Origin of the sequence: Haladaptatus caseinilyticus, assembly GCF_026248685.1 — an archaeon.
Classification (GTDB): domain Archaea; phylum Halobacteriota; class Halobacteria; order Halobacteriales; family Haladaptataceae; genus Haladaptatus; species Haladaptatus caseinilyticus.
Genome location: NZ_CP111042.1, coordinates 1 through 389240, shown reverse-complemented (window position 1 = coordinate 389240; position 389240 = coordinate 1). Strand labels below are relative to the sequence as shown.

Here is a 389240-nt window from a genome sequence, read left to right as displayed (position 1 = left end):
AGAAACAAAGCTGATCAAGCGAACTCTACGGTTCGAACGAATCGCAAACATCCTGAGATTCTTGAAGTTCGCAAACCTCGAAGCTACCGTTACTCGAGTTAACTATCCGAATTCTCTAATTGTCGCGCGCGAACTCTACGAATCGCACGAATCGAACAATTCGTACGAATCGCACACGTCGAACGAGCTTCAATACAACTTCTTCTGGCATTGGGTCAGATGAGGAATACTGCTATTCCACCAAACTCATAGATTTGTACGAATCGTAAACATCGCACGAACTTCAAACATCGCAAACAGCGTCGTATTAAAACTCATCTTGGAAGTATAGTGATAACGCAGAGACTGGACATCCGAAGAGATGCTAGTCCGCGCAAATTCGCGATAGTTGTAACATAACGGAGTCCGTCCATATGTCCAGTTCCTGTTGTAGCCACTCTATGGTTTCTATGAGCGGTTGAGCGACGTGTAAGTATTTGACACCACCATTAGTGACAGTGCGCGGATATCGAGTGGCTAAGTCCTGTTCGTATAGCGGTTGTAGTTGCTTCCCAATCGTACTCTGATCACGGTCGAGAATATCAGCTATTTCAGCAATCGTGCTGTGTAGTTGATCAAGAATGGTGTGATATACACGGGATGATGCTATATGGACCCTACAGACCACGGCTGTCATCTCCGTGAGTGCCAACTCGGAATTTCCATCCAGTAGTTGCTCGAATCTCGCTACGCGTTCATCTAGAAGTACTGTCTCCCTTGTCGACTCATTATCCTTTGGCGCGAGTTCATCGAATCAGCACAGTAGACGAAGGGCGGGAAACTGGAACTCGATTCGTCGACGTGCCGTCGTCGGTTAAAACACCGCGCAAGGATACGCGATCCGAACACAAACACGGTACAGCGGTCGATGAAAATGTTGGCGCGTCACACCCGACGAGACGGCGCCGTTAGCGGGTCAAACGAGTGGGGCACCCAGATAGCCTCGTCTGCTTCAACCCGGCGAATGGGGCGAACAGGCTGCCCGGCTGGTCACTCATGCAGACGAGTTTCGTGAGTTCGCTGCCGAACAATCACGGGCTATGCTCGAACAAAGTGATGACGAAAAGCGATAATTACACTTTCGAAATTATCCCTCGAACGCGGGGCGTAATCTTGCTCCGAAGCGTTTCCAGAGTACTCCTCCACAGATAACAAGGAGGCAGCAAATTGCGTCCTCCTCCGATGCGGAACGAACGGTCGGCTACGGTGGGGTGTAATCACTCCCACTTTTCCCACCGCGATTGAATGGTGGGAAAAAGTGGTAGAACAGCACTGGCGTGATTACGGTTCAGTTTCGGTCGTTAATTACGACAGTGTAATCTTGGTTGGTGGGTGTGCACCGGTGAGAACAACAATTTTGCCTCTGGCGGCTGCGTGGGGCATCGGGTCAGAGTGCTCTAGGTGAGCTGGTGGTCGTTTCAAACGAATGTATAAGGGTAACTCTAGCGAACGAGAATCCATGGCAACCTACATAGCGTTCCTACGTGGAATCAACGTCGGCGCACACAACCGAATGAAGATGAATGACCTGTGGGCGCTCGTCGAATCTTTGGGGTTCGATGACGTCGAGACATACATCCAGAGCGGGAACGTAATATTCGAGTCTGCGGACGGCGAGGAAACTGAGCTCCGCGCGACGATTCACGACGCGATTGAGGACGAATTCGGCTACGACATTACGGTCATGATTAGAACACAGGCCGAGCTTTCGGAGATCGTGGCCGGACAGCCCTTCGACATTTCTGGAACAAAGGGTATCAAACACTACGTGACGTTTCTCGACGAGGAACCGACGAACGAACAACTCGACGCCTTGCTCGCTGCTGAGAGCGATGCCGAGCAATTCGAGATACGGGGACGGGAGGTGTACAGCGAACTCGATAAGGAGGCGTTGGGGAACGGTCGGTTTACCGACGTTGGAAAGACGCTCGGAATGACGGCGACGCGACGGACCTGGGATGTCGTGACCGCGATTGAGGAGCGTGTCTCAGCATGAATGAAGATCCGATCTTCTTTGAGTCACGCGAGGCATTCCGCGATTGGCTGAACGAACATCACGACACGGTCGAGGAACTCTGGATCGGATATTACAAGGCTGACGCAGAGAAAACGGGAATCGGGTACGATGAGTCGGTAGAGGAAGCGCTCTGTTTCGGGTGGATTGACGGTCTCGTCAACGGCATCGACGACAATCGATACAAACGCCGGTTCACGCCTCGAAAGCCCGGAAGTAAGTGGTCAAAGAAAAATACGGAGCGTGCTCGGGCAATGATCGAAGCGGGGAAGATGAGACCGGCTGGGATGGAACTCATCGAGGCAGCGAAGAGGTCGGGTGAGTGGGAGGGGGCCTACCGACTAGCTGACGACCACGAGATACCAGCTGAACTCGAGGCAGCGTTAAAAGAGAACGGGACGGCGTGGCAAAACTTCCAGATCTTCTCAAACACCGACCAGCACGCGTTCATTGTGCTCGTGGAGGAGGCGAAGACCGCCGAAACGAAATCGAAGCGAATCGAGCGTACCGTCGAGCTCGCGGAAGGAAACCTCAGAGCATACGACGAGCAGAATAAACTGCGCTTGTGAACGGCCCGCTGGCTCGTGTTTCTCAAATTCTATCACCGCAACAGTGCTTGACGCAATCAATGCGATCAAATGTATCGTGAGGCAATTGGCCGATTGTTATATCGAATTGCCGAAACAGATGCGTTCAATCGGGCGGGAATAGTCGCGATCGAAACGACTGGAGATGACCCTCCAGGTATCAGCAGAAGTTGAGACCGGTGCGCTCAATGCATAGACTCTCACCCTCCTCATTTTCCGACGAAGCAGCTATCACATCCGTTTCGTGTATTACTCGATTGTTACACGATCAGGAGATGGTAACTCACGAAGCTCTGGATTCAGAATTACATACAACGCCAATGCGATCGCTGCGACCCCGAGTGCGGCCATCGCAGCTCTAGGACTGACCCAGCCAGCGAACACTCCTCCAGCTAATGAACCAATCGGAACCATGGATGCTGATGCCGATCCGTAAATACTACTCACCCGTCCAACCTTCTCTGCTGGCGGTGCGGCTTGAAACACTGTGGCGACATATACAGAAACGATCCCGATCGGAATGTTAGTCAGCGCAAAGAGCAGCCCCGTCAAGGGGAGCCAGTTCACGAGGAGTGCACCACTCCAAAGGAGCCCTGCAATCGTGTATCCGGCGATCATGCTCCATCCCAATGGACGCGTCGCAACGATGTTTGAGGCGAGGGCTCCGATGAAGCCGCCGGCTGCGATTGACCCCATGAGGATCCCATACACACCAGCTGCACCGATTTGGCTCATCACTTCTGGAACGACAAGGGAGTCAGCGTACGCAGGTGTCGCTGCCAGCATCATCCCAACAGAAAAGTTGGCAATTACTGCTCCGGCAAGTAGCGGTACAAGAGGCGTCCCACGAAGAACGCCCACTCCTTCGCGCATACGCGTCAAATAGGAATCGGAGTCTTCCGCTCCCGTGTATGATCCGTCACCGTCTGTGGCTATTGAATTTCCGCTATCCTTAGCTTGCCTCTCGTCGCCTGATAACGTCGAGGGTTCTCCGGACTGGTTGTCATCCGGTACTGTATTTGCAGATGGGATTGAGACAGTTGCAAATACGATCGCAGCAATTCCGAACGTAATGGCGTCAAGGACAAACAATGCAATCACGCTGAAAAAACTAATAAAGACACCACCAACCCCATTCGCTACCATGTCGAACCCTTGGTAGGCGACCGAAAACGCTGAATTGGCCGCGACCAGTTCTTCTCTATCAAGGATTCGTGGGAGTGCGGTACTCTGCGCCGGATACACTAACTGGTTGAGTGCCGAAAGGACAGGCATTACGATGAGCACTATCTCAACGGTAAGGAATCCAAAAACATGGGCTATCGGAATAATCGAGACGACAACCGCCTGAATGAGCTGTGTGCCGACAAGCGTTCGGCGAATTGACCACCGATCAACCAGTGGTCCTGCAAGGAACTGAAATACTTGTGGGATCATTGTCACGAAACCGGCGATTCCTGTGTAGACCGGATCATTCGTCAAACTGTAGACAAGCCACATCGCGGCGACAAGATAGAAGCTATCACCAACATTGGTTATTACACGACCTGTAAACAACCGACGAAACGTCCGATTTCGAAAGGCTTCACGCATATTCTGATCAATCGAACGTTGAGCCTATAAATATAATTAGAATTATATTTCTGTTACGAATTGTACAGAAGTCTTGTTCTATATTTCAATTGGCAATTCAATCAACTTCGGTCCCATGAAGAGAATCAACTCATACCAGTTTCGCGTGTTTTCCATCAAATCACGGAGAGTCCATATGACGACCAACGGAGCCGTTTCTCCAATACGTGCGAAGAGAATCCCAGAGATCAGATTCTGTACTGAGAAAACCTTTTGACCGGTAGATAACGCGAACACCATTAAGTTACGTGTCTATCTCGATGATGTCGAACGCTTCGTCAACGACTACGCTAAGAGTGGAGTCACCAGCTCGGTACGTTACATCCAATTGGATCGGATTTCGGCTTTCGATATCTATCTTAACGGGACTGAGTTCAGATAGCTCCCAGATAAATCGCTCCTGAACGACAATTCCATTCTCGTAGTGAAAACTGGCAACACCAGGCTCAGCGAGTAAGAGTGCATGGTATAATGCAACTTGCGACTCGGTGCTACAATGTTGGCAATCAAACAGAACTACTGGATCGAGAGACTGGTTATTCGAGTTTTCAAACTTAATTTCTGATGATTGATCTCCATCCATCGTATCAACCAGTTCTACGGTCGGCTTCATGTGCCCATTACAGAATGGGCAGAAGCCGTTGGTGACTTGTTGCACTTTTGTCCGGAAATACTGACTCACAGTTTCAGGAATCTCATTCCGGTCATACCCGGCAAACACAGAAGGCGGAATAGGAGCCTCCCAACCGGCTGGACAAGGTGAACAAGAATCACACCCGATGCGGACGGTTTCATTTTCATACCGTAGCATTAGAGGGTCACCACTATTTTGGCACGAGTGATTCAACACGATCGGATCGAGAGTCCCGTCCGCTGTGTACATTCCCGACGCGATCGCCCCGTTCACGTGCTTGCCCGCTTGTGTCAGCCGATATCCTCCATCGGTCTTGATGACGAATTGCCCTATGAGTTTGTCCAGATGGTAGTTGAATTGGCCAGGGTCGCGCATTCCGACGGTCCGCCGCAACTCCGAAAAGGGTATCGTTTGAATATCGGATTTCCAGAGCACCTGTAGGATTTTGAGGCGTGTCTCGTCGGAGAGAGCAGCAAACGCCTCCTCAGGCTCGATATGCTGGACGAACTGGTCACTCATATCTCTCTCTTAGAGACGTTCTCTCATAGGGATACCGGGGAATCACGTGATGCACAGCCTCTGCCCTCGCAGAGATATGGGGTTCCAGCATCTACTAATTAGGGATGTTCTTGAGAACACAGTGTTCACCTCCCTGCAGTGTCATCGACGCAAGCTTCGCGACGCGTTGTCTTTCGAATCATTGTATAGACTTTTACTTTGAATGGACCGCCTATAACTCGACGCCATTATACGACCAGAGTTCACTCGGTGGACTCGAAGAAGACATTCGAACGGTTGCAGCTAGTTGGTTCGGCCACGACGCTCATGACTCTGTTGACGAGTTTGTGTGTCACTACCCGCTCACGTACTTTAATTTCCAACCTCACGATCGTTATACAGAACCGACACTCCAGGTCGAATTGACTGGTGAGTACGACCGCTCGCCGCTAGTGACGGCCGACAACACGCTCACACTGCTGAAAAAGGCGATAGGTATCGGATAACGCCAAGAAACAGGCCGACCGCCTCCCGGTCGAGAGCGGCAGCGCTGGCCAAACCGCGAGTGAATGGCAGAATAGTTAATCTACTGACAACGATCGTCCGTTCTCGATGCTGCGGAGAGCGAATCCGTTCGCCGATTCGACCGAAACCACGCATTCCAGCCCCGCTATACTGGCTGTAGTCTCATCTTTCACAATCTCGGAGTATGGTTTTGATGCGTGTCTTGTTTACGGCGTAGGTGTGTATTAACTAGCCGCTCAGTAGAGCTTGCTTGATGTTGGTCTAAAGTGCTCTGGTCACTCCTGTTTAAACGCACTCGCAACTAGTAATGGAAGCACGAGCGTTGCTTCCGCCTCGATTTGAGTATAATTCGTTTCGTGGTTCTTTATTTTCCCCCACGAAACCGCCTCGTTCGGCGGGGCACCAGAGAGCGACCCGTCGCCCTCGACGCCGGTAGAGATGTAGACGACGTAATCCGCACCGCCCCTGAATAGATTCGTCATGATGGCGTGGTGCTTCGGCACTCCACCACCCACTGCTATCAGCCCCGTCTCGTCGGCAAGCAGACCGTCTTGGATGAGCGAATCGTAGTCGTCAAGGATCTCAATTCCTACCTCTGCATCGTACCCCTGCCGGTAGTAGTATAGGAAGTTCCCCACTTCGGCATCGGTCAATGCCGGACAGTAGACGGGAACGTTGTTGTCTGCGGCTTGCTTTAACACCGAATCTTCGTCGTCGAGCGTCGCCCCTAACTCACGGGCGAAGGCCGTCGGCGTCCGAATCTTTTCTTCCGCGAAGAAGTCATCGAAGAATTCGTAGAGGTACTCTTCTAACCAAACGTAGCGGTCTGACGGAACGAAGATATTTCCGAGACGGTTGATACCTCGCTCTCGAAGGGCTCCCTCGTCCGCATTCCACTTGCCCATCTTGAACGGCTTCGCCGTCTTGATTACGTCTTCGGTCAGCGATCCCGATGTCGTAATGAGTACATCAACGAATCCCTCACGGACGAGGTAGGCGACGACCTCTCTAAGCCCCGAAGAGACGATGTTCGAAGTGAACGTCAGATAGACGGTCGCGTCCGCAGCTTGCATCTGTTCGGCAATGTCAATCGCTTCTGCGAGTTGTGTCGCCTGGAATCCGGTTGTCGCGTACGACTGGAGTAAATCGTCGAAATCGAACGAACCACGGAAATCGTAGCCTCGGACATCTGGGGTACTTAGCTCTTCATCGCTCCCAGGAACTACGTGACTATGAGTGTCCTCGTCGGTCATACGTAGTACTGCCTAAGCAAGCGATTTCAATCAATCGAAGTCAGGTATCGAGCGTATTGTGGCCACTGACTGTTCGACAAAATAGGCGTCAAGCATTGAGAACCGGAAAAGGCACGCCAGTTAGGACTGTGTCGAGTACAAGGTGTGAATCGAAAGCCCGAGATTTTGTACTGTCAATTGTTTTTAAATAAGACGAGCCGATGGAACAACGTGGCCGATGAATAACCGACGCATTTGTCGCAGCATTTGAATTCCGTAAGCACCTCCGTGAGAGAACGGACCTCTGTACTGCACTCATCGATCTTGAGCTTCAAACCGAGACGCTCGTAGACGGCTATCCAGCGTGGCATCCTGCGCCGTACTCGTTTCACGGTATGCTCAAACTCTTCCTCTACCTGGAGGTCACCGGCGACAGTTATCGGGCTCTATCACGTCATCCGGAACTCGCAAATGTGTTCGGTCTCGACCAAACTCCAAACGAGTCTGTTATCTCTCGAGCGTGGTGCAATCGCTTTGACGACGATGTTCGTGGGTATGTCACTTCCAGGGCACACTGTTTAGTCAAGGAAACTCACAACAAGATTCTCAGTCGGTCCAAGGAAGTTGAGACTACTGTTCTCAATGCATGAATTGTCAAATTCCATTTACTTCTCAGCAGTAAGCCTTATTACGAGACTTGTATCATTCTCTTCGGGAGTCCGTACTGGTGACGTAACGGCCCAAACAAGCACCGCGACAGAGACAATAGCGATACTGGCTTGCGACAAGAACGACAGTGGCCCCATCGCCTCAGCTACGGGGCCGAAGACGGCCGCACCGATTCCACTGGTAAGGGTCAATACCATGGATGCGCCTGACAGCACCGTTGCGCGGCCGACCCCGTCCAGCTGATCATTAAGTACTAATTCATGATTGGGCTCATCACCGGTGTTTCCTACATATCTTTTTGTTAGCAGGGGATGACTGAATAGTTAACAAATAGTGAGACCGCTTTCGACAGGAATGAACATCGTCTAGAAACTGCAACGAAGGAGTACTAATTCGGTAAATAAATCTATTATTATGATAAATTCAAAGAATTAAATTATAAACTACTAAAATAAATACTCGCTATAGAAGTTATCACTATGGGCAAAGATTAAAATAGAACAGTGTAGATTTGGATACTAGCTTCACGCCATGCGAAAACAAGACACACACTATGATTTCACGCGTCGAACTGTACTAAAATTAAGTACCACTGCGGGAATGAGTGCCGGTCTAAGTGCTCTCGCAGGTTGTCTCGGTAATAATGGATCTGATGGATCATCAGGAAAGATAGTGGCAAAGGATCAAATTGGAGCAGGTGACGGTAACCCGTCGCTTACCTACTGGATGCTTCCCGATCAATCCCACACTACCACAGAAAATAAAAACGTAGCAAAAACTGTCGAAAAGTTCTTTCAGACATGGGCAAAAAAGCACTCAGATGCAGGCATACAGATAGAGTATCAGACAAATCTTGAACAAATGAAAACTAAGCTACTCCAAGTCGTTGCAAGGGGAAGTGCACCGTCAATGTCGCAAGTAGATTCTTTCTGGGTTCCTAATTTCTATAAAGATTTGCAGCCAGTAAGCGATGTAATTAAAAACCCCGATGACTGGTATCCGTTTATTAAAGACGTAGCGGTTCAGGAAGGAGAGTGGAAAACTGTTTGGAAGAGTACCGATTGCCGAGCATTATACTATCGACAAGATTTGATGGATAAATACAACGACGGAAAGCCACCTAAGACTTGGGATGAGCTTATCCAAGTCGGAGAAACTATCAAAAAACAGGAAAATATGAGCGGATACATGTATAACGGAGGAAAATGGGAGGCTACTACATTCGATAATTTAGCAATGTTTTGGGCACAGGGGGGCGACTTAGTAAATGATAAAGGAAAACCAGTTCTGGACGATGGCAAGAACAAGAAAGCCCTTCTCAATGTTTTCCAGTTTTTCAAGCGCACGATCGACTCAGGAGTGACCCCAAAACGCATTGCTAATATCAATGACTATGCCCTACTTGAACAAGCGGCCCTGAACGGGGAGACCGCAATGTTCCTTGGGGGAAATTGGCAGATATCGACGATGAAACAGAAAGCTGATGAAGAAACATGGAAAAATTGGAAGGTTGCGAAAATCCCTCAGATGAAAGCAGATATAGCTTCTACGGGAACGGGTGGATGGACTGAAGGAGTGTTCACTTCCAATAAACAAAAGCGAAAAGCCGCTACAGATTTTGTCGGTATGTATGCAAAAAGAGAGAATATGGCGTCGTACTGTAAGGCATCGGGCACCTTACCGACTCGAAAATCGGTCTATGAGGGAACGAAATACTTCTCTGAAGATCCGTATATGCAAGTATATAAAAAACTACTCAAAAACGGTCGCGCCCGTCCAGGGTACCCGATCTATCTCACTATTTCTTCGGAATGGCAGACCGCTGCAGGGAAGGTCATAACTGGACAGGCATCTCCCGAAAAGGCAGTGGACACGATGATCAGCAACGTCAACTCACAATATAACAGCTAAATCAAAGCCAAGAACCACAACAATGTCAGTAAAATATTCGCGACTATGGCGATTATCGAACGATAGCTGGCTTACAAACTCTTTTGGAGAATGATCTAATTCATGTCAGTGCGGACAACACCGCTCCCGGAACGAGCTCATAACGTATTAGCAGCGATAACTGGACGCCTGGAGCCCATACAAAATACTCCAATTACTTGGGTTCTCCCGGCAATACTGTTCTTACTAACCTTTCGCCTTTATCCACTTCTCGAGGCGATTCGAATGAGCTTTACAAATATGAGTCTCATCGACCCCGACTACCAATACGTCGGGTTAGAAGCCTTTCAGCGAGTTATTTTGTCACAGTCATTTTGGACGATGGCAAAGGCGACGGTCATTTTTGTTGCTATTAGTGTCGTTCTTCAGATTGTATTGGGAATGATACTTGCTCTCGCGATCGACTATGGTGTCAAAAAACACCTATATGGAAGTGTGTCGACTCGTATTGCGGTGCTATCTGCCTGGGTTATCCCAGGTATTGTAATCGGTATCCTCTGGAAAATCATGCTTATCGAGACGAATTATGGGATAGTGAACTATTTTCTTGTACAATCCGGGTTTTCTGTCGTCTCATTTCTGTCAGACCCACAGATGGCACTTCTCTCAACGATTGCTGCTAATACATGGCGAGGGACCGCATTTTCTATGATCATGCTCTATGCCGGTCTCCAACAGGTCCCTCAACATTTATACGACGCAGCGAGAGTGGACGGAGCAAGAGCGCTACAGCGCTTCCGGTATGTCACCCTACCACAGATAAAGCCGGTCGTGTTCATTAATCTCGTCCTGATCACCATCTATACTCTCAACACTTTCGACATGATTATGAGTCTTACAGGAGGTGGCCCTGGGCATGCAACCGAAGTACTTGCTCTGTTTATGTATTTTGAAGGGTTCAATAGATTCAATTTGGGACAAGCCGCTGCAGTGGCCGTCATGATGCTGTCGGTAAACGTAGTGATGACGGTAATTTATATGCGGTTGTTTATCGACGAGGAGGAGTTCTAAAATGAGTACAGAAACCCAAATACGGTCGATTGCTAACGTACTTTCGACCTATACTATGGCCACCTATCTCGTGTTCGCTGTCGCGATGGTTTTCTTTTTGTTCCCGGTTTTCTGGGTTATGTCGATGAGTATTCGCCTTCCTGGTGAGGTGCTCACCTATCCAGTGCAACTCATTCCCCAGCAAGTCACGTTCGAACCGTATCGGCAAGTGCTTCAAGATTCATCGATGGTGACCTGGATCTTTAACTCATTGAAAATCGCTGTATTAGAGGTAATCGGCATCATTGTCGTTGCAGTTCCTGCAGCATATGCATTTTCTCGATTCGATTTCAGAGGGAAAAAACATACCCTCTTTATCATTCTCTTGTTCCAGATGATTTCACCGGTTGTCATCGTGATTCCGCTCTATAATATGATGGCGGAATTGAACCTTCTCGACACACACATCGGGCTCATCCTGTTGTATATTGGTCTGCAAGTGCCATTCTCAATATGGCTTCTAAAGAGTTACTTTGACACAATTCCATCTGGACTCGATGAAGCAGCTCGTGTCGATGGTTGTAACAGGCTACAAATGCTGATATACATCCTTTTGCCATCGATGGGTCCTGGTATTGCAGTGGTTGCCATCTTCAACTTTGTCTTTTCATGGGCAGAGTTCGTGATGGCATTTACTGTTCTTGGGGAATCCGAACTCTACACAGTCTCTATTGGCTTATTCTCTTTTCAAGGTCAATACTCGACAGACTGGAGAGTTATCGCTGCAGCCAGTGTTATCGCGATGTTACCTCTTCTTATTATGTTCATTGGATTACAGCGTTATTTCGTTAAGGGCTTGGTTGAAGGAGCTGTTAAGGGATGAGCCTCAAAAATATCAATTGCACACGTAGTATCGGCTCGAATAGTAATTACGAAAAACAAACATTTGGACCAAAACAATGTCGACAATAGAAATCGATAACCTGACAAAGAAGTACCAAGATGCAAACAATAATGGGATCACTGCGGTAGACGACCTAAATATCAAACTTGCCGATGGAGAATTCCTCGTCTTAGTTGGCCCTTCAGGGTGTGGAAAATCAACTACCCTTCGTTGTATGGCGGGACTTGAACCCGTGACAGAAGGCCGAATCTACTTTGGGAGTGAAAACGTTACCGATCAAACTCCCGAAGAACGCAACATCGCAATGGTGTTTCAGAACTATGCACTGTATCCAAATATGACTGCAAGGCAGAATATTGGGTTTGGGTTAAAGATGACGACAAATATTTCAGTGGAGGAACGGACTAAGCGAGTCCAAGAAACCGCGGAAATGCTCGACATTGAAAATTTACTAGACGACAAGCCCAAAGAGCTTTCAGGTGGACAACAACAGCGAGTGGCGCTTGGGCGTGCAATCGTCCGGGCGCCAGAAGTGTTTTTGATGGACGAACCACTCTCGAATCTAGATGCCAAACTCCGAACGACGATGCGAACTGAAATTCAGCAGCTGCAATCGGAACTGGAAGTGACAACAGTGTATGTCACCCACGATCAAACGGAAGCGATGACAATGGGTGATCGCATCGCTGTTCTGGATGGTGGTCAGCTACAACAGGTCGGAACGCCACTTGAATGCTACTACGAGCCGAAGAACCTGTTCGTGGCAAACTTCATTGGTGAACCATCAATGAACTTGTTCCCACTTGAGGTTAGCGGGAACGAGTTGATCGGAAATGAGGTCAGTTACGCTCTTTCAGATCGCATTCGAGAAGCGGTTGCAGACCATCGCCATGTCACGCTTGGGATTCGCCCAGAGGATATCGAAATCGTAGAAGATGATGATCTCAATACGTTCGTCGGCACCATCAAAGTGGTTGAACCGATGGGTGATCAAAACTTCCTTCATCTCACTATTGGAGGACAAGATGTGATAGCAGCTGTTCCAGGAGAATATGAGGCCAAAGAAGGTGCGAGAGTATCACTCAGAATCCCAGAAGAAAGCATCCATGTATTTGCTACGGATAGTGGAAAAGCACTTCTCAACTGTGAGCGCCATAGTACACAACTTCCGACAATTACGAACGTAGAGGGTGAAACTGTATGAGCATCAAACTTGCTGCGATAGGGCTTGGGCAGCTCTGTATGTATGAGTTAGATACTTACAATGCGATGAACAATGTTGAAATCATCGCCGGTGCAGATATTTCCACTGAATGTCGTGACCGATTTGAGGAACGATTTGACGCGTCATCGTATGACTGCTACGAGACGATGCTCGAAGAGCATGCCTCGCAACTCGATGCAGTCAATATTGTCACCCCTCACACGCTTCATTACGAACAGGCGATGGCTTGCTTAGAGAACGATCTTCATGTCTTTCTTGAAAAACCTCTAGTGACGGATGTTGAAGACGCACACAATCTCGTCACTTCTGCTCAACGACGAGATAGAGTACTTGTTGTAGGCTATCAGCGCCATTATCATCCTGTCTATTCTAAGATTAAAGAAATAATAGATAACGAGGAACTTGGGAAAATTCATACAGTTTCCTGTTATATGGGACAAAACTGGATTCGAAAATTCCCGAATGCATGGCGAACTGACCCGGACCTTTCGGGAGGTGGCCAGTTATATGATTCCGGTTCCCATCTTCTCGATACTCTCCTTTGGACAACAGGAACCACACCCATTTCTGTGTCCGCGATGATGGACTACGATGATCAAAGCGTTGATGTAAATAGTTCATTATCACTCCAACTCAAACGCAACGGTCGACCAGTGACGGCTAGCGTTACCGTCACTGCGGATGGGGTGGAAGATCCAGATACCTATGAAGGACTCAATATTTGGGGTACGAAGGGGCGTCTGACATATGGACAAGATACTTTGACAATTACTTTACGTGGAAAGTCACCAGAGAAGATAATGGTTGAGGGCAAGACTGACTTCCAGACTCTGCTTACAAATAAATTGAAGGATTTCATCGAAGCAGTTCGTGGTGAGCACCCACCAACGGTGCCAGGATCATTTGGTCAAATCGTTGTAGCGCTGACTGAGGCTGCTTACGAGGCCCACGAGACAAAATCTGTTGTTGATGTACGTCCCTACCTTGATGCGGATCCTACACCTCAATCATAACTATCAGTATTTAAAAATTTTATTTTATCTTCAAAATATTTATTGGATGATGACTACACAGTGATAACTTCTTATCTACAAGTTGACCCCTACAAAAAACTCGTAGAACGTCGGAAGTGAGGGGTGCCGGACGTCCGGCTAACGCACTGTTCACCTGAGGAAGGTATGTTTTGGCGAACATCGCTGTTATGCAGAACTACCTTGAGAGCGCTTCAAAACGTCTCTCGTCGCTAACAGTGGCCAACAACCTAGGTTTAACACCGAATGGGTAGACCTCCTGAATTCATATCGAACGAGGTTCACCCGTAATTACAAAGCTAGCTTTGTAATGGCTTGTTGAAGAATCCAACTGGTTTACCTCACTTGTCCGCTTCTCCAGTTTCACTCGGCTTACAACTCGGTGGTCGATCTTGTTTGCAAGAAACGAACATCCTTGAGGACTCGGAATAGAATTTCTAGAACGAACGGGGTGACGTTCGTAGGAGACGAACGAGTTAGGAGAACTTACTATTGATCTCGATGACGTTGGCGGACCGTTGGACCATTTGGGGAAGTTCTTCTTCAAACCGTTCACCAGTCATCCGACCAGAGGGCGCTGAAATACTAACTGCGCCTAGTACATCATCACTAGATCCCAATACTGGCGCAGAGACACACTTCAATCCCCGAATTTTCTCTTCGTTGTCTATCGCGTATCCACGCTCCCGAATGGCTCCTAACTCTTCAAACAAATTCTCCCGATCTGTTATGGTTTTCTGCGTGTACGCATGCATCCCGTGCATGTCGAGAATTTCGTGAACTTGTTCGTCGGAGAACTGAGAGAGTATCGCTTTGCCGAGTGAGATGCAATGGAGATATTCGCGCCTCCCGACGGTCGATGCTGATTCGACTGCGTTCTCACCGCGAGCTTTGTAGAGGTAGACTGCCTTCCCGTGTTCTTCGGTTGCGAACTGTGCGAGTTCTCCACTCTCGACCGCAAGATCATCAAGTTCGTCCCTGATCACGCTGTAAATCCCGAGCCGGTCTTTGACTGTTTCACCAAGGTCGATATATCGCAGACTTAGACTGTACTCACCGCCTTTAGAGACGAGATACTCGTTCTGTTTGAGTGTCGTGAGATGGCTGTGTATCGTTCCTTTCGAATGACCGAGCTCGTTCGCGATCTCCGTAACTCCTGCCTGGTCCGTTTCCTGGAAATAATCGATGATGTCCAGTGCTGTTTGAACGGCTTGAACGGTTCGTGGCTCGGGTTTCTTTGACATAGCAACCACTTTGTGATAACTGTATAAATTCGTTCGGACATACCGAATCGATTACCATCGAATCATACATGGGTGGATCCTCTATCTAGAATTCTTCGGCATCTAATCAGTAGAGGTAGTAAGCTATAATGCCTGAATTTGGTCGCACTCTACCTTTTATCGTGAGAAAAATCACACCGACAGCCTCGTCTATAGTTCGTGAGATCCGAACGAGTAGAATCCATCGGTTGTTGATTCACAAAACGATATATTACAATACGAATCGTAACCATCCGCTCGTATATCTGGTTAGCAAGAGTGGCCACGGGAGATCTGACACAACCAATTTCGAAAAGACTCGTTCTTTCCCCTTTATACAACGAATTACAGTATGAACCCGTGTGAACTTCAACGGACGAATTAAATTAGCTTTCGAATTTACTCGCTGCTTGCGACTGTGTAGCCCTCTCTGAGAGGACAGAATCGTATTCCGCTCGTGCCGCGGAAATCGCATTCGTGAGTGAGGCGGTATCTTTTCCAACGATCAAAAAATCAAAACCCTGCTGAATTCGAAGGTCCACATGCTCGGCATTCACGGTGAGTGTTCCAATTGGAATGCCAGCCTCGTGAGCGGCGTTGACCACTCGTTCGAGAATTTCGTTGAATTCATCTGAGCCCCACTGACCGAACCGTCCGATCGCAGCGGAAAGGTCGGCAGGTCCGACGAAGAGTGCATCGACACCGTCGACGGTTGCGATCGATGGTGCATTTTCGACGGCCTGTTCGGTTTCTATCTGAACGATAGTGACATGATTGCCATTCGCGTTCTTCACATACTCTTCGAAGGATTCACCCTCGTCAGCGGCACGGCCAGATGCGATGCCGCGGATTCCGTCTGGCGGATACCGCATCGCAGTGACGAAGTCCCTTGCTTCTGCAACCGTATCGATCATCGGGACCATAATCCCATCGACACCGATATCTAGCACACGTTTTATCCGAACAGGGTCGTTCCAGGGGACACGAACGAGTGTATCGGTGGACGAGGAGGCTGACTCAATCGCCCGAGACATGTTTTCTACAGTCTCTAGTCCGATCGTTGTATGTTCGGTATCGATGAGGACGAAGTCTGTTTCGTCCGTCGCGGAAACCTCTGCGACTCGGGGGTGACCGATGGAGAGCCAAGTTCCCATCGGATATGTACGATTTTCGAGTTTAGATTTGAGGGCACTCATTGTGCTGTACGAAAGAGGACCGTACTTGGTGTGCTCGTGTTGATACTCGTGTTCCGCCGGTACCGTGACCTCTGGTTACCTGATTGTCTGCGACAGTGACTCATACGTTGACTCTATCATTCGTTGCTAGTGATAGAATATAAAAATACGGGTAATTAACAGATACATGGGATAAATTGCTGAAGTGAACCATCGAATACCAAGCATTAATAAGGAATGTTAACATCTAACGAAACGATGCAATTTGCAGTTATAGGCTGTGGAACGATCGCCCAGGTAATGCATCTCCCATACCTGGCAGAACTCCCCGAGGCATCGATTCACGCCCTCGTCGATCCCGCCGAAAATCGGGTCGAGGAACTGGGAGAGAGATACAACGTCCCACACCGCTACCAGACAGTCGATGAATTGCTTACGAGCGCCAGTGATCAGATAGACGCAGCTATCGTACTCACGCCGGCACATACGCACGCAGATGTAGTCGTAAAAACACTTAACGCAGACATACACACACTCGTCGAGAAGCCGCTTGCGGTGACTCTCGAGGATGCAAACCGGATGATTGAAACTGCGAATGCATCCGACGCAGTCTCGATGGTCGCATATATGAAACGGTTCGACCCTGCATACGAACAGGCTCACGAACACCTCAAAGCGTTCGATAACGTCGATGTTGTCACGTCGTACGATGTGGATCCAGATCACGGCCGGATTATTCGCGAGGTGTACAATATAGTCGATGCAGATCTCTCCAACGGATTCGTTGAGGAAAGTGCGACTGAGCGTCGAAACCAGATTGCACGGGCTATTGACACTGACGACGACGAGCTCATCAACGCGTATGATTTCCAGCTTGACCATGTCTGTCACGACATCAACGCGCTTCGAGGGCTGTTCGGGAAAGTCACAAATGTTTCACACGTCGATGTCTTCTCCGACGGGCGATACGCAACCGCACACCTCGAATACGAGAACGACGTTCGTTGTGTCCTCGAAACGGGTGATTCGGACCGGAAGTGGTTCGAACAGTTCATCCGCGTCGACGGTCCAGAGGAGATGTTGAAACTTGATTTCTCGAACCCATTCATCCGGAATACGCCCACAGATCTCCGTCTAAAACGTGGTGTGAAGGATCTAGAAGACACGGCGCATACTCCCTCATACGATGAACCATTCAAGCGAGAACTCGAACACTTCCTAGAGTGCGTACGGAGCGATAACTCCGTTCGAACACCCTTCGATGAGGCTCGTGACGACCTTCGAGTCATCATTGACCTCTTCAAAACGTACCAGCAAACCGAACTTGAATCTACACACGCACACTGATCATGTACGAAGACTTCGCCACTGAACTTGCCGTAACGATGTGGGCCGATTTCGACGAGACGCCCACTCGGACGACCGACTTACCAACGATCTCTACCCTCAATACCGTCGTCGTCGACGGGAACTTCCCGTGGACCATCGTGACTATCGAAGCCGAGGACGGGACCACCGGAATCGGTGAGTGCTATCCGTCTCCTGGTGTACACGAGGTGATTACTGACTATCTTATGCCGGTCCTCGAGGGTGAAAATCCGCTCGACGTCGAACGGTTGTACCACCTGATGCGAGAAAGCCTCTCAGGTCGTGGTTCGCAATGGGGAATCGGTACTATCGCCATTAGTGGTGTGGAGATTGCCCTTTGGGATCTTGCAGGCAAGATTCTCGAGCAACCGGTGTACCAACTCCTCGGTGGGAAGATGCGTGAGTCAGTGCAGGTTTACGCTGACTGCCACGCAGGAGAAGCAATGGTCTCCTCTGCACAGGAGGGCCAATCCGCTGAAACGTACGAACCAGCGGCATATGCCCGTGCCGCTCGTGCAACTGTCGACGACGGGTTCGATATCGTCAAATTCGATCTCGACGTTCCGTCAGGCCGCCGTATCAATAGGAAATCCCGACACTTCGACGGTCCAGAAATCGAACACAAACAACAAATCGTGGAAGCGGTAACCGACGAAATCGGCTACGACGCCGAAGTCGCCGTCGACCTGCACTGGAACTTCAGTCCGGAGACAGCAACCCGTCTCTGTCGAGCGATCGAAGGGTACGGTCTTGCCTGGGTCGAAGACCCACTCCCACCCGAAAATGCCGACGCGACGACCGCAGTCGCAGAGCAGGTCGACGTGCCGATATTGACGGGTGAAAACCTGTACGGTCGCCATGGGTTCAGAGAATTGATCTCCCAGCAGGGCGCGAGCTTCCTCGCTCCCGACGTTCCGAAAACTGGAGGTATCGCCGAAACGAAAAAGATCGCAGAGATGGCCGAGGCGTACTATCAGACGCTCGTTCCACACAACATCGGGAGTCCGGTCGCGACGATGGCAACGGTCCACGTCGGCGCGACGGTGCCAAACTTCCACGCTCTTGAGTACCATGCTCGAGAGATCGAATGGTGGGATGACCTCGCGGCTCAGGACGAACCACTCATCAAGGATGGTCACATCGAAGTGCCCGACAGTCCAGGGCTGGGCATCGAACTGGACTGGGACGTCGTCGAACAGTACGAAAAGTGAGTATCTCCCAGGTCAGTCGTTCGTGACGTCCTGCCAGTAATCGAGGTTCTTTTTTGCGTGGATGAGTGGATCAGTCGTCTGATTCTCTATCTCGATGGTGATGTGGCCGTCGAACCCAATATTGTCGAGGGTGTCAGCGACAGCACCGAAGTCCAGTCGGCCCTCACCAAGGTCGGTGAACGCCCTAAAGTAATTTATCACATTATCGAGGTGGAACTCTGCATTGGAGAGTGCCTCGATATGGGAATCAAAATCTGCCGGCGGTGCGACGTCTTTGAGATGTACGTATTCGATGTCGTCTGCAAAGCGTTCGATTCCGTCTGTAACGTCACCGGACGGATAGTGTCTGCCGTACGGGTAGTGGTGTGCGGTGTCCCAGACGAGTTTGAGGTTTGAAGGACTTCGCTTGAGCCACGCTGCAATCTCATCAGGTTGTTCAATGTGTGTCGCGCCGTGGTGATGCAAAAGCGGTGTCACACCTGCATCATAGGCGGCCTCACAGATTTGGGTTATCCATTCGTCAAGTATTTTGTCGTCGACGTGTCCCCGCTGTGGCGGAAGAATACCGATGAACTCTGCATCGAGCCTTGACGCAGTATATGCACCATCGACGACACGGTCACACGCCGCGTCTGATTCGAGCCACTCGCCCATGATAAGGTAGGGGTCGAGTTCATTTTTCCTGAGCACGTCGCGGACTGTTTTGTAGCCGACTGCACGAACTTTCTCGAGTCCAATCTCGATGCCGTCGTACTGACAGGCGCCAATATCCCCGATCCCATGCGACAGTGATTCTTCATCGTATAGGATTGTCGTATAACCAATTCCCATATATTACAGTAACAAATCTGGACAATTTATAGATTTGGGGGGGAGTGATTCGATAGTTTTATCCGATAAATGAAAGACATAAAATTTCGACATTACTGGATTGGTACGTAATGGCTACACAAATTTTATTACTATAGAATATGACAACCATATGCATGACCTCGAAAGACCCCTCTGGTCAGACAGGGGACCAGATAGCATCTTGTATGCAACCCCATACTAATCGTTTTTCTCGACGTACCTTCCTTAGTGCGACAGGAGCGTCTGGTCTCGCTGGACTCGCTGGGTGTACAGGGTTCCTTCCCGGTGGTTCGTCGAACTCGGATAGCAGTCCGAATAAGATATCCGTTGCAGCTGTCGAAGGATCAGGACGTCTCTTCAAACGTCTCGTCGACAAGTACGTCGGAGACGACACGGGCGTCCAAGTTGACGTCTCGTTGTTCCCATACGCGAACCTCTTCGAGAAGACTAGCAGTGTACTTACCACGCAGGGAGACTCATTCGACCTAGTCTTCATGGACGATCCCTGGTTTCCACAGCTGGCACAGCACCTCGAACCCGTACAGCAGTGGCTTCCGGAGGATATCCCGAAAGACAAGTATATCCAAACCACTCTGGACATCGCGACGTGGCCAGCACCAAAGGGCCCAGTCGTTCCGTCTGCGCAGGGCATGGAGCAGAAACTCCGTGGACTCGTGGTTGTAGGCAACACCCAATTATTTGCTTACAACGCGAAGTACTACAAACAGGTTGGAGAGAGTGAACCGAAGACGTGGGATGACGTCTACCGTGCAGGGAAGAAAATCTCCGAGCAAATCGACGGTGTAAATGGGTACACGATCCGTGGGAAGCGCGGAAATCCCATTAATGCGAACTTCTTCGGACTTGGTAACTCACGCGTAGGTGATATGTTTGACAAGAACTGGCGATATCAGTGGGATGGGTCGAAAGGCGTGGACACACTCGACTTCTACGTCAATAACCTAAAGTCCATCAGTCCAGAGGGTGTTTCGTCGTTCGATAGCGACCGAGTCCTTAGTGGTCTCAGCGACGGGAGTGCCGCACAGGCACCGGCTTGGCCTTCAGCGGCGTCCCTCTTACTTGACCCTAAAAAGGCAAAGGAAGCTAAGAACATCAAGTTCACACCGATTCCAAAGGGGATGCGACAGGCACCACAGCAGGGTAACTGGATCGCTGGCATCAATAAATATATTAGCGATGACAAAAAGAAGGCCGTCGGCAAGGTTATACGGTCGGCAGTGTCGAAGGAGGCCCAAGCCAAATACGTCGGCCTCGGCGGTGTCCCTTTCCGACACGATACATTCAAAAACAACATGGACGCTCAACCGTGGTTCGACGCACTATACACAAGCCTGCAGAAGGCTAAGTGGCGGCCTCGGACCCCGCTCTGGAATCGTATCGCCGTTACGCAAGGGAAAAATCTGAATAGTGCTCTGACTGGTGATGTGACCCCGAAAAAGGCGCTCACGAGCATCAATGACGATGTAGAGTCCATTCTCAAAGATGCAGGCTACTACGAATAAAAACAAGGAATACCCACAATGGCAGCCGATACCTCAGACCAATCCAAGATGCAAACCGACATCGAGGGAGTACTGCAGTCGAACGATAGCACTTCCGAGCGCGTGTTCCTCTGGGTCGATGAACAACTCAAGTGGTTGTTGACCCTTCCCGCAGTAGCCATCCTTTTTGCGCTCACGTTTTACCCTCTGCTGCGAGCGTTGCAGATGTCGACACAGCGGTTTCTCCCAACCGGAACGACGTTCGTTGGGGCAGAGAACTTCGTTAAACTGCTCTCCAACGAGACATTCCATACGTCGCTACTCGTGACAGGTAAATTCATCCTGTTGGCAGTCGGAATCGAGTTTCTGCTCGGGTTTGCTATAGCCCTACTTCTGAATAAGAAACTGAAATTCCGTGGACTTTGGCAGACGTTGATCCTCATTCCCATGATCCTCTCTCCGACAGTTATCGGCCTCATCTGGCGGTTACTATACACACCTGACGGGCTGCTCGACTTCGTTGCCGGTGGAAACGTCGGCTGGATCAGTGAACCGTCGGTAGCACTATACTCAGTTATTCTCACTGACATCTGGCAGTGGACACCGCTTGTTGTGCTTGTCCTCTTTGCGGGCCTCCAGTCGATTCCCACACACGTAAAAGAGGCGGCGATCATGGACGGTGCATCCCCTTTCCAACGATTCCGTGACATCACATTACCGTACTTGAGTTCGCTCATCGTCCTCGTACTGATAATCCGTATCGTCGATGCACTCCGCGTCTTTGCGAAGGTATATATTCTGACCCGTGGGGGCCCTGGCGACTCAACGAACGTCATTAGTATGGAGATGTACCGGACTGCATTCCGGTTTAGTAGCTTTGGGGAAGCGTCGGCGATGGCGATATCGCTGCTAGTCATTGTATTGGCCCTCGCGATGACATTCGTGAAGACAGCAAACATTGAGTTCTCATCATGAGCACCGAACGATCCAAACCATACCGAGAGAAGTCGCAGCTTGCACAGTTCAGAGAACAGTTAGTGGAAACAGGATTTGCAACGGTCCTCAAGTACGCTGCACTCGCGGTGTTCCTTGTATGGACGCTCTTCCCGGTGTACTGGCTCGTCACGGCGTCGCTGAAGACGCGCGAGTCACTTCTCGCGTTCCCACCACACTGGATCCCAACCCAGTTGGCTTTCGCCAACTACATTGACTTATTCGTCTCACGCCCAACATTCGTTCAATTTATCTTCAATAGTGTCATCATCACCTTGGTCACGACAGTTATCGCGACGCTAGTCGGTGCGTTCGCCTCTTACGGATTTGTCACTTTTGAATTCCCGTACAATTTGGATTTCCATTTACCGTTTTATATCCTCTCGACACGATTTATGCCACCTATCGTAACGATCATCCCATTGTTCATCATCTACCGGAATCTAGAACTCGTGAATTCGATTCACGCGCTCATCCTCACGTATGTGATGTTCAACATTCCGTTCGCCGTGTGGATGATGAAAGGGTTCTTCGAGGAGATTCCGGACAGTATCGTCGAGTCTGCGATGATCGACGGACACACCCATGCTGGTGCGTTCTTGAAGATCGTTCTCCCACTGGTGAAACCGGGGCTAATCGCCTCCGCAATCTTCACCATGATCATCACGTGGAACGAATTGTTGTTTGCTATTATCCTCACTCATGACGAACGTGCAATGACCATCCCGGTTGGTCTAGCGTCGTTCATCACCAAGTACTCCGTCCAGTGGGTGCACATGAGTGTTGCGGCGACAATCGCACTAGTTCCGGTGCTCGTCTTCTCTTTCGTCGCTCGGGATCAACTCATTCGAGGGTTCAGCATGGGTGCAGTCGAAAAATGAATCGCGCATTCCTTCCAATAGGCGAAACACTGATACCAATTAAACGTAAACATAACAATAGACAATGGTTAGTGTAACATACGAATCCGTCGAAAAGCGGTATGGACAGACTCTCGCTGTCGATAACGTCGATATCGACGTTGCAGATGGTGAGTTCGCAGTATTGCTTGGTCCATCCGGGTGTGGAAAAACAACCACTCTTCGCTGTCTGGCTGGGTTGACGAAACCGACTGCTGGCAGCATCTATCTTGGGGACTACGACGTCACGGACGTCCATCCGAAGAATCGGGACATTGCAATGGTGTTCCAGAACTTCGCGCTTTACCCTCACATGAACGTCCAGGAGAACATTGGATATCCGCTGAAGGTCGCTGGTAAAGACGAGAAAACTCGAAACGAACGCGCCAGAGAAGTCGCCGAGATGGTCGAAATTGAAGAACTTCTTGACCGCGATGTTGGCCAGCTGAGCGGAGGGCAACGACAGCGTGTCGCTCTCGCTCGAGCAATGATTCGACGTCCGTCCGTCTTCTTGATGGATGAACCGTTGGCCAGCCTTGACGCGAAGCTGAAGATCAGCATGCGAAGTCGAATCAAAGTGTTACAGCGTGAATTGGGTATCACAACGTTGTACGTCACGCACGACCAGGAGGAGGCGATGACGCTTGGTGACAAACTCATTATTATGGACGGTGGAGAAATCCAGCAGGTCGGAACCCCCGATGATGTCTACCATGAACCCAACAACCAATTCGTCGCTGGCTTCATCGGCTCGCCTTCGATGAACTTCATCGACGTCGAGTGGAGCGATAATCAGACTATTGTGCACTCCGGGGGAATAAGCGATTTCCAGGCCGAACTGGACCCAACAGTGGCTGCTCGATACAATGAGTATGATTCGTTCAAGTTAGGTATTCGACCACAGTACTTCACTGCCTACACGACGCCGACAGAGAACGCCATTCCCGGTCGCGTCCGAGTTACCGAACCACTCGGTGACGAACAACTCATCGACGTCGTCGTCGGGCCAGCGGACGGTGAGTCACTTGATATTACAGCGAAAATTCCAAACAACGTCACCGTCAGTCGGAACGACGACATCTGGCTGTCGATGCAGGATGCGTTAATTCACGGATTCGAAATCGAATCGGGCGACCGAATCGAAGAGGCCGATGACGCACGGTACAGGGTTGCAAATACCCCCTCCACAGATGGACGGCGTTCAGAGACAGTCCATGACTAGTAGTCCGGTCGGTATAAGGGCACATATCCTTATCTATTAACATAACTAAATCTATAGTAGAATAAGACAATGGTTGAAATTGACTTTATGGCACACCAAGAACAGTATAGCCCAAGACAACTACTGGATTTTGCAGAACTGGCTGCGGACGCTGGATTCAGTATGGTTTGGACGTCAGATCACTTCCACCCGTGGTTCCATACGGGCGCCGAGGCAGGTTTCGCGTGGTCATGGATGGGTGCTGCAGGAGAGCGGATTGACATTCCTATCGGCACATGTGTCACACCTGCAACCGGGCACTATCATCCAGGCGTCATCGCACAAGCGTTCGCAACCCTCCAAGAGATGAACGACAACAAGGTCGTCCTCGGTCTGAGTACGGGTGAAGCAATGAACGAGACTCCGTTGGGCTTTGACTGGCCAAAGTATCCTGAGCGGCGAGACAGACTCGAAGAGTCGCTCGAAATCGTACGCGGTCTCTGGGAGAATGAGAACTTTGTAGATTACGATGGTGATCGTTTTGAACTGGACGATGCGAAACTGTACACGAAACCCGAGACAGATCCCGAGATACATATCGCAGCGAACGGTCCCTCGACAGCGGCGCTGACCGCCGAGTACGGTGATGGTCTCATAACAGTCAAGAAGGGCTCGGAGTTCACTGATCGGATGTACCCTGCTGTGAGACGGTACACCGAGGAGGCTGGACGAGATCCAGACCAAATCGAGACAACCCTACTCGTAATCGCATCGTACGGCGAGACGTACGAGGACGCCGTAGAAAGCACTCGTCCATGGTGGGCAACAACCCAAAACGTCTTCGACCGCGCTCTCGCGAACCCGCTCACTATCGAAAAAGAAGGCAACAAGGCGACTCGAGAACAAATCGAGTCGAAGTTCCTGATCGCCGACAGTGCTGAAGCGATTGCGGAACAACTCGAAGAGTACGCAGAGATGGGATTCGACAGAATCGCGGTTGCAAATACGAGCCCCGACCCGGAAGCATTCTTCCAGGTGATGGGGGATGAAGTCGTGCCGTCTCTCTAAATTACGCATTTTCATTCCATAGTTCACATCGACAGACCGAATGTTTATGTGAACTGCTCACAATCTGCAAGTTAGGTATGCCCAAGCTGAATGGTGGCGAGATTATCGCCAAATATCTCGAGAAAGAAGGCGTAGAGTATCTCGTTGGAATCCCTGGCCATGGCAGTACGAACCTGCTCGATGCGTTCAATGACTCCGATGTAGGGGTAATACAACCACGGCACGAACAGGGGGCGACACACCTTGCAGACGGATATGCGCGAACGAGTGGAAAGCCACTTGCTGTCTTCACCTCGATTGGACCCGGTGCGACGAACACAGTGACGGGTGTGGCAACCGCTTACGTGGACTCTATCCCGATGGTCATCTTTACTGGTGCCCCACAGACACACGAGTACGGTCAGGGCATCCTTCAAGAAATTGACCGACAGAAACCGGGGGATTTCCCGAGTGTGATGGAACCGGTTACGAAGCAGAGTTTTGTCGTCGACAACGTCGAGCAACTCCCACGGGTTCTTAGACGTGCGTTCCAGATCGCCGTCACCGGTCGACCAGGCCCAGTTCACGTCGACGTCCCGATGGACGTTCAAGGAGCGGTCGCAGATGTCGAGATTCCCAACCCCGCGATTAGCCGAACACATAGTCGTCCCGGCGGTGACCCTGAGTCGGTTTCTGAAGCCGCAGAGCTCCTCGCAGAGGCAGACCGTCCAGTAATCGTCCCGGGAGGTGGGACGATGATTTCCGGTGCCTGGGACGAGGTGCAAAAGATCGCAGAGTATCTTCAAGCCCCGATCATTCCTACCTTCCAGGGGAAAGGCATCGTTCCTGAAGACCACGACCTTTTCGTTGGGTATGCGGGATGGATCGGAAGTACAGCTGGTAACGAACTCGCCAGCAATGCCGATGTCGTCCTCGCTATTGGGTGTCGATTCTCTGACCTTCACACCTCTTCGTTCGAATCGGGTGTGAGTTTCGAAATTCCACCGAGCAAACTAATCCACGTCGATATTGATCCAACCGAGATCGGCAAAAACTACCCTGTTGAGGTTGGTATCCAGGGCGATGCGGCGGTCGTTACGAATCAGGTGTGCGATGCTCTCCGTAACCGAATCGACCCTATCGAGAAGGAAGATAACGAATACTACAAAGAGATACAATCTCTGTGGGATGAGTGGCAACAACAGATTGAACAACGCTTGACGGATGACGTTCCGATGAGCATCTCCCGCGTTATTGCGAGTCTCAGGGACATCCTCGACCGAGACGGAATAGTCGTCTCGTCCGCAGGTCAGCCACAGGAGACGACAAACCCTCAGTTCCCGGTATATGAGCCACGGACGAACATCTCGTGTGGTGGCTTCTCGACGATGGGCTTCGGAGTATCAGCTGCGATCGGTGCAAAGCTAGCGGCGCCAGATCGCGACGTTGTCGACATCGAAGGCGATGGCTCGTTCTTGATGTGCAACCAGGAAATCGCTTGTGCGGTCGAACATGATGTCGACGTCACGTATCTCGTCCTTAACAATCATGGTTGGAAATCCATTCGAAATCTCCAAGTCAACAAGTACGGATGGGATCGTGTACTCGACACCGAATTCGATGAGGAGTCGGATGTTGACTATATGAAGTTCGCCGATGCGTTTAACGTCGGATTTGCAGAGCGCGTTATCAAACCAGAGAATTTAGACAGCGCCCTCTCAGATGCGATTGCGTATGATGGTCCTGCACTCGTCGAAGCCATCGTCGAACCAGACAATCCTGACTCGGGAGCGATAGTTACCGGTGAGTGGGATCTCGCCGAGCTCGAATCGGAGGAGTGATTAGGATGACTGTTTCGAGAACTGACCAGCACCTATTCGAGGACACCGTGTTCCAAATCGGATTGGGTACGTATAGTCTGACTGGAGGCAAAGGGACAGAAACTATTCAGTCGGCACTTGAATACGGGTATCGACATGTCGATACGGCACGCCTATACGAGAACGAACGAAATGTGGGTGATGCCCTCACTAGAGCAGATGTCGATCGAGAAGACGTCCTCGTGGCGACGAAGGTCGGTCACTTCGAAGAACCCGAGAAGACACCGACATACATCCAGGAAGCTGTCACAGCGAGTCTCGACCGACTTGGTGTCGATACCATCGACCTCCTGTATCATCACTGGCCACGTGACGAGTCAGAGGTCGAGACAGTGTTACCAGTCTTTGACAAACTCGTTGACGAGGGTCTAGTCGCAAACGTGGGGGTCAGTAACTATCCAATTCGGTACCTCGAGATGGTGTCAACGCTTATCGATGCGCCACTCGTTGCTAACCAGGTCGAGATGCACCCATTGCTCCAGCAGCAGGAACTCTACGCGTATCTTCAGGATCAAGATATGACTCTCGTCGCGTACTCTCCACTTGCACAAGGGGAGGTGTTCGATGTTCCAGACCTCGTGGAGATCGCGGAGAAGCACGAAACCACCGCCGCGGCTGTGAGTCTCGCATGGCTTGCACAGAAGGAGGGAGTTGTCCCAATCCCTCGGTCGAGTAAGGACGCTCACATTCAACAAAACCTCGACACACGCACGCTGTCGCTGGACGCAGAAGACATCGAGACCATCGAATCTCTGAATAAGAAGGAGCGACTCGAAGATCCGCCGTGGATGACCTGGTAATTAGACCGGTTCGTTGACTCCGCACTTTGGCGCTTTCCCTTAAGTACCCGCTTGATATCCCTTGCTCCCCTTCGTCGTTCTTCGTCTGCCTGTTTCGAATACCAGCTACGTGGGGATGAGAATCACGTCATCTATATCTATACCGAAAAGTGGACTTACACTGTTGACAGTGTCGAATCCGATTCCCCAGCGAGTAGTCGCAGTACAGATTTTGAGTCAGTCGATGACGTCGTGCACGTCACCTAGTTGTTCTTCGAACTCGAATTCCCTGTCGATGTCGACGGGGCGTAAGTCCACGTCTGTCCCTTGGAATACCGATTTTCGACAGAGAGGTCGAATGTAGTTCTGGCGGTGTCACCGTCAACAGTAATACGAGTATTACTATCTGACATCATTCATACCTCGATGAGTACTTTCCCGTCCACTCGTTTTGATGCCTGTTCGATAGCGGTGGGTGCTTCTTCGAGGTCGAAGGTCGACGTGACGAGCGGGAGATTGTCAAGCTTTCCCGCAGCCATCAACCGGATTACACCAGTAAAGATCCGGTTCCCAGTGTGACCTTCCGCACCGTAAACCTGGGCCGCATTCGCCTGATATTGTCTAAGGTCGACTGATGCTGGCTCCCCCGCATTGCTGATATGGACGACGTTCGCAGTCTCGGCAAGTGTCTCATTGATTGCGGGGTAAGTCTGGGCGACGGCACCTGCTGTCTCTACGTGTACGTCGACTCCCATCCCGTCTGTCACCTGTGCAACTGCCTGTGTTGGGTCGGTCTCGACTGGGTTGAACACGTATTCGAATCCGAGTTCACGAGCGAGGTTACGCCGTTCATCGGAGGGTTCTAACGCGATGACAGCGCCCGCTCCCGCCGCACGAGCGACATTCATTCCAGTGAGGCCAATCGGTCCGACGCCGTGGAAGGCATAGTAGTCTCCGGGCCGGATTCCTTCAGCACGGCCAAACAGACCGTGATAGGTAATAGTGGTCGGTTCGATGGTTGCAGCGGCCTTCAAGATGTCATCTTTTGATTTGTATGCTTGTTCAAGGGATGATACGTCCCACAACAATATCTCTGGTACCGCGACGTACTCTGCAAACGCACCAGGAATGGTAAATCCAAGTTGCTCGAAGTTCTCACAGTGTCCGTTGAATCCGTTTCGACACATGTGACATCGGCCACAATACGAAGTTACCTCGGACGTGACGAGGTCACCTTTTGAGAAGGACTGCACACCTTCTCCCGTCTCGACGACCTCCCCCGAGAACTCGTGACCGATGACGTTTGGGAGATTTACGTATGCAGAGTACCGCATGTATCCGTCGTCGTCAGTGTGTGTCATCGAGATATCGCTCCCACAGACACCAGTATATCGAACTTTCACAATCACTTCATCTGATTCAGGTGTTGGCTTCTCTTTATTTTCGATGTGAACGGTTGGGTCCTTCCATGTCTGCGATCCGTCGTTTGATTTGTGAGTATCTGCCTCCGTCTCTGAACATTTGTACTCGGGACGTGGGTCCCACTCGCCGTCAAGAATTACAGCCTTCATTGCGATGTATGCAACAGTGCCCCATAGTAGTATAATTGTTACTATCGGTTCAATATACTTGATAAAGAAGTCTTTACTAGATTCGGCGCCCCGATTAGAACAGCAACCATCCGCCAGCGATATAGACAATCTCACCAGTGATGTAATCTCCCCCCGTCAATGGCAAGGAGGGTACCGTTCCCACGATGTCAAGCGGTCGTCCTCCACCACAGAATGAAACATGGATTCATCAATACCTCGTCTTTCATCTTTTGTCGAAACAATTTAATATAGCGGCATGTGATTTATAAATGTCTTAATAGTAGATATCCACCGCTATGAGGTCTGCAACGAGAGATTACACTGGAAGTAGTGGTGTGTTCGGTACTTCTTCTTACAGCTCTAAGCGGAAGTGGATAACCCCCGGGACCCCGAACCAATCTATGCGCAAGTCGTATTGCAGACCGATTTCACACTTCCTCTGCCAACACAGTACTAGCTAGAATTCTGACAACGATAGCTATCTCAGTGTTCATCCCTCAGCATTCGACGTCAACAACTGAGCCTCCCAAATCTAGATAATGACGACTGCACAGACGATGACTATCCTGATACTCTCGTCGAACTGCTCATCACTCACTAGTGCTACAGACAGCAATGACACCCCTAACAGAGTAACATCTATACCAGTACAGCCACTACTCCCATCTATGTCAATCGATATTGAAGACTTCGAAGAAAAGAGCAGCGAGGAACTCGAGAAAATGACCAACGGCGAACGTGCCCTCCGATTTCTGGCCGAGAACGACGACCGAGCGTTCAAGCCTGCTGAAATCGCCGAGCAAACTACCGTGAAGAAAAACACCATTGGCACTGTTCTCAGTCGCCTCAAGGATCGCAACCTCGTCCGACACAAAGGCACGTACTGGGCGATCACCGATGATCAGGAACGCCTCAATACATTCACAACGTTCCGCCAGTCGACCAAGACGCTCAACGACCAACTCGGAGAGGAAGACCCCAAAGAATGGGAAACCCACGCAGCGGACGACTATCCCACTGAGAAACGTGGGGATGACAAATGAAATATGATCCAGGCGACGTCGTCTTCGGTGACGATCCATTCAATGACCGTGAGGCTCCTCGCCCATGGTTGGTTGTCTCCGACGAGACTCATCCGTTCTATGGGGAGCAGTACATCGCGGTGACACTCACAACTAAGTCTTGGCATGACCACACGATCACCCTTACTGACGACAACTGGGAACATGTGGGATGCCTCGAGAGAGTGCGGTCGTTCCCTGGGGCATTGCCTCACCTGATCACGACGATCTCAACCATGATCGGTATCAGGGAACACTCACGTCGACGATGGTTGAACAGATCGCCTCCGAAATAACCGAATATTTGCTCACTCCCTAAATCACCTGAATATGAAAGAGTCGGTCTCTATCCAGCATGAAGCCGAGCTTCTACCGCATGAATCCATAAGCAGAAGTGGATTCACCCGGGACTCCCGAATCAATCTATGCGCAGTTCGTGCTTCTTTCCATTTCAGGTGTACTTCATGACCAAATTAAGGAGTGGACCGCCGAACATGACGCCCTCGTCGCCTGCTCGCGGGGATAACGACGTTTATCAAGCGGGTGCTTGACATTGCTTGGACGGCCAAACAATTCAGCTTCGCACTGCTGACTTCGTCCGAAGGAACAGACGCTCAGCACTAGACAGAGAACGAAATCACATTCTTCATTCCTCCTCGTTCAAATTCTAACGGTCTTCGGTCGCCTGGTCCGGAACCCAGGAGTGCACTTACCCATCGGCGCGTCGAACGAGGTACCTTTTTGCAACCTGTGTGCGGTTCGTAATTCGATTTGGTCACCTTTACACAAATTCGAGTGTCAAATAATCCCCTATGATTAATATTCGGCCCAGAAAACATTAACTATGAGTCCTGACTTCCTCGTACCGGCCCTTTTCTTTCTCTTCGGCTCTGTCTTTCTTTGCTGGGTAGTATTCTCCCTACGATCCGAAAGTTACTTTCGACATTGGTATGGGGTTGATCCGACGGATGAAAGCGCTGTGCGCTCAAATGCTATTGTTGTTGGTGTGTGCGGATTGGGCATGTGTATCCTCGCTGGCGTATTGTATTTTGATGTCCCAGAGCGGCTCATTGGAACTGGTGCCGTCATCGTTAGTTCAGTTCTGTGTATTATCTTGGGCTGGCTCATCCGATACCGAGACCGCCGAGACCTACTTACTACTCCTAACGTTGATCGCCCGACAGCTCACCGGCTCGGCGGTGTGGCAATCCTCTGTGGAATTCTTGTTCTTCCTTTGGCGCCTGCCATCTGGGTGGGAGTCGAACCCGTAGTTCTCCTCGGTGTTACCTTCGGTGCAACGCTCATCAGTCTCACCGCTGTGGTATACGCTTACGGATCAATCGAGAGAAAAGTAGTCTGATATCCAGGATTCGACAGTGGATCGTCTCAGGGATTTTCTCACAGCTTACAATTTACTCAGTTGCTGTCTGTCGTATCTCATGGATCATTGCTCCAAGTGTCAAGACTAACATTATGAGGAGTGCGAGTTCGTCAAGCGTATCGATGACAGACGGCCCTTTGGTGATAATCGAACGAAGAGTATCCCATTGAAGGGAGGCCCAGACGATACAGAGTAAGAACAGAGATATTGCAGCACTCCACCGTTTTAAGCTACCGACAAATTCCATTTGACGAGTTTACTCTCGTATCACCCTTGAAATTTTTTATTTACGAACTCATCTTCCACGCCGGTATGGCATAAATCCGATAAATATAGGATCCTAATAATATATTCGGCTATTTGATGTGTGGCGGATTTACCTATGAAGTCATGGATGTGGCTGCTATCCTCACCGATCATCAAAATTCAATGTTTAAACAGAGAGATTGAATGAGAAATAGATTGTTTTCAGACACTTCGATCTGTTTTAACATGCGTGATTGATTCTATAACCGAAGCAGAACGTACGACGGCAGCGAGGTCGATTTCTTGAATTCGTTCGTTTTTGGGTGGTTTACTTCCTGTGGGCAGTATAAGCGGCAGTGAACTCCCCACGGAATCCTCGTCTCGATCTATGCGCAGTTCGTAGGGTGATCCGATCATCGACTAGATTCTCAACTGAGGATACGGTTCGTCAAGTCCTGCTGCATAGAAGGCGCGAATCTTTCACGTGGGAAAAGTCTATGGTCTCTTACCTGTATCTATTTTTGATGGCTCTCAGTTTCAGCACACTACGGCGATTGTTCGTGGGGAAGGGAGTCGGTTCTATCTTCGCAATTCTCCTTGGAGGGTCGCTACTCCTTTCGGACTTTGTTCCCACAGATTTCGCGCTGTCTCTCGCATCAGCTACTATGACTGTCTATGTCACGTTGTTCGGGAGCAGTTTCCCGTTCCCCCACGATATGGTCGGATTCTTTTTTCTTTACCTCGAAGCCGTCGTAGTAACTGCATTCTACTTCGGTTTCCAAGCGCTCTACAGGAGGCACGGCAACTCCGAAACCAACGAACGGTCGACGTAAAATAGACGCTCTGTAATGAACACAGTATTGAGTTTCTGTTCCATAATCGGCGGAAGTGGAATCTTCCCGGAACTACCGAATCAATCTTTAATACGAAGTCCTCTGCGTGATTCAACGTGAAGTATTTCCGACTCGTAATTCGGTACGCACCGGAGTGCCAGCGTCCGATGCATCGCTTCATGACCGAAAGTGATGCTATCGAGCGCGAATGGCTCGTAACGTGGAACGTTGGCGTTGAGGACGGACTCGCATATACGCTGTTTTATGTGATCGGCGAGCGCGAACCCTACGAAAGAGCGCTTTCTGCGGTCAAAACCGTTGAAGGGTACGACCTTACGCCCGTACGAGACGGGGCATTCTACGCTTTCGTTCGCGGCCGAGAAACCGAGCAATCTCGGAAATTCTACATGGCGTTCCAACAGCCGACGCTAATGATCATTCCACCGCTTGCCTACCGACCACATGGTATCATGGCGTTCGATGTGGTCGGTGAATCCGATGCTCTTGAACGTGTCCTCAATGAGCTTCCTGAGGGAATTACGGCAGAGGTCCGAAAAGTCGGCGAGTACGATGCCCGTCCTGGGACGTTCGACATCGACCTCACCGCACGTCAGCGCGAGGCACTCGCTGTGGCGCGTCAGGTTGGATACTACGAAGTCCCTCGGTCGGGGAGTGTCGCGGACGTGGCTGCGGAACTCGGCTGTGCACCGAGTACTGCCTCCAATCATCTTAGGAAAGCGGAAGCACGGCTCGTTGAAAGAGTATTTGGATGATTCACTTGATCTATTAATAGAATAAAATGAGTTTACCTTCGCTAGTAGTTGCATGCTTAATCGTTGTGAGTTAGTAGCTTACCATCCCTGTTGAGTGAATAAAATATAAGTGAGATGCATTTTCCCCGTGAGCTGTGTTACTGGCGCATATTGGAGCACAAGACAGAACATCTGATGATTGTGAGTGTAGTTATAAAGACACTAGTGGGTGCGACCAAACGAGGAAAGCCCGCTAAACTCGATGTCAACTATGGCGACCGAAAACGACTCGACGACCGACGAGGCAGAGACCAACCTGACGGCTGCATCGGACGTAGCACCCCGTTCCACGAACACCGACTGTGAGCCACCTGGACCAGAGGGGTTTCCCGTAGTTGGAAGTCTGTTCGATCTTATGCGCGATCCATTTGGGTTCTACGAGTATCTGACTACCGAGTACAACGGTGATATCACTCAATTTCGGATCACGAGTAATGAGGCATACTTGCTTACCCATCCCGAATACATCGAACAGGTACTCGTGACCGATGCGCCGCGTTTCGTCAAAGGAGACTTCCAACAGCAGCAAGTTGGATCGGCCTTCGGCAAGGGGATGTTGCTCGCGGAGGGTGATGACTGGCGCGAGCAGCGAACTACCGCACAGCCGACCTTCTACCGCAAGCGTATCGAGAGTTATGCTCCAACCATGGTGTCGCATGCTGTTGCCACGATGGAAGACTGGGACGAGAACGAGCCAATAGAGATTCACGATGCGATGACCAAACTTACCCTCACGATTCTCGCCCGAGCGCTGTTCGGTGTTGACATTCGTGAGCGTGGATCGCCAGTTCAGACAGCGGCTATGATGGTACGGAAGCGCTTCGATACCACCCGGCTCGGTGCCTATCTTCCTGAATGGCTTCCAACGCCAGTGAACCGACGGTATAAACGTTCGCTAGATGATCTCCAGAGATTCATCGAAGAACTCGTCACACAGCGTCGGGCGAGCGATGAGATGGGTGAGGATCTCCTCTCAACCCTCGTCGCCGCTAGCGATGCAGGTGGGATGGACGATACGACCTTGCGGGACAATATGGCGACGTTTTTGTTTGCAGGTCATGAGACGACAGCACTCGCGCTCACCTATACCTGGTTTCTGCTTGGCCACCATCCTACCGTGCAGACACAGCTCCACGACGAACTTGACGACGTACTCGGCAACGATCTACCGACCGCTGCGGATCTCCCGAAACTCGAATATACCAAATGGGTCGTCGAGGAAGCGATGCGTCTTTATCCCCCAGTCTGGACGATATTTCGGGAGCCAATTGAAGATGTTGAGATCGGTGACTACACGATTCCAAAAGGATCAGTTGTTTCGATGCCACAGTGGATTGTCCACCACGACAAGCGATGGTACAACGATCCATTTGAGTTTCGTCCTGAACGCTGGGCGGATGAGAGCGATAGATCGGTAGATCGACCTGAGTATGCTTACTATCCCTTTGGAGGCGGCCGCGTCACTGTATCGGGATGCGATTCGCTCGGATGGAGGCTCAGCTAGTTGTGGCAACACTCGCCCGCAAGTTCGCGGTCAAATCGCTGACCGACAGGCCGCTTGAGCTGACCGCGAGCGCGAATGCTTTGCCATCGGAGTCGGTTGAGGTGCGACTCTCCAGACGATGAATTGCCCAACTATTCCCAGGATTTGATCCGAAACCCAATAGACGGGCTCTCGTTTCTGAAAGTGGCACCGTCTAAGTTATTCTCGGAAGAAAATTCAGGATAATGGATACTCATGGTCTCGCTCGGGCAACGATTTTCTATACAGGTATTGCAGGAGCGCTCACGCTGGCTGTCTCTATCTTATAGCCCATTCTGGCCTCTATATGCTGATTGCTATGGGGGCTGGGATTCTGTTGGTAGTCCCTGGTGGTGCAGCGAGTGGTCCAGTAAGTGCATCTGCGGTTGGGGAAGCAGAAGGAGCGGGGCTCAGTGGGGTGACTGAAGGTATGCAGTTACAGCCGTCGATGGGGGACTTCAACACTCGTGCGGTTCTCATTTTCTATGGGGTCGGGCTCATCCTTTGGTCGATAGTCGTTCTTACGGTCTTTCGGTCAGGACTACAGTAAAACCCGCGTATACTGACTCACCGGCAGATCTAGTCTTATAATATTCGATCCGAGCGATCTACAGGTGGTTCACTGTTAGCAATAGCATTTCTCACCTGTTGCACGACACTCGTGATCAGGTGTGTCCACACCTGCTTAGTGCAACATGGGATAGTGATACGAACGGATCTCAACTAAGTCAGCCTGAGTTCACTGTCGTAAAAATCCGAAATGAGCAGTGGATTCAGTAGTTCTCAACATCGACACCTCGGATGTAGTCAAAATCCGAATCACGGGTGACAACAGTGCCACCGATAGACCGAACAATGGCACCAATCATTACATCGGGTGTACCAACAGGCGTCCCGCTCTCGCGCAACTCTCGCTGAATTTGTGCTGATTCACGGGCCGCAGTTTCATCGAAATCCAACACAGTCGCCCAATCAAACGTGTCGAACACGTCATCCATCGTCATTGAAGAGTGCGACCACAAGACACCCCGATACGTCTCATACAATGCGACTGTTGTGGTTGCCAGCATCGTGTCTTCATGGTCGTCCAACCACGCTTGTGCACCGTCATCTCCCTCAAGATAGTCGATGAGAAAGCTACTGTCCAAACAGTTCATCCTGTCTCTCTTTGAAATCCTTGTCAAATTCTTCGCGCTGTTCTTCGTAGGCTTCTCGGAGTCCCGTCCCTTCGAGCTTGCCAAAGCCTTTCCATACGTCCTTTTCGTTACCGAACTCGCGGAGAATCACGTCAGTGAAGCTTTCTCCCTCCCGTTTTCGAGATTTGAGTTTTTCGTAGGCCTCTTCTGTGAGACTAATGTTCTTTGTACTCATACACATACACATACACAGTACACGGAGATAAGTGTTGTGTCAAATCCTACACGTGCTATTACGATGACAACCGGTAGTGAGACGAACAGACCTCAATTAAGTTATTCCGTGTACACTGTCGTCTAAAATCATGGCTAGCAATGGGATTACCCCCCTACCGAACTCTTGGGAACCGATGGTGTCTTCTGGGCTACCCAATGCCTCTCCTTCCGGATATTCCGCCACTATCTGATGCTCATTGGTTAGTATGATCTACTAACTCTGATTCCTGTGAGGAGCCAATCGGATCTCGTAGAAGACTTCATTTCGTGTTTATCCACAAACGTGCAAACCAAACCACCTCCAACCCGTGAAACGCCCGAAACCACGCGATTTACTATTTCGATAGCGCCGTCCCCAACCTCTATATTGCACGAAACTCATGACTAACACGCAATGAGGACGGAACGGAACAAAGACGGCACCTACAATGTCTGGCTCAGTCGAGAGGAGTACCGCGCAATCCCGCGCGCCGCTGATTCGTTCGAACACGAGATCGCCATTCGTTTGATGGGCGACGGCGGCCTTCGCGTGACCGAAGTTCTCGGCGTTACCCCCTCGGACATTTCGCGGATGGACGATGGACGCCACTACGAACTAGAGGTGACGAACGGCAAGGATACGACCGGGAGCTACGACGGTGGGAAGCAACGTGAGACATGGTTGCCGGTCGAGGTTGAGGCGACGATCAATCGGTACGTTCGGGAGACCGGTCTTCGGGACGGTGACCCCCTGATTGGACGGTCGAAACGTACCGTTCAGTATTGGGTTGAGAATGCTGCCGACCGTGCTGCCGATGAAACGGGCAACGACGATTATCGGCGGGTGTCTACCCACGATTTGCGCCGCTGTTGGGCGAACCACCTACTTGTTGAAGAGAACGTGTCACCGCGGATTGTGATGGCGCTCGGTGGCTGGTCAAGCTATGACGCGATTGAACCGTATCTCGCTGCTCCTACCGAAGCCAATATTATTGCGTCGATGAGCGCCGTTGAGCTGTGAGCAGCTAATTGATCCGAGAATCACTACTCATGAAATCCATAAACAGGAGTAGAATCAGGCGGGTCGCCGCCCACGGGGAAGCACGAAACCCGTATCGCCAGCGTAGTGGCTGTTTCTCCGCTGTAATCCAGGAGGAAACAAATTCGCCGTGGATTTCACTGGCGTGTTATGTCTACGTCAACTACATCCGAATTTTCTGCATTTTTATTCGCTCTTGAGTCTACCAACCTGTCGGGGCTAAACCGCATAAATCGAAAGCGAGCACACGACCGGTAGTACGCAGCCATCGCAGACGGTGAAGAATCTCGCCCAGGCACACAATGATGGGCATCGATGCCTCTTCTTTGCTCGGGAAGATGTGGCTGAACAGGTATACAATACGGTCGCACACGAGCCGTTCTGTTGTCGGAGCAATCACGGCGTCGAGGGCGAACGACGCTTCTACACGGGAACGAATACACTCAGTATCGAGGGCAAGACGATTACCCGGCCTGGAGGCCGTGAGAACGTGTGGATTCACGATGAACAAACAGGGAAGTACGTCCTTCGAGACGGGGATGGGACGGTTCACGCCCGGTTTGATTCCGCGGCGGATATCTTCACCGACGCGAATGACTACCCGACAGGTGGTGATCGAAACGTGAAACCACCGATCATTCCGGAATACGAGATGAATGGTGACTTGTGTGATGTAGAGTGGGACGTGATTGTGGTCCCACTAGAGACAACAACGCCGATGGATCTTCAACTCTACGTGGATGGAAACCAGACACCTCTCACGGATATTCTGCCCAGAGACACGAAAGCAGGCGAAGACGAGACATCGGCCTCAACTCAACCATCTGATTCACAGGGTAGTGATACAGCTAAAGAATCAGCGCTAGATAGGAGTGATGGTTCAGTACTTCCGCGATTCTAATGTTCTCGAGTTAGTTTAGCAAATATACTTATCCCTTGAAGAGAATTATACATCTATGTATCCAATTAGCGCTCGAACGTTATTGAAAGAAAGTCTCGGTATTGGTGTAATTCTGTTTGTCACGTACACCGTTGGCGCGGTGATGAACACAATTAGTGAGGTAGGGATTCTCGAATCGACTGGCGATTTTATTAGAAGTGGATTTGTGCTTGCCGGGACAGCGATCGCGATTCTATACGTTTTGGTCCGAAGCATCTCTCTTGCTCGCACTCTCCCTAACACAGAAACGCAGCTTTCCCCTGGCACTGCCGAATTTGTTCGTGAGGCAGTTACCCTCTCGATCCCGGTGATTCTGTGGTTTACAGTCGCTGGACTTTCGACGATGCTCCAGGCAGACAGCACATTGAATTCAGCTATCGAAACCATCGTTCTCGCTTCAACCCGAGCAGGGATTCTAACTGCGATACTCTACGTACTTGCGCGTGGGATTGCGTTCCTACCACGACCGGATCAGAATACGACTGGGTTTGTCTCCACGGATGACTAACAAAATCCCTGTTGGTTTGATTCCCAAGCGGGCTATCTATTCCTCTCGTTCAGCGGATCTAGCGCGAGTCAAAATTTGGTTCAACTGAGCCGCGACCCTATGCGTTACGAGAGGTATCACGGAGATCTTCAACGAGATCGGCCATCTGATTATAGGCTTCACGCATCCGCCGTTGCTCATCTCGAATCGATTCCAGTTCCGTCTCTAACTCCGCAACGCGCTCCTCAAGATGATGCACGTCTTCGACAGAGAGAAATTGTCTGATAGTGGATTGGTTGAGGAATTTCTCCCCACGTTCAGTCAAGGCAAATACCTTCGATGGCGACCCACCACCCTCTTTCTCATTTCCGACAACTTCGATCAGCTCCCACTCCGTGAGTGCACCCATATGATAGGGCATGCTGCCCGATGGGATGCCGACTGCTTCCCGTAACTGGCCGGTGGGGATGCCGTCACCATCATCTTCTGTGGCCCGTGCCACGGCGGCTAGGAGTGCGGCACGATCCTCACTCATCTGGTCATCAATGGCCTCAAAGGATGCCTGTTCTTGGCTAGAAATATCACTTTCCATACTGTGTTTCTATAGGCTTTATTCACTCCAAGGCCTTAGTTTCTATGCCTGTAATAAGGCCTTTTCAGAACACCCCGACACATATAGCTGAAACACACCCCAAACAACAGCAGACAGAACAACCACCGAGAGAAACAACGTGTAAGAAAAAAGAGAACGAAAACCATGGCAATATCCCTGCAAAAACACACTAGAAAACAAACGAAGAGCGACCAACGAAACCCACAACTGAAGAGAGACTGAGAATGAACTCAGCGACGAGACATGGGCACCCCAGATGAGCATAGCGAGGAGGGCACCCCCACTGCGTGAGACTGATAGAGAGGGCACCCATGACTGTATTAAAGACTGTGACACAATGGGGCGAAGCAACAGGGCCGACAGTCACTAATTCCACGAATATGGCGACAGTCAAATTTCTGAGATATAGATGAAAGTGCCCGCCCGAAATGGAAGCGGAGAACAAATGAAACATGGTGTGGGGGACAGTCCCCCCGAAAGCGAGATTTCTGCACAACTGGTGTGAGGGCTGGAAGACAGTCCACCAAGGCGAGACAACGAGAGAGGCCAGTGCAAGACTAGGGGGACAGTCCCATCATGCAAAAACAGTAGCCACAGAACACAGAATAACGCGAGATGGGACAGTCCGGAAGTGCAAATAGAAGGCCGAAATAGTGACCGATCTAGCGTACCGAAGGTGCAGAGACAGCTACCCAGAGAACAGTGGATAGTCAATGAGAGCGAGACAGCTACAGACAGTGAAGGGGGAGCGAGAAAGGTGGCTGAAAACACGGAATGACCAGGACGACGAGAAGCTAGCCGGCAGTACCGACGGGAAGGACGTGCAGCGTTGCGAGAGGACGACAGCCACCAGAGCGAGAGAACCTCGAGGAGCGATCCACCCTCAACACTGAGTGATGACGTACGAGACACCAAGGCTATGAGACAGCACAGGACAGTCAGTAAGAGCGACGAGGTTTGACAGTCCACCATACCTGGACAGGACGACAAAATCCGATGAGCGACGTTAGAGGGGTGCCAGTGGATACTGATTGGGTGCCCACAGTCTTCACGCAGATCCGGGTGCTAACAAGAGCACGCACCGACTGAGGTGCCGGTGTGCCTGTATCACTTGGGTGCCACCCTAAGCACATCAGTGGGGTGCCGTCTCCTGCGGGACACCGCAGTTTCAATGAAGCGACCCACGCCAACGGGAGAAGATTAGCACAGAGGACTATCCACCAACGACAGATCACCGTGTCCGCCGATCACTTCAGATGGACTGTCAGATTTGGCGACCAGCACAGCCCGGACATCGGCGGTGTCCCGCTGTAGGGACTGTCCAGGATGAACAGCACAGGAGAAATGAGCCGGTTAGAGGCCGGTGGACTGTCCTCTGCGTACCAGCAGGAGAGTGTTAGGTTTAGTGACGGGAGGACTGTCGAGCGGGTGCTGTTTACAGCGGAACTCTGGTGTCTCACTAGCGGGATTGTCAGGAGCAGGGTTGACTGTCTATCCGATTCAAAGCAAAGGAAATCCGGTGTGTTACCAGGAGGACGGTTAGAAGAACACCAACTGACTGTCTAGCCGGTGGAAAAGCAGATGAAAACTGCTGTGTTGCAGCTGGGTGGGCACCCCGTCTGGTTTCTGCCGGCCGGCTGTCCAGTGGTCACGAGGAGCGGTTATTCGCTCGGCAACGAGTATTCGGGCAAGGCAACTTGATCTGTTTCCGTTCGCCGTCGGTCATCATTCGGCACCCCCAATGTTGAACTAAACAGAGCAATCATCTCCAGTATGCAGCGATCTCTCCCTCTTTTCGGACTTGTCCTGATTATCGTTCTCGCAGGCTGTCTCGGTGGGCTTGGATTCGGTGGTAGTAGCGACGCCGCAACAACGACGACGGGAATAGAAACACAGACGACCTCAATCGTTAGCTCGACCACAGCACCAGCTGATCCAACAACAGCGACCACGACAATCACGGAAACCCAGACACAGCCACGAACGCAGACGACGTTTCTACGGCAACCAACGACCGCGAATATTGATACACCAGAGGATAGCGAGCGCTTCCAAGCGCGTGTGACCAAAGTCATCGATCCGACGACGCTCACGATCAAATACGATGGGAAGAATCGGACCATCGATTTGATCGGTGTGAGCGTCCCTGAGAGCAGTCCAATCCACAAGAAGGCAGTCCGCTATACGAAGTCCCAAATGGATCACCAAGTCGTGACAGTTGTCTCTGATCCACAGGTGAATGCAACAGATAACGGTCGCATGCAAGCGTACGTCTACATCGGGAATTTCATGTTCAATACTGATTTGGTCCGTATCGGCTATGCTCGTATTCTAGACGGCCAGTTTAGCAAACGCCAAAAGTTCATGCGCAAACAGCAGCAGGCCAAACAACGCGGCTACGGGCTCTGGAACACCACCTCGACATCAGTCTAACCACCCTCAGTCGACGAACATTCTATATTGAACATTCACTGCTGGTTGGTGCACTAAGCAGACATGGGTACTTCTGCTACCGACAGAAGGACAGCACCGCTGGTCATTACTAGGTGACTCCAAATGGTCGCGTTTGGAACATACCAGTACCCATAGATAGTATGATACGGCGACGAAGTACGTATCTGTCCAATATGGTCGAGAAATACACTCTACACCGAGTTTTTAATAGGTTTCACGCCTCTAGGCCGGCTATGGCGGGAGACGAGTTACCTCCCGACGAATGGGAGAGAGACCCTGGCCGGACCGACGAAGAGAGCGTCGCCGAGCGCGATCTCGACATCGATGTTTCGGAGACCATCCTCGAGTTACAACCCGTCTTCGAGGCGATTGCACATCCACGACGACGCTATCTCGTCTACACTCTCGCCGAAGAGACTGAATGGTCGCTTGATGACCTTGCGACCAAACTTGCAGCATGGGAGACCGACACCGTAGAGGCGAACATCGCGACGCTCACGCGCCACGAGATATATACGTCACTCTATCACTCCCACGTTCCGAAACTCGTCGATCTGGACGTGATCGAGTATGATGACGAGACTGAGACGATTACCCCCGGTCCACATGCGATCCAGGTGTTAACGGCGTTGGAGGGTGCCGGTGGCAGTCTCGACAATCGGCAAGAAACGCATGCTCGCAGCGAGTACGACCACGAGGACTCTCGGTAACCCATGGCTGCCCAAAGAGGTATCACTGCCTCGGGCTCGACAGTACGATAGGACACGTTCACACGGAGGACGACAGGTGACCTCAAGTAATGACCACACTGATGATGGCACCAAACTTGCACAGGACGGAAACGAACCCGATGATCCCGACATGACGTTTGTAACACAGGCTCGCTACGAACGGGAGAGTCACCGCGATCTCACCACCGAAATCATCTTCGCGATTGCGGATGCCGCAGATGTTGCGCCAGTGGATCTCAAGGATCCCCCGTTATACGAGTGCGTGGATATTGCTGCGATCGAAGACGGCTTCTTCGGGCCGAAGGTCGCCGGGCATACTCGTGATAGCGAGGGGAGTGTTTCCTTCCGATATAATCAGTATCACGTTGAGGTGGCCAGTGATGGGTGGATCACGGTGTCTGAACCCGCTGAGTATGGGAATCAGCCAGATTCCGACGGTTTGTGATTTTGGTACATCTGATTCTCCCCTAACAAAATGACCCAGAGCGACAGATAGTGGCTTACCACAGGCATACTGAGATGGCAAATCATCCATGCAGATCATGGTCCACGGTAACACGAGCCACCTAAAAATTATATTCCTGGCATCCACTCACAGAGGATATGCCAAACACGTCACCTTCACACCCAGAGCCATCCCTCCACGCGTCACCAACAGACACCGAGTCGATCACTGCTGCTGTTCTCACGGCTGTGACCGAAGCTAACGGCACGAAACCCTCGACACTGCTCTATGAAGCTATCGACCCTGATGCACTCGAGGATCTGTATCAGCATGGCTCGCCAGAAGTAAGCTTTGAGTACGCAGACAAGTGGGTAACCATCCATCCCGACCGGACGATCACCGTTTCTGAGCGATAGATAACGTCGACGATCGGCAGGCACGACCTGAGCATCGGAGTGAGCATGTAACCTATGTTTCTAGCACGTGAGAGGGCTCTGTGAACTGATGACTGCTTTAAGGCGCTGTCTGTTCACCGCTGTCTCACTTTCTCCCTCCGCCACCGACCCACTCGGCTAGTGCAAACAGCAGTAGAATATTTTCACTCTTCGAGCTCATCGAGCGGTTTGACAGTGACGTTTCGGTCACTGTTGACTGTCACCCAGTAGGAGTCGTATCGAAAGCTCACCGACCCTTGTCGTGGAGTTCCTCTCCATGTGGGAGCGAACAAGGCATCAAGGGCATCAGGATTGATGTATTCGAATAGCGGCTCGCTCTCTTGGATTGCCCGTCCATCGTGTTCGGCAATTGCATTGACGACTACAACGCTGAGTGAGCTTTCTGAGTCGCTGTTTCGTGATCCACCATCAGGAATACGTCGAAACGTCATTATACGAACTTTCTCGTGAATTTCGAACTGCACGCCAACATCCATCTCACTTATCGGTGGTGCTGAACGAGTTTGCTCTCAATTGAGATGAGTGAATGTAAAGTAATTCTGCCTGCATATTCATGCACAACTCTCAATACCAGCATTGATGATTCCAAACGGAGCGACCCACTCGATTGATTGTGACTCTAATCCGGGGCTCTTGAGCAAACAGTACTCGTCTTCGAGTAATTTCAAACGAAGGGCCAGAGGAGTTATACCCATCAACCTCAAGGGAGGTGCGAGGAAGAGACCATGGGAGAAACAGACGAAACAGAGCTGTATTATCCACATGAAGACCGCTCACTGAGTCAGGCTGTTTTGAGTGCGCTGGAAGAAACGCACGAAACACCACTCATTGACGCCGAGTTCACCCTCTATGACCACATTGACCCCGATGCACTCAACTCATTATTTCAAGCAGATGCGAACGCGACGATCACGGTTGCATTTACGGTTGAAGACTATGATGTGACAATTTGGGGCGATGAAGGAATTTATATCCACGTACGAGATGGCGACGAAGGGACTTCCAAGGTGGACGAAACCTAATCTGCTCATTACGTCAGCAACAAGCGATCCATTTTCTCAAACTCATTGCTCCATGATAACATTAGACAATCTTGAAGTGGGTCGCTATTAGAACATCTAGTAGGGAAAACGAGGAGCATTGAAAGACAAAACACTTACCGAAGCGTCAATGAGACGAACAAAAGAATGCCTAACTCCGATAACTATCATGCACCGACCCTTGCACTCGGAACGGCATTTGAACTTCTTGCGAACCCGATGCGACGGCAGGTAATCTATTATTTGCGCGAGTCCGGCCAGGATGTTGCTTCGGTCGACGAGCTAGTGGAATGCGTGCATGCCGAGACCAGTGTCGTGAATGCACCAGAGCGGGCCCGAGTAGGACTCGTCCATCGGCATCTTCCCAAACTCGCTGATCACGGGGTAATTGAATTCGATTCGCGAAGTGAAACCGTTCGCTATCGTGATGGGCATCGTCTTGGGGCAGTTGTGGCATTCGCTGCAGAGCACGAACGATAAAGCTCTCACGAGGTTCTGAGACAGTGAATACTCATATTCAAAAATGTCATGAGTTGGAAAATAGTCGTTGAAATGAATTAAACCAGGGTTTCTCACTACTGGTTCTCAGGATAATGCTCTTTGAGATCAAGATTAGTATATTGGGAGAGTTGAGAGTCGGGATACTCACACTTATTGTAGCAGTGGATCACAGCTTCCTGGGTTGGAAACTGGCAGACAATAACCCATTCAGCAGGGGTGATCCGGCCAAACAGAACGGTGGCTTCGAGGTCACGAAGGAGGGTTCTGAGACATTCAAGATCAACGATTGCCCCTGCACTATTGTTCCACTTCACGTCATAGCGCACGCGATCGGTACACGCGACCTGTTTGGAGATCGATCGGAGTGCTGGAGTCGTGCTGAGCTGCTCGGCAAGTTGGTCGCGATCAGTACCATACGCCCAGAATTGCGGGAGTAAGCCGGTATTGGGAGTCCCAAGGGTGGCAAATTCGAGAAACGCGTCCGACTCTTGGAGCTGAGGGTACACGAGATTGACCTCCTCAGCGGGTAGTATGAGTCGATACACGCGAGACATGTGGTGGCTGGTGACGAGTGCTAATCGGAAATATCGACTGGCCGTATCCTGAAACGAGATGTCTGACTGAGTTAGGCACGACACCGAACGAATGGGACGGTGTCTTAATTGTCGGGTGACGATTCAACCACTACTGTGCGATCCGCACGGACCGTCACAGTGCACCCGGCGTACTGAAACACCACGTTGCCGGTGGTTCGCGATGCTCCATTCATCGTGTTTGCAAACAGGTTTTCGAGGGAATCAGGGTCGATTACAGTATACAGAGGAGGCAATTCCTCGCGTGGTGTATCTGTGTGAGCGATGATTGCCTCTGTGATTGTGAGACTGAGCGGTGGATTCGCAGACGACTGTGAGGGTGGCGTGGAAACGGATGGTGAATCAGGCGCGTGTGACATTAGGTTCTCCAGAGGACAAGAGGTTGAATACCAATACGGGTCGTGTAGTAGTCGAGCATTCACCTCGAGTACTCTATCGCTCTCACTATCCCTCTATACATAGCTCCTTTGGGTACTTTCGTTATCGTATTCCTGTACGGTTCGGGCTAAAACCAACGAAATCAAGCGATTCGGTATCTTTCACGAGCGAGGAATTGCTTGCTAAAACAGCTCTCAAATAGTACCCATAGGTTATATACTGATTCTACACCTCTGTTATGGTACGGGACACACCACTGCGTTCAATTCCTACAGAGGGAACGGACAACATGTGATCCGGTTAAAACGTGACGCATGTCCGCGTGCACAGCTCCACGCGGTTGCACGGCTGTCCTTGTCACACGGAGACTGGAGGAATGCATGTCAGATACCCATCGCCACTCCAACGGCCCAGACGACGGTGCACCACCAACGAAACCACCGACTGGCACTTGTCCAGTAACGTCCTTCCCTGTCGAATCACTATGTACACTCCTTGCAGATCCACGAGTACGAGCTGTCTTGCGAGCATTTGACCGATCAAGTGAATCAACGCTTGAACAGTCGACAGTAGTCGAAGTACTCGTTTCGGAATTGCCGTACAACCGGGAGGATGTGAGCATTCAGTTACGTCATCTGCTCTTGCCAAAGCTCCTTGATGTTGGTGTTCTTGACCACGAAGATGAAACGTCTCAAATACAGTATCGTCCAGACCCACGGCTGACGAATCTGCTTGTGCATGCACGCGAGGATTCGAAGTCAGTCCAAAATCGGCTTTTTGGTGCGCTTGGACATCCGCAGCGGCGGACCATTCTCTCGGGAGTAGTCGATGCTGACGATGCATGTGCACTAACGTCTCTCACACTCGTGGTCATGGGAGACGAAGAGGGTCGAGTCCCTCCCGAAGTGTCCGGTCGGGAATTCCGGCGAGCACAAACCGTCCTCGTTCATAAGCATCTTCCCCGGCTCGACGCAAGCAACCTCATTACCTATCGAAAGGAGTTGGGGATGGTTGCACTGACGACAACGCCAGCTGCACGGCGGCTTCCCGAGTATCTGACTACGCTTGATACCGTGGAAATCGAGTGAAAGACTGTGTTCTAGTCGATGGAAAGGAGTGGTGGCCTCATTGGATTCAGGTCGTTTCGGGCTATGAGTGGCGTTTGAGTGAGGATGAGCTACTCACAGGTACTCTAATTTTGCATCGAATAGACAGACCCAAAAGAGTAGGTGAAGATGGAGTTACTCAGTGTTAGTATAGAATACTAACGTCAGCGCAAGCTCGTCGCAAGAGAGCAGAAATTCTACACTTTCTCGAGGACGATAACCCGCTCAATTCCACTGCCGCTTATACTGCCCACAGGAAGTGAATCCGCTAAATCGGACGAATTCAAGAAATCGACCTCGCTGCCGTCGCACGTTCTACTTCGGTTATAGAACCAATCACGCATCTTAAAACGGGTCGAAATCCCAGAACACAGACTACTTTCCCCAGAATTGTTCGGAGCAGCCGAATTCAATCCTCGAAGTCAACGACAGTTAGCACGCTATACGTGTATCACGAAATTCGCAGTAATTGACACGAGGATATCCGAGGGAAGTCTACTACTGGTTATGATTTTAGGTGGTAGTAGCCAATTTCGAGAGTTCCCGGTGGTGTTCATATTCGCGGAACAATGCAACGAAATAAGGTGAAATATGCTCCGAGTTCCTACTAGGGTTTCACATCGAGAACAACATGTTCTTCTCCAATACAGTGTCTTTCAACACTGTTGTAATGAGTGAGATTCGTGTGAAGATCGAGACTTCGATGGTGCACTATGCTAAGTGTTCCATCTGAAGCAAGCACACTATGTGCACCGCTAAATAGTTCATCGAGTACACCCTCCCCTGCATGGGTTGGTGGATTACAGAGAATCCGGTCGAATGTCCACCCAGCAACCCCATCAACACAGTTCGCAGTAACAACAGTCCCATTGAGACCTGATGCTCGAAGACTATCTTCTGCACAGTTCGTAGCGACTTTATTATCATCGCTCAGCCAAACTTCACAGTCAGCAAACTGAGCAGCGTACACTCCAAGTGCTCCGTAGCCACAACAGAGATCTAAGACACGTTCACCGTCTTTAACCGTGGTTGAGTTCATAAGGAGGCGAGTACCGGTATCTAATCCAGAAGCAGAGAACATCCCGGGAAGTGTGACTAGCGAGAGGTCATACCCGTTGACTGTCGCATGGATTCTGCGCCGAGAGATGTCAGTGGAAGGGTCAACTGTTTGTGGACACTGTGCTTTGAGCAGTCGATACTCATCGACCGTCACTACATGTTCGACATCCGCACTAAGATTTCGAAGGCAGGATTCATATCGCGAGAGGCCAGTGTGCTTTGCTGCAATGAGGTAGAGAGATCCGCCCGGGCGGAGAATCGAAAGCGCATCGGTAATTCGTTGTTGTCCCATTGGTAGTGCGGTATACGGCTTTGGAGCATACGCGACTGTATCGAATCGGCGTTCCAACCTAGTAAGATCCGCAAGAAGTGAGACAGTGGCATCGGCATTGTTTTCCCGAATATTGGCTTCGCAGAGTTGAACAGCACGTGCACTTGCCTCTGTCATGTGAACAGAGTTGGCGATATCAGAGAGGACGGTCCCCACGACACCGTAGTTTGCTTCTGGACAGAGGAGGTCGCCGAGATCGGTGTTCCAGAGCGATTCCAGTAATTGGAGTTCAGCTGTGCGAAACGACTGCTTCGAACAAACCCCGTCTGCTGTCTGGAAATGATAGTTGTCTGCTCCGTTAGAGACCCGCGATTCGAGAGTAAGGTGGTATGGCGTGCGCATTATCAGAAAAGCTCCTTTTGCGCTGTCAAGTGCGGGACGAGAGTTCGAATGGTCGGTATCCTATTCTGTGAGAGCTGCTGCTGGGCAGGCTCTAATCGAATTCGATGTGTTGCTGGCATTTGCGTGGGTTTCGGCGACTGCTGATGGTTTCAAAACGAGACAGCCCACGCGCTGCGCTACTAGTGAGTGAACGCACAAAGTGTGGTTCACGCACAGCTAGACGCAGCGCGCGAACCAAATGCCAGTCAGCACGACGCTCCGACAGAGCCTACAACCAATCGCGAATCCGGTTGCAGTGTCAGACCGACCACTGGTGGCAGGCCGATCGAAGTTCTTCAATCGCGTCCGGTACGCGAAATCAAAAGAACTCGATCTAGGGCCCTAGTTCATTATAAATAGGATATTGTAGATAGCCAATAAAAATCTTTGCCCGAAATCGCGCTAAGTGTCTCAGTTATTAGTCTCCTATCGATTATAGACGTGGTGTGGCAAACAATAGACTAATATTTTCAGAAATTAGGTGGCACACGCTGTTTAGCAACCCAACTCAGGTGGTAAGTCGTGCAGAAAAGAACGTCCATGGAGAGCCGTCGTCTGTTTCGTTTTTTCGATCCGCTTCTAATGACGAGAGAGCCCCCCACTCGTTGTCGATAGTAAAACCAGTGTTCAGCAGTTGCGCTCGTGTAGTCTCTGCTCCAGCGATGTTCCACTCCATCTTGATGCCACTATCGAGCCAATCAGGGTTCTCACCGATCCACTCGTTCGTTCCTTCACACAGTAGTACCCGACCACCAGGCTGCAAGACGCGTGAAAATTCATCGATGACCGTTTGGTGATCATCCATCGGTACGTGAATCAACGACCAGTAGGCGACAATAGCATCGAACGTGGAAGTAGCAAACGGGAGAGTCGTCATATCTCCCTGTGCGAGGAACGCGTCAGGTGCGTTATCCACTGCCAACTTCAATTGTCCACGTGAAAAGTCCACCCCAACTGCGTTTGTAGAGGTGCTTATCTGGGAAAGGACAGGGGTACCTTGACCGCAACCAGCATCGAGGACGGAATCAGACTCCGAGATCGAATCAAGAAATTGTGTAAGAATCTCCATTCCCTGATCGTCATCGGTTCGCTGTGATGCGTGTATGTCTGCTAGTTCATCGTACGACCCACGTACAGCGTTTTTATCCACCATCCCGAAAAATACTGAATTATGGTATTTTAATCTTTGTACTACTATATCTGTGATTTCGTTCTCGTTCGGCCAATTAGGATGTTATATGAGCACCACAAGCCGCACACGGATTGATTCGGGGGTCCCAGGGAGTTGGTTACTTCCGGTTAAGCATTTATGAAGTAGGAAATCAACTTCTTGCTGAATTGAGAGTGTGAATTTCTCGGACCAGACGTGCCACAATGAGAGAGGTCCCAGTTAACGGTTTTTGCCAGTCCACTGTAGAACTGGCAGCTCCCTCACCCGACATCCGGAATATAACGACAGAAGAATAGCTTTTGTGAATAATGATTTAATACAGCAACAACTACCAGTTATCCATGTCTCTTCGAGATCTCACAGCATCAACGGAGCTGGAAATCGGAGCATGTGCATCACTCGAGAATTTGGAGAACGACAGATTTACAGAACTTCTTGGGAACGAATTTAACCGACTCGCATTAGAGAACGACCTGATATGGAAGGTAGTTCACCCGGAACGTGAAACATTTGCGTTCAAACGGGTGGACAAGCTGGTTGACTTTGCTGAACGTCACGAGATGGCAATTACCGGTCACGCACTCGTTTGGCACATCGAAAATCCCAATTGGCTAGTCAAGGAAGACTGGCGTGCAGTAGAACTAGCTGACGTATTGCGCTCACACATTCATACAATAACCGAGCGGTACGCCGATTGCATCGATACTTGGGACGTAGTAAATGAAGCTGTCGACGATACAGGAGAGTTACGGGAGACGTTTTGGCTGGAACATCTAGGTGAAAACTATATCGACGATGCATTCTACTGGGCGTCAGAACACACCGATGCTGACCTCTACTACAATGATTACGGACTGCCCTACAATGAAGCCAAACAAGACAGGGTCTACGACCTCCTTAAGGACCTTCTTGATCACGGAATCCCTGTCGACGGCATTGGGATCCAGATGCATTGTGTTGGCGTCCATCCTACACCGGAACAGATACAGGCGTCGATTCACCGCTTTCAGGAGCTTGGGCTTGATGTTCGGGTTACCGAATTGGATGTGGCTTACCACAACGACAAGCGACCAAACGAGCTGAAAACAGCTCAAGCCGCATACTATCAGCAGACAGTTTCAGCATGTCTCGAGGCAGGTGTAGAAGGTATCACCGTTTGGGGAGTAACTGATGACCAATCGTGGATAACGTCGTGGCGGGAGTATCCTGACACCTATACGCAACAGCCGCTCCTGTTCGACGATGAAGGGAGGAAAAGCAATCGTATGAGGCTATGGCATCAGTACTCCGCAAATACAGAGATGCGTGACCAGCTTCTGTTTCGAATTTATTCCATCAGTTCATCCTGAATCCGGTAGCTTCTCTCTTGATAGTGAAAACAATGTACCAGATGGTCGCTGTATTCGCACCACAAATTGCACACAGATCGATTCGGGGGTCCCGGGGTGGGTCCACTTCCGCTTATGGATTTAGGCTGTAGAAGATCGTCATATAATAAATATATCATATAATATTGATTTGGATTTGTGCTGACCGAACCATTATTCTGCGGTGACAATACGAGAGATTATATATGGATGGATGAGTACTCATGAGCAGGTGTCTCAGTAGTGAGTGCCGGAACAGGGTTACTCCCCCTCGTTGTGACCATCCTCGGATTGGGTGTTGCTTCCCAGGTGTTAGCTGCTCGGCTAGAAATTCCGAGTGTCTTGTTTCTTATCCTTGCAGGGATCGCTGTCGGTCCAGAAGGTCTTGGTCTGATCACGGCTGATGCATTTGGCTCGTCACTCCCAGCGATTGTCGGGCTTAGTGTTGCAATTATCGTCTTCGAAGGTGCATTTCACTTAAAACTCGAAAAGCTTCGACAAGCACCACGAGAAGCGTTCCGACTCGTGACACTGGGAGCAATTATTGGGCTCATCGGAACAGCCGTCATTGTACACTTGGCGTTGGGTGTTTCTTGGGAGCTCGCATTTTTGGTCGGGTCGTTGCTCATCGCAACAGGACCGACGGTCATTACACCAATTTTGAGTATCGTCCCGGTACGTGATCGGGTCGCAGCAGCACTCGAAACTGAGGGTATTGTTAACGACGTGACTGCCGCGATCCTGGCAGTTGCGATGTTTGAATTCATTATCGCGGGCGAAACACAGGTGGTTCATGTCCTGCAGCCGTTTGTATCTCGACTTGGCGTCGGTATCATCGTGGGTGGCGTGGTTGCAGGCATCCTCTGGTATTTGCTCGAACACGTCGATATCTCGGCATCGAATGCTGTCCAAAACGCCCGACTATTAGTTCTCATTGGAGCTATCGGAAGTTATGGGATTGCAGATGCGATTTCTCAAGAAGCCGGCATCGCTGCTGTCGCAACGGCTGGTCTGCTCCTCGGGAATGCGAATCTCCCGTATGAAAGCGAGATTGAAACATTCAAGGGCGATATCACCCTGATCGTCCTCTCATTCGTCTTCATCTCGCTTGCAACCCTCCTCTCGGTCGACGAACTTGTCTCACTTGGTCTCGGTGGAGTGATTGTCGTCGTTGCGGTCGTGGGTCTCATCCGACCGGCGCTCGTATTGCTGTGCACGTATGGGAAGCGATTTACCGTCCAAGAACAGCTCTTCATCAGTTTCGTCGGTCCTCGCGGGATTATTCCAGCAAGTGTCGCCACTCTCTTTGCCTTGGAACTTCGTCCGTCAAATCCGACCGCAGCCACCGTTTTGGTCGGAACGGTGTTTCTTGTTATCCTCGTAACTGTCGTTTTCGAAGCTGGTTTTGCTCGGCACATTGCACAAGCACTCAAGGTGATTCCAATGCGCACTATCATAGTTGGAGCAGGTCGCGTCGGTCGTGGCCTCGCCAAACGATTGGAGGATCGTGGAGAAAACGTTGTTCTCATCGATGAGGATCAAGAGCAGATCGAAAAAGCACGCACTGCTGGATTCACCGCTCATCATGGGAATGGCACAGACACAGATGTCCTGCTGTCAGCAGGTGCCAAGAATACCAATATCATCGCTGCTGCAACCGGGGACGATGATGCAAACTTACTCGTCGCCCAACTCGCAAACTCGAAATTTGACACTGAGACGGTGATTGCTCGCGTGAACACGCCCGGGAATGTCGAAGCATTCGAAGAGCTCGGAGTACGCGCCATCTCGGCGAACGATTCGATTGTGCAAGCGATGGATAATGCAGTCGAGCGACCGGCACTCGCCGATTGGATGTCCGAAATAGAACGAAATGGCGACATACAAGAAATCGAGGTTACGGCCGAGAGTTTCGCTGGGAAAACAATTCGTGATATCGGGCCAAATCTTCCTGACGGCGTCTTAATTGCGCTCGTAAGCCGAAATGGTAAGTCAAAGATCCCAACACCCGATTTTACAGTCCAACTGGGAGACCATCTTACGTTTATTGGGCAGAGACAGGCGGTCGATGACGCCATTGAGCAGTGCCACTCGAAGCTTACCGCCTAATCTCTGAACTCAAAAGTATAGTGCAGCGTAAGGAACTGGCTACGACGACTAGGACAGCACTCTGAATCGACCTCGCCGCCATCGTACGTTCTACTTCGGATATCAAACGATGTCGATCTGTGTGCCGACTCCCACTGCCATCTAATCTATCAACCCGAAGATCACGCCCTCAGCAGATGCAAATCCCACACTTGTAGTTGTTCTGAAATTTGCTACCATGACCACTCCCTGTTTTCGACTAACCGTTCCCATTATATAGGTTGGTGATTATTAGCTGTACATTATAGTGTAGTAGACAATTGAGGTAGATTTTCTCGATCGATAGTCACTGGCCCCATCATTTCCCCTGAAAATGTGATTGAATTGTATTCAAACGATAAAGTTCGGCGTTTTCATAGTGGAATTTTAAATTACTTATATTTATAGATAAGATAGAAACCCATGCAATCTATGCGTAAATATAAATACAATATTATGGTTTTGAGAAAGTATTTAACAAGTGTATACTACTGATTAAGTGTGGACAAAATGAACAATAGCAGACGAAATTTTCTGAAGAAAGCAAGCGCAACAGCACTCGGTACTGCAGCAATTGCTAGCACAGCCGAGGCTAAGAGCTACGATAAAGAAGTTACATTCCAACATGGTGATGGCCATCATGGTATAAAGTATGACTACCGGATGGATGTGATCGCGAGCAGTAAAAGCGATGCCACAAAAGTTGGATCCTATACCGAGGGCGACGACTACATTGGTTATGATCAGGGAATTCCTATTCTTAACCCTGCTCAAGATCGATTGTGGATGGCTGGGTTTATTTCTGGTAACCGTAAGGATCGGTTCAAGTACAACGGTAGTTTCTTGAGATACCACACTTTCCAGGATACCTGGGTCAACATCTGGGATAACGATCCAGACAAACGTCGCCGATGGCAGATGGAAGTCAGGGGAGATGGACGGTACACAATTCTATTCTATGGCGATAGAGAACCATGGGGATTGAACACGACAGAAGGAAATGATGACACAGATGTGGTTGGTGGATACGGATGGATCGATGGAGAGGTATTAGATGGGGGCTCAGACTCATACGAGGTCTATGGTGATATTAAAGAAATTAGACTAAGTGGTGTTTCGAATTACATGGAGATTAGGTTCAAAGGTGGAGATTACAATATGGGATAGGAATCCCATAAAATAATACTCAACTTTCCCCATTTCTGGACGATATTAAGTAAGAGTCAAATTTGAGGCTCTCACTTAACTTCGAAGTAAAGTTCCCCTATGATCTGACGGAGACCTTATTGCCACGTTACTACTAAATAAAAGTTATTGTCTAGTCAGTTGGTGATCAGTCGGCGTAGTCTCACGTCCGCCAGTTCTTTCGAAGCAAGTCATAGCAAAAGTATATCGTAGTACTCACCACATAATTGGCGACGGATCACAAACCTCCATTGTCAACACCGTTTGGCCGCACGTCGGACAGCGTTGTGGACTCATTCGGCGGCCTCCTCAACCCGCAGCGACCCACCGCAATCGCCACAACTGTACTGCTCAGGCTGTTTGGCGACCTTCGAGCGTTGGTAGCGCGGGAGTCGTCCACCACAGTCTTCGCAAATCACCCACTAGTTCGGCGATGTGAACCGCTTACAGTGCTGGGTTGTGTCGAGGGCGTCCGTCCACCGTGCGAACGTTGCTCCATGATCTGCCTCACCGAACTCGTGGTACTGCCACGCGTGAATCAGTTCGTGCCGGACGGTTTCACTGAAGTACTCCTTCCTATGATATTCGTAGATCTTCCGAGCCAGCGCAAACGCGATCTCCGCTGTTGTCGGGTCGTAGAAAGTAGCCACAAACGGTACAAAAACGGGAGTTTCGGGGTTGCTACTGGATAAGCGACGTTCTACTTTTGCTGGAGTTTGATATCGCCGCGCATCGATTGCGGGTGATACTCACAGTAGTATTGGGTCATCTTTTTCGAGGCGGTGAAGGTCGTACTCACGGTCTTGCCTTTCTCCTCGGCATCCTCGCTCTTGACGACTGGTTTGTCCTTCTTGTTGACGATGTAGAGTTCGTGCTCTTTGCCGTCGAGGTTCTCCCACGTGAGGGTGTACTTCTGGCCGGGGTGGAGTGTGAGTGTCGGGTTTTTCTTGCCTTTGATGGATTTGGGCGCACGGCCTTGCCACCCGCTTTGTTTGGCTCCTAAGCGGATTTCTTTGCCTTTCTGCTTGTTTTTGGATCCGCCTTCTTGCTTGCTCTCGCCACTGCCTGGTAAACTGCTAGTACAGCCAGCAAGAGCGGTTGCTGTGAGGGCACTACCAGTCAGTTTGAGGGCGGTGCGTCGGCTGGTGCGGGGTTGGTCAGTCATGGGTGAGGCAGAGGCTACCAGCGGTGGCGGTAGAAAGATTTTAGTCACAATATTGACTTGTGAAATGAAATTCACGAGCTTGCATTATTACAGTATGCATTCGCGCTTGTTCCAGGGGGGTCATCGGTGGCGAGCTATGCAGTGAAATGGATTCGGTGATGATGCCGCAGATAACCTATTTCGAGTGCGAATGATGGATACGAGTTCAGTCGAGCGGTTCTTGATTCAGCAGGTGAACTAACTCCTGCATTCGGTTCTGGTTGAACTGAGTGAGATCATATCGATTGCTCGTATTTCGCTCGCTGTGGGTCACAAGAATCCCGAATTGGTCACAGAGTGAAAGAAGATTTCCAACAACTTGTGGTGGAATAGCTGGCGTGTCAGGTGATGCTAATAATTGTTTGACTGTAGGGTAATTATGCGAACATCCAGTGAGAAGTGCTTCGAGTTCTTCAGAATATGATTGAAGCATTCCATACTGTGCTGGAGAAGTCTCATAGAGACCCCGAATTTGATTGCGAAGCGAATCCGACATCACAGAGTACGCCGTATTGATGAATTACCATTTTTAGTCTTTCGAATTACTTGTATAGGAAAAAAATGGAATATATTCTATAATATTTTGCAACTAATTTTGGATATGGACGGCATTTACTCAGATAGGAAATGTGCAAGCAGAAATTATACCGAGTAATAGACACTCACCGAGACATTAAACTGATTGAAAACAGAACACGTCTTTAAATTCGCTCAGCCCACCAGGATACGCCGTGGTTACAACTCGCGACATGCTGTCGTGCTCGGACAAGTAGGTCTGCTCAGTCGTCGGTGTGTCGTCGCGTTCGGTCGAATCAACCGCACACTCGGTCAGCGTTCGCTGGACACCATCGGACAGCGTTGTTTGGCGTGACATAAATAGAAGAAGTGAGTGGGTTAGCAGCAGTCGGTGAGTGCGCCCTTCCGGGTGGCTTCCGCACCACAGTCCTCACACTGCCAGTAGGTGTGATCGACGTTGCCGTACTTGTCGTAGCCAGTGTACGGGCCACTGATACGCTCGTCCTCCGATGGGAATGTGTCGAGCATCCTGTCATCCGTCGCGTTTTCGACGGCGGCCATATGTTTGCAAAAGGCGTTGCGGTGGACGTGATGCGGGCACGTGCAGGCCATCAGTTCCTCGGTCACGTCGTCGATGGAGAGGGTGTACTGGTGGGCTGCGGGGTTCTCGTGGCTCTCGTTGGTGACTTTACGAATCCGGGAGTATCGACGTCGAAGGCTAGTTATTCGGCCTGTGCGCGTTTCTGTGCCGTCTCGTCAGCTTCAAGGGTGGTGCGTGCTGCGCTCAGTAAACTCCCGGTGATTCTTAGGTTGTCCCGCCTGCCGAACGCGCTGCCTTTCTAACCTCCTTGTCAATGGGTGGCAACTCTAGCAACTGCTTTTCTTGCCAGCCTTCCTACGAAATGACTATGAGGTACATGACGGTCGTAGTTGGATCGAGTGAAAAGGGGTTCGTATCGGTTTTCGATTCGATGAATGACGATACGGTGATTCGAGAATATCTACATCATTTCAACGTTTTAGCTGATGGAACTGTCGTTTTGCTATACCAACTTCGCGGTGACCTCACCCACGCGCGAGCAATATTCGACGGAAATCCAGACGTATTGCAGTGCGATGTTCCGGAACATGGTGATGGGCTTGTGTATATTCACTGTGAGCTAGATGACCCACTTTAATCACTCCTAATAGGGCTCCAGAGTGTCGAAGTAATTCTCGATATGCCGATCGAGTTTCTCCGCAACGGTCATCTCCGAATTACGTTTATCGGAGAAGACGAGCTACTGCGTCAAGTTTTCGATGGAATCGAAGAACTCGCTGACGCTAAACTTGAACGAACAGGTGAATATCACTCGGAAAGTCGTCGCCTCAAATCTTTACTAACTGATCGTCAGCGTGAGATACTGATTGCCGCTACCGCACAAGGGTATTATGACTATCTGAGACAGGCAGGGATCAGGGATATCGCTGATGAAGTTGATCTCAGTGTAGCGACGGTAGGCGAGCACCTCCAGAAAATCGAGGCAAGGATTCTCTCCCAAGCTGCGCTTTGATTCGGTTTATGAAACAGTGATATGCCTTTCTACGTCACTTTCAACGGTTGTTACCAATGTTTTGAGTTAGCTTCCGGAACCAGAACTGTTCGGCACCGCGCTCATTCTCGATCATGATATTGGAGTATTATGGAAGAAACTGCAACCGTGAACGTAGACAATCGACGCGGCAACCCATACTTTGTCGTGCCGTTTCTCCTGCTACTCGCTGTACTGATAGCCCTCCGTGGTCTCGGCTTGCTCGGCGTGACGGTCTTTGACTCGTGGTCGATGGCCACTCGATTCGCACTTGCTGCAATGTTCGTTTTCACGAGCCTCTCTCACTTCGCTGGAACTCGGGGCACCCTCATTCAGATGGTGCCGAACGTATTTCCGGCTCCGGGATTGTTAGTGACGGTCACTGGTCTTGCAGAAATTGCCGGCGCAATTGGGTTACTTCTACCAGGATTCGTCTCATGGGCTGGTCTTGGGCTAACAATTCTTCTTATGATGATGTTCCCAGCGAACGTGATTGCCGTGCGCGAGAAGATTGAAATGAATGGAAAGCCGCCGACCCCGATCTGGTTTCGGTTTGTGATTCAGCTCTTCTTCATTGGTTTACTCCTCTGGGCGACTGGGTGGGTCTAAGAGGACCCGATATTTGTGTTCCTTTCCGACACATGGGGTGACAACAGTGGTTAAAGATGGAATCAGCGAATCTTCCTCGTTGAGGATCATAAGGTATTCATTCCAACTTTATCCGAAATTAGTGAATGTACGTATTTATTATGGTGACTACATAACAGGAGCGGCAAACGGTTCACGGGTTCGTCGAACGAGTCAACGTTTCGATCACTACCAATGCTCACTGGGCGACTTTATCTGTGTAGGTTTCCGTATCCAGCTCTGCTAAGAATCAGATAAGTAGGCGTTGCGGTGGACGTGATTGGGATACGTACAGGCCATCAGGTTATCGATCACGTCATCGATAGAGACTGTGTATTGGTGGTCTGCGGGATTCTCGTGGCTCTCAGAGCTGGAATGAGAGCAGTCGGGATATCGTGACGATGAGTCCGGCTACGAGGAAGACCGCCGCTGGGGTTGATGCCGAGAGCGGATCGTCAACCCGGATGAGGTGTGTCAGAATGGCTCCGATCATCGTTACGGCGATCAGGAAGCCACCAAGTACACCGAGTATGGGTGTGAATACGAGCCCGGCGAGGAGACCGAGACCGCCGAGAACTTCGACACCGCCAGCTACGACCAGGAACCACTGTGGGTACCCGAACTGCTCGAACTGCGTTGTATGGAAGTCAGTGCGAATGAACTTCACCCCACCCGACGCCACCATGATGAGTCCGAGCAGTCCTTGTACGACGAGAATGGCTGTTTCAATAGTGCTCATAGGCATTTGTGACTAAGGCAGCAGTGGGAATCAGGATGCTCCACCATATATGGGGTCGGCTATATACCGAGAAACAACCCACTGCATGGAGTGGAGACTGTATCGTCGACACTTAACCTATGAATGGGGACAACGCTCGTGAGATGGCTCAGGGGACAAGTTCAGCAAATATCGTCGCCTGGGCTTTTCGTAGGTGCTCTCCTACGGTTTCAGGCCCACAGCCGAGTTCTTCGCCGATATCTTTGTATGTGGCCATTCGTGGGTCGCGAAAGTAGCCTAGTTTGAGTGCAACCGTTATCGCCTCCTGTTGGCGTTCGGTCAATTGTTCGAACAGCCGTGTGGTCGATGGTGAATAGTCGCCGATGGTTTCAACAGAACAGTCGAAAGTGTCGGGTATCTCTGCGAGCGCTGTCTGGATCGTCTGTTGCTCTCCAAGCAGTGTTACCTGCAGATCACTGTCTTCGGTAAATGTCATCGGAGTATCGACGACGAGTCCGTGCGTCTGCACGATGGAATGGAACGATGTAGCAGTCTCGCTCCATTTCTGGTGAACGTACGCATAGAGGCTGTTATCCACCTCGGAGATATCGTATGCGAGAACATTAGGGTGGGCGTCCAATAGTGCCTCCGCTCGCTCGCGCTCTCCGTCGAATTGGACGAGAAGCACACCGGTTCCATCATCTAACATCCGTATATGATCTACTGCTTGCCGTCTCACTGCCGAGTCGTCGGCAAACGCCTGCACGATGGGATCAAATGTAGACTCGGTGGGAGTGAGAAGTATTGTTACAAATCTCATGTCTGAGAGGACGATATGAAGCAGCAAATCGTTTTGTTGAGAGCACCGTGACTCGAGTCTATCGCCAGTCTGTGACATTTGAGTACTCGGCAAATCACTCATCGTTGACGTCGGAAATGCGCTGACGGTTATCCATGCTGTAAATCGAGAGACGTTGCGGTGTACTTTCTGTTCGGAGGAATCTTTGGAGGAAGTTTTGGGCTGGTTTAGCAGACAATAATCCTATCCGATACAGTTAATATCAGCAATAGCAATGAAATGCCATCTATGTCCTCGCTCAAACGGACAGCACAATCCGTTCAAGGCATTGCACTTTCCACATTTATTTCCGCTGTGTTTGCACTTGGATGGGGATTGTATGGCAGTGCCGGCTTACCAGTACCATACGAAACCGTGGGGCAATTTGTGGTGATCGGAGTTACGCTTGCTTTGCTTGCGCTTGCGTTATACTTGTATCGGAAAGCACAACGGCTGCCCACAGAAGACAGTGGGAACATGCAAAATCCATTCACTACCCGCGCATACGGGATCTCAGTGGTACTGATGGTGATTGCGTTTCCAATTGCAGGGACGATCCTCACACGCGTTGGGTTTGAGAGTGCCATCACGTCAGTGGTGGCAATCATTGTTGGACTTCACTTCTTTGGACTTGTTCGTGCCTTTGATGCACCGATCTTTGCAGCGATTGGGAGCGCAATGTGTTCCCTTGGCGTCATCTCGTTGATGGTACCGATGCAAGTCGTCGTGGGTGGGGGAAGTACGATTGCACTTCGACAGTCGCTCATTGGGTTTGGGTGTGCACTCATCTTGTTGGCCAGTCAAGCGAGAACGATACGCGAGATACTGCAACAGCGCAAGTCAATGCCGACTGAAAGGAGATCATTATAGCAACCAGTGAGAATACAACTATTTTCAACGTATATCGGTGGTAACACAAATAACTGGTTTACCGCCTCTGTTTAAGGATCGCACTTCGTGACCCCCTGCCTGTCGTTTGGCTCGATGTGAGACTTCCCAGTCAGTCGTTCGACTAGCAGATTAGGAAAGTGACTGGTAGTGACGGAACTCGGTGGCTTTGTGTTCGGCCAACCAGTAAATTCGACTAGGTAGATACTTCGTGCAAAGCTACCTCTAAAAATATAGGAATATGGAGAAGCCCATCGACGACACGTTACCACCCGTATGGGCTGGGTACACGGCCAGCGCATGGATGATTGTGTTTGCCGCAATGAGTTTTTACTGGGCACTCGGTGGAACGGCAGGAATCAACACCGTTTCGCTCGGCCAAGAGCTTGCGGGTGACCCTTGGTTCATCACGCTCCTCTGGCTCACTGGCATTTTGAAAATCGGTGGCGGAATCCTCGCTCTCGCACTTGTTCAGTCATGGGGCCAACAGCTTCCTCGACAGCTGGTACTTATCCTCGCATGGGGAGTGAGCGTACTTCTAGTTCTCCATGGTGGTGATTTTATCATTCAGGGTGCACTCACCGAGAATGGACTCATTGGTTTTCCCGCTTTCGCAGCGTGGACAACGGCCCACTGGCAGACGTTTGTATGGGGACCATGGTGGCTCCTTGGTGGTATTGCGTTCTGTGCGGCGACGTGGAACTACCAGCGACGATCACGTTGACATGAGCTAACGAAAAGGCTGGAGTGTGGGTTAGTTCGGCAGTTCTTTTCGTCCTGTTTTCGCGCACAGCCAGCACGGGAAGTCGCCGAGGCCGTCGCAGTCACAGTCTTCCGGTTCGGTCTCGTTGTCGTCCTTGAAGGAGAACGCCGTGAGCGTCCCGTCGTCGGTTGCGGTTTCGACAGCGGCCATGTGCTTGCAGTAGGCGTTGCGGTGGACGTGATGCGGGCAGGTGCAGGCCATCAGTTCTTTAGTGACGTCGTCGATGGCGACGGTGTACTGGTGGTCTGCGGGGTTCTCGTGGCTCTCATTGGTGATTTCGATGAGTCCGGGGGCACCGTTCTTCCTCCCAATGTCTTTTGTGACCCGTATTCAGTAACCACTCTTGGGTGATTACGTTCCCGACTCTTCTTCAAAGAGACGTTGTGCATAGTGATAGATTGGCGCACCAAGCCAGTCCCGATCACGTGCAATAGTATCGAGTGCAGATCGAGCTTCGGAATCAGTAAGGACACCACGTTTGGTGAGTGCGCGAAGAAGAATTGGTGAAAGAGCGACATCAGCCGAGACAAGAGTAGTGAGTTCGGGAAGTGCTCGAAAATCGTCCGTAATGAGAAATGCTGCATCGATCTCTTCAACAGCCGCGACACAACTCGCCTCACCAGCATCGATTCGACTCGAAGAAAGATCTGGAGCGGGGATATCCAGAATCTTAATGCGATCGGAACGTTCGAGGACGGTTACTGCCCCGTGACCGTGGACATCATCATATTCTGCGGTTGATTCGAGTTCATCGATGACGAGTGTCGTCGTCACGACGTCGTATTCGGTTAGCACGTCATCGAGAACATCACCAATCGCGAGAGAAATGAATGCGCTTGTATCGATAACCAGCATCTACAGATCTGCAAGTTTGTTGGCGAGGTCGTCTCCCTCATCAAGAAGTTGCTTTGAGGTACGGACTGCTTCTGCGTCCTGGCGACCGATTATGTCCTGGAGGATTTCGAAATCAAGTTCGTCTGCGAGATAGAGTTCAACGACTGCTTCTTGAAAGCTCTCTTCTGATTCGATTTCCTTGAGGTACTCTCGAAGCGCTTCGATGAGGAGTTCGGTTCGGTTTTTATGCGTGACTTCAGCAGCGATATCTGCATGAGTCACAAGTTCTTCCGGCAGACGAAAGTTGACTTTCCGAGTACTCATGTTGTGGGTACGTTGTACCTACAGACTCAAAAAGGTTCTCCGGTAGTTAGTGGACTCACCGACCAATTGATAAAAAATAATCAACGTTAGCTTCTATTGTTAGCTCGGTAGTTCCTTCCGTTCCGTTCGCACGCATGGCCAGCATGGGAAGTCACCAAGGCCATCACAGCCGCAGTGGTCTGGTTCGTCTTCGTCTTCTGGTGAGAACGCGTCAATCGTCCCGTCGTCCGTCGCGTTTTCGACGGCGGCCATGTGTTTGCAGAATGCGTTGCGGTGGACGTGGTGCGGACACGTGCAGGCCATCAGTTCTTTAGTGACGTCGTCGATGGAGACAGTGTACTGGTGGTCTTTGGGGTTCTCGTGGCTTTCATTGGTGACTTCGATGGGTCCGGGGGCATCAATGTCGAAGGCAAATTGTTCCCATTGTGCGTGGTCTATGCCGTCTCGTTATGGCATCAAAATCATTCAATTGTGGACAAAATATTCTACTTTAATAAAAAATAGAAAAATATATTTTAAGTATTAGCATGTGGTCTACAAAAGCGCAATCAATGTGCGAGAAATCAGAGACAGACGCTAACCTGAAACGAGCCCGAGAAATAGATGAAAACGAGACCACACGACGGAGATTCGTCCGATCGGGGGCAATGGGTCTCACGATGCTGGGAGGATGGGAAACCTTTGGGGTAGCAGAAGCTAAAACAACACAACGAGCCAGTACGAACACTGCTTCTCACAGTTCTCTAAATAAACGCTCTTTTAGCAACGGTCTTACTGGTCTGCTCCAGCGAAACCAACTGTGGACAGACGCATTACCGGGCGACTATTTCAGCGATGTGCAAAACAATCAAGCGCCCTCTGTAACCTCTGTCTGTTGTTCTGATTCGCGAGTATCCCAAGAGGGTATGTTTCTTGGAGCACTTGAAGCAGGGTTTTTGTTTAAGCCGAGTAATATCGGGAATAAGGTTATCAGTCTAGTAGATGGTGAACGAGTTGTCGACGGTGATTTTCTCTATGGACTCGAAAAAGCGGATTCCGAGAACGGAGTTGTTATCGGACACACTGACTGCGGTGCGATTACTGCGGCCTATGAAATTGCAATTGGAAAACAGCTCGATGAATCACCTGGGATCAGCCAAGAACTGGAAGTACTCGTAGACATCGTCGATGATGGGCTCAAATCCGACCGTGTTGACACCGATACGACGGATCTCGAAGTTATTAATCAACTCGTCGAATACAATGTTCATCGACAGATTCAGTTCCTTGCCGACAGTGATGCTGTGTCCAAGGAACGGAATCTCTATGGATTCGTCTACGACTTCCAAGGAGCGTATGGAGGTACACGAGGACGAACGTATTTGGTCAATATCGATGGTGAAACCGACCAGTGTCAACTCAAGCACCGAGTTCCAAATCAATATGAATCGTTTGTTCGGAGCCTACTTCGCTAAGTACCAACCATAGTCTCTGAATTTTTCAGGCGCAATTAATGCGCTTCCACCGCTCGAAACACAACCGACCCTCCAGGAGTGATCGTACTTCGTGACGCCTGCCTTCCGTTGGACTCGGTGTGAGACTTCCCAGTCGATCGTTTCGATCGGCAGATTCGGGAAGTGCTCGGCGGCGACGTTCATTGCGTGCTGTTGTGCTCGGTCGAGCAAGGCTGTCGGTGTCTCCGGTGTATCGTCGGTCGTTGTGTTCGCACTTTCCGTGAGCGTTCGCTGGTCGGTGATCTCCGAGAACCTCAATTGGTGTGTCATGGATAAAAAGAGCTGAAGCGGCGGTTAGTTTGGCAGTTCTTTGCGACCCGTCCGCACGCATGGCCAGCACGGGAAGTCCCCGAGACCGTCGCAATCGCAGTTGTCTGGTTCGGTCTCGTCTTCGTCCTCGGAGGGGAAGGCCTCGAGTGTTCCGTCGTCCGTCGCGGTTTCGACGGCAGCCATGTGTTTACAGAAGGCGTTGCGGTGGACGTGGTGTGGGCACGTGCAGGCCATCAGTTCGTTGGTCACGTCGTCGATGGCAGCGGTGTACTGGTGGTCAGCGGGCTTGTCGTGGCTCTCATTGGTGACTTCGATGAGTCCAGGGGCATCGACGTCGAAGAAGAATTGAACGAAATCATTTGTATGCAAGAAATAGATTAGAATAGTTCCGAATGCGATTCCTATTTCAATTGAGACGATGACCAGCGTGGATGTGAGCGATCTCGTATAGTGAAATGAGAATAGAAAGGGAGCGGTGCTGAAGACGAAAAGCGCGAGTACAAACCATCCAATCGAGTAAAGCATTTCATTGGATGACTCTGTCAGTCCAGTTGTCGGGGACAACCGGCATTCTTGCTATACCATAACCACAGAAACGGCGAGGGAGGCGCAGATTGCAAACGATAATTAGGTTTGACTACAGATTACTGAACGATGAGTAGGTCCCGTTCTCTTCGCCGGAACCTTCACATGATATTAGTCGAAGAACCGTATCGCATCTCTCAATCCTGCGCATTGATGACCCTCTTTCTCGCTGGACTAATCTTTGCCGTGAGGGCGACCTATATTGGAACTGGCTTTGCCGTTGTAACGGGCTTTCTCTTGTTAGTCAGTTTCGTCCAGTATCGAAAACACGGACAACACAGGACGAATTCCAAGAGAATGGAGCGATTGTAACATTCTTCCCGCTATTTACACATCCAAGAGAAAGAGTGACCCGCCAATCGTAACACCAATCATCTTTGCGGTAGCGAGGAAACCCCGCCGTTTACGGCGGGGAGGAATCGCGTTCGTTTAGTAAGGCAATTCTGAGAATGGCGGCATATGGTTACTGTTTGCCACTCTCCGCAACACGAAATGAACCGAGTAGTTCACATTGGCCAGTCAGGGAGTGATGGTTGGCCATCCTGCCAGTGGATCGATTCTAATGCAGTCGGGAGTTGCTGAAGTCGATTATCAAGGACAGTGAGAGGATGTGCATCAAGAAACGCAGCCTCATATCGATCAACCGCTGTTTCTTCAAAATTGAGTTGAATGTGGCATGGGCCCAAATCAGGGTGATCTGCATCCTGATGAAATCCAACCATGAGGTTGCGTGGTGGTTCTATCCAGTTGATTCGATAATACTCATGGTCGACGCCGACTGGATACCAAAAGCGAAGTTCCAGCCGTGCGTTCTCAACTTCATAGGATTCACCAAGGAACACCGCTGTGTCAATATCTGCGATTACGTACCGAGGACGACGACCAGATGGCTGATATCGGATGGCTTCGCAGCCAGCTTGTTTTGAAAGGCGGTTATGGGTTTCCCTGAGGAGTGTACGTTGGGTATACCGATCACGATTAGCGAGGAAGATCATTGATGATACCGAGAAATAGATTAGCTTGTCGCTCGATCAACTGCGTCCGTCATCTGCTCACGAGCTGTTTCAACATCCGAATAGAGCTCCAGTGCGTGCTTGATAAGCTGTCGGTCTTGCTCGTTTTCATGCCAGAATCCGATCACATCACGCCGTTCGCGGAGTTCGGCACTCGACAGGTCGCTATCCGCGAGTGACTGTTCGAGTTCCTCCCACGTCTCTATAGCATACGCTTCCTGCCACGCCTCAATTTCCTCGGTGATCGCTGTTAGTTCGCTCCGGAGTTCCTCGCGAGCGTTCTCTTCGATGAGGGTGCGGATCTCATCGAAGAGTAATCGAGTATAATCCGGTTGATAAAGTGTGGTGTCACCAACCTCGACGCGCTGCAAGCGATCTTGGTCAACAAGGTCTTGTAGCTCTTGGTTCGTCGTGCTCCAAGCTGCATCGGCTTGCTCGCTTATCCAGTTGGTCGACCGAGGTTCACGAAGCGTTTCAACCACCGAGCGAATGCGTTCGCGTGCACTCATCGTCTCGGTCCATGATGTGACACCGTTTTGTGGTGGGGTAGCCATCCTCTTCACCTCCCTACAGTGTTTGTAGCGCAGTCTCATATATGTTTGTATGCTCTTGAATAATCGAGAATGATGGAATGTCGGTATACAACTAGTAGGAACTAGAGAAGTTATCGGGAAGAAATGCAAGAGAATCAGAAATGAATAATAGTCACTATCCGAGCGGATTATCAGACCTCATCGAGAGTGTCCGCTGGTCGGTAATATCCGAGAACGTCACTTGGCGTGCCATGGATAAAAACGACTGAGGCGATCGTTAGTTCGGTAGTTCCTTCTGTCCCGCCCGTACGCATGGCCAGCACGGGAAGTCGCCGTTGTCCGGTTCGGTCTCGTTGTCGTCCTCCGAGGGGAATGCGTCGAGCGTCTCGTCGTCAATCGCATTCTCAACGGCGGGCATGTGTTTGCAAAAGGCGTTCCGATGGACGTGGTGCGGACACGTACAGGCCATCAGTTCGTTGGTCACGTCGTCGATGGACACGGTGTATTGGTGCTCTTCGGGGTTCTCGTGGCTCTCGTTGGTGACTTCGATGAGTCCAGGCGCATCGACGTCGAAGGAAAATTGTTCGGCCTGTGCGCGTTTCTGTGCCGTCTCGTCAGCTTCAAGTTCACTAGGCGTTTTCGTTGACATGGTCTTCACGGGATACAGAAGACCGGTGCCGGGTGTACTAGCACCCGGCGCGTTTCAAAACGCCCGAGGGCACCGTTCTTCCTTACCAATTGCTACGTACCAAATGGTAATAAAGCTTGTCCTCTTGTTTCGCACCAATAGGCTTACACCGGTCGAAATACTAGAGGTAAGTATGAGCCGAGAACGGAATCGAGATACTGGTCGGTACGTCCAGACACTCACCCTCGACGCCGTCCTACGGGCGATGCGTGAGGCCAGTGACCCGGTCGTCACGGCGAAGGAACTGAGCGAACGATTGGATTGCTCGTCGGAAGCAGCCCGCCAGAAACTCGTTCAACTTCATGAGCAGGGACTGATCGAACGTCGGAAGGTTGGTGCGGGGGCAGTCATTTGGTGGATCGACGAGGATACAGCGGAACCGAGCGGAATCGATGCGGACGATCCATTTTGGTCGCTGAAGCCAACTGCTGGTGAGCCAGTCGAGGAAGACGAGATCGACGATATCCTTTACGGTACTGATGAGTGAACAACCACAGCCGCTGTTCATCGATACAGGGGCGTTCTTTGCGTGGGTTAACACCCGTGCTGGACGGCACGAGATTGCGCAGTCTGTATTTGATGCGCTTCGCCGTGAAGCGATTCCGTACCAGCCGTTGTTCACGAGTCGGTACGTGCTCTCGGAGTTAGCTACCCTCACCACTCGGAAGGTCAACCACAAGACGGCGGTGGATGTGCTTCAGACGATTCGCCGCTCGGAGAGTTTCACTATTCTTCCCGTGGAGGAGGGTGTGTTTGCGGCGGTGTGTGATGAGTTCGAGCGCTATGACGACCAGCAGATTTCGTTTGTTGATCACACGAGTGCGGTACTGGCTCGTGAGTACGATATCGACAATATCTTTGCCTTTGATCGGGATTTCACGACGCTCGGGCTGACTCGTGTGCCTGCTGATATTCACTTCCCGGAGTGAGTTTAGTTAGGAGTGCAAGAAGAGCTCTACCTGGATGAAGTGTAAGTAGGTGCTATGTCCTGCATAGATATTCGAAAGTCAATTTGGTGGGGAAACTAGAGTCTATTTTACAGAAACAATTTTGAATATCCTAAACAGTGGAAGAGTATGTCAACGTCAGATTCCACGTCCGAGGAAACGTCGCTATTCCCGAATCAACGGTGGAACTTGGTGCTTGCGGCCACATTTACTCTTCTGGGCGTCTACTTCATACTCTCTCCACAGATAGGTGCTGGATCATCTACGGCTGGTGTCCCACTTCTGTTACTCGGTGTATTTGGATTCGTCGTCGCGTTGTGAGATACATTCGCCACTAGCTGGTATTGAAACTGAACATGAACAAACGTGTAGGCAAGTACTGCCTGCTGGAAACCTTCATTAGTTCTGGAGTCACCTCTTAATCCATGGGAAAGTTAGTAGCTATAACGACTGATAACAAGGAAATAGAATGTCACGATATAAGAGAAGGAGACAATGGTTTACAACTTCGTAACGAGGAGAAAGATCTTGTTGGATATATTCCGTACGACCGTCTCTGCTACGTAGAAACGACGTAAACGGATCTCTAAGCAATTTCCGAAGGACATTACTGTGCTTGGCGGATTTCTGCTCTACTCTCTATCCATCATCTCAACGTCAGACATGGCGGTTTGTTCGTTGACGATGCTCGAGCGTCGCAGAACATGCCGACCTGACTGGTGTAGTGCGATGCTCGCAGTTTTTCTATTGGGTGTGTTGAGTATTGTCATATGATACTTGCGGTGGAGAAAGGGTTAATTGAACACGGTAGAATACGTAGCTGTGTCACTCACTAAATTATGAGGAAGAATAGCTCAGTATGAGCCTCATTGGGATTCTCTTTATCTTTATTGGCATACTCTTCATCGTCTATCCAGAACGGATTGCTCGCGATCGGCTGAAAGGTGCATCAGATCCGACTCCGACACAAGGAGCGATCAACATGGTTCGCTATGTCGGTGGGCCGCTCTTGATGATCCTCGGGTTTATCATGGCGTTTGTGACCATACAGTGAATAGGTGGGAACCGAGCGACTGAGACAATTGAGACCGAGCTTGGCTTACGTGGGACGTGGGTTCCGACGATACGTGAACCAGTATGCAATTGGCCAACAGACGACAAGGGCAAGGATACTAACAGGAAGCGTCGAGAATGGATCCGGGGGAAGTAGGATCGCACCGACACCGGCAATAATGAAGAAGACAAGGAATGCAACGAGAAGGAATTGGTACAGTTGTTTCATATCCTCTAATGGTCGTCTTAAACTATAGCAGTACTGCTTTTTGAAATCTCTCTCGCTTAGCGTAACGTTGCTAATGATCGTGTTCCGAATGACTATGAGCGGTGCAAGCGTCATGAGTAGGTATGAACTCCGTCGATGACTACACTATCTCTAATTTTACGGTCACCACGACGACTGTGATGCCGACACACTCGTATCATCTCAGACCGTCCGCCTACTATTCTGATGAGGCTGTTTCTGACGAGTTCACGAATCCAACGATCGTCGATATCCCGTCGCTCGAGAATCGAGAGCATCGCGAAACGCTCCAGACGATACTCCAAGAGGGAGAGATCTGGACAAACAACATTCCGACTGGGCTTGCTGAACTCATTGAGGAGACCGACTTCTTCACCTGGGAAGTTGGAACCGATGATGTATGGACGCATATCGGCGTTGTGCTCTACCGACGATCGCCCGACGCGCCGTCAGCTCTTACCATAACTGCCGAACTGAAAAATGAGCAAGTCACACCAGAATCGCCCGGTGCGATTGAATTTTGTGTGACCAATCGAAGTGACGAGGAACGAATCATTGTGAGTGGACCGTCCCCACCACTGAGTGTCTTGTGGGCTGAAGCAGACAGTGGCGATCGGTCATTTTTATTGTGGGGTGAGTATGCGTCGAGTGGCCATATATCGTTCAGAGATGGGGAATTGGAAGTCAATTCAGTTGGGATCGGAACACGGATCGAACCGGGTGAGACGATCACTCGAACGTATGAGATTCGCGCTGGGACAGACGGATTGGCACCTGGAGAGTACGTGATTTCTGAGTCACTCACGTCACGGCTTGCAGAGGAACCACCATCGGAGGCTATTGAGTGGACGGTCGGTTTTACGCTTATCGAGGCGAGTCATGATGAAGCATGAGTAGATCACTTTGAGGGCACGATAGCTCGGTAAACGAAAGGGAGTGATCACAGGAACGATCAAGATCTGGGAACAGCTTGTGTCTGTATTATATACTAACTTCGGGACTACCCAAGTGCAGAAAAAGAGCTAAATGAGAGTGCACGAGAGGAGATGGAGGCGAGTTCGTTCAAGAACGAAACCCAGCGGATGTACTCGAGATCGTGGATGTTCTGAGTCAGCTGGCGGATCCGAGTAGTTACTCATCACTCTAGGAATGGATTTACCTCCGGAGAGCAATATAACATCTATGGTTACTACAGAACTGTTTTCAAGAGCTTTGTTTAGGCGATATCTTCATTCGAGAGGATGGTGGCTGGTGATCCTCGCAATTCCTGTTCTATTCGCTCTCTGGTTCGTTGTGACTGTTTTCACGATGGGTATTGCTAGATTTGTTCCGCTCAATGTTTCAGGGTATTTGACGACGTATCTTGCTGAGGGAATCATCCTCATTAGCTATGCAGCGGCGCTTCTCTCCCTGCCGTGTATTCTGACCGCCAATATGTCCAGAAGCACTCCGAGTGGAAGCCAACTATTCTCTATCATCTCATGGTCATTCCGCTGCTCAATGTCCCAATTGCATGCCTCTATCTGTACTTTCGGCATCGGCATATCGGGATTCCGTGATAGTCTCAGTACGCGCTCTGACCGAGGACAAGAGTGAACGCGATGAGCAGGGACGATTTGCGGAGCAAACGACTGATGGCGATTTTCTTCGCGTGATTCGTGAGTCCGAATTTCCAGCAGTGACTGCTCGGTGGGTTGCAGATACGGTGGAGATGGAACGGCGGCCAGTGCATCAGCGGCTCAAGGAGTTGCATGAACAGGGTGCGTTAGAACGTGGGAAATTGAGTCCACGGGTAGTTATTTGGTGGATTCCCAAAGAATGACCAAGAGGATGGAAAACAGATCTTGATTACTACAGCACCGTCAACGGATCACGCAAAATAACGTTCTCTGTTACCCCGTTCCGAGCAGCAATGTCTTGGACGATAGTACGCAGTTTTGTATCGGCGGTTACCAGGTGGACGGTATTGTCAGTAGCGAGACCACAGACAAGGGCTGGAATGTATTGATCGGCTTTGACGGTATGTTCCGGGAGCGTATCATCTGCAATGCGTCGACGCGCTTCATCAATGATACCGCTGTACGTTTCGAAATCCGGTGTCCGAAGCACGAGGAACCCTTCGTCGACGAGGTCTTGGATTGCCCGTGCTGAGGCACGATGATTGACTGGTGCATCGTCATTCGCAAGGCCATCGTCAACGAGTTCTTGCTTGACCGACCGCGGGAGGATGAGAGTAGACCCTTTTTCAACGGCGGTACGAACGCGATCCGGAAACGCTCGACCATGCATGATAACTGCGTTTGCATCCAGTACAACGACACTCATCGGTTGAACAACTCGAGTTCAGCCGCCAGCCGAAGGAAGTCAGCATGCTGCATGTCAAGCGTACCACTCGCCTCGCGGTACGTGAGTTCACCTGCTTCGACACGCCCCCAGATATCGAGGAGTTCGTCGATGATACCTTCACCATACGTCGCAAGCATGTAGTCGATTGTTTCGGACTCGGTCTCGACAGCTGTCGCAATGGCATCGAGTGACAGTTGAATGTCGAAATCAACTGCGCTGTAGGTTGCAGGCTTCATTTGCTCGCGATGCAGAAGACCTGCTTGGTGCAATTCACGGCAATAGTCGTGTGCTGTCGTATGTGGAATTCCGAGGTCGTCTTTGAGGGCCGTTACGGTGAACTGCTCGTGGTCGGCCGCGTAGCTGAGGATGTCGAGTTTTCGGTCGTTTGCCAGTTGTTCAAACACGGTTTGGAGGCGTTTTCGTGAGATGGGAGTATCGTCTGTGACGCTCATACGGAATTCACGAATATACGAAATATTCGTATATGACTAAGCGTTTCGCATAGCCAACGTTCGGAGAGAAGAGATTGATCATCCGGTCATCAAAAATAGGAGTCGGTGAGCAGCTATAGATCGCGCGCTTGGACGGTTTTGCGGTCGTTTTCTTCGGCTCGTCGGGAAGCGTTGTCGAGGACTGTTGCGACTTCTTCATCAAGTGCATCGTAGAAGTCACTCGCCACATTTTGACCTTCGAGCTGTTCTTTCACTGCGGATTTCACAATCAAATCAGCCATACAAGCCCCAGACGGTATAATACTACAAAAAACAGTGGTAAAATAGTCGGGGACAGACGACTCTGAGCCTGGGAAACACATTTCTCATCATCACCGTACAGTAGTAAGAAATAGCTTGAATGATACACGCATACACGTCGATTCTCTTCGTAATGTGACGAGAGTAATCTTTATCGAGTGTGAAAACAATTAGAATAGGGATGAAAATCGGTCCATTTCGCACCCGTCGTAAGAAATCGAAAGCTGAGAAAATTGTAAGAGCAGCCAAAGACCCGAAAAAATACGCCAAACGAAAGACGACAGGGAAAGTAAAACGGAAGGTTCGAAAGAAAACAGGCGTCTCGAAAGCGTCTGGAACCGCACGGAAGGCCAAGAACCCAAAACAATATGCAAAACGCAAAGCAAAGTCGAAGGTGCGGTCAACGGTGAAGAAGCTCCTCAAGTAGAGTCGTACTGAGTAGTTTATCGACTGGTATTGACTATCTGGATGACTTGGTCGTGTGTGCTTCCCTGGCCGTTGCAGTCGTTGTCGATTTGCTCGTTTCTGTCGTCGTAGTGGTTCTAGATGAGGATGTCTGGCGTGTTGTCGTGTATCGGCTCTCTGTTGTGGTCGTTGGAGGCTCGTAAGTCGTTTGAGACGACGTTGTTGTTGATTCCGGCGGTGTTGTCGCTGTGGTAGTCGTGGTCATAGTGGTCGATGGAGCCCGCGTCGTCATAGTCGTCGGAACACCAGGTGAAAATCGAATTGTCGAGACGATTCGGCGAGAGAACTCATTGGTTGTCATGAATCCGTCCAACACGGCGTCTGCATCCTTGGTCATCACCGAATAGCCTCCGATATCGTCACCATCCTTGTCTTGCAGGGTGACTCGAAGTTCGGATGGTGGGTTCTCGACTTTGGTGGTGAATTGGACCCAATGGCCAGCCACGGTTCCGATTTCTCCAGCCAATCCATCGAGGAGGGTTGTCTCTTTGGTCGTATGGGTGATTTTCGCAATATCACGCCACGTAGTCGGGTTAGAGGCATTGACACCTTCTGATTGGAGGCTGTCAATCAACCACTCTAATGCACTCTCGACGGACATCGTATCTTCCGATGTTGTTGTCGGTTTCTCAACGGGAACATAGGCGGTGATCGTTGACGTTGTCGATTCAGCTGATGTCGTCTGTTCTGTTGCTTGTGAGTTCGACGTCGAAGATGGTTCTGATGTTGTTGTTTCGTCCTGCTGGGTCTTTTTCGAGGATGGTTCTGCCGCGGTATTCTCTGATGACTCACTGGTGGGTGACCGTGTTGTGGCAGTCACCGTTTCAACGGTCGTTGCAATCGTTTCTGTAACTGCTGTCGTCGAGTCTGGCGCTTTCGAGGACGTCTCTGGTGTGTTGGTTTCGATGGACCCGAGGATGTCCGAACACCCAGATAGCATACCGAGACTCGTGGTGGCCAATGCCGATGTGAGAAACCGTCGCCGTGATCTGTTGGTCATGAAAATAGGGTTATCGACTGGCTGTCTCAGCAGTCGTCTTGGGAATCGTCTTCAGTAGACGAGTCCTCCGAATCGGAATTTTCGGAGTCATCGCTTCCTGAGCTTTCGCTCTCATCTGATTCAGTGTCATCATCCGACTGTGTGTCGTTCGAGGAGCTATCGCTCGACTCGCTGTCGTCGGTTGTCTCCTCCGACGTGGACTCGTCCGAGTCGTCTTCGGCAGTCGTCTCTTCCTCGGTCGTGGTTTCGTCAGAGGTGTCGTCGGTGGTATCTTCCTCTTCAGTGGTGGTCTCGTCAGTCGTTGTTTCCTCGTTCGGATCGATCGACGCCCGGTATTTCTCTTGGTCACTACGAGCAACGACGTTTTCGTCAGCATCGAGGATCGCGTACACGTCGGCTTCGGAGTTGTTCATCTCATTACCGGGCTGATCCATATCAATAGCGCCTTCCGGGACCTCCCCCGCACCAGTTGCGATTTTGATTGTGCCACCGGCAGGGATCGTATAGCCGGAGGGAATCGAATACCGTTGATCTTCCCCGTCGTTAACGTACTCAAAGTCGACGTAGTGCCCGTCAAGGCTGAACGGCGAATCGGTCGTGTTTTTGACGAAGAGGTACTCTTCATCGGGATGTGGTTCAAGGAGGAGTGGAACATTAGAGTCTGCACCAAGCACTTGCGTTGCACCGATACCCACTGTTGCTACGGCTCCGATTGCGCCAAGAACGCTTCGTCGTGTCTGCTTCATGCAACCATGGAATTAGTTGATGAGTAGATAAATATATGTCAGACATTCTGGTAATCTCAGAACAGTATTGAATAAATGCAGTTTCGAATACTAGAGTTGCGAATAGACTCAGGCTGGTTGAGGCAAGCAGGGTACCGAAAGTATCCGATCGGTAGGTGGTGAAAATACGCAATACTAAGCGACTTGCTAAATTCGTCACGTCTATACTCTTCAGGATAATTCGGTCGTAACTACGTCACTGACATCGAATTTTGCTATTGACACGGCCAGCTTCAGTATCGTCCGGGTGACGCGAATCTGTGGCCACGCATCTGCGCCGGAGTCGTCTCCTGTCGGCGTAATCTCCGAAGCCTCTCTCTCGGCGTATGCTCGAACGTCGTCTGAGATTGTTACCGAGTTGGTCTGACCGGTAGTGAGAACCATCTCGAGTTCGTCGGGTGCCATCGGGTCTACGTCGCGTTGTTCAGATGTATCGAACATAGGTACGACAACGTCCACGGCATGTTGGAGGTCTATCTTTCCCGGAATTTGCTCTCTGATCGATTCATACTCGCCCCAGGTGCCGTATTTTGGTGGCGCGTAACAGAAGAGTGCGGCGTTGGTTCGAACCGGTTCTGGGGTCGACCCGACGGAGTAGCTACCGACCTGCATCAATTCCGTGAGTGCACGGACGGTTTTTGAGTCGTACTCGTCGATATTCCCGAGATACAGGTGTGTCGTCCTCGTATCTGTTCCCATGTCGTCGCCTGTGTCGAATACAGCGCCGGGTGTGAAGCTCTTACCTGCTGACGACCCGATGAGGGTGCTATAGGTTGCTTTACTGATCGATCGTTCCGATGGACGGTCAGCAAGTGTGTTCACAAAGCGGTGGGGTTGTGCAACAGTCGGGATCGTGGCAAGGACATGAAGTGGCCCTTCGCGGTCGTCTGCACTACTGACGGCGTGGCAGGCTGCAACGACGCCGAGTTGACGACTGACGGCAGTTCCCTCGGTTAGTGTGGTAGCGGTTCGATCGAGGAGGTCAGTGGTGTCGAGACCGAAGTGCGATTGGATCTCGCGGTCTTCTTCGTTGATCGAGTCGGGCATGGTGGGTTTCGTAGCGCAATCTTTCCCGCCATATAATAATAGCACCACCAATAAAGTTACAGCAGTCTATAGGAAGACTGGAAGGAAGTAATTCGCAACGAAAATCGTATACCCACCGTTGTACCGAATGACCGACGAAAGACCATCATCAGCTCTTCAGACACGACAACTCTGCTGTACCAGAGAAACCATTTATATCCTATTATTTACTTCATCCCTGGCGTGAGAATAACTGAGTAACGCTCTCAATAGGATTGGTCTCTGGAAGTACAGACCGAGTATAGTAGTGGCCCGCCGTAAGGATGGAGAAGACAGACAAAACAATTGGGACAATGAGTTGAGACGCCACTTGTGACACAAGTGGAAGCTGAAGCAATTTAGCACCCAACAGACTCGTGCTGAAAAGCGTCCCGCCGAGATAATACCGTCTCCATCGACGATTCAACGCACTGTCCGTGGACGAATCGGATGAGTCCTGTGGAGCGGTATCAAACAAATATGGGTCAAATTGGTCAGCACGGGACGTTCGTCTGATTGTTCCGCGATCTTTGTCGTACTCGATAATACCCTCCGTATCGAGTGTCGGAAGGTGAGTTTGATACAGTGAAATGTAGGCGCGTTGGCGTTCTTTCGAAGTTAGTTCCATGACCGACATCTCGTTCTCCCAGGCTGCTACCTGCTCGGCAAGATTGCGTAACGAAACGGCGTCTGTTCGCCCATGGAGGTACTGCAAGGTTAATCGACGGCGCTGTACCTGCAAGATATGAAAAATCGTATCCTTCGACAGGGGTTGAGACGACGCGGTGTCTTGGGAGGACGAGGTAGCGCCACCAACGGAGTCAGCCGGCTTGGAGGATGCGCTCATGAGTTCGATGAGTTCAAGTACGATGGTAATATGAATGTATTGGCCGTCCACAGTTCTGTGTTGAGCCGCGAATCAGAGCGTGAAATCGCCAATAGCGGCAGGTATCGAGGGATAGTGAACTAAAACAAACTGAGTTCAAATTTATCCCATATAATTAAAACTACTAATTTTGAATATCCTACGATAGTCTAATTACATATATCGAAACTATTATCTTAGTTGAATAGTCGGAGCTGTCTGGCGATTAGTCTCGGACGTTACTAGTTATTTGATCAATAGAATTTCAATTCGGAGGTCATCACAGTCTGCTTCGGATCCAGTGCGCAGACTTGTGATCATTGCTGGCGATTTATGCTGAAACGGTTCTAAGAAAGTAATTCGAGGATCGTTTGCTGAAGATCGTCTGGAGAGTTGGCGACAAAATCAGTGTATCGGTCGCTTGCACAGTCGTCCCCTGACAAAACCGGATCACAGTGCAGCCTGCTCGGGCTGCTGCTCGGACACCGTTGACAGAGTCTTCGATAACGAGGCAGGCAGAAGGTTTCACACCAAGTTCAGCGGCTGCATGTTCATAAATAAAGGGTTCTGGCTTGCCTGGTAGATCGATATGTTCTGCACTCACCATCACGTCGATTGGTGCCAAGTCAAACCGCTTAATGACCCTTTCAATCCAATCCGCTGAGGATACAATTCCAACGTCGATTCCTTGATCACGAAGTCTCTCAAAAAAGTCCGATATTCCAGGTGTAATCGATACTTGCTCGCCATACACCGTCTCTGCAGCCTCTTCGAACTGTCGTGCATACCGCTCGGGTTCACCCGGAAGACCATACGTCGCTGCAAGATCTTCGAGACTCTCACGGAAATTGCGGCCATTCACGTCCTCCAGACCTGGGTCACCAATTTCTGCATGTGCAAAAACCTGGTCACGCCAGAACTGCTGCCAAAACGATTCCGAATCAACGAGGACGCCATCCATATCGAACAGGACGGTCTGAAACCGGGGCATGTTCTAAACCTTCGGGTCGCACAATAAGCCGATTGTGGCTTCATGAGTATAGATCAACACAGACAATAGACGCAATGCATGAACTCTCGAATGGACGGCTCGGGAAGATCAAAGGCCAACGGTCCAAAGACGGACTAAGCTACTAAGAGACGCGTCTTGTCCTGAAAGCTGATGTCGAGCTTCCCGGTGAAGTCTCGAAGGAGAACAAGAACACGGACGCGGACGATAACCCGACCACAGACGGGGGTGCCGGAGAGTAGCGTGGTCGGGACGAAATCACGCCCGAGAGGGACACAAATCTAACACGGAACCCCACACAACCGCGGTCGTGGACGTCTCAAATTGACACAGTTCGGGACTGACGCCGTACGGCTACTTGTGAGTACGGCAGTTGTATCGGCGGCTATCGGCTCAAAGCCAGCGGGAGGGAGAGAGCTGGTACCGGCCACCGCGTCTGTGGTCGGAAAACGTGATCAAATCAACGCATAGTTTGAGCGTCTCGTGCAGCAACGCGTGCTACAGACTGAGTACATCTCGCCCATATGCCTTCGGTAGCTGATCCCGGAAGATGTTTCTGATCGACGACTCCACCAACCCAAACGCTCTTTACCGATTATCTGTAAGCTGTAAACAGTAGCAATACCAATGTCACACACTGCATCCTACGCCAATGGCGATGTCATTCGAGATTTCCTCTCGATCGCAGACCTTCTTGAAGAGCCACGATTAGCCCAACTATACGCATATCTCTCTCGGCAGGGTCCAGCAACCGTCCAAGAACTCATGGACGCACTTGACCTCCCGCAAGGAACCGCCTACACATACGTGAAGCGGCTGGCCGATGCGGGCGTTATCGAAGCAACGGGTGACGAGCAACCTCGAACATACGTTGCTCACCCAATCAACCTCACCGTCTCGACTGGTGACGGAACACGCGAGTATACGATTACTCCGATGCTGGTTGACGCCGTGAGCCGCCAATCGACTAATGACGATATCGAGACATACATCGCTCGCCACGGCATTGACGGTCTCGCAACAGCACTCACATATACAGTGGCACGTGAGCGCGGTGAGGTGACCCATCGACTGATGGCCCGTAACGTGGATATCTCGCCCCTTGCTGCAGAGATTATTCTCCAGGCCCTTCGCCCGGTCGTTCACGATCACATCGACATCGAAGAATCCGGTGCAGTAGGACCTGATCTTTTCCTGCCGTCTGTCAGGTCGAGATATCAAATATAGAGGCGATATGCAGCACGGCAGCTATGATCTAGCCACGCCCGAACGGCTGTATCGAGCGTTAGAATACTCGGCTAAATATGTCACTTCGAGGCTTCGATGTTCACCTTTGTCTCGGATGTAATCCGGATAGGTCCATCACGATCCGTCTTCTCGACGGTGAGAAGCAAAGTCGTTAATCCCATCCTACCCGATTGGACAGGAACGATATCCCCTGGTGCAACTGGCCGACCGATAATTCGTTGGCGAACTACATCCAGAACCTCTGATTTGGACACCAACGACGCCTCTTCTTCGATAGGAGGGGTAAAGTGGTCAGGAATTTCGAAGATGATGGTTCGGTTTGTAGACTCACTCCTGATATCGAGGTCTTGGGCCTATTCTGCCAGTGGGGACAAGACGACGGTTTGGGCAGGAGGAAGGTCGGCTCGTTGTACTGAAACGGACTCTCCCAGCGTGACTGCTGCGTTCTGCCTCGTGAATGCATCCATCTGTGCTGTTCATTCTGGGTCAACAAAGTCAAGGCGTTGAGCATGAACAGGGGTTGGACGCCTGCCGTGAATTAGTACAATATCTTCTGGTTCAATTTCCAACCGATCTAGAGTATTTTGATGAAGCCGAACAACCCCCCGTGCTTCATCTGACGGATATCCTTTCACCACTTCCAACTCTTCATCCATAGTCACCTTTTGCTGAGCATAATCAAAAGAATAGGCGTCGTGATCACGCCATCTTCACCGGAATGACGCCAAACTCGACTCGGTATACTGCCCTAACTTCTGCTCAATATCCGACGTACGCCACCCAAGCGGTGACAACACACTCGCTGCCGCACGAACCAACACCTCCCGATAAAATCTACAACGATTTATCGGAGATAGACCGCCCAGAACTAAGTTTGGAGATATTATTGCAAGTAAATTCATATTATTTTATTAATTTAGATTTGCGTGTTCAAAACCATGAGATAGAATTTCACCGGAATTTTTATTTGCCTATATTCAGCATGGGTAGGTAGACAATGGTAAAAAATAATAATAATATAAATTGTACCAATGAATTGAGCCGTCGTGGACTTGTAAAAATACTTGGAGCAACCGGGATAGCAGGGTCACTGGCAGGCTGTGGTGGACAACGAGCAGCAGAAAAATCCGGAGGAAGCGGTGGGTCCGAGACAACGGCAACGACGATGGCAGACGGGCCAGTAAAGCAAGAAGGCAAGCCTGTGGATGAGGCACTTACTGTCGCTCAATGGGCAGTTCCGAGTGATTCTCAGTACAACCCTTGGAACTCAAAAAACTTTGCCGAGCCACGACGTATGCTCTTTGATCGCTTCATGCGATATAATATCTCGGAACAGAAATTTTATCCATATGCAATTTCGGACTGGTCGTTCGATAACCAATCGGTCACACTAACAATTCGCGATAGTCTCACCTGGCACGATGGGACAAAAGTGACTGCAAAAGATGTGGTGAACCAGCTGAAACTCGATATGTATACTGGCGGGTCGTTAGGGGATTATGTCGATACCATTGCGAATGACGTGAAGAAAAAGGACGACAAATCCGCTACGATTTCGCTGAATCAAAAAGTCAACAAACAGATCGTTCTCTCGTTCTTGCAGCCAAAACGACTTATCGCAAAAGAGAGCGTCTATGGGAAATACGTTAAACGCGCCGATAACGCCGGCAGTGACGACGAACAGAGTAAGGTGATTTCGGAACTCCAAAATAAGTCGATTGCAAAGCCCATCGGCAATGGTCCGTTCAAGTTTGAGAATGCGGATAGCCAACGCACGTTGTTGACGAAATACGAGGATCATCCAGATGCAAAGATGATCAACTTCCCGAAGGCAGAATACCTCTATATGCCGTCGAACGAAAAGCGCTGGAATGCGCTGATCAACGATCGTACGGATGGTTCTGCGACACTATTCATGCCTTCGAACAAACTCAACCAGCTTCCCGAACATACACGGGTTGGTCTCATTCCCCGACACTGGGGAATGGGTCTTGTCTTTAATTTCAACAACAAACATCTACAGAAACAGGAGGTGCGACAGGCGATTGCCCATGTTATCGATCGAGATGCGGTTGCGAAGAACTCCGGCGCTGGAACGGACTCGAAAATCGGCGTCGAATATCCGAGTGGACTAACTGGACAGTTCAGTGGAACAATCAAAAAGAAGTGGCTGAAAGGCATCACTGGTAAATTCAATAAATACGAGACAAGCACGGAGAAGGCCACGAAGTTGCTGAAATCCGCCGGGTATAGCAAACAAGGTGGAAGCTGGCAAGACAGTAGCGGAAACAGACTCCAACTCGATATTTCAGCCCCATCTGGATTCACTGACTGGGTTGCAGGTGCGAAGACGATCACGAGTAACCTTTCCTCATTCGGTATCAAATCAAAATTACAGGCGAAAGACAACTCCACCTACTGGGGGAAAGTCTACACGAACAGTGAATTCACGATCGGTCTACAAGGATGGGCCAATTACGACTACAGTTATCCGTTTTTCCACTATGATTTCCTCTACAGTAGCACTGACGCACAAGACTACTGGAAGGTGCCGAAGACATTCCAGGTACCACCACTCTCGAACCCAAGCGGGAAGCCACAAGAAGTGACGCCCACACAGCTTGTAACAGACCTCTCGAGTAGTAGCAGAGACAAGGCACTGAATCAAATCCAGGAATTGGCATGGATCACCAATCAGACACTCCCCGTCCTCCCGGTCATGGAGAAGTTGACCCAGACGTTCCTTACTGCAGACGAATGGAATGTGCCGCCAAAGAGTAGTCCCAAAATCCAGCAGTATTGGCCAACAGAGTGGCTCCCTCGCATGGGGAACTGGACAGCAAAGCGCAAGAAGTAAGCTACCACCAGATACACATAATGAGTTATTTCGTTCGACGCACTGGACAAGCGATATTCACTGTATTTGCGGTGATTTCGCTCTCGTTTGGGATCGTTCGATTACTGCCGGGAGGGCCGGCTGACTATCTTCGAGCACAGCTGATCCAGCAAGGTGGCACGATTAGTCAAGCCCAACTCAATCAGCGAATCGCTGCACAAACGAACCTTGCACCGGATAAGCCACTACACCTCCAGTATGTAGACTACATCTGGCAGGTACTCCACCTCGATTTCGGCACATCGATTTGGTACAACCAACCGGTAACCGAGATCCTCGGGCCAGCGATCCCATGGACTGTGTTCCTAATGGCAACGGCTCTGTTCATTCAGTTCGTTATCGGTGTCTCGTTAGGTGCCTTCATGGCGTATCGAGAAGGGAGCCGATTCGATGTCGGATCCACTGCAGTGTCACTGATTTCGAATTCAATTCCGTTCTACGTCATTGGCCTCCTTCTGATAACGTTCCTTGGCTACCGGATGGAACTCTTCCCGACAGGTGGTCGATATGCGTCTGGGAACGCCGTTGCACTGACAAATCCCGACTTCCTCCTGAGCGTGCTGTACCATGGGACCTTACCAATCCTCTCGTTAGTCATCGCTAGTTTTGGTGGATGGGCGCTCACGATGCGGGGTAATAGCATTCGTATTCTCGGAGAAGATTATCTTCGGGTAGCACGACTGCGTGGCCTCTCAGAACGTCGGATCGCATTTCGGTACGTCGGGCGGAACGCAATCCTGCCAATGTATACTGGCCTTCTCATTGCGATCGGATTCATGTTTGGCGGCTCAGTTATTCTCGAAAAGATCTTCGCGTATCCAGGTGTGGGCTATTATCTCATTCAGTCGATTGGACAGAGAGACTATCCGGTCATGATGGGCGCATTCATGCTCATTGCCGTTGCTGTGACGGTCGGTGTTTTCATAGCTGATCTAACATACGGATATGTCGACCCACGTGCCAAAGGAGGACAGAACAGTGAGTCCTACTGAAGGCACATCGGCCCAGTCGGATTTCGAAACAGTCGCCGGAGAGCGTCTCTCCCCCGGAGAACGCTATCGAGAGTTGTTCGAAGAAATAGCTATCGCGCCAGCTCGAATCGTCATGGATGACTGGCGGGCACTTCTCTCGGTCTTCATCATCACTGGATATCTGCTTGCGGGTACCGTTGGCGTGATGTTCATCCCGAAACCACGTCCAAATCAGGGACCAGCTCTGCTTGGCGCGTTCTATAATCTTGCTCATCCCCTCGGGACGACCTATTCAGGAGTGGATATTCTATCACAGATCGTACATGCGACGCCTGCAATGCTCATCATGGTCTGCTCGGGTGCCGTGTTCTCGGTAGTGCTCGGGACCGTCTTGGGCACCATTGCTGGCTACAAAGGCGGCACCGTCGATAGCGTCATTATGACGTTTACCGACGTTGCGATGACACTTCCTGGTCTCGTTCTTGTTATTGTCCTTGCTGGCGCACTTCAAGATGTTCTAACAGGCAACCCGGTTGTCATCGGGATTTTGCTAACGATCAACGCGTGGGCAGGGCTTGCACGTTCGATCCGGTCGCAAGTACTCACTCTGCGTGACCAATCCTATGTCGAAGCATCACGAATACTGGGCATCTCGACGTCGAAAATAATCGCGATCGACATCGTTCCGAATATCATGCCTTACGTGACGATGAACTTCGTCCAACAAGCTCGGAATGTCATCTTCGGCTCGGTCGCCTTATACTTCCTTGGCATCCTGCCATACAGCGAGGCAAATTGGGGCGTGATGATGAACAACGCCTATAGCCAGGCCGGTGCCGTCTCCTCGCCAGAAGCGTTCCACTGGATTCTGATGCCGATGATCGCGATCGTCATATTAGCACTCGGACTGACTATGTTTGCACAAGCAGCAGATCGGTTGTTCAATCCACGGGTTCGTGCCCGTCACATCGATCGAGGAGCGGAGAATAGTGCCGAAAGCAAATCCACTGCAGATAAATCGACAGGGGTAGTCCGTTAATGGCCACAACCGACCAACGACACAGAATCGACGAACAAGAAGACACGATCATTGAGATCCGGAATGCCGAAGTGACGTTTGAGATGGATCGTGGGACGTCTCGCGTTCTAAACGGTGTGGACCTCGAAGTGCAGCGCCGTGAAATTCTGGGAGTTATCGGCGAGTCAGGTTCCGGAAAATCGATGTTGGCCTCTGCGATGCTTGATGCAGTCGAAGAACCAGGCCAGTTATCGGGTGAAGTCATCTACCACCCACCAGATGGAGACCCAATCGATGTTCTTGCACTTTCAGATGAGGAGTTGAAACAGTTCCGATGGGAAGAAGTCGCGATGGTGTTTCAGGGAGCACTCTCATCATTCAATCCGACGATGACGATCGGTGGACATTTCGAAGAAACCCTGCGAGCACATAACGCAGATATCGATGAGGGAATGAACCGTGCTCGGCAACTACTTTCTGATCTCTATCTCGATCCCGAACGCGTGCTCAAGTCTTATCCACACGAGCTAAGTGGCGGAATGAGCCAGCGAGCTCTCATCGCACTGTCCCTAATTCTGGAGCCAAACATGTTGGTGATGGACGAGCCGACAGCTGCACTCGATCTGCTTATGCAGCGATCGATTCTTTCGTTACTCTCCGAGCTTCGTGAGAAGTACGACCTAACAGTTGTCTTCATCACACACGACTTGCCACTAGTAGCTGGGCTTGCCGATCGACTCGCAGTATTATATGCATTTGAGCTCGCAGAAGTCGGAACGGCCGACGAGATCGTTCGCGACGCTGCACATCCGTACACACGAGCATTATTGAAGGCAGTTCCAAATCTCGACGCACCACTTGACACGATGCAATCGATTGAGGGGAGCGCACCGGATCCAGTGAATATACCTACTGGGTGTACCTACGCTGACCGGTGTCCCCTTGCAGATGATCAATGTCACTCAACAGATCCACCGATGTATTCCGTAGAGGACAATCACACTGCTGCTTGTCACTATTGGGAAAAAGCCCGAGAGTCAATCGCGTATGATCTCGGGTCACTCGAAAGTGAAATTTTGACTGCTCAAGCAGGCACGTCAGATCTACGACAGACTGAGAAAGACCAAAACAGTGACAGACAGACAAGTGATCCTGTTGTTTCACTCGAAAATGTAGAAGTCCACTTCGAGAAGGAACAAGGGCTCATCAAGGGTCTATTCAAAGATCCGGAGACGGTCAGTGCTGTGGATGGGATTAGCCTGGAAATTTCCGAAAATGACGTTGTCGCGCTCGTCGGCGAATCTGGCTGTGGAAAAACAACGCTTGGAAAGACTGCGATAGGAGCACAACGTCCAACTGGTGGTGCCGTGCGATATCGAGGACAGGATGTGTGGGAAGCAAAAAGTGGCCGGGGAGAGATTTCATTCGAAGAAATCCGAAAATCGCTACAGATCATTCATCAAGACCCAGGAAGCGCGTTGAATCCGAATCGAACAGTGCTCAAAACGCTCGCTTCCCCATTAAAACGGTGGCAACCTGAGATGGGAGCTGAAGACAGGCGTGCTCGTATCCTTCGGATGCTTGAGCGGGTAGGGATGAAGCCACCACGAGACTACGCACACCGCTTCCCGCATCAATTGAGTGGTGGAGAGCAACAACGAGTTGCTCTTATTCGAGCACTGTTGATGAATCCGGATCTCATTCTTGCCGACGAAGCAGTCTCGGCACTCGACGTCTCACTTCGTGTAGAGACGATGAATCTGCTTCTTGAACTACAAGAAGAATTTGGGACCTCTTATCTCTTCATCTCACACAACCTCTCGAACGCACGCTATCTCGCGAAAACTGCTGGTGGACGTGTTGGAATTATGTATCTCGGTGAATTGATCGAGATGGGTCCTGCCGAAGAAGTACTTCAAAACCCAAAACATCCATACACGAAAGTACTGCGGTGGGCAACGGCTGATCTCGATCCTGACGGAGAAATTGAGGAACCACCCGTTCGTGATATCGATATTCCCGATCCAGTTAATCCACCCAGTGGCTGTCGATTCCACACCCGCTGTCCAAGCGTCATTCCGCCTAAAGGGATGGATATCGACCAGTCAGTCTATAACGAGATCATGAGTTTGCGTCATGCTGTAGACGAACACTCAATGGAGTTTTTCGGTGAAGATCCAACCAATTCAACAGTAGATAAACTACGAGAACAAGCATTTGACGAAGTGCTTTGGAACCCTCATCGAGAACGAGTCGACAAAGCTCTCTCTGCAGTTGTGGACGGAGATTGGGATCGTGCTGCGACATCCCTAGAAAAGCACTACGAAAGCGTTTGTGAGCGAAAAAAGCCAGCGGCAACCGAGAGCGGACATCCAGTAGCATGCCATCTGTACGATAATGCAATACAATCTGACGCCTCACTACTCTCTGATTAGACAATGACCAAGCCACATCCAGTCGACGAAAAAACCCTTCGTGAAGAGCTACACACCTTTGGGTTCTCCGAGAAGGAAATAGAGACCTATCTGGTGGTACTGAATCAAGGAGAAGCGACCCCGAGTACGATCGCGACACATGCTGATGTGTCGAAACGGTATGTATACAATATCGCCTCTCAGTTAGCCAAGCGTGGGTTCGTCCAGGTGAACAATCATGCCTCTCCGACAACGGTCCGAGCTCAGCCCCCAACGGAAGCTATTACGGATCTATCCAACCGACTTCAATCTCTGGCACCATCACTTGAGCAAAAATTTCAAAAGACAGAGCCACAGACAGCCCGTTTTCAAACGATTAAATCCCGCCAGACCGCCTTGAAACACCTTCGTGAGCAGATACGCAGTGCACAAAACGAAGTATTCCTTTCACTCCCACTGTCGGAGCAAAACGAGATAGAAGCCGAATTAACGAGCGCTGTCGATCGAAATGTGTTCGTAGCATGTCTGTATACGGATGCAGAACCAGAGTCAATTGCACCCGCTCGATTCAACGGAAATGCAAGCGTAGTCCGTGTATGGGAGGAGAAGGCACCCTTTATCTCGACAGTCGATGACCATACTGCGATTGTCGGTGATGCCGAACTACTTGGAGGGGTCCATGCCGACGAAACTGCTGTTTCGCTTTCAGAAGAGCATCTCGCCGGTTCCGTGCTTGGGTCACTCATCGGGAGCTATTGGCCGATCGCTTCGGAACTCTATGTGATGAAACCTAGTGAGCTTCCGTATCGGTTTGAGTCGGCTCGCAATGCAGTATTGCAGGCGACACTCCATCTACACGAAGGTACCGAACCATTAACTACAATAATGACAGAAAACGGTGAAGAAATCACGGGCCGTATACTAGATTCGAATCAATGCCTTGTCAAACCTGAAACAGGAGACTTCCCCGTCGAGAACGGACTGGTCGTCGAGACGAGTAATGGCGATAAGATTACTGTTGGTGGAACGGGAGCGTTTATCGAAGACTATCGTGCCGAAACCATCAAATTAGATCAACCGTCAGCTTAAAATACATGTCTGCAATGAGTTTCTGGCGCCTTCTGTTCACTTTGAATCTCGTGTTGCTTGTTCTGCTTGGAGTTTCGTTTCCCTTTCAACAGCCTGGGTCGGCGTCGCAGACGATTTCACTCCTCGGATTTCTCGTTATCGGAGCGTCACTTCTTGGTCTAAGTCTCCTGATTCGGATCGATTGGGATCCATTTTAAACCCACTCTATTGTCTCGGGATAAACAATTTGGTGAATCTTGAACAGCAGAGAACCACCTCATCTAATATGATCAGGTGGCCTACGAGAGAAAAGATGGTTCATAGTCATAGATGATAGCAGGGATCAGTAGGTTTTTGCCAGCTGTACAACCACTAGCTAAGGATGGCTGTTAATACAGAATTAGAGGAAGAATTAGATAAATCAAAGCCACTAGTGTCCGTCGGTGTTGTCGGTGGTGGTTTCATTGGACGAACTGTCGGTAGTCAATTCCGAGAACTGGATACAGCTGAGGTCAAGGCCGTTGTGGATATAGACAGCAAAACTCTGCGGACAGCTGGGAAGGAACTCGGAGTTCCAGAGGAAGCCCGCTACGAGGACTACGAAGCGATGTTGAAGTCGGAAGACCTCGATGCAGTGTTACTTGGAACGCCGCACACACTCCACTATGAGCAAGTGCTCACAGCAATGGAGCACGATCTGCATGTTCTCTGTGATAAGCCCCTAACGACAGATCTCGATCATGCTCGCGACCTTGTCGAACGAGATACGGACCGTGACGAAGTGCTGATGGTTGGTTATCAGCGACATCTTTACCAGGCGTTCGTCGAAACACGAGATACCCTGGAAAAAGAAGGCCGTATCCCGCGCTGGATAACCGCAGAGATCAGTCAGGACTGGGTTGACCGCTTCAGCAGTGCGTGGCGAATGAATCCTGATCTCTCCGGTGGAGGTTACCTCTATGACACAGGCAGCCATATTCTCGATTCGATCCTTTGGAGTACGGGTCTTACGCCGACTGCAGTGTCTGCCGAAATGGATTTTGTCGACGACGAGCAGCGCGTTGACGGTCGATCTCACGTCACGATTCGCTTCGAAGAAGGAACAACAGCGACGGTCGTTTGCTCCGGTGAGACACCCTGCATGCGTGAGCATATTCACATGTGGGACGAGGAAGGCGCCATCTATCTCGAGAGTCAGGACTGGGAGCCGAACAAACTTACAGAAATCGATTCCACGAGCGGTGAATACGCACCTCGGCTTGATCGTGGCGACCTTCCGGATAAAGCAAAGGCATTCGTTCAGTCAATTCGTGACCGAGAGAGCCCACCAGCAACAGCTCTTGACGGGCTTCGCGTGACGGCAGTCACAGAAGCAGCATACGAATCTGCACGACAGAATGGCGAATTCATTACTATCGACCCGACTGATGTTGCGTTAGACTGATCTAAATCTCTGTTTCATTACAGGATTTGATTTGCTACTCCGATAGTTTCCGACTTTCGTCGCAGAACGCTCGAATGCAGGCCGTCAGCTCTTCGAGACAGTCCAACGCGCAGAACAGAACACCGAACTCGTGAACTTCCGCGAAAAGCGCGCCGAGAGCCAACAAGTCGAGGATAAGTACCTGAATGTCCTCGAGCACGCGAAGAACGTCGCCAAAACGAATGATGCAATGGTTGCACGATTGGGCTATCAGGAAGTCGCGACCCACTACGGCTGTGCGTACAAGAACGACGGCTATCGCGTCATGGAAGAGATGGCCGAACGAGTGCCTGGTGTGAGCTACAAGAAGTCACGAATGCTGTCGATCGACGACACAATCGGCGTCGGTGGACATCACATCGAGATCACGTTCGCGCATCCCGATCTCGCCGGGTGGATGCGCGCTCATGAAGCGAACACGAGAGGAAACGAAGGGCGCTAATTATAGCGTTGTAATCAGGGGGTTCGCAGAACCCCCGCTCGAACCACACCACCACACGAGATTCACACCGCTTTGCCGGTGACACATGGTGGTACTAATGCATGGGTTACGGTGGAGTACGTCTTTTTTCTGCGAAACGGAGGGGGTCCCGCTCGCGATTCCCCTCTATTACAACGGTACAATCGGCTACTCTCGATCCCAGAACAGTATTACTTTTCAACCGGTTCTGGTGGGTCACCGTCCAGTTCTGTGATGCCTGCATGGTCGAACGTCAATCGAAGCCCAGCATCAGCCGTACGATTATAACGCTTTAACATGGCCGGGGTGAGTTCTTGATCTGGCTGAAGGACATTCGTGTCCGAATAGGGTATCCAGTGGAACAGCGCGACTATACTACGAACGGACAATCCAGTGTTCGGCAATGTCTTTTTGATGAGCTTGCCAAATGATACTGGAGCTTGCTCAGAAGGAACACCTATGATTTCAGCTCCAAGGCTCTGAAGTCGTGCTGCTCCAGCGAACGCCGAACTGAGCGTGCTCGGCGAGATTGCAACGATAATTTGCTCGGGGCTGGTAGCTGATTTCGTGGTTTCCCGCTTCGACGATTGTTGTGAACCTCTCGGAATGCATGAGATGGTGTCGTTTGCGTAATTCCATCGCTCCGTCTTTGCTCTCGAATCTATCTCGAAATTTGATGATAAATAGCTACAGAGTGGCGAAACACGACCATTAGGCTGGTACGCTAACTCCCCAAAATAGTGCAATCCCAAGAACTGTCACGACTGACAGCAGAAGCTGAAGCGGTGCGCCAACTCGTGCGAAATCCGTAAATTTGTACCCACCTGGGCCATACACGAAGAGGTTGGTTTGGTATCCAACAGGCGTGATAAATGCTGTCGAAGCTGCAAAGGTTACGGCGAGGACAAACGCAAACGGATTCCCACCAATATCTCTGGCCGCCTCAATAGCGACCGGAATCATCAAAACCACACTCGCATTGTTGCTGATAATACTCGTAATCAGCCCTGTTGCGATGTAGAATACCCAGAGGACACCGATGAGCGGGAGAAATCCTGCAGTGGCAGCGACAAGCGAGCCAAGAAGATTTGCCGCACCAGTCTGTTCTAAGGCAACCCCTAAGGGGATGACGCCCGCCAGTAGGAAAATAACGCTCCAGTCAACGCCCTCGTAGATTTCACCCGGTTTGATAACATCAGCGATAACCATTAAAACGACACCCGCAAGCGCCGTCTGGACGATATTAAATTCGAGATCTGCAAACATCTCGACACCAGTAACAGCAGCAAGCATTCCCCACGGCATTCCAACGAGCCCAACGACACCGGTAATTATACCGAGTGCCCAGGGAATTTTCTCCGTCCGGTAATCGGGAGATCTAGATTCGTGAGCAACGATGAATTCAGGGTTACGACTAAGTCGGTCAATACTGTCGCTCGGTGCCTGAACGAGAAGCGTGTCGCCGACTTGTAGCTCAACATCATTGAGCCGACTGCGGATTGTCTTCCCACCGGATCGAAACGCAAGCACGCTTGCGTCATACCGTTCACGAAATGACGATGATGAAATTGTTTCTCCCAGTAACGAGGATCCAGATTGAATAACAATCTCAACGAGTGTTTGAGTCGCTCCATCCTCCGGTTCAAGTTCCGAGTCGGACGGGCGTGTTCCAATGAGTTCAAAGCCTTCCTGTTTGCGGAGCTCTTCGAGCGTCGCGCGATCCGTACGAACAGTGAGGATGTCATCGGGACGAATCAATTTGCTCGCGATGCCTTCGAAGTACTGTTCACCATCACGAATCAGTTGGACAATGTCCGCATCGAATTGAGACTCATCGATTGCAGATTCAACCGTTTTCCCAACAATAGCAGACTCCTCGCGGACAACAACTTCAAACACATAGCCTTGCAGATCATACTCTTCGATGTAGTCTTCACGTGCAGGGACACGTGTCGGAATGAGTCTATGACCGACTGTTAGTAGATACAAACCACCGGTAAGAAGCACAATTATGCCGAGACCGGTAAAGGTAAACATTGAGAACGGTTGACCGATCAGTCGGTCAGAAACGCTAGACGCAAGCAAGTTCGTTGAGGTACCAATAAGCGTGAGCATCCCACCAAACATGGAGGCAAACGAGAGTGGGATAAGGAGTTTCGAAGGAGATGTATTCCCTTCATGGGCAAGATCAGAAATGACGGGTACAAGGATAGCAACCACTGGGGTGTTATTGATAAACCCAGAAACGGGCCCAGTGACGCCGATCGTCGCGATAAGCTGCTTCGTCCGATTGTTCCCGGCAAACGCAGCCATCTTTCGTCCAATTATCTGAACAAGTCCTGTTTTGCTGATCCCTGTCGAGAGAATAAGCATCGCAAGGACGGCAACAGTCGCTGTATTTGAAAATCCCGAGAGTCCTTCTGAAATGGAAACATTGGTCCACGGACTCAGAAACATAAGAAGTACCATGATGAGAATTGCTGTGACATCAATTGGTAATAATTCAGTTATAAAAAGAGCCAGCGCAAGAAGAACAATTCCAAATACAACACCCATGCTAGGTGTTATTGGTGGAATCGCCCCCGTTTGCGCTAAAACAATATCAGGTTCCATATTCAAAAGATACGTTCAACCATCTTAATACCAATGTATATCAATTCTATAAGTTATACAATGACCATATAGTTCCGTCTCCGACACAGCAATCTGCATCTGCGAGAGGTCGTGGTTCGGCAGCGGGTCAATCCCCATTTCAAGACAGTAGCGAAACTCCCTGCAAGAAATCGACGTTGTCACACCGATACTCACCGGGCGAACCCCACTTACCCACCATTCGTGCCACTAAATTCACCGCCTTGAGGTCGACCACATCCACCAGAAGTACTTGCTCTGGGTCGTGGCGAAAACTCACGCGTTTATCAACAGTAGCAACCCGAACAACAGCAGGATGATCACGGAGTGCAGCACGTGCCGTCGAAAAAGTCGCCGCCATCATGCACAGACACGTAAATTGTCGGTGTATACGATTCGTCGACCTCGTAGTTCACCCCGGACTCGGTTAGCGACCATTTGAGCACGTCGCCGTCGACGGAGTCGATTTTGTACACCATCACCTCATCCCTGATAGTTCAAATCGTCCTCTAAGTGGTCAAGCCGATCTTCCAGATCCTCAATCTGCTTTTGTTGCTCGATCACCATCGAAACCAGCGCTGGAATCTCGACGAACTGGTGGTTCTGGAGCCCACTCGCGTCCGCATGAGCGCGAGCATATTCAAACAGCCGATCAAAGACAGCTTGGTCAGTGTGTCGGAGCGCCCGCCGATACTCCTGCCACCGCGATTCCATCGCCTGAAGCAAATCGCGATACGTTGCGTCAGTACGCCCCATTGACACTCACCTCCGATGAAACGTCAGCATCAACGACCGCTGGGTGCCGATTGGCGAGAATGCGTTTCCAATACGCGAGCGTCGTTTGCACCAACCCATTCTCGAGTGGATAGACCAATGTCTTGTGCTCATCACCCGCAAACCGTGGCCCAAACTGCGTCTGTTCACACCGAATCATCTGATCGGCGATGTTGTGGATCAGTGCTGTCAGCGTATCGTCTGTCTGCAACGTCAGCAGCACCAGAATCTCAAACCGCTCGGCAAGTGGTTCAATCCGATCGGACGCAGTCGAGAGCATCCGCTCATCGTCGCCCCGCGGAAGATCCTCTGACCGGTAAAACCAGTCAACTGCGGGAAGGACAGCAATCGTCGTCTCGTCTGTAAGTTCATCAGCAAGATCTTCCACAAGACTCTGGTGTTGCCATGGAGTGAATGCACGAGCGATGTGAATCCGATCAAGAACGCGCATTGATGGCGTAATCCGTGTCAGTGGCTGTGTCGTTCCGTGTCCGTGAGCATCGACCCAGATGGCCGACCCCTGATCGAGGAGTAGCTGGTCGAGGACGAGCGACTGAAGTGACCCAGTCATGCGCTCGTCGGTTTCGAGCAATGTAATTCCCGGATCCAGTGACGGGAGTTCTGGTGGTGTTTGGCGCAGCATCACGGCTAACATATTTACCGGGTATCAGATAGGCAAGCCAGGGTCGCTTCCGAATATTCCAATACTGGAAATATCGATAGGAATCGGCGTGAGTGTCGGTCGTGCTGGTCGCCACAGTAGAGAAAGAACACGCTCTATCAGATCACTACGTTCGACCGGTCGACTACTTCAATAGGAGCCCACTAGAAACTCGAGATATCCCTGAAATTTAGTTGGGGTGTATCTCACAATCTGTTTCGCAAAATTTCGATGTAGGCGTGATGGTGTCGAATATATTGGTCGATGAGTTTGGGGAGAATTTCACGCCACTTCGAGGGCCGTTCGAAGGGGAAATATTGATGGTTCGATGCCGCCTCCGTTGACGGCGGTGTGCGCGAATCTGCTATCGTCAGTCACGATCCGAGATTCCAGTCAGTGGTCGCAAGATTCGACCCATTCCATTCGTTTCCGATTTGGATTTCCGAAACCTCGGTTCTCGACACAATGCAGCATATGCTCACCGATCGGAAGGAGGCTAAGGAGGGAAAGTCAGCTCTCACCACCAGGCACGGCAACATGGCCGGGTGATGACGCCAGACAGTGTCGTCGTGCTGGACTCTGATGAGAGCGTATCTCCACCAATGAGACGATCGATCTCGAATCATCGAGTTCGGAACTTGTTACTGGTGTCGTCGACGTTCTCATTGACGTGATCGAGCCGGCAGCTGGCCAGACCACACTCTCGCTGTACGAGTACGTGAACCCAGATGCGCTCGAAGATATCATCGCAGCAAGCGCATCAAAAAAGAGTGACGTTGAGGTGCGATTCACGGTTGAAGACTATCTTGTCACCGTTCGAAGTGACCATACCATCCTCATCTATGAACCGCTCGGGGTCCAACGATAAGGAAAACCTCGATCCGGACCGCTACGACAGGATTTGAGAGTGAAGCACAGACAGGTGGGAAAGATTATCTTGCCGTGTTCCATGCAACCAGATACGATGATCGATGGTGTCGCAGAAGAGGTTGACATGCTTGATCGGCATCTGTACGTTCTTCAGATGGTTGTGAACAACAAACCGATCGGAATAGTGAAGATGGCGAATGAATTGGGCTATGACCATCACGAAATACGCTATTCGCTTCGAATACTCGAAGATGAGAATTTGATCGAGCCCACACAACAGGGCGCAATCACGACTGATGAGACAGAACCATTCGTTGAGAACCTTGATGAGCAGATAGAGGGCGTTAGAACGAGACTCGCCGCGATGAAAATTAGCGGATGAATTATCGTCATTAGGATTGAATATCCGTGAGTCGAATCTTTCCCTCGACTTCGTAAATATGGCCCTTATCGTGCAGCCGTTCGATGATATCTTCGGCAGATGGTCGTCCAAGATCCTCTTCATCGTCCAAAATCGAATAGGCTTGCTCGTAAGTGAGTTCGCGCTCTTCTGGGAGATGTCTCGCGAGCGCATCAAGCGCGTCTTGCGCAAGTGGGGAGAGTGGCGATTTCCCATTGGGACTCATTCGTACTCTCAAATTCACCCACCTAATTGGTAAACCCTTGGTCAGGGTCTGTTCGAGCTATTACTTAGTGTGGTGTAGTAAGGGGAATGAGCAGCCGATGTGGGTGTATGGATTGGAATGAGTACGAGAATCCACATCGTCTGCTGGGTTACGCTAACTGCACTCAACGGTTGGTACCCGACGGATAAAGTCTTCAGCCAACCACGGCGGAAGTGAAACTGAACTCATCCGCTGCAGACTCATTTTTACCGTTTCCCATCATCACTACCACGCCGAGAACAGGACTGACAAGCCAAACACTCTTGGGTTAGCATACAATACTAACGATAATGCCCAACACAATCAAACGGTCCGGCGATGGCCTCGCTCTCCAAGTCACAAAGCCTGCCCGAGCCGCTGGACTCGTTGAAGAGACTGACGACGAGCCAACCCGTCTCGCCAATATCCGGGTGTTTGCATTCGATGGCCTCCTTCTCGTCGTCGACATTGACCGCATCACCGACGAGAATATGGTCGAACTCGCAACGTCAGCCGCGCTCGACACCGTCTCGATCCACCGGGTTACAAACGCTTCACTTCAAATCGCAGGCAATGGTCATCAAGTCCAACTCCCCGGTGCTGCAGATGCTGGATTCCATGTCGGTGATCGAGCGCCCTGTACGCCAGCGCCGAATCTGCTCGTGATTGCAGCAGAAGGATCGGAGCGAGTGGCAGCAGATATCGTGACGATTCGAAAAGAGCAAGTCTGAAAGAGGATGCGTTGTAGGTTAGTAGTACATACTAACCTCACTGCAACCATTTTCCTGTGTCTTCCTGCCCCGCACACCGGTTCTGCACGTATCTACGCCGGTATCAGATAGCTAATAGCTGGAATTACGTATAAAGCTTTTATAGTTGTGGTTACATAGAGTATCTATGGAGAGCGAAAGTAGCCAACAAACGATGTCAACAGGAGGTGAAGAAACATCCGGAGCGACGATACAGGTGCCTGTACCAGCCAACAATTCAAATCTCTATCGGCACAAAGCAACGGATGAATTACTCCAGTTTTTAATTGACCGCCCGTTCGAAGAGTATACGATCCGAACACTTGCGTCCATGGTAGACGTCACACATCGATCCGTCGGAAAAGCAGTCGACGTGCTCGCAGCAAATGATCTCGTCCACATTCGACACGAAGGGAACAAGAAGCTCGTCAGTATCAATCGGGAGCGGGTGACCATTCCAGACAATTCCTTGCTTCGTATCCCACAGGCAGAATTCCACGCACCGGTACGAGCCGTTGTCGAGACACTGAATGGTGAACTCGATGACGTCCTCGGAATTCTCGTCTACGGGAGTGTCGCACGTGGTGAAGCGGATCGACAAAGCGACATTGATCTCTGGGTGCTGGTTCGAGAACACCGAGGACGCAACCAACGACGTGCAGCTCAAATCAGTAAAGAGCTCGCATCAGACCAATTCAACGATGAACGATACGACTATCATATCGTTGTTGAATCTCCTGCGTCTGTGCCCGCACACACAGAAGATATCGCTGAAACCGTCGTCTCTGGGATCACACTTTCCAAGACCGATGAGTTCGAGAAATTCCAATCGATAATGGAGGATCTAGTCGATGAGTGACGATCCGAAGGTGGTCACAGATGTACTCGAACAGGCCCATCGGTCTTTTGAGCGAGGTGGAACGCCGGAAGAAGGACTTGCCGAACTGACCGAAGAGGAAGCACAGCTCAAGAAGGCATGCCGTCTGATTGCTGCTGCACAGACCCTTCAGGATCAAAACGGCTATCATACAGCCGTCGTCGAACTCGCGTTTGGGGCGATTGAACGCTCATTCGAATTCTATGCTATCGCAATGAGCGACGATGCAGTCCATGATTTCATGGATCATGAGTACGCATACCAACGCGCGTTTGCACTGGGAGTGATCAGCGACGATTTGAAAGAAGACTTCCAAGCACTGTACAACGAGAACCGAGCGGCGTCGTACTATTCAGGGCGGGCAGTTACCGCCGAGCAGGCAGATGCGATGCTCGAACTTGCGATAACGATACATACGTTCCTTCGAGATCATCCACGAGATCATTTCAACTGCCTTTGTAGATGAGAATCATCGCTTTGGAATCGTATTCTTATTGAGAGCGGAATTTGAGCAGACTGAATCCAAATCAGAGAGTGCTTTCTCGGTTCGATTCGTGATACTCGAGAAATAGTGATTAGTAGTTGTGGCCACTACACAAAAGTAAGAATATCATCATGTTTGAATCCACACGATCGGATACACCCTCGACACCCGCCTCGGAGCAGTCACGCCATGACCGCCGGAAACAGATGGCACGAGCGCTTGCTCGCGGTGGAATGGACGGCATCCATGTCCTGAGCCACGAAAGCGCGGCTGAAACCCTCACTCCAAAACGACGCGACCTCATTACCTACCTTGCCGAGAATGAGGTTGCGTCAGTTCGTGATCTCGCACGCCAACTTGACCGCGATAAGGGGCAAGTGAGTCGTGACCTTGAAACGCTAGCTCGCCATGGCGTTGTCAGCTTCGAGACGGATGGGCGTGCGAAGAAGCCGTATCTGCAGCACGAACACGTTGTTGTTGAGCCAATCGTTTAGTTACGGTTATTGATTGTCTGTTTTGGAATGAATATTCAAAACCAATGAGCTAGAAATCAGAGATCCCCAGTCGATTCTGGCGAGACAATTCTAACATTCGTTCCAGTGTTTCATAGACTGACGATCACTCCCACCCCACTTTGTCATCAATAAAATCGGGTTTCCGGTTCACACTAGTGGTTGAAGATGGGGACGATTGTGGCAACTCAGTCCTTCTAAAATTCCAATATACCCATATCACATTTCTATATGTGATATCTATACTCTATTCCTATATGTGATATCTATATGCTATAGAAGGTTGTCTGCATTCTCGGTTGCATATCGTTTGATGGCTTCCTTGTTTTTCGCCTCAACATCCACATCCAACTGTTCTAATCCACGCCACAATGCAGTGCGGATGATAGCCGATCGATCCACTTCCTCCATATCCCAGTCGGACAACAGTTCTGGATCCCGTTGAAGAGCGACCATGACTGCTGAAAGTTTTGGATCGTAGAGCGAGAGTGTTTTACTCGCATCGCCGTTTTGAACCTCGTCGATTGCATCCACAAGCTCATCAACGAAGTCACGAGAGTTTCTGCTAGCGCCTTCTTCAACACGACTACCACGCTGAGTACTTTTCTTCAGTTCTTCGAGTTCATCATTGCTCATCTATATCAATCTCCTGTATCCAAATCCCATATCTATTTTCTATAGCCATATTCTATACCTATATGCTATACTCGCTCGACTAAGGCTCGGGCGTTCGACCGATAGGCGTCAATAGCCTCCTTGGCGGTTCCCGACGGCTCTTCGAGTGCAAAAATTGTCTGTCCATTTTCAGTGGCATTTCTGATGTCCTGGGACATGGGCACTGGTTCAGGAGCAAGTGCATCACCGAATTCGTCTTCGTATTGCTCCAGGTAACGACGCGCAAGTTTTGTGCGCATGTCGATCTTGTTCGGAATGATCATCTCCAATGAGACATCACGGTCGTACCCATCCGAGAGCTTTTGCAGGTCGTATTGAAGCGCTCGTGCCTGATCTGCCTCGAAAGAGCCTGCTTCAACTGGGGTGAGCACGTGTTGGGCCGCCCACACGCCATTGTAGGTGATATTGTTCGCCATTCCCGGCAAGTCGATGAGAACGACGTCATATCGCCCACTGATGAACTCTGTAATGAACTCATCCAACCGATTGTACTTGTTCGGACCACTGTATTTGCTTTCGAGTTCGATGTCAAGCGAATCCAGACCTTGATGGGCAGGTATCAAATCGACACCTTCAGCAGTCTCGTGGATGAGCTGGTCGATCGCGTCATCGCCGAGTTGTTCAACAACACGTTCCCATTCCGGTTGAAACACGGTCGAGATGTTGGGCCAATCTTCCGGATCGATCTCATCAACAATACCGAAGAGTTTTGCGAGGTCCCCTTGTTTTCCGGCAAGGTCGATGAGGAGAACGTCATAGCCTTCTTCGGCGAGTGCTACGCCGAAATGCCCAATACTCGTTGTTTTCCCGACACCTCCTTTATCGATATAACCACACGCTGTAATTGGTCTATTTGGCATGCATATAGCTATAGCATATAGATATACAAAAGCCTACGTCAGACATTTGTGCACCAAAAAGAAGATAGACGAATCACCGAGATTCACAGATGCCTATCGTGCACCTTTCGGTGGTGGCCAGTCGCTAGCACGTAGAAAGTACCTTCGAGTTCACGACCTCAGCCACTCTCATTAATACCAATACTTAGTCATAACCGTCAGACACACCAGTATTGCCAATAAAATCACTGGACATAGGTATCCAGTAGAATATTGGCAACGGTGGTTCTGACCCAAACATCTCAAAATGGAAAACAAATACATCTTTACTGGCAAGAATGGAGAGGGTACTGGCAAAACTGGCATCACTGGTCGAGAAATACTGGCAGAAGTGGAGAGGATACTGGCAGTACTGGTTGTACTGGTTCCTCGCTCAATCGAGAATACGATTTCGCTTAGCAGTTTCCCGAATCGAATTTTGTTCTCCTAATTCGTTTTCGAGCGCATCTAATGCAGATGAAAGCGACACATCGAGTTCATACTCGTTGTAGTTCCCACGCCCTCCTGAGGAATCGACAAGTCGGAGGATACCGTGCAAACTCAAATCAGACAAGTGGTCATGCACTCGGCAACGTTTCAGTGGATCACTTCCGTGACTACGAAGGACCTCGCAATAGCGCTCATAGATTATTTTTGTACGCTCTGGTGGCTCACCTTTTGCCGCCAGCTGACACACCGTTAATAACACGTACTGCCCTTGGCGAGTCAATGAATGCATTCCCTCTACAACCTGCTGACGCTGGATTTGATGTTCAGCTTCTCGAACGTGGTCTTCTGAAATCAACGTCTTACCCTCATCTATCGCTTCATTTTCTGCGATATCGGCAGCCTTTCGCAGTAATCGAAGTGCTTGTCGAGCAGAGCCAGAATCCTGTGCCGAAAAGGCTGCACACAGTGGAATTACATCGGATTCAAGCACGTCATCATGAAGCGCAAGCGAAGCACGCTGCCGGAGAATATTCCGAAGCTCAGACGCGTCATATGGTGGGAAGAGGATTTCTTCTTCACAGAGTGTATCCTTGACCTTCGGACTCAGATTGTCTCGGAATTTGAAGTTGTTTGAGATGCCGATAACACCGACTTTCACATCAAGATCAAGTTTGGAGCGGGCCCTCGGGAGTTCGTACAAGATGTCGTCGTCACTGCCAATACTATCGATTTCGTCAAGCACAACAAGAATCGTTCCGCCAATGGATTCGAGGTCGTTGTAGAGTTCGTTGAAAATGCGTTTTTGCTGGTATCCGAAAACCCGAGGAGAATCGAAACAGAGGATGGAGAGGGATACGGCTAATTACGAGATCTTGGTATTGATCTCGATGACGTTGGTCGACTGTGCGAGTGTGTTTGTGAGGTTCTCGGAGATCCCTGTGTCCAACATCCTACCAACCCGTTCGGGATACTCGTGGCACCGAAAACGTGAGATTCTGCGTCAGTAACTACCATCGCGACATAGCCGAGACACTGATGTCCTCTTGAACATCGCGGGCATAGCCACGTTCACGAACGGCATCGATGGCATCGAGAAGTTCCTCAAGGTCAGTAACCGTGGCTGGCGTCTTAGACGGCATCCCGTGGAGATCAAGGATGTCCACCATTTTTTCATCAGTCATTTCAGCCAGAACCGCTTTGTCGACCGCTGTTGAGTGCATTTATTATCGTTTGTCAGCCGATATGGCTATCTGGACCCCGATTCCGTTGTTCGCAGTTGAGATACCGCGATCATCGCTGCGTCTTAGGTCGGATCTTTTTCGAGAAGCGTTTGCGCATAGATTTCGAGGGCACCCCCGCCCCCTCCCACTTCTGCTTATGGATTTAATCCATTGTTGCGAATGTAATTTTTTAGTGAAACACAATTTTGTTTTTGAACTTATAAATAATTATCAGAATTAAAATAATCATATCCCAAATGTCATTATGAGTAATTAACCAACAAAACAATGTCACTGTACAGTCTATTGTAGGTTAACAAGGTACGATACCGATGACGGAACCATCCAAGCCCACACCCTCCGATTTACTGCCGAAATACATCATCGAAGGATTACAAAAACAAGACAGTGAAACGCTGCGAGCGGCCGCTAACTATGCACAAGACCTTCGGGTGTATCGTGCCGCCCGAGCAGAAGACGATCGAACAGGTGCCGTCGACATCCATCAGATTGAACAAACGACGGCCGATGACCTCGCTGCCAAAGCCCATGCAAAAGGAATTCCGGAAGATGTTGCAGATTGGACCACGATTTTGGAAAAAGGAGTTCCGGCGAAAGCATCGATCGTGACGAAGACGATTAATGACTATCAGTATTACTACTTCCAATGGCGGGAGGGTGACACCATCAAATCAGAATATCTCGCCCCGGTGAGTCCTAAGCAGTGATTTTCGACTGTAATGACATCTGACCATTGGAAGGAGAAAGGACCCTGGCTATTAACCAACACATTTGAACCGAGCATCAGTGTCGATTACAGACCGCAGAGAGTGTAGCATCACGGTGGACGTCAAGGGATTTCACGACAGACATGCGAGGGCAAATGATTGTCCGTCGTTGGTCGTCCAATTACCCAAATTCACGCTGCGATGAGTCCAACTCCCAACACGGCGATGACGGCAGCAGCTAGACGGATTCGAAGGTTCTCTTCGTTCAAAACAATCCCACCCAATAAGACTGCGATGATGGCTTGAATACTTAGAATCGGTGAGGCGATGCTCGCGGGAATCTTCGCAAAAGTAAGCGCGATAAAGTGCTCTCCAATTATCAATATAACACCTGCCGAGACGAGTTTCGGTAGGTCCTCGTAAAACTCGGAACGCCAGTCACGAATGGCAAGCGGTGACAATATGATGGCTGTGCCACCCAGTTTGAGAATGACCCACGTTGTCGTCGGGAATGCCAACTCCTGAAGGACAACTCGCTGAGCGACGTTCAAAATCGCCAAGACAAAGGCACTCAGGAGTGCCAACTGTGCAGGTCGATACGTTGTCGCTTTCAAAATCGGTGTACTGGGATTTCCTCCTCGATAATTGGCGATATACACCGCCAAAGTCGCTAATCCCACACCCAGCATTTGAAAGGTCGTCAACTGCTCGTTCAGGAAAAGGACTTCGAAGGGGAGTACAAAAACGGGCGTGATCTTGCTTATCGGTGCAACGTACGACACCTGACCGATCTTGATCGAGTGAAACAGGATGAGGAGGCCCGCAGCTAATGTCGTGACGGTTCCAAAAATAAACAGCCAATGGGGGAGTGAATACTTCGCAGGTACTGTAACCGACATCCCACTCACCAACGATACCAGTACATACCAACTCGCTGCCGACGCGAAGGTGAGCATCATGAAAACGGTCGATGGAACATGACCGAACCGATGCTTGTTAAGGAACAGGAAATATCCCCAGACGATAGCACCGATCACCGCATAGAGCATACCATTATCGAGAACTGGGTCCATGATCGTTGCTATGGTTCCGAGAACGTTTATGTATCGATCCGGTACTGCTCCACAACGGCTTCGTCAACGGAGACTCCCAGTCCGGCCCCCTGAGAAACGTCCAACTCGCCACCTGTCGGGTCGATTGACTCCATCAGCAGCTCATCCCGAAGGGGATTCTCGCTTCGGTCGAACTCGAAGAGAAGAGGCTCCGGAACGTACTCCGAGTGTGGATACTCCGATATGCTTGCGGCAAACTGGATTGCTGCTGCTAATCCAACACTACTGTTCCAGACGTGGGGACGAACCGCTACGTTTTCCGTCGTCGCCATATCGGCGATGCGCCGTGCTTCGGAAAACCCCCCACACCGACCGAGGTTCGGCTGTACGATATCGACAGTTCGGTCGTCGATGAGACGTTTGAACTCGAATCGGTTGTAATGAGCCTCCCCCGCCGCGATAGGAACGTCAACGAGATCCCGAACCTGCCGATATCCAGAATGGTTTTCTGGTGGAACCGGCTCTTCAACCCACGCGATATCGAACTCCGAGAGATTCTCGACGGAGCGAGCGACTTGTTTCGGTCGATAGTTCCCATTAAAATCGACCATCAGGTCGGCGTCATCCCCCAAAATCTCTCGCGCCGTTCGGACACGCTCGATATCGTCTTCGAAACCGCGGCCGATCTTGATTTTCGCCGCGGTAAATCCTTCCTCGACGGCTCGTTCGATCGGTTCTGAAGGGTCTTGCTCCCACTCGGTGACGTACATCGTCGACGCGTACGGAGTGATCGACGTCGTCGTCTTTCCACCCAGAATTTGATGGACGGGTTTGTTTACCTGCTTTCCGATAAGATCCCACATCGCGACGTCGATTCCGCTGAGCGCACATTGAACGATGGCACTCCCGCCGAAGTGATAGCCTTCCATGTAGGATTGTTCCGCGAGCGATTCGACTGCAAAGGGGTCCATTCCAACGATTTTGTCCGCGAACAGTTCCTCTATCACGGTAGCCGTCGTTCGTGCTGGGGCAAACGCTTCGCCCCAGCCAACGGATCCATCCTCCGCCGTCAGTTTGACGAGCGTCGTCGATCGAGTGATGTGGATTCCACGCGAACTTCCGACACCGCGGCCTTCGTCGAGCGAGTGTGAGAGCGGAATCGCTTCTATATCAATGATTTCCATGCTGATTTCCCTTGTTTCGTTTGAGTCGGTGGTCGGTGTGTCAGGCAATACTGATCGTGGATAGATCGTCTACGGTGGTTCCTCACTCACGGTGTGACTCACATCGAGCACACTGATTGCGAATATCGTCGATTTTCTACCACGATAATTCATGTCTCATCCGAGCCTATGATTTGGTTCTCTCCTCGGCGACACATATGTGTTTCGGGCACAGTGATCATTCAACCAGTTAGGGAGGATAAACGAAAGCGACTCGATTAACTGCGAGAACCAAATCATTACCTACATCCATTCGTCCGAAGCACAGATTTATGATATACGGTCTTGTCGTTACAATAGATGAACGTTCTCTTGACGGGTACGTATGGTCGTTGCGGTACAGCCATCATTGACCATCTTCACGACCGACAGAATTATCAGTTCACGTATTTAAACCGATCGGATCGTCCCGACAATCATCCGTATGGAGGGTTCGACACTGTAATCGCAAACGTCTCGGATTACGACACGATGCGATCCGCATTCGACGGACAGGACGCGGTCATTCATCTCGCCGCATATCCGTACGTAGATGGGACTTGGCATGACGTTTTCGAGCCGAATGTCATCGGAATGCTCAACGCATTGGAGGCCGCCCGCGAAGCAGAGGTCGAAACGTTCGTTTTCGGATCGACGAACCATGTGGTTGGGATGTACGAGCGCGAGAATTCGCCCGAAATCTATCACCCCGATACCGACATCGTACTCGATCACACCGTTTCCGTTCGTCCGGATTCCTTCTATGGGACCACCAAGAGTTTCGGTGAAAACCTCGGTCGCTATTATGTCGAGAATTATGAGTACCCGAAACGATTCTATGCCTTGCGGATCTGCAGCGTCCGTGACAAAGCGTACGACCATCCCTACGGCGACGCCGAAAACGGGGTGGAAGAAGGAGAATTCGAACGAGGAAGTTCGGAGTACAACGAACAGGTCGCTCGGATGAAGGCGATGTGGCAGTCCAGACGGGACTTCGCCCACCAAGTCGATTGTTGCCTTCAGGACGAAAACGTCGAATTCGACGTTTTCTATGGCGTCAGCGACAACTATCGACGCTGGTTCGATCTGGAGCATGCGCGGTCAAAAATCGACTACCGACCCCAGGACGACGGGGAGGAATGGAATGCCCCACCGTGAGGGAATTCAACTTCCAGGGAAAGGCCTGTCACTCGATCTCAGAACGGATTATAGCGAGGCAGAGATCGTCCGAGGCCATAGGGAGACGAATGAGTTCCTCTCGAAATGATATACGCGTCAATCCGTATGCGGGTCGGCAGATGAGATCATCCGATTACCTGTTCGATGTCATCGTCGAGTTGTCGATAAAGTTCTTCCGCCCGGCGTTCTTCCTCCGGCGAAAGCGGACAGATCGGCTCACGTACCTGCCCGCCGTGGAGGCCAGCGAGATCGAGTCCCTTCTTCACCGCCGGGACACTGATCGCTCCGGGGATTGTATTGTTCTGGCCGGTTTCCCCACGGAAGTTCTGATAGGGTAGGCAAATGTTCCGGAGCTGCCGAGCATATTCCCAGTCCCCGGACGAGAGCGCGTCAAAGAGTTCAAGGCCGACTTTCGGTCGAAAGTTACTGACGCCGGCGGAGAAGCCCTCGATGCCCTCGTTCCAGAACGAGATCGAAAACGGTTCGGCGAGACCGTCAACCCAAACCAAATCGTCATCCCCGGCGGCGACACTCGCTCCAAGTTTCAACGGATCTTCGAGCGCATACTTGATGCCGACGATGCCTTCCACACTGCTCATATCACGGAGGAATTCGACCGACGGGTTGAATCCTCGAACGTACGGCACCAGTGGTGTCTCCGTGACCGATGTGAGTTTTCGATAATACTGGAGGAGCCCCTGTTCGTGAACGTATGTATGATCCGGAGGCATGATCATCATTGCATCAACACCGACGTCGTCGTACTCTCGAATAAGCTGTTGTGCTTCCACCGTATTGCCACCGACTCCAGCGAGTACACATGCATCCGATGGCACTGCGTCAACGTTCGTTTCGGCCACTTCCACCCTCTCATCATGGGTCAACGAATGATATTCGCTTATATTCGCGGTTGAGAGAAACGTCCGAATTCCTTCGTTGTAGATCGATTTGGCGTTTTCTTCGAGCTTCTCGTATTGGATCTCCGACTCTTCACCGAATGGAGTCAACAAACCAACTGCAACGCCTCGGAGACGCTTCCGTACCTTGTCATCTGACAAAGACATAGTTGAGAATCCATCCCGTAGGATATAAGTCCTGTTATCAACAGAATACTATGAATAATTACCAACAAATACGATATAAGTATATTTATTGGACTATCTCGACATCGCGCTTTTCGTATCGGAAGCACGTTTCAGGTGGGAATTGCAACCGATTTCGACTCGGAGGGACCGACCTGTAGTAAGTGCGTTCGTATCGAGCTAGTAATTTAAGTCCCTGTCATCGATGAAGGGTACATGAACATCGTCGACGTTCATGGATACGCACTGTCCTCGCCGATCGACCCAGTACAGTCCCGTCGTTTTCACGCAGGTACCCGTCGACTCCTGAAACGAGATGTCGTTCTCGTCGTCGTTGAGACTGTGAATGGTGCGCGAGGGTTTGCGCCTGCGGGTGCAAGTAGCTCCGCGATGCGGGAGTACTTCGACGGCGAATCTCAGGGAAACTTTGCCGACGTGATCAACGGGCCGGTCGCAGATGAACTCGAAGGGAAAACGATCGATGATATCGAACGAGTCCATTCCCTGATCAAAACGATGGATTTCCCGGTACGACTCCGTAACCAGATCCGTTCCGTGATCGACGTATCCCTGTACGACCTCCTCGGAAAGCAGGTCGGGGCGCCGATCTACGAATTGCTTTGCGAGCGTCACGACACGGCAGCGACCACAGAACTGCCGCTGTACGCGAGTGCGGGGATGTATATGGATCCGGAAGGATACGTACGGCAGGCCGAAATCCTCGATGATTTGGGATTCTTCGGATACAAGTATCGTCCCGGTATCGGTCCGAAAGGTGACCGTCGAATCGTCGAACGTCTCGTCGAGGCAGTCGAGATGGAGATAATGGTCGACGCGCACACATGGTGGAAGATGGATGGTCAGTCGTACGGAACCGAGACCGTCACATCGCTCGTTGAACATGCCGCGACGCACGACGTGTATTGGGTCGAAGAGCCGGTTGATCCGGACGATTACGACGGTTATCGCGCTCTCTGCGACAACAGAGTCTCGCTCGCTGGTGGAGAGAGCGAGGAGTCCGCCCCGGGGTTACTCGAACTCGGGCGTACGGGTGCTGTGGACTTCCTTCAAGGGGATGTGCGCCATCACGGTGGATTTTCGGGATGTTGGGACGCCGCGGAGTTCTGTATCGACCGAGACGTCACGTTCGTCCCCCACAACTTCGGGACGTGGCTCGGGTTGATTGCGAACGCGCATCTCACTGCGGCCGTTTCCCAAGCGGAGTTACTGGAATACCCCGTTTTCGAAAACGACCCAGCGCTCGAGTCGTCCGCGGATCCAGGAATGTACCCGTTCGATTTGGCATTTGACCTCGTCGATGGAACGCCGAACATCGATTCCGGCGTGTTGACGGTTCCGGACGGACCGGGATTGGGAATCGACGTGGATATGGACGTCATCGAGGACTATCCGTTCGTTGAGGGTGCATGGACCGAGTTTTCCTACGACGAGTGAGCGTGCGAGACATCACATAGAATCTTCCCGCTGGCTGAATATCTGATCGATCGGGTCGATACGTCGTTTTTCACGCCGTTCGTATCTTCGAAGTGTGGGAAATGTACACTTATTTAAATATTTAGCACAACACCTAAGACCCCCCTGAAAGATACTACTGTCCATGGTGAATGATCAGCAGTTGATCGACCAGAGCAGCCGACAGCAATCGCTCCCAGAGCTCCCGGACAATCGCGTCAAAATCACGTACATCGGAGGTGGTAGTCGACAGTGGGCACCGAACTTGTTCCGTGACCTTGCCCTCTGTACAGATGTCAAGGGTGAGGTCGCCCTGTACGATGTCAACCACAAGAGTGCCAAACTCAATGCGAAATTCGGTAACTGGGTACAAAATAAAGAGGACGCCGTCGGTGACTGGGAGTACACCGCGGTCGAAGACCGTGCCACGGCACTTGACGGCGCAGACTTCGTCATTCTCTCGACCCAGTTCAACCCTGCTGAGACCTTCGTCCATGACCTCGATATTCCGGAAAAGTACGGGATATACGGAGCCGTCGCTGCGACTATCGGCCCTGGAGGGATACTGCGTGCGATGCGAACCATCCCGGTGTATCGAGAGTTGGGAACCGCCATCGGTGAACAGTGCCCCGATGCATGGGTATTGAATTACACAAATCCGATGACCTGGGCGACCCGGGCACTGTACGAAGCGTTCCCCGAGATCAATGTGCTTGGATTGTGCCACGAGGTATTCCACGCTCAAGACATGCTAGCCGACCTCGTGGGCGAATACTTCGACGAGGGACGTCCTGATCGCGATGAGATCGACATTAACGTCAAAGGGATCAACCATTTCACGTGGGTTGACGAGGCCTACTGGCGCGGAATCGATCTCTTCGAAGTCATCGACTATCACCTCAAACAGGAAGGAGCGCTGCGGGAGTTCAGTGTGGCGGAGATGGCGGATGAGGATCCGTTTGTCGACAACAATCAGGTAACATTTGAACTCTATCGTCGATTTGGGGTCCTTCCCGCAGCGGGTGACCGACACTTGGTCGAGTATGCACCGTGGTTCATTCAAGGGGCGATGCCCGACGACCTCAATCGGTGGGGAGTCAAACGCACGACGAGCGAATATCGCAGCCAGCACTGGGAAGACAACGCGACAGATCATCAGACGTACGACGTCAAGTCCTGGATGGACGGCACAGAGGAGTTTTCGCTCGCGGAGTCCGGAGAAATCGCCGTCGATCTCATCAAGACGCTTACCAATGGGGGCATGATGAAGACACACGTCAACCTCCCGAATCACGGTCAGGTTTCCGATCTCCCCGACGGGGCAGTCGTCGAGACGAATGCATTGATCACACCGAACAACGTGAAACCGATCACCGCCGGATCGCTTCCGCGACCGGTTCGAACACAGCTTTGCTCCCACGTCGAAACCCATGAGACGCTCATCGAGGCGGCTGTCGATGACGGGAACGTCGATCTCGCGTTCCAGGCGTTCCTCAATGATCCCCAAGTTAGGACGCTCCAGACGGAAACTGCTCGGGAACTGTTCGCTGAACTCATCGCTGCGGAAGAGAGCTATCTCATTGATTGGGATCTCGACGCGTCAGATGTTCTCTCGGAATCGAACGCGTTTCACTCCTAATCCCGGGCGACGTCCGTTCCGAGGCTTTCGACATCCTTTTCGCGTATTTCGGTCCACACCCACACTAATTCGTCAGTGGAACGGCTAAAATCACCGATTCAAGTGTTTCGACCGGTATGTTCGATAATATCGAACGAATCTGAATCCGTACCTCATGAACTATTAGTGTATAAACCCGTTACAGCATTAGTACTGTAAATCTTATTCAGACAAAAAGGAACCCACAGTGATACGTTCGACAATTCCGAACGTAGGTTCGAGAAGTCGGGATATCAGTAGGACGGGTTCTAACGGGGCGACTCGCCATGCGTCGTAAAACCTTGATTTTCGATTGGTAGGTGAATAATCGGTGATGATTCTCGGCTATCCAACGAGAGAGCAATTGTTACAGGAGAATAAGTATATAAACCATCTACGTGTACTGTAATGCAGAGAGATGCAAATTGCTGATATACAGGCATATAACCTGTCGTCCCCACTCGATCCCCCGCGAGAATATCAACTCTACAGTGGTCGAAGACGAATATTCAAACGCGATTTGGTGCTCATAACTGTCGAGACGGTCGATGGGGAGATAGGGTACGCGCCAGTAGACGCCAGTAGCTCCGTGATGAGGGAGTTCTCGAACGATGGAACACTCGATAACTTCGTGAACGTGATCGAACGGGCGATCGCTCCCAGTCTGAAACGAGAAGTGATCACATCGATAGAAACTGTGGGGAAAATCATCCGGCAGACGGCCCTCTCACAGCAGTTCAAGTCTCGATCCACTGCAGCCCTCGACATCGCGCTCCACGATATCAAGGGCAAACAAAACGGCGTCCCAGTGTACGAACTGCTAGGCGAGACAGACGACATTTCACCCGAGATTCAACTCTATGCGTCGGGAGGCATGTACCTCTCTCCGGACAAGGTGGCCACCGAAGCGAAACGCGTCATGGAAGCAGGGTTCAGTGGATACAAATACCATGCTGGCCGAGGGCCGGACGAAGACCGAGAGATGATACGACGGGTTCACGATGCTATCGATGATCGGATAGACATCATGGTCGATGGCCATACCTGGTGGGGGCTCGGACAGGGGTCGTACGATTTGAATACCGTCATCGGCCTTGTGTCAGAGCACAAAAAGTATGGCGTACGGTGGATCGAAGAGCCGCTCGAACCGAGCGACCACGAACAGTATACAGCCCTCACGAAACAATCGGGTGTCCCGTTGGCCGGTGGGGAAAGCAAAGCGATGCCAGAGGATCTGATCGAATTTGCAAAGACCGGTGGTGTCGACTATCTGCAAGGCGATGTGCGACAACATTGCGGGTTTTCCGGCTGTCGAAAAGTCATCGACTATTGTCGAGAGTCGCCGGTTACCTTCGTCCCACACCACTTCGGAACGGAACTCGGACTCATCGCAAACGCCCACTTGGCGGCAGCGACACCCGGAACACCGTTCCTCGAATATCCCATCTATGAGGACGGGAGTGGATCGGGAATGTACCCCAATCCGCTCGCAACCGACATACTATCGAATCCACTCCGAATCACGGATGGAACGCTCACGCTTCCGGACAAACCCGGACTCGGAATTGAGGTGAACCACGACGTTATCGAAAGATATCCGTATATTGAGGGTCCGTGGACGGAATTTATCAGTTGATATCGTACATTTCGTGGATGGGTTGAGGAGTGTATGGAATCAGTCCTCCGCAGTGATGTGAACCGGTGTCAAGTCGACAACCGCTCAATCGAATCGAAACCGACCGAAGTACTCCGGTGAATGGTACGCCGGTTCTTCCGTCGGCATGGGATTCCAAGTTGCTTTCTGTTCATCGGAAGCAACACCACTCCGATACACGTTCCCGCTCCAGACGGTACCAGGATTCGGATCGATGTCGACACCAGTCAATGATCGGAGTACGGAAAAGGGGATAGCGGCGGCCAACCACCACCCAGTATCGTCATCTCGTGGTTCGTGCGTCGATCCTTCGATGGATGTTTCGACGCGAATTCGTTCGGCCGAACTCGCCGAAACGAGGTCGCGACCGATACCGCGTTCTTGCCAACCTTCCTCCTGCCAAGCCAGTTTGAAGTAGCCACAACAGTTCGCCTCGAAATTGAAATAGCGTGAATCCTCGTCTGGATTCGGATCCGCAAACAGTTCGACCGAACTATCCTGAAACGTCGGCCCGTTCAGTGCCGTCACCTGAGACGAGATGTGGTGATCCTCCACCTGGAAGTGTAGATACAGAGCCTCATCATCGTACAGGGTTCGTGCGGTCAGGGACGGCTTTGGTCCGTTCCGATACCAGTTAAACTGGTCGACACCGAGAGGGGTGGCTTGAGCCCAGGGGGTCCCCTCGATGGAGTCATCGAGGGGAACAACACTTTTCGTCGATGTAATAACGGTCTCCCTCATGGCTGCAAACGGTCCTCGACCTTCGATGATTCGGGAGCGTTCTTCGTGACTTCGCTTTTCGATACTACACTCATTTCGTGAGCGTCGGTACGGGTTGGTTCTCGTCGGCAGCCGTTCGCCAGGTGTGATTCGGATTCCAACCGAGGACATGCTTCGCCTTTTCCGAACTCAACGCGGAATCCTCGCCACTTACCGAGACAGCGTCCGGGAGACCACCGAAGAACTCCTCGACCGCTTCCGTCGTCGGTCTCCCTAGATAGTTATCGTCAGCAGCGATCACGAAGGACTCGTGGCCCGACAGGTCCGCTTCGAGTGTTCGAACGACTGCATTCGCTACATCGCGCCCGTCTACGTACGACCAGAAATTACCGACCCCGTTCCGTAGCGAGTCGCGACCATCGAGTACCGTATACTCGCCCGGATATTGCACGTTCGAAATTCTGAGACTGGCGATCGGGATATCATACCGGCGTGTGACGACATCGGCGATGTCCTCACTCACCAGTTTCGACGAACCGTATGGATCCTCCGGCCGCAGGGGATGAGCTTCGTCGATGGGGAGATAATCCGGTAGAACCGGCTCTTCTGCGAACGGAAATCCGTACGCGCTCTCGCTCGATGCCCACGTGACGGGGATGGTTTCCTTCCCTGCAGCGTTGAGGACATTGTACGTACTCATTACGTTGTTTTCGAACACCTGCGTACCCGGATATACTTCCGGGTTCGGGATGGCCGCGAGATGTACGACTGCGTCCGGGTTGACCTCGTGAATCAGTTCATCGATCGCACCTTGTGTCGAGAGATCACAGGACTTGAGCTCCACGTTGTCCCGTGTTCTCGCTCCCGAGCCCGGATGTGTCTTGTCAACGCCAACGACCGTATACCCGTCGTCGGTCAGCATATCGACCGTCCAGCGACCTAACCGGCCGAAACTGCCAGTAACTAATACCTTTTCCATTGATTTTTACCATGTTAGTGTTCGTAGCGGGTATATTTAAAATTTGTTCGAGGTTGTTCACAGGGGAATATTTTTGGGAGAAATCGCTTTGTAGCGTGGAAAGTACGCGAGAAAAGTACGGACGAACCGATTGTAGAGGGTATTCCGGAGAAATTGAGCCACTACGTCCGTCTTACTGACAAACCAAGAACGGTATCGAACGACGAGATGTCTCTCAATTGATCACTGAAGCGCTCTCGAGATTCCAGTGACCCTCTAGATAGGGCCGAACCGCCGTGATCATCTCGTTGAACATCGCCCGTGCATTCGTCATGGAAATAGAAACGAGTGGATCGTTGAGGAATGCTTGGAACGCGAGATCGGCGTCACCCGTAAACCCTGCTTCGATCAGCGTCTCTTGGTTCTCGACGTGCGAACTGACGAGGTTGTGAACCTGTCTGGGAAGCGCTCCAGCAGCGAGCGGTGTGACACAATCTTCGGTAAACAGCGCGTTCGTCTCGACGACAGCATCCTCGGGGAGGTTCGAGACTTGTCCCCGGTTCGGCAGGTTCAGATTCGTCTTCAACTCGTCAAATCCCAATAGGGCGTTGACGATGCCAACGAACTCTTCGCCCGATTCGAAGAATTCGAACTCCTCTTCACCGTTCATCGGGTCGTGAAACTTCGAAAGGGCGTCCTCTTGACGGGTAATCCTGTACTTGCTTGGCGTGAGACGGATTCCCCATTGCTGTACGTCCGTTTTGTCATCGGCTGTAAGAAACCACGGAACGAACTCCGCTAAGTGACGGTCGCCTGCAGCCGGGAAGGTACCGAATCGTTCGTAAAGTTCGTACGTGATGAGTTCGTTGTCGACGAAATAGGACTCGTCGTCCAAGGCACCGGGTTTGAACGACCGGTTCCGGATCTCCTCCTCGAGATGTGTTTCGAGGAGAGGATGGAGATCCTCTCCGTGCCAACTCATCTCGTCGATCCACGTGAAATGATTTATACCTTTCACGTTGACGTCTATCTCCTTTCTTGACGGCTGATCGGTATCACGATACTTCCCGACGAGTTCCGCCAGGTGTTCCTGGGTATGAAATACTTCGTGACAGCAGCCGGCCACATTGATGTCCGGATACTCCTCGTACAACGTTCGAACGCAGATGGTCATCGGATTTGTGTAATTCACCACCCATGCGTTTGGACAGTTCTCTCGAATGGCCGCAGCGATATCCCGATATACCGGAATGGTACGCATCGCTCTCACAGTTCCACCGGGGCCAACCGTGTCGCCAACCGATTGGTAGATACCGTAGTCGGCGGGAATATCTAGCTCGTGAGCCATAGTTTCCGGCGGGGGATCTTGCGTCGAAAGGACGACGAAGTCGGCATTATCCAGCGCTGTCGCACGGTCTTCGACCGCGGTGTACTCCCAATCACCGATTGCGTCTTCTCGATCCTGAACCCAGTTTCCGAACCGCTCGTTTCGCTTGGCGCTCTCGAAAATACGGTCGTACAACACTACTTCGCCCGCGATCGTCGTACATTGTGCGAGGTCGTTGATCAAGGTGTACGCCCATCCACGACTCCCACCGCCGATGTATCCGATCTTTATGTTCTCGACTGGCTCACTCCGATTCGTACCGGTCGCACTACTATCCGTCTTATTACCTATCTCGCTTTCCATGAGTAAATCACATAATCTTTCGAGAGAATTTATATTTTGTGGATGGGGAAGTTTACGATGAATCAGAGTATCGTACAACGATTCTTTTCGTTACTATTCAGCCGCATAACGTATTTATGGATGTCCACGTAAGGGGTTATCATATGGCTCAAGTTACCACACAAGATAAGAAATGGTGGGGTTCCTCCGACGACGGAGAAGGGCGAGCGGTGCAGTTTCACAACGCTAGAGCGGCCCAAGCGGTTGCAAGGGCGCTTCGATCCACACTGGGGCCCGATGGGATGGACAAGATGGTCATCGACGAGAACGGCGACGTGACGATCACCAACGACGGAGCGACCGTCTTGGAAAAGTTGGCAATCGATGACCCTTTCGAGACGATGATCGCCCACGTGGGCTTTGCACAGAAATCAGAGATGGGGGACGGGACGACGACAGCAGTGGTGATCGCGGGGGAATTGATACGAGGTGTGCGGGATCTCCTTTCCAGGGGAATTCACCCGACGACGATCGTCGCCGGATTTCGCAAAGCGAGTTCGCTCACGTGCGACGAGTTGAAAACGTCGTCTACGAGCGTCGAAAGCGAAGACGATCCGTTGTTCGAACAGGCAATAGCCAGTGCTCTCGCCGGAACTGTATCCGACGCAGAGAGGATTGCGCTATCCGAACTACTCGTCGACGTCTTCCGACGAATCGACGGCTCTGAGGAGGGAGATTACGCCGAACGTATCGCAGTCACTAGCCATCCCGGCCAACGAATCGGCGATTCCGAGATACGTTCCGGCGCTGTAATCGAAAAATCCCCCATCGTCGAGGACATGTCCCTGGACTTCGACGATGCCTCCATACTACTGGTCGACGCACCGATTGAACTCGACGACTCGGAGCGTGATCTCGTCATCGATGTTAGCGGTCCGGATCGATATCAACAGTTCGTCGATCGGGATTCGCGTGCGCGTCGTCAGATCGTAGACCGTATCGCCAAGGCCGGGGTCGACGTCGTGTTCTGTCAGAAGGGCGTCGACGACGAAATCGCGCAGCTGTTAGCTAAGCAAGGAATCCCGATATCTCGGTTCACTCCCAAGCCGGATATCGAATTTTTAGCACGTCTGCTGGATAGTCCGATTGTTTCCGACCTCACTACAGAGATACATGATAAAGCGGGAGGAGCGGATATTCGCTATACCGAATCGGAAAACACGTTCTATCTCGAACGAAAAGATGCACCTGCCGTGACGTTCGTTCTCCGAGGGTCGACGAAGATGGTTGCGAAGGAGCTCGAACGTAGTATCACCGATGCGATCGACCTCGGCGCACAATTGCTCTCCGACGGCGGAGTCGTTCCGGGTGCCGGTGCGATCGAGATTGAATTAGCCGGAAGCGTTCGAGAAAGCGCGACGAAGACGAGTGGTCGCGAGCAGTTAGCGATGGAGACCTTCGCGGATGCATTGGAAAAAATCCCGTGTATTCTCGCTAAAAATTCGGGTTTTGATTCGATACAGGCGCTTTCTCACCTGCGAGCCGTTCACGATTCCGGCATGAGAAATGCAGGGATAGATATCCATACGGGAGATTCGATCGACGCATACGCGTCCGAAATCGTCGATGTAGCGGCGGTAAAACGGAACGCAGTAGTCAGTGCGACGGAAGCCGCGAACCTCGTCTTGAAGGTCGATGATGTGATTCCTGCAACGGAACTCTCACAGGATAGCTAAAAATCGTTTTTCGCGCCCGTTTCCGCTTGTAGAAGCGGCACTCATTGCAACACCTGATCAGTTGCTGTCCAGCGTTAGTTGAGCGGGGAACGACTCGTCCGTCGGCAGGCTTCGGTTGCAAAGTGCGTCGCCCGTTTCGCCGCTGAACAGGTGGAGCTTTTCCTCGGGAAACGTTAGAATGACTTCCGTATCCTGCTTTACGTACCGTTCACCGGGTATTTTCACGGTCAACTCAGTGCCACCAATTTCGGCATGCATGTAATTGATATCGCCGAGCGGTTCGATGACGTTGACATTCGCACGAACCGTATTATCATCCGCCTCGTCGGCGAGTTCTATATCTTCCGGGCGAATTCCTAGTATTACACTGGTCTCGTCACGTATCGACTCGAGATGCGATTCGGATAGGGTATAGCTGATTCCGTCGCTCAGGAGATCCCTCTCGTCGACTTCCATCTCGAAAAAGTTCATCGCCGGTTCGCCGATGAACCCCGCGACGAACCGATTCTTTGGAGTATAGTAGCACTCCAATGGCGTGCCAACTTGCTGTAACTTCCCACCATCGAGTATCGCGATCTTATCCCCCATCGTCATCGCCTCCGTTTGGTCGTGGGTGACGTACACAGTGGTGATGTTCAAATCGTTTTGCAACTCTTGGATTTCGGTACGCATGTGTGCTCGAAGTTTGGCGTCGAGATTCGAAAGCGGTTCGTCTAACAGGAACACCTGTGGTTCGCGGACGATTGCACGACCAAGGGCGACGCGTTGCTGTTGCCCACCCGAGAGTTCTTTTGGCTTATCGCCCAATAGATCCGCGATCCCCATCATTTCAGCGACACGTTCGACGCGGTCCGAGACTTCCTCGTCCGACATATTCGTGGTCATCTTGAGCCCGAAGCTCATGTTCTCCCGTGCGGACATATGGGGATAGAGTGCGTAGTTTTGAAATACCATCGCGATATCCCGATTCTTCGGTTTCGAGTCGTTAACGACTTTTCCGTTGATTCGAATTTCACCATCCGATACCGATTCGAGACCAGCGATACTCCGGAGTGTGGTTGATTTCCCGCATCCGGATGGGCCGACCAGGACGAGGAAATTGCCCTCTTCGAGAGAAATGTTCAGGTCATCGACGCCGATGATCGGATCCGTCGAACTCGCTTGGTAAACCTTTGTGAAGTTTCGTAACTCTAGATCCGCCATTGTTGTAGAGTATATTTGTGAATTGTTAATATATGTCTTTTGGAGATCTATTGATAGGAGTTGGGTTGTACAATGTAAGGACCTTTTTGAGGCGTCGGAAGAAGTGAAGATTGGAAAGGAAGCCATCATAGTATATCAGGGACGTATTCCTGCCAATTTGTGGCATAAATTTTTATATGGCCATCGGTAATTGTCACAATCGATGTCCACACCTACGGGAGAAGAGTATAGATTTCATCGCGTACGCCGATTTTTCGGCGAGGCGGAGTGGTTCACACGTGAAACGTGGGTCGGGTACGGCCTCGTGCTACCTGCGACGGTGATGATGTTGGTAATCATCGTGTATCCGACCGTGCAAGCCCTCTGGATTAGTTTCCACTCACGATCGTTCCTGAACCCCAACGACGTCGAGTGGATTGGGTTGGTGAATTACCACGAGCTGTTCGCCGATCCGGTGTTCACGCTCGCACTGAAACACACGATACTCCTGACAGTCGGGGCCGTGGTGTCGATGTACCTTCTCGGCCTGGGGCTCGCGCTCTTGCTCAAAGAGAATCTTCCGGGAATCGGAAAATTGCGTAGTTTATCGATGGTTCCGTGGGTTATCCCGCCTGTGGTAATCGTGATCATTTGGACCTGGACGTTCCAGGTCGATTACGGCCTCGCAAATCTCGTTATGAAGATGTTCGGTGGGCCGAACAAATCATGGTTTGGGGACAAATCGCTCGCACTGCCACTCGTAACGATGTTACGGGTTTGGAAGGATACTCCCTTCGTCGCAATCGCGCTCATGGCCAGTATGCAATCGATACCGGGAGAGTATTACGAAGCTGCAGAAATAGACGGCGCTGGGCGTCTCCAGAAGTTTCGATACATTACCCTACCGAATATTTCCTACATTTCGATGATAATGATCGTCATTGAGACGATCGCAGCGTTCAACTCGTTCCAGATGATTTATATTGCGACCGGCGGCGGTCCTGTGAATGCAACCGAAGTACTCGGGACCTACGTATACCAACAGGCGTTTCGTGAATATGCATTGGGCTATGCATCGGCCGTTGGTGCTGTGATGCTCACCCTATTGGCAATTTTCACGGTCGTCTATATCGTATTGGAGGATACAGAATAATGACATCGAACGAATATCAAACCACAATCCGCGGACAATAGAACAACGATGGCAACTACAAACCAACACACAGCAGACAGAAAAACGGGTATTATCGGCCGTTTGGACGCATGGGTCGGCGATGAACACAGTCTCAAATACGCGGTCGGCGTGTATGCCGCACTGGCCCTGTACTTCATCTGGTTTCTCGTTCCGGTAGCTTGGCTCGCGTTATCGACGATCAAATCAGGTGCAATCATTCAAGCGGACCATCTCATTATCATTCCTTCGGCGAAGAATTTCACGCTGGGCAATTACGAGATGGTGCTCACCGATCCACAATTTCAGTCACTGTTCGTCAACTCCATAATCATCGCGTTCAGTACGACTGCGATAACGCTCGTGTTGGGAATTCTAGGGGCGTATTCACTGAGTCGGTTCACGTATCCGGGTCGAAAAATGCTGCTCGTCGCCTTCATGTCGACGAAGATGTTGCCTCCTGCATTGATCATCATCCCGTTCTTCCTGATGATGTACTCGTTGACCCTTGTCGATACTTATCTTGGAATCATCCTTGCACACTGCGTGCGGGCGCTACCATTGGCCTTGTGGCTACTGAAGGGGTTCTTCGACGAGATTCCGAAAGCGCTTGACGACGCCGCACGGATAGACGGTTGTTCCCATCTTACTGCCCTCTACCACGTGATCATTCCGCTCGCACTGCCTGGTATCGCCGTGGCATCGTTCTACACCTTCGTCACATCGTGGAACGATTTCCTCTTCGTGTCCGTCCTCTCGCAGGGAGGAGGGACGCGCACACTTCCCTTCGGTCTATTCCTGTTCCAGAGCGCGAACACGATCAACTGGGGAGCGACGGTCACCGCAGCAACCGTCACTGCGATACCGTCGATCGTGTTCTTCGCCCTCGTTCAGAGTTACATCGTCGAGGGACTCGCAAGCGGTGGAATGCACGGAAGCTAAACACTGTCCGTCCCAATAGCATCTCGTTTTCGACTTCTTTTGGAGCAAACGTACGAAGGTCAAGCCCGTTATCGAATCAATTACTCGGAGTGCGGGCCCAGTGTGCTGAGAGACGAACGAGAGCGACACACTGCACCGTCCTTGTCTTCCGTTTCGAGTGTAGTGAACTCGATAGCAATCGAACCTGTGGCCCCATCGCATCCTCTCTGACGCGATTTACTTCGAAGTGAACTTGGAAGCGCGATTCGTCTCGTTCAAGAATTAGCTCGGAAAGACGTGAGTTTTCGACGTGATACCAATGAGTCCGAGTCGGCAATGCCAGGAAATTCAGACGTTTTAGATTTCCCCTGCTTTGCTAGACCACTCTTCATGGAGTTGCTTACCCGCCTTCATCGGATCGATGTCGTTGTACATCACCTTTTGTGAGAGGTCGAACCAAGTCGTTGAAACTTTACTGACACTCCAAAATCCGTAGGATTTCCCGGTTTTGAAGACCTCCTTGAACCCCTTCCAATCGGGATTGTTCGTCTGCTCTGGAACCTTCCATTCGACGTCCTCGTGGGCCGGGAGATTACCCGGATCCTCTTCGAGGAACGTTTTGATTCCTTCCGGACTCGTGGCCGCTTTAACCACCTTCCACGCATCACCCTTGCTCTTCGAATTCTTGTTCAAGAATACGGGCTTTACTTCCATGTACGTTCCTTTCTCGCCGCCTTCGACCCGGGGATTGTGTGTCGCGACGCTGTTCCGATAGTTCTTCATCGCTTGTTTGTTGGTATCGTCCGAACCGCTCGCCAGTCCTGGAATCCACGGGCCAGTGGAGATCGCAGCGTAATTTCCGTTCACGTAGGCGATGTCGTGAGCGAGGGAATCGATTCCTCTCGCGTTCGGATCCGTCGCGGGTTTATCCGTTTTGTAGAAGGGGTCCCAAAAGTACTCCTTGAAGACGATGCCGAAGTCCTCGGCAGTTGGCACCAGTTTCCACTCGTCACCATCCGGTTCGAAGATTGTATCGACCCGCTGGAAGAGGAACGACAGGAACTCCTGGAGGCCACGGGTATTCCCTTTCTGACTGGTGAGCGTGAATCCGTGCATTCCGTCCTCCTTCTTGGTGATTTCAGCGCCCATTTCGACGAAATCCGACCACTTATCAGGAACATCAAAGCCATATTTTTTAAGTATATCCTGCCGGTAGACGAAGCCCCGACCGTTTCCGATGTAGGGGAGGGCCCAGATATCCCCGTTGTATTTCATCGTATCTAAACCGGTGTAGCCGTCCTTATAATCCAATTTGTCTACCCGGTCAGTTAGCGGTTCGATTAACTCCGCAGAGACGTAATCACCCCGGTGGTTCGGCGTCGCTTCGACGATATCGGGTGTTCCAGTTTTTGCTCCGGTGAGGTACTTCTTTTTGATACTGTCATAGCGCATGTCCGAAAATCCGACCTTCATGTCCACCGAGTCGCTCATCAATTTCTTGAGTTTCGGCGTTTGGGAGTCGAACGCATCAGACCAGACAGTAATTTTATCCGAACCGCCACCGCTACCACCACCGCTTCCACCAGAGCATCCAGCAAGGCTGCCGGCTCCCATTGCAGCGGCGAGGCTCATATACTTGCGTCTACTACAACCTGTGTTTGACATGGTCTATCATGAGTGGATGTTTCCCCCCTATATATGCATTTTTATTAATATTCTATATTATAATCTGGAAATGAGATCGTGTTCGTGTAATATCGGTAATTGACAGTAAACAACGAACCCATCATCCCGCACTTAGTAACGGGAGTCCGACGTACCGACGACGGTAGTGGAGATAGACTACACATGTTATCATCGTGGAAAAGACCAACGAGTAGACGACGATTAGCGGCGTCGATTTCCCGAGGGAGACGACTCCCCCGAGGAGCAGATAACATGATAGCGGGACGCCGAACCCCAGCAGAAAGTATCGAACCCAACTGGGCTTCCACTGGGAATCAGTGTGTGAGAGATAGATCGTATCCTTAAACAGAGCGAGGTACACGAACAAACTCAACAAGGCGCTCCCAGAAAGTATGAGACCTGTGAGAAAGCTATACGGGCTCGTGCGAACGGTGAGGAGCGTCCAAACCGTGTAGATCGTAGTGACGACGCCAACGACGACGTACAGCACTAACGTGAGCCAATGAGTGTTGTCCGTCCGAGCGCGTGAGGTAACGCTCGGATTCGGTGTTTGTTTCATACGATAGTATCTAAAGAGGAGCATTATAAATTGTCGCTCGTCTCCTCCAACGACCGTAGTACGTACTACTCGTTGATAGCCGAATACCAGACCGAGGATAGACGATACCGATTTAACCGGTATCGATGGTTAGGGGCCGTATTATTGACGCCGGTCGAACATCCGACTATCACAGTTCCTCCGAAGACCACGTCGGGTCGATCAGTGAAGTCACTACGTCCTTGTGCAGCAACCATGCAGGGCGAATCTGTGCCGGAGTTGCATCCCGCTCGTTTGCGAGCGAGTGGACCTCCTCGAGCACCGTCCATGCGGCATCCGAAAAGTGTTTCTTGGGGCGCCTCTCCTCCGTGAACCGCCTCGAATCGGCATCGATGGGGTCGATACGTTCGTACTTACCAGCGAGGAAACCACGGGCGAGCAATGATCACGGAACGACTCCGATGTCCTGATCCGCACAAATCGGGAAAACGTTTTCCACTTCGTGCCTGTTTATCAGACTATACTCCGGTTGCATGGTCACGAAACGCTCGTAATACCACACTATTCAGAACGGCTTTACGGATTGCCTTCCTCGAGACGGCGCAGTACGAGGAGTTTGAATGTATACGGTTCCCTACGCACGAGGGTCAAAGGGAAAAGCGTAGGGCAGCCGATGAGGACGACAACACTAACGAAAGAAGAGAGCGTTCACTTGTAAACCCACAGTCCTAGCATCTCCGACACTTGTTCCTGATTATCGAACACAACCGAGAATACCGTTCGATGGTGAGTCAGTCACCGTCCGCATCAGAATTTATGGAATAGCTGTGTTTAATCAACTCCTGCTTCACAAGCTATCCGTCCTGACTGTTCGATAATAGGGAACGACAAGGGAATTACAACACTATGTATGTAAAGGTTTGATAACTGCTGAACAGCTTCTGATGACCTCATACTTCCATAAGCACAATGTAGTGGTATGATTCTTTATGCTCATATACGTTTATAGTATTGAAATCAAATATTCGCGTAATTGATCTCGATAACGCGCACAGTGTGCTGGATCAACTCGGGGATTTTCTTTCGAAACGTTTCATTATCCATGTGACGAGTCGATCCAGAAACGCTGATCGCTCCGAGAACGTCTTCCGTGTTCGTCAGGATCGGCACCGCAACGCACCGAATCCCTTCAATCTGTTCGTTATCGTCGAACGCCGCGTTGCGTGACCGAATTTCCTCACATTCCTTTAATAATTCTTCCGGAGACGTTGTCGTTTTCGCGGTTTGTTCACTCATTCCGTGTCTATCGAGAATGTCTCTCACTCGTTCAGGCGAATAGTATGCAAGCATCGCCTTTCCAAACGCCGTACAGTGTAGATACCGTTCAGTACCGATACGAGAATCCGTTTGGACTGCTTTGTTGCCTCTCGATTGATGAACGAATATTCCCTTGCCATGCTCTTCGACAACGAGCTGGGCAGCGAGCCCCGTTTCAGCTGCGAGCTCGTCCACTTCGCTTCTCGTAAGTCGATAAATCTCGTTGGATTGTGCCGCGTACCCACCAAGATTTAAAAACCGCAATCCAACTCGGTACACGTCATCGACTTGTGTCACGTACCGACGTTGTTCGAGTGTGTTTAGATGGCAGTGTATCGTACTCTTAGAGCGGCCCAAGTTATCCGCCAGTTCAGTCACTCCAGCACCATCCTCTTCCATGAGGTATTCAATGATATCGAAAGATGTGTCGATTGATTTTATTTTGTTTTTTGCTTTTTTCGTGCTTGGAGTCATACCCAAACTACAGAGTTCCACAGTAAAAAATCCACAGTACCAAATAGGGTGATCGATTACCATTTACGGCAATTACTACCAGGTTCTTGAGACGTTCTCCGATCAGACCGGGACTCGACAAAGGACCCAATTCACAAACCGTCACAATTGCTGTTCGTCGTCAAAACGGAAGTTCGTAACCCAGCAGTATGTTTATCACCGTATCGACTCAATGGGAACGTCTGGATAACCTGTTTTTTTGCTGCCAATCATGTTTATGTGTTTCAGTACGATGTGGGGATATGGAGAACGATCGAATTGATACAGAGTTGAGCCGAGATTCCGATGTCCGGGTCGGTGTCCGGACACGTACCCTCTCGAAGGATCGTCTTCGATACATCCGTCAATTAGGTGTAACAGACATATTCGTCGATCACGCAGATACCGACGAGGAACCCGATGAATTCAACGACCGGGATGGGTCAGATACCGTTTCCGTCGGCCGAGACGCGATTCCCTCGGTCTCGGAGTTAGAAACAGCCCGCGAGCGGGTCGAAGCAGAGGGTCTGAGTCTCACAGGCATCCAATCGCTTCCCTATTCGCTATATGGCGATATCATGTTTGGTCGAGAAGGGAGCGAAGAGTCGCTTGAACAGATTACGACCCTCATTCGGAATCTCGGGGAAGCCGACATCCCTATTTTAGGGTATCAATGGAACCCGCGCGGTGTCGTACCGATGCGGACGGATCCAGTGAAAACGCGTGGTCAAGCGCTCGGAACTGGGTTCAATCTCGCCGAAATCGATGACCCGAATGCTCTCGCCCCCGGACTTGATCGGAAGTATACTGAATCCGAATTTTGGGATAACTACCGTGGGTTTCTCGAGACGATTCTTCCAGTTGCCGAGAAAGCAGGTGTCGACCTCGCACTGCATCCAGTCGACCCACCCATATTAGAGTCGCTCGGCGGTATCCCTCGGTTGTTCCGTAACGTCAGGAACTTCGAGCGTGCGATGAGCCTAGTTCCGAGTGACAATCACGGTTTGAAGCTGTGTTTGGGCTGTTTTTCCCAGATGGGTGAAGACGTCTCCGAGGTCCTCCATCGATTCGGCAAGCGTGATCAAATCGTTTTTATCCATTTTCGAGACGTCGTAGGAACAGTTCCGGAGTTCCACGAAACTTTCGTCGATACGGGGAATTTCGATACTGTCGAGGTAGTTCGAACCCTCCACGACATCGGTTTTGATGGAGTCGTTATTCCGGATCACGTTCCGAAGATGGTTGGGGACGATGATTGGCGTCACCGTGCCCGTGGGTTTACCGTGGGATATCTTCGCGGAGTTATCGATACCGTGCGATCGTAAACATTGTAATTAAATATATTTGACGAAGGCAACTCTCTATTTCTCGACTCGAACACTTAGTATCTCAAATTGTTCGAGCATCTCCTGATCTCTCATAGGAGTTCTCCATCATCATCGAAAAGATGACCAGTTTCGCGTCGGAACCATTCGCAACAGATCCAATTTCGGATAGCAACGCCGCGCCGAATCTATCTTCGTTGTTGGGAATTAACTAACGCGAGTATTAAGAAGTAGAGTCGGTGAATTACATCAACAATCTTAAAGCAAAGATGATTGTCTACGATAGTGGAAGTATGGTTCACACAGCAATCAATGTTTACAGTGTCCGAGAACTCAACGAGTCGGTTCCGGATGTACTCGAACGAGTTGCGGACGCAGGCTATGACGGGATTCAGTTCTCCGGCCAACACACCCCACTCGATGGAAACCCAGAAGAGATCCATGAGACACTCGCGGAAACGGGCCTCGACGTGATCGCAGCGCACGTGGGTACTGACCTCTTCGAGAAAAATCTCGATCGCGTGATCGACACGTACGAGACCGTCAGCGTCTCCGAGGCAGTCGTCCCGTACCTCCCACCCGAAGGCTTCACCTCGATTTCGAACGTCGAGCGGACAGTCGAGCGTCTCGAAAAACTTGCTACCGAACTCGACGCGTACGGTTGGAATCTTCACTACCACAATCACGATCACGAGTTCGTCGATGTCGATGGGGAGAGCGCCTTCAATCACCTCCTTGAAGCAACAGACATCGACATCGAACTCGACGTTGGATGGGCCCTCGCCGGCGGTCATGAACCTGTGGAGTTGCTCGGCCGTCTCGGCAACCGTGCCTCGTTAGTTCATTTCAAAGATGTCAAGCTCGATCGGGAGGCTAGACGCGGCGGCCATCCGGTCGAGATCGGCACCGGAGACGTGGATATGGCGGCATGCGCGGACGCCGCCCGTAATGCCGGGGTCGAGTGGTTCATCTACGAACACGATAATCCTAACGACCCGGAGGCATCGATCGAGCACGGTGCGGAATTCCTCGCCAGCTTGTAGGGTGACTTCCTTTTGGTAAAACAGGTACCATTTACCAATTTACTTTTGTCATCGAGCCCACTTGTAATCTATGGTCACACTCTCTGCGTACCTGAACATGGTGTTCGACGAAGGGACGCTAGCTGAGCGCATCGACCGCGTCGCAAACGTGGGATTTGACGGGTTCGAACTGTACGGGTGGGATGCTGACTTCGAAGCTATCACAGCGCGAGCTGATGTCAACAACCTTGAATTCGTTTACCTCTCCGGCAACCGACCGTCGTTGAACGATCCGACAACGGTGGACGAGGTGGTCGAACAAGTCAAGGAGACCATCGTTCTCGCCGAAGATTTCGATTGTCGAAACTTGAACGTCAAGGCCGGTAACACACTCTCGGACGTTCCAGCGGAATTCAACGCCAAACAGTGGTAGAGGTATTCCGACGAGTAGCACCGGTCGCCGAAAAATCCAACGTGACGTTATTGCTCGAACCGTTGAACACGCGAGTCGATCACCCCGGCCATTTCGTGAGTACCGCTCGAGATGGCGTAGAAATAATCAAGGAAGTAAGTAGCCCTGCCGTGCGAGTCCTCTACGATATCTATCACGAACAGATCATGGCAGGCGATATCATTCACACCTTTCAAAAATACGTGGAATACATTGGGCACGTCCACATCGCTGACAATCCAGGTCGCCACGAACCCGGAATGGGTGAACTGGACTACGAAAACATCCTCGAATCAATCGCGGACAGCGAATATGACGGATACATCGGCTGTGAGTTCACACCAACCGGCGATCCGGAGAAGGCGCTTGAACACGTTCGGTCGCTTCTCTGAGACTCGTCTAAACGTAGTTCACATCAGCGTCGTCCAAGACATCGCGGAACGCATCGACCGCAGTCTTGAAGCCCTCGGAACCGCTCAATCCTGTGCTTCGCCCGGCAAACGCGAGATGTGGTTCGAGGGATGCAAAGCTACTGAAGCCGCGCTCTTCGAGCACGTGCACCAACTCGTTGAAGCCTCCATCACCTTGTCCAGCTGGGCGGATCTCTCCACGTTCCCCCATCTCGGCATCTTTGACGTGGAGATAGTCGATGTACTCGGCGAGAAGTGTGAACGCGTATGGATAGGCCTCGACGCCAATTTCGACGAAGTTTGCCGGATCGAACGCTGCGCGGAGATTTGGAGAGTCAACAGTCGTGAGAACGTCTCGGCATCGCTCAGCCGTATCTCCGTAGATATCCTTCTCGTTCTCGTGGAGGAGAGTCACATCCGATTCTTCGGATCGCTTGGCTTTCCAACGCATACGATCCATTACCGACGTTCGGTGTTCAGCGGGGTCATCACCTTCGGGAATGTAGTACGAAAAGATCCGAATGTACTCAACATCGAAAAATTTCGCGACCTCGATGGCTCTTTCGAAGCGTTCCATGTGAGGCTCAAAATCTTCGGTTATATCGATTTTCCCGATCGGTGACCCGATGCAAGAGACACTGAGTCCGTGCTCCTCGATGGCGTCTCGTATACGTTCGAGGTCGTCGTCATGAAGGTCGAGAACGTTTGTGTCGTCGATGCCTCTGAGATCAAAGTAGTCGATGCCGAGTTCTTCGAGCAGGTCTAACTGTATTTCAAGATCGGGGTCGATTTCGTCGGCGAATCCCGAGAGTGTGAATGTATTTGAGGCACTCGACGTTTCGTTCTGTGTGCTGTCTTCTGACATAGTTATCCCTTGTACGGATGGACGTAGTGGGGTTAATAGTTTCGACGCTGGTGAGATAATCGATATTTTTTTGCAGTGACACCCTAATGTATCCTTGTTCAATGACGGATAACTACTGTATTGCAATTGCAGGCATTGGAGCGGTAGCAAAGATGCATGCGAAGTCGATCGCCGACCTCCCGAATGCCGAACTCGTTGCAGGGTCGTGCCGAACCGAAGACAAAGGACAAGCCTTCGCCGACGACTACGGGTGTACATACCACTCAGACACGGAAGAGATGCTGACCACCACAGAACCGGATGTACTCATCATCTGTACGCCAAGCGGTGCGCATCTTGAACCAACGCTCGCCGCTGCTGAACGTGGTATTCACGTTCTATGCGAAAAACCCCTCGAGATCACGACCGAACGCATAGATGCGATGATCGCGGCTTGTGAGGAAGCGGGCGTTCGACTTGGGGGCGTCTTTCCACAACGATATAACCCCGTGATCGAGACGATGTATACTGCGGCGGCTGGGGAGCGATTCGGGCGACTTGCCGTTACGAACGCGTACGTGCCGTGGTGGCGTGAAGACGCATACTATGAAGATTCATGGCAAGGAACCGAAGCGCTCGACGGAGGCGGTGCCATGATGAATCAGTCGATTCACACCGTTGACGCTGTTCAGTGGCTGGCTGGTGCAGGGATGGACATCCCACCAACCGAAAACCCAGTCGCAGAAGTAACAGCGTATGTGGACACACTTGCGCATGAAGGCGACCTCATCGAGGTGGAGGACACCGCCGTGGCCGTGCTTCGATTCCGCGACGGTACGGTCGGTCAGTTGCTTGGTGCAACGTCGATGTACCCGGGGTCGCTGAAGCGCATTCAACTCGGAGGGCGTAATGGAACCGTAGAGGTCCTCGAAGACGAGCTCTTAACGTGGCAGTTCCGTGAGGAGCATCAAGAAGACGCCGAGATCCGCAAGACCTTCACCGAAACGACGAGTGGAGGCGGCTCCGCTGATCCGATGTCCATCGATTACCACTATCACCGTCGAAATATAGAGGCGTACTTCGACGCCTTAGATTCTAACGAGCCGTTCATGCTCGATGGGCCGGAAGCGCGCAAAGCCGTCGAGATAATCGAGGCTGTCTACGAGTCTGCCGACCGTGGGGAGCCAATCAAGCTCGAGTGACGGTCAGCCATTTCGTGGTATTTTCCAAGATGGTTTTAGCGGTTATGTCAGTCGTCCGGTTCCGACAACTTCGCTGTGGTCGAATCGTCGGTGAACACGGGGGACTCCCGATATGCGTGGTTTTCGATGGCACGGAAACACCCGACGATATGATCATATGGCTAGTTTTTCAAATGTCAAATGAATTTCCGGTAGCAATTATTCCGGCAGCCACAAATTTAAGTAGATAGACGAACGGGACTACAACTGATGGGAGAGTCGCTTAGATACGGAATAATCGGTTGTATAGGAATCGGGCAGACGCATGGTCAAGCAGTGCAGAATGCTGACGGTGTAGAACTCGTTGCGTGCGCAGATGTCGTCCCGGAAAACGGTCAGTCGTTCGCCGAGGAATTCGAGTGTGCCGCCTACACAGATACGACCGAGATGATAGAAGACGCTAACATCGATGCGGTCAGCGTCTGCACACCCAGCGGGACGCATTCGCGGGTCGTTACTGAAGTTGCCGAGGCTGGTGCGGATGTACTCTGTGAGAAACCGCTCGATGTTTTCGCCGACCGAATGGACAGGATGATAACGGCCTGTAACAATGCCGGTGTGACTCTCGCAGGCGTGTTCCAACGACGTTACGATCCAGCTGCTCTGAGGGTAAAGAGTGCGATCGCCGAGGGCGATCTGGGCAAGGTAGTACTCGGTGACACAGCAGTGAAATGGTTTCGTTCACAGGAGTATTATGACTCCGGCGACTGGCGCGGCACCCGCAAGATGGATGGCGGTGTACTCATGAACCAGGCAATCCACATGATCGATCGCCTTTGCTGGCTTGTCGGTGATGTTGAAGAAGTCTGGGCAACCGTTGACAACGTCGACCGGAGACTTGACTGTGAGGATACCGCCGCAATAGCAGTCCGGTTTGCAAACGGCGCTCTCGGTACTATCGAGGGAACTACGGCTGTCAAAGGAGGATTGACTCGAACGGAAGTCAACGGTACAGAGGGTTCGATCACCATTGAGGAAGACGATGTCTCACATTTTGAAGTCGGTACGGGTGAGGAAAGCTTCTACAGCCCGGAGACGGAAATACAAGATGTAGTGGGTAAAGTTTCCCCACTCGGAGAGGGTCACGAGGCCGTCGTGCAGGACTTCGTAAATGCTCTCCACGAGGGCCGCCGTCCTGCAGTCACCGGTCAAGAGGCTCGCAGCCCAGTTGATCTCATCCTTGCTGCGTATGCCGCGGCAGAACGAGGTGAGCCAGTTAGCCCCGCCGACGTTCGTGAAGGTGAAATTGGGGGTTCACAGATCCGTGCGGAGGATCGAGAGTGAAATCTCAAGTATAGCCGAAGAGCTGTTTACCAGACGATATCGCGATGAATCTGTAGTGAAAACCAGAGGAGAATCGAAATAGAAGATGGAAACGGATAAGATTGATTACGAGGATTTGGGAATAATCTCGATGACGTTGGTCGACCGTGCGAGTGTATTTTCGAAATTCTCAGAGATATGTCAATCACATCAACAACCTGTTTAGGAGTACTCGCAGCATAGAAATAGTGAGTTTCTGGTCGGTAACTAACATCGCGACACAACAGAGACCACAGATATTCTCCTAAATATTGAGGACATAACTACGTTCATGAAAAGAATTGATACTATCGAAAAGTTCCTCTTGGTCAGAACGGTGGCTGGCATCTAAGACGGTATCCCGTGGTGATCAAGGATATCCAGCATTTGCCTATCTGTCATCTCAGTCAGAGTCGCTTCTCGAGCGCTGTTGAGTGCATGTTCTCCCGTTTGTCAGCCGATGTGCTCATCTGAACTCCATTCTCATTGTCCGTAGTTCATTTAGAAAGTCTATCGGTTACACTTCAGCCCGTTTAATCGAGATTACTCCACAGTCCAACTCGGAAGTAGAAAGTCCAATACCCGTACTATAGACACGAAACACAGAATCTAAAAAGTCGTATTTTCCATATATATCAGAAATATGTTGATTACTAAATCAGTACTGATTAATAAAATTTATGATGTTAATGTATTTGTATCGATGTTTATTGCATAATATGGTCACAATCAGTTGCCGTTTCTTTACAGCAATCTCATTGGTGGTGGTCCGCTGGCGCCACCAACGGTGGTCCAACACGCTGTTATCCAGGTGATGATTCAACTTAAAATGATTTGATTGTGTTATTTAACGACCTTTCCAATATTTGTTATGTAAAGGCAGTGATAGAATGATGGTTCCACGAAACGAATCTATCATTTGATTTGTTCTACCTGTCCGCTGCGGGCTGCCCGATAGATCGCCTGCAATGTCCGCATATCGACGAGTCCGTGTTGTCCATCGGGAAAGACAGACCCTGAGCAAAGAATTTTATCAGCGAAATAGTCAAATTCTTCTTTCATTTCGTCCACATTTTCGAAACTGATTTGGACAGTGGTATTCGAGCGGGCGAGTTCCAACGTACACTCGCCGTTAAATACCGGACTGAGGTCTATTTGCCCGTCTGTTCCGGTAAGTTTGAGCTGTGAATCACCGTACGCGTTTTGACTAGCGGTACAGACGGCATGCGTACCATTCTCGAACGTCAACGTATAAGCGGACCGCTCATCAGATACGTCGGAAAAATCTTCATGGAAAGACTCGGTTTGTGCAGTCACTGCTGTCGGATCGCTTCGTAACAGGAATCGAAGTGTGTTAATGGGATAAATTCCCAGGTCCATGATCGAAGTACCATATCCAGAAAGATCCGAATCAAGTCTCCACTGATCCGGATTTGAGAACATGCCGAGGAGCGGTTGCGAATAGCTTCCGTACGCTTGGACAGGTTTCCCAATAAAACCGTTATCGATCAATTCACGCGCACGACGGATTGCGGGCTGAGTTTGCACCCGATATGCAATCATAAGTAGAACGTCGTTCGAATCACAAACACTGACGAGGCGTTGAGCGCGTTCAGCGGTCGCTTCCATCGGTTTTTCACAGAGAACGTCCTTCCCTAATTTGGCTGCTGTTTCCGCATACTCCAGATGTCGTGCGTTTGGCGTCGCTATATATACCGCGTCAAAGGCTTCTTTGGCTTCCCCGTCGTGGAACTCTTCGTAAGTAATCGCGTGTTCAATTGTTGCTTCGCTCGACGCGGTTTTTTCGGCTTTGTTTTTCGAGCTACTGACGACGGTAGTCGTACAACAGAGGTCCGAATCCTTCACTGCAGGGAGTACCATATCGACAGTCCACCAACCTAATCCTACTAGTGCAAGCCTGACAGTTCCCTCGCTAGTATATTGCCAGTCTCGCTCGTTAAAATCATCCAGGTACTTAATTAACTCCATGCTCTCTATCGGTTGTCATCCATATTAAATGCATGTGTGGTCAATCTTCAAGAATTAAGTGAGTTCAACTTTGCTTTCCATTAATTAGCTCGTGATAGAGTAGTTGGCGAAGGTCTTGGTGCCATTTATATTATTTATTAGTGGTATAAATAAATGCGCGTGTAAAATCCATTCTCTTAAGTTATGGGAATAAAACTACACAGGTAATAGTAACTCCAGAATGTACAATTTCAGCCAATCGACCACTTTGCAATCGTCTCAAACTGAACCACACAAGTTGCCCACTGTCAATAATAAAACCGACGGCAACAACCTGGGCGAGTGGTAACAGAATATTATTTTGGCAGATATCAATCGGACCATGTTTTCGATATCAACCAGCAGTTATCCTCCGTGTGAATGCCCACCACATTCACAGAGTCATTAATACGGATTGGTAAGGATATCTAAATCAGATGATGCCGGAATGGTTCTTCGATGAGCAGCAGCACGCTGGTGAGGAGCACGTAGATCCCGATCAAGTCGCTCGATACGATGAGAAAATACCATTCAATCCATCCGATGAAATTGAACTCCTCCAAAAGCATGGACTATCGACCGAGGACACAGTTATCGACTTCGCTACCGGAACGGGTGAGTTTCCACTTGCGATCGCTGAATACTGCGATCATGTTGTGGCAGTCGATGTTTCGGAGACGATGTTGGAGAAAGCACGCGGAAAGGTTGAAGCTAGTAATATAGAGAACATTGAGTTGATCCAGAGTGGGATTGTGAGTTATATCCATCAAAGAGAGCCTGCTTCGTTTGTTTTCTCGAAGAACGCGTTTCATCACCTTCCTGATTTCTGGAAGGTCGAGGCACTCAAAACAGTCGGTGAAGCCCTCGAGCCAGGCGGTATCTTCCGGTTTCGGGATCTTGTCTTTTCATTTGAACCCGTAGATAGTCACGAAAATATCGAAGCGTGGCTCGAGGGAATGGAACCAACGCTCTTCACTGATGAAGAGCTCAACAATCATTTCCGCAAGGAGTTCAGCACGTACGACTTCTTGATGGAACCCATGCTGGAACGAACAGGGTTCGAGATTCTTGGTGCGTCGTACCGACAAGGGTTCTACGCATCGTATACCTGCAAATGGCAGGAGGATTCAAAATAGCAATTCCGTAGCAACCGTGTTGCTTGAGTCAGATCTCTATTTTGGGGCTGAGTAATCGAGAGAGATGCTGGTACGAATAGTACACGGACTATGCACTCGGTGGAATTGATGTACGGTACAATCCAGATGAAAACACACATCCAAATCATTTGGTGAGATTATTTTGATATAATGCTATGCATTGAGAGAAACAGTCTCAACTTCTGCCGGCCCTACGGGGTGGTACCAGAGTTTATCACATCTTAGAGTCGAGGACGAGCTATGACTTCGTTTCGTGATCTCGGACTCTCAAGTTATGAAGAAAAAGCATATCGAGGGCTGTTGACGCTCAGATTTGGTACTGCCGAGGAAATTTCTGAAGCGAGTGACGTCCCAATGGGCCGTATCTATGACGTTCTTTCCAGTCTTGAGTCACAGAACGTTATCCGTCGACAACCAGACCGCCACCCGCGAACCTATGTTGCTGTCGAACCTGACCATGCTGTTGATCGCTTGCTTACGGCACGTCGCCGTGATCTTCACCGACAACAAACACAATACGAAACGATCGCAGCAGAAGTTCTCACCGAATTGGAATCCATCGCCCCGGTGGAAGGCCATTTCTGGCCTGCGACCGTCGGTCAGAAAAAGCTATTGGATGATCGATTGGATGCCGCTACCAATACACTCGTAATCACTGCGACCACGACCGCTGGTGGACTCTTCGGCTTTGAAGAAGTATATACACAAACGATTGACCGCCTTACCGATACGCTCGATCGAGGTGTGAGCGTTCGATTCCTATTCACAGACCAGTTTGTTGCGGAAATGCCTGACCCACTCGTTACAGAACTCGACCAGCTTCTTGATGTCTATGAGAACTTTGAGCTTCGAACGACAGCTACGCTCTACACCACCTACGATGTTATTGACGAGAAAAATATCTGTGTATACGTCGCGAATCCATTCGACCAAAATTCGATCCTTGGGACGATCCAAGTGACCAATGAGAACATCGTCCAGTTCGTCCAGAAGTAATGGCAACCCCGATGGGAGGCTGCCTCTAGTACTGAAAGTAGCTGAACTGATCAGTGACTGCCAGTAAGTTTTAAGCCGGCAACACCAGCGATGATGAACCCGATGAACAGAAATCGAGACACATTTCGTGGTTCTCCAAAAAGGAGAATTCCAGCGATAGCAGTCCCAACTGCTCCGATGCCAGTCCAGACAGCATAGGCTGTTCCGATTGGAAGTGTTTTGACCGATTGTGCGAGCAACCCCATACTGATAACCATCGCGATACTAGTCAATACGCTGGGAACGGGGCGAGTGAACCCTTCAGTGTATTCAAGACCGATCGCCCAGCCAACCTCAAAGAGGGCAGCAATGAGGAGATACGTCCATGACATGGCTGAAAATCAGAGAGAAGAAAGAATAACGATTGTCAATTTTATCGCATCTTGTTGTGTATTTATTGAGAGATCTAGAAAAGATCCACCACACCAGTACAGTGACGTGTTGCCATTTATCTGGCCAACAATACCTCCACCCGTATGCTTGTATTCCTATCAAACAGCATAGTACACATGACTGGCAGTGGCACCGTCGAACGGATTTTTACAGCAACAGAGGCCGAAGTTGAGATGGAAGAACTGACCACCGTTGAAGCAATTACCAAGAAAGGGCTCCGCGGTGATTGCTACTGTAGCGAGATTGAAACGGGAACTTTCGTCGACTGGGAGCCAGATGAAGCACGACACGATGGGTACGACCTTACGTTGATCGAGAAGGAGGCTGTTACAGCAATCGAACGTGAAGCGGGAATCGAACTCGCACCGGGGGACACCGACGGAACATCAAGACTCGGGATATCGCACTCAACCATCTCGTTGGACAACGATTCCGTATCGGTGAGGCCATCTGTTGAGGGGATCGGCTGTGTGAACCATGTGATCATCTGCAGCACATCACTCACGATGGCGTATTGCAAGGCACTCACTCATCGCGGAGGGCTCCGAGCGGATATTCTCGAAGATGGGATTATTCGCTCCGGAGACGGAATCGAACCACTCGAATAATCCACACTCCCTCGTCTAGAAACGTGGTTCTGTTGAAATCCTGTTGGATAGGCACCTCCCGCTGAAACAGGTGTTAGATAGGTATGTGAACTTTCGAAGGACATCTATTCGAGTCGCGTCATGCCGTCCCTCCCTAATAAGACCGCCTCCACTTTGTAAAGGTGTTCGTGGAGCGTTGATGTGGTAATCGCTAATTCGTCAGCCAATTCTCCGGCCGTCGTCTCCTTCGGGTACTCGTAGTACCCCTGCTCACGAGCGAGCTGGAATACCTCTAATTGGCGCTTTGTGAACTGATCCGCTGGAAGTGTGGTCGGCGTAGTTCCACGGCTCTGCTGCTTCATACTCCGCAGATTAATCTCCGCGCTCATCTGCGCACAAACTTCATCAAGCTTGACTCGGACTGTTTCCCGGTCATGGTTCGTTACGAGACTCCAATACTCCCGCCCACCTCGAATGTCGATCGGTCCTGTACACACGAATCCACGAGAAGTGAGTGGCTGACTGATCTGCTTTCGTCCATCGTGAACAACAAGGAGCTCTCGCGTCGCATTTCCCGGCTTTGGAACCGAAGTCTGCCGGAAACCAGATGCCATCTGAGAGACAGAATGAACGTGCTCAGACGTACGAATGGCTTCGATACCCTCCGTTACCGATTCCTGATCGTTCGCGTAGATCGTGAAAAGCGTCGCAACTTCGCTGCCAGTCATATAGATCCCATAGCCAAGAATTCCGACATTTAGACGCTCTGTAATCTCGATTTCCCAGCAATCAGGGTACCAGAGGTCAATATATACCTGAAGCGCTTCGTCAGACTGCTTAGGAGACGCCATCGTATCTGAGTGTGGTATCAAATATTCCTCACAGCCAGATAACGGTTCTGTGAACAGAGAGACGGCCGATGCTCGACTGAGTTAGTCGTCGTGCTGCTCGAAGACGGCCTCAGTGAGCGTGTTCTTGTAGCTCTCGTTCGGGCCACCAGCAATCGTGAGTAGTTTCGCGTCACGCAGATACCGCTCGACGTCGTGTTCCGTCGTGTAGCCGATACCGCCGTGGAGTTGCATCGCCTTGTTAGCGTTGTCCACTGCGGCCTGTGTCGCATTGATTTTCGCCATACTAAACTCGCGTGTGGCGTCGTGTCCGCGATCTGCACAGTCGGCTGCGCGGAGGGTGAGTAACCGGGCGGTATCGACTCGTTCAGCCATCTTGCTGACTTCCCAGCTGACTCCTTGGAAATCGCTGATGTGCTGGCCGTACTGCTCACGACTGCTCGTGTAGGCCACCGTGTCTTCGAGGGCAGCGCGAGCAATACCGACGCCCCGAGCGGGAACATTCACACCAGTATGTAGCTCTCCACGCTGGACGTAGCCTTCGTTTTCCTCGCCGATGAGTCGATCATCGAGAACGGGAACGTTCGCAAGGGAGACGCGCGGGGTCTTCACGCTGTTCGCACCCAGCGTTTCCCACACCGTCTCGACTTCGAAGTCGTCGGTCGGGACGAGAAACGCACTGATGTTGTGTGGCGCGTCCTCATCTGGGCCGGTCTTCGCGTACGTGAGGACGTAGTCCGCGTCAAGGAAGTTCGTCACCCACTGCTTGTGGCCGTTAAGAATCCACTCGTCGCCGTCACGTTCGGCGGTGGTCTCCATCTCCAGCTTATTACTCCCTGCGTTCGCCTCACTCAAGCCGAGGGCGCCAACAGCGTCGAACGATGCCATCTCGGGAAGGAATTCCTCGCGCTGAAGTTCGGTTCCGAAGCGCTCGATAACTTCCGCAACTCCCAGATGAAGTCCAATGATGCTCGCCACGGACATGAGGCCAGCCGATAGCTCTTCGATCATCAACGCGAGTTCCACGAGGCCTTCATCTCGGCCCCCGTACTCTTCTGGAAGCGTTACGCCCGTCAAACGACGTTCGCTGAGTTCGTCGAAGATCGCGCTCGGATACTCCTCCTCTCGGTCAAGATCTCTGGCCTCCGGTTTAATCTCCTCTTTTGTGAATTTTCGAACCTCATCTCGCAGCGCCCGTTGGTCCTTGGTCAGGTCGAACCTCATATGTCATAGGGGTGCCCCCCGGCCGAGTAAACTTGGGACCTGCTATAGCAGGAACACCCTCCGAAGTGATTGTGAGTGAGAAAGTCAACGGCGAGCTTTTGGAATTGCTTCCACCAGAGCTGTGAGCGGACGAATACACCGCATTTCCGTTTTCGCTGTCGCATCTGATGAATAATCGACCCACTTGCGGATCGGGACGGTCGGGAGAAAAGGGGACCGTGCGCCTACGGTAGCGCCTTCCGAAGGTCCTCGCAGAGGTCATCAGCGTCTTCGAGGCCAACGGATACCCGGACCAGAGTCTCCGGAATCTCCGCTGAATCCTCACTACGGCTGAACTCGTCGGGAATCATCAACGACGGAACCTCAATCAAACTCTCCGTTCCACCAAGACTCGCCCCCGGTGTAAACACCTCGAGCCCCTCAATGAATGCTTCAAGCTCGACGAGCGTCCCGTCAAACTCGAACGATAACATCCCGCTGTACCCCGACATCTGCTCACTCGCAAGGTCGTGTTGTGGGTGACTCTCAAGTCCCGGATAATAGACATGTGCTACCCGATCGTGGCTTTCGAGGAACCGCGCAACTGCCATTGCGTTGGTTTCGTGGTGGTCCATCCGCGCCGGCAGTGTCTTCACTCCTCGCCCAACCAGATAACAGTCAAACGGCGACAGCATATTCCCAAGTCCGATCCGCTGTGCGAACGCTAACTGCTCAAAAGCTCCGTCGTCGTTGGTGATGATGGCACCACCGATCGAGTCGGAATGCCCGTTGAGGTACTTAGTGGTGCTGTGGACAACAATGTCAGCACCTAACTCGAGCGGTGCTTGGAAGTACGGACTCGCAAAAGTACTATCAACTCCGAACAAGCTGTTGTGATTGTCAGCGATGTCGGCAATCGCCTGAATGTCGCACAGGCGTATCAGCGGGTTGGTCGGCGTCTCTGCCCAAATCAAGTCAGTCTCTGAATCAACTGCTGCCGCAACGTTTTCAGGGTCGCGAGCGTCGACGAAGTCTACATCGACGTTGAGGTGTCCAGCAGCGAGTTCCGTGAGTAGTTTTTCGGTGCCACTATAGATGGAGTCAGAGGAGACGAGGTGGCCACCCGGCGGGACCAGTGACAGTATTGTGGTCGAAGTAGCGGCCATTCCCGAAGCGAACGCCAATGCATACTCGCCGCCTTCGAGTCGAGCTAACTGCTCTTCGAGGGCCGCCCGTGTCGGGTTACTCTCACGTGAGTAGTCGTGTTCGTTTGCACTGTCCCCACTCCCCCACTCGAACGTGGTCGATAGGTGGATTGGCGGGACGACATCGCTTGTGCCACCTCTGTGGGGACGCTTCTCAGTATCAGCGGCGCCAACAGCAATGGTTGCAAATCGGTTCTCGGTTGGCCGGTTGTCATGTTGTGTCATAGGCAGTCACCACAGGATTCACTCGGAAGGTGGTACAGGCCTCCGATATGGTTGGGTTGTCCATACGAGTATTCTCTGAAGCACTGGATAGTTGTGGGGTTCCAGGCGAGACTGGCCAGAGACGAAAACACGAGAAGGACGGTAGGTCAGCGAGTATCCAATAGCGAAAGTGTATGTCCACCGATGGGAATCATCTTATCGGCGTGGGTGAGAATAAGTAGTGATGTATCTTGTCACGTTCCGTCTTGAACCGGGTGAGTACGATGAGGAATTTCACAAGTTGAACGACGCGATACAAGCAGCTGCTAAAGAGACGGATGGGTATCTCGGTAAACGCACGTGGAACGCCTCGGAGAGTGAGGAGATTCTTGTCGTGTACTACTGGAAGTCACTGAACGCGCTTGAGTCATTTGGAGCGGCTTCAGACCACAAACAGGCGAAGCAGCGGTGGACAGAGTGGTACGACGCGTACGAGGTCACCGTTACAGAAGTGCTCGAAACGTACGGGAGTGGCTTCAGTGAGGACGCAGACCCACCCAAATAGTAAACCGAGGCTCTATTAGGAGCCTGAGATTGCTATCGGTATAAATCGGTTGGCTAAACGGAAGCAGCAGTTCTACTGGCCTCTTAGCGGGGATTATCCGTTACCCACTTTAGCACTTCATTCGCATGTTCGTCTGGTGGGAAAATCGGATAGAAGACGTGTTCAATACATCCATCAGAGATCACTAGTGTCAATCGCTTCAAGTACTCATCTCCCTTGATAGTGAACATCGGCAAGTCAAGCTCATGTGTCAACTCCTGCTCGGCATCACTCAGCATCTCAAAGGGGAGGTGCAAACGATCACGGGCTTCGCGTTGGTACTCACTTGACTGCGTAGACAGTCCAAATACCTCCCCAACTCCATTCTCTCGAAGTGCATCGTAATGACTACGAAACCCGCATGACTCAGGAGTACAGCCACGAGCTCCCGGGACGTCTTCCCACCCTTCTGGGATCACGTCCTTGTCTGGCCGCCCAGTCAGTGGATAGACGTAGATAACTGTTCGAGGGGGCAGTTCTTGGAGGTTGATCGTCGTGCTGTCGGTCGCTGAGAGGGAGACGTTGGGCATCTCCATCCCCTGGAGATGGTCGGCCACTCCATCGTCATCCGGTACGGGTAAGTTGTCCGGAAGTGGAAAGTCATCGGACATAGTTCTATACAGAATGTACTACATAGATAAATGTTTATGACTCCGTAGAATTCCGAACATGGTCCAATTTTTCGGTATCTATTTGGATATGAGACAATTACTTACCCAGGATAGACAGGAGACCGGCACTAGTACAAATCATGCGGACAGTGTCAATAATTCTGTATTAATTTAATTCTCCATGCATTGAGAACACCAGTCTCAACTTCTGTAAGCGAGGACAATCGATACGCTGGCCGCGTATGTTAGTATATTATACTAACTACTGGTTCCACTCGAAATACGTCGCACGCACGTCTGACTGAATCCTATATGAATCCGGGCGCATTCACAGACCAACTCAATGAAGAATATGACCGTCCGGCTTGAGAGAGACGAAATAGAGGAGTTGGAGAAAGAAGCGAAGAAACGAGATGAATCCAGAAGTGAATACGTCCGTCAAATCATCCGTAATCGTGATTCAACGCATTCAACACTGGATTCAGATGTTGAATCCTCTTTCCTGAGAGAGGCTCTCTCCCGGCTTGAAGGCGAAATTGAGCGATTGCACGAAGAAAATAACCGGCTGACGCGACAACTCGAAGCCGATCCGGTCCCGGCGGTCGAAGATAGTAAGGAGACGTCACTACTCACACGTGCAAAGTCATGGATGTTCGGTCGATCAGAAATGAATGCAGATTGACCAAACAAGATCAGCAATTGATTTGCTTTCGGACGGCAGCAACGAATGCCTCACCATAGGACTTCTTTGCAGAATATTCGTCGTCTATTCCCGTGCCTTGAAGACGAATCTTGCTTTCTTGAATGCCCTTGCTAAACTGGAGACCCGAAATATCTTTGAGACTGTCGTCTTCTGACGCCCTTCGTATGGCCCTTCTCTCCATTGAAAAGATATGCGCATCAGTTACTACGAGTTTCTTGTTATGTTGATCGGACACATCCCTCTCGGCAGTCAATCGCCATTAACTGTGAAAAGTGTGTTTAGAACGACAATTACGTGGGAGGAGGGTTGTCCTAAGATAATCAGAACTCAATCAGCCGGAGCAATTACTGCTGATTGGCCGGGTTGACGCGCCGCTTCAACTGAATAAACGAGACTCCCTGCGAACAGGATGATGCTCGCAATAATGAATAGCGCGCTTAACGGGGAAGCCGTATCGACGAATACCCAATATAGTGGGGCTGCGATAGAAGGACCAGCTGTCAGCACTGCAACTTTGGCAACAAGTGGCCCACAGCAACCACACGTACATGACCCCACGATTGCCCCCGCTCCGGCGGTGCTCTGTGTCATTCCGGCTCGTTCCTCAACGCGCCAGTGACGGGCGATGAAGGCTGCATTCAACCCAATAAGGGTACTCAACAATCCGACAACAATGACCTGTCCGGGCGACACCGCCACGAAAAGAGGAATATGAGGGAGATAGATTTCGAGTGTGGGCCATGTCACGAGTTGATAGATTGCGGGTAAAACAACAATTGACTGCTCGTGTGGGAGGCCTCCTTCCGGGAAAAACGATAGATAACCGGTCACAGAGATAAAGAACAGAGCGACGATAATTCCGACACCAACACCGAATCGACGAGCAATCGGATCACGAAGAACTGCAGAGAGCACACTTCCTACGTCTTTCCAAATGATATACCCAACGAGGATGGGTGTCCCCAAGACGATTGCGTACCCGAGTGGATGTGAGTCACTAGTGTGACCAGGAAAGAGATACGGATACGCGATCCACAATCCCATTAGAATCCCGAGGAAGGTGTATCGAGGGCGGGTTGGCCATCGAATCCGGCCGACGACGAGACTCGACACCATAATCAGAAAACCGACCGATACGGCCAGTGGGAAGTACCACGACCGTGGGAAGGGCATAGAAGCCGCTGAATAGGTAACTTCCGGCGATAGCGCTTCGAAGAGGATTGCTCCAAGCGCAGTCACAACGAGTCCGACAAACACGCCCGAAAGTGCAACTGTTGGTGAGATGCGATTAATTCGCTTACAGAGAATGGTTCCACCAAGAAGCCCAATCCCGCCGAGAACGAGTAAAACCCCATGTCCCGGGGCTAGTCCTCCGGTTGCAGTTGCTCCATGTGCAGAGACGACAGGGATTTGGGTAAGCACAATTATGTGGAGAATGAATACGGATAGCCGACGGCGTGATCTGAACCAGGAGAAGTCTCTTTGGTTGCCTTCATCCCATGGATGTCGCCGATTCGAAGACATTAGTAATTCTTACTCAGCGAGTCACTTCTACCTGACTGATTGGGTCACGCACGAGCAATTGAGAGAACGGAACAATCGAGAACGAGCCTGATGAAGGGCGTTCATTCCACGCATTATGTCTGGTCTTGAATTCAGTACTGAGACCGAATATCGCGCGGGCGTGAGTTGAGTTCGCCAAAGCGTTAGAACGCACATAGTGGGAAAAGTCCCGTCGCACTTGCTGCAGGAGCAGTGTATGCAGCTGCCGGATTGGCGAACGAATCGATCACATAAGAGGCAGTCGCGGACGTCACGAACGTTTTCCCCAGTGACGATACGGAACCGATATCAAGAACTACTTGAGCTGTACTCGAAGTGAACGAAACTGGCGATATTGATATTTTTCGTATCGAAGACCGAATTGACACGTCGAGTTGTGTTTAAATGCCCAGGATGGTCAGGGAATAATATAGTCTGCAGACCATGCCGAGCAGTTATTTCGTGTCGAACTGTTCATAACCAACGCTTCCGTTGTCGATGATTCGCTGACTTGTCGGTACTTTCCCATCCGGAGGCATACTCCCCTCAGCTGGGCCACCTGGTTCTCCAACGACGATTCGAGCAATCATCCCCATCGTCTTATGTGGAATACAGTAATAATCGTAGGTACCCTTCGTGTCAAACGTGTGCTCAAACGTATCTCCCCGGTCAATGAGAACACCACTGTCAAAGGGTTCAACACCCTTTGGAAGCCGTGTTTCCTTCGCGAGGCTATACTGTTCATGGTACGCTGTCGCAGAGTGATTGCCACTCTCCATCTCGAATGTTACTGTCTCACCAGGGTCAACAAGCAGCCCAACTGGATCAAAAAACGACTGATGCCCTTTTGTACCCATTCGAACTGTCGTTGACGACCCAGATGTGTTCAGACGAGCGCACCCAGAAAGGATCGTACTACCACCGATTGCACTTGAGCCAAGTAGTTTGATGACTGCGCGCCGGTGCATTGCGTCCTCTTTTGACCTGCGAGCTAAAGCATTTCTCGATAGATGTTCAGAAACAAGCGAGGGAAAGTATGCACTGGAAACCGATTTCTATCAGTACAAGCGTTCAAGCCATTATCGTGTTTGTCGCAGGCATTGGGCCTGTTACAACGTCATCACGCTGGGTGAGCGCAATTCTGTTCCTTTGTACTGGGTTTTTGCTGAATTTATAGTTGGAAAGCAACCCGAAGGGACAGGGGAATGCGAGTACGACACGGTGCGATAAGCGGGGCTTTAGGTGGCATCGTATTTGCGATCATGCTTAGAGAGGTTGAACTCGTAATATCGCATTTCATTTAGCTCATAGACGACATAAGCCTCACCAACATACATACTGACCGTAACGCGTTCACAACAATATCCTCTCAGCCAAGATTACACTGTCGTAATTAACGCCCGAACATGAACCGTAATCACGTCATGCCTGTTCTCTCGCTTTCTTCTACCTCGCAATCCCGGTGAGAAAAGCGAGAGTAATTACACCCCACAGTAGCCGACCGTTCGTTCCGCTTCGAAGGGGGACGCAAATTGCGTCCCCCTTGTCATCTGTGGAGGAGTACTCTGGAAACGCTTCGGAGCAAGATTACGCCCCGTGTTCGAGGGATGATTACGACAGTGTAATTATCGCGCTTCCTCACCTCCCTGTTCGAGCGCAGACCGTGATTGTTCGGCAGCGAATTCACGGAACTCGTCTGCATCAGCAACTAACCGGGCAGCCTGTCCGCCCCGCTCGCCGGGGTCGAAGCGAACAAGGTTATCTTGGTCGTCCCACTTGCCCGAGCCATTCACACTACCATCCTGACGCGTGTGACGCGCCAGCATTTTCATCGACCGCTGCACCGTGTTCGTGTTTGGATTGTGGATCCCCGCGCGGTTTTCTAACCGACGACGGCATGCCGCTGAATCGAGTTCCAGTTTCCCGCCTTTCGTCTTCTGCGCTGATTCGATGAACTCGCGCCATAAGAACGTCATCCGATGCTTGTTCCCCGACAGAGGCGAGTCTGTGTCTTCCCGCTCAGCGGCTAGTCGTGCAGCCGTCTTCCGTTGAATTTCGAGGTCGTGGGTTACATCCGAGTTGATGAGGTCGCTTACATCCACGCGGTCGTGTTCGATGTCCTGTAGCCGTTGTTCGTGGTTCTCGAACACGCGCGTTGTCGCGTTGTCGACCCGTGTTTCGAGCGCGTCAGAGAGCATCCATAATTGTCGGGTGTGGACTATTGCGGCGTCGGCCACGGCCTCGGAGCGGTTGGCACGATCCTGTGCATCGGCTAGATCTTTCTCAGTGTTCTCACGTTCTTGTTCCAGCGTCTTGACGCGCTGGTGGAGCGATTCGATTTGCTCGGTCTGTCGCTGGATCTGTGTCCACATCGCTTCCCGACTTGGGGCCTCCTGCTCGGTCGTGGCCGTACTCGACGTGTTTGGCACTGCTACATCCGCTCTAATTGCTGTGGCAGCGTCGTCGTTCGAGACCGTGTTTTCGTCACCATCGTCCGACGAAAGTCCGATCAACATCAGTGTTCACCTCCGAACTCCGTTGTGCTCATTGGCACTCACCCAGTGGTGGGAGTCCCAAATCTTCAGGTGACAGCTCTTCTAGCCGATTCGCAACAGACGACATTCCCTGTTCTTCGGGGTCATAGATTTCGTGGTGAATCAACCATATGCGTGCTGTCGTCTCTGAGACGTCGAAGTGGGCAGCGGTGCCAGCAATTGATCCGACTTGCTCGTAGACGGGCTGTAACTTCTCTGGGTCACGGTACGGATGCCTCTCGAGTTTGTCGGTTGTCGTCAGGGAGGATACCGGTTTTGTCGAGTGGAGTGGGGATTGTATCTCGAACTCCTCGAAGCACCCGAGAAAATGCCATACGCTGACGATACTGACGTGCGACTATATGGTCCCGCGCCCTCGTGGAGCCACAGGCCCGATCACTCAGACTGAGGTGGAGCTCACGGAGACGATAGCTATCGTGTGTGGAGTGCACAAAGCAGCATTCCGTGTATACCTCACCGTTCTCGATCATCCACACTGCTCAATTGCTGAAATTGCGGATGTTCTCGACCGCGATTCCAGTACAATTGGCAAGCAATCGAAATCGCTGCTCGAACAAGAATTTGTGACTCGGTATCCGCGGAATGTCTCCAATGGGGGCGTCAAATATCTTCATGTTGCACAGTCGCTCGATGATACCATCGAGTGGCTCCAAGAGGAGTTGGACATTTGGATGGATGCAGTACTAGCTCAACTTTCGCAGCTCACTGCAGACTGATCCCGATATCTGTAAGTTAGTACAAGCTAATAGATGGTAAGAAGCTACTATTTGCAAAATAGATATTCCTATAGGTTAAGCCATAGAAAATTCTACAGCGATAAAAATAGACAGAGCTATATGATTAGCCATATGTCTGACGTAGTTTTATGCCTATAGGATATGCAATAGGCATATAGTATGCCGAATACAATGCGTATTGCGTCGTTCCTTGACAAAGGTGGAGTCGGAAAGACCACTACTGTCGCTCATTTTGGTGTTGCTCTTGAGGAGGATGGGCTTGACGTCCTCCTTATCGATCTCGCCGGGAAACAGGGCGACCTTGCGAAGCACTTTGGCCTTTGGGAAGAGGTACAAGCGAACGAGGAGAATTGGCCGAACATCACGACCGTGTTCCAAGATGAATGGGATATCATCGCCAAGCAAATCGACGACGCTGTTGATCAGCTCGTCCTCGAAACTGGAGAGGGTCCTGATCTGATTCCAGCGCACGAGGGGCTTGATGGACTCGATAGTATGCTCGGAAACATCGATGACACGCAAGAACGATACTCTCGCCTCAACACGTTCCTTACCGAGTTCATCGACGGCCAGTATGATATCGTGCTTCTCGATTTGCCAGGAAGCACATCCAATATCACCTACAATGGACTGTGGGCCGCAAAGAACGTACTCGCACCTGTGAAAGCAGGGCCGTTCGAAGAAGGCCAAGCAGCACAATTACGCGATGATCTACACGAGATCCGAGAAGAGCAAGATACAGACATCCAGCTGACGATGCTCATCCTCAACGAACTTGATGAACGTACGAATGCTGGTAAGCATTTCAAGCAGACGTTCACCGAGAACTATCCGGATGCGATTGCTCCTCGGCAGGTCAATTATTCGCAGGATATTGTGAATGCGCAAATAAACGGACAAACAGCGTTTGCACTTGAAGAGCCATCGAAGACGGCCACTCGTGCGTTAGAAGCGTATCGGGAAAATGCAGCTGAACTCGTCACCCGACTGGAGGAACAACAATGAGCGAAGACGTCGACCTTGAGGAACTCAAGCAAAAAACGCAGGTCGGGAATCGGAATCAAGAATCAGCGAAACAATCGGAATCTAAATCGTTCCGTGAAGATATTCTCGCGGTACTCTCTGAGATAGAGAATGGAGACCGGCAGAAGACAGTCTCGTTTTGGGATGGCGATACAGCTGCCCTTATTTCTGCACTCGAATCGAATCCCCAGATTCAACAGGACGTCGGGTCACGTTTGCAAGAAGAACTTGGACGGGAGGTTAATGAGGAAGCGGTTGATCGAAGTGAAGTGCTCCGACTGGCGATTCGAGCGGGACTTCAACGAGCGGCACCAGATGTTGTTGAAACGTGGTTAGACGCCAAAGCAAAGTCTGCACGACGCCTATAGGAATCCCCATATAATTTGCTATAACTAACAATATTGGAAGAGGTTTAGAAATCACATTAGACATAGATATAGAGAATGCTGTAGTCGGACGACATTCGGGTGACGAGAAATAGAGGTCGTCGTTTAGAAAAGATAGTAGTCCAATATTGGATATAGGATATCCTATAGCCATCGAGAGAAATATTATCTAAATGTTTCTTTAGGATACCCAATAGAATTAACCGTAGGAACGCATGCTTACTCAGTTATAGAATATACCATAGAAATAGCAATAGAGAGAACTATTGCTGAAACAATAGTATATTTATAGCCAATTGGTGACCGCTCAGCTAGGAAGAAAGCCGATCGAAGGTCAACGAGAGAACCGCTAGTTAGTATATTACACTAACAGTGATCCTGTCTAATCAACACAAACGATTTCGTGATTGTACGGAAAAGACGGATTTTGTTAACTAGATAAGTTTCTTTTCCAGCGAAATGAGCCTCACTTGCCTATGGAAAATCCTATAGTTTTAGCCATAGCCCATCCCATAGTCATTTCTATTGTATATTTCTCGCGGGAATCCCGCTACTGTCGAAACTCCGTGAGGGGTACTACTCCTCGAAACGGATTCGGCGGCTGTACCGACAGCAGACGAAACGCCGTGACCACGCACAGAACGCGCTGGTACGGAACCTCGTTGAGCGGTTGTACGACGAAGGCGTGGGGACTGTGTATGTGGGCGACTTGACCGACGTACTGGAGTCACATTGGTCGGTCAGGATGAACGAGAAGACGCACAACTTCTGGGTGTTCCAATAAGTTCATCCATCGCCTCACGTGTGTCTGTGAGGAGTACCGTATTCGTCTCGTAGCTGAGTAGGAAGCGTGGACGAGTCAGGGTGTCCCGAGTGCGGCGACCACGAGAAGATAGTTCGCCACGAGGATACGCTGACGTGTCCGTGCGGATTCGAGGATCATGCCGATCTCACGGCGTCAGAGACATTCCTTTGAGAAAGCAGCGGTTGCGAACTCAGGCCGATGGCACGGCCCGTGCGATTCGAGTGGGACGCCCACGGCTGATCGGGGAAACCACACACCCTCACGAAAGTCTCAAAGAAGTGCGCACGAACCCGCAAGTTGCCTCCGTGGGTCGGTAGCCGAACCCCAACGGAGGAATCCTCGCGCTGTAGCGCTGGGAGGATGTCAATTTTGACCTCACGTAATCAATTGAACGGTACCAGGAAGCCCTTGATCTCACGCTATCAGATTGATGCTACTGATCTGTCATCATCAGACACCACTGTTACAAGTGAAAATCGGGGCTACAGAACATCATTTTGCTGTGCGAGCGTTTCTAGCTTTGTCAACGTATCCTCTAAAGACAGCACATCAGATAGTGCTGACAGCGCACTAAAGAAGGGAACATCTAGTGCATAGCTGTAGTAATTTCCACGGGAGCCACTCCGATTCTCCTCGGCAGTCAAAATACCAAGCATCCTAAGATCAGATAGGTGATTATGTACGGACCGCTGAGCGAGCGGATCGACACCTGCGAACTGGCAAAGGTCAGTATACTCCTCATAGATACGCCGGGTACGACACGGTGTATCACCTTTTGCAGCCATTGAGACGACTGCTAGAAGGGCGAAATGGCCATTGACGGTTAATTCTCGCATCCCTTCTTCAACACGCTCCTGTTCAAGCATCTCCTTTGCCGCCTCGACATGTGATTCCGTAATGAGGTCATCATCGCTGTTTTCAGCATGCTCTCCCGCAAGTCGAAGCAAGTCGAGTGCTTGACGAGCACTACCACTATCCTTGGCAGCAAGCGCAGCACAGAGGCGTGGGACGCTATCTTCGAGAGATCCTTCTGCAAGTGCAACATCGACGCGAGACTCGAGAATATTCTGGAGTTCAGGCGCGTCATATGGTGGGAAATGAAGTTCCCGTTCACAGAGTGTGTCTTGGACACGAGGATCGAGCCGATCTCGAAACTTGAAATCATTGCTCACACCAATCAAACCGACTTTCGTCTCAGTAAGCTTGTCATTTGATCGCGCACGAGGGAGTTCATAGAGAAGCTCGTCACGAGTGCCGATGGAGTCGATCTCGTCAAGGACGATGAGCACGGTTCCACCAAGCTTGTCGAGTTCAGTGTAGAGTTTTTTAAAGATCGTTTGCTGTGGATATCCTGTCGAACTGATTTCGGCCCCCTCAGGTCGGAGTTCGTTCACCAGTTCGATAGCAACTTGATAGGATGAGTTGAGCGTTTTACAGTTGAGAGAGAGTACATGGAGGTCGATGTCGTCGTATTGTCCGATGTCTTCACAGAGTCTATCAAGGAGGAAATCGGTGACTGCAGTTTTCCCAACTCCTGTATTCCCGTATACGAAAATATTGTTTGGCTCCCATCCGTCGACGACGGGCTGAAGAGCGTTCATGTACGCGTCGATCTCTTCATCACGTTCTTGGATACGCTCGGGTTGATAGGACTCGTTGAGCGCGTCCTTGTTTGTGAAAATATTTTGTTTTCGGGTGAACCGCCGCATTCTGTCTCAATACTTATGTTCCATCCATATAAAACCATGGCTGCAACTGATTCAAGTGAACAGTAACACAGACACACACCACTGTTACAAGTGAAGCTAGAAAGAGAGAGTCTAGTAAGAAAAAACAGTGCACAATTACAACTAAAGCGTTGACATAATGTCTGACACACCACCTATTCAAGTGAAAACAGGCGATATACAGCGTTTATCCGCTGAATATCCGGGAAGTGTTGTAGTCTCCGTGAATTTGTATTCTTCGGTCAGTACCGACAGCCATTCATGAGTTCACTTGCAGCAGTGGTGTGCGACTGCTTCTTTTGTTAGCTATTTGAACGAGTTAGTTCTCTTGTTCAGTTGTATCCGTGGTTTAGATGCATTTCTCATTACCTCCCCCTTTCTGCGACTATCTTCACTTGCAAGAGTGGTGTCTCTCTGGTTTCAGTACTCTATCTGAATTGGTCATGCGGCGATGTTCACTTGCAAGAGTGGTGTGTTCTGCTCATGGAGCTTTGTTTTCGTTCACGTGCAAAGGTGGTGTGGTCTCGCTAGAGAGGAAGCCGCGGTAGTACTCAGTACTGTTGCGTCAAGGAAAAGAGGACGAGAGAACGGCTTGCTCATTCAATAGTGAGGTCGACATCAACTCTAATCCCACTATGGCGGGCCAGCATTTCGAGGCCACAACTAACGCACCCCTTATCACGACTGAGTTGTCGTGCGAGAACACGCACTGACGCAACCTCGTTCTCAGTGGGGGTATGTTCTGAGATCACGGGCTCTTTCTATTCCACTGTATGCATGTGCTCGTACCATCCGTTTTCGACGAAGCACAGAGACGGTTTCGAGTTTCCCAAAGGAAGTGGCGAAGAGTTACGGAGATTCGTATTTCTCACATGCTTCACGCTGAAGCGCGAATGTATCGACGGTCTTGATTTAGTCACCGTATCCATGCTTTGTGAGTGCGACCTCAATTCCACGGCGAGCAGCCTTATCGGCGGTGTAGACCGTTACCGACTTCGCTTTGTTTTGATCGAGGAGTTGTGCTGCGACGCCGCCGATTGCAGAGTCTGCCTTTTCCACCGTATCGGCGTCCTGTTCCGTTGCAGTAGCAATATAGCGCTGCACGATATCCATCGTACTCGAAACGACCGAATTCGAATACGCAATCTCATCCGCGAATGTGGCCCACCCACGATCCAGGGCGAGATCGATCGGCTCATCTGCCGTCGTGTATCCTTCCGGTCCACCACCCAACTCTTCATACACTCGTTGTGGAATTGTGAATACGATATCGTGTTCCTGGGCAATGCGCTCTAGAAGCGCGAATCGGCCGGACTCGGGGCGGCCAAAAGCAATGAAGAGATTTGTATCGGCGATATGAGCCTCTGTGTCCGGAATAACTGAGAGCGGCATTTATTCGGAGTGCTCTGGGAGATCCTCGTTATCAATATCTACCTGTGCGTCGATTGCATCGAGATCCAGATCGTCCTCGGCGTCCGGCTCTACATCGACAATGATCTCGCGGAGTTCTTGGAGGATCGTTTCAGCCTCAAGCACGGAGAGATCCAACTCGCGAGCCATGATTCGCGACGTCATCTTGCCTTTGACATACGCACGTGCATACTCGGTCGCGATTGCGAGTCCTGCAGTGCCATGGCGATCACGGTAGAGTTCGAGATTTTGATTGTCCGTGCTGCGGGCAAGAGCGGCGATCAGTGTTGGTGTGATCTCGTACGAGCCCTCATGAGCCTGTACGGTGATCGAGAGATGCGGCGCCCGATAACGATGGGGCTGTGTCTCAGTCACGCGCTCGAGCAAGCCCATATCGGTGAGCCGATTCACATCTTCGTAGATCGTCGTCGAGGAGCTGTCGAGACCGGCTGCAAGTTCATCGACCGTTGCGGTATCACGTTCCCGAACACGCGTGTAGAGCTGAGCAAGCCGCGGATGGGTGAGCACATCCGAAATCGCGAGCATCGTGTCGATCGGATGGGTATCGCGTTTGGTTGCCGCCATGCTTTCCACTTTCCGCGGAAAACGTATAATTCTGTCGCAGCATCAAACGTGGGTTACCTCACGCTTGTACGCGGGAAGTGAGCTGTTCGGATTTGGACGAACAGCATACCGAGTAATCTTACTGGTTTCAAACTTGCTCTCGTCGGATCGTCACTATATCTGCCGCTACTCGTCCCGATCCTTCTGCTGCAATCACAAGCATATTGCGTGCTGGTGTGCAGGGCGCTGGGTCACCCATAGGAAAGCCAGCATCTGCAGCACTAGGGAGTTGCACTTGATAGCCATTGCCTGCGATTTGGAGTGAAGCGTTTGCAACTCGGTGGATCGAGACGGTGTCGAGCGCGGCTGACGTTGCGAGTTCGACCATATTTTCGTCATTGATGCGGTCGATGTCGACGACAAGAAGGAGGCCGTCAAATGCGAATACGCGAATGTCGGCAAGACGGGTGGGCTCCTCGTCAGTCTCTTCAACGAGTCTGGCGGCTCGTGCAGGCTTTGTGACCTGGAGAGCGAGGCCGTCGCCGGATCGTTTGATTGTGTTGGGCATTATCGTTAGTATTGTATGCTAACCCAAGAGTGTTTGGCTTGTCAGTCCTATTCTCGGCGCAGTAGTGGTGAGAATGGTCGAATCCAGTTTGCAGCGGGTACATTCAGTTTCACTTCCGCTGTGGTTGGCTGAAGACTTTATCCGTCGGGTACCAAGCGCCGAGTGCAGTTGCCGTAACCCAGCAGACGATGTGGATTCTCGTACTCATCCCAACCCATACACCCACATCGGCTGCTTATCCCCTTACTACACCACACCAAGTAGTGGCACGAACAGACTCTGACCGAGGGTTTACCTGTGCGGTAGGTCAATTGGAGCGTACGAATGGTTCCAAATGGGAAATCGCCACTCTCCCCGCTTGCGCAAGACGCGCTTGATGCGCTCGCGAGAAGTCTCCCAGAAGATCGAGAACTCACTTACGAGCAAGCCTATTCGATTTTGGACGATGAAGAGGATCTTGGACGACCATCTGCCGAGGATATCGTCGAACGGCTGCATGATAAGGGCCATATTTACGAAGTCGAAGGGAAGATTCGACTCACGGATTACGGTTCTGAATAGCGAAGTCGGTCTCGAGAGAAGAAGGTGTCTTACTACATCGCTAAGTATGGAACGATTTTCTTGATTAGCTAGCTGGACATGGATTTCCATCCGTATCGCGTTGTGTTCCGATCGGTTCGTAAATGAGGACGGTGTTGTCGCTCCGAACAATGACGAGATAGCCCTCGACTGTGAATCGTACCTCAACGTCACTCTTTTTCGACGCACTTGCTGTAATGATGTCTTCGAGCGCATCTGGGTTGACGTATTCGTATAGTGAGAGTGTGGTCTGGCCACTAATCGGCTCAATCACGTCGATGAGTACATCAACGATACCTGTAACGATCTCAGAACCCGATACTTCGCGGTTAATCGTCTCGGAGGCGACCAATGTGTATTGTAGTGGTGGACTCGGGCCAGAGTGCTCTGTGGTGGAGCCGAACCAACCGGTCGTTTTCGTTCTCATTGTGTCGCTGTTCATACTTTCCATTAGTTCTCTAATTAGTTGAGTAACGGCAGCTTACTGCAGAATTAATTAGATTGAAAGAAACCGGCACTATGAATCGAATGTGATGAACGCGGTCCGGTTAAAGGTTGAACAGGTGCAATACTACGGTCTTTAGGCGCGGGAGGATGTCAATGTTCAGTCAATGATTTCGAATGTGTCTCCCCACCGTGACTGAATATCCGTGATGACCTCTCCAAGTACGTCGAAGAAGTCCTCGGGATACCGTCGATCTTCTGCATCATCAGTAGTCGCTGCTGGAAAGGGATGATAGTGATCGCGAGCGTTATGTGGATTTCCGTGTCGATCCCAGCGACACTCTTCCCGGTCATTTTCCCACTCTTCCACATAATGAATGTAGAAATTGCCATTGAGCTGTAACTCGATATCGACATACACACGCGAGATCTGCTCAGGATACGCAGTCTCATCAAAGACGACCTCGACGGTCGCAGGTTTGTTCGATGGAAACGGGTTGACCTGCGTAATGAGACTTATCTTTCCAAGCTTTCGTGCAACTCTGCGCAGAATCTCCTTGTTCGGCGACGTCCCATCCATTTAATCACGAATGATTTTCTGAGCGTGTGTCTGCAGAAGAATTGGGCTGGCCGGACTGCAGTCGCTGGAAGAACTGAACCATATCTGCAACTTTCACCGTCCCTGAGTGTGCATTTGGTGTACCGTGTCCGAGTGCCTCGACGAGTGTATCGACTTCTTCACACGCTGCGTTCCACTGTCGAAGATCATCCATCGTCTCATCGAGTTCCTCGTAGCCGTGCTCCTGCGGGACAACCTCACCAGGCGTTTCGGCCTCATAGGTCTCCTGGAACGACGAGATAGTGTCACTGAGTTCCGATAGTCGATTGTTTAGCTCCTCGATGGTGTACTCTCGCTGCAGGCGATCGATATTCCGCCATTCGAGGTACGAGTCGTTCCGACCATACGTCACTGGATCGTCGCCGATCTTCTTCGCGACGCCCATCTCTTCGAGGAATTCCAAATATTTCCGTGCGGTATCTGGCGCAACTCCTGCTTGGTCTGCGATCTCGGAGACCCGAAGTGGATCAGTCAACTGGAGGAGCACATCATAGACCTTCTCGACAGTCGTCCGACTCTCGAGTTCGGCTTCCCACTCCGATGCTATGTCTCGTGGAGAGTTGCTCATGATACTCACTACTCTATTAGTCTTCTAGACCAAAAGGATTTGCTAACTCACTACTATAGTCGTCACATTACGAATCAAACTTGACTTCCTTTTAGAGAACCAAGCGATGTGATTGTGATTAGTATAATACACTAACTCATTCTATCCGATGGTTTGTCTCCCATCGAGAAATTCACGATCGTATCGAACAGTGGTCATCTGCCTAGCAGTCGCTTGTCGTGATTCGCGATAGATATTAATTATGCCTGTTAATTATATAAAAGAATAAAAACATGGCAGCTGTCTATATGACGTGGATGCCTGACGGATGCCAGTATATGCCGCCTAGATAGTCCCTCAGATGACGACGGAGCTACTGCCGTCCATTGCTCTTCCACATCGGTGATTTCGATGCCAACTGATGCTACACCCCCAACGTCGGAGCCCTCGTTCGACACACTGTTTACACTCCTTGCCAATCAACAGCGGCGCTCTATCCTCTCCCATCTCACGACAATGCAGGGAATGACGATTTCCCATCAGGCGCTCGTTGACGTCCTTACGCACTCGCTCGCTGTCTCTCGCGAACGTCTTCGGCTGAATTTGCACCACCGCCACCTCCCGAAGTTGGCTGACTGCAATCTGGTCGAATATGATTCGGAGGAGGAAACCATTCGCTATCAGAGTAGCGACCGGCTTGAAGACCTCCTGGAGATTGGCCAACACTCGGCGCTGGAATAATTGCGGGCCGAGGTCCAGCGTTCGGAGCTTCCGATGGGTAGTGATGAGTGCTATTGGACAGAAAAAATCCATTAATTTCTTAATCGTGGCCCCAGTCAACCGACTCGTCAAGGACAGTAGCTACAATAATACCCTGCCATATCAGGGCAGCTGTTCTTGTAGGAGGAGCCAATGCAAATGGACGCAACTGACATCGGAAATAGATCACCACGTGATAGTGCGCCTCGTTCACTAACCGAACAAATTCTCGCTGCAATTACGGAGGTAGATGACCGTTCAGTCTATGACCTCGAACCACTGTACGAAGTCATCGATCCAAACGCCCTTGATGCACTCTTTGCGCCGCAAGTCGATGGGTCATCACGGACAGTCGGTGACGTCTCGTTTCAATATGCAGGCCACTGGGTGACCGTGTCGAGTGACGGTGCTGTTGAGATCGACCCCGAAAAGCGATAGGTGCACGAAGGAGTAAGCGGTGATGCTTCTCATGCTGTGGCTCGTAGCGTTCGCTGGGATCTATCTATCGCTTCGATCATAACGTGTCTCCGCCGAACTCTCAGAGAAAATAAAACTGCTCAAAGCGAACACCAGACAGATCGATGGCTACTATTGTTGAACTCTCACTTCCAGCGACGGAGTTTCCCCTTGGTCGCTTGCTCACTGCAGGGACGGAGACTCAAATCGAATTCGAGCGAATCGTCCCTGTTGGAACGAATACCATTCCCTTGTTCTGGGCCTGGAATACAGATTTAGATGATTTCGAGCAACGTGTCCGCGCCCATGAGCAGGTTCAAAATGGAGGTTGAGGAGGTTGAAGATCGTCGATTATATCTCTTGAACTGGGACGTGCCTGACGGCGGATTTTTTGAGGGATTTACTGCCGCCGAGACGATCATTCGGAGCGCCTATGGCTACGACACTGAAGCGTGGGAGTTCGAGATCCTCTTTCCGAATCAGGAAGAGCTCACCACATTTCACAACCATTGCCGCGAGAACGATATTCAGTACACACTTGGGCAGATGCAGACGCTCACCGAGGCAGGTGATTATCTCCTAGAAGGTGTGCTCACCGAAAAGCAGCGTGATGCACTGTTATTGGCCCTTCAACACGGATACATTCAGACACCTCGGCAAGTCACGCTGTCTGAATTGGCGGAGGAATTCAACATCAGCCAGCAGTCGCTCTCCGATCTAATTCGACGTGGGAATGAAGCACTACTTGAGCATGCGCTTCTGAACGCTTCTGAGACGACACCACCTGAGTAAGGCGTTCTGTCATGGTCACACAAAAATACCCTGTTCGAACAGCCCCAGTAATTGTACATTTTGTCCTGGTACGCCCAACAATATGACCCAGCATGAACGCCCCTCGCTTTCATTGAATCAGGTGTGTCAGATATTATCTAGCTCCTATCGACGTCAGGTTCTCTCCTATCTTCAAACGAAGGATGCTGACGTTGCGAACCTTGATGAGCTTGTTACGCACATCCATACTAAAAATGGGACCCCCACGACAACTGAGCAGGTTCGGATCTCACTTCTTCATACCCACCTTCCGAAGCTCGCTGATTATGGGGTCATCGAATACGATCGACGAAACAAGGATATTCGCTATCGCGATGGCACAAAACTCGAAGATTTTCTGGAAGCTATCCCAACTACTTGATTGAAAATATTAATATGAGTATGGTATCTCCTGAAAATCATGATTCGCTCTTTTGTTCTTTAGTCAGTATGAGTTCAAGAAATGGTTCTATCGATTGTATTGCAGTAGTACAGCTAATAGTGCTCTGATCTCTCCTATAGTACACGAAGTTCAGTTGTTTGAGCTTCGGCAGATGCTTGTGGAGTAATGCGATGTACTCTCGTTCGATTAGGTTTTCTGGGAGTTCACTGCGTGATGTCTGTTGTTTTTGAGCCGCAATTTCGGCGGCTACATCCGCGATCTCGACTGGGTGCGAACATGATCTGAGATACGCGAGGGCGTATTGACGACTTTTACTGGCGAGTACATCGAAAATCAGATCTAAGTATTGTTCCTGGGCGTTTTCATCCGTTTCGGGATTCCCGTACGAATCTGTGACCATACACACGCTAGTTCAATTCAGTAGTTGGAATGTCGCCATGACCAGATCATGGCTTTATAATATCCAAGTGGAATTGCTCCCCCTATTTCTCTGGCTCAACTAGCACTGTTGTAACAAGTTGCTCGATTCCTCGCCGAAGCCGCTCCGAGGCGGCTTGGTTGGAGATTCCGAGGGCGTTGGCTACTTCTTCTACGGTGCTATCACGGGGAATTTGGTAGTATCCCTGCTCGACCGCTGCGACAAGCGCATCGCGTTGGGCTGCTGTGAGTTCACCGCGCTCTTGGCGAGGTGCTTTCGGTTTGAAGAGATTCAGCAATTGGAACGAATGGTTCTGGGACGAGAGGTAATCTTGAAAGACTTCTAGTTGTTCACGGGTTGCAAAACGGATTCGAAGATGCCACGCCTCATTCTGCGTTTCGGCATTGAGGATTGAGCCTTCCGTATCGATAAGGGCATCAACAAACTGATTCACTGAGTCATCCCATTCTAATTGGTAGTAGCGCTCATCCTCGAACGCTTCCACCTCGATAACTGAATCGACTGTCGGATCCGCTTTGAGCGCTGTATCAAACGCATCGAAATCGTCACCGGTTACCCATAAACAGGGCATGACCCACACCGTTCCATGGGCAGCGACGCGTTCAGCTTTCACAGTCATTTCTGGAACGGTTTCGAGTGTGTGACCAAGTGCGAACCCATCCGCCGGAATCGAAAACGATGCGACGAACATACGATGATTACTGAGTGAAGCCAGAAAACCAGAGTGATCCAAAAAAAATGAGTGTTTACTAAGAAGTTGCTCGATGATGGGATTAGAATTCCCATTTTACTCCATGTCTTTCGTTTTACTTCTACGCAGCATTGGACACGAACAGGTTGACCTGCGTTTTGAATCGTGAAATGGTGTGTGGCGGCGTTAGAGCGGGCGGCTGATTTGGGGTTGGTGCGTGCGCCTGGCCAGAGTGTATCGTATGTGGTGGTCGACGATAACAAGCGCTTGCGTGAACGGGTGAGGAGTTGGACGAGTATGATACTGGATTTTATCGGGAGTTGTTGATTCGTACAGCAGCGAGTGTGTTGTCACCGCTGGGGTGGCGTGAATCGGATATCGAGCAAGAGCTAGGGCATAATACTGAATCCAGTTTAGCATCTTTTGGTTGAGGAAAGGCAAATAGATGGCCTTGCTGAAATCATAGAAAGATGATGGGTTTCAGGAGTCGTGCTGAATACAAGCTGAATATTTCTCAATAAAATGACACAGGGAAGCTTTGGTCTAAAACCTCAATCTATACCCTGTTGGTTCCGGAGCCTTAGGCGCCTTTTCTATAAGTGTTCAAATTGAATTTAAAAGACTCCTTTTTGTCCTTACTCCATTTTTCGAGATATGGTGAATACGTATTTATTTCAGCATTGTATGTTTTCGTGTTTATCGTCAAGAGACGGAACCAGCCATCCCCACCGTTGTCAATAGTCTGGTAGTCCATGAACATCTGTGCGGTACGATTGCCCCTTGCATGAGCGGTACGTCGTGCGACGTATGGGCCTGTTATATGGTGCCCAGAATGAACATTCGCTAAGTTCTCGTGGTAACGCAATTCGGATTGCCACATCTGCTCTCCGTTGTTGTAGTTGCTACCTTCAGGGAGGCCCCCACCTTCGTACCCATTTGGAGCGAAGTTGTCGTTCGCATCCGTTCGGGTGCCGTCGTGGTACGTATAGGTATGCGTTACGAGAATCGTGGTCGCTTCAGCATAGGCGTCCATTACCTGCCCGGCCCACTTCAAAGCCGCGTCACGTGGCCCGAACTCCAGCGTGAGGAAGAGAAATTGCTCCCCATGAATCTCTTGGAGGAAATACGCGTTTTCGGCATGTCCTTCGAATGTCCCCCAGTCGAGAATCGTGTCATTGCTCTGCTTGGTTTCCTTGTAGCGGGTCGCCGGGAAACGACTGCGAAACGTTTGCGGATTTCGTATATTGTCCGCATCGTGATTTCCAAGAGACAGTACGGTGGGAACATTCGCATCGTCCATCCTGCCGATCGCATCTTGGGCTACATCCCACTCGGCATCGTTGTCTGACCCGTAACTCTGCACGATGTCTCCTTCGTGAAGGAACATCTGGATATTATACGTCTCCTTATTATCGGCAACCCACTGACCCATCTGCTCGAAGATGCCGTTGTCTTGTTGTGCGTAGTACTGCGTATCCGGGAAAATCGCAATGGTGAACTCGGTGCTAGGGTCGACAGTTGGTTCACCACTCTCACTCGCACGCTGGGCCGCAGTTCGGTGACTTGCCGTGAGGCCCAATCCGCCGAGGCCACCTAAGAATGCCAATGTCTGGCGTCGTGTTGCAGACGGTGCGTTCTGATGATCCAATTCCACGGTGCTCTCTGCGTGCATCTCTGACATCGATTTCGCAGATGAATGCCTTTTAGATAATCCTTGATAATAATACTATATACGACAAATAATACTTTGTAGATCATGAATTGAGGGGGCCAAGATTGCTGAATACATCCTCTATATCTGGCACACCATTTCTAACAGATGACTGGTGGGTGATGTTAAACCGTTGGCTCGTCAGCTCGGAACACTTCGGCACATTCTCAATCAAGCCGTCCTCGGCTGTCGCAAGTAAGAGCAGCCGATTACACCGTTGTAATAGAGGGGGGATCGCGTTCGCGATCCTCTCCGTTTCGCAGAAAATGACGCAGAAAAAGACGCACTCCACTGTAACTAGCGCACTAGTACCACCATGTGTCACCGGCAACGCGGTGTGAACCTCATGTGGTGTGGTTCGAGCGGGGGTTCGTCGAACCCCCGTGATTACAACGCTATAATCCGCGCCCTCCGTTCCCTCCCGCGTTGGCTTCGTGAGCTCGCATCCACCCGGCGAGGTCAGGATGGGCGAACGTGATCTCGATGTGTTGTCCACCGACGCCCATTGCGTCGTCTACACACAGCGTTCGAGATTCCTTGTACGTCACACCGGGCACGCGTTCGGCCATCTCCTCCATGACGCGATAACCATCGTTCTTGTATGCACAGCCGTAGTGCGTCGCCACTTCGCGATAGCCCAAACGTGTAACCATCACGTCGTTCGTCTTGGCAACGTTCTTCGCGTGCTCAAGCACGTCGAGGTACTTGTCTTCGACTTGCTGACTCTCGGCACGCTTTTCACGGAAGTTGACCAGTCCGGTGTTCTGTTCCGAGCGCTGGACTGTCTCGAAGAGCTGGCGACTCGTCGTCTACACTCACTCGGTCTCGTAATTCTATTCGATAAGCAGAGAAGAATTACTTGTTCCACGAACGTCTATTCTCCTATGAGACATGGACGCTCGAAACGGCTTCTTGAATTCCTTATCATCGGAATTCTGTTTGGGGTGACTGAAGACGTACTTTCTGTCGTCATAACGACAGATTCAGATGTCACACGGAAAATGCTCCTGCTAATCGTTCTTATCGCAGTTCCATTTGCGGCGTTTTCTGAACTTGTTGCTGATCATCCCATTTCATTCACTTCGATCGATTAGCAGACTGGCTCAAAACCCGGCATGAGCCGAGTAGGAAGGCTGGCTAATCTCGGAGCCGACGGTGCCTGCTTCGCAATTTCGAATCGTAACAACACGCCACTAATTATTTTCTCCTCTAAATGCTACGTGGCCACTTGGTAGTGTATTTCCCTACTGTTGGATTCATGAAATCAATCCGCACCGACGTGTCTACCTCTGATATCTCACTGATCGGTTATGAACTAAGTTCCACACACTTTTGCACGACCGTGGTGTGTCAACTCTATGGTTGTTCGGATTGGGGGAGTTGGTGTCGGAGGTATTGGCTACTTGGAACTCCACTTATTCGCGAGTATGGACGACGTGGCTATAGTAGCAAGTGCAGATACGTCACCGGGTGCTCGTGCCGTGTTCGAATCCGAATTTAATGTTCCGGCGTATGAGGACTACAAAACACTCCTCTGCGAACATAGCGGGGAGTTAGACGGGATATTGATCGCAACGCCACATGCATATCACTACGATCAAGCAACTGCCTGCTTAGAAGCAGGCATTGACGTCTTGTTGGAAAAACCCATAACAATCGATGTGCGAGATGCTGTCGATCTCGTTGAAACAGCACGACGCCACAACCGTGTTCTCAAAGTCGGGTACCAACGACATTTCCATCCCGTGTTTCAAATGATTCGACATCTCATTGCCAGCAATCGTATCGGCACTATCCACACGATTGCGTGCTATATTGGGCAAGATTGGTTTTCGTCACACCAAGGAACATGGAGGACTGATCCAGAAATTTCGGGTGGTGGGCAGTTGTACGATACAGGGTCGCACCTCATTGATGCACTCTTATGGGTAACGAATGGGATTCCTGAGACGGCAACTGCTTCGATCGAATTTGCAAAGCCGGGAATCGATGTGAGTGCGGCACTCACGACTCGCTTACAAGTGGATGGCGGTACAGCTATTGGGAGTGTCACGGTGACTGGTGATGGTGTCGCAATGGACCCACGTGAGGGGTACGTTATCTGGGGTACACGCGGAGGTATCGTTTATACAGGAGATTATCTGTATCTCGAACACAGGGGTGCAACCAGATACACTGTACCGACGGGAACAGAATCGAACTTCGACATTGCAACGAGACGAAAGGTAGCAGACTTCGTCACCGCCATCAACGACGGCGAACGACCGGTCGTCTCGGACGAAGCAATCCAAGTTACTGCCTTGACTGAAGCCGCGTACATGGCTGCGGCCGAAGAGCGCACGATCGAGGTTCAGGATCTCATTTCCGAGGTGTCGGAAGCGTGAAACCAAACGGTTTGAAGAATGAACATCCTATCTAAATAATCATGAGCTTCAACTAAACACTCTGATCGTTGGATACAGGGCGTGTCTCGGCCACTGGGCTATTGTCAATCTCTATATCTCACGCAGTATTTACCATCCCACCATCCACGATTACCGATTCACCAGTTACGTAACTCGCAAGATCACTCGCCAAGTACAGGGCTGTTTTCGCGATATCGTCCGGTGCTCCGAATCGACCTAAAGGAATCAATTCGCGCATCTGTTCGCCGGACTCGGTGCCAACGATTGGAACATCATCTGTCGTCATTGCTGTCTCGATGACACCCGGATGAATGACGTTCACTCGAATACCATCCGCTCCAAGTTCTGCAGCGAGTGAGTACGTGAGCAGTCTGATTCCACCTTTCGAAGTACAATACGGTGAAAGATTGCTGTAGCCTTGGATTCCTGCGATGCTCGAAATATTCACGATGCTGCCGCCACCGTTCTCGCGCATCTGTCGTGCCGCCGCCTGCGATCCGAAGAACGCACCATTAAGATTGATGTTGAGGAGCCGTTGGTAGGCCTCTGGATCAATGTCTGTCACCGGACCGTTCGGGCCGACAATTCCTGCGTTGTTTACCATCACGTCGAGACTCCCGAATTCGTCAACGGCCATCTCGACAGTTCCCTCTACGTCTGCAGGATCAGAGACGTCACACTGTGCGAACACCGCTTGTGCGTCTGTTTCCTTATTGACGCGTTCGTGCGTCGTCGAACCATTCTCACGCGGGTCTTCGCGAACGTCTGCAACGACGATATTTGCGCCTTCTTCAGCGAACCTGTGTGCTATTGCACGGCCGATTCCGCTCGCTGCACCCGTCACTACCGCTGTTTGTCCCCCAAGTAACCCATCCATACACCGTTGCACAACGTCTGTTGGTGTGAGTGTTACTGCCGTCTGTTGACCGGCATTGATGAAATACTATGATTCACGTTCGGTCTGCTAGAGTTGAATCCGGTATAATGTATTCAAAATAAACCGCGACGGGTACTTTGAAAGCTGATCTAGCGGTACAACACGAAGGTATCTGACGAAATGTCGCTGTCACACTATTCTTCTGGTGATTCCGACTGTTTAGGACTCTCAAATGACTGTCGCGCATCCGGATTCAGTTTAAAGATGAGGTTCATCATGATGTAGGTCTAACTATACTATCATGCTCCGCATGCTCCTCTCGGCAATCGGCATCATCGAACTACTTTCACCAGAGGCACTCATCAACCGTGCCGAACATCTTGCACTCGATAATCCCGGTGACTGTGAATTGCGGTCGTGGGTTGTTCCTGGTGCTCGGATTGAAGGACTCCTTATCTTACTTTCTATGTGGCGAAACGATCGCTCGTATTCTGCATTTAAGCAATTTCTCGGCGTTATTGGACTTCTTGCACTGGCGTTCCCGCGTGCCTATGTCGATTATGGAACCCAGCTTGCATACACCGATGCCAGCAAATGCCGATGGAAACCGTGGGTCTACTTCGGAACCCGGTTGGTCGGACTGTTGTACGTAATCATCGCTCTCGACGAACTACGGAACGACTGATCTAGATGTTGATTATGTGCTGTTCTGTTGCTGGACTCACCGAGCGATTTGTCGACTGAACGTGTCATAAATTTCCAATCCACTCTGGAGAGTCTGGTATACTTCAACGTAGTCAACTTCTGCCTTGTTGAAATCATTTGGATAGTGATATGTATTAGGAGTTGTACTGAATGCACGGCGCGTATCTTACACGAGGCAACCAGATCAATCTGCCTGTCTAGTGAGTCTGTTTGATTGTTCATATCACATTTAAATAGGGGATGAAACATTCGATCTATCTGTCTCTCGCTCAGTGCCCATCTCGCTGCTTCAGTCTCCCGAATCGAGAATTTTGCGCTCCGATGTCGAAATAATTAACTCGATTCCACAGAGAGCGGGGATGAATGACCGTAATACAGCGGGGGTCGTGAGCGGCATGGCAGGGAGGTCATCGAACAGCTTCATTCAAGGGGCACTCATCGGTGGGGGCTTCGTTTTCTTCGTCGCCGGACTGGTTGTCGTCGCAGGACTCTCGGGCGTTCCCTTCGGCCGGTCACCCGCCAGCGGCGGCGCAGCTGGAACCACGCCGGCCACGAACACGACAACGGCAACGACCGCCATAACTCCATCAAAGACTCAGACGAGCGCAGCGACGCCGCCGAGCACGTCGAAAACAACGAGCACGACAACTTCTCAACGGACATTAAGAACGACCACCAGGACGACATCGACCACGACAGTAACTACGACCAGAACACCTACCACGACAACGACTACGTCCCGACCACGCAAGCGAGTGCTCTACCGCGTCAACGTTGGTGGGCCGCAAATCCCTGCGAACGACGGTGGTCCTGCATGGCAGGCTGACACGAAGATAAATCCATCACGGTTCGGCAACGCGCAAACAAGCGGGAGTCGCGTGAGCACTACAACCGACCGCATCTCACTGACGCCGGCGGTTCCGCGGGGCATCCCCCGAAAGATGTTTTACTCGTGGCGGTGGGACGCCGATTACAAGACACCGCGCGACGACCCCGAGATGCGCTGGCAGTTCCCGGTCGAACCCGGAACGTATACAGTTCGGCTCTACTTCGCGGAGACGTACCTCACCGACTCGGGCCCAAACAGCAACCAGAAGAAAGGTCCCCGCGTATTCGACGTTCGCGTCGAAGACAATCAGGTTCTAAACAATTATAACATGTATGCCGAACTCGGCACCGACAGGGGAACAGCGAAATCATACACGGTTCAGGCCCGCGATGGGACGCTCGACGTCACCTTCCTCCACGAGACAGAAGATCCGCAGTTGCAAGGCATCGAAGTTGTTCGCGTGTCCGACAGCGGACAGAACAGTCGTGAGCGTCCGTCGATCCACAACGACAGACGGGGTGGTAGTGAGGGGATGGATACTGAAGCTGTCAACACTCGCGCTTCGGTCGGGCTGCCAGTCCTCCGTCCAGTAGACGACATGCGTGAGCGACGTTTCGCCCGGCGGCTATAGTCGATAGCCGGTCATCTAATTCACCTGTTCGGCTGTATCTAACTGCTGAACTCAAGTTTCTGTCTTCAGCACGCATTTCGTATCATCTGTTAAGGGTTTCAACAGAGCCATGAATTTAACTATGACGGACGCTATCCGGAGACGATCGAGGTCGGTGGCATCACCCGAGAGCTAGATCTCATCATCGGTGGTCCGGAGAGTGATTAGGATCGTGAGATTGAATTGCTCTATGCGAGTCCCAACGACGAATTCGAATAACGTCACTCGACCGAGCGCATACGGAGATCACGTTCTGAATGGCTTCTTTGTTTGAGAGTGGTACCTCGCATCAGATCGTGGCCATCCATACTAACGAACGATTGCTATTTTGTTCGAATCCAGATCACTCGACGCGCTTCGGGCTCCTTCTTTCGAATCTTCCCTTTTCGGCAAGCCTATCCAAAACCTCATACGCCCTCCTCTGTGGCCACCCAAGCTCGTCCGTAACCTCACTTGTCATGGAGAGGGGTCAGGCGGTACGATAACTGCAAGCACATCCGTTGTTTTCCGGTCCTGAATGAACTTGCTTCCCTCTCCTCGTGCTCTCGTATCGATATTAAACATCTGCTTCTCGAGGTAAGACCGCATGTCGAGCGATTTTGCGCCAATCTTATCATATTCGGTAGTAAGTAGCTACTATGCAAGAGATTGTTTCCCTATCATCACCCATTTGATGACCAATTTTCTCTACAATTTGTTAACCCAGATAAAGAAACGGCTCTAGATGAAGCCGATGAATATAGTTCTGAATACGACACTAAAGTTGAGAATGTTATGCTCGAGGACGAAGTCTATCTAGTATATACGAGTTCTGGATCAATCGGTGTAATCGATGAAATGGGTGATGGAGTTTTCAACGCGATTAGTGGGGTAGAGTCTCCCTATGACTTGATTATGACTCGCATCGTGAACGTTTTTGCATCAATACTCAAACAAAATTATGAAGAAGAGGGTAAGCGAATTCGTGCATTCAAGGATTTTGAGATTGACCAGATGCAACGGGCGATTGAACAGACAGAGTGGACTGGAAGCGCAATAGAAGTGGCTGGTCGTTTAGCGTCAAATCTAATACTTCGACATTCACTTCCGAATGCCAATCACCGGACATCGATTGGAATGATTCAGTACTATTTGCACTCGATAGACCCCTCTTTCGAGATGCCAGATACTGCTGTGTCTCTATTTGATGGCGAATTTGATTGGAGAGAGTGGACAAATCAGTATATCATTCGCTCTAAACAGCTCTCTACGGTCCGACGAAAGTTATACATTTTTAAACATTTGTGAAAGCACGGATGTACCGCTGTTAGGCGAAAAGATGGTATTCGGATCTCACTCGCGAACTATGATCTTGATCTCCCATACTCTGATGCTCAAGAAATCTATGCCCGGCGGCACGAACATCTTTGGATCGATTTCGCACAAAATGTGGCGCTTCGCGCTGGGTCGGGTGAATTAATAACCGAGAGCAGTCTCACGATGCATGAGTTTGCTGAAGCAGCGAAAGGTAATTCGTCGAATTAGTCTTGAAGCGTCGCAACAGTGCGCCCAGCTTCTTCCGCTGCTTCACTATGTTCCATCCCAAGGTTCTCTTCGAGTTGAGTGACAGCCTCGCGAATGTTCATACATATAGTGTGCCTACCCTCGAAGATAAATTCACCGACAGTGATGAAGGCTCTCTTTGAGTTCTCACCTTGGTCTGAAGGGTTCTTTGTTGCTCACCGAAAGCCACGGGAGAGCAAGAACTATTCTCCTGTACTCATTCGCTAGTTGTCGCATCTGTTGCCCGCGTAAGCACTCTCTTGCCGATGCATCCGACAGATACCTGACTATCTCCGATATCGAGGGCAATCATTACCAGTGAGTTACTGCCAGACGCTATTCTCAAATAGTGAAAATACAGTTGTTCAAAACTGTCTTGCTCTCATGGTATTCCCATCACTGTCGATCCTCGTCCCATTTGTTCGTACCCCCCTATTACTTTGGAAGAATTTGGAGGTACAGATCGGCATTTGACGGCTTTAAAATTGCATAGAATCGCGTAGGGCTGGTTTCCGGCCATAGAATCCAGCCTTAGGATTCTAAGGCTGGATCGAAATCATAGATGCAGCCTTTCACGGCTTCAAACGGCTGAAAACTGTACCTCACCACTTCGTCCCCATTCTTATTACTCACCCAACCTTAGACGCTCCTATTCTTGTTACTACTCCAACCTTAGGTTTGCGGGTCGATATGGGATTATACCGGTAATATCGCGGAATAGAACGTCTATATCTAGCCTTAGACCCAAGTTATTAAAATCTCATAAATACAACCACATGTACTTGTAACTTTGGAGACATACCCGCCAATCAGGCGTCGATTCAGGACATCGCTTGTGTTCCCAAAGTAGTTGGTACAGGAACCCGTTGAGGAATAAAATGAGTCCTGGCCTTACTCAATGTCCTGACTGTGGATGGACCGGTAATACAAGTGATTGCGTAATCGATGAACTCGAACGAAAGTGTCCTGTCTGCCACCACGTCTTTCGACGTACTTCGTGAATCGGGGATTCAGTTTGTATATCAGTCGGTATCTGTTACTTGTCCTCTCCAATCTCGATAAAGATGTGAGGAAGCGGTAGCTTTTCACTGACAATCGATGGCCACGGGAGACTCTCCTATAAGTTAATGAGCCGATGTGTTTGAGACGACGTTCAACAAGTAAACGCCTGCAATAATAAGTCCAAATCCAAGTACACCAGCAATGTCAATTTGCTCATCAAAGAATACGATTCCAATAACGGCAATCAACACAACACCAACTCCAGACCATGTCGCATAGATCATCCCGACAGGTAAGTCCGTGAGAGCAAGACTCAATAGATAGAACGATCCTCCATACCCGAGAACGACGATAATACTTGGAATAAGCTCAGTGAATCCGTTCGAGAGATTCAAGGCTGTTGTCCCAGTGACTTCGGCGATAATTGCTCCGACGAGGGCGACATATGAGTTCATGATTAGTCTCTCTTCGTGACAGTCCGATAAATCCTCTATCAGCTTGTGCCTTCAGATTCTATTTCTGAATACTCATCTATAGTAACAATTAACCGCATTTGTGAGTAAATTCTCAATATGCCCCTCACGCCCTATCACCTCGGTATTGGTCTATTTCTCGGTTTAGCGCTCTTTCGCTGGCTCGATTTTCCAATGCTCTGCATTGCAACGATGATTGTGGATATCAGGTCAATTGCGATCTATTTTGGCCCGTTCACCGGGAACCTCCATGGACCACTGCACACTGTGTTTGGCGGGACACTCTTAGCTGGTGTCCTTGCAACTGGCATGTACAGGACTAAGCCACTCTGGAATCGATTGGGCGCACCATTTGGCCTCGCCCAGAAGCGCTCACTCTCTCGAATCGTGGCTGCGAGTTTGATTGGTGTCTACAGCCATCTCATACTTGACGCAATTATGCATACAGATATGCAACCTCTGTATCCACTTTCGGGGAATCCCTTGCTTGGTATAATGCATCTCTCTGATGTGTACATTATCTGTGTCGCTGGATTCCTGTTCGGGGGAATATTCTATCTGGTTCATCTCTACCGTTGGCGAAGGGGTAATCTCCAGATGACCTATTAGTCAACAATTCAACAATGTGTTTCAAACGTCTGGCGAAATCACGGTCCGGAAGGTCTACTTCGGGAACATGATAGCGGGATCATGCCCCCGTTTGAGTCGGAATTCGTGATGCTGTGGGATGGATGATAGGCGGGTAGCCGACCTGAATTGCGTTCACAGCTACTCTGGGGAGGTTGTGTCTCTGACGTTACTTCGACAGGGATGGTGGCCGAGTTTCCTTTGGCCACCACAACCAATGGATTTACTGGGAAAAGGCATTCTGACCAGTCTCTCAAAATCTGCTTGGCCAGCTTCTCCTGCTCGTTCTCACCGTCCTCTAACTACTGAGTAGTGGAAACCCACGTCGGATGCAGAACCATCCGACGCTGGTCTCTCGGCTGTCAAAGCTCAAAAATACCAATTGTACGAAGCCAATTGAACGAAACCATCCATAGGAATTGAAGCTGACGAGACGGCACAGCAACGCGCACAGGCCGAACAATTTTCCTTCGACGTGGGAGCCTCCAGACTCGTCGAAGTGATCAACGAGAGCCACGGGAACCCGGAAGAGCACCAATACACCGTGTCCATCGACGACGTGACTGAGGAACTGATGGCCTGCACCTGTCCGCACCACGTCCACCGGAACGCCTACTGCAAACACATGGCCGCCGTCGAAACCTCGACGGACGGCGGAACGCTCGACGCCTTCCCCTCCGAGGACGACAACGAGACCGAACCCGAAGACTGTGACTGTGGCGGCCTTGGTGACTTCCCGTGCTGGCCGTGCGTGCGAACGGGACGAAAAGAACTGCCGAACGAACCACCGCTTCAACTCTCTTTATCCAGGCATGCCAAGTGACGGTCTCGGATATCACCGACCAGCGAATGCTCACAGGAGTCTAAATTAGGAATGAAACTATTAGAGTTTGAGCTATAATAGTCTCACCACTAACTTCGAAGCACATACATACCTCGTATCTCTACCATAAGTATGGAAAAGTTCGTCAATCGCATCAAGGAACTTGACCGACTCAAAGCGTTATACGATAGTGAGCAAGCGGAACTCGCGATCATCTACGGCCGTCGGCAAATCGGAAAGAGCGAACTCGTTCGCCAATCCGTTATTGATCGAAATGACGTCGTCTACTATCAGGCTGTTCAGGGAACTCCAACCACCCAACTTTCCCGCTTCGCTGAAGCAGTTGCCTCAACATTTCCCAGCATTACATCCGTCAAAGAAGAGTGGGAACCGCTTCTCACACACCTCGTTGACCGAGACGCGATCATCATTATCGACGAGTTTCCCTATCTTATCGAATCAGACGAGAGCCTCCCCTCTATCGTGCAACACCTGTGGGATACCGGCGTAGACGACAGTCAAGCAACGCTCGTCCTGACAGGGTCAGCGATCGGTATGATACACACCTATTTGCTTGATGGCGGTGCGCCCCTCTATGGACGAGTCTCCCAGACGCCGAATGGCCGAATGAAACTCACACAGTTACCCTTCCGGTCAGTCAAAGAGTTTGTTCCGGAATACAACCCGGAAGATCGTGTATTCGTGTATGGCGTCTTCGGTGGCACACCACGCTATCTCGATCCGCTTGACGCATCACGATCACTCGGAGAGAATATCACACGATTATTGTGTGACCCAGACGGATCACTCCATAACGAGCCAGAAACGGTGCTCCAAATGGAGCTCAATGAGGTAAACACGTATTTTTCGGTATTAGAATCGATGGCGAACGGAAATCGAAGCCGAAACGAAATCGCACAAGGGGCCGGAATTGAGAGCACCAATACGTCCTATTATTTCGACCGCTTAGAAACGCTACAGATTATCGAAAAACATCATCCAGCACTCGCTGACCCAACGCGAAGTAAACGAACGCGATACAAAATCCGAGATCCCGTCTTTCGTTTTTACTTCCGGTATCTGTACGGCCGTGGTGGTCAATACGAACTTTATGGTGAAAATGCATACGCGGATCTGATCGAACCAGAGTTACCGGACTTCGTGAGTGAAACATTTGAAGAGCTTTGTCACGATGCACTCCCTGCATTATATCCCGACTGTACGTTCACACGGGTGCCGAGTCAGTGGTGGTACAAAGGACGTGAAATCGATGTCGTCGCCCCGACTGACGAGTCAAAACTTCTCGTCGGTGAAGCCAAGTTCACAAATGCTCCGCTCGGGTATAATATTCTCAACAATCTCGAAGAGACGGTGGAATATATCAACTGGACACCGAATACGGGTGGTAACCCATCGTATGAATACGCGTTATTCAGCCGGTCAGGATTCAAATCGTCTGTAGAAGAAGCTGCTGACGATCGTACTGATCTCCGCCTTTTCGACCTGAATGATGTTATCGGTGCACTTGAGGCAGACAAGACACACTGACACCATATCCCATCTCCATCAACAACGTAACCGAGGAATTGATGGCCTGCACGTGCCCGCACCACGTCCACCGTAACGCTGTCTGCAAACACATGGCCGCCGTCGAAAACGCAACCGACGACGGGACACTCGACGCCTTCTCCTCGGAGGACGAGCGCATCAGTGGCCCGCACACTGGCTACGACAAGTACGGACACGTCGATCACAACGATTGGCGGTGTGAGGACTGTGGCGCGGAAGCCATCCGGAAGGGTGCACTCACCGATTGTTGCTAACCCACTCACTTTTTCAGTCATGTTTCGCAAAACAACGCTGGCCGATGGTACCCAGCGAACGCTCACCGAGTGTGCGGCTGGTTCGACCGAACGCGAGAACAAACCGACGACGGAGCGTGCCCAGATCTATTGATTGAAGCAATTGAGTAAAGGTATCCCACCACGACAGCGGTCAGCAGGAACAACGAAATACAATCATCCGAGGGACGAGATTACAATCTCGCTCACATGGGACGCCTACGACTCGCGGGGTCGAGAATAATTCAGTCCGTCATACGAACAGTGTATACAATAATCTTCTATTGTCCGTCATACGAACAGTGTATACAATAATCTTCTATTTTGGTGTTTTATGAGTATATATACTCCGATATCAAACTAATATTGATTGAGAAAAATTCGAAAATTATCTAAACCAAACATCGACAGCTTTGAGTACGCTATTCATGGCTACCGCTAACACAGACGACACACAAGCAAGTGGAGGGGATCGGTTCATTTATCTCACTGCTGGATTGGCAGCCCTCAACGGGCTCTTATTCGGATTCGATACCGGAATTATCTCCGGTGCATTTCTCTATATTAATAACACCTTCACGATGTCACCACTCGTTGAAGGCATCGTAATCAGTGGTGCAATGGCGGGCGCAGCGTTCGGTGCTGCGACTGGCGGCAAACTAGCCGATCAGATCGGTCGGCGCCGACTAATCCTGCTCGGTGCGGTAGTTTTCTTCATCGGATCGCTAACGATGGCTATCGCACCGACGGTTCTGGTATTGGTCGTGGGACGTCTCATCGATGGCGTTGCGATCGGCTTTGCATCAATCGTTGGCCCACTCTACATCTCTGAAATTGCACCACCCAAAATTCGCGGCGCACTTACTTCACTGAATCAACTTATGGTAACACTCGGAATCCTTATTTCCTACTTCGTCAATTACGCTTTTGCAGATACTGGCGATTGGCGATTAATGTTGGGGACGGGGATGATCCCGGCTGTCATCCTCGCACTCGGTATGCTCAAAATGCCCGAAAGCCCGCGCTGGCTCTACGAACACGATCAACCGGACGCTGCTCGAGCAGTTCTCAAGCGTACTCGTGAATCCGACATCGATGCTGAAATGGACGAAATCAAGAAAACAGTCGATAAACAGTCTGGAAACGGCTTATCGGATCTGTTCGAATCATGGTTGCGGCCAGCACTTATCGTCGGGCTCGGACTTGCCGTCTTTCAGCAAATTACCGGCATCAATGCTGTCATCTACTATGCACCCACAATTCTCGAATCAACCGGTTTCGGAAGTTCAACATCGATCTTTGCTACCGTCGGAATCGGTGTTATTAACGTCGTCATGACTATCGTTGCGATCGCACTTATTGACCGCGTTGGCCGCCGCCGTCTCTTGCTCGTTGGGGTCGGAGGAATGGTCGTGACGCCGGGAGTTCTCGGTGCCGTCTTTTACCTTCCCGGATTTGGAGGCATCCTTGGGTGGGTTGCGACGGGAAGCCTGATGCTTTTCGTTGCTTTCTTCGCGATTGGCCTTGGCCCGGTGTTTTGGTTGCTCATCTCCGAGATCTATCCACTCTCGGTTCGCGGCAGTGCCATGGGAACTGTAACTGTCGCCAATTGGGGTGCAAACCTGCTCGTTTCCCTCGCATTCCCGGTACTCACCGCAAATCTGGGTAAACCATCCACTTTCTGGCTGTTCGGGATCTGTAGCTTATTGGCATTCGTCTTCGCCTATCGAATGGTTCCCGAGACAAAGGGACGCTCCCTCGAGGCGATTGAAGCCGATCTTCGGGACAATGTCTCCGATTCTGTCGGGGCAACCGGAACGGAGTCGGTACCCTCTCGCGAGTAACGGTACGACCGATTCACTACTTTCGACTCGATACTGACCTGAATGGATGACACATTACGGCCGGTGCATTTTTCCCTTTTACATTTGGGAGACATATTTGAACAGAAAGGAGATTTAACGAGTATTTCATTGATTATTGTTGTAATTTCTCTATTGGGAAGAAATGATTTTATGAATTCGGTTGCTACTGGTAGTATGGATCAGCTACTTGCAGTAGTTGAGCCGACAGAGTCGGCACGGACCCTAGTGAGACAGGCCGGTGAAGTGGCAAAGGCAACGAACGCAGATCTTTTACTCATTCACGTCACTGACGCATTGAAATATAGCTTACATCGAGAATCCATGGATTCTTCCACCAGTAATTCGACTCATTATACTCGTAACGAGGCAGAGGAAAGGGCTACACAACTCGCCGACGAAATTGGAAGTGAAATTCTTTCTGATATTACCGTTGAATACGATACGGCAGGATATCTTGGTAACAAGGCTGAAAAAGTTCTCGAAATAGCCAATCAGCAAAATTGTGACCGGATCTTTATCACGGGTCACAACCGATCGCCGACTGGAAAGGCTATTTTCGGAGATACGGTACAGAAAATTATTCTTGATTTCGATGGCTCTGTGACTGTCAACACGGCCAAAAATTGAGTCAAACAAGTAGCCGGTGTCTGATTCCCCCTGTTTCAACTCTTCAAACCAACCGCAAAAGGGATTAATCACTGTTAGAAGTAGCTAATCAGCAAGAGCACCTGCATTAGTAGCCACTTCGGTTACAATGCTCAAGACCGACGTCGAATTTGAGGATGACTACCTATGACTCCATCTTCATCGGGCAATAGTATCGTCTCAGATGCACCTCTTGAGTCATAGCCTATCTTCAATCTCGAATATACCGTTGAAGGCACCTCTGACACTGAATACGTCCTTGTTCAACCGGTAACAGGCAACAAAAGCATTTTCTCATCCTGGATTGTTGCCGATGCGGCGACCGCGGTTCCGCTCAAAGAGATTCCATAACAACCTTTCACTGCTGCACCGTTGTAATGCCATCAGGCAGCAAATGATAGTATAGATCATTGGTTTGTTAACTGGGTCAATACCCCGGACTCATCGAACATCCCTAACGAGATCCGCGAGAACCCCACAAACCACCAGTACACCGTCTCCATCGACGACGTGACCGAGGAATTGATGGCCTGCACGTCCCCGCATCACGTCCACCGCAACGCCTTTTGCAAACACATGGCCGCCGTCGAAACCGCAACTCAAGACGGAACGCTCGACTCGTTCCCCTCCGAGGACGACAACGATACCGAACTCGAAGACTGCGACTGCGAGGGCGTCGGTGACTTCCCGTACTGGCCATGCGTTCGTGCGGGACGGAAGGAACTGCCGAACGAACCACCGCTTCAGCTCTTTTTGGCCACGTCACGGCCATTGTCGCTCCGGCTATCACCGACTAGCGAATGATCACAGTGAGTGCGGATACAGTAACCGACGATCTTCGTCTTTCTGTAAGCAGGAAACCCCGCCGTTTACGGCGGGTGAGGATATCACCGGTACTTTTCGACGTCAATCACTTTCTGTGTCGCTTCGTGAGTCAAGTCGCCGTCCCCAGAAACCACTGGTGCATCGAGTTTACGACCAACAGCAGCAATAAGTGCATCAGGCCCGTCGAGATAGGGGCCACCGGGTGCGATCTCGTCTGCAATGTTCCCGGCGGTGATCGCTGTCCGTTCGTCGGTAACATACACTTCTCCCCAGGAGAGATCAGCACGCACACCGTCGATGTCACCATCCGGAAGGTTGCCCGCTCCGACAAGCACCTCAGCATACGCAACGAGAGGGATGATCCACTGCTCCTCGGTACCGCCTGCTTCCTCGTAGAACGTTTTGGTAGACGCAACACCTGCGAGGTAGTCGATAAGAAACGAAGTGTCGAGAACCTTCACGCGTCGCCTCTACCGAGTCGTTGCATCTGTGCCTTTCGCTTCTCTTTGCCCTGTTTGCGACCCTCACGGACGCGTTCAGCCTCTTCGTCCGACCAGCGACCAAATCCATCAGCGAAATCGCCGCTGTTGTCGCCGAGCATACGCTCAAGAACGTCGTTGAAACTCTCACCCTCTCGTTTCCGGCGTTCTAACTCCCGCTTTACTGTATCGCTAACGCGAATCTGATCGTTTGCGATGCCCATCGTACGTTGACATTCGTGTTGACGCTACTTCGTCTTTGTGTTTGTGGGATCCGAACTGGGTACATTTACGACGATACTCCAAAGACATCGACGGCCCTGCTCGACCGAGTACGACAGCACGCGGCGGACGTCGCCGCTGAGCACTTCCCGGACTTACCGGTCGAAACGATTGCGTGGGAAGTGTCTCACCGACGACAGCGGTCGGCAGGAGCGACGAAGTACGACCCTGCGAACGGCGAGATAACGATCTCGCTCGCATGGGCCGCATTCGAGCAGCACGGTTGGGAGCAATTCAGTTCGACGGTGCGCCACGAACTCATCCACGCCTGGCAGTACCACGAATTCGGCGACGCGGATCACGGCTCGACGTTCGCACAGTGGCGGACCGCCTCGACACTTCGCAGCACTGCGAGCGATTCACCACCCCGAAGTGGTGGCTTGTTTGCGAGGACTGCGGCAGGCGGATTGGCCGGTATCGACGCTCAAAGACCGTTCGCAACCCAGAACAGTACCGATGTAGTGAGTGCGGTGGGTCACTCCGTGTCGAGAAGGGGATCAGAAATAACTGAAAGACAAAAATCGCTGGTACCCTGTACCCCCGCGAGATGCACGTCCATACCACCCAAGCGACTAAGCGTCAACAAATAGTGTACGATTGCATGGCGGTCATTATTGAGCTGTCTCTTCCCCCGGAGAACTTCCCGTTAGGAACCATGCTGACCACTGACAGTGACCTCCATATCGAGTTCGAGCGCATCGTCCCTGTGGGTGCCGACGTCGTCCCGATTTTTTGGGCGTGGGATGGCGACTTAGATGCCTTCGAACAGCGTGTTCGAGACGATATCAACGTCCAGCAATTCGTTGCAATCGATGAAGTGGGTGACCGTCGGTTGTATCTCCTCAATTGGGATATCCCAAGTGGAGCATTCTTGGAAGGGCTTACTACCGCAGAGGGGATCATTCGAAACGCTCACGGCTATGGCACTGACAATTGGGAGTTCGAATTGTTGTTCCCATCTCACGACCATCTGACACGCTTCCATAACATCAGTCGAGAGAACGACATTGGGTACACACTCGGCAAAATGCAGTCGTTATCCGAGGCCGGTGCATCCGAACTCGAAAATATCCTCACGGACAAACAGCGGAAAGCACTCGTGCTCGCATTCCAACGTGGGTATTTCGAGACGCCCTGGCAGGTGACGCTCTCGGAGTTGGCGACAGAACTCGATATTACCCAACAATCGTTGTCGGATCGAATCAGACATGGTATCGAGGCTATTGTCAAGCAGACACTATTCGGTGCGTCCGAGCCATGATCATCTGATCTGCTATTATTTCGTGAACCTTTTTAAATGACTCTGTTCGAACAGACCAAGACCTTATAGAACTCCCGGCAGTAGTGTCGATAAAAATGGGCTTTTCACCAGAAGACACAGACGAGCAACGTTCGCTTGACGAGATATTCACACTTTTAGCTAATACCCAAAGACGCCACATTCTCACCCATCTCATCGAGACTGCCGATCAACCTGTGCCGCTCGAAGCACTCGTCGAATATCTCCAGACCCACACTGACACGAATCCTGAAAAGTTGCAAACTCGGCTCCATCATCTCCATCTGCCCAAACTCGCTGATTATGGCGTGATCGAGTACAATTCCTCACTACAGCTCATTTCGTATACGGAACACCCTCGTCTCGAAGCACTGTTGCAGGCGGGACAGAGCCTCGGTGACGGCGGCAATAAATCGGATGTGAGCGAATCCAACTCGTAGCACTCTACGAATCGACGGTAGCAACGGAAACGGTCCGGTCAGAATGCACCGTAACGTGATACCCAATATACTCAAAGTTCACCTCTGGTGAGCCATGCTGATAGAGCGCTTCGAGAGCATCAGGATCGATGGCCTCGTAAAGAGGGGTCGCAGGCTTCGTGCCATTCGCTTCAGTTACTGCTGTCACCACGGCACCAGTGATCGACTCCGTGTCTGAAAGACTCGAGATAAACGATCTCCTGGCCGAGGATTTGTTCGGCAAGTATAGCATAGGCAACGACGTCATCTGCATCAAGGTCACAGTCTGCTTGCGTGTACGTCGCGACTGCCGAATCCGAATTTAACACGATGTACGCTTCGGTATGCGTTCGCTCCCAGTCGATCGCATTTGTCGAGCGAACCCACTCTTGGTGCGCCCCTGTTTCCCACGTTCTGTCACCGGCATTCAGAACAGTTGGGATGAGATACCCGCGAAGAGCACCATGCTGAAACGTGGTCGGGTGGTACGTTGGTTCGACGAAGACGGGTATTTCGACGGAGACGAGTGCATCGAGAATTGACTGAACGCTGGACTCGGTGACGTTCGTGGTGCCACCGAGAATGAGTGCATCTGTGCCTGTGTCGGCAATGTCAGCGTAGGTATCTCCGTCGTGGAGTGCTTTATCAGGGTCGACTTTCGTAACGTGCTCCCACTGTGCCCACGCAGCCGCCATAGATCACCGTAGTGTGGTCTCACGCAAACAACTTTCTCTCTCGGATGGAAAATCGAGGAATCTGTTATCGGTGCTGCTGACTGTGTTCACGATAAAACTATAAAATATAAATTCTTCTAGAGCAAATAATGATTCATGGTACCTGAATCCATTAACGAGGTGCGATAGCAGTTGAGTATGCTTCCTATTGTTTCCCTGGATGGAATTATCTCTCAAATTCCGATTGTCGGAATCATTTGCGCGTTGATTATCGGGACGCTTGCGAGTCAGTTTTCTGAGAGCGTTTCGGCGAAGGACGCGGCTTTTATCGCTGTGTGCGCAACAATCGGACTCGTGGCCGGATCGGCATTCGTCTGATCTCTTCCGACGAAATCCCAGTATTCGAAGACACTACATCCATTGTCGATAGGAGAATTCGATTCTCCCATGTGAGAGGTTCAAACGGACGAAATGTGTTTGCTGAAGAACAGCGATTCAAATGAGTTCACTATCACGTATTGATTCAGTGGATAGGAAACGGGTTCCACCAGATATGAAGGAAGAATTGGTTGGGATCCATTTGTCTCACTGCCTCATGTACTAGACAGTTGTGGGTACATCTGCCACCGACAGAAGGACAGCACCGCTGGTCAGTACTGGGCAGCTCCAAGTGGTCGCACTTGGAACATGAAATTCCAAATGGGTAACAAGAGATGATGACCGAGTGCGCTTTTGCCGAATATGGTCGAGAAACACACTCTACACCGAATTTTTAATAGGTTTCACACCAGTGTATCGGCTATGGCGGGAGACGAGTTACCTCCCGACGAATGGGAGAGAGACCCTGGCCGGACCGACGAAGAGAGCGTCGCCGAGCGCGATCTCGACATCGATGTTTCGGAGACCATCCTCGAGTTACAACCCGTCTTCGAGGCGATTTCCCATCCACGACGACGCTACCTTGTCTACACCCTCGCCGAAGCAACCGAATGGTCACTCGATGAGCTTGCGACCAAATTGGCTGCCTGGGAGACCGACACCGCAAAGGCGAACATTGCGACGCTCACGCGCCAAGAGATGTACACATCGCTTTATCACAGTCACGTACCGAAACTCGTGGATTTGGACGTGATTGAGTTCGATGCCGACACCGAGACGATCACTCCAGGGCCACATGCGGTCCAAGTGTTGGCCGCGTTGGAGGGTGCCGGTGGGAGTCTCGACAATCGGCAAGAAACGCATGCTCGCAGCGAGTTCGACCAGGAGGACACTCGGTAACCCATGGCTGCCCAAAGAGGTATCACTGCCTCGGGCTCGACAGTACGATAGGATAGTTTCACACGGAGGACGACAAATGACCTCAAGTAATGACCACACTGATGATGGTACCAGACTTGCACCGGATGGAAACGAACCCGACGATCCCGACATGACGTTTGTGACCCAGGCTCATTATGAACGCGAGAGCCATCGCGATCTCACCACCGAAGTCATCTTCGCGATCGCGGATGCCGTAGGCGTTGCTCCAGTAGACATCAAAGATCCCCCGTTATACGAGTGTGTAGACATTGCCGCCATCGAAGACGGCTTCTTCGGGCCGAAGGTCGCCGGGCATACCCGCGATAGTGAGGGGAGTGTTTCCTTCCGGTATAATCAGTATCGTGTTGAGGTTGCCAGTGATGGGTGGATTACGGTGTCCGAGCCCGCCGAGTATGAGGAGGTATCAGGCTCGGAGTGACTGTATTCGTTCTCTCCACAGCAGTAGTGTTCGATCCTCAGCCAGACCTTTATGTACGTGGCATGTGGTAGTCTCTGACGAAGAAGCAAGAACATTCTGTGTATCCGTTTCCAGGGCGCGGAAACGAACCTTTCAGAAACAGTCTGTCTGTTTCACATGCCGTGTGTGGGGTGCATTCTATAGTTAGTACTTCTCGCACCCCACCATGACAAATCATACTCCCCCGTCTGATGACGAGGACGAGCACGCAGACGATGCCGCCTACCAGACAGAATTTGATCCAATAAGGGACAGCGTTAGTGAAGAGCTAATCACAGCTATTGCAACACTGAATGATGCTGATCCGACTGAACTCGCACTCCTCTCGGATTTCGTCGACCCCGAGGCACTTGATGCGCTCTTCGGCCCACGAGATGCAGGGAACCCGCGTGAGACGAATGGGCATGTCCTGTTCAATTATGATGCCTACCACGTCAAGGTCGATAGCAGTGGGCAGATTACGGTTCACAACTCCGAATCAAGTTCCGACAGCAAACAGTCGCCAAGTGACGAATAGACGTCGTACTGTACACTACTCGTCTGTTGTGAAATGAATCTCGGTCGGTCGAAGGGTTGTATCAGTTAGTGTATCGAGGAGATCCTTGTCGAGGCCTCGGATCGTCCCTGTTACATCGAAGGCAATGACGTCTTCTTCAACGCCGACGTCAAGGTTGTCAAGCTCGAGTTTCGGATGATCGTCTAAACGAACCACAAACTATGGCATGTGCTAGCAAACATTTTGGGTGTCCATGAGAGTACCGATATTCGATGTCTCGTGACATCCTTGCCCGCCATTTACGACAAGGTTTCCTCGCTACTGCAAAGGTGAAAGCGAATAGAATTGGCACGAAGCAGAACCATGGTATAAGTTATCTCAATACTAATAAAAATATTTAAAAATAATTTTTGTCTATTACAGTGTAGCAATCAGCAGCTTATCGGTAGTATTTCACCACGTAGAACCCAGCGATAGCGCGATTCTGTAGCATGCGGCGACATGGTTCGACACTTCACCACCGAATGATTATCATGCCTAGTGAAAACAATCCATTTGACTCGGACACCAGTGAGTCGACAGACACCCAACTCAATCAGGTATTCACTGCGCTCAAGGATCCGCTTCGACGTGAAATCCTCATGGACATCGCTGAGCGAAATGAGGACACGCTCTCAGTGGATTCACTGTGTCGCACGCTCGACGAGGATCCCCGAGCATTCGAAGGAACAGAATACGAGGGATGGGAAGTCGAGTCACTACGAACGAAGTTGATCCAGACGCATCTGCCGCACCTAGTGGATCGAAAAGTGGTCGAGTACGATGCACGATCAGAGATGATCCGCATGTTTGGTTGACGATTCAAGGGGTGGATCTGGGGTACGAACTCCTCCGACGACGAGCATTTGGTTTGCGAACGTTGCTATGACGACTATCGTGACTTCATCGCCAATCGCCATAGCAAAAAAGTAGTGATCAGATCACTTTCCCCAATCAGAGCACGCCGTCACGGGAGAACATGCCTGGAAGGCGTGGTTCTGCATTTCATCAGTGGCTATCAATCTCTTGGAGACGACACGACCTACTACACCTACGACAGCGATATTGCGCGGGATTGCGGCGGGGATGGTTGGGTAGAGTCGACACAGCAATCTAAGATAGCGGTCAATCACCCTATAGACTACTCTGGCTTCACTTCTTTCAGTCGAGCGAGGAGATCTTCGATTGAGTCCTCACCAGTGTACTCTATGTGACCTTCGAAGTTCGTCCGTCGATCGTCAGACTCGGCGACAACAGAGCTGATTTTCTTCTCACGACGTTCGTACTCCTCTGCATCGAATGTACCCATTGACATAGAATTACCTCCGTGATAATTATAGGTTCTATATGAATAAATGGCTATCGGGAGAAAATCGGCAGCTATCCATTCAATAACGCTAAATTCTGATGGCTCGAGAATCCCTAGTGATTCGCTCGCTAGTCATGTCGTCGGTGGAGACCCGTATTGATGGTCTGCAGGATTCTCGTGGGCATCATTGGTGGTTTCTAGGTGTTTAGGGGGCATTCGAGTGTTAGCAGATGGGTCATTGCTGTTTCTCCTATCAATTACACCATTCGTTGCATTCCCAGTTCATCCTCAACAGCAGTCTTATTACTCTCTATTACATACTGTTACACATGCCTGTTGAGTTCGAAAGCTACCACCCGACGAATTTACCGAATGAGAATACAAACGGCCGGTGTATTCTCGAATTCCTCGCTGAGGAGCCAGATTTAGGATTCCGTGCCGGGGAGATAGCCGAAGAACTCGGAATTCCTCGTGGGAGCGTCGGTACAACGCTTAGTCGACTCGAATCTCGGGGACTCGTTCGGCATAAGGGTGAATACTGGGCAATCAACCCTGAAGCATATGATGCTCACATGGCGAGCCTCATCGGGTTAGAAACAGTGGCAATGCAGTTCGAGGGTGACTACTACGACGAGAATCCGGACTGGGACGATGATCTTCCGGATCTTGACGAGAAGGAACAAGAGAGTAGGTCGACAGAGAACAAGTAATGTATGAACGCGGTGTCGTGGTTGTCGCTTCTGACCCGTTTGGAAATACACCTCGACGGCCGTATTTGATTATCAGCGGTCAGGATCATCCGTTTGCTGGGCAACAGTACATCGCGCTTGGAATCACCACCAAAGAGTATTCCGAAGGACTCTCACTAGCGAACGAATTTGAGGCGGGCACATTGAATCGAGAGTCGTTTATCTCTCCGTGGGCTGTCGTCTCACTCATGGATATTGATATTGATCGTGCAGTTGCCGACTTACGACAGAGTTTGTGGACACCGCGGTCGAAACGATGACGCAGTACGTTTTCGAGTAATATTCACAGCCCTTTGTTGAGTGTCACTCGTCGCCGGAGCGGGCATCGTTTGTTAGTATGGGCTACTAACCAATGATTGCTCTAAAACTCGAAGCAAAAGCGATAGAAATGACTCACGCAGAAAGCAGGAACCGTGAGAATTTTCCTCGTATCCATTTCTTATCGCGAGAACTACTTAAACGAGAATTCGGTCAGTGACCGTCGTCCTGAAGATGTTCGGAAGGGCATTTCACGTACAACACCACTTAGCCGGATCGCCCAACCCGATGATATCGCAAAGACTGTCGCAGCGATCGCTGGTGAAGGCGCACAATTCTTGACTGGTACCTATACACCAGTTAATGGTGGTAACAGTATGGAATGATAACTACCCTCTGGCATCCGTCCCAGAATAGCGACGAGCGGTGAGCCAGGTCGTCACGAGTGAAAACCTATACGCCTATCCCACACAAGGTTTCAAATATGGCGTACTCCAGTCCTTCCACGTTCATGTTAGGCAAAGTCATGGGAATTGTACTCATCGTCTTGGGCGTCAGTGCCTACGTTCTCTCTGACTTCGCAAGCATCACAGCACTCATTCCTGCCATTTTCGGCGTTGTCATCGCCATCTTGGGCGTGGTGGGACAGCAGCAACCGGATCGACAACGGCTTGCTGCCTACGGAATCGGCCTCCTGGCCGTGCTCGGAGTCCTGGGATCGATGCGAGGGGTTCCAGCTATCATCGCGTTGCTCACCGGAGAAGCTGTTGACTCAGTTATCGCGGCCGTTTCACAGGGCGCGATGATCATCATTTGCCTCATCCTCCTCGCCGCCGTGATCCAGTTCGTCCGCGATATGCGTGCTACGACGAATCCATAACAAGCATTCCGGCAGAGTTGTGTTGATGCCTGAGTTAGGCCTGCTATTACCTCGGGTATTTTGTGGGGCTCTATTCGACACGAGAGACGTCGTTATCGATGGCGATGGCAAAAACGAAAGCGAAGCAGTACAGTGAGCGTTACACGACGACGAACCGAACCATGAACCGCTTTACATCGTTGGGAATGACTACATGCGCGAGTTCAATGCGGATCTTTCCTTTGAACAGACGATGGCGAGTGTTGAGGGAGAACCCATTAAAGAGAAAAAACGAACATTCATCGCTCAGCTGCTCCAGCATGGCCACTATTGTTCATTCGAACATCTCTCTATAACGTTCGCAGTCGAGGGAAAACTGCACCTACTATGCGCGTTTCTGACCTGTTTCGAGAAACTTCACGGTGGCGTCCCGGACATCATCAATTTAGGGAAAATATGGGTTCTTGGGAGAATCTATATTTGTCTGTGGCTCTTAGAGGAGTATAATGCCAGATACAGATCCACCATGGGAAGGAAACGTTAACGAAGCAGTCGTTGAGGAATGGAAAGCGGAGACGACACCATTCGAACGCGTCCGTGAGGTACTGCTCTCAACGACAAACCCACAGTACGCCAAAGAACTTGCCGAGCGCGCCCGTGTTAGCGAGCCAACTGCTCGGAAACATCTTCAAATCCTCGTCGAAGCAGGTATCGCTCAGACGGAAAGGACAGGACGCGGAGAACAATACAAACGCTCGCGACAAACAGTCGCGATGCAACGCATTAGCGAGTTACATACCCAGCTCTCACGGGAAGAGCTCGCAAATGGTATTCAAGATCTCCGAGAGCAAGTACAGGCGTATCAAGACGACTTTGACGCGACTACTCCGGATGATCTTGCACTCCAAATAGAGTCCGCAGAGACCGACGAGTGGACAGCCGTTTCGGAGTGGCGAGCACTCGAAAAGAACCTTCATATTGCACAGGCAGCCCTTGCACTCTATGATTTCACTCCTGATAGTGGTGATCGTACCGAGGCATCGGGAGGTAATGGAACTCGGGGGGCATTCGCCCATAGAACCGATTCTGGAACACTTGTCTGAGAGATGGCAGGTGATTCATCTGCGGGAATTTCTTCTGACGAGCTAAGTGGTGCTATCGGACCACCTGATGCTGCTGAAATGCAGACGATACGAGATATTGTTCTCCATGAAGAACCCGTTGTCGAGGACGCGACGTTCGATAATATACTATCACCGAAAGAACTCCATGTCACATTCGCCGATGGAATTGGAGACTCTACGTGGTGTCGGTTCGATATAACGTGGTACGCATCCGGTGCATACCGGTTTCACTACGTGGATGAAGCCGATGTCAACTGGCGATTCGATCGGCATCCGAATACCCACTCTCCTGAAAATCATTTCCACGAACCACCGGCAGCAGACTCGCAAACCGCGATTCAGTCATGCATAGAAGTTGAGGAACCACGGATTGTGACACGAGCCGTGTTGAAACTGTGGCGTCGGGGTTACGAGACTGAGAATTTTGCCGAGCTCAATACCGCTCAAAATCCACCGTAATCGTCTCCATGAGCGTTCGTTGGTCGGTGAGATTCGAAATCAGAAGTTAATGTGATTGAGAAAAAGAGCTGAAGCGGTGGTTAGTTCGGCAGTACTATTCGTCCCGTTCGCACGCACGGCCAACACGGAAAGCCACCGAGACCGTCGCAGTCACAGTCTTCGAGTTCGTTATCGTCTTTGTCCTCCGATGGGAACGCATCGAGTGTTCCGTCGTCGGTTACGTTTTCGACGGCGGGCATGTGTTTACAGACGGCATTGCGGTGGACGTGATGCGGACAGGTGCAGGCCATCAGTTCACCAGTCATGTCGTCGATGGAGATGGTGTACTGGTGGTTTGCGGGGTTCTCGTGGCTCTCGGTGGTGACTTCGACGAGTCCGGGGGCATCGACGTCGAAGGAAAACTGTTCGGCCTATGCGCGTTTCTGTGCCGTCTTGGCAGCTTCAAGGCTGCGGATTGTTTTGTACTCATGGTCTTTCTTGAGATCAATTAGGAAGACCGGTGCCGGGTGTTGGTGCACCCTACGGGTGCATGGATTATCACGCTACATGAGGCGCAACATGTATCAAGCGAGAGCCTGTACTGCCGAGTATGGCAACCGAAGAAACGAAGGTCAGCGACCGGGGAATGGTTACGATTCCGGCGTCGCTCCGCCGACGGCTCGACATCGAACCGGGCGACAAACTCCGCTGGAATGCGGACAATGAGGGAAACCTCTCTGTCGAGGTTGTTAAGCAACGCTACGGGGCATTCGACGACTTTGAGCCGGTACCAATGGGTGGTGGCGGGTCCGAAACGCACGACCTTGCGGGTCACGAAGAAGATCCTGCCTTCTTCGAAAACAACTGATGGTTGTTGCAGTCGTCGATACAGGCGTTCTCATCGGGATGGCGGATACTGATGACCAACACCACGACAGTGCTATGGAGATTGTCCGCGGAATGGATCACGGTGATCTCCCGACAGGGAGAGTGACGAACTACATCGCTCTCGAAACCCTCAATTGGATACACAACCGGAAGCGCCATGAGACGGCAGCAGAGACGTATGAGCGGTTGAATCAGTCTGCTGGGTTCGAAGTCCTCCACGCGGCACAAAAGGACTTCACTAGCGCTGTTACCCTCTTTAAGACCTATGAGGCCCTCTCCTTTGGGGACGCGACGATCGTTGCATACATGCAACGAGAAGGGATCGAGTATCTGTACTCGTTTGATGATGACTTCGACGTATTCGAGGAAATCACTCGTCTGGAGACGCCAGATAATCCGTTCAACTAACTATCCAACAGGAAGAATGACCTTCGTGTTCACCCAGAGTTCGATTCGGGAGACGTGAGAGAACGCGAGGAGAGCAGGGCCGTCGCTGTCTCAGGGATATCGTCGGTCACTGTGTTCGCGCTTTCGGTCAGCGTTCGCTGGGTAGCAACATCGGAGAGCGTCGTTTCTCGTGCCATAAATGAAAAGTGAGACGGGGTTAGCAGCAGTCGGTAAGTGCGCCTTTCCGAGTGGCTTCCGCGCCACAGCCACCACACTGCCAGTAGGTGTGATCGACGGTGCCGTACGTGTCGTAGCTCGTATAGGGACCACTGATACGCTCATCCTCGTCGTCCGATGAGAACGCCGTCAGGGTGCCGTCATCTATCGTGGTTTCGACGGCGGCCATGTGCTTGCAGAACGCAGGTCGGTGAACGTGGTGCGGGCAGATGCAGGCCATCAGTTTGTTGGTCGCATCGTCCACCGTTATGACATATTGATGTTCATCGGGGTTGTCGTGCCTATTCCTGGTGAGTTCGGGTGCAAAATTGAGGAGTGTGTCCCAGTCTGGCAAACGTTGTGCTATGAAATTATAGAGTATAACAACTATCTATAATATTGTCCTTGGACTTCAATCTCATTTTTTGCAGACTCTAAGGATTTCAATAGATCCGAGATATATGAGGTCTGAAACCGAGTCCGAGGGCCGGTGACTCCTATTGAAGCGACAACTTCCTGATCACTATCCAGAATCGGTACAGCAACACCCCTTACACCCTGTAAGAAACCTTTGACTGTCCGTCAACGGGCCAAGAGTGAGAATGTTGAGTACCTTCCTGAAACAGACGAAGTTCGGATTGTGACAGCACGGAATGCTGATGGCCCGGTTGAGTTTGCAACGCGATCATTCGAATGGTGGGCTGAATTTGAAGCTGGGTCGATCGCAACACGGACGGTCCAGTAGAATATTCCAATTCGATTCGGCACGGACGAGGAGATTTCATCTGGACTGTCATCTGAAGATGACCAGCCATACGTGACTGTATCTTCGACTGGTCCGACGATAACACGCAAAGAATTGGTGGTGAAATTACCGAATCATGTGACCGTGACGGTGGTGTTTGCTGGAAAGGAGTACACGACCGATATACCAGTGATGGTTGGAAAGCGCGAAGAAGCCGCCCTACTATAGGTGGACCTCGTGGTAATGGAGAACAGGAGAGCAGTCAGAAATGGCGAGATCCTGAATTAGTATTATATACTAACTTCGTGTTAACTCAGAATCTAGTAGAACGAGTGGGAGTGCAAGAAGCAGAATTAGAAGAACGAGTTGTCCAAATATTTTGCTCACTTTGAGTAGATCGGCTATTGTGAAGTGGCCGCTTCTAATGATGGCAATTCCCATCAATCCAAAACCAATGAAGAGGAGAATGAACCACCACTTCTCATATTGAATTCCTCGAATAATCCACGTTCTCCAGCGCTGTTCAATGAGGTTCGTCCGTGAATCAGTATCAGGACATCGATCAAGTGAACGTCAACCATCAGGCGCACAATTACGGGTTACTCCGACAGAGCGACCTCGAGCTAATGATGTTGATTCCTACTAAACGTTGACAAAGGACTTAACAAACGATACCACTTGGTTCAGCTATGGTAGAGATACTCTTTCTTATTGGACTTACTGTCGCAATTTTTGTGGGCTTCAATGTTGGTGGTTCGAATACGGGGGTTGCTTTCGGTCCTGCAGTTGGTAGCCAAACGATCTCCAAGGTTGGTGCTGCATCTCTCATGAGTATCTGTGCTCTTATTGGCGGATGGACAGTTGGTCGCAATGTCATCAATACAATGGGTGGTGAAATTGTTCCGAGTCGATTTTTCACTCTGGAAGCGAGTATTGCAATTCTCTTTTTTATTGGATTGGCGTTGTTTCTCTCGAATATCGTTGGTGTCCCTGCCTCGACCTCAATGACTGGTGTTGGCACGATTGCTGGACTCGGTCTTGCAACTGATGCACTGAACGTAGGAGTGATGTGGCGTATTGTTTCGTGGTGGCTCGTTTCCCCAGTGGTTGCCTTTTGGGTAAGTGCCATTATTGGTCGATACTGGTACCCTACCCTTCTCGATTGGTTCGCAATTACACAAACCAAAGGTGCACTGCTTCAGATTGATCGCTCGGGATGGATTGTCCGACCAACACTCGGCCAGAATACAACTATGCGAGAGTTCATTGGTACCCTGTTGGTTATCATCGTCGGCTGTTATACCGCATTCTCGGCGGGTGCCTCGAATATGGCGAACGCAATTGCTCCACTCGTCGGCAGCGGTGCTATTGAAATGAACCCTGGTATTTTGATTGCGGGGAGTGCAATTGCAGTCGGGGCGTTTACCATTGCTCGACGAACTCTCGATACGATGGGAAATGAACTCACTGATATGCCTCTGCTTGCAGCATTGATCGTTGCACTCGTGAGTTCTATCCTCATCACTGTCCTTTCAGAACTCGGGATACCTGCTAGCATCGTCATTGTTTCAACAATGAGTATTGTCGGTCTTGGGTGGGGCCGTGCCACACGTGTGAAGGAGTATACTCGTCGCTCTACAATGATCGAGGAAGGTCCACTGGGGATCTCTGGCGGCGCACTTGCTGCAGATGCAACAGACACACCAACAATCGATAAAACCGAACCTAAAAAGATTCACTATACATCGACTAGCGAAGTAGAGAGGAGTCAACACATCGATATGGATTCGCTTTATAAACCGTGGACTACTGCCCGTGTTATTGTCATGCAAAATATCGTTCCCGGGATTTCAACAGTCTCTGCGTATCTGTTGTTCGAATTCGTTCCTCTTTTCAGTTAGTCTGGGTTTCGGATTTGCCAGTCAAAATCCATTTACATTACTTTAATAACCAATCACAGTGATCCGAGGAGTAGAGAGCGTCCGTCCACCGCTCGAACGTTCGCCTGTGATCTGCCTCGTCGAACTCGTAATACGGCCAGGCGTGAATGAGTTCGTGGCGAACGGTCGAACTGAATTGCTTCCACTCGTGTTGTTCGTGGGTTTTCCAGGTCAGCGATTTTCCATCGGCTCAATCAGCACTCCACTCATCGATATATCGGGGACAGTACAGGAGCTGCTGTCAAAACAACATGGTCTGCGCTGACCGTCTTCCAGTTTCGAACAGGTAGTCTCGATCCGTCGCTCGCGTGTCTCGGACTTTTTAGCGGAGCGGATCCAGCGGATATATTCCCAGCGTGCTTTCGTTGTGATATCATTCCAGAGAGTCTGTGCCTCTGGATGGTCTGCAAAAGCATTCTCCAAGTCCGCTGGCACCGTGGGTTCCGGCCAGTCACTTACCGGCTCAATCTCCAATGTTACAGTGTCGCCGACGTCTGCTCCAGCGTTTTCACGCGTGGCTTTGTCGACCTCGAACCAGTGGCTTCCTTCACCGTCCGGTTCAAGCGGGGTCTGAAAATGGAACCCGTTGATGGTTCCGCGGCCCATCACCATGCCGCGAGATGGGAGCTTTTCACTCGCGTGCTCGGGTAGTCTAAGGACGGTTCGCGATCCGATTGTAACCAGTTGAGCGGTAAAGTTGATTTTTGATTTTGACATTGTTCTTTGGTTAACGCAGCTTAGTTTCCATCATATGCTGTTTGCAGTTCTGCAATGTCGAGCTTCTTCATCTCCAGCAGTGCCTTCATCATGCGCGCATTGGCCTCTGGGTCGTCGTCCGGCAACTCGTTCAGCATTGTCGGCGTAATCTGCCACGAGACACCGTATTTGTCCTTTAGCCAGCCACACTGCTCGGCTTTGGGTGCCGCGCTGAGTGCGTCCCAGAGTTCGTCGATTTCGTCCTGGGTTTCACAGTTGACGATGAGGGAGATAGCTTCGTTGAACGCGAAGTCCTGTTCAACGCCGGTATCCATAACAGCCAGCCAGACGTCTTCGACTTTGAAATCTCCGAAGGCAAGTGCCCCTTTTTTGGCTGGGCCGGTGTCTTCCGGATACCGTTCTAGGTGACCCAGCTCGGTGTCAGCAAAGACACCGGTGTAAAAATCGATGGCTTCCTCGGCTTTGTTAGCGTTGTCCTGTGTAAACATGAGGGACGGCACCAGATCCGGCCGCCAGTCGCCTTCGTTGCTGGGGAGGATGAGCTGCCACGTGACACCATATCGATCCTGCACCCAGCCGTAATAGTCGCTGAACGGGTGTTCATCAAGCTGGATGAGTACCTCCCCACCATCGACGAGGCGTGCCCATAACTCATCCATTCCCTCTTTTGTTTCTCGACTCACGAAAAACGATATCGACGGGTTAAAACTGAACTCCGGCCCGCCGTTCAGCGCGACAAACGAGAACCCCTCGACCTCGAAGGAAACCGTCATCACGCTGCCGGCTTCCTTCCCGGTCATTTCCTGCCCGGCATCCGGGTAATGGGTCGTACCCTTGATTTCCGCGTTTTCAAACGCGGAAGTGTAAAACTCCGCGGCTTCCACTGCCTGATCATCGAACCAAAGGTTTGGAGTGATTTTTTGCCTGGGTTCGACCACATTTTCTGTTTCAGTATATGATGTCATGCCCATACCCCTCCAGAAGAGATAGGCTAGCAAGCGTCATATAAACGCGCTAAGTTCAGTGAAAGTGAATCAGTCCTCCCCGTGTCTCCATTTCCCTTAAAACCAGATATATTAATAGAGCTGAAGCGGTGGTTCGTTCGGCAGTTCTTTTCGTCCCATCCTTACGCACGGCCAGCACGGGAAGCCACCGACGCCCTCACAGTCGCAGTTGGCTGGTTCGGCATCGTCGTCGTCCTCCGACGGGAAGGCCTCGAGCGTCCCGTCGTCAGTTGCGGTTTCGTTAACGGCAAACCGCTTGCAAATCTCGAAGTTCGAATAGCAGGTATGCAGTCGATAGGGTTAGGATGCTAGCCGGCGACTCTAGTCCGCCGAAATCGAGGTGATAAAGATGACCGATACTGAGATTTACCCCTTCCGCGTCGACATTCCCGAGAGCGAGCTCAACGACCTACACAACCGTCTGGCGCGCACCCGCTGGCCCGATCAGCTGCCCAGTGACGGGTGGGGCCGTGGCGTGCCAGTGGACTATCTCAAGGACCTTACGGAGTATTGGCAGACTAATTACGACTGGCATGAACACGAGGCGAAACTCAATGAGTTTCCCCAATTCATAACGACCATCGACGGCCAGACTATTCATTTCCTGCACGTTCGCTCTGAGGAATCTGACGCGCTCCCACTGATTCTCACCCATGGTTGGCCCGGATCGGTCGTGGAATTTCTGGAAGTTATCGGTCCACTCACAAACCCGCGCGCACACGGCGGCGATCCTACCGATGCGTTCCACCTAGTGATCCCTTCAATCCCTGGTTTCGGGTTCTCTGGGGTTACCAAGGAAGTTGGGTGGACTAAGCGGCGCATCGCGGCTGCGTTTGCTGAACTGATGAGTCGGCTGGGCTACGACCGGTACGGCGCTCAGGGTGGTGATGTCGGTGCTGAAGTCTCTCCAGACCTGGGGCGGGTCGACTCCGACCACGTTGTCGGCATCCACGTCAATGCTGCCACTGTTGGGTTTATGCCGTTTCCACCGCTTGACGACGAGGAGCTAGCCGAACTCACCGATTCGGAGAAAGCTCGTGTAGTGATGATCGAACACTTTCTGGACGAACAGTCTGGATATTCGCAGATCCAGTCCACCCGGCCGCAGACTCTCGCCTATGGACTCACCGACTCACCGGTCGGTCAACTGGCGTGGATCATGGAAAAATTCAAAGAATGGACCGACGACACGGAGGAGTTACCTGAAGACGTGGTCGATCGCGACCGTCTGCTCACCAACGTGATGCTTTACTGGCTAACCGGTACGGCTAATTCGTCAGCCCGCTTGTACTACGAGAACGCCCATTCCAACCAATGGACGGAGCCATCCGAAGTGCCGACTGGTGTGGCGGTGTTCACTAAGGATCCTTCCATCCGACGATACGCCGAACAGAATCACAATATTACCCATTGGTCAGAATTCGACCGCGGCGGCCACTTCGCTGCGATGGAGGTACCGGATCTCTTGGTCGAAGACATACGGGGTTTCTTCCGCCAATACCGATGACGGCAAGCAATCGAGATCAGACGGCGAACAAGTCGACAGTGGAGGAACGGTACGCGGAGATTGACCGGGTGAAGGCGTTCAGCGACGGCGTTTTCGCGATTATCATCACTCTGTTAGTGCTGGAGTTAGGGGTACCGCACACCGAACCCGGTAGACTGCTTGCGGGATTGCGCGGGGAATGGCCGTCCTATCTAGCGTTCGTGCTGTCATTCGTCTACGTAGGGGTTCTCTGGCTCAATCACCATGGACTCTTTCGCCATATCCGAGAAATGACCCTAAGCCTGAACTGGATCAATCTTGGCATCCTTTTCGGTGTGGTGATCATTCCGTTTCCAACTGCCGTCCTCGCAACCGCGCTAGCCGGGGGTAATTACGACGACCTGCGAACCGCCGTCACCTTCTACGCCCTTATGGCTGCAATCATGTCCGCCCCTTGGCTGGTGGCCTTTTCATACCTGCGCCGGCACCCCACATTAGCTAATCCAGATCTCCCCGCCCACTATTTCCGTACACAAAGCTTGCGACCCCTGACCGGCCTGGTGCTCTACAGCCTAGCCGCGGTGGTTGGTTGGTTTGTCAACCCATTCCTCGGTTTGATCGGAATAGCGATCATGATCACCTACCACGCAGTTACAAGCGAGGGGCTCCGCGAGGGACCACTGGGCCGGCTCATGAACCAGTAATCGGGAGGGAACTCGGTAGCCTCTGGCAGGGTCGTATTTGGTGATGCCCGCCTGCTGTTTCGTACGGTGAGACATCTCCCAATCGATCGTTTCGATCGGCAAATCCGGGAAGTGCTCGGCGGCGACATCGCCACATGCTGTTGGGCACGGTCGAGCAGGCCGCGCTCTGTCGTCGGTGTGTCCGCACATTCGGTCGCATCCGCACACTCGGTCAGCGTCATACTAGGCGACAATTATCAGCTTAATCGGAGTTACCGATTGAGTTGTCCCCTTCGAATATGAGATCCTCTTCGAATTGTGGTGTTTTTACCGTTCTGTTAGTGACTGAACTCTACCGGTTTCGAGTCGTATTTGATAATCGAGAGGGCGGTTCTAGGTATGGTCGAAACTTTGGATTCATCGATTGCACTTGTGACAGGAAGTAGTCGCGGTATTGGTGCTGCTACGGCACGCGAACTCGCTTTGCGCGGTGCGAAAGTTGTCATCAACTACCGAACGAGTGAAGATGAAGCCGCCGAAGTCGTCGCTGATATTGAAGCTACTGGTGGTGATGCAATGACAGTGCAAGCAGATGTGACGGAGACTGATGCTGTCGAAGAGATGGTCGCTGAAATCGAAGGTGAGTGGGACAGCGTGGATCTTCTCATCAGCAATGCCAATATACCGTTTGCGACCAAACCACTGAGGGAGCTCACATGGAACGAGTTTAGCGACAAATTAGATGCGGAACTCAAAGCTGCCTTCACGTGCTCAAAAGCTGTTCTGCCTGAAATGGTTGCATCTGATGGAGGCCAACTCATATATATCTCCTCAGGGCTTTCTCAATCGCCACAAAGAGGTTTTGCCGCATACGGCACCGCAAAGGCTGGATTGAACGCGTTTGCAAAATATGTTGCTGAAGAGTATGGTGAACACGGTGTCCGAGCAAACGTGATCTCGCCTGGTCTTGTTGAAACTGATGCCACTGCTGACCAACTAAATGAAGATGTTCGGAAGGGCATTTCACGTACAACACCACTTAGCCGGGTCGCCCAACCCGATGATATCGCAAAGACTGTCGCAGCGATCGCTGGTGAAGGCGCACAATTCTTGACTGGTACCTATACACCAGTCAATGGTGGTATCAGTATGGAATGATAGATATGTACTGTATAGAATGGTGATATAGGCTATAGAAATCTTCACTAAGTGAGTGTTCAGACACAATTCAGTCAACTCTTTAAATCAACAGACGATCCCCTCGGAATCCCCTGACAGCCTGTCCTGGTTCTGAACGGCGGTGGGCCACTTATTATCCTGGAATTGATTATAATGACTCCCATAGATTGGGTCAAAAATACGTTGATCACTCCGCTCTCACCAGCATCGAAATCGCTCTCAAGATCAGCGATAAGGAGGTTTCGCTCTCGAGTGATGCCATCGACTGCAATCGTCACCGAAAAGTGTTCATTATAGTCGAAGTCATGACACGGTTGGGAAACCCTCATCAGGTAAGGCGAATCGCGTGCCGAATACAGTGAGGGAATTCTGCTCTGTATCTCAAGCGCACCTCGCAATCGAGTGAAGACGGCATTACTCAGGACCCTCAACGTTCACGGCCCAGGGTTCGCCACCGCAGAGCCAGATGATCCCCGTGTGGGCGGTATCAGTCGGATTTGTATCGCGGTGGATTAGCCCCGGCGGGACATGGAAACATTCGCCGATTTCGATCCGTGCACTGTTCTCGCCCGCTGGACCATACTCAGTCTCGCTCGGTCCGTCAACAGCATAGCCAAAATAGACATTCTCTCCATGGTGATGCCAACCAGCGGCGGCCCCTCCAGCTGCTTGGACACGCATCATGAGGACCGCAGCTTCAGGAAACGGTGTCTCTCGAATCAGGTTTGGACTCTCGACCGTGGACACGAGGTCGTCGGGACCGACAATGGCCGGCTCGGAGTCTATATCAGTAGTCAGCGGTGCAGCGGCCTGCACAATGTCAAAATCGCTAGTGACGACTGCCAGAATCTCCAGTTGATCAACCCCACCGATGTACCTGTGAACGGTTGTTGGTGGCACGTGGAGGAAGTCACCTGTCTCAATAATAGTCGATTGACCTTCGCTATGTGCAATCCGTCCTTGGCCAGCGCGAACCCAGCCATAGATGGCTCCTTCCCTGACGTGCCACGGTGTATTCTCGTCGATTCGAAGCAGAACGAACCGATAGTCACCAAAATAAAACAACGACTGCTCGACGAGGCCAGCCACCGGTTCGGTCCGATCTCTATCCATCGGATCGACGACTCGAATGTTACCGCTCATGTCGTATCGGTGGAGTCGTAGCCGGATTACTTCTTTGTTGGGTGGCAAATTTAGAAAGTGCTCGGCGGCGATACTCGTTACGTGTTGCTCGGTCAAGGAGGGCTGTCAGTGTCACGGTCACAGTGTTCGCGCTTTCCGTCAGCGTTCACTGGTCAGTGATCTCCGAAAACGTCAATTGACGTGCCTTGGGTTAAAAGGGCTGAAACGGGGGTTCGTTCGGCAGTTCTTTCCGTCCTGTTCGCACGCATGGCCAGCACGGGAGCTCACCGAGGCCCTCACAGTCGCAGTTGTCTGGTTCGGTATCGTCGTCATCCTTCGATGAGAAGGCGTCGAGCATCCCGTCGTCGGTTGCGTGTTCGACGGCGGCCATGTGTTTGCAGAATGCGTTTCGGTGGGCGTGGTGCGGACACGTGCAGGCCATTAGTTTCTCGGTTACGTCGTCGATAGAGACTGTGTATTGGTTCTCTTCCGGGTTCTCGTGACTCTCGTTGGTGACTTCAACGAGTCCGGGGGCATCAACGTCGAAGGAAAATTGTTCAGCCTGTGCGCGATTCTGTGGCGTTTGATCATTCTGTAAGATCGGTGGATTGCTGCTATTTTCGCTCTTAAATTGCGTCGAATGAAGTGATAACGTCGTTCGTCGAATACATCGGTACCAGATCTTGCTCATCGAAATCAGAGTCATCGCTCCAGACGCCTGCTTCACGAGCGAGCGCACATGCAACATACAGTTCTATGTATACCCCGATTGATTCAGGCGACATTTTGTTCGATGAGTTCGTTGTCGTTTTCGAACCGATGGCTCGACAACGGATCGATGTTGACGAGAGAAGGCTTACCATCAATACAAAGCTCGGCTACCAATTTCCCGGTCGCAGGCGCATGTTGAAAGCCATGACCTGAAAACCCCGCAGCAGTGATAAATCCTGGAATGGTCTCTTCGATGATGGGGTGGTGATCCGGCGTTACAGCGTACAGTCCCGCCCATCCCCGTCTGATACGCGACTCGCCGTCAAAGTACGCTGTATAATTCGCTGCGTGTTCAACAGCTGTGGCTGCCCATTCAAGGGACATCGAATCAGAATATGTACTTGGATCAACATTGTTATCTTCGTCACTGAAATGACCACCGACGATCGCTGCTCCATCTCGTTCCGGGCGAAAGTACGACCCCGTATCGAGATCGATGGTCAAGGGATGATCTTCTGGAAGTGGCTGTGTCGGATCGACAATGGCGATCTGCCTCCGTCGAGGGGATATCGGTAGATCGATTCCTGCCAACGCGGCGAGGTTGGCCGCCCATGCGCCAGCGGTATTAACGACGTAATCCGCTTCAAGTTTTCCAGAATCAGTTTCAACACCAGTAACGCCCGAATCATCGGTAACAATATCGAGAACCCCGGTTTTTGTCCGAATATCGACATCACGTTCTCTCGCCTTTGTCGCATACCCTTGCACAGCAAGGTTTGGATCAGCATATCCATCCGCGGCGTTGTAGGTCGCGGCGAGAAAACGGTTTGACTGGAGTCCAGGACAATAATCAGTTGCCTCCAACGGTGAGAGATACTCGGACTCGACACCAAGGTTGTTCTGCATTGTAACGTTCTCACGGAATTTTTGTGCTGTCTTCTCGTCACGTGCTAGAAAGAGATAGCCAGATTTGCGATGTGCGATATCAACCTCAAACTCTTCGTCGAACGTGTTCCACACCGCTTGACTTGCAAGTGACAGTCGAACGTTGATCTCAGTCGAGAATTGCATTCTGATACCCCCCGCAGAGCGTGCAGTACTTTCCATTCCGAGCGAACCTTTCTCACAAAGAGTGACGTTTGCACCTGCTCGTGCGAGGTAATATGCCGATGATAAACCGATAATTCCGCCACCAACTACGACAACGTCCATATCGGTTCACATTGTATCTCGCAGCGAAATAAGTCTACTGTGAACAACTAGCAGAGAGAATCTTACAAGACGGTCAAAGCATGCACCGTGAAAGATGTATATTTGTTATCTCACGTGACAATAGTTAGCCACCGAGGAACTGCCGGCGAACCTCTTCGTCGCCGAGTAGCTCGTTTCCAGAGCCCTCGTAGCGGTTCTCACCCTGTGCCAGCACGTATCCGCGGTCACAACGCCGAAGAGCTTGCTTTGCGTTTTGTTCGACCATTAGGATAGCTGTTCCAGCTTCATTGACCGCGTCAATGCGGTCGAACATCTCAGTGACAAGATCCGGTGCGAGGCCAGCCGAGGGTTCGTCTAATAACAGGAGGTCTGGATCTAGCATCAGTGCACAGCCCATTGCAAGCATTTGTTGCTGACCACCGGACATGGATCCTGCCTTCTGGTCGAGGCGTTGGGACAGAATCGGAAAGCGATCAAAGATGGCCTGTCGCCGCTCTTCGGGGATATCATCGAGAATGTATGCTCCGAGTCGGAGATTCTCCGTGACAGTCAGTGAGGGAAAGATGTTCTCGTTCTGGGGAACGTAGCTCAGCCCCTCGTGGATAACTGATTCCGGTGGAAGGTTCGTAATGTCAGCACCGTCAAAGGTGATAGATCCCCCTTGACGGTCGGCAAGGCCAAAGATGGCCTTCATTGCGGTAGATTTACCAGCACCGTTCGGACCGACAATAGTAATATATTCTCCTTGTTCGACATGAAGGTCGACGTCGGAGAGTATCTGGAGGTCACCATAGCCAGCATCGAGTTGTGAGACTTCGAGCAGTGTCACACTACAACCTCCGCCTTTGATCTGTGCTCAGTGGATATCCGTGATCGCCAATCGGTGATCTTCGGTTTCAATCGAGTTTCGATGTAATCGTGGGGATGATGTGTATTCATACTTACTCTCCGAGATACGCTTCAATGACGCGCTCGTCCGACAGTACTTCCTTGGGGACGCCCTCAACGAGGAGGCGCCCCTGTTCAAGGACGACCAGATGATCGACCAGTTCGGTTAAGGTCTCGAGTTCGTGTTCAATGAGGATGATAGTCATGCCATCCTCGTTGAGAGCGCGAATATGATCTGCAATTTCACGAGTCAACGTGGGATTGACTCCCGCGAACGGTTCATCCAGCAGGAGAAGATCCGGTTCGAGCATTAATACTCGAGCCAATTCCAGTAATTTCCGTTGACCACCTGAAAGGTTGCTGCTGTACTCGTCGGCGAGGTGTTCAAGTTCGAACGTTTCGATCAGTTCGTCAGCCCGGTTACGAACCGCGTGTTCTTGTTTCTCCATCTCATCCGTGTGCAATAACGCCGGTATCGTATGTTCGCCAGGTTGGTCGGGTGCTGCGAGCCGTACGTTGTCACGAACCGTCATCGTCTCCAGTTCTCGAGTGTGCTGAAAGGTACGAACCATTCCAGTCCGGGCCAGTTTTTCAGGGGAGTCACCAGTGACGTTTTTCCCGTCGAATGTAATCTGACCATCGTCCGGGTGGACGACGCCACTAACACAGTTGAAAAACGTCGACTTTCCCGCACCATTCGGACCCATAACACCGACGAGTTCCTCTCGACCAACTGAAATTGAGAGGTGGTCAAGCGCGCGAAGGCCACCGAATTCCTTGACCAGGTTCTCAACCTCAAGTAAGTTCATGAATCGACCCCCAGCTCTTTCGCATCTCCCCAAATTCCGGCTGGCCGATAGCGAATGACCAGTATCAAGATGACTCCAATGAGGATGAGTCGGATAGATGCAAACGCATCAGCCGATACTGGTGCAACATCAAGTGCAAATCGCGACAACAGCCGAAGACCCATGATAACCGCGAGCCCTCCCAAGACCGCACGGTTGTTGGCAGCGCCTCCAAGTAACATTCCGATCCACACGGTCACAGTGACCTGAATGGTAAAGTAACCTGGAGCAACCGCACCGTTGTAAAGCGCAAACAGGCCGCCAGCAAGGCCAGCAAGTGCGGCACCATAGACAAACGCTTGCATCTTATAGGTGAACGTCGGCTTTCCGACCGACCGTGTAACCAACTCGTCTGCGCGAATAGCTCGCAACACCCGGCCATACGGTGCGTCGGTCAACCGTGTAATGATTGCAAATGTCAATATTGTAATACCACCGGAAAGCAGTATGGTTGCGAGTAATGTGGTATCAGTGCCGCTAGCGATATCTTTCACTGGTTGTGGCACACCCAGAATGCCGACGTTTCCTCCGAATATGTGTCGGAAGTTGACAAACAACGTGTGGAATATCTCGGCAGTGGCAAGGGTAGCGATAGCCAGAAAGTCATCACGCAGACGAAGAGATGTAGCACCAACGATCGTACCGAGCAGTGCCGCGACGACTATCCCAACAATCAGTGCCACGGGCCACGGGTAGCCTAATCCAATCCCAGCGAAGGTATCCTGGGCCGACAGCATCGCTACTGAGTATGCACCGACCGCGAAAAAGACCACGTGACCGAAGTTGACGAGACCGGTGTAGCCGTATTGGAGATTCAGTCCCAGAACCAACATGGCATATATCGTGAACAGAATTCCGACTTCGAAAAAGACATTAAATCCGTCAGGAAGCGTCGTACGTAGCGGTGTGAGCGCGAACAGCAACGCTATAAGAATACAGACACCTCCGATGAAGAATGCCCGACCTGAGTCATCATGTGGGAGCCGATCGACGAGGCTCACGCTTCCCGCACCTCCTGGCCGGCAATACCACTTGGTTTGATGAGCAAGACGATAATGAGGAGCAGGAATGCAACGGCCGACGAGATGCCAGTCATTCCCGAGGGAAGAAACGCGACCGACAGCGCCAACACGATGCCGATGATATACGAGCCTGCAATAGCACCGTATGGGCTTCCGGCACCACCAAGGATAGCAGCAGCCAATATCTGAAGGATATGGTTGAAGCCAGTTCCAGCGCTGACATTCGTTTGGATACCAATAAGCACCCCTGCTAGCCCCGCAAGCACTCCAGCAAGTATCCAGACACTATCGCGGATCATTTGCGTGTCAATACCGCGGATGCGGGCTAAGTTCTCATCATCACTCATTGCACGCATTGCGATTCCGATGTCAGTTCGGGTTAACAGCGTGTGCAGCGTGAGAAAGACGATAACGGCGCTTCCGATAACCACGAGTTGTTGGGATGTAACAAACAGCTCTCCGAGAAGATTCACCGATCCGATCGAGAAATCCGGCAAGTTCTCAAACCGAAATGTCGCTGTCTGGGTGTTGAAATAGCGACTACTCCGACCGGCAGTCAGACGGATGGCGTTTCGCAATACTAGTCCCAAACCAATAGACGTTAGCAACATCGGGACAGGACCAGTGTTGTTAATAGGAGTGAATAATACTCGAGCGAGAATGAGGCTGGCGAGACCGCCAGCAAGCATTGCGATGAGTACTGCGATCGGCAGAGGGAGGGGAAGCATGCCGGCAGTAACGACACCGACGAACGCTCCGATAGTGAGGTATTCGCCGTATGCAAAGTTTATCATATTTACAATGCCGTATATCAGGGTGAATCCGATCGCTGCGATGGCGATATACGAACCGGTTACCAGTCCAAAGACAATATTTTGTGCGAGCCCCATATTCAGTACTCGTCTTCGCTGACGAACTCGCGGAGTTCTTTCGCTGGAATGACTTCTTGTTGGGTGAATTTGCCATTCTTTGCGGCGTTGATAGTCACCGATCCAAATACATTTCCGAAGTCGGTGAAGGTCATAGAAGTTGCAGCACCACGGTAAACAATCTCCTTGTCATTCCCTAACGCTTTCTTCCCTTCAGCAAATGTGCTGACTTCAGTGCCGTTCCCTCGAGTGACCGCTCCAAGATTTTTCTCAATGGCTTCCGCACTCGCTTCACCAGCACGTTCAGTGGCTAGTGCGGTCGCCTGAATTGCGTCCCAAGCCGGAGCTGTCCACGCGTTGATTTCAGCGTCACCGTCGGCTTCTTTGTATGCGTTTTGGAAGGTATCGTAGCTCGGGCCGGACTGGCCTGGGCTAGCTGCCCACGCCCCATTGAGATCGTTTCCAACCTGCTTAGCAAGGTCATTCTGTGAAAGTGGATCTGAAAGGATTGGCTGCTTACCGTAGCCGCCGTCTGCCCAATCAGACAATAGCGTGATAGCATCTTCCAGGGGAATGCTCACTGCGAAGGCACTGAAATCGCTTCCGAATAAGCGGTCGAGTGCGGACTGGTAGCTCGATCCCCCTTGGCTAACTTCGACCTGCTTAGTAACGGTACCGCCACCGTTTTCATATGCGGTCTTAAATCCATCAGCCCAGCTTCGTGCCCCCTCTGAGTTACCGTTTATAATTCCGATTTTGTCGTGGTTTTGCTCAAGGGCACGTTTTGCAGCGCCAGCAGTGTGAACAGTGTCACTTATCACTGTTCGCCAGACCCAACCGTCATCATCGATATTCTCCGGAGTTCCTTTGTCACCGCCGCGAGTATCAAGGAAGTTTGAGCCCGGCCAGGGAGTCACAATCGGCGTTTGTTGTTCTTGCAGAAAGTTGAACAGCGGATTAATTTCACTAGAAAACAGTCCAAGCAGTGCTACTGCGTCGTCGTTTTCAACAAGTTGGGTAACGACTGATCGGGCTTCCTGTGGGTTGACAGCAGTATCACGTCTAACTATCTTCAGTTTTGAATCTAAAGGGCCTCCAGCGTCATTGATGCCTTGAAGTGCTACATCAGTCGCTTGCGAAACACCGGGTTGAAGAAAGTCCCACTGACCAGTCTGTGCTGCAGGTTGGCCGAAGACAATTTCATTTGATCCTCCGCTTCCTCCAAGCCCAATGCAACCTGCTGTAGCAGTAAGGCCACTCGCACCAGCGAGTTTAAGAAACGACCTGCGACCCACCCGTTCCGTGGCATTTGGTATCATCACACCAGGGAGGTCAAACCTGGGACATATAACTTTACCTCTTGCAGTTAGCCAAGTAACCGCTTTTACTAATGATTCCTTTTATAATATTTATGTAGCCAATGCCGGGGGAGGACTTCTCGATCACTCATACAGTCACCCGTCACGTCAGCGCCACGGGCTGCGGATTGTTTTGTATTCATGGTCTTCTGGTGCATCTGGAAGACCAGTGCCGGGTGCTGTAACACCCGGCACGTTTCTACACACGCCCGAGGGCATCATTCTTCCCACCATATTGTATTCACCACATGGTATGCACTAACAGGACTATACTTCGGTAGTGTGTACTGTGGCGTATGTCCAAAGACCACAGCGATTCTGGGCGGTATAAGTTCTCAATCTTGTGCTTCATCGCGCATCCCTCGTGCTCCCCACAACAGGAAGATATTGCTGGCAATTGCAGCAAGGAATGCCACTGGCACTGCCTGAGTAAGGAACGTCGTCTCCCACAGAATGATACCGAGAGCTGTGATGAGTGCCCCCCAAATAATGAGGTTGATTTTCACAACGTCGGGGAGCGTGCTCTTACGCTCAGAGACAGAGGAATTACTGAGTTCCATAGCATATAAAGGAGCGAATAGAGAATAAATATTTCTACATCTGTGAGGGTAGATGATACTTATTTCTGATGTGACATGCTCTGTATCTATTTGTTTGTAGATGATGAGAACTACTATTCATCTTCCATTTTTATTGAGTGACATTATTCGAATTCGTCGTTGGGACGCGCATAGAGCAATTCGCTCTCACCATCATCGTAATCGCTCTCGGGACTGATGTCATCACAGATCTCATCCAGTCTGGCGAAATTACCGTGGACAATATATGCAGATGAGCGAACGCGAGTCAGATCACGGTCCGCAATTGGCTTCGATGGACCATCAGTATGACTGAGTAATTGGTCTATCGTGTTCGTCGAACCAGTACCGGTCATGAAAAGGTGTAGCGCTATTCGTCTGCAGCGTCGCCAGCCATCTTCGCTGCGGCTTCGCGGTCTTTTCGGAGTTGTTCTTCCGATTGGCCCGTTGTCTCGGCCAATTGTTCGACCGTGAGTATCTTTTCCAGCGCCATGTTCGTATGTATCTCTACTTGGTAAAGACGATTATAAGTTTGCACTTGGCAGCTGTGAGCTGCAATCCCCCGGCTGAGAACTGCGAACGGGAGTTCTCAGTCTCAGTTATTGGTGGGTGGTAGAGTAGTGGGACGATTGTCGGTGTGGGTGGTCAGGGAAGCGGTCAGGGTTTGCAAGATTGCCGAAGGTTAGTATAGAATACTAACATCGGCATCACCATCGTGCTAAGAAGAGAGACCGAGCGAAGGCCAGGAAAGTATACCTGATGAAGACGAGAAGAGGAAAACGAGTTCGTACAGGAACGGTCTCCAACGGATGTACTCGAGGTCATGAAACCACTCGACTCCTCCATGGTGAGCGAAATCGCGAACAAATTCGATTGGTCACGGCGGTCGGCCTATAACGATCTCACTCGGCTGCATGAGAACGACGAGATTCGCAAGAAGAAGCCCGAAGTTCATCGGGTGATCTAGATTCGGTTTGAGTAGCGGTTCGTCGTTAGAGAAATGAGTTCTGTGTAGTGACTAGCAAAAACAGGTTGATGTTATCTGAAGCGATGAGCAGCTACAAATCGCGCGCTTGGACGGTTTTGCGATCGTTTTCTTCGGCTCGTTGAGCAGCGTTATCGAGGACTGAAGCGACTTCTTCATCGAGTGCATCGTAGAAGTCACTCGCCACATTTTGTCCTTCAAGCTGTTCTTTCACTGCCGCTTTGACAACCAAATCACCCATATAAGCATTCAGATGGCATAATACTACAAAACAATAGTGGCAAAATAGTTGAGAAAGAACTTGCAATACGGAGCATGAGTCTGAGTTTCGGGCTGTGATCACTTGGTAGGAGGTGGACATTTAGGGTTAACCGGCCATTCGCTGGCTGCAGGACTCAATAAGGGTAGGAGAAGATGTGGAGAGAAGGATCATGATTACCGGGGAGAGTCAAGCCTGTACGCACCAGGATGATCGGGATCTTTCCACCCTTCTTTCCCACTCCATGATTCGACGTCGAGACGGTAGACGGCCGTCCGATCGATTGACTCCTGTGCAATTCGCTCATAGTCCTCGCCTTCAGCCAGCTGGGGTGCAAATTTCTCCATGAATTGCTCAAGAACCGCTCGTTTATTTTCTCTATCAGCGAGCAAATCAATCGTTCCATAAGCGACCACACTTGAGTACTCGACGGTGAAGTTCACCGGTTCGTCAGCCGGGATATACCGCCCTTTTTCACTTGTCGTGAAGGAAGCGCGCGGCTGGTCGCCGCTCTCAACAAGATTGTGAGCACGTCCCGCCTGAGCACCGTGGAGGTAAATCACACCCTCATCTCGATTGTATACGAAGAGTTGTGTCACAAGATGTGGAGTGTTGTCATCGATGAGACCGAGCACGCCCGTTTCTTGGTCAGCGAGAAATTCAGGAATCCATGCTGGATCATCGATAGCCTTTCCTTGATAACGGATAGAATCAGTGACGTTCTTGGGTGGGTTGTCAGTCATCTCTGCTATAACAGATGGCTGCGGTGAAAACGGTTTATAAATTTGTCAGCATGAAATAACCACGTTTTTCGATACCGTGGAAGAGAATCAGTTTATCATCACTCACTCTACTCCGTTCTGGGGTTCAAAGTTGATTCGACGGAGACTGCGGAGAATTGTGCCACTCCCGACAAAATGGAAAGAGTACCAGATGGCCCGGGTACCGATGGGTGTTCGTAAATACCGAACATTAACTATAGAATTTAATTTAATTTCTTAAATTTATTATGGAAAATTGGTTAGATATCCCCTATAGAGGCGATATTCGACATTTTAGATGGATCACACCATTCTGGATCTCATTCACAAATACCGAATTTTATTTTATAAATTATTCTCTCTTAGGTTGTATTTTATCAGAGTATAAGTAGGGAACCGTTCAATTCCTCACCAATGTCAAAGTTTAACACTAGCCGAACGGTAAAAACGGCTGATACGGTCTTTGAAATCGTAACAGCACTCCAAGAACTTGATGGAAGCACGATTACTGAGTTAGCAGACTATCTCGACTTAGCGAAAAGTACGGTCCATACGTATCTTGCCACATTAGAACAGAAAGAATACGTGGTCAAAGACGGGAAAACGTACGACTTGAGTTTGAAATTTCTTGACCACGGGACGTATTCGAAGCAGAAAAATAAGCTAACATCGGTTGCCCATCCGATCCTGAAACGAACAGCAGAAGAGACGGGAGAGGTGGTATGGCTCATCGTCGAGGAACACGGACGAGCAGTATACTTAGATCGTGCAAAAGGTGACCGGGCAGTCCAGACAAATGGCAGACGTGGCCTTCGTACGTCTCTCCACTTTGTTGCAGCAGGAAAGTGTATCTTGGCAAATTTGGACGAGGAAGAAGTACATCAGATACTTGACCGTCACGGACTGCCAGAACAAACAGATAATACGATAACGGAACGGAGAGCTCTCTTAAACGAATTACAAGAGGTGCGTGACCAGGGGTATGCATATAATGCCGGTGAGGAGGTTAAAGGGGTTCACGCCGTTGGAGCGCCAATAAAACAAGACGGGACTGTCTATGGAGGTGTGAGTATCGCCGGGCCATCAGCACGATTTCAAGATGAGGACTACGACCAAAAAATGAGAAAGGCAATTGTGGAAACGGCAAACACAATTGAACTCCACCTCGAGTATTGACGTCAAAATAGCGGACGATGCTTTGAATCTAAGAGCGTACGCTATTGGCGTCTTTTTATACTATCGAACCTCAGAGGACGTGTTCGACCATCCTTGCAGTATATGTAGTAATATCATGAATCATGATGCATGTCCACAATAGCCGTGGATGTCGGTGGCACACATACCGACCTATATGGATGGCTGAGTGATGAACAGAAAGCGGTTCACGGGAAAGTCCCGACAACATCCGATGATCCGACTGTCGGAGTGATGAATGCGCTTGGAAGTGTAGACGTAGACCTATCGAAAGTTGATACGTTCATGCATGGAAGTACAATCGCGACGAACGCCGTAATCGAGGGAGAATACGCAGTAACTCCATTAATTACAACGAAGGGATTCCGAGACCTCATTGAGATTGGGCGTTATCATCGTGAGGAACTGTACAATCCGTATCAATCGAAACCAAATCCCCTCACTGATCGCAGCCATCGATACACAATCACAGAGCGTATTGATGACTCCGGGGAGGTGACGGAACCACTCGATGAGCAGGCTGTACGCGACCTCGCTGATGAACTCCAACGCAATGGTGTAGAAAGTGTTGCTGTTGGTTTTGTTAATTCATACGCGAACCCGGAACACGAACAGCGTGTGAAAGAAATTCTCACGGAAACTGTTGATGATCTCTACGTGGCACTTTCATCAGAGCTGAGTCGAAAACTTGGGTCAATTGCCCGGTTCAACAGCACGATCATGAACGCTGCCCTTGAGCCGATAATGGCAGATTATTTAGATGATCTGAACGGGAAGCTTGTTGATGACGGGTTTAGTGGTTCATTTTACGTTATTCGTTCCGACGGTGGCGTTGCTGGAACAGCACAAACGAAACGAAGGGCTGAATCGACAATTCTCTCTGGACCAGCAGCTGGTGTCAGAGGCAGTCAAGCTATTGGAGAGACGGTTGGCCAATCGGATATCATCGGGATGGATATCGGTGGAACCTCGACAGACGTCTCCCTGGTCGAAGACGGAGAGCCACTAGTCACGACAGAATACGAGGTCAAGTTCGACATTCCCCTGGTAAAGCCGATGCTTGATGTGACCACCATCGGATCTGGTGGGGGCAGCATTGCATGGATCGACGATGGTGGATCGCTCCGTGTCGGTCCACAGAGTGCTGGTGCCGATCCAGGGCCGGTTTGCTATGATATGGGCGGTACCGATCCCACGATTACCGATGCACATCTTATTCTCGGGCGCTTAGACCCCGAAACGTACTTGGGAGGGACACGAACACTCGACGAAGAAGCAGCCCACGACTCGATCGCAGAACTTGCTGAAAAGTTGGATATGGACGTTCTCGAAGCTGCAGAAGGCATCCTCGAAATCGCAAACGAAAACATGGCCGCAGCAGTTCGTGAGACGACAATCGAACGTGGACAAGATCCCCGCGATTACTCGCTCGTTGGATTCGGTGGCTGTGGACCGATGCACGCTGGAGAGGTTGCAAGGAGTCTCGACGTTTCGTCAGTCATTATTCCGAGTGCTTCTGGTGTCCTTTCGGCGGTTGGAGGAACGGTAATGGACATCCGGTACAACGATGATAAGACGTTCTATACGCCAGTAGAGGCAGTTGATCCGTCTGAGTTGGAAGCCGAATTTCAGGATCTTGAACAAGAAATTCTAGCCAGATTCAGCGAAGGAGGGGCCACGCCAGAAGAGATTTCATTCGAACGGACTGCAGAGATGCGGTACGTCGGCCAAACCTACGAAGTCGACGTTCCCGTTACCGACGAATCACTCGATGCCGGAACTATTGAACAACTCATTGAAACTTTCCACGAACAACACGAGCAAGAGTATGGAATCTCTTCTGACCAATTCCCAGTCACATTTGTGAACTTGCGTGTGGCAGGAAGTAGACAGACGGTCGATCATGGATTCCGAAATGCAGAGATGAGTGGAGGCCACGATGATGGTTCCGGAACACGAGATGTATATTTCAATAGCGAGTGGCAAGAGACTTCGATTTATTACCGAGGAGATCTCGAGCCCGGCATGAATCTCGACGGTCCTGCCATCGTCGAGGATGACCATTCAACGATCACTCTAAACCCAGGTATGAACGCATCGGTCGACAAGCACGAGAACATCATCATTAGGTCAAGTAACTAACGGAGTGTCTACAATGTCCCAAAAACCAGATCAGAAAAAGAATATCGATACAGTAACGTTCGAAGTCCTACGAAGTGCGTACGAACATACGGCTGACCGAATGAGTACGGTACTACAACGAACATCGTTCTCACCGATCATCTATGATATGGTGGACTTTTCGAACGCAATCTTCACACCAGATGTGAATCTCGTTGGACAAACAGCGAACTGTCCAGTCCACCTTGCCGCGATGCATTTCAGTGCAGAAGCCTCCCTCGACGAATTCGGCAAAGACGAACTCGGTGCAGATGATATCGTCTTGCTTAACGATCCGTACAATGGAGGGACGCATATCAACGACGTTACTTGGACACAACCCATCTACGATGAGTCAGACGAGCTCTTGGGCTTTGGCGTCAGTCGTGGACACTGGACGGACCTCGGTGGTGGAGGTCCAGGAGGACAGTCGTGGGGGACCCACCTCGCGGAGGAGGGACTTCGAATCCCACCCACGAAGATCGTCGAAGATGGAGAGATAAACGAAGCACTTCTTGGCGTGTTGAAAAGTAATACCCGTGTTCCACAGTACATCGAAGGAGACGTACAAGCCCATCGTGCTGCGCTGACAGCCGCCAAAGATGAACTGCACCGGCTCGAACGGAAGTACGGTGCTGGCACGGTACGACAGGGAATGCATGATGTATTGGATTACACTGAAGAGCGAACACGAGAAGCGATCCGCAAGATTCCAGACGGCGAATACAGCGCCCAGGACTACGGTGACTGTGACGGAATCACGAAGGATTCGATCTATCTCGATGTGACACTCATCGTAGACGATGATGAGATTACGGTGGACTTCGAAGGAACCGACGATGCAGTGCCCGGATCCGTGAATTCACCGAAAGCAAATACATATTCGGCGGTCTACTATGCACTGAAATTTTTCACTGACCCCGAAGCACCAGCCAATGCAGGAATGTATCGACCGATCGATATCGAACTACCCGACGGTTCGTGGGTGAATCCCAATTGGCCACGGCCCGTGATCGGATGTACAACGTTCGCTGCCTCGAAGATCTGTGCCGTAATTTGGCAAGCACTCGCGGATGCCATCCCGGACAAAATCGTTGCCCCGACCTACTCTGAGTGTAACTGGTTTACTGTCCAGCAAGAAGACCCGGAAACCGACGCTGGATACGTATGGTCAGATCTTCCACCCGGAGGATGGGGTGGTACACCCACTGGAGATGGGATGGAGACGACTGCAGACCCACTTGGAAACTGCATGGACTTGCCTGTGGAACGTGCAGAGCTGCTCTTCCCAGTAACTGTGGAGGAACGCGAGTTCATTACTGACTCTGGTGGTGACGGTGAACATCGTGGTGGACTAGGTCTGCGCGAAACGTTCCGCTTCCACGGGTATGCCGAACTGAGTGTGGAAACAAGTCGAACTAAAGAAGGCAGTCCCGGCGTCAACGACGGCCATTCTGGTGGTCTTGGACGGCTCATCAAAAACCATGGTATGGACGACGAAGAGGTGATTGGCGGCTGGAAAAAGGACGGCGACGAATGGGAAATGTGTCTGATCGGGAGCGAACCGTTCCAGCCAGGAGAATCGTTTACCATCGAGACCCAAGGCGGTGGCGGATGGGGCGATCCGACCGACCGAGATCCAGATGCAGTCCGCGAAGACGTGCATAATGGCATGGTTAGCCCAGAGACTGCGGCTGACGTGTACGATGTAAACGTGGAATCGGAGTAGTATTCGAGGGTCCATCTATGAATGATTTTGAAGTCATCATCATCGGTGGTGGAGTGGCCGGCGCCAGCTGTGCCCATCATCTTACTGCTGCGGGGATTGAGGATGTCGCTGTATTCGAAAAAGACCAGCCAGCAAGCAAAGCAAGTGGACGTGCAGCTGGGTTCATCACTCCCGATCAGTTCTTGAGTACGGGAACGCATCCGAATGAGCATCAGTATATCATCCAGTTCTGGGAAGAAATGGCTCAGGATTCAAAAATCGACCTGCACTATGGGGACGCATACACGTTTGCACGAGACCCAGCCTCAGTAGCATATCTCGAACAGTTGCACGAAGAAACCGCGATCGAGTCTCAACTACTGACTGGTGATGAAATCGGCGATCGGGTACCAGCGCTCATCACGGATAATATCGAAGCCGGGTTTATGTTCGAAAATGGGTTCTCACTTGACCCATACACGGCGACAGTCACCGTTCTGGAGGAGGCAATGTGTAGGGGTGCAGATGTGCTAAGTGAGTCAGTCGAATCAATTGACACCCTCACTTCAGGTAGCACTCGTGTGACGACGAACGAGGGAGCATATACTGCTTCGGCGGTAGTCGTTGCAGCAGGAGCATGGAGTAAATCGCTGGCACAAGATATCGATATTGCACTTCCATTGAAGCCCCGGGTCAGTCAGATTGCGATGTTAGACCCCGGACAAACGGTTGAGCTACCGCTTATCAATGATCCCGATCTTGAGCTGTACTACCGATCAGAAGTGAATGGGGAGATACTGATTGGAGGCGGTACTGGGAAAACGGAGCTTGACCCCGAAACGTTCAGCTCGACAGCCCGTGAAGAGTTTATCCAAGAGGTTGCAGAGAAAGCACCACAGATCTCTACCCAACTTCAAGAAAGCCAGATGACTGGGAAGTGGGGTGGACTTTGTTCGGCAACACCTGACCGCCACCCTCTGGTCGGAGAAATTCACCCGAGTGGAGTGTATGTATGCTGTGGGTTCAACGGCGAAGGTATCATGTACAGTGCAGTTGCTGGACACTTGATCGCAGAATTGCTCACAGAGACTACGCCGACGTTTGATGCCGACGTCTTCGCGCCAGATCGGTTTGAGACTCTGGAGGAAGACTTCGAAATCAGAAGTGCGATTGAATGGTGAAACGCTAGCTTCTGGCCCTCGTCTGTTCTCACTCTCTATAGTCAGACAATTGGACTTCGGACTATCGAAGAAGAGAGTGTGGAGTTTCGACAATGCTTGGGATTCCAAGAAAGCTTGAGCGGCCACGTTGGTCGGCCTATGAGATTTTGAACAAGCTTGGCAACGATGGTGAGATTCGTAAGAAGCTACAAAAACACCCCATTATCTGGATACTTCAGTTGTGTATCCTACACTCCCTGTCGTAGTGTGGGTTGTCGATTTACACGTTTCTGTCATCCTAGTAGCTGTAGTGATGGATGTCTCGCGTGTTGTCGTTGTAGGTTGACTTTTCGTCGAAGTCGTTAGAGGAGTGAGCACGACAATCAAGGACGATTTGCGGAGCAAACGAGTAATGACGATATTCTGCACGTAATTCGTGAGTCCGAGTTCCCAGTAGTAACCGCTCGGTGGGTAGCGGATACAGTTGGGATGAAGCGGCGGCCAGTCCATCAGCGACTCGAAGAACTTCATGAACGCGGTGAATTGGAGCGTGGGAAATTGAGTTCACGGGTAGTTATCTGGTGAATTTCAGAAGAATAGAGAAACTAGCGAACCCTTATCGTACGCAGTGTGCTTTGTGAAAGTAGACCAATTAGAGGATAGCAGGACAACCAATGAAACAGCCGCTCAGTACCCACCAAAGAATACCGATGAAAATTGTGACGAGAATTGCGAATAAGACTTTAAAGATCGATAACAGTCGATAGTGTGGCTCTGGGTGCTGATTCTCGCTATTCGTCATTTTGTGATGCTGAAAAACGAGGACTGGAACGGTAAATACTTTCAGTGCGTTTAAACAGCCTCAAATTAATGGAGACGCGGTAGTGAGGAAGAGAGGAAATCTCACAGTAGTCACGGGGTTTTAGGAAGAGCGTCGAAGGATCACCACTAGAAAAGTAAGATAGCCAATTCTCAATTAGCCTATTTTGAGTTAGGCTATTCTGTAGTATTATTCTGGCACGAAATCAAACCAGCCCATGGAGTGCTGTCGGAACTGCGAGAACGTTGAAAAACCGAGTAGCCTACAGTACAGATAGTAAGTCAAGTCTAGGTGCTGAATCGATAGTAGGATCATCTACAAGTTTTACTCACAGAGTTCATTCTCCGAGAGTTGATCAATCTCAACCTGCTATTGGTGATTCGACCAAGGCAAAGAGATCTGCTGCCACCTATTTCTAAATCCCGAGCTCCCAGGAGGGGCACATGCGATGTTGAATACCGTGAGCGAGTGGTATGGAAGAATTCACGCTTGTTGCCGGTCGACAAACTCGACACTGACAGTCACCTGACGGCCAGTTTTCGTCGAAATACGGTTCTTGAGCTGCTCACTTACCCGCGGGTAGTTCTGACCGGGTGGTCGTTTGACAACCACAGTCACTTCCTGTGGATTGTTCGATAATATCCCCTGGTTGAATTCCGCTCGAACCTCCATTAGCGTGAGTTCTTGGTACTGTTGATGACTGAGTGTCTCGCCAACGACTTCATTGACTGACTGTTCAAAGCCAACATGGGTCGAAACAGCGCCCCCTGCAGTGACAAATAGGACAAGGAGTGCAATTGCGACCACGAGTGATGGACCAATCCGACCGAGTTTGAAGTTTGGCCGGATAGCACCTGGTTCCCACCAGTCTGGCCGATACCCGAGATACCAGAACACGGCAACACCAGAGACGTGAATCGATGCCGCGTTCACGACGAGAAGGATGAGTGATCCAAGTGCGATTGCTTGGCTGTTCCATGCGATGCCGATACCAACAGCTGCGGCGGCTGGTATGAGTGCTGCAGCGATCATGACACCGACGAGTGCAGCAGAGATACCGGTTGCAAGACCAGCTGCACCGGCAGCACCGGCACAGACCCCAATGATAAGTGATAGTAACCCAGGTGAGATGCGCTGTGCAATCTGATTGATTGCTCCAGGATGCAGTGATGGAGAAAGAAAATGCCCTGTTTTGAGGACGAGACTGAACATAATTGCTCCGATGATCGCTATTCCCAGTCCATATACTTGTGTCGTGAACCCATCGACGATCATCTTGCGATTACTGAGAACTGTTCCAACACTTGCCGTGAGTGCAGAACCGACGAGTGGTGCGATAACCATCGATCCCACGACGAAGGCCGGCGAATCCAAAAGGAGCCCAGCGGTTGCAACTACCGCACTCAAAAATGTCAATAGAAGAAAGGTGAATGCATTCGGGAGCAGTTCGAGTGCTTGCGACCGGAGTTCTTCGGCAGCAATGCTGTCGTCTGCTTCTTCACCGACGATAAATCGCTCTTCCATCTCACCCATATTAGTTGAGAGAGCGGATTTTGCATCAGCGACGACAGTATAATGATGTTCACCGTGACCGGCCGTTTTGAACTTCTCGAGGACAACTTCGAGAGCCTGTTCGGGAACGGGAAACTCCACGACGACCAATTCTCCACGGTCACTTGCTTCCTTCGAGACAATATAGTCGATGTTTTCGTCATTGAGGACCTGAAGAACAGCCTCCTTGTCCTCGTCCTTAATGAGTGTGCGGACGAGTCGCATGTACTTCCCTCGTTCACAGAACTATGGTTAAAGTGTGGTGGTTATTTTAAAACTATCCTAACCAAATCGGGAAAAATTAATCCTTAGTTGATTTTTCCTTGTTAAAATGCCAAAATCCCGGAGACACCACAACTGCATGATTAGTAGAGATATTCACCGCGATTGATTTTCAACTTCTCACCTACACCCGCTACTCGGTAATCTACTGTGTACCGTTGTAGGACTTCTAGATCCCTCCACATGCAACTTCACGGCACGGGATTTTCGGACAGTAGGCACTCTCGAATAATCGGTCGTTTCTTCACTTGCGTTAAACACTTTCGCAAAGAAGCATCATTTCCTAGAATTTCTCCGACTTTTTCCGTATAATTGATAGACGATAAACTATTTCCTCCTATGATGAATTTTATATTCTTTGGCTGTGATTCACTACCACATGGTTCGAGAAATAATCGTTGGTATTGTTATCGTTTACATCCTCGGAATGCTTGGAATTGGATACTATTTCCATCAAAAAGGGATCGCTGACCTTGAAGACTTTTTCTTGGCTGGTAAGGGGGCTCCGTGGTATCTTATTGCCCTCTCGTTTTTTGCAACAGCAATCGGAGCAGGGGGAACGATTGGGTTATCGGCGTCTACGTTCGAAGCTGAGAGTATCACCGCGTTCTGGAGTTACGGTATCGCGATATTCAGCTTCTTCATCGTAGCTTTCCTGTTGGGCCACAAACTTCCAAAAACTCGGAATATCACACTTCCGTCGATGCTCGAAGATCGGTACGACGAAAAAACCCGAGCAGCAGCAGTTCCGTTCTATTTGCTTCGATTCATCAGCACACTTGGTGCACAGTGGTTGGCTGCTGGGACGATCATTAGTTTTCTATTTGCAGATGCGATAACGGTCACAGAGGCGGCCATCATCGGTGCAATAATCATTACAGCATATACCGTCATGGGTGGGATGTCAGCTGTGATGTGGACGGACTTTATTCAAGGCTGTATCCTGTTCGTCGGACTTTGGTTGCTGGCTATTTTGGGGATGATGAATCTCGGTGGTTTTTCGTCGGCGACATCCCAGGTCACCGACGTAGCACCACAGGCCTTCGATCTGTTTGCGATGAAGTGGACACTCATTGCTGGGTACGTCGTGACGCTCGTTCCTACGATGCTCGTGCGGCAAGGCTATCTACAACGAATAATGTCCGCAAAGAGCCCACGAGACGGATTCGTGGGGACGACACTGAACGGTATTATCGGACTCGCGTTTATCCCTGTTCCGCTAATAATCGGCGCGATTGGCTTGGTGATGTATGCCGATATCCAGAATCCGCAACTCATCATGCCTCAGATGGCCATGGACATCCTACCTGACTGGTTGGCCGGCGTCGTACTGGCAGCACTGGCAGCGGCGATCATGAGTAGTGGTGATAGTTTTCTGCTCTCCGGATCATCAAACGTCGTCGACGACATATACATCCGATATTTAAATCCAGATGCCGGACGTGATGAACAAACCACGGTTTCACAGATCACCGTCGTCGGGTTGATGATTTTTTCACTCGGACTTGCGCTTATCGTTCCGGGAATCATCGATCTGATCGTATTCGGAGCAGTTGCACTGACCGGCGGTGTCCTCGTTCCATGGCTTGCGACATTTTATTGGCCACGAGGGACGTCCGATGCGGCATTCTGGAGCCTTATCGTCGGCGCCGGACTCACAGTCGCGTGGTGGTGGATCGGATACTTCGCGGGAACGTCTGAATACATGGGGCTTCACCCCGTCTTTGTCGGCTTACCGATGTCTATACTGTTGTTCTTCGGCATCTCGTTGATGCAAAAACCGGAATACGAAAAGGCACTTGCAACGGCACGGAAACACAACCTGGAAGACCTCGAACGAAAGACGAAGCACGCCATGGACCAGGGCGAACAACGACAACCACCCACGATAGAAGACACCGATTAGGGGAGACCCAAACGACCACGATTTTGAAAATGATTGAACGCGTGCTTTAGCTCTTGTAGGCGCTAAACCCCCGTCCTCAGACGCGAGCGTAAGCGAGCGTCAGGATGGGGTAGTTTACACGTTTATCCTACCTATTTCGCCATCAATCGCGATTTCGGTACCATACGGTTCCGACAACGACACCACCGTTTCGAGAATCTCGCTCGCTTTGGTTTCGGTTGCAAGCACCGGCCGTCCTCGTCGTGGTCGTGGTTGTTCGTAGCCGAGATCAACTGGATACAAAGTAATATCCTGTAATCGACCTTCCTGAAAGTGACACACTGGCAAGATCGTCTCCCAGAAGGCAGCGTCTGCCAAGAATCCAGTTCGTTGATTCTCCTCGTTACTGACTCGGGCATCGAAGAGATCAGCAGGAAGGGAATCCCACTGGGGCAGATCATATTTGTCGTATATTTCCGCAGGAAGTTTTGTCACGGTCTCGTTCTGCATCATGAAGTTCCCGAGGCTGTAGAAGATTGGTGCATCATCGTAGATTTCGATTCCACGAAGTACGTGTGGTCCATGCCCAAGAAACGCATCAGCACCGGCATCAATACACTCCCGGGCAAACTTTTCGAGAAACTCAGGTACTGTCTTGTCATTGATCACACCACCGACACCCTCATGAACGTGAAGACTAGCGAAAACCCAGTCGGATTGCGATCGTGCCTGCCGAATTTGGTCGAGGATTGCTGTTCGATCAGCGTTATTTGCCCGCTGTGTGATTCCGAATGTGTCGTCTTTCTCGAAGTGTAGATGCTGGTTCCCACCAATATTCAGCAGCGAGAATTCCGAACGGTTCTCTCCCGGGACAGGAAATCCAAGCCGCCTGTGACGGTCTTTGATGTCTTCTAACCCTAAGGACTCACTCATTGATTCAAGTTGATCTTGAACCGTCTCTGGCACCGAATAGTGGGTTTCAAGATGCAACGGTGAAAGACCTGGACGGCCCTGTATATCAGGACGCTGTACTCCAGCTTCGCTCCCCGGTGTGATCGTTGAACAGGCAGCCACCACGCCAACACGTCCACCTGGTGTATCAACATAAGCTGGCCGTCGCGCATCCGCTAAGTTCTTCCCAAGCCCCGCATACGGAATATCTCGTGTATCAAGCGCTCGCATTGTCGCTTCCATACCACCATGTGAAAAATCACCCGTATGATTTGTTGCTGCTGCAAAGATGTCGAAGCCACTCCACCGAAGTTCGTCAGCAATCCACGATGGTGCTCGCATATACGTGCCCCCGCTGTTCGCCGCCGGATATCCGTCATAATCGTGGAGTAAGACTTCCAAATTTACGAATGACGTATCAGCCTCGCGAACCGTGTTCACGAGCTGGATAAACTGATCATCGTCGTAGACAGATTGTTTCCGTGTGAGTATAGCATCACCAGCGGCAGCGAGTGTTAGATCCTTCCCTTCACGTCCATATAGCGAATCAGTCATGGCATGCAATGGGATATCGACATACATAATAATATATTTCAGAAACCGTGTAATTACCTTCTTCAGTAAGAGTGTGTTTCGGTGTGTATCTGCTCCAACAATTTAGCGAGTTCTTTGCCCAGTCCATCATAGAATCGTTGTCCTTTGTCTGCAGTCGCGAGGTGTGGGTCGCCAATCGCTCCAGATTCGCTGTATTCCGTAAATGGACGATAGACAGAAAGCGCTCCGTTGTCAAACAAATCCCGTGCTTCTGTCTCATAAGTCGACTCACGATGTGTCCCCGTGATTGTTTCCTCGCGTACGAGATCCGGACGGAGATACAACATTAAGGAGGTCTCAAGTTCCCCGCCGTGGGATATGCCGCCCACGTCGCTTTCACGGATATCATCAACAAACGAACTAGCCAAGTGAAAGTAGGTGAGACCAAGTATTTCGGCCGTTTGGTTGGATGCACCAACCTCACTGACGGCATCATCAATGAGTGAAATATTACCTCCGTGGCCATTGACAAAGAGCAACGCATCAAATCCGTTTTCAAGTCCTGTTTGTGCCACACTGCAAAGCGTCTTGAGTGCCGTGTCAGTATCGAGTGAAATTGTTCCACCAAAAGGTAGATGATGTGGTGAACGGCCCGCCCAAAGCGTCGGCGTAATCAGGAGCGGAATATCATTTTCAAGTTGCTCGCTACCAGCATGTGCGATGGCATTCACAAGAATCGTGTCCGTGCTAACAGGAAGATGATGGCCGTGTTGTTCTATGCTTCCAAACGGAATAAGCAGTATTGATCCCTCTTGCTCTGCGATGGTTTGAATTTCTTCGTATGTCTTCGCGGCCCACGAATGGGAGCTTTTGCCAATTGACTCGAACAACATACAAGCTACATCGGAAAGTTTCACTATAGTTGTATGGCAAGCGTTGTACAGTCTCTATCGAAAGAGACAAAACCGACGTTTTGGGCGCCAATGACTGCTACTACGAACACTGAGTGAGGCAGACTGCCGGCTACCAATCGTTTTTCTACTTGCTACCGGATGTAATGGTATGGCATACACAAGTGAATTATCGCTCAAAGAAATCCGAAGGGATCTGCATGCGTATCCTGAAGCTGGTTGGAAAGAGTTTCGCACAACTGCGCTTGTCGCAGAAGAACTGGAAGAACGAGAATTCACTTTACACCTTGGAGCAGATGCAGTTGAGACAAGTGAACGGCTTGGGGTACCATCAGCGGATGAGATACAGGAAGCAAAACGGCGTATTCAAGATACAGGATGTTCCGAGAGGTATCTCAACCGGATTGGTAACGTCACTGGAATTGTAGCTGAGAAAACGTACGGAAGTGGTGCAGGACCCACTGTCGGTGTTCGGGTAGATATGGATGCTCTCGAACGAGTCGAAGCAAGCGAGAAGGAGCATCGACCAGCTCGCGAAGGATTCAACAGCCGTCATCCGGGTGTAATGCATGCATGTGGACATGATGGTCATACGACGATTGGAATCGGAATCGCTCGTGAGTTAGATGAGAATGGTGGGTTTGATGGTCATTTGAAGCTGTTTTTCCAGCCAGCTGAGGAAGGCGGGAGAGGTGGATATCCAATGAGTAAAACGGGTCATCTCGAAGACATCGATCATTTTCTTGCGCTTCATCTCGGTCTTGATAATGAAACTGGGAAAGTGATAGCAGCTTACGAACGGCCCCTGTCGAATGCAAAACTCGATGTGACGTTTATTGGAGAAGGTGCTCACGCTGGGAAAGCACCAAATCAAGGACGAAGTGCACTGCAAGCAGCCACGACAGCGATTCAAAACGTGTATGCGATCCCACGACACGAAGATGGAGCGACTCGGATCAATGTTGGAGAAGTCCATTCGCCAAACGCACAGAACGTGATTGCTGAAGAAACTCGAATGCGGGTCGAAGTCCGGGGAGAAACGGCAGATATCAACGACTATATGCTCGCTAAAGTACATCGAATCGTTGACCATGCCGCTGAGATGCATGGTGTCGAGAGTGATACAGCATTATATGGGAAAACGACTACGTTCCAATCTGATTCTAGTCTCGTCGATGCCATTGTGCAGGCTGCAAATTCAGTCGTGGATGTAGAGACAGTCGTCGATCGTACAGATATTGGCGCAAGTGAGGATGCGTCCTACCTCATCAACGAAGTGCAAAAGAACGGTGGCCAAGCAACATACATTGGTATCGGAGCGAGCAATCCATATGGCCATCATACATCGCGATTTGATATCGATGAAGATGCGCTTCCCCTCGGTGTAAATGTCCTCTCTGAGACCATCCGACAGCTATAATCAGAACAATGATAGTGAACCCAGTGGAGATATTTACAACAATCCTGAAAAGATAGAATATGACCACACCAACTACAGACTGGACGACACCATCATTGTTCTCGTCCAAAGACGAACTCGAAACACCAGTACTGACCGTTGACCTCGACACAATGGAAGACAATCTCCGGGAATATGCGAACTTTGCGGAGACACACAACGTCCGGTTACGGTCACACGTTAAAACCCACAAGAACGCTGAAATCGCGCGTCTCCAAAACCAGATCTCGAATGGCGGTGGAATCGTTTGCCAAACGCTCAGTGAAGTCGAAGTGATGGCAAAAAACGGACTCGATGATATCTACCTCTCATATACAGTTGTCAGCGAACGAAAGCTACACCGACTCGTCTGGCTGGCACAGAAGTTGGAGAGGTTTGCCACTACTGTCGATAGTATCGACAACATCGAACCGCTGCAGGCGGTTGCTAGTGAACACAACGTACCTATCGACATCATCCTCGAAATCGACGTCGGGCTAAACCGAACCGGTGTTCCACCCGGAGAGCCAGCTCTCGAAGTCGCACGATTCATCCAAGAACAGTCACACGTGGAATTCCGTGGCATACTCGCGTACGAAGCACACGTGAAGGGGAACGCATCGGCACGAGACGAGTACGAACATGAGTGCATGGCCGCGATGGACGTCGCTGAAGAGACGGTCGATCTTCTCGGAGCCGAAGGTATCCTGGTCGAGGAAGTCAAGGTGGGTGGAACCGCAACGTCCAAATATAGCGGAAAGCATCCAATCGTGACCGAAATCAATCCGGGGATGTATCCGTTCATGGACGTCGGGGAACTCGAACATCGCCCGTTCGATATCAGAAAAGACGACTGTGCAGCCACAGTAGTGAGTACCGTCATCTCGAAACCGACGGAAGACCGTGTCGTGGTCAACGCCGGCAGTAAGACGCTCTCGCTCGACAAGCCTCAGATGCCCGTTCCGAAAAATCGAGACGATATCAACTATGTAAACGCGTCTGAAGAACACGGGTGGATCGATACGAGCGACTGTGAGGAGCCAATCGGAGTCGGCGATCGATTGGAGTTCATCGTTCCGCATGTTTGTACGACGATAAACCTTCACGACACTATCGTCGGCGTGAGGGATGGTGCCGTAGAGGAAGTATGGCCGGTTCAAGCCCGGGGTAAAGTCCGGTAGCCGACCGTATCCTTTCCAACTTTTATTTTCGGATTACTTGTCCAGGACGTGCATCCGTGAACTCGCTATCCCGAACCACGATTTCGCCATTGACGATAACGTGCGGGATACCGGTCGGGAACTGTCCTGGGTGTTCATAGGAAGCGTCTGTGCCGACCGTTCGTGGATCGAAGAGGACAATATCCGCATCGAGCCCGGGTCGAAGTACTCCTTTGCTGTCGAGCCCCATCGCACAGGCTGGGAGTGACGTCATTTTTCGAACCCCCTCCTCGAGCGTCAACAGGTTCTCGTCGCGGATGTACTGACCCAAAATCTTCGGATAGGTTCCATAAACGCGCGGATGCGGACGGCCCCCAAACAGCCCATCGGTGCCAACATTGACGCGTTCGTCGGCGAGTATCTCCTGCACGTCGGTTTCGGTGAGTTGATGAAGCAACATACTCACTTCGAGTTCTTCATCCACGAGAAGATCACAGATGACAGAAACCGGATCGGTGTCTCGTTCGGCAGCGATTGTTGCGATACTCTTTCCCTCGACCGATTTGTTGGCCGACGACTGGACGCTTGTCACCTCGATGTTCTCCCACCCAGTGTAGGCGCCTCTATTTTCCCATCCCTCGATGCGCCACTCCTCTATGTCCCGTCGAATCTGGTCGCGGCTCTCATTGTCACGAAGATACCGAAGCGTTTGCTCGGGGCCGTCAGCCTGTACCCACGGCGGTAAGACGTTCGTGAGAGTCGTACTACCTGCGGTATAGGGATACTGCTCGACGGTAAGATCGACCCCGCGCTCACGAGCCGTCTCGATGATTGCTAATGCCCGGTCAACCTTGCCCTGTTGTGGTGGCCCAGCGAGCTTGAAGTGGGAGAGATGCAATGGAATCCCGACTTCAGCGCCGATGTCGATGAATTCATCGAGTGCACTCCATATCTGTTCACGTTCGTTTCGTATATGCGCGACGAACGGCCGCCCATAGTCGTGAAGGGCCGATGCGAGTCGTTTGACCTCGGCCGTATCAGCATATCTCGCCGGAGGATAAACGAGTCCAGTAGAGAGCCCGATCGCCCCGTCATCTAGTGCCTCCGTAATGTGTTCGACCATCTGCTCAAGATCTCCAGCTGTCGGATCTGTGTCACTGAACCCGAGTATATTGAATCGAACCGTACCATGGCCGACGAGCGTTGCGATGTTCGGAGCGAGATCCTGTTTTGCGACCGCATCGAGATAGCCTGCGAGACTATTCCAGCTCCACTCGCCATCGAGTCGTCCATTGATACCGCTCAAATGCGTTTCCCAGGCGTCGACATCGTCTCGGTACAGAGGTGCCATCGAGAACCCATCCTGGCCGAGGATTTCGGTGGTGATTCCCTGACGGAGTTTTGGAGCAAGTGTGGGATCGGAGAATAGCTCGAGATCAGAGTGAGTGTGTGTATCGACGAATCCAGGGCACGTGACGAGTCCAGATCCATCGAGAGTTGTTTTCGCAGAAGCCCGTGGAGATGGTGTGCGGAAAACTTGGTCGATCGTTCCGTCCGTGACAGCGACTGAGCCACGGAACCACGGTGCACCAGTTCCGTCGATAATTCGTGTGTCTTTGACTAGTAAATCAAAGGTCATGGATAGACATCGGTGATTGGGGTAAAAAGCATTCGTGGGGTAGCAAACAACACATGACAATAAGAGTTTAAGATACTGTTCGTGAGATCGCTGACGATGACATAGTTCTCACTGTGTGATTGATACGAGACAATCGATAACCGGTTCGCGTTGACCGCGCTCGGTGGGTCGAAGTCCCTGTGGGCGCCGGTCACGTTCGAGGAACACCACATGGAGGGACATGTGTCGGGACTTCGGGGCCGAGAAGGTCGTGTTTTACACCTCTTCCGACGATTGGGGGTCTTGGCTGGACTGAGGCAGATCTACGTGAGTTTGTCCATAAGGGTCTCAACAGGTTGGTGCCTTTGGTTCGCGAACGGGAATTTGAATTCTGCTTCAAAAAAGAACTACGTAATGTAGTCAATATCAAGCGGATTCGACATTACGGCCAGTTATTGGCATCCCGCTCCAAAGTTTTGTGTTACGTACAGACGACCATCTGACCCAACCTGAGCACCAATCCCTTCTATGGCCCACATTTCGGAAAGAATGTTGCGTCGATGGCCATCGCTCTCCATCCACTGTTCAACACTCCTTTCTGCAGCATTTGCCGGGGATTTGTTGCTGGCATAATTATATAATATGTTCTCCCCCCACGTTTGACATGAAGTATCGTATCTGTCATAGCGATCGCCCACGGTTTCGCCATCTGGAGCAGTATGTGCGAAATAGTTCTCGTCGATCATATCTTGGCTGTGGTAATCAGCCACTTGTTCGAGGGTTTTGCTATACGCGAGTGTTTGTAGTCCTCGATCGGTTCGGATGGCATTGATCCGATCGTGGATCGCTTGTTCGACGTTCTCTTCGAATTCTTGGGTCGATTGGGCGGTTACTTGGCTCGTCGCAGCTGTGGCCACTACTGTACTCGCGCTGACTGCGGCTGTAGATTTCCGAAGGAACTGTCGTCGGTTTAGTTTCGACATCGCCCTTCCATTTCGAGGATTCCACTATTGCTATTAATCCACTAATGATACTTGCTGCAACTTTGAACAGAATGAATTGACTAAAAATCGTCGTGAACAGTTTAAATTGTTGAAGAAGTTGTGTTTTTGGAGAACGATGAGAAGAAGATGAAGGGCAGGAGAAACCGATTGACACCGTAGACAGTGAATTCACACCAAAAAGATAACTTCGAGAATAGCAAATCAACAAATGGGACAGCAGCTTCTCGTCACACTTTCCGGATCACCAGACTCAGGTACGTCAACACTCTCTGAAATGCTGGCTAATGAGTGTGGTATCTCAATTGTGAATGGTGGTGATATCTTTCGGGAAATGGCCCAAAACCAGGAGATGACAGTCGCTGAATTCGCTACTGGCGCTGAAGACTGCAGATCCGATTAGAATGAAACGGTGGTCGGTGTATCGATTGCTTTTGTCGTTGTTCGCTGTTCGTGATTTATTTTTGGATCACTTCAACTGCTAGTTTGTAATCTTTTATAGCTTTGCCGTTACCATTCAGGTAATCGATTTGGAACCCACCTGTTCGCCTGGGTGCCAAGGGGATGTTTGCGATTCCATCGGATGACAACGCTCGGCCCGCCTTATCGTAAAATGTAGCCGTAATGAATATATCCGCCGAAAATCCTCCCAACCATTGTAGCTCCCCTGTGATTGCCCATTCGGTCATCCCAAATGATCGGCTAATCACACCCCATTGCACCAATTATTTTGGTGTTTGGGGCAGTGTTGTGTTGTTTACGGTATTTCTTCCGATTTCAGTCACCCCTCTAATGAATCAAATATGAAAACCGTGTCTTGTTTACCATTGATATACTACAGTATTCAATCGTCTTCCCCTGTTCCCCAATGGCTTCGATAGTCAAAATTAGTGGATCGATTGTCGAACCGATTGAGTCGAAACTGCGTCATCGGGAAGGGCGGTTCCTCTCCGGTAACCAGCGATCGAACGGCACGCCCAGTTACAGGCGAAAGCATAACGCCTCGGCCGTGAAGACCGGTCACGACCGCGAGCCCATCCGGTACTTCTCGGGGGGTGTCAATGATAGGAAGGCCGTCGGGGGAAGCACAGTCCGCGGTCGGACAGCAATCTTCTCGGCGGATAGTTCCCGCAGCAGCCCCATTGAGTAGCGGTGCGACGTCCTCAACCACGCCTTTGCGGAACGATTCTTGAACGCTCATCGGTGTGCCTTCCGGGTCATCGAGGAGGTGTTCGTTTCCGCCGACGAGCACGTTACCGTGATCGGTCGGCCGCCAGTATATCCGCATCGTCGGTTCAGAACCCATAGGACAATCGTCCGGGAGTGGGTTGTCCGGTTCGATGACGACCGCGTTCCACCGGAGCGGCCTCACTGGGAGTTCGACGTGATCGGCGAGGAGGTCGCGCGTCTTCCATCCAGTCGCGAAGACGACGTGGTCGGCGTCGATAACGCCATACTCCGTCTCAACGCCAGTCACCGTGCCGTCTTTGGATCGGATATCCGTGACTTCGTGGTCGCGGAAGATGCCCGCTCCGTTCCGTTCTGCGGCCCACTTCAACGTCATTGCATAGTCGAGTGCGTCAAGGTAACCGGTCCCATCGTAGAGAAGACCACCTCCGTACGCAGAGAGGTCACCAAACGATTCTGGGAATCTGCGCTTCAGTGCATCTCGAGGTAGAAATTCTCCACCATCAGGTGCTTGATCGGTGTATAGGTCGGCGTTCGCCTCAGGAACGAGACGAACCGTCTCCCGTTCTGTGAACGAGAAGACGCCCTGACCGTCGAGGTCGCGAAATTGTGACAGGGCGAAGGTTGCCCATTCATCGGGAAACGGTTCAAGTGAAAGCGAAATCATTCCGGACGCTCGAGAGGAGGTATCTGCGGCGATACCGCCTTTGTCGAGGACGATAACGTCATGATCGGGTGCGAGTTCGCGGGCAATGGCAAGCCCCGAGACGCCAGCTCCGACCACGACGACGCGGTCGTTAGTAGTTGACATGGGTTCTATTCCGATACTCGAAGAGGTGGCACAAAACGCTACGGGTCACTCAGTGACTTACAATGGTTTGCAAAACAGTAGGGAGCAGGCCATCCAGCTGCTGAATCAGTTAGCTTGCCTATCGTTTATGCTGTTTGCTAGCGTACTGCGCTGAGAAGCTATGGGGCAAAGAGAAACCATACGACCGGAATTGATGGAATTCACGAGTCAAGGAACGAAATGTGTTGCCTCCCTGTATCGCCCTGACAAGGCAGCAACGACCAATAAAGATCCTCCAATAGTGGTGATGGCGAATGGGTTTGGACTACCACGTGGATTTGGGCTTCCAGCATTTGCCGAGCGTTTCGCAGGACGGGGGATCGCTGTATTACTATTCGACTATCGCTCACTCGGCGAGAGTGGTGGTGAGCCCCGAAACGTCGCTCTCCCATTCGGGCAGATCAACGACTGGCAAGCTGCAGTCAGATATGCGCGAACCATTGAGGGTGTTGATGGAGATCGACTCGGCGTCTATGGCTTCTCGTTAGGAGGCGGTGGCGCCTTAATCACTGCTGCCCAGGAGGATGTCGATGCCTATGTTGGGCGGACTCCAATTTTTGATGGAGCCCGGACCATTCTGTATTTTGTCCGCCAGTTGGGGGTCGCCTACGGCCTTCGAACGACGTGGGCAGGACTACGAGATCTTGGCCGGAAGTATACTGGACGAGATCCCTATTACATACCAATCTGGGGGGACTATCCCGACGAACTACCTGCACTCGCTCCGCCCGGTTCCAAGGAGGGTCATAGTGCCGTTGCTGGCGAAGATGCGAATAATCCAGATGTCAATCGATGTGCTGCACGTGCATTCGTTACATTCGGCTTTTACCGACCCATCACGAGCGCACGCCAAGTCGATTGTCCGGCACTTGTCTTGCAGGGGACTGATGACACGATCGCTCCGAAGAGCGCCATTGATGCCACAGTTGCTCGCCTTCGGGATGTGAGGTGTATAACGATCGAAACTGATCACTTTGGAGCATTCGATGAGTTGTTCGAAGAAGTTGTCGAGCAAGAGGGTGATTTTCTCGAACAGCACTTGGTGACATCCTCCGGCGCCTAAAGATGTCCCCAGAATGCGAAGCGTTCTGGTGTAAGAACGAGACGCATTGCGTCTCGTCAACGCAGGAATCCCGATCGCAGGTTGGATATTACGGTTCGCGGTTACCAACCTGTTCTCGTTGGGCGAACCGGCCCTCACGATGGTCAAACAAGTGGACCACTGGCTGTGCCAACCAGTCGGTACTCCTATCTCCCCCATCACGGGCAATACTCCGAGTTACTTTTCGTCTGATGTTCTCCGCACCATTCACGTCCGAGTTCATCGCTATACCACATTCATCGTACAATTCGAGACGAATGCTATTGATTCAGCTATACAGAAAGCACGGGGTCAGTGTATGTATTGGGCAATGAATGAGTACAAGTCACGGCTTCAAGATCAGTACTACGACGAGCGATTCTCACGCTGAATTCCTTCTAATCGCAGTAGTGCTCGCCGTTGTAGGGCAGTAGATCTCAGAAAAACTGTTGGAGAACCTGCTCGAGTGCTGTATCGACTTCCGGAGCCTGTAAAATCTTGATTTTATTTTCTTGCTCTTCGAGCGACGCGGTCTCTTCGACGGCGTCCTGGATGACCATGATCCCATTCCACCCGTTGCCAAAGTACCCCTCAGAGACTTCACTACCATACACGAATTCGTCGTCCTGCTGGAGGAATGCGAGGTATTCGAGTGTCTCTTTGATTCCTTGCCGAATTGTCTTCGTATTCGTGCTGTTTTTGACTTCGGTGATGAGGTAGTCTTGCTCACCGTCTGGGTGTGCGATTTCGAGGACGATAATATCGGGGCGTCTAGTGTGTGTCTGGAACGATCGGTCCTGGAAGTAGTCATTGGCGATGTCGAAGCTAGTCGTGTGCACTTTCTCCGTTCGAGAGAGGTCATCTTGATCATCTGGAAATGCTCGGAAGGAGAGACCGCACTTGGAAGCAGAGTTGTCGTGATAGACTGCAACTCAGTTCCATTATTCTTCCTGAGATGAGCGACTTCTTGACAACCGGTTTTGATCGTCTCCAATTGGGTACTCGTCTCGTGGAGTTCTTCAAGTGTCGCGATGAATCGAAAGAGGACGAAAAGTTCGAGCAGGGTTTCGTCATCGTCGGGTGTGATTGCCGTCTCGGTGAGTAGTGTTTCAAGTTGCTCGCGGTCACCTCAAACAACCGGTGACTGGAAGACCCAATAAGGCAAGAAGAAATATAGAGAAAAACCACACTTACTCGAATTAACCCCACATCTGCTACCCCAAGATCTCAGTGAGCGTATCCAGATTATAGTTCCGCATTACGTTTGGTTCGTCCTTAATTGTCGAAATTACGAATTTTGAGCTAGTTCTCTCAACCCCATCAATTATTTCGTATTCGTTAATTAAACGCTGAATATGATCACTGTTTGGAAGATGTGCAATAACGATAAAATCAGTGTCACCCATCATGAAATGGACTTCAGAGACACCCCCGATCTCAGAAAGCTCTTCTCCAACATGTTGTTGGTATTCTGGCTCATACTCTGCAAGAACTTCTGTGATCACGGTGATGCTAAATCCGGCAACTTTCGAATCGAATTCATAGAGATCGTTTCGAAGGACACCTCGTTCTTGGAGCTTGGATAGTCGATAATGAACAGTTGATTTTGGAATCTCTAGTTTCTCTCCGATTCGTCGTGGACTTGGATCACCAAGCTCGAATACGGTCTTGAGTATTTCAATATCACGAGAATCCATCGTCATCGCCTCTCGGACTTACTTTCCGTCGATATCGCGGTTGTGTATAAAAGAGCATGAATTGTGTTCATTGTGACGTCTCCATTGAATCAGCCAATTGCAAGACGGTATTAGCAAACACCTCGGCCCCAGCGACGGCATCTTCCCATTTAGTGAACTCCTGTTCGTTGTGCGTTTTGCCATCGGCACTAGGAACAAAGACAAGCCCTGTTTGGGTCAAATCTGCTAAATAGGAAGCATCATGACCGGCACCGCCAATCATGCATTCGTGAGACCGTCCGAGTTCGTTGGCAATGGTCTCAAGATTAGTGCAAATCTGCTGCGAGAATTCGGTATGTGGGATCCTCCATAGCTCCTCGAGATCATACTCGGTTCCCTCCCGAGAACAGGCAGATGATAGTTCGGCTTCGATCTGGTCGATACCACGAGTAATTATATCATTATCGTACGATCGCAGATCAATAGTAAAACTGGCTTTGGATGGAATTACATTCACCGAGTTGGGTTCAATGGTCATTTCCCCAACGGTCGTTACCACATCATCTCCAAGATGAGTACTTAGCCGTCGAACCCCCGTAATTACGTCTGCTGCGGCAACCATTGAATCCGATCGAGTATGCATCGGTGAGGGGCCTGCATGATCAGCTTCGCCATAGATCGTTGCTTCGAGCCATGCCATACCAAGAATCCCTTCAACAATTCCGATTTCCCGTTCATATTCTTCGAGCACGGGTCCTTGCTCTATGTGAAGTTCTAAGTATGCATGTGGTATCTGATTTGGTTCACACGGGGTCTCTCCATTATAACCGATTTGATCGAGTGCGTCCTCAACTGAGGTACCCTGCTCATCTGTGGTTGAGAGAATTTCATCGACATCATGAATTCCAACCCATGCCCCACTACCCATCAATGCTGGTTTAAAACGTGACCCCTCTTCATTCGTCCAATTGACGATTTCAATAGGCCGTTGTGTCTCTATGTCCAAATCCTCGAAGACTCGAATTGTTTCCAGTGCTGTGAGAACACCGAGCTGTCCATCGTATCGGCCGCCGCTTGGTTGTGAATCTAAATGTGACCCGATAAGAATTGGGTTGGTTGATTGATCGGTACCTGATCGACGTCCGAAAATATTTCCAACTTCATCAATCCGGACTGATAATCCAAGTGCCTCTAAATCCGATATGAATTCATCTCTGATTTCACCATCGGTTGCTGAAAGAGCTAATCGGTTAAGACCACCTTTGGCGGTCCCACCAACTTCTGAATACCGTTCGAACGTTTCGTGAAACCGTTCCGAATTGATCTCCAGCATATGTGTGCCAATCTCACCCATAGTATTTACATCTTATCTAGATTCAATTCGGATTCTCGGACGAAGTCTCGTTTCTAGAAGGCAAAATGGGACAGATAACCATGTTGGCCAATAGTTTTTTATACTTTGTCTCTGAGTTGAGTAACATGGGTATTAACAACGTGTCCCACGCCACCACACGACGCGGGCTTCTCCGTGCCAGCGGAGTAGGAGCCATTGGAGCGTTAGCCGGATGTCTCAAAGGGTTTGGAGGAGGTGAAGGAGGAGGTGGCCTCAAAATCGGGTTTTACGGACCGTTTTCGGGACCAGCTTCAAATATTGGACAACAAAAAAAGATGGCAGCGAACCTTTCTCGCGAAATGATAAACGAAGAGAATGGTGTACATGGTGAGGACATCACATTAGTATTTGGCGATTCGGAATCTGAGCCTTCAGCTGGTCGAAACGAGGTCAATCGACTAATTCAAGAAGAGAATGTAGATGCAGTAGGAGGAGGATTTCATAGTGACGTTGCGTTGACAACAATCGATGTAACTAACCAACACGATGTGCCACAGATCATCGACGAAGCGGTATCAAGTGAGATTGTCAAAAAGATTAACAGCAACAACTTAACAAACGTCTTTAAAACGACACCACCTTCGCAAGCTTACGCGGTGGGTTGGCGGCAGCTTATTTCACAGTTTCAAAAGCAGAAGATCGGCTACTTCCCATATCAGAAAAAGAGAATAGCGTTGATCGGAGAAGATACCTCATATGGACTCTCTATTATGGATTTAATGAAAGGGGAAATGAACAAAATCGGGTGGAATGTTATCTCGGAGGACGAAGTTGGATTAGACGAAACCGATTTCACTTCCCTTCTCGCACGAATCCAGCAGAGTAATCCTGATATCGTTTGGGGTGTTCAAACATCCTCATCCGGTGCTGGTAACCTTGCAAAGCAATTTGCTGGAGCTGGCTTTGAAAATACACATTTCTTCCACAACTATGGCCTCACAATCGAACAAGCTCGGCAAACAGCAGGTAACGCTGCAAATGGTGCGATTACGCTGTTGAATGCGGGTCGCGTAGACAAATTGCTCAAACAACAAGGAGCGCTCCAAGCATGGAATAAGAAATACGATGCCGAGATGACTGGGAGTGCGGCACTTTCATATCAAAATATCAAATTGATTGCAGAGTATGCTCGTTCGTTCGATGACTTAGAGGCGTTCAGATCGGCGAGTAACGATCAATGGGCTAAAAAAGTCCTCAATCACGATCCAGTCAAGGGCGGAAGTGGATACATCAAATTCCAGCAAAACCATCAAGCAGCATGGGGAGATCCACAAACACAGTCGGCACTCGGATATCAGATAATTGATGGTAATTTGAACTTTGTCTGGCCTCCCAAGCTAGCAGCCAAACAAATAGACGAGGGTGTCTATTAACTCAATGAGAGACTTGAGCAAGGTAGCTGCCTTTTTCCCGACAGGTGGTGATCAAAGTGGAAATTGAGCAGGCTACAACACTGGAAGAACGTCGAAAAGCTTTCCCAATCCTTCAGGAGCTTCGGTCCCACCTCACTGCAGATTCATTTGACGATTTGTATGCCGAGATGGCCGAAGAAGGATATCACCTCTTCGTGGGCTTTGAAGAAAACGAACCAGTGGCAGTGGCTGGCGTCACAATTTCGACGAACTTCTATTTGGGACGGCATGCATATGTCTACGACCTCGTGACCACGGAAACACGTCGTTCCGAAGGGTATGGTAAAGGGATTCTGTTGTTCGTGCACGAATGGGCTGAACAACAGGGTTGCGATGCTGTTGAGCTTGAATCAGGATTGTGGCGTGACGACGCTCATCGTTTTTATGAACAATTAGGATACGAAAAGTACTGTTACTCATTCAAATATGATCTTGACTAATTCACCACCTCGAGGGACCCAGTTGGAACGAGGAGTGTCACGTGGTCAGTTCTACGACTTGTACCACGGGCCCATCGGTAGCCAAAGAGAACCGAAGTTAAGAGATCAATCACTGCTGCAGGGGGTTGGTCTGTATGAGTGAGGAACTATGCTTTACTCCTGCTACCGACCTTGCGGACCGTATTAAAGACGGTGATCTCTCACCCGTTACAGTCATTGATGCATTCCTCGATCGGATCGACCGGATCAACGACCAGCTCACAGCCTATGTTACGGTATGTGATGAGCGTGCACGTTCGGAAGCATTGGAAGCCGAGCAAGCAATCCAGCGAGGTGAGAAATTGGGTCCGCTCCATGGAATTCCAATAGCCATCAAGGATCTTACACGAGTCAACGGTGTACGTACCACGTTTGGTTCGCCCTCGTTTGCTGATTACGTCCCTACCGCTGATGATACAGTTGTCAAACGGCTTCGAGACGCAGGAGCAATTATTCTTGGAAAAACAAATACGCCCGAATTCGGCCGAAAAACCGTAACTGAAAATTCGGTCTTTGGAGCATCAACCAACCCATGGGATCTCATTCGGATAACTGGCGGCTCATCTGGCGGCAGCGCCGCTGCAGTTGCTGCAGGTCTTGCACCGCTTGCACTCGGATCTGATGCGGCAGGTTCCATACGAATCCCATCCAGTGCCTGTGGAGTGTATGGACTAATGCCTGATTTTGGACGTGTACCACATGGTGCGTCCAATGTAGACGCATACGAGAACAGCTTACCATACACATACCTGGGACCGATTGCCCGGACGGTCGAAGATGCAGCACTAATGCTGGATGTAATCGCCGGTCCTGATCTAAATGATCCGTTTAGTCTCCCACAGGCTCCAGGTTCGTATCGAGATGTTGTTGATGAAACGATATCGGAGCTATCGATTGGTTATTCGATCGATTTCGGTGAGTCCGTAATCAGCACAGAAGTACAGAGTTCAATTGAAAGCACGCTACAGAATCTCTCAAAGGCTGGTGCAACCGTTGAGCCGGTGAACATCACGTTCGAAGAAACGTGGGAAGAACGACACGAAGCACTAGAACGGATCCTTCAAGCTCGCTATGTTGGGCTCTACGAGAATCTAAAACGAGATTCAAACGTCGACCTATTAGCAGATGATACCGAGGTTACTCCAGAAGTCAAATCTCGCATTGAGAAGGGACTACAGATCGGTACTCGAGAACTTGCCGAAGCTCGACGAATTAGAACATCAGTCTATCGAGAGATTCAATCAACTGTTGCACAGTTCGATATCCTAGCTACACCAACGCTTGGTCGAACCGCATTTGAGCTAGATACAAATCACCCCACTGTCGACGGCGTCTCGGTGCATCCAATGCATGGATGGACTCTCACATGGTTGCTTAACTTGAGCGGCAATCCAGCAGGATCTATCCCAATCGGATTCTCTGATGACGGCCTTCCCATTGGAATGCAATTGATTGGACCTCGATTCGGTGATCGGGACGTACTCAAAGCGAGTGCATTTGTCGAACAAACAATGCCATGGGTTGGGTCCTATCCACCAACAGGAATCGTGGAGGGAGACGGATAATGGCCGGACACACCTCACCGACGAGTAAAAATCAAATCCTCTCTACGGACGGCCTCAAGAAGTCATTTGGGGGTGTGCTGGCAGTCGATGGCCTCGATATCTCGATCGACCACGGAGAATTGGTTGGATTGATCGGTCCTAACGGATCTGGAAAGACGACAACACTGAATCTCATCACCGGGTTTCTATCACCAAGTGATGGTGAGATCATATTCGATGGTGAGGACATCACGAACAAGAAACCGTACGAAGTGTCGACACGTGGCGTTGGTCGCACGTTCCAGATCTCGAAGCCATTTGGTCGGCTAACTGTCGTAGAGAACATGATGGTCCCAAACGTCTCGGTTGGGCCAGAAGAGCGGGATGAGCGAATTTGGGAACTACTGGAAGAGCTACATTTGGATCATGTCGCTGAAAACCGTGCTGATGAACTCAGTGGCGGACAGAAAAAACTCCTCGAACTGGCTCGTGTACTAATGCTTGATCCCGGGCTGATTCTACTCGATGAACCAGCTGCAGGTGTGAATCCCGCACTCATGGATGAGATTATCGATGATATCAAACGAATCAACAATCGAGGAACTGCCATTCTCGTGATCGAGCACGATATGTCCGTCATCAGTGCACTTTGTGAACGAGTTATTGTGATGAACGCCGGACGACAAGTAATGACTGGCACTTTTGAAGAGGTCCAGGCTGATGAGCAAGTTCGTGAAGCCTATCTCGGAGGGACGTGAAAATGTCACTAGTAAATTTAGAGTCGGTCGACGCCGGATATGGTGAAAATCAGGTTCTACACGATATCAGTCTCGATATCGAACCCGATCGTGTTAACTGTATCATCGGACCAAACGGATCCGGAAAATCGACACTTCTCAAATCTATTTGCGGACTCGTCGAGGTATGGGATGGGTCGATCCGAATTCAGGATCACGATGTGACAAACGCCCATCCACGAGACATTATCGAACAAGGTGCAGTCATGCTACCCCAAGGTGGGAACGTCTTTCCGGAAATGTCTGTCCAAGAGAATCTCCGAATTGGAGCATTCTTAATCGATGATACGGCATTTTTGGAAAATCAGTATGAGACAGTGTTTGAGATGTTTCCAATTCTCGAGGAGAAACGAAATCAACGAGCTGGAGAACTTAGCGGAGGCCAGCAAATGATGGTTGCATTTGGCCGTGCACTGATGGCCGATCCGAAAATTTTGCTCCTCGATGAACCAAGTGCAGGACTTGCCCCAGATCTCGTTGATCTCGTCTTTGAACAAGTGGCTAGACTCAAAGACGAGGGTCGGGACATGATCATTATCGAGCAGAACATCCGAAAGGTCCTCGATATCGCCGAGTACGTTTACGTCCTCGACCAAGGGCGCGTCGTATTCGAAGGATGGACAGACGAACTACGGAATGAGGACGATATCATGAAAATGTACATTGGAGAACGGCACGAATGAATTGGGAAATAAACACTCGGATCATTCCCCACAACCGAAAGAAGACTGATCGTACGGCGATCACGAGGGGGGAGCAGTAGTATGGTTAGTCTCGAACTCATTATTCAACAAATTGTCAATGGTGTGTTTTTCGGGGGACAGCTTGCATTGATTGCAGTTGGACTGACCCTGATTTGGGGTGTCGCTCGTGTTCTCAACTTTTCCCATGGGGCGTTGTTTATGATCGGCGGATTCGTCGGATTTTTCGCGTTGAAGATCTCTGGTAGTATTTTGGTCGCGATTCTCAGTTCAATTGTGGTCGTGTTTGTGGTCGGATGGATTATCGAATATGCACTGATCGAGCCGCTACGAGACCGAGAAGAATTTGATATCTCGTCAATGGTAATCACGCTCGGGTTTGCAATTTTCATCGAAAACACGATCCTCGTCGAGATCGGCTCGAGTCGACGTGCATTCCCCCAAATAACGAATGCAGCATGGGAGGTAGCAGGCATCAGCGTGAATGCACAACGGCTGTTGATCTTTTTGATCTCGGTCGTAGCGCTAAGCCTGCTGTTTCTAGTTATCACTCGAACGAAGCTAGGACTCGCTATTCGAGCGGTCTCACAGGATAGTGAAACAGCACTTCTCATGGGTGTCCGTCCGAAGCGAATTTATGCAATTACCTTTGGGGTGAGTGCTGCCCTTGCGGGGTTAGCCGGTGTACTTCTTGCGCCACTCTTTGCGATCTATCCATCAGTCGGGTGGTATCCATTTCTACTAGCATTTATTGTCGTGATGGTCGGTGGTCTTGGAAGTGTCCGGGGAACGCTAATCGCGGCGATAGGGCTTGCCGTGATTCGGAGCATCAGCATGATCTGGGTTGCGAGCGAAACGGCAATGATCATCCTGTTTGTGATCATGATCGTCATTTTGGTTGCTACACCGGACGGTATCGGAGGGTGGATTAGCGGATGATTGGTCAGACTCTCCGTGCTGCATTCGGACGAACCACTACTCGGCTCAGAGAAGACGCTGGAACCCGGAATGGGATTCTTTTCCTTCTCGGTGGACTCATCGCCGCGATTGCTCCACTGATTTTCACGTCCTATGGGATTGAGATCCTTATGCAGTTGTTCATCATCGTGCTCTTAGTCGGGAGTTGGATCTTCATTGCAGGATACTTCGGGATTTTTACATTTGCCCATGTCGCCTTGTATGGCGTCGGGGCCTATGCGGCTGTACTATTTGTGGGAGAATTCGGTGTGCCACCACTCCTGTCCATTCTCATAGCCGGGGTTGCCGCCATGCTGTTCTGCCTTCCGATCGCATATCCCGTACTGCGCCTCAAAGGAGCTTATGTCGGTATGGTGACATTGGCTTACGCCGAAATCATCTACCGGGGGACGATCATTCTCCGGGACGTGACCGGTGGTCCAACTGGGTACACGAATTTTTCACCTCTCTTTGGTGGTGACCAACTGCTCATGTACTACTTCGTCGTGAGTGTTGTCGTGTTACTCATGATTGTTCAGTATGGGTTTCTCGTCAATCGATTTGGCTTGGTAGCTCGTGCGATTCGTGAATCAGAAGAAGCTGCAGAAATGCTCGGAAATAACGTCCCTCGCTACAAGCTCTCTGGATTCGTTATTGGCTCGGCCATCGCTGGTGTTGCTGGCGCACTGCAAGCATACACTCTCCTCATCATTTCGCCTCCGATGCTTCAGTTGTCTCAAATGATCGAGATAATGGCGATGGGTATCATTGGCGGCCCACGGATGATCGGTGGTGCCGTCTTCGGTGGGGTTGCTGTCTTCGGCCTTTCAGAGATGCTCCGTGATGTCGGTGAGGTTCGTTTGATCATTTGGGGTGCCTTGTTAGTCATCGTGACGTTGTTCTTCCCGAATGGGCTTGCTGGGAGTGATTTCGGCATTCGATCTCGAGTCCAGGAGCTATTCGACCGATGAGAGTGGTACTTCAATTCGGAGGCTACTCTCAGATCCGAGGGGAGAGCTGGCCACCACCAATTGGCTTCGTAATTGGGTATGATAGGCACCGAATTGCGTAGCTTAACTAGCAGTCGAGAACAACCATAGACACTCACAATACATACAATGTCCACTAAAGCAACACTCGAAGAAGCGATAGACGCGAAAGAGACAAATCTCATAGAATTGGTAACCGACCTCGTCGAAGCCCAGACGGTAACTGGCGACGAAAAGCCCGGACAAGCGGTCGTTATTGACCACCTTGAGTCACTTGGGTATGAACCAGATGTCTGGGAACCATCTGCAGACGAACTTACAGATCACGAGGGGTATTTTCAAACCTCTTCATACGATGCTGTTGGGTACGAAGGTCGACCGAACGTTGCAGTACGGATCGAAGGGGGAGATGGCCCAACACTTACTCTCGGTGGTCATATCGATGTCGTCGATGTGACTAAGAGCGAGTGGGAACGGGAACCGTGGACGGTGACCCAGGAAGGAGACAACATCTATGGGCGTGGTGTGGCCGATATGAAGGGTGGGTTAGGAGCAATATTACTTGTGCTCGAAGCAATTGAAGAGACAGGGGTTGAGCTCGGTGGAGACCTCATCTTCCAAAGTGTTGTTGAGGAAGAGGATGGCGGTATCGGCGGTGCCTTATCTACCCTTGAACGGGGCTATGTTCCTGATGCAGCTGTAATCGCTGAGCCGTTCGATATTCCAAATATTGGTATTGCAAGTGCGGGAGTCATGTATTTCCGAGTAGAGGTGCCTGGAAAAAGTGTTCATGCTGCCTGGGGCCACGAAGGAGTCAATGCCATTGGAAATGCAACGAAGATCTACCAAGCGATTGAAGAGCTCGATCAACGACGAAAAGCCGAAATTGACTACGAACCTGCCTATCGAAGTGATCCAGACCTCGAAGGGAACGTGACGAATATCAATATCGGGATGATCGAAGCCGGTGATTGGCCTTCGACACTCCCTAGTAAGGCGACTCTGCAAGGCCGTGTCGGATGGCCACCTGGTGAAAGTCGAGAAGAGGTTCGAGAGCAGATCGAGAGTACGATCCGAGAGGCAGCAAATGATGACCCTTGGCTCAAGGACCACCAACCATCGGTTGAATGGTTTGGGTGGCAGGCAGTTCCACATGAGATCAGTCCCGAGGCAGAGATTGCACAAATATCAAAGCAAAATGCTGAGCGAGTTACGGGAGAATCTGGGTCATTTGTAGGTGGCAATGCCGCACTCGATGAGCGGTTTTACGCACTCTACTACGATACTGATGCAGTTTCAGTCGGTCCGGAAGGCTGGAATCTTCACGGTGCTGATGAACACACCACGGTCCCTGCATTACTCGAGACAGCGAAAACGATCGCTGGGATTGCTGTTGACTACTGTGGTGTCGATGAGTAAGAACATCCCATACTAGCTCCGCAGTGGTTTAGCAGAAAATCTCTCTTACGTCAATTATTCTATGGATAGGAAAGTCCACTTTCTGTCCAAGATTTATTTTCAGAATATTTCTATCACTAATTTGTAATCGACCACCTTCTCCGGACTTTCATCAAAAGTAATCAAATATGAGTGAATAGTAGATGACGACTCCTGTTTACCTTACTCTAACTGACTGGACTTGGAATGGTCACAGTGGGTTAGAATGCGCCGAATTAAAACTTCTCATATAGTAGGATCGTTTATCGTTACTATCTTTTTATATGAAAATTTGAAAATGATGGGTTGGATGACTCATAGAATAGATATAGATTTATCTCTCTAGAGTTAGTATAGTCTCTGTGAACAATTCGAAAGTGCTCATTTCTGTAGCACTTGCGCTAATGCTCGTTATCGCAGGATGCAGTGCTAATACTGAATCAAAGACGACGACAACAACGACCTCATCTTCGGAAGAAATAGCTAACTCGAAATCATCAGAAACAACAGAGACACCCTCCATCGGGAAGGTTACGGTTATCAACAAGAAAGATTCCGATGGCGATGGACGTTATACAGCATTTGATCTACAAATCCAATCAAACACCACTCTCGAGGGTGCTGATACCGGTGACCACGGTGAGCCATACTACGTTGTTCAGATCAGCGGTGAGGAAGTACTCCAGACTGACGATGTCAAACGGGGTCCATCGACAACGACAGTAATTCCGCTAAATTCGACTGTACTGGGGTCGTTTAAATCAGGCAAACTCAACGTATCTGTAACGCTCACTGACCGCGATACGCTCTTTGACGACAAAATACAGACTTGGTCTGTATCAGTTCCATATGAAGCGCCAAAGATTACTACGCAAGCATCGACGACCCAAACACCTACAAGTACTACACGGGCAACGGCATCAGTGACAACGACTCAAACGACCACTACTACAGTCCAAACTACGGCGACTCAGTCAGCGACCACAGTACAGGCTACAACAGAACAGCCGACCACAATTGCAACCACAACACCATCCACAACGAGAAAGACAACGAACATCCCAACAATAACCACTCAGACACTAACGCCAATCCCTACGCCGACGACTCAAGCAGCACGTGGGCCAGGGAGCGGAACAGAATGGACAGTCACTGTCACCCGAGTCATCGATGGGGACACGATGGAAGTCGAGTTCCCGAACGGTGAAACCGACACACTCCGCCTTTTAGGAGTTGATACACCAGAAACGACGTTAAGTCGAGTCAATCCCGATGAGTTTGAGGGGATCCCAGATTCGACGGCTGGACGCGACCATCTCTACGAATGGGGCGAACAGGCAAGTCGGTTTGCGACTGACGAATTGGACGGGAAGACAATCCGGATAGAGACCGATCCGGAAGCCGACCGACGAGGGAGCTATGGAAGACTCTTGGTCTATATCTATGTTGACGGTGAGAACTTCAACCAGCGACTACTGACCGACGGCTATGCTCGGCTGTACGACAGTTCATTCTCGAAACAGAGCAAGTTCGCGACAGTTGAAGCAAACGCCCAGCAGAATGATGTTGGGCTGTGGGACTTCGAAGAACCAAGCCCGGTACCGACGACAACACCTGAAAAAACGGAGGAATCGTCTGGTGGAGGCGACGAAGTCGATATCCCACCACTCCCATCAGATGGCGATTACGATTGCAGTCACTTCGACACGCACGAACAAGCCCAGGCCGTGCTCGACCAGGATCCGAGTGACCCACATCGGCTCGATGCCGATAATGACGGCATCGCATGTGAGTCACTCGAATAGCTTCACGGGTAGGTTCCCTCTTCGGTTGCGGTTTCGACGGCGGCCATGTGTTTGCAGTAGGCGTTCCGGTGGACGTGGTGCGGACAGGTGCAGGCCATCAGTTCGTGAGTCACGTTGTCGATGGACACGGTGTATTGGTGCTCTTCCGGGTTCTCGTGGCTCTCGTTGATCACTTCGACGAGTCTGGAGGCACCCACGTCGAAGGAGAATTGTTCGGCCTGTGCGCGTTTCTGTGCCGTCTTGACAGTGTCACGGTCTGAGGCGAGTTTGCGCTCCTTGCTTTTTTGAGTGTAAAGAGGGAGATTGGTGCCGGATAATGGCTTACCCAGTGCGATGAGTCATCGACCAATCAGAGCATCCCAAATTACACTCAGAAGTGTCTCCTTATCGGATTATACGAAGCCATTTCATCGTAGTTGTAGAGAATTATCTCATTCCCATCTGAACAAATATTAGATAGGATGGAAAAGATACAAACGATCTAAACGATGGCTCTCTTCAGGATTCTACAAAAATTCGCTATAGAGCCAATGAGAGGTCCGATTTGTATGAGTTAGGATCGCACCGTTTATCCCACTTGATCAAACCTTCGAAAATAACAGTTCAGTTGAAAATCGAAACAGTCGACGGAAGTTATCAAGAGTGGTGGTCACCCTCAATGTGCAATGGGACGAATACAACGGCTGGGTTGCTTATTGGTGGGCGCGGTGCTCCTCACATCCGTAGCGATGGGTGCCACAGCCTCCGGGGGCGATCCAGCAACTAACGTGAATGATCACGCGGGAAGGGAGCACCAGGTTCAAATTAGTGATGGAACGGTTCAGATCCAAGACACACACCTGTCGGGGCCGGGGTTTCCGACCACTTCGATTGACCATCGAGCGTTTACAATCGATTCGTCGACAATCCACATCGACGGAGTAACGCTCACCATCGACGGCCACACGCAAACAGTTGGCCAAACATCCATTAGGATGGATAATGTTGGTATCGTTCTTGACGATGTGTCGACAAGCTCGTCATAATGATATGAAAGATTAGTTTTTTAATTACCATCCCTCAATTTTCAGTTACGATTCCCAGTTGGCGCATCAGACTGATATTGTCCGCATAGAGATAGAGGTCAACGATTCTTCCGTTTTCAATACGAAAGACACCAGCATTCTCTAGGGTAATCTCGTTGCCCGTCGGTTCGACTCCCATTATTTCTCCCTTGTGCGTCCCGGTCAAAGTATGCCGATATACAACGGTATTCCCTTCAGCAATGCATCCATCTTCCGTGACAGTGAGGTCGGGAAATGCAGCGAAAAAGTCTGCATTCCCTGCTTTAAACTCCTCACGGCTTTGGAATGATTCCCCATTCCCAGTTGCATACTCCGAGTAGTCCTCAACCAAGAATTCGTCAGCGGCCTCAATGTTTTTCTCGTTGAAAACTTCCTCCATGAGGCTACGTACAATCTCTTTGTTTTCTGCTTCCATCTGATCCTGCTCGTTCATTGTTTTTGCCCGAGGAGGGGTACGTTATCGCTATAGATAAGATGATTCTCGCCTGTATAGGAATCTCTACTAGATAAAAGGGCTGAAGCAGTGGTTAGTTCGGCAGTTCCTTGCGACCGGTTCGGACGCATTCCCAGCACGGGAAGTTATCAAGACCGTCACAGCCACAGTTCTCGGGCGTTTTGTCGTCTGTTTTCTGTGCCGTGTCGTCAGCTTCAAGTTCACTAGACGTTTTCGTTGACATGGTCTTCTAGCCGTGGTATTTGGAAGACCGGTGCCGGGTGCTACAACACCCGGCGCGTTTCTACACACGCCCGAGGGCACCGGTCTTCCCGCCATATGGCCATAAAGGTTGGTATTCACCACATGGCATACACCAACAGGACTATACTTCGGTAGTGTGTACTGTAGAGTATGTCCAAAGATCGCAATGATTCTGGGCGGTACGTCGAGACGGTGACGCTCGCCGACGTACTCGCTATCTTCGAGGAAGTGGAGGGACCAGTGGTGACCTCCGGTGATGTTGCCGATGCCCTTGAGTGTTCACGAGAGACAGCCCGGCGGAAGCTTGGGCAACTCGAGGATCAGGGTCGAGTGAAGAGTCGCCAGACTGCTGGAAGAGTCGTGTGGTGGCTAGTCGATGAGGATTCGGTGAATGAGGTTGATCCGAGTGACCCAGTCTTTTCACGGACGACCTACAGCTCTGGAGAGCCCACTGATGCGTCTGAGCACGTGGATGATATCCTCTATGGGAAGGGTTCAGAATGAGTCGTCCACTGCCGCTGTTCGTGGATACTGGTGGATTGTACGCTGCCTTTGATAAGGATGATGTGAATCACGACGCAGCGAATGCAGTCTTCGATGGGATGGAATCGGGTGAATATGGACCGGTGTTCACCAGTCGGTATGTGCTTTCAGAGTTTGCGACACTCATGCTGTACCAGATTGGACACACAGCAGCTGTTGAAGCGCTTTCGACGGTTCGGCAGTCGAAGACGTTCAATATCCTCCCAGTAGGTAAACAGACGTTTGATTCAGCTTGTGAAGAGTTCGAGCGTTTCGACGACCAGCAAATTTCGTTTATCGATCAGACGAGTGCGGTGCTTGCTCGAGAGCACGAGATAGAGCATCTATTCGCCTTCGACAGTGATTTTTCGACAATGGGATTCGAGCGGGTGCCAGTCGATACAGAGGCGTAACTCTCCAGAATTCTTTTAGCTGAGCGGTTCCTGTGTTATGATATGCACCGCTCACATTCGTGCATCAGTACGGTCTTGCAGTCGATGAGCGGCATCTCTCTGTTTTCATAGCTGGTGGCAGGGGTCGTTAGGTCGGCCTCACGGGATCGCCAATCAACTACTCATAAGCCACCAGTATACAATGTCACAACCATACGATCTTCGCGACCAGATCGACCAACTTGAGTCACTCACCGGCGACGGTACTGAGCTCGTCACCGTTACCGTTCCCAACGGCAAATCGTTGGGTTCAATTCGAGAACGAATCGCCCAGGAATACGCGAGTGCTGAGAATATCAAATCCGACCAGACACAAGACCACGTTCAGCAAGCACTCAAGCGTGTCCAGCGGATCCTCCGTCGATACGAAAGGACACCAGAGAATGGACTCGTGGTCTATGCAGGTGTCGTTGAGGGTGAGTTAATCTCGACTGCCTTCGATGACTTGCTGACTCCAGTGGCCGAGTCGACGTACCGATGTGACGATCACTTTGATCTCACACCGCTGATTGAAGCAGTGACGCCGAATGAGACCTTTGGACTCATCGTCATCGAACGTGGTGGCGCTGCCATCGGACGACTTGTTGGAGAACGGATCATCCCGATACAGACGTTCGAAAGCCAAGTAATGGGGAAGTCGCGGGCGGGTGGTCAGTCTGCACAGCGGTTCGAGCGCGACCGCGAACGGCAAGTCCACGAGTTCTTCCAGCAAGTCGGAGATATCGCCACCGATGCGTTTACCGGTAACGAGGGCACGGTTACCGGCCTTGTCGTTGGGGGAACGCTCGCGACGGCAAAGCAGTTCGTCTCGGACAGCTACCTTGACCATCGGTTGCGCAATCGGCTGCTCGGAACGTACTCGGTTGAGTATGCAACTGTGCAAGGGTTGGACCAGCTTGTCGAGAAAGCGGATGAGCAACTGCTCGACGCCGAACAGCGAGAAGGACGCAAGCACCTTGATGAGTTCTATTCGCGGCTTCGAAATGGCGATCTGGTTGCATATGGTGCCGAAGAGGTAGAGCGAGCGACCGACTTCGGAGCGGTTGAGTCGATACTTATTGCATCGACAGTACCGCGAGACCAACGAGAAGAGTTGGAAACAGCTGTCGAACAGCAGGGTGGCAACGGATATGTGATAAACAGTGATACCGAACGTGGATCCCAGTTCGTGACTGCCTTCAGTGGTGTTGGAGCACTACTGCGGTTTCCGATAAAGTAAGGTAACCAAGCAAGTTCTAGCCTCTTGGTTTTGAGATGTGAAACGAAAATCCTTTGCCGAAGATGACTTATTTTGAGAGTGCCTTGGTAGCTCAGGCTGGCAGAGCAACTCCTTTGTAAGGAGTCGGCCGAGAGTTCAAATCTCTCCTAAGGCTTTCGCTACAGAGTTTGAATGGAGCATGTAAGAGAGGATCTTCAAGAAGATTCTCAGAAGTTAGTATGCGCTACTAATGAAAGTACATTTCAACCCCTTAAATTCTTAGAAAAGACAAAAAGACCAGCGTGGACTCATTCGTCCGGTAGTATTTTCAACAACTGCGAGGAACTAGTGAGTATGGCGACACGTACTGAATCTCGGGGTGATCTATCGAACGGTGAACGCCCCGATACGTTGTATGCGTTCGTCGCTGGTCTCTACGTTGCCATCCTCCTCACCCCGATAGCCATTCTGGGGATTTCAACGGTGAGTGCGGACGGTGCCACCCTGTACGTCAGTTTTCTCGTTTCTGTCACCCTCTTGGGAATCATTGCTGGGTGGCTGATTTCTCACACACCTGGACTCGCAGTTCGGCTTGGTCGCCACAACATGATTTGGCTACTCGTTGCGGTTCCATTTATCCCCTTTGTCGGTGTTTTTGCAGCAGCAGGAATCGGTATTTCGCCACCCAGTATTGCAGTTGTACTTGCAATGGTGACAATGATCGGTGGGATGTTTACGGGTCTGCCTCTTGTCACGATGAGCCGAAATAGATACACAACTGCTGCGCTTGCAGGGACGACTGAGATCACAGCGTGGGAAGGACGATGGCCACAACGGTGGCGGTGGATTGCAATTGGTACGATGATTATCGCGATTATCGGTGGTAGTGCTGGTATCATTGCGCAGGTTGTGTTTGGCGTCGAGTGGGCCGGAGATCTCTACTTGCTAATGGTGCTCTGGGCACCGCTTGCAGGCGCAGCGAACCCACGGACGTTTCGTGTTACCGATGCTGGCCTCGTTGTTGATCGACCGATGCTGCATCGGTTCCGACCGTGGACTGGGCTCACGGGCTATTCACTCAGCGACGAGGCACTGGTGATTCACCGAAAGGGATGGTGGCGTCAGAACCTCCGGTGTGATCGTGACGATATCGAGGATGTTGATGCAGTCACAGCAGCACTCGACACGGTGATAGCTGACCATACTCGGTCGTTCTCAAAGGAAATTTGACTGTCTTATCTTTTAACAATAGCACAAAGCATTTATCGAATCCCACTAAGCCGGTAGATGTGGCGCGGTTGCCTCTGACACCCTGAATGGGTCTCGCGTGGGTCTGGCACCATCACTCCCGATCCACACGCCCTCTCCTCGCCACCCCTCCTTCCTGCTCAAACGCGTGCCATAGTGTGCCCGAGTAGGGAAAGACAACTGATCCAGTCATGTCTCTATTACCCAATTCAACCCCGGAGATCGACATTGAGCAAGCTGGCGATATTAGAGGCCAAACATCATGCAGAATTCGAATTTACTCGGTCAATATAGCCAATCGAACGCCTCACGAAACCTTCGCTTTGGATTGTGCTCGACAACGCTACCGTGGCCGACAATGACTCGTTCGAAGTCCCACTCAAGGATCTGGTCGATTGAGTGGCGTGCTGCGGCCTCGTTTTTCATCATGTGCCGAAGATCAAGGGGGACAGATAGATCACCATACATGCCGAGAAGCTGTGTGGCAAGCCTTGTTTTGAGCGGCGTTTTCGGACCGAGATTGTAGCAGATATCACCGATGATCAGTGTCTTACTTGGTCGATGAAAGAATTCGATTTCGGTAATCCAAAAGGCGCCAAGGAACGCCGTCTGGTCGATGACATCACTCCAGCGTTCGTCAGGGGTGCTGCCAAGAAGACCATCGAATACAAGGTCTGTGCGGCGACGATCAAGGCCAGGTGCAGCGAATAACTTCGCGTCTGGAAATGTATATTTGTAGTCTTTCATGTGGAGATGACCGTGGAGTTTACTCGATGGTGTCACATACCTCACTGTCCCGAGATCGTTCAGTGCCGCAATTCTGTCTTCGGTCAATGATGCTGGTGAGTTTACGAATAGCTCACCATTCGGAAGTCGAACAACAACCATATTCCGACCGATCTGGAGCCCGTAAAATGATAACGGTTCTGAGAGAACGAATATGTTTGAAGCCAGCTCGGTGAACATATCCTGTAATCGTTGCAGCAATAGAAAGAGATTCGGTACAAATGAGAGTTAATTCGTTTATTCCGTTCATCGTGCGTTCCGGTCGATTTGACCGACGTGGAAGCCGGAACGATGGTTGTTACACCACCCTCAGCGACGGATGCGAACTGGATTGGGCGCAATCAGAAGGGGGGACGGTCGATGAGGAGATGGTTGCAAAGCGAGAAGAGCTATTCCGGCGATCCGTTCGCAGTTCAGTCGAAGACTATCAGGAATTGCTTGAGCTTGGAATGCCACCAGAAGATGCTCGATTCGTGTTGCCGATCGGGACGAAAGTCAATCTCGTGATGGCACTGAACGTCCGGATGCTGATGCACGTCGCTGATATGCAGGCAGCAGCCGATAGTCAGTGGGAAGCACGAGACTCACACTTCAATAGATTGATTTGTATAGATATATTTTACACTCTTATAAATACAATATTATATTTTCTGTTAGTAAAATAGTTTTATTGTATATGGAATTCGATGATGGTGAGCTAGAGTTTGGGCTAGCCCTCGAGATCGAGAGAGGCGCGCCGATCTCAGTTAACCATCCAAATGGAGAAAAGCGGTGGACACCCGACTGTATCGTTCGGGCGAAAGATGGGTGGGACGGGCGTGTGCTAGCGAGATATTACTGTGAGATCAAAACAGGAAATGCGTCGTTCAAGCGGTCGCAGGTTGTGGTGATGGAGGAATTGGCAGTCCAAGAGCGAGTGCTGAAGATTCGAGTGAAGATTGATGAGTTGCCCGAGCAGTATTCACTTCAGATCAACGATATAAAACCAGCGGAATGACTTTCTGGCTGTGAGACAGCACAGGACAATCACCAAGAGCAGCGAGTTCCGACAGTCCCTCTATCGAGACAGGCCGAAGAAACGCAACGAGCGACGATAGTGGGAGTGCCAGTGGATGCATTGGTTGGGGTGCCCACTGGATTCACGCAGAGTTGGGTGCTATACTGGGGGTGCCCCTAGACGAGATACCAAGGTTTCAATGAATGTGCGAGTGGAGTAGTAAAGCACTGTGAGACTGTCCACGGGGGATAAGCGCAGCCAACCCAGAGTTGCTTTGTCCAAACTCTAGACTGTCCGTTCCCGACCAGTAGAACAGACGTTGGGAGTGTAACAGTCCGTGGGACTGTCATCCAGACCCCAACGGGTGAATGTTGTCCCGTGATCCGCGTCGCCGAACTCGTGGTACTGCCAGGCGTGAATGAGTTCGTGCCGGACTGTGGAACTGAATTGCTCCCATCCGTGTTACTGGTAAGCCTTCCAGGTCAGCGCGATTGTGATTGCCTCTGTTGCAGGGTCGTACTTCGTGACGCCTGCCTGTCGTTGGGCTCGGTATAAAATGTTAGTCGATGCTTCGAACGGATTGATATGGGCGAGAAAATAGTTGAGACAGTGGTTCAGTCGTTAACGAGCAGTAGTTTTCCAGTGAAATTCCCTTTTTCTGCTCGACGGTGTGCGGCCGCTACTTGTTCGAAAGTGAATCGTTCGTCAATATGGGGTTCGACGGCACCATCATCGACAAGTGTCGCGATGGTCTCGAGTTCTTCACCGATGTGGCTCTGATGTTTGCCCAGCAATACCGGGAGGATGACTAATACTACCCCTAGTTCGAGCGAATTTGCATGCATCGCCGAGAGGTCCTGCGTTGAACTCGATTCGGTGGTTACAACGGTCCCAAACGGACGAACCGCTTCGAAGGCTGTTTGAAGATGGTCGTCTCCGATAGGATCGAACACGATGTCAAATCCATGATCGTTAGCATGATCGTTCACATATGTCCCGACATCGGTCGACGTGTAGTCCACTGTCGCATCGGCTCCGAGTTTAGTCGCAAGGGCACGTTTTTCCTCTGAGGATCCAGTTGCGGTAATGTTTGCTCCGAACCAGCGTGCAAGCTGAACGCCGATGTGACCAACACCACCACTAGCCCCATAGATGATCACCTCATCGTCAATGTCGACTTTTGTCTTGTCTGCGAGCATCTCCCACGCCGTGAGTGCGACGACTGGCAGGGAGGCTGCATCCTTGAGAGGTAGCGTCTCTGGCGCGTGAGCAAACGTGTCCACATGGCCAGTAACGTAGTCAGCGAGGGTTCCTTGCTGGCCGGCCCCACCAGGCATCCCATACACCTCGTCACCCTCTTCGAACCGCTCTACGTTTGCGCCAACAGAATCTACGATTCCCGCAACGTCACAATGAAGAATCGCTGGGAAATTAGGGCTAAAATCGGGGAGGTCCCCACGGCGAATCTTGTAATCAACCGGGTTGACACTCGATGCGACAGTTTCTATGCGAATTTCGTCTGGTTCTGGATCGGGAATCTCGACTGTTGTCTCCGTAAAGACATCTGGATTGCCGTATTCTTCTATTGTATAGGCAGTCATCTCCGAAGTCATAGTGACTTGGCTTTTGGCGTCCAGAATTGAGTAAGTCTCGTTTCCGGAAGCTGATGACAGGATGCGAAATCCTTAGCACGGGAATGTGAGTTTGGACAACAGCCATTCATCGTCGGTGAATCAAACAATAACAGACGAGGGCGTCAATCAGTGTATACAATTAAAAACGAGAGCGGGTGATTAGTTCGGCAGTTCTTTCCGTCCAGTTTAAACGCATGGCCAGCACGGGAAGTCACCGAGGCCATTGCAATCACATCCCCACAAGCAGTTCTTAAGCCCACCACGGTTGGCTGGGCGTAGCAACCGTCTCCAATCGGTGGTTATTATACGCTATGATTTTTCAGGATAGTTATTAACTGCATTTTTAACCATGCAGTTCGCGTTGTATGATATGGCTACTCACGACAATTTGGGCGGTGTTTCGAATGATGTGACGTTACCCAACGTCGTGCCATTTGACCTCTCCCAATTGACCCGATTGAGTTGGGAACTGGGGTCACAAACTGTCGAGAACAACGCTTCAGCATGCCACAGTCAATGGTACCACGAAAAGGAATGGGAACTGTCGATATTTCAAGCGACAAATAATACTGTGATTTTGCGGATCTCAACTCCGGTTGGGAGAGAACAGTTCTATGGGGCTGCCCAAATGGATCTAACCATGGCACTCCCTCGGCTTACGTCATCACCCCACTGGCAAAAGACCGGATAATCGACGCTACTTGCCCAGCACCTAGTGGTTCTGACAGCTCATAGTGAACACGGTACAGATATCGCTACTGTTCTTCTACGCGATAAAATTGTTAGCTAGAAAAATATCTAGCTGAAGTCACTGCAAACGAGAATCCCCATCGTATCGTAGTCCCTCATTGCCGCGAGTTTGTCTGGAACTTCATCGATCGAGATGGTTTCCGACACGAGTTCGGTCGGGTCAAGCATACCCGTCTTGATCATATCCAACATCTCGGAGTACCGTGATGGTTGAAGACCGAGCGAGCCACGGAAATCAGTCTCTTTGGCTACGAATTCGTCGGTCGGCAGCGGCATTTGGCCCGCTTCCTCGGAGGTCGTCAGTCCAACCTGAACGTGTCGCCCGCCGTTTTTGAGTGAGTTCACTCATATCGCTGAATGAACGGATGCGATTTTCCGACGATTGGCTACTACTGAGGCCGCCAACCGTGTCATTCGTCAGACGATACCGGTTCGCCGTCTTCCATTCGCCATTCGAGTTCGACTTCGAACTCAGCCTCGTCGTCGGTAACCTCATACTCGACTTCCAGTTCGAAATGCTCTGGAACCGCGACCGTGAAACCGTTGTCTCCTTCGATGTCGATTGTTCCGTTCTCCACACCATCTGCGACTTCGCGGAGGATCCTCGCACCATCTGCCCGACTCATTACTTTCTCACCTTCACGTTCCGTCTCATCGTCTGGCGATTTCGCTTCGGTCTTGGATTCCTCGTCGTCGTTTCCCATACCAAACCTGCAACGGCTGTCAATAAAACAGCTCGGGCTTCATATCCGCGCAGTTTGATCGGTGGTAGTAACCAATTCCACCGAAGCACCACCGAGAAGGTTCTTATTTTCTCAAGTAGTAATACAACATCTATGGTCTCTACAGAACTCTTTTCTAAAGGGTTGTTCGAGCGCGATCTTCACGCAGGAGGATGGTGGCTAGTGACACTTGCAATTCCTGTTCTATTCACTCTCTGGCTCGTTGTGACTGTTTTCACGATGGGTATTGCTAGATTTGTTTCGCTCAATGTCTCTGGGTACTTGACGACGTATCCTGCTGGTGGAATCGTCCTCGTGAGTTACGCAGCTGCACTGCTCTCCCTGCCTGCTGTGTATTCTGACCGCCAATATGTCCGGAAACACTCCGAGTGGAAGCCAACCATTCTCTATTATCTCATGGTCATTCCGCTGCTCAATGTCCCGATTGCATGCCTCTATCTGTTCTTTCAGCATCGGCATATCGGAATTCCGTGATAGTCTCAGTATGCGCTCTGACGGAGAACGAGAGTGAACACAACGAACAGGATAATTTGCGGAGCAAACGAGTGATGACAATATTCTTCGAGTGATTCGTGAGTCCGAGTTTCAGATGACCAGAGGATTTATCTTGACAATCTACGCCAATGAGATCAATGAGCAACGATGTAGTGGTTGGACTCGATGGAGGTGGCACTCAGACACGCGTTGCCGTTGCCGATCTCGACGGACATATATTGGGAGTTGCTAAGCGAGGTGGCGCGAGTACCGAGTTTAACGATTCGAAGGTGGCTCGACAGAACCTCCGTGAGGGTGTTCGGACCGCGCTCGCCGACGCAGAGCAATCGCCAAGTGATGTGGTAGCACTCACAGCCGGGGTAGGGAGTCTCAACATCTCCGATGATTACACGCCGACTGAGCAAGCCCTGGACATTGATGGACTCGCCTGCGAGCCCCATGTAGTCACCGACGAAGAGATAGCTCACATCGGAGCATTCCGGAACAACCCAGGCATCGTTGCAATCTGTGGCACTGGCTCTCTCGTGTTCGGAATCACAGCTGACGGAAAGCAAATCAGCAACTACGATTTCATACAGTACGCCCGTGCCGGTGCACACAATCTCGGTGAACGGGCACTCCATGCAATACTTGGCAGCGAAACGCCCGTAGAATGGATACTCGGGGATCAACTCTTAGAACACTGGGGCTGTGATTCAGTGCCCGAGCTTAGGACGGCCGTCTGCGATGAGGATAGATTCACCAACGTGCCATCTGGGAATCCACTCGACAGCGTTGCACCATTGATCACGGCTGCCGCTGAAGATGGTGATCCCATTGCACGGACGATATGTAATGACGCTATCGCAGAGGTAGTGACCGGCGTTCGTCTCGTTGGTGGATTCCTCGACAACCCAGTGACTGTCGCTTCGGCAGGAAGCGTGCTCCGAAGTGGGTACATGAGCGCCGAATTCCGCCGACAAGTCGCGGATGTTGAGAACTATCGTGTTGTGGAACCAGCGATGAGTCCTGTCGCAGGTGCAGTCTTTGACGCCATCGACCGCGTGGCTGACACCAACGATGCAGTGGTAGAGTGGCTAACGGATCACGTTATCGGGCAAGCCTGAAATAAAGATGATCCTAATCGACTGGCGCCCTAATCAGATTTCCTAATTATTAGACTCAACATTGAGAATGTCACCAAACTCGTGGAAACTTTCAACGGTAAGATGCGGCTCATCCAAAAACGCTTCCCACTCTGTTCCTCTTCGATTGAGCCACACTCCTTGCATTCCAGATTGCATCGCACCATGCACATCGTTCCACGAGGCAGTCACATGCGCAAGTCCCGTGATGGGGGTCTCCGTTCGGACAGCGGCATGTCGATACAATCGTTGGTCTGGTTTGTAGAGCCCAATCTCCGAGGCACTGACCGTTTCCGAAATGATGTCATCAATTTCGGCGTGGTCAATTAACGTTGCAAGCATATCGAGACCACCATTCGAGAGCACATAGACTTCATAGCCATGATCAGTGAGACGTTTGAGTCCAGTGCGAACGTCATCAAAGACAGTCAGTCGATCAAGGGCAGTGAGGATGTCCTCTTGGTCTGTTGGAGAAACGGATGCACCCACCGATTGAAGCGCATAATTGAGCGAGTGACGGTATTTCTCCCTGCAGGGACGGAATTCATCGAACTGAGTGGCAGTGATGCCATAGATCTTCGATCGTTGGAACCAGATCGTCGCAGCTTCTCGTGCTTTCTCGGTATACTCGGCGAGTGCATCCTCTAACGAACGCATATCGACGAGTGTACTATACGAGTCCACCAAGACCGTCTCAACGCGAGCTGCGTCAAACGAGTTCATAGCAGTGTGATATCGACAACAGCGGATAAGGTTAGGCATGGATGACCTTAAATGGAAAATAGAATTTCAACGACACCAACATCAATCCCTCGGATGTCTTTATCAGTATAATAATTATTTCTCGACATCAACCACGATATCAAGTAACGCATATGAGAGAGACTTTCCATGTGTGTCGACCCGCACTGAGGTCGTTACACCACCCGCAAGAGCACCTTCAAGAACAAAATTGAACCCGTTCAGTTGAGGGAGATCATACCGAGTAACGGAACCTTCGATGATTTCTTCGAGTTCATTTTCAACACGAGCTGCAGTCAGCTCTTTTTTGAGGATTTGATAGCTGTCATCGTCGTATCCAAAGACACCGATATTAGAAGTATCTCCTTTATCACCAGCCCGTGCATGAGCGAGTTCGTGAACTGGAATTCCCATCTATTTCACCTCCTCAATACACACATCATGATGAACGTGATTTCGGTCAATTAGCGTGGATACAATTCCTAGCACAGGCTTTGTTCGCATTGTTACGCCACCTCCTCCAGCAGGACCGTTTGTATACAGTGTTTGCACTTCTCGTCCAATTTCGGCCGCATTAGTACTGGTTTCACACTTTCCAGCAACCCGGAGGCGAACTTCATATGGACTCGATTGATCTCGACCGCGGCCTTCGTGCAGTGAGTCGACTCCCATGATATCCACCCGAAGGTCATCAATTGGGAAATCTCGCGCAACCAATCGTTTGCGGACTGTGTCACCAGCTAATCGAGCACGTTGTTCTGCGTTGGGTCCTGCATACGAGATCTGACCCTCTCCAAGAACTCCATCTTCATATCCAATATTGACTTTGAGTGTCTCTGGTTTGGGATCCGCTGTAGCACCAGACACCTGAACCTGATCCGTTCCAACTTGCTCAAACGAGACGTTCGAAAAATCAGCGATGGCATCGGGTGTCAGGTATGCACTGGGATCGTGAACCTCGTAGAGAATCTGTTCTTTGCAGGTTCGGAGCGTCACTTTCCCACCTGAGTTAGGGAGCTTCATGATCGTAACATCGCCATCGACTGTGACCTCAGCTATGGGGAAGCCGAGAGTCTCGAGATTGGGAACATCCTTGTAATCGGGATCTGCGAAATACCCTCCCGTGACTTGCCCAGCACACTCCAATAAATGCGCACAGGCAATTCCTTGGCCGATTTGATCCGCATCTGTGGGGTTCGTAAGATCCCAACCGTGCTCATAGACCATTGGAGCAAGAAAGAGGGACGGGTCCGCAACGCGACCAGTAATAATCACGTCAGCATCGTCATTGAGTGCATCGAGAATGCCCTGAACACCCAAATACGCATTCGCAGAAACACAATTCTCCTGATACTGTGTTGTTGATTCACCAGAGAACGTTTGCTCTTCAAAATGGTCGAATCGGTCACGAACTGCTGAACCAGCGACACTCGCAACCGAAAGGTCCGAAATCCCGAGTTCGGTTGCGATATCGATAACCCGTTTGCGAGCCGCTTCTGGGTTTGCAGCACCCATGTTCGTAATGATCCGTGTATTGTTCTCCACACAAGACGGGAGGACAGCTTCCATTCGTCGTGACAGAAGTGGAGTGTATCCCGTCGATGGGTCATCCATCTTTCGTCGTTGAGCGTTTGCAATCGTTCGTTCAGCAAGACACTCGAATACCAAATAGTCGAGGTCAGCCTGGTCAGCGAGTGCCGTTGCTGGATCGATTCGATCACCGGCAAAGCCAGCGCCCGTTCCAATCGTGAGGTGGTCAGTCATACGATTGCCCACCATTAGATTGGAATTCCACCCGTAAGTATCCCAACAGCCAGTATCACGAGTGACGTTATCCACATGTACGGGAATGTAAATCGGATATGCTCACCGAGTTCGACTTCGGCTAATCCGATGAGTAAGAACGTCGCTCCAGTGAGCGGTGAAATGGGGAATCCAACCGTCATTTGACCAACGATAGCTGCACGAACCATCGCAACTTGTGAGAAACCGAATTGAGTCCCTGTTTCAGCAACGACTGGAAGCACCCCAAAATAGAACGCGTCAGGACTGAAGAGGAGACTTGCGGGCATCGCGATAATCCCGAGTACGACTGGTAAGAAATTCCCGAGCGTATCTGGGATAATCATCAGCAGAATCCGTGCCATTTGCTCAATCATCTTACTTTCTTGGAGAACACCGATCAACACGCCTGCAGCAAACAAGATACCGACATAGGTCATGACATCAGCGGCGTACTTCTCCAATACTTCTTTTTGCTGATCGTAATCGCGGACGTTGATGACTAAAGCGGCCACTAATCCAAGCATGAAGGCCACTGCTGGCGAGGTAATTCCAGAGATAAGAGCACCAATGACGAGAACAGTCAGGACGGCATTTATACCCCATTTCCAGTCGATCTCGCCCTCACGGCCATCAAGGGCTTTGTTGACAAGCTGTTGGCGCTGGGTTTGCTCAAAGCCGGATACATCATCACGGATACTCAGACTGAAACGATAGCTAATACCGAGAACCATCGCGAGACCAGCGAGATGGGCAGGGATCATTGGATTATACACATTCGCGATTGTTGCGGGGTCGATTGCACTTACTCCACGAACGACGACACCACCCCAAGGGACCATATTCATCGTTCCAGCTGTCAACCCGACAAGTGCAGCAAGGATTTTCCGATCCACATCGAGAGCATCATAGAGTGGGATCATTGCTGGAATTGTGATCAGCATCGTTGTCGCCCCAGAGCCATCCAAGTGCGTCATCATCGCAATAATTACTGTTCCAACGGTGAGCATCGCCGGGCGATTAGCTACCCCCTGAATGACACGCTTTACTAATGGATCGAAGAGGCCGTATTCGCGCATAAGGCTGAAGTACCACACTGCGAAGGCAAACATCGCGACGATTCCAACGACTCCCTGTAGGCCGCTTTCGGTGAATGATCCAATCTGTTCAAGAGAGAAGCCAGCAATAAGTGCGCCGGCGATTGGGGCGATAATAAGTGTTGGGATGACGTAAAGTTGTTTCCAGATGACTAAGAGCAATACAAGCGCGATTACAGCATATCCCACTAATCCAAGTGCTGTTCCACTAAGTGGCATGACAGCATCCATCACATCGATTATTAATATGACTTTCTGATAGTATTTTACTAAAAATATTAAGATTTGATTGTTGTCAATAGACAGAGGAAACAACTGACGACGATGCACAAGTCAAAGTTTTCGGTAGTAACCGCTCGGTGGGTAGCGGATACGCTGAAGACCGAACGGCCTTCCGAATGCGAACCATCGAACGTCAATTGCATTTTTCGAATTGTACACTCGGACGTTTCACACGTTTTCCGACGTTTCACAAACGAATCAAGGAGACGACTGGGCAACGTGGGCAAACGAATATATTCGTAAATCGAAGCGAATCCTCACGGTCCGACGGAAAGCAGCCCTCTTTTCGTTTCTTCAGTCGTTAGGCGCTACTGGCGTCCGCAGAAAGAACGATGTTGTCATCTCGTTCGAGACATATCCACCTAGTGTTGACAATCCATGGGCGTACTATGCCGTTGAGCATGACCACGTCTGGGAGAAGTTTGCGACAGACTATCTCCAACGAGCAGGGGCATCGGAGTTGCTTACGCAGAACGATGATGGGAAACGCGTCTTCACAAGTCGATTGTGACCCAGTCGTTATGGTTCCTCAGTCCCGAATTAGTAGTATGAGCAGGAACGAATCCGCGCATATTGACGCTCGGGAGTACATTCGAAGTGCCCGTGAGCGGGTTGAAGCGCGAGAAAATGGTGTTGCAGCCGAGAGTCTTTCGGCTGTTGCAGCGCACGTTGCCGATCTTGAAGACTAGCGGTTTATCGATAGTTCGACTTCCTCGGGTTTATACTGAATCAAGGAGAATACCTGACCCTTTAGGGTCAGGATGAATCCGACAACGCCTCCACAGTCCACCGTCGATAGCACGGCCGGATATTCCACCGTTCTCAATCCGAAAATTTCCAAGAGACACGAGTATAAGTACTTATACAGACGTTTAGAATGCTGGAAGCCCACCGCACTCATCGAGCGAAAATTCTCAACCATTCACAGGTAGAGGAACCTCTCGACCGACACGGACGGAGCGCCAGCAAACTCTGGAACGTCGCCAACTACCACTCCCGCAACGTGTGGGATGAAACCGGGGAGATCCCCGACCACGGCGACCTCAAAGACGAGTTGAAGACACATCCAAAATACAAGGGACTGCACAGTCAGTCCAGTCAGCGCGTTCTGGAGGAACTCGCTGAAGCCTTCAACTCGTGGTACGGGAAGAGGAAGTCTGACAATCGAGCGAACCCGCCCGGCTACCGCAAGAAAAACTACTACGACAAGCAGGGTTGGCGCGTCCACGAAGAACACCCACGCAGTACGGTGACGTGGAAGCAATACGGCATCAAACACGACTCGAAGAACAATCGAGTTCGCCTCTCTAAAGGGGCGAATCACAAGGAATACCCCCGAGCGTTGGAGTACATCCTTGTCGAGTACGAAACTCGACCCGGCGTAGAAGTCGAGAATCTGCAACAGGTTCGCGCCGTCTACGACAAGTCAAAGGAACGATGGGAACTACATCTCGTCTGTAAACACGAGATTGAGACGCCCACCGCTCCCGGCGAGAAGACGGCTGGTATTGACCTTGGCATCTGTAACTTCGCGGCGGTCGCGTACAGCACCGAGGACGCAGACTTGTACCCCGGCAATCGACTGAAACAGGATGGCTACTACTTCCCGAAAGAAATCGCCAAGTGCGATGATTCAGGCGGCGAAGAAGCTACGCGACTCCACCACAAGTGGTCTGAGCGTCGCACCCACTTCTTCCACAGCCTCACCAAACACATTGTTGAACGATGTGTCCAGAAGCAGGTTGGCCACATCAACGTCGGGAAACTCGCTGGCGTCCGCGAGGACGAAAACGGTGACTCGAAGAACTGGGGTCGGCACGGAAACCTCGACTTGCACGGGTGGGCGTTCGACCGCTTCACCAAGATTCTCACGTACAAGGCGAAGGTCGAGGGAATCGAAGTCGTAGAAGTGTCTGAGCGCGACACGAGTAAGACGTGTTGCATCTGCGGTAGAGAAGACGATAGTCAGCGTGTTGAGCGCGGCTTGTACGTCTGTGAGAAGTGTGATGCGGCGTTCAACGCTGATGTGAACGGGGCGGAAAACATCCGTCTCGACGTGAACCAAAGTAACTCCGAGTCTTCGGCCAGTTTGGGCGGGGATAGGAGTACCGGCTGGTTGGCACAGCCCGGAGTCTACCTTCACGACTTGTCTTGCGGATTCCAACCGCAGGATCAAGTGGTAGACTGCAAACCGTAATATCCCAACCCAAGCGGTGCGGTGCCGTGGGATTCCCGCGTCTTCAGGCGCGGGAGGATGTCAATGTGGCGTTTGTGACCATATAGTGATTCAGAAAGATTCGAGCAATTAGGACGAGCTATGATGCGTTTGCGAAGTATCGCGGAAGAGTGAGCGCGATGAACAGGGACGATTTGCAGAGAGAATGAAGTACTCTTACCACCATATATAGTTTGGGTCAATTAGTATGGTGAGATTCAATCAAACTAACAAGACGTCGTCAGAGTGGAAATACGCACTTATTGGCGGACTCATATCTATCCCACTGACCGTCGGATACAATTGGTTCTTTGAACCAGAGATCTACTCACTCATAATGGCGACTATTGGGGGAATGATTGCAAGCTATCTGGCGAAACGTAACGCACAGAGGATCTATCGTACGGGTATCGGTGCTGGGGCTCTTGGTGCTATTCCAGCACTGGTGATGGCGTTCAGTCCTCTCTCTGACATCGCCACCAAATGGCTTGGGTCCGGTGCAATCGTCTTTACGGTGATCGTCGTTCCATTGGTTATACTGGCTATCTTAGCTATCGGAGCCGTATTGGGTTTCATCGGAGCCGCAATCGGTGGTTGGTTAGCTACGAAGTTTGGCAATCGAAACACAGTACACCCCGCAACGTAGTGCGGCTTATGGATCAATTGCCACCTTAGCTGTCCGCTACCTATTCGAGAGTAAAATTGTGTAAAAGCCAAATTTACGCCGAAGTCGATCCGCTACTACGTGAATTTGTTTATAATATGGGGCGCCCTGTTAGCTCGTTGCATCTTCGATGAGCGTATACAATCCATAGGCAAACTGTTTGAGCCCATAGAACGCACAAACAATCTAGACGATCAGTGCTGGAATCGCAGCGATCACCGGATCAAATATGGTCCCAAGTGCCGATGCAACGATACTACCAATCGAAAGGAGGACTAAGCCAACAGGAGCGTTGATTGCGGCATCGGTTACAGCCGTGCGTCGAGACATAGTCTCACGTCGTATTGTATGGTATAAAGTGACAAGAATCGGTCACACTACGTCAATCAGCTAAGCGGTGTCGTTCGTTACGACGTTTGCTTTCGTCGAATTTGAAGGAGTTGACCAATATCCAGGAAATACACTGAATACAGCCCACCAAGCATGAGAATTCCCCAATAGCTAAGCAATCGATAGAGAAGAACAATCCCGCCAGCGGTTCCCGCATCCAAGCTAGTCAGCGCAATAATCATCCCACCGAGCATAACTTCAACACCACCAAGACCACCTGGAAGTGGAATAACTCGTGCAATCCCGCTCGCAGGAATCAGAAAAAGCGGGAGTAGTATCGAGATATGCCGGTCAAGTGCGAGGAAACTCGCATAGAGGGGAAGGCAGAAACAAATCCACCCGACGACTGACCATCCGAGTGCGAGTCCGATTTGCCGGCGGTTCTCCAGCACGAGGTTGATTTCGGTCGAATACGAGCGCATTCGTAAGTGAAGATATTCGCGAATGAATCGGGTACGGGCCTTTACTGGACGGAGACGAAGGTGGAGACGCTGTGTCCGATTTCCACTCAATGCACGCAGCACCGAGAGCAGCCGGATACCCACTACTATTATCCGACGTAAAAGCAGGTGCTTGTATCGATACAGCGTGGTCGTGGCGGCCAGAAATCCACCTGTGAGGAGGATCGCGATGTGGAGCGAGGGAACGGAAATAAATGCTATAGCAGACTGACCTCGAAAGGCGAGGAAACCCAATCCGATAAGACCGAGACTGAGCGATGCAGTAAGGTTCAATACCTCTATTACGAGTGCCGCCCCCAGCGTTTGGTCCCGATCTGTGCTCATTTCGGACGAGACGATGTGGGCGAGCAGAAACGGACTGCTTGCGCGGCCGATCGGAATGATTTGTTTGGCGAAGAAGCTTGCGAGGTATGCACCTCGGAACCGCCACCCCCCAATAGGGGTTTCCGAACGGTTGAGAAGACAGCGAACAGCTTCGCTCCAACAGAAAAGCGCGGCTAAAGTGATAGAGAAGCCGAGGACGATGAATACTGGATTAGCGCTTGCGAGTTCGCGGCTGACCTGGCTCCCGCCGACAAAATAGCAGAGAATCACAAGTCCAAAGACGACAACCAGAAATCGAAGTATTCGTCGATTCATTTTATACCAAGATAGAATTCCGTTAGTAATGGGACGGATTGAACCTACATAAATGTGTGGACGATGGAGAGTTCACTGAAAAAGTACTAAGTGAAGAAGATGGAGCGGCGACCAGTGCATCAGCGGCTCGAGGAGTTGCATGAGCAAGGTGATTAGAACGTGGGAAATTGAGTCCGCGGGTGGTGATTTGGTGGGTTCCGGAGGAGTAGCTGGTCGGAGAAGAATTATCGATGTAAATACTACATATCCATTATATGATGCATGGATTCCCAGCTGCAGATGAGGTTGCCGATCCAATTCCGTTTTTGAATGCGATGCTGGCACAGGTGGATAAGCAGCTGACGACTTCGACTTTTTTCGAAGAACAGATCGTAAGTGAGCGAAACCGATTGGTAATCGGGTTACTCGGTGAATTGTTAAAGGTAGCAAAGAACCGTCCAAGAAGACGTTCGAAACAGGAATTCGAACGAATATCGTCGGGCTACAAGGAACTAACGCTGAATCCTTCTAAGAGGTAATCATAGAGGAAGAATATGAGTAGCATCGGCGGGAGACTCATTATCATCACGCCACTGAGGATGAGTCCCCAATTGGTTGTTGCAATGTTGATGAGATTGGCAATCCCGATCGGAAGTGTGTAGAGCCCGCTGTCGTTCATCATTAGAAGCGCGAAGAAGTATTCCTTCCACGATAATGCCATCACAAAGATGATCGTGGCCACGATGCCGGGCAGCGACAGGGGGAGGATTATTTTCCGAATGATAGTAAGTCGGCTTGCCCCAACCAGTCGTGCCGACTCGACTATCGCGGGAGAGATATCATTGAAGAATACGCGTAAGAGCATTAGTGCAAACGGTAGTGCGAAGGCAGTGTGAGTTAATGCGAGTCCGATTCTCGAGTTGGTAAGGCTGAGTCGCGAGAAAATGACGAACAATGGAAGCCCCAGCAATACGAGTGGGAACATGTAGATAATCGTACTGAGGTTGCTGACGTATTTTCTGCCATGGAACTCGTATCGGGTAACCGCATAGGCAGCTGGAATGGCGATAGCCAGCGTAAATATCATTGCAAGTATAGCGGTTGTCAGACTGTTAATGAAATACTGGACGAAACTCGTCGTCTCCAGCAGCAACCGGTAGTTTTCGAGCGTGACGCTCGATGGGATGATCTTCGGAGGCCACGTGAAGAGATCCTTCGAAGGGCGCACTGTCGATAGAGCTCCCCAAATCATCGGTATCATCAACAGGGCGGTCATCCCGATGACGAGCCCGTAGGTTACGGCTCGTTCAAGATAGTGACGTTGACGGAGTGAGAGTTCGATCATTTACGCGCTCGCCTCCCCGAACGCTTTGAAGTAAATCGATGTTCCGATGGCTAGCACGACAAATGTGAGGAACGCGACAGCAGTCCCTTCTCCGAGACTGAGCCCGTCGAGTGCGGTGCGATACGCCATCACTGGAAGTGTCTCAGTGGCATTACCGGGGCCGCCTTGCGTACCCAACCAGATGATATCGAAGAGATTGAACGTCCAGAGCATTCGCAAGAGGATCGCGACGAACAGGACGCTCCGAAGCTGCGGAAGGGTGATCGAGAGGAATTGACGAGAACGAGATGCACCCATTAACCGTGCAGCCTCATAGTATTCCTCGGGAATCGTCTGGAGTTTTGCTAGCACAAGCATCGTAACGAACGGGTACAGCGCCCATCCACTGATGAAGACCAAAATAGGCATTGCATAGGTGGGGTCACTGAACCAGGCGATTGGTTCGTTGATGAGTCCGATTTGAACGAATGCATAGTTCGCCACCCCAGATAGCCCGTTGAAGAACCAACGGAAAACGATAACAATCCCAACGATCGGGATCATGTACGGTGAAAGGATGAGCCCAGTTATCGCCCGTTTGCCGACGAACGATCGGTTGAGAACCAATGCAGTGCCGACACCAATCACGAGCGTAACTGCAACGGATCCAATGGTATACACAACCCCGTTCTTGAACGCATTCCAGAAGCGAGCAGATTCCAGCAAAGTAAGGTAGTGTTCTGGGCCAATCCACCGGCCGTCGGTTGCGAAGAGGCTGATTTCCTGGAGGCTAAAGAGGAACGCCCTAAAGATAGGGTACAAGTAGAGCGTGAGCAACAAGAGTACGAGTGGCGCGACGAGCACTAATCCTACTTGATTCTCGCTCAAGTCGTCGAACCAGCCTCGAACTCTGGTGGTTGTTGCGGTCACGGCCGAATTTTGACGTTCACTGATTTCCGTCATAGCTGTTATTTGAGATCCTTACGCATCTTGTTCGCCCATTTCTGTGCCGACTGCATCGGATCTTTACCGTTCAAAACGACATCTTGAGCTGATTTGACGACATGAGCCTCGCTCAGTGCCTGCCCAGTGATCGAGTTCACAGTGTCGGGATTCTCGTTGACCGCGATAATGCGGCCATAGTCCTGTGCGATGCCAACGAGGTTTCGATAATGATCCTCGTATTTACTGAGCGTCTCGCTCTCCCAAAGTTGATCCTGATCAAGGATGCCTTTGACCATCGGAACTTTAGCGGCGGGCTGAGCCAACAAGAGACGTGTGACATTCTCTTTTTTCGTGACGAACTTGATGAGTTTCTTCGCCATATCAGGGTGGTTCGTCTTACTACTGAGACCGTATCCAGTGCCGGTCATCCGGGCAACTGGTGTGTGATTGCTGTTCTTGGCCGGGACGTGAGTTACATGCACCTTCCCTTTGAGGTCGGGATTGTACTCCTCGATGTCGCTTGGCATCAAGTTGGTCGAGTACCACGTCATTGCATACTGGCCCTGGTACAATGGTGGTCGCATATTCGGAATGCTAGTATTATGCGCACTTTTTGGGCTAAATTGATTCATCTCCTTGATGAACGAGAGCGCTTCTGCAGTTTTCTTGGAGTCGTAGACGATGTTGCCATCGGAATTGACGAGATGCCCCCCATTGCCCAGCACTAACATCATCGGCCATACGCCATGGAAGTGATTGGATCCCAGAAAAACCGGATGTCCATATTGATTCTTGTCTGGCTTTGTCACCATCTTTGCAGCTTTCTGATACTGATCCCACGAGTCGAATGGAGGCATAGGTGCTCCGGCTTCTTTGAGCAAATCCTCGCGGTAAAGAAGATTGAGAACAGACCCGTAGTGGGGTGCGAAATAAAAGTCGCCGTCCAATTTGAAGATGGATTTTTCGAGCCAGTAGTCAGTCCCACCTCGCTCTTCGATAACGTCGTTGATAGGCTGGAACAGGCCCTTTTTTGCAGCAGCAACGTTGTTTCCGGGTGATGCGAGGTTCATGATATCATAGGGGTTCCCAGATGCATGAGCCTGCGAAGCCTTTTGAGGAGCCTCTGCGAACCCAACTCGATTGTACTTGATTTTCACATTGCTATGTTTGTCCTCGAATTCAGAGAACAATTTGTTGAACTCTTTCTGTGTAGGCTCGTATGCGGAGTTGAGCACTCTGAGCGTTTTTGTCCCGCTACTCCCTGACTTGCCTCCGGGGAGGCTGGTACAGCCTGCAAGTGAAACCGTCCCAGCCAGGCCTGCCGTCTTCAAAAGACGTCGTCGACCGCTATTGAAATTGATTTGGCGTTTCGATAGTTGATTGTTATCGTCAACCATGACAGTTCATATCGCAATAGGCTATAAATCACTTATTCACCATGGTACAGTGGTAAACGCAAACAAATTTTATTCCGCATTTTGCTTCTAGAACAGTTTTACATTTCACTAGTGGGTCCTGCAATGTCGCGCTAGTAAACTGTACACTGTCTGGTAGCTTCTCTACAGAGTGAAGTCATTAGAAGCCAATCTGGCAAGTAGTACCTGTTAGATCAGGGCGAGTGCAAGAAGCAACCCAAAAAAGTGCTGAAAATCAGCTCCGTAACTCGTTATGGCGAGTTCCACGACAATTCAAACAGCTGTCCGATGGTCATCTCAAGTTGAGAACTCTGTGTTGCCATCGCTACAAACCGATCTTCCTGATCGCTGAGCCACGTTATTAGAACTCTATTGGAATCAAATAGGTAGATTCGACCCTCGATAGCATCTCTATCGCGAAGTTCAGCCCATTCACTTGCGGTGTCGAGAACCATGTTATTGATTCCATCGTGTGGGACGATAATTCGGATATCAACACCGTGTTCATGTCTGTTTTGTAATATTTCCTTATGGCTTTGAACCACTCGTTCGAAGCTGTTCCCCTTGGTTATCATCCGAATTTCATCAGTAGCATTGCTGCAGTACCGGCCGAACTGTTTCAGGATGTAATTTTTCCCCTTGTATGACCAGAATACGTCGATCTCATCATTTTGACGATATTGGAACTGCTGCCCATCGAGTTTCTCTAGGAACTGATCGCCGACTTTTCGACTCTGTGCAATCTCGTTTTCTAAGTTGCTTCGTTTGTGCTGAACATATTGTGAGACGGCAAGTTCAGGTTCTATTGGACCGAACTTCTTCGGCCGTCCGGGTTGAATAGTTACAAATCCCATCGACTCGAGTGATTCGAGTACATCATAAACCCGTGACTGCGGAATATCTGCAGCATCGGATATTTCCTTTGCAGTTGCTGTTCCACTCTGCAAGACTCCGAGATAAGCGCGGGCTTCGTACTCTGATAGGCCCATTTCGTGCAAGTATATCTCGAAGTCATCGACTAGTGATGTTCCCATACCAATAAAGGACATAATTTAGCTCCTTAATAAAATAATAACAAAATATTCAAATATTGTACAATTCTTTTCGCTTATGTTCGAGCGAAGGTAGCTCTCGTTGAATTTGGTCAAGATAGCCGAAATCCAGATTGGCCGTTATAACACCAACCGTATCGCTTGCCCTGGCGACGACGTTTCCCCATGGATCGATGACCATCGAACGACCATAGCTGGGTACCGAGTTCGGTTTGTCTCCGATCTGCCCAGGTGCGATCACATATGATTGGGTCTCGATTGCCCGTGCTCGGAGCAGTGATTCCCAATGATCTTTGCCGGTATGTTTGGTGAACGCGGCAGGGAGAATGATAACATCGGCTCCGTTCCCCGCAAGACTACTGAATAGTTCGGGAAAACGAAGATCATAACAGATAGCCAAGCCAGCGGTCGCAAATCCCGTATCGAACGTGACAATATTCTCACCGGGAACAACTCGAGCGGACTCTTGGGTAACTACTTCATCGCCAATTTCGACGTCGAAAAGGTGGACTTTCCGGTACTGTGCTCGTTGCTCACCGTCTGGATCAAATACCACAGTCGTGTTGTGAACTTTCCCATCTTCCTTGGCGACCTCGAACATACTCCCGCCGTGAACCCATATACTGTGTTCGTTCGCTTTCTGAGAGAGCTTCTCTGTGACGGGACCTGGAATCTCTTCGGCAGCTGCTCGATACTCTTCTTTGTCGCCCATGAATGTGAACATCTCTGGAAGAGCAGCCATATCAGCGCCTGCCTCAGCCGCTGTATCGAGGAGTGATAGCGCCGTCTCTACATTGGCTTGTTTATCGTTCTTCGAGTCCATTTGGCAGACTGCGACCCGTGTTTTTGCCATATTATTTGGTACCAAACCACACATAAATACGTAATTCACTACCGAAGAGTGGTCGTAAATCATCAAATACTGTGACTTGTATTCACATATCATGGTCATCAATAATATTGACCGCCCTGACGAGGAGCTTGTAAAACAACTCGGATCCATTTCACCCAACGACGTTGGTCACCACCTCCATTTCGGCTTCCCCTCTGCCGACGTCGAATATATGGATACCGGCCCAGAGAAGCCGCTCCGAATTGCTGGTCCTGCACTGACTGTTCGTATTCCACCAGAAGATTCGACGATGGTGCACAAGGCCACCGAACTCGCCCAAGAAGGCGATGTCATAGTCGTCGATATGCAGGGACATACCGAAAATGCACCATGGGGAGAAATGACCACACGGGGTGCAATGGCGAGTGGAGCTATCGCGGCCGTTGTCGACGGGACGATAACAGATTCACGAGACATTAGCGAACTCGATTTCCCGGTGTATGCGCGTGGTCGATCAGCTCGAACGACTCGACTTCATGGCCGGGGAGGAGACATCAATGTCCCAGTACAAGTCGGTGGGACGGTCGTCGAACCCGGAGACATCGTTCTCATGAACGAGGATGGTATCCTGTTCGTAGATCCCAACGAAGCAGAGCACGCACTTGAACACGGCAAAAAAGCGCTTGAGAACGAAGCCGGGACGGTTGAACGAATTGAGAACGGAGAGTCCATTGCAGAGATATCCGATGCCAACGCCCTGGTTGAAGAGATGCGATCCGATTAACAATGACATCAATAAGTCTCAATTCAGTCGGGAAACGGTTCGGAAGTCTAGAGGCCGTAAAAAGCGTTGATGCACTGATTGAAGAAGGAGAGTTCATCAGCATTGTCGGACCCAGTGGGTGTGGGAAAACAACGACGCTCCGTGTCATAGCGGGGTTAGAGGAAGCGTCTAATGGTGAGGTGTTATTTGGCGACAACGATGTGACTGACGACCCACCCGAAAAGCGGAATGTCGGGATGGTCTTTCAGAACTTGGCACTCTACCCACATATGTCGGTCCGGGATAATATGGAATTCGGACTCCGTGTCGATGGTGTGCCGGATACTGAATGTGGAAGTCGGGTGACCAGGGTTGCAGAGATGCTTGATATCGAGGAATTGCTGGATCGGAGTCCAGATGAACTCTCGGGTGGTCAGCAACAACGAGTCGCCATCGGCCGGACGATGGTATTAGACCCTGACGTATTTCTCTTAGATGAGCCGCTGGCGAGCCTTGATGCGAAACTCCGTGTCGAAATTCGTGAAGAGCTGCAGGAATTACATCGTCAAGTCGAGGTGACGACAGTGTACGTCACACACGATCAAGAGCAGGCGATGACGATGAGCGACCGAATTATCGTCATGAACAACGGAGAGATCCAACAGTTCGCGACACCTGACGAAGTATACAATCATCCGAACAACGAATTCGTCGCTCACTTCATCGGCACACCCTCGATGAATTTCATTGACTGTGAAATCACGAAGAATGGGGACACTCTCTCTGCCGATCTCGGCTTCGATTCGGTAGAAATCAACGAAAGCAGAATTAATCGATCGTTGATAGATGGAGATCTAGTTCGGCTCGGAATTCGACCAGAACACGTAGACCTGTGTCATACCAACGGCAAGGGATTCACAGCAGATGTGAAGTTCGTAGAACCGACTGGCAAAGATAAAATCGTCCATCTTACCGTCAGTGACTACGATCTCAAAGCGATCGTTGAGGGTAACGAAAACGTGGTTGGAGGTGAGACTCGACGTATGACCTTCCGGTCAGATTGTATTCATCTCTTTGAGACCGAATCCGGAGAATGCGCATACTAGGGGTTCGCTTGGGTGAGTTTCGCTTTGAGGATTCGCGAATTTGTTCTTCAGTGTAAAAGAAATAACACCACTTACCAACATCCTGCAAATGTTGCCGATTGTGCTAGTGAATTCGTAACAAATTTTATTATCATTGCATTATCTTCTTAGATGTAGATTCAATAAATCCATGACTGAAGAACTATCGAACAGAACGAAGGGTAGTAAACGGCGCGATGTTCTCAAAGCAACTGGTGCTGTCGGTGCGGTATGCATTAGTGGATTAGCTGGCTGTACAAGCACCTTTAGTGGGGAAAATAACGGAAACTCGAACGAGATCAAAATCGGACTGACGCGTTCGACATCAGGAGATTATGTCTTCGCCTCGAAAATGGGGTTTCGTGGGCTCAAAATCTGGAAAAACGAAGTTAACAAACAAGGTGGGATACCAACCTCGGATGGGAAAAAGAAAGTCAACCTAGTCTACTATGACGATCGAAGCGACAAAAAGCGCGTAGTTAGACTTTATAAGAAACTCATTGAGGAAGACAATGTCGACCTCGTCTTCGGGCCATTCGGGAGTACACTCACTTCGGCAGCCGCGTCTATAGCAAACGCCCAAAACAAGTTCTTGCTCTCTTGGAGTGCCGCATCACCAGAAATTTTCAATCAAGGGTATAAGAACGTCGTTTCAGTCAATCCAACCGCTCCTCAAATCACGAAAGGGGAAATTCAGGGGATGGCGAATACAGGCGTCAAAAGTCTTGCATTGATTCATCTCAACTCCGAGTTCCCAACCTCACAAGCGGACGGAATCAAGAAATTCGCGAGGAACATGGAATCAATATCATCCACAGCAAGAGCTTCCCCGAATCACAGTCCGACTTTTCGTCGATGCTCAGCAAAATCGACTCGAAAAATCCGGACGCATTCTATCCTGTCGCATACAATGACACGCTCATCAACATTGTGAATCAGATGAAAACGAACAAGATCATGTTCGACTGGACGAGCATGACGTATGCAGCAGATCCGGATTTCCATGAAGCACTTGGAAAAGACTCGAAGTACTTCTATGGACACTCGATTTACCATCCAGAATTCGGATACGATGTGACAACTGGAATCTCACCGAAGAAATTCTTCACAAAATTCAAAAATCAGTACGATAACCAGACCCCATCTTACATTGGGGCTCTTGGCTACGCTGGCGGTGTCATGCTCGAGAAATTCGTCGAGAAGGCAAAGTCCACGAAGACTGATGCACTCAAGCAGGCCGCACTCAGCACTTCTGGGAACGTGACGACACTGATCGGGGACTACAAGATCAAAAATAACGGCGTTCAGACTGGCTTCGTTTATACAGCCACACAGAATCAATCGACGAGTGGAAACCTGTACGACAAACTCGAAGTCGTCGCACCGAAGGAAGCCAAAACAGCAGATCCGGTCTACCCGATTCCGGGGTGGGATAAGCGATAATGCTCTCAATCGAAAACCTAACGAAGCGATTCGGCGGACTCACAGCCGTCGATCAGGTGTCGATGACGATCGTCGGCTTGATGGGTCCAAATGGATCTGGAAAGTCGACGTTCACGAATTGTGTCTCCGGTGTGTACGCCCCGAACAGTGGAACTGTTCGTTTCAACGAAATCGACGTTACTGGACGAGCGACCTACAAGAACGCTCGTGATGGCCTTGCACGTACGTTTCAGACTCCACGGGTATTCGAGGAACTCACGGTGCTCGAAAACGTCACTGTCCCACTTCTCAACACCGATCAGAGTGATGAGGCAATCGACGAGAAAGCACGTTCGATGATTGAAGCGGTCGACCTATCCCACGTCATCGAGCAGAAGGCAAAACAGCTGAGCGGGGGGCAGAAAAAACTCGTCGAATTCGCGCGGAACATGATGCGCGATCCAGCACTCGTCCTCATGGATGAACCGTTTGCTGGCGTCCACCCGGAAATCAAGGAGACCATGTTCGAACGCATCGAGGCACTCAACGAGCACGGAACAGAGTTTCTCGTTGTATCCCACGAAGTCGACTCGCTGTATTCTATCAGCGATCGAATCGTCGTCTTCGACCAGGGTAAGCGGATCGCCAGTGGATTACCGGCGAAGATTCAACAGAACGACCGGGTTGTCGAAGCCTACCTCGGCGAGGAGGTGATCGCATGATCGAGGTCGATAATATACGAGCGGGATATGTTCCAGGGATCGATATCATCAATGGATTGAGTGCTACATTCGGGTCGAATCAAATATCGAGTATCATAGGTCCAAACGGTGCTGGAAAAAGTACACTACTGAAATCCATCTACGGATTCGTCAATCCACATCAGGGGAAAATTCGGTACGATGGCACAGATATCACGCAAACGAATCCAACAGAGATGATCACGGAGATGGGATTCGCCTATATCCCCCAAGAGCGCAGTGTCTTCCCGGACCTCACCGTTCGAGAAAATCTCGAACTCGGTGCCTGGACGATTCGAAAGAACTCACAGCGAGTCGAGAAAGCGATCGAAGATGTCTTCGACGAGTTCCCTGCCCTCGGAGAAAAGAGATCTGAACGGGCGGGAACGATGAGTGGTGGGCAGCAGCGAATGCTCGAAATCGGACGCTCGCTTGTGACTGATCCAGACGTTGTCTTCATTGACGAGCCATCCGTTGGGTTAGCCCCTCGACTTGCAGCGGACGTCTATGAATCGATCGAGCAGCTCCGTGATCGAGGCGTTACCATTCTCCTTGTCGATCAAAACGTGCGTGCTGCAGTCGAGTATGGAGACTCACTGTTCGTCCTCGAACGCGGTCGTGTCGAGGTACAAGGCGATGCAAATGAAATGGACGATGAGATCAGCGAGTTGATTTCGAGTTGGATCTCGACGGAGGCGACGGTCTAATGGGGCTGCAGTCAATCCGTGATGCGATTTCGGCATCGACCGCAACCAAACTACTGACGGCAGTCGGTGCCGCTGTACTGTGCTTAGTTGCAGTGAACCCGTTTATAGAAATCGCTAGTGAATCCTTTTTGTTCTATCTAATGTTCTGGGTCGCGATGACCTTGTCAGTGAATTTGGTCTTTGGCTACACTGGCTACATTCCATTTGGGTATTTTGCGTTCTACGGCGTCGGCGCGTATGGCGCGGCAATAGCATACATCAAGTTGGGAGTTCCGATGCTCGTTGCAGTTGCTTTTGGTGGCATCTGTGCGGTAATTCTCGGTGTGATCTTCCTTCCGATGTTCAGAGTGGAGGGTATATATTTCGCGATCGCAACGTTCGCCGCAGCGTGGGCGCTCAAGATCGGGATTACGATGACACCAGAAGAGCTGACTGGTGGTGCAACTGGACTCTACGTTGCTGACGCGTACGACCCGTTCATGACGTATTACGCGATGTTCGCTGTACTAGTGGGCGTTGTAGTGACCACCGTTTGGCTGGATTACTCTCGGTTAGGAACGATGCTTCGTGCGATGCGAGACGATCCGACGGCAGCGGCGATGAGCGGGATCAACAATGCGAAAATTCGGTCGTATGCATGGTTGTTGAGTACGTTCTTCCCTGGACTCATCGGTGGAATCGATACCTGGCAAACAACAGTAGTAACTCCCGAAGGTGGGTTTGACGTCTTGCTCAGCATCAAGCCGATTCTGTATGCGATATTCGGCGGCGTTGGGACGGTTCTCGGACCGATTCTTGGTTCGGTGAGCCTGTATTTAATCGACGATATTGTTTGGAGTGTGTTGCCGATGGGAAGTTACCTCGTCACGGGGTTGATCCTCATGCTCGTCGTGTTAGTGTTCCCACGCGGTCTCATCGGTGAGTTCGAATTTCGAGAAGGATTGCTTGAGACGAAAGCTTCGCCACAGTTCATGGACTTCTTGCCAAATAGAGGTGAGAAATAATGGGACTAGTCAGTGCACTTCTGACGGGTATTCTCATTGGACTGATTTATGCACTGATCGCAAGTAGCCTGAATATCATCTTCGGAGTGATGCGAATCGTGAATTTCGCGCACGGGAACTTCATCATCCTTGCTTCGTTTATGACGTTCTGGCTCTGGAAACTCTACAGTATCAAGCCACTCTCCAGCATTGTCATCGTCGCACCGATTTTCTTCGTGATCGGAATTGGGCTCTACTATCTGACCGTGCCGCGGCTGCTAAATGCAGATGATACGGAATCAATGTCATTGTTAGCGTACTTCGGGCTCTCGATTGTGATGATGGCTGCTATGCGTATCTTTTGGGGTGCACAATCACGGGGGATACCATCGCCATACGAGGGTACGTTCCCACTTTCGGTGACCGTTGGTGGAATGCGATTTGCGACAGGTCGGTTGATTGGTGCAGGAGTCGCTGTCGTCTTGCTGCTCTCGTTGCTCTGGTTCTTGTACAATACGTACTACGGAAAGGCAATGCGGGCAATGATACAGAATCGAGATGCAACGAAGTTCTTAGGCATCAACACGCACCGAGTGTCGGCCTTGTCCTTCGGGATTGCGATGGCACTCGCCGGGATTACTGGATGTCTCTTGACGTTGATCTTCCCGGCATTCTCGGCCACTGCTGGTGAACATTATACGCTGATTGCATTCGCGATTATCGTGCTTGGTGGGCTCGGTGATCCAATTGGCGCGATGGTTGGCGGAGTGTTCTTCGCGATAGTTGAGCAGGTCTCGATGGTGTATTTGCCCCCGACAGCCAGCCCGATGGTTGCCTTTCTGGTCTTGTTGGCTGTGATCATGGTGAAGAATGATGGATTGTTCACTGTGGAGGATCTGCGAGCGATTCGAGGGCAGATTCGCTCGACGGGAGAGTCAAAGTCATGAACATTTGATCGAATATCGATACGAATTTTCGATTTGCTTGTTTGGGGGGTATACTCACTTGCTGCCGTTCAGATCCGTCGCTAAATCGAATATAATTCATTCCGTTTGAGTATCATCGTCTACTGCCGCCGATTTTTGCATATGCATCCAGTATACAAATACAGTATTCAAGTATATCCTCTAACAATACGTGGAATCCCAATCAGGAAGTGCGCGTGAAACGTACTGCCCATGGCCTGGACTATCTACTATATTCTCTTCGTCAACGACGCGTTTTCCTTGAGCAGACTACTGAATCAGAAACGAAAGATCCGTCGTCGCTTTCATTTGGTGACGCGTATACTGCATCCAACGGAATGCAAGTAACAGTCGGTGAGCTAATGAGGATTTGACGATCGATGAGATCGATATAGTCTGGTCCGAGCAGAACTACACGTTCGATGAAGACGCCTACGGGCGTTGGTCGTAACTATCTCATTCTATTTCAAATGCGATTTTTATTCTACTTAATAATCAATATTAATATACACAACCCTATTGTCGGAACACTTCCGTCGCTAATTTGTAGTCGCCTACTTCCTCAGCGTTTTCGTTAAGATAGTCGATTTGGAATCCTCCAATTTCACCCGGTGCAAGCGATAATGAGGCGATTCCGTCCGATGATAATACAGTTCCCCGCTTGTCGTAGAACGTTGCGGTAATGAACATCTCGGCAGGAAATCTCCCTGTCCATTTGACCTCGCCAGTGATAGCATACTCTTTCATCCCGAACGATTCGGTTGCACGCCACGAGTCGCCGATGATTTTCGTGTGGGGTGCCAAGTTGTGTTTATTTGCTCTCCTCTCTTTCCTCTTGCCATGCTTGTGCTTGCAGGCACTAGCACTGCCAGCAACACCGAATGCAGCGGCACTGATTCCGACAGTCTGCATGAATGCACGGCGGTTCATTTTGGTCATTGTTATCCTTGTCCTTGTTTCCCCGCCCTGAAGCCGCGGCAGGGGTATTCAAATCATACATCAAAGTCTGAAAGCTGGGTCCTCATCCAGACGATTGTTTTCTGTTCTCACGTCGAGCCGCCAGCCTGAGGGTTAGTTTTCCGGCGCCGAATGCCCCTACTGCAAGGACAAGACCCGCGAACCCAAACAGAACCAATCCAAACATCCCAGCGAGTGCACCTGCCGGACCAGCAGTAAACGCACTGAGTGAGAGTCCAATCGCGGCAGCAACGAATAGAAATGCTCCGATGTAGAATGCATTTCCGAGCGTTTTCAGCGGTGGTTCTTTTAGCTGCCACAAGTATAGAATCGTAGCTCCACTTGTAAGGACAAATCCGAGCGTCGGCGCGAATGTAGAGAGCATAGCCATTCCTAACGCACCGTGAATTAAGGCTGCAAAACAGATCACAGCCCATTTTGCACTGATTAGCATCCAGCCATACGACTGTTCTTTTTTCGAATCCAGTTCTCTTATCTCATTTCCGTTTATGGATTGTTGTTTTTCGGTCGCCATTGTTGGTCCCACCCCGCCGTAAATCAGTGACGAGGGTACACAAATGAAGTACTGAATAGGCAGTACACGATTTCCACCAGTGGTTTTCTCTCAATAGGTGCTGTTGGGGTTCTCTCAGTTCACCAGCGTGTAGTTGCTGTCCGCTTCCCGATTTATTTGCTATGTGTGAGAGCAGCAGAAGACTACGTCCTCGTTTCCCTCAGGAACATGTACGATTACTACCATAATAAAGATTTGTAGTTCATGGTGAATTTACTGAACAAGAAGAAAAGTAGATATCGTAGCGAAACCTACTATGAGATTGGGTGAAATCATGTCCAGAGGAACAGTGAATGAGAACTTTGAACCAACTGGTGATAGCGAAAAGGTGCTGGAAGCCTTCAAAGAGGGCCGCGGTACCGATCAGCCATGGGGACGCCATACTCCACGGTCTATTCACGAGGACACGGGCATTACCAAGGGGAATATTGAGTTCTATCTGCGGGAGTTGACTAATGCAGGCTGGATCCGTCGGTACACTCGCGGTCTGTATGAGTTTGTCTTGGATCCCCGTGAAAACGACGACTGAAGAAAATTATCGGAGGTCACTTTTCCCGTGAATTTTACTTGGGCGGGAAATGCGCTGACTAATCAGGTGACTTAGCAGTCGTCGTCAGATTCCTCTGAAGAGGACTTGTCTTCTGATTCAGAAAAATCGCTGCTAGAGTCTTTACTTTCGTCAGATTGAGAGTCGTAGTTCGACTGTGAATCTTCTGAGGAGTCGTCGCTCGACTCGCTGTCGTCGGTGTCGTCGGTCGTTTCCTCCGACGTGGAATCGTCCGAGTCGTCTTCAGTAGTCGTCTCTTCCTCGGTCGTGGTTTCCTCCGTCGAGTCGTCGGTGGTATCTTCCTCTTCGGTGGTGGTCTCGTCGGACGATGAGTCATTGCTCTTTGCGACGACATCACCGTCCGTATTCAGCAAGGCAACAACGTCCGGATCCTCGTTGTTGAGCATTGCTTTGTCATAGCCGAGGCTCTGATCAACATTGCCTTCCGTTTTGGAACCAGTGCCGATGCGGATCGAGTCACCAGCAGGGATGACCGTATTGTCATCGAGGGGTTGGTCTTGCGTAGTTTGATCACTGTATTCGAGGTCGATACGATAGTTCGATAGGTCTGCTTCGGAATCCCCCGTGTTTTTGAGCGTAACGTATTCCGCTTCGGCGTTGATATCGATCTTGATCGATGGCATGTCTGCACCAATGACCTGGGTTGCGCCGATACCGATTGTTGCTACGGCTCCGATTGCGCCAAGAACGCTCCGTCGTGTCTGCTTCATGCAATCATGGAATTAGTTGGTGGACAGATAAATCTATGTCAGACCTTCTGGAAATCTCAGAACAGTATTGAATGAATGCAGTTTCGGATACTAGAGTTGAGAATAGACTCAGGGTGGTTGAGGCAAGTTGGAGCACGGAAATTGAGTCCACGAGTGGTTATCTGGTGGATTCCAGAAGGATAGAGAGTAAGTTAGTGTACTCCTCATGAGAATAGTCATCAGCTCGGATGTAGTGGAGTCGCTGCTGATCAATCCATCAGGTCCCAGACCACAAAGTCCAATATGGCACTATCTCGTAGTACGGCACATGCCCGTGAATGGGGATGCCCAGCGTCGGATGAACAAGGACGTCCGAGAAAACCCTGCACTGTATGCAGCGCTCGCTGACGCTGACGACGACGACGAATAACTACTTCTTCGCGTATTCTAATACATCGTCAAAATAGCGCCGCCAAACGTATAGAGCGGATCCCTCTGATAGATGTCTGCAAGGGTAATAGTTGGTAGTTCACCACGAACAGTGTGCGATTCGTCTCTCACTTGCCGAGTTCGTTCTAGATCCCAGTCACCCGGAGGAAGATCGTTCTCGGCCATAATCTCACGGAGGATAACGACCGCTGTTCGATGGTTTGCATCCGGGAAAAAGTGCTTACCGACGAACCCTTGCATCCACAACGCACATTGATCGTGTAATGGTTCATTGTATGGAAATCGTTGTAGGAGTTTTTTTGATGTCCCCGTTTCGCACGACCCAGATGTCATGCCGGAGTCGATGATCAAGAAGTCCTTGTCCAACGCGATACTCCATCCCATCCTGTTCTAAGAAATGCGTGTTTTGGAGCTTGATGTCCTCCGGATTGAGAAATGAGAGATCCTCGATTCTCGTGGCGGAATTATCGGGGGACACAAGCTGTCTTTGTTGGCATCGGGTCAAAGAGCTTTCCCAGTGACAATGGAGAACAGGAATTTCGAGTCATCTGTTGACTACGTATATTACCGATGATCGCTCCTACAAAAGGGATGGCCTGTAGGATGGTGAATTGATGAAATACCCGTTAATGAGACTTCTGTGAGTGTATTATCATAAAATTGAAAGATACCTGCTCACTGAACCGGACATGTTTAGATGAGTGTCTTTAAATCCTGTTAGTTTATTATCTGCATCAATATATATGAGTGAGAAGAGCGTCAGATGGCGACACTGGATCACGGAGACGGTACTCCAAGATATTCAATCGAGCGATACACCGGATCCAGTTCCGTTCTTCGATACGGTTGATAGCAACCTCGAAACCAGCGAAGCACTAGGGAAGTACAAATGGGGGAAAAACGATGGTGACTATCTCTATTTGCTCTATCTCCTCGATAAACCAGCGAAGGATGCGACAGAAATTACCCCTGTCTACATCGGTGAGTCCAACAACATCAGTACTCGAATCGGGAATCACTCGCGAAAAATTCGAGCTGCACTGCCGACGTCGGCATGGAAAGGCGATGGCGATTGGGGGAGTTTTTCGAAATACGACCACATCGCGCTGATTCAAGAACGCACAGAGCAACCACTCTACGTCTGGATTGTCGATGTTGACGAGCTCGAAGCAGGTCCGTATGGATATCCAACGTATCGACAGGAGTTGGAAGCGAAACTTGTCGGACTCGTTCACGCACAATCACAGTACGAACGAATTAGTGCAAATCGGGAGTTCGTCCCGAATCGTATCCTCTACGAGATCGGGAAAGTCGGACCAAACTGGGTTACAGTCGATTCAGAACCAGTAATCAACTCACATGGAAACGAAGAACAGTGTTCACCTTTACCAGTGGAGTCGAAAGCCGATCGGTGGTACCAGTGGGTCGAGGAAACGATTATCGCAGACATACAGGAAGATGGGAGTCCGGATCCGATTCCGCTCTTCGCTGAAGATGAGTTGGAAGTGCAGCTGACGGAGGGGGGCGTTTTGAAGCGCTCTGCGGCGATTGACGAGCAGATTCGTCGAGCGGGGTTACAGTGTGTTGATTCGACTGGCGTTCGTGAGGGCGGCTGTGAGGGCCTGCTCTACATGATGTACCAACTCGATGTGCCAGTCGAGAGTGTTGATCCAGGTAATGTGATTCCGCGGTACATTGGCAAAGCAGAGGCGTACGGAAAGAAGCGGCAGTTGAGTTCGAATTTCGTCGAGATCGCGAAGAGTCGGAACGCGACACGGAGTTTTGCGCGGTGGGGTGACGGCAATTATTGGCACATCGGTGAAATCTCGATGGCACTGCGTGGTGAAGACGACCGGAAAGCCCACTGGGCGGAAACGTTGTTCGAGTCTGGGACTCGGACGTTGAAAGAGCAAACGTATCTTTGGGTGCATGCATGGAATGAGGATGAGGATGGTCCGTATGGGGTACCAGCGACGCTTGCTGAAGTTGAGCCGTTGTTGATTGGATTGGCGTATGAGGCGTACCCAGAGCAGTTGTTGAACAAGAGTGGGACACCTGATGATGCGCCTATGAAGACCCACTCACAATGATGGAAACTTGATGATCGATAGATATTCGATCGTTTCCAAATATCGACTGATCTGATCAAATTTGAGGAAGACATTAATTGGAGGTGTCGAACGATAACCGCGTGAATATGGGACAAGAGATCATGATTGCCTCTGAAACGGAAGGTCTTGAGACCGAGAATCTGCGAACAGCAGTTATCGGAACCGGAGCAATCGCTCAGCGGCTTCACATACCCGCGTATCGAAAGAACGAAAACGTCGACCTTGTAGCCGTGTGCGACGTCGAGGAGAAGAAAGCCGAAACAGTAGCTGATGAATTCGAGATCGATTCATACTACACAGATTATGTTGAAATGCTCGAATCAGGGAGTGTCGATGCTGTCAGCGTCTGTCTTCCGAATCATCTCCACAAAGAAGTCGTCTGCACTGCACTCGAGCACGATATCCACGTTCTCTGTGAGAAGCCCATTAGCACATCTTTAGCAGAGGCCGATGCGATGATCAACGCGGCGGACACAAGCACAGCACGCCTGATGATCGATCAGACCGAACGTTTCAACCCGGTCTATGAGAAGACCAAAGAGGTACTCGAAAAGGGAGTTATCGGCGACGTGCTATCAGTGCGAAGTCGATTTAGCCATCCTGGCCCGGAAGGATGGTCACCACGGTCGACCTGGTTCACGGATGCGGACACATCTGGTGGTGGGGCGCTCATCGATATTGGCGTCCACAATGCTGACCTCATCAATCACCTGTTTGGACCAGTTTCGTCGCTATCGGGATACAGTGACACCTTATCGATGGATGCGGAGGTCGAAGATACGGCCGTAGCTGCTCTCCAGTTCGAAGACGGTACACTGGGAACCTTCGAGACAGCATGGCGAACGGACCCCGAATCTATCGAGATGCAGATCGTCGGTGAGGAAGGTGTTATCTACGTTGACAAAGTGGCGCCGTCTCTCCGAGTTGAATTGGGTAACGAGTGTGGAGCCGTCGATATCCCGATTCCAGAACAATCCAAGTACTGCGGTCCGATAGAACACTTTATCCAATCGGCCAGGGCTAACAGCGAACCAACTGTAACGGGACGAGATGGAAAGCGCGCACTCGAAGTGGTCATGGGTATCGATCAATCGTCGGAATCCGGAAAACGTGTACACTTCCCACTCGAAACGGAGGCAGACGAATGAAGCTCGCCTGCAGTTCGTATTCATACCACGACGAACTCGAAGACAAGATGTCCCTCGAGGAGTTCTTCGAGATTTGTAGTACGGAACTCGAAATTTCAGGAGTCGAATTGCTCGATGGACATCTTCCGGGCGATGATAAAGAGACGATCGCATACGTCACAGATCTCCTTTCGGAGTACGATCTAGAGATTGCATGCTTGTCGGTCTTCTACAACGATTTTGCCAAAGGAACGCCCGAAGATCGGCGTGAAGACGTCGAATTGGTCAAAACGTGGTTGGATCATGGCGATCAGCTTGGCGCACCAGTGCTTCGAGCGTTTACCGGATTCCCAGGTCTCCATGACCGTGAACACGATGATCCACAAGTATGGACGGATGTTGCGACGTGTCTGCAGGAGTGTGTCGACTACGGCGAAACGGTCGGGACAACCCTCGCCATCGAAAATCATAACCACGATGGGCTCATTCGGACCGCAGATGATATCTTTCGTGTTCGGAGCCAGGTAAAAGGTGAGCTCGGTCTCGTTCTGGATTTGGCAAACTACATCGATGGGAAGCCATCGATTGACCGCACGATACACCTCGCAGATCACGTTCATGCGGCCTACGACAATCTCGCAGAGGACGGGTCCGAACCGAACTATCCTTACTACGAAGAATCACTGACAGCACTGTCTGAACAGGGCTATAGTGGCTTCGTGACGCTCGAATACGAGGGCGAAGATGACGACTTCGAGGCAGTTCCACAAGCAATAGAATACCTTCGTGATTGTCTGTAGCGACATAGATCACCGCTTGGCCATGTGACGGTTCACGGTCCCTAATTTTCAAAAGATCACGTGGTACTGATCGGAAGCTCGTCGTCTACTATCGTCCGGAGAGTTCCCTTTCAATATAAATTCATTAGCTGATAGCCACGGACTATCGATATTCCCCAAATCCGTTTGACGCAAATCAAATCCGAGAGCGAAGTTTATACATCACAATTGATTGCACAGTTGTGAAGCAATCATATGACGAGGAACAACACACTGCAGCGTCGACAGTTCGTGAAAGCCACAGCCGGTACGAGCACGGCAGCGATGCTATCCCTCGCTGGTTGCACAGGGGGTTTCGGTAGTTCTAACGGAGGTTCGAGTGGAAACAGTGATAAGACTGAGTTTTGGTCATCTCCAAACAAGCAGGAACTGAATTTTCATAACAATGCAAAGAAGGAGTTCCTCAAATCCCACAATTCGAAGTTAAAAGTGCGTCCAGTTCCTGAAGGGGATAGTTCCGAACAAGTGGTCCTTTCGGCACTTGCCTCGAATTCTGAACCGGACGTCTTCGCAAACGTGTTCCCTGGGTTCGCTGCCCAACTTCAGGAAAACGGCGCCGCAAAGAACCTCTACGAAATTGAGGGTGCGAAGAATTTCCTTACTGATCGGTGTGGCAAAACCATTTTGAAGCGATATGAAGCGCCTGATGGTGGACTCTATCAAGCGCCGTGGAAGGCCAACCCGGTATTGTTCCAATACAACGATACCGTTCTCAAGAAAGCAGGATACAAAAACTCGGACGAGTATCCGACGACGCTGTCTGGACTGCTCGAGGCTGGGAAGAAAATCGTCGACGGTGGTGGTGCGAAGGTACTGTGGGATCGAGCACCGAAACCAACGTGGTACGAGCGATGGTTCGACTTTCTCCCGTTGTACCTAGCCGCCTCAGAGGGGAAGAAATCGATGTTCAGCCAGAAAGGAGACAGTGTCAAACCGGCATTCAATAACAAGACGGCAAAGACGATACTCCAGTTCTTTCAAGATCTCTACAGCGCTGATCTCGCCCCGACACAAGGGAGCGAGAAGCCAAAATTCCCACACAACGAAGCGGTCATTAATACTGGTGGACCGTGGGTTATCCCGTACTTCGAAGGCGTCAACAAGGACGTCTCAATGTCCCACATGAATCCCCCAGTTCCAGATGGAGTATCACAGAACAGTCATACGTACGCAGATCCGAAGAACACCTCGATTTTTGCCTCGGCCAAACAGCCAAACCAAGCTTGGGAGTTCGTCAGTTTCGAGCAGCAGTCGAAGTGGGATACAAAATTCCTGAAAAAGACGCTCCAACTGCCGCTTCGAAAGGACCTCGTCAGTTCCGCAAGCGGCTTCTTCGACAAAAACCCCGATGTCAAACCGTACGCACAAGCACTCGAAACCTCACACCCACCGGCATACACGCCGGATTATACGAAGGTCATGAACGTGTTTGGCGAACAGTGTTTCGTGCCAGTTGCATTAGGAAAGAAACCGCCTCAGAAAGGCCTCGACGACGCTGAGAACGGTATCAATCAAGCACTCAACGGATAGAAACGGATTCAACATCTATGCCAGACGCGACAACCGAATCAGGAGCACGAAAAGCGGACACATCGGCCACGAAAAGTGGACTTCGCCAACGAATAGCACATTTGCCCCTTCTCGGAACTGCAACCAAACGCCTCGGGAATCACGACGACAACCTAATGGGATGGGCTCTTATCGTACCATGGTTTCTTTGGGCGTCGGTATTTCTGATCTTCCCATTCCTGTTCGCACTCTACTTGAGTTTTCACGAATGGTCCATTATCAGCCCCGAGACGGTGTTCGTCGGGATCAACCAGTACGTACAGTTACTGACGAGTGACCTCTTCTGGCAGCTTCTCAGAAACACGTTGTACTTCTTCGTCGTAAACGTCCCGACACAGATAGTGCTTGCTCTCGGCGTAGCGGTGTTGCTGGATCGGATCGTCCGTGGACGGGCACTTTATATGGCGGGATATTTTGTCCCATATGTCACAAGTGGCGTCGTCGTAGCCGTCGTCTTCAAGTGGATTTACGCGCCCGACGGATACATCAATCAGATGCTCGCTGTTGCGGGAACGGAGATCAACTTTCTGGGTAGTACCACGTGGGCAATGCCAGCTATCGCGATGATGGTATCCTGGAAGTTCATCGGCTACTACGCGATCATCTTTCTTGCGAATCTGCAATCACTCCCGGAAACGATCTATGAATCGGCATCGCTCGATGGGGCCAGCGAGTGGCAACAGTTCCGCCACATTACCCTCCCGCTGTTGAATCCGAGTATTCTAGTCGTTGTGATCCTCTCGACGATTACCGCATTCCAGATTTTCACCGAGCCGTTCATCATGACAGGTGGTGGGCCGAACGGCGCAACGAAAACGTTCGTTCTCGTCATCTACCGAAATGCCTTCTCGTATCTCGAAATGGGCTATGCGAGTACGATCGGTGTCGTACTTGCGGCGATGATCTTCGTCATCAGCTACGTCGAACGTAACTATGTCGATCAGGAGGTGTCGATGTAATGAGCATCGAAACCGACGATTCGGGTGTGTTCGGCGACGGTCAAGAACGACTGTCCGAGCTTTCGGGGAAGAAGGTGCTCGTATACGTAGCATTGACGATCGGTGTGATTCTCCCAGTGTTTCCGTTCGCACTGATGGTTTCAATGTCATTCAAACCAGCAAGTGAGATCTACTCGTTGCAGGTGATCCCATCGACATTCACGTTGGAAAACTACCGATTCCTTCTCGAAAATGTCCCGATTGTACGTCAGTTGATCAATAGCATTATCGTCACCGGCGCTGTGGTCGTCTCGGTGGTCATCACGTCGTGCATTGTCGCCTACTCCCTCGCGAAACTAGACTGGTATGGACGTGGTGTAACTTACAACTTCATCCTCGCGACAATGATGATTCCCGGAATCCTGCTGTTGATTCCTCAATTCGTCATTATCGTCGAACTTGGATGGGTTAACACGTATCAGGCGATGATCGCCCCCTTCGCGATCAGTTCGTTCGGCATTTTCCTTCTGACCCAATTCTTCAAACAATTCCCTGACAGCCTCATCGATGCCGCACGGATGGACGGGTGTAACGAACTCGATATCGTCTTTCGTATCGTTTTGCCCAATTCGATGCCCGCTATCGCGACGGTCGCGATTTTTACCTTCATGAACCGCTGGAACCAGATGCTCTGGGATCTCATCGTGATCAAAAATGAAAGCATGTACACGCTGCCGGTGAGTATCACCCTGTTCGCCAAGACAGGCCTCTATGGTAACAGCATGGGGCCGTTGATGGCCGGTGCAACACTCCTCGCGCTCCCAACGATACTGCTGTTTCTACTGTTGCGGCGGTATTTCATCAAGGGAGTCACCATGTCCGGACTTAAAGTATAGTTGTTCGATCATCCAACACAGGTTCCAAAGCAATGGTTGTCGACACTCATCGAAATCAGGTCAACTTCATCGGCCTCTCGAAAGAAGCCGTCGCTGCGGCGTATCGATCGCTACCGGTCATTGTCATCGTAAGCGTTTGCTGGTGTATTCTGGCACCAACTATCGTTCTCCTCGGTCCAGCGACCGCCACTGCTGTCGCCGCCGCTGGAAACATACTACGTGGAGATCGGTTCAGACTACACACTGCGTTGTCTGTATTCCGACAGTATTTCTGGCGGAGTCAACTTCCACTCGTTCCGACGTTGATTGTCATCGACATCGCCGGCCTTTCGTGGCTTCAGTTTCTACGAACCGGTGAGCTTGCATACGGTCTGCTCGCCTTTCTCTCAATCGACATACTGACCGTTCTCTCAGTGTTGTTGCTGTATTATTATCCACTTCTGGTTGATGGTAACCGTTCTGCTCGCAAGACAGCCCGACAGTCGACAGAACTCGTAATGATGCGATTAATACCAACTATCGGACTGGTAGCTTTCTGCCTCTCTGTTGGTGTCTTGTTTGGATTTACCGTAGTTGGCTTTGTGCTCCTTGGGCCAGGCATGATCGCGACCATTCTGATCCTTGCAACGCGGTATCTTTCAGCGGGAGTGGAGCCAATGTAACGAGACCTGCGACGAACCTCCTGCTCACGCTCTCCGTCCTCTCGATGTGTTCCTCACGTATAAGCGACTTAGTGGATTTGAAACCTGAGTAAAACGGTGGCTTAGATATCGCGCAAATCGACGGTGATTTCGTCAACCGCGAGTGAAATTTCTTTCTCGACGCCACCGTTGTCGCTCACATTGAACCGTGATGCGGCGAGTCCGGCCTCTTCGAGTTGCTTTACGTGAACCGAAACAGTCCCCTTCGATAAGTCGACGAGTTCGGTAAGTTCGTGAATCGTTCGTGTCTCTGTCGATAGTGCTCTGATTATCTTCCATCGTGTCTCGGAACCCATCGCTGTCGCAACGGAGAGAATTTCGGACTCCTCTGGCTCAAGTGTCCGTTGGGGGCGAGGGTGAGACCGTGCATTAGGGACTTGCCGAGTGAAACGTGAATTGTTCATAGTGAGTGATGGCCAACTCGTGCCATGTGAGTGAGTCTCAGTCGGGATATATTGAAATTAGGGGTGATGTTCGATAATAGCCAAATATATTCGTGTGGTTCTAAAGATGGAAGATTTCGGTCGATACGAGCCACAGAGTTAAACTTCAGTATGTATTTGAATGGAATATTGCGATGTCTAAAGGGAACACAGTCGATCCATGGTGGAACGCTCAGTTACTACGTGCAGTAACCCTCTATCCGTGGGCGACGATGCAACCCGACGTCGAACTGAAACGGCTCGCCGATAACGGTGTAAATACGATTTTCGTTGTTACGAAGGAAAGCGACGGTCGGGTATTCTATGATTCTGAGGTCGCACCAAACCAGGTTCCTGGTCGTGATTTACTCGAGGAGCTCGCCGACGCAGCAGCGGTACACGACATCAACATCGTTCCGACGATCTTCGTCCTTTGCGATAAGTACCTTCTCGAGCAATACCCTGAAACGGTTCAGGTAGCAAAGGAAGGAACGGAGATCAGATACCCGAATGTTTCGGCTGAGCACATGCACTGGGCGTGCCCGAATCACGACATCGTCTCGGAGCACCTGCAAGCAATTACCAACGAAATCGCTGACTACGATGTCGATGGAATCCAGTTCACTCATTTCGAATTCCAGCCAATCGTCAATGGAGAGTCCAGCTATCTGTCCTGCTACTGTGAGAAATGCCAAGACAGAGATGAGATACAGGGCGTGTCGGATCAATCCCCAGCGTGGATTGATCGACGGTGCAAACAGATCGATTCACTCCTCAGAAGGCTAAGTGACCCGTTCCACGACCGACCGGGTTTTCTCATCAATATCGAATTGGAGGCATTTTCCAACCTTGACACTGCTATCGATGACAGTCGGAGAATTCTCGGCATTGACCAACGTGATATTGCGGAATACGCTGATATGCTTACTCCGCGGACAGCACATATTGACCTCGATATGCATCCGGTATGGATCCGTGAAGTCGTCCGCTCGCTTCGCCAACAGACGAATACGCCGATTACACCATCGATTCGCACCGGACGAGGCGAACGGCCCTTCAATCGGTTGGATGACGACGAACTCGTCAGTGCGATTCAACTCGCGCTACATGGCGGCGCTTGCGGAGTTTCGCTTTTCTCCGATGGGGCGAATATCGGTCGATTGACCCCAGACCAGTGGGACACTGCGACGAAGATGTTCAATGAAATCGATTATTTCGATCGAGAATATGGCCCAGCGAGCACTCGGTAAGCCAAATTAGTCAATCGCTACTGTTGTTTGGTTATTTCCAAAAATGTTGGTTACCACCCCATCTTGAGGCCAATCGTTTTGGTACTCGTTCACAGACTACAGAATTAATCATGGGTACGCTTCGGATCGACCGGTTAGTCAAGTCGTTCACAACAGCGGATAGCGTCAACGAAGTCATCGCGGTTGATAACTTGGATATCACCGTCGAAGAGGGAGAGTTCCTGGTCTTGCTTGGCCCGAGTGGCTGTGGAAAGTCAACGACGCTTCGCTGCATTGCGGGCCTTGAAACACCAACGTCTGGCTCGATCAGACTCGACAAAACTGACATTACGGACAACTCGCCACAACAACGGGATATGGCGATGGTGTTCCAAGACTTCGCGCTCTATCCCCACATGACGGCTGCGGAAAACATGAGCTTCGGGCTGAAGATGACGACTGACCTCTCGGAAGAAGAACGCACCTCTCGCGTCCACGAGGCAGCAACGATCATGGACATCGAAGGTATTCTCGATAAAAAACCAGCCCAAGTATCCGGTGGGCAGAAACAACGAATTGCCCTTGGGCGTGCAATTGTTCGTGATCCGGAAGTGTTCTTGATGGACGAACCACTATCGAATCTTGACGCAAAACTTCGTGCCCAAATGCGAACCGAGATTCAACGTCTCCATCGGAAACTCGGTGTGACGACGATCTATGTCACGCACGACCAGACCGAGGCGATGACGATGTCCGATCGTATTGCGGTGTTGAATAACGGAGAGCTTCAGCAGATCGGAACGCCGGATTATGTCTACCATCATCCCGTAAATCAGTTCGTCGCCGGATTCCTCGGCGAACCATCGATGAACTTCCTCGCTGTTCAACTCAGCGGTACGGACGGCCAGTATGTCCTGACGGACGACGATGATGCACCCACATTTGCGTACCCGATCGACGAATCGATCGTCCAGGAATGTGATTTGACGATTGGTGAGAGGTTGACTGTTGGTGTGCGACCAGAAGACATCTCGGTGACGGACGATGAAGAAACGAACAATCATATGCAAACTGCGATGCTTGACGTGGTTGAGCCGATGGGGAGTGACGATTTCCTCTATCTTCTTGTCGGTCATAATTCGTGGACTGCCCGCGTGAATGAAGATCTGAATCTCACAGAAGGAGAGCAAATAGCCTACTTCTTCGAAGAATCAGATCTCCATCTCTTTGCGGACGATGGCACTACACTCAAATCTGCAGGACTCGGTGAGGCTGCCTTCCATACTGGTTCTGATCAAGAGATAGTTGTAGAGTCGACACAGTCTGTAGATTTACAGGCATAAGATAGAGCGTCGTATCTACGATGCTGTTGATGAAAGGTCAGTCAGTTCGACCCATTCGGTTCCGTTCGAAATGACGAGCTCCGGGTAACCATCGGCGTCGGGGTCCCACGACTGACCATCAGCGAGTGCAATACGACCGAGCTGGTGTTCGGGTGGAACAGATCGTGGTTCGAAGTCGAAAGACGAGGCATCGCGATAGTTCCCGCCGTATCGATCACCTTCGAAGGTTTGTTGGGTTGCAGACGGCCACTTTCTCGTTGATCCATCTACGTAGAGCGTTCCTCCGATATGCTCGACGATGTTCTCGACTGCTCCCGCGACGAACGGATTGTGGAAGTACGTCCCCTGTTCGGCTGATGCAGGAAATCGAAGACCATTCTCGTCGATGTTTTCGATAACGGCTGTCCCGCGCATGTTTGCGAAATAGGCGTTTTGGAAGATGTTGTAGATCGCCCGTGAGTCGGCGATGTGGATTCCATGGTAGGTCGCTTCGATATTCAGGTAGCGGAAATGGTTTGCAAACGAATACTCTAGAATTCGGAGAGCGGTATCATCAGGGTTTTCGCCGGAACTGAAGCTCCCTTCGATGCCGGAGAATTGAACGCGCCGCATCTCTATTCCGATACCTCCTGCGGCATTGTGGACACCATAGTGGTATGAGTTCAAGATAAAATTCAATTGGCAGGCACCGATCCCATCCGGGTTACTGTTTGACGTCGAGAACCGTGACCAACAGCTGTTGTACGCATCATCCAGATCATTCGAGCCCCACACGAAGGTGAAGTCGGCACAATCGCCTTCGAATCGCACTCCGACGAGTTCGGTATAGAACATCGCTGTCACAGATGAATCGTGGATTTGGATTCCCGGCCCATCATCAGACCCACATCGTATTCGTGATGATTCGAGTCCATCACCGTAGATTGCCCAGTTGTTTCGCAGATTGTCGTATTCAGCGAGGTCGATCTCCCACGCAGTGGTACCGGTTCCATAGTAGCCACTCGGGTAGTAGATAACACCGCCTCCGATCGCATCTAGTCATTCGAATGCCTCCTGCATGCCGCCAGTTTGGGAGGGTGAGACATACGGATCAGTTTGTGTGCCACTCCCAGATACTGCTGGAAGTGCAGACACAATCACGATGTTTGATTGTTGAGCTACCTCGAGTTTGTCAACCGTGTGTGATGATAAGTATTTGTAACTGGATAGGATCTCGAACCAGATGATATTCCCTCGGTGAACAATGAGTCATAGTCTCCGACTGTGATTGCTCGGTGGGGAGCGAGTACACATGTGGAACAGGAAACCGTTTTCCGGTTGCCGCGATATCTGCCCAGTATGGGACTCTTCCAGGACGTGCTGTGCATCTCGGGCATTAAACATAACTACGGTGACGTCTACGGCGGGATGAAGCGCTGCCGGAACTGCGGGAACGTTGAAGAGACCGAATAGCCCACGGTACGGACAGTTAGTCAAGTATAGGCGCTGATTCGGTAGTAGACCTCTCTACAAGTTTTACAAGATCACTGAGCTCATTCTTCGAGAGTGGATCAATCTCAACCTGCTGGTCAGTAGCTGTGTAGAAAATGCTCGCTGTCACGGTTCTTTCTGGGAACCACTCTGTGAGTACGTGATAGTAGATGCTCAACTGCTTCCGATATTCTGACTCGGCAATTCGACTCCGATCTGTTTTGAAGTCGATGATATCCACGGTTTCGGGTTGAAGATGGACGAGATCAATGATCCCATAGGTGGTAAATTGCTCACCATCAACCGTCAGTGGCAGATACGCATCCTCTTCAACACACAGTGGTAGTGTTTTTCTATTGAAAACAAAACGCCGCGATACGATTATTTATAAGCATGCAAGTTAGGCTGCTCGATATTCCATACTAAATTCTCATCATTAGTTCCGCAATCGTAGTTATGCACCTTGAAACGTATACAAATGAAGTTATTCTTGGAAAGTTTATTAGAAAGAGAAGTATTTGACTCCTTATTGCCAGTTCCCAAAGGGAAGCCGGTGGAGGATTTGAACCCGGGCTCGCATTCTTACTATGGACACTCTACCGGCACGTATAAGATTCTTCTAGATTAGTCTTTAGTTCTGTTTTCTCGTGGATCCTCCACAAATTCATAGAGGCCACCACGATTCAGTTGCTTTATCCAACCAGCCGTAGTTAAATTTCGAAGTGCATACTCGACTTGACCTTTGTCTAAGGTTGTACTATCTCGGAAATACATGGGATTTGCACGTCCCCACGGCTTGTCAGATTCGCGGCCTTCCTTCAAGAGTTCGAGGATTTGCTCTTCACGCTCATTCGGATCATAATGCTTGTTGACCATTCGTTGCTCTTGCATCAGTACTCACCAAGCATAATACACAGGCTTTTTCTAAAAGTATTGCCCTACAATACATCTGGCATTTTGTTTAGCAAATTATTAAGTATCTCGCGAATAGTTCATTAGATGAGGAGCGCGGGATGCCTTCGCAGAAAGGCCGGTGCTTAGAACACCGACCGCGCTTCGGAGTCCACCGAAGCATGACTAGCAATACCCTTTCCGTAGAAAAACGCATCGACTACCAACCACGTGTTTTCGGAGGACAGGACTAATGGCGTCCTTCGACGAGAAACCCAACGGCGGGCTGCTCTCCCTCGAGGCCCAATTCGGCGAGAAAGTCTTCCACCCGGTCAAACGCCTCGAACCCACACCCGACACCGCCACTCAAGACCCAGACCAACCCACGCCCGACAACGACGAACCAATCACTCGCGCATACCTCGTCGAACTCCGCGTGGGCTTTCAAACCCAAACCAAGACCACCAACAAAGCACCCTCCCTTTACTGCATCTACGCCACGCCGGACTGCCAGCAATTTTTCGAACGGCGCTTACCCATCGAGTACGGCGAGCAAGGCTTCCAGATACCTGAGGACACCGACACCTATCGCTCGGTCGCCACCACCAAGACGGGCAATCCGAATCTCCCCTCGACACCACCGGGTGAAACCCACGCCGAAACCCGCACACACTACCAAAACATCCTCGAATGGTGCTACGACATCGACGCCACCACCCACACCACCCCAACTGAGGTGCACGCGTAGATGCCCCGCACAGAACGCCCTTCCCAGAGAGCGACAGCCATCGGCGGGGATGGACGATGACCCAGTCGTCCACCTCGATCACCGCCGAGGAGATCGAGAACACATTCGAACGCTGTCCGCACTGTGGAACCTACGCGGTGCAGATTACCGACTCCCATTACTGTGACAGCCGGTTCACAAGCAATCTCACCGATGCCGAACGCGACCAGCGCATCGCTGCCGACCCGTATCCTGCCGATGAGACTGTCGCTATTGTCGATCAATTTGTAGGCGACGCCTTTGCCTATCACGAACTCGACGGCGACAACGAGCCACACTGTACGCTGCAGACCGACAACCCACTCGCCTATTGCACTCGCACAGAAGCACAGGACGACCAATACGCACCCTGCCAGCTCTGTCAGCGTCTTCGTCAGAAACGAGAGGCAGACCAATGACTAACCGAGATGCGGTGCTCGCTTTAGAGTGCACGGACCCGATCCAGATTCACACCGAGCAACGCACGCTGACGGGCGTGGTCTATCAGTGTGAGCATTCGGAACCCGAACTCACCTGCCGTGGACCAGAGCCGGGCGAACACGTCCTGTACGTCGCCACCCCAACCCACGATTGCTACCGACTCCAGTACGCTTATTACGACAAAATTGAGCACACCGAGACCACACTCGATCGGTACGATCTGTCGCCGAATGGCCGCTATGCCTGGCTTCGGACTGGTGCACAGGTCGAGTGCATCACCAACCCGACGGGAGGTGAGCAGGCGTGAGTACCCACGAGCATTCGATCGTTCCCAAACCGTTGAATCCTCGCGATGCCAACGGACTTGTCCAGCAGCTTGCACCAGGAGATCGCGTCCGCATTACTACGACCAACTTGCCACCGACGATTTTGACGGTACAAGAGACACACCCCGTCACGAGTCACGCACCACAGCTCGTCCTAACGGCCCCACCGATGACGACGACAGCACAGGACGACATTCAGCAAGCCACCTACCACTGTTGTCGCCACGCCGATTCGCCCATGACTGTTCTTGAGTACACCCACACCGCTACTGACACGACTGCCCGCTGTATCGGTTCGCTCACTACAATTGCGCATTTACCCCAGCTCTCCACGTCAACAGAGGACACGGCGGCTAAAGCGGAGGTGTCTGCCAATGAGTAACCCCACCACGTCCGGAGCGTCCAGTGTTCTCGATGACAACGACGTCTCGGTCAGCGATCTGGTCGAGCACGTTCAGTCGCTCACCGACCGTAATCGGCGATCCCTAAGAGATGAGGAGGGGGTGCAACTTGCACCCCCTCTGAGGGCGGAATGAACGGTTGACTACTGGAGGGTGTAATTGCTTCTTCTTCTCTTCGTGACCTGAAGAGAAGGAAAGAAGCAGTCTAGCTGATTACACTGGGCGGCTGAAGGAGATTACGACAGTGTAATCCGAGAGCTGTTCACCGGGTACGAGCATGATATATGAATTTAGAAGAAGTCGATCGCGTACCACTGCGAGGAATCCATTCCTGAGGATTGAAGCTCGTCTGTGTTAGTAGAAAGTACTAACCACTGATCGATTTCTGACCCCATCTCGACATCCCCACAGAGCCCTGAACAACTATTTTCTTCCGACGTGTGGTTCCTCGTATGGCTTACGAGGCCGCCACGGTAGACATCGACGGACATATTTCGACGATCACGCTTAACCGCCCGGAGGCGATGAACACGTTCAGCACGGGATTAGCCCACGATCTCGATGGCGCTCTTCGAGAACTCGACGAAAATGATGATGTTCGGGTCGTAATCATTGAGGGTGCTGGGAAGGCGTTTTCAGCGGGAATCGATCTTACTGAGCACGGGGATTTTGACACCCAACGAGAGTATAAAAGATGGGTCGGACAGATGGAAAAGCCATTTCAGACGCTCGTGCACATGAGGACGCCTGTCATCGCGGCAGCCCATGGTCACGCCGCCGCTAACGGAATCGGACTCGTTGCCGCGTGCGATCTTGCGGTGCTTGCAGAAGGAACCAAACTCGGCGCTACTGCCCCCAAAGTGGGCTTATTCTGTATGGGGCCTGCTGTGCCGTTGATGCGCTCACTTACGCAGAAACAGTGTCTCGAACTCCTGCTGACAGGCGAGCTCATTGATGCCGAAACCGCACTTGACTGGGGACTCGTTAATCGCGTCGTCCCAAAGGACGACCTCCGGGAGGAGACAATTGCGCTCGCGGAGTCAATCGCAGAGAAGAGTCCGGTCGCCGTTCAAATGGGCAAGCAGGCCTATTACATGATGAACGATCTCGACTACGACACCGCCCTCGAGTACTCGAACGAGCAGTTCGCCTCGCTGTGTACCACAGGCGACGCGAACGAGGGCATTGATGCGTTCCTCGATAAGCGTGAGCCCGAGTGGCCTGGTAAGTGATTTAGCGAGCGCTACTGTCTCTTGTTGCTCGAAGAGTTCGATGAGAAACACGGTGTGACGTGGAATGCCTACGAACCACCTTCGGAGCAGAACAACGGGAATGCCCAGCGCAAGCGACTCTATTTCAATCTTGACGTCTGGGACGAGATCTAATCGTCCTACGAAACCCGTGACGGTCATCACGAGGGTTCGACTCCCTCGGCGGGTCCATGCCCGATTCGGTGCGACGAGCAACCTTCCCCGGAAACCTGGAGCGGGTGAACTCGTTCATCACCCCGATCGGGTCTCAACCGCCACGGACACAGCCGAAGAAACCACCATCAGGGTTGGCGGTTGAACAACTCTGGAGGACGGAGATGAGAAAGACAACTCGACTACTTGGAAGTAAACTTGTTATTAAAGTATTTTTGCGGTAGAAGGCTGCTCTTCACCGTTTGCTTAAGAACCGGGTTACACCCGGTAGAAGGTGATGAACGAATTTACCACCCCCGTGTACAAACACTTCGTGCAGGGTGATGTTACGCCCGTCCATGCAGAGATGGTAACGGTGGCGGACGGCAAGAACATCTGGCTTGTCCGTGGGGGTGATCTTGTCGGGCAATTCTATGATCACGGTCTACTTGACGAGATCATTCTCAACGTTGCTCCCGTCACGCTCGCTTCAGGTGCGCCACTATTATCGCGTGAGATTACCATCTCGTCCCTAAACTGGCTAGCATGCAGAAACTTGGCGATGTTTTTGCGGTTCTAACCTACGAGGTGCAATAGTTCAACGAGAACAGAGTCAAGAGGCTATTTCGAGAGACAGTCGATAATAGTATTTTATTATATATAATAAACCATATAGATTATATTATGAATCAACTGTTTGAACGAAAATGTTATACTGGATTAAATTGCGATAGAATACCATGGGAGAGACAACCAATCACACACCATCCGAATCAGCCCGGACGACACAACTCACACTCAAAATATGGCATCCCAACTGTTGGACACTTCAGACGACAGACGCAGTTGATGCTGGGTTGATCGCACACGGTGTCTACCACTATGACGGGCGCGTGAGCGCTCGGCTGACAGCGTATGCAGATAGGACGGAGCAAATCGACGAGTTGGTGGCCGAAATCGAGGAATCAAATCTTACGGACGTGGTAAAGCGTATCAATGATTATTTTAATCCGAATGTTCCGGCCCACTCAGCGGGAAATGCAACTGAAGAACTTCTAGTCGAGTATGCCCCTCGAAACAGCATTCATGACGCGTTCGTTTCTCGAGGTTTTGTTCCAGAAGAAGAAATAAGAATCAAAAACGGGTATGAGTACTGGGCAGTCATCATCTCCAAGTCGCGAACGATGATTCAGCGGCGTTTAGAAGAGATTCGTCAAGAGATGGACGCCAAAATTACTATCGAAGGGATGAAATCGCCGAATACTGAATCGGCGAAGTACAATACTACAGACTACCTCTCAGAGCGTCAGCGAGAAGTCTTCGAATTGGCACAACAGAGCGGCTACTACACGTGGCCTCGTGAGATCTCTGCGAGTGAACTTGCAGACAAACTTAATTTGTCGAAAACGACGATTCTAGAACATCTCCGGAAGGCAGAGGCAAAATTACTTGGCCCAAAAGTGTAGTAATCAGCGAGAAAAGAACGTCGATTAGGGTAACCACGACCGAATCAGATTCGATACAATCAGACACCGTCTATACAGGGTGGTGGATTCTCCTATCTATTGTACGAGGGAGTGATATGGATCACGTTACGACAGTCGAGTGTACACTTTGCGGCGAACAGTATGACCCATCGGAAGTGGTCTATACATGCTCGAACCACGCGGGTGTCAAAGGGATACTCGAGGTTCAGTACGATTATGATATTATCGACGAACGGTTCAACGAGCCGCTTGACGGGCGAATCAACACCCAGTGGAAATACCAAGCATTCCTCCCTGTCTCCGAAGAGACGGATCCAATTACACTCGGTGAGGGTGGAACCGACCTCCTCAAGGCAAATCGATTAGGTGCCGAATTAGGGGTCGAAATACGCGTGAAAGACGATGGGCGTAATCCCACAGGTGTGTTAAAAGACCGCGCAACGTCAGTTTCAGTGACCAAAGCCCGTGAGTTCGACCGCGATATCGTTACCTGTGCGTCGACTGGAAATGCGGCTGCATCGCTCGCAGGCTTCGCCGCTCGCGCCGGGTTAGAATGCCGTATCTTCGTCCCAGGTGATGCACCGGGTGGAAAACTTGCACAGCCGCTCGTCTACGGAGCAGACGTGCTCGGAGTGGAAGGTACCTATGACGAAGCATACGATCTCAGCATGGAAGTGACTGAACGCTTCGGGTGGTATAATCGTAACGCGGCGATAAATCCATTCCAAGTCGAGGGAAAGCGCACTGTCGGCCACGAACTTGCCGAACAATGTCGCAATGATATCCCTGACTGGGTTGTCTTCTCAATGGGCGATGGGTGTACGATATACGGCGGATGGAAGGGTTTCCACGAATTCGACGAGCTCGGATACGTCGACAAAACTCCGAAAATGCTCGGCGTGCAGGCAAAGGGAGCCAGTGCCATTCACGACATGTTTCACGAACACGAAGACGTCAACGACGTTGCGAACACAATCGCTGATAGCATCGCTGTCGGTCGACCTCGAAACACCCTCAAGGCGTGCAAGACACTCGAACGCAGTGGTGGGACCTCCGTCCTCGTGAGCGATGAAGAGATTCTCCGTGCGGAGGCACTTCTCGGACGAACGGAAGGGATCTATGCAGAACCCGCCGGTGCAGCGCCAGTCGCCGGTGTTCGGAAAGCTCGCGATCAAGGAATCATCGAAGAAGGCGAGTCAGTGGTCGTGGTCGTGACTGGTAATGGGCTCAAAGACTCCGATAGCGCGATGCAGGCCGGGGGAAAAGTCGAGTATATTGCACCGGACATCGGTGACGTGACCGATCGCTATCGAACGAACGCCGAAAGCCGATAAGAGCACCATCCACAATCGATTAGCGACTCCGAAGGTCGGGGCGATTTGTTCCATTCCACTCATTAGTCGAGCGGAGCACACTCCCTGACCGAACGCCAGTCAGCACACCGTTTTTGATAACGAACTCCCCATTGACAAGGACGTGTTTGATTCCGTCTGCGAAGGCCATCGGGTCGTCATACGTCGCGTTCGATTGCACCTGCAGGGGATCGAAGACGACGAGATCAGCCACGTAACCTTCCCACACACGACCTCTGTCAGGAAGCCCAAGAACGTCTGCAGGGTGACCTGCTGCTTTGTAGATAGCCGTCGAGAGCGATAGTGAGTCCCTTTCGCGGACGTACCGGCCGAGGAGCCGTGGGTACGTACCGACGGCACGTGGGTGTGGTTTGCCTCCAAAGATACCATCCGTACAAATCGTTCCACGTTCGTCCGCGAGAAATCGTTCGATGTCGAGGTCGTCCATGACGAAATCGGCCATCGTCACGGCGAGGTCTTCCTCGACGAGAAGATCACACATCGCATCGACCGGACTCGCGTTTTGTTCTACGGATAGCTCCGCGAGCGTTTTTCCCTCTGCCTGTCCGCTGTTGGTAGCGGTGATGAGAATGTTATCCCAGGACCCAGCTGATTTCGCCAAATTTTCCCACTCTCCGTCGTCGGACTCGATATCCGCTTGGATTCGCTCGCGAGTTTCGGGATCGGTCAGACGCCTCGTTACCGCATTGGTCTCCCCCGTGCGTGTCCACGGCGGAAGCAACGCAGTGAGCATCGTACTCCCAGCAGTCCAAAGATATTGATCGAACGTGACGTGTACCCCACGTCCGTTGGCGTCGTCGAAGAGGGAGAGTATCTCCTCGGACCGTCCCCAGTTTTCCTCGCCCGCAATCTTCAGGTGCGAGACGTGGGGCTGACACCCCGCTCGCTCACAGAGACGGACGAATCGGTCGATCGATTCGACGACACGGTCGCTCTCGTTCCATACGTGTGACACCATAAACGAGTCGCGACTAGCGAGAATTTCACCGAGTGATTCGAGTTCGGAGTCACGTCCGTAGGAACTCGGCGGGTAGATCATCCCCTTCGACATGGCGAACGCTCCGGCATCGATTGCCGTGTCGAGCACGTCACAGATGCGACCGAGTTCGTCATCGGTGAGCGGCCGATTCTCGAAACCTGTCACAATCGACCGGAGGTTCCCATGAGGGGCGTAATATGCACAATTGACTGCCGGTGATAGTTCTTCGAGAGCATCTAGAAACCCGTCCACAGATTTCCAATTCCATTCGTCCTTCGTACCGAGAAGTGACTGGAGTCGGCGGGCCCACTCGTCCCGTGTTCCTTGCGGAATCGGTGCGACGCTGATACCATCTTGGCCGAGAACCTCCAGCGTAATCCCCTGGGACACCTTCTCACTTGCGTTAGGGTGGTTGAACAGTCGGAGTTCGGAGTGAGCATGCATGTCGATAAACCCCGGTGCGACCGCAGCCCCCGAAAGATCAATCGTCCGACCGTCCCCCACTGGTTCCCGTCCAACGCGCTTGATTCGCCCATCGGCGATTTGGATGCATCGTTTGGTCGACGATCCACCGGAACCGTCATACACTCTCGCGTTTCTGAATTCGATGCAATTTTCCATGTCTGTTCGGAGAGGATGCGCGTGCTAAATAACACCTCCTTTCATGGGAGGTGGCGGAATCAAAACCCTTGGATACGATTCTACACCAGATGTCACTGACAGTATCTAACGAGCGCTTCCGCAGACGTTTCACCACGTTCAACGAAATCGGTGCGACGAACCGCGACGGCGTAAACCGGCCGTCGTTATCCAGTGCGAATCAGGAGGCACGAGAAACACTTGTCGAGTGGTTCGAAGAAGCGAATCTCGATGTGACTGTCGATGAGATGGGGAACCTCTTTGCCCGCCGAGCCGGTGCAAACGATGCGCTCAATCCGGTACTGATTGGGTCACATATCGATAGTCAGTACAATGGTGGCCGCTACGATGGTGTTATCGGTGTCCTTGGTGCACTCGAAGTCATCGAAACGCTGAACGCCGACGGTATTCAGACGGAACGGCCGATCGAGGTAGTCGCGTGGAGCAACGAAGAAGGAGTACGATTCCAACCGGATATGCTGGGGAGTGGAGTCTTCGCTGGCGAGTTCGACCTTGAATATGCGTACACCCGAGAAGATAAAGAAGGGAAAACGTTCGGTGAGGAACTCGAACGCATCGGGTACAAAGGAGACGAGCCATGTGAGCCAAGAGATCTTCATTGTTACTTCGAACTGCACGTCGAACAAGGACCACAGCTCAGTGAAAGCGGTCTGAGCGTTGGTGTCGTCGGGGGAGTCTATGGATTCGTGTGGATGAACGCTGCATTCACTGGAAGTGCAGACCACGCCGGGCCAACGCCGATGCATCTCCGCCACGACGCCCTCGTCGCGACGAGCGATGTCATCGAATCGGTTCGGCGTATCACGAGCACCGGTGGTGACGACCTCGTGGGGACTGTGGGATCGATAGACGTGCATCCGAATTCGATTAACGTTATTCCCGAACGGGTCGATTTTACTCTGGATTTCAGATCCTACGACAACGACATCGTTGATCACGCAACAGAACAGATACAGCGTGAAATCGAGCACGCTGCCAACCGAGAAAACGTCGAGATGGAGTACGAGGAGATCATGCGTGTCGACGCCGAACCCTTCGATGACGAATGTATCGAAACCGTTGAGCGGGCGGCCGACGCGGTCGGAACGAAGTATATGCGGATCGTCAGCGGGGCAGGCCACGACGCAAACTATCTAAACGAGATCTGCCCGACGAGCATGATATTCGTCCCCAGCGTCGATGGGATCAGCCACACAGAAGACGAATACACCGAATGGGCGGACGTGGTTCGAGGTGCGGACGTACTCCTCCATGCAGTTCTTGAAAAGGCAAAAACGGACGGGGACGAACAATGACCGAATACGACCCAATCGACTCACCCGACGCAACGACCATTTTCCCGTACCACGACCTTACGGCCCCGACACCCGCGGATGTATACAAAGCGCGGAACATCGTGCGACGCTATCTTCCACGAACGCCGCTCGTTCGGAGCGAAACCCTCTCCAATGTGACGGATGCAGATGTGTATCTGAAACGTGAGGATACGCTCCCGACAGGCGCGTTCAAAGTTCGCGGGGGCGTCACCATCGGTCATCGACTCGAAGACGAATTCCGTGATGCCGGTCTCATCGCTGCTTCGACGGGAAATCACGGTCAATCCGTTGCGTACGCTGGACGGGAGTTCGACGTCCCAGTGACTGTCGTAGTTCCGGAAAACCCGAACCCTGAAAAGGTCGCAGCGATGGAGACGTTCGGTGCAACTGTCGTCGAACACGGTGCTGATTACGACGACGCACGAGAGTGGGCCGAGGAGCGTGCAGCAGAGGAGGGCTATCGGTATGTCCACTCGGCGAACGAACCCGATCTTATCGCTGGCGTCGGTACCGCCGGATTAGAAATACTGGAGGATCTCCCGGAAGTTGACACGGTTGTCTGCCCCGTCGGGGGTGGAAGCAGTGCTGCTGGCTATTGCCTCTCGGTCGGTGCACTCGGGAATGCGAAAGTCATCGGTGTCCAGTCGGAGGGCGCGGATGCAACCTATCGTGCCTTTAACGAAGGACATCTCGACCCCAGGGAACAGGTCACCACGATGGCCGAAGGGATCGCCTCACGTGTTCCGTTCGCGCTCACCACGGAGATCATGCGTGAACGCCTCGCCGATATGCGACTCGTGAGCGAGGAAACTATTCAAAAGACGATTCGGACGATGTTCGCCAACGAGCGGCTCATTGTGGAAGGGGCCTCATCCGCCGCACTCGGTGCAGTGCAAGAGATGAACGTTTCCGGAAGCACCGTCGTCGTGCCCGTTTCAGGGCGCAATCTCTCGACGACGAAACTCCACTACGCTGTCGACGACGGCTAACTCCCGCTTGCATAGGATTGCTACCCCCGTTCATACGCGGTAGCCTGTTTTTTTGCAATGCTCAGAAAGGTACGTGCATGACTGACCTCCTCATCGAGGATGCGAAAATCGTGGATGGAACAGGAGCCCCATGGTTTCATGGTGCGGTTGGAGTTACTGATGACAGAATTACTGATATCTACCGTACCACTGATCCTGATATCGACGCGACGACGACGCTGACTGCAGATGGTCGCGTCGTATGCCCAGGGTTCGTCGATACGCACTCTCACTCTGATATCGAACTATTCGACGATCCAACGCTCGCACCGAAAGTTCGACAGGGAATCACGACCGAAATACTCGGGCAAGACGGATTTTCGATGGCACCGATGTATCGAGAAGGAGGCGCCGAGGAGTGGGCGAAGCAACTCGGGGCGCTCGCCGGACAGACGGACATGGTGTGGAGTTGGGGCAGCGTCGGCGACTACTTGGACGCCGTCGAGGAGTCGGGAGTAGCACTAAACACCGCTCTTCTTGTTGGGCATGGAACGGTTCGATTCAACGTCTTGGGGATGGACAGTCGCGACCCGACGGACGAAGAACTCGAGGAAATGGCCGACTTAGTGACAGAGGCACTGGAGGATGGTGCCGTTGGCTTCTCGACTGGCCTTATTTACACTCCCTGTACCTACGCCGGGACACACGAGGTTCAGGAACTTGCTGCTCGACTCGGACCGTACGGACGCCCCTTCGTCGCTCACATTCGGAGCGAAGGAAGATGGATTTGGGATGCCTTCGACGAATTCGTGGATATCGGGGCCGAAGAAGGAATTCCCCTGCATCTTTCACACTTCAAGATGGGTGGCCCCGAGCAACACGGGAAGGTGAACCGGGCGACGTCGCTTATCGAAGCGGCACGCGAACGAGGTGTGGATTTTACTGCCGAACAGTACCCCTACACCGCGGGAAGTACGATGTTATCGGCCGTTCTCCCACCTTGGGTTCATGCGGAGGGTCCGGAGGGAACGCTCGAGTATTTGAACGACGACGATGCCCGCGAGCGGATTCGCCAAGATATCACCGAGTGGCGCATCAGCGGATGGGAGAACATCGGTGCACTCTCCGGGTGGGACAACGTCGTAATCGCGAACGTCGAAAGCGAGGAGAATATCGAAATCGAAGGGGCAAGCGTCGCTGAAATCGCCAACGACCGAGATATTGAACCGGTCGATGCAGTGTGTGAGCTCCTCGTCGAGGAAGAACTCAGTGTGAGCATAACCCTACACATGCTCGACGAGAACGACGTGCAAGAAATCCTTTCGTTTGAGCGGGTATGCGTTGGAACGGACGGGCTTTTCGGAGGGAAGCCGCACCCACGCGTGTACGGTTCTTATCCACGCATTCTCGGGACATACGTCCGCGAAAAGAATCTTCTCACACTGGAGGAAGCGATTCGCAAAATGACCTCGCTCCCTGCTCGGGCGATGGGTCTTGACCACAAGGGCGTCATCCGACCAGGGATGGACGCTGACCTCGTCGTCTTCGATCCCGTTCGAGTCGAGAGTCGCGCCACGTTCGAAAATCCGCGACGGTATCCCAAGGGAATTGATCACGTCCTCGTCAACGGAGAATTTGCCGTTTGTGGAGGCGAGATGACTGAAAACCGTCCTGGCTGTGCCATCAGAAAGTAGTCAAATATCTCGGTGAGCAGTTCGCGTCGGAGTTCCCCTCCATGAGAGGGAGTGTCTTTAATCATCGGTCTGCTAAATCGTCGCATATGTCTGACGAGCTAGTACTCGTAGGAGATTTCTCACACGAGACGAATACATTCGCGACGACACCGACTGACCGGCCGAAGTTTCAGGAGCGGCGTGAGTACTTAGGGGAACAAGTCGACCACAAGTTGCGAGAAACGAACACCGCTGTCGGCGGGGCAATAGATGTCGCGGAGAATGAACAAATCGAACTCGTCCACACGGTCGCGGCGTCAGCCACTCCTGGGGGAATCGTCCCCCAAGAAACGTACGACTTCTATTGCAACCAAATTCTTGACGCTGTCGAAAAGCACCGCGACGCTCTCGATGGCGTTCTGCTCTGCCTCCACGGAGCGATGGTCCCTGAGGGGATGGAGGACGGCGAGGGCCCCCTCGTAACGAAGACCCGAGAAATAGTCGGCGATGGCGTCCCCATCGTGGTGACGCTCGACCTACACGGAAACATCACCGACCAGCTCGTCGAAGAGGCGGACGCACTCGTCGCCTACGAATCGTACCCACACATAGATATGGGAGACACCGGCCGCCGGGGAATGCGCATTCTCACCGAAACGATGCGTGGAGAAACCGATCCGACGATGCATATCGAACGCCCGCCGGTGCTCGCGATGGGGCCACTTCAAAATACCCTTGAAGGGCCGATGGCCGAGGTGATGGCAAAAGCCCGCGAGTACGAAGAGCGCGACGAGATCTGGAAGGTGAACGTGTTCCCTGGGTTCCATCAAGCAGATATCCCCTCGATGGGGTTCTCGATACCGGTCGTCGCAGATGGGGACACAGACGCGGCAAAAGCGGTCGCCCGCGAACTTGCGGAGTATATTTGGAACCGACGTGAAGACTTCGTCGGAGATTTCCCAACTCCACCCGAAGCGGTCGCAGAGGCGCAACGTGCGGCCGCGGATCTCGACGCCGAAGATGGTCCGATCGTGATGGCAGACGTGGGTGATAACCCCGGCGGCGGCGGCGCTGCAGATGGAACGACAGTCCTGCGCGAAATGATAGACCAAGAGTTGACGAACGCAGGCTTTGCCATCATGCACGACCCAGACGTCGTCGCCGACTGCGTCAACGCCGGCGTAGGTGAGCACATCACCGTAACCATGGGTGGCAAAACAGACGACCTACACGGAGAAGCAATCGAGGACGTTGATGGGTATGTTAAAGCCATAACCGACGGCGAGTTCGTCAACACTGGCCCGATGGGAACGGGGAGTGAGAACCATCTCGGCACAGCGGTACACCTAAAATGTGGCCACGAGAACGGAGTGAGCGTCATTGTCACCAAGAACCGACTGCAGCCACTCGATGCCGAAATATGGCGACACGTCGGCATCCAACCCGAACGACTCGACGTGTTGGTCGTCAAGAGCACGAATCACTATCGTGCAGATTACGAACCACTGGCGAGTCGCGTCATTCCCATAAACAGCATCGGTCTCGTCGCAATGGATCCACGAAAATTCGATTTCAATCACATTCGGCGGCCGCAGTTCCCCCTTGACGACATGGACGATGGTGCATATCCACCATGAAAACCACTCACCGAACACTGAAAACAAATTTTCAGTGAATCTCTCTCCGACCCCATATCAGACCGGATAAAAGGGGAACCTTTTGAAGCGACGTCAACCACCCGAACTTAGTCGGCCCGAGCGTCCTGATCGGCTTGATTTTTTGCTGTCTCGTCCGAAGAGACGTGCTCGTGGGGCTTTTCCTTGGCAGTCTCAGGAACCTCCATTGCCTGAAGCTGCGTTTCGAATTCTGCGACGTCCTCTTCGTCATAATAGGCGTGACAAGCGACCCGTTTTTTGTCGCCGTATTCGGTAGTAATGGATCGCAACGGTGGGTCAATGTAATCACAGATGGCCTCCCGCTCCGGACACCGTCCCTTGAACCGACAACCGGACGGGAGGTTGATCGGGTCGGGAATGGATCCCTGAATTTCGACGTGTTCACGCTCCCGAAACGGATCCGGTTCCGGAGCGGCCCCGAGCAACGCTTTCGCATATGGATGAGTCGGATTCTGAATGACCGACTCAGTTTCCCCGAATTCGATTATGCGACCGAGATACATGATACCTATTCGGTCGCACACTTGCCTAAGAAGTGAAAGGTCATGGCTGATAAACAGGATAGTAAGTCCTAGTTCCTCGTTGAGTCGTTGAAGGAGGTTCAACACGCCTGCCCGAATGGACACATCGAGCATGGAAACGGGCTCGTCGGCGAGGAGGAAATCGGGTTCGAGAACGAGCGCACGAGCGATGGCCACTCGTTGTTTCTCCCCTCCCGAGAGCTGGTGTGGATACTGCTCAAAATACTGTTCTGGCGGCGTAAGTTCAGCGCGTTCGAGTGCTTCGTGCACCCGTTCGATCCGCTCCTCCGCGTTTCCGATATTATGTATCTTGAGCGGCTCGACCACCGTGTCGAAGACAGTTCGACGAGGATTAAGTGACTCGAAGGGGTCTTGGAAGATAATTTGGACATCGCGGCGGAACTGCTTGAGATCCGATCCCGTGATATTGGTCACATCTTTTCCGCGGTATCTGACCGTTCCATCCGTGGGTTCGAGCAGGCGGATGAGCGTCTTCCCGCAGGTCGTCTTCCCGCATCCTGATTCGCCAGCGAGACCGACGATTTCTCCCTCTGAAATTTGAAGATCAACTCCGTCGACGGCACGAACGTGTTTCTTCTCGCCAAAGAGACTGTCTATGAGCCCCTGTTGAGCGTCGAAGTACTGTTTTAACCCATCGCATTCCATGATGTACTCGGTTTGTGTACCATTAGTCATCGCTATAGCCCTCCAGACCGGATTGGTTTTTGTCCGTACGTTGCCACGTCTCGCGACGTTTCGACTCCCGTCGAATCATTTCGATCACGTCGTGTCGATAGCAGGCAGAATAGTGGTCTTCCCCCACCTCGTACAGCGGCGGATGATTCTCCGCACACTCGGAAACGGCAAACGGACATCGCTGCATAAACCGACATCCGCTAGGGAGATCCGCGATGGACGGCGGACTGCCGGGGATGCTGATGAGGTTTTGTTGTTCGCCACGGAGTGTCGGGAAGGCATTCTGAAGTCCCAACGTATACGGATTGAACGCATCTGAGAAAATATCCCTCAGATCGCCGTATTCCATGAGCTTGCCCGAATACATTACGCCAAGTCGGTTGCACGTCTCCGCGATGACGCTGATGTCATGAGAAATGATGATTACGGAGATACCGAGCTCGTCGCGAAGCTCTTTCAACCGTTTGAGAATCTGATCCTGGACGATGACGTCGAGCGCTGTTGTCGGTTCGTCCGCAATGATGAGATCTGGATCGAGTGCCAGCGACATAGCGATGTATGCGCGCTGTTTCATGCCGCCGGAGAACTGGTGGGGATAGTCGTCCATTCTATCCGGATCGAGACCGACGACCTCGAACAGTTCCGCTACTCGCTCACGTGCGTCCGCTTTGGAAACGTCGCGATGAGCCTGAATAGCCTCGATAATTTGACTGGAGATACGATGAACCGGGTTGAGTGCGTTCATCGCCCCTTGGCTGATGAGTGAAAGATGTTCCCAGCGGAGCGCATCCATCTCCCGCTTCGAGAGTTCCGTTAATTCGACGCCGCGAAAGCGGATTGAACCGGAGGCAACACGGCCGTTACTCGGGAGAAGGCTGAGGATGGCCTGCGCGACGGTGCTCTTTCCGCATCCGGACTCGCCGACGAGACCGAAAATCTCGTCTTCATCCACGGCGAAACTGATACCGTCTACAGCGGTGAGTTCACCGGAACTCGTGGTGTAGGTCACGTCGAGTTCCTCTGCCTCCAGCAGCGGTGCACCATCATCGAAGTCGAAGTTCGTTGTTGTTTGGTTCATGTTATGGCTCCCTGAGTTGTGGATTGACGATCTCCTCGTAGCCGCGACCGACAAGATACGCGCCCATTACGACGAGCGTAATCGAGAGGCCTGGTGGGAACACCCACCACCACGCTGTGCCGAACGACTGCGTCACGAACGCACGCTGGAGCATCACGCCCCAAGATGGGACGGACGGATCGCCGAACCCGAGGAATGCGATGCTGGCCTGAGCGACGATGGAATACCCGACCGCAATGGCCGCGTACAGCGCCGAAAGCGGGATGACGTTCGGCAGGATGTGAACCAGCATGATACGGAAGTCACTGGCACCGGCTGCCTGTGCGGCTTCGACGTACGGCCGTTCGCGAACGGTTAATACCTCTGAACGAACGACACGGGCGGTCGAGAGCCAGTACAGTAACGCGATACCGAGGATGATGTTCCAGACGTTCGCGCCCAATACCGTCACGAGGACAATGACAAACGGAATGAACGGGAGGCCGTAGAGGACGTCCACGAGACGCATGACGACTTCGTCGACCCAACCGCCGTAGTAGCCGGCGATGATGCCGACAGTGGTGCCAATGACGGCAACCATGAATGCACCTAGTATCCCAACGAACATCGCGATACGCGTACCGAGGAGGAGTTGGGATAGCACGTCGTGAGCTGCCTTCGTCGTTCCGAGTGGATGCGCGAGACTCGGCGACTGGAGGTCTGCCCATCCGCCGTTCGTGGTATAAAGACGTTCATAGGGGCCGTATGGGGCGATATAGGGCGCAATGAGCGCGATGACAATGTAGAACGCGATGATAGTGAGTCCAGCCATCGCCATCTTCGACTCGCTGAACACCCGTGCTTGCTCGATAGCCGATCGGCGGAGGTTTTGGACGAACCGCCGCCAACCCTGTTTCGTCTCTGTGACGGTCCGTTTCGCAGGTTGTGCAGTTTCTTCGCTCATGTGTTACTTCGCTCCTAAGGAAACGCGCGGATCGAGCACCGTGTATGCGATATCCGCGACGAAGTTCATCGTAATCACAATTATCGACAGTAGTGCGAATGCGCCTTGAGCCAACGGATAGTCGCTCCTGAGGGAGGCCTGAACCATTTCTCGTCCGAGGCCGGGCCAGGAGAACACCGTTTCAATGAGAACCTGACCCCCGACAGCAAAGCCGATCGCGATGGCGAACGCGGTAATCACCGGCAGGATAGCATTTCGTGCCGCGTGGTTGAACAGGATACGACGGTTGGACAGCCCTTTTGCCCGTGCTGTATCGATGTAGTCCTCCGAAAGAACCTCAAGGAGGTTGTTCCGCATCAGCAGTAGCGGTAATCCAGTGTAGTACGTACAGAGCGTAAACACCGGTAACGCCAAGTGATATAGGAAGTCGGGGCTGAGGAGTTTCCCAACGTTCCCCGTGTAGCTTGCGCTCACACTCCGCATTCCACCGAGAGGGAACATATCGAGGTGGAAGGCGAACACATATAGGACGACCATCCCGGTCCAGAATACGGGCAACGAGCGAATGAAAAGGACGACCAGCATGCCAGCGCGCTCCTTGCCCGTCCCACGAATCCATCCGAGGTGAGCACCGAAGAATACACCAAACGTGTACGAGATGAGGAACGCGGTGAGCATGAGGCTCATCGTGTTGATGAATCGATCCGCGATGATACTCGTCACCGGACGACTGTAGTAGAACGACCGTCCGAAGTCAAGCTGGAGGACGTTCTGCATGTACAGTAAGTACTGTTTCCAAATCGGCTCGTTGAGGCCGAATTGTTCGGCAACCTGCCGTTTTGCTTCCGGACTCATCCGGGGACTCATGATCGCGGACATCGGGCCACCGGGCACCATCCGAAACAGGAAAAACAAGATTGTGATGACGGTGAGCATCGATATCGCCATGAGTAGCAATCGTCGAATCAAATAGCGCTTTTCTATCATTGTTAGCGAAAGACGGGGGGTTAATTACCGGTCTTCCCCTCTGGATAGTACATATTGCCCTGTTCGTCCCAGACATATCCAGCATCCTTGAGAATTTCAACGGCACCCTCGGCACCATTTTTGAACATGGGAGTGTCGGAGTTATGCCAGAACTTGAGCGTCTTATTGATCGGGGATGTCGCTTTGTTCCCAAACCCACCATAAATTTCGTTGATGATGACTTCTTGTGCACTCATCACGAGGGCGTTTGCTGCCTGGCGGAAGGCAACATCGTCAAATGGTGGGTTCCGGGTGTTCATCCAGCAAGCTTGCCGACAATCGTCCGAGGTCTGAACAAGTGTGAGATGCTTCGTGTTCTTAGCCGCATCTTTGAGCGACGACGGGCTTCCGTGCCAGTAGTCGAGGAGGTCGTAGTCACCGTTTTTCATCGCCTCAACCTCGGCATCACGCGTCGCAAGGGGTTTCTGTACCCGTTTTTCGATATTCGGTGCAGCGAACGAGTGCTTCTTGAATGCTGGCATCTCGAATTTCGAACCTTGATCCCAAGTACCCCATTTAAATGGGCCACTCGCAACGATTGGGTTCTTATTACTGATGGAGACTTTCCACGGGGTCTTCTGGTTGCCTGTCTTCCGTAGTAATTTCGTCCAGTAATGTTTGGGGAGGATTGGCGTTAATCCAAGTGTCGTGGAAAGAAATGGGGCATATACTTCTTTCAGATTGAATTTCACGGAGAGATTGCCAGTTTTCTCGACACTCTTGACAACATCAACGACGTTGTTCGTATACGCCGGCGGCTCCGTGTCAAGGATGAGATTGAAGGTGTACACGACATCGTCAGCCGTGACCGGCTCGCCGTCATGGAAGGTCATTCCCTGCTTGAGATTAACGGTGAGCGTTGTATCGTCCTTCCACTCGTAGTCTTTTGCTGCCCACGGCGTCGGCTTTTGATTCTCATCAGGACGAATAAGGAAGTCGTGCATGAATCGTATCGGAGTCCAATTCCGACTCGGTCCAATGCCGTTGATGTGGAGCGGATTCAGCTGATCGGATGGATCCCAATTGTTCGTAACGATGGTTTTGCCCTGGTCGTTTTTGGGCTCCATCTGGGTGTAGTTCCAGATATTGCGAAGTCCGGTAACGGTAACGATGGTCGAATCTTCCTTGATCCGCTGGTTGTTGAACGTGTACGGATAAACGTTGTAGAGGAACTGATTTTCAGGACGTTGTTCACCGAGTATTTTCTGGCACTCGTGAACGAGTTCCTGCCGCTTCTTTTCATCAGTTTCCTTCCGCTGTTTCATCGCTAATTCATTGTATTTTTGATTATTGAACCCGTAGTCGTTCTCAGAGCCGTCTTTATAAAAGCGGTTAACGATGATACCATCGGGGTCACCGTTGTCTGCACACCAGTTGTAGGTGGTGAGATCGAATTTGCCATTGTCTTCTCGTGAAGTGAGGACGGTGATTTCGACCGGTTTCGTTTGAATTGGAACACCAAGCTTTTCTCGGAACCATTTGTCGACTACAACGTTCGCTTGGTACCGTTCAGCCCAATATTTCTCAGTATTGCTCAGGTGAACCTTCTTCCCGATTTTTCGGTTCTTCGGGAGGTCTTTGACTACCTTCTTATTCGAGGGACCATTGTTGCCGCCGTTGTTGTTGTTGGTACTACAGCCAGCAAGGCTAACGCTTCCGACTGCTGTGCCGGCAGCACCCATCTTTTTCATGAAGTTTCGCCGAGTGCTAGACATATGCAAACACATATCCGGAGTTTGGGCTTATACACACCACCTACTATGAAGGGCCACCATTATCCCCCAAAATTACACCTCCTACTTCGAAAATACTGGAACGTGGGGGTGTGGTTGTGTGTCAAAATAAGTCCGACAAAAAGCAAGAAGAGACGGGTATTTTTCAGATCTATATCAGATAGGCATTGAGTATTGTCAGGTTCTTTCCTAGTCCCTCAACAACCTCATTATGCCGTTCTAAGGCCCGACGTGCCCCGTCAAAGTGAGGTTGTGGGTCGGCTTCGACGGCGTCAGTTCCATCATTGACCAGCACAGTGAGATTGGACTCCACCGTATTCAACGCCTCTGACATTTCACCATGGAACGTCCACAAATGAGCGTTGTGTGCTTCGAGTTTCTCGACCACCTCATCTCGGTGACGAACCGCTTGATCAACAGATAGAAACTCAGCGTGGTCGACTAACTCATCGATATTCTCTCCTTCCGCCTCGAGTGCATACCCCAGTTCGTTCAGAGCGGCACGTTCGTGTTCGATATCGTCACGCGTCTCGTCGAATGAGTCGAGATCCCCGTTCTCGTACGCATTGAATTCAGTTTGGAACATCTCACGCCGTTCTTCGTCGCGATTACCGACCGCCTCTGCAGCATCGAGTACGTCCTGTAACCCCATGTGGTGACGGGAGCGGTCGAAGTGGCTTGAACCCACCCCCCAGCATAGTCGGTGGAGGCTTTACGGTTCCGAATACCCGAGTGGATGAGTATGCAATACCGGAATCCAGCACACACGGGGAGGAATCGGTGCTGGCCGTGTACAATCGTAAATCTTGGACTAGCCGCCCTCGGTGTCGGTGTCATTGCGAAGACCAGCCATCCCATCATCGCCGGCATCGCCGCTATCATGGGAGTGGTCGCAGTCGGATTTCGTGGATATTTGATTCCAGGAACGCCTCGGCTGACTCGCAAACTTCCTGAACCGATCCTTTCCCGGCTAGAAAAAGCAGAGTCCCCAACAAAACTCCCGACGGGAGAGAGGCTGATTTCGTCCGGAGTGCTCAACGACGACCTCTCTCTCAGTGCGCAAACGGCTGACCGCGTGTGTGAACGAACTCAGACTCTGATTGCAGACTCGGAGGTGCTAAAAGAGGCGGCAGTCGACGCTTTTCCAGGTGCCGTCGAAGCGTCGGTTCGTCGGTCACTGAGTGGCGGTGAAAACTGGTTCATCCATGATGTTGACGAGATGAGTATACGACAATGGAAGGCCCGACCGATAGCAGCAATCGACACTGCCAATGCGGAGTATCTTTCCACGATTCTTCCCGATTGGGAAGACCTTCAAAGCCGAGAACGACGTACGATGCTCTCATTACTACGGTACGGCGTTCCCAACTGCCCATCCTGCGAGAAGACTTTCAGTGAACCTGATGGCCCAGATGTCACCTGTTGTGGCGGTCGCTCGCTAGTCGGGAAACGACGATGTGAGCGCTGTGAATACGCACTTGTCGATCACAATGACCTACCATCAAAAGAGAGGGATGCGTAATGTGGGGACGACGGCTGTTCGCATTGCAGGTCGAATCCTCAGTGTTCTCGAAGGAGAGTCAGGCAAAGGGAGCTATCCCAGTCGGTCAGGATATCAAAATTTTCACCGGTGATAACACGTTCAAGATGCGATTCAGTTTTACCACGAGAGTGTCTGATTACCATCGATCCGAACGGTCTATAGACAAAAGTGAGGTGACTGTCTGATGCAAGATGGCGGCGAGGAGCGTCACACGGAATACGAAGGATGGACCATGCTCGGTTCAGACGGTCGAAAGAACCATCCAAAAGAGACCAATGACCCACAGGCTGTTTCGGAGGGAAACGATGACGACTGGGGTCCGCCACCGACGATGCGTGAACCCCTTCTACGGGATCGGATCCGAAATCGACTCAATGTCAGCCACCGTCAGTGGTACACAATCGAAGCGGTGCTGATCGCATCACCCTATCCTCTCTTTGTGGCCGTGTATCTCCTCTTTCCAATAAATGAGACCGCATTCCTTGCAGTGACACTTACGTACTCACTGGTGGCGATGTATGTCGGATTCGTCTCCTGAGTTCAGGATCGGCGACCGAGACATGCACCCAAATCCGGTCAACGACGACCCAAACGAGTAACGAGGGTCGAACTGCTGTCGATTTCCGTGACGCAAGTTTGGAGTGAAAATTTCCGTGCTTTGCAGTCGTCAAAAGCTATCTCTTTGAACGTAGCTAGGAGGAACGACCCCGTTCTTGTGCGGTGGCATACTTTAGGAACACGTTACCAATTAGCAACCGATGAGCTACGACGTAGTTTTCGAAGATGCACGAATAATCGACGGCACCGGGTCGCCGTGGTTCCGTGGCAAGGTCGCAGTAAATGATGGGCAACTCGGAGCCATCGGTCAGGTTGAAGACGATGCAGAAACCGTGGTGGACGTAGACGGCAGCGTCATTGCGCCAGGATTCATCGATATCCATACACACTCCGATTTCACGCTGCCAGCCAACCGTGATGCACATAGCAAGGTTAGACAGGGAGTTACCCTCGAAATTGTCGGTAACTGCGGGACAAGCGCCGCCCCGCGATATGGCTCGGCAGACCGGGCAATCGACGATTGGTTTGCGAGTAACGGACTCGCGAAAGAGGTCGATGCAAGTGAGTGGGAGTCGATGGCTGACTACTTTGATTTCCTCGAACGTGACGGCCTCTCGCTCTCCGTCGGTTCACTCGTCGGTCACGGCAACATTCGTGCCGCCGTCGTCGGCTATGAGGATCGTGCGCCGACGACGGCGGAACTCGACGAGATGCAAAGCCTCGTCGCAGAGGCTATGAAAAACGGCGCCGTTGGCCTTTCGACTGGGCTGTTCTACCCACCGGGATGCTACGCCAAAACCGACGAAGTCGTCGCACTCGCCGAAGTGGCCGCAGAGTATGGTGGGATCTATGCGACCCACATGCGTTCAGAGAGTGACGATCTCATTGGGAGCGTTGAGGAGACCCTGGAAATCGGTCGCCGTGCGGGTATCCCAGTCCAAGTTTCGCATCACAAGGCTGTCGGGCCGAAAAATTGGGGAAAGGTTCGATATACCCTTCGACGGATGGAACTTGCCCGCAAACGCGACGGTATCGAAGTCCAATGCGATCAGTATCCGTACATCGCGTCGTCGACCAGTCTCGGTGCGCTCTTACCCAATTGGGCACACGACGGGGGTGACGATGCACTCATGCAACGCCTTCGCGACAAGGAAAAGCGTGCTCGAATTCGGAAAGAGTTAGCCACTGATCGAACGAATGACTGGGACGGCATCCTCGTGACGAACGTTCAGAATCCTGATCTGCGAGAGTACCAAGGAAAGACGATTGCTGAACTCGCTGACCACGATGACGAAAACCGACCTCCCGCCGAGATATTACTTGATATCGTTCTGGAGGATGAAAACCGAACGATGCACGTCAACTTTGGGATGGACGAAGATGACGTCGAATACGTGATGCGTCACGACCTCACGATGGTCGGCAGTGACGGATCCTCACTTTGCCCGTGTGGCCCTTTGGGCGAAGGCGTTCCCCACCCCCGTAATTATGGCACGTTCCCGCACGTGCTCGGTAAGTACGTCCGAGAGGAGGAAGTCATCCCACTGGAGAAAGCCGTTCACAAGATGACCGGGATGCCCGCTTCCAGATTGGGGATCAAGGACAGGGGGGTTCTCAAGCAGGGCGCTCGTGCCGATCTCACTGTTTTCAATCCCGAAGCAATTCATCAGCCAGGTGACTTCCTCAATCCGGCCGTCTACCCCGTTGGCATCAAACACGTCCTCGTCAATGGGGAATTCGTCGTCAGGGACGGCAAGCACACCAGTGCACGACCTGGGGAGGTGATTCGACAGTGACAACCTGTGTGACGGCGGTCGAAACGATTCCAGTCTCCGTTCCAGCAGAGACTACGTACGAAACGAGTCTCTCGGTTGCAACGGGCGGACAAGGAGCGTATGACCATGTCCTCGTCAAAATAGAAACAGACGCGGGAGTCGTCGGTGTCGGCGAAATAGCACCATCGTCGACGTGGCCCCATGGTTTGACGCGCAGTGCCATAGTCGATTTACTCAGGGACATAATTGCCCCCGTTGTCGAGGGCGAGCCAATTCATCGAATACCACGTCTCGTCGATCGTATCGAACGAGAACTCTCGAGCGAACCCTTTCCACTTTACGGAATCGATGTGGCGTTACACGACGCACTGGGCAAGACGCTCGATTTACCCGTGTACGAACTATTGGGTGGTGCGCCTAACAACGAACCGATGATAGACCTCCATTACTCAGTAGGCATCAAACCCCCCGAAGAAGTGCGAAAAGAAGCACGTGAAGCGCGTGAGGCGGGATATACATCATTCAAAATCAAAGTAGGTGGGCCGGACTTCGAAATCGAACGAAACGCTGTCGCCGCGATCGCGGAGACAGTCCCTGATGCAAAAATTCGGATCGACGCGAATCAAGGATGGTCCGTCGCGGACGCCGTGACTCGAGTCCGCACACTCGATGAGGTTGCTAATGGACTGACACTGGTCGAGCAGCCGGTTCCGCACAGCGATATTGCGGGATTGAGACGGGTACGTGAGACGACTGGTGTTCCCGTTCTGGCTGACGAGTCCTGTTTCTCACCAGCTGATGTGGCGCGCCTCGCCCGCCACAACGCCTGCGACATTGTCAACATCAAACTTGCGAAAACGGGCGGGCTTGTCAGGGCTTGCGACGTAGCGGCTGTTGCCGATGCACATGGACTTCCCTGTTTCATGGGAAGTATGCTTGAACTCGGTGTCGGCGCCGCGGCCAACGCTCACTTCGCCGCCGCTTCACCTGTAGTTGTATATCCAACAGGCATTCTGAACGTTCACGCCGTCGATTTGCTAATCGAAGAGCGAGAACAGTGGACACCGGGCGGGAATACGTTTACTGTTCCCGACGCTCCCGGGTTAGGTGTGTCGCTGAACGAGGACGCTATCGAACGGTATCGAGTCGATTAGCATCTGATTTGGCGGAGGAAAATCCGCCGAATCCGAAGGGTAGCAACGGTGCATTTTCATTCCCCTTTATTGGAGGTGGTGCTGTTTTGGGCGAAAGTTACGGAGTAAGGGATACATCATGAACCTGCGAGAATCGTTTGGCGTTTCTGTCCCGACACTCGTCCTCGCGGAGGGCGAGTTCGGCAAGACAGGTGGGAAAACCGCCAACGGGGTCGTAATGCATAGCGAAGTGTTTGAAACCAGAGCAATCGTAGACTCTGAAACTGCCGGACAAAGTCCTACCGACGTCTTAGGAAAGGCCGATGCACCCGACGTACCCGTCGTCGAATCCGTCGAGGATGCACTCGATATCGCACCGGAGGCGGAGGTTCTGGTTATTGGTGTCGCTCCTGCTGGCGGTGAGCTACCCGATGCTTGGGTCGAAGACATCGAGAACGCTATCCGTAGAGGGTGTGATGTCGTTTCTGGCCTTCACGTTTTTCTCGGGGAGGACGAGCACTGGTCGTCGTTAGCCGACCAACACGACGTCCGAATTTTCGATGTCCGCAAACCACCCGCGACCGATAAACTACGCGTCGGTGACGGATCCGTGGACGATATCGACTCCCAGGTAGTGCTTACACTGGGGACGGACTGTGCCGTCGGTAAGCGGACAACAACGGTCGAACTCTACAGAGCTGCCTGCAAAGCAGGGTGGAACGCTGGATGGGTTGCCACCGGTCAGACCGGGATTATGGTGGGTGCACACGAAGGTATCGTCGTCGACAGAGTTCCTGCCGACTTCACTGCCGGAGTCGTAGAAGATATGGTGAAGGCAGTCGCCCAAGATCACGATGTCGTCTTTGTAGAGGGACAGGCGTCTCTTACCCATCGCGCATATTCGAGTGTGACACTAGGAGTCCTTCATGGATCGTGGCCCGATGCAATCGTTCTCGCCGATGATCCCAACCGAACAGAGCGAACCCACTTCGAACGTCTTTCAGTTGATGGGATTGAGAAGGAAAGAATGCTCGCAGAAGAACTATCAGACGCATCGGTCGCTGGCATCTCTACGTGGGGTGATCCCGAAATCCAACAACTGCGCCACGGCCTAATTTCTGCGAACGTCTACGATGAATCGGGAGCAGACAAACTCTTCGACGCCATCGAAGACGCACTCGAGGCGAGAGTATGAGTGAAATTATTTCTATATCGGTAGAAGCGCTCGATCTGCCACTCGCTGAACCGTTCGAAATATCTCTCGGAACGCAACACGAGGCGTCGAACGTACTCGTTACTGTCGAGACTGCCGACGGAACCACAGGGTACGGTGAGGGTTCGCCATTACCGCCGGTCACTGGTGAGACCCAAACAACAGCCATCGAGGCGGCACGGTCGATGGCTACCATCGTTAAAGGTCGTCTAACGAGTAACTACCGTTCGGTCATTCAAGATGTTCGTCAAACGTTTCCCAAAACACCGTCAGCGACCTTTGCTGTCGAAACGGCTATTCTCGATGCGTACTGCCGTGAGCGCGAAATGCCACTCTCGGAACTATTCGGCAGCACACCGAGATTGGTTGAAACCGACATGACAATCCCCATCCTTCCCCGCAGCGAAGCAGCCGAGCGAGCAGCTAGTGCAGCTAATGTGGGCTACGAACATCTCAAAATAAAAACTGGAAATGATGTGAGTGAAGACGTCGAACGCGTCTCAGCCATCCACGATGCCGTTCCGGACGCTGCACTCAAAATAGACGCGAATCAGGGATGGACGCCTAAAGAGACCACCTGGTTCGCGGATCGTGTCGCTAACCGCGGTATCCACCTTGAATTAATTGAACAACCAGTTCCTGCAACCGATGTTACTGGACTCGCCGATACCTGCCGCCGTGTCGATGTTCCCATCGCTGCTGACGAAACTGTCTTCACGCCACAAGATGCAATGCGAGTCGTGTCCGAGAATGCCGCAGACATCATAAACGTGAAATTGGGGAAGTCAGGACCGCTTGCGACTGCAGATATTATTGCTATCGCTCAAGGTGCAGATACAGACCTCATGATCGGTTGTATGCTCGAAAGTGCTATTGGGATCCATACGAGTGCACACATCGTCGCTGGTACTGACGCGTTCTCCTATGTCGACCTTGATGGAAATCGCCTCCTCGAAAATGACACTATTCCCATAAGAGACGGTCCAATCCATGAGATAACAGGCCCAGGACATGGTGTGACACCGGAGTTGTAGATTGGCCGAAAGTGCTTACCGTGAGGCAAGCCGAATCGGCAATCCGTCTTCCATCTGCATCGTAATCTCTGGCCCGAACGAAAGCGAGGAATACAAGCGTCGCCTCAAGCCGGGCAAAATCACGGCTGGCGAAGACGAGAGCATTACGGAGGAGATTACGGTGTCGTAATCACCACCGAGCAACCAACCGTAACCGACGATCTCTAAGAGATGAGGAGGGGGTGCAAGTTGCACCCCCTCTGATGGTGGAATGAACGGTTGGCTACTGTGGGGTGTAATTGCTTCTTCTTCTCTTCGCGACCTGAAGAGAAGAAATGAAGCAGTCTAGCTGATTACACTGGTTGTCTGGAGATGATTACGACAGTGTAATCAGTTCGCTATCGCCGGTCGAGAATCGGGTCTTTATGGGCGACAACCTTGGCCATGATCGCGTCGGCGTGGTCCTTGTCAACGCCGTTCGTTGCTGCCAACAGTAGCGATTTCCTCTGAACGACGATTTCTACGGAGTTCACCAGCGACACATGATTTCACAAGAGTATGCGCCGATAGAGATGAGGTTGTTTACTCTCCAGGTGGCTGTGCTACAGTACGAGCACAATTAACTCGATGACGGAATTCCCATCGACGATATCCGCTAGAATGGTACAAAAGCATTGAAATAAACCATAAGGCGGCAGAAGGTTTACTAGAGCGGCGACCATTGACTTCATTGAAGACACAGGCACGGAGGGCGTTACACTGTCGTAACGCCCTCCCACGGACGGGCGTAACACCACCGCCCCAACAGTATCCACGGAGATGAGGAACGGACGCAAATTGCGTCCGTTCTAATGCGTAATTTTCACTCGGTTACTGTAGGGTGTAACGAATCCTTCTTTTCTCCTCGCGTTCGCGAGGCGAAAGAAGGACTCATTCTGTGTTACACTGGACGCTCAGTATGCATTACGACAGTGTAACGCTCGTGGCTGTCTACAAGTAGCACTTGAGACGAATATACTCTCGTTAGGAGAATCGTTCGTTGGCTACCGCGAAGGGACGGAACTCGCTCAGTTAGTAGTCAATACTAACCAGCAGTTCTCAAGGGGATTCCGTTCGCCCTCTTCCGACGAAGCGAACAAAATTCGGCCAAGACCATTGATATCAGCCTTCCGTTCGGTCGATGGTACCTGCTTACCACCATACGACAAGCGTGGAGAACTTCGAACGGGGCTATGAGACACTCTGCTAGATACTCTCCAACTGTGAGATTCACGTTTTTGTGAATTTCTAAAATATTGAGAATAGATTTGACGAGAACCACTGATAGAGGAGAATCAACGATCAGCAGGAACAATCCTGGCCCTGGGTGAGAAATGATCTGCAGATTGCTTCCTACACTAACTTACCAATCATGTCATAATTCAGTTGAAATTTATATTTCAGCCACATCTATTGCTCTACATGACATCTTTACTTTTTAGGGGGAGGGGAAGTCAGATGCCTAATAGGCAGATACTGTCATACCAAACCAATCAATTACATTGCCAATCCTCAAGAGTCATCCTTCTAGTCCCCAGTGACATCAATCTGGCCAAACATCACCTCCCCTCAGGCGAAGAAAGCAACGGAGATATGGTGGTGGTGGGGAAAGCTGACGTTCGGCTGTAGCCGACATGGCTCACCCTTCTGCAGCCACATCTACCGATCCAAGGAGTGAGAATAATGTCAACTTCAATTGAGGTTAAACCCTTTAGCATCGACGTTCCTGAAGAGCAACTTGACGACCTCCGCCGGCGCATCGCTGCCACGCGGTGGCCCGACGAGGAACCAGTCACGGATGAATCGCAAGGCGTCCAGCTCGCTACGCTTCAAGACCTCGCACGCTATTGGGAGACAGAATACGATTGGCGAACGTGCGAGGAAAAACTGAACGCCCTCCCGCAATTCAAAACCGAAATCGACGGGCTAGACATCCATTTCATTCATGTTCGTTCAGACCATGAAGAGGCACTGCCGCTCATCGCTACGCACGGATGGCCTGGCTCGATCCTCGAGTTTATGGAGGTAATCGAGCCGCTTACCGATCCCACTGAACATGGTGGTAACGCATCGGATGCGTTCCATCTGGTAATTCCGTCGATGCCGGGCTACGGGTTTTCAGACAAGCCGACCGAGACCGGCTGGGATCCTGGCCGCATCGCTCGTGCTTGGGTCGAGCTGATGAAACGACTGGGATACGAGCAGTTCGTGGCGCAAGGGGGTGATTGGGGTGCGGCTATCTGCGACGTGATGGCTATGCAGGAACCGCCGGAATTGCTTGGCATCCACTCCAATATGCCGTCTACTGTTCCACCCGACGTGTCAAAGGCGCTTGTGCGCGGCGATCCGGCACCGTCCGATCTCTCAGACGACGAACGTCGGGCGTACGAGCGGCTGAACGAGTTCTTTACGAAGGACATAGGATATGCAATCGAGATGGGAACGCGTCCACAGACGCTCTACGGACTGTCGGATTCGCCCGTCGACCTGGCAGCGTGGATGCTCGACCACGACATTCGCAGTTACGAGCGAATCGCAGGCCTTTTCGACGGTCAACCGTTCGGCGCCATCACCCGAGACGATATCCTCGACAACATCACGCTCTACTGGCTGACGAACACGGGAGTTTCTTCGGCTCGTCTCTACTGGGATACGCTTTACGAAGGAGAGGGACGCTTCTTTGATGCTGTCGACGTCTCCATCCCGGCTGCTGTAAGCATCTTCCCTGACGAAATTCATCCAGCCCCGCGGAGTTGGACAGAGCAAGCCTATCACGACCTCATCCATTACAACGAGCTCGACGAAGGTGGGCACTTTGCGGCCTGGGAAGTACCAGAGCTATTGGCGTCTGAGGTCCAAGCAGCATTCAGACCACTCCGCTAGTCAGAGCGAACGGCGGGCACATCCTGTGCCCACACCTTTCTGCCAGACACGATATCATCGATGTCACGAGCGAGTGATTTCACCGAATACTGAGACAGACAAACACCGGTAGAAGAGGCGCTAAATTATACAGTGACAAAACACGAGAAGTACCGTGCAGACGATGAGTTCCAGAGCACCGACTACGAGTTGCTCTTCACAGTGGGACTATAATACTCAGTTAGCCACATCGCTAATCCATCCAGATCAGGGAAGAGCGTCCGGTCATTAATATTTGCTCGGTCAAGTTTGTCACGGAACTCCTGTTTTCGTTCGGCAGGGATGACGATTCTCCTGAAGAATTCTGGATGAGTTTCGAGCCATTCATCCATCGGTTGTCGCGGATCAATTGGAAACCACCCTGCGAGAACTCCGGACTGATTCGCAATTCGTTGGTCGATAGGTGGCGGCTCGAAAAACCAAACGTATGGCTCGGAGTGGTTATCAGTCATCTCCATATACAGCTCGAAAAGTTCGAAGAGATCCAGCGACCCCGCTCGGATGCGATCGTTATGTTCACTCTCGCGAGATTCCTGAAGAAGTTGGTTAGTCCCCGATTCAGCGAGGTCAACATCGAACATCTCGGTGTCTGCCTGCTCGAGCACTGTTCGGTAGACATCCGGAATTAGTTGGTGAGCTGCTGCGTAATCGACGACGAGTATTTCACCGTCCACATCGCGAGCACCGCCGGTCGCGAAGAACGTTGCCACCATCGGTGAATATGTCCAGTCGAGTAACTGTGTTGGTAGCCCGTGGTGCTGTGCGAGTGACCAAAGATGGTAGAAGGATTCTGGCTCATCGATATACTGTTGGGCATATTTGTTGAAGTTGCGCAGGAGCCGGAGCTCGAGATCCCACTGACCAGAGTCACCCACAAACCGCTGGAGCGACGTCGTGAGTGTGTACTTCCGGTTTGAGTGGCCGCGGAAAACGTTTGATGAGCGATAACGATTGATATCTTCGTTCCATGAATCTCGATACAGAAGTCGTTGGAGCGTTTTCCAATCCTCGGCTCGTTCGACTGTCACACTCTCTTGAGCCATGGTATTGAGTCGGTCGCTATCAGGTTATACTAGAGGGGAATTCCCGACTTCGTTGTGGATAATCCGCCACAGAGAATGTAATTAGTCAGATAGTCACGTACGTCGACTAATAGTACGAAAAAGTGACACCGAAATCATAAATTCGAGTATGGCGTGTCTTATTGGTGAAATCAAACGAGCAGCAATTTTGCCATCGTCGAAGAGAGCCACCAACCCGAGAGGAGTGCAGGATGACGACGTTCGTTCTCATCCATGGTGCATGGCTGACTCCCCTCTGTTGGGGACGTTTTGAAGAGTACCTCAGCGACCGCAGCCACACCATCTTAGCGCCGGCGTGGCCAGGTCACGACCGCTCTGTCGAGAAAATAAGTGACGACCCTGCACCGATCACCGGCCTCAGTCTCGGTCAGATCGTTGACCACTACGCTACTTTCATCGAGAAGCTTCGCGAGCCCCCCGTGTTGATTGGTCATTCCACTGGCGGACTGGTTGTTCAACTCCTCCTTGACCGGGGGCTCGGTGCGGCAGGTGTAGCACTCGACCCGGCGCCCGCCAAAGGGATAAGCCTCCCTCGGTCAACGCTGAAAGCCGTGTGGCCTGTGCTGTCGAACCCACTCAACTGGAACCGCGCCGTGATGTTGTCATCCGATCAGTTCCAGTTCGGGTTCGTCAACACATGGCCTGAGGATAACGCTCGGGAGGCATACAATCGATACGCGGTGCCCGAAACCGGACGGATCTTCTTCCAGGCCGGCACGGCTGCCCTGACCCCGAGCGCCGCGAGTACCGTCGACTTCGCCAATGACGATCGGGCGCCACTCCTACTCGTCGCTGGCGAAAAGGACAACACGTGCCCACCATCGACCACTCGCGAAGCTGCCGACAAGTATGAACGAGGCGATGCAGTCACCCACTTCCACGAGGTTGATGGTCGTCCACACCTCCTAATGGTTGGCGAGGGTTGACGGGACATTGCAAGGTACGTTGAGAACTGGGTAGACCGCACTCTCGTCGACCAGGGCTTTACAGATTCACTATGACTGTTGGAGGGTTCGCTATTTGACTTCCGTCGCGCTCCACATCCAACAGCGCACGCTCACGAGGGTCGTCTATCAGTGTGAACACCACGAGCTCACACTCTCCTGCCGTAGTCCTGAACTCGGCGAGCACGTCCTGTACGTCGCTACGCCAACGAACGACCTGTACCGGGTGCAGTACTCGTACTCATCGTAGTACGAACACGCCGACACTGAACTGGATCGTTACGGCCGTAGCCCCTCGGGCAAGTACACCTGGTTGCGCACGTACGCGACTGTCGAGTGCATCGTCAATTCGACGGGAGGTGAGCAGGCGTGAGTGGGTATGCACCCACGCCGTTGAACCCACGCGATGTCGACACACTCGTCGCACAACCCGAGCCGAGTGACCGCGTTCACATCACAACCACAGAGTTGCCACGGACAATTTGCACCGTTCGGGAGACGAACTCACCGCCACGCTGTGGACCGCATCTCGTTCTGACGGCTCCACCGATCACCACGACGGTACAGGACGAGATTCAGCAACCCACCTTTCACTGCACCAGTCACCCCGATTCCTCCATGACTGTTCTCGAGTATCTCCACACACCGACTGCCACTAGGTCTCGTTGTATTGGTTCGCTCACTACCATTGCCCACCTGCCAAATTTGTCCACGCCAACAGAGGACACTGGGGCAACAGTGGAGGTGGATGCGAATGAGTAACACCATCGTTTCCGGAGTGTCAAGTACCCTCAATGGCGAGGGTTCGATCTGTGATTTTCTCGACCACGTCCAGCGATTTGTCGCATCTCAGCGACCGTTGCGAGACGAACCAGCAAAATTCACAGAATGTAGTATTGCCACAAATTCATACTCTATAGTAACATCGAATAGTCACACTCCTGCGTCCGGAGTCGAGCCCAACGAATTCAAGATACGAACGCTGATCAGTGGCGGTGGTTCTGCAGGAGGTGACCGATAGATGGCGGCAACTACCGAGTCGGTCACGCAACCACACCAGCCTCAACGCTCCCAACCCAAAAAGTCCAGAAAACCGTTTGGACAGATAGTCGGGGAAACGTCCAACTCGATGCACTCGCCGCACTCAACGACTGCTCGCAGGGTGCACTCCTTCGGTCACTTGGTGACGAGGCTTTCACCGAGCAGTTCGAGGCCAACACCATCACCGAGTTTGAGACGTGGAAACGGAACGAAGAACGGAAACAAGAACAATCTCGCGACACGAGTGTTAGCAACCCAGAAGACGAGACGACGCGAGAGCAGTGATTCTTTGATCTCCACCAGTGGGTGACCGAGATTCTGCAAGCAAAACATATCGGTCGCACGTATGCCACGGAACTTCGACGGGATGAGTATGACATTCCCACTCCGAACATGGGCGATGAGACTGATCTGAACGCGGATCGCGATGGAGAGGACACACCTGGAGCCGATGAAGACGACACACCGGCAACGGCGTTCGACGCGCTCTACGAACATCTACATACTGCGCGGAGATCGTTCGGCACCCTCTCGGCGGACGTGAAGGCTGAGGTCATCGAAGACCTCGACGATGCGTTGCTCGTCGCCGCTCGGCCAAACTAACGAGCACCACAACAGTGATCGCCTGCGGTCGATAGCGATAGCCTTCTCACTCCAAATGCCGCGGTACCTCTCACACCCGTATTGTCGCCTCCTGTGGCAGATACAAACACAGATTCTTGTATTTACAGGATAACTTTGTAGGTAGATGGAAATTCCCGACGAACTACGTTGTTTGTTTAGTAGCGAAATCGAAGCAGAGGATGGATCATACACGCTCACAGTGCCAAGCCGAGAAGTTGTAAATGGCGACATCCAGCCGGACAGTGCATACCGGGTGGCGATACTGAAACAGCCGTCATCAGCGGACAGCTCAGCGCGAGAGACAGAATCTTCGACTACATCACCGTCGACACGCCAGGAACAGAATCAAGACCAACAGTCGAATCAATCAACAGCCCCAGTCGAAGAGGGCGACCGCCGAACAGTCGAAATCGAAGACGTTGGTGAGCAAGGCGATGGTATCGCCCGCGTCGAGCGCGGCTACGTGATTATCGTGCCCGACACGGAGAAACGCGACCGAGTCACCGTCGAGATCGCTAATGTCACGCCAACCGTGGCATTCGCTGAGGTCGTCGAACGAAAAGCCTACTACGAGTAGTCTCTCCGCTTGTTCTCTAGCGTTTCCACGATTGTCCAATCACGGTTTTCGTAATGTCTAGCTCGAAGAAACAACGATTGGCAGTCGAGCAGGAGAGACGGATCGAGACCGGCCATCTCTGTACAACAAGGACGCTTGCCTGCGCCCGGCCCACCTGACGACATTTCGATGGGAGTGATATCACTCGGCGAATTCCCGTCCAGCCGCGAAACTCAATTCTTTAGAAAATCGCGCTCTCGATGCAACGAAGCACCCCCCGAACGAAGTGACATCACAATTGTCGGTCTTCTTCTCGTCCACAGGATTCCTACAAACCCGTCCGGTCGGTAAAACCGAAAACGGTTCTCACGGTGGACAGCGACACGAAGACACGCAAACCACGAACGGACACGAACCACCGAAGAAACACGCCGTTCCGGACGACCACGAGTCGTCCGTCACTTCAAGAGGTCTCGTGCAGTCTTCTAGAATACATAGCTATTTTAAATTGACTCCAACTGTAAGCAAGTTAATTTGTTTAGTTGCTAGCTTTTGTGGTTTTTCTTCCGTGTTATTGATGAATCTTCGTCTCTATTTGCCGGGTTCGTCCCTACACCGAGACGAGTGTGGGAGAAAGTTGAACGACGTGAACTCGATTGATTGTGATATCACTCCAATCCGGCATGTTTGTAAATTATTCTGACGACGGTTCATGTCGTCAGAATCAAGAGTAGAGGGAAAGGAGAAGTTATGGTGAGTGCGAGAGTGTCTCATACATGGAGTTTGCAGTAAATATCCCCACCAGTTGTGGGACATCAGAATACAGTACCCTTGCGTTCTGTGAGGATATTAGCTGGGAGAAACAGCGTGATTTTTCCGTCAAAATAGAAGAGCTCGGATTCGACGGGATCGCCGTCCCTGACCATTTGATGACCGGTGACGGGCCGACTACGGAGTGTCTCGTGACAACGACTGGGTTAGCCGGCATTACATCGGACGTGTACCTGTATCCGAAAACGATTAACAACCATCTACGACATGGGCCATTGTTGGCAAAGATAGCGGCAACACTTGATTGTGTCAGTGATGGTCGTCTGAAACTCGGGATGGGGGCAGGGTGGAAAGAGGACGAGGCAACGGCGTACGGCTATGAGTGGCCGGATGCACCAACTCGTTTGCGAGAGATGGAGGAAACAATTGAGGTAATGAAGCATCTCTGGACCGAGACGAACGTATCGTACGATGGGGAGTTTTACACGCTCTCTGAGGCAGACTGCAGACCACATCCTCTGCAAGATCCACACCCGCCAATAATGATTGGAGGTGGTGGTGAGGAATTCACGCTCAGAATCACAGCCAAACATGGAGATGTATGGAATTACTGGGGATCACTTGAGTTGATGAAGCGAAAGCTCAGCGTGCTTTCGAACCATTGTGAGACGTATGGCCGTGATTACGACGATATCCAGAAATCCTGGTTTGCCCGCTGTATCATCCGTGAATCAGACGAAAATGTATCGGAACTACTCGATTCTGCACCACGGTTTAAATCAGAAAATCGGGATGCCGATCAAAACCATCTCGTCGGCACACCGGAAGAGATCATCGCAGAAATAAAACAGTACAAGGATCTCGGTATCGATGAAATTGTCGTAGAGTTCGTCGATTTCCCACAGACAGAAGGAGCACGGTGTTTTGCAGAGCATGTTATACCTGAATTCGACTGACCTACAAATCGGATTTTAACTAATACCAGGACACAGAACGAACCAGCTACGATATTGATCATCGAGCACGTCTCGAGATGTACATCAATTGAAGACCAACCGCGTACCCAGATGACCGTTCCTGTAGGATACACGGTTTCGACTCTACGTCGACGAATACGGTACAATAGACTCAGCACATGAGATTGGCGCAAAACGTTTTATGGTACCTTCCGACCTAACAAGCATGTCTAAGCGAGCGGCTATTGTAACGGGCGCGGCCAGTGGAATCGGAAAAGCGACTGTCGAGCGATTCGCCGATGACGACGAACACGAGTATGTGGTTGGCTTTGACGTGGATGACCGCGTCACGGAGATAGATGATGTAGAGGGAATGGTCGTGGACGTTTCCGATTATGACGCCGTGATGGAGGCCGTTACGGTCGTCGAAGAGTATGCTGATGTAGCGAGCCTCGTCGGATGCGCAGCTATTTCTCGAGACGTCTGGGTCGGCGATCTTGAACCCGAAGAATGGGGCGACCTCATCGCAGTGAATCTCACCGGTCAATACACTGTTGCACGTGCGGTTGGGCCAAAAATGTACGATCGCGGCGAGGGAACCATCGTTACATTGTCAAGCGGTGCTGGACAGCGTGGAAGCGTGAGTGCCGGTGTTCACTACTCAGCTTCGAAAGCAGGGATTCTTGGTCTCACAAAGGGGTTAGCAAAACAGCTTGCACCGTCAGTCCGTGTCAATTGCGTCGTTCCAGGGCTCATCGATACGCCATTAACGACCGACTCAGGATTGTGGACGGAAGAAGAGATCGAAGCATTCACCGCGGATCTACCGATACAACGACTGGGTTCGGCAGACGAAGTAGCCGAAGTAATCGAGTTTTTGTCCGGTGAGGGCGGTGCATACATGACGGGAAGTGTCGTCACTGTTGATGGCGGTGCCAGTCTCTCCTAGTCTATGAATCGCTCAATTCGATCAGTCGCGGCGCGAAGACGATCTGCAAGGCGGTTTTCCTCTCGTTGGAGCGTCGTTTTAGCGAAGAGTAGCTCACGTCCGGTGAGCTCCGATAACTCATCGATTCGGAGGCCAGGAAGGGGTGCAAACGGAAGTGCCGATTCCTGATGATGCTCGCTACCGGAGGTATAAAGGGCAGGAACGAGCAAATTTCCGAGATCGACCTGCAAATCTTCGACGGCCTTCAACGACGATTCGGTTTCAGTATCCACGTGATCGATGACCTCATTCGCTTCAGTGATGGCTGTCTCAAAGGCATCAAGTTCGGATCGAACATCAGTAAACCACTCATCGTCAGGATCGATTGCGTCGAGTTCAGTACGAATGTCAGCCGCAGTGGCGCTATAATCATGAGGGAGGACAGGAGATTCACAAATGCGCGCTGCCAGCGATACGTAGAGCTTGGTTTCTTCGACAAGTACGTCTATATCGACTTTGTCGCGGGTGTCTTCAGGCGTATGCCACCACCACCCACCACCAATTGGGCCACCATCTTGTGTTCCAGGGTCAAGACGTGCACCAGAGAGAAGCGAGGAAAGCCCAGCACCCCAAAATGATTGATCCGAATTTCGTGCTGGGCGATCTGAGTCGCCAAGGAAGCTCTCATCGTCCTCGCGGAGAGGGAAGTCGCTTGCCGTTTCCATGGTATTGAGATGTTCGTCACCGAGTTCAGCCATATGCTGGTACCAGAGACTGTCGGCACCTCGTAACCCATTCAGATCGAGGTGAAGATAGGCAACGCCGTTTTGGCGTAGGTCAGCCCAATACTCGTCAGCATACCACGCACTGCCAGCGTATCGGCCGGTCGAGTGACCGGGCCAAAACCCGAAGACAAGTCCGCGGCGTGGCTGCTCCTCGGCAAAGATACGTGCAAGTTCGAGTGTTGCCGCCATCGCAGTGGCGTTGTCCGTGAGTCCTTCATACCACGAGTCCACGTGATTACCGATGAGAAAGAAACGGTCGCTCTTGTTCCCCTCGAGACGCCCAACCGGACACGGAAGTGTCCGTATTTCAGTCGTCACTTCTGTGGTCACTGTTGCTTCGACTGGCCCGTCATCAAGACGGCGACGAAGCCACGCGCCGTCTTGTTGTAGTATTTCGATTACCGGAAGGTTTGGAATGTCCGCCTCATCACCGAGTTCAGGAGTTCCCCAGACTGGCGTGACAATCATCTCGTGGAGCTCATCGGGTGTGACCGATTCGAAGATTACTGCAGTGGCACCAGCGTTTTCGAGTAATCGCACTGGCTCGGGTGTCGGAAGACCGCGAGTAAAGACGATACGGTCGGTGATATCGGTGTTCGCAACCGATTCGGCATCCACATTCGGGAGGTGAACGACCTCCGCATGGATCCCGGCTGCGGGAGTGCTTGCGCCGAACGAAGTGGTGATGGCGTCCGTCACCTCTCGATGCGTCGGCGTTGTCACGGTAAGTTCAGCGTCCTCCGGAACACTGACATATGCATCAAATTCTTCGAGTGTCGCGTCAACACCATATTCCGTAAGCGTCTCAACGACGTATTCGCTCGCTGTCCATTCGTCTTCCGTCCCCGAGACGCGCTCTAATCCGTCGAATGCATCGATGTGTCGTTCGAGCTCTTCAGAATCAATGCGATCTCGAAACGTCGCTTCTATCTCCCGATCGATGAGTTTTAACATATACCGTGGGTCAGTTGCACATGGTATTATAATCACTAGGTGCGTCCATTGGTGGCAATGCACTGCATTCGAACTGCCGGTATTTACCACCCAGATCGAGAACAGCTTGATGAGACTGTCGTGGTCGTAGAGGATGGCCTTGTGGTGGAACTACGCAGCGACATTCCCGTCGACGCCGAGGTGATTGTAGACACAGATGGGTACGCCATGCCTGGATTCGTAGACGCCCATTCACACGCGTCTATTCGACCGTGGGAAGGCGATCAACTAAACCAGCTACGGGCACCACCTGCCGTCGGCGCGATTCGTTCGACAAGCAACCTTCGATGTGATCTCGAAGCTGGAACGACGACGATGCGACTGATGGGCGAAGAACGTGGCCTCGACCTCCAGCTCGCTGAATTAGAGCGCCAGGGCGAACTCGACGCGCCACGTTTACTCCCGAGCGGTGTCCACCTTACTCCGACCGGCGGCCACGGAAAAGCGTTAACTGCGACCGACGGAGTAGAAGCGATACGACGGCGGATTCGTGAGAACATCGACGAAGGCGCGCACCATGTGAAGTATTTTGCCACCGGTGGCGTCTCGAGCGAGACAGGTGACGTTGGCCGGCCACTCTATACAAACGAAGAGGTGATGGCCATCGTGGATGAAGCGCATCGGCTGGGCGTTCATGTGGCCGCTCATGCCCATGGCGGTCAAGGAGCACTCTCGGCGGCCGAGGCCGGAGTAGACACCATCGAGCATGGTGGTGTACTTGATCACAATACGCTTGATGCGCTGGACGGCGGTGATCAACACGTTGTCGGGACGTTCTCGATCCTCTACCACCCGCATGGCATTGAGGCAGGAGATGCAGATTCGTCGGCGGTCATGGCGAAAGTTGAGGAGGCACGTGAGCGCGGACGCGAGGCGTGGGAGGACGTCCTCTCGCGAGATGTGCCTATTGCACTTGGTACCGACAGCATGCACGGTCACCTCGCAGACGAAATCTCTCATCTACTCGATCTCGGCGCGAGTCCTGCGACTGCACTCCGAGCGATAACGACCGAAGCATCGCGGGCAGCTCACATCGATGACCGCGTCGGCACCCTTGAAGTCGGGAAGAGCGCCGATCTCGTCGTTGTTGACGATCCACCCTTGGAGAACCCTCAAACGGTGGCTGAACCGCGTGTGGTAGTAAAGCGCGGAGAGGTGGTTGCATGAGTGCCACAGAATACGTCGAATCCAAATTTGACGGCTTTATCAACGACCTTTTCGACCTTCTCGCCCAGCCATCAATCAGCGCGACCAGTGAGGGGATCTCGGAGTGTATCGATCTTGTAGGGCAACTCTGTCGCGACTATGGCTTTGACACGGTCGAGATTATAGAAACACCAGGGCAGCCATCGGTGATCGCGCACGCCTACGTCGGTGGTGATCCCGATAATGAAGCACCGACGTCTCTTATCTATGGTCACTATGACGTCCAACCCGTAGCCCCACAAGAATGGACAACACCGCCGTTTAGTCCAACGATCCGTGAGGGGCCAGACGGCGATAAACGAATCTATGCCCGCGGCGCGGGTGATAATAAAGGTCAGTGGTTCGCACACCTCTGTGCGGTTCTCGCGCTTCGCGAAACGGATGGGCTCCCGACAAACGTAACGTTACTACTGGAAGGCGAAGAAGAGAGCGGCAGCCCTAACCTGGAGCACACCGTCCGTGAGCGAAGCGATGAACTGATGGCTGATCTCACGTACGTCGCAGACGGACCGATAGACTCCTCAGGTCGACCACACATCCTCATGGGGGCGCGTGGCATGTGTTACGTTGAGGTGAACGCACGCGGGGCAAATCGCGACCTTCACTCCGGCAATTACGGCGGTCCGATTCCTAACCCTGCATGGGAACTCGTCCGTATTTTCGATTCGATGAAGGATGAAGATGGTCGCATCACGATCGAGGGGTTCTACGATGATGTTCGGCCAATTAAAGAGTTAGATCGAGACATTCTCGATGCGATGCCCTTTGACTCTGATGCAGTGAAGACGGAGCTGGACGTTGATGGCTTTGCGGCCGGTGCGGGTGAGAACTACTTGGAGAAGTTGCTCTATTTTCCCACGCTGAATATTGCTGGCTTTACAAGTGGATACGGCGGTGAGGGGATGAAGACGATTATTCCTTCGAAAGCACAGGCAAAGTTAGACATGCGCCTCGTTGCGGATCAGGATCCGAACGATGTGTTCGAGAAGTTCAAGAATCACGTCGAATCACACGCATCGAAAACGGTTGACCTTTCGGTGGAAAAATTGGGAATGATGCGCCCTCAGCGGACACCGCTTGATCATCCGATTCGTGAGCCAATATTGGCGGCGGTTGCGACGGGGTGGTCTACTGACCCGATCTTGAAACCAACACTTGGCGGGTCACTCCCGACGGCGGTGTTTGCTGACCAACTCGATATCCCTTGCGTTACTGTACCGTATGCTAATAGCGATGAGAACAATCATTCGCCGGATGAGAATCTTTCGCTTGCTTGCTTTCGAAATGGCATCTTGACGACGACGGAGTTGCTTCGCCGTTTGGCTGAGAGCGAAATTGTGTAGTCTCGTTTCACTCGTTTGCCCTCTCCTGTTCGTATCGCGCCACCTCTTCATCAGTCATCTTCTGTGCACGAAGACCGACGAACTTTGAGTTATCTTTTGGCGGATTCGTGAAGACCAGATAGAGACCGAGTCCAGCCGATATGACTGCCATACAAAATAACAGCGTAATCGCGGTGACTGCCGTCGGATCAAGTTGCACGGTAACACATCACTCTCCATGGAACTAATAGTTGCCGACGATTATGTGTCCTGATCGCTATCACTGCCACCGTCGACGGAAACAACGTTGTCAAAGAACGGCGCAAGTGATTCGGGAGACGGTTTCTTTGTGGCATAAGAGATGGTGACCATGACGATGAAACTCACTATTACACCTGGAATGACAGGATCATAACCAGCGAGGCTCTCCGGAATATATGAGAGAATCTCGGTGCCGACGTGCCAGATGACGACCGTAGAGAACCCAAATATCATCCCAGCAACGCCACCTGCTGTAGTAGCGCGCCTCCAATGTAGGCCGAGCACAAGCGGCATGAAGAACATCGCACCCATCATAGATGCTTGGAGGACAACGATCAGTTGGACGAGATCGCCGACAAGCCCGCGGTTGAGTGCAAGTGCAAGTGGAATAAGTCCGAGGATGGCGATTGCAATGCGGTTTGCCCACACTTTCTGTCGCTCCGACGCGTCAGGGTTGAAGAGTTGGACATAAATATCGTGAGCGAGTCCCGCACCAGAAACGATCATTACAGAGTCGACGGTTGAAAGGATCGCCGAAAAGATGGCGCAGACGAGTAGTGCCCCCAAGATTGGTCCGAGCACGTTCAGACTCATGATAACGCTAGCGAGGTCGGGATTCGAAAGAGCAGGAAACATGATGCGCATGTAGATCGCAAGTAACGCGACCGAGGTTCCGATGATCGATTGGAAAATAAGGGTGATGCCAATAGCTTGGCGAACTGTCTTCTCATCTTTCATCGAGTAAATGCGGGTTATTTCATATGGTGCGGCAGCGATGGAGAAGCCGAATGCAGCCATGAAGCCAACAATCTCTTGCGTAGATAGCGCCTGTCCGACGAAAGAAGGATTAAACGATTGGAAAATGGCATTGACGGTTCCCAGTCCACCAACAAAAGTAAACGAGAGTGGGAGCGCAATGACGACTGCGACTGCCATGATGATAGCCTGAACGAAGTCGGTCAGAATGCTTGCTCGCATGCCGCCTATAGAAGTGTAAAATACTGCGATTAGAGCCATAGTAATGATCCCAATTTCAGGGTCAAGTCCAAGTATCGACTGGAAGATTATCCCACCGCCTGTTACTTGTGCACTAAGGTAGACGGTGTATGCGATGACAATGAGTATCGCTCCGATGGCACGCGAGTAATTCCCATTGGCACCGTCATCTCCGTATCGTACGGCAATAAAATCAGGCACAGTGACTCGCCCAAAGCGCCGCATCTGCGGTGCGACGAGAAGAAGTGAAACGATCCATCCAGCCCATAATCCAGGCCAGATCCAAATAAAGCCAAACCCAAGGAGGTAGTGTATGCCGAATGTTCCAACCAGTGTTCCCGCACTCATTTGCGTAGCAGAAAGGGTTGCACCACCGACGACTGGACCGATTTCACGACCTGCAACAAGAAAGTCTTCTTCATCAGTTGTTCGAATATATCCGTAATAGCCGATGCCGAGAATGACAAGGAAGTACACGACGACAGTGCCAATGAACAGTGGGCTAACACCCGTGAGTGCCATTATTGTTCACCTCGTACACTTTCTTTTCCGGACTGTCCTTCATCCGCTGTCTTCCTTTTCTTTTGTTGTCCTTTATACCAGCCCCACACAAACGCGAAGCCGATGTAAATCAACGCTACTCCCAAGAACGTCATCAATTGCGAACTAAGTGACATTTTCTTCCCTCCTGTTTCCAATGAATCCACGGGTGTACGCCGCCCATAGTCCTAAAAATCCGACAATGACTACAAGACCGATAAGTGTTGACAGAACGTCTAAGGTAAGGAACGACCCCGCTCCTTCCCCGTAGTTAACTAAGACAAACCCGGGAACATGTAGCATACTATACTGCAACGTCGTTCCCCCATCACTTCGTGCACCCACCTTCGGGAATGACGCGCCGTGTACTTGTGTTCCGTCGGGGAGATTTACCGTCATATCAATCACGCGCTCCGTTCCGGCAGTTTCGAACGACGGCACCCAAATCGGAGCTTTCAGCTTGTTTGGTGGCCCCTGGACAGTGTATTCCACACTAACGGTAAGCGACTCACCATTTCTTACGTTCTCGATGGGAACGGCGAGATCCATGTACCGGTCATGCCTGGTGACATCCGGTGTGACCTCGTTTCCGTTCACTGTAGCGGAAACGTCGCCAACCTCGTGGTTAGGAAATAACCATATCGTTCCTTCAATCGCAGACAGTGAGGCGTCTCCGCTGCCAGCACTCTGAACGTCAAACTGGTACTGGGCCGAAACGGTGCTCGTTTCATCAGCGTCTACTTGAATTGCCGTCTGTGCGAGTGTTACGTCCGGTTCTTGTCCTTCTTGTGCAGTCGTAGGGGCGAAACTCATTCCGAAAATGACTACCAGAAGGAGTGAAATTTGGAGAAGATATCGAATGCGTATTGTCACCATGCATCACTCTCATATACTTAGACTGAGAGATACCACTTAACAGTATCGGGGTAAGGAACGAGTAAAGAGAGTTAACAAGGTACTCATGATTGAGGTTCTATGACTATTTTTCCGAACACCTCGCGATTCTCGATGGCGTCGTGACCTTCGTTGATACGACTCAAGGGAATCACACGATCGACAACAGGGTGAAGATCACCGGACGCAATAAGCCGTCCAACGTCTCGAAAATCCTGTCGATTGCCCATCGGTGCACCACGTATTTGCCGGTGATGCTGATAGACGGATCGGATATCAATGTCCGGACTGGGGCCACTCGTCGCACCGCAAATAACCATTCGGCCCCCCATTGCAAGACTATTAATACTACGCTGCCACGTTTCCTGACCGACGTGGTCAGCCACAAGGTCGACACCGCGACCGTCGGTTAGATCATCGATCGCATCATCGAAGGCCGTCTCAGTATAATCAATAACTTCGTCCGCCCATTCGGTGACTAGGTCAGCTTTTTCTGGCGTCGATGTAGTCGCGTATGTTGTCGCACCGAGAAAATCGGCTATCTGTAGAGCGGCATTTCCGACGCCGCCACTCGCGCCGAGAATCAGTGCTGTCTCTGCAGGACGGAGTCGGCCTGTGGTTACGATCATCCGCCATGCAGTGGTGAAGGTGACCGGCCATGCCGCCGCGGTTACGAAGTCAAGTGACTCTGGCTTCGGATCTAAACACCAGACTGGGACTGTGACGTACTCAGCGAGACCTCCCGGGAGATCTTCACCGATGATTTGATACTCGTGACACATGGTGTGTTCGCCATTGAGACAGTATTCACACTCACCGCAGGTGGTACCGGGATAGACGATGATTTCTTCTCCCACACGCGAGTCAGGAACGTCCTCGCCGACGGCATCCACGACACCCGCAATATCACAACCAGTACGTTTCGGGAACTGTCCGTCGTTCTCCGGGTGATCGAGCCGGGCAAAAATATCGAGGTGGTTGAGTGCGCAAGCTTCCACCTTGACGCGGACTTCGTTCGAACCCGGTTGCGGTATGTCTGTATCTACAACGGATAGTGCCTCTGCTGGCGAGCCAAAGCGAGTAATGTGAACAGCTCGCATGACAGAGGTTTTGCGTCACAATACGTAAAGTTACGTATCGAGATTGTCGAAGAGACTTTCATGTGGCCGAACTCCGAGCCCAGAACCGTCCGAATTGGAGACTGTCGTCTCATCAGTGAGGGCAATATCGCATCCGACGGTCGTGTTATTGTCGAACAGTGAGAGGACGAACGTGTACTTCCAATTTTCCACGGTCGATGAGGAAGTGGTTCGATGGTGAGCCTTGTGATAACATACCAAACAAATTTGTAGACGTACTGTGAGTGTTTGAGTGATGAATCACCAAGTGGCAAACAGTGATGCCCTCAGCGACTTCGAGATGGAAATAATCGATGAAGTCTCGGTGGATGAACCGTGGGCATTACTGGAAGAGTTTTCGGAGCTAGAACGAGTGTCAGGCACAGACGAAGAGGTACAAGCTGCCGAATACATCACGGATCGACTGGACAAATTTGGAGTTGAGTACCAACGATACGATCCTGAATTATATATCAGCCAACCGCACGATGCGACCATTCGAACTCTCAATCGTGAATTCGAGTTCGGACCGGTCAAAACCGTCTCCTTCGCTACCTCAACGACCGTATCAGGTGAGGTAGAATATGTCGGGTCGGCAGGTACAGACCTGCTTTCCCAGAATGAAGATGTCCACGAGCCATACACCGACGTTGATGACCTAACGGACACGATTGCTCTCACCGCAGCAGGAAGTCTCTCGATCCGCGCGACACGAATCCTAGAGGAAAAGGGTGCAATCGGCGTCATCGCTATTCACGAACACGACCGCGAACCGCACAATGGCATCGCAACCCCGATTTGGGGGGGTGCTCCTCGGTTAGACGAAAAGGAACAAATCCCAGAGATCCCCATCGTCAACGTTCGAAAGCCAGACGGGCAACAGTTGCGCGAGTGGGCCGAAGAGAATGATGGATTAGAGGTGGAATTGGAAACAAACCTGACAACCGACTGGATGAAGTGCCCGATCGTAGTTGCTGAAATCGAAGGAAGTAGTGACACGGACGAATTCGTCCTACTACACGGGCATTACGACTCTTGGTATGTCGGTATCACCGACAATGCAACCGGTGATGCCGGACTTCTCGAACTTGCCCGCGTATTTGGTATGCATAGCGACAAATTAAATCGCAGTCTGAGAGTCGCATGGTGGCCGGGGCACTCCACTGGAAGATACGCTGGCAGTACGTGGTATGCTGATGAGTTTGCACTCGACTTGGCAGAAAATTGTATTGCCCAAGTGAATATGGATAGTCCGGGCGCAAAAGGTGCGACGGAATATACAGATATGTCTTGTTGGACACCTGAGGCTCACGACCTAGTGGGCGAAGCCATCGATGATGTAACTGGCGCACCCTATGCTGAGAATCACCCGTTTCGTGCCGGTGACTATTCATTCGATAATTTGGGTATCACTGGTTTCTTCATGCTTTCCTCTAACATTCCGGCCGACGTCCGTGAGGAAAATGGGTGGCATCCCGTCGGTGGATGTGGCGGTAACTCCGATGCGTGGCATGTTTCGACTGACACGCTTGATAAAGCCGGAAAAGAAGAACTGGTTCGCGATATTCGTGTGTATGCTACTAGTTTGGCCCGCGTCTTGAACGCAAATATCCTTCCGTTCGACCACTCGCGTAACGCTGACCGACTCATAGAAACCGTTACCGAGTACAACGAAGCCGCGGGTGATGCCTTTGACTTCGAGCCAACATTGGCAGAGCTTCGCTCGCTTCGGGGCGATATCGTGTCGTTTCAGGAGGCAGCACACGATGGCGAAATCGACGCTTCGGATGCGAATAATATCATCACAGATCTCTCCCGTGTCCTTACACGACTTAACCTTGTACAACGTGATCAGTTTGAACAAGATCCGGCTGTAAAGCGCGAGCCATTCCCGCGGTATGCACCAGCTCGGAAATTCGAATTCCTAACGGGAGACTATCGAAAGTTCCTCCAAATACAGCTAAATCGTGAACAAAATGGTGTGATTCATGAGCTACGGCGAGCGCGCGACATGCTCAGGGAGGTTTGAGATGTCCGATGTCGCCTACCTCGTTCCGGGGACAGGACTCGACGCCGACGAACGAACACGTCGAGAACGCATTGCCAATGAGCTGACCGCAGCGGACGTAACGGTTGTCCAGTCAAGGAGTGCTGGTCCCTCGAGCATCGAAAGTAGCGTCGAAGAAGCGTGGTGCATTGTTGGATCGATGCGTCGTGCATACGAGATTAGGGATGATTTTGACGCTATTGTCATTGGCTGTTTCGGAGATCCAGGCCTTCGTCCCTTACGGGAATTGCTTGACATCCCGGTCATTGGACCGGCAGAAGCCACTATCCATACAGCCGCGCAAGTGGCTGATCGCTTCTCATGGTTGACCATCCTTGATGAAACAATCCCGATGTCTCGTGAACAAGCGCACGAATATGGTCTGTCCGAGCAATTAGCGAGCGTTCGCTCAGTCGACGCACCAGTGGAATCCATTGACCATGAATCGAATCAGCTAGTCAAACGTATGGTATCCGTTGGACAGCGCGCGATCGAGGAGGATGGTGCTGAAGCACTGTTTCCGGGTTGTATGAGTCTCTCCTTTGCGCAACGCCACCATGAAATTCAAGAGCGAGTGGATGTCCCCTTCCTCGACCCAGCAACTATCGCCCTCGAACAAGCAAACACATGGGCACGCCATGGAATAAGCCAAAGCAAACAGACATTTCCCCAACCAAATTTCGAAAAACTCGTCGATCTACTTGGATCTAATTCTTACGACTGAAGAGAGTGAGATTGTCGCTGAATTTGGTCAGAACTCATATTACCGTTCATTTTCGTTTAGCGACCTCGCTGAATCTCGCCTTAAACTCGATTAAGGGCGACAGACGTGCTGTGACGCCGTTCGAACACTGGGAGGTATGGTCACTGCGGTTTCAACAAGTCAATCCGGTCGTGTAAGGCAGCGCTTAGCTACGCTGTCTGTGTTGTATTTTGGTACCGAAGTACCGCCAACTCTTTTTGCTTTGCCTCGATCATGACGTCGACATCTGTACCGTAAGTTCGGATTGGTCCTTTAACGTAGTCACTGTGGTTCTGTGGTCGAATCGATGGATCGGCCTCATGGAGGCATCGAGATTCACTATAGTGGATGATTGGTGTCGTTTCCCACGTTTCTGTGGCACGAGTGAGCGCTTCACGGAACGTCACCCCTCGGCTCGTGAACTGATGATGGAGAGCGTCATATGTGATTGGAATCCCGATTCGATCATTAATTGTGTCGACTAACTCGGAGATACTCCATAGGGATTTAGTATCGTCGTTTTCAACGGTCAATCGTTTCCGTACAGCCGGTGTAAGTCGTTCGAAGTGTTCACAGAATCGTTCGCCAGTCGCTTTTTTGTCGCCATAGTGAGCGCCAATATGGATGTTGATTGCATAGTAGGGCGTTCGCGGTAATCCCATTACATCTAATATAGTGCCGTGGTTTTCTAGGTCTATTATCGACCGTTCCACGACGGCGTCGTCGTTACTTGCTAACTTCACGAAATGATCTGGGTGGAATGTGAGACGGAGGTCCTGCTCGAGAGCATAGTTACCGACCTCGGACAGGAGTGAACGAACCGTCGAAGCGTTCGGCAAATCCCCGAGATCGTACTGGCTGAACCACGGGAGTAAATCGGATGAGATCCGATAGTAGTAGATATCGTGATCAAGGTTCCATTCAAGAATGCGTTTGAGATCGCGACAATTCTGCTCGGCAAGTTCACCGGCGTATGTAAGACCACGCTCTTGAAAGGTGGCTTTCCGCATTCCGCGGTTCGTCCGCACGCCTTTTTCGCGAAGCGTGATATTCATTGCCGCATAGCCATAACGTGTCATGAGAGTAGTCCAGTACCGACACTAAGTGATCTGCACTACTAGCTTCTTCGGTCGAATCTCTAGACAGCAACAGCATAGATGAGTAATAGCCGGCTCTCACTCGTTTGATTCGCAACGGTGAGATCATCAGCGAGCATCTCGAGGAAAGAACGTGCTCAACAAGACAGTGATACTCAATTACGGCTAAGGACGCTGCCCAACGCACGAGAACAACGGACAGCGTGGTCGGGATGTCGGAGGGTGACACCGACACGAGAACATTACACAGGACGTTCGGGACGCGATACGACGGTAGAACGAAAGTGGATGACTATGAGCGCACATTGGATTTGTAGACACTCTAGCGACCGTTCCTGAATTGCTCGACTATACCGTTATCAACTAAGGTTTACTCCACTGCAGTAGGGGAAATGAGCAAACGACACGGGATAATAGGTCAGTATCGTGCAAGTACCCGCGTCGCCTACTGAGCCACGACGACAACATTTCACTCTTCGTGCGTGACGGACAGAGTCTTCAGCCAACTAGAGCGGAAGTGAAAGTAGCGGCATTCGTACGTACGTGTCATTATCTGAGCTGGGTGGTGTCGGACAACCTCGGTAATCGACGTTTCTGTATTTGCCATAGTCGATATATGAGAATAAATGAAAATTTATACCCAGGATAATATATTTATTACATAAAAATTTAATACATATATTTCATAGAAGCATATTTAACATGAGGGCAATTAATAGTTTGGTATGCATGGTCATGGCAAATCCCCGAATGTGCCGAGACGAACGTTTCTCAAACGCTCGACTGGAGTTACCGGGGCGGCAGGACTAACAGGACTTGCTGGCTGTTTTGGAGACGAAAATAAAACTGGAGGTAGTTCGAAGCAACCCGGAACGAACGGCAAGATGGTAATGAAAACTGCTTCTGAGACGACGTCAGCCTACTCAATGAGTCAGGTTATCGCCTCGACCGTCAGCCAGAACTCGAAGGTCTCGGTTGACGCCAGGCCGAGTCAGGGAACAAATCGAAACGTCTCAGAGGTCATTAATGGGAAGACGGAGATCGCGTACATCCAGAATTGGACGGCAAACAAGATACGTCAGAACGAGAAGCCGTTTAAGAACCTCGAACACCAGCCGTACCAAGTATTTCACTTATATGACCTGGCATGGTTCCTCGCGACGGCGAACGACGGCTGGAAGAGCGTGAAGGACATCAAGGGCGAATCCGACGTTTCACCAACCCCAAAGGGATCCGGGACTGCGGAGATGCTCGAACATGCACTGAACTCCGTGTCGGGTGATTACAAAAGAACCAGCGTCAGCTACAGTGACCAGGCGGGTGCGATGAGCGAGGGGCGACTGGATGTCGGTGCCGCGACCTATGTTAATCTCTCCATCGAGCCAGGATGGCTCCAGCAAATGAAAAGCACGGTCGACCTCCGCGTGCTTGATTGGCCAGATAATATCGTCAAGAAACTTGAAGACGACCCGGCTATCGTCGTCTCTGACATCGATATGAGTCAGTTTGACAACTATGCATATAAACCCAAGAAGCTTAGCACCCCAACGCTAGCATACAATTTCATCGTTCGCGACGATCACGACTACGACACGCTCTATTCATTCCTCAAGGCGCTGTGGGCCCAGCGCAAGAAACTCCAGAAGCAGACGAAGCTCCTCGAACCATTGGCAGCACGTGACGCCTGGGTAAAGAATGCGTACACTGACTTCCCGTTCCACCCCGCAGCTGCCGATTTCTACGAGGAGAAAGGCATTTGGTCAGAAGACTTCCAGCGCGGAGAAAAACCGTAACGAGACGCCACAATAGCACAACACCACTCTCCAGTAATGAACGAAGCTACCGACGACTCGATGACCTCTTCTCGCAGTCTGCACGAAACTCTCGCCACACGTTCGATGCCAGAGAAGGTTCTATTGTCAACTGTGGTTCTTTTTGCGATTGGGTTGACATCCTATACCATCTACTACGCCTGGGCCCGACCCTTCCCACAAATCATCCACGGCATGATCTTCCTGCACTTTGGACTCGCCCTGTACTATCTGCACCTCGCCTTTGAGCGAATGACGGAGGGCCCATCAGTGGTAGACGGATCGATATTGAGTCGAGTGAACGAGTCCATTCAACAACGCTACGCCCAGCTTGATACTGTCGTGTGTCTCGTAATGGCGACTCTCGCGGGAATTACGGGCTATTACTTTGTAACGGAGTACGGACGACTGACGGGCGACGCAATACTTCTTGGATATTCGAACACCGATCTTACCCTCGGGCTTATCGTCGTTGTGATGATTCTTGACGCCACACGTCGTGCCTACGGGTGGTCTATCGCACTCGTGGGAGTCATCTCTATCTTATACGCGCTGTACGGGACGTATTTCCCAGGATTCCTCAATCACACCGGTTTAGGGCTGCAAGACGTGACTCTGTACGGTGCAACTCAGGTCGAACGCTCCGGAGTGTACGGGTTCATTACCCAAGCCGGCGCGAAGTACGTAGCCATCTTCATCATGTTCGCTGGTCTAGCGAGGGCCTACGGTATCCTAGACGTTATCCTCGACTTGAGTCAGCGACTCGGGAAACGGCTCCGAAGCGGCATCGTCCATGTCGCCGTCGTCTCGTCGATGGCGATGGGGTCAATCACCGGTAGCGCAGCGGCCAACGCCGCAACAACTGGGAGCTTTACCATCCCGATGATGCAACGCCAGGGTGTACGAGAGGACTTTACCGCCGCTATCGAGGCAGTGGCTTCGAGCGGCGGGCAGATCATGCCACCGGTCATGGGCGTCGCTGCCTTCCTGATGGCTGATTTTATTGGTGTTCCCTACGTCCGCATCATTCAGGCCGGGCTCTTCCCCGCACTCCTGTTCTATTTCAGCGTGGCAATTGCGGTTCAATTCGCGGTACTCCGCTATGGGTGGACCAGTGAAAAAGATGAGAGCACCGGCGGGTTGCTCGAGGTCACCTTCAGCAAGGGTGCGCTTTTGGTTGCCGTCTACTTCGCCCTCTCTGTTGGAGCGTTCTACATAGCACGTCAGGTTTTGACGCTCTCGCTACTCGTCGCGGGTATCGTGACTTTAGTCATGCTTCTCTTCAGTCGATACGTCCACGGCGTGGCCTCCGGTTCGGACGAGGGTGGCTGGTCGGAACTGCAGACCGCCGTCGCGAGGTTTTGTCACGGTCGATATTTCCTCATCCCGATGGCAGTACTTGTCTACGCGTTGGCCGTGATGCAGCTGTCGGCACTCGCAACCGGTTTGTATACCGTGTTGACACTCATCGTTGTCATGTACGTCCGTGACCTCACTCTCCTGTTGACAACCGGCACGTCCGACGACGCATGGGTCGTCGCTGGCTACGACGGAGCGGTAAGTGACTTTGGCTCGACCGTATCGACCGTCCCACGACAGTTGTGTGCTACGACGATAAAGACTCTCTGTGGGTTCAAACAGGGTGCGCTCGACATGGCCCCGCTTGTCGGTGTGCTTGCAGCAATGGGCGTTATCATTAAAATGCTCACCCAAACCGGTCTTTCTGGAAAAATCAGCCTCCGTATGGTCGCACTGGCTAGTGGAATTCTCGTCATCGCGTTATTCCTCGCGATGGTCACGAGTATCCTGTTCGGGCTGGGAATGCCAACTCCAGCCGCCTATGTCTTGGTAGCGGCTCTCCTGACTGCGCCGCTCCAGGAACTCGGCGTCACGGAGATCACTGCGCACCTATTCGTGTTCTACTTCGCGATGCTCTCGGCGATAACGCCGCCGGTTGCCGTCGGGGTGGCCGTTGCCTCGCGTATTGCCGATAGCGGATTTCTTGTCTCAGCCAAGCAGGCGCTTCGAATCGGTGCCGCCGGATTCCTTATCCCATTCGCACTTGTTGCGAACGACAGCCTCGTCAATTGGACTGTTACTGGGACGCCAATCGCCGTTTTCTGCGTCTTCATCGGCACTGTCGCGCTAACGGCCGTCACCATTGGGTTCGATGGTCAGCACGTGCTCCAGCTTCCACATCGGCTCGTATACCTTGCGTTGGCATTGGGGTCGATGTATGGATCAGCACTCTCTCAGTTTGTCGGTGGTGGCGTCGCGACGACGGTTCAGCTCGCGACGGCACTGCTCGCTCTTTTGGGGCTGAGCCTCGCTCACATAGACCGACTCCCGAGTGTTATCACACCCAGAGCAGAAGCTGGAGACCGCTGAGAACTCGCTTCGTTGAGTTCGCGTTCGTCATTTATTATCGACAAATATCGCTTGATAGTGACTGCCACGTATAGCCGGACAATGACCTGTTCAGAAGTCATCCTCTGTTACTGGGTCTGAACCGATTCGTGTTCCCGTCAACCGTGACAACCGCATGACCACCATCCTCCACTACGAGGTCACCTGTGCCATTATGTTCGAATAATCGGGGAAAGCTTTTCTTCTGAGGTTGAGATCATTCGATAATATCATGTCGAACCTTGTTACAACGCTTGCCAACACAGTTGAGTCTATGCCTGACTCGGTGGCCATCTCGTTCGACGGTGATGAGGTGACCTATGAGACCTTATGGAATCGAACAGGGCAGTTTGCGGCTGCTCTTTCCAACCACGGGATCGATGAAGATGACCGGATCGCCGTCTATCTTCCTAATCTCCCGCAATTCGTGACGGCGTTCTATGGCGCACTTCGCAACGGATGTATCGTGGTTCCCATGAACCCCCAGTACAAGGTTCAGGAGATTAGTCATCTCCTCGCCGACAGCGGCGCAAAAGCCGTCGTGACGCTTTCCGAGAACGTCGAAGCGGTTACTGAAATTCAACCAGATACTGCCGTTGAAAGGATCGTCACCGCCGGCGAGATTGTCAGCAATGGGACGGATTTCGAGTCGTTCTTGGCCGACGAAACGAAAGAAATCGTCGAACGAAACGACGATGACATTGCTGTCCAGCCCTACACGTCGGGAACCACAGGATCCCCGAAGGGAGTTCTCCTTACCCACCACAATCTTGCATCCAATACACGATCTAATATGGAGTTACTTGACCCACCCATTGGCCCAGATGACCGGCTTATCGGGACGCTCCCACTGTTTCACATTTATGGGATGTCTGCTGTCATGAACGCTGCCATGTTCACGGGTGCGACGTACTATCCGGTCGCAGAGTGGAATCCTCAGAAGGTTTTCGACTGTATTGATACAGATGGAATTACCGTCATGTACGGTGTTCCGGCAATGTTTAATGACATGATTAACCAGCCCAATGCTGATGAAGTTGATCTCTCATCACTGCGATTTGTTAATTCTGGCGGCTCCAGTCTCCCACTCGAAGTTCTTGAGCAGTTCGAGAAACTGTTCGATACCGAATTGTTCGAAGGCTACGGCCTGACCGAGACCAGTCCAGTCACTCATGCGAACCGACCAGGTGCCCGCCGGAAGGGCAGCATCGGCCAACCGATCGAGGCGGTCAACGCCAAGATCGTTGACCAACAGTTCAAGGAGCTCCCACGTGTCGCGGAAGGGCCGGTCGACGAGAATACTGTCGCACTCGAAGATGTGGTGGGTGAACTAGTTGTCTCCGGACCAAACGTGATGGCAGGCTATTATGGTTTGCCGGAGGCCAACGATCGTGCTTTTACTGTGGCGGACGGGACACGATGGTTCCATACGGGAGATCTCGGTTACTGGGACGAAGACGACTACTTCTACATTGTCGACCGTGAGAAGCACGTGATCATTACTGGTGGCTACAATGTGTACCCTCGCGAGGTTGAGGAAGTTCTCTACGAACACGAGGCGGTCGGTGAGGCGGCAGTGATCGGTATCGAGGACGATCGTCGTGGCGAGACAGTCAAGGCACTCATCGTCCCGGCACCCGGCTCCGAACCTGGCATTGATGTGACCGAAAACGAGATTCGCGAGTACGTTCTCGCCAACTTAGCCGAGTACAAACACCCCCGTATCATCGAATTCTGTGAGGAACTGACACGAACGACAACCGGCAAGGTCCAAAAATATGCACTCCGACAGAACAAGTGATCGACGTCCATCATTTGAACGAATCTCGCTACTAGCGGTTACCAAGCATTCATCAAAATAATATTTGTCTCAACATATCCGAATTTACTTTGCCACAGGATTCAAGCTTATTAATATGGCTTTTCAGCTATCTGACGAACACCGTGCTATCCAGCAGGCTGTTCGTGAGTTTGGTGAGAACGAAATCGCACCGGTTGCAAAAGAACATGACGAGAAGGGAAGCTACCCCAAGGCAATCCGCAAAGAGGCAGCGAAGTACGACTTCGTCGCCCCGCACATTCCGACCGAGTATGGTGGTGCTGGAATGGGTCTCCTATCGGCAGTGCTTGTGACTGAACAGCTTTGGCGAGCCGATCCCGGTATTGGAAGCGCTGTCGGAAGCGCCGGGTTCGGGACGAACATGATCATCAAATACGGCGACGAGTGGATGAAACAGGAATGGTTGCCGAAAATAGCAGCCGGTGAAGCAGTCTCCTACTCTGCAATCTCCGAACCAGCACACGGATCGAATGTGGCTGGCATCGAGACGATCGCTGAGCGCGACGGCGGCGGTTACATCCTCAATGGTAACAAGATGTGGATTACAAATGGAACCGTGGCAGATGTCGGTCTTGTGATGGCTAAAACCTCTCCAGATGAGGGGCATCGCGGTATTACCGCCTTCTTGGTGCCGACAGATCTTGACGGATTTTCTACCGAGAAGATAGATAACAAACTCGGTATTCGAGCCTCCGATCTCGCAGAGGTCATCCTTGACGATGTTCGGGTCTCCGAGGAGAACGTCATCGGAGAAGTTGATAACGGATTCTACCAGCTAATGGACTTTTTCGCTCATGGCCGCACTCGTGTCGCGTCTCAGGCGGTCGGAGCCGCGCAGGCGGCCCTCGATGCAGCATTGGACTACGCCGGTGAACGTGAGCAGTTTGATCAACCCATTGGTGAGTTTCAAGCCATTCAGCACAAGCTTGCTGAGATGGCTACTAACGTTGAGGCCGCACGGTCGCTAACGTATCGCGCCGCCTCTCAGGTCGAGAGCGGTGACGACAATATCGCTGCTCGTTTCGCAAGTATGGCAAAGCTCTTCGCTTCCGAACACGCTGTCGACGTGGCCGACGAAGCCATTCAGGTACACGGAGGTGCCGGATTCGTCTCCGATCACCCAGTCGAACGATACTATCGTGATGCTCGCATCACGAAAATCTACGAAGGAACCAGTGAAATACAGAAAAACATCATTGCTGATCGCTTGCTATAGTAATCAATTAGACAACAATTCAAATCAAATTTCCTCATACGCCATCTGGTTTCTCACTTCGTGACCATCCTGCCTGCCGTTGGGTTCGGTGTGAGACCTCCCAGTTGATCGGCACGATGCGCTGAACAGAGATCACAGTGGGGTCTCGAGGCGTTCTACTCACGCGTTTGGTTTATATCTCAGACTTCCGTCCCGAATTCCACAAACCTGTCGCGTCGCTCATTTCGACCTAATTACCATCTTGGTCGTATTTCAGAAGACGGGTTCCGGAGAAAAGGAATACATGTCGTGTTATAATACGAGATACACGATATATTGTTCGAGATAACCGATTGCTTGCGAACAGGTGTTCCACAGATAATCAAGGCGAGTGCCTCGGTGTCAATCCTCAAGATAATTCGCAAAATGTGGCGTACGGTGCCGATATTCATTAATTAACACAACTAGTGAACGCCATTGTGTTCACATTCCAGCCGCATTCCCACATAAAGCTCGTCGTCGTTAGTATTCAATACCAACTAGCGATTGCCGAGGAGATGAATCCCGTCTTGCCTGCTACGACAACGAAATGTTCGCATTCGTCACGAATCGCAAGCCCGACGAACTCGCAAGCAAGACATCGCGCGAACGTGATGAGGCCAGTCGGTATTCGTTATGGTCGAAGGGCAGTGGCGAGATCCGAACCCATCTCGATGCTTCAGACCTCGCCGAGTGGATTCGGCTCAAGGAGTCCGGCGTGAGCAAGAAATACTCACAGGTACTCGCTCGCCGGACAATGGACGCGATGCATGAGCTCTAGAATGGCCGCCTCGGGAAAAACCAAGCGCCAACGGTCCAAAGACGGACTGAGTTATCAAGAGACCCGGCTTGTCCTGAAAGCCGATGTGGAACTTCCCGGTAAAGTCACGAACAACGACACGGACGACAGTCCGACCACAGACGGGGTTGCCGAAGAGTAGCGTGGTCGGGACGAAAACACACCCGAGAGGGACACGAATCTAACACGAATGCACAAACAAACGCGGTCGTGGACGTCCCGAATTGACACAGTTCGGGACTGACACCGTACGGTTACTTGTGAGTACGGCAGTTGTATCGGCGGCTATCGGCTACAAGCCAGCGGGAGGGGGAGAGGTGGTACCGGCCACCGCGTCTGTGGTCGGAGCAGGACACCGAGACCCCGTGACTGCTCGAGAGCCACGTCGGGTTCGCAAATACGGGGGAAGGTTTCTTAGCCTGGCACACAAATGGCTATGTAATGAGTATCTTAGCGAGCGACTTCACGGATCTGACGAAAACCGCCGATGAAAAAGAGCGATTAGGTGACGCGCTTGCTGGCGAAGCAAGCGAGTTGGACGTGGATTCTGTTGCTGCGGTTCGAGAGCTACGGGAACGCGAATGAGGCACTTTGTCGATACGAATATTTTCATTACAGCACTCACAGATGAACCGAACCGAGGAGATGTTGCAGCTGACTTCTTGAACCACGAGGCAGACTTCTACACTTCGCTACTAAATGTGATGGAGTTGCGGAGTGTCCTCCGGGAAAAAGAAGCAACTCAAACAGGAGCGTGTTGCCGAGTTAGAACGACGGGTTACATCCCAGGTTGAAATTGTCGTTCCAGATGCATCCGACATTCTTGCTGCAAACAAACGGCATCAGGAAACACTGCTCTATCCGATGGACTGTCTTATTTTAGCCTGTGCCGGGAGCCAAGACACGACATTAGTCTCGTTCGACAAGGAGCTCATTGAAGCAGGTGCACGCTCACCGGAAGAAATCATCGACGAGCCATAGACAACGTTATCGAAGTACCGTCGGTGACAGATATCTCGCTGTGAGTTAATTCTCTTGGGGACATTAAGGTTGCCCCAATGACGGTGCATTTTCGAACTGCTGAAGCGTCTCTTGGAGCGCTTCGCGAAAGAACTCGAGACCATCCGTTCGGTCGGAGCGAACGTGCCACTTGATACTGTCATCACTCATTGGGAGTTCGACGTCGAACGTCGCCCATGCACAGCACTGTGACTCCTTCCACGACGCACTTGCCACTGCGGCGTATGCCTCCGGGCGACGATCAAACACGAATGTGAACCCGTCTTCGGTTTCCTGAATGCTTTCGAGGTGCGGGAGAAGACTCCCTTCGACCCATTCCATCCGCTGGTCGGTTTGGTCTGGCGTGAGCGTACACGTGATCTCCGGAAGCTCTCCGTCAATCGATTCGTCGAGTAGTGTCTCTGCAGTCTGTTCGGCGCTCATATCGTCGGTTGGATCTGTCATACGTCGTCTTCACTTTGAGAGTCAAACCTATTATACTGCCAAGTCCGAAGTATAGAACGAACTGCGGTGAACTACAGCTATGGCGAACAACCCAGAGATACTCTCTCAAACAGCTGATTCGACAGGTGACACACCCACTTGTTACTGTCCCGTGGGCGGTGTAATGGAATTGCTTAGTCGTCGCTACGCGATGCAGTTGATTTGTGTCGTTGGCGCGATCGGGCCAGTCAGATACAACGAAATCGAAGACACATTTGGAGATGTGAGTAGCTCAACGCTGTCATCACGACTTGAAGAGCTAGTCGAGGCGGGATACCTCTCCCGAGAGCAGTATGCAGAAATCCCTCCACGCGTAGAGTATGAACTAACGGAAACAGGCGAGCAACTCTGTCACCGACTCGAACCCCTTCTCGAATGGGTCGAAGAACACGAGGAAGCGTAATAGCACTCAGGCCTGCCGACGAAACCACTTCGCGAGGCCTGCACTCGTCGTCATCTCGACAATGCCGAAGACGACCGCTGGAAGTGTCGCCGACGTCGGGAAACTAGCACCAACGAGCAAAGCAGCAGCAACGGCAAAATCACGCATCCCGACAGACAGCGTCGACGCAATACGCTCACCCCGAGTGAAATTCCGACTGATGAACCACCCAGCGATGTAGCCACCACTGTTGAGGACAAGCGCACCGACTACTACGGAAACGAGCACGTCGCCGCTATCGCGAACGAGCGATGCGTTGGCCGCGGTCACAATCCCGATGATAAGAATCACCATCAAGCCCGCTACCGACGGATAGATCTCGTCATACACACCAATGTGGTCGGGCCACCGAGAACGAACTGCGACGGCGAGACTCATTGGGAGAACAACGGCAAGAAAGAGCTGCTGAACGATGAGCACAGGATCAACGGCAATCGATGCGCCCAGTAATAAGGTGACAACTCCAGGGACGAGCACCAGCGTCCCGAAACCAACCACGATGAGGACGACTGTCGCAAGGACCGTATCACCGCCACTAAGTTCGGTCATCGTTGGCGTGACGAGTTCAGGAGTTACCGCACCCAATACAACAAACCCGGCCGTGAGTGCGGGCGACAATCCAAGAGCGTGAGCGATACCAAACGCAAGCAGTGGCATCCCGGTCTGAACGATGAGAATCGTAACGAGTACTCGTCCGCGAAGCTTCTGGAATCGCTCGGGTGCAAGCGTTAGCGAGACTGATCCAATCATAACCGCGAGAATCAGTGTCGATAGCGGTGTGAGAACAGCGATTGAGGGGACAATCAACCCAATGCTAACCGAGAGAAGTACCCAGATCAGTAGATAATCATCGACGAGCGCAGCAAATCGAGGCAGGGCGCTATCGACCATCGATACGTTCATTTTGGCCACCCATGGTTTGTGAGTTGGTATTCGAATTGGTACGAGCAAAAGCGATGTACACACTCATCAGCGTCTATCTCCTACACCTTCCTATGCGTGAATTCGTCTTCGCTCTCGAATACGAGCCGGGAAGCAACCCGGTCGCCGATATCCTTGCGGAGTTTCCGGAGACACAACTCCGTTCTCTCTCATGCCACGTCACCACCGACACACTGTGGCGTGTCGATCATATTAGCGGTGCTGAAGAAGCGCTTGATGCCGTCGCCGATGCGGTCGCCACGGCGGACTATTTCGCTGACTGTCTCGTTCGGCGTGACTGCCGGGGCGAATGGGACACTCGTGTCCTCGATCGGAGTACTGAGACACTCATCCTGTACTCGTACTGGAATCGCACCGTCGCCTGTACCTCAATTCCGCATCTCGCACTCGAACACTTCGGTGACGGCCTCATTTTTGAGACGACCTGGCGCGGTCGCCGCTACCAATGGCGCTTAATTCTCCCCGATGATGCGAAGCTCACGCCTTTCTACGAGACCCTCGAAGCCGAAATCGCCGAGACTGCTGGTGTTGATATCATCCGTGTAAAGGATACAGATGCGTCGGGTCTCGACATGGTAGATGACGAGAATGAACAGTTCCTCTCGTCAGAACAGGAAAGCGCATTACGAGCCGCTGTCGAGCATGGCTACTACGAAACCCCACGAGCAATTGAAACGTACGAACTGGCTGAACTGCTCGGAATTCCAGGTTCGACCCTCTCATATCGTCTTCGGCGAGCAGAAGCACACCTCGCAGGGTCCTACGTAAAGAATATGCCGTTTACCAAACTTCCCCAATCCGATCAGTAACACCGATTCTCGCTCATTCGTTTGGTGTGTACCAAACGAACCCGTAAGCCACAACGAGAGCTACTGGGAGGTAATGGGTAGAGAGTCAGATCGACGGACACCACCAGATACTGCCGAACTGGAGACGGCAGTCGTCACAGTCCCCGAGATGGACTGTCCGTCATGTTCAGCAAAAATCACCAAGAGCGTCGAGTCACTCGCAGGCGTCGAGACGATCGATCCACAGGTGATAACTGGAACGGTGACGGTTAGTTATCACCCGGATCAGGTCGACCAGGCCGCCATCATCGAGCGAATTGAGGCCGTGGGATATTCTGTCCAGTCCATTCCGAAACCCGAATCGACGTCGTTCAGTGTCCCGGACATGGATTGCCCCTCTTGTGCGAGTAAGATTACCACCAGCGTCGAGCAACTGGTCGGTATAGAAGCAATCGACCCAGAAGTGACGACGGGGACAGTCCATGTCGAGTACGATTCTTCACAGACTGATACCGAGCAAATCAGTGAGCGAATCGAAGCAGCGGGCTACGCGATCAAAACAGAACACGCAGAACGCACAGCCACCTTCGATGTGCCCGACATGGACTGTCCGTCCTGTGCTGGCAAGATCGAGAATGCACTCAACGCACAGAATGGGATTTTCTCGTACGACACTCAACCGACGACTGGAACGGTCACCGTAACGTACGATCCAGACACTGCCACCCAGAGCGACCTCACCGATGCGATCGAAGGAGCAGGCTACGTGGTCGAAGGCAGTCGAACCGAGGGATCGACGAGTCAAGAGACACGCCCACGCGAAAATCCCAGTGCCGTTTGGCGCAGCACACGTGCCCTCAAAATTTACATAGGTGCAGCGTTTCTCGCACTCGGACTCGCCGTCGAATATCTCCTACCCTCGCTGAACGTCGTGCTTGCGACTGGGTTTGGCCAAGCGGTCACACTCACGGAAGTGTTCTACATCCTTGGTATCATTGCAGGCGGCGAGCGGATCATCCGAAACGGGTACTACTCCGCCCGAAATCTGAGTCTCGATATTGATTTGCTGATGAGTCTTGGCATTCTTGGCGCGGTCGCTGCGAGTCTTATCTTTGGTGAAGCACTCTACTTCGAAGGCGGGACACTCGCGGTGTTATTCAGCTTCGCCCAATTGATGGAACGATACTCGATGGGGCGAGCGCGAAGTTCGCTTGACGAACTCATGGAGCTTGCACCAGAGACCGCAACCGTTCGTCGCAATGGCGAGGAACAAACGCTCCACATCGATGACGTCCAAGTCGGCGACCTGGTTATTGTCCGTCCGGGGGATAAGATTCCGATGGATGGCGAGGTCGTTGAGGGTGAAAGCGCGGTTAACCAGGCTCCGATCACGGGCGAAAGCGTGCCCGCCGATAAAACCGAAGGTGAGGAAGTGTACGCCGGGACAATCAACGAGGAGGGCTATCTAGAGGTTCGCGTCACGTCGACAGCCGCCGAGAACACCATCGCACGAATCATCGAGATGGTTGAGGATGCTCAGCGCGAGAAAACGGACCATGAGCAGTTCGTCGACCGCTTTGCCAGCTACTACACACCAGTCGTCGTGAGTCTCGCGGTGGCACTCGTATTCGTCCAACCACTCGTGTTCGATGCCACGTGGCGAACTGGCTTTGTTCACGGCCTCACGCTGCTCGTCCTCGCATGTCCGTGTGCGATGGTTATCAGCACGCCCGTGAGCGTCGTCTCGGGGATTACGAGTGCCGCGAAAAACGGCGTCCTGATCAAGAGTGGGCCAGACTTGGAAGCGATGGGCGATGTTGACGTGGTTGCGTTCGACAAGACGGGAACACTCACGAAAGGCGAATTGACCGTAACGGACGTTGTCCCACTCGAAGGAACGTCTCGCAATGAGGTGTTGCGGAACGCTCAGAGTCTGGAAGCGCGAAGTGAACACCCCATTGCGACTGCGATTAGTGACGCGGGTGCTTCTGAGGGTATCACCGAACACTCGATCACTAATTTCGAGAGTCTCACCGGCAAGGGCGTGACCGGTACCATCGACGATGAGCAGTACTACATCGGCAAACCGGAGCTATTCGAGGATCTCGGGTTCGATCTGGGTCATGTCCATGTCGCAGCGGATGGCGGAGTCGCGATGACGACGGCGGAGTGTGACCACGGTCAGTATCTCGATTTAATGGCCGAAACAGTACCAGGCCTCCAAAACGATGGGAAGACGGTCGTATTTGTCGGAACGAACGATCGGTTGCATGGTCTCATCGCCGTGGCTGATGAGGTTCGACCTAGTGCACGCGAGACGGTCGAACAGCTCCACAACCACGGCATCGAGCGTGTCGTCATGCTGACCGGCGATAACGAGGGAACAGCTCGAGCGATTGCCGAGCAGATTGGTGTTGATGACTACCGAGCCGAACTCCTGCCGGACGAGAAAGTGCAGGTCGTCGAGGAGCTTCTCAAACAGTCCAGTGGCGTCGCCATGGTCGGAGATGGCATCAACGATGCACCAGCACTCGCGACGGCGACTGTCGGGATTGCGATGGGTGCGGCGGGGACGGACACCGCTCTTGAGACAGCGGACATTGCCTTGTTGAGTGATGATCTCACGAAGTTGCCGTATCTCGCCGGGTTGTCCCAAACGGCGACGTCAGTGATTCGCCAGAACATCTGGGCAAGTCTCGGCATCAAGACATTGCTGGCGATCGGCGTGCCGTTTGGCCTCGTGAACGTCATCGTGGCTGTTGTTGTCGGCGATATGGGGATGAGTATCGGGGTGACGGCGAATGCGATGCGACTCTCGCGGCTCAAACCCAGCCGGTTCTTCTGAGGGAATTCAAATCGAGTTATACATCTTACCCGAACGACGCCAAACTCAACTCGGTATACTGCCCTAACTCACGTTCAATATCCGACTCACGCCACCTAAGCGGTGACACCACACTCGCCGCAGCACGAATCAACAACTCCCGATAATACCCGATATCATACTCGTCTAACTCCTCACTCGCCAACAGCACCCGCTCTCGCAATTGCTTCGCATCGTCGACCACATACGACACACTCTGACCGGGCGCAGCACGCGCCAGCCCCAACTCAGCCGCTCGCTCTAATGCCGCCACACTCCGTGTCGACTGTATGTAGTCCTCCTTTTTCTTCGCAACCCGATTCGTGATCACCAACTCACTCGGATCGACTGCCCCACGCTCAAGCCGATCAACCCATGTTCGCAACTCCTCACAAACTGCCACAGGATCCCGATACTCATCCACTGCTCGAATCAACGCTTTCTGCGCTTCATCGATATACGACGGCGTACTCCGCTGGCGGCACTCGATGCCCCATTACTTGTACTTGTCCTCCTCAGCGACCTTCCCGAAATACTTCGTTAACGCACCAGCGTCCGAATCACGCAATGGAACGCTATCCAGTCACAGTGGGCTTCGTGCTCAAGCCGAATCTCTACTTGCTCGGAAATCTCCGAGACAGGCGCAGACAACGACGTCTGTTCTTCTCCTTCGATCGGTGTCACCCACCGCTATCGACGATGCCATGCACAATGCGCCCTCCGTGCTCCCGAAACTTTGGCAGGTGATAGCCTGCTGTGAGAAGACGGTCTACCCCCGTCCTATCACATTGAGTACCTACTCAGAGACTGCTGATTCGTACTGTTCGAAACAACTGATTTGCAAACACGATTGAGACGGTCTCGCTGGAGAATAGAGCAGTATGAACCGTTTTCCCTCGCTCATTTTCATGCGCGATTGATGACTAGTTTCATATAGCATTGGAGACATGAAACAGGCAATTAGCGTTAAATGCCGTATTTATGCGGTGGAAGGCTGAATTCGGTGCATTTACCTTTTCCAGGGACAGAAATCAGTTGCAAACACGATTTTACCCGTTGAGATCTGTCTTCCATTGTTATATGCAATTTTAAGGCCGTGATATCGCCTTTCGTACCTCGAAAATCGTCCAAAGAGAGGGGGAGGTACGAAGAGCGAACAAGCAGAGGTGACGAGTGGGTATCCACGAAAACTCAAAGATCACTGAAAATCACAGAATAGTCAGTTGCAGAGTATAGATCAAAGTAGACGATGGACGCATTGGACGAACTCTCGAATGGACGACTCGGGAAGTCAAGCGACAACGATCCAAGGACGGATTGAGTTACAAAGGAACGCGTCTCGTCCTGAAAGCAGATGTCGAACTTCCCAGTAAAGTCACGAACAACAACACAGACGATAGTCCGGCCACAGACGGGGTTGTCGGAGAGTAGCGTGGCCGGGACGAAAACACACCCGAGAGGGATACGAATCTAACACGAACATCCACACAACCGCGGTCATGGGCGTCCCGAATTGACACAGTTCGGGGTAGACGTGGGACGGTTACTCGTGAGTACGGCAGTTGTATCGGCGGCTATCGGCTACAAACCAGCGGGAGGGGGAGAGGTGGTACCGACCACCGTGTTTGTGGTCGGAGAAACACGTGATCGAATTAGTCAAGAAGATTATCAGCGAATCAAGATCGGTTATGATTCCTAACTGGTGTGATCGATACCCTTCACTATGGTGGCTGAGATCTTTGATCGCGTCCGTAGATAAGCCGATACGCGAGGGAGATCCGAGTCGGAGGTGTTTGAGCAAACACAACAGTGCCGATTATTGGTAGGAAAGTAACGTATCGATGGGGGTTATGGTGAGGGGGTTCCAAACCTTTCCCGGAGGGCGACTCGGTCGACTTTTCCAGTTGCTGTCGTTGGAATCTCGTTTACGAACTCGATTCGCTGAGGAACCTCGTGGCTTGCAAGCCGATTGTCGCAGATACGCAGGATCTGGTCGGCAGTGAGATCATCGCTTGATTGAGTGATGACTGCCGTGACTACTGCACCTCGAAGGTCATCGCGGGTGTCGATGACCGCAGCACCAGTGATTTGATCGATTTCATAAAGTGTATCTTCGATTTCGCGTGGATAGACGTCTGCACAGCCAGTCGTAAACATGTCTTCGAGTCGGTCAACGATGAAGAGATGATCTTCTGCGTCTAACCACCCAATATCACCGGAGCGGAGCCATTGGTGGCCGTCGCGTTCCACGAAGGCATCAGAGTCGTTTTGCTGCTGTTCATAGCCGGGTGTCACCGTGTCACCACGCCAGAGAAGTTCCCCCCGTTCTCCAGTATCAACAGCTTCGCCTGTTTGGGGATCCTCGATTCGTATATCGACGACCTCTCGTGCCGGTGGGCCGACGCTCCCCGGCTTGCGTAGCATGGGGTCTGGTCGATTGAATGCAGCGAGTGGTGTTGTTTCGGTCATCCCGTATCCTTCGAGAACGGGACATCCGAGCAGTGCTTCTGCGTCATCGAGTCGATCTTTTGGCATTGGTGCACCGCCAACGCCGACTGTTTGCAACGAGGTGAGGTCATAGTGATCCGTATCCTGGCATTCGAGAAGATCGATAATCATACTTGGCGTGAAAAATGCATAGGTAACGCCGTGCTTTTCGATGGTTTCCAGCATGAGCTTGGGATCCCAGTGTGGAAGAAGCCGATTTTCTGCTTGGGCAACGATGAGTGGGGTAGTTGTAACGTTGAGGCCGACCACGTGGAAACAGTGACAGACTGTTAAGCCGACGTCGTTCCGCGATAGACCGAGATAGTTGATTATTCCTGTGGCATTGGCTTGGAGATTCCCGTGTGTATGACGGACGCCCTTTGGCCGACCGGTCGTTCCACTCGTGTAGAGTATTTCTGCGATTTCCTCGTTCCGACGCGGGTGCACGGAATAGTCGGTGCTTTCGTCTTCGAGGAGAGTGTAAAAGCTGGTGTTCGAGTTACTATCGACGGTGATAGTTGTCTCGACATTGGAGGAAATCGTTGGATGTTGGCCGTCGGTGATCAGTACTGAGATATCACTGGTGGAGAGGACATAGGAAATCTGATCGGTGGTAAAGTGTGTATTGACGGGAACCGGTATTGCGCCGCGTTTCATCGCTCCGATGTGTGCGATGAGAAATTCGACGCGGTTCTGGAGATGGATGGCGATCCGTTCGCCTGGTGATACACCGAGAGTCTCGAGTGCATTCGCCATGGCATTTGTTTTGCTTTTCAGTGCAGAATGGGTTAGGAGATCCTCTGTATCACCCAGTGCAGGTTTAATTGGGACGTTGTTCGCCGCGAGATCAACAAAGTTCGAGAAGTTCATACATCACGAACAATCCAAGAAGATATCCAATTTTCCCACTATTATCGACATATCATATATTGACCCATACTTTGGTGGGGCGTCGCTCACACTCGTACGCAAACGCTACTTCCGACCAATTCATTCCATACTCGTTTCTTAATGTGGGAAATGGCGTTGATATCGAGGAGACCAGGTATCAACCCCCAATTATCAGTCACTTATTATCAAGCAGATTAATGGGCGTTATTGCTCCTCTCGTTTGTAGTTTGGTGAGTTGCAAAGACGATATCCGAACAAATACTGTCAGCCTTTTCACGGACAAGTTCTGGTAAGTCCCCTTCGAGAGCAGATTGCATCTCATTGGCTGGACCGTAAGCACCGATGGCCCCATAGACCGTTTCTTCAGTCATAATAGGCGCTGCGACACCGACAATTCCGTCAATCATCTCCCCACAGTCGACCGCGTACCCTTGTGCACGAATTGTTGATAGCGCTTCAAAGAGTGTTGCCGCGTCAGTTATTGTCTGTTCAGTGCGTTTCACTAGTCCATGCTTTTCAATGATCTCTGTGACTCGGTTAGTTGGTAACGACGCGAGTATCGCTTTGCCTGGAGCGTTTGTGTGCAGATGTTCGTGAGTGGGGTAGACATGTTGGGCCGACGGTGGAAGGTGTTCGTATTGCCATCCAGTTGCAAGAAGGATCGTTCCACGGCCGTTTTCCTCGATAACGAGCTGGTTGTATGTATTCAATTGTTCTGCGAGATCCTTGACCACGGTACGACCATGGAGGAATACTTCGTTATTGTTGCGAGATTCGCGTCCAAGTTGGAGATATCGTGTACTGAGCCGATACTCTCCATTTGTCTTGACGAGATAGCCGAGTGTCTCGAGTGTTTGGAGGTGATTGTGAATAGTGCTTTTTGGGAGATCCAATGTGTCCGATAGCTTGGTGACTCCGGACTGTTGTTGTTTACTAATGGCATTTATAATCTCGTAGGAACGCTTAATTGAGTTGATGGGAACTTCCGGGTCGTTCATATAGCATATTAGATGTGAGCACACTTAGTGTTGTTCGACAATGTGGGAAAATATTGTGTCAATCCGATCAAAATTAGAACCGAGACGGCCCAATATACCATGAATCTTACACACAATTGGACTAATTTGTCCCGAATCGAAAAACAGTTTCATAACCCCACTATCGCCAGAATACAAGGTTATTCAGCGAATTTTAGAAGTGTCGTTGTAATATTTAAATAAAAGTTCTTATATTTGACAAGGTTTAACTTAGTACACCAATATTCATAGCAATACGGTCGGCCAACAGCTACCGACAACTGGTGGTTCAAAGCCAATAGTATCAACTATGTTCGAAAACAACGACACCTCGATAACGCGCAGGAACGCCATGAAAGGCATCGGCGGTCTCGCAGCGTTGTCGATGTCCAACGCGACCATCGCAGACGTACAGGCAGCAGTCAACGATCAACTCCCAAGCGACCCGCATACAGCTGACACGTATCGATCCATCGTCGACGCAATACTCCCACGCACACCGGAACTCGAAGCAGAACTCGGCCCTGAACACGTCCCCGGTGGACTCGACGCTGAACTGGAAAAGTTTCTTATCTGGGATTTCAACCATTTTCAGGAAATCCGTTCGGAGATGGTCACTGAAAAACTCGACCTCTTAGCCAACGAGGCTGCGATGCCCCGATCGATGTTTGAACTCACACTCACCACTGGTGGCCTCGGATCCGATCTCGACGCTCTGTTGGATCTCGCCGACCTCACACTCGGTGACCTCCTCGACCTCGGCCTCGATGGTGACGCTCTCGAAAACCGACTCACGTTCGGCGCTGTCGAGCGTTATGAGACGTCGTTCGTCGACCTCGATACCAGTGCCGAAGGTGTCGCGGAATTCGAGATTCGCGTTGATATTGACGACGAAACATATCATCAAGTACTCCAGAACTACCCATACGCCCCAGCGTTCACCCTCGTGTTCGACGTCGTTGCCGCCGAGTTCCTCGTGCGAGGCAACAACGAACAGCCGCCGGAACCCAACCAGAAATTCCCCGCCGGTGGGACGTTCACTCGCCTCGCCCCACGAGACCGACTGCGATGTCTCTGGACCATTGTCGATGGGAGCATCATCGACGATCTGGATGAGTTGCTATCACCACTTGTTCCTGACCTTGGTATTCTGAAGTTTGTCGTCATGGCTGTCAATGGACTTCACGGATTTGGCTACTACACCGAGTGGTCCGGCTACGGCAGCACGAAAACCGAAACTCCCAATGAACGTAAGATGCAGAAGCCCGCTGGAGCGGTTCAGAGCCGCAAACAGAGCGACTATCCGGGGCCGGCTCTGGGCTATGCAGCTGACTGGCGACACGCGGTCGACGGCGGATTCGCCGATCCAGACGCGGATGAACTGAACTTGCCTGACGATCTCTCCGGCGATGACGTCCTCTCCGGTATCGGAGGTGAGAACTGATGCGGGATCCTGATGTCGTCGTTGTTGGGGCCGGTGCTGATGGTCCTGCTGCCGCATGGAAACTCGCTAACGACCACGGCCTAGATGTACTCGTCTTGGAAGGCGGTGCATGGCACGGCAACAAGCAATGGCCAAAACCCCACGCCGACGCAGGCGGAACGGTGAGTACAGACCCAGACGACCTTGATGGTAAGTTATTAGACGAGCAATTCACGCACCGCGAAGCCGACGCGAATGACCCGACATGGGGGTACCTCCGAGTTGGACCCGCCGATCACTCGCGGGCGCCGTGGTTCCGGAACCTCCACCAGAACGCGTTCATCTGGCAGATCAGCGCGGTCGGCGGGACATCGCTGCACTACTTCGCCAACCACCCGCGAGCGTACCCCTACGCGATCAACGAACAACCTCACTGGCCCATCGATTACGAGGAGCTTGTTCCCTACTACCAACTCAACGAAGAGAATACGAGCACCCAGCAGGCCCCAATGACGGGCAAAGAGGAGGTGTTCATTGAAGGAGCAACAAACGCGGGCTACCCGCTCATCGAGACGAAGAATGTGACCGAAACCGGATGGCGACCGCAGGCCAACGCGGTCGAAGTGCCCGGGCGACAAACCGCAACCGGCGAACCCCTCAATTCTGAGTACGAGGGGTCGTTCAGCTACGACGACGGCTTCCGCGGTGATACGCTCGTTGGCGATCACTTCCAGGGGTCGTCGACACCCATAGACGCGCCTGTGCGTGACAAAGCCCGAAAATCCAGCAATGTGGGCTACGTGCCTCGTGCCCTCGATACTAATAAAGATGCCACGAAGGGGAACGTCGCCATCCGACCGAACGCCTACGTTACGGACGTCGAAACTAAGGAAGGATTCGGGAGTATCGAAGCGACCGGCGTCACGTTCCGCGACAGCTGGTCTGGCCAAACGCAGACCGTCGAGGCGGATACCATTATCCTTGCCGGTGGTTGTATCGAGACGCCGCGACTGTGGCTTAACGCAGGGCTTCCGGATGACGGCTGGGTCGGCAAAGGGCTGACGACACACTGGTTCGACTGGGTCGTCGGCGTCTACGACGAGGAGACCATCGAGGACATCAATCCCGATATGAAACACATGGATCCGTATATCGGGCAGAACTCTGCAGTCAGATTCGATAAACCCGGCGTCGGCGGCATGGAAGACATTGGGATGTCACCTGGCCTCGTCTCCTATGCCGACTATCTGTTCAGCCAGGCGGGGTACAGCTTCGACACGCCGGTTGACCCGGACGAACCGTGGGATACCCGTGGCTACGTTGTCGGAAAGGAACTAAAGCGTCGGATGTCCAATTACCGACAGACAAAGGCGCTGTTGATCCTCACCGACGATCTACCGCGCCAAGACAACGGAATCTCGCTTGACAATACGTTCTCCGATGAACACGGCGCGGTACCGAAGGTCAAATGGGAGCCACATCCGGAAGATGATGCAAAGCGCGACGAACTTTCGCGTATTGCAGCCCGCATCCACAAAGAAGCCGGCGCCGAGCACGTCCACCGATGTGACTGGCCGCCACTGCTCCTGCACATGCAGTCATCCATGCGCATGGGCAAGGTGCTCGATTCGAACGCCGAGGCAAAGAACGTCGATCGACTATTCGTCGCCGATCACTCTGCGCTGGCGAACGGGCTTGGCGGCCCGAACCCGACGAATAGTGGCCAGGCACTTGCACTACGGACTGCTGATCGTATCGCCGATCTCTACTTCTAATCTCCGTTCACTCTTTTGCTGTATTAGGGTAGTTGGAGAGTACCAGCCGATATCCCATCAAAACGGAGACGGTCTGTATTACGGACTGTGTTGTTCGTGGTTGGTCTAACACCTTGCTAGAGTTAATCAGGCGAATGGACACGACAACATCCACCGCTAGTATGGAATTCTTCGTGGAACGGATTGCTGTTACTCTCGGCTCGGGGTCTTCCCCTCGACCAGGGACAGATCAGCATATTCGTCGCGCAGTACTTTTTTGTCAAATTTCCCGGTTGTCGTTTTTGAGACTTCGTCGATAAACAGAACTTCGTCGGGCGCCCACCACTTCGGATACTCTTCACGGACGACTGAAAGGACCTCCTCTTTCAGGGCATCAGTAGTATCTGCACCCTCAGTCGGGACGACAAATGCGACGGGGCGTTCCTGCCAGCGTTCGTGTGGTACTCCGATGACGGTTGCTTCTGCGACATCATCGTGCGCCATGAGTGAGTTCTCCAGTTCGACCGAGGAAATCCATTCGCCACCGGATTTGATGACGTCTTTGGCGCGGTCCACCATCTCGATGTATCCATCTTCATCGACAGTAACGATATCACCGGTTTTCAGCCATGAGCCCTCGAAATCCTCTTCGTTCGTGTCGGGGGGTCAAAATATGAGTCCGTAACCCATGGATCGCGGATATAGAGTTCACCGAAGTCATCACCGTTCCATGGGACTTCTTCGCCATGGTCGTCTACGACCTTGAATTCAAGGCCGGGGACGACCAGCCCTTGTTTAACTCGTTTCTCAAAGCGGTCCTGTCGAGGGCTGTCTTCGAAGTCGGCTTTTAATTGGGCGACGGTACCGATGGGTGCAGTCTCGGTCATCCCCCATGCATGGATGACTTCGACACCGAGATCGTCAAACCGCTCGATAACGGATTTTGGGGCAGCGCTCCCGCCGATGACGATTCGTTCGAGTGAAGAAAGATCGACGTCGTGGTTTTCGATATGGTTGAGGAGTCCGAGCCAGACGGTGGGGACGCCGGCAGTAAGCGTAACGCCTTCTGTTTCGATGAGATGAGCGAGGTCGGCAGGAGCGGGCGAGGGGCAGGGGTAGACGTGTTTTGCGCCGACGGCAGTGCTGGAGAACGGCATCCCCCACGCGTTGCCGGTGACACATGGTGGTTGTAATCGGTTGGTTACGGTGGAGTACGTCTTTTTTCTGCGAAACGGAGAGGATCGCTGTCGCGATCCCCCTCTTTACAACATTGTAACGAACCACCTATCGACAGTCAACGAGAATCGTATTAGAAACATACGTTGTTATCGCCACTGAACTTGTCGAGAATACCGAGCCAATCCGTCTACGTGGCTTTCGTGATCGTCATGAGAACACGCCAATTGCTTCCTGTGAGTTGCCCCAGTAGTTTTGTAGAATCAGGTTAAGCTAGCAGACAATGACGGACTTTCCTACTGAAAACGATGATTCTGACTCGCATCCCCCAGAGGAACAGACCGACCATCAGGACGTCTCCTTCCACGACATTCCGGATCATTTCTTTTCGGCCCTCACTAACCGACGGAGACGTTGTGTGATTGCCTATCTATCCAACACATCGTCCAACAGTGCAACGATGCAAGAACTGGTTGAGGATATCGCAGCGCGAGAAAACGACAATAAGACTGATTCTTTCAATGAGATCGAAATCACGCTCTTCCACCATCATCTTCCAAAGCTCGCTGACATCGGACTCGTTGAGTTTGACAAACGGAGTGAAACAATCCGCTATCGTGACGATCCGCGAGTCGAATCGCTACTGACGCATTTTCAGAGCTAGGATTACTGTCCCGGGCAAGATTTCACCCTTCGTTTGATGCCGATGAGACGTCCTATGGTGGGGTGACTTGAATTTCACCGTCCCAGTTAATTGCTATTTCGCACGATGCGAATTTGAAGGTGACATACACTCCATCGTGATTGGGTGCGTTGCGTCTGGGTTTGTCAAACAGATCTTTGAGTGCATCCGGATCAATCACGTCGTATAATGGATCGAACTCCCGAGGTGGATTTCCTGTGACTGCCGACACTGATCGAACAATCGTGGTCGTTAAATTCTCGACATTCTCTGTATCGTATTGAGCGTAATAGGTCTCTGTCTCTGGATCATATCCAACTCGATCTGCTCGGAGCGTCTGTTCAAGATTGACTGATCGATTCTCATTGGAAACGTCCTCGGTCATTAGCACTATTTAGAGAGGGATGCTACAAGGATCTTATACCATGATACTGAAATGGAAGTCAATAGGGTACCTAGATACTGAATCTGAGAGAGATTGCGTCACTCCTCGTCGAATGCAAGTGCGAAGACCTTCTGCTGAGCTGCCCGAAGATGCTGTGTAAATGTCGGTGGGGAAACGTCCAGCATGTCCGCAATCTCTTGGCCTGTGTTTGTCCGCGGTGATTCGAAAAATCCACTCAAATATGCAAGCTTGAGTACACCCGTTTGGCGATCTGTAAGTGGTTCTTTGATCGCCATCTGTACATCCTGGACTGTTTCGGGCGACCGGTCACACGAGCGACGAGACGTGAGCTGTACCGAGGAATAGGTACGCTGGAGATCATCAATGTAGCCTCGAACGTCAGCGGCAGACGGGAGATCTACGACCGCAACCGTAGTATTTCTATCGAAGATGAGCGTGCGTACCGTCCCCTTTTGCGTGGCAAGTTGTGATACAATCGGCGAAGTAGACACGGTTGCTTTGTACATACATGTCTCATCGTGCTCGGCGACACACGTGAGTGCTGAAATCCCAGAGAGATCAGTTCCTGCATCTTGAATCTCATCAACCGACGTCCGATCTCCGGTGAAAAATATGTGTAAAGAACCGTTCCCAGTGGGAACAATGCCCTTGAATCGGAGTTGGACAGCAGCATCCCGAGCGAGTCGCGCGAGCACCGTTCCCGGCGCCTGAAACTGGAGCGTGAGCTCAACGACACTGTCCGTCTGTGCAGTCTCTTGTTTCTGGGCGGCATGAATTGCATGGGCAACCGTTCGACCAAGTTCATCCATTACCTGCTGATTGCGTTCATTCGGCTGTGGCTGCGCAATATAGACAGTGAGAACGCCATACAGCGTTTCTTCATAGAGCAGTGGAATACTGATGCATGAACGGGCACCTTCCTCAAGAATGGCCTCTCGACACGAACCAATTCGTCTATCGGTGGCAATATCCGCAACGACCTGCGGATCTCGAGTGGCAACTGTGGTAGCCACGGGATTTTGATTAGTAGTGCTGTCGTCGATGGTAATCGTACGATTCTCCACAATGCTACTATCAATACCGGCCCACTGTCGTGGTTCAATTGTTTCTCTGATCGCATCAAATTCGCCAATCCATGCAAACTCGAAGAGATCAGAATCCGCTAGTTGCTCACAGACTGACTGATCAATCTCAGTGACTGTATCGGCCTGCACGAGTGCTTGATCAATCTGCCGAATGAGGGAGTTAAGCTGATCAAGACGTGCTAATTCTTGGTTTTGCCGTTTCAACTCCTGTTCGCCTTCGGCACGATCCCATGCCGTTTTGACAGTCGCAGCGACCGTTTCCACGAGTTCGATTGTTTGCTCGTCGAACGTTCCAGTCCGCGTCGAGCCAGCACAGATAACTCCGTGGCTTCCCAAAGGAACGAGCACACGACTTTGCAGTGGCACCGTCGATGATGAACTCTTGGGAAAGTCGAGGTGATTTTCGACATCGAGATCGTCGCCGATGAATGTTTGCCAAACGTGGTTCGAAAAGTCGGCGGGAAAACGTACATCGAGGTCTGTCTCGAAAGCCGTGTGGCAGACATCCTCTCGAAGTTCACCAACCGTTTCGTCATAGCGCCAGAGTGCGACGAATTCGACACCGAGAACATCACGTGTGAGCTCAGCAATATGGTTACTAATCGTCTCCGTATCGCTGTCTATCAGCTCACGGCTCGCGTCATTGAGTCGTTCGAGAGCGAGCTGGGCACGCTTACGCTCGGTAATGTCAATGAGAGCGCCATTCATCCGAGCTGGCTCAGTATTGGCATTGTACTCGACTTCACCACGTGCCATCACCCATCGCTCGTCACCGTTTGCGTCCTGTACTCGGTACTCGGCTTCGAACTCGTCAGTCGCTCCCTCGATTGCCTGTCTTACTCGGGCCCGATCGTCCTCATGGACAGACGCTAAGAAATCATCAAGAGGCGCACCCGTAGCAGCCGTTTCAGGGGTAATACCAAACTTCTTTGCGAGTATCCTGTCTGCGGTCACGATGTTAGACGCAATGTTCCATGTCCAGACCCCGACTGACCCCGCGGTGGTCGCAACCTCCAGTTGCTCCTTAGCCTCCTGCAGTGCCCCCTTGGCTTCCTTGCGCTCGGTCACGTCCCGGAAGTACACAGATAGTCCCGTTTCGGAGGGATAGGCAGTCTCCTCGATCCACATCTCGAGCGAGTCGTAGTAGAGGGTGTGGCTCTGGGGTTCGTTCGTCTCCATTGCCTCGTGGAAATCGCTCCAGGCGACAGTCTCGGTTGCTTCCGGAAAAACATCCCAGAGGCGTTTACCGATCATTTCTTCTCTTGATTGTTCAAGTAGTTCCTCGGTTCGATCGTTAATATGCGTGAATCGCCACTCATCATCGACGGCATAGAAGGCGTCAGAGACGCGCCCAAGAATATCGCTCAGTTCCGATTCTAGTTGGTCTCGTACCACTTCGCGCTTAGCCTCAGTTTGTTTGCGTGCAGTAATGTCTTGGACAATTCCAACGGCTCGAATCGGCTCGTCATCGTCATAATAGAAGCTGGCTTGAACCATGATCCACCGTTGTTCGCCATCGGCTCGAACGATTCGAGTCTCGAATTCACATTCGCCCGTTTGTAATGCTTCTTCGAAGCACGCTTCCATCCGTTCGCGATCCTCTGGGTGGAAGTGATCAAAGGCACATTCAAGGCTCCACTTTTCGATGGGTTCCTCGTACCCAAAAATTTCGTCGTGTCGTAGTGAGTGATAGGGAGACTCATAGGTTCGAAGGTCGAGTTCCCAAACGCCAATTTCCCCTACATCAAGCGCAATCCGCAATAGCTCCTCGCTTTCGGATAGTGCTTGTTCGGTTTGAATTCTGTCAGTGACGTCAACTGCGATGTTGAATACGCCACCGACTGAGCCATCCTCGATTGGTATTGGGTTGTAACTAGAGTCGAACCAAGCGTCTTCTATTTCGCCAGTCCGTTCAAGAGGAATCAACTGTTCGTGAAGTGCAGTGGCACCATTTCCCGACATGACATGGTCGAATAGTGGTTCGAGTGTTTCCCAAGCCTCCGGAAACACCTGCCGAGCCGGCTGTCCTAGTGCGTCTGGATGCTTATTGCCAATCAATTCCCGGGCAGCGTCATTGTAGAGGAGCGTAAGGTCACTCCCCCAGTAAATTCCGATGGCTTCGGTCGCACCCAACATGATATCGACTGCGATTCGCAACTGTTGTGGCCAGTCGTCCATCGGACCGATCGGTGTCTCGGACCAGTCGAATTCGCGGATCTGCTTGCCCATCTCACTTCCGAACGGGAAATTAGTCACTGATTCGTGCGAAGGAGTTCTAGTTTCGTCGATTTGGTTTGAATTCACTTCGTGTTCAGGCTGACGATCGTACTCAGGAGGAACTCGCCACCACACTCGACCACGGGCACCGACCTGCTTTGTCTTGAGCATGCCATCGTCAACGAGCGTGTCGAGTTTGTTGTAAATAGTTCGGGTCGTACAGTCGAATTCGTCGGAAACCTCTGTGGTGGTCAAAGGAGTCCCTGGTGGGTCGAGTGTACCAAATACCTCAAGTACAGTCGCAGGTGTTGGTGTGGACGAACTCATACCCCCTATGAAAGCATGGACGTGCAAAAATATTCTGTCAAAAGAAACCACTCAACACTGGTTTTGAGACCATAGGGATAGTGCAAAATGAAAGAAACAGGGTCATGTAACGGCAAGGCAAATGATTATGGCAATCAAATAGTCGTTTTACCCGAAAGACGCCAAACTGGATTCAGTATACTCTTTTAACTCCTTTTCAATATCCGACTCACGCCACCTAAGCGGTGACACCACACTCGCTGCCGCACGAACCAACAATTCCCGATAAAACCCGAGATCATACTCACTCGCCAACATCACCCGCTCCCGAGATTTCTTCGAATCGTCCACCACCACATACGATACACTCTGACCGGGTGCACGCGCCAACCCCAGATCAGCCGCCCGCTCCAGCGCTGCTACACTCTGCGTCGACTGCGTGTAGTCCTCCTGTTTCTTCGAAACCCGATTCGTAATCACCAACTCATTCGGATCGACCGCCCCACGTTCAAGGCGATCGACCCAGGACCGCAATTCCTCACAAACCTCCTCCGGATCACGGTACTCATTCACCGCTCGAATCAACGCTTTCTGCGCTGCATCGATATACGACAGCGTCCTCCGTTGGCGACACTCGATGCCCCGATACTTGTACTCGTCCTCCCCAGCAACCTTCCCGAAGTACTTCGTTAACGCACCAGCGTCCGAATCACGTAACGGCACGAACGCTATCCAATTGTAGTGGGTTTCGTGTTCGAGCCGAATCTATACTACCTCGGAAATATCCGTGATAGGCTCGAACAGCGGCGATTGTGCCATTCTCTCGATCAGTGGTCAATCGATTATTCGTCGCCCCCTGGCGCGGGTGAGCGAACAACCTCACTGGTGGGCTGTGAATTGTTCGTCGGTGAACGCAAAACGAGCGCGGCCAAACCACCACAGACGGCGAACACACCGCCGATACTGAATACAATGGCCCAACTCGTTGCCGTAGCAAGCCATGCAGTAATTGCACCACCGAAAACGCCGCCCCACATTTTGCCCGAGTAGAGGAGTGCATAATTAGCTGAAGAATGAGTCTCACCGTAATAATCAGCCACGAGACTTGGAAAAAGCGTGTACTGAGGGCTCCAGAAAAATGTCGCTATCATAACTGAGATAATAAAGCCAAGACTCGAGTTCGTTTGCCCGAACCAGACGACAGCAAACAAACCAAGACCACAGAGCGTAAACGACGCTGCCATTGCCTTCTGCCGATCCAATCGGTCGGAAAGGTCTCCTAATAAGAGACGGCCGACACCACCAGCGATGGGTAGGAACGTCGCCGACATCGTAGCCGTCACCGCATTCAGCTCCATCTGTTGAGCGAACAAGACGATCTTCGCCGTAAGCATTAATCCTGCCCCGCTCACCGCGACGAAAATTCCGTACATTACCCAGAACTGCCACGTACCAAGAACCTCGCGCCAACTATAATCTTGCCGAGAGTAGTGCTTTTCACCTACGTCACCCTGAGAACACCAGTTTGCCGGGGGGTCACGCAAAACAAATGCAGCGATGAAAATGGCGATACCGATGACGAATCCCATGTTCCGTAGCACCTCGCTATAGCCGCCGATGGAAGCATTTGCGCGAACGTAGGGAACAAAGAGTGCGGCACCACCTGCAAATGCCATCGTCCCAGCACCTGTGGTAAGACCACGTCGGTCAGGAAACCATTTCAATGCCGTATTCACTGAGACCGTATAGACGATACCCACACCAATCGCACCAAGTGAGTATAGGACATACAGTTGCCAGATCGCTGTCGAATAAGCAAGCCCGAAATAGCTACCACCGGCGAGCGCGGCTGCAGCAAGTGTTATCTCTCGTGGTCCGTGTCGGTCACGCCACCATCCGACCGGGAACTGTGATCCAGACTGGAAGATGACAAAGAGCGCGAAAACCAGCCCAAGTTGGGTGAGAGGGATGTCGAGATCCCTCGCTAACGGGCCCTCGATCGAAGACCAAACGTACTGATATGGACTGACGACAGCCATCGCTATCGCTGCGGCAACAATGAGCCACCAGCGCGAAAAGCCGAGTTGTTCGCGAGCACGCTGTGCGTAGTCCTTACTGCTATCAGAAGCCATTTAGCAGCCCACCATCATCATTTCAGTCTTCAGCATCGAAATATTCAACAACCATATCAATGACACCTCACTACGACTCATTTCCAATCCCTACCGCTCTCATCAGCATATGGATCCTGTGCACGCCGTTCGTTTGCAGGGTGTTCTAACCAGTGACAGGAGGCGAGATGGGCTTGTCTTTCATCGATCCTCTCTATTTCCTCCTCGGGTGCCATTGTCTGCCCAATGGTTCCAGTTGCGTGGGCTACCGACTGAAGTTCAGGCTTCGACCCATCGCATTCGCCTCCAATATACTCTGGACAGCGCGTGTGAAACGGACAACCTTCAGGAGGATCGATGGGGCTTGGGGGTGTGCCCGATAGCGGATTTTCGCGCACTGACCCATCACCCGCAATGTTCGGAATCGAGTTCAATAGTGCCCGAGTGTAGGGATGCTGAGGATTATCGTAAATGTATGCTGTTGGACCCGTTTCGACGATATTGCCCAGATACATCACCGCGACACGATCGGAGATGTGCTTGACAACAGAGAGATCATGAGCAATGAAGAGGTAAGAGAGCCCGTACTCCTTTTGTAGGCGTTTCAAGAGATTAATGATTTGAGCTTGCACAGAAACGTCCAATGCCGAAACTGGTTCGTCTGCAATGATCAATTTGGGCTCAACAGCAAGGGCACGTGCAATACCAACGCGTTGGCGCTGACCACCGGAGAATTCGTGTGGATAGCGATCTAAGTGAGATTTTCGAAGACCAACTTCTTTGAACAATTCACCGACACGCGCACGTGTTCCCTGTTCTGTTTCGATATCGTGTACTTTGAGGGGCTTTTCGACGATCTCACCAACAGTCTTTCGTGGGTTGAGTGAAGACAGCGGGTCTTGAAAGATTACTTGTATATTTTTCCGCAGATTTTTCAGTGCTTTACCTTCGAGAGTGGTTATATCTTTCCCCTCGAACGTAAGCGTTCCGTCCGTTGGCTCATAAAGTCGGGACAGAACCCGCCCTAGCGTTGTTTTGCCGCAACCAGACTCACCGACGAGGCCGAGTGTTTCTTCGTATCCAACCATGATATCGACGTCATCAACCGCTTTCACCGATTTATCATCACCAATGAGGCGGTCAATAAGCCCCGTATCGGTCGAAAAGTGTTTTTTCACACCTGTTGCGTGAAACAACGGTTCACTTTTTGGTAGTTCACGTTTTTCTTCATCTATCAGAGTTGTCTCTGAACTCATTGGGTATCACCGCCATCTGCTCGTGCCATTTCATCGCTCTTTACCTCGACTCGTTTGGATTCAACTTCCGCACGTGCACCCTCATTGATGTGAACCGCGTGGCCATCCGCGTTGGTTTCAACGTGACCGTTGTGTAGATGGCAATATGCTGTGTGTCCGCTAGGTTCGGAGTTGATATCCGAATTTACATCGTACCCAACGAGTGGGTGGTCACACATTTCGAACGCTCGATCACATCGGTCTCGGAATGGACAGCCCGCAGGCTTGTCGATGAGATCCGGAACAGTTCCTTCGATAACGTCCAACCATTCACGGTCGTCCGTAATTCGGGGGATAGAGCTCAACAGTCCCTGCGTATAGGGGTGGTGTGGTTCTGCAAAGAGGTCATCATCCATTGCCTGCTCCATTAGTTCACCGGCATACATCACCGCGACACGATCGCATGTCTCTCTGACAACCCCCATATCGTGGGTGATGAGCATTACTGAGACATCGTAGTCGTTCTTGAGATCGACGAGTTCGTTTAGGATTTGCGCTTCGATGCTCACGTCAAGTGCAGTAGTCGGTTCGTCCGCGATTATGAGCTCGGGGTCGCCAGCGAGTGCCTGTGCGATAACGACGCGCTGACGCATTCCGCCTGAAAGCTGATGGGGATATTCAGTGGCACGCACTTCCGGATCAGGAATGCCAACTGTGTCGAGCAATTTGATGGCACGCTGCCATGATTCACTCTCTGTACTGGTGCCAGACACATACTTTCGTTTCATCTCTGGCCAGAACCCACCGGATTCAGCTGAACTAGCGTGCTGCCGATAGACTTCGGCAATTTGCTCGCCAATCGTCATTACCGGATTAAGAGACGTCGACGGATCCTGGAATATCATGCTGATCTCGCCGCTACGAACGTCTTGCATCTCAGCATCGGATTTGGCAAGGAGGTTTTCACCCTTGAACCGGACGGCGTCGGCCTCGACGGTGCTATTCGAATCAAGCAACTGGAGTAGCGAGAGTGCTGTGACGGATTTTCCCGACCCACTCTCGCCAACCATGCCGAACACTTCCCCAGGATAGATTTCGAACGAAATCCCATCAACAGCGTCGACAGTTCCCCGTTCAGTTTCGAAACTCGTGCGAAGGTTGCGAACCTCTAGTAATGGCTCATCGTTCATATCAGGCACCCCCATCATCTTTCACGTCAAAGGCGTCCCTGAGTGCGTCACCAAAGAGGTTGATGCCAAGAACGGTAATCATGATCATCAACCCGGGAATCACGGAGATCCACCACGCCTGGGTGAGGAAATTTCTACCTTGTCCGAGAAGTGCTCCCCAAGTCGGCGTGGTTGGCTTGACACCTAACCCGAGGAAAGAGAGTGTCGCCTCTGCAAGCATCGCACGAGCAACTAGAACGGTAAATTGGACGATAAGTGGTGCAACGGTATTCGGAAGCACCTCTTCGGCGATGATCTGGAAGTCACCCAATCCGACGCTTTTTGCGGCGAGCGTGTACTCTTCTTCCCGAATCGAAAGTACTTCACCACGTGTGATTCGAGCGAAGTCGTCAATGTATGCGAACCCGACTGCAAAAATAACATTCCAGAGACTCTGGCCAAAGATCGCGACGAGCATGATCGCGATGAGCAACCACGGGAAAGCCCACATAACGTCGATAATGCGCATCAATACATCGTCGATCCAATTTCCGTAGTAGCCAGCAATCAGGCCGATCGTAACACCGGCAAATGCACCAACGGAGACAGCACCGATGCCGACAAGTAAACTGATCCGTGCGCCGTACATGATCCTTGATAAGAGATCTCTGCCGTATGAATCCGTCCCGAGCGGATGATCACCAGTAAGTGTGGGTGCTTGAAGCATCTCGAACTCCTGTACCATCGGGTCGAACGGTGCGAGTTCGGGCGCGAAAATCGCTGCGGCAAGGAACGTAAGGACAATTGTGAGCCCTATTTTTGCTTTGAAGTCCCGTTTGATAGTGTCTACAAGGCGTTCAATGAGGTCTGTTCGAATACCGAACACCGTTGCTCCATCGGAGTCATGCCCGACAATGGAAAGTATCGACATCATTATTCACTACCTCCGTACTTGATTTTGGGATTGATGACTGTGTATAGCATGTCGACAATGAGATTCATGAACACAAACACAAACGAGATGATAATAACGGTACCCTGCACCACTGGGAAGTCACGTCGGTTGATTGAACTAATGAGCAGCCGGCCAAGTCCTTGAATGCCGAAGACGATCTCGACCGCGACGACACCACCGAGGACAACAGCCAACAGAATTCCAGCGATTGTGACAACTGGCATGAGCGCGTTTTGGAATCCATGCTTGAACAGCACGAGTCGTGGAGAGAGTCCTTTCGCTCGAGCCGTTCGCATATAATCTTCATTTAGCACTTCTAGCATCGAAGATCGGGTCATGCGCATGAGAATCCCGCCATATGGCAGGCCAACTGCAATTGCCGGAAGGAGGATGTGTTTAAACCACGGAACAATTCCGTCTGAGAGTGGGACGTATCCGAATGACGGAATGGCTTCAAAACGAGTCCCGATACCCAGAATCAGTAGGATTCCAATCCAAAATCCCGGCATGCTAATGCCGAAAAAGGAAATGAGCGTCGCAAGATAGTCTTCCGTGGAGTATCGGTGGATGGCGCTGATGATACCAGCGGGTACTGCAATACAGATCGCAATCAACATTCCAAGTAGAGCAATTGACAGCGTCGGCTCTGCGACGTCAACGAGCATCGTGATAACACTCTGTTGGGTATGGATCGATTCACCAAAATCACCCTGTACGAGTTCGCCAAGCCACCGTATATATTGGACATATATTGGCTGATTGAGCCCGAGTTCCTGTCTAACCGCTGCGAGCGCCTGTGGATCGGCGTCACCACCCAGCATCAGACGGGCTGGGTCACCAGGAATCGAGCGAACGGCGACGAACACAACCGTCGCGACGACATAGATGACGACGAAAGCGTGGAATATCCGCTTCGCGAGATACCGCTGCATTCCCATGCTAGGCACCTCCTGGGAGGATTACAACGAGAGAAATGGTCGATACCATTATTTCTCCAGATATGCCTGGTGGAAGTTGCTCATCCCGGCCTGAATACCGACGTTTTTGAGACTCGAAACGTCGATCTTCGCTTTGAGCATGAACACAGTCATTGTGTACATCGCTTGATCGAGGAACACTTCCTCGGCCTTGCGGATGTGTTGTTTACGCTTCTTTGGTTTTGGCGTCTTGAACGATTTCAGAAGCGCATCATCGAATTTCTTATCAAACATCATGCTCTTTTGCCAGACCCCAAGACTTGTCTCGGGATCCGGAGTCCCAAGCTGCTTCCACCAGGTCATATAGGGGTCGATATCTGTCGATCCACCGTAGGTCGTCACCATATGATCATAGCGGTAGATTGAATCCCAGTACGACGACGGCTGCTGGATATCGAGCTCGACGTTAATCCCAACATCCGAAAGCTGCTGTTGGATAATAGTCATCCAGCGTTTGTACTCGGGCATGCCAAGCAGTTTGAATGAGAACCGGGGATTACCGGTATAGCCAGCCTCATCCAAGAGTCGCTTTGCCTTCTCTGGGTCGTGGTACTGGCCAGTCTTCGGTTCTTTTTCGTAAGCGATTGACATCGTCGGATTGAAAATCGAATGTGCGGGAGTCGCATACCCGAAGTATGCTTTTTTTACTATTTCGTCCCGGTCGATGGCCATCGCAATTGCTTGACGAACCTTCTTGTTTGCCGTTGGAATATCCTTGCCCTTCCATTTAGTTGTGATTTTATCATAGCCACTTGCGACCTTCGCCTTCTCAGAATATTTTGCAGGATCTGCACCAAGCGGTGCAATACACGACCAGTCGCCGGAACTAGTTTTTCGGACATTGAGAGCGCTCATGTTCTCTCCCTGTTTTGCAAACTGGCCTGTGATTTGGGCACAATGTTGGATGCTTTCGGATGTGATAGCTGACCACATTGTCGATGGTTCGGGAATGAGCCGAATCTTTACTTCATCCAAATACGGAAGCTGGTCTCCTTTGTCGTCAGTCTCCCAATAGTCATCAAATTTGGAAAGCGTGATGGATTCTCCCATACTGCGCGACTTTACTTTGAACGGGCCGCTTCCGATTGGTTTCTTGTTGTACGATTTCGGGTCGTCTTCCGCATTTTTGTGTACGATTGAGCCTGCTCTCCCCGGTACGTTGGTCATAAACGCCAAGAACGGTGCAGTCGGCTCCGACATTTTGATCGTTACCTCATGACTACCCGTCGCCTCGACACTTTCTATGGTTGTAACCTTCCCATGGTGCTCGGACTTCTCGTCCGCCATGAGACGATCAAGCGACCACTTCACCTGCTCTGCTTTCAATGGATCTCCATTATGAAACGTGACTCCCTCGTGCAGTTGAAACACGTAGGTTTTCTTATCGGGGATTTCCCAATCCTTCGCAAGATCCCCCACCATTTTACTATCTTTGTCAAGTTTCAATAATCCACTAAAGACGTTGGAAACAATTTGCATCTGCGCGCCCTTATCAACATAGTGCGGATCAAGAAATTCCAGATTATCCGTCTGGAAGCCAGCCTCGATGGAGCCACCCATTGTCACTGAGGAATTGTCAGCACCGTTTTTTGAGCTGCCACCGGACTCGTCACCGTCGCCACCAGTACATCCAGCAAGTCCAGTCATCCCTGCTGCGCTGAGTAACTTCAGTGTTGTTCGTCTATCAATTTCAGGGCCTTCCAAATCCCGGTTGTCAACTTCTGACATGGGTATACACTACAATTATTATTGAAAAGCTTTTGACCCCAATATATTGGGATACCTGGACAAGAGTGATAATTAAATGAATGCACATATAGATACATGTGGGAAGCACTACTAGCAATTCGTCACTTTGGATGCCCGATTTCCGATACGAGTGCAGACGTTCCAGAAGTTAATGTACAGAACCTATCAAAAGCTGAGATCAGTGGTCATCGCGCAAAGCGACTCATCTGTCTCCGAGGAGAAAAAACACAAATCGATCTATTCGAGAGTATTTTCCGAGATCATGAGTTCGTTAAGTCATTTCGACGGATTTCTGACGAGAATTCTCAACAAGCTTATTTCACGAGCGAGATTGAGTACAACAGCGACAATCCAAGTATCCTAAACCTCCTCGGATCGCATGGCTGTTACCGAGACAGCACCGTTAGTGTTCAGCGGGGTATCGAACATTGGGGAGTGTACATCGAACAAAAAGAATCACTCTATAAACTAATCGAGAAAATTGGAACGCTCGATAATGACCTTGATTTGCGCAAGTGCATTAACATGGGAACTATTTCAGATAATCCATCTATGAATTCAACTGCAATATTGACCCGGCTCACATCTCGTCAACAGGAGGCATTTGAAACTGCGTACTCATTGGGTTACTATGAGTCCAATTCGGACATCACCATGGATGACCTCGGTGAAGCTATGGACGTTCATCCAACAACGGCATGGGAACATCTCAAAAAGGTGGAGAATTTGATATTGAGTGAATCCGGTCAACGATATTTCGGTGGGACCGAACCAGTAAAGCAGTTAATCCCTTGATTGAACTCCTTTTATGTCTGAAAGCACGATGAGTCCGGTTGCTATTCGCTGTGGTCGAAAGGGGGATTAATATCCGGACGAGACCGACAGTGTCGTAATCCTATTTATAAGTTGAAATCTACTCATGGTCACACTTTCCCGATGGTTTTTCTTATTTCTCAATTTTCGTTCCTTCAAGAGTATCCTGAATATCGTCAATTTTGTTTTCGAGATCGTCAACGAAATTGCTTGTCTGATCAGTGGTGATTGCCCCTTCATCGGTCGGCTCAATTAAATTCTCTTCTTCAAGCACTCGCAATGAGTAGCGCACCTTATGATGCGGATACCCAGTTTCATTCGATATTTTCACAATGCCAAACGGCTCGTGTTCAATTACTAACTGCATAACGTCGAGATGCCGTGTGAGCATCTCGACTTCTTTCTCAAGACCATCGATCATGGTGATTGCTATCCTACGTCTTTCGCGGGTTTAATTCTTGTTGCCATAAATGATATTAATCAAATATCAATTCCCTTCATTACTGTTCAGGAAACGGAGAAATATTACACAACAGATAGCCGGCTCACCAAAGACGAATCGTGAGAGGACTGCCTTATCACTCTAGCAATCAGATAGTCGAAGCTTTGGGCCTAGTTCTGCGTCCAACTGTTGAGACGAAATTGACCGGTGTTTCTGGAAACCCATTTCTGGCGATGAAAACAGACGCAGAGCTGGCCAACGAAGGAGGGAAAGAGAGAAATGTGGAGAATTATCAGTTCACCACCTCTCTTTCCTAAGAGTGCACGGTAGCTCGGTGTCCTACGATATGATATCGACCAGTGAGCTGGCCAAAGCCAAGCTACCGAGCACTCATGTAGTAACGAGAACCCAAAGTGGCTAAATGATTTTGGCAAAAGGAATATAAACGGAATCTAGATTTGCTCAACTAACCATTATCGACTAAATTGCGGTACGGCGATTATGTGATTAAGGATGACGAGACCGAGACAGCATTTGGTGGGCGGCGTATAGGCATCCACGAAACACTCGAGATATTCGGTAATCTGCCTACGACAAAGGAGAGACTCGGTTGTTAAGTATCCTGACAAGACACTACTTACTCAACAGCGACGAACGACCACACCCGAGCATACTGGTCACCTCGATAACTCCCGACTACTCACCCGTCAAGGACCCGGAAGTAAGTGGTTCACTCAGACGGGCACGCATATACCACTGTAGCGTCCGAAATAGAGCAAGGAGATTCCCGATGAATTACTCTGCTTGTTCAGCGAACGCATCGAGGAACAGAATGGCACCTATACAGTGACTGTTCCAGAAGAAGAGCTTACGGACGGATTCATCCAAGAAAATGGCACCCACCGTGCGGGAGTACTCAACTCGAAGTCGACAGCAACAGCTAGCTCGAGTGCACAACCAAACTAATCCCCTAACAATCCTGCACCTCCTGTCGAGGAGGGAGAGCGTCGGCGTGTCGATATACCTGAAAGGTGGGAAGAGAGACAATACGGGATTCGGAGTATACTCACACTAGCAGTGCTAAGGGCGGTAGAACAAAACGTCCAACCGAAGTGTGGCGACTATGGCCGAGTCACCCGGTGATCACATCTGCAAGGTAAAGGACACTGTCTACAAATGAAGGTCTTGCAGTTAGTGACTGGTGCGAACGACAGCTTCTACCGCCATCAAATTCGCACTCTTGAGGAAAATGGAATCCAATGCACAACACTCACACCACCAGGTAGCCATACACACGAAAACACGGACGGGAGTCGATCAGTAGTAGATTACCTACGGTATTTCCCCCGAGTCCTCAGGGAGTCTTCTGCGTCATACGACCTCCTCCACGCCAACTATGGATTGACAGCCCCGTTCGCCCTCGCCCAATCACAACTCCCAGTCGTTCTCTCACTATGGGGATCGGATCTATTCGGTCCCTATGGCTGGCTTAGTAAGCTCTGTGCACGCTGGTGTGACGCCGTCATTGTCATGTCCACCGCAATGGTAGCGGAACTTGACCAGGATTGCTATGTTGTCCCGCATGGCGTCGACATCAAGCAGTTTCGGCCCATACCACAACCCGATTCTCAAGCAGCTGTTGGCTGGGATCCAACCCATTTGCATGTCCTCTTTCCCTACTCACCTTCACATACAGTGAAAAATTATCCGCGCGCCAAACGAGTAGTAGACGCTGCACAAGATTGTCTTAACCGGCCGATCACCCTCCACACAGTGTTTGATGAGCCGCATGCACGAATACCGTTGTATATGAACGCAGCCGACGTCCTCTTATTGACCTCACAGTGGGAGGGGTCGCCAAATTCGGTGAAAGAGGCCCTCGCCTGCAATTTGCCAGTCGTTGCGGTGGATGTCGGCGATATCCGTGACCGCGTCACCGGTGTGTCGCCTTCAGTCGTCTGTGAGACGGACACTGAGCTGGTGAATGGGCTCGTCGATGTGTTGGCCACCCCTCGAAAATCAAACGGGCGCCACGCTGCGCGCGCGGTAAGCCGGTCGCAGATGGGGGACCGCCTCCAACAGGTCTACAAGACCGTTCTGTCGACATCTCGTTCCAGTTCGCCAGATGTCTATCAGACACCTCCTTCGCGATAAACCACCACTGTCTGGAGCTGGTTACCGGTTTGCGATGTATCTGGCAATGATTGCAATCGGAATAACGGGGATTGCAGCAGCTGTCATTATCAGAATCACCAAAATAACGATTTTCATAAACACTCCCGATTCGTCCCAGACCGCTTTGGTGATCCCGTCGATCCCCTGTGCGATGCGTTTGATTCGTCCAGCCATCTGAATCACTTCCAGTGTTCTACTAGGTTCTTGGTTCCCAGCGTGATATCGTACGCTTTTTGGCTTGTGTTCCAACAGAAAGCACAATCCACAACAAAACGATTTGGTGAAATCCTCTTTTGGGATGTTGTAACCGGCATCTAGTACTTCATGACTCCACCATAGATCCTATAGAGAGAGTCTATAAACGAGAATGTGAATGATACCACCAAAATCAGGAAGAATAGTCAGAAAAATCTCAAATTAACACTAATTCGTATGCCTGAATGGAAGTAGGCGGCCCATTATTTCAAACAGGAAATTCCTTCGAGTAGGTATCGAGTACCTTCAATCGGCGAAGCCCTCATCAACTGGTGTTGCTTTGACTAAAACTACTGTTCAAACGCCCTCTCAAGAATGGAGAGATTTCTACTCTAAGGTCAGTGACTGTAGAGAGCTGCTAACCAGAAACAGCAGCAAGATAACAAAGCCGAAGAAGAGAAACTAGCCTGATAGAATGATAGCCTCTGTCTCGTTGTACTCGATTATCGGTCACCAAGGAGGGAGACATGAAGGCAGTCACTGAACAGCTGAACGATTCAATGAATCGAGCTGAACTATCCCGGGATCAGGTGTTCGAGTTATTGAACAGCATGCGACGACGATATGCAGTTCACTATCTGCGACGAGAAAATTGTCGTGTCGACTTTGCCGATGTGACCAACCACGTCGCTGCCTGGGAATACAATACGACACCAACAGCTCTCCTCAGTGAACAGCGAAAACGGGTCTATATTTCGCTGTATCAGACCCACATTCCGGCACTCGCCAACGCTGGAATCATCGACTACAACCCAGAAACCGGAGAAATCCAGCCGACAAGCCGCATACGAGTGTTTGACGACTATCTGAATGTGTTCACCAGGCCAATGCTTCCATGGAACCGCTATTATTGTGGACTCACACTGGGGAGTATACTCCTTTTCATGGGGATCTGGGGGCATTTCTATCCAGTGACCGTTCTTTCCTGGTTTGTAGCGATCCTCGGCGTGCTAACGGCTTTCGGGATGCTGTCAGCTACCCACTATTGGTATACACAGAACACGATTCCAGAAACACCGCCAGAGCTCCATTCTACCGACGATTAGAAGCAATTACCTGGCCTTCTCCCCTACTCTGGAAGGCGAGAGTTCTCACGTTGAGATGGTAATTGAAGAGTGGCTTGCCAAAACATATTTTCCAGCGCGCGTGGCTAGTCTCTCTCATGAGCACGCTTGCTGATGCCACTACCGAGAAGTTGGTTCGGGCGTGCCGGGCACAGATTGGCGACGAACTGCGCAGTCTAACGTACTTCACGCCAGACGAAGCCGAACACTTGTATCTCCGGGATGAACTTGAACGCGGAGACAAACTCGGCTTCGTTGAAACCGAGCGCAGAGGATTCGACCACCAACGAACGTACAACTGGTCTGAACTGGGTGAGTACAACTTTACACTTAGAGACTTCGACAATGGCTATCTCGTGCGTGTGATCGCTGACGAGAGTGGACTCTATCTCACGACTGATTCATTGACGATGATGCAATTTGAGGAGGTGACGAGCGCCATCAAACCAATCCTTGCCAAAGCCGACTAAACTATGCTATGCCGAGACCGACACCACACGGTTTAGTGTCCCCTCTGTGGGAAACTGTATGACCAACAAATCGTGATTGAGCAGGAATTCCGGTGGGACGATCCCTTTCCGGGGACTCCGTTCGACTTTTTCGCAGAGTATCCCCGCCGCTGTACCACCCAACATGATGTGGAGACCAACACGCAGCTTCCCGAACAGAAACGAGCGATCTACTTTCACACGGGACGATTGGATTCACGTCCACGTAGGCACTGAGAAGCAAACGGAGAATAAGACATCTATCCTCATTCAGATTTTGGAGCAACGATCTTCTTCGAGACGAGCCAGTCACGTACTTCGGGGATAACGACGGGACTACCAATCAGATGAGTTGTGTCCTGCTTGTTGACCACAGGAATCATGAATTGGCATTCAAGCTCGTCACGATACTCATCCAGCACGCCAATCGGCAGTACAATTTCTGTTGCATCGCGAAACCAACTGGCATCAGTCACGCTTCGAGTAACTACTATTTCATAGAAAACGCTGCCGTTTCATACTGTACTAGATGAAACAATCGCTCTCCAAGCAGACTAATCGCTCCGTCAAAGAACGCGTCTACGAGATTACTTTATATCTGACTACTGTAAGCAGTTTGGAACGAATTGTACTGAAATTCGACTACGAAACGTCAAATTCGATGCTTTCGGTCGATCCACAGGTTGGACACCGCTGGTCGGTGGCCTCTAGTGTCGTTCCACAATGACGGCACTCATAGACGAGGACATCCTCATCAGTTAACCACCGCCGCACAGCAGTGGAGAGTGACATGGCTATTGCTTTTGCCCATCCAACACAATAAGAGTTCGGCTTACTATCGACCCTGTAATAAGCAATTGTACCACAAAAATGCAGGTGAGCTCCTCCAATTCAGCCCAAATGAATAAGAATCAATCTCAGAGTCTGAGTGGAGCGATAACAGACCACAGTGTGAATTTCGTGTGACTCACTACGGCTGTGCGTACACAGACGACGGCTATCGGGTGATGGAGGAGATGGCTGAACGTGTGCCGGGCGTGAGCTACAAGACATCTCGAACGTTGCGATCGACGACGCGATGGGCGTTGGTGAGCATCACACCGAAGTCACGTTCACCCATCCCGACCTCGCGGGGTGGATGCGAGTTGACGAAACCAACGCGGGAAGAAACGAAGGGTGCTGATTTTAGCGTTGTAATCACGAGGGTTCGTAGAACCCCCTTTCGAACCACACCACCGCACGAAATTCACACCGCGTTGCAGGTGACACATGGTGGTAGTAATCGGTGGGTTACGGTGGAATGCGTCGTTTTCTGCGAAACAGAGGGGATCACTCTCGCGAATCCCACTCTATTACAACGGTATAATCGTCCGCACCCATTCGCCGTGCATAACCCAGCTACCGATCTCGTCTTCTTCAGCAGAATGGATGAACGACAATGATTCGAGATTGTTGGATGGAATCTATGGGGAGCCATCGCCCGAAGAACCGTACCAGTGGGTCGGGAAAGCCGTTGTCGTTGGACTCTGATCGACAATGAGTGACAAAACGTGGAGAGTTAGATGAATTTCTTCGAAACCACGTTTTCGTCGAGTGATGATCTCCGTTGCACTACTCGACAGTGCATCTCATGGTACCAAAGGTCATGGCTATTTTGATGGCGGCAATAGTATCGATATTTAATACACCTCTCGTTTGCAAAGGGGGGAATGGGAACTACGTGAAATGGCAGTCAAACCATCACGAGCTTTGTCGGGGAGCGGCGATGAACCAAGGTAAATCCCGACAGTCTACGCAATTAGGCTCATAGTATTAGACTGTTTATCTTCGCTAATACCTTAGCGCGACTCACGCCAATCCATGTTTTCACCCTTAATTCAGCGATAATGGCGGTGGCAGAAGACAACTCTGAACGTTCTAGTCCCAACCAGCAAGGCCGGATCTTGACGCGAATGCGAAACTTCAGCTACCAATCCTAGACGACCTACCTGGAGAGTAGTATGGCCAGATCCACATCACGTCCGAAAGGGACACGAATACACAGTAGTCAATAGTCAACCACAATCTGAAATGTCTAAGCGGCAAGTGAACTTAATACGTCTTATCCGTTTCCGATTTGGATTTCTCGAAAGCTCGGTTTCAGACAGACAGGCGGTCGGAGATTGACCATCGAATCACAGTTAGTTATTATATCATACTAACTTTGTTCATACTGCATTACCCTCACAAAGCGAGGGATGTGAATAGAAAATAGCGCAATACATTCGCAATCGTGTAAAGAGGTTAGTAAGAGAAGGACATCAGCAACGATCATTATATTTATTTAAAGTGGCTGGATTTAACCGCTGGAAGATTAGATCGTTCAGTATGTCATCGATCGAGCTGACAGCAAGTCAGAAGAAGATTCTCACTGCACTCGTAAATCTCCACGGCGAGTCCGAAAGCGCAGTGAAGGGTGAAGAGATTGCAGACGACATCGACCGCAACCCAGGGACGATTCGGAATCAGATGCAGAGCCTCAAGGCCCTCCAGCTCGTCGAAGGAGTGCCTGGGCCGAAGGGTGGGTACAAACCCACAGCAACCGCCTTTAATGTTCTTGATATCCAGACACTGGATGAAGCTGCGGAGGTACCACTAGTCCACAACGACGAGCCTGTCGAGAACGCAACTGTTAATCAGATTTCGCTGAGTAGTGTGCATCACCCAGAGCGCTGCCGTGCAGAGGTTCATATTCAAGGGTCTTTGAGCGATTTCCACACTGGTGATTTAATTCGTGTTGGACCGACCCCGCTCTCGAACCTAGAAATCGAAGGTGAACTCGAGAGCACGGATACAACAAACAACATTGTCATCCTCAAGATTCAATCGATGCAAGCATCTGATAACAAGTCGAGTCACTAGCATCGACTGAAGTACTTCGTTAAGGCACTAGCATCCGAACCACGTAAGGACACGAACGCAATCTGATCATAGTGAGTATCGTGTTCATGATGGTGCCGATCCAGCAACAATAGATAATATTTTGTTATCAAATTTTTAGGTTTTATCCACCACAAAGCATTTAATTGTGGCAGATATTGTCTAGCATGTGGCGAGGCCGCTCTGACAAGTTCCGGATCTGGCGCCATCACTCCTGGTCCGTCTTTGCCCCGCCACATCCCTCTTTACAACGAACGGATACCAATTCGTGAGCGCTGGGTAGTAGCACGCTCGTTACTGTGTAGATCCATAATCAGTGAGTCGAAGCTTTCCCTCAACTTCATAGAGATGACCCTTATTGTACAGCCGTTCGATGATATCCTCGGCTGCAGGCCGCCCAAGCTCTTCGTTCTCAGCTAGAACAGTATACGCTTGCTCGTACGTGAATTCTCCCTCCTCCGGCAGTGCTGCCGCAAGCGCATCAAGGGCGTCTTGCGCAAGGGGTGAGAGTGGTGATCCTCCCTGTCCAACCATTGGTACTCACCAATTCGCGCACTCGCCACGTAAACCCTTGGAGGAGATGTTGCCTCTTACTGAAGAGAGTACCATGACACATTGGGAGAAAAACGGCATGGACGTATGGGTTTGGAAAGAGTGCAAGATCCGATGCCGTCCGTGGGGTACACGAGCTGCATTTACATCTGGTATATACGAACTGAAGTCAGTTTATATCCAGTATGGAGTGAAACAGAACTGAACCTCAAGAGGTGAGGCGAATCTTCTTAGGTTAGTATAGCATACTAACGCTCAATGGCGAACAAAATCAAACGCTCCGGCGATGGTCTCGCTCTCCAGGTCACAAAACCAGCCCGAGCCGCTAAAATCGTCGAAGAGAATGACGAGGAGACCACCCGTCGTGCCAACATCCGCGTGTTTGCATTCGACGGTCTCCTTCTTGTCGTCGACATCGACCGCATCACTAATGAGAATATGGTCGAACTCGCGACCTCCGCCGCCCTCGACACTGTCTCGATCCACCGAGTTGCAAACGCTTCTCTCCAGATAGCGGGGAATGGGTATCAAGTGCAACTGCCGGGTGCTGCAGATGCTGGATTTCACGTCGGAGATCGAGCGCCCTGTACGCCAGCGCCGAATATCCTTGTGATTGCGGCAGAAGGATCCAAACGAGTGGCAGCAGATATGGCGACGATTCGGCGTGAGCAAGTCTGAAAGTGGAGATATTTGTCGATCAGGAACCAGAAGTCGACACTGAGCCAGATAATTAGTGAAATTGCGATTTTGGTAAATTCAAAGAACGCAAGGAAGGAGTGGAACGCATGGAAATAAGAGAAAGCAGGGGATGGATTGTAACCTACCCTATCACACGCACGAAGCGCGTCGAGGATGGAGATTAGCGTCTGCAAGAGCTAATCTCGTAGCACGATAAGCGATATAATCGGTTAATCCGCTCGTGTGGATTCAAAAGCAAGATGTCAGACACTGACTTTACTGAGAATAAAAACCAAAGGAAGGAAAGAGTTCAAAGAGCGCATTGAACGAGTGGAACGCAAAGAACAGAGTGAAAAAGAGTCACTCAAGAAGTGCAGATTAATCGTTATCAGTCGACGAGAGAAAATCGCTAATGCGAGAATCTTGTTCGAGTACGGATTTGACGATATCGGGTTCCTCAAGGAGACGATGCTTTGCATGAACCCCTTGACCACGCCCTCGACCTCGGCGCTCCGACTGAATCACGTTCAAGAAATCGTGTTCTTTCAAAATCTCCTGGGTACGACGTTCAGAGAGCATATCGAGACCTGTTCCCCGTGCTATTTGTTGATACCGTCGATAAATTTCCTTCGTAGAAAACTCATCGGCTTGTTTAGACTCGGTAAGGTTGGTGAGTGCCAACAGGATTGTCTTTGCTTGCGTTGGGGCTCCAGCAATTAACTCGGCAAATCGGTCGGCTTCCGTTTTTTTCTTTGCCTGGCGAACGTGCTCATCAGTTACCGGAATAGTATCCGATTGAGCAGCGATGCGCCCAGCGTTTCGAAGAATATCAATTGCCTTGCGGGCATCACCGTGTTCTTGAGCCGCAAGGGCCGCAGTAAGTGGGATAACGTCGCCTTCGAGGACATTCTCACGAAAGGCATCACGACGGTTTTGAAGGATATCAACGAGTTGGGTTGCGTCATAGGCAGGGAAAACCAATTCATCACGTGCGAAGCTGGATTTGACGCGTTCTCCGAGTTCATCAGCAAAATTGATTTTGTTGGAGATACCGATGATACCGATATTCGAGTCGGAGATTTGCTGATTTTCACCCGCACGAGATAGCTTCCGAAGGACTTCATCGTCCTCCAGAAGGTCGATTTCATCAAGGATAAGAATTGCAACGTCACAACACATATCGAGAACATCCCATAAACGTCGATAATAATCACCAGTCGCAAGCCCCCGTTCTGGAATAGTAATACCGCTCTGAGTCGGATTGTTCAGTTCACGACCAATGGTCTTAACGACACCAGCTTCGGTATTTTGTTCGCCACAATCAACATAGGCAGCTTTTACCGTAATGTCGTCTCGCTTAGCTTCTTTGATAACACGCTCTGTCACACTTCGCGAAATCAAACTCTTTCCTGTGCCTGTTTCGCCGAAAATGAGGAGGTGAGTCGGTTCACGGCCGAAAATTGCAGGATTGAGGGCTTCAGCGACTTGTTTCATATGCTCATCCCGACCAACGATTCGATCTGATCCAGGGATATGCTTAATTTTCAAGAGTTCTTCTCGGGCGAAGACCGGATCATCGTACCGAAAGAGTGGATCACGATCGTCAGACTCATCGGACACCATACGATTGACTATTACATATTTCTCATACGTAATAAAGGGAGGGGAGCCGCGGATGTAATTCGGGGAGAATCACTACACATAGCTTTCGAGATCGATATTTGGGCTTACTGTCGGAATAGGGTGGCATCGCGGATGAAATACTGAAAGGCGATATCAGATTGCAGCGTCAGACACCAGTGTCGCGTATGTAAATACAAGAAATATCTGAGATAGGGGGCTCACACGATCTGTTGATGAATTACTAAAGTCGTGAGAAGACGTGTAATCACACACACCACCGTCGCGGATGTAACGAGTATAGCAAAGGGGTAGACGATTACCCAAGCTCACGTAATTCGGCAGATGAGGAAAACGAGAGTGGTCGAATAAGCGACCACTCTTTGAACTAATTAGAATTAACTTAGTGGACTTTACGGTCCTATGCTACAAGTAAGTTTCTAATAAGATATGGGACACCAATGAACATCCTCAGTTGACCCCTGGTTCATTGGGCGTTACATTCGCGATGGTGGTGTGTGACCTTCTAATTTGAACGACAGCACACGCGTTTTCGTTGCTTACATCCGCGACCATGGTGTGTCTGTCTTCGTCTCAAGTTTCAGAATCACCCGCATAGGGCGTCTTCTTACAAACGAGTATTCTTTGAATCCCCGGTAATTGAATTCAATTGGAAAACAGCACTGAAAGTCGCGTTGTTATGTGTATATATTTTACCATTAAGGTGAGATAGTAGTAGTATTAGTAACGTGCAAGAATCCAAATTCTTAATGATACAACCACTCTGAAATGGAACTAACGTTTACGACAGCTTTATTTATATATTAAACACTGAACCACTGTTTGATAATAAATATTCGTCTGATCGGTTGTGTCCCACCAATTGACACCGGATTTCAAATGATAACCACGGCATTACGCTTCTACCGCTCGTTAAACGGCCGTTTAATTGTGTTTTTCTTGTTCTCCTTCGCTCTGTTCCCGCCTGAATCGTGCCTGAATTCATTTGAAATCCGGTGTATGGATTCTGGCACAGCACAGGTGAAAACACTCGGCGAGCATGGGGCTGTTGCCCATTCTCGCTCTCAGGCTCGCGATGCTCCTCTTTCCGTGCTTGACGAGGATGATCCTATTTTCGCCAACGAAGATTTACTTCGTATCGACCACATCCTCGAGCATGACAAAATCGTCGGTCGAAACAACCAGATTGACACTGTCGCTCGGCGACTCAAACCGACAATCACGGGAGGATCTAGAAAAGGAACTCTCCTTCTTACCAAGTCTGGTTCCGGAAAGACGCTTGTCACCCGATATGTGAGTCGGGAGGTCGAAGAACGTGGTGCAGAGAATGATACCCGAATCGGTCGGGCAATTATCGACTGTGCCCAACGTCGTTCGGAAGTTCAGACTGTCATTCATCTCTCGAATGACCCGAACGAGTGATGGTTACCGTGAAGGAACGTATCTAACGCTCTCTCTGTTGGATGAAGCAAGCCTTCTTCTTCAGTCGATTGGACTTGGTGATCAGTGTTCTCGAATCCCGATTGACACCCAAATGCGCCAGCAGATTGTTGGCCTCGTGGGACGCTAACTTTTTCCTGTAACTACTGCTTCCAGGTACTTTTCAGTCATACGATTTTCGGCTACAATGCGTCGTATGGCTTCGAAACCTCACTAGAAGACGATCAACGCTCAGGACGAGGAGCAGTTTGATACCGTTCAATCGCGTCGGACTTCTCTACGCGAGTATATACCGTCTGCAACGTTTCTTCGGCACGTAGTAACCCGTGTTCGCCGAGAAACGTTCGTCCCTCGTTACTGATTCCGTAGAACTTGTATGGGAGATCGTTCTGTCGTTGCTTGTCAGGGAGGAACACCTCTTCGACGATTCCCACATCAACGAGTTGCTGGAGGTGCTGACGGATCGTCGTCTGGCTCTTGCTTGGATTCACGTAGTCCAGTTCTTTCAGCGTTGGAAGCTGGGATGGGTGTCCGAGGATGTCTTGGATGAGCGAGAACCGCGTTTCTTGGGTGACAACGTTCAACCGTTTTCGAACGTTGTCGAGGTTGGATGACGTGTGACCAGACGTACTCATACTAGTGTCTTCGAGTAGTGCGTGCAAAAGCGTTTCGTCGAAATACGAATCGGTTCATTACGATGCAGTCCCTGATGAAGTCGATGTATTGATACTCAGCGATTGTGAGTACGGAGACAATGAGCACAAAGGAGCCGACTATCGAGGAATTGGCAGAGAAAGCCGAGGAGCATCTGCACGACACTTCGCTCACTCCGCAGGAATACGAAGACCTCAAACATAGTATTGCAGAGCTCTCGCCGATTTTTACAAACGAGTCTTCCTACTTCGTTCTCGGTAGTTACGGTCGCCCGGAAATATACCGACTTCAGTTGGTCAAGGATCGTCTCAACCGGCGGAGCGATACCTATGCATTTCTCATGGTGGATATCCGGAGTGAATGGGTCAACACCTATGTCAAATTCCGCCTTCTAGCGGACTATACTGACTATATTGCCGGGATAACCGAGCACGACCGTGGTGGTTTTCTTGTTGAACAGGGATACTTCACTGCTCTGGGGTCTTATTTTACGAAGACTCGAGTTTTCAAGCGTGAATATTCCACTCTGGATTCCGAGACAGTCGATACGAACGTCGATCTCGAGAAGCCATACAGTGGGATGCAGACTGCAATTTTCGATATGCTAAATGATGCAGGCCGCCTGTGTATCTGGCAGACCGAGGATGACCTTTTAGAATGTGCTGAAGGACTCCCCTAGCTACTGTCTTCGTCGACACCGCGTGCGTCAAGGATCAACCGTGTCATCTTTTCGGGATTGTCCGCCGCTAACCGAACCATTGCGTCATGAACCTCACGACTCTCGTGATTTCGAACGCCTGCGTCTCGTAACTCTCGCGTCATCTCGAGATCACGTGCATCTTCGAACTCCTGCCACGATTCTTCGCGTGCATAGATACTCCGTCGCAGATCTGGGGAAAATTCGAATGCAGGCGTTTTTCGTGGATCTTTTGGTTCTTCCGATGTCTGCGATTCGTGCGGCTCGTTCGATTCGGTCGATGTTTGCGATTCGCTAGACTCGCTCGAATCGGACGAACTGTCCGAAGTTGGTGTCTTCGCTGCTTCCCCGTTGATTGCGTTTTCAAGATCGTCAAACGCCGTCATTCGTGTACTACCTCCCCCCGCTCAACAATTTGAGCGAGTTCATCGTAGGCTTCGAGCTGGTCGCAGGTCTCATCGTAGTCCCGAAGAGGAACTCCTTCATCATGCGCACGGTCGATCGCCGCCCGATGCCGAATCCCGGGCAAATACCCGTTTTGATTTCCGTTGTCAATTGCGTCCCACTCATCGTCGGTCACTCGCGCATAGTTTGGCACGAGCTTCGATACGCCATCCCGATTGTTGATCTCCCTGAGGAGCGATCGGTCGCGGGTATGTTGGTCGATACGATCTTGTAAGTCCGTGGGTGTGATCGCAAGAATGTTTAACTCGAAGTACTGCCGTGCTTCTTGTACAAGCCGTTGCACGGTACTGGACAGTCCGCTTTCATATCCGCTCTCTGCACGAAGGGGGATGATGATATTCCCTGTTGCATACATGGCGTTGTCGTTCAACTTTCCGCGATTTGCAGGACAGTCGACTACAATGTACTCGTACTCCTCACCAAGTAGCGGACTGATGAGATTTTCCTTGAGCCGTGTCGTGCCCATTGTCGCTTCCTTCAAGCCACTCTGAACGTCTTCGAGTTGTACATGAGCGGGGAAAATATCGAGTCCGTGGCTTACTGGTTGAATGTATTGTGTTGGATCCTCACCGTTGATGAGAACGGCTTCGGCGTGATTCTCTTCGGCACTATACTGACCCGTGAATCCGAGATTCTGACTCATGTGGCCGTTGTCGTCGAGGTCGACAACGAGAGCTGAGCCGTTTCGATGAGCTAACTCACGGGCAAGGTTAATTGCCGTCGTAGTCTTTCCGAACCCGCCTTTGAGCACGCCGACAGAAACGGCGCGCGGTTCTCCGCTGTTGTGTTCCTTTGCCATGATTGATCCTCTTGTACTCTGCGAATGTTACGAATCGTGAGATTCGTGCGAATCGTAAGAATCGCATACATCCTTCAAATCTCGAAGTTCGTAAACCTCGCGAGTGCCTCTGCTTCAACCATTCTATTGTGATTGTATAAACGTTACGTGCGAACTGTGCGAATCGTACGATGCATACGAATCGTACGATTCGTAAAAATCGAACAAATCCCAAACACCGTGCGAGGCTCACAGTACGGAGTGCGCTGTCGTCGGTTCAGAGGATAAGATACGAACCGATTACAGCGGACTCTACGATCCGTACGAATCGTAAACATCGTTCGAATTCCACGCCATAAGGGTTTTATCGGCTGTTTAGAGGATG

386 protein-coding genes, 1 tRNA gene and 15 pseudogenes are annotated in these 389240 nt (G+C 51.1%); 216 read left to right on the top strand and 186 right to left on the bottom strand.

Annotation, left to right across the window (positions count from 1 at the left end):
- The first annotated feature begins 1498 nt into the window (after window positions 1-1498).
- Both OOF89_RS24515 and OOF89_RS24510 read left to right on the top strand, forming a co-directional pair.
- The gene (locus OOF89_RS24515; RefSeq protein ID WP_266083190.1) at window positions 1499-2035 is read left to right on the top strand and encodes a DUF1697 domain-containing protein; all 537 of its coding nucleotides are present in this window, start codon (window positions 1499-1501) and stop codon (window positions 2033-2035) included.
- Window positions 2032-2622: a YdeI/OmpD-associated family protein gene (locus OOF89_RS24510; RefSeq protein WP_266083188.1), complete on the top strand. Its 591-nt coding sequence runs from the start codon at window positions 2032-2034 to the stop codon at window positions 2620-2622. The genes OOF89_RS24515 and OOF89_RS24510 overlap by 4 nt, the downstream gene beginning before the upstream one ends.
- Before the next feature lie 267 nt (window positions 2623-2889).
- Here OOF89_RS24510 and OOF89_RS24505 read toward each other — a convergent pair whose 3' ends face one another.
- The 3 genes from OOF89_RS24505 to OOF89_RS24490 all read right to left on the bottom strand — a co-directional run bounded on the left by OOF89_RS24505 (window position 2890) and on the right by OOF89_RS24490 (window position 7182).
- On the bottom strand, window positions 2890-4233 hold the full coding sequence (locus tag OOF89_RS24505) for an MFS transporter (RefSeq protein ID WP_266083186.1): 1344 nt from the start codon (window positions 4231-4233) through the stop codon (window positions 2890-2892).
- Between the two features lie 283 nt (window positions 4234-4516).
- Entirely contained in the window at window positions 4517-5425 is a 909-nt protein-coding gene (locus OOF89_RS24500; RefSeq protein ID WP_266083184.1) for a winged helix-turn-helix domain-containing protein, read from the bottom strand.
- Window positions 5426-6204: 779 nt separating this feature from the next.
- Window positions 6205-7182 carry a deoxyhypusine synthase gene (locus OOF89_RS24490; protein ID WP_266083182.1) on the bottom strand — a complete coding sequence of 326 codons (978 nt, stop codon included), beginning with the start codon at window positions 7180-7182 and terminating at the stop codon, window positions 6205-6207.
- Window positions 7183-8361: 1179 nt separating this feature from the next.
- On the opposite strand from OOF89_RS24490, the gene OOF89_RS24485 reads away from it, so the two are divergent.
- The 5 genes from OOF89_RS24485 to OOF89_RS24465 all read left to right on the top strand — a co-directional run bounded on the left by OOF89_RS24485 (window position 8362) and on the right by OOF89_RS24465 (window position 13912).
- Window positions 8362-9741: an extracellular solute-binding protein gene (locus OOF89_RS24485; RefSeq protein ID WP_266083180.1), complete on the top strand. Its 1380-nt coding sequence runs from the start codon at window positions 8362-8364 to the stop codon at window positions 9739-9741.
- Between the two features lie 264 nt (window positions 9742-10005).
- On the top strand, window positions 10006-10791 hold the full coding sequence (locus OOF89_RS24480) for a carbohydrate ABC transporter permease (RefSeq protein WP_266083178.1): 786 nt from the start codon (window positions 10006-10008) through the stop codon (window positions 10789-10791).
- 1 nt (window position 10792) lies between these two features.
- The gene (locus OOF89_RS24475; RefSeq protein ID WP_266083176.1) at window positions 10793-11653 is read left to right on the top strand and encodes a carbohydrate ABC transporter permease; all 861 of its coding nucleotides are present in this window, start codon (window positions 10793-10795) and stop codon (window positions 11651-11653) included.
- A gap of 76 nt (window positions 11654-11729) precedes the next feature.
- Window positions 11730-12878, top strand: coding sequence for an ABC transporter ATP-binding protein (locus tag OOF89_RS24470; protein WP_266083174.1), 1149 nt, complete (start codon window positions 11730-11732; stop codon window positions 12876-12878).
- Entirely contained in the window at window positions 12875-13912 is a 1038-nt protein-coding gene (locus OOF89_RS24465) for a Gfo/Idh/MocA family protein (RefSeq protein ID WP_266083172.1), read from the top strand. The genes OOF89_RS24470 and OOF89_RS24465 overlap by 4 nt, the downstream gene beginning before the upstream one ends.
- A 494-nt stretch (window positions 13913-14406) precedes the next feature.
- On the opposite strand, the gene OOF89_RS24460 is transcribed toward OOF89_RS24465, so the two are convergent.
- The gene (locus tag OOF89_RS24460) at window positions 14407-15174 is read right to left on the bottom strand and encodes an IclR family transcriptional regulator (protein WP_266083170.1); all 768 of its coding nucleotides are present in this window, start codon (window positions 15172-15174) and stop codon (window positions 14407-14409) included.
- 404 nt (window positions 15175-15578) lie between these two features.
- Complete coding sequence (locus tag OOF89_RS24455) at window positions 15579-16346, bottom strand: HpcH/HpaI aldolase family protein (RefSeq protein ID WP_266083168.1); 768 nt, start codon at window positions 16344-16346, stop codon at window positions 15579-15581.
- Window positions 16347-16604: 258 nt separating this feature from the next.
- Between OOF89_RS24455 and OOF89_RS24450 the strand changes: the two genes are divergently transcribed.
- Both OOF89_RS24450 and OOF89_RS24445 read left to right on the top strand, forming a co-directional pair.
- On the top strand, window positions 16605-17714 hold the full coding sequence (locus OOF89_RS24450) for a Gfo/Idh/MocA family protein (RefSeq protein WP_328517213.1): 1110 nt from the start codon (window positions 16605-16607) through the stop codon (window positions 17712-17714).
- A 2-nt stretch (window positions 17715-17716) separates the two neighbouring features.
- Entirely contained in the window at window positions 17717-18946 is a 1230-nt protein-coding gene (locus tag OOF89_RS24445; RefSeq protein WP_266083165.1) for a mandelate racemase/muconate lactonizing enzyme family protein, read from the top strand.
- Window positions 18947-18958: 12 nt separating this feature from the next.
- Here OOF89_RS24445 and OOF89_RS24440 read toward each other — a convergent pair whose 3' ends face one another.
- Complete coding sequence (locus OOF89_RS24440; protein WP_266083163.1) at window positions 18959-19777, bottom strand: sugar phosphate isomerase/epimerase family protein; 819 nt, start codon at window positions 19775-19777, stop codon at window positions 18959-18961.
- 206 nt (window positions 19778-19983) lie between these two features.
- Between OOF89_RS24440 and OOF89_RS24435 the strand changes: the two genes are divergently transcribed.
- From OOF89_RS24435 to OOF89_RS24405, 7 genes are all read left to right on the top strand, one after another.
- A complete protein-coding gene (locus OOF89_RS24435) occupies window positions 19984-21321 on the top strand; it encodes an extracellular solute-binding protein (protein WP_266083161.1) in 1338 nt (445 codons plus the stop codon).
- 18 nt (window positions 21322-21339) lie between these two features.
- A complete protein-coding gene (locus OOF89_RS24430; protein ID WP_266083159.1) occupies window positions 21340-22275 on the top strand; it encodes a carbohydrate ABC transporter permease in 936 nt (311 codons plus the stop codon).
- A complete protein-coding gene (locus OOF89_RS24425) occupies window positions 22272-23174 on the top strand; it encodes a carbohydrate ABC transporter permease (RefSeq protein ID WP_266083157.1) in 903 nt (300 codons plus the stop codon). Before OOF89_RS24430 ends, OOF89_RS24425 begins: the two co-directional genes overlap by 4 nt.
- A gap of 64 nt (window positions 23175-23238) precedes the next feature.
- Window positions 23239-24414, top strand: a complete 1176-nt coding sequence (locus OOF89_RS24420) for an ABC transporter ATP-binding protein (protein ID WP_266083155.1) — start codon at window positions 23239-23241, stop codon at window positions 24412-24414.
- 69 nt (window positions 24415-24483) lie between these two features.
- Window positions 24484-25461 carry a TIGR03557 family F420-dependent LLM class oxidoreductase gene (locus OOF89_RS24415; RefSeq protein WP_266083153.1) on the top strand — a complete coding sequence of 326 codons (978 nt, stop codon included), beginning with the start codon at window positions 24484-24486 and terminating at the stop codon, window positions 25459-25461.
- Window positions 25462-25538: 77 nt separating this feature from the next.
- Entirely contained in the window at window positions 25539-27281 is a 1743-nt protein-coding gene (locus OOF89_RS24410; protein WP_266083151.1) for a thiamine pyrophosphate-binding protein, read from the top strand.
- A 5-nt stretch (window positions 27282-27286) separates the two neighbouring features.
- A complete protein-coding gene (locus OOF89_RS24405) occupies window positions 27287-28120 on the top strand; it encodes an aldo/keto reductase (RefSeq protein ID WP_266083149.1) in 834 nt (277 codons plus the stop codon).
- A 395-nt stretch (window positions 28121-28515) separates the two neighbouring features.
- Here OOF89_RS24405 and iolM read toward each other — a convergent pair whose 3' ends face one another.
- Window positions 28516-29670, bottom strand: coding sequence for a scyllo-inosose 3-dehydrogenase (iolM, locus tag OOF89_RS24400; protein WP_266083147.1), 1155 nt, complete (start codon window positions 29668-29670; stop codon window positions 28516-28518).
- A 689-nt stretch (window positions 29671-30359) separates the two neighbouring features.
- Here iolM and OOF89_RS24395 point away from each other — a divergent pair.
- The 4 genes and pseudogenes from OOF89_RS24395 (at window position 30360) to OOF89_RS24375 (ending at window position 35650) form a co-directional block, all read left to right on the top strand.
- On the top strand, window positions 30360-30734 hold the full coding sequence (locus tag OOF89_RS24395; RefSeq protein ID WP_266083146.1) for a MarR family transcriptional regulator: 375 nt from the start codon (window positions 30360-30362) through the stop codon (window positions 30732-30734).
- A 2205-nt stretch (window positions 30735-32939) separates the two neighbouring features.
- Window positions 32940-33212: a hypothetical protein gene (locus OOF89_RS24385; protein WP_266083145.1), complete on the top strand. Its 273-nt coding sequence runs from the start codon at window positions 32940-32942 to the stop codon at window positions 33210-33212.
- Between the two features lie 167 nt (window positions 33213-33379).
- Window positions 33380-33985 carry a helix-turn-helix domain-containing protein gene (locus tag OOF89_RS24380; protein WP_456071303.1) on the top strand — a complete coding sequence of 202 codons (606 nt, stop codon included), beginning with the start codon at window positions 33380-33382 and terminating at the stop codon, window positions 33983-33985.
- 241 nt (window positions 33986-34226) lie between these two features.
- Window positions 34227-35650, top strand: a pseudogene (locus OOF89_RS24375) (cytochrome P450).
- A 669-nt stretch (window positions 35651-36319) separates the two neighbouring features.
- Here the strand turns inward: OOF89_RS24375 and OOF89_RS24370 are convergent.
- Together OOF89_RS24370 and OOF89_RS24365 are read right to left on the bottom strand one after the other, a co-directional pair.
- Window positions 36320-36703 carry a type II toxin-antitoxin system VapC family toxin gene (locus tag OOF89_RS24370; protein ID WP_266083139.1) on the bottom strand — a complete coding sequence of 128 codons (384 nt, stop codon included), beginning with the start codon at window positions 36701-36703 and terminating at the stop codon, window positions 36320-36322.
- Window positions 36684-36917: an antitoxin VapB family protein gene (locus tag OOF89_RS24365; protein WP_049972753.1), complete on the bottom strand. Its 234-nt coding sequence runs from the start codon at window positions 36915-36917 to the stop codon at window positions 36684-36686. Before OOF89_RS24365 ends, OOF89_RS24370 begins: the two co-directional genes overlap by 20 nt.
- 435 nt (window positions 36918-37352) lie before the next feature.
- Here OOF89_RS24365 and OOF89_RS24360 point away from each other — a divergent pair, with 435 nt between their 5' ends.
- Entirely contained in the window at window positions 37353-37958 is a 606-nt protein-coding gene (locus OOF89_RS24360) for a tyrosine-type recombinase/integrase (RefSeq protein ID WP_266083136.1), read from the top strand.
- A gap of 358 nt (window positions 37959-38316) precedes the next feature.
- The gene (locus tag OOF89_RS24355; RefSeq protein WP_266083134.1) at window positions 38317-38877 is read left to right on the top strand and encodes a hypothetical protein; all 561 of its coding nucleotides are present in this window, start codon (window positions 38317-38319) and stop codon (window positions 38875-38877) included.
- A 644-nt stretch (window positions 38878-39521) separates the two neighbouring features.
- Here the strand turns inward: OOF89_RS24355 and OOF89_RS24350 are convergent.
- Window positions 39522-39938: a hypothetical protein gene (locus tag OOF89_RS24350; protein WP_266083132.1), complete on the bottom strand. Its 417-nt coding sequence runs from the start codon at window positions 39936-39938 to the stop codon at window positions 39522-39524.
- A gap of 1851 nt (window positions 39939-41789) precedes the next feature.
- Between OOF89_RS24350 and OOF89_RS24345 the strand changes: the two genes are divergently transcribed.
- From OOF89_RS24345 to OOF89_RS24330, 4 genes are all read left to right on the top strand, one after another.
- Window positions 41790-42449, top strand: a complete 660-nt coding sequence (locus OOF89_RS24345) for a thermonuclease family protein (protein WP_266083130.1) — start codon at window positions 41790-41792, stop codon at window positions 42447-42449.
- A gap of 254 nt (window positions 42450-42703) precedes the next feature.
- On the top strand, window positions 42704-43180 hold the full coding sequence (locus tag OOF89_RS24340) for a DUF7344 domain-containing protein (protein WP_266083128.1): 477 nt from the start codon (window positions 42704-42706) through the stop codon (window positions 43178-43180).
- Between the two features lie 76 nt (window positions 43181-43256).
- On the top strand, window positions 43257-43646 hold the full coding sequence (locus tag OOF89_RS24335) for a HalOD1 output domain-containing protein (protein ID WP_266083126.1): 390 nt from the start codon (window positions 43257-43259) through the stop codon (window positions 43644-43646).
- 158 nt (window positions 43647-43804) lie between these two features.
- Window positions 43805-44062, top strand: a complete 258-nt coding sequence (locus OOF89_RS24330) for a HalOD1 output domain-containing protein (protein ID WP_266083124.1) — start codon at window positions 43805-43807, stop codon at window positions 44060-44062.
- Window positions 44063-44244: 182 nt separating this feature from the next.
- Here the strand turns inward: OOF89_RS24330 and OOF89_RS24325 are convergent, their stop codons facing one another.
- Window positions 44245-44532, bottom strand: a complete 288-nt coding sequence (locus OOF89_RS24325; protein WP_266083122.1) for a HalOD1 output domain-containing protein — start codon at window positions 44530-44532, stop codon at window positions 44245-44247.
- Between the two features lie 294 nt (window positions 44533-44826).
- Between OOF89_RS24325 and OOF89_RS24320 the strand changes: the two genes are divergently transcribed.
- Complete coding sequence (locus tag OOF89_RS24320; protein WP_266083120.1) at window positions 44827-45123, top strand: HalOD1 output domain-containing protein; 297 nt, start codon at window positions 44827-44829, stop codon at window positions 45121-45123.
- Between the two features lie 165 nt (window positions 45124-45288).
- On the top strand, window positions 45289-45621 hold the full coding sequence (locus OOF89_RS24315) for a DUF7344 domain-containing protein (RefSeq protein ID WP_266083118.1): 333 nt from the start codon (window positions 45289-45291) through the stop codon (window positions 45619-45621).
- A 95-nt stretch (window positions 45622-45716) separates the two neighbouring features.
- On the opposite strand, the gene OOF89_RS24310 is transcribed toward OOF89_RS24315, so the two are convergent.
- Both OOF89_RS24310 and OOF89_RS24720 read right to left on the bottom strand, forming a co-directional pair.
- The gene (locus OOF89_RS24310) at window positions 45717-46148 is read right to left on the bottom strand and encodes a hypothetical protein (RefSeq protein WP_266083116.1); all 432 of its coding nucleotides are present in this window, start codon (window positions 46146-46148) and stop codon (window positions 45717-45719) included.
- A gap of 152 nt (window positions 46149-46300) precedes the next feature.
- Window positions 46301-46594 carry a HalOD1 output domain-containing protein gene (locus OOF89_RS24720; protein ID WP_407661689.1) on the bottom strand — a complete coding sequence of 98 codons (294 nt, stop codon included), beginning with the start codon at window positions 46592-46594 and terminating at the stop codon, window positions 46301-46303.
- A gap of 633 nt (window positions 46595-47227) precedes the next feature.
- Between OOF89_RS24720 and OOF89_RS24305 the strand changes: the two genes are divergently transcribed.
- Window positions 47228-47701 carry a DUF7344 domain-containing protein gene (locus OOF89_RS24305; RefSeq protein ID WP_266083115.1) on the top strand — a complete coding sequence of 158 codons (474 nt, stop codon included), beginning with the start codon at window positions 47228-47230 and terminating at the stop codon, window positions 47699-47701.
- Window positions 47702-48326: 625 nt separating this feature from the next.
- Here the strand turns inward: OOF89_RS24305 and OOF89_RS24300 are convergent.
- Together OOF89_RS24300 and OOF89_RS24295 are read right to left on the bottom strand one after the other, a co-directional pair.
- Window positions 48327-49451, bottom strand: coding sequence for a methyltransferase (locus tag OOF89_RS24300; RefSeq protein ID WP_266083113.1), 1125 nt, complete (start codon window positions 49449-49451; stop codon window positions 48327-48329).
- Between the two features lie 547 nt (window positions 49452-49998).
- Window positions 49999-50643, bottom strand: coding sequence for a class I SAM-dependent methyltransferase (locus OOF89_RS24295; protein ID WP_266083111.1), 645 nt, complete (start codon window positions 50641-50643; stop codon window positions 49999-50001).
- A gap of 359 nt (window positions 50644-51002) precedes the next feature.
- On the opposite strand from OOF89_RS24295, the gene OOF89_RS24290 reads away from it, so the two are divergent.
- The 3 genes from OOF89_RS24290 to OOF89_RS24280 all read left to right on the top strand — a co-directional run bounded on the left by OOF89_RS24290 (window position 51003) and on the right by OOF89_RS24280 (window position 55322).
- Complete coding sequence (locus OOF89_RS24290) at window positions 51003-52010, top strand: endo-1,4-beta-xylanase (protein WP_266083109.1); 1008 nt, start codon at window positions 51003-51005, stop codon at window positions 52008-52010.
- A gap of 261 nt (window positions 52011-52271) precedes the next feature.
- On the top strand, window positions 52272-54137 hold the full coding sequence (locus tag OOF89_RS24285; RefSeq protein ID WP_266083107.1) for a cation:proton antiporter domain-containing protein: 1866 nt from the start codon (window positions 52272-52274) through the stop codon (window positions 54135-54137).
- Between the two features lie 528 nt (window positions 54138-54665).
- Window positions 54666-55322, top strand: coding sequence for a twin-arginine translocation signal domain-containing protein (locus OOF89_RS24280; RefSeq protein WP_266083390.1), 657 nt, complete (start codon window positions 54666-54668; stop codon window positions 55320-55322).
- A 440-nt stretch (window positions 55323-55762) separates the two neighbouring features.
- Here OOF89_RS24280 and OOF89_RS24275 read toward each other — a convergent pair whose 3' ends face one another.
- The 4 genes from OOF89_RS24275 to OOF89_RS24260 all read right to left on the bottom strand — a co-directional run bounded on the left by OOF89_RS24275 (window position 55763) and on the right by OOF89_RS24260 (window position 57672).
- Window positions 55763-55990, bottom strand: a complete 228-nt coding sequence (locus OOF89_RS24275) for a SprT-like domain-containing protein (RefSeq protein ID WP_266083105.1) — start codon at window positions 55988-55990, stop codon at window positions 55763-55765.
- Window positions 55991-56040: 50 nt separating this feature from the next.
- Window positions 56041-56505, bottom strand: a complete 465-nt coding sequence (locus OOF89_RS24270; protein ID WP_266083103.1) for a cupredoxin domain-containing protein — start codon at window positions 56503-56505, stop codon at window positions 56041-56043.
- Between the two features lie 712 nt (window positions 56506-57217).
- On the bottom strand, window positions 57218-57418 hold the full coding sequence (locus OOF89_RS24265; protein ID WP_266083101.1) for a hypothetical protein: 201 nt from the start codon (window positions 57416-57418) through the stop codon (window positions 57218-57220).
- Between the two features lie 20 nt (window positions 57419-57438).
- Window positions 57439-57672, bottom strand: coding sequence for a hypothetical protein (locus OOF89_RS24260; protein ID WP_266083099.1), 234 nt, complete (start codon window positions 57670-57672; stop codon window positions 57439-57441).
- A 242-nt stretch (window positions 57673-57914) separates the two neighbouring features.
- Here OOF89_RS24260 and OOF89_RS24860 point away from each other — a divergent pair.
- Window positions 57915-58613: pseudogene (locus tag OOF89_RS24860) on the top strand (helix-turn-helix domain-containing protein).
- Between the two features lie 129 nt (window positions 58614-58742).
- The gene (locus OOF89_RS24250) at window positions 58743-59240 is read left to right on the top strand and encodes a DoxX family protein (protein WP_266083096.1); all 498 of its coding nucleotides are present in this window, start codon (window positions 58743-58745) and stop codon (window positions 59238-59240) included.
- Window positions 59241-59622: 382 nt separating this feature from the next.
- Here OOF89_RS24250 and OOF89_RS24245 read toward each other — a convergent pair whose 3' ends face one another.
- The gene (locus tag OOF89_RS24245; protein ID WP_266083095.1) at window positions 59623-59997 is read right to left on the bottom strand and encodes a DoxX family protein; all 375 of its coding nucleotides are present in this window, start codon (window positions 59995-59997) and stop codon (window positions 59623-59625) included.
- Window positions 59998-60145: 148 nt separating this feature from the next.
- Window positions 60146-60796, bottom strand: a complete 651-nt coding sequence (locus OOF89_RS24240; protein ID WP_266083093.1) for a helix-turn-helix domain-containing protein — start codon at window positions 60794-60796, stop codon at window positions 60146-60148.
- Between the two features lie 267 nt (window positions 60797-61063).
- On the opposite strand from OOF89_RS24240, the gene OOF89_RS24235 reads away from it, so the two are divergent.
- Together OOF89_RS24235 and OOF89_RS24230 are read left to right on the top strand one after the other, a co-directional pair.
- Complete coding sequence (locus tag OOF89_RS24235; protein ID WP_266083091.1) at window positions 61064-61684, top strand: hypothetical protein; 621 nt, start codon at window positions 61064-61066, stop codon at window positions 61682-61684.
- A gap of 259 nt (window positions 61685-61943) precedes the next feature.
- Complete coding sequence (locus OOF89_RS24230; protein ID WP_328517212.1) at window positions 61944-62426, top strand: DUF3995 domain-containing protein; 483 nt, start codon at window positions 61944-61946, stop codon at window positions 62424-62426.
- A 30-nt stretch (window positions 62427-62456) separates the two neighbouring features.
- Here the strand turns inward: OOF89_RS24230 and OOF89_RS24225 are convergent, their stop codons facing one another.
- From OOF89_RS24225 to OOF89_RS24210, 4 genes are all read right to left on the bottom strand, one after another.
- Window positions 62457-62666: an SWIM zinc finger family protein gene (locus OOF89_RS24225; protein ID WP_266083089.1), complete on the bottom strand. Its 210-nt coding sequence runs from the start codon at window positions 62664-62666 to the stop codon at window positions 62457-62459.
- Between the two features lie 150 nt (window positions 62667-62816).
- Window positions 62817-63320, bottom strand: a complete 504-nt coding sequence (locus OOF89_RS24220) for a hypothetical protein (RefSeq protein ID WP_266083087.1) — start codon at window positions 63318-63320, stop codon at window positions 62817-62819.
- Window positions 63321-63623: a CopG family transcriptional regulator gene (locus OOF89_RS24215; RefSeq protein WP_266083085.1), complete on the bottom strand. Its 303-nt coding sequence runs from the start codon at window positions 63621-63623 to the stop codon at window positions 63321-63323.
- 99 nt (window positions 63624-63722) lie between these two features.
- Entirely contained in the window at window positions 63723-63926 is a 204-nt protein-coding gene (locus tag OOF89_RS24210) for an SWIM zinc finger family protein (protein ID WP_266083083.1), read from the bottom strand.
- Window positions 63927-64270: 344 nt separating this feature from the next.
- Here OOF89_RS24210 and OOF89_RS24205 point away from each other — a divergent pair, with 344 nt between their 5' ends.
- A complete protein-coding gene (locus OOF89_RS24205) occupies window positions 64271-65077 on the top strand; it encodes a carbonic anhydrase (RefSeq protein ID WP_266083081.1) in 807 nt (268 codons plus the stop codon).
- On the opposite strand, the gene OOF89_RS24200 is transcribed toward OOF89_RS24205, so the two are convergent.
- From OOF89_RS24200 to OOF89_RS24180, 5 genes are all read right to left on the bottom strand, one after another.
- Window positions 65066-65386: a hypothetical protein gene (locus OOF89_RS24200; RefSeq protein ID WP_266083079.1), complete on the bottom strand. Its 321-nt coding sequence runs from the start codon at window positions 65384-65386 to the stop codon at window positions 65066-65068. The two genes, OOF89_RS24205 and OOF89_RS24200, sit on opposite strands and share 12 nt — an antisense overlap.
- A gap of 24 nt (window positions 65387-65410) precedes the next feature.
- Window positions 65411-65755 carry an SWIM zinc finger family protein gene (locus OOF89_RS24195; RefSeq protein WP_266083077.1) on the bottom strand — a complete coding sequence of 115 codons (345 nt, stop codon included), beginning with the start codon at window positions 65753-65755 and terminating at the stop codon, window positions 65411-65413.
- 722 nt (window positions 65756-66477) lie between these two features.
- Window positions 66478-66966, bottom strand: a complete 489-nt coding sequence (locus OOF89_RS24190) for a hypothetical protein (RefSeq protein ID WP_266083075.1) — start codon at window positions 66964-66966, stop codon at window positions 66478-66480.
- Window positions 66967-66986: 20 nt separating this feature from the next.
- Complete coding sequence (locus tag OOF89_RS24185) at window positions 66987-67538, bottom strand: DUF7342 family protein (protein WP_266083073.1); 552 nt, start codon at window positions 67536-67538, stop codon at window positions 66987-66989.
- 256 nt (window positions 67539-67794) lie between these two features.
- The gene (locus OOF89_RS24180) at window positions 67795-68166 is read right to left on the bottom strand and encodes an SWIM zinc finger family protein (RefSeq protein WP_266083071.1); all 372 of its coding nucleotides are present in this window, start codon (window positions 68164-68166) and stop codon (window positions 67795-67797) included.
- A 172-nt stretch (window positions 68167-68338) separates the two neighbouring features.
- Between OOF89_RS24180 and OOF89_RS24175 the strand changes: the two genes are divergently transcribed.
- The 5 genes from OOF89_RS24175 to OOF89_RS24155 all read left to right on the top strand — a co-directional run bounded on the left by OOF89_RS24175 (window position 68339) and on the right by OOF89_RS24155 (window position 71345).
- On the top strand, window positions 68339-68692 hold the full coding sequence (locus tag OOF89_RS24175; protein WP_266083069.1) for an HTH domain-containing protein: 354 nt from the start codon (window positions 68339-68341) through the stop codon (window positions 68690-68692).
- The gene (locus tag OOF89_RS24170; RefSeq protein WP_266083067.1) at window positions 68685-69134 is read left to right on the top strand and encodes a type II toxin-antitoxin system VapC family toxin; all 450 of its coding nucleotides are present in this window, start codon (window positions 68685-68687) and stop codon (window positions 69132-69134) included. Before OOF89_RS24175 ends, OOF89_RS24170 begins: the two co-directional genes overlap by 8 nt.
- A gap of 147 nt (window positions 69135-69281) precedes the next feature.
- The gene (locus OOF89_RS24165) at window positions 69282-69473 is read left to right on the top strand and encodes a hypothetical protein (protein ID WP_266083065.1); all 192 of its coding nucleotides are present in this window, start codon (window positions 69282-69284) and stop codon (window positions 69471-69473) included.
- A gap of 538 nt (window positions 69474-70011) precedes the next feature.
- Complete coding sequence (locus OOF89_RS24160; RefSeq protein ID WP_266083064.1) at window positions 70012-70206, top strand: hypothetical protein; 195 nt, start codon at window positions 70012-70014, stop codon at window positions 70204-70206.
- A gap of 350 nt (window positions 70207-70556) precedes the next feature.
- Window positions 70557-71345 (top strand): hypothetical protein, encoded by a 789-nt coding sequence (locus tag OOF89_RS24155; protein WP_266083062.1) that lies wholly within the window; start codon window positions 70557-70559, stop codon window positions 71343-71345.
- Window positions 71346-72016: 671 nt separating this feature from the next.
- On the opposite strand, the gene OOF89_RS24150 is transcribed toward OOF89_RS24155, so the two are convergent.
- The 4 genes from OOF89_RS24150 to OOF89_RS24135 all read right to left on the bottom strand — a co-directional run bounded on the left by OOF89_RS24150 (window position 72017) and on the right by OOF89_RS24135 (window position 73531).
- Window positions 72017-72205: a hypothetical protein gene (locus OOF89_RS24150; protein ID WP_266083060.1), complete on the bottom strand. Its 189-nt coding sequence runs from the start codon at window positions 72203-72205 to the stop codon at window positions 72017-72019.
- Window positions 72206-72303: 98 nt separating this feature from the next.
- Entirely contained in the window at window positions 72304-72777 is a 474-nt protein-coding gene (locus OOF89_RS24145; RefSeq protein WP_266083058.1) for a hypothetical protein, read from the bottom strand.
- Complete coding sequence (locus tag OOF89_RS24140) at window positions 72774-73250, bottom strand: helix-turn-helix domain-containing protein (protein WP_266083056.1); 477 nt, start codon at window positions 73248-73250, stop codon at window positions 72774-72776. The genes OOF89_RS24145 and OOF89_RS24140 overlap by 4 nt, the downstream gene beginning before the upstream one ends.
- Before the next feature lie 113 nt (window positions 73251-73363).
- Window positions 73364-73531 carry a DUF1931 domain-containing protein gene (locus OOF89_RS24135; RefSeq protein ID WP_266083054.1) on the bottom strand — a complete coding sequence of 56 codons (168 nt, stop codon included), beginning with the start codon at window positions 73529-73531 and terminating at the stop codon, window positions 73364-73366.
- Window positions 73532-73731: 200 nt separating this feature from the next.
- On the opposite strand from OOF89_RS24135, the gene OOF89_RS24130 reads away from it, so the two are divergent.
- Entirely contained in the window at window positions 73732-73977 is a 246-nt protein-coding gene (locus OOF89_RS24130; protein WP_266083052.1) for a hypothetical protein, read from the top strand.
- Window positions 73978-74010: 33 nt separating this feature from the next.
- Here OOF89_RS24130 and OOF89_RS24125 read toward each other — a convergent pair whose 3' ends face one another.
- The 5 genes from OOF89_RS24125 to OOF89_RS24110 form a co-directional block, all read right to left on the bottom strand.
- A complete protein-coding gene (locus OOF89_RS24125) occupies window positions 74011-75015 on the bottom strand; it encodes a hypothetical protein (protein ID WP_266083050.1) in 1005 nt (334 codons plus the stop codon).
- A 26-nt stretch (window positions 75016-75041) separates the two neighbouring features.
- Window positions 75042-75761: a hypothetical protein gene (locus tag OOF89_RS24120; RefSeq protein ID WP_266083049.1), complete on the bottom strand. Its 720-nt coding sequence runs from the start codon at window positions 75759-75761 to the stop codon at window positions 75042-75044.
- Window positions 75762-75971: 210 nt separating this feature from the next.
- The gene (locus tag OOF89_RS24115; RefSeq protein WP_266083047.1) at window positions 75972-76847 is read right to left on the bottom strand and encodes a hypothetical protein; all 876 of its coding nucleotides are present in this window, start codon (window positions 76845-76847) and stop codon (window positions 75972-75974) included.
- A 211-nt stretch (window positions 76848-77058) separates the two neighbouring features.
- Window positions 77059-77712, bottom strand: a complete 654-nt coding sequence (locus tag OOF89_RS24855) for a DUF7344 domain-containing protein (protein WP_456071302.1) — start codon at window positions 77710-77712, stop codon at window positions 77059-77061.
- 349 nt (window positions 77713-78061) lie between these two features.
- Window positions 78062-78721 carry an HAD family hydrolase gene (locus OOF89_RS24110; protein ID WP_266083045.1) on the bottom strand — a complete coding sequence of 220 codons (660 nt, stop codon included), beginning with the start codon at window positions 78719-78721 and terminating at the stop codon, window positions 78062-78064.
- Window positions 78722-79366: 645 nt separating this feature from the next.
- Here OOF89_RS24110 and OOF89_RS24105 point away from each other — a divergent pair.
- On the top strand, window positions 79367-79966 hold the full coding sequence (locus tag OOF89_RS24105; protein ID WP_266083043.1) for a DUF7437 domain-containing protein: 600 nt from the start codon (window positions 79367-79369) through the stop codon (window positions 79964-79966).
- An 80-nt stretch (window positions 79967-80046) separates the two neighbouring features.
- On the opposite strand, the gene OOF89_RS24715 is transcribed toward OOF89_RS24105, so the two are convergent.
- Window positions 80047-80241 (bottom strand): hypothetical protein, encoded by a 195-nt coding sequence (locus OOF89_RS24715; protein WP_407661686.1) that lies wholly within the window; start codon window positions 80239-80241, stop codon window positions 80047-80049.
- 222 nt (window positions 80242-80463) lie between these two features.
- Window positions 80464-80643 carry a hypothetical protein gene (locus OOF89_RS24100; protein ID WP_266083041.1) on the bottom strand — a complete coding sequence of 60 codons (180 nt, stop codon included), beginning with the start codon at window positions 80641-80643 and terminating at the stop codon, window positions 80464-80466.
- 341 nt (window positions 80644-80984) lie between these two features.
- Here OOF89_RS24100 and OOF89_RS24095 point away from each other — a divergent pair, with 341 nt between their 5' ends.
- From OOF89_RS24095 to OOF89_RS24065, 7 genes are all read left to right on the top strand, one after another.
- Entirely contained in the window at window positions 80985-82844 is a 1860-nt protein-coding gene (locus OOF89_RS24095) for an ABC transporter substrate-binding protein (RefSeq protein ID WP_266083038.1), read from the top strand.
- A gap of 20 nt (window positions 82845-82864) precedes the next feature.
- Entirely contained in the window at window positions 82865-83875 is a 1011-nt protein-coding gene (locus OOF89_RS24090; RefSeq protein WP_266083036.1) for an ABC transporter permease, read from the top strand.
- Window positions 83862-84893: an ABC transporter permease gene (locus OOF89_RS24085; protein WP_266083034.1), complete on the top strand. Its 1032-nt coding sequence runs from the start codon at window positions 83862-83864 to the stop codon at window positions 84891-84893. Before OOF89_RS24090 ends, OOF89_RS24085 begins: the two co-directional genes overlap by 14 nt.
- The gene (locus OOF89_RS24080) at window positions 84893-87307 is read left to right on the top strand and encodes an ABC transporter ATP-binding protein (protein ID WP_266083032.1); all 2415 of its coding nucleotides are present in this window, start codon (window positions 84893-84895) and stop codon (window positions 87305-87307) included. The genes OOF89_RS24085 and OOF89_RS24080 overlap by 1 nt, the downstream gene beginning before the upstream one ends.
- 3 nt (window positions 87308-87310) lie before the next feature.
- Complete coding sequence (locus tag OOF89_RS24075; protein WP_266083030.1) at window positions 87311-88375, top strand: TrmB family transcriptional regulator; 1065 nt, start codon at window positions 87311-87313, stop codon at window positions 88373-88375.
- A gap of 361 nt (window positions 88376-88736) precedes the next feature.
- Entirely contained in the window at window positions 88737-89798 is a 1062-nt protein-coding gene (locus OOF89_RS24070; protein ID WP_266083028.1) for a Gfo/Idh/MocA family protein, read from the top strand.
- 130 nt (window positions 89799-89928) lie between these two features.
- Window positions 89929-90279 (top strand): hypothetical protein, encoded by a 351-nt coding sequence (locus OOF89_RS24065; RefSeq protein ID WP_266083027.1) that lies wholly within the window; start codon window positions 89929-89931, stop codon window positions 90277-90279.
- A 729-nt stretch (window positions 90280-91008) separates the two neighbouring features.
- Here OOF89_RS24065 and OOF89_RS24060 read toward each other — a convergent pair.
- The 4 genes from OOF89_RS24060 to OOF89_RS24045 all read right to left on the bottom strand — a co-directional run bounded on the left by OOF89_RS24060 (window position 91009) and on the right by OOF89_RS24045 (window position 94273).
- Window positions 91009-92910, bottom strand: a complete 1902-nt coding sequence (locus OOF89_RS24060) for an SLC13 family permease (protein ID WP_266083025.1) — start codon at window positions 92908-92910, stop codon at window positions 91009-91011.
- A gap of 139 nt (window positions 92911-93049) precedes the next feature.
- Complete coding sequence (locus tag OOF89_RS24055; RefSeq protein ID WP_266083023.1) at window positions 93050-93292, bottom strand: hypothetical protein; 243 nt, start codon at window positions 93290-93292, stop codon at window positions 93050-93052.
- Window positions 93293-93411: 119 nt separating this feature from the next.
- Window positions 93412-93684 (bottom strand): hypothetical protein, encoded by a 273-nt coding sequence (locus OOF89_RS24050; RefSeq protein ID WP_266083021.1) that lies wholly within the window; start codon window positions 93682-93684, stop codon window positions 93412-93414.
- Window positions 93671-94273 (bottom strand): P-loop NTPase family protein, encoded by a 603-nt coding sequence (locus OOF89_RS24045; RefSeq protein WP_266083019.1) that lies wholly within the window; start codon window positions 94271-94273, stop codon window positions 93671-93673. The genes OOF89_RS24050 and OOF89_RS24045 overlap by 14 nt, the downstream gene beginning before the upstream one ends.
- 682 nt (window positions 94274-94955) lie before the next feature.
- Here OOF89_RS24045 and OOF89_RS24040 point away from each other — a divergent pair.
- Entirely contained in the window at window positions 94956-95231 is a 276-nt protein-coding gene (locus tag OOF89_RS24040; protein ID WP_328517220.1) for a HalOD1 output domain-containing protein, read from the top strand.
- Between the two features lie 96 nt (window positions 95232-95327).
- Window positions 95328-95615 (top strand): hypothetical protein, encoded by a 288-nt coding sequence (locus OOF89_RS24035; RefSeq protein ID WP_266083017.1) that lies wholly within the window; start codon window positions 95328-95330, stop codon window positions 95613-95615.
- Window positions 95616-95625: 10 nt separating this feature from the next.
- Here OOF89_RS24035 and OOF89_RS24030 read toward each other — a convergent pair whose 3' ends face one another.
- Window positions 95626-95859, bottom strand: coding sequence for a hypothetical protein (locus OOF89_RS24030; protein ID WP_266083015.1), 234 nt, complete (start codon window positions 95857-95859; stop codon window positions 95626-95628).
- 329 nt (window positions 95860-96188) lie between these two features.
- On the opposite strand from OOF89_RS24030, the gene OOF89_RS24025 reads away from it, so the two are divergent.
- From OOF89_RS24025 to OOF89_RS24010, 4 genes are all read left to right on the top strand, one after another.
- On the top strand, window positions 96189-96608 hold the full coding sequence (locus OOF89_RS24025; RefSeq protein ID WP_266083013.1) for a hypothetical protein: 420 nt from the start codon (window positions 96189-96191) through the stop codon (window positions 96606-96608).
- Window positions 96609-96774: 166 nt separating this feature from the next.
- Entirely contained in the window at window positions 96775-97485 is a 711-nt protein-coding gene (locus tag OOF89_RS24020; RefSeq protein WP_266083011.1) for a nucleotidyltransferase domain-containing protein, read from the top strand.
- The gene (locus OOF89_RS24015) at window positions 97478-97969 is read left to right on the top strand and encodes a DNA-binding protein (RefSeq protein ID WP_266083009.1); all 492 of its coding nucleotides are present in this window, start codon (window positions 97478-97480) and stop codon (window positions 97967-97969) included. Before OOF89_RS24020 ends, OOF89_RS24015 begins: the two co-directional genes overlap by 8 nt.
- 149 nt (window positions 97970-98118) lie before the next feature.
- A complete protein-coding gene (locus OOF89_RS24010) occupies window positions 98119-98481 on the top strand; it encodes an HVO_A0114 family putative DNA-binding protein (protein WP_266083007.1) in 363 nt (120 codons plus the stop codon).
- A 291-nt stretch (window positions 98482-98772) separates the two neighbouring features.
- Here the strand turns inward: OOF89_RS24010 and OOF89_RS24005 are convergent, their stop codons facing one another.
- From OOF89_RS24005 to OOF89_RS23990, 4 genes are all read right to left on the bottom strand, one after another.
- Complete coding sequence (locus OOF89_RS24005) at window positions 98773-99135, bottom strand: hypothetical protein (RefSeq protein ID WP_266083005.1); 363 nt, start codon at window positions 99133-99135, stop codon at window positions 98773-98775.
- A 65-nt stretch (window positions 99136-99200) separates the two neighbouring features.
- The gene (locus OOF89_RS24000) at window positions 99201-100034 is read right to left on the bottom strand and encodes a ParA family protein (protein WP_266083003.1); all 834 of its coding nucleotides are present in this window, start codon (window positions 100032-100034) and stop codon (window positions 99201-99203) included.
- Between the two features lie 412 nt (window positions 100035-100446).
- Window positions 100447-101346, bottom strand: a complete 900-nt coding sequence (locus OOF89_RS23995; protein WP_266083387.1) for a hypothetical protein — start codon at window positions 101344-101346, stop codon at window positions 100447-100449.
- A 163-nt stretch (window positions 101347-101509) separates the two neighbouring features.
- Complete coding sequence (locus OOF89_RS23990; RefSeq protein WP_266083000.1) at window positions 101510-101722, bottom strand: IclR family transcriptional regulator domain-containing protein; 213 nt, start codon at window positions 101720-101722, stop codon at window positions 101510-101512.
- A 332-nt stretch (window positions 101723-102054) separates the two neighbouring features.
- Between OOF89_RS23990 and OOF89_RS23985 the strand changes: the two genes are divergently transcribed.
- The gene (locus OOF89_RS23985; protein WP_266082998.1) at window positions 102055-102450 is read left to right on the top strand and encodes a hypothetical protein; all 396 of its coding nucleotides are present in this window, start codon (window positions 102055-102057) and stop codon (window positions 102448-102450) included.
- Window positions 102451-102641: 191 nt separating this feature from the next.
- Here OOF89_RS23985 and OOF89_RS23980 read toward each other — a convergent pair whose 3' ends face one another.
- Window positions 102642-103523: a DMT family transporter gene (locus OOF89_RS23980; protein ID WP_266082996.1), complete on the bottom strand. Its 882-nt coding sequence runs from the start codon at window positions 103521-103523 to the stop codon at window positions 102642-102644.
- A 26-nt stretch (window positions 103524-103549) separates the two neighbouring features.
- Window positions 103550-104686, bottom strand: a complete 1137-nt coding sequence (locus OOF89_RS23975; protein WP_266082995.1) for a mandelate racemase/muconate lactonizing enzyme family protein — start codon at window positions 104684-104686, stop codon at window positions 103550-103552.
- Window positions 104687-105025: 339 nt separating this feature from the next.
- Between OOF89_RS23975 and OOF89_RS23970 the strand changes: the two genes are divergently transcribed.
- Window positions 105026-105862: an NAD-dependent epimerase/dehydratase family protein gene (locus tag OOF89_RS23970; protein WP_266082993.1), complete on the top strand. Its 837-nt coding sequence runs from the start codon at window positions 105026-105028 to the stop codon at window positions 105860-105862.
- Between the two features lie 146 nt (window positions 105863-106008).
- Here the strand turns inward: OOF89_RS23970 and OOF89_RS23965 are convergent, their stop codons facing one another.
- A complete protein-coding gene (locus OOF89_RS23965; RefSeq protein WP_266082991.1) occupies window positions 106009-106947 on the bottom strand; it encodes a dihydrodipicolinate synthase family protein in 939 nt (312 codons plus the stop codon).
- A gap of 234 nt (window positions 106948-107181) precedes the next feature.
- Here OOF89_RS23965 and OOF89_RS23960 point away from each other — a divergent pair, with 234 nt between their 5' ends.
- The 3 genes from OOF89_RS23960 to OOF89_RS23950 all read left to right on the top strand — a co-directional run bounded on the left by OOF89_RS23960 (window position 107182) and on the right by OOF89_RS23950 (window position 111731).
- Window positions 107182-108420 (top strand): mandelate racemase/muconate lactonizing enzyme family protein, encoded by a 1239-nt coding sequence (locus OOF89_RS23960; protein ID WP_266082989.1) that lies wholly within the window; start codon window positions 107182-107184, stop codon window positions 108418-108420.
- Window positions 108421-108583: 163 nt separating this feature from the next.
- Window positions 108584-110077, top strand: coding sequence for a family 4 glycosyl hydrolase (locus tag OOF89_RS23955; protein WP_266082987.1), 1494 nt, complete (start codon window positions 108584-108586; stop codon window positions 110075-110077).
- A 541-nt stretch (window positions 110078-110618) separates the two neighbouring features.
- Entirely contained in the window at window positions 110619-111731 is a 1113-nt protein-coding gene (locus OOF89_RS23950) for a mandelate racemase/muconate lactonizing enzyme family protein (protein ID WP_266083386.1), read from the top strand.
- An 84-nt stretch (window positions 111732-111815) separates the two neighbouring features.
- Here OOF89_RS23950 and OOF89_RS23945 read toward each other — a convergent pair whose 3' ends face one another.
- From OOF89_RS23945 to OOF89_RS23935, 3 genes are all read right to left on the bottom strand, one after another.
- The gene (locus OOF89_RS23945; protein ID WP_266082985.1) at window positions 111816-112490 is read right to left on the bottom strand and encodes a carbohydrate-binding family 9-like protein; all 675 of its coding nucleotides are present in this window, start codon (window positions 112488-112490) and stop codon (window positions 111816-111818) included.
- Between the two features lie 70 nt (window positions 112491-112560).
- Window positions 112561-113448: an NAD-dependent epimerase/dehydratase family protein gene (locus tag OOF89_RS23940; protein ID WP_266082983.1), complete on the bottom strand. Its 888-nt coding sequence runs from the start codon at window positions 113446-113448 to the stop codon at window positions 112561-112563.
- 214 nt (window positions 113449-113662) lie between these two features.
- Window positions 113663-115117, bottom strand: coding sequence for a family 4 glycosyl hydrolase (locus OOF89_RS23935; RefSeq protein WP_266082981.1), 1455 nt, complete (start codon window positions 115115-115117; stop codon window positions 113663-113665).
- Between the two features lie 143 nt (window positions 115118-115260).
- Here OOF89_RS23935 and thsA point away from each other — a divergent pair, with 143 nt between their 5' ends.
- Window positions 115261-116832, top strand: coding sequence for a thermosome subunit alpha (gene thsA, locus OOF89_RS23930; RefSeq protein ID WP_266082979.1), 1572 nt, complete (start codon window positions 115261-115263; stop codon window positions 116830-116832).
- Between the two features lie 57 nt (window positions 116833-116889).
- Here the strand turns inward: thsA and OOF89_RS23925 are convergent, their stop codons facing one another.
- Window positions 116890-118035 carry an ABC transporter ATP-binding protein gene (locus tag OOF89_RS23925; RefSeq protein WP_266082977.1) on the bottom strand — a complete coding sequence of 382 codons (1146 nt, stop codon included), beginning with the start codon at window positions 118033-118035 and terminating at the stop codon, window positions 116890-116892.
- Between the two features lie 202 nt (window positions 118036-118237).
- On the opposite strand from OOF89_RS23925, the gene OOF89_RS23920 reads away from it, so the two are divergent.
- A complete protein-coding gene (locus OOF89_RS23920) occupies window positions 118238-119167 on the top strand; it encodes a carbohydrate ABC transporter permease (RefSeq protein WP_266082976.1) in 930 nt (309 codons plus the stop codon).
- Between the two features lie 48 nt (window positions 119168-119215).
- Complete coding sequence (locus tag OOF89_RS23915; protein WP_266082974.1) at window positions 119216-120127, top strand: carbohydrate ABC transporter permease; 912 nt, start codon at window positions 119216-119218, stop codon at window positions 120125-120127.
- Window positions 120128-120463: 336 nt separating this feature from the next.
- Here OOF89_RS23915 and OOF89_RS23910 read toward each other — a convergent pair whose 3' ends face one another.
- The 4 genes from OOF89_RS23910 to OOF89_RS23895 all read right to left on the bottom strand — a co-directional run bounded on the left by OOF89_RS23910 (window position 120464) and on the right by OOF89_RS23895 (window position 124121).
- Complete coding sequence (locus OOF89_RS23910) at window positions 120464-121738, bottom strand: type 2 periplasmic-binding domain-containing protein (protein WP_266082972.1); 1275 nt, start codon at window positions 121736-121738, stop codon at window positions 120464-120466.
- A 154-nt stretch (window positions 121739-121892) separates the two neighbouring features.
- Window positions 121893-122351: a hypothetical protein gene (locus tag OOF89_RS23905; RefSeq protein ID WP_266082970.1), complete on the bottom strand. Its 459-nt coding sequence runs from the start codon at window positions 122349-122351 to the stop codon at window positions 121893-121895.
- 169 nt (window positions 122352-122520) lie between these two features.
- Window positions 122521-122772 carry an aldo/keto reductase gene (locus tag OOF89_RS23900; RefSeq protein WP_266082968.1) on the bottom strand — a complete coding sequence of 84 codons (252 nt, stop codon included), beginning with the start codon at window positions 122770-122772 and terminating at the stop codon, window positions 122521-122523.
- Between the two features lie 575 nt (window positions 122773-123347).
- Complete coding sequence (locus tag OOF89_RS23895) at window positions 123348-124121, bottom strand: IclR family transcriptional regulator (RefSeq protein WP_266082966.1); 774 nt, start codon at window positions 124119-124121, stop codon at window positions 123348-123350.
- A 281-nt stretch (window positions 124122-124402) separates the two neighbouring features.
- Here OOF89_RS23895 and OOF89_RS23890 point away from each other — a divergent pair, with 281 nt between their 5' ends.
- The 4 genes from OOF89_RS23890 (at window position 124403) to OOF89_RS23875 (ending at window position 127329) form a co-directional block, all read left to right on the top strand.
- Entirely contained in the window at window positions 124403-125464 is a 1062-nt protein-coding gene (locus OOF89_RS23890) for a mannonate dehydratase (RefSeq protein WP_266082964.1), read from the top strand.
- 293 nt (window positions 125465-125757) lie between these two features.
- Window positions 125758-126507: a sugar phosphate isomerase/epimerase family protein gene (locus OOF89_RS23885; protein ID WP_266082962.1), complete on the top strand. Its 750-nt coding sequence runs from the start codon at window positions 125758-125760 to the stop codon at window positions 126505-126507.
- Between the two features lie 70 nt (window positions 126508-126577).
- A complete protein-coding gene (locus tag OOF89_RS23880) occupies window positions 126578-126919 on the top strand; it encodes an apurinic/apyrimidinic endonuclease family protein (RefSeq protein WP_266082960.1) in 342 nt (113 codons plus the stop codon).
- Window positions 126913-127329 (top strand): TIM barrel protein, encoded by a 417-nt coding sequence (locus OOF89_RS23875; RefSeq protein WP_266082958.1) that lies wholly within the window; start codon window positions 126913-126915, stop codon window positions 127327-127329. The genes OOF89_RS23880 and OOF89_RS23875 overlap by 7 nt, the downstream gene beginning before the upstream one ends.
- 7 nt (window positions 127330-127336) lie before the next feature.
- Here OOF89_RS23875 and OOF89_RS23870 read toward each other — a convergent pair whose 3' ends face one another.
- Window positions 127337-128212: a sugar phosphate isomerase/epimerase family protein gene (locus OOF89_RS23870; protein WP_266082957.1), complete on the bottom strand. Its 876-nt coding sequence runs from the start codon at window positions 128210-128212 to the stop codon at window positions 127337-127339.
- A 101-nt stretch (window positions 128213-128313) separates the two neighbouring features.
- On the opposite strand from OOF89_RS23870, the gene OOF89_RS23865 reads away from it, so the two are divergent.
- Together OOF89_RS23865 and OOF89_RS23860 are read left to right on the top strand one after the other, a co-directional pair.
- On the top strand, window positions 128314-129393 hold the full coding sequence (locus tag OOF89_RS23865; RefSeq protein ID WP_266082955.1) for a Gfo/Idh/MocA family protein: 1080 nt from the start codon (window positions 128314-128316) through the stop codon (window positions 129391-129393).
- Between the two features lie 249 nt (window positions 129394-129642).
- Entirely contained in the window at window positions 129643-130716 is a 1074-nt protein-coding gene (locus tag OOF89_RS23860) for a Gfo/Idh/MocA family protein (protein WP_266082953.1), read from the top strand.
- Between the two features lie 933 nt (window positions 130717-131649).
- Here the strand turns inward: OOF89_RS23860 and gfo6 are convergent.
- Entirely contained in the window at window positions 131650-132723 is a 1074-nt protein-coding gene (gfo6, locus tag OOF89_RS23855; protein WP_266082951.1) for a D-xylose 1-dehydrogenase Gfo6, read from the bottom strand.
- 455 nt (window positions 132724-133178) lie between these two features.
- On the opposite strand from gfo6, the gene OOF89_RS23850 reads away from it, so the two are divergent.
- Together OOF89_RS23850 and OOF89_RS23845 are read left to right on the top strand one after the other, a co-directional pair.
- Complete coding sequence (locus tag OOF89_RS23850) at window positions 133179-133877, top strand: class I SAM-dependent methyltransferase (protein WP_266082949.1); 699 nt, start codon at window positions 133179-133181, stop codon at window positions 133875-133877.
- Between the two features lie 261 nt (window positions 133878-134138).
- Complete coding sequence (locus OOF89_RS23845; RefSeq protein ID WP_266082947.1) at window positions 134139-134894, top strand: TrmB family transcriptional regulator; 756 nt, start codon at window positions 134139-134141, stop codon at window positions 134892-134894.
- A 50-nt stretch (window positions 134895-134944) separates the two neighbouring features.
- Here OOF89_RS23845 and sugE read toward each other — a convergent pair whose 3' ends face one another.
- A complete protein-coding gene (gene sugE / locus OOF89_RS23840) occupies window positions 134945-135265 on the bottom strand; it encodes a quaternary ammonium compound efflux SMR transporter SugE (protein ID WP_266082945.1) in 321 nt (106 codons plus the stop codon).
- A 177-nt stretch (window positions 135266-135442) separates the two neighbouring features.
- Between sugE and OOF89_RS23835 the strand changes: the two are divergent.
- Window positions 135443-135934, top strand: a pseudogene (locus OOF89_RS23835) (MOSC domain-containing protein).
- Window positions 135935-136038: 104 nt separating this feature from the next.
- On the opposite strand, the gene OOF89_RS23830 reads toward OOF89_RS23835, so the two are convergent.
- From OOF89_RS23830 to OOF89_RS23820, 3 genes are all read right to left on the bottom strand, one after another.
- Window positions 136039-136641, bottom strand: coding sequence for a helix-turn-helix domain-containing protein (locus OOF89_RS23830; RefSeq protein WP_266082943.1), 603 nt, complete (start codon window positions 136639-136641; stop codon window positions 136039-136041).
- 204 nt (window positions 136642-136845) lie between these two features.
- Complete coding sequence (locus OOF89_RS23825) at window positions 136846-137985, bottom strand: acyl-CoA dehydrogenase family protein (RefSeq protein ID WP_266082941.1); 1140 nt, start codon at window positions 137983-137985, stop codon at window positions 136846-136848.
- 224 nt (window positions 137986-138209) lie between these two features.
- On the bottom strand, window positions 138210-139394 hold the full coding sequence (locus OOF89_RS23820) for a trans-sulfuration enzyme family protein (protein ID WP_266082939.1): 1185 nt from the start codon (window positions 139392-139394) through the stop codon (window positions 138210-138212).
- 223 nt (window positions 139395-139617) lie between these two features.
- Between OOF89_RS23820 and OOF89_RS23815 the strand changes: the two genes are divergently transcribed.
- Window positions 139618-139938: an antibiotic biosynthesis monooxygenase family protein gene (locus tag OOF89_RS23815; protein WP_266083385.1), complete on the top strand. Its 321-nt coding sequence runs from the start codon at window positions 139618-139620 to the stop codon at window positions 139936-139938.
- An 83-nt stretch (window positions 139939-140021) separates the two neighbouring features.
- On the opposite strand, the gene OOF89_RS23810 is transcribed toward OOF89_RS23815, so the two are convergent.
- Window positions 140022-140588, bottom strand: a complete 567-nt coding sequence (locus tag OOF89_RS23810) for a peroxiredoxin (protein WP_266082937.1) — start codon at window positions 140586-140588, stop codon at window positions 140022-140024.
- A gap of 343 nt (window positions 140589-140931) precedes the next feature.
- Here OOF89_RS23810 and OOF89_RS23805 point away from each other — a divergent pair, with 343 nt between their 5' ends.
- The gene (locus OOF89_RS23805) at window positions 140932-141270 is read left to right on the top strand and encodes a ribbon-helix-helix domain-containing protein (protein ID WP_266082935.1); all 339 of its coding nucleotides are present in this window, start codon (window positions 140932-140934) and stop codon (window positions 141268-141270) included.
- Window positions 141271-141618: 348 nt separating this feature from the next.
- On the opposite strand, the gene OOF89_RS23800 is transcribed toward OOF89_RS23805, so the two are convergent.
- Complete coding sequence (locus tag OOF89_RS23800) at window positions 141619-142713, bottom strand: hypothetical protein (protein WP_266082933.1); 1095 nt, start codon at window positions 142711-142713, stop codon at window positions 141619-141621.
- 294 nt (window positions 142714-143007) lie between these two features.
- On the opposite strand from OOF89_RS23800, the pseudogene OOF89_RS24590 reads away from it, so the two are divergent.
- A pseudogene (locus OOF89_RS24590) lies at window positions 143008-143173 on the top strand (transcription initiation factor IIB 2); the annotation flags it as partial.
- Window positions 143174-143288: 115 nt separating this feature from the next.
- Here OOF89_RS24590 and OOF89_RS23795 read toward each other — a convergent pair.
- Both OOF89_RS23795 and OOF89_RS23790 read right to left on the bottom strand, forming a co-directional pair.
- On the bottom strand, window positions 143289-143801 hold the full coding sequence (locus tag OOF89_RS23795) for a plastocyanin/azurin family copper-binding protein (protein ID WP_266082931.1): 513 nt from the start codon (window positions 143799-143801) through the stop codon (window positions 143289-143291).
- Window positions 143802-144458: 657 nt separating this feature from the next.
- Entirely contained in the window at window positions 144459-145349 is an 891-nt protein-coding gene (locus tag OOF89_RS23790; protein WP_266082929.1) for a hypothetical protein, read from the bottom strand.
- A gap of 263 nt (window positions 145350-145612) precedes the next feature.
- Between OOF89_RS23790 and OOF89_RS23785 the strand changes: the two genes are divergently transcribed.
- The 4 genes and pseudogenes from OOF89_RS23785 to OOF89_RS23770 form a co-directional block, all read left to right on the top strand.
- Window positions 145613-146104 (top strand): MarR family transcriptional regulator, encoded by a 492-nt coding sequence (locus OOF89_RS23785; RefSeq protein ID WP_266082927.1) that lies wholly within the window; start codon window positions 145613-145615, stop codon window positions 146102-146104.
- Window positions 146105-146284: 180 nt separating this feature from the next.
- Window positions 146285-147130 (top strand): ParA family protein, encoded by an 846-nt coding sequence (locus OOF89_RS23780; RefSeq protein ID WP_266082925.1) that lies wholly within the window; start codon window positions 146285-146287, stop codon window positions 147128-147130.
- Complete coding sequence (locus OOF89_RS23775) at window positions 147127-147516, top strand: hypothetical protein (protein WP_266082923.1); 390 nt, start codon at window positions 147127-147129, stop codon at window positions 147514-147516. The genes OOF89_RS23780 and OOF89_RS23775 overlap by 4 nt, the downstream gene beginning before the upstream one ends.
- Before the next feature lie 577 nt (window positions 147517-148093).
- Window positions 148094-148656 (top strand): annotated as a pseudogene (locus tag OOF89_RS23770) (zinc ribbon domain-containing protein); the annotation flags it as partial.
- Between the two features lie 165 nt (window positions 148657-148821).
- Here the strand turns inward: OOF89_RS23770 and OOF89_RS23765 are convergent.
- The 4 genes from OOF89_RS23765 to OOF89_RS23750 all read right to left on the bottom strand — a co-directional run bounded on the left by OOF89_RS23765 (window position 148822) and on the right by OOF89_RS23750 (window position 152608).
- Window positions 148822-150048 (bottom strand): orc1/cdc6 family replication initiation protein, encoded by a 1227-nt coding sequence (locus OOF89_RS23765; RefSeq protein WP_266082921.1) that lies wholly within the window; start codon window positions 150046-150048, stop codon window positions 148822-148824.
- Window positions 150049-150978: 930 nt separating this feature from the next.
- A complete protein-coding gene (locus OOF89_RS23760; RefSeq protein WP_266082919.1) occupies window positions 150979-151458 on the bottom strand; it encodes a hypothetical protein in 480 nt (159 codons plus the stop codon).
- Window positions 151459-152061, bottom strand: coding sequence for a DUF7437 domain-containing protein (locus OOF89_RS23755; RefSeq protein WP_266082917.1), 603 nt, complete (start codon window positions 152059-152061; stop codon window positions 151459-151461).
- Between the two features lie 127 nt (window positions 152062-152188).
- Window positions 152189-152608, bottom strand: coding sequence for a hypothetical protein (locus tag OOF89_RS23750; RefSeq protein ID WP_266082915.1), 420 nt, complete (start codon window positions 152606-152608; stop codon window positions 152189-152191).
- A gap of 324 nt (window positions 152609-152932) precedes the next feature.
- Between OOF89_RS23750 and OOF89_RS23745 the strand changes: the two genes are divergently transcribed.
- Complete coding sequence (locus tag OOF89_RS23745) at window positions 152933-153169, top strand: hypothetical protein (RefSeq protein WP_266082913.1); 237 nt, start codon at window positions 152933-152935, stop codon at window positions 153167-153169.
- A 64-nt stretch (window positions 153170-153233) separates the two neighbouring features.
- On the opposite strand, the gene OOF89_RS23740 is transcribed toward OOF89_RS23745, so the two are convergent.
- The 3 genes from OOF89_RS23740 to OOF89_RS23730 form a co-directional block, all read right to left on the bottom strand.
- Window positions 153234-153629, bottom strand: coding sequence for a HalOD1 output domain-containing protein (locus OOF89_RS23740; RefSeq protein WP_266082911.1), 396 nt, complete (start codon window positions 153627-153629; stop codon window positions 153234-153236).
- Window positions 153630-153791: 162 nt separating this feature from the next.
- The gene (locus tag OOF89_RS23735) at window positions 153792-154211 is read right to left on the bottom strand and encodes a hypothetical protein (RefSeq protein WP_266082909.1); all 420 of its coding nucleotides are present in this window, start codon (window positions 154209-154211) and stop codon (window positions 153792-153794) included.
- A gap of 4 nt (window positions 154212-154215) precedes the next feature.
- The gene (locus OOF89_RS23730) at window positions 154216-154818 is read right to left on the bottom strand and encodes a DUF7342 family protein (protein WP_266082907.1); all 603 of its coding nucleotides are present in this window, start codon (window positions 154816-154818) and stop codon (window positions 154216-154218) included.
- A gap of 390 nt (window positions 154819-155208) precedes the next feature.
- Here OOF89_RS23730 and OOF89_RS23725 point away from each other — a divergent pair, with 390 nt between their 5' ends.
- From OOF89_RS23725 to OOF89_RS23710, 4 genes are all read left to right on the top strand, one after another.
- Window positions 155209-155538, top strand: a complete 330-nt coding sequence (locus OOF89_RS23725) for a DUF7344 domain-containing protein (protein WP_266082905.1) — start codon at window positions 155209-155211, stop codon at window positions 155536-155538.
- Between the two features lie 171 nt (window positions 155539-155709).
- The gene (locus tag OOF89_RS23720; protein ID WP_266082903.1) at window positions 155710-155994 is read left to right on the top strand and encodes a HalOD1 output domain-containing protein; all 285 of its coding nucleotides are present in this window, start codon (window positions 155710-155712) and stop codon (window positions 155992-155994) included.
- 324 nt (window positions 155995-156318) lie between these two features.
- Entirely contained in the window at window positions 156319-156804 is a 486-nt protein-coding gene (locus OOF89_RS23715; protein WP_266082901.1) for a helix-turn-helix domain-containing protein, read from the top strand.
- Between the two features lie 82 nt (window positions 156805-156886).
- Entirely contained in the window at window positions 156887-157204 is a 318-nt protein-coding gene (locus OOF89_RS23710; RefSeq protein ID WP_266082899.1) for a DUF7344 domain-containing protein, read from the top strand.
- 37 nt (window positions 157205-157241) lie between these two features.
- On the opposite strand, the gene OOF89_RS24850 is transcribed toward OOF89_RS23710, so the two are convergent.
- The 4 genes from OOF89_RS24850 to OOF89_RS23695 form a co-directional block, all read right to left on the bottom strand.
- A complete protein-coding gene (locus tag OOF89_RS24850; protein ID WP_456071301.1) occupies window positions 157242-157625 on the bottom strand; it encodes a DUF7344 domain-containing protein in 384 nt (127 codons plus the stop codon).
- Window positions 157626-157707: 82 nt separating this feature from the next.
- On the bottom strand, window positions 157708-158355 hold the full coding sequence (locus OOF89_RS23705; protein ID WP_266082898.1) for a helix-turn-helix domain-containing protein: 648 nt from the start codon (window positions 158353-158355) through the stop codon (window positions 157708-157710).
- 580 nt (window positions 158356-158935) lie between these two features.
- Window positions 158936-160036 (bottom strand): metallophosphoesterase, encoded by a 1101-nt coding sequence (locus OOF89_RS23700; RefSeq protein ID WP_266082897.1) that lies wholly within the window; start codon window positions 160034-160036, stop codon window positions 158936-158938.
- A gap of 425 nt (window positions 160037-160461) precedes the next feature.
- Window positions 160462-160761 carry a hypothetical protein gene (locus OOF89_RS23695; protein ID WP_266082896.1) on the bottom strand — a complete coding sequence of 100 codons (300 nt, stop codon included), beginning with the start codon at window positions 160759-160761 and terminating at the stop codon, window positions 160462-160464.
- A gap of 663 nt (window positions 160762-161424) precedes the next feature.
- Here OOF89_RS23695 and OOF89_RS23690 point away from each other — a divergent pair.
- A complete protein-coding gene (locus tag OOF89_RS23690; protein WP_266082895.1) occupies window positions 161425-162450 on the top strand; it encodes a Gfo/Idh/MocA family protein in 1026 nt (341 codons plus the stop codon).
- A 118-nt stretch (window positions 162451-162568) separates the two neighbouring features.
- On the opposite strand, the gene OOF89_RS23685 is transcribed toward OOF89_RS23690, so the two are convergent.
- A complete protein-coding gene (locus tag OOF89_RS23685; protein WP_266082893.1) occupies window positions 162569-163348 on the bottom strand; it encodes an SDR family oxidoreductase in 780 nt (259 codons plus the stop codon).
- A gap of 301 nt (window positions 163349-163649) precedes the next feature.
- On the opposite strand from OOF89_RS23685, the gene OOF89_RS23680 reads away from it, so the two are divergent.
- The 3 genes from OOF89_RS23680 to OOF89_RS23670 all read left to right on the top strand — a co-directional run bounded on the left by OOF89_RS23680 (window position 163650) and on the right by OOF89_RS23670 (window position 166839).
- Window positions 163650-164033: a hypothetical protein gene (locus OOF89_RS23680; RefSeq protein WP_266082891.1), complete on the top strand. Its 384-nt coding sequence runs from the start codon at window positions 163650-163652 to the stop codon at window positions 164031-164033.
- Window positions 164034-164412: 379 nt separating this feature from the next.
- Window positions 164413-165513, top strand: coding sequence for a malectin domain-containing carbohydrate-binding protein (locus OOF89_RS23675; protein WP_266082889.1), 1101 nt, complete (start codon window positions 164413-164415; stop codon window positions 165511-165513).
- A gap of 813 nt (window positions 165514-166326) precedes the next feature.
- Entirely contained in the window at window positions 166327-166839 is a 513-nt protein-coding gene (locus OOF89_RS23670; RefSeq protein ID WP_266082887.1) for a hypothetical protein, read from the top strand.
- Window positions 166840-168218: 1379 nt separating this feature from the next.
- Here OOF89_RS23670 and OOF89_RS23665 read toward each other — a convergent pair.
- A complete protein-coding gene (locus OOF89_RS23665; RefSeq protein ID WP_266082885.1) occupies window positions 168219-168551 on the bottom strand; it encodes a DMT family transporter in 333 nt (110 codons plus the stop codon).
- Between the two features lie 117 nt (window positions 168552-168668).
- Here OOF89_RS23665 and OOF89_RS23660 point away from each other — a divergent pair, with 117 nt between their 5' ends.
- The 7 genes from OOF89_RS23660 (at window position 168669) to OOF89_RS23630 (ending at window position 175174) form a co-directional block, all read left to right on the top strand.
- A complete protein-coding gene (locus OOF89_RS23660) occupies window positions 168669-169178 on the top strand; it encodes a hypothetical protein (protein WP_266082883.1) in 510 nt (169 codons plus the stop codon).
- Between the two features lie 493 nt (window positions 169179-169671).
- Entirely contained in the window at window positions 169672-170019 is a 348-nt protein-coding gene (locus OOF89_RS23655) for an SWIM zinc finger family protein (RefSeq protein ID WP_266082881.1), read from the top strand.
- 132 nt (window positions 170020-170151) lie between these two features.
- On the top strand, window positions 170152-171567 hold the full coding sequence (locus OOF89_RS23650) for an ATP-binding protein (RefSeq protein WP_266082879.1): 1416 nt from the start codon (window positions 170152-170154) through the stop codon (window positions 171565-171567).
- Window positions 171568-171608: 41 nt separating this feature from the next.
- Window positions 171609-171842 (top strand): hypothetical protein, encoded by a 234-nt coding sequence (locus OOF89_RS23645; protein WP_266082877.1) that lies wholly within the window; start codon window positions 171609-171611, stop codon window positions 171840-171842.
- Window positions 171843-172288: 446 nt separating this feature from the next.
- Window positions 172289-173704, top strand: a complete 1416-nt coding sequence (locus tag OOF89_RS23640; RefSeq protein ID WP_266082875.1) for a sugar porter family MFS transporter — start codon at window positions 172289-172291, stop codon at window positions 173702-173704.
- A gap of 42 nt (window positions 173705-173746) precedes the next feature.
- Window positions 173747-174352, top strand: a complete 606-nt coding sequence (locus tag OOF89_RS23635; RefSeq protein WP_266082874.1) for a universal stress protein — start codon at window positions 173747-173749, stop codon at window positions 174350-174352.
- Between the two features lie 543 nt (window positions 174353-174895).
- Window positions 174896-175174, top strand: a complete 279-nt coding sequence (locus tag OOF89_RS23630) for an SWIM zinc finger family protein (RefSeq protein ID WP_266082873.1) — start codon at window positions 174896-174898, stop codon at window positions 175172-175174.
- A gap of 83 nt (window positions 175175-175257) precedes the next feature.
- Here the strand turns inward: OOF89_RS23630 and OOF89_RS23625 are convergent, their stop codons facing one another.
- Window positions 175258-175656 (bottom strand): PIN domain-containing protein, encoded by a 399-nt coding sequence (locus OOF89_RS23625; protein ID WP_266082871.1) that lies wholly within the window; start codon window positions 175654-175656, stop codon window positions 175258-175260.
- On the bottom strand, window positions 175653-175898 hold the full coding sequence (locus OOF89_RS23620; protein WP_266082869.1) for an antitoxin VapB family protein: 246 nt from the start codon (window positions 175896-175898) through the stop codon (window positions 175653-175655). Before OOF89_RS23620 ends, OOF89_RS23625 begins: the two co-directional genes overlap by 4 nt.
- Before the next feature lie 15 nt (window positions 175899-175913).
- Here OOF89_RS23620 and OOF89_RS23615 point away from each other — a divergent pair, with 15 nt between their 5' ends.
- From OOF89_RS23615 to OOF89_RS23605, 3 genes are all read left to right on the top strand, one after another.
- Complete coding sequence (locus OOF89_RS23615; RefSeq protein ID WP_266082867.1) at window positions 175914-176546, top strand: SprT-like domain-containing protein; 633 nt, start codon at window positions 175914-175916, stop codon at window positions 176544-176546.
- Between the two features lie 11 nt (window positions 176547-176557).
- Entirely contained in the window at window positions 176558-177217 is a 660-nt protein-coding gene (locus tag OOF89_RS23610) for a helix-turn-helix domain-containing protein (protein WP_266082865.1), read from the top strand.
- Between the two features lie 95 nt (window positions 177218-177312).
- Complete coding sequence (locus OOF89_RS23605) at window positions 177313-177675, top strand: DUF7344 domain-containing protein (protein ID WP_266082864.1); 363 nt, start codon at window positions 177313-177315, stop codon at window positions 177673-177675.
- A gap of 4 nt (window positions 177676-177679) precedes the next feature.
- Here OOF89_RS23605 and OOF89_RS23600 read toward each other — a convergent pair whose 3' ends face one another.
- The gene (locus OOF89_RS23600) at window positions 177680-177946 is read right to left on the bottom strand and encodes a HalOD1 output domain-containing protein (protein WP_266082863.1); all 267 of its coding nucleotides are present in this window, start codon (window positions 177944-177946) and stop codon (window positions 177680-177682) included.
- Entirely contained in the window at window positions 177846-178388 is a 543-nt protein-coding gene (locus OOF89_RS23595; RefSeq protein WP_266082862.1) for a geranylgeranylglyceryl/heptaprenylglyceryl phosphate synthase, read from the bottom strand. Before OOF89_RS23595 ends, OOF89_RS23600 begins: the two co-directional genes overlap by 101 nt.
- Before the next feature lie 780 nt (window positions 178389-179168).
- Between OOF89_RS23595 and OOF89_RS23590 the strand changes: the two genes are divergently transcribed.
- From OOF89_RS23590 to OOF89_RS23580, 3 genes are all read left to right on the top strand, one after another.
- Window positions 179169-179645 (top strand): DUF7344 domain-containing protein, encoded by a 477-nt coding sequence (locus OOF89_RS23590; protein WP_266082860.1) that lies wholly within the window; start codon window positions 179169-179171, stop codon window positions 179643-179645.
- A 76-nt stretch (window positions 179646-179721) separates the two neighbouring features.
- Window positions 179722-180105 (top strand): HalOD1 output domain-containing protein, encoded by a 384-nt coding sequence (locus tag OOF89_RS23585; RefSeq protein ID WP_266082858.1) that lies wholly within the window; start codon window positions 179722-179724, stop codon window positions 180103-180105.
- A 205-nt stretch (window positions 180106-180310) separates the two neighbouring features.
- Entirely contained in the window at window positions 180311-180661 is a 351-nt protein-coding gene (locus OOF89_RS23580; protein ID WP_266082856.1) for a HalOD1 output domain-containing protein, read from the top strand.
- A gap of 15 nt (window positions 180662-180676) precedes the next feature.
- Here OOF89_RS23580 and OOF89_RS23575 read toward each other — a convergent pair whose 3' ends face one another.
- Window positions 180677-180856, bottom strand: a complete 180-nt coding sequence (locus OOF89_RS23575; RefSeq protein ID WP_266082854.1) for a hypothetical protein — start codon at window positions 180854-180856, stop codon at window positions 180677-180679.
- Between the two features lie 317 nt (window positions 180857-181173).
- Between OOF89_RS23575 and OOF89_RS23570 the strand changes: the two genes are divergently transcribed.
- Window positions 181174-181497, top strand: coding sequence for a DUF7344 domain-containing protein (locus tag OOF89_RS23570; RefSeq protein WP_266082852.1), 324 nt, complete (start codon window positions 181174-181176; stop codon window positions 181495-181497).
- Window positions 181498-181820: 323 nt separating this feature from the next.
- On the opposite strand, the gene OOF89_RS23565 is transcribed toward OOF89_RS23570, so the two are convergent.
- Window positions 181821-181994 carry a DUF5786 family protein gene (locus OOF89_RS23565; protein ID WP_266082850.1) on the bottom strand — a complete coding sequence of 58 codons (174 nt, stop codon included), beginning with the start codon at window positions 181992-181994 and terminating at the stop codon, window positions 181821-181823.
- 323 nt (window positions 181995-182317) lie between these two features.
- On the opposite strand from OOF89_RS23565, the gene OOF89_RS23560 reads away from it, so the two are divergent.
- From OOF89_RS23560 to OOF89_RS23540, 5 genes are all read left to right on the top strand, one after another.
- The gene (locus OOF89_RS23560; RefSeq protein WP_266082848.1) at window positions 182318-182698 is read left to right on the top strand and encodes a MarR family transcriptional regulator; all 381 of its coding nucleotides are present in this window, start codon (window positions 182318-182320) and stop codon (window positions 182696-182698) included.
- A gap of 452 nt (window positions 182699-183150) precedes the next feature.
- On the top strand, window positions 183151-183381 hold the full coding sequence (locus OOF89_RS23555) for an SDR family oxidoreductase (RefSeq protein ID WP_266082846.1): 231 nt from the start codon (window positions 183151-183153) through the stop codon (window positions 183379-183381).
- Between the two features lie 98 nt (window positions 183382-183479).
- Window positions 183480-183875, top strand: coding sequence for a hypothetical protein (locus tag OOF89_RS23550; RefSeq protein WP_266082844.1), 396 nt, complete (start codon window positions 183480-183482; stop codon window positions 183873-183875).
- A 193-nt stretch (window positions 183876-184068) separates the two neighbouring features.
- The gene (locus tag OOF89_RS24710) at window positions 184069-184398 is read left to right on the top strand and encodes an FAD-dependent thymidylate synthase (RefSeq protein WP_407661683.1); all 330 of its coding nucleotides are present in this window, start codon (window positions 184069-184071) and stop codon (window positions 184396-184398) included.
- Entirely contained in the window at window positions 184361-184957 is a 597-nt protein-coding gene (locus tag OOF89_RS23540; RefSeq protein WP_266082842.1) for a winged helix-turn-helix domain-containing protein, read from the top strand. Before OOF89_RS24710 ends, OOF89_RS23540 begins: the two co-directional genes overlap by 38 nt.
- Window positions 184958-185517: 560 nt before the next feature.
- Here the strand turns inward: OOF89_RS23540 and OOF89_RS23530 are convergent.
- The gene (locus tag OOF89_RS23530; RefSeq protein WP_266082840.1) at window positions 185518-185742 is read right to left on the bottom strand and encodes an SWIM zinc finger family protein; all 225 of its coding nucleotides are present in this window, start codon (window positions 185740-185742) and stop codon (window positions 185518-185520) included.
- 284 nt (window positions 185743-186026) lie between these two features.
- On the opposite strand from OOF89_RS23530, the gene OOF89_RS23525 reads away from it, so the two are divergent.
- Both OOF89_RS23525 and OOF89_RS23520 read left to right on the top strand, forming a co-directional pair.
- Window positions 186027-186284, top strand: coding sequence for an AbrB/MazE/SpoVT family DNA-binding domain-containing protein (locus OOF89_RS23525; protein ID WP_266082838.1), 258 nt, complete (start codon window positions 186027-186029; stop codon window positions 186282-186284).
- Window positions 186284-186712 (top strand): type II toxin-antitoxin system VapC family toxin, encoded by a 429-nt coding sequence (locus OOF89_RS23520; protein WP_266082836.1) that lies wholly within the window; start codon window positions 186284-186286, stop codon window positions 186710-186712. Before OOF89_RS23525 ends, OOF89_RS23520 begins: the two co-directional genes overlap by 1 nt.
- A gap of 29 nt (window positions 186713-186741) precedes the next feature.
- Here OOF89_RS23520 and OOF89_RS23515 read toward each other — a convergent pair whose 3' ends face one another.
- The 3 genes and pseudogenes from OOF89_RS23515 to OOF89_RS23505 form a co-directional block, all read right to left on the bottom strand.
- Complete coding sequence (locus tag OOF89_RS23515; RefSeq protein WP_266082835.1) at window positions 186742-186888, bottom strand: hypothetical protein; 147 nt, start codon at window positions 186886-186888, stop codon at window positions 186742-186744.
- Between the two features lie 20 nt (window positions 186889-186908).
- Window positions 186909-187262 carry a hypothetical protein gene (locus tag OOF89_RS23510; RefSeq protein WP_266082834.1) on the bottom strand — a complete coding sequence of 118 codons (354 nt, stop codon included), beginning with the start codon at window positions 187260-187262 and terminating at the stop codon, window positions 186909-186911.
- Window positions 187263-187294: 32 nt separating this feature from the next.
- A pseudogene (locus OOF89_RS23505) lies at window positions 187295-187456 on the bottom strand (IclR family transcriptional regulator); the annotation flags it as partial.
- 885 nt (window positions 187457-188341) lie between these two features.
- Here OOF89_RS23505 and OOF89_RS23500 point away from each other — a divergent pair.
- Window positions 188342-189553: an inorganic phosphate transporter gene (locus OOF89_RS23500; RefSeq protein ID WP_266082833.1), complete on the top strand. Its 1212-nt coding sequence runs from the start codon at window positions 188342-188344 to the stop codon at window positions 189551-189553.
- A gap of 210 nt (window positions 189554-189763) precedes the next feature.
- Here OOF89_RS23500 and OOF89_RS23495 read toward each other — a convergent pair whose 3' ends face one another.
- A complete protein-coding gene (locus OOF89_RS23495) occupies window positions 189764-190309 on the bottom strand; it encodes a YdeI/OmpD-associated family protein (protein WP_266082831.1) in 546 nt (181 codons plus the stop codon).
- Window positions 190310-190329: 20 nt separating this feature from the next.
- Window positions 190330-191274: a VOC family protein gene (locus OOF89_RS23490; protein ID WP_266082829.1), complete on the bottom strand. Its 945-nt coding sequence runs from the start codon at window positions 191272-191274 to the stop codon at window positions 190330-190332.
- 388 nt (window positions 191275-191662) lie between these two features.
- On the opposite strand from OOF89_RS23490, the gene OOF89_RS23485 reads away from it, so the two are divergent.
- From OOF89_RS23485 to OOF89_RS23475, 3 genes are all read left to right on the top strand, one after another.
- Window positions 191663-192820: an epoxide hydrolase family protein gene (locus OOF89_RS23485; protein WP_266082827.1), complete on the top strand. Its 1158-nt coding sequence runs from the start codon at window positions 191663-191665 to the stop codon at window positions 192818-192820.
- Window positions 192817-193503 carry a TMEM175 family protein gene (locus OOF89_RS23480; RefSeq protein ID WP_266082825.1) on the top strand — a complete coding sequence of 229 codons (687 nt, stop codon included), beginning with the start codon at window positions 192817-192819 and terminating at the stop codon, window positions 193501-193503. The genes OOF89_RS23485 and OOF89_RS23480 overlap by 4 nt, the downstream gene beginning before the upstream one ends.
- 378 nt (window positions 193504-193881) lie before the next feature.
- On the top strand, window positions 193882-194640 hold the full coding sequence (locus OOF89_RS23475) for an SDR family NAD(P)-dependent oxidoreductase (protein ID WP_266083373.1): 759 nt from the start codon (window positions 193882-193884) through the stop codon (window positions 194638-194640).
- A gap of 435 nt (window positions 194641-195075) precedes the next feature.
- Here OOF89_RS23475 and OOF89_RS23470 read toward each other — a convergent pair whose 3' ends face one another.
- The 14 genes and pseudogenes from OOF89_RS23470 to OOF89_RS23405 all read right to left on the bottom strand — a co-directional run bounded on the left by OOF89_RS23470 (window position 195076) and on the right by OOF89_RS23405 (window position 205256).
- Window positions 195076-195804 carry a cupin domain-containing protein gene (locus OOF89_RS23470; RefSeq protein ID WP_266083372.1) on the bottom strand — a complete coding sequence of 243 codons (729 nt, stop codon included), beginning with the start codon at window positions 195802-195804 and terminating at the stop codon, window positions 195076-195078.
- Window positions 195805-195994: 190 nt separating this feature from the next.
- Entirely contained in the window at window positions 195995-196465 is a 471-nt protein-coding gene (locus tag OOF89_RS23465) for an SWIM zinc finger family protein (RefSeq protein ID WP_266083383.1), read from the bottom strand.
- Window positions 196410-196535 (bottom strand): annotated as a pseudogene (locus tag OOF89_RS23460) (PIN domain-containing protein); the annotation flags it as partial. The pseudogene OOF89_RS23460 and the gene OOF89_RS23465, both read right to left, overlap by 56 nt.
- Window positions 196536-196557: 22 nt before the next feature.
- Window positions 196558-197706, bottom strand: a complete 1149-nt coding sequence (locus tag OOF89_RS23455) for an NAD(P)/FAD-dependent oxidoreductase (protein ID WP_266083371.1) — start codon at window positions 197704-197706, stop codon at window positions 196558-196560.
- Window positions 197707-197830: 124 nt separating this feature from the next.
- A complete protein-coding gene (locus OOF89_RS23450) occupies window positions 197831-198535 on the bottom strand; it encodes an ABC transporter ATP-binding protein (protein WP_266083370.1) in 705 nt (234 codons plus the stop codon).
- Window positions 198536-198647: 112 nt separating this feature from the next.
- Window positions 198648-199403 carry an ABC transporter ATP-binding protein gene (locus OOF89_RS23445; protein ID WP_266083369.1) on the bottom strand — a complete coding sequence of 252 codons (756 nt, stop codon included), beginning with the start codon at window positions 199401-199403 and terminating at the stop codon, window positions 198648-198650.
- On the bottom strand, window positions 199400-200443 hold the full coding sequence (locus tag OOF89_RS23440; RefSeq protein ID WP_266083368.1) for a branched-chain amino acid ABC transporter permease: 1044 nt from the start codon (window positions 200441-200443) through the stop codon (window positions 199400-199402). The genes OOF89_RS23445 and OOF89_RS23440 overlap by 4 nt, the downstream gene beginning before the upstream one ends.
- Window positions 200440-201354 (bottom strand): branched-chain amino acid ABC transporter permease, encoded by a 915-nt coding sequence (locus OOF89_RS23435; protein ID WP_266083367.1) that lies wholly within the window; start codon window positions 201352-201354, stop codon window positions 200440-200442. Before OOF89_RS23435 ends, OOF89_RS23440 begins: the two co-directional genes overlap by 4 nt.
- Window positions 201355-201356: 2 nt before the next feature.
- Window positions 201357-202652: an ABC transporter substrate-binding protein gene (locus tag OOF89_RS23430; protein WP_266083366.1), complete on the bottom strand. Its 1296-nt coding sequence runs from the start codon at window positions 202650-202652 to the stop codon at window positions 201357-201359.
- A gap of 374 nt (window positions 202653-203026) precedes the next feature.
- Window positions 203027-203251: a hypothetical protein gene (locus tag OOF89_RS23425; protein ID WP_266083365.1), complete on the bottom strand. Its 225-nt coding sequence runs from the start codon at window positions 203249-203251 to the stop codon at window positions 203027-203029.
- A 143-nt stretch (window positions 203252-203394) separates the two neighbouring features.
- Entirely contained in the window at window positions 203395-203625 is a 231-nt protein-coding gene (locus OOF89_RS23420) for a hypothetical protein (RefSeq protein WP_266083364.1), read from the bottom strand.
- Between the two features lie 14 nt (window positions 203626-203639).
- A complete protein-coding gene (locus OOF89_RS23415; RefSeq protein ID WP_266083363.1) occupies window positions 203640-203762 on the bottom strand; it encodes a hypothetical protein in 123 nt (40 codons plus the stop codon).
- A 565-nt stretch (window positions 203763-204327) separates the two neighbouring features.
- Window positions 204328-204495: a DUF1931 domain-containing protein gene (locus OOF89_RS23410; protein ID WP_266083362.1), complete on the bottom strand. Its 168-nt coding sequence runs from the start codon at window positions 204493-204495 to the stop codon at window positions 204328-204330.
- 194 nt (window positions 204496-204689) lie between these two features.
- Window positions 204690-205256, bottom strand: coding sequence for a pyridoxamine 5'-phosphate oxidase family protein (locus OOF89_RS23405; RefSeq protein ID WP_266083361.1), 567 nt, complete (start codon window positions 205254-205256; stop codon window positions 204690-204692).
- 432 nt (window positions 205257-205688) lie between these two features.
- Between OOF89_RS23405 and OOF89_RS23400 the strand changes: the two genes are divergently transcribed.
- The 4 genes from OOF89_RS23400 to OOF89_RS23385 all read left to right on the top strand — a co-directional run bounded on the left by OOF89_RS23400 (window position 205689) and on the right by OOF89_RS23385 (window position 211517).
- On the top strand, window positions 205689-206450 hold the full coding sequence (locus OOF89_RS23400; protein WP_266083360.1) for an IclR family transcriptional regulator: 762 nt from the start codon (window positions 205689-205691) through the stop codon (window positions 206448-206450).
- A 129-nt stretch (window positions 206451-206579) separates the two neighbouring features.
- A complete protein-coding gene (locus OOF89_RS23395) occupies window positions 206580-208610 on the top strand; it encodes a hydantoinase/oxoprolinase family protein (RefSeq protein WP_266083359.1) in 2031 nt (676 codons plus the stop codon).
- 13 nt (window positions 208611-208623) lie between these two features.
- On the top strand, window positions 208624-210357 hold the full coding sequence (locus OOF89_RS23390) for a hydantoinase B/oxoprolinase family protein (protein WP_266083358.1): 1734 nt from the start codon (window positions 208624-208626) through the stop codon (window positions 210355-210357).
- 17 nt (window positions 210358-210374) lie between these two features.
- On the top strand, window positions 210375-211517 hold the full coding sequence (locus tag OOF89_RS23385; RefSeq protein WP_266083357.1) for an NAD(P)/FAD-dependent oxidoreductase: 1143 nt from the start codon (window positions 210375-210377) through the stop codon (window positions 211515-211517).
- Between the two features lie 1282 nt (window positions 211518-212799).
- On the opposite strand, the gene OOF89_RS23380 is transcribed toward OOF89_RS23385, so the two are convergent.
- The gene (locus tag OOF89_RS23380; RefSeq protein ID WP_266083356.1) at window positions 212800-214092 is read right to left on the bottom strand and encodes a TIGR00341 family protein; all 1293 of its coding nucleotides are present in this window, start codon (window positions 214090-214092) and stop codon (window positions 212800-212802) included.
- Window positions 214093-214528: 436 nt separating this feature from the next.
- Between OOF89_RS23380 and OOF89_RS23375 the strand changes: the two genes are divergently transcribed.
- Window positions 214529-216055, top strand: coding sequence for a sodium:solute symporter family protein (locus OOF89_RS23375; RefSeq protein ID WP_266083355.1), 1527 nt, complete (start codon window positions 214529-214531; stop codon window positions 216053-216055).
- Between the two features lie 114 nt (window positions 216056-216169).
- Here OOF89_RS23375 and OOF89_RS23370 read toward each other — a convergent pair whose 3' ends face one another.
- Entirely contained in the window at window positions 216170-217567 is a 1398-nt protein-coding gene (locus tag OOF89_RS23370) for a CapA family protein (protein ID WP_303657574.1), read from the bottom strand.
- A gap of 35 nt (window positions 217568-217602) precedes the next feature.
- On the bottom strand, window positions 217603-218412 hold the full coding sequence (locus tag OOF89_RS23365) for a creatininase family protein (protein ID WP_266083354.1): 810 nt from the start codon (window positions 218410-218412) through the stop codon (window positions 217603-217605).
- A 169-nt stretch (window positions 218413-218581) separates the two neighbouring features.
- Between OOF89_RS23365 and OOF89_RS23360 the strand changes: the two genes are divergently transcribed.
- Both OOF89_RS23360 and OOF89_RS23355 read left to right on the top strand, forming a co-directional pair.
- Entirely contained in the window at window positions 218582-219850 is a 1269-nt protein-coding gene (locus tag OOF89_RS23360) for an amidohydrolase (RefSeq protein WP_266083353.1), read from the top strand.
- Window positions 219851-219909: 59 nt separating this feature from the next.
- The gene (locus OOF89_RS23355) at window positions 219910-221049 is read left to right on the top strand and encodes an alanine racemase (RefSeq protein WP_266083352.1); all 1140 of its coding nucleotides are present in this window, start codon (window positions 219910-219912) and stop codon (window positions 221047-221049) included.
- A gap of 22 nt (window positions 221050-221071) precedes the next feature.
- Here OOF89_RS23355 and OOF89_RS23350 read toward each other — a convergent pair whose 3' ends face one another.
- Both OOF89_RS23350 and OOF89_RS23345 read right to left on the bottom strand, forming a co-directional pair.
- Window positions 221072-222667 carry an N-acyl-D-amino-acid deacylase family protein gene (locus tag OOF89_RS23350; protein WP_266083351.1) on the bottom strand — a complete coding sequence of 532 codons (1596 nt, stop codon included), beginning with the start codon at window positions 222665-222667 and terminating at the stop codon, window positions 221072-221074.
- Window positions 222668-223098: 431 nt separating this feature from the next.
- Window positions 223099-223563 (bottom strand): CAP domain-containing protein, encoded by a 465-nt coding sequence (locus OOF89_RS23345; RefSeq protein ID WP_266083350.1) that lies wholly within the window; start codon window positions 223561-223563, stop codon window positions 223099-223101.
- 295 nt (window positions 223564-223858) lie between these two features.
- Between OOF89_RS23345 and OOF89_RS24705 the strand changes: the two genes are divergently transcribed.
- Window positions 223859-224050, top strand: coding sequence for an AAA family ATPase (locus OOF89_RS24705; RefSeq protein WP_407661703.1), 192 nt, complete (start codon window positions 223859-223861; stop codon window positions 224048-224050).
- A gap of 441 nt (window positions 224051-224491) precedes the next feature.
- Here OOF89_RS24705 and OOF89_RS23340 read toward each other — a convergent pair whose 3' ends face one another.
- The gene (locus OOF89_RS23340; RefSeq protein ID WP_266083349.1) at window positions 224492-225646 is read right to left on the bottom strand and encodes an NAD(P)/FAD-dependent oxidoreductase; all 1155 of its coding nucleotides are present in this window, start codon (window positions 225644-225646) and stop codon (window positions 224492-224494) included.
- Window positions 225647-225839: 193 nt separating this feature from the next.
- Here OOF89_RS23340 and OOF89_RS23335 point away from each other — a divergent pair, with 193 nt between their 5' ends.
- The gene (locus OOF89_RS23335; protein ID WP_266083348.1) at window positions 225840-226748 is read left to right on the top strand and encodes an alpha/beta hydrolase; all 909 of its coding nucleotides are present in this window, start codon (window positions 225840-225842) and stop codon (window positions 226746-226748) included.
- An 88-nt stretch (window positions 226749-226836) separates the two neighbouring features.
- On the opposite strand, the pseudogene OOF89_RS23330 reads toward OOF89_RS23335, so the two are convergent.
- The 4 genes and pseudogenes from OOF89_RS23330 to OOF89_RS23315 form a co-directional block, all read right to left on the bottom strand.
- Window positions 226837-227007, bottom strand: a pseudogene (locus OOF89_RS23330) (transposase); the annotation flags it as partial.
- A gap of 196 nt (window positions 227008-227203) precedes the next feature.
- Window positions 227204-227605 (bottom strand): hypothetical protein, encoded by a 402-nt coding sequence (locus OOF89_RS23325; RefSeq protein ID WP_266083347.1) that lies wholly within the window; start codon window positions 227603-227605, stop codon window positions 227204-227206.
- Between the two features lie 375 nt (window positions 227606-227980).
- On the bottom strand, window positions 227981-228463 hold the full coding sequence (locus tag OOF89_RS23320; protein WP_266083346.1) for an Lrp/AsnC family transcriptional regulator: 483 nt from the start codon (window positions 228461-228463) through the stop codon (window positions 227981-227983).
- 67 nt (window positions 228464-228530) lie between these two features.
- Window positions 228531-229796 carry a Zn-dependent hydrolase gene (locus tag OOF89_RS23315; RefSeq protein WP_266083345.1) on the bottom strand — a complete coding sequence of 422 codons (1266 nt, stop codon included), beginning with the start codon at window positions 229794-229796 and terminating at the stop codon, window positions 228531-228533.
- A 125-nt stretch (window positions 229797-229921) separates the two neighbouring features.
- Here OOF89_RS23315 and OOF89_RS23310 point away from each other — a divergent pair, with 125 nt between their 5' ends.
- The 9 genes from OOF89_RS23310 (at window position 229922) to OOF89_RS23270 (ending at window position 239956) form a co-directional block, all read left to right on the top strand.
- Window positions 229922-231208 carry an ABC transporter substrate-binding protein gene (locus tag OOF89_RS23310; protein ID WP_266083344.1) on the top strand — a complete coding sequence of 429 codons (1287 nt, stop codon included), beginning with the start codon at window positions 229922-229924 and terminating at the stop codon, window positions 231206-231208.
- A gap of 56 nt (window positions 231209-231264) precedes the next feature.
- Complete coding sequence (locus OOF89_RS23305; RefSeq protein WP_328517217.1) at window positions 231265-231687, top strand: GNAT family N-acetyltransferase; 423 nt, start codon at window positions 231265-231267, stop codon at window positions 231685-231687.
- A gap of 134 nt (window positions 231688-231821) precedes the next feature.
- Window positions 231822-233291 (top strand): amidase, encoded by a 1470-nt coding sequence (locus OOF89_RS23300; protein ID WP_266083343.1) that lies wholly within the window; start codon window positions 231822-231824, stop codon window positions 233289-233291.
- Window positions 233291-234028: an ABC transporter ATP-binding protein gene (locus tag OOF89_RS23295; protein ID WP_266083342.1), complete on the top strand. Its 738-nt coding sequence runs from the start codon at window positions 233291-233293 to the stop codon at window positions 234026-234028. Before OOF89_RS23300 ends, OOF89_RS23295 begins: the two co-directional genes overlap by 1 nt.
- 2 nt (window positions 234029-234030) lie before the next feature.
- The gene (locus tag OOF89_RS23290; RefSeq protein ID WP_266083341.1) at window positions 234031-234750 is read left to right on the top strand and encodes an ABC transporter ATP-binding protein; all 720 of its coding nucleotides are present in this window, start codon (window positions 234031-234033) and stop codon (window positions 234748-234750) included.
- Between the two features lie 81 nt (window positions 234751-234831).
- Window positions 234832-235707 carry a branched-chain amino acid ABC transporter permease gene (locus tag OOF89_RS23285; RefSeq protein ID WP_266083340.1) on the top strand — a complete coding sequence of 292 codons (876 nt, stop codon included), beginning with the start codon at window positions 234832-234834 and terminating at the stop codon, window positions 235705-235707.
- Window positions 235708-235856: 149 nt separating this feature from the next.
- Window positions 235857-236696: a branched-chain amino acid ABC transporter permease gene (locus OOF89_RS23280; protein WP_266083339.1), complete on the top strand. Its 840-nt coding sequence runs from the start codon at window positions 235857-235859 to the stop codon at window positions 236694-236696.
- A 147-nt stretch (window positions 236697-236843) separates the two neighbouring features.
- Entirely contained in the window at window positions 236844-238133 is a 1290-nt protein-coding gene (locus OOF89_RS23275) for an ArgE/DapE family deacylase (RefSeq protein ID WP_266083338.1), read from the top strand.
- A 1199-nt stretch (window positions 238134-239332) separates the two neighbouring features.
- The gene (locus OOF89_RS23270; protein WP_266083337.1) at window positions 239333-239956 is read left to right on the top strand and encodes a thermonuclease family protein; all 624 of its coding nucleotides are present in this window, start codon (window positions 239333-239335) and stop codon (window positions 239954-239956) included.
- 2 nt (window positions 239957-239958) lie between these two features.
- Here OOF89_RS23270 and OOF89_RS23265 read toward each other — a convergent pair whose 3' ends face one another.
- The 3 genes from OOF89_RS23265 to OOF89_RS23255 form a co-directional block, all read right to left on the bottom strand.
- The gene (locus OOF89_RS23265) at window positions 239959-240153 is read right to left on the bottom strand and encodes an SWIM zinc finger family protein (protein ID WP_266083336.1); all 195 of its coding nucleotides are present in this window, start codon (window positions 240151-240153) and stop codon (window positions 239959-239961) included.
- 862 nt (window positions 240154-241015) lie between these two features.
- A complete protein-coding gene (locus OOF89_RS23260) occupies window positions 241016-241453 on the bottom strand; it encodes an ester cyclase (RefSeq protein WP_266083335.1) in 438 nt (145 codons plus the stop codon).
- A 94-nt stretch (window positions 241454-241547) separates the two neighbouring features.
- On the bottom strand, window positions 241548-241697 hold the full coding sequence (locus tag OOF89_RS23255; protein WP_266083334.1) for a hypothetical protein: 150 nt from the start codon (window positions 241695-241697) through the stop codon (window positions 241548-241550).
- 170 nt (window positions 241698-241867) lie between these two features.
- Here OOF89_RS23255 and OOF89_RS23250 point away from each other — a divergent pair, with 170 nt between their 5' ends.
- The 5 genes from OOF89_RS23250 to OOF89_RS23230 all read left to right on the top strand — a co-directional run bounded on the left by OOF89_RS23250 (window position 241868) and on the right by OOF89_RS23230 (window position 245119).
- On the top strand, window positions 241868-242221 hold the full coding sequence (locus OOF89_RS23250; RefSeq protein ID WP_266083333.1) for an HTH domain-containing protein: 354 nt from the start codon (window positions 241868-241870) through the stop codon (window positions 242219-242221).
- Window positions 242218-242652 carry a type II toxin-antitoxin system VapC family toxin gene (locus tag OOF89_RS23245; protein ID WP_266083332.1) on the top strand — a complete coding sequence of 145 codons (435 nt, stop codon included), beginning with the start codon at window positions 242218-242220 and terminating at the stop codon, window positions 242650-242652. The genes OOF89_RS23250 and OOF89_RS23245 overlap by 4 nt, the downstream gene beginning before the upstream one ends.
- 181 nt (window positions 242653-242833) lie before the next feature.
- Window positions 242834-243910 (top strand): peptide chain release factor aRF-1, encoded by a 1077-nt coding sequence (gene prf1 / locus OOF89_RS23240; protein WP_266083331.1) that lies wholly within the window; start codon window positions 242834-242836, stop codon window positions 243908-243910.
- Window positions 243911-243990: 80 nt separating this feature from the next.
- Window positions 243991-244064: transfer RNA gene (locus OOF89_RS23235), tRNA-Thr, on the top strand.
- Between the two features lie 179 nt (window positions 244065-244243).
- On the top strand, window positions 244244-245119 hold the full coding sequence (locus OOF89_RS23230) for a hypothetical protein (protein ID WP_266083330.1): 876 nt from the start codon (window positions 244244-244246) through the stop codon (window positions 245117-245119).
- Window positions 245120-245422: 303 nt separating this feature from the next.
- On the opposite strand, the gene OOF89_RS23225 is transcribed toward OOF89_RS23230, so the two are convergent.
- Entirely contained in the window at window positions 245423-246103 is a 681-nt protein-coding gene (locus OOF89_RS23225) for a DUF4336 domain-containing protein (RefSeq protein WP_266083329.1), read from the bottom strand.
- 41 nt (window positions 246104-246144) lie between these two features.
- On the opposite strand from OOF89_RS23225, the pseudogene OOF89_RS23220 reads away from it, so the two are divergent.
- Both OOF89_RS23220 and OOF89_RS23215 read left to right on the top strand, forming a co-directional pair.
- Window positions 246145-246507, top strand: a pseudogene (locus tag OOF89_RS23220) (FAD-dependent thymidylate synthase); the annotation flags it as partial.
- A gap of 92 nt (window positions 246508-246599) precedes the next feature.
- Window positions 246600-246920, top strand: coding sequence for a hypothetical protein (locus tag OOF89_RS23215; RefSeq protein WP_266083328.1), 321 nt, complete (start codon window positions 246600-246602; stop codon window positions 246918-246920).
- A gap of 285 nt (window positions 246921-247205) precedes the next feature.
- Here OOF89_RS23215 and OOF89_RS24585 read toward each other — a convergent pair whose 3' ends face one another.
- From OOF89_RS24585 to OOF89_RS23195, 4 genes and pseudogenes are all read right to left on the bottom strand, one after another.
- Window positions 247206-247340, bottom strand: coding sequence for a hypothetical protein (locus tag OOF89_RS24585; protein WP_328517219.1), 135 nt, complete (start codon window positions 247338-247340; stop codon window positions 247206-247208).
- 194 nt (window positions 247341-247534) lie between these two features.
- Complete coding sequence (locus tag OOF89_RS23210; protein WP_266083327.1) at window positions 247535-248533, bottom strand: zinc-binding dehydrogenase; 999 nt, start codon at window positions 248531-248533, stop codon at window positions 247535-247537.
- Between the two features lie 819 nt (window positions 248534-249352).
- Window positions 249353-249649 (bottom strand): annotated as a pseudogene (locus OOF89_RS23200) (zinc-binding dehydrogenase); the annotation flags it as partial.
- A 65-nt stretch (window positions 249650-249714) separates the two neighbouring features.
- Window positions 249715-250008 carry an amphi-Trp domain-containing protein gene (locus tag OOF89_RS23195; RefSeq protein WP_266083325.1) on the bottom strand — a complete coding sequence of 98 codons (294 nt, stop codon included), beginning with the start codon at window positions 250006-250008 and terminating at the stop codon, window positions 249715-249717.
- A 132-nt stretch (window positions 250009-250140) separates the two neighbouring features.
- On the opposite strand from OOF89_RS23195, the gene OOF89_RS23190 reads away from it, so the two are divergent.
- Both OOF89_RS23190 and OOF89_RS23185 read left to right on the top strand, forming a co-directional pair.
- Complete coding sequence (locus OOF89_RS23190) at window positions 250141-250521, top strand: hypothetical protein (protein WP_266083324.1); 381 nt, start codon at window positions 250141-250143, stop codon at window positions 250519-250521.
- Window positions 250522-250679: 158 nt separating this feature from the next.
- Window positions 250680-251648, top strand: a complete 969-nt coding sequence (locus OOF89_RS23185) for a BadF/BadG/BcrA/BcrD ATPase family protein (RefSeq protein ID WP_266083323.1) — start codon at window positions 250680-250682, stop codon at window positions 251646-251648.
- Between the two features lie 42 nt (window positions 251649-251690).
- Here the strand turns inward: OOF89_RS23185 and OOF89_RS23180 are convergent, their stop codons facing one another.
- The 4 genes from OOF89_RS23180 to OOF89_RS23165 form a co-directional block, all read right to left on the bottom strand.
- Window positions 251691-252389: an HAD family hydrolase gene (locus tag OOF89_RS23180; RefSeq protein WP_266083322.1), complete on the bottom strand. Its 699-nt coding sequence runs from the start codon at window positions 252387-252389 to the stop codon at window positions 251691-251693.
- Window positions 252390-252503: 114 nt separating this feature from the next.
- Window positions 252504-252821, bottom strand: a complete 318-nt coding sequence (locus tag OOF89_RS23175; RefSeq protein ID WP_266083321.1) for an AtuA-related protein — start codon at window positions 252819-252821, stop codon at window positions 252504-252506.
- Window positions 252822-254171, bottom strand: coding sequence for an acyclic terpene utilization AtuA family protein (locus OOF89_RS23170; RefSeq protein ID WP_266083320.1), 1350 nt, complete (start codon window positions 254169-254171; stop codon window positions 252822-252824).
- Between the two features lie 14 nt (window positions 254172-254185).
- Complete coding sequence (locus OOF89_RS23165) at window positions 254186-255616, bottom strand: CitMHS family transporter (RefSeq protein ID WP_266083319.1); 1431 nt, start codon at window positions 255614-255616, stop codon at window positions 254186-254188.
- Between the two features lie 103 nt (window positions 255617-255719).
- On the opposite strand from OOF89_RS23165, the gene OOF89_RS23160 reads away from it, so the two are divergent.
- From OOF89_RS23160 to OOF89_RS23145, 4 genes are all read left to right on the top strand, one after another.
- The gene (locus OOF89_RS23160; RefSeq protein ID WP_266083318.1) at window positions 255720-256079 is read left to right on the top strand and encodes a hypothetical protein; all 360 of its coding nucleotides are present in this window, start codon (window positions 255720-255722) and stop codon (window positions 256077-256079) included.
- Window positions 256080-256116: 37 nt separating this feature from the next.
- Window positions 256117-256257 carry a hypothetical protein gene (locus OOF89_RS23155; protein WP_266083317.1) on the top strand — a complete coding sequence of 47 codons (141 nt, stop codon included), beginning with the start codon at window positions 256117-256119 and terminating at the stop codon, window positions 256255-256257.
- A 188-nt stretch (window positions 256258-256445) separates the two neighbouring features.
- Window positions 256446-257765 (top strand): RNA-guided endonuclease InsQ/TnpB family protein, encoded by a 1320-nt coding sequence (locus OOF89_RS23150; RefSeq protein WP_266083316.1) that lies wholly within the window; start codon window positions 256446-256448, stop codon window positions 257763-257765.
- A gap of 226 nt (window positions 257766-257991) precedes the next feature.
- Complete coding sequence (locus tag OOF89_RS23145) at window positions 257992-258429, top strand: DUF5518 domain-containing protein (RefSeq protein WP_266083315.1); 438 nt, start codon at window positions 257992-257994, stop codon at window positions 258427-258429.
- Between the two features lie 204 nt (window positions 258430-258633).
- On the opposite strand, the gene OOF89_RS23140 is transcribed toward OOF89_RS23145, so the two are convergent.
- The 7 genes from OOF89_RS23140 to OOF89_RS23110 form a co-directional block, all read right to left on the bottom strand.
- A complete protein-coding gene (locus tag OOF89_RS23140; RefSeq protein ID WP_266083314.1) occupies window positions 258634-258777 on the bottom strand; it encodes a hypothetical protein in 144 nt (47 codons plus the stop codon).
- Window positions 258778-258854: 77 nt separating this feature from the next.
- Complete coding sequence (locus tag OOF89_RS23135) at window positions 258855-259937, bottom strand: lysylphosphatidylglycerol synthase transmembrane domain-containing protein (RefSeq protein WP_266083313.1); 1083 nt, start codon at window positions 259935-259937, stop codon at window positions 258855-258857.
- Between the two features lie 481 nt (window positions 259938-260418).
- A complete protein-coding gene (locus OOF89_RS23130; RefSeq protein WP_266083312.1) occupies window positions 260419-261261 on the bottom strand; it encodes a carbohydrate ABC transporter permease in 843 nt (280 codons plus the stop codon).
- On the bottom strand, window positions 261262-262203 hold the full coding sequence (locus OOF89_RS23125) for a carbohydrate ABC transporter permease (protein WP_266083311.1): 942 nt from the start codon (window positions 262201-262203) through the stop codon (window positions 261262-261264). It abuts the gene before it with no gap.
- A gap of 5 nt (window positions 262204-262208) precedes the next feature.
- Entirely contained in the window at window positions 262209-263582 is a 1374-nt protein-coding gene (locus OOF89_RS23120) for an ABC transporter substrate-binding protein (protein WP_266083310.1), read from the bottom strand.
- Window positions 263583-263851: 269 nt separating this feature from the next.
- Entirely contained in the window at window positions 263852-264634 is a 783-nt protein-coding gene (locus tag OOF89_RS23115; protein WP_266083309.1) for a TrmB family transcriptional regulator, read from the bottom strand.
- 49 nt (window positions 264635-264683) lie between these two features.
- The gene (locus OOF89_RS23110) at window positions 264684-265505 is read right to left on the bottom strand and encodes a carbon-nitrogen hydrolase family protein (RefSeq protein ID WP_266083380.1); all 822 of its coding nucleotides are present in this window, start codon (window positions 265503-265505) and stop codon (window positions 264684-264686) included.
- Window positions 265506-265596: 91 nt separating this feature from the next.
- Between OOF89_RS23110 and OOF89_RS23105 the strand changes: the two genes are divergently transcribed.
- The 7 genes and pseudogenes from OOF89_RS23105 (at window position 265597) to OOF89_RS23070 (ending at window position 272170) form a co-directional block, all read left to right on the top strand.
- Window positions 265597-266268, top strand: coding sequence for an RraA family protein (locus OOF89_RS23105; RefSeq protein WP_266083308.1), 672 nt, complete (start codon window positions 265597-265599; stop codon window positions 266266-266268).
- Between the two features lie 2 nt (window positions 266269-266270).
- Window positions 266271-267353 carry an ABC transporter ATP-binding protein gene (locus tag OOF89_RS23100; protein ID WP_266083307.1) on the top strand — a complete coding sequence of 361 codons (1083 nt, stop codon included), beginning with the start codon at window positions 266271-266273 and terminating at the stop codon, window positions 267351-267353.
- 169 nt (window positions 267354-267522) lie between these two features.
- Window positions 267523-268814, top strand: a pseudogene (locus tag OOF89_RS24700) (ABC transporter substrate-binding protein).
- The gene (locus tag OOF89_RS23085) at window positions 268814-269515 is read left to right on the top strand and encodes an ABC transporter ATP-binding protein (RefSeq protein ID WP_266083306.1); all 702 of its coding nucleotides are present in this window, start codon (window positions 268814-268816) and stop codon (window positions 269513-269515) included. The pseudogene OOF89_RS24700 and the gene OOF89_RS23085 overlap by 1 nt, the downstream one beginning before the upstream one ends.
- Window positions 269512-270240, top strand: a complete 729-nt coding sequence (locus OOF89_RS23080; protein WP_266083305.1) for an ABC transporter ATP-binding protein — start codon at window positions 269512-269514, stop codon at window positions 270238-270240. Before OOF89_RS23085 ends, OOF89_RS23080 begins: the two co-directional genes overlap by 4 nt.
- Window positions 270240-271244 (top strand): branched-chain amino acid ABC transporter permease, encoded by a 1005-nt coding sequence (locus OOF89_RS23075; RefSeq protein ID WP_266083304.1) that lies wholly within the window; start codon window positions 270240-270242, stop codon window positions 271242-271244. Before OOF89_RS23080 ends, OOF89_RS23075 begins: the two co-directional genes overlap by 1 nt.
- Window positions 271244-272170: a branched-chain amino acid ABC transporter permease gene (locus OOF89_RS23070; protein ID WP_266083303.1), complete on the top strand. Its 927-nt coding sequence runs from the start codon at window positions 271244-271246 to the stop codon at window positions 272168-272170. The genes OOF89_RS23075 and OOF89_RS23070 overlap by 1 nt, the downstream gene beginning before the upstream one ends.
- Window positions 272171-272704: 534 nt before the next feature.
- On the opposite strand, the gene OOF89_RS23065 is transcribed toward OOF89_RS23070, so the two are convergent.
- The 4 genes from OOF89_RS23065 to OOF89_RS23045 all read right to left on the bottom strand — a co-directional run bounded on the left by OOF89_RS23065 (window position 272705) and on the right by OOF89_RS23045 (window position 275666).
- The gene (locus OOF89_RS23065) at window positions 272705-273127 is read right to left on the bottom strand and encodes an FxLYD domain-containing protein (protein ID WP_266083302.1); all 423 of its coding nucleotides are present in this window, start codon (window positions 273125-273127) and stop codon (window positions 272705-272707) included.
- 82 nt (window positions 273128-273209) lie between these two features.
- The gene (locus tag OOF89_RS23060) at window positions 273210-273680 is read right to left on the bottom strand and encodes a hypothetical protein (protein WP_266083301.1); all 471 of its coding nucleotides are present in this window, start codon (window positions 273678-273680) and stop codon (window positions 273210-273212) included.
- A 639-nt stretch (window positions 273681-274319) separates the two neighbouring features.
- Window positions 274320-274997 (bottom strand): lamin tail domain-containing protein, encoded by a 678-nt coding sequence (locus OOF89_RS23050; RefSeq protein WP_266083300.1) that lies wholly within the window; start codon window positions 274995-274997, stop codon window positions 274320-274322.
- Window positions 274998-275423: 426 nt separating this feature from the next.
- Entirely contained in the window at window positions 275424-275666 is a 243-nt protein-coding gene (locus OOF89_RS23045) for a hypothetical protein (RefSeq protein WP_266083299.1), read from the bottom strand.
- Window positions 275667-276169: 503 nt separating this feature from the next.
- Between OOF89_RS23045 and OOF89_RS23040 the strand changes: the two genes are divergently transcribed.
- The 7 genes from OOF89_RS23040 (at window position 276170) to OOF89_RS23010 (ending at window position 283568) form a co-directional block, all read left to right on the top strand.
- Window positions 276170-277516: a GIY-YIG nuclease family protein gene (locus tag OOF89_RS23040; protein WP_266083298.1), complete on the top strand. Its 1347-nt coding sequence runs from the start codon at window positions 276170-276172 to the stop codon at window positions 277514-277516.
- A gap of 122 nt (window positions 277517-277638) precedes the next feature.
- Window positions 277639-278685: a Gfo/Idh/MocA family protein gene (locus OOF89_RS23035; protein WP_266083297.1), complete on the top strand. Its 1047-nt coding sequence runs from the start codon at window positions 277639-277641 to the stop codon at window positions 278683-278685.
- Window positions 278682-279464 (top strand): sugar phosphate isomerase/epimerase family protein, encoded by a 783-nt coding sequence (locus OOF89_RS23030; protein ID WP_266083296.1) that lies wholly within the window; start codon window positions 278682-278684, stop codon window positions 279462-279464. Before OOF89_RS23035 ends, OOF89_RS23030 begins: the two co-directional genes overlap by 4 nt.
- Before the next feature lie 234 nt (window positions 279465-279698).
- A complete protein-coding gene (locus OOF89_RS23025) occupies window positions 279699-281033 on the top strand; it encodes an extracellular solute-binding protein (RefSeq protein WP_407661699.1) in 1335 nt (444 codons plus the stop codon).
- Between the two features lie 17 nt (window positions 281034-281050).
- A complete protein-coding gene (locus tag OOF89_RS23020; RefSeq protein ID WP_266083295.1) occupies window positions 281051-282031 on the top strand; it encodes a carbohydrate ABC transporter permease in 981 nt (326 codons plus the stop codon).
- Window positions 282031-282906 carry a carbohydrate ABC transporter permease gene (locus OOF89_RS23015; protein ID WP_266083294.1) on the top strand — a complete coding sequence of 292 codons (876 nt, stop codon included), beginning with the start codon at window positions 282031-282033 and terminating at the stop codon, window positions 282904-282906. The genes OOF89_RS23020 and OOF89_RS23015 overlap by 1 nt, the downstream gene beginning before the upstream one ends.
- A 32-nt stretch (window positions 282907-282938) precedes the next feature.
- Entirely contained in the window at window positions 282939-283568 is a 630-nt protein-coding gene (locus tag OOF89_RS23010) for a hypothetical protein (protein ID WP_266083293.1), read from the top strand.
- A 101-nt stretch (window positions 283569-283669) separates the two neighbouring features.
- Here OOF89_RS23010 and OOF89_RS23005 read toward each other — a convergent pair whose 3' ends face one another.
- Window positions 283670-284011 carry an ArsR/SmtB family transcription factor gene (locus OOF89_RS23005; RefSeq protein WP_266083292.1) on the bottom strand — a complete coding sequence of 114 codons (342 nt, stop codon included), beginning with the start codon at window positions 284009-284011 and terminating at the stop codon, window positions 283670-283672.
- Window positions 284012-284184: 173 nt separating this feature from the next.
- Here OOF89_RS23005 and OOF89_RS23000 point away from each other — a divergent pair, with 173 nt between their 5' ends.
- Together OOF89_RS23000 and OOF89_RS22995 are read left to right on the top strand one after the other, a co-directional pair.
- Window positions 284185-285279 carry a family 10 glycosylhydrolase gene (locus OOF89_RS23000; protein ID WP_266083291.1) on the top strand — a complete coding sequence of 365 codons (1095 nt, stop codon included), beginning with the start codon at window positions 284185-284187 and terminating at the stop codon, window positions 285277-285279.
- A 110-nt stretch (window positions 285280-285389) separates the two neighbouring features.
- The gene (locus OOF89_RS22995) at window positions 285390-286601 is read left to right on the top strand and encodes an ABC transporter ATP-binding protein (RefSeq protein WP_266083290.1); all 1212 of its coding nucleotides are present in this window, start codon (window positions 285390-285392) and stop codon (window positions 286599-286601) included.
- 15 nt (window positions 286602-286616) lie between these two features.
- Here the strand turns inward: OOF89_RS22995 and OOF89_RS22990 are convergent, their stop codons facing one another.
- The 3 genes and pseudogenes from OOF89_RS22990 to OOF89_RS22980 all read right to left on the bottom strand — a co-directional run bounded on the left by OOF89_RS22990 (window position 286617) and on the right by OOF89_RS22980 (window position 288947).
- Entirely contained in the window at window positions 286617-287213 is a 597-nt protein-coding gene (locus OOF89_RS22990) for a hypothetical protein (RefSeq protein WP_266083289.1), read from the bottom strand.
- A gap of 856 nt (window positions 287214-288069) precedes the next feature.
- A pseudogene (locus tag OOF89_RS22985) lies at window positions 288070-288411 on the bottom strand (PD-(D/E)XK nuclease family protein); the annotation flags it as partial.
- 284 nt (window positions 288412-288695) lie between these two features.
- A complete protein-coding gene (locus OOF89_RS22980; protein ID WP_266083376.1) occupies window positions 288696-288947 on the bottom strand; it encodes a MarR family transcriptional regulator in 252 nt (83 codons plus the stop codon).
- Window positions 288948-289215: 268 nt separating this feature from the next.
- Between OOF89_RS22980 and OOF89_RS22975 the strand changes: the two genes are divergently transcribed.
- The 10 genes from OOF89_RS22975 (at window position 289216) to thrC (ending at window position 295120) form a co-directional block, all read left to right on the top strand.
- Window positions 289216-289710 carry a hypothetical protein gene (locus OOF89_RS22975; protein ID WP_266083288.1) on the top strand — a complete coding sequence of 165 codons (495 nt, stop codon included), beginning with the start codon at window positions 289216-289218 and terminating at the stop codon, window positions 289708-289710.
- Window positions 289711-289766: 56 nt separating this feature from the next.
- Window positions 289767-290147: a hypothetical protein gene (locus OOF89_RS22970; RefSeq protein WP_266083287.1), complete on the top strand. Its 381-nt coding sequence runs from the start codon at window positions 289767-289769 to the stop codon at window positions 290145-290147.
- Entirely contained in the window at window positions 290144-290476 is a 333-nt protein-coding gene (locus tag OOF89_RS22965; protein WP_266083286.1) for a hypothetical protein, read from the top strand. The genes OOF89_RS22970 and OOF89_RS22965 overlap by 4 nt, the downstream gene beginning before the upstream one ends.
- A complete protein-coding gene (locus OOF89_RS22960; protein ID WP_266083285.1) occupies window positions 290473-290877 on the top strand; it encodes a hypothetical protein in 405 nt (134 codons plus the stop codon). Before OOF89_RS22965 ends, OOF89_RS22960 begins: the two co-directional genes overlap by 4 nt.
- Window positions 290870-291031, top strand: coding sequence for a hypothetical protein (locus OOF89_RS22955; RefSeq protein WP_266083284.1), 162 nt, complete (start codon window positions 290870-290872; stop codon window positions 291029-291031). Before OOF89_RS22960 ends, OOF89_RS22955 begins: the two co-directional genes overlap by 8 nt.
- Window positions 291032-291348: 317 nt before the next feature.
- Window positions 291349-292128, top strand: coding sequence for an enoyl-CoA hydratase-related protein (locus OOF89_RS22950; RefSeq protein WP_266083283.1), 780 nt, complete (start codon window positions 291349-291351; stop codon window positions 292126-292128).
- 21 nt (window positions 292129-292149) lie between these two features.
- Window positions 292150-292281 carry a hypothetical protein gene (locus tag OOF89_RS22945; protein ID WP_266083282.1) on the top strand — a complete coding sequence of 44 codons (132 nt, stop codon included), beginning with the start codon at window positions 292150-292152 and terminating at the stop codon, window positions 292279-292281.
- Between the two features lie 316 nt (window positions 292282-292597).
- The gene (locus OOF89_RS22940) at window positions 292598-292879 is read left to right on the top strand and encodes a dihydrofolate reductase family protein (protein WP_407661696.1); all 282 of its coding nucleotides are present in this window, start codon (window positions 292598-292600) and stop codon (window positions 292877-292879) included.
- A 367-nt stretch (window positions 292880-293246) separates the two neighbouring features.
- The gene (locus tag OOF89_RS22935) at window positions 293247-293765 is read left to right on the top strand and encodes a helix-turn-helix domain-containing protein (RefSeq protein ID WP_266083281.1); all 519 of its coding nucleotides are present in this window, start codon (window positions 293247-293249) and stop codon (window positions 293763-293765) included.
- Between the two features lie 116 nt (window positions 293766-293881).
- Window positions 293882-295120: a threonine synthase gene (gene thrC, locus OOF89_RS22930; protein ID WP_266083280.1), complete on the top strand. Its 1239-nt coding sequence runs from the start codon at window positions 293882-293884 to the stop codon at window positions 295118-295120.
- A gap of 19 nt (window positions 295121-295139) precedes the next feature.
- Here thrC and OOF89_RS22925 read toward each other — a convergent pair whose 3' ends face one another.
- Window positions 295140-296642 (bottom strand): N-acyl-D-amino-acid deacylase family protein, encoded by a 1503-nt coding sequence (locus tag OOF89_RS22925; RefSeq protein WP_328517215.1) that lies wholly within the window; start codon window positions 296640-296642, stop codon window positions 295140-295142.
- A 206-nt stretch (window positions 296643-296848) separates the two neighbouring features.
- On the opposite strand from OOF89_RS22925, the gene OOF89_RS22920 reads away from it, so the two are divergent.
- The 4 genes from OOF89_RS22920 to OOF89_RS22905 all read left to right on the top strand — a co-directional run bounded on the left by OOF89_RS22920 (window position 296849) and on the right by OOF89_RS22905 (window position 302392).
- Window positions 296849-298093 (top strand): Zn-dependent hydrolase, encoded by a 1245-nt coding sequence (locus OOF89_RS22920; RefSeq protein ID WP_266083278.1) that lies wholly within the window; start codon window positions 296849-296851, stop codon window positions 298091-298093.
- Window positions 298090-299103, top strand: a complete 1014-nt coding sequence (locus tag OOF89_RS22915; protein WP_266083277.1) for a threonine ammonia-lyase — start codon at window positions 298090-298092, stop codon at window positions 299101-299103. The genes OOF89_RS22920 and OOF89_RS22915 overlap by 4 nt, the downstream gene beginning before the upstream one ends.
- 77 nt (window positions 299104-299180) lie before the next feature.
- Entirely contained in the window at window positions 299181-300776 is a 1596-nt protein-coding gene (locus tag OOF89_RS22910; protein ID WP_266083276.1) for an N-acyl-D-amino-acid deacylase family protein, read from the top strand.
- A gap of 86 nt (window positions 300777-300862) precedes the next feature.
- Entirely contained in the window at window positions 300863-302392 is a 1530-nt protein-coding gene (locus OOF89_RS22905) for a M81 family metallopeptidase (RefSeq protein ID WP_266083275.1), read from the top strand.
- Window positions 302393-302499: 107 nt separating this feature from the next.
- Here the strand turns inward: OOF89_RS22905 and OOF89_RS22900 are convergent, their stop codons facing one another.
- The 6 genes from OOF89_RS22900 to OOF89_RS22875 form a co-directional block, all read right to left on the bottom strand.
- Window positions 302500-303648 (bottom strand): ABC transporter ATP-binding protein, encoded by a 1149-nt coding sequence (locus OOF89_RS22900; RefSeq protein WP_266083274.1) that lies wholly within the window; start codon window positions 303646-303648, stop codon window positions 302500-302502.
- Complete coding sequence (locus OOF89_RS22895; protein WP_266083273.1) at window positions 303641-304726, bottom strand: ABC transporter ATP-binding protein; 1086 nt, start codon at window positions 304724-304726, stop codon at window positions 303641-303643. Before OOF89_RS22895 ends, OOF89_RS22900 begins: the two co-directional genes overlap by 8 nt.
- A gap of 1 nt (window position 304727) precedes the next feature.
- A complete protein-coding gene (locus tag OOF89_RS22890) occupies window positions 304728-305669 on the bottom strand; it encodes an ABC transporter permease (RefSeq protein WP_266083272.1) in 942 nt (313 codons plus the stop codon).
- 3 nt (window positions 305670-305672) lie between these two features.
- Window positions 305673-306656, bottom strand: a complete 984-nt coding sequence (locus OOF89_RS22885; protein WP_266083271.1) for an ABC transporter permease — start codon at window positions 306654-306656, stop codon at window positions 305673-305675.
- 20 nt (window positions 306657-306676) lie between these two features.
- On the bottom strand, window positions 306677-308410 hold the full coding sequence (locus tag OOF89_RS22880) for an ABC transporter substrate-binding protein (protein ID WP_266083270.1): 1734 nt from the start codon (window positions 308408-308410) through the stop codon (window positions 306677-306679).
- Window positions 308411-308579: 169 nt separating this feature from the next.
- A complete protein-coding gene (locus OOF89_RS22875) occupies window positions 308580-309080 on the bottom strand; it encodes a hypothetical protein (RefSeq protein ID WP_266083269.1) in 501 nt (166 codons plus the stop codon).
- Window positions 309081-309170: 90 nt separating this feature from the next.
- Here OOF89_RS22875 and OOF89_RS22870 point away from each other — a divergent pair, with 90 nt between their 5' ends.
- From OOF89_RS22870 to OOF89_RS22840, 7 genes are all read left to right on the top strand, one after another.
- Window positions 309171-309950 carry a hypothetical protein gene (locus OOF89_RS22870; RefSeq protein ID WP_266083268.1) on the top strand — a complete coding sequence of 260 codons (780 nt, stop codon included), beginning with the start codon at window positions 309171-309173 and terminating at the stop codon, window positions 309948-309950.
- 205 nt (window positions 309951-310155) lie between these two features.
- On the top strand, window positions 310156-310509 hold the full coding sequence (locus OOF89_RS22865) for a hypothetical protein (protein ID WP_266083267.1): 354 nt from the start codon (window positions 310156-310158) through the stop codon (window positions 310507-310509).
- 220 nt (window positions 310510-310729) lie between these two features.
- Entirely contained in the window at window positions 310730-312325 is a 1596-nt protein-coding gene (locus OOF89_RS22860) for an N-acyl-D-amino-acid deacylase family protein (protein WP_266083266.1), read from the top strand.
- Window positions 312322-313458: a mandelate racemase/muconate lactonizing enzyme family protein gene (locus tag OOF89_RS22855; protein WP_266083265.1), complete on the top strand. Its 1137-nt coding sequence runs from the start codon at window positions 312322-312324 to the stop codon at window positions 313456-313458. Before OOF89_RS22860 ends, OOF89_RS22855 begins: the two co-directional genes overlap by 4 nt.
- 118 nt (window positions 313459-313576) lie before the next feature.
- On the top strand, window positions 313577-314632 hold the full coding sequence (locus tag OOF89_RS22850; protein WP_266083264.1) for a DUF1611 domain-containing protein: 1056 nt from the start codon (window positions 313577-313579) through the stop codon (window positions 314630-314632).
- Window positions 314629-315684, top strand: a complete 1056-nt coding sequence (locus OOF89_RS22845; RefSeq protein WP_266083263.1) for a dipeptide epimerase — start codon at window positions 314629-314631, stop codon at window positions 315682-315684. The genes OOF89_RS22850 and OOF89_RS22845 overlap by 4 nt, the downstream gene beginning before the upstream one ends.
- A 1-nt stretch (window position 315685) precedes the next feature.
- Window positions 315686-315853, top strand: a complete 168-nt coding sequence (locus OOF89_RS22840) for a hypothetical protein (RefSeq protein ID WP_266083262.1) — start codon at window positions 315686-315688, stop codon at window positions 315851-315853.
- Between the two features lie 208 nt (window positions 315854-316061).
- On the opposite strand, the gene OOF89_RS22835 is transcribed toward OOF89_RS22840, so the two are convergent.
- Entirely contained in the window at window positions 316062-316196 is a 135-nt protein-coding gene (locus OOF89_RS22835; RefSeq protein WP_266083261.1) for a hypothetical protein, read from the bottom strand.
- Between the two features lie 1189 nt (window positions 316197-317385).
- Here OOF89_RS22835 and OOF89_RS22830 point away from each other — a divergent pair.
- A complete protein-coding gene (locus tag OOF89_RS22830; RefSeq protein ID WP_266083260.1) occupies window positions 317386-318585 on the top strand; it encodes an epoxide hydrolase family protein in 1200 nt (399 codons plus the stop codon).
- 182 nt (window positions 318586-318767) lie between these two features.
- On the opposite strand, the gene OOF89_RS22825 is transcribed toward OOF89_RS22830, so the two are convergent.
- Window positions 318768-319667 carry an FRG domain-containing protein gene (locus OOF89_RS22825; RefSeq protein ID WP_266083259.1) on the bottom strand — a complete coding sequence of 300 codons (900 nt, stop codon included), beginning with the start codon at window positions 319665-319667 and terminating at the stop codon, window positions 318768-318770.
- A gap of 230 nt (window positions 319668-319897) precedes the next feature.
- Here OOF89_RS22825 and OOF89_RS22820 point away from each other — a divergent pair, with 230 nt between their 5' ends.
- Window positions 319898-320632: an alpha/beta hydrolase gene (locus OOF89_RS22820; protein WP_266083258.1), complete on the top strand. Its 735-nt coding sequence runs from the start codon at window positions 319898-319900 to the stop codon at window positions 320630-320632.
- A gap of 94 nt (window positions 320633-320726) precedes the next feature.
- The gene (locus OOF89_RS22815) at window positions 320727-320900 is read left to right on the top strand and encodes a hypothetical protein (RefSeq protein ID WP_266083257.1); all 174 of its coding nucleotides are present in this window, start codon (window positions 320727-320729) and stop codon (window positions 320898-320900) included.
- Between the two features lie 926 nt (window positions 320901-321826).
- Here the strand turns inward: OOF89_RS22815 and OOF89_RS22810 are convergent.
- Window positions 321827-321991 (bottom strand): hypothetical protein, encoded by a 165-nt coding sequence (locus tag OOF89_RS22810; RefSeq protein ID WP_266083256.1) that lies wholly within the window; start codon window positions 321989-321991, stop codon window positions 321827-321829.
- 93 nt (window positions 321992-322084) lie between these two features.
- Between OOF89_RS22810 and OOF89_RS22805 the strand changes: the two genes are divergently transcribed.
- From OOF89_RS22805 to OOF89_RS22790, 4 genes are all read left to right on the top strand, one after another.
- Window positions 322085-322294: a hypothetical protein gene (locus tag OOF89_RS22805; protein ID WP_266083255.1), complete on the top strand. Its 210-nt coding sequence runs from the start codon at window positions 322085-322087 to the stop codon at window positions 322292-322294.
- A 145-nt stretch (window positions 322295-322439) separates the two neighbouring features.
- On the top strand, window positions 322440-322892 hold the full coding sequence (locus tag OOF89_RS22800; RefSeq protein ID WP_266083254.1) for a TRAM domain-containing protein: 453 nt from the start codon (window positions 322440-322442) through the stop codon (window positions 322890-322892).
- Window positions 322893-323647: 755 nt separating this feature from the next.
- Window positions 323648-324598 carry an LLM class flavin-dependent oxidoreductase gene (locus tag OOF89_RS22795; protein ID WP_266083253.1) on the top strand — a complete coding sequence of 317 codons (951 nt, stop codon included), beginning with the start codon at window positions 323648-323650 and terminating at the stop codon, window positions 324596-324598.
- 226 nt (window positions 324599-324824) lie between these two features.
- On the top strand, window positions 324825-325547 hold the full coding sequence (locus tag OOF89_RS22790; RefSeq protein ID WP_266083252.1) for an SDR family NAD(P)-dependent oxidoreductase: 723 nt from the start codon (window positions 324825-324827) through the stop codon (window positions 325545-325547).
- Here the strand turns inward: OOF89_RS22790 and OOF89_RS22785 are convergent.
- The gene (locus OOF89_RS22785; RefSeq protein ID WP_266083251.1) at window positions 325544-327265 is read right to left on the bottom strand and encodes a M28 family peptidase; all 1722 of its coding nucleotides are present in this window, start codon (window positions 327263-327265) and stop codon (window positions 325544-325546) included. The two genes, OOF89_RS22790 and OOF89_RS22785, sit on opposite strands and share 4 nt — an antisense overlap.
- Before the next feature lie 57 nt (window positions 327266-327322).
- Here OOF89_RS22785 and OOF89_RS22780 point away from each other — a divergent pair, with 57 nt between their 5' ends.
- The gene (locus OOF89_RS22780; RefSeq protein ID WP_266083250.1) at window positions 327323-328471 is read left to right on the top strand and encodes an amidohydrolase family protein; all 1149 of its coding nucleotides are present in this window, start codon (window positions 327323-327325) and stop codon (window positions 328469-328471) included.
- Window positions 328468-329853 carry a M20/M25/M40 family metallo-hydrolase gene (locus OOF89_RS22775; protein ID WP_266083249.1) on the top strand — a complete coding sequence of 462 codons (1386 nt, stop codon included), beginning with the start codon at window positions 328468-328470 and terminating at the stop codon, window positions 329851-329853. Before OOF89_RS22780 ends, OOF89_RS22775 begins: the two co-directional genes overlap by 4 nt.
- Before the next feature lie 7 nt (window positions 329854-329860).
- Here OOF89_RS22775 and OOF89_RS22770 read toward each other — a convergent pair whose 3' ends face one another.
- The 4 genes from OOF89_RS22770 to OOF89_RS22755 form a co-directional block, all read right to left on the bottom strand.
- Window positions 329861-330004: a hypothetical protein gene (locus OOF89_RS22770; protein WP_266083248.1), complete on the bottom strand. Its 144-nt coding sequence runs from the start codon at window positions 330002-330004 to the stop codon at window positions 329861-329863.
- Window positions 330005-330093: 89 nt separating this feature from the next.
- Window positions 330094-331611: a sodium:solute symporter family protein gene (locus tag OOF89_RS22765; protein ID WP_266083247.1), complete on the bottom strand. Its 1518-nt coding sequence runs from the start codon at window positions 331609-331611 to the stop codon at window positions 330094-330096.
- Between the two features lie 144 nt (window positions 331612-331755).
- Window positions 331756-332505, bottom strand: coding sequence for a hypothetical protein (locus tag OOF89_RS22760; RefSeq protein ID WP_266083246.1), 750 nt, complete (start codon window positions 332503-332505; stop codon window positions 331756-331758).
- 83 nt (window positions 332506-332588) lie between these two features.
- On the bottom strand, window positions 332589-333623 hold the full coding sequence (locus tag OOF89_RS22755; protein WP_266083245.1) for a zinc-binding dehydrogenase: 1035 nt from the start codon (window positions 333621-333623) through the stop codon (window positions 332589-332591).
- A 274-nt stretch (window positions 333624-333897) separates the two neighbouring features.
- On the opposite strand from OOF89_RS22755, the gene OOF89_RS22750 reads away from it, so the two are divergent.
- Both OOF89_RS22750 and OOF89_RS22745 read left to right on the top strand, forming a co-directional pair.
- Window positions 333898-335670, top strand: coding sequence for a M28 family peptidase (locus OOF89_RS22750; RefSeq protein ID WP_266083244.1), 1773 nt, complete (start codon window positions 333898-333900; stop codon window positions 335668-335670).
- 1 nt (window position 335671) lies between these two features.
- Window positions 335672-336412 carry an aspartate/glutamate racemase family protein gene (locus tag OOF89_RS22745; protein WP_266083243.1) on the top strand — a complete coding sequence of 247 codons (741 nt, stop codon included), beginning with the start codon at window positions 335672-335674 and terminating at the stop codon, window positions 336410-336412.
- Window positions 336413-336600: 188 nt separating this feature from the next.
- Here the strand turns inward: OOF89_RS22745 and uvsE are convergent, their stop codons facing one another.
- Window positions 336601-337509: a UV DNA damage repair endonuclease UvsE gene (gene uvsE, locus OOF89_RS22740; RefSeq protein WP_266083242.1), complete on the bottom strand. Its 909-nt coding sequence runs from the start codon at window positions 337507-337509 to the stop codon at window positions 336601-336603.
- A 743-nt stretch (window positions 337510-338252) separates the two neighbouring features.
- On the opposite strand from uvsE, the gene OOF89_RS22735 reads away from it, so the two are divergent.
- The 8 genes and pseudogenes from OOF89_RS22735 (at window position 338253) to OOF89_RS22695 (ending at window position 346598) form a co-directional block, all read left to right on the top strand.
- A complete protein-coding gene (locus OOF89_RS22735) occupies window positions 338253-339320 on the top strand; it encodes a TAXI family TRAP transporter solute-binding subunit (RefSeq protein WP_266083241.1) in 1068 nt (355 codons plus the stop codon).
- A gap of 36 nt (window positions 339321-339356) precedes the next feature.
- Window positions 339357-341726 (top strand): TRAP transporter permease, encoded by a 2370-nt coding sequence (locus tag OOF89_RS22730; protein ID WP_328517214.1) that lies wholly within the window; start codon window positions 339357-339359, stop codon window positions 341724-341726.
- A 250-nt stretch (window positions 341727-341976) separates the two neighbouring features.
- The gene (locus tag OOF89_RS22725) at window positions 341977-343545 is read left to right on the top strand and encodes a long-chain-fatty-acid--CoA ligase (protein ID WP_266083240.1); all 1569 of its coding nucleotides are present in this window, start codon (window positions 341977-341979) and stop codon (window positions 343543-343545) included.
- Window positions 343546-343660: 115 nt separating this feature from the next.
- The gene (locus OOF89_RS22720) at window positions 343661-344800 is read left to right on the top strand and encodes an acyl-CoA dehydrogenase family protein (RefSeq protein WP_266083239.1); all 1140 of its coding nucleotides are present in this window, start codon (window positions 343661-343663) and stop codon (window positions 344798-344800) included.
- Between the two features lie 568 nt (window positions 344801-345368).
- Window positions 345369-345599 (top strand): hypothetical protein, encoded by a 231-nt coding sequence (locus OOF89_RS22715; protein WP_266083238.1) that lies wholly within the window; start codon window positions 345369-345371, stop codon window positions 345597-345599.
- Window positions 345589-345759: a hypothetical protein gene (locus tag OOF89_RS22710; protein WP_266083237.1), complete on the top strand. Its 171-nt coding sequence runs from the start codon at window positions 345589-345591 to the stop codon at window positions 345757-345759. The genes OOF89_RS22715 and OOF89_RS22710 overlap by 11 nt, the downstream gene beginning before the upstream one ends.
- 299 nt (window positions 345760-346058) lie before the next feature.
- Complete coding sequence (locus OOF89_RS22705; protein ID WP_227377146.1) at window positions 346059-346202, top strand: hypothetical protein; 144 nt, start codon at window positions 346059-346061, stop codon at window positions 346200-346202.
- A pseudogene (locus OOF89_RS22695) lies at window positions 346199-346598 on the top strand (type II toxin-antitoxin system VapC family toxin). Before OOF89_RS22705 ends, OOF89_RS22695 begins: the two are co-directional and overlap by 4 nt.
- Before the next feature lie 63 nt (window positions 346599-346661).
- On the opposite strand, the gene OOF89_RS22690 reads toward OOF89_RS22695, so the two are convergent.
- A complete protein-coding gene (locus tag OOF89_RS22690) occupies window positions 346662-347081 on the bottom strand; it encodes a hypothetical protein (RefSeq protein WP_266083234.1) in 420 nt (139 codons plus the stop codon).
- Between the two features lie 163 nt (window positions 347082-347244).
- Here OOF89_RS22690 and OOF89_RS22685 point away from each other — a divergent pair, with 163 nt between their 5' ends.
- Entirely contained in the window at window positions 347245-347523 is a 279-nt protein-coding gene (locus OOF89_RS22685; RefSeq protein ID WP_266083233.1) for a winged helix-turn-helix transcriptional regulator, read from the top strand.
- Window positions 347524-347529: 6 nt separating this feature from the next.
- Here the strand turns inward: OOF89_RS22685 and OOF89_RS22680 are convergent, their stop codons facing one another.
- On the bottom strand, window positions 347530-348465 hold the full coding sequence (locus OOF89_RS22680; protein ID WP_266083232.1) for a bile acid:sodium symporter family protein: 936 nt from the start codon (window positions 348463-348465) through the stop codon (window positions 347530-347532).
- A 92-nt stretch (window positions 348466-348557) separates the two neighbouring features.
- Between OOF89_RS22680 and OOF89_RS22675 the strand changes: the two genes are divergently transcribed.
- Together OOF89_RS22675 and OOF89_RS22670 are read left to right on the top strand one after the other, a co-directional pair.
- Window positions 348558-349313: a helix-turn-helix domain-containing protein gene (locus OOF89_RS22675; RefSeq protein ID WP_266083374.1), complete on the top strand. Its 756-nt coding sequence runs from the start codon at window positions 348558-348560 to the stop codon at window positions 349311-349313.
- Window positions 349314-349386: 73 nt separating this feature from the next.
- A complete protein-coding gene (locus OOF89_RS22670) occupies window positions 349387-352137 on the top strand; it encodes a heavy metal translocating P-type ATPase (protein WP_266083231.1) in 2751 nt (916 codons plus the stop codon).
- 25 nt (window positions 352138-352162) lie between these two features.
- Here OOF89_RS22670 and OOF89_RS22665 read toward each other — a convergent pair whose 3' ends face one another.
- The 3 genes from OOF89_RS22665 to OOF89_RS22655 all read right to left on the bottom strand — a co-directional run bounded on the left by OOF89_RS22665 (window position 352163) and on the right by OOF89_RS22655 (window position 356531).
- On the bottom strand, window positions 352163-352486 hold the full coding sequence (locus OOF89_RS22665; protein WP_266083230.1) for a hypothetical protein: 324 nt from the start codon (window positions 352484-352486) through the stop codon (window positions 352163-352165).
- Between the two features lie 1517 nt (window positions 352487-354003).
- Complete coding sequence (locus OOF89_RS22660) at window positions 354004-355512, bottom strand: class I adenylate-forming enzyme family protein (protein WP_266083229.1); 1509 nt, start codon at window positions 355510-355512, stop codon at window positions 354004-354006.
- Window positions 355513-355727: 215 nt separating this feature from the next.
- Window positions 355728-356531: an IclR family transcriptional regulator gene (locus tag OOF89_RS22655; RefSeq protein ID WP_266083228.1), complete on the bottom strand. Its 804-nt coding sequence runs from the start codon at window positions 356529-356531 to the stop codon at window positions 355728-355730.
- 370 nt (window positions 356532-356901) lie between these two features.
- On the opposite strand from OOF89_RS22655, the gene OOF89_RS22650 reads away from it, so the two are divergent.
- Both OOF89_RS22650 and OOF89_RS22645 read left to right on the top strand, forming a co-directional pair.
- Window positions 356902-357993 carry a hypothetical protein gene (locus OOF89_RS22650; RefSeq protein WP_266083227.1) on the top strand — a complete coding sequence of 364 codons (1092 nt, stop codon included), beginning with the start codon at window positions 356902-356904 and terminating at the stop codon, window positions 357991-357993.
- Window positions 357993-359747 (top strand): GMC oxidoreductase, encoded by a 1755-nt coding sequence (locus OOF89_RS22645; RefSeq protein WP_266083226.1) that lies wholly within the window; start codon window positions 357993-357995, stop codon window positions 359745-359747. Before OOF89_RS22650 ends, OOF89_RS22645 begins: the two co-directional genes overlap by 1 nt.
- Window positions 359748-359936: 189 nt before the next feature.
- Here OOF89_RS22645 and OOF89_RS22640 read toward each other — a convergent pair.
- Window positions 359937-360895, bottom strand: a pseudogene (locus OOF89_RS22640) (AMP-binding protein); the annotation flags it as partial.
- A gap of 290 nt (window positions 360896-361185) precedes the next feature.
- Here OOF89_RS22640 and OOF89_RS22635 point away from each other — a divergent pair.
- Window positions 361186-361566, top strand: a complete 381-nt coding sequence (locus OOF89_RS22635; RefSeq protein WP_266083225.1) for a DUF7344 domain-containing protein — start codon at window positions 361186-361188, stop codon at window positions 361564-361566.
- Between the two features lie 52 nt (window positions 361567-361618).
- Here the strand turns inward: OOF89_RS22635 and OOF89_RS22630 are convergent, their stop codons facing one another.
- The 9 genes from OOF89_RS22630 to OOF89_RS22590 all read right to left on the bottom strand — a co-directional run bounded on the left by OOF89_RS22630 (window position 361619) and on the right by OOF89_RS22590 (window position 373773).
- Complete coding sequence (locus OOF89_RS22630; RefSeq protein ID WP_266083224.1) at window positions 361619-361969, bottom strand: HalOD1 output domain-containing protein; 351 nt, start codon at window positions 361967-361969, stop codon at window positions 361619-361621.
- Between the two features lie 98 nt (window positions 361970-362067).
- Window positions 362068-365619 (bottom strand): PAS domain S-box protein, encoded by a 3552-nt coding sequence (locus OOF89_RS22625; protein ID WP_266083223.1) that lies wholly within the window; start codon window positions 365617-365619, stop codon window positions 362068-362070.
- A gap of 147 nt (window positions 365620-365766) precedes the next feature.
- A complete protein-coding gene (locus OOF89_RS22620; protein WP_266083222.1) occupies window positions 365767-366321 on the bottom strand; it encodes a DNA polymerase domain-containing protein in 555 nt (184 codons plus the stop codon).
- A gap of 119 nt (window positions 366322-366440) precedes the next feature.
- On the bottom strand, window positions 366441-367730 hold the full coding sequence (locus tag OOF89_RS22615) for an OFA family MFS transporter (protein ID WP_266083221.1): 1290 nt from the start codon (window positions 367728-367730) through the stop codon (window positions 366441-366443).
- Between the two features lie 77 nt (window positions 367731-367807).
- A complete protein-coding gene (locus OOF89_RS22610; protein WP_266083220.1) occupies window positions 367808-368965 on the bottom strand; it encodes an ABC transporter ATP-binding protein in 1158 nt (385 codons plus the stop codon).
- On the bottom strand, window positions 368962-370134 hold the full coding sequence (locus OOF89_RS22605) for an ABC transporter ATP-binding protein (protein ID WP_266083219.1): 1173 nt from the start codon (window positions 370132-370134) through the stop codon (window positions 368962-368964). The genes OOF89_RS22610 and OOF89_RS22605 overlap by 4 nt, the downstream gene beginning before the upstream one ends.
- 1 nt (window position 370135) lies before the next feature.
- On the bottom strand, window positions 370136-371047 hold the full coding sequence (locus OOF89_RS22600) for an ABC transporter permease (RefSeq protein ID WP_266083218.1): 912 nt from the start codon (window positions 371045-371047) through the stop codon (window positions 370136-370138).
- Window positions 371047-372006, bottom strand: coding sequence for an ABC transporter permease (locus OOF89_RS22595; protein ID WP_266083217.1), 960 nt, complete (start codon window positions 372004-372006; stop codon window positions 371047-371049). The genes OOF89_RS22600 and OOF89_RS22595 overlap by 1 nt, the downstream gene beginning before the upstream one ends.
- A gap of 48 nt (window positions 372007-372054) precedes the next feature.
- Window positions 372055-373773 (bottom strand): ABC transporter substrate-binding protein, encoded by a 1719-nt coding sequence (locus OOF89_RS22590; RefSeq protein WP_266083216.1) that lies wholly within the window; start codon window positions 373771-373773, stop codon window positions 372055-372057.
- 96 nt (window positions 373774-373869) lie between these two features.
- On the opposite strand from OOF89_RS22590, the gene OOF89_RS22585 reads away from it, so the two are divergent.
- The gene (locus OOF89_RS22585) at window positions 373870-374589 is read left to right on the top strand and encodes a helix-turn-helix domain-containing protein (protein ID WP_266083215.1); all 720 of its coding nucleotides are present in this window, start codon (window positions 373870-373872) and stop codon (window positions 374587-374589) included.
- Between the two features lie 151 nt (window positions 374590-374740).
- On the opposite strand, the gene OOF89_RS22580 is transcribed toward OOF89_RS22585, so the two are convergent.
- Complete coding sequence (locus OOF89_RS22580; RefSeq protein WP_266083214.1) at window positions 374741-375028, bottom strand: hypothetical protein; 288 nt, start codon at window positions 375026-375028, stop codon at window positions 374741-374743.
- Between the two features lie 1197 nt (window positions 375029-376225).
- Here OOF89_RS22580 and OOF89_RS22575 point away from each other — a divergent pair.
- Window positions 376226-377203, top strand: coding sequence for a glycosyltransferase (locus OOF89_RS22575; protein ID WP_266083213.1), 978 nt, complete (start codon window positions 376226-376228; stop codon window positions 377201-377203).
- Window positions 377204-377224: 21 nt separating this feature from the next.
- Here OOF89_RS22575 and OOF89_RS22570 read toward each other — a convergent pair whose 3' ends face one another.
- Window positions 377225-377398, bottom strand: coding sequence for a hypothetical protein (locus OOF89_RS22570; protein ID WP_266083212.1), 174 nt, complete (start codon window positions 377396-377398; stop codon window positions 377225-377227).
- Window positions 377399-377946: 548 nt separating this feature from the next.
- Here OOF89_RS22570 and OOF89_RS22565 point away from each other — a divergent pair.
- Both OOF89_RS22565 and OOF89_RS22560 read left to right on the top strand, forming a co-directional pair.
- The gene (locus tag OOF89_RS22565; protein WP_266083210.1) at window positions 377947-378525 is read left to right on the top strand and encodes a DUF7344 domain-containing protein; all 579 of its coding nucleotides are present in this window, start codon (window positions 377947-377949) and stop codon (window positions 378523-378525) included.
- 116 nt (window positions 378526-378641) lie between these two features.
- Window positions 378642-379013 (top strand): DUF7522 family protein, encoded by a 372-nt coding sequence (locus OOF89_RS22560; protein ID WP_266083209.1) that lies wholly within the window; start codon window positions 378642-378644, stop codon window positions 379011-379013.
- Window positions 379014-379297: 284 nt separating this feature from the next.
- Here the strand turns inward: OOF89_RS22560 and OOF89_RS22555 are convergent, their stop codons facing one another.
- Entirely contained in the window at window positions 379298-379507 is a 210-nt protein-coding gene (locus OOF89_RS22555) for a VNG_1110C family protein (protein ID WP_266083207.1), read from the bottom strand.
- 1891 nt (window positions 379508-381398) lie between these two features.
- Between OOF89_RS22555 and OOF89_RS22550 the strand changes: the two genes are divergently transcribed.
- The gene (locus OOF89_RS22550) at window positions 381399-381932 is read left to right on the top strand and encodes an Rrf2 family transcriptional regulator (RefSeq protein WP_266083205.1); all 534 of its coding nucleotides are present in this window, start codon (window positions 381399-381401) and stop codon (window positions 381930-381932) included.
- 312 nt (window positions 381933-382244) lie between these two features.
- On the opposite strand, the gene OOF89_RS22545 is transcribed toward OOF89_RS22550, so the two are convergent.
- On the bottom strand, window positions 382245-382484 hold the full coding sequence (locus tag OOF89_RS22545; protein ID WP_266083203.1) for a hypothetical protein: 240 nt from the start codon (window positions 382482-382484) through the stop codon (window positions 382245-382247).
- A 276-nt stretch (window positions 382485-382760) separates the two neighbouring features.
- Here OOF89_RS22545 and OOF89_RS22540 point away from each other — a divergent pair, with 276 nt between their 5' ends.
- Window positions 382761-383180 carry a hypothetical protein gene (locus tag OOF89_RS22540; protein WP_266083201.1) on the top strand — a complete coding sequence of 140 codons (420 nt, stop codon included), beginning with the start codon at window positions 382761-382763 and terminating at the stop codon, window positions 383178-383180.
- A 378-nt stretch (window positions 383181-383558) separates the two neighbouring features.
- On the opposite strand, the gene OOF89_RS22535 is transcribed toward OOF89_RS22540, so the two are convergent.
- Entirely contained in the window at window positions 383559-384803 is a 1245-nt protein-coding gene (locus OOF89_RS22535) for a Cdc6/Cdc18 family protein (protein WP_266083199.1), read from the bottom strand.
- Between the two features lie 1017 nt (window positions 384804-385820).
- Between OOF89_RS22535 and OOF89_RS22530 the strand changes: the two are divergent.
- Window positions 385821-386240, top strand: a pseudogene (locus OOF89_RS22530) (orc1/cdc6 family replication initiation protein); the annotation flags it as partial.
- A gap of 245 nt (window positions 386241-386485) precedes the next feature.
- On the opposite strand, the gene OOF89_RS22525 reads toward OOF89_RS22530, so the two are convergent.
- On the bottom strand, window positions 386486-386896 hold the full coding sequence (locus OOF89_RS22525) for a helix-turn-helix domain-containing protein (RefSeq protein ID WP_266083197.1): 411 nt from the start codon (window positions 386894-386896) through the stop codon (window positions 386486-386488).
- Window positions 386897-387015: 119 nt separating this feature from the next.
- On the opposite strand from OOF89_RS22525, the gene OOF89_RS22520 reads away from it, so the two are divergent.
- Window positions 387016-387594, top strand: a complete 579-nt coding sequence (locus OOF89_RS22520; protein ID WP_266083195.1) for a hypothetical protein — start codon at window positions 387016-387018, stop codon at window positions 387592-387594.
- Here OOF89_RS22520 and OOF89_RS22515 read toward each other — a convergent pair.
- Window positions 387591-387998: a hypothetical protein gene (locus OOF89_RS22515; protein WP_266083194.1), complete on the bottom strand. Its 408-nt coding sequence runs from the start codon at window positions 387996-387998 to the stop codon at window positions 387591-387593. The genes OOF89_RS22520 and OOF89_RS22515 overlap by 4 nt on opposite strands.
- Complete coding sequence (locus OOF89_RS22510; RefSeq protein ID WP_266083192.1) at window positions 387995-388876, bottom strand: ParA family protein; 882 nt, start codon at window positions 388874-388876, stop codon at window positions 387995-387997. Before OOF89_RS22510 ends, OOF89_RS22515 begins: the two co-directional genes overlap by 4 nt.
- Window positions 388877-389240 lie beyond the last annotated feature (364 nt).

Bases quoted from the DNA above. Each gene is read 5' to 3' on its own strand.
- OOF89_RS24515 (WP_266083190.1), top strand. From the start codon at position 1,499: ATGGCAACCTACATAGCGTTCCTACGTGGAATCAACGTCGGCGCACAC.
- OOF89_RS24510 (WP_266083188.1), top strand. From the start codon at position 2,032: ATGAATGAAGATCCGATCTTCTTTGAGTCACGCGAGGCATTCCGCGAT.
- OOF89_RS24505 (WP_266083186.1), bottom strand. From the start codon at position 4,233: ATGCGTGAAGCCTTTCGAAATCGGACGTTTCGTCGGTTGTTTACAGGT.
- OOF89_RS24500 (WP_266083184.1), bottom strand. From the start codon at position 5,425: ATGAGTGACCAGTTCGTCCAGCATATCGAGCCTGAGGAGGCGTTTGCT.
- OOF89_RS24490 (WP_266083182.1), bottom strand. From the start codon at position 7,182: ATGACCGACGAGGACACTCATAGTCACGTAGTTCCTGGGAGCGATGAA.
- OOF89_RS24485 (WP_266083180.1), top strand. From the start codon at position 8,362: ATGCGAAAACAAGACACACACTATGATTTCACGCGTCGAACTGTACTA.
- OOF89_RS24480 (WP_266083178.1), top strand. From the start codon at position 10,006: ATGAGCTTTACAAATATGAGTCTCATCGACCCCGACTACCAATACGTC.
- OOF89_RS24475 (WP_266083176.1), top strand. From the start codon at position 10,793: ATGAGTACAGAAACCCAAATACGGTCGATTGCTAACGTACTTTCGACC.
- OOF89_RS24470 (WP_266083174.1), top strand. From the start codon at position 11,730: ATGTCGACAATAGAAATCGATAACCTGACAAAGAAGTACCAAGATGCA.
- OOF89_RS24465 (WP_266083172.1), top strand. From the start codon at position 12,875: ATGAGCATCAAACTTGCTGCGATAGGGCTTGGGCAGCTCTGTATGTAT.
- OOF89_RS24460 (WP_266083170.1), bottom strand. From the start codon at position 15,174: ATGTCAAAGAAACCCGAGCCACGAACCGTTCAAGCCGTTCAAACAGCA.
- OOF89_RS24455 (WP_266083168.1), bottom strand. From the start codon at position 16,346: ATGGGAACTTGGCTCTCCATCGGTCACCCCCGAGTCGCAGAGGTTTCC.
- OOF89_RS24450 (WP_328517213.1), top strand. From the start codon at position 16,605: ATGTTAACATCTAACGAAACGATGCAATTTGCAGTTATAGGCTGTGGA.
- OOF89_RS24445 (WP_266083165.1), top strand. From the start codon at position 17,717: ATGTACGAAGACTTCGCCACTGAACTTGCCGTAACGATGTGGGCCGAT.
- OOF89_RS24440 (WP_266083163.1), bottom strand. From the start codon at position 19,777: ATGGGAATTGGTTATACGACAATCCTATACGATGAAGAATCACTGTCG.
- OOF89_RS24435 (WP_266083161.1), top strand. From the start codon at position 19,984: ATGCAACCCCATACTAATCGTTTTTCTCGACGTACCTTCCTTAGTGCG.
- OOF89_RS24430 (WP_266083159.1), top strand. From the start codon at position 21,340: ATGGCAGCCGATACCTCAGACCAATCCAAGATGCAAACCGACATCGAG.
- OOF89_RS24425 (WP_266083157.1), top strand. From the start codon at position 22,272: ATGAGCACCGAACGATCCAAACCATACCGAGAGAAGTCGCAGCTTGCA.
- OOF89_RS24420 (WP_266083155.1), top strand. From the start codon at position 23,239: ATGGTTAGTGTAACATACGAATCCGTCGAAAAGCGGTATGGACAGACT.
- OOF89_RS24415 (WP_266083153.1), top strand. From the start codon at position 24,484: ATGGTTGAAATTGACTTTATGGCACACCAAGAACAGTATAGCCCAAGA.
- OOF89_RS24410 (WP_266083151.1), top strand. From the start codon at position 25,539: ATGCCCAAGCTGAATGGTGGCGAGATTATCGCCAAATATCTCGAGAAA.
- OOF89_RS24405 (WP_266083149.1), top strand. From the start codon at position 27,287: ATGACTGTTTCGAGAACTGACCAGCACCTATTCGAGGACACCGTGTTC.
- iolM (WP_266083147.1), bottom strand. From the start codon at position 29,670: ATGAAGGCTGTAATTCTTGACGGCGAGTGGGACCCACGTCCCGAGTAC.
- OOF89_RS24395 (WP_266083146.1), top strand. From the start codon at position 30,360: ATGTCAATCGATATTGAAGACTTCGAAGAAAAGAGCAGCGAGGAACTC.
- OOF89_RS24380 (WP_456071303.1), top strand. From the start codon at position 33,380: ATGCATCGCTTCATGACCGAAAGTGATGCTATCGAGCGCGAATGGCTC.
- OOF89_RS24370 (WP_266083139.1), bottom strand. From the start codon at position 36,703: ATGAACTGTTTGGACAGTAGCTTTCTCATCGACTATCTTGAGGGAGAT.
- OOF89_RS24365 (WP_049972753.1), bottom strand. From the start codon at position 36,917: ATGAGTACAAAGAACATTAGTCTCACAGAAGAGGCCTACGAAAAACTC.
- OOF89_RS24360 (WP_266083136.1), top strand. From the start codon at position 37,353: ATGAGGACGGAACGGAACAAAGACGGCACCTACAATGTCTGGCTCAGT.
- OOF89_RS24350 (WP_266083132.1), bottom strand. From the start codon at position 39,938: ATGAGTGAGGATCGTGCCGCACTCCTAGCCGCCGTGGCACGGGCCACA.
- OOF89_RS24345 (WP_266083130.1), top strand. From the start codon at position 41,790: ATGCAGCGATCTCTCCCTCTTTTCGGACTTGTCCTGATTATCGTTCTC.
- OOF89_RS24340 (WP_266083128.1), top strand. From the start codon at position 42,704: ATGGCGGGAGACGAGTTACCTCCCGACGAATGGGAGAGAGACCCTGGC.
- OOF89_RS24330 (WP_266083124.1), top strand. From the start codon at position 43,805: ATGCCAAACACGTCACCTTCACACCCAGAGCCATCCCTCCACGCGTCA.
- OOF89_RS24325 (WP_266083122.1), bottom strand. From the start codon at position 44,532: ATGACGTTTCGACGTATTCCTGATGGTGGATCACGAAACAGCGACTCA.
- OOF89_RS24320 (WP_266083120.1), top strand. From the start codon at position 44,827: ATGGGAGAAACAGACGAAACAGAGCTGTATTATCCACATGAAGACCGC.
- OOF89_RS24315 (WP_266083118.1), top strand. From the start codon at position 45,289: ATGCCTAACTCCGATAACTATCATGCACCGACCCTTGCACTCGGAACG.
- OOF89_RS24720 (WP_407661689.1), bottom strand. From the start codon at position 46,594: ATGTCACACGCGCCTGATTCACCATCCGTTTCCACGCCACCCTCACAG.
- OOF89_RS24300 (WP_266083113.1), bottom strand. From the start codon at position 49,451: ATGCGCACGCCATACCACCTTACTCTCGAATCGCGGGTCTCTAACGGA.
- OOF89_RS24295 (WP_266083111.1), bottom strand. From the start codon at position 50,643: ATGGTGGATAAAAACGCTGTACGTGGGTCGTACGATGAACTAGCAGAC.
- OOF89_RS24290 (WP_266083109.1), top strand. From the start codon at position 51,003: ATGTCTCTTCGAGATCTCACAGCATCAACGGAGCTGGAAATCGGAGCA.
- OOF89_RS24280 (WP_266083390.1), top strand. From the start codon at position 54,666: ATGAACAATAGCAGACGAAATTTTCTGAAGAAAGCAAGCGCAACAGCA.
- OOF89_RS24270 (WP_266083103.1), bottom strand. From the start codon at position 56,505: ATGACTGACCAACCCCGCACCAGCCGACGCACCGCCCTCAAACTGACT.
- OOF89_RS24265 (WP_266083101.1), bottom strand. From the start codon at position 57,418: ATGTCACGCCAAACAACGCTGTCCGATGGTGTCCAGCGAACGCTGACC.
- OOF89_RS24260 (WP_266083099.1), bottom strand. From the start codon at position 57,672: ATGGCCTGCACGTGCCCGCATCACGTCCACCGCAACGCCTTTTGCAAA.
- OOF89_RS24250 (WP_266083096.1), top strand. From the start codon at position 58,743: ATGGAAGAAACTGCAACCGTGAACGTAGACAATCGACGCGGCAACCCA.
- OOF89_RS24245 (WP_266083095.1), bottom strand. From the start codon at position 59,997: ATGAGCACTATTGAAACAGCCATTCTCGTCGTACAAGGACTGCTCGGA.
- OOF89_RS24240 (WP_266083093.1), bottom strand. From the start codon at position 60,796: ATGAGATTTGTAACAATACTTCTCACTCCCACCGAGTCTACATTTGAT.
- OOF89_RS24235 (WP_266083091.1), top strand. From the start codon at position 61,064: ATGTCCTCGCTCAAACGGACAGCACAATCCGTTCAAGGCATTGCACTT.
- OOF89_RS24230 (WP_328517212.1), top strand. From the start codon at position 61,944: ATGGAGAAGCCCATCGACGACACGTTACCACCCGTATGGGCTGGGTAC.
- OOF89_RS24225 (WP_266083089.1), bottom strand. From the start codon at position 62,666: ATGGCCTGCACCTGCCCGCATCACGTCCACCGCAACGCCTACTGCAAG.
- OOF89_RS24220 (WP_266083087.1), bottom strand. From the start codon at position 63,320: ATGCTGGTTATCGATACAAGCGCATTCATTTCTCTCGCGATTGGTGAT.
- OOF89_RS24215 (WP_266083085.1), bottom strand. From the start codon at position 63,623: ATGAGTACTCGGAAAGTCAACTTTCGTCTGCCGGAAGAACTTGTGACT.
- OOF89_RS24210 (WP_266083083.1), bottom strand. From the start codon at position 63,926: ATGGCCTGCACGTGTCCGCACCACGTCCACCGCAACGCATTCTGCAAA.
- OOF89_RS24205 (WP_266083081.1), top strand. From the start codon at position 64,271: ATGGGTCTCACGATGCTGGGAGGATGGGAAACCTTTGGGGTAGCAGAA.
- OOF89_RS24200 (WP_266083079.1), bottom strand. From the start codon at position 65,386: ATGACACACCAATTGAGGTTCTCGGAGATCACCGACCAGCGAACGCTC.
- OOF89_RS24190 (WP_266083075.1), bottom strand. From the start codon at position 66,966: ATGATCTTCCTCGCTAATCGTGATCGGTATACCCAACGTACACTCCTC.
- OOF89_RS24185 (WP_266083073.1), bottom strand. From the start codon at position 67,538: ATGGCTACCCCACCACAAAACGGTGTCACATCATGGACCGAGACGATG.
- OOF89_RS24180 (WP_266083071.1), bottom strand. From the start codon at position 68,166: ATGTCAACGAAAACGCCTAGTGAACTTGAAGCTGACGAGACGGCACAG.
- OOF89_RS24175 (WP_266083069.1), top strand. From the start codon at position 68,339: ATGAGCCGAGAACGGAATCGAGATACTGGTCGGTACGTCCAGACACTC.
- OOF89_RS24170 (WP_266083067.1), top strand. From the start codon at position 68,685: ATGAGTGAACAACCACAGCCGCTGTTCATCGATACAGGGGCGTTCTTT.
- OOF89_RS24165 (WP_266083065.1), top strand. From the start codon at position 69,282: ATGTCAACGTCAGATTCCACGTCCGAGGAAACGTCGCTATTCCCGAAT.
- OOF89_RS24160 (WP_266083064.1), top strand. From the start codon at position 70,012: ATGAGCCTCATTGGGATTCTCTTTATCTTTATTGGCATACTCTTCATC.
- OOF89_RS24155 (WP_266083062.1), top strand. From the start codon at position 70,557: ATGAACTCCGTCGATGACTACACTATCTCTAATTTTACGGTCACCACG.
- OOF89_RS24150 (WP_266083060.1), bottom strand. From the start codon at position 72,205: ATGCAACTCCTTGAGCCGCTGATGCACTGGCCGCCGTTCCATCTCCAC.
- OOF89_RS24145 (WP_266083058.1), bottom strand. From the start codon at position 72,777: ATGAGTGTCGTTGTACTGGATGCAAACGCAGTTATCATGCATGGTCGA.
- OOF89_RS24140 (WP_266083056.1), bottom strand. From the start codon at position 73,250: ATGAGCGTCACAGACGATACTCCCATCTCACGAAAACGCCTCCAAACC.
- OOF89_RS24135 (WP_266083054.1), bottom strand. From the start codon at position 73,531: ATGGCTGATTTGATTGTGAAATCCGCAGTGAAAGAACAGCTCGAAGGT.
- OOF89_RS24130 (WP_266083052.1), top strand. From the start codon at position 73,732: ATGAAAATCGGTCCATTTCGCACCCGTCGTAAGAAATCGAAAGCTGAG.
- OOF89_RS24125 (WP_266083050.1), bottom strand. From the start codon at position 75,015: ATGACCAACAGATCACGGCGACGGTTTCTCACATCGGCATTGGCCACC.
- OOF89_RS24120 (WP_266083049.1), bottom strand. From the start codon at position 75,761: ATGAAGCAGACACGACGAAGCGTTCTTGGCGCAATCGGAGCCGTAGCA.
- OOF89_RS24115 (WP_266083047.1), bottom strand. From the start codon at position 76,847: ATGCCCGACTCGATCAACGAAGAAGACCGCGAGATCCAATCGCACTTC.
- OOF89_RS24855 (WP_456071302.1), bottom strand. From the start codon at position 77,712: ATGAGCGCATCCTCCAAGCCGGCTGACTCCGTTGGTGGCGCTACCTCG.
- OOF89_RS24110 (WP_266083045.1), bottom strand. From the start codon at position 78,721: ATGCCCCGGTTTCAGACCGTCCTGTTCGATATGGATGGCGTCCTCGTT.
- OOF89_RS24105 (WP_266083043.1), top strand. From the start codon at position 79,367: ATGTCACACACTGCATCCTACGCCAATGGCGATGTCATTCGAGATTTC.
- OOF89_RS24100 (WP_266083041.1), bottom strand. From the start codon at position 80,643: ATGGATGAAGAGTTGGAAGTGGTGAAAGGATATCCGTCAGATGAAGCA.
- OOF89_RS24095 (WP_266083038.1), top strand. From the start codon at position 80,985: ATGGTAAAAAATAATAATAATATAAATTGTACCAATGAATTGAGCCGT.
- OOF89_RS24090 (WP_266083036.1), top strand. From the start codon at position 82,865: ATGAGTTATTTCGTTCGACGCACTGGACAAGCGATATTCACTGTATTT.
- OOF89_RS24080 (WP_266083032.1), top strand. From the start codon at position 84,893: ATGGCCACAACCGACCAACGACACAGAATCGACGAACAAGAAGACACG.
- OOF89_RS24075 (WP_266083030.1), top strand. From the start codon at position 87,311: ATGACCAAGCCACATCCAGTCGACGAAAAAACCCTTCGTGAAGAGCTA.
- OOF89_RS24070 (WP_266083028.1), top strand. From the start codon at position 88,737: ATGGCTGTTAATACAGAATTAGAGGAAGAATTAGATAAATCAAAGCCA.
- OOF89_RS24060 (WP_266083025.1), bottom strand. From the start codon at position 92,910: ATGGAACCTGATATTGTTTTAGCGCAAACGGGGGCGATTCCACCAATA.
- OOF89_RS24055 (WP_266083023.1), bottom strand. From the start codon at position 93,292: ATGATGGCGGCGACTTTTTCGACGGCACGTGCTGCACTCCGTGATCAT.
- OOF89_RS24050 (WP_266083021.1), bottom strand. From the start codon at position 93,684: ATGGGGCGTACTGACGCAACGTATCGCGATTTGCTTCAGGCGATGGAA.
- OOF89_RS24045 (WP_266083019.1), bottom strand. From the start codon at position 94,273: ATGACTGGGTCACTTCAGTCGCTCGTCCTCGACCAGCTACTCCTCGAT.
- OOF89_RS24035 (WP_266083017.1), top strand. From the start codon at position 95,328: ATGATCGATGGTGTCGCAGAAGAGGTTGACATGCTTGATCGGCATCTG.
- OOF89_RS24030 (WP_266083015.1), bottom strand. From the start codon at position 95,859: ATGAGTCCCAATGGGAAATCGCCACTCTCCCCACTTGCGCAAGACGCG.
- OOF89_RS24025 (WP_266083013.1), top strand. From the start codon at position 96,189: ATGCCCAACACAATCAAACGGTCCGGCGATGGCCTCGCTCTCCAAGTC.
- OOF89_RS24020 (WP_266083011.1), top strand. From the start codon at position 96,775: ATGGAGAGCGAAAGTAGCCAACAAACGATGTCAACAGGAGGTGAAGAA.
- OOF89_RS24015 (WP_266083009.1), top strand. From the start codon at position 97,478: ATGAGTGACGATCCGAAGGTGGTCACAGATGTACTCGAACAGGCCCAT.
- OOF89_RS24010 (WP_266083007.1), top strand. From the start codon at position 98,119: ATGTTTGAATCCACACGATCGGATACACCCTCGACACCCGCCTCGGAG.
- OOF89_RS24005 (WP_266083005.1), bottom strand. From the start codon at position 99,135: ATGAGCAATGATGAACTCGAAGAACTGAAGAAAAGTACTCAGCGTGGT.
- OOF89_RS24000 (WP_266083003.1), bottom strand. From the start codon at position 100,034: ATGCCAAATAGACCAATTACAGCGTGTGGTTATATCGATAAAGGAGGT.
- OOF89_RS23990 (WP_266083000.1), bottom strand. From the start codon at position 101,722: ATGCACTCAACAGCGGTCGACAAAGCGGTTCTGGCTGAAATGACTGAT.
- OOF89_RS23985 (WP_266082998.1), top strand. From the start codon at position 102,055: ATGACGGAACCATCCAAGCCCACACCCTCCGATTTACTGCCGAAATAC.
- OOF89_RS23980 (WP_266082996.1), bottom strand. From the start codon at position 103,523: ATGGACCCAGTTCTCGATAATGGTATGCTCTATGCGGTGATCGGTGCT.
- OOF89_RS23975 (WP_266082995.1), bottom strand. From the start codon at position 104,686: ATGGAAATCATTGATATAGAAGCGATTCCGCTCTCACACTCGCTCGAC.
- OOF89_RS23970 (WP_266082993.1), top strand. From the start codon at position 105,026: ATGAACGTTCTCTTGACGGGTACGTATGGTCGTTGCGGTACAGCCATC.
- OOF89_RS23965 (WP_266082991.1), bottom strand. From the start codon at position 106,947: ATGTCTTTGTCAGATGACAAGGTACGGAAGCGTCTCCGAGGCGTTGCA.
- OOF89_RS23960 (WP_266082989.1), top strand. From the start codon at position 107,182: ATGAACATCGTCGACGTTCATGGATACGCACTGTCCTCGCCGATCGAC.
- OOF89_RS23955 (WP_266082987.1), top strand. From the start codon at position 108,584: ATGGTGAATGATCAGCAGTTGATCGACCAGAGCAGCCGACAGCAATCG.
- OOF89_RS23945 (WP_266082985.1), bottom strand. From the start codon at position 112,490: ATGAGGGAGACCGTTATTACATCGACGAAAAGTGTTGTTCCCCTCGAT.
- OOF89_RS23940 (WP_266082983.1), bottom strand. From the start codon at position 113,448: ATGGAAAAGGTATTAGTTACTGGCAGTTTCGGCCGGTTAGGTCGCTGG.
- OOF89_RS23935 (WP_266082981.1), bottom strand. From the start codon at position 115,117: ATGGAAAGCGAGATAGGTAATAAGACGGATAGTAGTGCGACCGGTACG.
- thsA (WP_266082979.1), top strand. From the start codon at position 115,261: ATGGCTCAAGTTACCACACAAGATAAGAAATGGTGGGGTTCCTCCGAC.
- OOF89_RS23925 (WP_266082977.1), bottom strand. From the start codon at position 118,035: ATGGCGGATCTAGAGTTACGAAACTTCACAAAGGTTTACCAAGCGAGT.
- OOF89_RS23920 (WP_266082976.1), top strand. From the start codon at position 118,238: ATGTCCACACCTACGGGAGAAGAGTATAGATTTCATCGCGTACGCCGA.
- OOF89_RS23915 (WP_266082974.1), top strand. From the start codon at position 119,216: ATGGCAACTACAAACCAACACACAGCAGACAGAAAAACGGGTATTATC.
- OOF89_RS23910 (WP_266082972.1), bottom strand. From the start codon at position 121,738: ATGAGCCTCGCCGCTGCAATGGGAGCCGGCAGCCTTGCTGGATGCTCT.
- OOF89_RS23905 (WP_266082970.1), bottom strand. From the start codon at position 122,351: ATGAAACAAACACCGAATCCGAGCGTTACCTCACGCGCTCGGACGGAC.
- OOF89_RS23895 (WP_266082966.1), bottom strand. From the start codon at position 124,121: ATGACTCCAAGCACGAAAAAAGCAAAAAACAAAATAAAATCAATCGAC.
- OOF89_RS23890 (WP_266082964.1), top strand. From the start codon at position 124,403: ATGGAGAACGATCGAATTGATACAGAGTTGAGCCGAGATTCCGATGTC.
- OOF89_RS23885 (WP_266082962.1), top strand. From the start codon at position 125,758: ATGGTTCACACAGCAATCAATGTTTACAGTGTCCGAGAACTCAACGAG.
- OOF89_RS23880 (WP_266082960.1), top strand. From the start codon at position 126,578: ATGGTCACACTCTCTGCGTACCTGAACATGGTGTTCGACGAAGGGACG.
- OOF89_RS23870 (WP_266082957.1), bottom strand. From the start codon at position 128,212: ATGTCAGAAGACAGCACACAGAACGAAACGTCGAGTGCCTCAAATACA.
- OOF89_RS23865 (WP_266082955.1), top strand. From the start codon at position 128,314: ATGACGGATAACTACTGTATTGCAATTGCAGGCATTGGAGCGGTAGCA.
- OOF89_RS23860 (WP_266082953.1), top strand. From the start codon at position 129,643: ATGGGAGAGTCGCTTAGATACGGAATAATCGGTTGTATAGGAATCGGG.
- gfo6 (WP_266082951.1), bottom strand. From the start codon at position 132,723: ATGGAGTTAATTAAGTACCTGGATGATTTTAACGAGCGAGACTGGCAA.
- OOF89_RS23850 (WP_266082949.1), top strand. From the start codon at position 133,179: ATGATGCCGGAATGGTTCTTCGATGAGCAGCAGCACGCTGGTGAGGAG.
- OOF89_RS23845 (WP_266082947.1), top strand. From the start codon at position 134,139: ATGACTTCGTTTCGTGATCTCGGACTCTCAAGTTATGAAGAAAAAGCA.
- sugE (WP_266082945.1), bottom strand. From the start codon at position 135,265: ATGTCATGGACGTATCTCCTCATTGCTGCCCTCTTTGAGGTTGGCTGG.
- OOF89_RS23830 (WP_266082943.1), bottom strand. From the start codon at position 136,641: ATGACTGGCAGCGAAGTTGCGACGCTTTTCACGATCTACGCGAACGAT.
- OOF89_RS23825 (WP_266082941.1), bottom strand. From the start codon at position 137,985: ATGAGGTTCGACCTGACCAAGGACCAACGGGCGCTGCGAGATGAGGTT.
- OOF89_RS23820 (WP_266082939.1), bottom strand. From the start codon at position 139,394: ATGACACAACATGACAACCGGCCAACCGAGAACCGATTTGCAACCATT.
- OOF89_RS23815 (WP_266083385.1), top strand. From the start codon at position 139,618: ATGTATCTTGTCACGTTCCGTCTTGAACCGGGTGAGTACGATGAGGAA.
- OOF89_RS23810 (WP_266082937.1), bottom strand. From the start codon at position 140,588: ATGTCCGATGACTTTCCACTTCCGGACAACTTACCCGTACCGGATGAC.
- OOF89_RS23805 (WP_266082935.1), top strand. From the start codon at position 140,932: ATGAAGAATATGACCGTCCGGCTTGAGAGAGACGAAATAGAGGAGTTG.
- OOF89_RS23795 (WP_266082931.1), bottom strand. From the start codon at position 143,801: ATGCACCGGCGCGCAGTCATCAAACTACTTGGCTCAAGTGCAATCGGT.
- OOF89_RS23790 (WP_266082929.1), bottom strand. From the start codon at position 145,349: ATGTTGATCGGACTTTCGTCGGACGATGGTGACGAAAACACGGTCTCG.
- OOF89_RS23780 (WP_266082925.1), top strand. From the start codon at position 146,285: ATGCCGAATACAATGCGTATTGCGTCGTTCCTTGACAAAGGTGGAGTC.
- OOF89_RS23775 (WP_266082923.1), top strand. From the start codon at position 147,127: ATGAGCGAAGACGTCGACCTTGAGGAACTCAAGCAAAAAACGCAGGTC.
- OOF89_RS23765 (WP_266082921.1), bottom strand. From the start codon at position 150,048: ATGCGGCGGTTCACCCGAAAACAAAATATTTTCACAAACAAGGACGCG.
- OOF89_RS23760 (WP_266082919.1), bottom strand. From the start codon at position 151,458: ATGCCGCTCTCAGTTATTCCGGACACAGAGGCTCATATCGCCGATACA.
- OOF89_RS23755 (WP_266082917.1), bottom strand. From the start codon at position 152,061: ATGGCGGCAACCAAACGCGATACCCATCCGATCGACACGATGCTCGCG.
- OOF89_RS23750 (WP_266082915.1), bottom strand. From the start codon at position 152,608: ATGCCCAACACAATCAAACGATCCGGCGACGGCCTCGCTCTCCAGGTC.
- OOF89_RS23745 (WP_266082913.1), top strand. From the start codon at position 152,933: ATGGTTCCAAATGGGAAATCGCCACTCTCCCCGCTTGCGCAAGACGCG.
- OOF89_RS23740 (WP_266082911.1), bottom strand. From the start codon at position 153,629: ATGAACAGCGACACAATGAGAACGAAAACGACCGGTTGGTTCGGCTCC.
- OOF89_RS23735 (WP_266082909.1), bottom strand. From the start codon at position 154,211: ATGGATGGGACGTCGCCGAACAAGGAGATTCTGCGCAGAGTTGCACGA.
- OOF89_RS23730 (WP_266082907.1), bottom strand. From the start codon at position 154,818: ATGAGCAACTCTCCACGAGACATAGCATCGGAGTGGGAAGCCGAACTC.
- OOF89_RS23725 (WP_266082905.1), top strand. From the start codon at position 155,209: ATGCCAACTGATGCTACACCCCCAACGTCGGAGCCCTCGTTCGACACA.
- OOF89_RS23720 (WP_266082903.1), top strand. From the start codon at position 155,710: ATGCAAATGGACGCAACTGACATCGGAAATAGATCACCACGTGATAGT.
- OOF89_RS23715 (WP_266082901.1), top strand. From the start codon at position 156,319: ATGAGCAGGTTCAAAATGGAGGTTGAGGAGGTTGAAGATCGTCGATTA.
- OOF89_RS23710 (WP_266082899.1), top strand. From the start codon at position 156,887: ATGACCCAGCATGAACGCCCCTCGCTTTCATTGAATCAGGTGTGTCAG.
- OOF89_RS24850 (WP_456071301.1), bottom strand. From the start codon at position 157,625: ATGGTCACAGATTCGTACGGGAATCCCGAAACGGATGAAAACGCCCAG.
- OOF89_RS23705 (WP_266082898.1), bottom strand. From the start codon at position 158,355: ATGTTCGTCGCATCGTTTTCGATTCCGGCGGATGGGTTCGCACTTGGT.
- OOF89_RS23700 (WP_266082897.1), bottom strand. From the start codon at position 160,036: ATGTCAGAGATGCACGCAGAGAGCACCGTGGAATTGGATCATCAGAAC.
- OOF89_RS23690 (WP_266082895.1), top strand. From the start codon at position 161,425: ATGGTTGTTCGGATTGGGGGAGTTGGTGTCGGAGGTATTGGCTACTTG.
- OOF89_RS23685 (WP_266082893.1), bottom strand. From the start codon at position 163,348: ATGGATGGGTTACTTGGGGGACAAACAGCGGTAGTGACGGGTGCAGCG.
- OOF89_RS23680 (WP_266082891.1), top strand. From the start codon at position 163,650: ATGCTCCGCATGCTCCTCTCGGCAATCGGCATCATCGAACTACTTTCA.
- OOF89_RS23675 (WP_266082889.1), top strand. From the start codon at position 164,413: ATGAATGACCGTAATACAGCGGGGGTCGTGAGCGGCATGGCAGGGAGG.
- OOF89_RS23670 (WP_266082887.1), top strand. From the start codon at position 166,327: ATGCTCGAGGACGAAGTCTATCTAGTATATACGAGTTCTGGATCAATC.
- OOF89_RS23665 (WP_266082885.1), bottom strand. From the start codon at position 168,551: ATGAACTCATATGTCGCCCTCGTCGGAGCAATTATCGCCGAAGTCACT.
- OOF89_RS23660 (WP_266082883.1), top strand. From the start codon at position 168,669: ATGCCCCTCACGCCCTATCACCTCGGTATTGGTCTATTTCTCGGTTTA.
- OOF89_RS23650 (WP_266082879.1), top strand. From the start codon at position 170,152: ATGGAAAAGTTCGTCAATCGCATCAAGGAACTTGACCGACTCAAAGCG.
- OOF89_RS23645 (WP_266082877.1), top strand. From the start codon at position 171,609: ATGGCCTGCACGTGCCCGCACCACGTCCACCGTAACGCTGTCTGCAAA.
- OOF89_RS23640 (WP_266082875.1), top strand. From the start codon at position 172,289: ATGGCTACCGCTAACACAGACGACACACAAGCAAGTGGAGGGGATCGG.
- OOF89_RS23635 (WP_266082874.1), top strand. From the start codon at position 173,747: ATGGATGACACATTACGGCCGGTGCATTTTTCCCTTTTACATTTGGGA.
- OOF89_RS23630 (WP_266082873.1), top strand. From the start codon at position 174,896: ATGGCCTGCACGTCCCCGCATCACGTCCACCGCAACGCCTTTTGCAAA.
- OOF89_RS23620 (WP_266082869.1), bottom strand. From the start codon at position 175,898: ATGGGCATCGCAAACGATCAGATTCGCGTTAGCGATACAGTAAAGCGG.
- OOF89_RS23610 (WP_266082865.1), top strand. From the start codon at position 176,558: ATGGCGGTCATTATTGAGCTGTCTCTTCCCCCGGAGAACTTCCCGTTA.
- OOF89_RS23605 (WP_266082864.1), top strand. From the start codon at position 177,313: ATGGGCTTTTCACCAGAAGACACAGACGAGCAACGTTCGCTTGACGAG.
- OOF89_RS23600 (WP_266082863.1), bottom strand. From the start codon at position 177,946: ATGCTATACTTGCCGAACAAATCCTCGGCCAGGAGATCGTTTATCTCG.
- OOF89_RS23595 (WP_266082862.1), bottom strand. From the start codon at position 178,388: ATGGCGGCTGCGTGGGCACAGTGGGAGCACGTTACGAAAGTCGACCCT.
- OOF89_RS23590 (WP_266082860.1), top strand. From the start codon at position 179,169: ATGGCGGGAGACGAGTTACCTCCCGACGAATGGGAGAGAGACCCTGGC.
- OOF89_RS23585 (WP_266082858.1), top strand. From the start codon at position 179,722: ATGACCTCAAGTAATGACCACACTGATGATGGTACCAGACTTGCACCG.
- OOF89_RS23580 (WP_266082856.1), top strand. From the start codon at position 180,311: ATGACAAATCATACTCCCCCGTCTGATGACGAGGACGAGCACGCAGAC.
- OOF89_RS23570 (WP_266082852.1), top strand. From the start codon at position 181,174: ATGCCTAGTGAAAACAATCCATTTGACTCGGACACCAGTGAGTCGACA.
- OOF89_RS23565 (WP_266082850.1), bottom strand. From the start codon at position 181,994: ATGTCAATGGGTACATTCGATGCAGAGGAGTACGAACGTCGTGAGAAG.
- OOF89_RS23560 (WP_266082848.1), top strand. From the start codon at position 182,318: ATGCCTGTTGAGTTCGAAAGCTACCACCCGACGAATTTACCGAATGAG.
- OOF89_RS23550 (WP_266082844.1), top strand. From the start codon at position 183,480: ATGGCGTACTCCAGTCCTTCCACGTTCATGTTAGGCAAAGTCATGGGA.
- OOF89_RS24710 (WP_407661683.1), top strand. From the start codon at position 184,069: ATGCGCGAGTTCAATGCGGATCTTTCCTTTGAACAGACGATGGCGAGT.
- OOF89_RS23540 (WP_266082842.1), top strand. From the start codon at position 184,361: ATGCCAGATACAGATCCACCATGGGAAGGAAACGTTAACGAAGCAGTC.
- OOF89_RS23530 (WP_266082840.1), bottom strand. From the start codon at position 185,742: ATGACTGGTGAACTGATGGCCTGCACCTGTCCGCATCACGTCCACCGC.
- OOF89_RS23525 (WP_266082838.1), top strand. From the start codon at position 186,027: ATGGCAACCGAAGAAACGAAGGTCAGCGACCGGGGAATGGTTACGATT.
- OOF89_RS23520 (WP_266082836.1), top strand. From the start codon at position 186,284: ATGGTTGTTGCAGTCGTCGATACAGGCGTTCTCATCGGGATGGCGGAT.
- OOF89_RS23515 (WP_266082835.1), bottom strand. From the start codon at position 186,888: ATGGCACGAGAAACGACGCTCTCCGATGTTGCTACCCAGCGAACGCTG.
- OOF89_RS23500 (WP_266082833.1), top strand. From the start codon at position 188,342: ATGGTAGAGATACTCTTTCTTATTGGACTTACTGTCGCAATTTTTGTG.
- OOF89_RS23495 (WP_266082831.1), bottom strand. From the start codon at position 190,309: ATGTCAAAATCAAAAATCAACTTTACCGCTCAACTGGTTACAATCGGA.
- OOF89_RS23490 (WP_266082829.1), bottom strand. From the start codon at position 191,274: ATGACATCATATACTGAAACAGAAAATGTGGTCGAACCCAGGCAAAAA.
- OOF89_RS23485 (WP_266082827.1), top strand. From the start codon at position 191,663: ATGACCGATACTGAGATTTACCCCTTCCGCGTCGACATTCCCGAGAGC.
- OOF89_RS23480 (WP_266082825.1), top strand. From the start codon at position 192,817: ATGACGGCAAGCAATCGAGATCAGACGGCGAACAAGTCGACAGTGGAG.
- OOF89_RS23475 (WP_266083373.1), top strand. From the start codon at position 193,882: ATGGTCGAAACTTTGGATTCATCGATTGCACTTGTGACAGGAAGTAGT.
- OOF89_RS23470 (WP_266083372.1), bottom strand. From the start codon at position 195,804: ATGAGCGGTAACATTCGAGTCGTCGATCCGATGGATAGAGATCGGACC.
- OOF89_RS23455 (WP_266083371.1), bottom strand. From the start codon at position 197,706: ATGGACGTTGTCGTAGTTGGTGGCGGAATTATCGGTTTATCATCGGCA.
- OOF89_RS23445 (WP_266083369.1), bottom strand. From the start codon at position 199,403: ATGAACTTACTTGAGGTTGAGAACCTGGTCAAGGAATTCGGTGGCCTT.
- OOF89_RS23435 (WP_266083367.1), bottom strand. From the start codon at position 201,354: ATGGGGCTCGCACAAAATATTGTCTTTGGACTGGTAACCGGTTCGTAT.
- OOF89_RS23430 (WP_266083366.1), bottom strand. From the start codon at position 202,652: ATGATACCAAATGCCACGGAACGGGTGGGTCGCAGGTCGTTTCTTAAA.
- OOF89_RS23425 (WP_266083365.1), bottom strand. From the start codon at position 203,251: ATGGAACTCAGTAATTCCTCTGTCTCTGAGCGTAAGAGCACGCTCCCC.
- OOF89_RS23420 (WP_266083364.1), bottom strand. From the start codon at position 203,625: ATGACCGGTACTGGTTCGACGAACACGATAGACCAATTACTCAGTCAT.
- OOF89_RS23415 (WP_266083363.1), bottom strand. From the start codon at position 203,762: ATGGCGCTGGAAAAGATACTCACGGTCGAACAATTGGCCGAGACAACG.
- OOF89_RS23410 (WP_266083362.1), bottom strand. From the start codon at position 204,495: ATGGGTGATTTGGTTGTCAAAGCGGCAGTGAAAGAACAGCTTGAAGGA.
- OOF89_RS23405 (WP_266083361.1), bottom strand. From the start codon at position 205,256: ATGACTGACAACCCACCCAAGAACGTCACTGATTCTATCCGTTATCAA.
- OOF89_RS23400 (WP_266083360.1), top strand. From the start codon at position 205,689: ATGTCAAAGTTTAACACTAGCCGAACGGTAAAAACGGCTGATACGGTC.
- OOF89_RS23395 (WP_266083359.1), top strand. From the start codon at position 206,580: ATGTCCACAATAGCCGTGGATGTCGGTGGCACACATACCGACCTATAT.
- OOF89_RS23390 (WP_266083358.1), top strand. From the start codon at position 208,624: ATGTCCCAAAAACCAGATCAGAAAAAGAATATCGATACAGTAACGTTC.
- OOF89_RS23385 (WP_266083357.1), top strand. From the start codon at position 210,375: ATGAATGATTTTGAAGTCATCATCATCGGTGGTGGAGTGGCCGGCGCC.
- OOF89_RS23380 (WP_266083356.1), bottom strand. From the start codon at position 214,092: ATGCGACTCGTCCGCACACTCATTAAGGACGAGGACAAGGAGGCTGTT.
- OOF89_RS23375 (WP_266083355.1), top strand. From the start codon at position 214,529: ATGGTTCGAGAAATAATCGTTGGTATTGTTATCGTTTACATCCTCGGA.
- OOF89_RS23370 (WP_303657574.1), bottom strand. From the start codon at position 217,567: ATGTATGTCGATATCCCATTGCATGCCATGACTGATTCGCTATATGGA.
- OOF89_RS23365 (WP_266083354.1), bottom strand. From the start codon at position 218,412: ATGTTGTTCGAGTCAATTGGCAAAAGCTCCCATTCGTGGGCCGCGAAG.
- OOF89_RS23360 (WP_266083353.1), top strand. From the start codon at position 218,582: ATGGCATACACAAGTGAATTATCGCTCAAAGAAATCCGAAGGGATCTG.
- OOF89_RS23355 (WP_266083352.1), top strand. From the start codon at position 219,910: ATGACCACACCAACTACAGACTGGACGACACCATCATTGTTCTCGTCC.
- OOF89_RS23350 (WP_266083351.1), bottom strand. From the start codon at position 222,667: ATGACCTTTGATTTACTAGTCAAAGACACACGAATTATCGACGGAACT.
- OOF89_RS24705 (WP_407661703.1), top strand. From the start codon at position 223,859: ATGGGACAGCAGCTTCTCGTCACACTTTCCGGATCACCAGACTCAGGT.
- OOF89_RS23340 (WP_266083349.1), bottom strand. From the start codon at position 225,646: ATGTCAACTACTAACGACCGCGTCGTCGTGGTCGGAGCTGGCGTCTCG.
- OOF89_RS23335 (WP_266083348.1), top strand. From the start codon at position 225,840: ATGGAATTCACGAGTCAAGGAACGAAATGTGTTGCCTCCCTGTATCGC.
- OOF89_RS23320 (WP_266083346.1), bottom strand. From the start codon at position 228,463: ATGGATTCTCGTGATATTGAAATACTCAAGACCGTATTCGAGCTTGGT.
- OOF89_RS23315 (WP_266083345.1), bottom strand. From the start codon at position 229,796: ATGGGTGAGATTGGCACACATATGCTGGAGATCAATTCGGAACGGTTT.
- OOF89_RS23310 (WP_266083344.1), top strand. From the start codon at position 229,922: ATGGGTATTAACAACGTGTCCCACGCCACCACACGACGCGGGCTTCTC.
- OOF89_RS23300 (WP_266083343.1), top strand. From the start codon at position 231,822: ATGAGTGAGGAACTATGCTTTACTCCTGCTACCGACCTTGCGGACCGT.
- OOF89_RS23295 (WP_266083342.1), top strand. From the start codon at position 233,291: ATGGCCGGACACACCTCACCGACGAGTAAAAATCAAATCCTCTCTACG.
- OOF89_RS23290 (WP_266083341.1), top strand. From the start codon at position 234,031: ATGTCACTAGTAAATTTAGAGTCGGTCGACGCCGGATATGGTGAAAAT.
- OOF89_RS23285 (WP_266083340.1), top strand. From the start codon at position 234,832: ATGGTTAGTCTCGAACTCATTATTCAACAAATTGTCAATGGTGTGTTT.
- OOF89_RS23280 (WP_266083339.1), top strand. From the start codon at position 235,857: ATGCAGTTGTTCATCATCGTGCTCTTAGTCGGGAGTTGGATCTTCATT.
- OOF89_RS23275 (WP_266083338.1), top strand. From the start codon at position 236,844: ATGTCCACTAAAGCAACACTCGAAGAAGCGATAGACGCGAAAGAGACA.
- OOF89_RS23270 (WP_266083337.1), top strand. From the start codon at position 239,333: ATGGAAGTCGAGTTCCCGAACGGTGAAACCGACACACTCCGCCTTTTA.
- OOF89_RS23260 (WP_266083335.1), bottom strand. From the start codon at position 241,453: ATGAACGAGCAGGATCAGATGGAAGCAGAAAACAAAGAGATTGTACGT.
- OOF89_RS23255 (WP_266083334.1), bottom strand. From the start codon at position 241,697: ATGTCAACGAAAACGTCTAGTGAACTTGAAGCTGACGACACGGCACAG.
- OOF89_RS23250 (WP_266083333.1), top strand. From the start codon at position 241,868: ATGTCCAAAGATCGCAATGATTCTGGGCGGTACGTCGAGACGGTGACG.
- OOF89_RS23245 (WP_266083332.1), top strand. From the start codon at position 242,218: ATGAGTCGTCCACTGCCGCTGTTCGTGGATACTGGTGGATTGTACGCT.
- prf1 (WP_266083331.1), top strand. From the start codon at position 242,834: ATGTCACAACCATACGATCTTCGCGACCAGATCGACCAACTTGAGTCA.
- OOF89_RS23230 (WP_266083330.1), top strand. From the start codon at position 244,244: ATGGCGACACGTACTGAATCTCGGGGTGATCTATCGAACGGTGAACGC.
- OOF89_RS23225 (WP_266083329.1), bottom strand. From the start codon at position 246,103: ATGTTCACCGAGCTGGCTTCAAACATATTCGTTCTCTCAGAACCGTTA.
- OOF89_RS23215 (WP_266083328.1), top strand. From the start codon at position 246,600: ATGGAATTCGATGATGGTGAGCTAGAGTTTGGGCTAGCCCTCGAGATC.
- OOF89_RS23210 (WP_266083327.1), bottom strand. From the start codon at position 248,533: ATGACTTCGGAGATGACTGCCTATACAATAGAAGAATACGGCAATCCA.
- OOF89_RS23195 (WP_266083325.1), bottom strand. From the start codon at position 250,008: ATGGGAAACGACGACGAGGAATCCAAGACCGAAGCGAAATCGCCAGAC.
- OOF89_RS23190 (WP_266083324.1), top strand. From the start codon at position 250,141: ATGGTCTCTACAGAACTCTTTTCTAAAGGGTTGTTCGAGCGCGATCTT.
- OOF89_RS23185 (WP_266083323.1), top strand. From the start codon at position 250,680: ATGAGCAACGATGTAGTGGTTGGACTCGATGGAGGTGGCACTCAGACA.
- OOF89_RS23180 (WP_266083322.1), bottom strand. From the start codon at position 252,389: ATGAACTCGTTTGACGCAGCTCGCGTTGAGACGGTCTTGGTGGACTCG.
- OOF89_RS23175 (WP_266083321.1), bottom strand. From the start codon at position 252,821: ATGGGAATTCCAGTTCACGAACTCGCTCATGCACGGGCTGGTGATAAA.
- OOF89_RS23170 (WP_266083320.1), bottom strand. From the start codon at position 254,171: ATGACTGACCACCTCACGATTGGAACGGGCGCTGGCTTTGCCGGTGAT.
- OOF89_RS23155 (WP_266083317.1), top strand. From the start codon at position 256,117: ATGAGCAGGAACGAATCCGCGCATATTGACGCTCGGGAGTACATTCGA.
- OOF89_RS23150 (WP_266083316.1), top strand. From the start codon at position 256,446: ATGCTGGAAGCCCACCGCACTCATCGAGCGAAAATTCTCAACCATTCA.
- OOF89_RS23145 (WP_266083315.1), top strand. From the start codon at position 257,992: ATGGTGAGATTCAATCAAACTAACAAGACGTCGTCAGAGTGGAAATAC.
- OOF89_RS23140 (WP_266083314.1), bottom strand. From the start codon at position 258,777: ATGTCTCGACGCACGGCTGTAACCGATGCCGCAATCAACGCTCCTGTT.
- OOF89_RS23135 (WP_266083313.1), bottom strand. From the start codon at position 259,937: ATGAATCGACGAATACTTCGATTTCTGGTTGTCGTCTTTGGACTTGTG.
- OOF89_RS23130 (WP_266083312.1), bottom strand. From the start codon at position 261,261: ATGATCGAACTCTCACTCCGTCAACGTCACTATCTTGAACGAGCCGTA.
- OOF89_RS23125 (WP_266083311.1), bottom strand. From the start codon at position 262,203: ATGACGGAAATCAGTGAACGTCAAAATTCGGCCGTGACCGCAACAACC.
- OOF89_RS23120 (WP_266083310.1), bottom strand. From the start codon at position 263,582: ATGGTTGACGATAACAATCAACTATCGAAACGCCAAATCAATTTCAAT.
- OOF89_RS23115 (WP_266083309.1), bottom strand. From the start codon at position 264,634: ATGGGAACATCACTAGTCGATGACTTCGAGATATACTTGCACGAAATG.
- OOF89_RS23110 (WP_266083380.1), bottom strand. From the start codon at position 265,505: ATGGCAAAAACACGGGTCGCAGTCTGCCAAATGGACTCGAAGAACGAT.
- OOF89_RS23105 (WP_266083308.1), top strand. From the start codon at position 265,597: ATGGTCATCAATAATATTGACCGCCCTGACGAGGAGCTTGTAAAACAA.
- OOF89_RS23100 (WP_266083307.1), top strand. From the start codon at position 266,271: ATGACATCAATAAGTCTCAATTCAGTCGGGAAACGGTTCGGAAGTCTA.
- OOF89_RS23085 (WP_266083306.1), top strand. From the start codon at position 268,814: ATGCTCTCAATCGAAAACCTAACGAAGCGATTCGGCGGACTCACAGCC.
- OOF89_RS23080 (WP_266083305.1), top strand. From the start codon at position 269,512: ATGATCGAGGTCGATAATATACGAGCGGGATATGTTCCAGGGATCGAT.
- OOF89_RS23075 (WP_266083304.1), top strand. From the start codon at position 270,240: ATGGGGCTGCAGTCAATCCGTGATGCGATTTCGGCATCGACCGCAACC.
- OOF89_RS23070 (WP_266083303.1), top strand. From the start codon at position 271,244: ATGGGACTAGTCAGTGCACTTCTGACGGGTATTCTCATTGGACTGATT.
- OOF89_RS23065 (WP_266083302.1), bottom strand. From the start codon at position 273,127: ATGACCAAAATGAACCGCCGTGCATTCATGCAGACTGTCGGAATCAGT.
- OOF89_RS23060 (WP_266083301.1), bottom strand. From the start codon at position 273,680: ATGGCGACCGAAAAACAACAATCCATAAACGGAAATGAGATAAGAGAA.
- OOF89_RS23050 (WP_266083300.1), bottom strand. From the start codon at position 274,997: ATGAAGCAGACACGACGGAGCGTTCTTGGCGCAATCGGAGCCGTAGCA.
- OOF89_RS23045 (WP_266083299.1), bottom strand. From the start codon at position 275,666: ATGCAAGGGTTCGTCGGTAAGCACTTTTTCCCGGATGCAAACCATCGA.
- OOF89_RS23040 (WP_266083298.1), top strand. From the start codon at position 276,170: ATGAGTGAGAAGAGCGTCAGATGGCGACACTGGATCACGGAGACGGTA.
- OOF89_RS23035 (WP_266083297.1), top strand. From the start codon at position 277,639: ATGATTGCCTCTGAAACGGAAGGTCTTGAGACCGAGAATCTGCGAACA.
- OOF89_RS23030 (WP_266083296.1), top strand. From the start codon at position 278,682: ATGAAGCTCGCCTGCAGTTCGTATTCATACCACGACGAACTCGAAGAC.
- OOF89_RS23025 (WP_407661699.1), top strand. From the start codon at position 279,699: ATGACGAGGAACAACACACTGCAGCGTCGACAGTTCGTGAAAGCCACA.
- OOF89_RS23020 (WP_266083295.1), top strand. From the start codon at position 281,051: ATGCCAGACGCGACAACCGAATCAGGAGCACGAAAAGCGGACACATCG.
- OOF89_RS23015 (WP_266083294.1), top strand. From the start codon at position 282,031: ATGAGCATCGAAACCGACGATTCGGGTGTGTTCGGCGACGGTCAAGAA.
- OOF89_RS23010 (WP_266083293.1), top strand. From the start codon at position 282,939: ATGGTTGTCGACACTCATCGAAATCAGGTCAACTTCATCGGCCTCTCG.
- OOF89_RS23005 (WP_266083292.1), bottom strand. From the start codon at position 284,011: ATGAACAATTCACGTTTCACTCGGCAAGTCCCTAATGCACGGTCTCAC.
- OOF89_RS23000 (WP_266083291.1), top strand. From the start codon at position 284,185: ATGTCTAAAGGGAACACAGTCGATCCATGGTGGAACGCTCAGTTACTA.
- OOF89_RS22995 (WP_266083290.1), top strand. From the start codon at position 285,390: ATGGGTACGCTTCGGATCGACCGGTTAGTCAAGTCGTTCACAACAGCG.
- OOF89_RS22990 (WP_266083289.1), bottom strand. From the start codon at position 287,213: ATGCGGCGCGTTCAATTCTCCGGCATCGAAGGGAGCTTCAGTTCCGGC.
- OOF89_RS22980 (WP_266083376.1), bottom strand. From the start codon at position 288,947: ATGGTCAACAAGCATTATGATCCGAATGAGCGTGAAGAGCAAATCCTC.
- OOF89_RS22975 (WP_266083288.1), top strand. From the start codon at position 289,216: ATGGCGTCCTTCGACGAGAAACCCAACGGCGGGCTGCTCTCCCTCGAG.
- OOF89_RS22970 (WP_266083287.1), top strand. From the start codon at position 289,767: ATGACCCAGTCGTCCACCTCGATCACCGCCGAGGAGATCGAGAACACA.
- OOF89_RS22965 (WP_266083286.1), top strand. From the start codon at position 290,144: ATGACTAACCGAGATGCGGTGCTCGCTTTAGAGTGCACGGACCCGATC.
- OOF89_RS22955 (WP_266083284.1), top strand. From the start codon at position 290,870: ATGAGTAACCCCACCACGTCCGGAGCGTCCAGTGTTCTCGATGACAAC.
- OOF89_RS22950 (WP_266083283.1), top strand. From the start codon at position 291,349: ATGGCTTACGAGGCCGCCACGGTAGACATCGACGGACATATTTCGACG.
- OOF89_RS22940 (WP_407661696.1), top strand. From the start codon at position 292,598: ATGAACGAATTTACCACCCCCGTGTACAAACACTTCGTGCAGGGTGAT.
- thrC (WP_266083280.1), top strand. From the start codon at position 293,882: ATGGATCACGTTACGACAGTCGAGTGTACACTTTGCGGCGAACAGTAT.
- OOF89_RS22920 (WP_266083278.1), top strand. From the start codon at position 296,849: ATGTCACTGACAGTATCTAACGAGCGCTTCCGCAGACGTTTCACCACG.
- OOF89_RS22915 (WP_266083277.1), top strand. From the start codon at position 298,090: ATGACCGAATACGACCCAATCGACTCACCCGACGCAACGACCATTTTC.
- OOF89_RS22910 (WP_266083276.1), top strand. From the start codon at position 299,181: ATGACTGACCTCCTCATCGAGGATGCGAAAATCGTGGATGGAACAGGA.
- OOF89_RS22905 (WP_266083275.1), top strand. From the start codon at position 300,863: ATGTCTGACGAGCTAGTACTCGTAGGAGATTTCTCACACGAGACGAAT.
- OOF89_RS22900 (WP_266083274.1), bottom strand. From the start codon at position 303,648: ATGACTAATGGTACACAAACCGAGTACATCATGGAATGCGATGGGTTA.
- OOF89_RS22895 (WP_266083273.1), bottom strand. From the start codon at position 304,726: ATGAACCAAACAACAACGAACTTCGACTTCGATGATGGTGCACCGCTG.
- OOF89_RS22890 (WP_266083272.1), bottom strand. From the start codon at position 305,669: ATGAGCGAAGAAACTGCACAACCTGCGAAACGGACCGTCACAGAGACG.
- OOF89_RS22885 (WP_266083271.1), bottom strand. From the start codon at position 306,656: ATGATAGAAAAGCGCTATTTGATTCGACGATTGCTACTCATGGCGATA.
- OOF89_RS22880 (WP_266083270.1), bottom strand. From the start codon at position 308,410: ATGTCTAGCACTCGGCGAAACTTCATGAAAAAGATGGGTGCTGCCGGC.
- OOF89_RS22875 (WP_266083269.1), bottom strand. From the start codon at position 309,080: ATGGGGTTACAGGACGTACTCGATGCTGCAGAGGCGGTCGGTAATCGC.
- OOF89_RS22870 (WP_266083268.1), top strand. From the start codon at position 309,171: ATGCAATACCGGAATCCAGCACACACGGGGAGGAATCGGTGCTGGCCG.
- OOF89_RS22865 (WP_266083267.1), top strand. From the start codon at position 310,156: ATGCAAGATGGCGGCGAGGAGCGTCACACGGAATACGAAGGATGGACC.
- OOF89_RS22860 (WP_266083266.1), top strand. From the start codon at position 310,730: ATGAGCTACGACGTAGTTTTCGAAGATGCACGAATAATCGACGGCACC.
- OOF89_RS22850 (WP_266083264.1), top strand. From the start codon at position 313,577: ATGAACCTGCGAGAATCGTTTGGCGTTTCTGTCCCGACACTCGTCCTC.
- OOF89_RS22845 (WP_266083263.1), top strand. From the start codon at position 314,629: ATGAGTGAAATTATTTCTATATCGGTAGAAGCGCTCGATCTGCCACTC.
- OOF89_RS22830 (WP_266083260.1), top strand. From the start codon at position 317,386: ATGTCAACTTCAATTGAGGTTAAACCCTTTAGCATCGACGTTCCTGAA.
- OOF89_RS22825 (WP_266083259.1), bottom strand. From the start codon at position 319,667: ATGGCTCAAGAGAGTGTGACAGTCGAACGAGCCGAGGATTGGAAAACG.
- OOF89_RS22820 (WP_266083258.1), top strand. From the start codon at position 319,898: ATGACGACGTTCGTTCTCATCCATGGTGCATGGCTGACTCCCCTCTGT.
- OOF89_RS22805 (WP_266083255.1), top strand. From the start codon at position 322,085: ATGGGCGATGAGACTGATCTGAACGCGGATCGCGATGGAGAGGACACA.
- OOF89_RS22800 (WP_266083254.1), top strand. From the start codon at position 322,440: ATGGAAATTCCCGACGAACTACGTTGTTTGTTTAGTAGCGAAATCGAA.
- OOF89_RS22795 (WP_266083253.1), top strand. From the start codon at position 323,648: ATGGAGTTTGCAGTAAATATCCCCACCAGTTGTGGGACATCAGAATAC.
- OOF89_RS22790 (WP_266083252.1), top strand. From the start codon at position 324,825: ATGTCTAAGCGAGCGGCTATTGTAACGGGCGCGGCCAGTGGAATCGGA.
- OOF89_RS22785 (WP_266083251.1), bottom strand. From the start codon at position 327,265: ATGTTAAAACTCATCGATCGGGAGATAGAAGCGACGTTTCGAGATCGC.
- OOF89_RS22780 (WP_266083250.1), top strand. From the start codon at position 327,323: ATGCACTGCATTCGAACTGCCGGTATTTACCACCCAGATCGAGAACAG.
- OOF89_RS22775 (WP_266083249.1), top strand. From the start codon at position 328,468: ATGAGTGCCACAGAATACGTCGAATCCAAATTTGACGGCTTTATCAAC.
- OOF89_RS22770 (WP_266083248.1), bottom strand. From the start codon at position 330,004: ATGGCAGTCATATCGGCTGGACTCGGTCTCTATCTGGTCTTCACGAAT.
- OOF89_RS22765 (WP_266083247.1), bottom strand. From the start codon at position 331,611: ATGGCACTCACGGGTGTTAGCCCACTGTTCATTGGCACTGTCGTCGTG.
- OOF89_RS22760 (WP_266083246.1), bottom strand. From the start codon at position 332,505: ATGGTGACAATACGCATTCGATATCTTCTCCAAATTTCACTCCTTCTG.
- OOF89_RS22755 (WP_266083245.1), bottom strand. From the start codon at position 333,623: ATGCGAGCTGTTCACATTACTCGCTTTGGCTCGCCAGCAGAGGCACTA.
- OOF89_RS22750 (WP_266083244.1), top strand. From the start codon at position 333,898: ATGAATCACCAAGTGGCAAACAGTGATGCCCTCAGCGACTTCGAGATG.
- OOF89_RS22745 (WP_266083243.1), top strand. From the start codon at position 335,672: ATGTCCGATGTCGCCTACCTCGTTCCGGGGACAGGACTCGACGCCGAC.
- uvsE (WP_266083242.1), bottom strand. From the start codon at position 337,509: ATGACACGTTATGGCTATGCGGCAATGAATATCACGCTTCGCGAAAAA.
- OOF89_RS22735 (WP_266083241.1), top strand. From the start codon at position 338,253: ATGCATGGTCATGGCAAATCCCCGAATGTGCCGAGACGAACGTTTCTC.
- OOF89_RS22730 (WP_328517214.1), top strand. From the start codon at position 339,357: ATGAACGAAGCTACCGACGACTCGATGACCTCTTCTCGCAGTCTGCAC.
- OOF89_RS22725 (WP_266083240.1), top strand. From the start codon at position 341,977: ATGTCGAACCTTGTTACAACGCTTGCCAACACAGTTGAGTCTATGCCT.
- OOF89_RS22720 (WP_266083239.1), top strand. From the start codon at position 343,661: ATGGCTTTTCAGCTATCTGACGAACACCGTGCTATCCAGCAGGCTGTT.
- OOF89_RS22715 (WP_266083238.1), top strand. From the start codon at position 345,369: ATGTTCGCATTCGTCACGAATCGCAAGCCCGACGAACTCGCAAGCAAG.
- OOF89_RS22710 (WP_266083237.1), top strand. From the start codon at position 345,589: ATGAGCTCTAGAATGGCCGCCTCGGGAAAAACCAAGCGCCAACGGTCC.
- OOF89_RS22705 (WP_227377146.1), top strand. From the start codon at position 346,059: ATGAGTATCTTAGCGAGCGACTTCACGGATCTGACGAAAACCGCCGAT.
- OOF89_RS22690 (WP_266083234.1), bottom strand. From the start codon at position 347,081: ATGACAGATCCAACCGACGATATGAGCGCCGAACAGACTGCAGAGACA.
- OOF89_RS22685 (WP_266083233.1), top strand. From the start codon at position 347,245: ATGGAATTGCTTAGTCGTCGCTACGCGATGCAGTTGATTTGTGTCGTT.
- OOF89_RS22680 (WP_266083232.1), bottom strand. From the start codon at position 348,465: ATGAACGTATCGATGGTCGATAGCGCCCTGCCTCGATTTGCTGCGCTC.
- OOF89_RS22675 (WP_266083374.1), top strand. From the start codon at position 348,558: ATGCGTGAATTCGTCTTCGCTCTCGAATACGAGCCGGGAAGCAACCCG.
- OOF89_RS22670 (WP_266083231.1), top strand. From the start codon at position 349,387: ATGGGTAGAGAGTCAGATCGACGGACACCACCAGATACTGCCGAACTG.
- OOF89_RS22660 (WP_266083229.1), bottom strand. From the start codon at position 355,512: ATGAACTTCTCGAACTTTGTTGATCTCGCGGCGAACAACGTCCCAATT.
- OOF89_RS22655 (WP_266083228.1), bottom strand. From the start codon at position 356,531: ATGAACGACCCGGAAGTTCCCATCAACTCAATTAAGCGTTCCTACGAG.
- OOF89_RS22650 (WP_266083227.1), top strand. From the start codon at position 356,902: ATGAAAGGCATCGGCGGTCTCGCAGCGTTGTCGATGTCCAACGCGACC.
- OOF89_RS22645 (WP_266083226.1), top strand. From the start codon at position 357,993: ATGCGGGATCCTGATGTCGTCGTTGTTGGGGCCGGTGCTGATGGTCCT.
- OOF89_RS22635 (WP_266083225.1), top strand. From the start codon at position 361,186: ATGACGGACTTTCCTACTGAAAACGATGATTCTGACTCGCATCCCCCA.
- OOF89_RS22630 (WP_266083224.1), bottom strand. From the start codon at position 361,969: ATGACCGAGGACGTTTCCAATGAGAATCGATCAGTCAATCTTGAACAG.
- OOF89_RS22625 (WP_266083223.1), bottom strand. From the start codon at position 365,619: ATGAGTTCGTCCACACCAACACCTGCGACTGTACTTGAGGTATTTGGT.
- OOF89_RS22615 (WP_266083221.1), bottom strand. From the start codon at position 367,730: ATGGCTTCTGATAGCAGTAAGGACTACGCACAGCGTGCTCGCGAACAA.
- OOF89_RS22610 (WP_266083220.1), bottom strand. From the start codon at position 368,965: ATGAGTTCAGAGACAACTCTGATAGATGAAGAAAAACGTGAACTACCA.
- OOF89_RS22605 (WP_266083219.1), bottom strand. From the start codon at position 370,134: ATGAACGATGAGCCATTACTAGAGGTTCGCAACCTTCGCACGAGTTTC.
- OOF89_RS22600 (WP_266083218.1), bottom strand. From the start codon at position 371,047: ATGATGTCGATACTTTCCATTGTCGGGCATGACTCCGATGGAGCAACG.
- OOF89_RS22595 (WP_266083217.1), bottom strand. From the start codon at position 372,006: ATGGGAATGCAGCGGTATCTCGCGAAGCGGATATTCCACGCTTTCGTC.
- OOF89_RS22590 (WP_266083216.1), bottom strand. From the start codon at position 373,773: ATGTCAGAAGTTGACAACCGGGATTTGGAAGGCCCTGAAATTGATAGA.
- OOF89_RS22585 (WP_266083215.1), top strand. From the start codon at position 373,870: ATGTGGGAAGCACTACTAGCAATTCGTCACTTTGGATGCCCGATTTCC.
- OOF89_RS22580 (WP_266083214.1), bottom strand. From the start codon at position 375,028: ATGATCGATGGTCTTGAGAAAGAAGTCGAGATGCTCACACGGCATCTC.
- OOF89_RS22575 (WP_266083213.1), top strand. From the start codon at position 376,226: ATGAAGGTCTTGCAGTTAGTGACTGGTGCGAACGACAGCTTCTACCGC.
- OOF89_RS22570 (WP_266083212.1), bottom strand. From the start codon at position 377,398: ATGGCTGGACGAATCAAACGCATCGCACAGGGGATCGACGGGATCACC.
- OOF89_RS22565 (WP_266083210.1), top strand. From the start codon at position 377,947: ATGAAGGCAGTCACTGAACAGCTGAACGATTCAATGAATCGAGCTGAA.
- OOF89_RS22560 (WP_266083209.1), top strand. From the start codon at position 378,642: ATGAGCACGCTTGCTGATGCCACTACCGAGAAGTTGGTTCGGGCGTGC.
- OOF89_RS22550 (WP_266083205.1), top strand. From the start codon at position 381,399: ATGTCATCGATCGAGCTGACAGCAAGTCAGAAGAAGATTCTCACTGCA.
- OOF89_RS22545 (WP_266083203.1), bottom strand. From the start codon at position 382,484: ATGGTTGGACAGGGAGGATCACCACTCTCACCCCTTGCGCAAGACGCC.
- OOF89_RS22540 (WP_266083201.1), top strand. From the start codon at position 382,761: ATGGCGAACAAAATCAAACGCTCCGGCGATGGTCTCGCTCTCCAGGTC.
- OOF89_RS22535 (WP_266083199.1), bottom strand. From the start codon at position 384,803: ATGGTGTCCGATGAGTCTGACGATCGTGATCCACTCTTTCGGTACGAT.
- OOF89_RS22525 (WP_266083197.1), bottom strand. From the start codon at position 386,896: ATGAGTACGTCTGGTCACACGTCATCCAACCTCGACAACGTTCGAAAA.
- OOF89_RS22520 (WP_266083195.1), top strand. From the start codon at position 387,016: ATGAGCACAAAGGAGCCGACTATCGAGGAATTGGCAGAGAAAGCCGAG.
- OOF89_RS22515 (WP_266083194.1), bottom strand. From the start codon at position 387,998: ATGACGGCGTTTGACGATCTTGAAAACGCAATCAACGGGGAAGCAGCG.
- OOF89_RS22510 (WP_266083192.1), bottom strand. From the start codon at position 388,876: ATGGCAAAGGAACACAACAGCGGAGAACCGCGCGCCGTTTCTGTCGGC.